The organism is Chondromyces crocatus (assembly GCF_001189295.1).
In the GTDB taxonomy this organism is placed as follows: Bacteria; Myxococcota_A; Polyangia; order Polyangiales; family Polyangiaceae; genus Chondromyces; species Chondromyces crocatus.
On sequence record NZ_CP012159.1, the window covers coordinates 9,445,788 to 9,907,160 of the forward strand.

Annotated in this window: 335 protein-coding genes, 2 tRNA genes and 1 pseudogene (2 of these 338 running past the window's edge); 141 read left to right on the plus strand and 197 right to left on the minus strand. The window is 69.3% G+C overall.

Going from position 1 to position 461,373, the window contains the following annotated elements:
* From CMC5_RS34130 to CMC5_RS34140, 3 genes are all read left to right on the plus strand, one after another.
* Nucleotides 1-1,678, plus strand: the 3' portion of a protein-coding gene (locus CMC5_RS34130; protein WP_050436295.1) for a glycosyltransferase. Its footprint begins 506 nt before the window's first position; 1,678 of the gene's 2,184 nt are visible here — the last part of the coding sequence; the start codon falls outside the window, past its left edge; the stop codon is at nucleotides 1,676-1,678.
* 38 nt (nucleotides 1,679-1,716) lie between these two features.
* Nucleotides 1,717-3,135 carry a DUF362 domain-containing protein gene (locus tag CMC5_RS34135; RefSeq protein WP_050436296.1) on the plus strand — a complete coding sequence of 473 codons (1,419 nt, stop codon included), beginning with the start codon at nucleotides 1,717-1,719 and terminating at the stop codon, nucleotides 3,133-3,135.
* Nucleotides 3,136-3,407: 272 nt separating this feature from the next.
* Nucleotides 3,408-5,411, plus strand: coding sequence for a TolB-like translocation protein (locus CMC5_RS34140; protein WP_050434320.1), 2,004 nt, complete (start codon nucleotides 3,408-3,410; stop codon nucleotides 5,409-5,411).
* A gap of 167 nt (nucleotides 5,412-5,578) precedes the next feature.
* On the opposite strand, the gene CMC5_RS34145 is transcribed toward CMC5_RS34140, so the two are convergent.
* Entirely contained in the window at nucleotides 5,579-6,169 is a 591-nt protein-coding gene (locus CMC5_RS34145) for a serine O-acetyltransferase (protein ID WP_050434321.1), read from the minus strand.
* Between the two features lie 159 nt (nucleotides 6,170-6,328).
* Here CMC5_RS34145 and CMC5_RS34150 point away from each other — a divergent pair, with 159 nt between their 5' ends.
* Nucleotides 6,329-6,838, plus strand: coding sequence for a GAF domain-containing protein (locus tag CMC5_RS34150; RefSeq protein WP_050434322.1), 510 nt, complete (start codon nucleotides 6,329-6,331; stop codon nucleotides 6,836-6,838).
* Here CMC5_RS34150 and CMC5_RS34155 read toward each other — a convergent pair.
* Nucleotides 6,829-7,287, minus strand: coding sequence for a hypothetical protein (locus CMC5_RS34155; protein WP_050434323.1), 459 nt, complete (start codon nucleotides 7,285-7,287; stop codon nucleotides 6,829-6,831). The genes CMC5_RS34150 and CMC5_RS34155 overlap by 10 nt on opposite strands.
* 422 nt (nucleotides 7,288-7,709) lie before the next feature.
* Between CMC5_RS34155 and CMC5_RS34160 the strand changes: the two genes are divergently transcribed.
* From CMC5_RS34160 to CMC5_RS34170, 3 genes are all read left to right on the plus strand, one after another.
* Nucleotides 7,710-19,847 (plus strand): tetratricopeptide repeat protein, encoded by a 12,138-nt coding sequence (locus CMC5_RS34160; protein WP_050434324.1) that lies wholly within the window; start codon nucleotides 7,710-7,712, stop codon nucleotides 19,845-19,847.
* Between the two features lie 79 nt (nucleotides 19,848-19,926).
* Nucleotides 19,927-20,481, plus strand: a complete 555-nt coding sequence (locus tag CMC5_RS34165; protein WP_050434325.1) for a prolyl hydroxylase family protein — start codon at nucleotides 19,927-19,929, stop codon at nucleotides 20,479-20,481.
* Between the two features lie 1,023 nt (nucleotides 20,482-21,504).
* Nucleotides 21,505-21,843 carry an HU family DNA-binding protein gene (locus tag CMC5_RS34170; protein ID WP_050434326.1) on the plus strand — a complete coding sequence of 113 codons (339 nt, stop codon included), beginning with the start codon at nucleotides 21,505-21,507 and terminating at the stop codon, nucleotides 21,841-21,843.
* Between the two features lie 165 nt (nucleotides 21,844-22,008).
* On the opposite strand, the gene CMC5_RS34175 is transcribed toward CMC5_RS34170, so the two are convergent.
* The gene (locus CMC5_RS34175; protein WP_245677983.1) at nucleotides 22,009-22,647 is read right to left on the minus strand and encodes a hypothetical protein; all 639 of its coding nucleotides are present in this window, start codon (nucleotides 22,645-22,647) and stop codon (nucleotides 22,009-22,011) included.
* A 301-nt stretch (nucleotides 22,648-22,948) separates the two neighbouring features.
* On the opposite strand from CMC5_RS34175, the gene CMC5_RS34180 reads away from it, so the two are divergent.
* On the plus strand, nucleotides 22,949-23,791 hold the full coding sequence (locus CMC5_RS34180; protein WP_245677984.1) for a hypothetical protein: 843 nt from the start codon (nucleotides 22,949-22,951) through the stop codon (nucleotides 23,789-23,791).
* Between the two features lie 56 nt (nucleotides 23,792-23,847).
* Here the strand turns inward: CMC5_RS34180 and CMC5_RS34185 are convergent, their stop codons facing one another.
* Both CMC5_RS34185 and CMC5_RS34190 read right to left on the minus strand, forming a co-directional pair.
* Nucleotides 23,848-25,122 carry a serine hydroxymethyltransferase gene (locus tag CMC5_RS34185; RefSeq protein ID WP_050434327.1) on the minus strand — a complete coding sequence of 425 codons (1,275 nt, stop codon included), beginning with the start codon at nucleotides 25,120-25,122 and terminating at the stop codon, nucleotides 23,848-23,850.
* On the minus strand, nucleotides 25,119-26,468 hold the full coding sequence (locus tag CMC5_RS34190; RefSeq protein WP_050434328.1) for a dihydrolipoamide acetyltransferase family protein: 1,350 nt from the start codon (nucleotides 26,466-26,468) through the stop codon (nucleotides 25,119-25,121). Before CMC5_RS34190 ends, CMC5_RS34185 begins: the two co-directional genes overlap by 4 nt.
* A 219-nt stretch (nucleotides 26,469-26,687) precedes the next feature.
* Between CMC5_RS34190 and CMC5_RS34195 the strand changes: the two genes are divergently transcribed.
* Entirely contained in the window at nucleotides 26,688-28,496 is a 1,809-nt protein-coding gene (locus CMC5_RS34195; protein WP_050434329.1) for an ArnT family glycosyltransferase, read from the plus strand.
* A gap of 401 nt (nucleotides 28,497-28,897) precedes the next feature.
* Here the strand turns inward: CMC5_RS34195 and CMC5_RS34205 are convergent, their stop codons facing one another.
* The 3 genes from CMC5_RS34205 to CMC5_RS34215 all read right to left on the minus strand — a co-directional run bounded on the left by CMC5_RS34205 (nucleotide 28,898) and on the right by CMC5_RS34215 (nucleotide 33,628).
* Nucleotides 28,898-30,610, minus strand: coding sequence for a HEAT repeat domain-containing protein (locus tag CMC5_RS34205; protein ID WP_050434331.1), 1,713 nt, complete (start codon nucleotides 30,608-30,610; stop codon nucleotides 28,898-28,900).
* Nucleotides 30,611-30,751: 141 nt separating this feature from the next.
* Nucleotides 30,752-31,222 carry an AgmX/PglI C-terminal domain-containing protein gene (locus tag CMC5_RS34210; protein WP_169796742.1) on the minus strand — a complete coding sequence of 157 codons (471 nt, stop codon included), beginning with the start codon at nucleotides 31,220-31,222 and terminating at the stop codon, nucleotides 30,752-30,754.
* A gap of 162 nt (nucleotides 31,223-31,384) precedes the next feature.
* The gene (locus CMC5_RS34215; protein ID WP_050434333.1) at nucleotides 31,385-33,628 is read right to left on the minus strand and encodes an ArnT family glycosyltransferase; all 2,244 of its coding nucleotides are present in this window, start codon (nucleotides 33,626-33,628) and stop codon (nucleotides 31,385-31,387) included.
* A 48-nt stretch (nucleotides 33,629-33,676) separates the two neighbouring features.
* On the opposite strand from CMC5_RS34215, the gene CMC5_RS34220 reads away from it, so the two are divergent.
* Nucleotides 33,677-35,302 carry a hypothetical protein gene (locus tag CMC5_RS34220; RefSeq protein ID WP_050434334.1) on the plus strand — a complete coding sequence of 542 codons (1,626 nt, stop codon included), beginning with the start codon at nucleotides 33,677-33,679 and terminating at the stop codon, nucleotides 35,300-35,302.
* 89 nt (nucleotides 35,303-35,391) lie between these two features.
* On the opposite strand, the gene CMC5_RS48765 is transcribed toward CMC5_RS34220, so the two are convergent.
* Nucleotides 35,392-35,817 (minus strand): RNA recognition motif domain-containing protein, encoded by a 426-nt coding sequence (locus CMC5_RS48765; protein ID WP_050434335.1) that lies wholly within the window; start codon nucleotides 35,815-35,817, stop codon nucleotides 35,392-35,394.
* 744 nt (nucleotides 35,818-36,561) lie between these two features.
* On the opposite strand from CMC5_RS48765, the gene CMC5_RS34230 reads away from it, so the two are divergent.
* From CMC5_RS34230 to CMC5_RS34285, 12 genes are all read left to right on the plus strand, one after another.
* Entirely contained in the window at nucleotides 36,562-39,561 is a 3,000-nt protein-coding gene (locus CMC5_RS34230; protein ID WP_245677986.1) for a sensor histidine kinase, read from the plus strand.
* 60 nt (nucleotides 39,562-39,621) lie between these two features.
* Nucleotides 39,622-41,397, plus strand: coding sequence for an ABC transporter ATP-binding protein (locus CMC5_RS34235; protein ID WP_050434336.1), 1,776 nt, complete (start codon nucleotides 39,622-39,624; stop codon nucleotides 41,395-41,397).
* A 127-nt stretch (nucleotides 41,398-41,524) separates the two neighbouring features.
* Nucleotides 41,525-44,596: an ATP-binding protein gene (locus tag CMC5_RS34240; protein ID WP_050434337.1), complete on the plus strand. Its 3,072-nt coding sequence runs from the start codon at nucleotides 41,525-41,527 to the stop codon at nucleotides 44,594-44,596.
* Nucleotides 44,593-47,121: a PAS domain-containing hybrid sensor histidine kinase/response regulator gene (locus CMC5_RS34245; RefSeq protein WP_050434338.1), complete on the plus strand. Its 2,529-nt coding sequence runs from the start codon at nucleotides 44,593-44,595 to the stop codon at nucleotides 47,119-47,121. Before CMC5_RS34240 ends, CMC5_RS34245 begins: the two co-directional genes overlap by 4 nt.
* A 60-nt stretch (nucleotides 47,122-47,181) precedes the next feature.
* Nucleotides 47,182-48,021 carry a hypothetical protein gene (locus CMC5_RS34250; protein ID WP_063796396.1) on the plus strand — a complete coding sequence of 280 codons (840 nt, stop codon included), beginning with the start codon at nucleotides 47,182-47,184 and terminating at the stop codon, nucleotides 48,019-48,021.
* Nucleotides 48,018-49,115 carry a hypothetical protein gene (locus CMC5_RS34255; RefSeq protein ID WP_050434339.1) on the plus strand — a complete coding sequence of 366 codons (1,098 nt, stop codon included), beginning with the start codon at nucleotides 48,018-48,020 and terminating at the stop codon, nucleotides 49,113-49,115. Before CMC5_RS34250 ends, CMC5_RS34255 begins: the two co-directional genes overlap by 4 nt.
* A gap of 215 nt (nucleotides 49,116-49,330) precedes the next feature.
* Complete coding sequence (locus CMC5_RS34260; protein WP_156339073.1) at nucleotides 49,331-50,302, plus strand: hypothetical protein; 972 nt, start codon at nucleotides 49,331-49,333, stop codon at nucleotides 50,300-50,302.
* An 83-nt stretch (nucleotides 50,303-50,385) separates the two neighbouring features.
* Entirely contained in the window at nucleotides 50,386-50,649 is a 264-nt protein-coding gene (locus tag CMC5_RS34265; protein ID WP_050434341.1) for a hypothetical protein, read from the plus strand.
* 176 nt (nucleotides 50,650-50,825) lie between these two features.
* The gene (locus CMC5_RS34270; RefSeq protein WP_156339074.1) at nucleotides 50,826-51,092 is read left to right on the plus strand and encodes a hypothetical protein; all 267 of its coding nucleotides are present in this window, start codon (nucleotides 50,826-50,828) and stop codon (nucleotides 51,090-51,092) included.
* Between the two features lie 661 nt (nucleotides 51,093-51,753).
* Nucleotides 51,754-52,053 carry a hypothetical protein gene (locus CMC5_RS34275; RefSeq protein WP_050434343.1) on the plus strand — a complete coding sequence of 100 codons (300 nt, stop codon included), beginning with the start codon at nucleotides 51,754-51,756 and terminating at the stop codon, nucleotides 52,051-52,053.
* A gap of 46 nt (nucleotides 52,054-52,099) precedes the next feature.
* A complete protein-coding gene (locus tag CMC5_RS34280; RefSeq protein WP_050434344.1) occupies nucleotides 52,100-53,644 on the plus strand; it encodes an NFACT RNA binding domain-containing protein in 1,545 nt (514 codons plus the stop codon).
* Nucleotides 53,644-54,300, plus strand: a complete 657-nt coding sequence (locus CMC5_RS34285; RefSeq protein ID WP_050434345.1) for a GyrI-like domain-containing protein — start codon at nucleotides 53,644-53,646, stop codon at nucleotides 54,298-54,300. Before CMC5_RS34280 ends, CMC5_RS34285 begins: the two co-directional genes overlap by 1 nt.
* A 24-nt stretch (nucleotides 54,301-54,324) precedes the next feature.
* On the opposite strand, the gene CMC5_RS49295 is transcribed toward CMC5_RS34285, so the two are convergent.
* From CMC5_RS49295 to CMC5_RS34310, 5 genes are all read right to left on the minus strand, one after another.
* Entirely contained in the window at nucleotides 54,325-54,627 is a 303-nt protein-coding gene (locus CMC5_RS49295) for a type II toxin-antitoxin system RelE/ParE family toxin (protein WP_050434346.1), read from the minus strand.
* Nucleotides 54,627-54,866 (minus strand): addiction module protein, encoded by a 240-nt coding sequence (locus tag CMC5_RS49300; protein WP_082363051.1) that lies wholly within the window; start codon nucleotides 54,864-54,866, stop codon nucleotides 54,627-54,629. The genes CMC5_RS49295 and CMC5_RS49300 overlap by 1 nt, the downstream gene beginning before the upstream one ends.
* A 78-nt stretch (nucleotides 54,867-54,944) precedes the next feature.
* Complete coding sequence (locus CMC5_RS34300) at nucleotides 54,945-56,576, minus strand: amino acid permease (RefSeq protein WP_082363052.1); 1,632 nt, start codon at nucleotides 56,574-56,576, stop codon at nucleotides 54,945-54,947.
* Nucleotides 56,577-56,637: 61 nt separating this feature from the next.
* Entirely contained in the window at nucleotides 56,638-57,459 is an 822-nt protein-coding gene (locus CMC5_RS34305) for a hypothetical protein (protein ID WP_050434348.1), read from the minus strand.
* A gap of 321 nt (nucleotides 57,460-57,780) precedes the next feature.
* The gene (locus CMC5_RS34310) at nucleotides 57,781-58,575 is read right to left on the minus strand and encodes a hypothetical protein (RefSeq protein WP_050434349.1); all 795 of its coding nucleotides are present in this window, start codon (nucleotides 58,573-58,575) and stop codon (nucleotides 57,781-57,783) included.
* A 221-nt stretch (nucleotides 58,576-58,796) separates the two neighbouring features.
* Here CMC5_RS34310 and CMC5_RS34315 point away from each other — a divergent pair, with 221 nt between their 5' ends.
* Entirely contained in the window at nucleotides 58,797-59,696 is a 900-nt protein-coding gene (locus tag CMC5_RS34315) for an alpha/beta hydrolase (RefSeq protein WP_050434350.1), read from the plus strand.
* 24 nt (nucleotides 59,697-59,720) lie between these two features.
* Here CMC5_RS34315 and CMC5_RS34320 read toward each other — a convergent pair whose 3' ends face one another.
* Nucleotides 59,721-60,320 carry a YqgE/AlgH family protein gene (locus CMC5_RS34320; RefSeq protein WP_050434351.1) on the minus strand — a complete coding sequence of 200 codons (600 nt, stop codon included), beginning with the start codon at nucleotides 60,318-60,320 and terminating at the stop codon, nucleotides 59,721-59,723.
* A 197-nt stretch (nucleotides 60,321-60,517) separates the two neighbouring features.
* Between CMC5_RS34320 and CMC5_RS34325 the strand changes: the two genes are divergently transcribed.
* Both CMC5_RS34325 and CMC5_RS34330 read left to right on the plus strand, forming a co-directional pair.
* Nucleotides 60,518-61,981, plus strand: a complete 1,464-nt coding sequence (locus tag CMC5_RS34325) for a DEAD/DEAH box helicase (RefSeq protein ID WP_050436300.1) — start codon at nucleotides 60,518-60,520, stop codon at nucleotides 61,979-61,981.
* Nucleotides 61,968-63,182 (plus strand): DUF790 family protein, encoded by a 1,215-nt coding sequence (locus tag CMC5_RS34330; protein WP_050434352.1) that lies wholly within the window; start codon nucleotides 61,968-61,970, stop codon nucleotides 63,180-63,182. Before CMC5_RS34325 ends, CMC5_RS34330 begins: the two co-directional genes overlap by 14 nt.
* A 19-nt stretch (nucleotides 63,183-63,201) precedes the next feature.
* On the opposite strand, the gene CMC5_RS34335 is transcribed toward CMC5_RS34330, so the two are convergent.
* From CMC5_RS34335 to CMC5_RS34360, 6 genes are all read right to left on the minus strand, one after another.
* The gene (locus CMC5_RS34335) at nucleotides 63,202-64,263 is read right to left on the minus strand and encodes a tetratricopeptide repeat protein (RefSeq protein WP_050434353.1); all 1,062 of its coding nucleotides are present in this window, start codon (nucleotides 64,261-64,263) and stop codon (nucleotides 63,202-63,204) included.
* Nucleotides 64,264-64,266: 3 nt separating this feature from the next.
* Nucleotides 64,267-65,415: a magnesium/cobalt transporter CorA gene (gene corA / locus CMC5_RS34340; RefSeq protein WP_245677989.1), complete on the minus strand. Its 1,149-nt coding sequence runs from the start codon at nucleotides 65,413-65,415 to the stop codon at nucleotides 64,267-64,269.
* A gap of 120 nt (nucleotides 65,416-65,535) precedes the next feature.
* On the minus strand, nucleotides 65,536-65,940 hold the full coding sequence (msrB, locus tag CMC5_RS34345) for a peptide-methionine (R)-S-oxide reductase MsrB (protein ID WP_050434354.1): 405 nt from the start codon (nucleotides 65,938-65,940) through the stop codon (nucleotides 65,536-65,538).
* A 169-nt stretch (nucleotides 65,941-66,109) separates the two neighbouring features.
* Nucleotides 66,110-66,895 carry an ABC transporter permease gene (locus CMC5_RS34350; protein ID WP_050434355.1) on the minus strand — a complete coding sequence of 262 codons (786 nt, stop codon included), beginning with the start codon at nucleotides 66,893-66,895 and terminating at the stop codon, nucleotides 66,110-66,112.
* Nucleotides 66,896-66,897: 2 nt separating this feature from the next.
* Nucleotides 66,898-67,707: an ABC transporter permease gene (locus tag CMC5_RS34355; RefSeq protein ID WP_245677991.1), complete on the minus strand. Its 810-nt coding sequence runs from the start codon at nucleotides 67,705-67,707 to the stop codon at nucleotides 66,898-66,900.
* Complete coding sequence (locus tag CMC5_RS34360) at nucleotides 67,704-68,711, minus strand: ABC transporter ATP-binding protein (RefSeq protein ID WP_050434356.1); 1,008 nt, start codon at nucleotides 68,709-68,711, stop codon at nucleotides 67,704-67,706. The genes CMC5_RS34355 and CMC5_RS34360 overlap by 4 nt, the downstream gene beginning before the upstream one ends.
* A gap of 137 nt (nucleotides 68,712-68,848) precedes the next feature.
* Between CMC5_RS34360 and CMC5_RS34365 the strand changes: the two genes are divergently transcribed.
* Nucleotides 68,849-71,380, plus strand: a complete 2,532-nt coding sequence (locus CMC5_RS34365; RefSeq protein ID WP_050434357.1) for a protein kinase domain-containing protein — start codon at nucleotides 68,849-68,851, stop codon at nucleotides 71,378-71,380.
* A 46-nt stretch (nucleotides 71,381-71,426) separates the two neighbouring features.
* Here the strand turns inward: CMC5_RS34365 and CMC5_RS34370 are convergent, their stop codons facing one another.
* Nucleotides 71,427-72,611, minus strand: a complete 1,185-nt coding sequence (locus CMC5_RS34370) for an FIST C-terminal domain-containing protein (RefSeq protein ID WP_050436303.1) — start codon at nucleotides 72,609-72,611, stop codon at nucleotides 71,427-71,429.
* 150 nt (nucleotides 72,612-72,761) lie between these two features.
* Here CMC5_RS34370 and CMC5_RS34375 point away from each other — a divergent pair, with 150 nt between their 5' ends.
* Both CMC5_RS34375 and CMC5_RS34380 read left to right on the plus strand, forming a co-directional pair.
* Nucleotides 72,762-73,517 (plus strand): PP2C family protein-serine/threonine phosphatase, encoded by a 756-nt coding sequence (locus CMC5_RS34375; RefSeq protein WP_050434358.1) that lies wholly within the window; start codon nucleotides 72,762-72,764, stop codon nucleotides 73,515-73,517.
* Between the two features lie 54 nt (nucleotides 73,518-73,571).
* Entirely contained in the window at nucleotides 73,572-74,480 is a 909-nt protein-coding gene (locus tag CMC5_RS34380; protein WP_050434359.1) for a terpene synthase family protein, read from the plus strand.
* A gap of 7 nt (nucleotides 74,481-74,487) precedes the next feature.
* On the opposite strand, the gene CMC5_RS34385 is transcribed toward CMC5_RS34380, so the two are convergent.
* Nucleotides 74,488-74,859 carry a hypothetical protein gene (locus CMC5_RS34385; RefSeq protein WP_156339075.1) on the minus strand — a complete coding sequence of 124 codons (372 nt, stop codon included), beginning with the start codon at nucleotides 74,857-74,859 and terminating at the stop codon, nucleotides 74,488-74,490.
* 135 nt (nucleotides 74,860-74,994) lie between these two features.
* Nucleotides 74,995-76,704: a prenyltransferase/squalene oxidase repeat-containing protein gene (locus CMC5_RS34390; protein WP_050434361.1), complete on the minus strand. Its 1,710-nt coding sequence runs from the start codon at nucleotides 76,702-76,704 to the stop codon at nucleotides 74,995-74,997.
* Between the two features lie 195 nt (nucleotides 76,705-76,899).
* On the opposite strand from CMC5_RS34390, the gene CMC5_RS34395 reads away from it, so the two are divergent.
* Nucleotides 76,900-77,151 (plus strand): hypothetical protein, encoded by a 252-nt coding sequence (locus CMC5_RS34395; protein ID WP_245677993.1) that lies wholly within the window; start codon nucleotides 76,900-76,902, stop codon nucleotides 77,149-77,151.
* A 12-nt stretch (nucleotides 77,152-77,163) separates the two neighbouring features.
* Here the strand turns inward: CMC5_RS34395 and CMC5_RS34400 are convergent, their stop codons facing one another.
* The 12 genes from CMC5_RS34400 to CMC5_RS34455 form a co-directional block, all read right to left on the minus strand.
* Complete coding sequence (locus tag CMC5_RS34400; RefSeq protein ID WP_050434362.1) at nucleotides 77,164-79,221, minus strand: PrkA family serine protein kinase; 2,058 nt, start codon at nucleotides 79,219-79,221, stop codon at nucleotides 77,164-77,166.
* Between the two features lie 152 nt (nucleotides 79,222-79,373).
* Entirely contained in the window at nucleotides 79,374-80,555 is a 1,182-nt protein-coding gene (locus CMC5_RS34405) for a hypothetical protein (protein ID WP_050434363.1), read from the minus strand.
* 123 nt (nucleotides 80,556-80,678) lie between these two features.
* Entirely contained in the window at nucleotides 80,679-81,851 is a 1,173-nt protein-coding gene (locus tag CMC5_RS34410) for a YcbK family protein (protein WP_050434364.1), read from the minus strand.
* Nucleotides 81,852-81,898: 47 nt separating this feature from the next.
* Nucleotides 81,899-82,900 carry an L-threonylcarbamoyladenylate synthase gene (locus CMC5_RS34415; RefSeq protein WP_050434365.1) on the minus strand — a complete coding sequence of 334 codons (1,002 nt, stop codon included), beginning with the start codon at nucleotides 82,898-82,900 and terminating at the stop codon, nucleotides 81,899-81,901.
* A gap of 156 nt (nucleotides 82,901-83,056) precedes the next feature.
* A complete protein-coding gene (locus CMC5_RS34420; protein ID WP_050434366.1) occupies nucleotides 83,057-84,280 on the minus strand; it encodes a hypothetical protein in 1,224 nt (407 codons plus the stop codon).
* A gap of 124 nt (nucleotides 84,281-84,404) precedes the next feature.
* Nucleotides 84,405-85,910 (minus strand): replicative DNA helicase, encoded by a 1,506-nt coding sequence (dnaB, locus tag CMC5_RS34425; RefSeq protein ID WP_050434367.1) that lies wholly within the window; start codon nucleotides 85,908-85,910, stop codon nucleotides 84,405-84,407.
* 160 nt (nucleotides 85,911-86,070) lie between these two features.
* Nucleotides 86,071-86,523 carry a 50S ribosomal protein L9 gene (gene rplI / locus CMC5_RS34430; protein ID WP_050434368.1) on the minus strand — a complete coding sequence of 151 codons (453 nt, stop codon included), beginning with the start codon at nucleotides 86,521-86,523 and terminating at the stop codon, nucleotides 86,071-86,073.
* Nucleotides 86,524-86,532: 9 nt separating this feature from the next.
* Nucleotides 86,533-86,853 (minus strand): 30S ribosomal protein S18, encoded by a 321-nt coding sequence (gene rpsR, locus CMC5_RS34435; protein WP_050434369.1) that lies wholly within the window; start codon nucleotides 86,851-86,853, stop codon nucleotides 86,533-86,535.
* Between the two features lie 3 nt (nucleotides 86,854-86,856).
* The gene (rpsF, locus tag CMC5_RS34440; RefSeq protein ID WP_245678606.1) at nucleotides 86,857-87,384 is read right to left on the minus strand and encodes a 30S ribosomal protein S6; all 528 of its coding nucleotides are present in this window, start codon (nucleotides 87,382-87,384) and stop codon (nucleotides 86,857-86,859) included.
* Between the two features lie 66 nt (nucleotides 87,385-87,450).
* Entirely contained in the window at nucleotides 87,451-88,101 is a 651-nt protein-coding gene (gene pth / locus CMC5_RS34445; RefSeq protein ID WP_050434371.1) for an aminoacyl-tRNA hydrolase, read from the minus strand.
* 36 nt (nucleotides 88,102-88,137) lie between these two features.
* Nucleotides 88,138-88,794 carry a 50S ribosomal protein L25/general stress protein Ctc gene (locus tag CMC5_RS34450; RefSeq protein WP_050434372.1) on the minus strand — a complete coding sequence of 219 codons (657 nt, stop codon included), beginning with the start codon at nucleotides 88,792-88,794 and terminating at the stop codon, nucleotides 88,138-88,140.
* Between the two features lie 118 nt (nucleotides 88,795-88,912).
* A complete protein-coding gene (locus CMC5_RS34455; protein ID WP_050434373.1) occupies nucleotides 88,913-89,857 on the minus strand; it encodes a ribose-phosphate pyrophosphokinase in 945 nt (314 codons plus the stop codon).
* A gap of 166 nt (nucleotides 89,858-90,023) precedes the next feature.
* Between CMC5_RS34455 and CMC5_RS34460 the strand changes: the two genes are divergently transcribed.
* From CMC5_RS34460 to CMC5_RS34470, 3 genes are all read left to right on the plus strand, one after another.
* Nucleotides 90,024-91,016 carry a bifunctional riboflavin kinase/FAD synthetase gene (locus CMC5_RS34460; protein ID WP_082363057.1) on the plus strand — a complete coding sequence of 331 codons (993 nt, stop codon included), beginning with the start codon at nucleotides 90,024-90,026 and terminating at the stop codon, nucleotides 91,014-91,016.
* Nucleotides 91,017-91,083: 67 nt separating this feature from the next.
* On the plus strand, nucleotides 91,084-92,871 hold the full coding sequence (locus CMC5_RS34465; protein ID WP_050434374.1) for a DUF4912 domain-containing protein: 1,788 nt from the start codon (nucleotides 91,084-91,086) through the stop codon (nucleotides 92,869-92,871).
* A gap of 49 nt (nucleotides 92,872-92,920) precedes the next feature.
* Entirely contained in the window at nucleotides 92,921-93,901 is a 981-nt protein-coding gene (locus CMC5_RS34470; RefSeq protein WP_050434375.1) for a hypothetical protein, read from the plus strand.
* Nucleotides 93,902-93,926: 25 nt separating this feature from the next.
* Here CMC5_RS34470 and CMC5_RS34475 read toward each other — a convergent pair whose 3' ends face one another.
* Nucleotides 93,927-94,853: a hypothetical protein gene (locus tag CMC5_RS34475; RefSeq protein ID WP_050434376.1), complete on the minus strand. Its 927-nt coding sequence runs from the start codon at nucleotides 94,851-94,853 to the stop codon at nucleotides 93,927-93,929.
* Between the two features lie 89 nt (nucleotides 94,854-94,942).
* Nucleotides 94,943-95,884: a tetratricopeptide repeat protein gene (locus tag CMC5_RS34480; RefSeq protein WP_245677995.1), complete on the minus strand. Its 942-nt coding sequence runs from the start codon at nucleotides 95,882-95,884 to the stop codon at nucleotides 94,943-94,945.
* A gap of 191 nt (nucleotides 95,885-96,075) precedes the next feature.
* Here CMC5_RS34480 and CMC5_RS34485 point away from each other — a divergent pair, with 191 nt between their 5' ends.
* From CMC5_RS34485 to CMC5_RS34505, 5 genes are all read left to right on the plus strand, one after another.
* Nucleotides 96,076-96,420, plus strand: a complete 345-nt coding sequence (locus CMC5_RS34485) for a hypothetical protein (RefSeq protein WP_050434377.1) — start codon at nucleotides 96,076-96,078, stop codon at nucleotides 96,418-96,420.
* Nucleotides 96,417-96,755, plus strand: coding sequence for a hypothetical protein (locus tag CMC5_RS34490; protein WP_050434378.1), 339 nt, complete (start codon nucleotides 96,417-96,419; stop codon nucleotides 96,753-96,755). The genes CMC5_RS34485 and CMC5_RS34490 overlap by 4 nt, the downstream gene beginning before the upstream one ends.
* A gap of 232 nt (nucleotides 96,756-96,987) precedes the next feature.
* Nucleotides 96,988-98,142, plus strand: a complete 1,155-nt coding sequence (locus CMC5_RS34495; protein ID WP_245678631.1) for a RomY N-terminal domain-containing regulatory protein — start codon at nucleotides 96,988-96,990, stop codon at nucleotides 98,140-98,142.
* Nucleotides 98,143-98,284: 142 nt separating this feature from the next.
* Complete coding sequence (locus CMC5_RS34500) at nucleotides 98,285-99,898, plus strand: DUF2254 family protein (RefSeq protein ID WP_082363576.1); 1,614 nt, start codon at nucleotides 98,285-98,287, stop codon at nucleotides 99,896-99,898.
* 5 nt (nucleotides 99,899-99,903) lie between these two features.
* On the plus strand, nucleotides 99,904-100,785 hold the full coding sequence (locus tag CMC5_RS34505; protein ID WP_050434380.1) for a sulfurtransferase: 882 nt from the start codon (nucleotides 99,904-99,906) through the stop codon (nucleotides 100,783-100,785).
* Nucleotides 100,786-100,879: 94 nt separating this feature from the next.
* On the opposite strand, the gene CMC5_RS34510 is transcribed toward CMC5_RS34505, so the two are convergent.
* From CMC5_RS34510 to CMC5_RS34525, 4 genes are all read right to left on the minus strand, one after another.
* Nucleotides 100,880-101,974, minus strand: a complete 1,095-nt coding sequence (locus CMC5_RS34510; RefSeq protein WP_245677997.1) for an arginase family protein — start codon at nucleotides 101,972-101,974, stop codon at nucleotides 100,880-100,882.
* A gap of 165 nt (nucleotides 101,975-102,139) precedes the next feature.
* Nucleotides 102,140-102,400 (minus strand): DUF4266 domain-containing protein, encoded by a 261-nt coding sequence (locus CMC5_RS34515; RefSeq protein WP_050434382.1) that lies wholly within the window; start codon nucleotides 102,398-102,400, stop codon nucleotides 102,140-102,142.
* A gap of 203 nt (nucleotides 102,401-102,603) precedes the next feature.
* Nucleotides 102,604-102,676: transfer RNA gene (locus CMC5_RS34520), tRNA-Ala, on the minus strand.
* 284 nt (nucleotides 102,677-102,960) lie between these two features.
* On the minus strand, nucleotides 102,961-104,130 hold the full coding sequence (locus CMC5_RS34525; RefSeq protein WP_050434383.1) for an acyl-CoA dehydrogenase family protein: 1,170 nt from the start codon (nucleotides 104,128-104,130) through the stop codon (nucleotides 102,961-102,963).
* Nucleotides 104,131-104,412: 282 nt separating this feature from the next.
* On the opposite strand from CMC5_RS34525, the gene CMC5_RS34530 reads away from it, so the two are divergent.
* The 3 genes from CMC5_RS34530 (at nucleotide 104,413) to CMC5_RS34540 (ending at nucleotide 107,252) form a co-directional block, all read left to right on the plus strand.
* Nucleotides 104,413-105,459 (plus strand): ATP-grasp domain-containing protein, encoded by a 1,047-nt coding sequence (locus CMC5_RS34530; RefSeq protein WP_050434384.1) that lies wholly within the window; start codon nucleotides 104,413-104,415, stop codon nucleotides 105,457-105,459.
* Nucleotides 105,459-106,211, plus strand: coding sequence for an enoyl-CoA hydratase/isomerase family protein (locus CMC5_RS34535; RefSeq protein ID WP_245677999.1), 753 nt, complete (start codon nucleotides 105,459-105,461; stop codon nucleotides 106,209-106,211). Before CMC5_RS34530 ends, CMC5_RS34535 begins: the two co-directional genes overlap by 1 nt.
* A gap of 231 nt (nucleotides 106,212-106,442) precedes the next feature.
* A complete protein-coding gene (locus CMC5_RS34540; protein WP_050434385.1) occupies nucleotides 106,443-107,252 on the plus strand; it encodes a DUF4142 domain-containing protein in 810 nt (269 codons plus the stop codon).
* A gap of 105 nt (nucleotides 107,253-107,357) precedes the next feature.
* Here CMC5_RS34540 and CMC5_RS34545 read toward each other — a convergent pair whose 3' ends face one another.
* From CMC5_RS34545 to CMC5_RS45325, 3 genes are read right to left on the minus strand one after another with little or no spacing between them, the layout of a single operon-like run.
* Nucleotides 107,358-109,076, minus strand: coding sequence for a hypothetical protein (locus tag CMC5_RS34545; RefSeq protein WP_050434386.1), 1,719 nt, complete (start codon nucleotides 109,074-109,076; stop codon nucleotides 107,358-107,360).
* Nucleotides 109,077-109,131: 55 nt separating this feature from the next.
* A complete protein-coding gene (locus CMC5_RS34550) occupies nucleotides 109,132-110,055 on the minus strand; it encodes a PEGA domain-containing protein (RefSeq protein ID WP_050434387.1) in 924 nt (307 codons plus the stop codon).
* Complete coding sequence (locus CMC5_RS45325) at nucleotides 110,052-111,812, minus strand: serine/threonine-protein kinase (RefSeq protein WP_050434388.1); 1,761 nt, start codon at nucleotides 111,810-111,812, stop codon at nucleotides 110,052-110,054. Before CMC5_RS45325 ends, CMC5_RS34550 begins: the two co-directional genes overlap by 4 nt.
* A gap of 106 nt (nucleotides 111,813-111,918) precedes the next feature.
* Between CMC5_RS45325 and CMC5_RS34560 the strand changes: the two genes are divergently transcribed.
* Nucleotides 111,919-114,111 carry a DUF362 domain-containing protein gene (locus CMC5_RS34560; RefSeq protein WP_050434389.1) on the plus strand — a complete coding sequence of 731 codons (2,193 nt, stop codon included), beginning with the start codon at nucleotides 111,919-111,921 and terminating at the stop codon, nucleotides 114,109-114,111.
* A 652-nt stretch (nucleotides 114,112-114,763) separates the two neighbouring features.
* On the opposite strand, the gene CMC5_RS34565 is transcribed toward CMC5_RS34560, so the two are convergent.
* Entirely contained in the window at nucleotides 114,764-115,144 is a 381-nt protein-coding gene (locus CMC5_RS34565; RefSeq protein ID WP_156339078.1) for a hypothetical protein, read from the minus strand.
* Nucleotides 115,145-115,695: 551 nt separating this feature from the next.
* Between CMC5_RS34565 and CMC5_RS34570 the strand changes: the two genes are divergently transcribed.
* Nucleotides 115,696-116,010, plus strand: a complete 315-nt coding sequence (locus CMC5_RS34570) for a chitin binding peritrophin-A domain-containing protein (protein ID WP_169796745.1) — start codon at nucleotides 115,696-115,698, stop codon at nucleotides 116,008-116,010.
* 95 nt (nucleotides 116,011-116,105) lie between these two features.
* On the opposite strand, the gene CMC5_RS34575 is transcribed toward CMC5_RS34570, so the two are convergent.
* Nucleotides 116,106-117,005, minus strand: a complete 900-nt coding sequence (locus CMC5_RS34575; protein ID WP_156339079.1) for a DUF481 domain-containing protein — start codon at nucleotides 117,003-117,005, stop codon at nucleotides 116,106-116,108.
* A 177-nt stretch (nucleotides 117,006-117,182) separates the two neighbouring features.
* On the opposite strand from CMC5_RS34575, the gene CMC5_RS34580 reads away from it, so the two are divergent.
* Complete coding sequence (locus tag CMC5_RS34580) at nucleotides 117,183-117,542, plus strand: GFA family protein (protein WP_050436309.1); 360 nt, start codon at nucleotides 117,183-117,185, stop codon at nucleotides 117,540-117,542.
* A 34-nt stretch (nucleotides 117,543-117,576) separates the two neighbouring features.
* On the opposite strand, the gene CMC5_RS34585 is transcribed toward CMC5_RS34580, so the two are convergent.
* Both CMC5_RS34585 and CMC5_RS34590 read right to left on the minus strand, forming a co-directional pair.
* Entirely contained in the window at nucleotides 117,577-118,230 is a 654-nt protein-coding gene (locus CMC5_RS34585) for a glutathione S-transferase family protein (protein ID WP_050434393.1), read from the minus strand.
* Between the two features lie 160 nt (nucleotides 118,231-118,390).
* Nucleotides 118,391-119,197 carry a class I SAM-dependent methyltransferase gene (locus CMC5_RS34590; protein WP_050434394.1) on the minus strand — a complete coding sequence of 269 codons (807 nt, stop codon included), beginning with the start codon at nucleotides 119,195-119,197 and terminating at the stop codon, nucleotides 118,391-118,393.
* 151 nt (nucleotides 119,198-119,348) lie between these two features.
* On the opposite strand from CMC5_RS34590, the gene CMC5_RS34595 reads away from it, so the two are divergent.
* Complete coding sequence (locus tag CMC5_RS34595) at nucleotides 119,349-120,014, plus strand: hypothetical protein (protein WP_156339080.1); 666 nt, start codon at nucleotides 119,349-119,351, stop codon at nucleotides 120,012-120,014.
* Nucleotides 120,015-120,137: 123 nt separating this feature from the next.
* On the opposite strand, the gene CMC5_RS34600 is transcribed toward CMC5_RS34595, so the two are convergent.
* Nucleotides 120,138-121,220 (minus strand): YcjF family protein, encoded by a 1,083-nt coding sequence (locus CMC5_RS34600; protein ID WP_050434396.1) that lies wholly within the window; start codon nucleotides 121,218-121,220, stop codon nucleotides 120,138-120,140.
* Nucleotides 121,221-121,617: 397 nt separating this feature from the next.
* Between CMC5_RS34600 and CMC5_RS34605 the strand changes: the two genes are divergently transcribed.
* The 3 genes from CMC5_RS34605 to CMC5_RS34615 all read left to right on the plus strand — a co-directional run bounded on the left by CMC5_RS34605 (nucleotide 121,618) and on the right by CMC5_RS34615 (nucleotide 126,699).
* On the plus strand, nucleotides 121,618-123,006 hold the full coding sequence (locus CMC5_RS34605) for a PAS domain S-box protein (protein ID WP_169796746.1): 1,389 nt from the start codon (nucleotides 121,618-121,620) through the stop codon (nucleotides 123,004-123,006).
* Nucleotides 123,007-123,724: 718 nt separating this feature from the next.
* Nucleotides 123,725-125,353, plus strand: a complete 1,629-nt coding sequence (locus CMC5_RS34610; RefSeq protein WP_050434398.1) for a golvesin C-terminal-like domain-containing protein — start codon at nucleotides 123,725-123,727, stop codon at nucleotides 125,351-125,353.
* On the plus strand, nucleotides 125,353-126,699 hold the full coding sequence (locus tag CMC5_RS34615; RefSeq protein WP_050434399.1) for a PD40 domain-containing protein: 1,347 nt from the start codon (nucleotides 125,353-125,355) through the stop codon (nucleotides 126,697-126,699). Before CMC5_RS34610 ends, CMC5_RS34615 begins: the two co-directional genes overlap by 1 nt.
* Before the next feature lie 86 nt (nucleotides 126,700-126,785).
* Here the strand turns inward: CMC5_RS34615 and CMC5_RS34620 are convergent, their stop codons facing one another.
* Nucleotides 126,786-127,019 carry a hypothetical protein gene (locus CMC5_RS34620; RefSeq protein ID WP_156339081.1) on the minus strand — a complete coding sequence of 78 codons (234 nt, stop codon included), beginning with the start codon at nucleotides 127,017-127,019 and terminating at the stop codon, nucleotides 126,786-126,788.
* A 417-nt stretch (nucleotides 127,020-127,436) separates the two neighbouring features.
* Here CMC5_RS34620 and CMC5_RS34625 point away from each other — a divergent pair, with 417 nt between their 5' ends.
* Nucleotides 127,437-128,255, plus strand: a complete 819-nt coding sequence (locus CMC5_RS34625) for an alpha/beta hydrolase (RefSeq protein WP_169796747.1) — start codon at nucleotides 127,437-127,439, stop codon at nucleotides 128,253-128,255.
* Between the two features lie 3,877 nt (nucleotides 128,256-132,132).
* Here CMC5_RS34625 and CMC5_RS34630 read toward each other — a convergent pair.
* From CMC5_RS34630 to CMC5_RS34640, 3 genes are all read right to left on the minus strand, one after another.
* Nucleotides 132,133-133,836, minus strand: a complete 1,704-nt coding sequence (locus CMC5_RS34630; protein ID WP_050434402.1) for a DUF4139 domain-containing protein — start codon at nucleotides 133,834-133,836, stop codon at nucleotides 132,133-132,135.
* Between the two features lie 45 nt (nucleotides 133,837-133,881).
* The gene (locus CMC5_RS34635; protein WP_050434403.1) at nucleotides 133,882-136,104 is read right to left on the minus strand and encodes a DUF4139 domain-containing protein; all 2,223 of its coding nucleotides are present in this window, start codon (nucleotides 136,102-136,104) and stop codon (nucleotides 133,882-133,884) included.
* Between the two features lie 190 nt (nucleotides 136,105-136,294).
* Nucleotides 136,295-136,879 (minus strand): OmpA family protein, encoded by a 585-nt coding sequence (locus CMC5_RS34640; protein ID WP_050436310.1) that lies wholly within the window; start codon nucleotides 136,877-136,879, stop codon nucleotides 136,295-136,297.
* A gap of 444 nt (nucleotides 136,880-137,323) precedes the next feature.
* Between CMC5_RS34640 and aroQ the strand changes: the two genes are divergently transcribed.
* Nucleotides 137,324-137,794, plus strand: a complete 471-nt coding sequence (gene aroQ, locus CMC5_RS34645) for a type II 3-dehydroquinate dehydratase (protein ID WP_050434404.1) — start codon at nucleotides 137,324-137,326, stop codon at nucleotides 137,792-137,794.
* 654 nt (nucleotides 137,795-138,448) lie between these two features.
* On the opposite strand, the gene CMC5_RS34650 is transcribed toward aroQ, so the two are convergent.
* The 13 genes from CMC5_RS34650 to CMC5_RS34710 form a co-directional block, all read right to left on the minus strand.
* Nucleotides 138,449-140,617 (minus strand): RAMP superfamily CRISPR-associated protein, encoded by a 2,169-nt coding sequence (locus CMC5_RS34650; protein ID WP_156339082.1) that lies wholly within the window; start codon nucleotides 140,615-140,617, stop codon nucleotides 138,449-138,451.
* Complete coding sequence (gene csm4 / locus CMC5_RS34655) at nucleotides 140,617-141,639, minus strand: type III-A CRISPR-associated RAMP protein Csm4 (RefSeq protein WP_050434406.1); 1,023 nt, start codon at nucleotides 141,637-141,639, stop codon at nucleotides 140,617-140,619. Before csm4 ends, CMC5_RS34650 begins: the two co-directional genes overlap by 1 nt.
* Nucleotides 141,636-142,586, minus strand: a complete 951-nt coding sequence (gene csm3, locus CMC5_RS34660) for a type III-A CRISPR-associated RAMP protein Csm3 (protein WP_050434407.1) — start codon at nucleotides 142,584-142,586, stop codon at nucleotides 141,636-141,638. Before csm3 ends, csm4 begins: the two co-directional genes overlap by 4 nt.
* On the minus strand, nucleotides 142,583-143,419 hold the full coding sequence (gene csm2, locus CMC5_RS34665; RefSeq protein WP_050434408.1) for a type III-A CRISPR-associated protein Csm2: 837 nt from the start codon (nucleotides 143,417-143,419) through the stop codon (nucleotides 142,583-142,585). Before csm2 ends, csm3 begins: the two co-directional genes overlap by 4 nt.
* A gap of 266 nt (nucleotides 143,420-143,685) precedes the next feature.
* The gene (locus CMC5_RS46705; RefSeq protein ID WP_050434409.1) at nucleotides 143,686-145,485 is read right to left on the minus strand and encodes a hypothetical protein; all 1,800 of its coding nucleotides are present in this window, start codon (nucleotides 145,483-145,485) and stop codon (nucleotides 143,686-143,688) included.
* Nucleotides 145,482-146,387, minus strand: a complete 906-nt coding sequence (cas6, locus tag CMC5_RS34675) for a CRISPR system precrRNA processing endoribonuclease RAMP protein Cas6 (RefSeq protein WP_169796748.1) — start codon at nucleotides 146,385-146,387, stop codon at nucleotides 145,482-145,484. Before cas6 ends, CMC5_RS46705 begins: the two co-directional genes overlap by 4 nt.
* An 845-nt stretch (nucleotides 146,388-147,232) precedes the next feature.
* Entirely contained in the window at nucleotides 147,233-147,997 is a 765-nt protein-coding gene (locus CMC5_RS34680; RefSeq protein ID WP_050434411.1) for a hypothetical protein, read from the minus strand.
* A gap of 806 nt (nucleotides 147,998-148,803) precedes the next feature.
* Nucleotides 148,804-149,301, minus strand: a complete 498-nt coding sequence (locus tag CMC5_RS34685) for an SMI1/KNR4 family protein (protein WP_050434412.1) — start codon at nucleotides 149,299-149,301, stop codon at nucleotides 148,804-148,806.
* 86 nt (nucleotides 149,302-149,387) lie between these two features.
* Entirely contained in the window at nucleotides 149,388-153,413 is a 4,026-nt protein-coding gene (locus CMC5_RS34690; protein WP_050434413.1) for a thrombospondin type 3 repeat-containing protein, read from the minus strand.
* 64 nt (nucleotides 153,414-153,477) lie between these two features.
* A complete protein-coding gene (locus CMC5_RS34695; RefSeq protein ID WP_082363579.1) occupies nucleotides 153,478-157,566 on the minus strand; it encodes a Kelch repeat-containing protein in 4,089 nt (1,362 codons plus the stop codon).
* 231 nt (nucleotides 157,567-157,797) lie between these two features.
* Nucleotides 157,798-161,763, minus strand: a complete 3,966-nt coding sequence (locus tag CMC5_RS34700; protein WP_050434414.1) for a Kelch repeat-containing protein — start codon at nucleotides 161,761-161,763, stop codon at nucleotides 157,798-157,800.
* Nucleotides 161,764-162,013: 250 nt separating this feature from the next.
* Nucleotides 162,014-165,520, minus strand: coding sequence for a Kelch repeat-containing protein (locus CMC5_RS48770; protein ID WP_050434415.1), 3,507 nt, complete (start codon nucleotides 165,518-165,520; stop codon nucleotides 162,014-162,016).
* A 185-nt stretch (nucleotides 165,521-165,705) separates the two neighbouring features.
* Entirely contained in the window at nucleotides 165,706-168,093 is a 2,388-nt protein-coding gene (locus CMC5_RS34710) for a hypothetical protein (protein WP_156339083.1), read from the minus strand.
* 324 nt (nucleotides 168,094-168,417) lie between these two features.
* Between CMC5_RS34710 and CMC5_RS34715 the strand changes: the two genes are divergently transcribed.
* From CMC5_RS34715 to CMC5_RS34725, 3 genes are read left to right on the plus strand one after another with little or no spacing between them, the layout of a single operon-like run.
* Nucleotides 168,418-168,957: a VOC family protein gene (locus CMC5_RS34715; RefSeq protein WP_050434417.1), complete on the plus strand. Its 540-nt coding sequence runs from the start codon at nucleotides 168,418-168,420 to the stop codon at nucleotides 168,955-168,957.
* Between the two features lies 1 nt (nucleotide 168,958).
* Complete coding sequence (locus CMC5_RS34720; protein ID WP_050434418.1) at nucleotides 168,959-169,600, plus strand: polysaccharide deacetylase family protein; 642 nt, start codon at nucleotides 168,959-168,961, stop codon at nucleotides 169,598-169,600.
* On the plus strand, nucleotides 169,597-170,436 hold the full coding sequence (locus CMC5_RS34725; RefSeq protein ID WP_050434419.1) for a fumarylacetoacetate hydrolase family protein: 840 nt from the start codon (nucleotides 169,597-169,599) through the stop codon (nucleotides 170,434-170,436). The genes CMC5_RS34720 and CMC5_RS34725 overlap by 4 nt, the downstream gene beginning before the upstream one ends.
* Nucleotides 170,437-170,641: 205 nt before the next feature.
* On the opposite strand, the gene CMC5_RS34730 is transcribed toward CMC5_RS34725, so the two are convergent.
* Entirely contained in the window at nucleotides 170,642-171,106 is a 465-nt protein-coding gene (locus CMC5_RS34730) for a hypothetical protein (protein WP_050434420.1), read from the minus strand.
* 160 nt (nucleotides 171,107-171,266) lie between these two features.
* Entirely contained in the window at nucleotides 171,267-171,908 is a 642-nt protein-coding gene (locus CMC5_RS34735) for a CAP domain-containing protein (protein WP_050434421.1), read from the minus strand.
* Nucleotides 171,909-172,481: 573 nt separating this feature from the next.
* On the opposite strand from CMC5_RS34735, the gene CMC5_RS34740 reads away from it, so the two are divergent.
* The 4 genes from CMC5_RS34740 to CMC5_RS34755 are packed head-to-tail and all read left to right on the plus strand — an operon-like array spanning nucleotide 172,482 to nucleotide 175,092.
* Entirely contained in the window at nucleotides 172,482-173,660 is a 1,179-nt protein-coding gene (locus CMC5_RS34740) for a Spy/CpxP family protein refolding chaperone (protein WP_050434422.1), read from the plus strand.
* A gap of 40 nt (nucleotides 173,661-173,700) precedes the next feature.
* Nucleotides 173,701-174,240 (plus strand): RNA polymerase sigma factor, encoded by a 540-nt coding sequence (locus tag CMC5_RS34745; protein WP_082363065.1) that lies wholly within the window; start codon nucleotides 173,701-173,703, stop codon nucleotides 174,238-174,240.
* Nucleotides 174,233-174,706: a hypothetical protein gene (locus CMC5_RS45330; protein WP_050434423.1), complete on the plus strand. Its 474-nt coding sequence runs from the start codon at nucleotides 174,233-174,235 to the stop codon at nucleotides 174,704-174,706. The genes CMC5_RS34745 and CMC5_RS45330 overlap by 8 nt, the downstream gene beginning before the upstream one ends.
* Complete coding sequence (locus CMC5_RS34755) at nucleotides 174,703-175,092, plus strand: hypothetical protein (RefSeq protein ID WP_050434424.1); 390 nt, start codon at nucleotides 174,703-174,705, stop codon at nucleotides 175,090-175,092. Before CMC5_RS45330 ends, CMC5_RS34755 begins: the two co-directional genes overlap by 4 nt.
* 52 nt (nucleotides 175,093-175,144) lie before the next feature.
* On the opposite strand, the gene CMC5_RS34760 is transcribed toward CMC5_RS34755, so the two are convergent.
* From CMC5_RS34760 to CMC5_RS34775, 4 genes are all read right to left on the minus strand, one after another.
* Entirely contained in the window at nucleotides 175,145-176,791 is a 1,647-nt protein-coding gene (locus CMC5_RS34760; protein WP_050434425.1) for a S53 family peptidase, read from the minus strand.
* A gap of 204 nt (nucleotides 176,792-176,995) precedes the next feature.
* On the minus strand, nucleotides 176,996-178,015 hold the full coding sequence (locus tag CMC5_RS34765; protein ID WP_050434426.1) for a diacylglycerol/lipid kinase family protein: 1,020 nt from the start codon (nucleotides 178,013-178,015) through the stop codon (nucleotides 176,996-176,998).
* A 209-nt stretch (nucleotides 178,016-178,224) separates the two neighbouring features.
* Nucleotides 178,225-178,536 carry a chorismate mutase gene (locus CMC5_RS34770; RefSeq protein WP_050434427.1) on the minus strand — a complete coding sequence of 104 codons (312 nt, stop codon included), beginning with the start codon at nucleotides 178,534-178,536 and terminating at the stop codon, nucleotides 178,225-178,227.
* A 44-nt stretch (nucleotides 178,537-178,580) separates the two neighbouring features.
* Nucleotides 178,581-179,378, minus strand: coding sequence for an alpha/beta hydrolase (locus CMC5_RS34775; protein WP_050434428.1), 798 nt, complete (start codon nucleotides 179,376-179,378; stop codon nucleotides 178,581-178,583).
* A gap of 237 nt (nucleotides 179,379-179,615) precedes the next feature.
* Between CMC5_RS34775 and CMC5_RS34780 the strand changes: the two genes are divergently transcribed.
* A complete protein-coding gene (locus CMC5_RS34780) occupies nucleotides 179,616-182,144 on the plus strand; it encodes a U32 family peptidase (RefSeq protein ID WP_050434429.1) in 2,529 nt (842 codons plus the stop codon).
* Nucleotides 182,145-182,169: 25 nt separating this feature from the next.
* Here the strand turns inward: CMC5_RS34780 and CMC5_RS34785 are convergent, their stop codons facing one another.
* Complete coding sequence (locus CMC5_RS34785; RefSeq protein WP_050434430.1) at nucleotides 182,170-183,483, minus strand: hypothetical protein; 1,314 nt, start codon at nucleotides 183,481-183,483, stop codon at nucleotides 182,170-182,172.
* A gap of 232 nt (nucleotides 183,484-183,715) precedes the next feature.
* On the opposite strand from CMC5_RS34785, the gene CMC5_RS34790 reads away from it, so the two are divergent.
* Complete coding sequence (locus tag CMC5_RS34790) at nucleotides 183,716-185,533, plus strand: tetratricopeptide repeat protein (protein WP_050434431.1); 1,818 nt, start codon at nucleotides 183,716-183,718, stop codon at nucleotides 185,531-185,533.
* A 252-nt stretch (nucleotides 185,534-185,785) separates the two neighbouring features.
* Nucleotides 185,786-186,193 carry a nuclear transport factor 2 family protein gene (locus tag CMC5_RS34795; protein WP_050434432.1) on the plus strand — a complete coding sequence of 136 codons (408 nt, stop codon included), beginning with the start codon at nucleotides 185,786-185,788 and terminating at the stop codon, nucleotides 186,191-186,193.
* A gap of 15 nt (nucleotides 186,194-186,208) precedes the next feature.
* On the opposite strand, the gene CMC5_RS34800 is transcribed toward CMC5_RS34795, so the two are convergent.
* From CMC5_RS34800 to CMC5_RS34810, 3 genes are all read right to left on the minus strand, one after another.
* The gene (locus CMC5_RS34800) at nucleotides 186,209-187,015 is read right to left on the minus strand and encodes a nucleotidyltransferase family protein (protein ID WP_218920130.1); all 807 of its coding nucleotides are present in this window, start codon (nucleotides 187,013-187,015) and stop codon (nucleotides 186,209-186,211) included.
* Nucleotides 187,016-187,223: 208 nt separating this feature from the next.
* Nucleotides 187,224-188,033, minus strand: coding sequence for a hypothetical protein (locus CMC5_RS34805; RefSeq protein WP_050434434.1), 810 nt, complete (start codon nucleotides 188,031-188,033; stop codon nucleotides 187,224-187,226).
* Between the two features lie 117 nt (nucleotides 188,034-188,150).
* On the minus strand, nucleotides 188,151-188,633 hold the full coding sequence (locus tag CMC5_RS34810) for a GNAT family N-acetyltransferase (protein WP_050434435.1): 483 nt from the start codon (nucleotides 188,631-188,633) through the stop codon (nucleotides 188,151-188,153).
* On the opposite strand from CMC5_RS34810, the gene CMC5_RS34815 reads away from it, so the two are divergent.
* Nucleotides 188,632-189,948: a threonine/serine exporter family protein gene (locus CMC5_RS34815; protein WP_050434436.1), complete on the plus strand. Its 1,317-nt coding sequence runs from the start codon at nucleotides 188,632-188,634 to the stop codon at nucleotides 189,946-189,948. The two genes, CMC5_RS34810 and CMC5_RS34815, sit on opposite strands and share 2 nt — an antisense overlap.
* Nucleotides 189,949-190,538: 590 nt before the next feature.
* Here CMC5_RS34815 and CMC5_RS34825 read toward each other — a convergent pair.
* The 8 genes from CMC5_RS34825 to CMC5_RS34860 form a co-directional block, all read right to left on the minus strand.
* On the minus strand, nucleotides 190,539-191,672 hold the full coding sequence (locus CMC5_RS34825; RefSeq protein WP_050434438.1) for a threonine aldolase family protein: 1,134 nt from the start codon (nucleotides 191,670-191,672) through the stop codon (nucleotides 190,539-190,541).
* Nucleotides 191,673-191,674: 2 nt separating this feature from the next.
* Nucleotides 191,675-192,430, minus strand: coding sequence for a hypothetical protein (locus CMC5_RS34830; protein WP_050434439.1), 756 nt, complete (start codon nucleotides 192,428-192,430; stop codon nucleotides 191,675-191,677).
* On the minus strand, nucleotides 192,427-192,900 hold the full coding sequence (locus CMC5_RS34835; protein WP_063796398.1) for an SMI1/KNR4 family protein: 474 nt from the start codon (nucleotides 192,898-192,900) through the stop codon (nucleotides 192,427-192,429). Before CMC5_RS34835 ends, CMC5_RS34830 begins: the two co-directional genes overlap by 4 nt.
* Nucleotides 192,897-195,527: a type VI secretion system tip protein TssI/VgrG gene (tssI, locus tag CMC5_RS34840; RefSeq protein WP_063796399.1), complete on the minus strand. Its 2,631-nt coding sequence runs from the start codon at nucleotides 195,525-195,527 to the stop codon at nucleotides 192,897-192,899. Before tssI ends, CMC5_RS34835 begins: the two co-directional genes overlap by 4 nt.
* Before the next feature lie 107 nt (nucleotides 195,528-195,634).
* On the minus strand, nucleotides 195,635-196,711 hold the full coding sequence (locus CMC5_RS34845; RefSeq protein WP_050434441.1) for a DUF4123 domain-containing protein: 1,077 nt from the start codon (nucleotides 196,709-196,711) through the stop codon (nucleotides 195,635-195,637).
* Entirely contained in the window at nucleotides 196,708-198,012 is a 1,305-nt protein-coding gene (locus tag CMC5_RS34850) for a T6SS phospholipase effector Tle1-like catalytic domain-containing protein (RefSeq protein WP_050434442.1), read from the minus strand. Before CMC5_RS34850 ends, CMC5_RS34845 begins: the two co-directional genes overlap by 4 nt.
* 15 nt (nucleotides 198,013-198,027) lie before the next feature.
* On the minus strand, nucleotides 198,028-198,432 hold the full coding sequence (locus CMC5_RS34855; protein WP_050434443.1) for a hypothetical protein: 405 nt from the start codon (nucleotides 198,430-198,432) through the stop codon (nucleotides 198,028-198,030).
* Nucleotides 198,433-198,445: 13 nt separating this feature from the next.
* The gene (locus tag CMC5_RS34860; protein WP_050434444.1) at nucleotides 198,446-200,659 is read right to left on the minus strand and encodes a type VI secretion system Vgr family protein; all 2,214 of its coding nucleotides are present in this window, start codon (nucleotides 200,657-200,659) and stop codon (nucleotides 198,446-198,448) included.
* 115 nt (nucleotides 200,660-200,774) lie between these two features.
* Between CMC5_RS34860 and CMC5_RS34865 the strand changes: the two genes are divergently transcribed.
* The 7 genes from CMC5_RS34865 to uraH all read left to right on the plus strand — a co-directional run bounded on the left by CMC5_RS34865 (nucleotide 200,775) and on the right by uraH (nucleotide 209,220).
* A complete protein-coding gene (locus CMC5_RS34865) occupies nucleotides 200,775-203,423 on the plus strand; it encodes a DUF2169 family type VI secretion system accessory protein (RefSeq protein WP_050434445.1) in 2,649 nt (882 codons plus the stop codon).
* 181 nt (nucleotides 203,424-203,604) lie between these two features.
* Entirely contained in the window at nucleotides 203,605-203,895 is a 291-nt protein-coding gene (locus CMC5_RS34870) for a hypothetical protein (RefSeq protein ID WP_156339084.1), read from the plus strand.
* A gap of 281 nt (nucleotides 203,896-204,176) precedes the next feature.
* Nucleotides 204,177-205,589 carry an NAD(P)-binding domain-containing protein gene (locus CMC5_RS34875; protein WP_245678000.1) on the plus strand — a complete coding sequence of 471 codons (1,413 nt, stop codon included), beginning with the start codon at nucleotides 204,177-204,179 and terminating at the stop codon, nucleotides 205,587-205,589.
* Between the two features lie 9 nt (nucleotides 205,590-205,598).
* Nucleotides 205,599-207,026: an allantoinase AllB gene (gene allB, locus CMC5_RS34880; RefSeq protein WP_050434448.1), complete on the plus strand. Its 1,428-nt coding sequence runs from the start codon at nucleotides 205,599-205,601 to the stop codon at nucleotides 207,024-207,026.
* Between the two features lie 228 nt (nucleotides 207,027-207,254).
* Nucleotides 207,255-208,280, plus strand: coding sequence for an allantoicase (gene alc / locus CMC5_RS48105; RefSeq protein ID WP_050434449.1), 1,026 nt, complete (start codon nucleotides 207,255-207,257; stop codon nucleotides 208,278-208,280).
* Nucleotides 208,277-208,873 (plus strand): 2-oxo-4-hydroxy-4-carboxy-5-ureidoimidazoline decarboxylase, encoded by a 597-nt coding sequence (gene uraD, locus CMC5_RS48110; protein ID WP_082363067.1) that lies wholly within the window; start codon nucleotides 208,277-208,279, stop codon nucleotides 208,871-208,873. The genes alc and uraD overlap by 4 nt, the downstream gene beginning before the upstream one ends.
* A complete protein-coding gene (gene uraH / locus CMC5_RS34895; protein WP_050434450.1) occupies nucleotides 208,870-209,220 on the plus strand; it encodes a hydroxyisourate hydrolase in 351 nt (116 codons plus the stop codon). Before uraD ends, uraH begins: the two co-directional genes overlap by 4 nt.
* A gap of 64 nt (nucleotides 209,221-209,284) precedes the next feature.
* Here uraH and CMC5_RS34900 read toward each other — a convergent pair whose 3' ends face one another.
* From CMC5_RS34900 to CMC5_RS34915, 4 genes are all read right to left on the minus strand, one after another.
* Nucleotides 209,285-210,430, minus strand: coding sequence for a zinc metalloprotease (locus tag CMC5_RS34900; protein WP_156339085.1), 1,146 nt, complete (start codon nucleotides 210,428-210,430; stop codon nucleotides 209,285-209,287).
* 172 nt (nucleotides 210,431-210,602) lie between these two features.
* On the minus strand, nucleotides 210,603-211,664 hold the full coding sequence (locus tag CMC5_RS34905; protein ID WP_050434452.1) for a saccharopine dehydrogenase family protein: 1,062 nt from the start codon (nucleotides 211,662-211,664) through the stop codon (nucleotides 210,603-210,605).
* Between the two features lie 105 nt (nucleotides 211,665-211,769).
* Entirely contained in the window at nucleotides 211,770-212,525 is a 756-nt protein-coding gene (locus CMC5_RS34910; protein ID WP_050434453.1) for a class I SAM-dependent methyltransferase, read from the minus strand.
* 96 nt (nucleotides 212,526-212,621) lie between these two features.
* A complete protein-coding gene (locus CMC5_RS34915) occupies nucleotides 212,622-214,055 on the minus strand; it encodes a DUF6986 family protein (RefSeq protein ID WP_050434454.1) in 1,434 nt (477 codons plus the stop codon).
* 154 nt (nucleotides 214,056-214,209) lie between these two features.
* On the opposite strand from CMC5_RS34915, the gene CMC5_RS34920 reads away from it, so the two are divergent.
* The 5 genes from CMC5_RS34920 to CMC5_RS49305 all read left to right on the plus strand — a co-directional run bounded on the left by CMC5_RS34920 (nucleotide 214,210) and on the right by CMC5_RS49305 (nucleotide 217,462).
* Nucleotides 214,210-214,599, plus strand: a complete 390-nt coding sequence (locus CMC5_RS34920; RefSeq protein WP_169796750.1) for a c-type cytochrome — start codon at nucleotides 214,210-214,212, stop codon at nucleotides 214,597-214,599.
* Between the two features lie 26 nt (nucleotides 214,600-214,625).
* A complete protein-coding gene (locus CMC5_RS48115) occupies nucleotides 214,626-214,928 on the plus strand; it encodes a hypothetical protein (protein WP_245678001.1) in 303 nt (100 codons plus the stop codon).
* A 363-nt stretch (nucleotides 214,929-215,291) separates the two neighbouring features.
* Nucleotides 215,292-215,768 (plus strand): thioredoxin domain-containing protein, encoded by a 477-nt coding sequence (locus tag CMC5_RS34930; RefSeq protein WP_156339086.1) that lies wholly within the window; start codon nucleotides 215,292-215,294, stop codon nucleotides 215,766-215,768.
* A gap of 124 nt (nucleotides 215,769-215,892) precedes the next feature.
* A complete protein-coding gene (locus tag CMC5_RS34935) occupies nucleotides 215,893-216,987 on the plus strand; it encodes an oxidoreductase (protein WP_050434457.1) in 1,095 nt (364 codons plus the stop codon).
* A 184-nt stretch (nucleotides 216,988-217,171) separates the two neighbouring features.
* Entirely contained in the window at nucleotides 217,172-217,462 is a 291-nt protein-coding gene (locus tag CMC5_RS49305) for a DUF6944 family repetitive protein (protein WP_425394819.1), read from the plus strand.
* A gap of 22 nt (nucleotides 217,463-217,484) precedes the next feature.
* Here CMC5_RS49305 and CMC5_RS34940 read toward each other — a convergent pair whose 3' ends face one another.
* The 4 genes from CMC5_RS34940 to surE form a co-directional block, all read right to left on the minus strand.
* Nucleotides 217,485-219,743, minus strand: a complete 2,259-nt coding sequence (locus tag CMC5_RS34940) for an FtsK/SpoIIIE domain-containing protein (protein WP_050434458.1) — start codon at nucleotides 219,741-219,743, stop codon at nucleotides 217,485-217,487.
* A gap of 6 nt (nucleotides 219,744-219,749) precedes the next feature.
* Entirely contained in the window at nucleotides 219,750-222,026 is a 2,277-nt protein-coding gene (locus tag CMC5_RS34945; RefSeq protein WP_050434459.1) for an ATP-binding protein, read from the minus strand.
* On the minus strand, nucleotides 222,023-222,961 hold the full coding sequence (locus CMC5_RS34950; protein WP_156339087.1) for a hypothetical protein: 939 nt from the start codon (nucleotides 222,959-222,961) through the stop codon (nucleotides 222,023-222,025). The genes CMC5_RS34945 and CMC5_RS34950 overlap by 4 nt, the downstream gene beginning before the upstream one ends.
* Nucleotides 222,962-223,164: 203 nt before the next feature.
* Nucleotides 223,165-223,887, minus strand: coding sequence for a 5'/3'-nucleotidase SurE (gene surE / locus CMC5_RS34955; protein ID WP_050434461.1), 723 nt, complete (start codon nucleotides 223,885-223,887; stop codon nucleotides 223,165-223,167).
* Nucleotides 223,888-224,005: 118 nt separating this feature from the next.
* On the opposite strand from surE, the gene CMC5_RS34960 reads away from it, so the two are divergent.
* Nucleotides 224,006-224,893, plus strand: coding sequence for a diacylglycerol/lipid kinase family protein (locus CMC5_RS34960; RefSeq protein ID WP_050434462.1), 888 nt, complete (start codon nucleotides 224,006-224,008; stop codon nucleotides 224,891-224,893).
* Between the two features lie 43 nt (nucleotides 224,894-224,936).
* Here CMC5_RS34960 and CMC5_RS34965 read toward each other — a convergent pair whose 3' ends face one another.
* From CMC5_RS34965 to CMC5_RS35005, 9 genes are all read right to left on the minus strand, one after another.
* Nucleotides 224,937-225,308 (minus strand): arsenate reductase family protein, encoded by a 372-nt coding sequence (locus CMC5_RS34965; protein ID WP_050434463.1) that lies wholly within the window; start codon nucleotides 225,306-225,308, stop codon nucleotides 224,937-224,939.
* Nucleotides 225,309-225,471: 163 nt separating this feature from the next.
* The gene (locus tag CMC5_RS34970) at nucleotides 225,472-226,107 is read right to left on the minus strand and encodes a hypothetical protein (protein WP_156339088.1); all 636 of its coding nucleotides are present in this window, start codon (nucleotides 226,105-226,107) and stop codon (nucleotides 225,472-225,474) included.
* Nucleotides 226,108-226,351: 244 nt separating this feature from the next.
* On the minus strand, nucleotides 226,352-227,077 hold the full coding sequence (locus tag CMC5_RS34975; protein ID WP_082363070.1) for a TetR/AcrR family transcriptional regulator: 726 nt from the start codon (nucleotides 227,075-227,077) through the stop codon (nucleotides 226,352-226,354).
* A 30-nt stretch (nucleotides 227,078-227,107) separates the two neighbouring features.
* Nucleotides 227,108-229,915, minus strand: coding sequence for a YncE family protein (locus tag CMC5_RS34980; RefSeq protein ID WP_050434466.1), 2,808 nt, complete (start codon nucleotides 229,913-229,915; stop codon nucleotides 227,108-227,110).
* Between the two features lie 245 nt (nucleotides 229,916-230,160).
* Nucleotides 230,161-231,246, minus strand: a complete 1,086-nt coding sequence (locus CMC5_RS34985) for a hypothetical protein (protein WP_050434467.1) — start codon at nucleotides 231,244-231,246, stop codon at nucleotides 230,161-230,163.
* Nucleotides 231,243-231,551 (minus strand): PAAR domain-containing protein, encoded by a 309-nt coding sequence (locus tag CMC5_RS49030; protein WP_050434468.1) that lies wholly within the window; start codon nucleotides 231,549-231,551, stop codon nucleotides 231,243-231,245. Before CMC5_RS49030 ends, CMC5_RS34985 begins: the two co-directional genes overlap by 4 nt.
* Before the next feature lie 15 nt (nucleotides 231,552-231,566).
* Nucleotides 231,567-232,010 (minus strand): hypothetical protein, encoded by a 444-nt coding sequence (locus CMC5_RS34995; protein ID WP_050434469.1) that lies wholly within the window; start codon nucleotides 232,008-232,010, stop codon nucleotides 231,567-231,569.
* Nucleotides 232,007-234,325 (minus strand): type VI secretion system Vgr family protein, encoded by a 2,319-nt coding sequence (locus CMC5_RS35000; protein ID WP_050434470.1) that lies wholly within the window; start codon nucleotides 234,323-234,325, stop codon nucleotides 232,007-232,009. The genes CMC5_RS34995 and CMC5_RS35000 overlap by 4 nt, the downstream gene beginning before the upstream one ends.
* Before the next feature lie 76 nt (nucleotides 234,326-234,401).
* Nucleotides 234,402-235,889: a type I restriction-modification system subunit M gene (locus tag CMC5_RS35005; RefSeq protein ID WP_218920134.1), complete on the minus strand. Its 1,488-nt coding sequence runs from the start codon at nucleotides 235,887-235,889 to the stop codon at nucleotides 234,402-234,404.
* Between the two features lie 159 nt (nucleotides 235,890-236,048).
* On the opposite strand from CMC5_RS35005, the gene CMC5_RS35010 reads away from it, so the two are divergent.
* A complete protein-coding gene (locus tag CMC5_RS35010; RefSeq protein ID WP_169796751.1) occupies nucleotides 236,049-236,465 on the plus strand; it encodes a PH domain-containing protein in 417 nt (138 codons plus the stop codon).
* Between the two features lie 43 nt (nucleotides 236,466-236,508).
* Here CMC5_RS35010 and CMC5_RS35015 read toward each other — a convergent pair whose 3' ends face one another.
* A complete protein-coding gene (locus CMC5_RS35015; RefSeq protein ID WP_050434473.1) occupies nucleotides 236,509-236,991 on the minus strand; it encodes a PaaI family thioesterase in 483 nt (160 codons plus the stop codon).
* 216 nt (nucleotides 236,992-237,207) lie between these two features.
* Here CMC5_RS35015 and CMC5_RS35020 point away from each other — a divergent pair, with 216 nt between their 5' ends.
* Complete coding sequence (locus CMC5_RS35020; RefSeq protein WP_050434474.1) at nucleotides 237,208-238,725, plus strand: ATP-binding cassette domain-containing protein; 1,518 nt, start codon at nucleotides 237,208-237,210, stop codon at nucleotides 238,723-238,725.
* 25 nt (nucleotides 238,726-238,750) lie between these two features.
* Here CMC5_RS35020 and CMC5_RS35025 read toward each other — a convergent pair whose 3' ends face one another.
* The 3 genes from CMC5_RS35025 to CMC5_RS35035 all read right to left on the minus strand — a co-directional run bounded on the left by CMC5_RS35025 (nucleotide 238,751) and on the right by CMC5_RS35035 (nucleotide 241,482).
* The gene (locus CMC5_RS35025; RefSeq protein WP_156339090.1) at nucleotides 238,751-239,962 is read right to left on the minus strand and encodes a restriction endonuclease subunit S; all 1,212 of its coding nucleotides are present in this window, start codon (nucleotides 239,960-239,962) and stop codon (nucleotides 238,751-238,753) included.
* 21 nt (nucleotides 239,963-239,983) lie between these two features.
* Nucleotides 239,984-240,928, minus strand: coding sequence for a DNA alkylation repair protein (locus CMC5_RS35030; RefSeq protein ID WP_050434476.1), 945 nt, complete (start codon nucleotides 240,926-240,928; stop codon nucleotides 239,984-239,986).
* 134 nt (nucleotides 240,929-241,062) lie between these two features.
* Entirely contained in the window at nucleotides 241,063-241,482 is a 420-nt protein-coding gene (locus CMC5_RS35035; protein ID WP_156339091.1) for a hypothetical protein, read from the minus strand.
* A gap of 396 nt (nucleotides 241,483-241,878) precedes the next feature.
* Here CMC5_RS35035 and CMC5_RS35040 point away from each other — a divergent pair, with 396 nt between their 5' ends.
* Both CMC5_RS35040 and CMC5_RS35045 read left to right on the plus strand, forming a co-directional pair.
* On the plus strand, nucleotides 241,879-244,668 hold the full coding sequence (locus CMC5_RS35040; protein ID WP_050434478.1) for an nSTAND1 domain-containing NTPase: 2,790 nt from the start codon (nucleotides 241,879-241,881) through the stop codon (nucleotides 244,666-244,668).
* A 47-nt stretch (nucleotides 244,669-244,715) separates the two neighbouring features.
* A complete protein-coding gene (locus CMC5_RS35045) occupies nucleotides 244,716-246,122 on the plus strand; it encodes a tetratricopeptide repeat protein (protein WP_156339092.1) in 1,407 nt (468 codons plus the stop codon).
* 15 nt (nucleotides 246,123-246,137) lie between these two features.
* Here the strand turns inward: CMC5_RS35045 and CMC5_RS35050 are convergent, their stop codons facing one another.
* From CMC5_RS35050 to CMC5_RS35085, 8 genes are read right to left on the minus strand one after another with little or no spacing between them, the layout of a single operon-like run.
* A complete protein-coding gene (locus CMC5_RS35050; protein WP_156339093.1) occupies nucleotides 246,138-246,830 on the minus strand; it encodes a hypothetical protein in 693 nt (230 codons plus the stop codon).
* A gap of 3 nt (nucleotides 246,831-246,833) precedes the next feature.
* Nucleotides 246,834-248,276 carry a sigma-54-dependent Fis family transcriptional regulator gene (locus tag CMC5_RS35055; RefSeq protein ID WP_050434481.1) on the minus strand — a complete coding sequence of 481 codons (1,443 nt, stop codon included), beginning with the start codon at nucleotides 248,274-248,276 and terminating at the stop codon, nucleotides 246,834-246,836.
* 52 nt (nucleotides 248,277-248,328) lie between these two features.
* Nucleotides 248,329-249,813, minus strand: a complete 1,485-nt coding sequence (locus CMC5_RS35060) for an NCS1 family nucleobase:cation symporter-1 (RefSeq protein WP_050436314.1) — start codon at nucleotides 249,811-249,813, stop codon at nucleotides 248,329-248,331.
* Nucleotides 249,814-249,850: 37 nt separating this feature from the next.
* Nucleotides 249,851-251,254 (minus strand): NAD-dependent dihydropyrimidine dehydrogenase subunit PreA, encoded by a 1,404-nt coding sequence (gene preA / locus CMC5_RS35065; protein ID WP_050434482.1) that lies wholly within the window; start codon nucleotides 251,252-251,254, stop codon nucleotides 249,851-249,853.
* 3 nt (nucleotides 251,255-251,257) lie between these two features.
* Nucleotides 251,258-252,679: an FAD-dependent oxidoreductase gene (locus CMC5_RS35070; protein WP_082363071.1), complete on the minus strand. Its 1,422-nt coding sequence runs from the start codon at nucleotides 252,677-252,679 to the stop codon at nucleotides 251,258-251,260.
* A 38-nt stretch (nucleotides 252,680-252,717) separates the two neighbouring features.
* A complete protein-coding gene (gene hydA / locus CMC5_RS35075; RefSeq protein ID WP_050434483.1) occupies nucleotides 252,718-254,121 on the minus strand; it encodes a dihydropyrimidinase in 1,404 nt (467 codons plus the stop codon).
* Nucleotides 254,122-254,147: 26 nt separating this feature from the next.
* Nucleotides 254,148-255,020 carry a nitrilase-related carbon-nitrogen hydrolase gene (locus CMC5_RS35080; RefSeq protein ID WP_050434484.1) on the minus strand — a complete coding sequence of 291 codons (873 nt, stop codon included), beginning with the start codon at nucleotides 255,018-255,020 and terminating at the stop codon, nucleotides 254,148-254,150.
* Between the two features lies 1 nt (nucleotide 255,021).
* Nucleotides 255,022-256,509 carry a CoA-acylating methylmalonate-semialdehyde dehydrogenase gene (locus tag CMC5_RS35085; protein WP_050434485.1) on the minus strand — a complete coding sequence of 496 codons (1,488 nt, stop codon included), beginning with the start codon at nucleotides 256,507-256,509 and terminating at the stop codon, nucleotides 255,022-255,024.
* A gap of 125 nt (nucleotides 256,510-256,634) precedes the next feature.
* Between CMC5_RS35085 and CMC5_RS35090 the strand changes: the two genes are divergently transcribed.
* Both CMC5_RS35090 and CMC5_RS35095 read left to right on the plus strand, forming a co-directional pair.
* A complete protein-coding gene (locus CMC5_RS35090) occupies nucleotides 256,635-257,465 on the plus strand; it encodes a TerC family protein (protein WP_245678007.1) in 831 nt (276 codons plus the stop codon).
* Nucleotides 257,466-257,468: 3 nt separating this feature from the next.
* Nucleotides 257,469-259,373 (plus strand): adenylate/guanylate cyclase domain-containing protein, encoded by a 1,905-nt coding sequence (locus CMC5_RS35095; protein WP_050434487.1) that lies wholly within the window; start codon nucleotides 257,469-257,471, stop codon nucleotides 259,371-259,373.
* 10 nt (nucleotides 259,374-259,383) lie between these two features.
* Here the strand turns inward: CMC5_RS35095 and CMC5_RS48775 are convergent, their stop codons facing one another.
* Entirely contained in the window at nucleotides 259,384-259,518 is a 135-nt protein-coding gene (locus tag CMC5_RS48775) for a hypothetical protein (protein WP_281180764.1), read from the minus strand.
* 86 nt (nucleotides 259,519-259,604) lie between these two features.
* Here CMC5_RS48775 and CMC5_RS35100 point away from each other — a divergent pair, with 86 nt between their 5' ends.
* Nucleotides 259,605-259,973 (plus strand): response regulator, encoded by a 369-nt coding sequence (locus tag CMC5_RS35100; RefSeq protein ID WP_063796711.1) that lies wholly within the window; start codon nucleotides 259,605-259,607, stop codon nucleotides 259,971-259,973.
* 167 nt (nucleotides 259,974-260,140) lie between these two features.
* On the opposite strand, the gene CMC5_RS35105 is transcribed toward CMC5_RS35100, so the two are convergent.
* The 6 genes from CMC5_RS35105 to CMC5_RS35130 form a co-directional block, all read right to left on the minus strand.
* Nucleotides 260,141-260,443, minus strand: coding sequence for a hypothetical protein (locus CMC5_RS35105; RefSeq protein ID WP_050434489.1), 303 nt, complete (start codon nucleotides 260,441-260,443; stop codon nucleotides 260,141-260,143).
* Between the two features lie 475 nt (nucleotides 260,444-260,918).
* A complete protein-coding gene (locus CMC5_RS35110; protein WP_156339094.1) occupies nucleotides 260,919-261,701 on the minus strand; it encodes a PepSY-associated TM helix domain-containing protein in 783 nt (260 codons plus the stop codon).
* Entirely contained in the window at nucleotides 261,694-262,413 is a 720-nt protein-coding gene (locus CMC5_RS35115; protein WP_050434490.1) for a molybdopterin-dependent oxidoreductase, read from the minus strand. The genes CMC5_RS35110 and CMC5_RS35115 overlap by 8 nt, the downstream gene beginning before the upstream one ends.
* 291 nt (nucleotides 262,414-262,704) lie before the next feature.
* The gene (locus tag CMC5_RS35120; protein WP_050434491.1) at nucleotides 262,705-263,280 is read right to left on the minus strand and encodes a hypothetical protein; all 576 of its coding nucleotides are present in this window, start codon (nucleotides 263,278-263,280) and stop codon (nucleotides 262,705-262,707) included.
* Nucleotides 263,281-263,299: 19 nt separating this feature from the next.
* Nucleotides 263,300-263,644, minus strand: a complete 345-nt coding sequence (locus CMC5_RS35125) for a PAAR-like domain-containing protein (RefSeq protein WP_050434492.1) — start codon at nucleotides 263,642-263,644, stop codon at nucleotides 263,300-263,302.
* Nucleotides 263,645-263,646: 2 nt separating this feature from the next.
* The gene (locus CMC5_RS35130) at nucleotides 263,647-264,750 is read right to left on the minus strand and encodes a DUF2169 family type VI secretion system accessory protein (protein WP_156339095.1); all 1,104 of its coding nucleotides are present in this window, start codon (nucleotides 264,748-264,750) and stop codon (nucleotides 263,647-263,649) included.
* Nucleotides 264,751-266,118: 1,368 nt separating this feature from the next.
* Here CMC5_RS35130 and CMC5_RS35135 point away from each other — a divergent pair.
* A complete protein-coding gene (locus CMC5_RS35135) occupies nucleotides 266,119-266,418 on the plus strand; it encodes a hypothetical protein (protein WP_050434494.1) in 300 nt (99 codons plus the stop codon).
* 215 nt (nucleotides 266,419-266,633) lie between these two features.
* Here the strand turns inward: CMC5_RS35135 and CMC5_RS35140 are convergent, their stop codons facing one another.
* From CMC5_RS35140 to CMC5_RS35150, 3 genes are all read right to left on the minus strand, one after another.
* Complete coding sequence (locus CMC5_RS35140; protein ID WP_050434495.1) at nucleotides 266,634-268,733, minus strand: S9 family peptidase; 2,100 nt, start codon at nucleotides 268,731-268,733, stop codon at nucleotides 266,634-266,636.
* A gap of 144 nt (nucleotides 268,734-268,877) precedes the next feature.
* Nucleotides 268,878-270,011, minus strand: coding sequence for an SUMF1/EgtB/PvdO family nonheme iron enzyme (locus CMC5_RS35145; RefSeq protein WP_050434496.1), 1,134 nt, complete (start codon nucleotides 270,009-270,011; stop codon nucleotides 268,878-268,880).
* Nucleotides 270,012-270,100: 89 nt separating this feature from the next.
* Nucleotides 270,101-271,348 carry a sterol desaturase family protein gene (locus tag CMC5_RS35150; RefSeq protein WP_050434497.1) on the minus strand — a complete coding sequence of 416 codons (1,248 nt, stop codon included), beginning with the start codon at nucleotides 271,346-271,348 and terminating at the stop codon, nucleotides 270,101-270,103.
* Between the two features lie 188 nt (nucleotides 271,349-271,536).
* Between CMC5_RS35150 and CMC5_RS35155 the strand changes: the two genes are divergently transcribed.
* From CMC5_RS35155 to CMC5_RS35170, 4 genes are all read left to right on the plus strand, one after another.
* Complete coding sequence (locus CMC5_RS35155; RefSeq protein WP_050434498.1) at nucleotides 271,537-272,730, plus strand: acyl-CoA dehydrogenase family protein; 1,194 nt, start codon at nucleotides 271,537-271,539, stop codon at nucleotides 272,728-272,730.
* A gap of 141 nt (nucleotides 272,731-272,871) precedes the next feature.
* Entirely contained in the window at nucleotides 272,872-274,086 is a 1,215-nt protein-coding gene (locus CMC5_RS35160) for a PepSY-associated TM helix domain-containing protein (RefSeq protein ID WP_050434499.1), read from the plus strand.
* Nucleotides 274,087-274,314: 228 nt separating this feature from the next.
* The gene (locus CMC5_RS35165; protein ID WP_063796400.1) at nucleotides 274,315-275,406 is read left to right on the plus strand and encodes a GTPase domain-containing protein; all 1,092 of its coding nucleotides are present in this window, start codon (nucleotides 274,315-274,317) and stop codon (nucleotides 275,404-275,406) included.
* A complete protein-coding gene (locus CMC5_RS35170) occupies nucleotides 275,399-276,793 on the plus strand; it encodes a hypothetical protein (RefSeq protein ID WP_050434500.1) in 1,395 nt (464 codons plus the stop codon). Before CMC5_RS35165 ends, CMC5_RS35170 begins: the two co-directional genes overlap by 8 nt.
* A gap of 1 nt (nucleotide 276,794) precedes the next feature.
* On the opposite strand, the gene CMC5_RS45335 is transcribed toward CMC5_RS35170, so the two are convergent.
* Complete coding sequence (locus CMC5_RS45335) at nucleotides 276,795-276,950, minus strand: hypothetical protein (protein ID WP_156339096.1); 156 nt, start codon at nucleotides 276,948-276,950, stop codon at nucleotides 276,795-276,797.
* A 253-nt stretch (nucleotides 276,951-277,203) separates the two neighbouring features.
* Nucleotides 277,204-280,065, minus strand: a complete 2,862-nt coding sequence (locus CMC5_RS35175) for a serine/threonine-protein kinase (protein WP_082363074.1) — start codon at nucleotides 280,063-280,065, stop codon at nucleotides 277,204-277,206.
* 696 nt (nucleotides 280,066-280,761) lie between these two features.
* On the opposite strand from CMC5_RS35175, the gene CMC5_RS48120 reads away from it, so the two are divergent.
* Nucleotides 280,762-282,837, plus strand: coding sequence for a serine/threonine-protein kinase (locus CMC5_RS48120; RefSeq protein WP_245678009.1), 2,076 nt, complete (start codon nucleotides 280,762-280,764; stop codon nucleotides 282,835-282,837).
* A gap of 21 nt (nucleotides 282,838-282,858) precedes the next feature.
* Here the strand turns inward: CMC5_RS48120 and CMC5_RS35185 are convergent, their stop codons facing one another.
* Entirely contained in the window at nucleotides 282,859-283,467 is a 609-nt protein-coding gene (locus CMC5_RS35185; protein ID WP_050434503.1) for a ferritin-like domain-containing protein, read from the minus strand.
* A 117-nt stretch (nucleotides 283,468-283,584) separates the two neighbouring features.
* On the opposite strand from CMC5_RS35185, the gene CMC5_RS35190 reads away from it, so the two are divergent.
* The gene (locus CMC5_RS35190) at nucleotides 283,585-285,054 is read left to right on the plus strand and encodes a cryptochrome/DNA photolyase family protein (RefSeq protein ID WP_050434504.1); all 1,470 of its coding nucleotides are present in this window, start codon (nucleotides 283,585-283,587) and stop codon (nucleotides 285,052-285,054) included.
* A gap of 22 nt (nucleotides 285,055-285,076) precedes the next feature.
* Here the strand turns inward: CMC5_RS35190 and CMC5_RS35195 are convergent, their stop codons facing one another.
* From CMC5_RS35195 to CMC5_RS47080, 3 genes are all read right to left on the minus strand, one after another.
* The gene (locus tag CMC5_RS35195) at nucleotides 285,077-288,328 is read right to left on the minus strand and encodes a non-ribosomal peptide synthetase family protein (RefSeq protein WP_050434505.1); all 3,252 of its coding nucleotides are present in this window, start codon (nucleotides 288,326-288,328) and stop codon (nucleotides 285,077-285,079) included.
* 495 nt (nucleotides 288,329-288,823) lie between these two features.
* On the minus strand, nucleotides 288,824-292,054 hold the full coding sequence (locus CMC5_RS35200) for a non-ribosomal peptide synthetase family protein (RefSeq protein ID WP_050434506.1): 3,231 nt from the start codon (nucleotides 292,052-292,054) through the stop codon (nucleotides 288,824-288,826).
* A 109-nt stretch (nucleotides 292,055-292,163) separates the two neighbouring features.
* On the minus strand, nucleotides 292,164-292,427 hold the full coding sequence (locus tag CMC5_RS47080; protein WP_218920136.1) for a hypothetical protein: 264 nt from the start codon (nucleotides 292,425-292,427) through the stop codon (nucleotides 292,164-292,166).
* Nucleotides 292,428-293,080: 653 nt separating this feature from the next.
* Between CMC5_RS47080 and CMC5_RS46230 the strand changes: the two genes are divergently transcribed.
* Complete coding sequence (locus tag CMC5_RS46230) at nucleotides 293,081-293,515, plus strand: nuclear transport factor 2 family protein (RefSeq protein WP_050434507.1); 435 nt, start codon at nucleotides 293,081-293,083, stop codon at nucleotides 293,513-293,515.
* 149 nt (nucleotides 293,516-293,664) lie between these two features.
* On the opposite strand, the gene CMC5_RS35210 is transcribed toward CMC5_RS46230, so the two are convergent.
* Nucleotides 293,665-294,567 carry a LysR family transcriptional regulator gene (locus tag CMC5_RS35210; protein ID WP_050434508.1) on the minus strand — a complete coding sequence of 301 codons (903 nt, stop codon included), beginning with the start codon at nucleotides 294,565-294,567 and terminating at the stop codon, nucleotides 293,665-293,667.
* A 130-nt stretch (nucleotides 294,568-294,697) separates the two neighbouring features.
* Here CMC5_RS35210 and CMC5_RS35215 point away from each other — a divergent pair, with 130 nt between their 5' ends.
* Complete coding sequence (locus CMC5_RS35215; protein WP_245678010.1) at nucleotides 294,698-295,885, plus strand: SMP-30/gluconolactonase/LRE family protein; 1,188 nt, start codon at nucleotides 294,698-294,700, stop codon at nucleotides 295,883-295,885.
* Between the two features lie 273 nt (nucleotides 295,886-296,158).
* On the opposite strand, the gene CMC5_RS35220 is transcribed toward CMC5_RS35215, so the two are convergent.
* The 3 genes from CMC5_RS35220 to CMC5_RS35230 all read right to left on the minus strand — a co-directional run bounded on the left by CMC5_RS35220 (nucleotide 296,159) and on the right by CMC5_RS35230 (nucleotide 299,686).
* Complete coding sequence (locus tag CMC5_RS35220; protein WP_050434509.1) at nucleotides 296,159-296,872, minus strand: hypothetical protein; 714 nt, start codon at nucleotides 296,870-296,872, stop codon at nucleotides 296,159-296,161.
* 685 nt (nucleotides 296,873-297,557) lie between these two features.
* On the minus strand, nucleotides 297,558-298,172 hold the full coding sequence (locus tag CMC5_RS35225) for a hypothetical protein (protein WP_156339097.1): 615 nt from the start codon (nucleotides 298,170-298,172) through the stop codon (nucleotides 297,558-297,560).
* Nucleotides 298,173-299,329: 1,157 nt separating this feature from the next.
* Nucleotides 299,330-299,686: a hypothetical protein gene (locus tag CMC5_RS35230; protein WP_050434511.1), complete on the minus strand. Its 357-nt coding sequence runs from the start codon at nucleotides 299,684-299,686 to the stop codon at nucleotides 299,330-299,332.
* Nucleotides 299,687-299,896: 210 nt separating this feature from the next.
* Between CMC5_RS35230 and CMC5_RS35235 the strand changes: the two genes are divergently transcribed.
* From CMC5_RS35235 to CMC5_RS48780, 4 genes are all read left to right on the plus strand, one after another.
* The gene (locus CMC5_RS35235) at nucleotides 299,897-300,607 is read left to right on the plus strand and encodes a VTT domain-containing protein (RefSeq protein WP_063796401.1); all 711 of its coding nucleotides are present in this window, start codon (nucleotides 299,897-299,899) and stop codon (nucleotides 300,605-300,607) included.
* Nucleotides 300,608-300,623: 16 nt separating this feature from the next.
* The gene (locus CMC5_RS35240) at nucleotides 300,624-303,803 is read left to right on the plus strand and encodes a DEAD/DEAH box helicase (protein WP_245678011.1); all 3,180 of its coding nucleotides are present in this window, start codon (nucleotides 300,624-300,626) and stop codon (nucleotides 303,801-303,803) included.
* A complete protein-coding gene (locus CMC5_RS35245; protein WP_050434512.1) occupies nucleotides 303,800-304,960 on the plus strand; it encodes a glycosyltransferase family 4 protein in 1,161 nt (386 codons plus the stop codon). Before CMC5_RS35240 ends, CMC5_RS35245 begins: the two co-directional genes overlap by 4 nt.
* 220 nt (nucleotides 304,961-305,180) lie before the next feature.
* Entirely contained in the window at nucleotides 305,181-306,401 is a 1,221-nt protein-coding gene (locus tag CMC5_RS48780; RefSeq protein WP_156339098.1) for an STAS domain-containing protein, read from the plus strand.
* Nucleotides 306,402-306,491: 90 nt separating this feature from the next.
* Here CMC5_RS48780 and CMC5_RS35255 read toward each other — a convergent pair whose 3' ends face one another.
* The 3 genes from CMC5_RS35255 to CMC5_RS35265 form a co-directional block, all read right to left on the minus strand.
* Nucleotides 306,492-308,567, minus strand: a complete 2,076-nt coding sequence (locus CMC5_RS35255; protein WP_050434514.1) for a lysyl oxidase family protein — start codon at nucleotides 308,565-308,567, stop codon at nucleotides 306,492-306,494.
* 118 nt (nucleotides 308,568-308,685) lie between these two features.
* On the minus strand, nucleotides 308,686-310,689 hold the full coding sequence (locus CMC5_RS35260) for a hypothetical protein (RefSeq protein ID WP_050434515.1): 2,004 nt from the start codon (nucleotides 310,687-310,689) through the stop codon (nucleotides 308,686-308,688).
* A gap of 24 nt (nucleotides 310,690-310,713) precedes the next feature.
* Nucleotides 310,714-312,828, minus strand: a complete 2,115-nt coding sequence (locus CMC5_RS35265; RefSeq protein WP_050434516.1) for a sensor histidine kinase — start codon at nucleotides 312,826-312,828, stop codon at nucleotides 310,714-310,716.
* Nucleotides 312,829-312,955: 127 nt separating this feature from the next.
* On the opposite strand from CMC5_RS35265, the gene CMC5_RS48785 reads away from it, so the two are divergent.
* Complete coding sequence (locus CMC5_RS48785) at nucleotides 312,956-313,084, plus strand: hypothetical protein (protein WP_281180765.1); 129 nt, start codon at nucleotides 312,956-312,958, stop codon at nucleotides 313,082-313,084.
* Nucleotides 313,085-313,602: 518 nt separating this feature from the next.
* Nucleotides 313,603-318,606: an AAA family ATPase gene (locus CMC5_RS35270; protein ID WP_050434517.1), complete on the plus strand. Its 5,004-nt coding sequence runs from the start codon at nucleotides 313,603-313,605 to the stop codon at nucleotides 318,604-318,606.
* Here CMC5_RS35270 and CMC5_RS35275 read toward each other — a convergent pair.
* The 3 genes from CMC5_RS35275 to CMC5_RS35285 all read right to left on the minus strand — a co-directional run bounded on the left by CMC5_RS35275 (nucleotide 318,603) and on the right by CMC5_RS35285 (nucleotide 330,716).
* A complete protein-coding gene (locus CMC5_RS35275) occupies nucleotides 318,603-323,633 on the minus strand; it encodes a type I polyketide synthase (protein ID WP_063796402.1) in 5,031 nt (1,676 codons plus the stop codon). The genes CMC5_RS35270 and CMC5_RS35275 overlap by 4 nt on opposite strands.
* The gene (locus tag CMC5_RS35280; protein WP_082363077.1) at nucleotides 323,626-328,761 is read right to left on the minus strand and encodes a non-ribosomal peptide synthetase; all 5,136 of its coding nucleotides are present in this window, start codon (nucleotides 328,759-328,761) and stop codon (nucleotides 323,626-323,628) included. Before CMC5_RS35280 ends, CMC5_RS35275 begins: the two co-directional genes overlap by 8 nt.
* Before the next feature lie 287 nt (nucleotides 328,762-329,048).
* Complete coding sequence (locus tag CMC5_RS35285; RefSeq protein WP_050434520.1) at nucleotides 329,049-330,716, minus strand: DUF2169 family type VI secretion system accessory protein; 1,668 nt, start codon at nucleotides 330,714-330,716, stop codon at nucleotides 329,049-329,051.
* Nucleotides 330,717-331,231: 515 nt separating this feature from the next.
* Between CMC5_RS35285 and CMC5_RS35295 the strand changes: the two genes are divergently transcribed.
* The 5 genes from CMC5_RS35295 to CMC5_RS35315 all read left to right on the plus strand — a co-directional run bounded on the left by CMC5_RS35295 (nucleotide 331,232) and on the right by CMC5_RS35315 (nucleotide 335,208).
* A complete protein-coding gene (locus tag CMC5_RS35295) occupies nucleotides 331,232-332,299 on the plus strand; it encodes a nucleotidyltransferase domain-containing protein (protein WP_050436319.1) in 1,068 nt (355 codons plus the stop codon).
* On the plus strand, nucleotides 332,299-332,991 hold the full coding sequence (locus CMC5_RS35300) for an apurinic/apyrimidinic endonuclease family protein (RefSeq protein ID WP_050434522.1): 693 nt from the start codon (nucleotides 332,299-332,301) through the stop codon (nucleotides 332,989-332,991). Before CMC5_RS35295 ends, CMC5_RS35300 begins: the two co-directional genes overlap by 1 nt.
* Before the next feature lie 97 nt (nucleotides 332,992-333,088).
* The gene (locus CMC5_RS35305; RefSeq protein WP_169796755.1) at nucleotides 333,089-334,030 is read left to right on the plus strand and encodes a tetratricopeptide repeat protein; all 942 of its coding nucleotides are present in this window, start codon (nucleotides 333,089-333,091) and stop codon (nucleotides 334,028-334,030) included.
* A 170-nt stretch (nucleotides 334,031-334,200) separates the two neighbouring features.
* Nucleotides 334,201-334,431 carry a hypothetical protein gene (locus CMC5_RS35310; RefSeq protein WP_050434524.1) on the plus strand — a complete coding sequence of 77 codons (231 nt, stop codon included), beginning with the start codon at nucleotides 334,201-334,203 and terminating at the stop codon, nucleotides 334,429-334,431.
* Nucleotides 334,432-334,434: 3 nt separating this feature from the next.
* Nucleotides 334,435-335,208, plus strand: coding sequence for an SAM-dependent methyltransferase (locus CMC5_RS35315; RefSeq protein ID WP_050434525.1), 774 nt, complete (start codon nucleotides 334,435-334,437; stop codon nucleotides 335,206-335,208).
* Between the two features lie 61 nt (nucleotides 335,209-335,269).
* Here CMC5_RS35315 and CMC5_RS35320 read toward each other — a convergent pair whose 3' ends face one another.
* On the minus strand, nucleotides 335,270-338,641 hold the full coding sequence (locus CMC5_RS35320; RefSeq protein WP_050434526.1) for a protein kinase domain-containing protein: 3,372 nt from the start codon (nucleotides 338,639-338,641) through the stop codon (nucleotides 335,270-335,272).
* A 249-nt stretch (nucleotides 338,642-338,890) separates the two neighbouring features.
* On the opposite strand from CMC5_RS35320, the gene CMC5_RS35325 reads away from it, so the two are divergent.
* From CMC5_RS35325 to CMC5_RS35335, 3 genes are all read left to right on the plus strand, one after another.
* Entirely contained in the window at nucleotides 338,891-340,492 is a 1,602-nt protein-coding gene (locus CMC5_RS35325) for an FAD-binding oxidoreductase (RefSeq protein WP_050434527.1), read from the plus strand.
* A 366-nt stretch (nucleotides 340,493-340,858) separates the two neighbouring features.
* Nucleotides 340,859-345,595, plus strand: a complete 4,737-nt coding sequence (locus CMC5_RS35330; RefSeq protein WP_050434528.1) for a cupredoxin domain-containing protein — start codon at nucleotides 340,859-340,861, stop codon at nucleotides 345,593-345,595.
* On the plus strand, nucleotides 345,592-347,580 hold the full coding sequence (locus tag CMC5_RS35335; protein WP_063796403.1) for a YncE family protein: 1,989 nt from the start codon (nucleotides 345,592-345,594) through the stop codon (nucleotides 347,578-347,580). Before CMC5_RS35330 ends, CMC5_RS35335 begins: the two co-directional genes overlap by 4 nt.
* Before the next feature lie 90 nt (nucleotides 347,581-347,670).
* Here the strand turns inward: CMC5_RS35335 and CMC5_RS35340 are convergent, their stop codons facing one another.
* The 5 genes from CMC5_RS35340 to CMC5_RS35360 form a co-directional block, all read right to left on the minus strand.
* Nucleotides 347,671-350,805, minus strand: coding sequence for an efflux RND transporter permease subunit (locus tag CMC5_RS35340; protein WP_050434529.1), 3,135 nt, complete (start codon nucleotides 350,803-350,805; stop codon nucleotides 347,671-347,673).
* A 3-nt stretch (nucleotides 350,806-350,808) separates the two neighbouring features.
* The gene (locus CMC5_RS35345; protein WP_050434530.1) at nucleotides 350,809-352,059 is read right to left on the minus strand and encodes an efflux RND transporter periplasmic adaptor subunit; all 1,251 of its coding nucleotides are present in this window, start codon (nucleotides 352,057-352,059) and stop codon (nucleotides 350,809-350,811) included.
* A complete protein-coding gene (locus CMC5_RS35350) occupies nucleotides 352,056-353,354 on the minus strand; it encodes a TolC family protein (protein ID WP_050434531.1) in 1,299 nt (432 codons plus the stop codon). Before CMC5_RS35350 ends, CMC5_RS35345 begins: the two co-directional genes overlap by 4 nt.
* 644 nt (nucleotides 353,355-353,998) lie before the next feature.
* Nucleotides 353,999-354,481: a hypothetical protein gene (locus tag CMC5_RS35355; protein WP_050434532.1), complete on the minus strand. Its 483-nt coding sequence runs from the start codon at nucleotides 354,479-354,481 to the stop codon at nucleotides 353,999-354,001.
* 368 nt (nucleotides 354,482-354,849) lie between these two features.
* Nucleotides 354,850-355,314, minus strand: coding sequence for a hypothetical protein (locus CMC5_RS35360; RefSeq protein ID WP_156339100.1), 465 nt, complete (start codon nucleotides 355,312-355,314; stop codon nucleotides 354,850-354,852).
* Between the two features lie 597 nt (nucleotides 355,315-355,911).
* Between CMC5_RS35360 and CMC5_RS48130 the strand changes: the two genes are divergently transcribed.
* Nucleotides 355,912-356,475 carry a fascin domain-containing protein gene (locus CMC5_RS48130; RefSeq protein WP_050434534.1) on the plus strand — a complete coding sequence of 188 codons (564 nt, stop codon included), beginning with the start codon at nucleotides 355,912-355,914 and terminating at the stop codon, nucleotides 356,473-356,475.
* Between the two features lie 197 nt (nucleotides 356,476-356,672).
* On the opposite strand, the pseudogene CMC5_RS49310 reads toward CMC5_RS48130, so the two are convergent.
* From CMC5_RS49310 to CMC5_RS35375, 3 genes and pseudogenes are all read right to left on the minus strand, one after another.
* A pseudogene (locus CMC5_RS49310) lies at nucleotides 356,673-356,786 on the minus strand (Uma2 family endonuclease); the annotation flags it as partial.
* Nucleotides 356,787-356,839: 53 nt separating this feature from the next.
* On the minus strand, nucleotides 356,840-358,174 hold the full coding sequence (locus tag CMC5_RS35370) for an MBL fold metallo-hydrolase (protein WP_245678012.1): 1,335 nt from the start codon (nucleotides 358,172-358,174) through the stop codon (nucleotides 356,840-356,842).
* A 230-nt stretch (nucleotides 358,175-358,404) separates the two neighbouring features.
* Nucleotides 358,405-359,811 (minus strand): serine/threonine-protein kinase, encoded by a 1,407-nt coding sequence (locus tag CMC5_RS35375; RefSeq protein WP_050434535.1) that lies wholly within the window; start codon nucleotides 359,809-359,811, stop codon nucleotides 358,405-358,407.
* Nucleotides 359,812-360,038: 227 nt separating this feature from the next.
* Here CMC5_RS35375 and amaB point away from each other — a divergent pair, with 227 nt between their 5' ends.
* Nucleotides 360,039-361,565 (plus strand): L-piperidine-6-carboxylate dehydrogenase, encoded by a 1,527-nt coding sequence (gene amaB / locus CMC5_RS35380; protein ID WP_050434536.1) that lies wholly within the window; start codon nucleotides 360,039-360,041, stop codon nucleotides 361,563-361,565.
* A gap of 131 nt (nucleotides 361,566-361,696) precedes the next feature.
* On the opposite strand, the gene CMC5_RS35385 is transcribed toward amaB, so the two are convergent.
* Nucleotides 361,697-362,533 carry an OmpA/MotB family protein gene (locus CMC5_RS35385; protein ID WP_050434537.1) on the minus strand — a complete coding sequence of 279 codons (837 nt, stop codon included), beginning with the start codon at nucleotides 362,531-362,533 and terminating at the stop codon, nucleotides 361,697-361,699.
* 154 nt (nucleotides 362,534-362,687) lie between these two features.
* Between CMC5_RS35385 and CMC5_RS35390 the strand changes: the two genes are divergently transcribed.
* The 3 genes from CMC5_RS35390 to CMC5_RS35400 are packed head-to-tail and all read left to right on the plus strand — an operon-like array spanning nucleotide 362,688 to nucleotide 365,188.
* A complete protein-coding gene (locus CMC5_RS35390; RefSeq protein WP_156339103.1) occupies nucleotides 362,688-363,419 on the plus strand; it encodes a hypothetical protein in 732 nt (243 codons plus the stop codon).
* Nucleotides 363,420-363,446: 27 nt separating this feature from the next.
* On the plus strand, nucleotides 363,447-364,691 hold the full coding sequence (locus CMC5_RS35395) for an MFS transporter (RefSeq protein ID WP_050434539.1): 1,245 nt from the start codon (nucleotides 363,447-363,449) through the stop codon (nucleotides 364,689-364,691).
* 32 nt (nucleotides 364,692-364,723) lie between these two features.
* Entirely contained in the window at nucleotides 364,724-365,188 is a 465-nt protein-coding gene (locus tag CMC5_RS35400) for a PaaI family thioesterase (RefSeq protein WP_050434540.1), read from the plus strand.
* Nucleotides 365,189-365,302: 114 nt separating this feature from the next.
* On the opposite strand, the gene CMC5_RS35405 is transcribed toward CMC5_RS35400, so the two are convergent.
* The 6 genes from CMC5_RS35405 to CMC5_RS35430 form a co-directional block, all read right to left on the minus strand.
* A complete protein-coding gene (locus tag CMC5_RS35405; protein WP_050434541.1) occupies nucleotides 365,303-366,040 on the minus strand; it encodes a hypothetical protein in 738 nt (245 codons plus the stop codon).
* Nucleotides 366,019-366,942 carry a branched-chain amino acid transaminase gene (locus CMC5_RS35410; protein ID WP_050434542.1) on the minus strand — a complete coding sequence of 308 codons (924 nt, stop codon included), beginning with the start codon at nucleotides 366,940-366,942 and terminating at the stop codon, nucleotides 366,019-366,021. The genes CMC5_RS35405 and CMC5_RS35410 overlap by 22 nt, the downstream gene beginning before the upstream one ends.
* A gap of 151 nt (nucleotides 366,943-367,093) precedes the next feature.
* Nucleotides 367,094-367,912, minus strand: coding sequence for a Smr/MutS family protein (locus tag CMC5_RS35415; RefSeq protein WP_156339104.1), 819 nt, complete (start codon nucleotides 367,910-367,912; stop codon nucleotides 367,094-367,096).
* The gene (locus CMC5_RS35420; RefSeq protein ID WP_245678013.1) at nucleotides 367,860-368,168 is read right to left on the minus strand and encodes a hypothetical protein; all 309 of its coding nucleotides are present in this window, start codon (nucleotides 368,166-368,168) and stop codon (nucleotides 367,860-367,862) included. Before CMC5_RS35420 ends, CMC5_RS35415 begins: the two co-directional genes overlap by 53 nt.
* Nucleotides 368,165-368,632: an NUDIX hydrolase gene (locus CMC5_RS35425; RefSeq protein WP_245678014.1), complete on the minus strand. Its 468-nt coding sequence runs from the start codon at nucleotides 368,630-368,632 to the stop codon at nucleotides 368,165-368,167. Before CMC5_RS35425 ends, CMC5_RS35420 begins: the two co-directional genes overlap by 4 nt.
* 123 nt (nucleotides 368,633-368,755) lie before the next feature.
* A complete protein-coding gene (locus CMC5_RS35430) occupies nucleotides 368,756-370,582 on the minus strand; it encodes a YcbK family protein (protein ID WP_082363084.1) in 1,827 nt (608 codons plus the stop codon).
* A 387-nt stretch (nucleotides 370,583-370,969) separates the two neighbouring features.
* Here CMC5_RS35430 and CMC5_RS35435 point away from each other — a divergent pair, with 387 nt between their 5' ends.
* The 4 genes from CMC5_RS35435 to CMC5_RS35450 are packed head-to-tail and all read left to right on the plus strand — an operon-like array spanning nucleotide 370,970 to nucleotide 373,539.
* Complete coding sequence (locus CMC5_RS35435) at nucleotides 370,970-371,677, plus strand: hypothetical protein (RefSeq protein ID WP_245678015.1); 708 nt, start codon at nucleotides 370,970-370,972, stop codon at nucleotides 371,675-371,677.
* A complete protein-coding gene (locus CMC5_RS35440) occupies nucleotides 371,674-372,090 on the plus strand; it encodes a hypothetical protein (RefSeq protein ID WP_050434545.1) in 417 nt (138 codons plus the stop codon). The genes CMC5_RS35435 and CMC5_RS35440 overlap by 4 nt, the downstream gene beginning before the upstream one ends.
* The gene (dtd, locus tag CMC5_RS35445) at nucleotides 372,090-372,539 is read left to right on the plus strand and encodes a D-aminoacyl-tRNA deacylase (RefSeq protein ID WP_050434546.1); all 450 of its coding nucleotides are present in this window, start codon (nucleotides 372,090-372,092) and stop codon (nucleotides 372,537-372,539) included. The genes CMC5_RS35440 and dtd overlap by 1 nt, the downstream gene beginning before the upstream one ends.
* Before the next feature lie 46 nt (nucleotides 372,540-372,585).
* On the plus strand, nucleotides 372,586-373,539 hold the full coding sequence (locus tag CMC5_RS35450; RefSeq protein WP_050434547.1) for a ketopantoate reductase family protein: 954 nt from the start codon (nucleotides 372,586-372,588) through the stop codon (nucleotides 373,537-373,539).
* A gap of 16 nt (nucleotides 373,540-373,555) precedes the next feature.
* Here the strand turns inward: CMC5_RS35450 and pdxA are convergent, their stop codons facing one another.
* Genes pdxA through CMC5_RS35465 form a run of 3 tightly spaced genes read right to left on the minus strand, consistent with a single transcriptional unit; the run spans nucleotide 373,556 to nucleotide 376,791 of the window.
* A complete protein-coding gene (pdxA, locus tag CMC5_RS35455; protein ID WP_050434548.1) occupies nucleotides 373,556-374,566 on the minus strand; it encodes a 4-hydroxythreonine-4-phosphate dehydrogenase PdxA in 1,011 nt (336 codons plus the stop codon).
* Entirely contained in the window at nucleotides 374,563-375,303 is a 741-nt protein-coding gene (locus tag CMC5_RS48140; protein ID WP_281180767.1) for a winged helix-turn-helix domain-containing protein, read from the minus strand. Before CMC5_RS48140 ends, pdxA begins: the two co-directional genes overlap by 4 nt.
* A 42-nt stretch (nucleotides 375,304-375,345) precedes the next feature.
* Nucleotides 375,346-376,791: a TldD/PmbA family protein gene (locus tag CMC5_RS35465; protein WP_050434549.1), complete on the minus strand. Its 1,446-nt coding sequence runs from the start codon at nucleotides 376,789-376,791 to the stop codon at nucleotides 375,346-375,348.
* A 124-nt stretch (nucleotides 376,792-376,915) separates the two neighbouring features.
* On the opposite strand from CMC5_RS35465, the gene CMC5_RS35470 reads away from it, so the two are divergent.
* Together CMC5_RS35470 and CMC5_RS35475 are read left to right on the plus strand one after the other, a co-directional pair.
* Nucleotides 376,916-377,338 (plus strand): CopD family protein, encoded by a 423-nt coding sequence (locus CMC5_RS35470; RefSeq protein ID WP_050434550.1) that lies wholly within the window; start codon nucleotides 376,916-376,918, stop codon nucleotides 377,336-377,338.
* Between the two features lie 279 nt (nucleotides 377,339-377,617).
* Nucleotides 377,618-380,356 carry a tetratricopeptide repeat protein gene (locus CMC5_RS35475; protein ID WP_050434551.1) on the plus strand — a complete coding sequence of 913 codons (2,739 nt, stop codon included), beginning with the start codon at nucleotides 377,618-377,620 and terminating at the stop codon, nucleotides 380,354-380,356.
* A 140-nt stretch (nucleotides 380,357-380,496) separates the two neighbouring features.
* Here the strand turns inward: CMC5_RS35475 and CMC5_RS35480 are convergent, their stop codons facing one another.
* Genes CMC5_RS35480 through CMC5_RS35495 form a run of 4 tightly spaced genes read right to left on the minus strand, consistent with a single transcriptional unit; the run spans nucleotide 380,497 to nucleotide 385,148 of the window.
* Nucleotides 380,497-381,873, minus strand: a complete 1,377-nt coding sequence (locus CMC5_RS35480; RefSeq protein ID WP_050434552.1) for a hypothetical protein — start codon at nucleotides 381,871-381,873, stop codon at nucleotides 380,497-380,499.
* A gap of 10 nt (nucleotides 381,874-381,883) precedes the next feature.
* Complete coding sequence (locus CMC5_RS35485) at nucleotides 381,884-382,636, minus strand: hypothetical protein (protein WP_050434553.1); 753 nt, start codon at nucleotides 382,634-382,636, stop codon at nucleotides 381,884-381,886.
* A gap of 19 nt (nucleotides 382,637-382,655) precedes the next feature.
* A complete protein-coding gene (locus tag CMC5_RS35490; protein WP_050434554.1) occupies nucleotides 382,656-383,840 on the minus strand; it encodes a DUF1549 domain-containing protein in 1,185 nt (394 codons plus the stop codon).
* Between the two features lie 33 nt (nucleotides 383,841-383,873).
* A complete protein-coding gene (locus CMC5_RS35495; RefSeq protein WP_050434555.1) occupies nucleotides 383,874-385,148 on the minus strand; it encodes a hypothetical protein in 1,275 nt (424 codons plus the stop codon).
* Between the two features lie 435 nt (nucleotides 385,149-385,583).
* Here CMC5_RS35495 and CMC5_RS35500 point away from each other — a divergent pair, with 435 nt between their 5' ends.
* Nucleotides 385,584-386,366: a hypothetical protein gene (locus CMC5_RS35500; protein ID WP_050434556.1), complete on the plus strand. Its 783-nt coding sequence runs from the start codon at nucleotides 385,584-385,586 to the stop codon at nucleotides 386,364-386,366.
* Here the strand turns inward: CMC5_RS35500 and CMC5_RS35505 are convergent.
* Nucleotides 386,354-387,250 carry a uroporphyrinogen-III synthase gene (locus tag CMC5_RS35505; protein WP_050434557.1) on the minus strand — a complete coding sequence of 299 codons (897 nt, stop codon included), beginning with the start codon at nucleotides 387,248-387,250 and terminating at the stop codon, nucleotides 386,354-386,356. The two genes, CMC5_RS35500 and CMC5_RS35505, sit on opposite strands and share 13 nt — an antisense overlap.
* Nucleotides 387,251-387,316: 66 nt before the next feature.
* Between CMC5_RS35505 and CMC5_RS35510 the strand changes: the two genes are divergently transcribed.
* Nucleotides 387,317-387,619 (plus strand): hypothetical protein, encoded by a 303-nt coding sequence (locus CMC5_RS35510; RefSeq protein WP_050434558.1) that lies wholly within the window; start codon nucleotides 387,317-387,319, stop codon nucleotides 387,617-387,619.
* Nucleotides 387,620-387,704: 85 nt separating this feature from the next.
* Here the strand turns inward: CMC5_RS35510 and CMC5_RS35515 are convergent, their stop codons facing one another.
* Together CMC5_RS35515 and CMC5_RS35520 are read right to left on the minus strand one after the other, a co-directional pair.
* Entirely contained in the window at nucleotides 387,705-388,187 is a 483-nt protein-coding gene (locus tag CMC5_RS35515) for a tellurite resistance TerB family protein (protein ID WP_050434559.1), read from the minus strand.
* A 51-nt stretch (nucleotides 388,188-388,238) separates the two neighbouring features.
* Nucleotides 388,239-391,379: an MXAN_5808 family serine peptidase gene (locus CMC5_RS35520; protein WP_050434560.1), complete on the minus strand. Its 3,141-nt coding sequence runs from the start codon at nucleotides 391,377-391,379 to the stop codon at nucleotides 388,239-388,241.
* A gap of 236 nt (nucleotides 391,380-391,615) precedes the next feature.
* On the opposite strand from CMC5_RS35520, the gene CMC5_RS35525 reads away from it, so the two are divergent.
* Nucleotides 391,616-392,233, plus strand: a complete 618-nt coding sequence (locus CMC5_RS35525) for a hypothetical protein (RefSeq protein ID WP_245678017.1) — start codon at nucleotides 391,616-391,618, stop codon at nucleotides 392,231-392,233.
* Nucleotides 392,234-392,382: 149 nt separating this feature from the next.
* Here the strand turns inward: CMC5_RS35525 and CMC5_RS35530 are convergent, their stop codons facing one another.
* From CMC5_RS35530 to CMC5_RS35560, 7 genes are all read right to left on the minus strand, one after another.
* Complete coding sequence (locus tag CMC5_RS35530; RefSeq protein ID WP_063796404.1) at nucleotides 392,383-393,792, minus strand: DUF1501 domain-containing protein; 1,410 nt, start codon at nucleotides 393,790-393,792, stop codon at nucleotides 392,383-392,385.
* A 12-nt stretch (nucleotides 393,793-393,804) separates the two neighbouring features.
* Nucleotides 393,805-395,820, minus strand: a complete 2,016-nt coding sequence (locus CMC5_RS35535) for a DUF1800 domain-containing protein (RefSeq protein ID WP_050434563.1) — start codon at nucleotides 395,818-395,820, stop codon at nucleotides 393,805-393,807.
* A gap of 188 nt (nucleotides 395,821-396,008) precedes the next feature.
* On the minus strand, nucleotides 396,009-397,310 hold the full coding sequence (locus CMC5_RS35540; protein ID WP_050434564.1) for an RCC1 domain-containing protein: 1,302 nt from the start codon (nucleotides 397,308-397,310) through the stop codon (nucleotides 396,009-396,011).
* Nucleotides 397,307-398,110, minus strand: a complete 804-nt coding sequence (locus tag CMC5_RS35545; protein ID WP_050434565.1) for an outer membrane protein assembly factor BamD — start codon at nucleotides 398,108-398,110, stop codon at nucleotides 397,307-397,309. The genes CMC5_RS35540 and CMC5_RS35545 overlap by 4 nt, the downstream gene beginning before the upstream one ends.
* A complete protein-coding gene (locus CMC5_RS35550) occupies nucleotides 398,107-398,658 on the minus strand; it encodes an RNA polymerase sigma factor (RefSeq protein WP_218920141.1) in 552 nt (183 codons plus the stop codon). The genes CMC5_RS35545 and CMC5_RS35550 overlap by 4 nt, the downstream gene beginning before the upstream one ends.
* A 113-nt stretch (nucleotides 398,659-398,771) precedes the next feature.
* Nucleotides 398,772-399,767, minus strand: a complete 996-nt coding sequence (locus tag CMC5_RS35555) for a hypothetical protein (protein WP_169796408.1) — start codon at nucleotides 399,765-399,767, stop codon at nucleotides 398,772-398,774.
* Nucleotides 399,768-400,095: 328 nt separating this feature from the next.
* Complete coding sequence (locus CMC5_RS35560) at nucleotides 400,096-400,458, minus strand: hypothetical protein (RefSeq protein ID WP_050434567.1); 363 nt, start codon at nucleotides 400,456-400,458, stop codon at nucleotides 400,096-400,098.
* Between the two features lie 1,360 nt (nucleotides 400,459-401,818).
* On the opposite strand from CMC5_RS35560, the gene CMC5_RS35565 reads away from it, so the two are divergent.
* The 5 genes from CMC5_RS35565 (at nucleotide 401,819) to CMC5_RS35585 (ending at nucleotide 408,031) form a co-directional block, all read left to right on the plus strand.
* Nucleotides 401,819-402,517, plus strand: a complete 699-nt coding sequence (locus CMC5_RS35565; protein ID WP_050434568.1) for a DUF2760 domain-containing protein — start codon at nucleotides 401,819-401,821, stop codon at nucleotides 402,515-402,517.
* The gene (locus tag CMC5_RS35570) at nucleotides 402,514-404,358 is read left to right on the plus strand and encodes an Hsp70 family protein (RefSeq protein WP_050434569.1); all 1,845 of its coding nucleotides are present in this window, start codon (nucleotides 402,514-402,516) and stop codon (nucleotides 404,356-404,358) included. The genes CMC5_RS35565 and CMC5_RS35570 overlap by 4 nt, the downstream gene beginning before the upstream one ends.
* A 150-nt stretch (nucleotides 404,359-404,508) precedes the next feature.
* The gene (locus CMC5_RS35575; protein WP_050436325.1) at nucleotides 404,509-406,626 is read left to right on the plus strand and encodes a hypothetical protein; all 2,118 of its coding nucleotides are present in this window, start codon (nucleotides 404,509-404,511) and stop codon (nucleotides 406,624-406,626) included.
* Nucleotides 406,623-407,150, plus strand: coding sequence for a hypothetical protein (locus tag CMC5_RS46240; RefSeq protein ID WP_050434570.1), 528 nt, complete (start codon nucleotides 406,623-406,625; stop codon nucleotides 407,148-407,150). Before CMC5_RS35575 ends, CMC5_RS46240 begins: the two co-directional genes overlap by 4 nt.
* A gap of 17 nt (nucleotides 407,151-407,167) precedes the next feature.
* A complete protein-coding gene (locus tag CMC5_RS35585; RefSeq protein ID WP_169796758.1) occupies nucleotides 407,168-408,031 on the plus strand; it encodes a formylglycine-generating enzyme family protein in 864 nt (287 codons plus the stop codon).
* Between the two features lie 171 nt (nucleotides 408,032-408,202).
* Here CMC5_RS35585 and CMC5_RS35590 read toward each other — a convergent pair whose 3' ends face one another.
* Together CMC5_RS35590 and CMC5_RS35595 are read right to left on the minus strand one after the other, a co-directional pair.
* Entirely contained in the window at nucleotides 408,203-408,841 is a 639-nt protein-coding gene (locus tag CMC5_RS35590) for a DUF4360 domain-containing protein (protein WP_050434572.1), read from the minus strand.
* A 251-nt stretch (nucleotides 408,842-409,092) separates the two neighbouring features.
* Nucleotides 409,093-409,746: a DUF4360 domain-containing protein gene (locus tag CMC5_RS35595; RefSeq protein WP_050434573.1), complete on the minus strand. Its 654-nt coding sequence runs from the start codon at nucleotides 409,744-409,746 to the stop codon at nucleotides 409,093-409,095.
* Here CMC5_RS35595 and CMC5_RS46245 point away from each other — a divergent pair.
* From CMC5_RS46245 to CMC5_RS35625, 5 genes are all read left to right on the plus strand, one after another.
* Nucleotides 409,745-409,939: a hypothetical protein gene (locus CMC5_RS46245; RefSeq protein WP_169796759.1), complete on the plus strand. Its 195-nt coding sequence runs from the start codon at nucleotides 409,745-409,747 to the stop codon at nucleotides 409,937-409,939. The genes CMC5_RS35595 and CMC5_RS46245 overlap by 2 nt on opposite strands.
* A 498-nt stretch (nucleotides 409,940-410,437) precedes the next feature.
* Nucleotides 410,438-411,562 (plus strand): cytochrome-c peroxidase, encoded by a 1,125-nt coding sequence (locus tag CMC5_RS35610; RefSeq protein WP_050434576.1) that lies wholly within the window; start codon nucleotides 410,438-410,440, stop codon nucleotides 411,560-411,562.
* Between the two features lie 61 nt (nucleotides 411,563-411,623).
* Nucleotides 411,624-412,049 (plus strand): VOC family protein, encoded by a 426-nt coding sequence (locus CMC5_RS35615; protein WP_050434577.1) that lies wholly within the window; start codon nucleotides 411,624-411,626, stop codon nucleotides 412,047-412,049.
* A gap of 69 nt (nucleotides 412,050-412,118) precedes the next feature.
* Complete coding sequence (locus tag CMC5_RS35620) at nucleotides 412,119-415,034, plus strand: Hsp70 family protein (RefSeq protein ID WP_050434578.1); 2,916 nt, start codon at nucleotides 412,119-412,121, stop codon at nucleotides 415,032-415,034.
* Nucleotides 415,035-415,196: 162 nt separating this feature from the next.
* Nucleotides 415,197-416,876, plus strand: a complete 1,680-nt coding sequence (locus tag CMC5_RS35625; protein WP_050434579.1) for a hypothetical protein — start codon at nucleotides 415,197-415,199, stop codon at nucleotides 416,874-416,876.
* Between the two features lie 58 nt (nucleotides 416,877-416,934).
* Here CMC5_RS35625 and CMC5_RS35630 read toward each other — a convergent pair whose 3' ends face one another.
* Nucleotides 416,935-418,470: a formylglycine-generating enzyme family protein gene (locus CMC5_RS35630; RefSeq protein WP_156339107.1), complete on the minus strand. Its 1,536-nt coding sequence runs from the start codon at nucleotides 418,468-418,470 to the stop codon at nucleotides 416,935-416,937.
* A 195-nt stretch (nucleotides 418,471-418,665) separates the two neighbouring features.
* Here CMC5_RS35630 and CMC5_RS35635 point away from each other — a divergent pair, with 195 nt between their 5' ends.
* Together CMC5_RS35635 and CMC5_RS35640 are read left to right on the plus strand one after the other, a co-directional pair.
* Nucleotides 418,666-420,882 carry an ATP-binding protein gene (locus CMC5_RS35635; protein ID WP_169796760.1) on the plus strand — a complete coding sequence of 739 codons (2,217 nt, stop codon included), beginning with the start codon at nucleotides 418,666-418,668 and terminating at the stop codon, nucleotides 420,880-420,882.
* Between the two features lie 14 nt (nucleotides 420,883-420,896).
* On the plus strand, nucleotides 420,897-421,604 hold the full coding sequence (locus CMC5_RS35640; protein ID WP_063796406.1) for a dienelactone hydrolase family protein: 708 nt from the start codon (nucleotides 420,897-420,899) through the stop codon (nucleotides 421,602-421,604).
* Nucleotides 421,605-421,779: 175 nt separating this feature from the next.
* Here the strand turns inward: CMC5_RS35640 and CMC5_RS35645 are convergent, their stop codons facing one another.
* Nucleotides 421,780-422,475, minus strand: a complete 696-nt coding sequence (locus CMC5_RS35645; protein WP_050434582.1) for a YceI family protein — start codon at nucleotides 422,473-422,475, stop codon at nucleotides 421,780-421,782.
* A 281-nt stretch (nucleotides 422,476-422,756) separates the two neighbouring features.
* Nucleotides 422,757-423,056, minus strand: a complete 300-nt coding sequence (locus CMC5_RS35650) for a CsbD family protein (protein ID WP_050434583.1) — start codon at nucleotides 423,054-423,056, stop codon at nucleotides 422,757-422,759.
* Nucleotides 423,057-423,309: 253 nt separating this feature from the next.
* On the opposite strand from CMC5_RS35650, the gene CMC5_RS35655 reads away from it, so the two are divergent.
* From CMC5_RS35655 to CMC5_RS35665, 3 genes are all read left to right on the plus strand, one after another.
* Nucleotides 423,310-423,855, plus strand: coding sequence for a hemerythrin domain-containing protein (locus CMC5_RS35655; RefSeq protein ID WP_063796407.1), 546 nt, complete (start codon nucleotides 423,310-423,312; stop codon nucleotides 423,853-423,855).
* 147 nt (nucleotides 423,856-424,002) lie between these two features.
* Nucleotides 424,003-425,679, plus strand: coding sequence for a thioredoxin domain-containing protein (locus CMC5_RS35660; protein ID WP_050434584.1), 1,677 nt, complete (start codon nucleotides 424,003-424,005; stop codon nucleotides 425,677-425,679).
* A gap of 73 nt (nucleotides 425,680-425,752) precedes the next feature.
* Nucleotides 425,753-426,649, plus strand: coding sequence for an alpha/beta fold hydrolase (locus tag CMC5_RS35665; protein ID WP_050434585.1), 897 nt, complete (start codon nucleotides 425,753-425,755; stop codon nucleotides 426,647-426,649).
* 133 nt (nucleotides 426,650-426,782) lie between these two features.
* On the opposite strand, the gene CMC5_RS35670 is transcribed toward CMC5_RS35665, so the two are convergent.
* From CMC5_RS35670 to CMC5_RS35680, 3 genes are all read right to left on the minus strand, one after another.
* On the minus strand, nucleotides 426,783-427,706 hold the full coding sequence (locus CMC5_RS35670; RefSeq protein ID WP_218920143.1) for an AraC family transcriptional regulator: 924 nt from the start codon (nucleotides 427,704-427,706) through the stop codon (nucleotides 426,783-426,785).
* A 43-nt stretch (nucleotides 427,707-427,749) separates the two neighbouring features.
* Nucleotides 427,750-428,793 carry an alcohol dehydrogenase catalytic domain-containing protein gene (locus CMC5_RS35675; RefSeq protein WP_050436328.1) on the minus strand — a complete coding sequence of 348 codons (1,044 nt, stop codon included), beginning with the start codon at nucleotides 428,791-428,793 and terminating at the stop codon, nucleotides 427,750-427,752.
* Nucleotides 428,794-429,186: 393 nt separating this feature from the next.
* Entirely contained in the window at nucleotides 429,187-431,139 is a 1,953-nt protein-coding gene (locus CMC5_RS35680; RefSeq protein WP_245678018.1) for a MutS family DNA mismatch repair protein, read from the minus strand.
* 170 nt (nucleotides 431,140-431,309) lie between these two features.
* Here CMC5_RS35680 and CMC5_RS35685 point away from each other — a divergent pair, with 170 nt between their 5' ends.
* The 4 genes from CMC5_RS35685 to CMC5_RS35700 all read left to right on the plus strand — a co-directional run bounded on the left by CMC5_RS35685 (nucleotide 431,310) and on the right by CMC5_RS35700 (nucleotide 434,961).
* Nucleotides 431,310-432,203, plus strand: coding sequence for a pirin family protein (locus CMC5_RS35685; RefSeq protein WP_281180768.1), 894 nt, complete (start codon nucleotides 431,310-431,312; stop codon nucleotides 432,201-432,203).
* Nucleotides 432,204-432,250: 47 nt separating this feature from the next.
* Nucleotides 432,251-433,720, plus strand: a complete 1,470-nt coding sequence (locus tag CMC5_RS35690) for an alpha/beta hydrolase (protein WP_082363098.1) — start codon at nucleotides 432,251-432,253, stop codon at nucleotides 433,718-433,720.
* A 12-nt stretch (nucleotides 433,721-433,732) separates the two neighbouring features.
* Entirely contained in the window at nucleotides 433,733-434,326 is a 594-nt protein-coding gene (locus CMC5_RS35695; protein WP_156339110.1) for an MYXO-CTERM sorting domain-containing protein, read from the plus strand.
* A gap of 83 nt (nucleotides 434,327-434,409) precedes the next feature.
* The gene (locus tag CMC5_RS35700) at nucleotides 434,410-434,961 is read left to right on the plus strand and encodes an MYXO-CTERM sorting domain-containing protein (RefSeq protein ID WP_050434589.1); all 552 of its coding nucleotides are present in this window, start codon (nucleotides 434,410-434,412) and stop codon (nucleotides 434,959-434,961) included.
* A 49-nt stretch (nucleotides 434,962-435,010) separates the two neighbouring features.
* Here the strand turns inward: CMC5_RS35700 and CMC5_RS35705 are convergent, their stop codons facing one another.
* From CMC5_RS35705 to CMC5_RS35720, 4 genes are all read right to left on the minus strand, one after another.
* Nucleotides 435,011-435,784 (minus strand): hypothetical protein, encoded by a 774-nt coding sequence (locus tag CMC5_RS35705; RefSeq protein ID WP_050434590.1) that lies wholly within the window; start codon nucleotides 435,782-435,784, stop codon nucleotides 435,011-435,013.
* Between the two features lie 24 nt (nucleotides 435,785-435,808).
* Nucleotides 435,809-437,092 carry a glycoside hydrolase family 113 gene (locus tag CMC5_RS35710; protein WP_245678019.1) on the minus strand — a complete coding sequence of 428 codons (1,284 nt, stop codon included), beginning with the start codon at nucleotides 437,090-437,092 and terminating at the stop codon, nucleotides 435,809-435,811.
* 170 nt (nucleotides 437,093-437,262) lie between these two features.
* Nucleotides 437,263-439,155: a serine/threonine-protein kinase gene (locus CMC5_RS35715; RefSeq protein ID WP_050434591.1), complete on the minus strand. Its 1,893-nt coding sequence runs from the start codon at nucleotides 439,153-439,155 to the stop codon at nucleotides 437,263-437,265.
* 198 nt (nucleotides 439,156-439,353) lie between these two features.
* Nucleotides 439,354-439,674 (minus strand): hypothetical protein, encoded by a 321-nt coding sequence (locus tag CMC5_RS35720; protein WP_050434592.1) that lies wholly within the window; start codon nucleotides 439,672-439,674, stop codon nucleotides 439,354-439,356.
* A gap of 186 nt (nucleotides 439,675-439,860) precedes the next feature.
* Here CMC5_RS35720 and CMC5_RS35725 point away from each other — a divergent pair, with 186 nt between their 5' ends.
* A complete protein-coding gene (locus CMC5_RS35725; protein ID WP_063796408.1) occupies nucleotides 439,861-441,969 on the plus strand; it encodes an elongation factor G in 2,109 nt (702 codons plus the stop codon).
* 193 nt (nucleotides 441,970-442,162) lie between these two features.
* Here the strand turns inward: CMC5_RS35725 and CMC5_RS47085 are convergent, their stop codons facing one another.
* Together CMC5_RS47085 and CMC5_RS35740 are read right to left on the minus strand one after the other, a co-directional pair.
* On the minus strand, nucleotides 442,163-442,327 hold the full coding sequence (locus CMC5_RS47085) for a hypothetical protein (RefSeq protein WP_156339111.1): 165 nt from the start codon (nucleotides 442,325-442,327) through the stop codon (nucleotides 442,163-442,165).
* A gap of 319 nt (nucleotides 442,328-442,646) precedes the next feature.
* Nucleotides 442,647-444,269: a L,D-transpeptidase gene (locus CMC5_RS35740; RefSeq protein ID WP_156339112.1), complete on the minus strand. Its 1,623-nt coding sequence runs from the start codon at nucleotides 444,267-444,269 to the stop codon at nucleotides 442,647-442,649.
* A 134-nt stretch (nucleotides 444,270-444,403) separates the two neighbouring features.
* Between CMC5_RS35740 and CMC5_RS35745 the strand changes: the two genes are divergently transcribed.
* Nucleotides 444,404-444,480, plus strand: a tRNA-Arg gene (locus CMC5_RS35745).
* Nucleotides 444,481-444,625: 145 nt separating this feature from the next.
* Here CMC5_RS35745 and CMC5_RS35750 read toward each other — a convergent pair.
* Complete coding sequence (locus tag CMC5_RS35750; RefSeq protein WP_082363100.1) at nucleotides 444,626-445,546, minus strand: AraC family transcriptional regulator; 921 nt, start codon at nucleotides 445,544-445,546, stop codon at nucleotides 444,626-444,628.
* Between the two features lie 114 nt (nucleotides 445,547-445,660).
* On the opposite strand from CMC5_RS35750, the gene CMC5_RS35755 reads away from it, so the two are divergent.
* The gene (locus CMC5_RS35755; RefSeq protein WP_050434596.1) at nucleotides 445,661-446,635 is read left to right on the plus strand and encodes an oxidoreductase; all 975 of its coding nucleotides are present in this window, start codon (nucleotides 445,661-445,663) and stop codon (nucleotides 446,633-446,635) included.
* Between the two features lie 24 nt (nucleotides 446,636-446,659).
* Here CMC5_RS35755 and CMC5_RS35760 read toward each other — a convergent pair whose 3' ends face one another.
* The 8 genes from CMC5_RS35760 to CMC5_RS35800 form a co-directional block, all read right to left on the minus strand.
* Entirely contained in the window at nucleotides 446,660-447,874 is a 1,215-nt protein-coding gene (locus tag CMC5_RS35760) for a fatty acid desaturase family protein (protein WP_050434597.1), read from the minus strand.
* Between the two features lie 66 nt (nucleotides 447,875-447,940).
* A complete protein-coding gene (locus CMC5_RS35765; protein ID WP_156339113.1) occupies nucleotides 447,941-448,957 on the minus strand; it encodes a hypothetical protein in 1,017 nt (338 codons plus the stop codon).
* Between the two features lie 127 nt (nucleotides 448,958-449,084).
* Nucleotides 449,085-450,095 carry a dipeptidase gene (locus tag CMC5_RS35775; RefSeq protein ID WP_050434600.1) on the minus strand — a complete coding sequence of 337 codons (1,011 nt, stop codon included), beginning with the start codon at nucleotides 450,093-450,095 and terminating at the stop codon, nucleotides 449,085-449,087.
* A 77-nt stretch (nucleotides 450,096-450,172) separates the two neighbouring features.
* A complete protein-coding gene (locus CMC5_RS35780; protein WP_050434601.1) occupies nucleotides 450,173-451,555 on the minus strand; it encodes a sensor histidine kinase in 1,383 nt (460 codons plus the stop codon).
* Nucleotides 451,552-452,247 (minus strand): response regulator transcription factor, encoded by a 696-nt coding sequence (locus CMC5_RS35785; protein ID WP_082363586.1) that lies wholly within the window; start codon nucleotides 452,245-452,247, stop codon nucleotides 451,552-451,554. The genes CMC5_RS35780 and CMC5_RS35785 overlap by 4 nt, the downstream gene beginning before the upstream one ends.
* Nucleotides 452,248-452,296: 49 nt before the next feature.
* The gene (locus tag CMC5_RS35790) at nucleotides 452,297-455,443 is read right to left on the minus strand and encodes an efflux RND transporter permease subunit (protein ID WP_050434602.1); all 3,147 of its coding nucleotides are present in this window, start codon (nucleotides 455,441-455,443) and stop codon (nucleotides 452,297-452,299) included.
* The gene (locus CMC5_RS35795) at nucleotides 455,440-456,558 is read right to left on the minus strand and encodes an efflux RND transporter periplasmic adaptor subunit (protein WP_169796761.1); all 1,119 of its coding nucleotides are present in this window, start codon (nucleotides 456,556-456,558) and stop codon (nucleotides 455,440-455,442) included. The genes CMC5_RS35790 and CMC5_RS35795 overlap by 4 nt, the downstream gene beginning before the upstream one ends.
* Before the next feature lie 59 nt (nucleotides 456,559-456,617).
* On the minus strand, nucleotides 456,618-457,895 hold the full coding sequence (locus CMC5_RS35800; RefSeq protein WP_050434604.1) for a TolC family protein: 1,278 nt from the start codon (nucleotides 457,893-457,895) through the stop codon (nucleotides 456,618-456,620).
* A 258-nt stretch (nucleotides 457,896-458,153) separates the two neighbouring features.
* Here CMC5_RS35800 and serA point away from each other — a divergent pair, with 258 nt between their 5' ends.
* Together serA and CMC5_RS35810 are read left to right on the plus strand one after the other, a co-directional pair.
* Nucleotides 458,154-459,407, plus strand: coding sequence for a phosphoglycerate dehydrogenase (gene serA, locus CMC5_RS35805; protein ID WP_050436334.1), 1,254 nt, complete (start codon nucleotides 458,154-458,156; stop codon nucleotides 459,405-459,407).
* Nucleotides 459,408-459,460: 53 nt separating this feature from the next.
* Nucleotides 459,461-460,900, plus strand: a complete 1,440-nt coding sequence (locus CMC5_RS35810; RefSeq protein WP_050434605.1) for an FAD-binding oxidoreductase — start codon at nucleotides 459,461-459,463, stop codon at nucleotides 460,898-460,900.
* A 60-nt stretch (nucleotides 460,901-460,960) separates the two neighbouring features.
* On the opposite strand, the gene CMC5_RS35815 is transcribed toward CMC5_RS35810, so the two are convergent.
* Nucleotides 460,961-461,373, minus strand: the 3' portion of a protein-coding gene (locus CMC5_RS35815) for a pyridoxine 5'-phosphate synthase (RefSeq protein ID WP_050434606.1). Its footprint extends 319 nt past the window's final position; the window shows 413 of its 732 coding nt (coding positions 320-732); its start codon lies off the right edge, out of view; it ends in the stop codon at nucleotides 460,961-460,963.

Here is a 461,373-nt window from a genome sequence, read left to right on the forward strand (position 1 = left end):
GTTCGAGGGGCGCTACTTCTACTGGCAGTCCTTCATCATGGTGGCGGCCCACGCGAAGGGGTACTCGTACCGCGAGATCGAGACGATCTTCGAGGAGCGTCGGCAAGGGAAGTCGTTCCTGGAAGGGGCCGCGCTGAAGACGTCGGCGCGCTCGCTGGTCGACGTGGCGCGCGCCGCCTGGGAGTACCGGGTGAAGCCGCCGCCGCCGGACGTGGCGCGGCAGTTCCTGCAGCGGCACCCGGTGGAGGACCGGACGCCACCGAAATCGGCGACCGAACGGCGACGCTTCGACGCTTACCTCGCGGTGTTCAACCAGACGCACTGGATGATCACGCGCGACGTGGAGCACTACTACGAGACGCTGCTGAAGACGCAGTGGCTGGGCCACCGCGAGACACGCGCGCTGCAGGACGAGAAGCTGCGGAGGATGATCCGGCATGCGTACCGAAACGTGCCTTACTACCGCAGCAGGATGCAGGCGCTCGGGCTGCGGCCGGAGGACATCCGGGGGCAGGACGATCTGTACAAGCTGCCGTTGCTCTCGAAGAGCGAGGTGCGGCAGCACCTGTACTTCGACATTCTCTCGGAGAACCACGACAAGTCGCAGGTGCTGCGCATCGCGACCAGCGGCTCCACGGGCGAGCCGTTCGTCTGCTACGCGGACCGGGCGCAGCTCGAGTTCCGCTGGGCGGCGACGCTTCGCGCGCAGGAGTGGACGGGCTACCAGTTCGGTGACCCGACGGTTCGCCTGTGGCACCAGACGCTGGGCATGAGCCGGAGCCAGGTCCTGCGCGAGCGGGCGGACGCGATGCTCTCGAACCGGACCTTCATCCCCATCTTCGAGCTGTCCGACGACAACCTGGACGCGATGGTGCGGGTTCTGGAAGAGGCAGCGCCGGTGCTGCTGGACGGCTACGCCGAGGCGCTGGACTTCCTGGGGCGCTACGTGAAGGAGCGGCGGCCGCTGTCGGTGAAGCCGCGGGCCATCATGTCCAGTGCGCAGACGCTTCCGCTCGCGAGCCGGAGGCTGATCGAGCAGGCGTTCGGCTGCGAGGTGTTCGACAAGTACGGGGCGCGCGAGTTCTCGGGGATCGCGTACGAGTGCGAGGCGCACGAGGGGCACCACGTGGTGGCGGAGGGGTACATCGTGGAGGTGCTGAAGGGCGGGCAGCCAGCAGCGCCAGGGGAGATCGGGGAGGTGGTGATCACCGACCTCAACAACACGTGCATGCCGTTCATTCGCTACCGGATCGGCGACCTCGCAGAGGCGATGGATCCCACGGCGCTCTGCCGCTGCGGGCGCGGGGCGCCTCGGGTCGGTGCCATCGAAGGGCGGGTGCAATCGATCATCCGGGGGACCGATGGTCACTACCTGCCCGGCACGTTCTTCGCTCACTACCTGAAGGAGCTGGACCACGCGATCAAGGCGTTCCAGGTGATCCAGGAGGTGCCGGGCGCGATCACCTTCCGGGTCGTGAAGGGCGGTCGGTTCTCGCGAGAGGTGCTCGAGGAGGTGCTGGCCACGTTCCGGCGTCACCTGGGCGAGCGGATGCGGATCGAGGTGGAGTTCGTCGACGAGGTGGCGATGGTGCGCACCGGAAAGCGCGTCGCGAGCGTGTCCCGCCTGGGCATCGACTTCCAGCGGGAGGAGCCGACGATGGTGAGGCCTTCGCTTTGAGCGCTGGCGGGACGACCCCGAGCCCGACGGCGGAGCCTGTGTCCGCCTCGTCCACGCCGGCGGCGTCGCGGGTGGTGATCATCAGCCGGCCAGGGCTGAGCTACGCCGAGGGCGCGCCGTTCGACCCGCCACACCCGGTGTACGAGGCCGTGGAGGCGATGTTCCGGGAGCTGGGCCTCGATCGGGGGCGGGTCGGCACGCCGGACTGGAACCCGCTCGGCGATCTGATCGCGCCCGGGGACCGGGTGGTCGTGAAGCCGAATTTGGTCTCGCAGCGGAACCTGCACGAGCGCATCACGGGACAGAAGCTCGCGGCGTCGAGCACGCACGGGTCGCTGCTCCGGCCCGTGCTCGACTACGCGCTGCGCGCCGCTGGGCCGCGCGGGCAGGTGCGGGTGATCGATGCCCCCGTGGAAGGGTGCGTGGTCGAGGAGGTGGCGGGTCCGCTCGGGATCTGGGCCGTCATCGACCACCTGCGCGCGCGCGGACACGACGTGGCCTTCACGGATCTGCGCACGTTCCGGGTGGTGCCCTGGCTCCCGCTCGACGACGTGCGCCGGGCGGGTCGCTCGTTCAACCTGGGCCTCTTGATGAGGCGCGCGCTGTCGGGAGACCCGCGCGGCTATCGGGTGGTCGATCTCGGTGAGCGGAGCTTCTTCGCCAGGGCCGACGCGCCACCAGGCTCGCGGCTCCGCTTCCACCGTAGCCACTACGAGACCCCCGTACCGCACCACACGAGAGGTCGACACGAGTACAGCGCCCCGGGGACGGTGCTCGACGCCGACGTGGTGATCAACCTCCCCAAGATGAAGACGCACAAGAAGACGGGCGTCACGCTCTCGCTGAAGAGCGCCATCGGGCTGACGAACGAGAAGTACTGGTTGCCCCACTTCACGGAAGGTGATCCGTCGATCGGGGGAGACGAGCTGGAGCAGCCGCGCTCCCCGAGAGAAGTCCTCGAGGACAAGCTGAGCCGCCTGCCGCTACCCGGTGGGTGGTCGCTGATCGCGCGGGCTCCCCGCCTCGACGCCCGCCCCAAGATCATCGACGGGAGCTGGGAAGGGAACCGCACCCTCTGGCGGACCATCCTCGATCTGAACCGCATCCTGCTGTTCGCCGACCGCGCGGGAAAGCTCCGTGACGCACCGCAGCGGCGCTACCTGTCTATCGTCGATGGGGTCGTCGCCGGTGAAGGAGAAGGTCCGCTCGGCGCAACGCCGGTCGAGGCGGGTCTGCTCGTGGGCGGCACCCATCCTGCACTCGTCGACGCCGTGGCGACGAGGTGCATGGGCCTCGATCCGCTGACGATCGTGCAAGTACGGGAGGCCCTCGACGCCGGGCTCGCCCCCGGGGGTCTCGCCGAGCTGGAAGAGATCGTCGACGGACCGCTGGGGACACGCAAGTTCAGGCCTCCCCGGAGCTGGCCGTCGCTGCTGGCCGCCCCGACGATGGGCTGACGCGTCACGCCACGCCCACGTGCGTCCAGAATCCCCGGAGGCGACGTTCCGCCCTCGGTATGCATCAGCACCAACGGCGTGCAGGCGCGCCACCGGCATGCACCAGCACCACCGGAGTCGTGTGCCGACGCTGTCCTCAGCGGGTCCGTCGAGACGCCCAGACGCGCCAGGATCAGGCCTGGCCACGCGCCTTTGATGCTGCGATCCGCTTCCTGCCCAGGTACGCTCGCCAGCAAGCTCCTACTCTCATCTTCAAGACGTCACGAGGTACCATGCGGAAGGCATACTTCTGGGCTCTTCTGAGCCTGATCGGGGCGCTGGCCCTGGCCGCCGTCAACTGCGGCGCGAGCGGGGGGTCCAATCAGGGGGGAGGTGCATCCGGCAACGTCGGCGGCGCAGCCGGCGCTGGTGGGACTGGTGAAGGCGGCGACTGTTTGTTCGGGTGCGAGACCACCGCGTCGGGGCAGCAGACGCAGCAGCTGATCCTCTCGCCGACGACGGCCACACTGAACGTGGAGAACGGGACCATCCCGACCCAGGCGTTCACCGTCACGATGAACGGCAGCGACGTGAGCAACCAGGTCAGCTGGTCGTTCACGCGGCCCGACATCGGCGGGTTCGGCGGCACGACGACGTTCACTCCCTCCGGAGCGGCGGCCGGCGTCGGCACGCTGACGGTGCGGCTGAACTCCTCGGAGGCGACGGCGCAGATCACGGTCTACGTCAAGAAGACGGTGGACGGGATCGGGCTCACGCCGCAGGAGGTCCTGGACTTCAACAACCCTCAAGGCGGCGCAGACCCGTCGATGAGCCTCGTGTACCCGTACAACGAGACGGTCTTCCCGCTCGACGTGCTGGCGCCCGAGATCCAGTGGAACGGCGCCGCGAACAACGACGTCTACCAGCTGAAGATCACCGAGCAGTACTACGAGTACACCACCTACTTCACGACGACGCTGCCGGCGCGGCACCTGATCGATGAAGCAGACTGGAAGAGCATCCAGGAGTCGGGCACTGGTCCTCAGACCGATCCGTTGAAGGTGTCGCTCACCCGGCGCACCGGCGGCACGGTGTACCAGCCCGCCGAGCAGACCTGGCGCGTGGCGCGCGGGCGCCTCAAGGGCAGCGTGTACTACTGGGAGCTCCCCGGTGTGTGCCAGAACGGGGCCTCCAACGGCCGCATCCTGCGCATCAAGGCGAGCTCGCCGAGCGTGGACACGTTCTTCAACCCCGGCGTCTGCTGGGGCTGCCACACCGTCAGCCGTGACGGGACGCGCATGGCCGCGGAGTTCAACGATGGCGGCGGGCCGCTCTACACGCTCGACCTGACGGCGGATCCGGTGGCGTACGCCGAGATTCGTCCCGGGACGCCCGGCGGCAACTTCATCTTCAGCGCCTACAACAATGACGGGAGCAAGCTGCTCGCGAGCGAGAACAACTCGCGCACGCTGCGCGTCATCGACACGATGAGCGGCGCGACGCTCAACCCGAACGCGATGGGCTCGGGCTGCGGTGAGCCGGCCTGGTCGCCCGATGGGCAGAAGGTCGCGGCGGTCTGCAACATGAACAACGGCGGGTGGACGTTCGACTCGGGTGCCGGCGATCTGATGGTCGGCAACGTCGGAGCGGACGGGTTCTCCGTCGACAACATCAACATGGTCGTTCCGCGCGCTGGTGGGACGGGACGCCCCGCTTATCCGAGCTTCTCGCCCGGGAGCGAGTGGATCGCCTTCGGTCGCCCCACCTCGGGCTCGCGCTCCACGGGAGCGGGCATGCTGCACATGGTGCGCCCCGATGGGCAGGAGCTGAAGACGCTGACCACCGCGAGCAGCGACAACAAGAGCTTCAACCCGGTGTTCGCGCCACTGCGCGCGGGCGGTTACTACTGGCTGGTGTTCATCTCGCGCCGTGACTACGGCAACCGGCTGGTGAGCGCCAACCGGCAGCAGCTCTGGATCACCGCCATCAGCGATCCGCCCACCGCGGCAGATCCGTCGAACCCGCCGTTCTTCCTCCGCGGCCAGGAGCTGTGCGCGCTGAGCGAGAACGCCTACTACGCGCTCGATCCCTGCAAGCCGGACGGCGAGAGCTGCCAGGACGGCTCGGACTGCTGCAACGGTCAGTGCGTCGACAACCCCGGCGGCGACGGGAAGATCTGCGGCGAGCCCGAGCCCGGGACCTGCGCCGAGCTGGGCAACAGCTGCGAGACGGCAGCCGATTGCTGCGACACCCTGGCGAAGTGCATCGACAACTTCTGCCAGCTCCAGATCCAGTGACGAAGCGCGGCGCCTGACGAGCACCGTCGGGCGCCGCGACGGCCTCTGCCAGCCTCCGATCCAGCTCCAGAGACGAAACGCGGCGCCGACGAGAGCCGCCGGGCGCCGCGACCTTCTCGACCTGCGCTACCGGGTGAGGTCCACGCTCGACATGAGGCGCTGCCTCGTCAGAGACCCTCCCCTTTCCCGCTGATGTCGCCCTCTGCTGCGGGGATCCCCTCCCCTGTGGTCGCGGCCTCTTCGCGGCGGCGCACGGGCTTCGCCGGGATGCCGACCACCGTCGTGTGCGGCGGGACGTCGTGCACCACGACCGCGTTGGCGCCGATTCGGGCGCCGTCTCCGATCTTCACCGACCCCACGATCTTGGCCCCGGCGCCGATGAACACATCGTCTCCGATGATCGGGCTCTGACGTCGCTCGGCGCCGATGGTGACCTGGTGCTCGATCTTGATGTTGCGCCCGCCCTTGACCGAACCGTTGATGACCACGCCGTCCGCGTGGATGAGCACGAATCCTGGTCCGAAGTCGGCGCCTCGACCGATGACGGCGCCGCCGACCACGCTGTTCAGTTTGTTGAACACCATGGTGAGCGGCGCGATGCCGCGTTCGTTCGAGGCCTGCATCAGGCGGTACAGGATCATCGCGGCGGTGCCGTCGGTGAGCACCGTCTTCATCATCGAGGGAAGATCGTCGCGCTCGTAGCACCAGCGGGACTTCTCGCGGAGGTCGTTGGCGATCGTGCGAAGGGTCTTGAGCATCGGGGCCTCGCGATCAGGGGCGCCAGGGGGCGCTCGAGCGCAATCCCGGGGCCACGAGAGAGTGGATGCACGAGTCTACACCAGCGTTTCCCGCATCACGGTCACGGGTTGCGCTCCTGGTGGGTGCGGTGGCGCGCAGCGGTGATACCGTCCCGGGCCATGGCAGAGGAGACACCGGATCTGCGCGGCATTCCCAAGGCGGAGGCGTACCAGGCGCTGCTGGCCTCGGTGAACGCCACGCTCGAAGGGATCGACGATCCCATCGCGGCCATGGCCACGATGGCCGCGCTCCTCCACCACGGCTTCGGGCACCTCTGGACGGGTTTTTACCGGCTGGCAAGCCCGGGGCTGCTGCGCGTCGGGCCTTACCAGGGGACGCTGGGTTGTCTGGAGATCCGGGTGGGCAAGGGGGTGTGCGGCGCGGCGGCGTCGGAGCGGCGGACGGTGATCGTGGCCGACGTGCATGCCTTCCCGGGGCACATCACCTGCGACGCGCGATCCCGCTCGGAGATCGTGGTCCCGGTCTTCGGGCCGGACGGTGACCTGCTCGCCGTGCTCGACATCGACGCGGACCAGCCTGCGGCGTTCGATGAAGAGGACCGGGCGGGGCTGGAGCGGCTGGTGGCCTGGTTTGCGGAGCGGCGCCACGAGGCGAGCGCTCAGCGGTAAGGGCTCCGCCCACCGAGCGTGCAGTAGATGCGCTCGTAGTCGAGCGTGACGAGGATGGCGCGGCCTGCTTCGAAGCACACGAAGACGCCGGGCCAGGAAGACAGCCAGATTTCTTCGAGCGACGTGGGCTGCAGGTGGAGGCCGGGCAGCCAGGGCTCTCGCTCGATCCGGATGCAGGCGGTGGACGGGCTGCCGGAGGTGAGCCAGGCGATGGCCCCCTGGGGCGGCGCGCCGCCTCGCACCACGTCGGCGCGAAGGAAGCGGTGGTGATCGATGGCGCGGCGCCGGGTCAGCGCAGCGACGAGCTCCTCGTAGCGGAGCGGATCGACGAACGACTCGAGAAACCGACGGTGGAACGTGCGCGTCTCCTCCTGCCCCAGCGGCGCGAAGATGGCGCCGAGCTTGCGTAGCTGGCCCAGGCGCTGCTGCTGAAGGGAGAGGGCGCTCATGTGCGCCTCGGCAGGTGTCCATGGGACGGTGGCCCACGGTGGAAGCCCTCGCCGCGCCGCGTCGTCGCCTCGCCAGCCCCCCCGCGCGCCGCTCGAGTCGACTCGAAACGAACGACGGTGGCCTCACTGCGCGGCTCGGTCCTCTCGGGCGTGCGGGCCATGCGAAAGGAGCAGGATGGCGCATGCTCCCCCTTCTGACCACCAGGGTCGAGCGCCACGAGCGGGATGGGTTCGAACGAGCCGTCCCGTCGAGCAAGATCCAGCGACAAACAGGCATTTTGCGTGAGGACGAGGGCGCTTCGATATGTTCTCGGCATGCCCGATGGCGCGACTGGGGTTGTAGGCGCGCCCCCTTCTCCTGATACGTTGTGTTCGCCGCCGGATGCGCGCGCCGTGGCGCCCCACCCGGCAGAGGACCGGACATGCACGACCCGAAGATCGGCCGCGCTTCGCTGCGCATCGAGAACCTGGCTGCGGCCCTGGAGCAGGGCGTCGACAACGAAGCGGCGGTGCTGGAGGTGCTCATCGCCGCCCAGGCGAAGAGCAACCCGCAGCCCGAGCTGTGGGACAAGCTGCACTCGGCGACGGCGCGCGACGATCGCTTCGCCGAGCTGGCCGCCGCTTACGAGCGGATCACCACCGACAGGCGCTTCATGGCGCATCCGCCGATCGTCCAGGCCGAGGCGCTGGTGCGGGCTGGCGCGTTCTTCACGACCATCCTCGGCGACCCGGCGGGCGCGCGTGGCTACCTCGAGCGGGCGGTGGCCCTCGCGCCGGCACGCATCGACGCCTTCATCCGGCTGGAGCTTTTGCTCCAGGACAGCAACGACGCGGTGGCCCTCGCGGATCTCTACGCGCAAGCAGCGCCGCACCGCGCGGAGCTGGCCGAGCAGGTGGAGATCCTGAACAAGGCCTGGGGACTCCTCGACGCGCTCCCGGACGAGGACGAGCGGGTGATCAAGGTGCTCCAGCTGCTCCATAAAGTGGAGCCCGCCAACGCCCCCGCGCGTCGGGCGCTGGAGGATCGGCTCGCGCGGGTGGGGCGCGTCTCCGAGGTGGCGCGCTTGCTGGAGCAGGCGCTCACCACGGAGCCGCCGCTGCCCGACGCGGACGTGATGTCGATCCGCTCCCGGCTGGTCGGGATGTACACCGGGGATGCCAAGGAGCTGGAGCGCGCGCTGCCCCACGTGGAAGAGGTGCTCACCCGCGATCCGGTGAACGCTGCGGCACTGGCCACGGCGGAGGCGCTGCTGGGTCGCAAGCCGGTCGCACCTCGCGCAGCGGCAGCCCTGGAGACAGCCTACGAGCGGGTCGGGCGGACGCAGGACGCGATGAAGATGCTCGCGATCCAGATCGAGTCGCAGCGCGGCCCGAAGCGGATCGAGGCACAGAAACGGCTCGCCGAGCTGCTCTTCCATCGTGCTGGGGATCTTCAGGGCGCCTACGCACTGTGCGAGCAGATCCTGACGGTGGATCCTGCCGACGATCAGGTGCGCGAGCGCTACCTGTCGCTCGCGGTGAGCCTCGATCGGCGGCTGGACGCGGCGAAGCTGTTCACGCGTGCCGCCGCGACGGCGCGCGACAAGGCGGCGCGCGCGCGGATCGGTGTGGAGCTGGGAGAGCTGCTCCTGGAGCTTGGCGACACGCGCAAGGCGCGGTCTTCGTTCCAGCAGGCACTGGAGCTGGCCTCGGACGACGGCGCCTCGCTGCGCGCCGCGCGAGCCCTGGCACAGCTCTACGAGAAGGAGCGCGACACGCGTGGGCTCGCCGCGATGCTCGGGCGGCTCGCGGATCTGACGCCGGACGTGGAGGAGCGAGAGGTCGCGGCGGAGAGGCTGGCGCGCCTCTGCGAGGAGGATCTGAAGGATCCGGCGGGTGCGATCGGAGCGTACCGGCGCCTCTTCGGAACGAAGCGCGAGGCGGCGGCGCTGGACGCGCTGGTGCGGTACTACGAGGAGGGGGCGTCGCCAGCGGATCTGGCCGAGGTGCTGGAGCGACGCGCCGACCTCACGCAGGATCAGGACGCTGCGAAGGAGCAGCTCAGGCGCGCGGCAGAGCTGCGAACCGAGCAGCTCAGCGATCGGCCAGCGGCGATCGGCACGTGGCGGCGAATGATCGAGGCGTTCGGTCCAGCGCGGGACGTCCACGCGCGGCTGATCCCACTGCTCGAACAGGAGCGGCGCTGGGACGAGCTGGCGAAGGTGCTGGAGTCCGAGGCGGCGCTGTCGGGTGGTGGGGAGCGGGCCACGCTGCTCGCCCGGCTCGGCGCGATCCGGGCCACCCGCTTGCACGATGGGATGGGCGCGCTTCAGGCGTACGGCCAGGCGCTCGCCATCGAGCCGACGGAGAAGACGAGCCGGTTCGCGGTGGAGCGCATGCTCGGCAACCCCGAGCCAGGCAACACGCGGGCGAGCCAGGCGCCGCCGCCGCCCGATGGCCAGCGCCTCGCTGCCTGCGGCGTGCTGGAGCCCATCGCGCGCGCCGAGGGCGCGACCTCGCTGCTGGTGCGCGTCCTGGAGGTGAAGGCCGATCTCGCCGAGGCGCCCGCGGCGATGGCCGCGGACCCCGAGGGAAGTGCGACGGCAGAGCGTTCGACCTGGGGAGAGGGCGACGAGCCGCAGAGCAGGAGCGCGCCGCCGAGCGTGCACGAAGCGATCACGAAGCCGCCGCCTCCGGTGGTCTTCGAGTGGGACGGCGCGACGGGCCCTCGTGGCACCGTGCGTCCACCGCGACCGACCGCGCCGCCACGCGATCTGGCGAAGCTCGCCTCCGAGGCCAGCGAGCCGGAGACGCGGCGCACACCGCTCAGCCCGGAGACCCTCGCGCTGCGCCTCGGCGCGCTGGAGGAGGCGATGGGGCTCGCCGAGCGCGGGCTCGAGGACGCGAAGAAGGCCATCGATCTGGCAGCGCGCGGGTTGACGATCGCCGCCACGATGATGCCGGATCGGGTCGCCTTCTGGACGGGGGAGGTGGAGCGGCTGACGGCCTCTGCAAAGCAGGCGCCCACGCGCGCCTCCGTGCTCTCGGAGGCCCTCGGTCAGCGGCCCGTGGACAGCCCGGCGCTGCTCCACCTGGCCCAGCGTGCGGGCGAGGCGCTCGCCGCGAACGGTGATATGGCCGGCGCGCTCGCCATGTACCGCCGCGCGCTCGCACACGAGGCCTCGTCGCCGGAGCTGCTGGGTCGCGTCGACGAGCTGCTGCGCGAGCAGGGCAGCCCCGAGGAGCGGATCGCCCTCTACAGCGATGCGCTCTCGCAGCCCTGCTCCCCGGAGCGGCGGCGCTCGCTGCTGCACTCCATCGGCGCGATACAGCGCCGGGACCTGAACGATCTCGGCGCCGCAGCGGCGACGTACCGCGCGGCACTGCAAGAAGATCCCGACGACGAGGGCGCCAGCGAGGCGCTCATGGACACCCTGGCCGAGGCCGGTGCCTGGGACGCGCTCTACAACGAGCTCGCGAACCGGCTCTCCCGGGTGCAGGACGACGACGAGGTCCGCGTCCAGCACGAGCTGCGGATGGCCGAGGTGGCGGGGCGCGCCGGGCGGGTGGACGTGGCAACGGCGCGCTATCGGACCATGCTCGGGCGAGGGGCGCCGGTGGGCGCCGCGGCGCTCGTCACCATCGAGGAGGTCGCGCGCGCACAGGGCGACGACGCGCTGCTGCGGCAGGTGCTGGAGCGCCGGGTCGCGCTCGCCGTGGAGCCCGCTGCGGAGGTGCTGGCGCTGGAGCAGCTCGGCACGTATCTGGCCGAGGCGCCGAGCGGTGAGCCGCGTGATGCGGCCGGCGCGGCAGAGGCGAGGCGACGGGCGGCGGTGCTCGCAGAAGGGCCTGTCTCGGACACGAACAAAGCGCTCGCGCTCTACGAGCAGGTGCTGGAAGCGCTCCCCAGTGATCGACACGCAGCCGCGCGGCTCCTGTCGCTCTACCGCGAGCGGGGCGCGTGGGAGCGCGTGCCCGCCGTGTGCGAAGTGCTGCTCGATACGACGGATAGCCCCACGGAGGCGCTCGTCGAGCTGGCGTTGCTCGAGGAGGCGTCGGTCCGCGCAGGCGTCATCGATCGGCTGCTCGCCGGTGCCGAGCGAGTGATCGCGCGCTTCGCCGATCTCACGCCCGAGCAGCGGCGGAGCCTGGACGCCACCGTGGCGCGAGGGCTCGGCGCGGATCCAGCGCGCCACGACGAGGCCGCGGCGGCCCACAAGCGCCTGGTGACGACGGCTCCCGAGGGGGATCGCAGCGCGCTCGACGCCTTCGCCGCCTTCCTCGCCGCAAGTCCCGGCACAGCGGCCCGCCACGCGGACCAGCGGTGGCTCTTCTCCACCCTCGTCGAGCGTGCGCCCGAAGCCGAGCGGGTGAATGCGCTCGCGGACTGGGCCTCGTGGGAAGAGACGGTCATGGAGGATCGGGCCGCCGCTGCCGCGCTCTTCGAGCGCGTGCTCGCGCTCGACCCCGAGCACGACGGCGCGCTGGCCTCGCAGGCGAGGCTCCTCCTGGAGCTGGGTCACGTCGAGCAGGCCGTGGAGCTCCTGGAGGCGCGCCGTGATCGCGCCAGCGGGGAGGCGCGGGTCGCGCTGGAGCTGGAGCTGGCGGTGCTGCTGTTCGACAAGGTCGATCGGCCGAACGAGGCCCTCGATGTGGTCGCGCCGTCGCTGCTCAGCGGCGCGCCGCAGCCAGCCGCCCTGGATCTGGCCATCCGGGCGCTCGGCCACCCCGAGGCCGGCACGCGCGCCGCGGAGCTTCTGGAGCAAGCCGAGGTCGCGGCGGGTGACACGGCGGCGCGGATCGCTTTGCTGGAGACGATGCTGGCGCGGGGCCCCGGCGATACGGCGGCGCGCCTCCGCTGGTACGAGCGGCTGCTCGATCTGCACGGCGACGATCCGGAGCAAGCGCTTGGCGTCGCGCTGCGCGCAGCGGGGACGCTACCAGGAGAGGTGAGCCTCTGGGAGCGCGCCGAGCAGCTCGGCCGCAAGACGCAGCAACCCGAGCGCGTCATCGACGCCTACGCCGCCGCGCTGGATGCGGCGACCTCCCTCTCCTCCGACGAGATCGAGGAGCTCGGTCGGCGCGGCGTCGAGTACCACGAGGAGTGGTTCGAGGCCCCCGACACCACCATGCGCCTGCTGCGGCGGCTGGTGGAGCTGCTCCCGGGCTCGGTATGGGCCTTCGAGCGGCTGAAGCTCGCGTACAACGCGGCCGAGCGGTGGGACGATCTGTTCGGGCTCTACGACACCATGCTGGCCCGCACCGAGGACCAGGCGGAGCGCCAGTTCCTCCTGGAGGACGCGGCCACCGTCGCGCGCGATCTCGCCGGCGATGCCGAGCGCACCATGCGGTACCTCGAAGCGCTGCTGGAGCTGTCCGACGATGCGCGCACCCGCAGCTCGCTGGAGCGTCTCTACGAGCGCCACGGGCGGCACCGCCCGCTGATCCGGCTGCTCTCGGCGGACCTGCCGCGCCTCCCGGCCGATGCGGCGCAGCGGCTGCGCGAGCGGATCGCGCTCCTGTGGCTCGAAGGCGTCGGCGAGGCCGAGGCGGCGCTTCCCGGCGTCGAGCAGATGCTGGAGCGCGAGCCCGCGTCGAATGAGGCGTTCTCCCTCCTGGAGCGGATCCTCGACGCCACGTCCGAGCCGCCCGAGACCGATGAGCGCCGCGACGCGAGACGCCGCACCGCGGAGCTGCTCACCGGCCGCTACCGTGAGCAAGCTCGTCCCGCCGAACTCACCCGGGTACTGGAGATCCAGGCCGACGGCGCGACCCCCGACACACGACGCGGGTTGCTCGCGGAGATCGTGAAGCTGCGGCGCGACGTGCTCGGCGACGAGCCCGGCGCGCTCGAGCGCCTCGCGGAGCTGGTCGAGCTGACCCCGGCCGACGAGGCACCCCGGGAGGAACTCTCCGCCCTGTGCGAGCGGCTCGACCGTCACGATCGCCACGCCGAGGTGCTCGCCGCGGCCGCGGGCCACGCCGCGGAGCCCGCGCTGGCCATTGCGCTCCTCGATCAGGCGGCGACCCTGCGCAAAGACCGCCTCGATGACGCCGACGGTGCGATCGCGCTGCTCCGGCGGCTGTTCGCCCTCGCCGAGCAGCACGAGCGCGCCTCCGAGGGGCTCACCGCGCTGCGAGAGCTGGACCGATTGCTCGACGCCTCCGATCGGGTGGTCGAGCGCTGCGAGGTGCTCGATCTCCTCGCTGCCCGTGAGGAGGCGCCCGAGGCGCGGCGCCAGGCGCTCGGCGAGCTGGCGCGCCTTTCGTGGACGGTGCTCCAGGACGACGAGCGCGCCATCGCGGCCTACCGCGCGCGGCTCTCCACCGACGACACCGATCGAGAGGCCCTCGACGGCCTCGCGGCCATCCTGGAGAAGGCAGGTCGCAACCGCGAACTCGCCGCCATCCTGGAGCAGCGCGCCGCGGCGCACGGCAAGAGCGACGAGGCGCGTCGTGATCTCGGCCGGGTGGCGCGGCTGTTCGAGCGAGAGCTGGGCGAGCCCGAGCAGGCCATCGCGGTCTGGCTGCGCATTCGCTCCGAGCTGGGACCCGACGTGGAGAGCGGCGAGGCCCTCTCTGCACTGTACGCCAGCGCTGGCCGGTGGCCCGAGCTGGTGGAGCTGCTCGGCGTCGAGTACGACACCGCCTGCGAGACCAGGAACCTCACGCGCGCTGCCGCCCTCTCGTACACGCTGGGCAACGCGCACCGTGACCACACCCTCGCCTGGGTCGACGCCGTGACGGCGTACTGCCGCGCGTGGGAGGCAGGGCGCTCGGGGAACGACGACGCAGCGGAGTACGGGAGGCTCGCGCGCGACGGCCTGTGGTCGCTGCTCCAGCGCATCGATCCCGAAAGCGAAGCGCACCGTCCCGAACTCGTCGCCACCACCGAGGCCCTGCTCGACATCGCGCACGCCGAGGACGACTGGCGTGCCCGCGTCTCCTTGCTGGAGCCGCGCCTCGCCGCCGCCCCTTCCGATGAGCGGCGGGTGGCCGTCCTGCGCGAATCCGCAGCCTTCCTCGAAGGCCGCGGCAGCGACGTTGCCGGCGCCTTCGATCTGATCTGGCGCGCGTTCCTCCTCGATCCGGCGCACGAGAGCCCCTCCGAACTGATCCGCCTCGCCGACGCTGCGGGTCGCTGGTCCACCATCGCCGAGACGCTCTCTGCCCTGGAGGAGCGCGCCGACGTCCCCGCGCCGACGCTGCGGGATCTCTGGCACCGCGTGGCCACCTGGCAGCGCGAAGAGCGCAAGGATGTGGAGGCCGCGGAGCGCGCCTTCGAGCAGGCACTCACCCACGAGCCAGGCAACAGCGCCATCCTCCAGGAGCTGGTCGAGCTGCAGCGACGCACACCCTCCGCGGCGCTGGTCGGCACCTTGCTCCGCCTCGCCGACGCGACGGGCGGTGACCTCGAGCTCCACCGCGAGGCCGTCGAGGTCGCGCGCGACGTGGTGAACGATCCGGCCCGGGCCCTCGTGATCGCCGGGCGGCTGCTCGACCTCGCCGCCGAGCGGTGGGCCGACGGCGAGCCCCCCTACGACGCCGAGACCCCGACGCACCCGGCGCACGCTGCGCTCTGGGCCATCGATGCCCTCCTCACGCTCTTGCAGGCCGCCGGCGCGCGCGCCGAGGTCGTCAGCCTCGGCCGACGGGGCGCGGCGATGCCGTTCCCCCGTGACGTCCAGCGGCGTCTCCTCCGCACCGCCGCGGACGCAGCGGAGCTGGACGAGGCGATCACCCTCCACAGCACCCTCTTCGACGAGGACCCGAGCGACCAGCCCGGCGGCGAGCGCCTCGCCACGTTGCTCGCCGAGGCGAGCCGCCGCGAGGACCTCATCCGCCACCGCGAGCGCCAGATCGAGGTGTGCCCCGATCGCGATCGGCGCGTCGCGCTGCGCTTCGACGCGGCCGGCCTGCTCGCCGACGGGAGCGCGACCGAGGAGGTGCCGAGGGCCATCCAGGCGCTGCGCAAGAACCTCGACGAACTCCCCGGCCACGTCCCCTCCGCGGAGAAGCTCGCCACGCTGCTCGCCGCGCGCGGCGAGCACGCCGAACTCACCCAGCTCTACGAAGACCAGGCCGCCCTCCGCGAGGCCAGCTCGGATCCCAGCGCCGCCACGCTCTGGCTCCAGGCCGCCCTCCTCTCCGAGCGCGAGCTCCACGATCCCTCGCGCGCCATCGCCTGCCATCGCCGCGCCGCCGATCTCGGCTCCACCGAGGCGCTCGACGCTCTGGCCCGCCTCCTCCTCGCCCGCGGCGAGCCCGCCGCCGCAGCCGACGCGCTCGAACGCCTCTGCGCCGTGACGCCCGTCGAGCGGCTCCACATCGAGACCATCCGCCTCTCCGATGCCTACGTCGCTGCAGGCCGCGCGGATCGCGCCCGCAGGGCGATCGAGCGCACCCTCGGCCTCAAGGAGATCGTCCCGAGCACCTCGCCTCGCTCCATCCCGCCGGGCGTCGGCTTCGTCCCCGACGCCGAGCAGCAGCCCCTCCGCGAGCGGCTCCGCGTGCTCTACCGCGAAGCCGGCGAGTGGACCGCGCTCGCCGAGCTGATCGCCGAGGACGCGACCCGCATCACCGAGCCTGTCGCTCGCCTCGCCCTCCTCCGCGACGCCGCCGATCTGCACCTCGGCCGCGGCGAGTCTCCTGCCGCCGCGATCCCCTTGCTCGAGGAGGCCATCACCCTCGCGCCCGAAGATCTCGGCCTCCGCCTCTCGCGGGGCAGAGCCCTCGCCGCCGCGGATCGCCCCGACGACGCCTCGGCCGCCCTGCGCGCCATCCTCGACGAGTTCGGCAACCGGAGGCCCAAGGAGCGCGCGCTCGTCCACTTCGAGCTCTCCCGGGTCATCCTCGCCGGCGGCGATCAGAAGGCCGCCATGACCGAGCTCGACCTCGCCCTGCGCATCGATCCGGCGCACCCTGGCGCGCTCCTCGCGGCCGCCGCCCTCGCCTTCGAGGCAGGCCAGCTCGAACGCGCCAGCCGCTCGTACCGCGCCCTCTTGCTCGTCGCCCGCCGCCCTCGCCCCGGGACCGAGCTGCCCATCAGCCGCGCCGAACTCCTCGTCGCCCTCGCCGACATCGCGAGCCGCCAGGGCGAGCCCGATCGCGAGATCGAGCAGATGGAGAGCGCCTTCGAGGCCGCGCGCGAGAGCGAACTCGAACACGAGCGCCTCCTCGTCGCCCTCCGCACCCGCGCGCGCCACGACCTGCTCGCCCGCGCCATCGAAGCCCGCCTCGAAGCCCAGCCCCCCGAGGCCGAGCGCCTCATGCTCACCGAGGAGCTGGCGGCCCTCTGCGAAGGTCCGCTCGAACGCCCCGAGGCGGCCCTCGACGCGCGACTCCGCGCGCTCGCCCTGAGCCCAGCTTCGGCCCTCGCCCACAAGGCGGCGCATGACGCCGCACAGCGCCTCGGCCAGGCGGAGCGCTACCGCGACACCTTGCAGCAGCTCGTCGCCGAGCAGCCTGGTTCCGCCGACCTGCTCCTGCATCTCGGCCGCACGCTCGCTCTCGCTGGCGACGACGCCGCCGCTGCCGACGCGTACCGCCGCGCCGAGACGGCCTTGCCCAGCGACGATCCTCGCCTCGACGAGATCTGGAGCGCTGCCGAGGCCCTCGCCGAGAAGCTCGGAGACCGGGAGGCGCAGGCCCGCCTCCTCGACCGACGCCTCCGCGCCTCCGACGCCGCGCGGATCGACGACGTCCCCCCCGAGGTCCGCGCCGAGCCGCGCTACCGCCTCGCCCAGCTCTGGGCCGACGCCCCCGAGAACGCCGAGCGCGTCACCGAACTGCTCGAACAGGCCGTGGCCCTCCACCCCGAGCCCGATCGCGCCGAGGCGGCGCTCCGCGACGTCCTCCGCCACGATCCTCGGCAGGAGCGCGCCGCCCGCCTCCTCGAGCGCATCGCCCGCGCCGCCGAGCGTCCCCGCGTCCTCGTCGACGCCCTCGTCCTCCTCGCGCGGCTCGACGAGCCCCAGCGCGCCATCGCCCAGCTCGAAGAAGCCGTCGGCCTCGCGCGCAGCCTGGGCGACGCGCCCCTCGCCGAGTCGATCCTCCAGACCATGGTCGAAGAGCGCGCCCCGGGTCCCGACGGCGCCGCCGCTGCAGCCTGGGCCCTCTCCGCGCTCGCCGATCTCCACGAGGAGCAAGGCAAGCTCGCCGCCGCAGCCGAGCTCCGCGAGCGAGCCGCCCGCGCCTCCTCGCCCGAGGACGAGCGCGTGCTCCTGCTCCGCGTCGCCGCCCTCGCCGCAGGCGCCCTCGACGACCTGCCCCGCGCCGCCCGCATCTACGAAGAGCTGCGCACCCGCGAGCCCGCCGAACGCGCCATCTGGGAGCCCCTCGCCGACGTCTACCGCAGGAGCGGCGACGCCCCGCGTCTCTCTGCCCTGCTCGACGCCACCGCGCCGCTCGTCGACACCACCGCCGAGCGCTCCCTCCTCCGGCTGGAGCGCGCGCGCTTGCTCGCCACCGGCAGCCAGGACGAGGCCATCGCCCTGCTCCACGAGATCCTCGACGAGGATCCTTCCAGCATCGAGGCGGCCATCCTCCTCGCGTCCTTGCTGGAGTCGACGGGCCGCGTCGACGACCTGCGTGATCTCTACGCCCGGCAGATCGACGCCGCCAAGGACCGCGGCGACATCCCCGCCATCCTCTCCCTCTCCCTCCGCCTCGGTCAGCTCACCGAGCAGAGCGGCGACGAGCCCGGCGCGCTCGACGTCTACACCGCGGCCGCCGACTGGGATCCCCGGCATCCCGAACTCCTCCGCTCCATCGTCCGCCTCACCCGCCACAACGACGACCCCATCGCCCTCGCCGACGCGCTCGAGAAGCTCCTCCGCGTCGAGCGTGGCGACGAGGCCGTGGCCACCGCGCTCCAGCTCTCTGGCTTGCGCGCCGGCCAGGGCGACGACCGCGGCGCCGAAGAGGCGCTGGAGCTCGGCTTCGCCGCATCCCCCGACAACGACCGCCTGCGCGAAGAACTCGCCGAGCGTTACACCGCCCGCGAAGCCTGGCACAAGCTCGCCGAGCTGTACGTCCGCGAGGCCCGCGAGGGCGATCCCGACGCGCAGGTCAGCGACGACGCCCGCGTCGAGAGCCTCTGCCGCGCCGCCGACATCCTGCGCCAGCGCGCCGGTGACGCCTCCGCCGCCGCCGACGTCCTCGCCCGCGCCCTCGCCATCGCCCCCGGGGACCGTGACGTGCTCCTCGCCTTCATCGACGCCGCAGGCGCGATCGGGCAGCACGCACGCGCCGCCGAGTCCGTCACCCGGGCCCTCGAAATCACCCCCGACGACGCGTGGCTGCACCACGCCCGCGCCGATCTCCACGACGCGCAGGGTGACGGCGACCGCGCCCTCGTCGACCGCGAGCGCGCCGCTGCTCTCGACCCACGCGCCCACACCGCCGCCCTCGTCGCACAGCTCGAGCGCAACCTCATCCGCGCCGAGGCCGACGCCGCCCCCGCGGCCGACGCCATCCTCGACGTCTGGGGGGAGCCCTCCCCGGAGACGAACGTCCCCTCCCCGGCCGCCGAGCGCGCCCGCAGCCTTCGCTTGCGCCTCAGCGAGGTCTTCTCCCGTAACGGCGAGATCGATCGCGCCCGCGATCACCTCACCGAGCTGCTCCGCAAGGACGGCAAGGACCGCGACGCGCTGCGCACCCTCGCCACCCTCGAGCAGAACGCCGAGCACTGGGACGCGGCCGGCGCGGTCTACCGGCGCCTCATCGCCCTGGAGGAAGGCGACACCCTCGTGTCCACCGCCCTCCACCTCGCCGAGGCCTGCGAGAAGGCAGATCGCCCCGCCGACGCCCGCGACGGGCTGGAGCGCGCCTTGCGCGTCGCCCCCGGTCACACCGAGGTCCGCGATCGCCTCCGCCGCCTCTATGAGCAGACCGGCGCGCGCCACGACCTCGCCGTGCTCACCTTCGAAGACGCCCGCGCCACCGAGGACGAGGCCATGCGCCACGCCCTGCTGCTCCGTGCCGGCAAGCTCTTCACCGAAGACGACGCCGTCTCTCAGGCGATCGCCGTCCTCGAAGAGGCCCGCGCCCTGAGGCCCGACGATCAAGAGGCCGCGCTCCTCCTCGTCGACGCCATCGTCAGCGCCGGCCGCCTCGAAGAGGCCCGCGCGCAGCTCGGCGACCTCCTCGCCGCGCACAAGAACCGTCGCTCCAGGCAGCTCGGCGCCGTCTACCAGCGCCTCTCCCGCCTGGAGCTGCTCGAAGGCAAGCCCCAGGACGCCATCGCCGCCCTGTCGCGCGCCTTCGAGAACGACCCGCAGAACGCTCCTCTCGCCATGGAGCTGGGCAGCCTCGCCATGAACCGCGGCGAGCAGGACCTGGCCACGCGCGCCTACCGCACCGTGACCATGTTGAAGCCGGTCACCGACAAGCCCGGCACCGAACCCAACCCGGACGCCCCCACCCAGACCATGCGCGCGGTGGCCTACTACCAGCTCGCCGTGCTTGCCCTCGCCGTCGGCGACCGTCGCAAAGGGCGCATGATGGTCGACAAGGCGCTCGAAGCCGACGGCACCCTGGAACCCGCCCGTGTCCTCCTGGAAGAGCTGAAGGCCGGCTGAGAAGAGCTGAAGGCCGGCTGAGCCGGAGGACGGCACGCGATGCCCGCGCGCGGCGACGCCTGCGCGCTATCCTCATCGCGTGTACGCCGGCCACCTCGACCTCACCCAGCGCCTCGTCTGGACCGTGGACGACGCCCTGTCCCCCGCCGACTGCCGCTCCTACATCCAGCGCATGCGCAGAGACCAGGCCGAGATCGCCCCCATCGTGGGCCATCACGGACCCGAGGTCGATCTCGAGGTGCGCAACAACACCCGCGTGATGTGGGACGACGAGGCCGAGGCGAACGCCCTTCTGGCCCGTGTCGCCCGCGAGGTCCCCGAGCAGCTCTCCGGGCTGACGCTCCACGGGGGAAACCCACGCCTGCGCCTGTACCGCTACGGCCCCGGCGAGCGCCACGGCGCCCACTGGGACACCGTGGTGGAGCTGCCCGGCGGCGTGCGCAGCCTGCTGACCCTGGTCTTCTACCTGAACGACGAGTTCGAGGGCGGTGAGACGGACTTCCCGGAGCTGTCACAGCGGGTGAAGCCCCGCGCTGGGCGGGCCTTGCTGTTCCAGCACCGCATCCTGCACGAGGCCAGCGAGGTCACCACGGGCGAGAAGTTCGTGCTGCGCACCGACATCCTTTACCGGTGAGCCCATCCCTCGTTTCCTGGTGAGCCCCACCTCCACCCGCCCCCGGGCCCCTCGTCCACCGGCGGACTTCCGGGGTCGGTCGGGGATGACGGTGTGGATCTCGGCCTCGGTTTTGTAGAGGCGCTTCAGGTTCGCCAGCGCGATGCCAGTAGTGCGAGCCACGGCGGTCCGGACACGCTCCAGCACCTCGACGGTGGCAGTAGCCTCCAGGAAAGAGGACGGAGCAGGCCGGGTCGTAGGCAGGGCGACCGACGATGTTCCAGTTCTCGTCGGAGATCCTCCCGAGGGGGTCGTCGGCCACATCGTTCTGCGCATGCAGGGGTGGCGACGAGAGGAGTAAGGAGAGCGCGCGCCGTGCCACCAGAAGCACGGAGCATCTCCGGACGCCCCGAGGTGAGCGCACCGCGAGTCCGTGCTCATGTCTCCGGATCGTGACGCCGACGTCTTGACGGCGTGCGCGTCGAGGTCCATGCCGGTTCATTCCTCACGTCTCCAACCGTTCCTTTGCACCTGCAACCATCTGACGAATCGAGCCTGTTTCAGGCGCGTCAAGGGACATTTTTTGCGGCTCCCAGGGCCTCTCACGGGAAGTTCGCAACGCCTCTGGGCGTTGTCGCATCGCACGCGCGACTCTTCGGCACACGACCATGCGACAGGCCCCCTCCCTCTCCTCACCATGTCCGTTCGTGACCCCAAAGGAGGCGCCACACGCCAGACGTCGTGCGACCGTCATCGCGTCGAAGTACTGCAAACCCCTTGGTTTTTCGGGGTTACGGGCGCGTCTCCGACCTGCTGCGCGACGTCCTCTTCGGGGCCCCTCGCGACCGTCCGAAGACGTGTCGGGTGACCTCCCGTCGGGCTGCGCCTGCGTCCATGACCGCATCGTCGCCACCTCACTCACTCGAAAATCGCCGTTTCCCCCCGCGGTTTTCGCTTTTTTTGCCGCGGGCCGCGTGGCACGTTCGGATCAGTCGCGGGCGGCGGGGTGCTGCACGCGGCCCTGATCAAGGACAGGAGACAATCATGGCTACCAAGAAGAGTGCCGGTGGCGGCGCCAAGAAGGCGCTGAGCAAGAGTGGTCTGATCACGGCGATCGCCGAGCAGCACGGCGAGGAGCTGACCCGCAAGCAGGTCAAGAACGTGATCGAGTCGCTGATCGACATCGGGCACCGCGAGCTGAAGAAGGCTGGCATCTTCACGCTTCCCGGCTTCGCCAAGTTCCGCGTCGTGAAGCGTCCCGCCACCAAGGCGCGCCAGGGCGTGAACCCCTTCACCAAGCAGCCGATGACGTTCCCGGCGAAGCCCGCGAGCAAGTCGGTGCGTGCACGTCCCATCAAGGCGATCAAAGACGCGCTGCTCTGAGTAGAGCTCTGGCGCAGGGCGTTCCGCAGGCGATGCGGGCAGCGCCGGGCGTTCCAGATTGAAAGCGGCCACGGCGACGTGGCCGTTTTCATTCCATCAGCATGAGGGGTGAGGCGTCGCCAGCATCAGGGGCGGGTCGCCGGAGAGGCGCCGCGCCCGGCTGGGTCACTTCTTGCGGCTGTAGACCTGGGCGCCGACGGGGCCTCCGCCTTGCCGCGCTTTCACCGTCACCTTGACGGAGCCGGGGATGGGCCAGGGCCACGAGTAGCAGCTCTGCTTTGCCCCGATCGCGCCGCTCGGGCCGGTGTCGGGATCGACGGCGAGCAAGGGCTTGATGTTGAGGGCCGCGAGCGCTGGGGCACCGCCACCGGCGAGGTCGAGTTCGAGCTGGACGTCGACCTCGGTGACGGGGGGAAGTGCCTGGGCGAGCACGGTGTAACAGTTCCCGGGCTGGAGCACGAAGGTGTTGCCGGAGATGGTCTCGCCCTCGGTGACGACGCCGCAGATGGGGCTGCCTTCGGCCTGCATCTTGGGGGCCTCGGAGGTGGCGCGGCCCTGGAACATGGTGGTCATCGACAGCGACTGCACGGCGTCGCACGGCGTCGGCGCGGCCGGGCCCGTCGGGGTCGGGGTCGCCGTCTCGGTGACGGTAGAGGTCGCGACGGCCAGAGGCGGCTGGGTGGCCGTCATGCCCGGCTGGGGCACCTGATCCTCGGCCGCGAACTCTTGCTGTGAGCCACCGCATCCGATCGTGCTCAACGCGGCGGTCGCGATCAGCAGGGCTCCCACGCACTTCACGTTCATCGACGCCTCCTCGCGCGCAGCAGGGCTGCACTTTCGAAGCCCCGGGTGAGGTGGTCCGTGACGCCAGGAGGGCGCCCGACGAACCGGCTGCGCTGGCGCGCTCATACACCCGACCAGTCTCGAGAGCTACCGCAGTCGGCGTCGTTTCCGGGCTCGAAGCGCCCCCCTCGCAGAGAGGCGCTGGATGGATCGGGCGCGTCACACGTCCAATCGACGAGCACCGGTTCTCCACCCTCCGCTTGCGCGCCGCGCGATGTGGTGGGATGAGGGCCGGCCCATCCAAAGCCTCGAGGAGGTCGTCTTGTCGCTGCGCGGAACTGGCATCCCCTCTGTCGTTCTCGGTTTTTCCACTCTGCTGCTCGCTGGCTGTCCGAACGAGCAACGTCAGACGGCACAGCAGCCCTATGGCGCGCAGCCCGGGTACTACGATCCTCAGCAGGGCGGCTATCCGCAGCAGCCCGGCTACGGGCAGCCCTACCCTCAGCAGCCGGGCTACGGGCAACCGGCGCCTCAGCAGCCGTACCCCCAGCAGCCGTACCCTCAGCAGCCGTACCCTCAGCAACCCTACCCGCAGCAGCCGGCGCCGCAGCAGCCGACGCCACAGCAACCGGCGCCTCAGCAGCCCGCCCCTCAGCAGCCGGCACCGGGCGGGTTCCCGTGGCCGTTCCCGCTGCCCGGGCAGCCCGCGGGGGAGCAGCCGACGCAGCCAGGGCAGCCAGCGCCCTCGGGGGGTGGCTCGGCGCAGCCGATCGATCCGAATCTGGCGTCGGCGGCAATGATCCCACTGCGCTCCTACGCGGCCAACGAGGCGCCCGGGATGACCGCGGAGGGCGCGCCCTTCGCGGGGCAGTTTCAGGCAGGCCAGACGCTGGAGCAGCAGGTCCAGCTCGTGCCGGGGAAGTGCTACACGATCCTGGGCGTCGGCGCCGGGGTCACCGAGCTGAACATCCAGCTCATCGCCCTCACGCCGGTGCCGGGCATGTCGCCCGTGCTGGCGCAGGACAACACGACGGGGGCGAACGCCTCCGTCGCAGGGCGAGGGAGCTGCTACCGGTGGCCCCTGCCGGTCGGGATCAACGCGAAGATCGTGATGACGGCGGCCGCGGGTTCCGGGCTCGCGGCAGGGCAGCTCTACTCGAAGTGAGGCGATGACCCGAGGTCGGTCGAGGCGCCACGACGACGCCTCGGCCGCAGGTCATCTCAGAGGAGGATGCCGGGGGGCGGGAAGGCCTTGCAGACCTCGGCGACCTCGCCGGCGATGCGGGCGATGCGCGCTTCGTCGGTGGGGTTCTGGGCGACCTCGTCCATCCAGCCGGCGAGCTGCTCCATCTGAGCGACGCCCATGCCGCACGAGGTGGCGGAGGGGGTGCCCAGGCGGATGCCCGACGGGTCGAAGGGCTTGCGCGGGTCGAAGGGGATGGAGTTGTAGTTGGCGACGATGCCAGCCCGCTCCAGCGCCTGGGCGTAGGGCTTTCCGCCGATGTTCTTCGGCGTCATGTCCACGAGCAGGAGGTGGTTGTCGGTGCCGCCGGTGATGAGGCGGAAGCCGCGGGCGGCGAGAGCCTCGGCGAGGGCCTTGGCGTTCTCGACGACCTGGCTGGCGTAGGTCTTGAACGACGGGTCGGACGCCTCGCGGGCGGCGACGGCGATCGCGGCGGTGGTGTTGTTGTGCGGGCCACCCTGGAGGCCCGGGAAGACGGCGCGATCGAGGGCGGAAGCGTGCTCCTTCTTGCTGAGGATCATCGCGCCGCGCGGGCCGCGCAGGGTCTTGTGGGTGGTGGAGGTGACGACGTCCGCGATGCCCACCGGCGAGGGGTGCGCGCCGCCAGCGACGAGGCCGGCGATGTGGGCGATGTCCGCCGCGAGGATCGCCCCCACCTCGTCCGCGATGGAGCGGAAGGCGGCGAAGTCGATCTGCCGAGGGTACGCGGTGGTGCCGCACCAGATGAGCTTGGGGCGGTGCTCGAGGGCGAGGGACCGCACCTGGTCCATGTCGATGCGGTGGTCGGACTCGCGCACGCCGTAGGGAACGCTCTTGAAGAACTTCCCGGTGATGCTGACGTTCCAGCCATGGGTGAGGTGGCCTCCCGCGGGCAGGCCGAGGCCCATGATGGTCTCGCCGGGCTTCACGAAGGCGAGGTAGACGGCGAGGTTCGCGGGGCTGCCCGAGTAGGGCTGCACGTTGACGTGCTCGGCACCGAAGAGGGTGGCGATGCGGGTGCGCGCCAGCTCCTCGACGGCGTCGATGTTGACCTGGCCCTCGTAGTACCGCTTGTGCGGGTAGCCCTCGGAGTACTTGTTCGAGAGCACCGAGCCCGTCGCCTGGAGCACCGCGCGCGAGACGTAGTTCTCGCTGGCGATGAGGCGCAGGGTGCGGGACTCGTACTCCTCTTCCTTGCGGATGAGGGCGGCGATCTCCGGGTCCACCTCGGCGAGGGGGCGGAGCCCGGGGTTCTTCGCCTGAGGGGTGCTCACAGCTCGAACTCTCCGCGGTTGATGATGTCGGCCACGCGCCAGAGGAAGGAGTTCGCGAGCACGCCGTCGACGATGCGGTGGTCGTAGGAGAGGGCCAGGAACATCACCGGGTGGATGGCAATGGAGTCCTCGCCGTCACGGGTGACCACGACGGGGCGCTTCTTGATCTCGCCCATGCGCAGGATGCCCACGTTCGGCTGCGAGATGATCGCGCCGCCGAAGAGGTTGCCCTTGAGGCCGGGGTTGGAGACGGTGAACGTGGTGCCCGAGAGGTCGTCCGCGGTGGTCTTGCCGATGCGGGCGCGGCCAGCGAGATCGTCGATGCCGCGGGCGATGCCGAGCAGGGACAGCTCGTCGGCGTGCTTGATGCTCGGGACGATGAGGCCGCCTGGGGTGTCGACCGCGACGCCGAGGTTGATGTCGCGGAGGCGAACATAGGCGTTGTCGAGCACGCGGGCGTTGAGGTCGGGGTGCTCGCGAAGCGACTTCACCGCGGCGGCGCACACGAACGCGAGGTACGTGAGCCCGACGCCGGCCTTCTTGAACTTGTCCTTGTGCTGGTCGCGCAGCTTCGCGGTGGCGTGGAGGTCGACCTCGGCGACGGTCACCACGTGCGGGGCCGTGACCTTGGAGAAGACCATGTGGTCGGCCGTGATGCGGCGGCGTCGGTTGAAGGGGATGACCTCGTCGCCCGCCTTCTGGTTGAACGGCGGCACCTTGTAGGCGCCGTAGCCGACCGACGGTATCGGGGGCACGAAGCCACCGCCCGCCTGGATGAGCTGCGACAGCTCGGCGGCCTGCGAGGTGGGCTGCGGAGGCGGCGGCGCGGTGGTCGCACGCATCACGTCGTCGCGGGTGATCCGGCCGTAGTCACCGGTCCCCTGGACCTGACGGAGATCCACGCCAGCCTCGCGCGCGAGCTTCTTCGTCGACGGGCTGCTGAGCACGGGACGATCGTCGGAGCCGCTCGCCTGCGAGGACTCTTCCGGCGATGTGGATTTCTGGTCCTCGTCCTTCGACGTGGCCTTCTGCCCCTCGTCCTTCTTGCCTTCGTCCTTCGACGCGGCCTTCGCTTCGCCCTGCGACGCGGAGTCGCCGGCCGACTGCTCCGCCGTCTCGTCGATCCGACACAGCAGACCGCCTTTCGCGACCAGCGTGCCCTCGGCCACAGCGATGCTGGTCACGCGCCCCGCTTGCGGCGCAGGGATCTCGGTGTCCGCCTTGTCGGTCGCGACCTCGAGCAGGGGCTGCTCGCGCTTCACGAAGTCGCCCTCGCGCACCAGCCACTTCGACACGGTCCCCTCGGCAACGCTCTCGCCGAGCTGGGGCATCACGACGTCGATCATCGCTCCTCCAGTGCTCCTCTCGCACATACCCCGGCTCGGGGCAGTCGGTGGCCGTATACGCCGCCCGCTCATCGGGGGCAACGCGCTCGGACCTCGTTTCTCGTTCGACGCTGGTCCTGGTGCGATAACGGGAGAAGGCAAGGTGCGCGCCTCTCCGGCCGCACGTGGGGCGAAACGCCTCTGTCGCGCCGACGAGCGGGAGATCTTCGCGCGCCTGCGGTGTACAAGACGGCCGTGCTCACCGTCGACAGGAGCGCTTCCGCGGAGCCGTCATCGACCCAGGACCCCGCAGACGCCGACCATCCCGCCGCCACGTCCTCATCCATCCCAGGAGGGGGTGACACGGGTGGCGCTCCCGAGGTCTCCGGCGCAGCCGGCGTACCCAGCAGCTCGCAGGGTCCCGTGGTGCCGTTCAGCAAGGTGGTGATGGGGGCCGCGCTCTCGCTGAGCGTCGTGTGCCTGCTCCTCGTGCTCACGTTCGGGTACGGGCGCGATCAGGGCATCTACGCCATGGTCGCGCGGATCACCCTCGACGGCGGGATGCCGTACCGGGATGCGTTCGACTTCAAGCCCCCGGGCATCTTTCTGCTCTTCATGGGCGCGCGGGCCCTCTTCGGCGCGGCGCAGTGGGGCATCCGTGTGGTCGAGGTGGCAGGGCTCGTCGCGATGTCGCTGTGCATGGTGCGGCTGGCCGAGCGCTGGTGGGGAGATCGGCGGATTGGCGTGATGGCCGCCGCGCTGACCTTGCTGGTCCACGCGCAGCTCGATTTCTGGCACACCGCCCAGCCGGAGTCGTTCGGGGGGATGCTCACGGTATTCGCGCTGCTGCTCGTCACCCCTGGCGCCGACGACGGGGATCGAGCGCGGGTGTCGACGTTCCGGCTGATCGGTGCGGGCGTGCTGTTCGGGTTCGCGGGGTTGCTCAAGCCGCCGCTGGCGGGTGGAGGCGCGGTGCTCGCGGTGGCGCTCGGGTGGCCTTCGTTGATGGAGCTACCGCGCGCGCTCCGGGCTCGACGTGTGGGCGCCGCGGTGGTCGGTGCGGTCCGCCCTGGCGCCTTCATCGCGCTCGGGGGCGTGCTCCCGATCGCGGCGTGTGTGGCGTGGTTCGCGGCGCAAGGGGCGCTCGAGGATCTCCACCGGGTCCTGTTCGTCTTCACGCCTCATTACACGGCGCTCGGCTGGAAAGGACAGTCGGCGCTGGTGCTCGGCTGGTACGGCGTCTCGCAGTGGTTGACGAACTACTCCGGGCCCATGGCGTTGGGCCTCGGGTGCCTGGTGGCGCTGCACCCGGAGCGGCGCGAGCGCGCCGGCGTGGCGCTGCTGGGCGGGATCATCGCCATGCACCTCGCTGGCGTGGTGATGCAGGCGAAATTCTTCCCGTACCACTTCGGCGCGACGTGGCCGCTGACGGGCATGCTGGCGGGACTCGGACTCTGGAAGGCGTGGACCCGCGCGGCGCGGTGGGGGTGGCCGGCAGCGGCGGGGCTCGCCTCGGTGCTCGTGCTGTTCGGCTTCGCGCGGTCGGCGACCAAGGACGTGGCCGAAGGGGCTCTGGTGCGCGCTGCGCGACGGGCGGCGCTGTTCGCGGCCGGTGCGCGGGACCAAGCAGCGCTGGATGCGCTCGCCTCGGTGGCCGACGTGAACGCGCACGCGAACCGCACGGCCGCCTCGTTCTTGAGCGAGAACGTGGCGCCGGAGCGGTCGGTGTTCGTATGGGGCTTCGAGCCGGTGATCTACGATCTCGCCGACCGAGAGAGCGCGTCCCGCTACCTCTACAACGTGCCTCAGCGGGCGATGTGGGGACGCGAGCCCGCGCGAGAAGCGCTGATGGCCGAGCTTTCGGCGCGCCCTCCCGCCGCGATCGTGGTGGAGCGGCACGACGTGTTCCCCATGGTCACCGGCGAGGTGCTGGACTCGCGTGACGCGCTGCGTGGGTTCCCGCCGCTCGCGGAGCTGCTCGACGAGCGCTACCGCCTCGCTGCAACGTTCGAGGATCTCGACGTCTACCTGGAAGACGAGGCGCTCTAGCGATCGAGCCAGGGTCCCGCTCGCGGCAGTCGCATCGCATCGCTCGCGGCAGTCGCATCGCTCGCGGCGTCACCGCGCATCGTGCCGGAGGTGCGCCCCTTCTGTCCCATGGACTCGCCGCAACGGAGGAGCGGCTGACGCTTCACTGGAGCGGGTCCATCGAACACGAGGGGCGCACCGCCGGTACGCTGCTCTCGGCCGCACACCGGTCGCTGGCGGGGCCGTTTCCCGGCCGCCGTTCTTCAACCAACGTGCCACGAAGCGTTGTTCCCGTGGTGCTCTTTGCGTGGTGGTCGATCTCGACGTCGGACCATCGGAGCGAGCCATTCTTGCTCGCCGGGCGGAGCTCGATGACCCGTCGGCGAGCAATCGATGCTCACTGCTCAGAAGATCGGCACGCTCTACCGACCTGGGGAGAGCATGTGACGCGCCACCGCGACGAGACCGACATCCTGGCTCGTTTGCAGATGACGCGCCACGGCGAACGCTTCGGGAGATTTCGCAGCTTCCAGGCCTCGCAGCGCCCCGATGCGCACATGACGCGGTGACGCGTCGCTCCGAGCGATGGCGGCGAGCGCCTTGATCACCTCCGGAGGCGGCTGAAGTCGGCCTGCTGCGGAGAGGGCGCGCTTGCGCACATGAAGGGGTGCCGACGGATCCATCCCGATCGCCAGGAGCTGCACCGGGTCGTCGCCCCCCGCGTCGCGCAGCTGCTCGTACGGGTTCGAGGGAGCCTTGCCTTTCGTGCACCAGGTGCCCGAAAGCACCATGGCTGCGCCCGAGGGGAGCCCCGTCGCCCAGGCGCGGCTCGGTGCGGGACGCGGCACCCGGCGGGCTCGCGGGCGGCCCGTGAAGTCGACGACGGCCATGGGCTGGAGCGGGGCGCCGGCGTTCTGCAGGGAGACGTCGAGGGGGGGCTCGGGCAGGTCGCCAGGCCCTGCGATGCCACGGTACAGCGAGCTGCCCTGGATCACCCGATCCTGCATCGGGGAGCGGACCTTCACGGTGCTCCCGTACGGAAACATGATGTTGTCGGCGTCCGGGCAGTTCAGCCCGTGCGTGTTGACGTCGGTGCAGTAGGGCGTGTCGCTCAGCGGGTCCTGACCTGGCGGGGAGATCTCGCTCGTGTGGAAGAGGCCTGCCAGGTGCCCGCCTTCGTGCTCGAGGATGATCTCGTCGAAGAGGTCTCCGTAGACTTCCATCGCGACGCCGCTGGTGTGCGTCCCGTGGATCACCCCCTGGCCCGGGATGCCCGACGCGATCCCGGCGGCGCCGTCGAGCTCACCGGCGAGGTCGACGACGGCGAGCACGTTGAGGGCAGGGCGACGCTCGGCCATCGCCGTCACCTCCAGGGCGCGGAGCAGGTTGACGGAGCTGTTGATCACCGACCAGTGCGCGGGAAGCTCGTAGAAGGTCACCCTCCCCAGCTCGAGGCCTGCGTAGTCGTTGTAGGCCTCCTGGAGCCTGTACATCATGTAGTCCGGCGTCGTGGCGCCCTCGGCGATGAAGACGTTGACGTCGAGCACACCGCCGTGGAACTGGGCGTCCACCGTCTGCCGGATCCACACCGAGGCGTTCCCTGCGAAGCTGGGGCCAGAGGAGCTCCCGAAACTCGCGGACCAGCGACCGGGTGTCACCGAGGGCATCACCGAAGGCGCGTCGTTCTGAGGGATGCCGGCGACGGTGGTCCCGTACCAGGAGTACAGCCACTCGGTCGGCGCGAGCCGGAAGTCGGCGATGAGCGGCGCACCGGTCGGCGTGCTCAGGGTGCGGATGCCGATCTCGGCGAAGCTGGTCGGCCCGGCCTGGGCGTGCGCGATCAGCGTGAACCCCAGTGTCCCCATGGGGATGTCGAACTCCACGGTCGGCGCGTTCGGGGAGACGGGTCCCAGCGGCACCTCGTCGAGCGTGGGCGTCCCCCAGGGCCCCTCCCCTCCACCCCCGCCCACACTCGTGGTGGTCGTCGTGGTCGTGGTCGTGGTCGTCGTGGTCGTCGTGGTCGTCGTCGGTGCCCCGCCGGTCCCCTGCGCGCCCGAGCCTCCTTCACCATCGAGCGGATCCACGACGACGATGCCGCCGCAGCCTGGCCCGCCGAGGGCCGAGAGGACCAGCAAGCTCCCTGCTACGCCCAGGAGCGTCCAGGGAAACCGCTGAGAAGAAGGCCGAAGGGATCGCGGCATCGTCGAGCTCCGTGGCGGAAGGATGCGAGGAGGGAGCGAGAAGGATCGCCGAGGGCGACCCCTGAAGGAAAGTGGCTACTGAACGAGCTCGGCCCCCTGGAACTCCATGGGGAAGGTGATCACGCTGGTCGTCGCACCCCGGGGTGAGGGGAACTTGAGCTGCTTGAAGGCGTCGGCCACGCAGGTGTCGACCTTCTTGTTCTTCGCGGTCGACCTCACGACATCGGCGACGGTCACCTTGCCGGAAGGCCCGAGCGTGGCACGCACCGTCACGGTCGCGATGAAGTCCCGCGATTTGCCCGCGCCGATCAGGTAGCAGGCGTCGAACAGCTCCGGGCGCTCCGTGACCACCCGCCGGATCTCGTCCTGGGTCAGCGTGCCTCCGCCGATTTTGTCGCCCCCCACCACGGCAGCCGCCCGCTGGCCTCCGTCTGCATTGTCCCCAGGTTTGGTGGCTGCTGGCGCAGGCACGTCGTTCCGGACCTCGGTGGGAGGAGGCTGACCCGGCACGGCTTCATCGGCGGCCGCTCCTCCTTTGGACGCCACGGAAGACTTCGGGTCGGATGTCCCAGGGGACTCTGGCGCGGGAGACGACGAGCTGGGTGGCGCGCCGGCACAGCCGACCGAAAGCAGGACGAGGGCAGACAGCCAGAGGCCTCGAAAGCTCATGGCTTTAGAAGAGCCGGAAAGCGACGCGGCGTCCACCGCTCAGGGCAGACGGAGTACCTCGATGGACGGTCCGCCGCCTTCCCGATGCGGCGCTCCCTTTCCCCGGAACGAGGCCCAGAACGCCTCCGTGCCCGGCCGCTTCCGGATGGGGACCGGGTCGGTGTACAGGAAGCCGGCGCGCCAGCGCTCGGGCGCGATCCAGAGCGGCAAGCCCACCTCGCGCTCGACTGGATCCGGCATGGTGGCCGAGAGCCACGCGCGCGCCACCACCCGCGACCGCACCGCCAGGCTCACGCCGGACTCCAGGGGACCGCCCGCCTGCACCACGACGGTCAGCAACGCGCGGGCACCTGCCTGGAACGTCGCGCCGAGGATCTCGGTCCCGTCACTGAACCGCGCGCCGTCCGAGGACAAGGATGCGCGGATCTCGGCCAGCCGCGCGGACGCGCCAGCCGTGTCGCCCGACGCGAGCGCCGCGTTGTGCGCGATTCTCCGTTGCTCCAGGGTCACTGGTTCGTCGAGAGGAGGCGCCGTCGGGAGATCGAAGTGGGTGCGCAGCTCCCACGTCAGAAAGGGATCCGGCGCGATGGAGCGCACGGGCTCGGTGGCGGCCTCGAGGGCCCAGACGAGCGCCGAGGGCTCGGTCTCCCGGAACGACAGCGCGACGATGCCGCTCTCTTCTGGCCCGCCCGGGGACAGCATCGCCAGGAGCTCCGGCGTCGCGACGAGCCAGTAAGGCCCCACGGCGACCACGCGAAAACGCTTCACCAGATCGGCCTGCACGGCGTCGGACAGGTAGCGCACGTCGGCCACGTAAACGCCACGAGGAGCGCCAGAGGGGACAGGGCGCTCCACACCCACCATGCGACCTCCCAGCGCCCAGGTCTGGGCCCACGTCGCCTTCATCCCCGCGTGCAGATCCACGCGCGCGTCCCCCGGGATGCGCTCCGACAGCCACCGCAGCAGCGCGATCTTGTCGCCGTCGGAGTCGATCAAGAGCCCCTTCTCGTTGAAGCGGCCCCCGGTCTCGCGCGCATAGCGAAGCGCGGGGATGCCATCGCGCAGGATCACCCCCAGCAGAAGCAGCGCGACCGAGAGAGAGATCGTCCACGCGCGCTGTCCACCGACGGGAGAAGCCGTTCCATGCGTGACGTGCGCGCCCATGTCCACGAGCGCCGCCATGGCCAGCGCGAGGTAGGCGGCGCCATGATGCGGCCAGAAGATGTGGATGTCGGCCCCCTGCCGGAACACCACGTACTGCACCGCCGCCATCACGAAATACAGCAAGGGGATCGCGTCGGCTTCACGGCGCCGCAAGGTCAGCCGGCCGAGGCAGGCGAGGACGCCGAGCGCGCCGAGCCCGAGGCCGACGGGTGTGAACATCAGCTCCAGCCAGTAGCGCCGCGACGCCAGCACCGCCCCGAGAGGCGCCTCGTTGCCCGACGAGCGCATGGCGTAGCTCTGGAGCAGATCCACGAGCTTTCCGGCGCGCTGAAACAGCACCAGGTAGAGTCCCAGCGTCAGCACCGCCGCGGCCGCGGTGAGCACCCACCACTGCGCGAACCTGCGCGGATGGACGGGCCCGAACACCGAGACGGGGGCGAGGAAGCCCCGGAGCGCACCGAAGGCGAGCAGCCCGCCGGTGAGCACGAAGGCCGGCCAGTCGGCGTGCATGCCCAGCGTCAGGCCGAGCACGCTCACCGCGATCCACCGCTTCCGCCAGGTCTGCAGAAGGCGCACGTACCCCCAGACGCCGAGCAGGGTCCACGCCATCACGGGCACTTCGAGGGCGTTGAAGTTGGCGAACGAGAGCGCGATCGGCAGGACGACGAAGGTCGCTGCCGCTGCCGCCCCCGCCGCCGGTCGGTACAGGCTGCGGCCGAGGGCGTAGAGCAAGGGAGGCGTGGCCACGCTCAGCAGCACGGCCGGCAGCCTGCACACCACATCGTGACGGCCGAGGACCTTCATGAACGCGGCCGTCGTCCAGAAGATCCCCCACGGATGGTGGCAGTAGTACATCGCGGGGGTCGGCCGCGTGGTCGTGTACTCCCAGACTGGCCCCGGGATCCTCCACCGCAGCATGTTCTCCGCGATGATCCCCATGCTCGCGCTCGACGCGAAGTGCCCAGCGAGCGGGGGGCCGAGGAGCTCCCAGCTGGCCACCAGGGCGAACCACAGCGTCGCGATCAGGAGAACCAGCCGGGCGATCTGCGTCTCGCGTGCCGTCGCGAGGGGTAGCCCATCCAGACCTCTGGGCAGCGAGGACGACCGAGGGAGCAGCACCGCGCGCAGCCTATCGCCTCACCCAGGTGATGATAAGTTCCGGCCGCTTTGGTCACCCTCGTCCGACGCCTCGCGCTCGCTGCGCGCCGCTCGCCTCTGGAGGCCGGGCTTGCGCTCGCCGTCGTGGGTGCCTGCGCCTACGTGATCGTCGCGCCGCTCGCCGCGTGTCGCTACCCCCCCATCACCGATCTCCCGTTCCACGGCGCGCAGACCTCCGCGCTGCACCACTACGCCGACCCGACGTTTCATCTGCGCGAGCAGTTCCGCCTCCAGCCGCTCGCCGTCCCGTACCTCTCGATGTACGTCATCGGCGCGGCCCTCATGTGGGTCTTGCCTCCGGTCGCCGCCACCAAGATCGCCGCCGCGGTGATGCTCGCCCTCCTCCCGGCGGGCATGGCGGTGCTGTTCTGGGGGATGAAGCGCAGTCCGCTGCTCGGGGTGCTGGGGCTCGGCATCGCCTGGTGCACCCTCGCGCACTGGGGGTTCTTCAACTTCGTCGGCGCGCTCGGCCTCTTCTGCATGGCGGCCGGCATCACGCTGCGCCTCGTGGATCGCCCGACCCGAGGGCGACGGGTGGCGCTGGCGCTCACCCTCGTCGCGCTGTTCTTCACCCACATCTTCCGCTTCCCCTTCGCGATCTGCGCGGTCATCGGTGCCGCGATCCTGGCCTATCCGGCGACCCGGCGGTTCCGCCCCATCCTCCTGCCGCTCGTCCCTGCCCTCCTCCTCTTCGTCGCCTGGCTCTTCGCGCGCACCGACACCCTGCGCTCCAGCCCGGGCCCGCTCACCTTCCACCTGGAGCGGCTCCGCGAGATCCCCGGCTTGCTCTTCTCCGGGTTCGACGATCCCGCCGAGAAGCAGGCCGCGTCTCGTGCGGGGCGCATGCTCCTCGCAGCGCTCGGGGCCACCGTCGCCGCGCGGCTGTTCGAGAAGCACGATGCGCCAGCCAGCGCCGACGAGACCCGCGACACGCGGCGCTTCACCCTCGCGGCGGCCGCCGTCCCCGTGGCCTGCGCCCTGGTGTTCCTCGGCCTCTTCCTCGCCCTGCCGATGCAGATGGGGCTCTGGTGGTACGTGTACCCGCGCGAGGCCACCTCGGCCCTGCTGCTCGCGCTCGCGGCGTTCCCGGATCTACCGAAGCGCTCGTGGCTACGCGCTCCGATCGTCCTCGTGCTCGCCGCGGCACCCATCGGCATGGCCACCGTGGTCGTCGACCACTACCGCCGCTTCGACCCCGTCACGGAGGACTTTCACGCCATCACCCGCGAGATCCCGCAGGCGCCGAAGCTCCTCTACCTCGTCTTCGATCATCACGGCTCGGCCCGGAGCACCAGCCCCTTCATCCATCTCCCCGCATGGGTGCAAGCGGAGCGCGGTGGCTGGCTCAGCTTCCACTTCGCGGTGTGGGACTCGTCTCCCCTCGCCTACCGCGATCGCAGCGAGCCTGGCGCCGTGGTCCCTCCACCCGTGCCGCTGCGCTGGGAATGGACGCCGCAGCGCTTCGACGTGCGGCGGCACGGTACCTTCTTCGACTGGTTCCTCGTGCGTCACCACGGGGACCCCGCGCGGCTCTTCCGCCAGGATCCGACGATCGAGTTCGTGAAGCACACCGGAACGTGGTGGCTCTACCGACGCCGCAGCACCGAGCATGTGGACGTCAGCGCGAACGAGTGAGCGGGCTGCCGAGTGAACAAAAACGAACGACCCCGGCGAGGTCGCCAGGGTCGCACATGCATTACACGAAGATCGTCGGCAGACGTCGATCAGTAACGATCGCCACCACCACGGCCACCACGGCCGCCGCCACGGCCACCGCGGCCACCACCGCCGCCGCCGCCGCCGTAGCCGCCACCGCCGCCGCCGCCGTAGCCGCCGCCGCCGTAGCCGCCGCCGCCACCGCCGCCGCCGTAACCACCACCGCCGCCGCCACCACCGCGCGGCGGGCGCTGCTCGGCCTCGTTCACGCGCAGGGGACGTCCCTCGAACATGGCGCCGTTCATCGTGGTGATGGCCTTCTGGGCCTGCTCTTCACTGCCCATCGTCACGAAACCGAAGCCGCGCGACTGGCCGCTCTCCCGATCCGTCACGATGTGCACGTCCGTCACTTCTCCCGCATCGGCGAAAGCGTCACGAAGGGTGGTGGTGGTAGTAGAAAAGGGGAGGTTGCCGACGTAGAGACGAGTACCCATTCCAGATCAGTGCTCCGCAGCCCAGCAAACTGCGCGTGCTCCGCGCCGAGAGTCTCTCCATCCGATGGGGCTGCGTACATCAAACAGAAGGACGTCCGAGTCAGCGCTGATGGTAGCCGGCTCCTGCCCCCAGGCAAGATGAATGAATAGACCGCGTCGTCGCTCGTCTCCCCCCTCTTCGCCCGGCGCAGCCCCCACCGACCTTCTCCCCCTCCCCTCGTTCGCTGGCGACGCCAACGACTCCAGCGTGACGGTAGTTTGCACGTATCCGTCGCCGAGGTAGCGCCCGCGCCTGACGCATCGCGACGGGGCAGACGTTCCAGCTCCGCCTCCACCATTTCACTCCTGACCCGGGGCAGCGGGGTCCTCGCGACGCCCGGCGGCCGCCTGTCGGCAGTGCCCTGGAGGGAACGGGGCAGCGGATCGAGCAGGCCGCGGGCAACGGAACCGTGAAAACCATACGGGCCTGGAATCATCGCCGCGAGCACCGCAATGACCCCTCGAGGTCTGCTCGGACTGAACGCAGCGCCCTGTCGGCTCCTCGCTTCGAGGTCGGGGGCGAGGACCGGGAACGCCCTCGAAGAAATCTCCGGTTCGAGGAATCCATAGAAATCGACACGACGGGCATGGCACGCGCCCGGGTGGCTGCTGCCGCATCACGGTGCCCGATCCTGCTTCCATCGCGGCGGCATCCATCGGTCAGGCTCGTGGTAAGGCGAGCTTGGGTGCTCTGAAGGACCGGCCATGACGATGGACAAACGCGCGGTGGACGAGGTGCTGATCGGGGGCGGCGAGTGCGGCGCGCTGATGCGACAGCTGGACTGGTCGAAGACGGCCATCGGTCCTGTGTCGTCGTGGCCCCAGTCGCTCCGCACGGCGGTGGGGATCCTGCTCGCGTCGAACTACCCGCTCTACATCGCCTGGGGCCCCAGGTACGTGCAGATGTACAACGACGCTTACCGGCCCATCTGCGGCGCGACCAAGCACCCTGCGTCGCTGGGCCAGGAGGCCGCCGTCACCTGGCCCGAGGTGTGGCACATGCTCGGGCCGGGCTTCGACCGGATCCTCGCCACGGGGGAGGCAAACTGGGTCGAGGACCTCATGATGCCGCTCGACAGGAACGGCTACGTCGAGGAGTGCTACTTCACCTACAGCCACTCGCCCATCCGCGACGAACGGGGGGGCATCGGCGGCGTCTTCTCGGCGCTTCACGAGACCACCGACCGGGTCCTCGACGAGCGGCGCTTGCGCACGCTCCGGGCGCTGAGCGCTGCGACCAGTGATCGACCCAGCGCCGAGAACGCGTGCCGCGCTGCCGCCGAGATCCTGGGCTCGAACCTCCACGACGTGCCGTTCGCGCTCCTCTACCTCGTCGAGGCGGGCGGCGAGCGAGCGCGCCTCGTCGCGAGCAGCCAGCTCGATCCCGGCGCGCCAGGAGCGCCGCTCCTCATCGAGCCGAGATCGGCCCACACCACGACCTGGCCCATCGCCGGGCTCCTCTCGGGAGAGGAGACGAGCCGTGAGACGCACTTCCCGGCGATGTGGGGGAAGCTGCCGGGTGGCCCCTGGCCCGAGGGGGCGTCGTCGGCCCTGCTGCTCCCGCTGGCGCAACCCGGCCACACGACCCCCGCGGGTGTGCTCGTCGCAGGCGTGAGCCCGCGCCGGGCCCTCGACGAGAAGTACAAGAGCTTCCTTCAGCTCGCCGCCGCCGGGATCGCCACCGGCATTGCCAACGCCCGCGCCCGAGAGGAAGAGCGCCGCCACCTGGACGCGCTGGCCGAGCTGGACCGCGCGAAGACGGCCTTCTTCAGCAACGTGAGCCACGAGTTCCGCACCCCGCTCACCCTCGTGCTCGGGCCGCTCGAGGACTGCCTCGAAGACGCGCAAGAGCCGCTCGGCACCCGCCAGCAGGCGCGCCTCTCGACGGTGCGGCGCAACGCGCTCCGCTTGCTCAAGCTCGTCAACGCGCTGCTCGACTTCTCGCGCCTCGAAGCGGGCCGCATGCAGGCGGTCCGCGAGGCCACGGATCTCTCGGCGCTCACCACGGATCTGGCCAGCACCTTCCGCTCCACCATGGAGCGCGCGGGCCTGGCCCTCCACGTCGACTGTCCGCCCCTCCCCGAGCCTGCGTGGGTGGACCGGGAGATGTGGGAGAAGATGGTCCTGAACCTCCTCTCCAATGCCTTCAAGTTCACCTTCGAGGGCAGCATCAGCGTGCGCCTCACCGCCGATGAAGAGCGCTTCGTGCTCGCCGTCGAGGACACGGGGACCGGCATCCCGCAGCAGGAGCTCAAGCGCGTCTTCGAGCGCTTCCACCGGGTGCAGGGCGCCCGAGGGCGCAGCCACGAGGGGAGCGGCATCGGCCTCGCGCTCGTCCAGGAGCTCGCCAAGCTCCACGGAGGAAGCATCGAGGTCGAGAGCAGCCTGGGGAAAGGCAGCACCTTCACGCTCACGCTGCCCCGGGGGCGCGTCGTCTCGGCAGGAGAGCCCCTCGATCCCGGGCCCGAGCGCGCTGCCACCACCGAGCGCGCCGTCGCCTCCACGGCCACCGCGTTCCTCAACGACATGACGGCATGGGTGCAGTCCGGCGACGCGGCGACGCCCGAGCAGCCAGCGCAGGTGCCCGTCCAGCCCCCGCCCCCCTCCTTCGGCGCCACCGTCACCCGACTCCCGGCCCGACGAGCGCTCTTGCCTTCGGGCCACGTCCTGCTCGTCGACGACAATGCCGACATGCGCGACTACGTGAAGCGGCTGCTCGAAGGGCGCTACACGGTCGAGACGGCGCAGGACGGAGACACGGCGCTGGAGATCATCAAGCACCGCATCCCCGATCTCGTGCTCTCCGACGTCATGATGCCCGGCAAGGATGGCTTCGCCCTGCTCGCGGCGCTGCGGGTCGATCCGCGCACCACGATGATCCCGGTCATCCTCCTGTCGGCACGCGCGGGCGAAGAGGCGACCGTGGAGGGGCTCCTGGCCGGGGCCAGCGACTACCTGGTCAAACCCTTCTCCGGCCGCGAACTCGTCGCGCGGGTCGAGGGCACCCTGCGCACCGCGCGGGCGCGCCAGGATCTCGACGCGTTCGCTGGTCGCATCGCCCATGACCTGCGCAACTTGCTCTCGCCGCTCCTGATGATGAGCGCCGTGTTCAAGTTCTCGTCCGAAGAGCCCGCGCGCAAGGCGGGAGAGCGCCTCGAGCGCATGACCCGCCGCGCCAACAACCTGCTCGACGGCATGCTCGCCTTCTCGCGCGCCGAGCACACGCTCGATGCGAAGGACAGCTCCTCCATCCCCGCCGTGATCTCCGACGTCGTCGAGGACCTGAGCAGCCTCCGCAACCAGGTGAACGCCGAGATCGATCTCACCGGCGTCGAGAACCTGCGCGTCATCGTTCCCCGCGGCCTCCTCTACGTGGTCGTCATGAACCTCATGTCCAACGCCCTCAAATTCATGCAAGGGCAGCCGCACCGACGCGTCGTCGTCACGGCGCGCACGCGCGGGGAACGCGCAGAGCTCATCGTCGACGACACCGGCCCGGGCATCTCCTCCGACGCGCTGGGCCACATCTTCGAGCCGTTCTACCGCGCCCCTGGCACCAAGGCCTCGGGGCACGGGATCGGCCTCGCCACCGTGCAGCGCATCGTCCAGTCCTGCGGCGGCGACATCGACGTCCAGTCGACCCCGGGCGTCGGCACCCAGTTCCAGATCGGGCTCCCCTTGGATCTGGATGGGACCTCACCCTGACGCGCCCTGGCGCCGATTGACACGCGCCACGCCCCGCGGGACACACCGCGTCAACGCACCGTGTCACCCCTCTCCAAGCTCTTCAACCACGCCCGCCGCTACCGCAAGCACGCCGTCCTCGCCTCCGTCTACTCGGCGCTGAACAAGTTCTTCGACGTCCTGCCGGAGATCCTGATCGGCGTCGCCGTCGACGTCGTCGTCAGCAAGCAGGACTCCTTCCTCGCGAAGATCGGCATCGCCGACACCCAGTCCCAGCTCATCTGGCTCGGCATTCTCACCGTCCTCATCTGGGGCGGCGAGTCGCTCTTCCAGTACCTCTACTCCGTCGCCTGGCGTGACCTCGCGCAGAACCTCCAGCACGACCTCCGCAAGGAGGCCTACGCCCACGTGCAGCGCCTGGAGCTCGGGTGGTTCGAGAACCGCAGCAGCGGCAACCTCCTCTCGATCCTCAACGACGACATCAACCAGATGGAGAGGTTTCTCAACACCGGCGCGAACATGATCCTCCAGATCGTGTGCTCGTCGATCCTCATCTCCATCGTCTTCTTCGTCATCGCGCCGGGGATCGCCGTCATCGCCCTCCTCCCCGTCCCCCTCATCCTGTACGGCACGTTCTGGTTCCAGCGGCGCCTCGCGCCGCGCTACGCCGACGTCCGTGAAGCGGCTGGGCGCATCGGCGGACGCCTGAACAACAACCTCTTCGGCATCGCCACCATCAAGAGCTACACGGCCGAGGACTTCGAGGCCGCCCACGTCGACGAGGCGAGCCGCGCCTACGTCACCACCAACGCCGCGGCGATCCGCCTCTCCAGCGCCATCACCCCCGTCATCCGGATGGCCGTCCTCGCCGGCTTCGTCGTCACCCTCGTCTACGGCGGCTACCTCGCGCTCCACGGCCAGATCGCCGTCGGCAGCTACAGCGTCCTCGTCTACCTCACCCAGCGCTTGCTCTGGCCGTTCACCGGCCTCGCCGAGATCGCCGACCTCTACCAGCGCTCCATGGCCTCCATCGACCGCGTGCTCGGCCTCATCCAGACCCCGCTCGCCATTCCTTACGAAGGGGAGCGCCTCCCGCGCGAGCTGGTGAAGGGCGCGGTGCGCCTCGAACAGGTCGACTTCAGCTACGATGGCGCCCAGCCCGCGCTCACCGGCGTCGATCTCGACATCGCTCCGGGCCAGACCATCGGCTTCGTCGGCAGCACCGGCTCCGGCAAGAGCACCCTCATCAAGCTTCTGCTCCGCTTCTACACCCCGAAGTCGGGTCGCATCCTGCTCGACGGCCACGACATCAGCGCGCTCGACCTCCAGGACCTCCGCCGCGCCGTCGGCTACGTCGCCCAGGAGCCCTTCCTCACCGATGGCACCATCGCCGACAACATCGCCTACGGCGCCCCGTCGGCGAGCCGCGCCGACGTCGAGGCCGCGGCCCGTTCGGCCGAAGCCCACGAGTTCATCGCCCGGCTCCCCCTCGGGTACGACACCCCGGTCGGCGAGCGTGGACAGAAGCTCTCGGGCGGCCAGCGACAGCGCATCGCCCTCGCCCGCGCCATCCTCAAGAGCCCCCCCATCCTCGTCCTCGACGAGGCGACCAGCGCCGTCGACAACGAGACCGAGGCAGCCATCCAGCGCTCGCTCGCGCGCGTCTCCCGGGGCCGCACCACCCTGGTCATCGCCCACCGCCTCTCCACCGTCCGGCAGGCCGACATCATCCACGTCCTCGAGCACGGCCGCATCGTCGAGAGCGGCAAGCACGACGCGCTCCTCGACCGAGGCGGCATCTATGCAGGCCTCTGGCGCCTCCAGACCGGGGAGCTGGACACCGCCGGCGCCACCTGAGCGAGCGCCCGCACGCTGCGAGCAAAGCGCACAGGCACACCGCGCAATCGCTGCACCGCCCACGTCGAAGCCGTCTCCTCGCTGACCGGTCTCGGGCGTCGGGGAAGACCCATGGCGTTGGCGCGGAATGTGCCACACTCGCCCCGTGATCAGCCGAGAGCGCAGCTGGACTGCCAGGGTCATCGCGGAGGAACGCGACCGCATCGTTCGCGAGTGGCTGGCAGTCGTGCGCCATCGCGTCCCTGGCCTGCGCGTCCTCTCTCGACCGCTGCTGCTCGATCACCTCCCGCAGAGCGTCGCTGCCCTCGCCGACTGGCTCGACAGCGACCTCGACGAGCCGGAGTTCGCCCTCATCTCGGAGGAGCACGGCGCCCAGCGCCTCAGCCACGGGGTCCTCCTCCAGGAAATCGCGAGCGAGTACCGCGTCCTGCGCGAGGTCATCCTCACCATCGTCGCCGAGCGTGAGCGCGACGCCGCGACGAGAGACCAGGCGACGCGGGTCCACGAGCTGGCCAGGCTGAACGCGGGCCTCGACTTCGCCGTCACCACCGCGATCGAGAAGTACGCCGACATCCGCGAGGACGCCGTGAAGGCCTTGCAGGAGCGCCTCCAGCTCGCCATCCACGCCGCAGGCGTCGGCACCTGGGATTACGACCCGATCACGCACACCTTCGCGTGGGACACCCAGTGCCGTCGCCTCTTCGGCCTGCCTCCCGGAGAGAACAACATCTCGTACGACGAGTTCCTCGCCCTCATCCACCCCGACGATCGCGCGCAGGTCGCGGCCGGCATCCAGCAGGCACTCGACCCCACCATCGCGGGCACCTACCGCGGCGAATACCGGCTCACCTCCTCGCTCGACGGCGTCAACGACCACTGGCTCCTCTCCGAGGGGCAGACGCTTTTCGATCTGCGCAGGCAGCCCGCGCGCTTCATCGGCACCGTCGTCGACATCACCGCCCCGAAGCGCCTCCTCGACTTCGAACAGAACGCCCGCCAGCGCGCCGACGACGACCACGCCACGCTGCACACCCTCTTCATGCAAGCCCCGGCGGCCATCGCCGTCCTGCGGGGCCCCGACCACCGCTTCGAGCTGGCGAATACCCTCTACCTCCGCCTGGTCAGCCGTCGCGACATCGTCGGCCTACCCCTCCGCGAGGCCCTCCCCGAGATCGTCGAGCAGGGCTTCCTCCAGCTCCTCGACAAGGTCTACACCACGGGCAAATCCCACTACGGTCACGAGGTGCCCGTCCAGCTCCGGCACGCGATGGACAGCGACCGGCTGGAGACGATCTTCCTCAACTTCGCGTACGAGCCCATCCGCGACGACGCAGGTCACGTCACGGGCATCTTCGTCATCGCCTTCGACGTCTCCGAGAGCGTCCACGGGCGGCGCCTGATCGAGGACGCGCGGCACCTCGCCGAGAGCAACGCCGCGCTGGAGGCGAACGCCCGGAAGGAGGCCGAGGCCGCCGCGAGCCGCAGCCAGTTCCTCGTGAACGCCGTCGAGCGCCTCTCTCACCGCCTCGACGTCGACGCCATCCTCCAGGAGATCACCCGCCTCGTCGTCCCCGATCTGGCCGACATGGCGACCACGCGCCTCGTCGCAGCGAGCGGCGAGATGCGCCTCGTGAGCACCGCCCTCCCGGAACCCATCGGCGACGAACTCCAGGAGCGCTTCCCCGTCGTCACCTTGAGCCCCGACTTTGCGCCGACCCTGCGCGGGCCCCTCGCTGCCGCCGAGGTGCAGCTCGTGGACGACGTGGCGCGATGGCTCGATGGCAACGGCCCCTCCGCGGAGCACGCCGCGTACGTCAAATCGCTCGGCGTGAAACAGCTCGCCCTCGTCCCCCTCGTCGCCCACGAGCGGACCGTCGGCCTCCTGTCGGTGGGGCTCACCAGCACCACCCGCACCTTCGACCCCCAGCGCGTCCAGCTCCTCAAGACGCTGGGCCGACACGCCGCCCTCGCCCTGGAAAACGCCAGGATGTACGAGGAGGCCCAGCAGCTGCGCCGCCGCGCCGAGGAAGCCAGCGTCACCAAGGATCAGTTCATCGCCACCGTCTCCCACGAGCTGCGCACCCCCCTCAACGCCATCCTCGGCTGGTCCCAGATCATCAAGGCCAACCCGGACGCCCAGGCCATGCTCACCAAGGGCATCGAGACCATCGAGCGCAACGCCCGCGCCCAGGCCCAGCTCATCGAGGACCTGCTCGACATCTCCCGCATCGTCGTGGGCAAGCTCAAGATCGAGCCCACCAGCGTCTACATCCCCCGCGTCATCGAAGCCGCCCTCGACTCCGCCCGCCCTGCCGCCGAGGCGAAGAAGATCACCCTGGAGACGGACGTCGACGCCGACGTCGGCCACATCATCGCCGACCCCGATCGTTTCCAGCAGGTGGTCTGGAACCTGATCTCGAACTCCGTCAAGTTCACCCCCACCGGCGGCAAGGTGCGCATCGCCGCGCGGCGCCTCGCGTCGCAGTTCGAGCTGAGCGTCTCCGACGACGGCAAGGGCATCACCCCCGACTTCCTCCCGTACGTCTTCGAGAAGTTCCACCAGGTCGAGCAGGGCAACCGCAAGGTCGGCGGCCTCGGCCTCGGCCTCGCCATCGTGCGCAACATCGTCGAGCTGCACGGCGGCACCGTCCGAGCCGAGAGCGAGGGGCTCGGCAAGGGCGCCACGTTCACCGTCCGCATCCCGATCCGCGCCGCTGCCCGCCCGATCACACGCCCCCCGATGGACAGCGAGACCGCCGAGGAGGCCACCTTCACCCTCCCGCCTCACGTCCTCGAAGGCCTCCGCATCCTCGTCGTCGACGACGAGCAAGACGCCCGCGAGCTGCTCGGCGCGATCCTCGGCGACGCCGGCGCCACCGTCCGACTCGCCACGTGCGTCGACGAGGCCATGGTCCTCCTCCAGACCGAGGTCCCGGACGCCCTCGTCAGCGACGTCGGGATGCCGACCAAGGATGGCTACGCCCTCGCCCGCGAGCTGCGCGGCTTGCCCCGCGATCAGGGCGGCCGCATCCCGGCCATCGCCCTCACCGCGCACGCCCGCAGCGAAGACCGCACCCGCGCCCTCACCGCTGGCTTCTCCACCCACATCCCCAAGCCCGTCGACCCGACGGAACTCATCGTCGTCCTCGCCAACGCCCTCGGCCGCGAGGTCCAAGATCCCTCGGGTGGCGCATCATGAGCCCGCGCCTCGCGCCCCGGGCCATCGACTTCGAGCGCCTCTTCCAGGCCTCCCCCAACCCGTACATGCTGCTCGACCGCGACCTGCGGTACGTCGCGGCGAACCCGGCGTACCTGCGCGTCACCGCGAGCCGCCTCGACGAGCTGGTCGGCCGGCACGTCTTCGAGGCGTTCCCCCACGACCCCAGCTCCCCCGACAACGACAGCGTCCGCCAGCTCCGCGCCTCGTTCCAGCGCGTCCTCGAGCGCCGCGTCCCCGACGTGGTCGCGCTCGTCGCCTACCGCGTCCCCACGCACGTGGGCGATCACATCGTCCTCGAAGAGCGCACCTGGAGCGCCACCCACACCCCGCTGCTCGACGACGAAGGTCAGGTCGCCTTCATCCTCCAGCACACCGTCGACATCACCGAGCTCCAGGCCCTGAAGCGCCCGCCCCACACGCCCACGTCCGAGAAGCAAAAGCTCCCTCCGGTCGAGCAGCTCCAGGCCGAAGTCCTCGGGCGAGCCCAGCGCGTCCAGGAGATCAACCTGACCCTCGACACGGAGCGGCGGCACCTCCTCCGCATGTTCGAGCAGGCCCCTGGGTTCATGTGCTTCCTGCGCGGCCCCCAGCACGTCTTCGAGCTGGCGAACAAGGCGTACTACCAGCTCATGGGCCACCGCGAACTCCTCGGAAAGACCGTTCGCCAGGCGCTCCCCGACGTCGAAGGGCAGGGCTTCTTCGAGCTGCTCGACAAGGTCTACACCAGCGGCACCCCCTTCATCGGGCGCGCCATGCGCCTGCTCGTCCAGCGCTCCCCGGGCGGCCCCTTCCAGCCCCGCTTCGTCGACTTCATCTACCAGCCCATCATCGACCCCGACGGCACCGTCACCGGCATCTTCGTCCAGGGCCACGACATCACCGAGCAGAAGCACCTCGAAGCCGAGCGCGATCGCCTCGCCGCCATCGTCGAACAGTCCACCGACTTCATCGGCGTCGGCACCCTCGGCGGCGCGGTCACTTACGTCAACGAAGCGGGCCAGCGCATGGTCGGCCTCCCGCCCGGCCAGGCGAGCCGCTTCCGCCTGCTCGACTATTTCCAGGACGAGGACCGCGCCTTCGTCGAGCAGACCATCCTCCCGACCGTCGTGCGCCATGGCCGCTGGGAGGGCGGCCTCCGCTTCCGCCACTTCGTCACCGGCACGTCCATCCCGACCCACCACACCGTCTTCGCCGTCCGGGATCCCGAGACGCACGACATCCGCTGGATCGCCACCATCACCCGCGACACCACGGCGCAGAAGCAGCAGGAGAGCGAGCGAGACGCCCTGCTCCAGCGCGAGCAGCAAGCCCGCGCCGAGGCCGAAGAAGCCAACCGCCTCAAGGACGACTTCCTCGCCATGGTCAGCCACGAGCTGCGCACCCCCTTGAACGCCATGCTCGGCTGGATCCGCCTGCTCCGCGCCGGCCAGGTCCCCACCGAGCAGCGCGCCCGTGCCCTCGACACCGTCGAACGCAACGGCCGCCTCCAGTCGCAGGTCATCGACGACCTGCTCGACATCAGCCGCATCGCGTCCGGCAAGCTCAAGCTCCAGATGACCACCGTCACCGTCGCCGCCGTCGTCGAGTCGTCCCTCGACACCGTCCGCGCCCCCGCGGACGCCAAGGGCATCGAACTCCACGCCTCCCTCGACCCCGACGCCCGGGTCCTGGGCGACGAGGATCGCCTCTACCAGGTCATCTGGAACCTCCTCTCGAACGCGGTGAAGTTCACCCCTGCCCACGGCCACGTCCACGCCCGCCTCGAGCGCAAGGCGACCGGCGTCGAGCTCTCCGTGATCGACACCGGCAAGGGCATCTCCGACGAGTTCCTCCCGCACATCTTCGAGCGCTTCCGCCAGGCCGAGGGCGGCACCACCCGCTCCTTCGGCGGCCTCGGCCTCGGCCTCGCCATCGTCAAGCAGCTCGTCGACCTCCACGGCGGCACCATCGACGTCTCCAGCGGTGGCGACGGCAAGGGCGCCTGCTTCACCGTCACCTTGCCCTTCGCCCCGCCCTCCAGCGCCGCGCCCTCCAGCAGCGAACCCTCCAGCGCCGCGCCCTCCACCCCGCCCCCCGCTTCGCCCCCTGCCCTTCCCTTCCCGTGCCCTCCCGAAGTCCAGGGCCTGCGCCTGCTGATCGTCGACGACGAGCCCGACGCGCGCGACATGATGCGCGACCTCCTCGAACGCTGCGGCGCCGAGGTCACCACCGCGAGCTCCGCCGAGGAAGCCTTCGCCCTCCTTCCTCAGCTCCGCCCCGATCTCCTCCTCTCCGACATCTCCATGCCCGGCGAGGACGGCTACAGCCTCATGCGCCGCATCCGCGCTCTCCCCCCCGAACAAGGCGGCAAGACACCGGCCATCGCCGTCACTGCCCACACCCGGGCCCCCGATCGCACCCGCGCCCTCGTCGCCGGCTACAAGGCCCACATCCCCAAGCCCATCGATCCCGCGGAGATGTTCGCCGTCATCATCTCCGTCCTCCAGGTCCACGGTTCCCGCTGACACCGCGGATGCGTTGACGTCCATCCCCGCGGACGCTCTCCTCTCCGGCGAGGCCGACCGATGCAGCTCACCCTCTCCGCGCGCGCGCTCCGCGCCCCCTTGCTCGGGATCATGGCCCTCGTCGTCACCGCGGGCCTTGCCGTCGAGGTCCTGCGCCCCCTCTACAAGCTCGAACGCAAGACCGGCATCGTCCCGTTCCTGTCCCTGAGCTACGAGGCCAACCTCCCCACCTGGTACTCCTCGATCCTCCTGTTCACCTGCGCGTTGCTCCTCGCGCTGATCGCCACGGGCGTCCGCCGCACCGGACAGCGCCACGCCGCCCACTGGTGGGGCCTCGCCGCAGGGTTCACGTACATCTCCCTCGACGAACTGGTCTCCCTCCACGAGGCCGCGGGCTCGTGGATGAAGCTCGAAGGCGTCCTCTATTTCAGCTGGGTGGTCCCTGCCACGGCCCTGCTGATCGTGCTCGCCCTCGTCTACTTCCGGTTCCTCGCCCACCTGCCCGCCCCCCTCCGGCGCCGCTTCCTCCTGTGCGGCGGCATCTACGTCGCGGGCGCCGTGGGCATGGAGCTACCGCTCGGCTACTGGACCGAGCGCGAAGGCTCGAACAACCTCGTCTACGGCCTCATCGACGTCGTGGAAGAGGCGCTGGAGATGCTCGGCGTGAACCTCTTCCTGCTCGCCTTGCTCGACCACCTCGGCGCCCAGGGCTTCACCGTCGGCTTCACCGCGCCCCTCGACCCCGCCACCGCGTCGTCCACCCCCCTCGCGGAAGCGCCTTCTCCTCCCCCCGTCGACGCGGCGCCCGCGACCCCCGTATCCTCTCTCTCCGCTTCACCCGACGCCGACGCCGATGCCGACGCCGACGCCGACGCTGACGCCAACGAGCCGCGCACGTGACCACGACCGCAGAGCCCTCCCTCCTCGTCGGCGACACCGCGCCCCCTGCGCCCACCGCGCAAACGACCACGCCCGCGCGCTCCCCGTACCTCGTCGGCCGCCTGTACGACTGGGCCTTCTTTCTCCTCCCCCCGCTGCTCTCGCTCCTCCTCGGCGCGCTCATCGCGGGCACCGAGTTCGGCGAAAAGCGCTTGTGGCACGACGGCCGCAAGCTCACCGGCGCCGCCCTGCTCACCGGCACCCTGACCCACGCGCACCTCGTCGCCGTCTTCTTCCGGAGCCACGGCAACACCGCGCTGCGCCGCCGCCACCCGCTCCGCTTCTTCCTCGTCCCCCCGCTCCTGTTCGCCGCGATGATGCTCTCCGACGAGGTGGCCCTCTGCACCACCGTCCTCGTCGTGCTCTGGGACGTCTACCACTCCTCGCTCCAGACCTTCGGCCTCGCCCGCATCTACGATCGCAACCAGGGCAACCCCCCCGACGCTGGACGCAAGCTCGACCTCTGGCTGAACCACCTGCTCTACATCGGCCCCATCCTCGGCGGCGCGACGATGCTCGCGCACGTGAGCAACCTGGAGAGCCTCGACGCGCTCGGCGACACCCTGTTCTCCGCCATCCCCGCGCAGATGGAAGCGCGTCACCGCACCATCACCTGGACCGTCATCGCCACCGGCGTCGCATTCCTCGCGTACTACGTCGTCGCCTCGCTGCGCCTTCGCCGCCGCGGCCACCGCACCTCGCCGCAGAAGATCTTCCTGCTGGTCAGCACGGGCCTGTGCTCGCTGTTCGCGTGGGGCTTCAACAGTTTCGGCCAGGCGTTCTTGATAATGAATGTCTTTCACGCCGTGCAGTACCTGGCGCTGGTGTGGTGGTCCGAGGGCAAGCGCCTCCGGCAGCGCCTCCGACTCGACCGCGCGCAGGTGGGCGCACCGCTCACGATCGCCTTGTTTCTGGGCTCCGTGCTCGCTTACGGCTACGTCGCGGAGATGGCGCAGATCGAGGCGCGCGTGCTGTGGTCCATCGCGCAGACCGTGGCGCTGATGCACTTCTGGTACGACGGCTTCATCTGGTCCGTGCGCCGAAAAGAGGTTTGAGGCGCACACATTGCAGGGCGGCACTCTGCCTACCTCCACCTGCAAAACCGCAGCACAGCCCCCGCCCCATTCGAGGCGAGCGCGCTCACGAGGCGCGCAGATAACGGCTGATTCACCGCATGTTCCGGCTAGGATGCGGCCCTTACGCCACGTACTTCACGGGGGCTGTGCGCTGGCGCCATCGACACCGCGCCGCGAGAGAGGGACGAACGGAGATGAGCAGGCTTGTCCGATCCATGCTGGTGGCGATCGCGCTCTCGGTGGCCGTCGCACCGGGGTGCAGCAAGGGACCGGAGGTGACGTCCGAGAACATCGCCGAGCAAGCGGCGCTGATCGAGCAGCACGACGGCGGCTCGGTGGTGTGGCGCGTCAAGCCCGACGGCCAGGTGATGGCGCTGCTCAAGGCGCCCGACGGCAAGCCCATCGAGCAAGGCGTGACCGGCACGATGACGGTGAAGCCGAAGACCGGCGACCCCGTGACCGCGACGCTCGTCCCCGTCGAGAAATCGGGCGGCGTGCTGACCGCGACCTTGCCCAAGCTCGACGACGAGCTGACGGAGGTGAGCTACACGCTGCTCGCCGCCGACAAGCCGATCCAGGGCACGCTGCACCTGCCGAAGGGCGGCACGGAGGAGCTCTTCGCGAGCGCCAAGGTGAGCGCCGAGGCGAAGCTCGACGACAAGAAGGGCCCGAACGGCGGCGTGCTCCAGGTCGTCGGCGAAGACACGGTGGAGATCGTCGCCAACGACGCGACCGGCGAGGTCCGCGTCTACCTGCTCGACGACAACCTGCAGGTGGTGAAGCCCGAGAACCGGAAGATCAAGATCAAGCTGGGCCTCTCCGGCAGCGGCGCCGAGGTGATCGAGCTGTCACCGCACACCGAGGGGCTCTACTTCGAGGGCAAGCTGAACGCCCAGATCAAGCCCAAGAAGATGACCGTGGTGCTCGTCGACGGCGACGTGGTGCACACGGCGCTGTGGGGCCACCACCCCGGCAAGGTGGTCGTGATCGGGGTGGGCGCGCCCGTGATCGCGATCTTCGTGAACACCGTGGTGTGGGTCGCGCCCGTGGTGGTGGTGAAGCACAAGCACCATCACCACCACCACCACAAGGGCAAGGGGAAGGGCAAAGGGAAGTGGAAGGTGAAGGCGAAGGCGAAGGGGGGCAGCATCAAGATCAGTTTCTGATGCGGTGAGGTGGCGCTGCGTGCGATTCTTCACGCCTGCATGCAGCGCCATGAGGTCTGCGCGAGGAACGGGGGAGGTGGCGCGTGATCAAGCTGTTCGGCGTCGTGGGCTTCGTCGTCGTGCTCATCTACTGGCAGGTGCGGCAAGCCCAGGGCCGCCGCAGGGTGCGAGAGATTGAGCATGGCAAGCGGTGCATGGCATGCAACGGCATGCAGACGCAGACGGAGAACTGGAACGTGCGCTGCCTCCAGTGCGGCTTCCTGGTGAGCTTCGCCGTGCTGCAGAAGAGCGCCGTGCGCGATGACGAGCTCGCCGCGGTGACGCGGCCCGACGAGAAGATGGACTGAGATCGGGCGTCTCCGTCCAGCTCGGTCGAGGGGGCGACTGCTCGCGGCGAGGAAGTGTCTGCTCGTGGTGAGGGTGAGGTCCTCTCTGGCCGCGCGCGTGCATTGGACCGGCCTGACGAAATAGCCTGAGGGCTCGCGGCTCGGCGTGCCGCCCTCCTTTGCCTGTCGCCCAGACCATGCGCAATGCACTGCACTCGATGCGCTTCTTCGAGGTGTGGCTGCTTGCGGGGCACGATCTCCCGAAAGACTGGGGCTGGCAGGACGTGCGCAGCCACGAGCATCCGAAGGAGGCCTACTACCGGCCCTTCGCCAAGAGCCGTGGTGTCCTGGAGGAGCCAGCGGAAGGGCGAGGGGTCCTCGCGAAAGAGGCGGCTTCACGCTACGCGCGGATTCGCTCGTTGTGCCCCGAAGTCGCCGCGCTGGAGGCACGGCTCGAGGCGTGACGTGGAGGCGGAATACCACGGGACGGCGCAGGTCCCACGCAGCGCAGCGCGGATCGTCCAGGCAGCAGCAAGCCATCACGAAGAAGCGACTCGGGACGCCCGAAGAGCGGCGCGGAGACTCCGGGGGGCACGGTGCCGGGAGTCCGGAGGGATGGTTGGAAGCCGTGGACGCTCCTCCCGGGCGTGCCGAGGGAACTACCCAGGAGCACTTTGGGAACTGCACAGGAGTGCCGAGGGAAGTGCACGGGACCGCCGTCGGAACTACCCAGGAGCGCTTTGGGAACTACCCAGGAGCGCTTTGGGAACTACCCAGGACCGTCGCAGAAGTGCACGGGAGCGCTTTGGGAACTACCCAGGAGCACTTTGGGAACTACCCAGGAGCACTTTGGGAACTACCCAGGAGCACTTTGGGAACTACCCAGGAGCACTTTGGGAACTACCCAGGACCGTCGCAGAAGTGTGCGGGTCCGTCGCAGAAGTGCGCGGGGCCGTCGCAGGAACGTCCAGAGTGTCGGCGCAAGCGGCTGGGTGCGATCAAGATCACAGAATGGGAGAACCCGGAGGCACTCGGGTCTGGGATGCTGGTCGATGAGGCGATGTCGCTTACGTATCCTTGGATGACCTGATTCCGCGCGGACCGAGGTTGGGATTCTCACAAGGGATGGTCTGGCGTCGCTGGCCGCCATCGCCCCCACACGGCTGCTGCGCGTTCGTCGTGCCCGGGTCCTGGAGGCTCGTCACGCCCGAGTCCTGCACGTTCGTCGCGCATGACGGCGGTGCGTTCGTCACGTTCGCCGCGCATGACGGCGGCGCGTTCGTCACGTTCGCCGCGCATGACGGCGGCGCGTTCGTCGTGCCGGAGATGCGGGCGTGGCAGCGAAGATCGCGGCGCTCGACGGTCCATGGTGGCGCGAAGCAGGTGCGCTATGGTGCCGCGGTCTTCAGCGAAGGGTGGCGGTGATGCGCGTGGGCCTGCACGTGAGGCGACAGCGGGGCGGGTTCTGACGATGGACGTCGCTCCGCTGGAAGAAGCGCTCGCGTCGTGGGTGGGGGCGCGGATCGATGCGGCGCAGGTGAACCCGGAGACGGGGCTGATCGCGCTGTCGTGTTACGCGGGGGAGAAGCGGCTTCTGGGGGTGGGCATCGGGCCGCGGGTGGTGGGGGTGGGGATCTTGCCGCGGGCGCCGCGGTTGCGGGCGACGGCGGCGAATCCGCTGGTGGCGGCGCTGCGGGCGCATGTGGTGGGGCATCGGCTGCGCGCGATCGGGCTGGAGGTGGATCGGCTCGTGGTGGTGGCGGGCGGGGGTGAAGGGGAAGCGGCGCACGAGGCGAAGCTGACGCTGGTGCCAGGGCGGCGCGGAGAGGCGCGGCTGGAGGTCGATGGGCGGCTGGTGCTGCGGTGGCCTCCGCAGGGGCAGAGAGAGGCCGTGACAGGGCCGCGCGGGGCTTCCGGGGGCGAGGCTGGGGTCCCGCCGGCCGGAGAGCGCCAGGAGGCGGTAGCGGCTCCGCAAGCGGGGGCAGCTCCGCAAGCGGGGGCGTCGGCGCAGGGGCCCGAGCGGGCGGTGCGCTATCCAGCCGATCCGTGGGCGGCAGGGGCAGCGCTCGTGGAGGCGAGCGATGCAGCGGCGGCGGTCGCGGCGAAGGCGGCGCTGCTCAAGGCGGTGCGGGCGCGGCGGGTTTCGCTGTCGCGGCGTCGGGAGGCGGTGCAGGCGGATCTGGCGCGGCTCGATCGGGTGGGTGAGCTGCAGAAGATCGGGCGGCTGCTCCTGGCGCAAGGGGGGCGGGTGCCGCGGGGGGCGACGAAGGCGACGCTGGAGGACTGGGAGGGCGAAGGGTCGCTCGAGGTGTCGCTGGATGCGGCGAGGCCAGCGCGCGCGCAGGCGGAGGACTTCTTCGCGAAAGCGCGGCGGTATCAGCGGGGTGAAGCGGCGATGCGGGCGCGGCTCGCCGAGACCGAGGGGGTGCTGGCGCAGGTGGTCGCGCTCGAAGGGGAGGTCGCAGCGGCCGAGGTGGAGGCGGAAGCGCTGACGCGGCTGGATGGGCGCGCGCGGGGGCTGGGGATCGCCGGGGTCCTGGTCGATGCAGGCAGCGCGGGTGGGGCGTCCGGCGGGAGTGCGAAGGGGACGGGGGTGCGGGTGCGTCGCGGGGAGGAGCCGCGGAAGCCGTACCATGCGTTCCGAGGGAGCGGGGGGCGGGCGATCTTCGTGGGGCGCGGGGGGGCGGACAACGATGCGCTGACGACGCGGGTGGCGAGGCCGCACGATCTGTGGCTGCACGCGCGCGGGATGACGGGGGCGCACGTGGTGGTGCCGCTCGAGAAGAACACGACGTGTCCGGGGGAGCTGCTGGTGGATGCGGCGATGCTGGCGGTGCACTTCTCCGAGGCGCGGGAGGAGGCGAGCTGGGAGGTGACGCACGTGCCGCGGAAGCATGTGCGGAAGCCGAAGGGGAGCGCTCCCGGGGCGGTGACGTTCACGCGGGAGAAGGTGCTGGTGGTGCGGATGGATGCGGCGCGGGTGGCGCGGCTGCTGGCAGCGAAGGAAGAGACGTGATGACCACGGCGATCGACTTCAAGAAGACGGCCGATGCCTATCAGGGCAAGCGCGGGGAGTTCCGGTTCGTCGAGGTGCCGGACATGCGGTACTTGATGCTCGACGGGCACGGGGATCCCAACACCTCGGAGGCGTTCCGCGGGGCGGTGGAGACGCTGTATCCGGTGGCGTACAAGGTGAAGTTCGCCAGCAAGCAAAAGCTCGGTCGCGACTACGTGGTCCCTCCGCTGGAGGGGTTGTGGTGGGCCGAGGACATGGCGACGTTCACGTCGGCGCGCGACAAGTCGCAGTGGTCGTGGACGTTGATGCTCATGGTTCCGAGCTGGGTGCATCCGGAGATGGTCGACATCGCGATCGAGCAGGTCCGGGCGAAGGATCAGGCGCTGCGTCTGGACGATCTGCGGCTGGAGCTCCTGTCGGAAGGGCGGTGCGTGCAGACGCTGCATGTGGGCTCGTTCGAGGACGAGGGGCCGGTGCTGGCGCACCTGCACGAGGTGTTCATCCCCGAGCAGGGGCTCTCTCGGGTGGGCAAGCACCACGAGATCTACCTGAGCGACTTCCGGAAGGTGGCGCCCGAGAAGCAGCGGACCCTGCTGCGGCAGCCGGTGGCGCCACGCAGCGCCACGAGCGCTTCGTCGGCGGGCTCTGCGAGGTGACGGACGACCCGTGAACTCGGAGGCTCAACTCTTCAGTCGCGGTTTCCAGTATCCGGGTTTGAGCCGCTCATGAGCGTACGCCAGCACGAGGATTTCCTTTTCGTGGACGACGTAATAGACCCAGTAAGAAAATTTCCCGATCTTCATGCGGTGGACATTCTTGTGCCGCTCGACGACCGGATAGGCCCTGGGGTTCTCGGTGATGATGCGCTGGACGGCGTCAACCTCGGCGAGGAACTCTTCGTCAAGGCTCTGCCGCTGCCGCTTGTAAAAAAGACCGGCCTCAATGAGGTCTTCTTCAGCGTCTTTGTGAACCCGTAATTCCATCAATCGCTTGCCCGAAGGCGCGCATGAACACGTTGCCGGACGGCCTCCCAGGAGTCCGTGGTCGCCGTTCCTTGCTCGACGGATTGCAGGCGACGCCCGACCTCGTCGAGCCAGGCATCCTCTACATCGGCTTTGTCTGCTGGCTCATCCAGGCTCCGGAGCAGACTTCGGGCCATGTCCGCTCGCTCCTCACAGGGGAGCTCGAGTGCCTGCGCGAGCACTGTACGACGGGATGACATGGGGAGGAGTATAGCAGTGTTTGGCGGGGCGAGGAGATGGAGGCCTTCAGGCGGGACGAAGGGCTGAATCAGCGCTCCTCACGCGGCTTCACCGGAGGCGCTGGTCGCGCTCGCAGCGTCGGCGCGTTGACCGACGGCGCTCTCGGCGGCGCTGATCTGGGCGGCGCGCTCGCGGCTGGTCAGGCCGTCCGGAGGGCCCTTGAAGCGGCGGCGCTCGAAGACGAACCAGACGACGGCGAGGATCGCGAGGACGACGCCGGTGATGCCGAGGGCCTTGTCGTTCGGGGGCTGCACGCTGACGAACAGGAGGAGCAAGCAGCCGAGGACGCTGGCGATGGCGACGGGCTTGTAGAAGGCGCCGATGGTCCAGGGGCCCATGCGGGTCCAGGTGCGGCCGTGGGCGTGGATGCCGACGAGCGTGGGCATGACGTAGGAGATGTAGAGGAAGATGACGCAGACGGCGGTGATCGTGGAGTAGACGGGGGTGTAGAGCGTGAACAGGATGGCCAGGATCGACGAAGCCCAGATGGCGTGGACCGGGGTGCGGAACCTGGGGCTGACCTGCTTGAGGTGACGCGAGAAGGGGAGGCCGCCGTCGCGCGCGAAGGCGAAGGTCATGCGCGAGGTGCTGGTGACGGTGGCGAGGCCGCAGAGGTACTGGGCGATGGCGATGCCGGCGTAGAGGGCGATGGCGAGGGGGCGCGGCAGGACGCGCTCGACGATCCAGAAGAAGGCTTCGCCGCCCTTCGCGGCAGCCGCGTCCATGTCGGGGATGGCGAGGACGATGGCGGAGAGCATGATCCAGCCGAAGACGCCGGAGACGAGGACGGCGCGGACGATGCCGCGAGGGACGGTGGTCGAGGCGTTGATGGTCTCCTCGGAGGTGTGCGCCGAGGCGTCGAAGCCGGTGATGGTGTACGCGGGCAAGAGGAGGCCGAGGAGGAAGAGGAAGCCGGTGCTGTTCGTCTCGGGCCAGATGTCGCCGCCGCGCGGGCCGCTGTAGTTGGTGAAGGTGACGAGGCGGGAGAGGTCGAGCTCGGCGGCGAAGGCGAGCATGGAGAGGGTGAGGGCGACGGAGACGAAGAGGATGAGGTAGCCGCTGAAGTCGGTGAGGAGGGTGGTGATGCGGATGCCGAGGTGGTTGAAGACGGCGTGCGAGAGGGTGATGAGGGCGACGCCGACGCCTTGCAGGAGCATGGCGCGCTCGGGGGGCAGGTCGGCGATGTGGAGGCCGACGAGAGGCCCGAGGGCGTGCATCGTGAAGAGGTAGGCGCCGACGTTGATCGCGGCGAGGACGGTGACGAGGCCGAGGAGGTTGATCCAGGCGGTGGCCCAGCCCCAGCCGCGGCCGCCGAGGATGGAGCTCCAGTGATAGAGGCCGCCGGCGGTGGGAAACGCAGAGGCGATCTGGCCCATGGTGAGGGCGACGCAGAGGGAGACGAGGCAGCAGAGGGGCCAGCCGATGCCGATGGCAGCACCGCCGACGCTGCTGAGGCCCATCTGGAACGAGGTGAGGCCGCCGGCGATGATGCAGATGATCGAGAAGGAGATGGCGAAGTTCGAGAAGCCGCTCATGCGGCGGAGCAGCTCCTGGGCGTAGCCGAGGGCGTGGAGGGTCTCGACGTCGGCGTCGGCGGTGGCCTTCGCGCTGGCGTCGTCGCGAGGCGCGGTGTCGTCGTGAGGTGCTCCGGAGTCCTGCGACTGACGCATCGGCTTCCCCCTTCGTGGCGTGCGGGGGGAGTCTAGTGCGTGGGGGGCCGCGGCGTCTTGGTCACTTCTGGGTGAGCTGGTAGGTGATGTCGACTTCGAAGACGCGATCTTCCGGGAACGTCATCTTCCCCCCGAAGCGGAGGGTGTGCTCGCCAGGGGAGAGCGGAGCGAGCATGAGGTAGTAGCCCTTGGTCATGCCGTTGCGCGCGTCCTCGGGGAAGCCGCACTCGTTGGGGCCCGTGGGGAGAGCGTACGGGTGGAAGGCGGTGGCGGGATCTTCAGGGCCGGTCCAGGAGAAGGGCTGTGCGTCGGTCATGTGGGCGTCCAGGTTCGGGAGGGGGACGCCATCCAGCTCGGCGACGAGGTCGATGGTGAGCGCAGGATCGAAGAAGCCGTTCACGCAGGCCTCGAGCTCTTCGTCGTTCGCGTTGCAGCAGAGGTCGTCTTGCACGTAGGAGGCGCAGGTCGCGTTGAGCAAGGGGAAGAAGAGCGCCTTGTCTGCCGGGACGGTGCAGCTTCGTGTCTCTGCGCCCGAGCCCATGTTGCCGGTCAAGAAGAAAACCGGGCCGGACTGGTGGGTGTCGCAGTCGTGGCCGAACAAGGGGTTCTCGTCCTCGGGGACGCCGAAGGCCCAGGTCCACCAGGCGGCGCCCCAGGCGCTCATGGACTGCCCGAAGGCGTCGGCGTCCGGGGGCATCGTGGCGGGGGGCTCGTCGACGGGGGGCTCGTCGATCGGGGGTTCAGCGACGGGAGGCTCGTCGATCGGGGGCTCGTCGATGGGGGTCTCGTCGATCGGGGTCCCGGGAGCTTCGGTGTCGCTGCAGGCGGGCACGAAGAGAGGGAGGGAAAGCATGCACGCGGCGATGATTCCAAGCTTGGTCATGGCGGTGATCCTCTGGGGCAAGCCGTGACGAGCACGGGCGTTGCGCGGTCGCTTGTGGCAGCGGCATTGCGAGCGGCATGCCGTGAGCGGGGCGGGTCGGCAGCCGGTGTCAGGGGCGTGCGAGAGGGCCTGGATGCGCGGGTCGGGAGGGGCTCCGCCGGGGCGTGGCAGCACGGAGAGGTTGCGGCGCTGGGAGGCGGTGCTGCGAGGCGGCGCCGCAGGAAGCTTCGCGGGTGGCGATCGCTCGGTGCGCTGTGATGCGCGCGTGACAGGTGTCACGGCGCCGGACCGATCGGCGTCGGGGCGCCGTGACAGGCGGAGCTACGCTTCGTCGTCGTCGGTGGCTTGCCAGAAGGCGAGGCCCTCTTCAGGGCCATCGCGGAGGGAGATGAGGCCGCAGTAGAGGATCGCGGGGGTGGTCTTGCGGAAGGCGGGGGACTGGAGGTCGATGGTCAGCCAGGCGGCGGTCACGCCCCAGAGGACGGGGCCCAGCCACTCGGCCCACAAGGGGAAGCGCGCGGCGAGGCGGGTCATGAGCTGGCCGGCGGCCTCGCGGCCGAGGAAGGGGGTGATCGTGGAGAGCACGAGGCCAGGGACGAGCTTCTCGACGACGTCCTGGCCCAGCATGCGGACGAGCAAGGCGACCCGGCCCTTGGACTTGAGGTGGCGGAGCAGTTCGTCTTCCACGGCAGGGCCCAGGTCTCGGTCGCGGAAGAGGGCGCGCTGCTGGTCCTCGGAGAGGTCGAGGACGGCCTGCTCGACGACGGCGCGGACGAGGCACTCCAGGCGGGAGCGCGGGGTGCCGATGGGCTTGAGCTTGACGCCGAGGCGCTGGGCGATGGCGTCGAGGAGGTCGTCGAGGGGGACGCCGGGCTCGCGTCGCGTGAGCCAGCGGAAGAAGTAGGCGAGGTCGGCGCTGCCGAGGTAGCGGATCTCGCGCTCGATCTGGCGGGCGAGGGCCGCGCGATGGGCGGCGCAGGGGTCGCGCTGGAAGGCCTCGTAGTGCCGGTGGAGCGAGGCGTCGGAGGAGAAGTTCACCGGGCTCTTGAGGGCCGCGATGAGGAACTCGTAGTCGGCGGGCTGCGCTCGTTCGAGGATGGATTGAAAGCTCGACATCCGCTTCTCCTCCGCATCCAGCGCTTCACGCCTGCGCTCGCTCTCCCCGGGGGGGAGGAGAATTTCTTACCGCGCGCGGGAGGGTCTGTCACCGCGGTCGCGGAGGTGGTGGAAATGCAGGGAGAAAAAGGGGAGTGGGTGGCGTGGCGCGACGTCTGCCGCCAAGCTGGCCAGCAAGCTGGTTGATCATGGTCTCAACGCGGGTTCCACTCCCCTCCCCCATGCCGTCGCGCCGTCTGTTCCTTTCGTCCGCCGCTGCCGCGCTGCTCGCGCCGCGCGGCGCTCACGCGGCCGATCCTTCGCCGCCGGCGTGGATGCCGCAGGATCTGGAGGTGCGCGATCTGGCGGTGGCGGGGGACCGGGCGCTGGGTCGGCGGTTCACGCTGTTCGTGCCGAAGTCGCTGAAGCCGGAGGAAAAGGTGCCGCTTCTGGTGCTGCTCCACGGGAAAGGAGAGACGGGGGACGAGCGCATGGGGGCGTGGGCGTGGGTGGAGCGCTACGGGCTGGGGACGGCGTACGACCGGCTGCGGCGGGCGCCGATCGCGCGGACGTCGAAGCGCGGGGACTGGACGGAGGGGCGCCTCGCAGAGGTGAACGCGCACCTTGCGGCAAAGGCGTTCCAGGGGCTGGTCATCGCTTGTCCGTACACGCCCGATGTCCACCGGACGTCGAACCCGGCAGCCTCGCTCGATGGGTACGCGAAGTGGCTCGCGGAGGTGGTGGTGCCGCGCGCGCGCGCGGAGGCGCCGGTGTTCACGGAGACGGCGCGCACGGCGCTCGATGGGTGCTCGCTGGGGGGTTACGTGGGTCTGGAGGCGTTCCTGCGGCGGCCCGAGGTGTTCGGGGCGTGGGGTGGTGTGCAGTCGGCGTTCGGCGCGCACCGGGCGCCTGGGTTCGCGGAGCGGCTGGCGAAGGCGGTCGCGGCGGTGGGGCCGCGGGATCTGCACCTGCTCACGAGCCAGGGGGATCCCTTTCTGCCGGGCAACCAGAAGCTCGCGGCGGAGCTGTCGAAGAAGCAGGTGCCTTGCACGCTGCGGGTGCTCCCGGGGCCTCACGATCAGCCGTGGCTGCGCGAGGCAGGGACGATCGAGATGCTCCTGTGGCACGCGCGGAGGCGCTGAGCGCGATGACGGTGGCTCTGGAGGTCAGGCTTCGCCGATGCTGCGCATCGACATGACCTCGACGGGGCTCAGGCCCAGCAGCTTGTAGGCGGCTTCCCAGCGCTGCTCGATCGGGACGTCGAAGAGGATGCTCTCGTCGAGGGGGACGGGGAGCCAGGCACCGCTGGCGATCTCGCGCTCGAGCTGGCCAGGGCCCCAGCCGCTGTAGCCGAGGAGGACGGCGCGCTGGCGTGGATCAGGCGACAGGCCTCCGGCGCCAGCAGCCGCCGCCAGGGAGTCGAAGGCGCTGCGCGAGGAGGTGATGCGGATCCGGTCGCCTGCTGCGATGACGGCCTCGTCAGGGACGAGTTCGGGATCGACGCAGAGGATCCACCCCGAGCTCGGCTGGACGGGGCCGCCGATGTAGACGGGGGTCGCGCCGGTGGACTCGCCTTCGTAGCCGGCGAACGACATGAGCTCGGCGAAGGTGACCGGTGCGGCTCGGTTCACCACGAAGCCGAGTGCGCCGCTTTCGCTGTGGGCCGCCAGGAGGACGACCGTGCGATCGAAGTTGGGGTCACCGAGCGGCGGTGAGGCAATGAGAAAGCCTGGGGCGAGGTCGCTCGATCCGGTGTTCTTGCTCATCGTTACGACCCATCCACATCGTTTTCCACGTCAGAAGCTCACGTCGTCGCCACGCGTGCGGAGTATGCTCCCGGCGTGGACGCGACGTCGTCAACCTACCAGATCGCCACGGGTTGCGCGCTCAAAGCGGGCGCGATGAGGATGACGATCGCCAGCGTGTCGGCAACAGCCTGACAGGCTCCGGGCGCGACCTGACCATGACGGACTCCACGGGCTTCGCGGGTGCGCCACTTCCCTTCACGATCCGCTTTCAAGGCGGGACCTTGCGCGTCGAGGTACCCGTCGATCCAGCGCGACAGGAGGAGGCGTCGCTCACGGTCGAGGATGCTGAGGGCGAAGGCGCGGCATCCCGTGCGCCAGCGGACGTTCCGGCACTTCCAGCGCTCTGTCGGTGGGATGCGCGCGAGCGGGTATGGCGGCTGCCCGCCGTCGACTACGCCGAGCTGATCCTGCGGTTGCGCGCCGAGGGGGTGCCGTTCGTCGATGCGGCGCGGCGTTACGAGGCGCTGTCGCTCACGCCACGGGCGCGGCACGATCCGTTTCCTTACCAGCGAGAAGCGCTCGCGGCGTGGGGGAGGCGGCGGTTCCGTGGGGTGGTGGTGCTGCCGACGGGCGCAGGGAAGACGTTCGTGGCGGCACTGGCGATCGCGGATCGGCAGCGCAGCACGCTGGTGGTGGTGCCGACGCTGGATCTGCTGAACCAGTGGTACGAGGCGCTGTCGACGGCGTTCGGGGTGCCGGTGGGGATCGTGGGGGGCGGCTACCACGAGGTGCACGATCTGACGGTGACGACCTACGATTCGGCGCACCAGCACATGGATCGGCTCGGGGATCGGTTCGGGCTGGTGATCTTCGACGAGTGCCATCACCTGCCGAGTCCTTCGTATGCGCTGGCGGCGCGGATGTGCCTGGCGCCGTTCCGGCTGGGGCTCACGGCGACGCCGGAGCGCACGGATGGGAAGGGGTACGATGAGCTGATCGGGCCGCTGGTGTTCCGCAAGGACATCACGGAGCTGAGCGGGGAGTACCTGGCGGCGTACGAGGTGATCCGGCTGGATGTGCCGCTGGGTCAGGAGGAGCGGGCGGCGTACGACGCGGCGCGGGCGACGTACATCAACTTCCTGCGGGCGCACGGGATCCGGATGCCGGAGGGGTGGGGGCAGTTCTTGATGCTCAGCTCGCAGTCGGACACGGGGCGGCGCGCGTTCGAGAGCTACCGGAAGCAGCGGATGCTGGCCTTGTGCGCACCGGGGAAGCTGGAGGTGCTGGCGCGGCTGCTGCACGCGCACCGGCAGGATCGGACGATCGTGTTCACGGAGGACAACGCGACGGTCTACGCGATCTCGCGGCGGTTCCTGCTGCCGGCGATCACCCACCAGACGAAGGTGAAGGAGCGGAGCGCGATCCTGGCGGGGTTCAACGAGGGGTCGTTCACGGCGGTGGTGACGTCGAAGGTGCTGAACGAGGGGGTGAACGTGCCGGAAGCGAACGTGGCGATCGTGCTGTCGGGAAGCGGGTCGGTGCGAGAGCACGTGCAGCGGCTGGGGCGCATTCTGCGCCGGGGCGAGGGGAAGACGGCGGTGCTCTACGAGCTGGTGGCGGCTGGGACGAGCGAGGAGCGGGTGAGCGACAAGCGGCGGGATCACGTTGCTTACCAGTGATCTGGTCCGGGTCCGGCGGAGCAAGGAAGGGGCGCTCACGCCGCAGTACCTGAAGGGGGCGTCCGCAGAGCGGTTGCTGCCGGTGGCGGCGGCGTACGTGAAGATCCTGGAGGCGCACGTGGGGCGGAGCCGGGACGAGATCGAGGCGGCACTCGATGCGATCCCGGTGCCGGCGCGGGACCGGGTGGCGGCGCTGGGGCTGCGGAAGGTGCTGGACGACGGGTGCGCGTTCGAGGTGCGCGAGGGGGTGGATGCGGAAGGGATCCGGCGGGAGGTGTTCGCGGCGGCAGCAGCGGCGCACCGGTCGCTGGAGGTGCGGGGGGACTTCGATCGGGCAGCGGTGCTGGGTGAGGTGGCCGCGCGGATGGGGACGACGGTCGAGGTGCTGGAGGCGGGGCTGTACGCGGATCTGAAGGGGGCGGAGCTGCTCCAGCAGTTCACGGCGACGGCGCCGGAGGTGCTGCGGGATCGGTACAACCTGTCCTTGGCGCAGTCGATCTTGCTGAAGGCGACGAAGGTGACGGTGAAGGTGGAGGGGGAGACGGCGGCGCGGATGCGGCGGCTCTTCCGGGCGGCGCGGTTCCACGGGCTGCTGCACGTGGTGAAGGCAGAGCCAGGGGGCGGGTACACGCTGACGCTGGATGGGCCCTTCAGTCTGTTCGATCAGGTGCAGAAGTACGGGCTCAGGCTGGCGATGTTCCTGTCGGCGGTGCTGCCGTGCGAGAAGTTCGAGGTGCACGCGGAGGTGCTGTGGGGGCGCGAGCGGGAGCCGGCGACGCTGAAGATCGGTCCGGAGCAGGGGCTCACGTTCCACGGGCGAGAGGCGCCGGACACGACGCCGGAGCTGTCGGCGTTCGTGGAGGGGTTCCGGCGGCTGGGGTCGCGCTGGTCGGTGGCGGCAGGGGAGCGGATCTTCGCGCTGCCAGGGGAAGAGGTGGTGGTGCCCGATCTGCGGTTCGAGAACGGGGCGACCGGGGAAGAGGTGTACCTGGAGGCGTTCGGGTTCTGGAGCCGGGCGGCGGTGTGGCGGCGGATCGAGCAGATCCAGCGGGGGCTGCCGGTGCGGTTGATCCTGGCGGTGGGGAAGCAGCTGCGGGTGAGCGAGGAGGCGCTCGGGGAGGACGAGAGCAGCGAGATCTACGTGTACAAGCAGACGCTGTCGCCGCGGGCGGTGCTGGAGCGGCTGGAGCGGAAGGGGTGAGCCGAGAGGCCAGCCTCGGTCAGAGGTCGGCCTCGGCAGCCTCGATGGCCTGGAGCGCGGTGAGCTTGCCCGTCAAGACGGCGGAGAGGGCGTCGCCGTAGGCCTCGGCCATGTCCATGGCGTTGAGGATGGCGTTGCGGATGAGCATCGGGTCGAGGAGGGTGCCGCTCCAGTCGATGGCGACTTTGTAGCGGACCTCGCCGGTGCGGTAGCTCATCTCGAAGTTGCCGTCGCAGAGGCCGTCATTGGCGCGGGTGATGAGCTCGGCGACCTGGGCGCGGTGCTCTTCGGGGGCCGCGGGCTGGTAGACGATGTGCAGCAGGAAGCGGCGGATCGGCTCGGAGACGCGCACGAGGGCCGAGCCGAGAGGGCCCTGATCGATGGAGGTGGCGTAGGACGCCCACTCGTCTTCGTCGGTTTCCTCGGGGACGCGATCGTGAGACCAGCCCGCGGCTTTGAGGACGGCTTCGACCGTGGCGATGGCAGCGCCGTTGGGCTCGTCGTCTTCGTCGCCCTCGTCGGTCTCGGTGGCCTCGCCGTCGTCCTCGCGTTCGCCCTCCGCAGCGGCAGCCGCCGTGAGGTGGTCGAGCAGCTCGGTCACGTCGGTGCGCTGCTTCCAGTCCTCGGGGGCGAGGGAGAGCGCACGCTCGCAGTCCTGCCGGGCGCCCGCGTAGTCGCCGAGGAGCGCGCGCAGGGAGCCGCGGGTGCCGTGGGCGTCGGGGCTTTCGGGGTCGAGGGAGACGGCGCGGTTCAGGTCCGCGGCGGCGCCTTCGAGGTCGTCGCTCTGCTGTCGAGCGAGGCCACGGCGGATCAGGGCGGGGACGAAGCCGGGATCGATGCGGAGGGCCTCGGTGTAGTCGACGATGGAGGCCTCGATGTCGCCCGCGAGGCCGTGCGCGTTGGCGCGGTTGTAGCGCGGGGCGAGTTCGTCGGGAGCGAGGGCGATGGCAGCGCTGAAGTCGGTGATGGCGGCGGGGAGATCGCCGGTCTCCTGCTTGCCGTTGCCGCGGTTGGTGAGGTCGGCCCAGGACGAAGTGTCCGACGGGGCGTCTCCTTTCGGCGATTCATCGTGTTTCGTCATCCCTCACTCCTCGTCGAGATCGTCCCGACCCAGCCATCCCTTGCGCCTGTAATAGATGAGCAGCCCCACCACGCTGCCGAGCATGAGCATGAGCGAGTAGGGGTAGCCGTAATACCAGTCGAGCTCGGGCATGTTGAAGGGGGAACTCTCGTGGCGGAAGTTCATCCCGTAGATGCCGGCGATGGCGGTGATGGGGAGGAAGATGGTCGAGATGATGGTGAGGACCTTCATGATCTCGTTCATCCGGTTGGAGACGGTGGAGAGATAGAGGTCCATGAGGCCGGAGCTGAGCTCGCGGAAGGTCTCGACCATGTCCATGACCTGCACGGAGTGATCGTAGGTGTCGCGCAGGAAGATGCGGGTCTCCTTGGTGATCAAGGGGCTCTCGTCGCGGAGCAGGTTGTTCACCAGGTCGCGCTGGGGCCAGATGGCGCGGCGCAAGGTGAGCAGGTCGCGCTTGAGATCGTGGATCTGTCGGGACATGGGGCGGCGGGAACGCGGGACCTCCAGCTCCAGATCTTCGAGGCGCTCGCCGAGGCGCTCGAGAAGCGGGAAGAAGCCGTCGACCACGGCGTCGAGGACGGCATACGCGAGGTAGTCCGAGCCGCGGGTGCGGATGGAGCCACCGCCTCGGCGGATGCGCTCGCGGACGCCCTCCATGACGTCACGATCCGACTCCTCCTGGACGGTGAGGACGAAGCCAGGGCCGAAGAGGATGGCGATCTGCTCGGTGCAGATGCCGCCGTTGCCGTTGGACTGGGCCATGCGGGCGATGACCAGGTGGTGATCGGGGTAGGCGTCGGCCTTGGGGCGCTGAGGGACGTTGACGATGTCCTCCAGCGCGAGGGCGTGGATCTTGAAAATCCGGCCGATGCGCTCGAACGTTTCGCGGTGCCCGATGCCGCGGATGTCCACCCAGGTGATGGACGGCCGGTCGTCGGTGAGGAACTCGATGGCCTCGTCGAGGTCGTGGATCTCTTTCTCGACCACCACCTCGGGGGAGTAATCGATGACGAACATCCGCGGCTTGGTGGTGCTCTCGAGGAGCAGGGTGCCCGGCGGGGAGGCAGGCGGCGGCTCGCGGGTAAAGCGCTGGTGCCAGGGCCGCTTCTTCTTTTTCTTCACCGGCGGGGGCACGCCCTGCCTGTACACCAGGCAGCGGCTGAAGCGTATCCCGTCTGAGAGGAGCGAGATGACGCACGCCAGGCGTGGCGGCGTCGCTGGAAGTGAGGCGGCTGGAGGGCGAGGCGGCTGGAAATGGAGGGCGAGAGGTCAGCGGCCTTCGAAGTCGAGGGAGGCCGAGTTGATGCAGTAGCGCTGCCCCGTCGGGAGGGGGCCGTCGGGGAAGACGTGGCCGAGGTGGGCTTCGCACTTGCTGCACCGGACCTCGACGCGGCGCATGCCGTAGGCGAGGTCTTCATGCTCGGTCACCGCAGGGCGTCCCGCTGGCTCCCAGAAGCTCGGCCAGCCGGAGCCCGAATCGAACTTGGAGCGGGAGTCGAAGAGTGGGGCTCGGCAGCAGACGCAGAGGTACACGCCGTCCGCCTTGTGATCCCAGTACTTCCCGGTGAAGGCCCGCTCGGTGCCGCCACATCGGGTCACCTGGAACTGCTCTTCGGTCAGGCGCTCTCGCCAGGCGTCATCCTGGCTGTCTTGTTTCTCTGGGGTCTTGTTCATGGGTTCAACCTCGATGAAGTGGTGATCCTGACGCGCTACCCAGCCCGCGTCGAGGGTGGTCGCGCGGACGGAGGGGTGCGGCCGCTCCAGGCGTCGCGGGAAGGCGGGATCCTGGGTCGGTTCGAGGCGGAGGCGAGCCCGGGTCAGCTCGAGGCGGAGGGGAGCCCGGTCAGCTCGAGGCGGAGGTGTAGTGGGCGATGGCGCGGCGCCAGACGGCCCGCGCGATCATGGCGAAGACGATGGCTCCCGCGGCGATGAAGGCCGCCGTCTGCACGGAGAGGGCGCCGAGCAGGGCCAGGGCGGGGTAGGTGGTCATCAGGGCCAGGGGGATGATCACGGTGAAGATGATGCGCCAGACGCCGCTGAACATGGTCACGGGCCAGCGGGCGAAGTCGAAGATGGAGTTGAAGAGGTAGGCGAGGTTGTCGAGGCGGACGACCCAGAAGGCGGCGGAGATCACCAGGATCCAGACGGAGTAGAGGACGAGGGTGGCAGCGGCGAGCAGGCCGAGAGAGAGCGCCACGTCCGCAGCCGCCGGGGTTCGCCCGAGGCGCGAGAAGGCGAAGGCGAAGATGACCATCGCTGCGCCGACGTCGATGACCTTCCAGGGTTCGAACTTGGCCGTGGAGACGAGGAACTGGGCGTCGGCTGGCTTGAGGAGGGTGAAGTCGAGGGTGCCCTGGCGGATCTGCTCGACGACGCGGAGGAGCGAGGGGTTGACCGCGCCGTCGAGCACGCCCTTGAGCAGGGTGAACCAGCCGACGACGACGAGGGCGCGCTCGAAGGTCCAGCCTTCGATGGGCGGTCGGTCTCCGAGGGCGACGTAGAGGGGGACGAGGCCGATGACGATCCAGACGAGGGTGATCAGGCCGCCGATGAAGAACTCCCAGCGGTACTGCATGCCGAGCGCCATCGAGACGCGGAGCTGGGTGGCGAGGAGGCGGAGGTAACGCATGCTCAGCCTCCGAACGCGGCGAAGCGGCGCATGCCGGCGCGCCAGGCGAGGAGGGCCGCGAGCAGGAAGGCGGCGACGTACGCCCACTGGGTGACGAGCTGGCTGGTGATGCGCGCAGGGTCGAGGAGGCCGGTGAGGAGCTCGACCGGGAGGGCGAGGGTGTAACGGAAGGGGAGCACGTCGCAGAGGGCGCGCAGGCTGGGGGGGAAGAGGTCGAGGGGGACGAGGTAGCCAGCGAGGACCATGAAGGCGGCGAGGTAGACCTCGAAGACGGTGGTGGAGCTCTCCATCACGAAGGCGAGCGCGCCGATCAGGGCAGTGATGAGGAAGTTGAGCAGCCACGCGCCGACGAGCGAGAGGGCGACGAGGGCGAGGTGGGCAGGGTCGGTGGGGATGCGGTCACCCGAGGCGACGAGCAGGGCGATGGCGATGGGGAGACAGAGGAGCGATCGCAGGGGGATGGCGGAGAGGTTGTCCGCGCTGAACAGGAAGAGGGGGTGGATGGGCTTGAGCAAGCGCTGGGAGAGGGCGCCGCTCTTGATCTCGGCGTTCATCTCCCAGACCAGCCACGAGCTGGTGAGCTGTCGGACGATGAGGGTGGCGAGGAAGTACGCCGTGAACTCGCCAGGGCCGAAGCCGCCCACGGGGGCGTGGGAAGAGACCGCCGTCCACAGGGCGAGGCTGACGAGCGGCATGGTGGTCGTGAGCATCCAGACCAGCATCTCGGCGCGGTAGGCCATCGCGCCCGCGAAGCCGACGCGGAGGAGGGTCGGGTAAGCGCGGAGGATCCGGGTGAGGGCACGAAGCCTCAAGAGGTCCCCTGGGTCTGCGCCGGGACCTGGGTGAAGAACTCGCGCATCACCTCTTCGAGGGGGGGATCTTCGACGGTCAGGTCGGTGACCTCGGGTCGTCCGAGGAGGTGGGCGACGGCGTCACGCAGCGCTTCCTGGGGGACGTGGAGGACGGCCCTGGCGGCGTCCAGCTCGACGAGGGTGCCCACGCGCTCCAGCGCGGCGCGTTCGAGGGGGGCGCTGGTGCGCAGGGCGATCTGCTTGTGGGGGCGCACGCTGCGGGCGAGCTCGGTCAAGCTGCCGTCGTAACGAAGCTGGCCCTGGTCGATGACGATGACGCGCGGGCAGAGGGCGGCGACGTCATCCATGTAGTGGGAGGTCAAGATGACGGTCGCGCCGTGGCGCTCGTTGTAGCGGCGGATGAAGTCGCGCACCGTGAGCTGCATGGCGACGTCGAGGCCGATGGTGGGCTCGTCGAGGAAGAGGATCTCGGGTCGATGCAAGAGGGCGGCAGCGAGTTCGCACTTCATCCGCTCGCCGAGCGAGAGCTGGCGGGTGGGCTTGGTGGCGATGCCGCCGATGTCGAGGAGGGTGGTGAGTTCGTCGAGGGTCTCCTTGAACTGCCGGTCGGGGATGTCGTAGATGGCGCGGTTCAGGGCGAAGGTCTCGACGGGAGGGAGATCCCAGAGGAGCTGCTGCTTCTGCCCCATGACCAGCGTGATGCGCTTGAGGAAGTCGACCTCGCGCTGCTGAGGAACGAACCCGGCGACGCGGACGTGGCCTTCGGTGGGATGAAGGAGGCCGGAGAGCACCTTGAGGGTGGTGGTCTTGCCAGCACCGTTGGGGCCGAGGAAGCCGACCCGCTCGCCCGGAGCGATGGAGAAGGAGAGGTTCTGGACCGCACGGACCGAGCGGTACTTGCGGCGGAAGAGCGAGCGGATCGAGGCGGAAAGGCCAGCTTCCCGCTCGTGAACTTTGTAGACCTTCGAGAGATCCTTGACGTCGACGGATTGCGCGGGCGCCATGAGGGGCACGGGAGGGTAGCAAACCCGTCTCTGCAGATCTGGGGTACCCTTGCGCATGCGCCAGGTACCCGGTGGTTCAGTGCCCTCGGCGGCTTCGCGGATCGACTGTGCCCTCGGCGGCTTTCGGGATGGATGGGATGAGCCAGCGTAATCTGAGCGAGGACGAGACGATCGCGGTGACGGAGTTCGCCGATCGAGACGAGGTGAGCATGGGCCCCTTCACGACGCCCTCGTCGGTCAGCGGCCCTCCACCGCAGGTGATCGTCTCCGTGCCGCCGCCGGCGGGGGAGCGAGGGACGTCCTCGACGCCAGGGGCGCATTTCCGTGGGCCAGCGAGCCAAGCGTCGACGGTGATGCCCGCAGGGTGCGCGGAGAAGCGGCAGATCCTGGGGGGACGCTACGAGCTGCTCTGCCTGGTGGGCTCGGGTGGGATGGGGAACGTGTACCGGGCCCGCGATCAGGAGCTGGACGAGGTGGTGGCGCTGAAGACGCTGCGCCGGGAGATCGCCGACAAGGCGGGGGTGATCGATCGGTTCCGGCGCGAGGTTCGGCTCGCGCGACGGGTGACGCATCCGAACGTGGCCCGGGTGTTCGACATCGGGGAGCACGGCGGCGACAAGTTCCTGACCATGGAGTACGTGGACGGGGAGTCGCTCTCGGATGTGATCACGCGCGAGGGGCCAATGACGCTCGCGCGCGGGGTGGAGGTGGCGGAGGCGATCTGCGCAGGCCTCGGCGCGGCGCACCGGGCGGGGGTGATCCACCGCGATCTGAAGCCGGACAACGTGCTGATCGCGAAGGATGGGCGCGTGGTGATCACGGACTTCGGGATCGCGCGTGCGTACGATGTGGAGGGGGGCGGGAGCCAGACGGCAGGGATGACGATCGGGACGCCGGCCTACATGTCACCCGAGCAGGTGCAGGGGCGTCAGGACATCGATGGGCGCGCCGACGTGTATGCGCTCGGCGCAGTGCTCTACGAGATGTTCACCGGGGAGAGGGCGTGGCGGGGCGATGGGGTGTTCGCGGTGGCCGCCGCCAAGCTGATCTCGGATCCGCCGGATCCGCGCCTGCGCCGCGCCGATTTGCCGGTGGCCTTCGCACGGTTGATCTTGCGCTGCATGGCGCGCGCTCCGGAGGCTCGCTTCGCGACCGTGGAGGCCATCGTCGAGGAGCTGTCGACGCTGACGCACCTGCCAGCGAGCGGGCCACCGAGCCTGCCCACGTCGACGCCCGTCCAGGGTCCCCCGGCGGCCGATACTGCGGCGGGCGACCGGGTGGTCGCCGTCCTGCCGTTCCGCAACCAGGGTCCCACGGACGATGGGTACCTGGCCGATGAGCTGACCGATGATCTGATCGACACGCTCTCGATGACGCGTGGACTCAAGGTGCGGCCGCGGGGCGTGGTGCAGCGGTTCCAGGGGCAGGATCAGGATCCGCGGGAGATCGGCAGAGAGCTGGACGTGCAGGTGGTCGTCGACGGCTCGGTGCGACGACGCGCGGGGACGGTACGGATCAGCGCCCGGCTGATCAGCGTGGCGGATGGGTTCCAGCTCTGGGCGCGCCGGCTGGACAGGCCAGAGCAGGAGGTGCTGCGCATGAGCGACGAGGTGGCGCAGGCCATCGTCGAAGCGCTCACGTCGGACGCGCAGGTCGCCCCGCTGCGCGAGGTGCCCTCCGATCCCGTGGCCATCGATCTCTACCTGCGCGGCCGCCATCTGTACCGGCAGTTCTGGCCAGCGAGCTTGAGGGAGGCGATCGGGCTTTACGATCAGGCGCTCGCCCGGGTGCCCGGCGATCCGATGTTCCTCGCTGCGTGCGCCCTCGCGCGTTGCAGGCTCTGGTTCTTCACTGGCGAGGGGGCCAATCAGGTCGTGGAGTCGGCCCAGCGCGCGGTCCGGGCCGCTCCTGATCTGGCCGAGACCCGCCTCGCGCTCGCGGCCGTACAGCTTCACGACTGCGACGCGCCCGGGGCCGTGCGCGAGCTGAAGCGTGCGCTCTCGCGCAACCCGAGCCTGGCCGAGGCGCAGAGCCTTCTCGGCAGCATCCTCCTGGAGGCAGGGGACATGGACGGTGGCCGGCGCTGGACCGAGGCGGCGCTCGCGCTGGATCCGCACACGCCGCTGGCGCGGGCGGCCATGGCGCGCCTCCACGCGCTGCTCGGGCGCTGGGATCAGATGGAGGCGACGCTCGCGCAGGCGAACCCGCTCCGGAGCGAGCAGTGGGCGATCCGGGCGCGCTTCCTCGTGTGGCAGCGGGACATCGAGCAGGGAGCGCGGCTGATGGAGGGGCTGGACGAGGACACGCAGATCCCGGCGATGGCCCGGACGCTGCTCACGCTGCTGCGGGACAGGGGGCTTTCCCAGCAGCAGGACAGGGGGCTTCCCCAGCCACCGCTCGAGATCATGACGGGAGAGACGGCCCACCACGGGCCCCGGCGGCGCACCTTCATGCACCAGCTCCGGGCCGAGGTGCTCGGGTTCCTGGGCGACACGGAGAAGGGTCTGCAGGAGATCCAGAGCGCCGTGGACTCGGGGTTGATCGACCTCCTGTGGATGGAACGCTGTCCGCTGCTCGAAGGGGCACGCCAGGATCCGCGCTTCGGGACCATGCACGCGGTGGTACGCCGGCGAGCCGACGCGATCGTCGAAGCTTACCGGGAGCGCTGATGCCGTGAACGGGTCCGCGCGAGAGGGCAGGGCCCGACGCGGGACCTCAGCTCGGCGCTCGGAAGAGGGCAAGGACGCTGGAGTAGAGCGCGATCCGGGCGTCGCTCTCGGCGTTCCAGGGGACGAGTTCGAAGGCCGAGTGCATGCCGGCGATCGGGAGATCACCGAAGCGACTTCGGAGGATGCGGGCCTCGACATCCCGGGCGCCGTAGAGGCTCTGACCGCGGCCAGCGCAGGTCAGGTAGAGGGCGAAGCGCGGGGAAGCGCCGAGGATGCCGCGCGAGATCCGCTGGGTCGCCGCCGCGAGTTCGGAGCGGGCGGTGGTCGCGTCACGCACGGCGAAGGCGAGGCGCACGCCCCGTCGGGCAGCGTCGCCGATCATGAGGCCACGGCGGGCGGTGTCGAGCCCGCGGACGGGCCGCACGACGAAGCGCGGCGACGCCTCGGACGTGGACGCAGGATCGGCAAGCGCGGCGAAGACGACGGGGGCAGGCTCCGCCGGGTCGGCGGGGCGAGGGCGCCCGACCCTGTTGGTGCAGGAGGACAGCAGGTCGAGCGCAGGTTTGCCCCCCACCGACAGGACGAGGCCGCCTTCGGTGACTTCATCGATGGGGTGGAACTCCGAGAGGAGCCGGCAGGCGCCCGCGGTCTCGACGAGGGGGGGGGCGAGGCCGGTGAGGACGAGGCCCACCGCAGCCGCCTCCCGCACCTCACCGGAGGCCAGGATGACGATGGGGTTCGCGCCCACCGTCCCGGCGCCGAGCACCGTCGAGCCCGGCGCTGCATCCGAGAGGGCGGAGAGTGTGTCCGCCTCGACCGCCTCGGGCCGCATGAAGAGCAGGACCGTCCCCGTCCGGGGGCGCGCTCCAGGCTGGCGCGAGGGGGCACTCGGCCCGCTGGGCTCCAGAAGGAGCGCGACGGCGCCCGCGACGTCACGGGCTGGCGCAGCAAACGGAGCGCAGTCCCCGCCTTCCCAGAGCATGCCGCTCACCCCGGCCTCGCCCTCGAGCTCCCCGCGCTCACTCAGGACGCCAGCCGCAGGGACGAGGCACGTGGCGACGCCCCGGAAGATCTCACGAGCGACCTCTGCCACGGCGGGCAGGCGCTGGACGAGGCCCCCGCTGAGAAACAGCAGGGCGCCCACGGGAGCGCGGACGGCGCGCCGGGCCTCGACGAGACGCGACCTGAGGCCATCCAGCCCACACGCCGCGGAGAAGCTGTGGCCGGTCATGGCCATGGTCGGGTCGCACGGAGTCTAACCGACCGCAGCGCCTCTCGACAGAGCCAGCTCGAGGCGATTATTGTCTTCTCTCCAGGCCGCGTCCCCCGCCTGATCGCGTGGGCGGGCAAGGCGCGTCATGCGAAGTCCGTCGACCAGGCGATGAGAGTTCGATCTTTCGGCCGCACGGATGTAGGGCGCCACCGGCGCTCGAACGAGGATGCCTTCTTCTGCGACGATGGGCTGCGTCTCTACATCGTCGCCGATGGCATGGGTGGCCACGCCGCAGGCGAGGTCGCGAGCGCCGAGGCGGTGGAGACGGTCTACGGCATGGTCAAGCGGGGCCTGCCGTCGCTGGGGGATCCGGACGAGCCGCTGACGCCCGAGAAGGCCCGGGCGGTGTGTCGGCTCATCGAGGGCGCCATCCAGGCCGCGACCTACATGGTCTTCGCCATCGCGCAGCTCGAGCGAGACAAGAACGGGATGGGGACGACGCTGAGCGTGGCCCTCGCGATGGGCGACGCCATGGTCACCGGGCAGGTGGGCGACAGCCGCATCTACCAGGTCCGAAACGGCCACGCCGTGCAGATGACCGAGGATCACACGCTGATCGCCTGGCAGATCAAGAACGGCCTCATCTCCCCGGAAGAGGCGCGCATGTCCCCGCACCGCAACGTGATCACCCGGGCGGTGGGGAACCGTGACTACGTGGAGGTCGACACCTCCATCGTCACGACCGAGGCAGGAGATCGCTACCTGCTCTGCTCGGACGGGCTTCACGGCTACCTGCACTCGGAGGAGGAGGTCGCGACCATCGCGGAAGACGGCGGAGAGAAGGCCGTGGACAGGTTCATCGAGGTCGCGAACCAGCGAGGCGGGCGTGACAACATCACGGCGGTGCTCGTCGAGGTGTTGTGAGAAGAACGCAGGCGAGCGGATGGGGCACGGGCCTCGGGAAGTGAGCATGACACGATGGAACTCGATCGAGCGGTCCTCCAGAGAATCCTTGCGTGGGGAGAGGGCCTCGAGAAGTTCAAGCCCTCGCACGGTCGCAATGCGCTGACGATCGTCCAGGGGTACGTCGATGGGGTCGACGACGAGCAAGGTCACCCCGTCCAGGGTCTGGGCGGAGATCGCGAGGCGCTCTTCCTGTTCGCGACCGCCCTCACCTGGACGTTCTGGATCGACGAGCTGTTCGATGCCGACAAGGGTGGGACGTCGGCACCCGTCGATGTGGGGGCGGTGCTGCGAGGCATCGAGGGGAAGGACGACGCGCCCGCTGCACAGGGATTTCAGCGACTCCGGGCGCTGTTCGTGGCCTACGAGGGGGACGCGGAGGCGTACGGGCTGTGGCTCCAGACGGCCGCTGACGCGGTGAAGGCGTGGGAGATCGAGGATCTCCTGTCCTACGGGAAGCTCTCGCTGTCGTACGCCGAGTACCTGGAGAACGGGTACAACAGCACGGCGGTCCCCTTCATCCTCGCCACGGCGGCGCTGGTTCATCGGCTCGACATGCCTTCCCGGCTGCACGAGGAGGCGATCCGGAGCCTCTTGCGGCAGCTCAGCATCTCGTGCCGGCTCCACAACGACATCTTCAGCGTCGAGAAGGAGCGCCGCGAGCAGTCGTGCGCCAACGCGGTGCTGGTGCTGGAGCGGCTCCTTCCGGCAGAGCAGGCCGAGCGCGTGGCCCGCGACGACCTGCAAGGCTACGAGCGCATGCTGCGCAGGGACGTCGATCGGCTCCCGCCAGGGGACGCCTTCGGGGTGCTCGGGCGGGTGATGCCGGAGGCCCATCGGATCCTCTACACGGATCCGAGAGGGGACTACGCCGGGGCCCAGCAGGGTCGAACGGCAGAGACCGTGGCGACCCCGGAGGGGTGAGCGCCAGCTAGCCGGAGGAGGTCCGGAGCCGCACCGCCGCTTCGATGATGCGATCGACCTTGGTCGCTGGCACCTTCAGAAAGAGGGCGGCTTCCCGGAGCTCCGACCAGGCGAAGGGTTTGATGTTGACCCCTAGCCAGGCCACGGCCGTGACCAGACCTCGGACCAGCCGGTCATCGGTCACGGCAGCCGTCGGGATGTTTCGCTTCTTCAGCGCATCCGCGGTGATCTTTCGCTGGACGCTGTTGACCTGAACCGCGCCCAGGCTGGTCGCGAGGTACCGGTTGATGCCCTTGGTCATCAGGTCCTTCGCGAAGGCGTGCCACACGGCGTCCTGGCTGGGCCCCAAGTCGGTGAACGAGATCACCAGGTCATCCATGATGACCCATCTGTGCCCTTCGCCCATCGGCTCCGGGCCTCAGAGAAGAAAATCGCGGGGCAAGACGGTCGAGCTCATGGGGGTGCAGGCGGAGCGAGTCAGGCTGGAGAATAGACGCGCTCATCCTCCTGTTTGTCAAGCCGGCAGCGTTCTCCCCAGCCTGGACCACGCGGTCAGCAGACCGTGGATGACGAAGGCGTGGGTGTTGGTGGCCAGGTGGTAGAGGAGGGGTCGAGGTCCGTACACTTCAGGGCGCCCAGGCCAGGTTCCGTCGTCTCGCTGGGTGTCGACCAGGTAACGGAGGGCGCTGCGGATGAACGCTTCCCCGGGCTGGTGGATGTCGAGCAGCATCGCCAGAGAGAGCCCCGTGGGGCTCGGGTAGCTCTCTTCTCCGGGCTCTTCTCCCCAGCCTCCATCCTCGTTCTGGACCACGAGGAGGGACTTGCGCGCAGCGCGGGAGACAGGGTGATACGCCCCCACGGCGCGACCGATCTCGAGCACGGCATAGGGGAAGCTGCGATACCAGCCCGCTCTCCACCGTCCCTTGATCTCGTATTGCTGGACCAGCCAGCGGTAGGGCGACTCCAGCGGGACACGGTGGATGTCGGGGTACGCCGTCAGCGCCGAGAGGGCGTGAGCGACGCAGTCCTCGACGGGCTGGTCATCCTGGGATTGCCAGGTGTTCCAGAGGCCGTCCTTGCGCTGGCGCGCGGCGAGGTAAGCGATCCCTCGGGCGATGCAGCCAGCGTCCACGTCGGGGACGCCGGCCAGGGAGAGCAAGACGCACGAGGTGGTGTCGGTGTCCGACTCGACGCTCGTCCGGAACCCCCAACCGCCATCTCGGTTCTGGGCCTGCATGAGGAACTGGATCGCCTTCGGCCGCGCGAGCGCCTCGAAGCGCGACTGCCCCTCGTAAGCGCGTACGAGCAGCGAGGTATCCCAGACGTTGCTGATGCAGAAGCGCCACGTTCCGTCGGGCTGCTGGGCGTCGAGCAGGTGCTGCAGGCAGCGGTTGTACGCGGTGGACTCCGGCGCCGTCTCCAGCAGTGCGAGCAAGGCAAGCGCGGAGCTCACGGGGTTGTGACAGAAGCTCCCGTCCGTGGCCTGCATGCTCTCCAGGTACAGCCTTGCCGACTCGCTGGGGCAGACCCCCGGCTGGAGGGCTTCGAGAAGCAGGTACACCGCCATCAGATCGACGCGGCTCCACTGCTTCATGCGGAGCCGCTCGGCGCGGTCGTAGATGCTGCGGATCTGGGCGCGGACCCGCTCCTGGCTGAAGGGCGAGAGGACCTCTTTCCGCGCGTGCAGGGTCAGCGCGTAGAGGAAGAGCGTCTTGCGTCGGAAGACGTTGCTGTAGAGCTCGGGCTCTCTGAGGTCGACGACCACGCTCGTGCCGGAGAGCAAGCTCCAGGGCGTCTCGTCGAGCATCTGACTGAAGCGGGTCTGCGTCTGCGGTGTCGCCGTCGCGAGCCAGGTCTTGGCGCGCTCGACGGCGGCGGCCGCTGCTGGGCCGGGCGTGCGGGAGAGGACGTACGCCACCAGCCCGGTGTCGAACATCCTCGCGTCGGGGAGGACGAACCAGGAGCCTTCCGGCGTCTGGGCCTCCAGCGTGTGCTCGATGGCCCGGGTGATGCAGCGCTCCAGCGCTTGCACCAGGTCCTCGTCGAGTTCCTGGGCGCTGTTGCTGACCGGGCCCCGGATCGAGTCGGGTCCTGCATACCACCACCCGTTCTGCTCGGAGCTGGGAGGCGCTGCGTCGTCGGGGAGCGTTTCCTCCTTGGGGACGGGAGGTGGCGTCGGGGGTGAGTCGTGGGGCGCGTCTCCCACGGGCGGCTTGAGATCCATCAGCGTCGTCGCATCTTCCGGGACTCGGCACAGCGATAACGAGCAGTTGGTCCCCCACATCCTCCCGCTCGGTAAGCCTTCATGGAGCCCCTCAACAGGCCACATCAACGAGGGAGCCGAAGACACGGGCTACCCTCGGCACGGGCTCTGCAGAGCTCGTGCTACCCTGTGCTCATGTCACTGAAAGATAAGCTGATGACGGAGGGCATGAAACTGGCTGCCAATCCCAGCGTCGCGAAGCTCATGCAGGATGAGAGGTTCATGAGGCTTCTCATGACGGCGATGAGCGTCCCCGGAAAGGTATCTTCCTTCACGACCGAACAGAAGGAGACCTTTGCCAAGACGATGGGGCTGGCGACGACCGAGGAGCTACGTGATCTCAAGCGAACGGTGGCCGCCCTGGAGCGTGAGGTGTCGCGCTTGCGCAAGGCGGCCAACGAAGGGTAACGGCAACGACGACTACTTCGTATCGCCGCGCGCGTAGATTGAGGCGACGTAGTCGAGCACATCGCGCGCGGACACCTCGTTATACCCGAAGTACTTCATCAGACGCGTCTTGATGATGTCGATCTTTTCCTGCGTCTCCTTGTCGATGACACTGGAAACGAGGGTCTGGAGTTTGATGGCATCCTTCTGATCCTCGAAGAGCTTCAGCTCGAGCGCGCGGCGAAGCCGATCGTTGGTGTGCCACTCGAATTTTTTCCCATCGACTGCCAGAGCACCGATGTAGTTCATGATCTCCCGACGGAAATCGTCCTTTCGATTCTCGGGGATCTCGATCTTCTCCTCGATCGAGCGCATCAGCCTCTCGTCGGGCTCCACGTCTTCGCGCGTGAAGCGGTCCTTCACCTTCTCCTTGAGGGTGAAGGCCTTGATCGAGTCGATGTAGTTCGCGGCGAGCTTCTGGATCGCGTCTTCGTCGGCGCTGATCGCTCGCTGGACCTCGTTCTTGACGATCTCCTCGTACTCGCGCTTCACCATGCCGATGCACTCGCCATAGCGCTTGCGGTCGTCCTCGTTGGTGAGGAGCGAGTGGTGCCGGAGTCCTTTCTCCAGCTCGCTCAGCACCATGAAGGGGTTGATCGTCCCTTCGCCGATGTCGTTCACGAGGGCGTTGGAGATCTTGTCCTGCACATAGCGCGGGCTGATGCCGTTCATGCCCTCGCGCGGCGCTTCCTTCCGGAGCTCCTTCACCGTGTCCTGGGTGTAGCCGGGGAGGACCTTGCCGTCGTAGAGCTTCATCTTCTGCACGACGGAGAGGTTGTGCTTCTTCGGGTCCTCCAGGCGGGTGAGCGTCGCCCACATGGCAGCAACCTCCAGGGTGTGCGGCGCGATGTGCTTGCCGCGGATCTTCTCGCGGTTGAAGTCCTTCTCGTAGATCCGGATCTCCTCCGACACCTTCGTGATGTAGGGGATGTCGATCTTGATGGTCCTGTCCCGCAGGGCTTCCATGAACTCGTTGCCGAGCAGCTTCTTGTACTCGGCCTCGTTGGTGTGGCCGATGATCAGCTCGTCGATGTCCGTCTGGGCGAACTTCTTCGGCTTGATCTTGTGCTCCTGAGAGGCACCGAGCAGGTCGTAGAGGAAGGCGACGTCGAGCTTGAGGACCTCGATGAACTCGACGATACCGCGGTTCGCGATGTTGAACTCGCCGTCGAAGTTGAAGGCCCGCGGGTCGGAGTCGGAGCCGTACTCGGCGATCTTCCGGTAGTTGATGTCACCCGTCAGCTCGGTCGAGTCCTGGTTCTTCTCGTCCTTGGGCTGGAAGGTGCCAATGCCGATGCGGTCCTTCTCGGACAGGACGAGGCGCTTCACCCGGATGTGCTGCATCACCTTGCCCCAGTCGCCGCCGTAGCGCTCCATGAGGCGAGCGAAGATGAAGCGACAGGCAGGGTTGAGCTCCCCCTCCACGCGGACCTGGAACCGCTCGTTGGAGAGCCCGAGCTCACGGATGGCTCGTTCGCGCCACGCCACAGGGATGAGGCGGAGGGGCTCCTCGTGCATCGGGCACTTGAACTGAGCCCCTTCGGAGCCAGCCATGCCGACGCCCTCCAGGTTCACCCAGTCGTACGTGTAGAGGGCCCCGTCAGGGGTCGTCGAGTAGTGCTCGACGCCCTTCTTCAGGAGCCGAGCGATCGTCGATTTCGAGGAGCCGACGGGCCCGTGGAGCAGGATCACGCGCTTCTCCGGGCCGTACCCTTCCGCGGCGGCCCTGAGGACGTGAACGAGCCGCATGAGCGGGATGTCGAGGCCGTAGATGGCGTCCTTGCCGCCGTTCAGCTCGTCCTTGAAGAAGTTGTAGCGGATCAGCTTCTTCTTGTTGTCGGTGTACTCTTCGGTCCCATACCGAATGATCATGTCGTACGCCCGCTGGTACGCGTTCCTCGTCACCTGAGGCTGCTGGCGGACGATGTTGAGGTAGTCCTCGAACGAGCCCTCCCACGAGAGATCGCGATAGAGCGCGTAGTCCTGCATCGCCGCGATCGTGTCGACCATCCCTGTGCGCATCTCGGCCATCTCTCACACCTTCTTGGTCAGCGACCAGCTCAGCGGGCAACGCCATCGAGGATCGACCCCCGCCCCTGGAGACGGGGGACTCACCCCTCAGCCGCGCCCGCTGAATGCGGCCGCGATCGATGGCGCCGAGGGTTTCAAGACTACCTCACGGTTCAAGGTGAGGCGAACGTTGCCGCGATTGCAGCGACTTCGCCCCACGCTGGTTTTTCGGATCCGGCGAGGTCGAAGAGGCCCAGGGAACAAGCGAAAGCCGCAAAGTTTCCGCCCGAGGGCTCACCTTGCGCCGCCGCGCGGAGATCGCAAGCGGCGGGCGAGGGGTCGTGGAGCTCGAGCACGTTGACGAACGGGAAGGAGGCGCGCCGCGGGGCCAGCGCCTCCCCCAGGGTCGAGAAGAAGAGGCGCTGCTTGTCCGGCGACCCACCCACGAGCGCCGCGCTCGGGTAGCCAGTCTCCTGCACGACGACCTGCCTGCCCGCCGCAAGCGAGACCATCTGATCGAGCGCGCTCGCGATGTCGCCCGTGGGCGCCGCTTGCCCCGCGCTGAGGCCAGGAAGATAGCTGAAGATGGCCACCTGACCCACACCACGGAGGTTGCCATGGGAGGGGTCGGCGGCAGACGCGCCAGAGGCGGAGAAGCCGATCCCCGTGCGCAGCGCGAGAGGCGCCTCCGGATGTTCGCTGGCGTAGGTGCTCACGGACGCGGCCATCGCTTCGAAGCTGGCGAGCTGGGTGGGATTGTGACTCAGATAGACATCTACGCTGTTGCCGAAGGTGAGATAGGCCAGGCTTTCGCCGAAGGCGCCGATCACGAGATCCACCGCGCTCTGGAGGGAGGAGGTCATGTCGGGGGCGTTCCAGGCGAGCTGAGAGAGTTCGGCGGGACGCCCATCGGCCGCGTGGTCGACCAAAGCCAGGTTGAACAGCACCTGGGTGCCGTTCGCGGTGTGGCGCTCGGCGAGGAAGGCCAGGGGCGCAGCTCCCCCCGAGATCACCTCGCGAAGTGTGCGACGTACGACCACGCCCCGCACACCGACCGCCAAGGTGGTGAGCTCTGCGTCGAAGCTCGCGGCTTGCGAGGGGACGCCATCTCCCTCGGCGCGGGGCGTGGGCGTGATGCCGATGACGACCGGCGCGATCCCAGCGTCCCCGGCGTCGGAGAAGGCGGCGTCTTCGCCTGGGGCAGCGTCCCCGGTGCCGCCGTCCATGACGACGGAGCCCCCGGCGCCTGCGCCACCGCCAGGGGGGACCACGGGAACAAGCTCCTCGTCGCAGCCAGCGATCCCGGCGATGGCCACCATCAGGCCTCCCAGGGCGCCCAGCAGGCCGCAAGCCATGCGATTTCGCTGCACTCCCCGAGCGTATCTCAGGATGGCGCGCTCGTCCTGGACTGCATGCCGCCTCGCGCGGCGCCGCCGGGCGCGTCGAGGTTCAGGGAAGCCCCTTCGGAGTGCGTCGGCTCAAGGTCCTTCGGGGGCCGTCGTTCTGGGGCTGTGCGCACTCCAGGACGTGCCGCCACGATCGACGACGCCTGGCCACGCATCGACGTAACGCGAGGGCTCGCCAGGACCGGAGATGTCGATCCAGAAGGTGTGGCCGGTGGCGGGTCGGCGCACATCGACGTGAACGAACTTGCTGTTGGGGTAGAAGCCACAGCCGACGTCGTCGAGCGTGCGGCAGAGGTTGAAGAGGGAGGTGTTGGAGACGCCCATCACCATGATGTCCAGCGCTCTGCCTTCAGCGTGCAAGCTGCTGTGCCCTTTGCGCGCTTCGGCTCGGGGGCGGTAGCCGCTGAAGATGTAGATGGAGCGGAACGGGAAGGCGTCGGCGATCTTCTGCAGTACCCAGAGGAGGCGTGGGTGAAGTACCCGCACCTGGGGGACCCACTCCAGGTCAGGCCAGGTCTCGGCATCGGGTTCGTCAGGAAGGAGCTCGCCCGGGCTCGGTGTCTCGGGAGGCCTGGCGACGATCGAGAGGCGCTCGAGGGCTTCGGGAGCGCTCGAGCCGTCGCAACGAACGAGAAGAAACGAGGCTTGTTCACCACCGTGCCGCGCAAACACGACGGGACGACGTCGGCACCGCCAGTCACGAACGGGCTTGGGTGTGGGCTCCCAGAGGACGTTGTAGCCGTTGGAGGCGAGGCCGGGCCCCGTGGAGACGGGCCACCGCGGGCTCCAGCCGGGATCGAGGCGGCGGAGCCAGGTGGGCGAGGTGGCGGTGCCGATGTGGATCAGCTCTTCGAGGAGGAGGAGCTCGCTCGATCCTGGGGACGTGCGCTCGTCCACGCGCGACGTCAGCCAGGAGGAATCCGGCAGGGTGAGAGGTTCTCGGTGGGTCTCGGGGTGCTCCCCTTGGCCGATGGACCAGCTGAGGGTCTGCCAGGGGTGCTCCATCCAGCGGCCATAGCGACCGCTCACATAGAGGCGAAGGGGACCGGGACGCTCGATCGCAGGGTTACGGAAAGCGTAGAGCAACGGGAGCGGCTCGGCGGCCGGCCCATCCAGGATGAAGGGGGCCCGCCACGGCGCCTGCTCGAGCAGGTTCGCGTGGGCAGGGCCAGCGCCGAGCGTGACCGCCACCCCCAGGGCGGCAGCTCGGATCCAGCGGGTAGGGAGCGCGGGCAGGGCCGTCATCGTCAGCGAAGAGCGCGAGGCTTTTCTGCCACAGATGTCCCAGCTCGTCAGGGATTCTCGTCCGAGGGGGCAGAGGCCCGGCGAAGACGATCTCGGATGGCCTCCCAGCCGGGCTCTTCGGGGACATCCGCGATGACGAGGACATCACAGGCGCTGTCCTGCAACCGATGCAATGCCGCATACAGCTCGGCGCCGTAGGCAACCGGGTCGGAGGGCAGGAGCTCGGCGTGAGCGCCAGCCTCCGTCGTTCGGCCATGTTCGAGGGTGGCGGTGCGAAGCCCCTGCGCGACGAGCGCGTCGACGGTCGCGCGGACCTGCTCGGGGTGCGTGAGGAGCACCCTGGTCCGTGGCGCGTAGTGCCGCGCGTGGGACCCTGGCGCGGAGGCGCGCAGGTGAGGCGCCACGATGGCTCCCGAGCGATCTCGAAGCGGGACGATCGCGGCGATGGCGTGCGCAGGGATGGATCCTGGGCGAAGGAGGGTGGGCGGTGAGGTCGTCACGTCGAGGATCGTGGACTCGATCCCCCGTTCGCAGGGTCCGCTGTCGAGCAAAGCGTCGATGCGACCGGCGAGCGCCTTCCAGACATGCTCCGCCGTGGTCGGGGAGATCTCGGTCGATCGGTTGGCGCTCGGTGCAGCGATGGGGAGGGCAACGGCCTGAAGCAAGGCGCGCGCGACGGGGTGGGCTGGCACGCGCACCGCGACGGTAGGTCCACAGGCGGTGACGACGTCTGCGATGCGGTCGGCTCGGCGCGCAAAGATCATCGTGAGCGGGCCCGGCCAGAAGGCAGCAGCGAGTCGATCCGCTACGGGGGGCCATGTCTCGACGAGGGCCTGGGCAGCCGCCGCGTCAGGGACGTGGACGATGAGGGGGTTGCCCGAAGGACGCCCCTTGGCCTCGAAGATCCGTGCGGCAGCGGTCCCGTCGTCGGCTCTGGCGCCGAGGCCGTACACGGTCTCGGTGGGGAATGCGACCAGGCCCCCAGCGCGCAGGAGGGCTGCAGCGCGCGAGATGGAAGCAGGGTCGGTGGCGAGGCGTTCCGTCCGCATCTGGGCCAATCCTTGGAGCGTCTGGCGCGGCGGCGCAAACGAAGTCGACAAGGCACCCACGGCGCAGCCGTCCCCAGCCGCAGGGGCGGCTCAGGCGTCCAGCAGGCCTTCGAGGAGCCAGCAGTCCTTCGAGGAGGTGGAGCGAGACACCGAGGTTCACGGCCCCGTCAGGGCCAGCTTCGCCCTCGTGACCTCTCCTGCGCGGATGATGACGCTGGTCTCCTCGTTCGCTCGCCTCCCCTCCCCTTCGAAGCCGAGTCGATAGGCGCCAGGCGGCACTTCGCCGCCCACCTTCAGAGGGCGCGCTGCCTGCCCCTCGAGGTTCCGCGCGGGCTCTGCGCTGGCCTTCAGCCAGAGAGGGATGTCGTCGAGGACAGCCTGTCCCTCCGGGGCGATCGGGGTGAGGAGCACTCTGCCGTGGACCGCAGCGAGGGCCTCTCCCCCGATGTCCGTGAGCTCCACGTCGAGCCCGCCGGGCATGCCGCCACCGAGCACGAGGAGCTCCGTCGCGACCCCTGCGGAGTCCCCGCGAGGGGCCACGGCCAGCACCCGCTCGTAAACGAGGCGCTCGCCCGGAGGGAGGTGCTCACGGTGCGTGAGGCTGATCTCGCTCTCACCAGCGTCGGTCGACGCCTGCAGCGCGGTCGCTTCCACGGGGATCAGCACGTATGCCGTGTCGGTCCCGATGCCTGCCAGGTAGGGGCCCACATACGGTCCAGGGCAGCCGGGCACGCACCGTGGCGCGACCAGCAGCGTCCCTCCCCAGCGCACCGCATCGCCGAGTTCCAGGCGCATGCTGGGCTGTGCGCCGCGGTTTTCGAGGGTGGTGGAGAGCAAGACCGCCCGATCGGCGGGCCTCAAGCTGTAACGCGTTGCGATCACCAGCGACTCGTCACCTGCGACGTGGCCGCGCGCCTCGACCCACGCCGTGCCCTCGTCGTCCCTCCCCGTCGTCAGCTCCTTGTAGAGCGCCTGACCGGCGGCTCGCCCGAGGTAGGTCGCGACCCGTTCCAGCTCGTCTCGCCGTCGACCTGCGTCGGCGGCGTCGATGAGGTGGCCTCCGCCCTCGACACGCCCGAGCTGCTCGATGATCACGGCGATCTGGTCGTTCTCCAGCAGGTAGTCACCTGCTTTGCCGCCGGCGAGGGCCCCCGAGAGGCCCTCCTCGGCTCCCCCCTCGAGCCGTCGAACCTTCGCGGACGGAGCGGAAGGAGCCGCCGCCGGGCACAGCTCGTCGTGGCCACCGCTGCGCCAGCGACACATGGCACCGAGCCGCGCGGCGGCCCCGTCGACGACGATCACACCACCACTCTGCAGCGGAGGGCTGCAACTCGCAGAGGCCGACAGCAACCCCACCAGGACGGCGGCGCGCCTCGTCATTCTCTCGAGCCGCGCCCTGAAGGGTTCTGGCGAAGGACCGGAACGCGGAGGAAGAGCGGCCATGGATCCTGTTATGACGCGCGGGCCAGGCACCACATTGGATGCCACCGACCCTGGTGCCCGCTCACTCGTCGTCGACGACGTCGGGATAGTCCCCAGGCGCCAGGTTGTCGAACCGGGTGCAGGAGGCCGCGAAGCGCACCAGCACTTTCCCGGTCGGCCCGTTTCGTTGCTTCGCGATGATCAGCTCGGCGATCCCCTTCGCGTTCGTGGTTTCCGCATTGTAGTACTCGTCGCGGTAGATGAAGACGATGGTGTCGGCGTCCTGCTCGATGGCACCGGATTCACGTAGATCCGAGAGCTGCGGACGCTTGTCTTTCGTCGTGCGGGTCTCGACGGAGCGGTTGAGCTGAGAGAGCGCGATCACGCAGACGCGCAGCTCCTTGGCGAGCTGCTTCAAGCCTCGTGAGATTTCGCTGATCTCTTGCTCGCGGCTGGAGACGCCGTCGCGCCCCTTCATGAGCTGCAGGTAGTCGATGACGACCAGGCCCACCCGTCGCCCTGGGTTTCCAGGGCCGGACGCCTGGTTGTACTCCGCCTGGATGCGGCGCACCTTGGCGCGAACTTCCAGGAGGGTCAGCGCGGACGTGTCATCGATCCAGACAGGGAGCGTCGAGAGGTAGGAGGCGGACTCCGTGAGGCGCCGCCAGTCCTCGGGCTGAAGGAAGCCCTGCCGCACCTTGCCGACGTCGACGCGCCCTTCGGAGCAGACCATACGGGTGGCGAGCTGCTCTCGGGGCATTTCCAGGGAGAACACCGCGACACCGAAGCCGGGCGCTTGCCGCTCGACGCCATGCCCCTCCTCGCCAGGACCTGGCATGCCGACGGAGCGAGGTGACGCGACATTGACCGCGAGGTTCAGCACGAACGAGGTTTTTCCCATGCCGGGCCTGGCGGCCACGATCAGGAGATCACCATCGTGAAGGCCGGCGGTCTTCGCATCGAGCTTCTCGTAGCCGGTGGAGATCCCCGTGATGCGATCGCCACGCTCGGCGGCCGCCGTGATCTGCTCGAAGGCAGTCCGGAGCGCCATCGCGAGGGGCTGGGTGGAGGTGCCCTGCGGGGTCCGGGCGAGCTGATAGATGGATTGCTCGGCGCCGTCGATGAACGCTTGGACCTCGCCGACATCACCGTATCCCTCCGCGGAGACACGCTGACAGGTGGCGATGAGCTGCCGGAGGCGCCACTTCTCGTAGACGACACGGGCATGCGAGGCGACGTGGGAAACGGCAGGCGTCGCGTCTGCGAGCGTCGCCAGATAGGCCGCGCCGCCGAGCTGCTGTAGCCGCTCACGATCCCTCAACCACGAGGCGACCGAGATGATGTCGATGGGCGTGCCCGCGAGCGCCAGCGTCTGCGTGGCTTCGTAAATGCGGCCATTGCCGTCGTTGTAAAAATGCTCCGGCTTGAGGATCTCGAGCACCCGGTCGAGCGCGTCTCGATCGAGCAGGATGGCCGAGAGCACGGCCGCTTCAGCGTCGAGATCATGCGGGGGGACTCGCCCGGCAATCGTCGCCGGCTCGAGTTTTTGCGGTCGTTGCCCCCGGCGGGCATCGGGCCCTCTCATCATCGGCTCGACCTCCCCAGAAAAATGCCTGGAGACATCCAGAGGTTATCCACAGAAGTGCCCTCAGAAATGCCCAACGCCCCGGAGGCCATGCCTACGGGGCGTCAGTCAACTGGGTCTCAGCGTTTATACGTGAGTCCAGCGCAGGCGAGAAGAGGTGCCTCTACTTCGCCGTGACGGTGACTTCGACCTTCGCTGCGATCGACGGAGCGAGCCGAACCTGCACGGAGTGAGTTCCGAGGGTCTTGATCGGATCCGTCTCGATGCGGCGGCGATCCACCGTGAAGCCCTGGCTCGCCAGCGCTTCCTCGATGTCCCGCGACGTCACCGAACCGTAGAGCTTGTCTCCCTCGCCCGTCGGACGAGACAGGGTCAGCTTGACGGCGCTCAGCTTGCCCGCGAGCTGCTCAGCCTCGGCACGCTGCTTCACCGTCTGGGCCTCGATCACCTTCTTCTGGTGCTCGATGCGGGCGACGTTCTCGGCGGTGGCACTGACCGCCAGGCCGCGCGGGATCAGGTAGTTCCGCGCAAACCCCGGGCGGACCTTCACGAGCTCGCCGCTTTTTCCGAGGTTGTCGAGTTCCTGCGTGAGGACGACGTGAATATGGGTCGCCATGGGATCCTCCTATGCCGACACGGTGAACGGAAGAAGCGCGATGTTGCGCGCTCGCTGGATGGCGAGCGTCACTTTGCGCTGGTGCCGCGCACAGTTGCCGCTGATCCGACGCGGGACGACCTTGCCCCGCTCCGAAATGAAGTACTTGAGTGCTTGCGGATCCTTGTAGTCGATGACCAGCGCCTTGTCGGCGCAGTACCGGCAGACCCGCTTCTTGCCCGTACGGCGGCGCCCGGGGGCATCCGCGTTGAGGTCGGGGGTGCGACCGTACTCACGGTCGTCGTAGTCGGCGCTGCTGTTGCGGCCGATGTCAGAGCCACGGGTGTTCATGGATCAGCTCTCCTCCTCGTCGCCGCCAGTCTCGCCTTCCTGCTCGACGTCGCCCTCGTCCTCGATGCTCGGGACCTCGGCGTTACGCTCTGCGCGGCGCTCGGGCTCGATCAGACCGAGCTGACGCTCACGCGACTCGTCGCGCTCTTCCTCGAGCGGGGGCAGCTCGAGACGCTCGAAGCGAACTTCCTCGTCGCTGATGGCGACCTGCTCGACCTCGACGTCGTTGCGGAGCAGCACCGTCTGGTACTTCAGCACGCCGTCCGTGAGGCGCAGGTTGCGCTCCAGCTCGGAGACCACCCGGCCCGCGCCGAGGTACTTGAGGTAGACGTAGACACCGCGGCGGTGCTTGGAGATGTCGTACGCCAGCCGGCGACGGCCCCAGGTCTCGACCTTGGTGAGCCGTCCCTGCTCGCGCGTGATCACCTCGGCGAGGCGCGTCCCGAGACGGTCCGCGTTGTCCGCGTCGATGTCGGGGCGAAGGACGTAAATCGTTTCGTATTCCCGGGCTCGTCCCGGTGCCGTTACCATTCGACTCACAGTTCGTTCCTCTCGGACATGAGGCCCCACGGAGTTCTTCCGCGGAGCGAGGAAGGATCAGTCGCTTCCGGGTCTGGACTTGGAGGCGGCATCCGTCGCCTCCGCAGCCTCGCCCTTCGGCGATTGTTTTCCCGGCTTCTGCCGGGTATTTCGAGCATTCATCGCGGCATTGAAGCCGCGGGTCGCCACTTCTAGCACACTTTGTGCTGTCTGCTTCAAGCAGTCCGCGAGCGCCTCGCGCTCGAGCGCGTCGAAGCCCGAGAGCACGTAATCGGCCACCTGGCCACGAAAGGTGCTCGGAGGGCGGCCGACGCCGACGCGAATCCGGCCGAAGTCTCCGCTGCCCACGCAGGACATGATGGAGCGAAGGCCATTGTGACCGGCGTGGCCACCTCCGAACTTCAGACGCACTGAACCGAAGGGCAGATCCAGTTCGTCGTGGATCACGATCAGGCGAGACGGCTCGATCTTGAAGAACGCCATGGCCGGCTGAACGCACCGGCCAGACTCGTTCATGTACGTCATCGGCTTGAGCAGCACGAGCGGCTCGCCAGGGGCGGACGCCTTGGCGTAATGGCCACTGAACTTCTCGCGAAACGCCTCAGCGCGCACCTCATCGGCCAGCGCATCGACGGCCATGAAGCCGACGTTGTGCCGGTGAGATGCGTATTCCTTGCCGGGATTGCCGAGACCGACGACGAGAAGCATCGCAGAGAGACGTGAGCCACTCCCCTGGGGGAGGGATTACTTCTTCTTCTCGTCCTTCTTGGCAGGCGCGGGTGCAGCCTTGCCAGCAGCAGCCGGAGCGGCGGCGGCCGCCTTGGCCTCCTCCTCGGCAGCCGCCTTGTCGGGCGCGGCGAGCACGACGATGGTCTGCTCCTCGGGGAGCCGCACCTTGACGCCCTCCTCGAGCTTCAGCGCAGAAGCCTTCAAGCTCTCACCGACGTCGAGATCGCTCACGTCGATCTCGAGGAACGCCGGGATCTTCTCGGGCAGGCTCCGGACGGGGATCGTGCGGAAGATCTGCTGGAGCGTGCCACCCGAGACGAGACCCTTGGCCTTGCCGACGCAACGGAAGGGCACCTCGACGTCCACCGGCTGATCGAGCTTCACCTGGATGAAGTCCGCGTGGATGAGCTGCCGCGAGATCGGGTGGTAGTCGTAGTCCCGAACCATGACGGTGAAGGTCTCTCCGCCTTCGACGGCGAGCTCGACGACCGAGTTGTCTCCGTGCGCAGAGGTGAGGATCTGCGTCAGGGACTTGGGGGACACGGCGACCTGAACGGGTGCCAGCTCACGGCCGTACGCAATGGCCGGGATCTGGCCGGTGCGGCGGAGGCGGCCTGATGAACTCTTGCCGGTCTCGACGCGGGGCGTGGCGCTGAGCTTGATGATCTCCATGACGACAGACTCTCCTGGGGAGTTCGGGTTCACCCGGGGCCGGGGGGGTGCCGGCTATAGCAGAAGTAGGTGGCACGTCGCAAGCCACGGACACGTGGCCGCCGCCCCCGGGTGTTTCTCAGACAAAGAGGGAGCTAACGGAATCGGAATGGTGAATCCGGCGGATGGCCTCGGCGAGGAGGCGCGCGACGGAGACGACGCGAAACTTGCCGGCCGCCTTCGCCTCCTCCTGAAGCGGGATCGAGTTCGACACCACGACTTCAGTAAGCGGCGACTCGCTGATGCGCTCGATCGCGGGTCCGGACAGGACCGCGTGGGTCGCGCATGCGGCCACCTCGACTGCGCCCGCATTCATCAGGGCGTTGGCCGCATTCACCAGGGTGCCAGCCGTATCGATGAGATCATCGAGGATGAGACAGCGCTTCCCGGCCACGTCTCCGATGATGTTCATCACCTCGCTGACGTTCGCCTTCTCGCGGCGCTTGTCGATGATCGCCAGCGTGCCCCCGAGGCGCTTCGAGTAGGCGCGCGCCCGCTCGACGCCACCTGCGTCCGGCGACACGATGACCACATCGCGGCTGTACTGCTCGCGCAGGTGCTGATCGAGCAGCGCCGGCATCGCGAACAGGTGATCGAAGGGGATGTTGAAGAACCCCTGGATCTGACCGGCGTGCAGATCGAGCGCGACGATGCGGTTGACGCCCGCCGCCACGATGAGGTCCGCCACCAGCTTGGAGGTGATCGGAGTGCGGGGCGCGACCTTCCGGTCCTGTCGCGCATACCCGTAGTACGGAATGACCGCCGTGATCGATCCGGCGGAAGCGCGTCGGAGCGCATCCACCATGATCAGAAGTTCCATCACGTTGTCATTGACGGGAGAGCAAGTCGGTTGAACGACGTAGCAATCCACCCCGCGCACGTTCTCTTCGATGACGCAGAACGTCTCGCCATCAGAGAAACGACTTACCTTCGACCTCCCGAGTGGGTAGTCGAGAACCTGGCAGATTTCCTGCGCAAGTGCCGGGTTGGCATTGCCGGAAAAGATGGCGACCCTCTTGAACACGGCACGCCTCCAGCCTCGGGAGCCCCCCGTTCAGCGAGCGCGGCTCTAACAGCCTGCCATGGGCTCGTCAAGTCGATCATCAGAGCGATCGCCTCTTTCAAGAACGCGGCTGCCACGGACGCAGGCGGATTTGAGGCGGGTGCCGCTTCAGGCTAGGTAGCGTCGCGTGGATTCATCTGGAGCCGAGCGCATTCCGAGCGAGGGCGCGGGCGTGGTGACCGGCAGCCTGGTCGTCATTGGCAACTTCGACGGCGTGCATCGTGGGCATCAAGCGCTGTTCGCCGACGCGGTCACCGAGGCCGAACGTCGAGGACTGAGACCCATGGCGCTCACCTTCGCGCCCCACCCCGCCCTGGCACTCGGCCGTACCCCCCCGGCGATGCTGACGACATCGCCGCGAAAGACGGAGCTCATCCAGAGGCACAGCCCGGCGCTGCAGGTCGCGGTCGAGAGGTTCGACGAGGCGTTCTCCAAGCTGACCCCCGAGGATTTCGCACGCACCGTGCTCGCTCAGCGGCTCCGTGCGGCGGTGGTGGTGGTCGGCGACAATTTCCGCTTCGGTCACCGACGCGCCGGCGACCTTCGGGAGCTCGCTCGGCTGGGAGAGCGCTTCGGGTTCGAGGCCAATTCTCATGCCTTGGTCGGCGACGAAGGCGGGACCTGGTCCAGCACCCGGATCCGGGAAGAGATCGCGAAGGGGGCGCTCGACGAGGCGGCACGGATGCTCTCCAGGCCTCACATGGTGACAGGGCGGGTCGTCCAGGGAGACCGACGTGGACGAACCATCGGCTTCCCGACCTGCAACCTGGCCGAGGTGATGGAGGCGCTTCCCCCCTTCGGCGTCTACGCAACGCTCGTCGACCGGGTCTCCGCGGACGGTCATGCCGCCGTCCTCGCGGGCGGGGTGGCCAACCTGGGGCGACGACCCACGGTCAAGGATCCCGCCGCGCCACCAACGCTCGAGGTTCACCTCTTCGACCATGACGAGGACCTGTATGGCTGCCAGCTACGGGTCCACCTCATTGCTCGCCTGCGCCCGGAGAAGCGGTTCTCCGGGCTCGACGAGCTGCGCGCCCAGATCGCTGCGGACGCGACGGCGGCCCGGCAGGTCCTGGAGGCGTGGACCCCCGACCCAGCCGCCGGGGGGGCGTGGCGCTGAGCTGGCCCACGTCGAGCCCGGGAGACAGAGACGCCGGGACCGCGCCAGTGTGTTAGCGTCCGCGGTCATGCAGCGGCGTGAACTGGAGGAGCTGTCGCGGGACGAGCTGATCGCACAGGCCGAGCGCGTGGGCGTGCCCCGTCCGCGCACGCTCACCCAGACGGAGCTCATCGACGAGGTCCTCTCGCGCTCCGTTCGTAACGAGCAAGAGCGCGCCCGGGCCCGTGGCTTTCTCGGCCGCGCGCGGGATCTGCTCGCCAGGGTGGTCGAGCGAGGACTCCACCTCCCCGAAGCTGCCAGGGCCTTGCGTGGCTCCACCACCGATCCGTGGCCCCCGCCACCCCCTCCCCTTCCCACGTTGACGCTCGCCGAGATCTACGCGGCGCAGGGCCATCACGACCGGGCCATCGCCGTGCTCGACGAGGTGCTCGCGCGTCAGCCGAAGCACGAGGGGGCGAAGCAGCTCCGCGCGAAGCTTTCCGAACAAGCGCGGCGCCGGAGCCGCCGTCCAGCCGACCCGCCGTCGTCGAGCAGCACCGCGGCAGGAGCCAAAAACGAAGGGGCTCCGCCGGGGAAGCGAGGGGCCAAGGGGCGCGCTCAGAGCGCGGAGAGTCCCGCCGTCGACGACGCGGAGGCCAGCTCGCCCGCGGCCTCGTCCTCGTCCACGGCGAGCCAGCCAGCGAAGAGCGCTTCGGTGCCCGCCGAGTCGTCTCGGCAAGAGACCGGCGCGGTCTCCGCGACCGCCACCTCCGTGGAGTCCGCAGCGCGGCCAGCGAGCGCCTCCGAGGCGACGACGAGCGACACGGCGACTGCGCCGACGACGACTGCGCCGACGGCGACTGCGCACGATGAATCAACGGAGCCCGACGCAGGCTCAGACTCCCCGAGGACGCCGGCCGAGAAAGCTGACACGTCAGCGACGGGAGCTTCCACGCTGGCCGACGGCGCAATCTCCCCGCCGCGTGAGGATGCGGCCGCGGACCACGAGTTCTTGCCGGAGCGGTATGAGGTCGATGAGATCGTCGGCATGGCCGTCGATCCCGAGACGCTCTACGTGTACTGGGAGGTCCGGCCGACGACGCTGGCTCGAGCACGCGCTCGAAAGCCGTGGGGGCAGCTCATCCTCCGGCTCATCGCCGTCCTGCCCACCTGGCGAGGTCCGACGGTCGAAGGGCGCGACCTCCATGTCGACGCGCTCTTCGGCGACCGCTTCGTGCGTGGGATCCCGGTCGGCGCGAACGTCAGGTTGAGCATCGGATGGTTTGCCGATGACAGCTTCGAGCCCTTCGCCGTCGGGCTGGAGATCGCAACGCCTCGACCTCTCGGCGCGGCCGATCAGCCGCCCCCGTGGTCGGACGAGCTGGCGTCCCTGCCCGCGATCCCGGGCGTGATGCCCAGCCTGCATCACGCGCGACCTGCAGAGTGGCCGGCGCCCCCCCCCAGGCAAGCCTTCGATCCCTCCTCCTGGCAGCACGAGCTGGCAGACAGCAGCCAGCCCCGCGCGTTCCGGGAGACCGGGACATCCAACCCCACCGGAGATCATGCGCTGGACCAGGGAGGAGAACCACGGCGCCCCTCGCAAGAGCGGTTCGCGCCAGGGTTCCGCGAGCCCTCGCCCCTGTCGCTGGGTGACACCGACATGACGCTGGATGGTGGCGCCAGTGATCTGTCGCGGCGCCCGCTGGAGCTTCCCACCCACGGGCCCCAGGTCGATCGATGGAACCCCGGGGGCGCCAGCGAACTCACCCACCGACGAGGTCCGGGCCAGCTCTCCTCACCCGCCGAACCACCGCAGATCGAGTCGTGGTTCGTCCGCGCAGCCTCGCCGTCGTCCGCGGCCAGGCGTGAGAGCTAGAGCTCCCGCTTCAGCGCAACTGGCGCTTCGACTCCGCCGATAGACAGGCGTGAGTCCCAGATTCTTCTTCCTCTCGTATCCCCCATTGCTCCTCTTCGTCGCGCTCCAGGGCGCGTTCCTGCTTTCCCTGGGTCGAGCACGCGCAGCGCTCCCATCCGACGACGCAGGGTCACCGGCGACGCTCCAGAACGAGGAGCGCCAGGTGGCCATGGATACCCCTGTACACCGGCACGGGTCGCTCGCGGTCGGCCTCCAGGCGAGCGGTTCATGGCTCGATGGAGGTGGACGATCCCTCGAGCTGATGCTGGTCGCCAGCGTGCCTCTCGCCAGGTTCGGTGGCCGCAGCGCATCTCCGGTGTGGAGAGGCGCATCGATCGCCGAGCGTGTCCCGACCGCCAGCCCTTCAGGCGCACGTCGACGGCGGCAAGGCCACGCCTCCACGGCGACCCTGGAAGGCCTGCAGAGGGACGACGGCGCCGAACACGAGCACGCCGTGACGACCACGAGCTTCCGCCCTCCTCTGGTGACACCACAGCTTGCGCGCGCGACCGTGGAAGCCGCACTTCGGCGGGCTCGCCTCTCCGACGTCGAAGGGCCTCTGGACGCGCTCGGCGCTCGCGCTCGTGCCGCCGCGCTGCTCCCTGAGCTACGGCTCCGTGTGGCCCGTGAGCTGGCAGAAGAGCAACGCTTCGCACCGACGGCGAGTGATCCAGAGCGCATGACGGCGCGAGGCGGCGCCAGCTTCTGGCTCGAAGCGCGGGCCATGTGGCGGCTGGATCGCGTGGTGTTCTCGGACGACGAGGTCGCCCTGGAGCGGCTGCGCCGGGAGCGCGCCGAGAGTCAAAGGAAGCTCATCGAGCGCGTGCTCGACCTTCTGTTCACCTGGCAGCGCGCTCGAACTCGCGTCGCAAGCTCGCTCGGCACCTCTCCGGAGCACCTCGACGCGACACTCGCTGCGATCGAGGCGGAAGCTGCGCTCGACGTCCTCACGGACGGCTGGTTCAGTCGTCAGCGCACCCATGAGCCGTGAGCCGCGCCTGGGCCCCCTCATGCCGTCACAGGATCGTCTGCGCCAGCCTGACCTGCCGCTCTCCTACGCCCACCGCGCCATCGGCGTCCGTCACCGAGACGGAGACGTTCACGACCTTTCCGAGCAGCTCCTGGATGCTGATGTCACTGTCGACCTGGAAGCGCAGCCCATGCAAGCTGCAGTACCCCCCTTCTTCCGGATCGAGGCTGAAGATCACATTGAAGGGACGGATGTCGTGGTTCAGCTCGGGGACGTGGCCGCGGACGGAGGTGATGGATCCCGCACGGCGAAGGTTCTTCACGCGGATCGCGATCCAGATGTGGTGCCCCCCTTGCGGGCCAGCTTCGACCTGGAGTTCTTCCAGATCGGCCAGCGGGAGATAGTCCCCTTGTCCCTTGCCGACGATGACCTCGGGCGCACCGCCAGAGGCAGGTTTGCAGGCATCGGAGGCTCCGGTCGACCAGCTCGGCGCGTAGTCTTCGAGGGTCGCGGGGTCGACGCGAGGGTCGACACAGGTCCCGCCGACGCAGGTCGCTCCGTCACCACAGCGCTCACCGCCGGGAGGGATCACGCAGGCGCGCTCGAGGCGCACACGAAGCAACAGCGTCTTGCTGGCAAGCACCTCGGTGACAGCAGAGCGGACGAGGAGCGGTTGCCGGTCATCGGCAGGCCGAAACGCCTCGATCTCGACCTCCACACGGGTGCCGCTCTCCAGCTCGTCGAACCGCAGCTCCGCGGGGAGCACGGGCCCAGGACCGGCGCTGGTGAAGCGATGCTCCCGTAGAATCTCACCGTCGGCGCGCAGGACGACGTGCAGCTCGGCGAGGTCCACACCGAGCTGCAGCTCGCTGGTGAGACCCACGACGATCGAGCCGAGGGCGCGCTCGGGGGGATCGCTGCACCCCGTGAGCAGCAGGATCGCCATGAGCAGCGCGTGGAGGTGAAGGAACATGAGAGGCAACCCGCCCAGGAGTCCGACCGAGGTCGTCCCCCGGTCGCCTCGCTCACCCCAGGAGAATACGCGGCCCCGGGACGAGGCGGCTACCGGTGACTCGCGGGGACGGGCTCTCCATCCTTGGGGAGGAGCGCCAGTGTCTCCCGCGCTCGCGCAACCTCGCCTTCGAGTGCGATGGCGAGCGCCATGCGGCCCGTCGTGCTTCGCTGGATGAACGCCTCCAGATACTCCCTGGCCTCGGTCCACTGCTTGTCATGGAACGCGAGGAGTCCCAGGACGAAGCGACCGTATCCGTGGCCAGCAGGGACCTCTGCGAGCTGCGTGATCAGCGCTCTGAGGTTCCGCACCCGCTTCCCGCGTTCGCACTGAATGGCAGCGACGTGGCCGAGGTAAAGCGCCTTGTCCGTGGTCCCCCACCGGATGGCCCTCGTCAGCGCGGCGATGGCTTCGTCATAGCGGCGATCGAGGTGAAGCGCGCTCCCCAGCGTCCAGTAGTGGAACGCCCTGCGGCTCGGCGGCCCTGTTCTCACGGCCAGACGCAGGTGCCCGAGGGCTCCCTCGATGTCGCCGAGCGCCTGGAGGGCACGCGCCACGTCTTGATGCGCGACGTCGAGCAGCACCCCGAGTTCCACCGTCTGAGCGGCGACTTCGGCCGCTCGCTCGAAGCGCCGCTCTTCGTAATAGGCGAGGTAGAGCTGGCGCAGCAGCATGGCCTGCGTGCTCGCATCGAGCGGGCAGCGCAGCGACAGACCGCGCCGCGCCCAGAGGGCGCGAGAGCGAGGGGTAGGCGCCAGGAGGGCGCGCCGGAGCATCTCTTCGGCGCTGGGAGCGACCAGGCGCTTGGAGGGAGTCTTCGCCCTCTCCTTGCTCCTCCCGGGGGCCTCTGTTCGGCGTCGCTCGTCACGCGCCGCTCCACGACGCTCTTCCCTCGTCGCCTTGGTGGTCGAGGAAGCGACACGAGGCTCCCGCGCGCGGCTCACATTCGCCAGCGCTGCGGTGTCGTCGCCACGCTCGTCCCTCCTGCCCACGAAGCCCACTCTAGCAGTGGCCGTCCAGGTGTTCCATCACTCCCAGCGGCTCCGAGGCCTGGAATCATGGGTTTCGTGCTCTCCGGCGGACCGGTGACCGGGCGACTTCCGAGCGCTGCGCGCCATCCGGAAACGCAACGCATGGCGTCAGGGGTTGCAGCGTCGGCCGCCCAGCGTCATACGTCGCGACCATGCGTGCCCGAGCGCGGTCATCACGCCGCTGGCCCACTGTCCGCGCCCTCTCGACCCCGGCGCTCTCGTCCCTGGTAGCCCTTCTGGTCTCGGCGTCGACCGGATGCGGTCACCCCGCCACCCGAGACGAGTGCGAAGCCATCTTCCAGCGCACCGTCGAACTCGAACTGCGCGACCAGAACATCACCGATCCGAAGATCGTCGCGGAGCGAACGGCGACCGTGCGCGAAGCCCGCGGCGAGGCGCTCATCAGCCGCTGCGTCGGACGGCGGATCACGGACAAGGCGGTCGCTTGCGTGGGCAAAGCGAACAACGCCGATGAGGTCGACCATTGCCTGCGATGAAGCCTGTGCGGGGCGCGGACTCCCTGGCCGCGCTCGCGGTGATGGTCCTCATCGGAGGGGCCGTGGCGTCGCGCCCCTTGATGCGCGTCATGGCCGAGCGGCCCACCAGCGAAGAGTGCCTGACGCTCCTCGACCGCTACGTGGAGCTGGTCGCTCATGCGGTCGACGCGACCCCCTCGCGCTTCGCAGCGATCGTCACCGAGCGGCGCGCTGCAGCCAGCGCCGTGGTGAGCGAGCAGGGGTTCCCACGATGTCAGAGCGAACTCACACGGGAAGAGGTCACCTGCGGGCTCAGGGCCAACAGCGCCGACGATCTGGAGCGCTGCCTTCCTTGAATTTCCACCAGAACACCGGGAAAACGGGCTCAGGTGACGTGAACTCAGGTCCGCCCTTGTCGGGAATTATCCCATCCTTCTCGGGCTCCGGCGAACGTGCAGGGGACCTCCGATTCGGATCTTCCCGAGTCGATCGGCGGATCCGTACGCGCCAGGTCGGAGCTATGATAGGGTACTTCAGAACGGGCGCATTCGCGTTCGATCCCAATTTCATCTGCCTGGACCGTCAGCCGTGAAAGCCCCGTCCCCTTTGCTCGGCTTCAACAACAACGTCCGGCACAAGGGGCGGATGTTCCATATCCAGACGGAGGATTCGGGGATCCGACATCCTCACATCATCACCCACCTCTTCGCCGACGGAGGAAGGATCCTCAAGACGACGAAGACCTCCTACGCCGAGCACGTCGGGACCCCGACGATGGCGGAGACGGTCCGGGAGATGATGAAAGAGCAGCACAAGGCGATGTTCATCGCCCTGCGCGAAGGTCACTTCAACTACCTCTTCGACGACTCCGCCCCGAAGCCCGACGAGGCTCCCAAGGCGGATCCGCAGCCAGCGGCAGCGCCAGCGCGACCTGCCCCGCCTGCTGCGCCGCCCGCTCCGACGCCCGGCGCCTCGGCGGGCTCCCCCCCGCCGGCCGCATTCTCTTCCTCTTCCGCGCGCCTCGAAGCTCCCCCGGCCGCAGCCGCGCCAGCAGCGCGCACACCGCCCAGCCCCGCTCCGGCCGGTGTGACTCCCCCGCCAGCCGCTCCTCGCCCCCCCTTGCAAGGCGCAGCGGCAGACGTGAGCCGAGGGGCTCCGGCCGGTGTGACGGTCGAGAACGTGCCGCCGTCGAGGCGCACGAGTTCACGCCCTCGCATCGAACTCGACGCAGCCGCCTTGCACAACCTCGGCCCCAGGCCGTCCTCTGGCGGCCCCGGATCGACACGAACGCCCGCGGTCTCGCCGCACAGCACGGCGACACCGGCGGCGAGCGCGCCCTCCGGCAGGCTCGGCCGAGGCAACGCTCCCGAGGAACCCGGGATCGATCTCGATCTCGACATCCTCGAACGGGCCGCCTCCGAAGCCCAGACCGGGTTCCAGCAGCAGATCCAGGACCTCCCTCCCCCTCCCGCGTCGGTCATCGGTCGCCGCCCTGGGTCGAGCGCTGGCACGTACAGCGCCATCACCCCACCCGAGCCGCCTGCTCCTCCGCCCTCCGTCGACGCCCCCCGCGGCGGCGCAGGCCGTTACGCTCCCCCGCGCCCCGCCAGCATCTTCGCGACCACCAGGCCCAGCGAAGGCGCATCCATTTTCGGGGAGGACCTGATCAGTGAGAAGTCGCTCGATGAGGTGATCCTCAGCTACCTCGCCGAAGATCTCGATGGGTCGTCCGAGAAAAAGTGAGCGCCGGCCCTCCCCCTTGAACTCGAGAGCCCTGCGGCTCTCCGGCTGGTAAAGCGAGCGTATGGAGCGAGGCCCCAGCCTCTCGATTCGCGCTCGGGCTGCGACGGTCAGAGAGGTCAGCCAGGCCCGCCGTCGCTGGAACATGGTGCGACGGATCTGGCTCTACCCCCTCTCCTTCCTGGGTGGGCTGAGCTTCGCCGCCGTCTTCCTCGTCCACAAACTCGACCTCCTCCGCCCCGAGAACCACGGCCTCACCCTCACCCAGATCCTCACCCACATCTCGGCCGCAGAGGCCGGACAGATCATGGGCGGCGTCGGCGAGGTGATCGCCGCCATCCTCGGCATCGTCATCACCGTCGCCTCCATCGTCGTCCAGCTCGCAGCGAACCGCTACACCCCGCGCATCACGGACATGTTCGTCCGCGATCGGACCAACCTCGCGGTGATGGCGTTCTTCGTGCTGAGCGCCGTCTTCTCCCTCTGGGTGAACTTCTCGATCCGAGAAGGCGAATCGAACGGCATGAGCCAGCCGTTCGTCCCTTACTACGGCGTCCTCGCCACCATGGCGCTGCTCAGCATGAGCCTCCTCATGATGGCGCCCTACTTCGCCTACGTCTTCGACTTCCTGGAGCCCGACAACGTCGTCGGGCGCATCAAGGCCGGCGCCGTCGCCCGCGCGCTCCAGAACCGCCGCCTCGGCCAGGAAGACGACCGTTCCGTGGACGAGCGCCGCATGCTCGCCCTCTCGTCCCTGGAGCAGCTCGCCGACATCGCGCTCAACGCGATCGAGCAAAAGGACAAGGGCATCGCCTCGAAGACCGTCGACTCCATCGGCCAGATGGTGGTCGCGTACGTGCCTCACAAAGCCGACCTCGATCCGCGCTGGTTCCAGATCCAGGGAGAGCTGGCCCGGGACGCCGACTTCGTGAGCATGAACGCCGAGGCGCTGAACAAGATCTCGAACACGCGCACCTGGCTCGAATACAAGGCGCTCCGGCAGCTCCTCCTCGTGTACCGGGAGTCGCTCGCCACCATGCCCGACCTCATCACCCGGGTCGCCATCGACACCCGGTACATCGGGCAGGCCGCGATCGGCGCCGGCGACCGCGACGCCCTGCAGGTGGTGGTGAAGTTCTTCAACACCTACATGCGCCGCGCCCTGAACACGAAGGACGTCGCGGCGGCCTACAACGTCCTCAACCAGTACCGCTACCTGGCCGAGGAACTCCTCAAATCGGGCTGGAGCAAAGAGGTCGTCGCCATCGCCCAGCACTTCAAATACTACGCGCAGATGGCCCAGCCGATCGGCCTCTCGTTCCTCACGGAGACGGTCGCCTTCGACCTCTGCGAGGTGAACGAGGTCGCCTACCTCCTCAAGAGCCCGGCGCGCGACGAGCTGCTCCGCATCTTCCTGGAAGTCGACAAAGAGGCCGAGGTCGAGCAGCAGGAGTCCTCGCTCCGCGGCGTCCGCAAGGCGCAGGTCAAGCTGGCGACGTACTACCTCCAGAAGGGAGAGTCCTCGCTCGCACGCAAGATCTACCGGGACATGCGCGACGAACGACCCGACCGCTTGCGCTCCATCCGCTCCGAGATGCTCGCCGTTACCAGCAACGAGTTCTGGGAGATCAACGACCGCGGCGGCGTGTTCGAGTACATGGAGCCCGAGCGGCGCCAGTACATTCATCGCTTCTTCGAGTGGTTCCCTCCTTCCGTCCTCCGCCCCCCGATCCGGGAGGAGGAGCACACCCAGGATTGACGACGATGTCCCACGCCTCGCCTCCGGGCCCTCTGGTCGACGTCTCGTGGCTCGCGGGAAACCTCGGCGACCCGGCGGTGCGCCTGGTGGACTGCCGCTGGTACCTCGGTGGAGGGAAGACCGGCGCCGAGGAGTACCGCCGTGGGCACCTCCCTGGCGCCGTTCATCTCGACGTCGACGCCCACCTCGCGAGCCCCCGGGGCACAGGCCCGGGTCGCCACCCGTTGCCGCGCGCCGACGCCTTCGCCCAGGTCCTCTCGACGCTGGGCGTCACCCCAGGCATGACGATCGTCGCCTACGACGACGCCGGAGGTGCGATGGCAGCACGCCTCTGGTGGCTGCTGCGGTACTTCGGCTTCGGGGACATGGGTCGCGTGCTCGACGGCGGCCTCCAGGCCTGGCTCGCGGCCGGCCACGCCCTCTCCACCGACGTGCCGACCCTCGCTCCCACGCCCCTCCTCCCCCTCCAGGGAGGTGGCGCTCCCCTCGCCGACCGAGCGACGGTCGATCGACTCCGCCACGATCCCACCGCCGTGCTTCTGGATGCCCGCGCCACCGAACGCTACGAGGGCCGCATCGAGCCGATCGATCCCCGCCCGGGTCACATCCCGGGCGCGCACTCCGCCCCCTTCACCGAAAACCTCGTGGCCCCGGGCGGCACGTTCCTCGATCGAGGCCGCCTGGAGGCGGTCCACCGCGCGACGGGCGCACTCGATGCACCCACGATCGTTTGCTACTGCGGCTCCGGCGTCACCGCGTGCCACGACCTGCTCGCCCTCGCCCTGCTGGGGCGCGAGGACGCCGTGCTCTACGAAGGCTCCTGGAGCGACTGGTCCAGCGACTCCTCGCTCCCCGCAGCCACGGGCCCCTCTCCCCGCGGCACCTGACCCCTCCCTCCCGCGGCCTCGGCCCCTCTCCCTGCGGCGCCTGCGCCATCACAGCCCGCAGCCACCGCACCGACGCCGCCGCTCACGCGCTCGCTCACCCCATCGCCTCGCCCACCACCGCCTCGATCGTCGTCTTCAGGTAGCGCACCGCGAGCGCGAGCGTCCCCTGCCGACTCTCCGGCGTCTGCCCCAGCATCGGCGCCACTTCCATGATGTCGCCGCCGATCATGCCCACCTCACGCCCCAGGCGCCGGATCAGCTCGTCGACGAACTCCGGCGTCAGCCCATCCGGTTCCGGCGTGCCGGTCGCATCCGCAAAGGATTCATCCGTCCCATCGATGTCGTTCGAGAAGTAGACCCCGCGCACCCCCGTGCTTTTCACATGTGCCAGGATCGCATCGAGCGCCGCCGCAGGATCGGCCATGCACTCCGACGCCCAGAACTGCCGCACATCGTAGCGGGACTCCCAGTGCTCGCGCCCGTGACGCGACGCGCGCGTCCCCACCTGGGTCAGCTTCCCACCGCGGCCGAGCAGCTCGTTGGCGTGGTAGGACCACGTGGCGAAGCAGTCCCGGATCCCGAGCCGCTCCTCCAGCAAGTCGGTGTGCGCGTCCGGCTGCACGATGCCCCAGGGCTCGCGCCGCGCTCGCGCCAGCGCACGCGCGACCGGCAAGGCCGTCGAGTGATCCCCACCGAGCACGATCGGCGCCGCGGCCGGGTTGAGCTGGAAGACCAGATCCAGCGCCCGCTCCGTGATCGAGAGCGGCGAGACCGGCAAGGCCGACGCCGCCTCGGGTGACAGATCCGGGTACAGCGCCCGCCGGGTCGCCGCCTTCTGCTGCTCGGAGAGCATGTCGTCATGAAGGAGCTGGGGAACGACGAAGACATCCCCGATGTCCACGACCCGGTTCGCTTCGGCCCACGCTGGGTAGTCCGGGTGGGATTGGAGCAGCGTCGTCCGGATGGCCTGGGGAGCGAGGTTGGCCCCTCGGCGGTAGCCAGCCCCTACATCCGAAGGGACGCCGAGCACGATCGCCCGCGCCTCGCCGATGCGCTCCAACGTCTCGCACCAGCGGCGCTGAACCTCGGCTTCATCCGCCGCGCCATAGATCTTGCGCTGGATGGCGAGCTGCTCGGCTCGGCCCGTCGAGACGACGTACAGTCCCCCTGCTGCGGGACGGAGAAGCAAGGAGAGCTCTTCACGCGGCTGCATCCCCCCAGACTGCCGCGGGTGGGTTCGAGATGCCAGCGAGCGCGGCCCACGACCGGGACGCGCGCTCCCCTCCGCGCGAGAGGGTTCCTTACTTGCCCTCCCTGGCCAAGAGGCACGTGCGGCGCTTTTTCGGTCAGCTCGTCAGTTGCAGCCGCAACCGCTCCCGGCCCCTGCACTGCCGCCGATCGCGCCCTCGGTGATCGCCCGGAGATGAGCTTCCCCATGCCCCGTCTGCTCCGCGGCGGACATCGTGGGATGGGCGAGCTTGGCCCGCTCGTAAGGCGCCACGGGTGTCATGCAGCCAGAGGCCCCCATGAGCAACACGCCCGCGACCGCGAGCGTCACCACACGCCTGACAGGCACCACCGTCGCGAGCCAGTGTCCGAGGGGAGCGTTCTTCATCGCGCCCCCAGAATCACTGATCCGGGAAGCACCGACAAGCCCCAATCCCGGCAGCGCGAGGACTCGTCATGACGCCGCGCAGCAGGTCGGGAGACCTTGCTCGAAGCAGCGTTCATTTCTTCGTTTCACGATGGATCCACCGGCCCGCGAAGTGAGGAACACCTCGTCGTGCTCTGGTGAAAGGATCCACAACAGTGACGTTGTGGAGCTGAGGGGGATCGAACCCCTGACCTCCTGACTGCCAGTCAGGCGCTCTCCCAGCTGAGCTACAGCCCCGTCGATTGCGGGCGGGATATCTATAGTCTCTCGCCCGGTTTGTCTCTCTATTTTTTACACAATCGACATCGCCTCGACGATTCCCCCACGAAACCCGCCAAAGTCTCGCTTCCGCGGCGCTGCATCGGCGGGTCTCACCGCCCCTCAGAGGTCCGCCAGATCACGGCCCTGACCAGGGCACGCCTCCTGGCCAGGTCACTCCGCCCTGGAGGCAGCGGCCGCACCTCCCCGCTGCCCCGCGCCTGCCAGCGCTGTGACCCACCCCACGAGGGGCCCCTCTGGACTCACAGACCCATGAGCTTGGCCACGTAGTACTTCATCGTCTCCGTGGTCCCGCCGCCGATGCGCAGGAGGCGCTGGTCCCGCCAGGCGCGCGCGATGGGGTACTCCTCGATGTAGCCCCAGCCGCCGTGGAACTGCAGGCACGTGTCCATCACGTCGCTGGCCACGTCACCGGCCAGGATCTTGGCCATCGAGATGAGCTTCACCGCTTCGAGGCCGAGGGGCACGTTCTTCACGTAGCGCTCGTCGTTGTAGAGATCGACGCACTTGTAGACGAACGCCCGCGCAGCCTCGCACCGCGTGTACAGCTCGACGAACTTGTGCTGCCACACCTCGCGCTTGATGATCGGCTTGCCGAACGCCGTGCGCTCGCGCCCGTAGTTCACCGAGTAGTCGAGCGCCTTGAACGCGCCAGCGACGGCCCCGACCGCGGCGATCAAGCGTTCGGTCTGGAAGTTCTGCATCAGGTACATGAACCCCTGATCCTGCTCGCCGAGCAGGTAGCGCTTCGGCACCCGCACGTCCTCCAGGAACAGCTCCGCCGTGTCGGACGCCTTGTTGCCGATCTTCTTGAGCTTCTTCGAGACCTGAAAGCCCGGCAGGTTGGTGGGGACGAGGAAGAACGAACACCCGTGCGCGCCCTTGTCCGGCGACGTCTTCGCGAGCAGCGTCACGAAGTCGGCCCGCGTGCCGTTGGTGATGAACGTCTTCTGCCCGCTGATCAGGTAGTCGTCGCCGTCCTTGCGGGCGACGGTGAGGATGCCGGCGACGTCGCTTCCGGCGGCCGGCTCGGAGACCCCGAGCGAGGCGATCTTGTCGCCCGCGAGCGCCGGCTTGAGGAACTCCTCGATCTGCTCCCGGGTCCCGATGTCGCTGATCACCGGGGTGGCCATGTCACTCTGCACGAGCAGGCCCATGGACACGCCGGCCGAGTTGGAGTGGACCAGCTCCTCGGCCTTCGCGACGGAGTACCAGTAATCCCCGCCCGCGCCGCCGTTCTCCTCGGCGTAATGCGCCCCGAGGATGCCCAGTTCACCGGCCCGCTTGAAGACCGAGTTCGGGAAGCACTCGGATTCCTCCCACTCCTCGGCGTGCGGTGCGAGCTCCTTCTCTGCGAAGGCTCGGACGGTCTTCCTGAACTGCTCGTGTTCCTCGCTGAACGGCTGCCACATGCTCCCTCGCCTCCTTGGGGCCCGGGGGCTCTCCTCCACGCTCGCCCGCACGCGCGTTGCCGCGTCATGCCGAGGGCCGAGAAAGCCTCCCCGCGCTGGAGTCGGGCCTTGAGGGGCCGCGCAACGGAGGTGATTCGTACACGAAATATTCTCGGGCGCAAGAGGCAGGCCGCCGAACGGAGGGCAACTCCCGGGGTTCCACGCGGTCGACCCTGCTCCCTCGGGATGCGTCACCGAGCGTCTATGCCCCCGGCGTGCCCCCTCTGCTAGCCTCGGCGTCCCATGCGAGTCCTCGTGCTGTCGCGCAACGCGTCTCTCTACTCGACGAGCCGGATCGTGCTCGCGGCGCGCGCGCGTGGTCATGATGTGAGCATCATCGATCCGCTCGACTTCCAGATCGTCGTCTCTCGGGGCGGCCCCTCGGTGCTCGTCGGCGGCGCGGCCGTCCCGCGCTTCGACATCGTCATCCCTCGCATCGGCGCGAGCATCACCAACTACGGCCTCGCCGTGGTGCGCCAGTTCGACCTCATGGGCGTCCCCGTGCTGAACGGCGCGGTCTCCATCGCGCGAAGCCGCGACAAGCTCCGTGCCTTGCAGCTCCTCACCCGACGCAAGCTCGAGGTGCCCACCACCGTCTGCGCGCGCAGCCCGGCGGGCGTCGAGGCAGCGCTCGGCCTGGTGGGCGGCTGCCCGGCGATCATCAAGCTCCAGCAAGGAACGCAAGGCATCGGGACGATGATCGCCGAGACCCCTCAGGCGGTGCACTCGCTCCTCGAAACCTTCTGGGCCATGGGCCAGGACATCGTGCTCCAGGAGTACGTGCGCGAGTCCAAGGGACGCGACCTCCGCGTCATCGTGGTCGGCGGGCGCGTGATCGCGTGCATGCGCCGGGTCGCCAAGCCCGGCGAGTTCCGGTCGAACCTGCACCGCGGTGGAACGGGCGATGGCGTCCGCCTCCCGCGCACCTACCGCAGCGTCGCCATCCGCGCTGCGAAGGCCATGGGCCTCGAGGTCGCCGGCGTCGACATGCTCGAATCCAAGTCGGGCCCGAAGATCCTCGAAATCAACAGCTCTCCTGGCCTGGAAGGCGTGGAGCGCACCACCGGCATCGACGTCGCCGGCGCGATCATCTCGTACGCCGAGACCTACGCCGCGACGCACGGCCGCATCAGCCGCAAGCTCGTCGAGGCCCGCCTCAACGGCGTCATCCACGAGGAGCGGATGCCCCGTCGGATCGCGCTGGCCACCTCGCCCGAGGTGCGCACCGCGCGGCGCAAGGGCGCCGCCATGACCAACGGCTCGTCACGCGCAGGCAGAGCCGCCTCCTGATGCTGAAGGTCGAACCGTCCGGGAGCGTCGTCGTCCTGACCCTCGACCGACCGGAGCGACGCAACGCCATCGACCGGACCCTGGCCCGAGCGCTCGGCGAAGCCGTCCGGAAGGCCTCGAACGACGCCAGCGTGCGCGCCATCGTGCTCACGGCGGCCGGGGACGGTGTGTTCACTGCTGGCGGGGACATCCGGGAGATCGCACAGCTCACGCAGGACGGGGCCCCGGGCTCGGCGATCCTCGACGTGTTCCAGGATCTCGTCGCCCTCGAAGAGGGAGACGTCCCGATCATCGCAGCGGTGCATGGCGACGTCTTCGGCGGTGGCTGCGAGCTGCTCCTGCTCTGCGATTTCGTGCTCGTCGAGGAACAGGCCACCCTGGCGTTCCGGCACGCGCGGATGGGGTTGTCGCCCGCGTGGGGTGGCCTCCCTCGCCTGGTCGAGCGGGTCGGGCCGCTCCACGCCTCGCGCCTCCTGCTCACCGCCGAGCGCATCGGCGCCGCGGAGGCCTTCCGGATCGGGCTGGTCAACGAGGTCGTCCCTCGCGCAAGCTCACGCGCCAAGGCGCTGGCCCTCGCGGAAGAACTCTCCAGGGCCCCCCGCAGCAGCGTCGCCGCCTTGAAGCACGCTCTCCGCAAGGTGCGCGAAGAGGCGCGCGGACGCGGCCGAGAGATCGAGCGAGACGCCTTCACGCAGCGCTGGGGCGGTGCGGATCACCGCCACGCCCTCGACCAGTTCCTCCAGCGCAAGTAGCCCACCTCAGGGCAGGTGCTTCACACGCACGCCGGACGACCCCGACCGCGCTGACGGGTTCGGCTCAGACGTGCGTGCAGTCTCGGTCCTCGGCGGTTGGAGCGCCGGTTGCTTTGTCCTGGGCAAGTGTCGACGCAGAGGGCAGCGCACCGCGATCCGTCGCTCCGCGCCCCGCCCTCTGACGGCGGCGCCACCACACCAGACCAGCGACACACCAGCAGGAGGGGATCCATGTTGCGTCTCGGCACCCATCAGCGACTCGGCGCGCTCACGTTCACGGCCATCCTCGGTCTCCTCGCGCCACTCGGGTGCGTGGGCGACAGCGAGGGAGCAGGTGAAGACACCGCGCTGCCTGGAGAGCAGGCCACGCAAGCGGGCCCCGAGGAGCAGCGCAGCGCGCTCTCGCCCCACGGCGACGACAGCGCGCCGAGGAAGGCCGCGGATGCCGCCAGCGCGACGACCGTTGCGCGGGACAGGTTCGTCCGCTCCCTGCAAGACGGTGAGGACGCTGCGCTGGAGGGTTCACCGGACAGCGTCCCCGTCGAGAACGAGCCGGGCGCCGTCATCGCGTCGGACGGCGAGATCGCCAGCGTCCTGTGGACCTTCCACCGCGCCGAAGTCACCTACGGTCAGCAAGCCTGCCAGCACATGCAGATCCCCGAAGCCAGCGCGTTCGCCGAGGCGCTCGCCGCGCACCACATCCAGGCGTTCTTCCTGCAAGGGATGACGTTCCAGCAGAACGCCATCCCGGTGGTGAGCAGCAGGCAGACCGAGGCGTTCATCGACGCCATCGACATCCTGTTCTGGAAGGTCCGCTCGGCGACGCCCGAGCAGTACGACATCGCCTACGTCGAGGCGCAGATCGCAGCCCATACCAAGCTCCTCGACCTCATCGACGCCGAGCTGATGGCCGCCGTATCGGTCGACGCACTCCGCGCCGAGCTCAGCGCCGTCCGGTGGGCGACGGCGCATCACCTGACGCAGGCCGAGCAGCTCCACGACCAGCTCAAGGGCATGGTCGAAGAGCCCTCTGGCGGGTGAAGCCCACACCGAGCGGAGCGCGCTCGCAACGCGCGAACGGCGCTCCCGCCACGCCTCCGCTCATCGCTGGAGGCTCGGGTCCGCGGCGCCGGGCTTGCGCGCGACTCAGGGAGCGTCAGGCACGCACACGACGGTGGCGTAGGCACCGTTGGGCTTCAACGTCGGCGAGGGGTCGTCCTTGCGCCCCAGCCAGCTGAGCGCCACCCGCTCCCCGAGCACCGCCACATCGTACCGGCCCCGGGTCGCGAAGGCCTCGCTGACCGGCTTGGCCGGCACCAGGACCTGCCCCCCCTCGAGGCGTGCGACGTACACCTGGTTCGCCGTCGCCGTCTCCTTCGTGAAGAAGACCAGGGTGGCGCCCGAGGGCGTCACCACGGCCTGCGGGTCTGCATAGACGGCGCCATCGTCTGGAGACACCGCGACGGGCCCACTCTCTACATCTCCTCGCGCGCCGAGCTGCACGAACTGGATGCGTGACGGCGTCCCGCTCTCGTACAGCAGGCCGAGCCCTCGCGCATTCTTGAACAGGTGGCCCTGAGGGCACTCGCTGTGGATCACCTTCGGCGCAGTGTCGTTGCTGGCGTCATCCTTGAACGAAGCAAATGTGCACTTCCCCTCGCTGTCCTGCCAGGTGACCCCGAAGGACACACCATCCCAGGCGACGGCCGCCGACGAGCATCCCGAGCAGAGGAAGAGCTTGGCGACGTCCTGCTCCAGACCATCCGCGTGCGGCAGCAACAGATAGTGCGTGTCGTCCCCATCCCAGGTGTGCTGCACGAGCCCGTAGTGCTCACCGCTCCAGGGCATCTCGGTCGCAGCGATGCCCATCTCGCCAGGCCCCTGGGTCTTTCCATGGATCAGCGCGCCACTCGGAGCGACCTGGTGGAAGAACGTGGCCTTGCTCTCGGTCGCGATCCCGAGGCTCCCGTCTGCATAGCCCAGCGTATGCTTGTCGATCTCGCTCTCCGCACCGATCGGTGACGACGGCGAACCGACCGGACCCGACTCGTCCAGCTTCTGGAACCGCACGGCGTGCGAGAGATCGGCTTCGCCGGAGACCCACGACACGTAGGCGGCCCCCTCGGCGGTCACCAGGCGTGGCACGTGGACGGCATCACTCGCCAGAAGGACGGGAGGCAGCGAAGGGCACGGCTCGGGGCCGGCGTCCGGCGGCGCATCCGGCCCGGCGTCCGGCGTGCCAGGATCCGGGAGATCGCCGTCCTCGAGCGCGCTCTCGTCACAGACCCCCACGCACCGCTCGCTGGCGATCTCCGCGGTCCGGCAGCGGCCCTTCACGCACGTCTCGCTGTCCGGGCACTCCACCCCGAGGCAGGAGAGGCGCAGGTCGACGCGCATCTTCAGCTCCTCGTTGGGCGAGAAGCGGAGCTGACGCCGGGCGACGATGCAGTCCGACGGCATCGGGCTCACCAGACAGGCCTCGGTGGGCTCGCTCTCCAGCCGCGTCGCCACCGCGTAAGCGAGCTGCTTGTCGCTCTCGTCCGAGGGCGCGACCACGATGTCCCCCACCCGCCCTGGCGAGACGCAGCCGCGGCTCGTCGCCGAAGGCGCGCCCCCGATCAGGCCCGCGAGATCATCAGCGACGGTGAGCGACACCTCTGCCTCGCTGCTGCACTCCATCTCGGTGTAGATGTCGACGGAGATGGCCGTCGGCGAGGCGCACGAGCCGGCGCCCCCGAACACCGCGACCGCCGAGACGAGCCCGCCGACGGCCCCGATCCAGGCCAGCCTCCCGCGCGCTCGACGCCCTCGCGCGACGCTCCCCTGCCCCCTCGCGTGCTCTTCCGAGCGCACCAACGCCGCCATTCCCGCAGCGTAAAAGAGGGGCCAGGAGGGAGCAACCCACCCGGCCCGGCCTCGCTCAGAAGCGCACCACCCCTGGCGAGAAAGATCCGCTCGGAGGGGCACTCTCGGTCGTCACCGCCACGTACGTCACCACCGCGCCCGCCGCGACGACCCCCACCGCCGTCCAGAACCACCACTTCGCGTAGATCGGCGGGCGCTTCACGGGATCGACCATGAACTCCCGACGCTCCCCCGCCACGATCACGACCTGCGTCTTCGTCTCGTCGTGCCCGTCGGCGCTGACCACCAGCGCATGCCGCCCCGCTTGCAGCGACGCCTCCACCGGCACCGCGCCGACACCGCGCCCGTCCACCGTCACGCGCGCCCCGGGGACATGGCTCCGCACCACCAGCGTCCCCACCGTGGTCTTCCGCGTGAGCTTCGCCTCCACCACGTTCAGCGCCTCGTCGCCGCGCAGCTCCAGCTCTTGCTCGAACGGGTGGTAGCCATCGGCGAGGATCTCGACCGTCGCCGTGCCCGCGTTCAACGAGATCGGCGCCGCCAGCGGCGTCGTCCCGATCTCGCGCTTCGCGATCAGCACCCGCGCACCGGACACCGCGCAATCGACGCGCACGATCGCCACCTTCGCGCGGACCTCGGCGATCAGATCCTGAAGCCCCGGGACCCGCGCCCGCGTCGCGGCGGGCGCCTCGCTCTGGAACCTGCGCAGCGCGTCGAGCGCATCCGGATAGCGCGCCAGGAACTGGAGCGCGCGCCCCCGGTTGTAGTGCAGCACCGGGTCCGAGCTCGCCGCGTAGGCCGCGTCGTACGAGGCGAGCGCGTCCTCGTACTGCTTGTTCCGCATGTGCTCGTCGCCGGCTTGCTTGAGCTGCGGGGCCTGCGACTTGGTTCCGGACTGCGCGTGGACCACCGGCACCGCGCCGAGGAGCAGCGACGCCGAGAGGAGAAGACTCGTCAGACGGAGGCCAGTCGATCTCACAGGAAATCCGGACGGGCCACGGGTGCTGGCGCCGGTCGTCGAGGGGTCGTCGACCCCGAGGTGTCGCGGGGCTGGCTGGGTGCCGCCGCGGCCCCCGTGCTCTTCACGCCACTCCCTGCAGCCGATGCGGGTGTCGCCCCGGTCCCGGGCGAACTCCCGGCCGCAGCGCCCCCTCGCCCCGTGAGTGCGCCCGGCCCAGCGGCCTGCGGCGTGACCTTCGCAGGCGTGACCCCACCCGCCGCAGCCGCCCCCTGGCCAGGCGACGTCTCCCCGGGAGTCCCGGGCGCCCCGCCGTGCATCACCGCCGCCGAGGTCTCCCCGGCCGGCTCCGTCCCCCGGGCGCGCGCATCGCCAGGGACCGCATCCCCCGCGCTGCGCTGGGCCCCGAGCGCCGCGTCGTCCTGCAGCGCCCCCGTGGAGGCACCGGCGCTGTGCCACGCCGCAGCGCCTCCCCCCACCAGGACGATCGCTGCGAGCACCGCCACGACCCCACCGATGCGCCGCGGCCGACGAGCCCGCGGAAACTCATGCCCCCCTGCGCTCTCTCTGGAGACCGGCAGAGGCTCGACCTGCGGCGCGTGCGACGCCGACGCCGGCGGCATCGACCTCGGCGACCCCGGCGACCCCGGCGACCCCGGCGACCCCGGCGACCCCGACGCCGACCGGGCCGACGCCCCCGCCGACCCCACCGACGAGCGGGCCGACGACGACCGGGCCGACGCCGACCCCGGCGAAGCATCCTCCCCGCCGACCGCCGCCATCGCCTCCACCAGCGCATCGGCGGCCCCCTTCGCGGCCGTCGCACCAGCCACCTCGATGCGCCCCACCAGCGCGTCCCGGCGCGCCAGCGTCTCGCTCCCCACCTCTTGCACCCACGCGCCGATCTCGGCGGCGCTCGCCGGCTCCGTCGCCTGCTCGATGGCCATGGCCATCTCCAGCGCCGAACCGAAGCGGCTCGCCGGGTCCGTCGCCACCGCCCGCATCACCACCGCGTCGAGCGCCTCGGGGACGTCGGGCTGCACCGCGCTCGGTGGCACGATCTTCTGCGTCAGCACCGACATCATGAGCTGAAGCTCGTTCTCCCCCTCGAACAGGTGCTTGTTCGCCAGGGCCTCCCAGAGCACCACCCCCGCCGCGTAGATGTCCGACTGCCGCGTCACCCGGCCGTTCATCTGCTCGGGCGCCGCGTACCCGACCTTGCCCTTCAGCTCCCCTTCCCGGGTGCTCTGCAGCCGCACCGACGCCTTCGCCACCCCGAAGTCGGCGACCCGCGAGAGCCCGTCCGCGCCCACCAGAATGTTGTGGGGCGACACGTCCCGGTGCACCAGCTCCAGCAGCGTCCCCCCCTCGTCGCGCGACTCGTGCGCCGCGTGCAGCCCCCGGAGCGCCTGCGCGATCACCGCCGCCACCACGCGCCGCGGCGGCACCTCGGACGACCGCTGGTGCGCCCGCAGCAGCCCGGAGAGCGACTCCCCGCGCACGTACTCCATCACGAGGAGCAGCTCCCCGTCCGCGTTCACCACGTCCAGCGTCGGCGCCACGTTCGGGTGCTGGATGCGCGACGCCAGCCGCGCCTCGTCCAGGAACATCGCCACGCACTGCGGATCGTCGGCGAGCTGGGGGTGCATCCGCTTGATCGCCACGATCCGGCCGAACCCCGCGACGCCACACAGGCGCCCCAGATGCACCGATCCCATGCCACCCCTGGCGATGGCATCGTACACCTCGTATCGACCGACGTTGAGCAGCGGACGCAAACGGAGTTCCCCTCGAAACCGTGCGGATCGTAGACGCCCCGACCATCGTTGCCAACCCTCACCCCGAACCCCTCGGCGCACGAAAGCACCGTGATAGTGTGCGAGGGTGCGCCATTCCCCCCTGCATGGCCCCCTCCTGGCCCTGGCGCTCGGAGCGTGCTCCGACCCCTCCCCGCCTCCATCTCCCGCCACCTCCACGGCGGCCACGCACGCCGATCCTGCGGCAAATACCGCCTCATCCGCCCTTCTCGCAGACCCTCTCGCCGAGCCGGATGCCATCGCGCATGCATCCCCTCCAGCCAGCCAGGGCGAGCCTCATCCAGGGGATGCGGGCAGCCTCGACGCCGCCAGCGCCTCGCTCCTCGACGACGCAGGCACCGGCGATGCTGGCCTCGTCCCCACCGGCCCGAGCCTCATCACCGACGCGAGCATCGACGGCACCGCCCTGCGCAAGCGCCACAGCGAGCGCCTGAAGCAAGACCTCACCCCCGTCCACGTCCTGCAAGGCGGCACCCCGCGCGAGCTCGGCAAACGCCTCTGCGAGGCCGCCGTCCCGCACCGACCCGCGGCGACGCCCATCCTCCTCAAGCCCAACCTCTGCGGCTTCGACTCCATCAAGGACCCCAGGAAATCCGGCGGCGACGACGGCGTCCGCGGCCGCACCACCGACCCCGAGTTCACGCGCGGCGTGATCCAGTGCCTCAAGGAGCGAGGCCACCAGGCCATCACCCTCGCCGAGGGCTGCGGCCACAGCCACGAGCACTGGCTGGAGCTGATGGACCTCAACGGCTACGCCGCCCTCGCCCGCGACGAAGGCGTGCGCCTCGTGGCCATGGACGACGACGGCGTCTTCGACACGCAAGGCGACCGCCCCGGCCAGCCCCTCGCCATCCGCGGCATCGGCGCGACCCTCGTCCCCACCTTGCTCATGCCGCGCGTGCTCGCCGAGCACCTCGATCGCGGCCTCTTCATCTCCTTGCCCAAGATCAAGGCCCACCGCTTCAGCGTCATCTCCGTCGCCCTCAAGAACATGCAAGGCGTCGTCATGCTCTCCGACGCCCTCCCCGCGTACCGGCAGAAGTGGCGCATGCACCGCGAGCTGAACGAGTACATCCAGCAGCGCCGCGCGAAAGAACCCGAGGACCGCAAGCTCTACGTCGACGCCCTCCGCGCCTTCTCCGAGCGCATGATCGACGTCCTGGAGATCGCGTCCCCCGACGTCGTCCTCGCCGAAGGCGCCCCGGCCATGGGCGGCGACGGCTTCCAGCACCTCCAGCCGAGCGCCGAGAGCGTGGCGATCGGCGGCACCAACCCCGTGCGCGTCGACCGCGCCGCCGCCGCCTTTCTCGGCCTCTGGAACCACCCACGCCTCGCCGCCGAGCTGCGGGGCAGCCGGACCTCCCCGCTCCTCGAAGCCGCCGCCCGACGCTTCAAGCTCGACCTCACGACGATCCAGCTCACCGGCGACGGCGCCGATCTCCTCCTGAAGGCCCCCCGCATCGCCCACTACAAGGCCATGGCCCCCTTCGCCATCCACGAGGCCGCCCCTCCCTCGGCCACGCCCAGCGCCACCACCACCTCGGTCACCGCGACGCCCTCGACCTCACCCGACACCGTCACCGCTCATCACGGCACGCCCCCCGCCTCGCCCAGCACCGCACCGGGCGACAGGCCGACCGCGCACGCCTCTCCCCTCGGTCACGCTTCCCTCACCCTCGACGGGCGAGCCGACGACGACGCCTGGGCCCGCGCCACCCCCGTCGCGTGGGACACCGACACCTCGGGCGCCTCGACCGGGATCCGCACCACCGCGCGGTTCCTCTGGTCGAGCGAGGCCTTGCACGTCCTCTTCGAGCTGTCCGGCACAGGCCTCTTCACCGATCGCGCACGCCCCATCGGCACCGAGCGTCAGAAGCTCTTCGAAGAGGACTGCGTCGAGCTGTTCCTCACCCCGGACCCCACCGCTCCACGACGCTACGTCGAGGTGGAGCTCGGCCCCTTCGGACACTTCCTCGACCTCACCGTCGACCTCGACACGCGCAAGTACGACACCACCTGGTCGAGCGGCCTGCGCCTCGCCACCACGCAGAACCCGAGCGCGCGCCAGGCGATCGTCGAGGCCTCCCTGACCGCTCCCGAGATCGTCCGCGCCCTGAAAGCCGGCGCCCGCTTGCCCATGGGCCTCTTCCGCATGGAGGGCCGCTCCCCCCGGCAGTACCTGTCCTGGAGCCCAGCCCGGACCCCGAAGCCCAACTTCCACATCCCCTCCGCCTTCGGAACGCTGGTCCTCGACCCCTGAGCCCCCGAAACCGACGCTCAGCGCACATCTCACCACGCCCTCTCAGCGCACATCCCGCCGCCCCAACCCCGGCGCGGGTGCCGAGACCTGGTGAGGACGATGACAAGAGGTCCCTACGCTTCGGGAAGAGCCATGGCGTCAGCTGGGCGATGGCAGAGGGAGAAACGTCCAAACTGCATTCCGCCACAAAGAAAGGAGGTCGGAGCGTTCCAGGAGGCCTTTGCTGGTGCGGTAACGAGACCAGGGAACGGTCCGGGGGTCCTTTACTGGTGCAGTAACGAGACCAGGAAACGGTCCAGGGGTCCTTTGCTGGTGCAGTAACGAGACCAGGGAACGCTCCGGGGGTCCTTTGCTGGTGCAGTAACGAGACCAGGGAACGCTCCGGGGGTCCTTTGCTGGTGCAGTAACGAGACCAGGGAACGGTCCGGGGGGTCCTTTACTGGTGCAGTAACGAGACCAGGGAACGGTCCAGGGGTCCTTTACTGGTGCAGTAACGAGACCAGGGAACGGTCCGATGGCATTTCGCTGCCGCCCCCCGTCGAGGGGGCTTCGGCGATCCATGGTCCACGGGCGGCCGACATGCCGCTGGAATCAGCCTGCGCGTGCGTGTGAGTGAGTGGATCCCATGTCCCGGTGCGTTCAGGCCATCGCGCTAGAAGTTACAATCAAACACCGCGAGTTCGGCTGCCACCAGCCGATAACGTCGATGCAGCCCTGGCAGCGCGCCAGCGATCTCGACGTCCACCCCACCGCAGCCCAGATCCAGCTCGGCAAACCCCTCCTCGTCGATCGCCCTCACCTCGCCGACCAGCACGGTGAGGCCATCTCGGAGCGTCAGGCCGATGGGCTCCGCCGTGTCGAGCATGTCCTCTCCAACGGTCCGCACGCCATCGAGTGACAGCTCGACGAACCGTTCGTCCCCGACCTCGAGCCCGGGACCATCCCAGCGTGCAGCTCCGGAACCACAATCACAGTCGAAGGACACGCGCGTCTGACCCGCCTCGAACGCCATGCCGACGATGACGATTCTCATGATCATTCCCTGAGCGTCGATGACGACCATTTTCATGCTCATTCCCCGCGCAACCCAATCACCCACGCGACAGACACGATCATGGTATCAGCGCCAGCACCGTAGCCTCCCACGCTTCTGCGCGACGACGACGTTCCGCTGTCGCCTCCCATCTCCTCCTGGACTCTGGACGAGGACCGAGTGCGCGCGCTCCTGACGGGCACGCTGTTCCGCATTCGCACGGCGGGTCTCCAGCGCGCACGCGCCTCTCCATCGGCGACCCTTGCTGCGTCGTCGCGTCGATACTCCCTGGTCGGTCGCTCATGTCCTCTGGCGAACGTCGGCTCCGCATGTCCTCTGGCGAATGAGGGGCGTTCGACCGGCGTCGCTCCAGCGCACCTCTCGGAGGAAGCGTCCGGCGCGGCCACGAAGAGGACGTCGGCGACGAAGCGTGACGTTCTCGATCTATTCACACGGACCGGCAGAGGCCGCCTTGAACCAGGCGAGTGCGCGGATTATTGAATTGGATGAATCTATCACAATGCCCCAGAATCCTCGTTATGACCGGTATCATGATCGCTGCCTGCCTCGGTGCCGGTTGCACCGTCGATCGGGCACCGATCGAGGATGATCTCGTCGACGAAGAGACGACGACCGAGGAAGCGACCGAGGCATTGCTGTGCAGTGCCATTCCCCCTCTGTGCGCGCCGATCCTGTCCGAAGGACAGAACGGCTTCTCTCCGAACCTCTGCAACTGCAGGTTCTATTATGAATGCGTCGAGGGAACGGCGACGCTGCGGCTATGCCCGAACAAGACGCACTTCAGTCCCGTCCGGAAGCAATGCGAGAGCCCCGACACGGCGGGCTGTTTCACATTGCCGCTCTGACGCGGTCCGAGCCCATGGCGTGACCACCGCGCGCGACGCGCTGAATTCCCCCCCGCTCGAACCGCGCTCGTGAGTAAGGCGCGCGAGGGCTCAGCTCAGAAGGTCGCCAGGAACGAGCCTCGGACGGTGGTGTCCAGGGGAGCGACGCCGGCGGGCGGCTCGGCGTCGAAGGCCGAGGTCATGGTGAGCTTCAGCGAGAAATGCTTCGTCGCCTTCGCGAGGATCGAGGACTCGTGGAGGACGCGCACGTCGTAGATCCAGTCGAGCCTGGGCTGGAGGTAGATCGTGGCGGCGACTTGCAAGTTGTCGCTGAGCCGCGTCGAGAGGACGCAGTAGGTGGACAGGCGCTGCGCGAGCACGACGAGGCCGGAGTCGGGGAAGTTGCCGAGGGCCAGCTCCTCGTTCTCGAGCATGTAGGCCATGCCCAGCGCGGCCTCGAACTTCGTCCAGCGGACGATGTGGATCCGAGGTCCCGTGCCGAAGAGGGCACGCAGCGAGAGCCGACGGAAGGCGTCGCGGTCGTGCTGGACGAAGGCTTCCCACGAGAAGGGGCCAGGGAGGTCGACGCGATACCGGAAGTGCTCCAGGTCCTTGTTCAGGAAGGTCACGTCGGCGTTCTCACCGAAGTCGCCGCGCAGGAGCAGGAAGAAGAGGTGACGGCCCGTCCGGTACTGGCCGACCGCGCTGCCCGAGAGCGAGGTGATGTTGGTGTTGCCGCGCCGCATGTCGGCGGAGCCTTCGAAGGTGACGGACAGCCCCTGCTTCTCGACGTCGCCGCCGATGAGGGGCTGGACGTTGACGATCTGCGCGGCGGCCGGGCTGGCCGTGAGCAGGGCCAGCGCGCCCGCCGAGAGGGTCGTCAGGAGGGTCGCGGCGAGGCGTCGCCATCGCGAGGTGGGACGGCCGCACTCCGAGGGCAACGCGCGCTCCGAGGGGGTCCTGTCCGTGCTTCGCTTCCAGCAGCGCCGATGTGCGCTCCAGGCTCCCGTCCGCACGGGCAAAGCCTTATCGCTGGCCTCCCGGGTGGTCAAGGCGAGGGAAGCGGGTGCGCGGGCGAGAACTTCGGCTTCGCGAGGGGAAGCGGGCTGGCGCCCCTGGCCTTGGATGACGTGGCCGCATGGTGCGCTCCGAGGTCGCTTGACCCTGCACTGGGTAGATGTTCAGAGATGCGCATGCAGGAAACCATGAAGCGTTCAGGCGGATGTCACTGCGGCAAGGTGCGCTACGAGGTGACGGCCTCGCTCGATCAGGTCATGTCGTGCAACTGCTCCATGTGCCTCAGGAAAGGCACCGTGCTGACGTTCGTCGGCAAGGATCAGTTCCACCTCCTGTCGGGCGAGGAGGGGCTGACGGACTATCAGTTCAACAAGAAGCACATCCACCATCTCTTCTGCGCGACGTGCGGGGTGACGTCGTTCGCGCGGGGGACGTCGCCCGACGGGAAGGAGATGGTGGCGGTCAACGTGCGCTGTCTCGACGACATCGATCTGGGGAGCCTGACGGTGACGCCAGTCGACGGGAAGAGCTTCTGATGCTCGCGGCAGGGGGGCACGCTCGCCGCTGGATTCAGCGGATGTCGTCGACGGCGACGCTCAGGCGCTCGGCGTAGAGGGTGAGCGTGCGCTCCCAGGCGGGGCGCGCGAGCGCGCGGTGGTAATAGGCGGTGATGCGTGGATAGGGGGCGAGGAGGTCGGTGTTGCGCACGTGGCGCAGCACGGTGGCGAGGAGGAGGTCGGCGACCGTGAAGTCGTCGCAGGCGATCCAGTCGCGCCCGTCGAGGCGCTGCTCCATGCCGCGGAACCAGCGCCCAGCTTCCTCGACCATGGCCGCGCGCTGCTCGGCGCTCCCGGTGCCGAACATGTCGATCAAGTGGATCTCTTGCAGCGGACGCTCGACGGTGGCGAGCGCGGCGAAGCACCACTGCGTCACGCGCGTGCGACCCTGGAAGTCGGCCGGGATCAGGCGGCCAGCTCTCTGGGCGAGGTAGAGCAGGATCGCGCCGGACTCGGCGACCGCGAAGCCGTCGTCCTCGATGGCCGGCAGGAGGCGGAAGCAGTTGATGTGGCCATAGGCCTCGCGGAGGTGTTCGCCGCCGGTGTGGTCGATGCCGTGGACGCGGTAGGGGAGGCCGAGCTCCTCCAGGGCCCACTGGATGCGGAGGTCCTTGGTCTCGCCGATCACCTTGGGAAAGACGCGCCCGAAACCGTAAAGCGTGATCATGGCCTGCTCCTTCGAGGCGGAAGTCTGCCTCCGCGATGGGGAAAAACAAGCCGGGTGTCAGGCCCAGGAATGAGGCCTGCTCGCTCGATCGCGCTGTGGTCGAGGTCTGCGCTCGGTCGCGCTGTGGTCGAGGTCTGCGCGCTCGGTCGTGCTCCGGGGCTCAGGCGGGGCGATGGGCCTGGAGGGAGTAGGTGAGCGGAGCGCCAGGGAGCTTGTCGACCTGGTAGCGGCCCGGGGCGATCTCGCGGCTGCTGGGGTAGATGGGGTAGGCCATCCAGTCGTGTTCGCGCAGGGAGTCCAGCACGAGGCCGGCGCGGAGGAGGGCGCTGACGACGGTGCCGATGCCGTGGTTCCAGGACACGTCGACGAGCTGCACCGGGGTGTCGGGATCGGCGTAGGTGCGGGTCTCTTCGGTGCGGATGGGAGTGTCTTTGCTGTCCCAGGGGTAGGTGACCTTCTCCAGGGCGTCGTCGAAGATGTAGGCGAGGGGGTGGAACTCGACGAGGTGGAAGCGGCCTCCAGGGCGGAGGCAGGCGGCGATCTCGCGCGCCCAGGGGTCGAGGTCGGGGAGCCAGCAGAGGACGCCGTAGGAGGTGAATACGATGTCGAAGGTCTCGCCGACGGCGCGGGAGGCTTCGAGGACGTCGGACTGGACGAAGCGGGCCGAGGAGAGGCCGACCTCGGTGGCGAGGTCGCGGGCGGCGGTGATGGCGGCGTCGGAGAAGTCGAGGCCGACGACGGAGGCGCCGCGCCGGGCCCAGCTCAGCGTGTCCTGCCCGAAGTGGCATTGCAGGTGGAGCAAGCGGCAGCCCCGGACGTCGCCGACCTCTTCGAGCTCGATCGGCTTGAGGGAGCAGGCGCCGCGCTTCCAGGCATCGAGGTCGTAGAAGCGAGAGGCGAGATGCAGCGGGGTGCGGCGATTCCAGCTCGCGCGGTTGATGGCGCGCCAGTCGTCGGAGTCGGTCATGGCAGGCCGGAGGGTAGGATCCGAGGATGGCGCGCGTCGAGGGGAAAGCAGGAGACCTCTGATGGCGATCCCCCTGGATCGATGTCTTCCGGCAAGGTCCTGGGCGGGATACCGTATGCGCGTGGGAATGGTAAATGCAGGGGCGCGCTGGATGAAGGGGATCCTCCACATGGCCCGCTGGGTCGGTGGGGTGGCCACGGCGACGGTGGTCGCGGCGGCCGTCGGGGGAGGCTGCGGCGCGGACGCGGACGACGAGCGCTGTGCCGATGGGCTCTGCGTCTGCGAGTTCGGGGCGTCGTGCAATCTCGATTGCGAGGCGCCGCCGTGCAATGTGACGTGCGACGGCAACAATCCGGATTGCAGGGGCGCATGTGCGAACGGGGAGTGCATCTGCGGTACGGGGTCGAGCTGTGATTTCCGGTGCGATGCGCCGCCGTGCCACGTGACGTGCGAGGGCGACAACCCGGACTGCGAGGGGACGTGCGCCAACGGGCAATGCACGTGCGCGGTGGGGTCGAGCTGTGATTTCGACTGTGGCGCGCCGCCGTGTCACGTGACGTGCGAGGGCGACAATCCGGACTGCGAGGGGACGTGCGCCAACGGGACGTGCGCGTGCGGTCCGAGGAGCAGCTGCGAATTCACGTGCGAGAGCGGTCCGTGCCACACGACGTGCGATGAGGGGTCGACGTGCGTGGTTCATTGCGCCAATGGCAATGCCGGGACGCAGGATTGCGACATCACGGCGTGCGCGATCGGAGATGTGGTGGTCTGTCCGGGTGGGCGGGCGACGACGTGTGGGGCGCCCTGTCCTGATTGAGCAGAGGGAGCCGCGGCCTCCGGGATTGAAGGCGCAATGAGCGACCACGGGCTGATGGATTGAGCGGCCCGTGGCCGGCGCATTGAGCAGCTCGTCGGTCGAGCAGCGCTCGGGCTGGGATCTTCAGGCTGGTTTCTGGAAGGCGGCGCGGACGGCGTCGATGACGATCTCGGCGCTGGGTTGCTCGCCGCCATGCTTTTCGAAGAGCATGTCGAGGACTGCGATGTACGCCTCGCCCAGGGCGGTGGTCATGGTGCCGGCGGTGGCGGCCGATACGCCTCCGCCGACCACGGCGCCCGCGCCAGGGAGCAGCTTGATCAAGCTGCCAGCGATCGCGCGGCCCGTGAGGGTGGTCGCGGCCCCCCCGAGGGTGGACGCGACGACGGTGCTCAGGAAGCCCTCCGAGAAGTCGAGGCCGTAGGTCGCAGTGATGCCGGCGATCATCGCGATCTGGATGGGGACGAGGACGAAGGCGTCGGCGAAGGGGATGGGGCTGGCGGCGATGCCCATGGCCGTGGCGACGGAGGCGCCGACGATCATGTGGGACTTCGTCTTTTTCAGGGCGAGGTCTGCCTTCTGGGATGCGATGAAGGCCCGTCTTTGTCCCTCCGGGATGAGGTCGACCGTGGCCTGGATCAGCTCGATCAACCCCATCGGCGGGAGGCGGTGTCCGTCGTCGAGCTCCTCGGGCAAGGCGCGGACGCGGACGACGTTCAGGGCTCGCGGGAGGAGGCGCTGGACCTCGGCCCGGAATCCCTGGTCTGCGCGGGCCTTGGTGATCACCGCGAGCACGGGCATGTAGTCGGCGAGCATCTCGACGAGGGAGGTCTCGGCCTCTTCCACGCGGCGGAGGTCCTCGGAGACGCAGACCCAGGCGACGTGGATGTGCTTGCGGGCGTCGGGATCCTGCCGGCGGCTGGAGACGAAGCGCTTGAGCGCGGTGCGGGTGGCCTCGAACTCGCTCATCTCCAGGCCGCGGGTGTCGAAGATGGTGAGGGGGACGCCGGGCTTGGTGATCTCGCGGGTCCCCGTGGTGACGGGGCGGCCGTGGCCCGTGGAGGCGAACTGCCCCTGGAAGACGCTGTTGACCAGCGTGCTCTTGCCCACGCCGGTGCGGCCCGCGAGCAGCACGTTGGCGTGGCCTCGCTCGCGCATGGCCTCTTCGAATGCCTTCTTGACGGCGTCGCCGAATTTGATCTCGGTCATGTCACCTCGCGTCGGGTGAATGAAGCGGCTTCGTCTCGCTCACCTCTGGGCATGTCTCTCGTATACGCCCGTGCCGCACGGTCTGCCAGGTTGGCCCGCTCCGGACAATCGGGTCGGAGGAGGGATGACGAAGCATCCAGGCCTCGCCTTGGGGGGCTCACCCGACGGCATTTGGGGGAGCGACATTCACCGTGAGGAGCGCTGCAGGGCGCTGGCGACGCGCGGCGCTGGCCAGGGCGCACGAGGGGTGGTCGATGCAGGCCATTTTCACGAGAGGTCGCGTCCTCGACGCATGATCGCGGCGCATCTGCCGTCGCTCGACGCGATGTCACCCCTCCATCACGATCCGAGCGGGGCCTCGACCGGGGTCGCTGGAAGGTCATGGGGGGGAGACGGCATGCCGACAGTCGACGGCGCGTGCGGGGTCACGGTGGACGCCTCGCTCGAGAAGCGGATCCTGGAGCAGGAGGTGGCGCGCTGGCGCCTGCGCGCCGAGCAAGCGGAGAGCATCCTGAGGACGTCTCCGGCGGCCATCTTCCTCTGCGACAAGACGGCGGAGCGCTCGCGCACGTTCAGCGAAGCCGTGGCACACATGCTGGGCTACGAGCCCGATCACGTGCCGCAGCTCGGCGAGGAGGTGCTGCCCGATCGCATGCACCCGGACGATACGACGCGCATGGCGCTGGAGTTCGAGCGGGATCTGGAGGTGCTGGAGGACGGCGAGCAGCTCGTGTTCGAGTACCGCATGCGCCACCGGTCGGGGGAGTGGCGCTGGCTGGAGGCGCGCTGTGTGGTGTTCAGCCGGACGGAGGAGGGGCAGCTCGAGCGGTACGTGGGCGCGGTGCAGGACATCACCGAGCGGAAGCACCTGGCGCAGACGATGCGCGACCGCGAGGCGGCGCTGCAGAAGGCCAACGCCGAGCTGGAGCAGCGGATCGCAGAACGCACGCTGGAGCTGCGCCGGAAGAGCGCCCTGCTGGAGAGCATGATCAACAACCTGCCCGCGGCGTTCTATGTGAAGGACACGGAAGGAAAGTTCCTGCTCGTCAATCGTCGGACCGCAGAGCTGATGGGGGTGACGCGCGCCGAGGCGGTGGGGAAGTCGGTGGCGGACTTCTTCCCGCCGGAGACGGCCGCGCCGTGGCTGGAGGCCCAGCAGGAGATCCTCGCGGGCGGCGAGCACGAGGTCGAGGAGATCTTCGTCCAGGAGGACGGGCCGCACATCTACCTGTCGATCGGCTTCCCCATCCGCGACAGCGAGGGGACCATCTTCGCCATCGGCGGGTTCTCGACGGACATCACCGAGCGGAGGCGGGCCGAGCAGGAACGCGAGGAGCTGCAAGCGCGGGTGATCGAGGCGCAACGCGCGGCCATCCGGGAGCTGAGCACGCCCATGATCCCACTCGCGAAGGGGGTGGTGGTGATGCCCCTGGTGGGGACCGTGGACAGTGCGCGCGCCCAGCAGATCATGGAGACGCTGCTCGCGGGGGTGGTGAAGCAGCAGGCGCGGGTGGCGATCCTGGACCTGACGGGGCTCACCGCAGTGGATACGCGGATCGTGGATGCGCTGCTGCGCGCCGCGAGGGCGACCCGGATGCTCGGTGCCGAGGTGATGCTCACGGGCATCAAGCCGCAGTTCGCGCAGGTCCTGGTGCAGCTCGGGGTCGATATGAGCGGCATCACCACCGAGGGCACGCTCCAGTCGGGTGTGGCGGCGGCCATGGGGTGGCTCCAGGGGCGGGGACGCTCCGCACAGGACGGCTCTGAGCGCGCACGGGCGCGGTGACCTCGTCGGGGTGCGGTGAGCGCCATCTCGCCGGTGACCCGCCGGGGCGCGGTGAGCGCCACGTCGTCGGTGGGCTCGATGGGCGAGCTCCGTCGGTTCAGGAAGCTTACAACCCAGGGCGCGTCGGCGGGTGACCTGACGCGTCCTCAGGGCGCCGCGTGTCCTTCCCCCCGCGTCAGAGGCTCGCCGGCGAGGTGGTTTCACCCTCTCCCGGTCGACGAGCGCCTCTCTCCGCCGGGTAGCGCTGGTCGCCAAGCGTCTCGTCCCCGCCCCGTATCCGCGCAGCCATCCCCGCCCCGTATCCACGTAGAGAGAGGGTCAGCACCGCTCCGGCAACGCTTTGACTACGCTCCGGCAACGCATGGGCAACGCATGGGCAACGCATGGACAACGCATCGGCGGCGCTTCGACTGCCGGACTGCGTGATCGTGCCTCACCACACCATAATCTTCCTGGACGCGCTGCGTCGTGCTGTGACGCCTCCAGGCCTGGAGCAAGGTGCGTAATGGAATGCCTAACGGCGATCGAGGCTCGACTTCGTTATCGTGAGAATCCCCTGGATCCAGCGAATGGAGCCCGATCGGAATATTCCGCCGAATGGTTCGGCATTCATCTGCCCATGTTTCTACACTCTTGAATTCAAGAGAGTATGCCTGCTAAAAGCGCTCGTTCCGGGTACTCCATGCCCGCACCTTGCATCCCGGAAGGAAGGCCATCGATGCATCAGCTCCGTAAGCTCACCACTGTGGTAAGCGCGGCCATTCTCGTCGCAGCCTGCAGCGATCAAGGAAGCAACGATCTGGGGATCAATCCCGGTGGGGACGATTCCAACGTTTCCCCCCCGACGTGGACGGTTCCCGCCCCCACGGATGGGACGAGCGTCCCGCAGACCTCGCTCGATCTGCTATTCGAGCAGGCTGCCAAGGAGTTCAACGTTCCTGCCTCGCTGCTCAAAGCGATCGGCTTCGCCGAGACGCGGTGGGAAATGGTCGAGGGCGAGGAAGAGTTCGAGGGCATGCCCGCCGCATTCGGCATCATGGCCCTCCGTGGTGAGCGCATCGAGCTCGGGGCGGAGCTGGCGGGCGTCTCGGTCGAAGAGGTCAAGACGGACGCGCTGGCGAACATCCGCGCCGCGGCCGCTCTCCTCAGCGAGGACGCGGACGGGATGCAGCTCGACCGGGTCGACCTCGGGGCGTGGGCCCCGGTCGTCGCGGCGGCCAGCGGGATCGACGACGCCGAGGCGCAGGCGAGCTACCTGCACAACGAGGTCTACCGGACGCTCCGGGACGGCCTGGTGATGGAGGGCGAGGAGGGGCTCATCGGCTCGCTGCTGCCGTCCACCTTCGAGCTCCGGTCGATCGCTGCCCCGCCGACGAATGCCACGAGCGACCACTCGTCCGCCATCTGGCGCGCCTCGCCCAACTTCAACAGCCGGTCCGGCGTGAAGCCGCGGATGATCATCATCCACAGCTGCGAGGGGGCGTACTCGGGGTGCTGGGGCTGGCTCAGGAACTCGGCGTCGGGCGTCAGCGCGCATTACGTCGTGAATGACAGCGGCAGCGAGATCACCCAGCTCGTCCGCGAGGCGGATCGCGCGTGGCACATCGGCGCCGCCTACCGGTGCAACCTGAACGGCAATCAGGAGTGCAACCTGAACGGCACCTCCTCCAACAACTTCACCGTCGGCATCGAACATGCGGGCTTTGCCTCGCAGTCGAGCTGGGCGGCGGGGCTGATCAACGCCTCGGCGAAGCTCTCGTGCGGCATCACGCAGCGGCACGGCATCCCGCGGGACTCGTACCACATCGTGTCCCACGGCCGGCTCCAGCCCGAGAGCCGCACCGATCCCGGCCCGAACTGGCCCTGGACGAATTACCTGAGCCGGATCAACACGGAGTGCGGCGGCGGCACCACCCCCACCCCCACCGGGATCATCGTCGACAGCAACAACAGCAACAACAACTCCGCCCAGGGCCGCATCGAGGTCTCGGCGAACTGGACCTCGTCCACGAACGTGGCCGGCTACTACGGCTCGGGCTACTACGCCGCGAGCACCCAGTCGGTCTCCGACGGCGCGACGTTCCACTTCTACGTCGCGAGCGCCGGCAGCAGGGCGGTCTCGGCGTGGTGGACGGCGGCCAGCGACAGGTCCACCGCGGCGCCGTTCATCATGTACAACGCCGCCGGGACCGAGGTGGGCCGGGTGACCAGGAACCAGCAGACCCAGGGCGGCCAGTGGGTCTCGCTGGGCTCCTACAACTTCACCGCCGGCTGGAACAAGGTCGTGCTGTCCCGCTGGGCAGCCCTCGGGTCCTTCGTCATCGCCGACGCCGTCCGCATTCAGTGATGCTGGTCCGTTTCCCCGGAGGTCTGGTCTCCTTCATCGCGCTGGCGCTCGCCGTGAGCGGCTGCAAGTGCGGCCCGGAGTCAGGCTCCTCCGGGGAAACCGGGGCGGTTTCGTCCGCCTCTTCCTCTTCTTCCTCCGCAGATCAGAACGTCGCCTCTCCTGGCGCCACCACCTCGCCTTCCGCCTCGGCGGCGAAGGGCAGCGCCAGCGCGGAGCCCGACAAGGACCCCATCCCGCTCGCCGAGCGGCAGAAGATCGCGGGCCAGATCGCCTTCATCTCCGAGCGGCACGTGAACCCCGAGATTTACCTCATCCGGCCCACGGGCGAGGAGCGGCGGCTCACAGAGACCCCTGTTGGCGAGTACCTGGCGGCGGCCTCGCCCGATGGCACGACCCTCCTGGTCGTCATTTCCGAGGAGACCCCCCAGAATGTTCACGTCGAGCAGCTCGCGCTCGTGCCGCTCGATGGCACGGTAGTGAAGCGCATCGGCCCCGCGGGGAGCCGCACGCGCAACCCGAGCTGGTCGCCCGATGGCCAGTGGATCCTCTTCGAGTCCGACCACCAGAGCTTCAGCGACATCTACCGCATCGCCCGCGACGGCAGCGGCTTGCGACGGCTGACGGACAACGACGAGGGGAATTTCGATCCGGCGCTCTCGCCCGATGGCAAGCAGGTGGCCTTCGTCTCGAGCCGCGACGGTGATCCAGAAGTGTACCGGATCCAGGCCGACGGTAGCGCTCCGCAGCGGCTCACCGCGTTTCATCGAGAGGACCGCAGCCCACGCTGGTCTCCCGACGGGAAAAAGCTCGCCTTCATCAGCGACAGAGAAGGCCGCGAGCGCATCTACACGATGGCCGCCAACGGGACGCACCTGAAGCCCCTCACCGAAGGCTGTGCGCCGCCCGCTCCGGAGGCCGCTGCGCCAAAGGAGCAAGCTGCGCCGAAGGAGCAAGCTGCGCCGAAGGAGCCGAAAGAACCCAGAGAGCCGAACGGGCCGAAGGAGAACGGGCTCGGCACCGACGGTCTCAGTGAGCAAGGTCCGGTCTGGTCTCCGGACGGCAAGCGGATCGCTTACCTGGTTCAAGGGCTGGGTCTGAAGCCGCGCATCTGGGTGGCGGATCTCGCGACCGAGCAGTGCACCCCGCTCACCAGCGACACCCACGGCGCCGAAGCTCCCGCGTGGTCTCCCGATGGGCGTTACCTGGTGTTCGCCTCCACCCGCACCGGCGATCCCGAGCTGTACCTCATGCGCGCCGACGGCACCGGGCAGACCCGACTCACCCACGCCGAGGGACCCGACTGGTTGCCTCGCTGGATTCCGGCCCCCAAGACGCCTCTGCCTTGAGCTGACGGGGCGACCTCTACCCGACGGGGCGCCCGGTCGAGCGCCCCGCCGAAGGGGCGGCGCGATGCAGCCCCCCCTCGAGCGCATTACAGCGTGCTTTTCAGGCGCCAGACGAGCCCCTGGTACTCTCGCGGCGAGCCCGAGCGATCGAGCCTCTGGAAGGTTTCACCTTTCTTCAGGCGCCGCTGTCGGTCTCGATCGAACGGTCCTACCTGCCCGGATGCGGGTTCGTACGTAGCATCGCTCTTCCCGTGGCAACCGAACTGCCAGCAGAGGCACTGCTCCTCGCCATCCACCACCCGCGTCAGGCTCTGATTCATGATCCCACCTTCCCCTGTGCAACCCACGGAGAGTGCATCGGACATCCCGCCAGCGAGAACAACGCGCTCCCGGGTAGGCATGAAGTTTGATGCTAGCGGTTCCGTCGAGGATGCGCCCGCCTCTCGCGCTCGCGCGAGCACTTCTTTCGCCGGCCGAGCAGGGGTTTCGGTCATCCCACCCCGCTCACGCGCATCCGGACGCATGAAATCCGCGCAACACGCACTCCCAGGGTGCGACCGGACGGAGAGCAGGTGGGGCCGCTAGCCAAACCGCCGCACGCTGGAGCACGCGCGTCATCTATGTCTTCCTGGCGATCCGTGATCTTCGGGCGTCAGAACTCCAGGTTCGAGCATCCGCCGACTCAGCTCATGAGATCCGGTGGCCCTCGCGGCTCGGGTCGACTGCTGAGCGCGTCCGTGGCCTTGCTGGTCCTGTACGGGGGAGCAAGTGAGCTCGCGGCGCGGCACCTGACCGCACCTCGCACGGGCCTGAGCCGACCCCGGTCCCTCTCGGAGGCTCCCCCCTCGTCCTTCGTCACCGCCGATGGGCTCCGCCTGGCCAGCTTGCGCGTCGACCCTCCCGCCAGCCCAGCGCGTGGGACCGTCGTGCTGGCTCATGGGGTTGGCAATGATCGTCGCCTCCTGGTCGATACCGTCGGTCCAGCCTTGAAGGACCGCGGCTATCGGCTCTTTGCCTTCGACTTTCGCGCTCATGGAGAGAGCGAAGGAGACCGGACGACCTTGGGCTCCGCCGAAGCCCGCGACGTCGCAGAGGCCTTGCAGCAAGCCCGGCAATTCGGTGGCCCCGTCGGCTTCGTGGGTTTCTCCATGGGCGCGGTCGCTTACTTGCTCTCGGGCTCGGAAGCCGACGCTGCCGTCCTCGACTCTCCCTATGCTTCGCTCCGCGGCGCCCTGTCTTCGCGTCTGGGACGCGCAGGCCTGATCTCCCCGCTCAGCGCCGGCGTCCTGGCGCGAGTCTCGGCGCGCTTGCCAACGCCGCTGGATACGGTGCGTCCCGCAGGTCGCGTGGCGCACCTGACCAGGCCGACGCTGTTCCTGTTCGCCGAGTTCGATCAGTGGGTGCCGCGTGAGGCCCGCGAGGCATACACGCGGGAGGGCACGGTCTGCGTCTCATGCGAGCAGGAGCTCCTCCCCGGGGAGACCCATGGAGGTCACTTTTCGACGGCCTGGGCACAACGGGTGGCGTCGTTCCTCGACGCGAAGCTCGACCCGTGACCGCCCACGCACCGACATGGCCGGAGCACAAAAAAAACCACGCTGCAGACCAGGGGGGGGGGTAGGTCTACAGCGTGGAGAGTAAGCGCGCCTAGCGGGCCTCGTGGGGGGGGGGAAACGAGTCCACCGCCGCAGCGCGATGACCCTTGATGCACTCCACATGCCAGCCTCGTTTCGCTGTTCTTACGAGAGGTTCCATCTCGCAGCGAGCCGACCGATTGCATCTTTGCAAGACCGCCCCTGCAATGTGAAAGACATAGAGTCCGGCCCACGGCGCGCCTGAAGCCACTTTCGACCACGGAAAGTCTGCCTGCGCGGGAGAGCTTCGGTCGGTCGCCGCGATGCATGGGTCGACGCTCGCGCCACGCAGGGGTGCGTGATGCTCGAGTGTGGAGCCGCTGGCGGGCGTTCAGCGGACAAAAAAAAACCACGCTGCAGACCAGGGGGGGGGTAGGTCTACAGCGTGGAGAGTAAGCGCGCCTAGCGGGCCTCGTGGGGGGGGGGGAAACGAGTCCACCGCCGCAGCGCGATGACCCTTGATGCACTCCACATGCCAGCCTCGTTTCGCTGTTCTTACGAGAGGTTCCATCTCGCAGCGAGCCGACCGATTGCATCTTTGCAAGACCGCCCCTGCAATGTGAAAGACATAGAGTCCGGCCCACGGCGCGCCTGAAGCCACTTTCGACCACGGAAAGTCTGCCTGCGCGGGAGAGCTTCGGTCGGTCGCCGCGATGCATGGGTCGACGCTCGCGCCACGCAGGGGTGCGTGATGCTCGAGTGTGGAGCCGCTGGCGGGCGTTCAGCGGACAAAAAAAAACCACGCTGTAGACCGGGGGGGGGTAGGTCTACAGCGTGGAGAGTAAGCGCGCCTAGCGGGCCTCGTGGGGGGGGAAACGAGTCCACCGCCGCAGCGCGATGACCCTTGATGCACTCCACATGCCAGCCTCGTTTCGCTGACCTTACGAGAGGTTCCATCTCGCAGCGAGCCGACCGATTGCATCCTTGCAAGCTCGACCCTGCAATGTGAACGACCTCAGGTCAGGCTCGTGGCGCGCCCGCAGTCGCGCCTGTGACCCCTGTGAATCCGTGCGTCGAGCTTCGAGCCGCTGCCGGCATCAGCGGGTCCACGCGCTCCACGCCCCGCAGGGCTGGGCGATCAACCACTGGATCGTTGGCGGGCGTTCAGCGGACAAAAAAAACCACGCTGTAGACCGGGGGGGGGTAGGTCTACAGCGTGGAGAGTAAGCGCGCCTAGCGGGCCTCGTAGGGGGGGGAAACGAGTCCACCGCCGCAGCGCGATGACCCTTGGTGCACTCCACGTGCCAGCCTCGTTTCGCTGACCTTACGAGAGGTTCCATCTCGCAGCGAGCCGACCGATTGCATCCTTGCAAGCTCGACCCTGCAATGTGAACGACCTCAGGTCAGGCTCGTGGCGCGCCCGCAGTCGCGCCTGTGACCCCTGTGAATCCGTGCGTCGAGCTTCGAGCCGCTGCCGGCATCAGCGGGTCCACGCGCTCCACGCCCCGCAGGGCTGGGCGATCAACCACTGGATCGTTGGCGGGCGTTCAGCGGACAAAAAAAAACCACGCTGTAGACCGGGGGGGGGGTAGGTCTACAGCGTGGAGAGTAAGCGCGCCTAGCGGGCCTCGTAGGGGGGGGAAACGAGTCCACCGCCGCAGCGCGATGACCCTTGGTGCACTCCACATGCCAGCCTCGTTTCGCTGACCTTACGAGAGGTTCCATCCCGCAGCGAGCCGACCGATTGCATCCTTGCAAGCTCGACCCTGCAATGTGAACGACCTCAGGTCAGGCTCGTGGCGCGCCCACAGTCGCGCCTGTGACCCCTGTGAATCCGCGCGTCGAGCTTCGAGCCGCTGCCGGCATCAGCGGGTCCACGCGCTCCACGCCCCGCAGGGCTGGGCGATCAACCACTGGATCGCTGGCTGGCGTTCAGCGGACAAAAAAACCACGCTGTAGACCGGGGGGGGGTAGGTCTACAGCGTGGAGAGTAAGCGCGCCTAGCGGGCCTCGTAGGGGGGGGGGAAACGAGTCCACCGCCGCAGCGCGATGAATGGCTAAGCATCAGATGTGCCAGACACTTTCGCTCGAAATTACCGTAGCTTCCATCGCGCCAGCGGGCGACGGATTGCACTCTTGCAAGGCCAACTCTGCAAAATGAAAGACGGATCGCTTCCGACAGCCACGGTTGACCTGGTGGAACGTCAGCTCGCGCGTCCACGCTCTCCCCCGGGGCGCACGATGACGAACTTCGAGCGACCCCTGCTCACGTCTGCTTCAGTGCCGGCCGCGCCAGTGGGATCAGGCGAAGGGGTCGTCACCTTCCCTCTGACATGACCGAGGGGAGTGCGGAACGCAGCTTCAGCGTCGTCGGCACGAGGACAAAAAAAAACCACGCTGCAGACCGGGGGGGGATGGGTCTGCAGCGTGGAGAGTAAGCGCGCCTGGCAGGACTCGTGGGGGGGGGAAACGAGTCGACCGCCGCAGCGCGCAGGCCGTTAAAGCATGACCCGTGCCAGGGTCGACTCCGCTTACGATCAGGGACTTCCGCGCTTCCGTCAACGCTTGGATTGCACTCCGGCAACGGCGAGTTTGCAATCTGCAAGTCCGGTCTGAGGCCTCACAGTCAGCTCAGCGGACCTGGCTGTTCGCGCTCCCATGACGGCACGGCACCAGGGGATGCCCATCGAGCAACGAGAGACCAACTGAACAGCGGGAGACCAGCCAACGATGGGCCCGAGTTCCCACACTCCGTCCTCCTCGCGTTCCAGAAGCGAGCTTGCCGCGCGGTTTCCGCGGCCGCGGCTTCGGTCTTGGCGTCAGCAGGGGACGGCACGCCCCCGTGTCTCAGCGCCACCCGCCTCGCGACGGGCGGGAAGAACCGACGCTTCTGATGAGGATGCCGACTGGCCGCGCGCCACGCACGCCACCATCTGAATGAGCCGACCGGCAGACAAAAGAAAACCACGCTGCGGACCGGGGGGGGGATGGGTCTACAGCGTGGAGAGTAAGCGCGCCTGGCGGGCCTCGGGGGGGGGGAAGCGAGGTCACCGCCGCAGCGCGCGTCGACCTGATGCACCAGGCATGCCTGCGGATGACTCACGTCATTTCAACTCATTCGACAGGTAGCCGGCTTACGGATTGCACTTTTGCAAGCTTGCTTTTGCAAGCTGCAATCCACGACGCGCGGACAGGGCGCTGGGCCTCCAGGGTGTTCTCCCTCGTCTTCTCGAGAAGAGAACCCACGCGCATTCAGCGGCAGAGGCACTCCGGAGCTGACGGAGCAGATCCCGCAATTCAGGGATGCAGGCGATCCCTGTGCAGCTCGGACCGGGTGGAGCGCAGTCACTCCCTGTCCTTGCGAGGCCCTGGCGGCACGCCGGAGGGGACGAACGCCGCGATCTACGCCTCATTGGGCTCACGCCTCACTTCCGACGGGCCAGGATCCACGTTCGGCGGGGCATGCTCGAGACAAAAAAAACCACGCTGCAGACCGGGGGGGGGTAGGTCTACAGCGTGGAGAGTAAGCGCGCATGGCGGGCCTCGAGGGGGGGGAGCGAGGTCTCCGCGTCAGCGCACTGACCCGTATAGCAGCAGGTGTGCCAGGGGAACCTGCTGAAGATCCGGAGGGTTCCATGTCGACACCCAGGCACACAGTGCAAGCGTGCAATGTCGCCTGTGCAATCTGAAAGGGCTCACCTCCTCCACACGGCCGGTGACCTTGCCCGCTTCTCGGTGCAACGACGTCAGGCCCGAAGCGGCGAGACATGTCAGATTTCCCGAGTGGATCGCGGGATGGTGGGGCCCCGACGCGCTTTGCTCGGCGGGGCGGCGGGGGCGCGTGCCCCTGCCGTGTGCATCAGAACGGCAGCACGGTGCCGGACGATGCCTTGATCTCGTAGCCGAAGGAGACGGCCCGGGCCTCGTTCGCGCCCAGCTCGAAGCGTCCCCGCACGAACCCGTCTTTGTCGACGGACCAGCCCGCGGCGTCGGACAGCGCGATCTCCACCTCGGCTACCTCGCTCACCGGGATCCGCTCGAGGACCAGCAGGCGCCGTGGGGTGCTGGAGAGGTTCGACAGGTACACCGTGACCTTCCGACGGATGCGCACCCCGCCCAGGAACGCGGTGTCACGCTCTTCGTCCACGGCGCGCCGGACCCGGAGGGCGTCCTCTGTTCCGAAACCGAGCTCGAAGGGCTCTCCGAGGCCGATGAACCCGAGCTTGCCGCGCCCGACCAGGCTCTGGCCTCGCGCCACCCGCACAGGTCCCGCGAGCAAGGGGGTTGGCGCCTCGGCCAGCCGCTCCCCCGAGGCTCCCCCTGCGCTGGCACCATCCCGCCCGGCAGCGCTTCCCTCACCCGCCGAGTTCGTGAGTGTCGCCCGGAGATGGGCCCCTGCGTGGACCTCGGGATAGAGCACGAGCTCCACCTCGGCAGCCAGGGATCGCCGCGCGACCTCCACCCGGATGGGCTGCCCGCTGGACGGCAGCGTGATGGGATGGCTCGCCTCCAGCACCAGGGGCTCCCCTCCGTCATCCACACCCGGCATCTCGTCCACCGCCCGGGCGCCCCGCTCCAGCCCGGCCGTCGCGATGGTTTGCTCCCGCGCTTCGACCACCACCCGGCTTCGCTCCTCGGGCGTCTTGCGGCGCAGCGAGAGCACGTCGTCCGTGAGGCGGGGCGGGTTGGCCACCCGAGCGGGACGCGCGGTCGAGAAGCGCGCCGTGACGTCCTCCCAGCGCTCCCCCGTCGCCTGCCACGCCGTCGCCCAGGTGGAGAGCGTCACCCGGTTCCCTTCCAGCCGTGCCAGGTGCTCGGGACGCCACAGCGCGCAGGCGACCCGGTAGGTCAGCTCCACCGTCACCTCGGCAGGGGCCGACGCTTCCAGCTCGACCTCGATCCATGCCTCCGCACGCGGACGCTCCTGGCGCCCCTCGGCGAGCCGCTCGGTGGCGCGGCGGCGCTCGTCTTCGGCGCGCACGTGCTCCGACCGGGCGTCGGCCGCCGCAGCGCGGGCCTCGGCGGCCGCTGCGTCGACGCGGTCCAGGGCCAGCTTCCAGCGCTCCAGCACCTCGGGCTTCCGGATCCCACGCGGCGCGGACGCGATCTCCTGAGCCCACTGCCAGGCGAGCTGCGACGCCTGCGTCTCCAGCCGTGCGGCGCGATCCAGCGCGAGGTCCGCCGCACGCACCCGCGCCCGCGCCGCCTCCGCCTCGCGCTCCAGGGCCTCGATCTCCTCGCGCCCCATCACCCGATCCCCGTGCACCACACGGCGCACCCGGACGGCGGTGATGCGGCAGGGACCGTCGGTGCGCGCCTCGACCACGCGGTCGTCGACGAACATCGAGACCCCACCGATCCGCAGGCGCTGCGTCCCCTTCGTGAGCTGGGCGCGCGCCACGCGGATCACCTCGGCGCGATCTTCGAAGAGCGTCACCGCCTTCGCTCGACTGGCGAGCGGCTGCTCCTCGCCGCGCGCGCCCTCGCCGCTCACCGCGTCACGCCCCGGCTCGCCCACACCAGGCGCCCCTTGCTCTCCCTCTGCTCGCACGTCGATGCTCATGCCGCCCTCGCTCCCAGGGATGTCCGACGGATCCTCACGACGCGCTCACTCCCGCCGGTTCCCACCGACCACCTCGTTCTTCGCGGAGAGGGTCAGCCGGTAGCCGAACGACACCGACGCCTTGCCGCCCGCGGGCACCTCGATCGACCAGCGCAGCCCTCGCCGCACCGGCTGCCCCACGTCGGCCTGGGCGTACGGCTCCGCCTTGGGCTGGGACGCGAGCAGCTTGATCTCGAGATCCTTGTCGTCCGTCACCGGCGCGCGATCGAGGACCTCGACGCTGACCGACCGCCCCAGCGACGACGACAGGTCGATGGTGACCTCGTGCTCCACGGCGAGCGATCCTCCGAGCAACCCTGCCGTCTGCTCCTCCACCCGGGCATTGCGCGCGACCCGCAGCCGGTCCTCGACGCCGAGCCCCACGCGGAGCATCCCGCCGCGCCCCACCGCGTTGATCGAGGACTGCGTGAGCAGCGCACCGTCGATGAAGATGTCGACGGCCCCTGCGAGCAACGGCGCCTCGAAGGGATTCTTGAGCTCCGCCTCGCGGTACACCTCGGCCACCTCGCGCGGCACGGTCACGAAGCGGGGTGAGACGTCCGCCTCCGCGACCGCGACGGTGACCCGTTGCGTCGTACCGCTCCCGGGGACGTCACAGGTCCCCTCGGTCTGGTAGACGTGATCGAACCGACCGCGTGCCCTCCGCGGATCCAGCGTGCGCGGCGGGCCCTTGAGCTGCTCGATCAGGTCTCTCGCGCGCTCCCGCTCCCGTCCATCCCCGGCCACGCGCCGGATCAGGCGCCCCCGCCGTGCTCCCCCCAGCGCAGCGGCGATGCGCAAGCTGTCGAAGTCCATCCACCCGTCGGTCGGCTCGATCCCCTCGGGTTCCGCCGGAAGCGGAGGCGGCATCGGTGGCGCTGGCGGCGGTGGCGGTGGCGGCGGCGGTCCTCCACGCGGCGGCGAAGAGGCTCTGAACCCATCCGACGATTTCTTCATCGGCATCGGCGCAGCGGGCATGGCGAGCGACGCAGCTTGCGGCGCCGCCATCCTGGGCGCCGGGCTCTCCAGGGCCGCCGAACCGCCAAACGCAGGCGAAGGCGGCGGAGGCAACGGCATGTTGCGCGTCGCGGTGGTCTCTTCCCGTTCGCTTCCCCCCTCCATATCGTCCAGATCGCCATACGACGCCGGCATGTCGACCGACGGGCTCCTCATCGGAGCGCCACCAAGTCGTGGCACCACCTGGGGCGCGCCTGCGCTGGGCTTCGGGAGCGACGAGGGACGTGGTGGCGGGGGTGGTGGCCCTCCCCTCCCCTCGATCTGGGCCGCCACGCTCGGCGGGAGCGCCTTCGCGAACCGATCGTACCCCTCGAAGAGCGCATCGAGCCCCTCCGGCGGAGGCCTGTAGCCACGCCGTGGCGGCGCCTGCGCCCGGCCGAAGCGCAACGAGCCGAGCTCCGGCAAGCGCGTGTCCTCGATGAGATCGGCCGTGGACAGCGTGAGGCGCACCCCCTCCCAGTCCTCGCCCGACGCCTGGGCCACCAGCGCGTCCAGGTGCCACGCGACCCGCGACGCCCCGCGCGAGAACCGCGCCGTATACGCCGGCCACCAGCGCGCAGCATGCACGACGTACTCGAGGAGCAGCGCGCCTCCGCTCCCCTGCCCTCCCCCCTCCGGCGCAAACCGCACCTGCACCTCGGTCTGTGGCGGCGCCGTCCCACGGCGGCTCGCGCTCGACGCCTGCGCCAGCGCGGTGTGCAGTTGCTGCTCCTCCCGCTCCAGCCGCATCATCTCGCGATCGATCACGTCGATCCGCTCATCCAGCGCCTTGACCTCCCCGGCCACCAGCGAGCCGACCGCCAGTGCATCCTCGACGCGGGCGCCAGGATCGAGACGGCGGGTCCGCCGGGTGAGTTCGGGGAAGAGCGAGATGTCACCGAGCAGATCCCGCCGCCACCGGAGCTGCGCGCCCTCATGCTCGAACCGGAGCCGCTCCAGCTCCAGCTCACGCAGCCGCACCTGGATCGATCCTGGCTGAGGCGGCTCCGGCGGGAGGACGACGCGCGCTTGAACGCCCGTCACTTCTCGCCCCTCCCCCTCGACCACGGCCCGGAACGACCCCAGCTCGGCCAGGCGGGTGAGCCCCGAGATGACGAGGTCACAGGCTTCTTCTGGGAGCGATTCGGGCAGCTCTACACGACGGGTGACGAGCGCGCCGCGAGCGTAGATCACGACCCGTTCGATACGGCTGGAGCATGCAAAGGACGTCATGCAAGGTCTCCCACCGCGGCCTCGCCGCAATGGAGGGTAGGCCCTCACTCTATCCTGCCTGCCCGCGCCGTGTCCTCAGCTCCGCACGGCCGCTGCACGCGACCGCGATGTCGTCCCTCTTCCCTGGAGGGAGCGTCGCGGTCACGGGCTGCGTCCGCAAGGTCCGGCTCTCTTCATCGAAGAGGCGCGACTACGGCCGATACGCCGGTCCCGAGACGCCCGCCGGGGCATGGGTCGCACGCAGGCGAATGTCGACGCGCCGGTCGAAGCCGTACGAGTAAAGCGGGTCATTCCCCCCCTTGGCCTCATCCGCGCCACTCGACACGGTCAGGAAGCGCTCCTCGGGGATGCCCTGCGCCATGAGAATCTGCTTCACGCGCTCGGCACGCCGGAGGCCGAGCTGCTGGTTATAGTCCCGTGCACCGCGGGGATCCGCACGACCGATGAGCTGGATCTGCGCCCCTTCCAGCGAGGGGCGGCGCAAACAGTCGGCGAGGGCGACGATCTGCTTCTGCTCCTGAGGCAGGGGTTCCGACGAATCGAAGGCAAAGTGGGCCTGCGAGAACTCGCATTGCTCGGCGACATCCTGACCGAGTGTCATGCGAATGTAGCGATCCTCTCCAGGCATGGGCTGGGGCCACTTGACGGTGTACTGAGCATTCGGCCCGGGTTTGGCCATGCGAGGCTCAGCGGCACCTTGCTGGGGAGCAGCACCGCAGGCGGTGATGAGAAGGGTTGCTGCACCAAGGAGCGCGAATTTGCTCGAGAACTTCATGTTTTCCTCCTTCCCCACAGCACCTTCCACGTGGCGGGGGGACACAATTTTTCTGGTCCTGCACCTGGCGTGCCGTGTCGACTGTGTAGGCACTGCGGCGTGCCCGGGGGGCGGGATGGCGTGGAGGCGAGGCGGGTTGGAGGGAGTCGAGGAAGGGGTGGACGGAGAGGGCGGCGGGAGGAATGACGGAGAGGCGGGGGGAGGAAGCTCGGACGGCTGAGATTCAACGGGCGCGTCGACGCAGTACCGAGGGGAGCTGGGAAGGGCTCGTGCAGGGTCTCGAAGCAGGTCGGCTCTGTGCCCTGCACGTCCCGAGACGCTGGCGGATGGGATGCGCTTTGCGGCTCGCGATCTCGCTGCTAGCAATCCCTCTTCGAGGATGCCGAGGAGGGAAGCGCATGAGCTGGGGTCTGCAGAGCGGTCGGACAGAGGACGAGGGATACCGTGAGCGCTGAGCCTCGACCTTCACCGGTGGTGTTCGTCCTCAATGGGCCGAACTTGAACCTTCTCGGGAAGAGGCAGCAGGAGATCTACGGCAGCGAGACGCTCGCCGACATCGAGCGCCTCTGTCATGACACCGCGTCGCGCCTCGGGCTGCGCGTCGACTTTCGGCAGAGCAACGCGGAGCATGTCTTGATCGACTGGATTCATGCGGCCCGTGAAGAGGCGGCAGGGATCGTCATCAACCCCGCGGCGTACACGCACACGTCCGTGGCCATCATGGATGCGCTCGCGGCATACTCTCGGCCCATCCTCGAAGTGCACATCTCCAACATTCACAAACGTGAGCCCTTCCGGCAGCACAGCTATGTGTCGGCCGTGGCGTCGGCAGTCATCTCTGGCTGTGGGAGCCAGGGGTATGCGCTCGCGCTCACCCGCATTGCCCATCTCATCGAGGCCCCCGCAGGCCGATGACGATTTTCGAGATGAGGTAAGTGGTGAGCGAGGGTTTCGATCCCCCACACGGCTTCCTCACTCTTCCAGGCACATGAGACCATCTCAGCATGCAACCGCTGGCCGCGGCGTGTGGGTCACCGCAGACCGACTCAGCCTGGACGTCTGGCGTCCCTGCACCAGGGATCGACGAAAACCGTGCATGACGCGCGCGTCATATGAAGCGGCGGTTTAACTCGCCGCCGCATCATGAGGGAGTGCCTCCCATCGCGCCTCGGGAATGCGCGTCGCGAAGATTTCATGCGGCAGGATGAGCGCGAGGGTCCTGGACGATCGCCCCTCGTGCTTCGTCTCGTGAAGCACGTACGCTGTGCCCATCGGTCTCCGCCATGATTCTCATGCGCGCGCCATCTACGTTGCTTCAACAGGCTGTGGTCCGCGGACGCCCGAGCGCGATGCCGAGGATGACGACGCGACGAGCTGCGTCCACTCAGCGCTGGTTGACGACGTCATCGCTACGATCCGTGACGCTTCGACTCCGATTGAAGACGTGGAGGATGCAGAACCAACGGGCGCCCGAAGCGACTGGGTGACGCAAGCAACGGACGCCCGCTCCAGGGCGGGCTGGGGTTGCCTGAGGAGTGTGCTGGAAGCGGTCGCGGGGTCAGCGAACGGTCAGCGCTTGCGGCCCTTGCTGGCAGCAGCGGCGGCTTGTTCTTCGGCGAACTTGGGCCAGACGAAGGTCCAGTCCTGGCCGAGGATCGAGGCGTTCTTCACGACCAGCTCGACGCTCTGACCGGCGGCGATGTCCGCGGGCTCTCCGGCTGGCTCGATGGCGCCGATGGCGCCGGACTCGACCTGTGCGCGCCACTTGCCCTTCTTCGACTTCTCTTCGAGGAGGGTGGCTTTCACGCGGTCACCGGCACGGGCTGCGGGAGCCGCAGCGGGGGTGGGGAACTTCCGCGGCGGGCCGGAGCGGTCGTCGCGACGATCGCCAGGGCGCTGACCGCGAGGTCCGCCGGAACCACTGGGACCGCCAAAGCCTCCAGGACCACGCGCGCCGCCAGGGCCTCCGGCACCGCGAGGCCCCCCCGAGCTTCCGAAGCCGCCAGGGCCGCCAGGACCACGGGGTGCTGGCCGATCACGAGGCGGTCCACCTTCGCGCGGCGGTCCACCTTCCCGCGGCGGTCCGCCTTCCCGCGGCGGTCCGCCTTCGCGGGGGCGGCGATCCGGCGGAGGGCCGGAACGGTCTCGCGCAGGAGCCCCTTCGCGCTGGCCTCCCTCGCGAGGAGCGCCTTCGCGCGGACCACCTTCGGAGGGCGCGCCTTCACGCGGTGGCCTGGGCTCGCGCGGAGGTCTCTGACCCCAGGGCGGCCTCGTCGTGCCTCCACCTTCTGCGCGCGCTTCTCCTGCCTCGCCGAGCTCGGCTGCGGCAGCTTCGGCGCGGGTGGCTTCCGAGGTCCCCTCGGGTTCGGCAGAAGCGTGCTCGGCTTCTGCACCGGGTTCACGCGCCCCGCGTTCGAGGGCGTGACGGCCCTCGCGGCGATGACGCGATCGCTCTGGCAGACGATGGGCTTCGAGGGCCTCGCCAGTCAGCACGCCCTCCGGCACCTCGCCTTCGGTGAGCGGGGTGATGGCGTCGGCGTCTTCCCACGCGCGCACGCTGATCCAGCCCAGCGGGGTCGTGGCGTCCACGAGGCGGCGCGACTTGGGGAACACCGGGAATCCACGCCGACCCAGCGCGTATGTCGGCCTCGCGGCGGCGAGCACTGGCGGGTCTTCCGCGCCGGCGTCGGTCGTCCGCAGGCTCTCGTCGAGGCGCTCCAGGAGTCCGCCGGTCGCGCCGCGCCAGCCCATGCCCCAGCCCACCGGAAGCACCGCCTCCGAGGTCGTGCCGCGCGCTCGCTCCAGCAGGGTGCCCACGGCCTCGGCCGCAGGGGGATGGACGTGGCTCGCGGACCAGAGGCCCGACTCGGGCTCGAGCACGCGCAGACCATGCGCGCGCGCGGCAGGCAGAAGGCCTTCGAGCAGCAGCTCACGGTTGCCGGAGAAGTCCGGAGGCACCGGGCGTCGAGGCGCCGGCAAGCCGGTGGGCCGAAGCCTCGCGGCATCCACACGCAACGGCACGCGCAGCACCGTCCCGGGCCGCACCGCCTCCACCACCGTCTCTGCGACGCCTTCCTGGTCGGGCGCCTCCGCGTTCGCACGGCCCCGCTGCTTCCAGCCCCAGCGCCCTTCCTCGGCCATGCTGGCGACCTTCACCGCCACCAGCTCCATCGCCGCCGGGGGCACCAGCACGTCGGGCACGTAGAGGTGCCGCAGCAGATCGTCCACGGCCTCGCCCGTGCGCACGCGCAGCGCCTTCCGCTCCACCGACAGCCCTGGAGCGTCATCGCGGAGCTCCGCGGCGGCCCGCAGCGCGTCGCGCGCGGGCGGGGCTTGCTCCACCAGGACACCCAGGAGCGCCGTCCGGATGGCCCCCTTCAGCGTCGATCCCGGCACGTAGGGTCGCCCGAAGCCATCCCGCGCGAAGGGCCGGAAGCGCGCCACCCCGGCCGGCCCTTGCAGCTCACCGCGCACCGCGTAGCGCTGCACCGAGCGGAGCGGGATCTCCCCGATCACCGCCGCGAACCCTGCCGAGGCCAGCGTGTCCCATGCCTCGCGCGGCAGCGCCGCGCACAGCCGATCCAGGTCGAGGACGAATGTCACCCCGTCGACCGACGCGGCGTGGATGCCCTTGATCAGCACCCCCTCGCCCGAGCCCACGTGCAATGGCGTGAGCACCTCCAGGTGCCACACGATCTCCACCATCCCGCCGCGCTCCTCCGCCGCCTGCGCGTGCATCAGGCCCTCCTCGCGAGCGGCCACGCCAGCGTGCGACCGTCGCGGTAGATCCGGTGCTCCGTGAAGCCCTCTGGCGTCACGTCGCGCGTCTGCCCCACCAGCACGCCTCGATCCGGCAACACCGCGCCGGGCGCCAGCAAGCGCAAACTCTTCCGCTGCACGCCGAGCCCGCCCAGCGCCCCGTGCGCGCGACCGTCCCGCCGCACCACGCTGTAACGCGCCTCTGGCTCCTCCAGCGCGCTCTCCAGCCAGCGGTCTGGCGACGCGTACCCGAGCAGCACCCGCAACCGCCCCGCCTCTTCGCCCTCCTCGACCGTCAGCGCGCCCTCGTGCACCACCTCGAAGCGCCCCAGCCCTCGCGCCCGGTCCGCCCCGATCCCGCAGTCTGCCAGGTAGTGCAGCAGCACCCGCACGAACTGCATCCGGTCCTCGCGCTCCGTGCGCACCGCCACCCAGGCCCCAGCCTGCGCCCCGGCGCCGAGCCCCAGCTCGCCCAGGTGGAACGGCGCGGCCACCCCGCTCACCCGATCCACCGTCGACCGACCTCGCTCGATCACCCGACGCCACTGCACCTGCTGCAGCTCGTCCCCGGCCTCGCGCGGCGTCGCCGCCAGCGTCCCGCAGCGTGATCGCGGCGGCGTCGCCAGCGGATCGTTCAACAGATCGACCGACACGTACCCCACATCGGCCCAGCTCCGCTCGTCGCGGCGCCCCCCGCTGGGCTTCGTGCCCCTGGGATCACCGAACCGCCGATCCACGGGCCGCGGCACGAAGCGCACCGGACGCCCCCCGAGCCCGACCCACGGAAGCAGCGACGACACCACCCAGGGCGGCTCGCGCGCCAGCTCGTCCATCTCCCTGGGCGGTATCCGCTCGCCACCCAGCTCGGCCGCCGCCACCACGAGCGCGGCCGAGAGGGAGTCCGACGGCAGATCCGGCGCAGCGGCGGCCTCACCGGCTCCGCCGGCGGACACGCGCACCGGCGCGAGGAAGCGGAGGTAGAAGGCGCGGTAGAAGCTCAACGCGAAGCCTCGATCGCCGGGAGTGACGCGAGGATCTCCTGCAGCTCGCGCTCCCCCCGCTGGTTGATGTCCTTGACCCGCGCCGACAGCTCCTCTGCGAGCCCCTCCAGCGCGTGCTCCGGCCGCCCTTGCAGGTAGTCGTCGCGCGTCCGGTGCGTCACCCCGTCCAGCCGGATCTTCACCCGACCGTACCCACGCGACCCGTGCCCACCGATCGCGTCGTCCTGGATCAGATCGAGCCCGGTCAAAAGCCAGCGCAGATCCTCGTCGCGCCCCCACCCGTTCTCCTCGCTCCGGCTCGCGCGCTGCACCTCCAGAAGCCACGCCGCCGGCAGCGCTTGCCCCGGCACCTGCGCCGTCGGCTCTGCCGCCGCGCCCGTCGCCTCGGCCACGTGCACCTCGCTGACCACCGCCACCTGACGCTCCGGCAGCGCCCGCACGTCGAGCACCAGCTCGAAGCGCAGCTCTGCCCCTGCCGGCAACCGCTCCACCGTGCGCGCCGTCGCTGCGGCCGTCACCCGGTCGATCATCGCCTCGGCCTTCGTCTCCGTCATCGGCAGCACCCCGCGCAGCCGACCCAGCCGCTTGCGGCTCTCCGCCGTCAGGAGCGCGTCGCGCACCATCACCCGCGACGGCATCCCGGCCCCGTCCTTCGACGCCATCCCGAAGAGCTGCACCAGCGGATGCACCGGATCGTCGGCCGGACCGAACCCGATCCCGTCCCCGGCCGGCGGCCCTGCAATCCCTTGCAGCCGCTCCAGCAGGCAGCGCATCCGCCCCCGCAGCGACGACCCCGGGATGTACGGCTCATCCAGCAGCGCGTGACGCACCACCAGGTTCTCGAGCGCTGCCGCGTCGAGCCCCTGCTCGCTCCCTCCGACCCGCAGGCCAGTGAGCGTCGTGATCGTCCCCCGCAGAAAGACCTTCTCCAGCATGCCCCACGTCATGACGACGACTCCTCGGACGACGACTTCGCCTGGTCCAATGCGGGGGCATCGCCCCCTGCGTTCTCCCTGGTCGCTCCCTCGTCACCCGCCGCCCCACCCGGAGCGACCGGCGCCGCGGACGAAGCCGCAGACCCCGACGACGAACCTTCCCCACCGACGAATGCCCCGGCCTCCGACGCTCCCGCAGTCTCCTGCGAAGCCTCGGCGCTCACGGCCTCCGCGCTCTGCCCAGCATCGGCACCAGCCCCAGCAGCCGCCTTGTCACGCGACCGCCGATCCCGACGCCTGCCTTCCCGCCGCTCCCCCTCCGGGCGCTCACCGCCCTCGGCCCCTTCGCGACGCTCACCGCGCTCGCCACGCTCACCGCGCTCGCCACGCTCGCCGCCTTCACGACGCTCGCCGCGCTCACCGCGTTCGGCACGCTCGCCGCGCTCGCCGCGCTCCCCCTTCGCCTGGCCTTCCTTCGGCTCTCGCGGCGGACGCGGTGCCCCCTGCCCCCGACGCCCTTCCGTCGCGTAGCAGAGCACCGCCTCCACGAAGTCCAGCAGGAACCGCGCCCGCACCTCGGGCTGCTCCTCGACGATCCGCGTCGCCTCCACCAGCGCCTCGCGGAGCGGCTCCAGCCCCTCCGCGCGCCCTGCGGCGTGAGCGAGCCGCGGCCGGAGCATCGCCAGCTCCCGCCCTCGCTCGTCCCCGGTCAACGACAGCACCCGCCGCACCGCACCGAAGACTGCCCGGAGCTGCGCCCGCGCCGCCTCGCTGCCGAGCCGCTCCCCGAACCGCCGCGCCTCTTGATCGAGCCGCCGGTAGTTCCCTTCGAACACCTCGCGCACCCAGCCGTGCGGCCCCTCGGCCGCGCGACCGCCGACCTCGCCTTGCGGACGCGGCCCACGGCCCGGCCCCTCGCCGAACGGCCGAGGACCCCGCGGCCCTCCATGCCCTCCGTGAGGCCCATGCCCTCCGTGAGGCCCATGCCCTCCGTGAGGCCCACCCTGCCCGCCGTGCTGCGGCCGGGGCCCGCCACCTTTACCGAACGCAGGCCGGGATTCTCCCTGCGCGGGCCCCCTCCTGCCTTCTTGCTCCCTGTCCTTGCCGCCGTTCATCCACGCTCCTCCCGGCGCGCCCGCGCCCGCTCCGCAGCGATCTCCGCCACCAGCCCCAGCCACGCCGCTGCGTCCTGCTCCGTCTTGCGCGGCGCCCCCGGCGCCCCGTCATCCACATTGTCCAGCGCGAGCCGCGCCAGCCGTTTCACGATCGTCGTCACCTCGCCGCCCCCCTTCACCGCCGCGCTGCGCTGCCCGAGCTGGAACGCCCAGAGCCAGCGCCGCTTGCTGGCTTCTGCAGCCGTCCGCGCCGCCCCGGCCTCGAGGGCCTGCTCCGACTTGCGCCACAGCGCATGCAGCCCGAACAGCCGCCGCAGCAGCCCCTTCGGCGCCTGCCCTGTCGCGATCGCATCGCCCAGCGCACGCCCCAGCGGCACCGCGCCCCGCAGATCGTCCCAGCCCACCGCGATCCCACGGCACGACAGTGCCGCCTTCCGGCGCTCCCCGTGCCGCGTGTGACGCGCCCCCTTGGCCCGCCGGAGCTCCATCTCCGCCAGCTCCACGAGCGTCGCCAGCGGCGCACCGGGTGCGCCCACGGCGACCCCTGCCGACAGATCGACCTGCCGCGCCGCCCGATCACCACCGAGCGCGCGCACCACCTCCACCAGGTAGGGCACCATCGTGTCGCGCACCGCGACCACCACGCCCAGGATCTCCGGCCAGGGTGCCAGGAGCAGCAGATCGCCCCCGGGCAGCGTGATCAGCGAAGCATCCGTTCGGCCGATGTCGAGCCCAGCCACGCTCGCCTCGCCCGGGCTCGCTTCACCCCCGACGACCCCCTGGCTTCCAGCGCCGCCCGCGCTACCAGCCCCACCGGCGTCCCCTGCGGCGCTCCCGGCGTCACCTGCGACGCTCCCGGCACCGCCCTCACCAGCAGCGCTTCCAGCGCCACCCGCGACGGCCGCACCGCCAGCACCCCCTTCGCTCACCGCGCTCTCAGCACCACCCGCGCCGACCGGCGCCTCGCTTTCCGGGCCTGCGTCGCGCTGCGCCAGCACATCACGCACCTTCGCCCGGGCCACCTGGATGGCCGCCAGCAGCGCGAACCTGTCGCGCAGCCCGGTCAGCCCGTCCTTGCCCTCCGCGACCGCGCGGAGCGCACGCCCCATCGCGTCGAGGTCGAGCCGCGCCACCGCGAGCGGCGCCCCTGACCGTTGCCGATCCACCGCGGCCCGCGCGTCGGCCGCGCGCACCTCCGCCGTGTCCGCCTCCGGCCGCAGAAACTGCTCCAGCCCTTGCTGCGCGAACGCCAGCTCCGGCTGCTCCAGCAGCTCGCGCATGCCCTCGGGCGAAGGCGCCTCTGGCGTCCAGAACCCGGCCGCCACGCCCTCGGCGCGCCGCAGCCGGGCTTGCCCGAGATCCCGCTCCAGCAGCGCATCCAGCGCCGCCACCGCCGAGCCGTCACCGCTCTCGGTCAGCGCGCCCTCGGGCAAATCGCGCCACGCCACGTCGACCGCCACGGAGTCACCCGTCGCGTCGAGCACCGCGCGCCCATCGCGCCGCAGCGACTCCACCACGGCCTCGCGCGCCGCCTTCGGCACCGCGAGCACGATGCGCCCGTCCGTCGCGTGCAGCACGTGCGCAGGACCGAGCCCGGCCGCCGTGCGCGCACGCCTCGCCAGCGCGGGCGACAGCGACCACGCCAGCACCTTCGCGCCCTCGGGGAACGGCGGCGGACTCGCCGACAGCTCGGCCGCCACCAGCACCCCGCCGCCTTCGAGTGCGCCTCGGAGCTGCTCCACGTGCGCCGCGGCCTGAGCCCGCAGCACCTCCACCGGAAACTCTCCCACCGTCATGCCGCCTCCAGCTCGATGCGGCCGAACCCGAAGGTGGTGCCCGCGCCCACGCTGAGCAGCTCACCAGCAACGAGCCACGGCAACGCTGCCTTCAGCCCCTCGCCGCCGAGCCGCATGTCACCGACCACCCCGTGCAGTTCCATCCGAGCCCCCTGAGAGGCGCTGAATCGCTTCACCCGCCGGACCTCGATGTTCTCCTCCATCACCTTCAGACCCGCAGCATCCTCGATCACCCGCGGTACCCGCGGCGCCTCTTCGGACGCCAGATCCAACCACCGCCGCTCCAGCGCGACCCGCCGTCGCACCGCCCCGCCGAGCAGCCGCTCCGCCCAGCTCGGCCTCGGCCGTTCCGGGTCTTCCCACGCCTTCCCCTTCAGCCGGATCGACACCGGCGACCGCAGCGACACCCGCAGCGACTTGCCCGCATCGACCGCCGCTTCGAGCGCAGAGACCCGCGCGTCGACCAGCGACCCGAACCCATCCCGCTGCTCGTCGTGCGCCTCCACCAGCGCCACCGCGCCGCGCCCGCGCCCGAGCCCCGAGCGCCCCAGCCCGCGCACCGCCTCGTCCACATACGGCAGCGAAGCGACTGCAGGACCGAACGCCACCATCGAAAAACCAACCGACTCCCCGGGCGCGATCTTCCGGCGATCCTCCAGGTCCCGCAGCCAGAGCGGCGGAGGCGCATGCTCCCCCGACCCACTCGGCCGGTCCGCCGGCGTGAACCCATCGTGCAACATCGCGTACGCGCACGCCGCGCGCACGGGGCACCCATCGCACACCGGCTGCCTTGTCGCACACACCAGCCGACGCAACGCCCGCCCCACCGCCCCCCGCACCGTCGACCCACTGAACGGCGGAAGATGCACCTCATCGATCGCGCGCAACACGTAGCGGCGCACAGCGAGCGGAACCTGGGGAGCAGCGTGACGTTCGGACATCAGAGCGACGCGGAAGGCCACCGTACCAACTGCCGTCGAGGTTCTCCAGCCCCTTCCGTGATGCGCGCAGTTCTTGCGAACACCGCGCACCACGCCCGCGACGCCCCCGCCAGAAAACCTCCATTCCCCCTGCGATCCGGGCGCAACGAGCGCAACGCCAGGCGCACCACGAGGCGGCACGTGGGGTCGAGCACGCAGATGCGAGCGCGTGGACGCAGGCGCGTGGAGGATGACGACGCCGAGGCAGCTCGATGGCGCGTGGAGGTGCGTGGGAGCTCGGAGAAGAATGAGGAGGAGGCGCCGTGCCCATGAACGAGGCGCGTGCCCATGAGAGATGAGGAGGCGCGTGCCCGGGGAGTCGTTCACGCGAGGCCCGCCCACCATCCCAGGCGTACACGTACGGTCAATCTCCTAGGGAAACCCCTTCAGGCGCAGCATCGAAACGGCCGGCGAACGAAGGAGGGGTTTCAGCGATCGCGTGACGGCCAGGGTCGAGGGAGCGCATCGCGAGCCGAGATGCGGCGTTTCACCGACAGGGCTGGGTGATGGTGCCCGCCGACCTGGGGGAGGATGGCCTGGGAAGCTGCGGATGGGCGGGAGGTCGATGACGAGCCGCAGCCTTGCTGAGTGCGCTCCTCCGGAAGCGTCCCCCGTGAGGCGTGACGACGGCGGAGCGTGTGCAGAGCGGCGGCAAGGCGTTCGGCCGCACGGAGATGTCGCCCCCTGGAGAAGAAGGCCGCGCAAGCCGAGCCGGATCCGTGACGGCACAGGGTCCTGGACTCACGGCAGCCTGCGCGGCCTCGACGTCACGTCGCGGAAGCCACCTCGGTCACGCCCCGCGTCGCCCTGGCGAGACGCCCACGCGCGGACTTCCCGTCCGACGCCGCCGCCCCCTCGGAGGACGCGGCAGCCACCACCTGACGCGCAGACGCCTCCTCGGACAGGGACGCCGCCTCGGTCTGCGGCGCCTCACACCCGGCGCCCTGCTCCCGCCCAGGCGTCGTCTCCGGCGACGGCGCCACCGGCTTCGACCCGACCTTCTTCGCGCGGCTCGTCCCCGCCTTCAGGAAGTACCGCTCCGCCAGCGCCGGGCGCGCCTTGTAGTGGTCTCGCAGCCGACCATACGCGCTGTCGAGCTGCTGCCGGACGGCCCGGCGCCCCTCCAGCTCCTCGGCGAACGTGCGCGCCGCCTCGCCATCCGCGGTGACGCGCGCCGCGAGCGCCGCTTTGAACGCCGCCTCCGCCGCGTCGATCGCCGTGAGCGCCGCCGCGATGCCCGGATGCGCCACCGCGAAGGGCTGAGCGCGCACCCTGAGCGGCGTGAGCGCATTGAGCTGTGCATTGCCGTCTCGCTTGATGTCGGCGCCATACCCGCTCGGGAAGATGGTGCGCTGCACGGTCAAGCTGGGGTTCTGCCGGTCCACGGCCGCGGCCGCGGCGTCGAGGTCGCGAACGCAGTTTTCGAGGACATCCTCGGCACCGTAGACCTCGGCGAGCGCGTCGACCGCGAGGTCGCTCGCGTCCTCTCGGTCGCGTTCGAGGGCCTTGAGCTGATTGAAAAGCGGAACCATTTCATTGCGAAGGGTGCTGTGAATCGCTCCCCCTCGTCGACACCTCGCCATATGAAAGCGGGCATGACGACGGTGCGTGGAATTGCCATCGATATCGCGCAAACGGCGCATATGGGTCTCCTCCTGAAGTGCAGCGAACCCGCCGCACGGGGTGATGCGCAGGAAGGTAGAGCGCGAAAAATTGTACGCAAGGTGTCGAGGTCGATTTCACCGTGGAGTAGCAAGATTTCGACGCAACGGGATGGTCAATGGCGACATTGCAGCCAAAAAGCCGAGCAATTCCGTGGAGAAGCCTCGAACACAGGTCAGATGATGTGGGTGAGAGGAAGAGAAATGCGCGGGTTGGTGGTGCGCAACGAAGTGCGCGGGGACGGAATGAGGTGAGATCCGCGCTGACGGCGTTGCACCATGTGGGAACGGCGCGGGAAGCGGCGCGGGCGACGTTGAGAGATGTTGCAACGGCGCGGGAAGCGGCGCGGGCGACGTTGAGAGATGTTGCAACGGCGCGCCAAAGGGTTCCGGCGACGTTGAACAATGTCGCAATGTCGCCAGAAGAGGCGCGAGCGACGTTGAGAGAGGTTGCAACGGCGCGCCAAAGGGTTCCGGCGACGTTGAACAATGTCGAAACGGCGCGCCAAAGGGTTCGCGCGCGGTTGAACAATGTCGAAACGCGTTTTTCCGGGAGCGCGCGCTCTTGCTCCCGTTCGGGACCCCGCAGAGGGACGAAGGTGCCGCTCTCTCACCCACTGCGGCTCGACGCATGACGGAGGTGGCATGGCTGACGCCCTCCGCCACCTCGCATGACGTCAACCGCCCTCTTCAGCAATCCTGTCTCGGATCTCTTCGAGCTGGTCCGAGAGAAACGCCCAGTAGCCTTCCACCAGGAACTCCGACCTCTCGATGCAATCGCCGCCCGCCGTTGCACGCAGATGACCGAGGTCACCATCCCAGACGAAGCCCTCTGCGGCGTTGCTGAAATCGCCCTCATCGTGGACCACCATGAAGCGCGCGGGATAGTAGGCGCCGCCTCCTTCCCCGCCACGGAAGGCGTCGAACTCCTTGACGTAGAGCGCCTTGATGTCTGCCTTCTCGGGCAAGCCGTAGAAGAACCAGGTCCGCCTCGCTTCGATCGAGACGCCGCCAATCTCACGCAAGAACTCCTTGTATTCCTCCGGGAGGTCGAAGCCGAGATGGGCTTCTGCTGCGACGATCTCCGCATCGGTGCTGGGCTCGTCGAGCTTCACCCGGGCGCCAAGCGCCTCGATCTCCGCAAGGATCGCCTTCACTTCATCGGCAACAGGCATGGCTACTCCGAGGTTCCCATGACCCATCGAGCCAGGGAACCGTCGGGTCGACAAGAGCCAATGCAGGGGTGGCGGAGGCTCGTCGCTCAGAGGGGTGACGCCGTGCCCCGAGGGCGAGCCGCGTGGATGGTGGTCGTACGATGCTGCCGAGGTGTCAGCTTGGGAGCCTGGCGAGAAGTCCGACGGCGACGCGCCGCAAGCCCAGCGATGCCAGCGAGCAACCAAGGTGTCATTCCACCTGAGGGGTCCCCATTGGCGCTGGATGTCACGGCGCAGCCATTGCCGTGGAGGTGAGAAGAGGCGTCGCCGCGGAGGTCATTTGAAGGCGGTGCACCGCCCGTGCCCGTGGAGCCGCTCGTGGTGGTGGACGAAGCGCCCCCTTCGGCATTGCCGCCAACCCCGGAAGAGTCACCGCCGCTGCCAGTCGGGGAGGTGCCGGGGACCTGACCCGTGAAGCAGCCGCCGGCGATGCACTCGCCTTCGGGACAGGGGGAGCCCTCGATCTTGATCAGATGCGCACAAGAGCCCGTGGCCGGCTCGCAAATGGCAAAGCGGCAGGCCAGAGGATCGGGCTGGGTGCAGATGAAGGGGTCACGACCGACGCAGACGCCATTCTGGCAGGTGTCCGTCAGCGTGCAGCCATTGCCGTCGTCGCAGGCGAAGCCGTCTGGCTTGGGGGGGTTGTTGCAATCGCAGGCGTCGCCGATGCCGTCGCCGTTGATGTCGGCCTGGTCCGGGTTCGGGACGAGAGGGCAATTGTCGGCAGCGTCGAGGATGCCGTCGTTGTCGTCGTCGGGGTCGCAGGCGTCGCCCAGGCCGTCGCCGTCGTTGTCGACCTGAGAGGTGTTGGGGACGAGGGGGCAGTTGTCGAGCGCGTCCGGGATGCCGTCGTCGTCGGCGTCGAGGGCGCAGACGCCAGCAAGGCAGGCCTGGCTCGCGCATTCCTTGGGCAGGATGCACGTGGCGCCGAGGGGCTTGTCGGGGAGGCAGGTGCCGTTCGGCATGCAGTGAGCGTCGTCGCTGCACTGCGGGTCGGTGGCGCAGAAGGAACGGCAAGCGCCGCTCGCGCAGAGATAGGCGCCGCAGGACTGGAGGGCGCTGGCGCAGGTGCCGAGGCCATCGCACTGGAGGGACTGAACATGGTTGGGTGGGGCGCACGAGGTCCCCCCGCAGGGGGTGCCCTGAGGGCGCTTCTGGCAGGCGCCAGCACCGTCACACAGGCCCGTATCGCCGCACGGGGTGTTGTCGGAGGGGCAGGCGTCCTTCGGGTCGGTACCGGCCCGGATGGGGCCGCAATGACCATCGGCGCCACTGCCCTTCATCGCCGCGGTGCAAGCGGTGCAGGGGCCGGTGCAAGCAGCGTCGCAGCAGACACCGTTGACGCAGAAGCCGGAGAGGCATGCGAGCCCGGGAGCGCAAGGTGCACCGAGGGGGTAACCGCCATGGAGCTCGGCGCTGGCGACGACACCCGTGTTCGAATCGCCACCCGTCACGAGCACAGTGCCGTCATTCAATGGCGTCGCGGTATGCTGATAGCGCCCGTTGAACAGCGTCCCCTCCGGAGACCAGAGGGCGGTAACGGGATCGTAGATGGCCGCACTCGCGAGCGCGCCTCCAGCACCCACCCCTCCTGCTACGAGCACACGGCCGTCGACCAGCAACGCCGCCGTGTGGTCAGCCCGCGCCACGTTGAGCGAACCTGTCAGCGTCCATGCTCCCATGACGGGATCGTACAGCTCCGCGCTCTTCTCATGGTCACTTAGACTCCAGCCCCCTGCCACGAGCACACGACCACCTCCCAGCGACGTCGCCGTGTGAGTAGCCCGCGCCACGCTCAGCGTACCCGTCGGCGACCATACCCCGGTCGCTGGGTCATACAGTTCCGCGCTCTGCTCATGACCATGGCCGCTCCAGCCCCCGGCCACGAGCACACGACCACCTCCCAGCGACGTCGCCGTGTGAGCAGCCCGCGCCACGCTCAGCGTGCCCGTCGGCGACCATACCCCGGTCGCTGGGTCATACAGTTCCGCGCTCTGCTCATGACCATGGCCGCTCCAGCCCCCGGCCACGAGCACATGACCACCTCCCAGCAACGTCGCCGTGTGCCCATAGCGCGCCACGTTCAGCGTGCCCGTCGACGACCATACCCCGGTCGCCGGCTCAAACAGCTCCGCACTCTGCTCATAACCTTGGTTGCTCCAGCCCCCTGCCACGAGCACACGACCGTCTCCCAGCAATGTCGCCGTGTGGTAAGCCCGCGCGATACTCGGCGTGCCCATCAGGGTCCATAGCTTCGCCACGGGGTCATAGAGTTCCGCGCTCTGCTCATAACCCTGGTTGCTCCAGCCCCCTGCCACGAGCACACGACCATCTCCCAGCAATGTCGCCGTGTGGTAAGCCCGCCTGATGCTCGGCGTGCCCGTCGGCGTCCATGGATTCGGTGCCGATGGCACGTACACTTCGACCATGGGCAAATCGACGTCCCCCACGATGAGGATTCCACCGTTCGGAAGTCGTGTGGCGGTGTGAGCATCTCGCGAGAAATTCATCGCCGGGGCAAGGCTCCATGTACCCAGCAAGGGGTCATACACCTCGACGCTCCCTTCACTGCTTTGGCCGCCAGCCGCGAGAAGACGCCCGTCTCCCAGCAATGTCGCCGTATGATAACTCCTCGCCACGCTCAGCGCGTCCGTGGCGGTCCATACTCCCGTCACGGGATCATACAGCTCCGCACTTGCCTCGTCGTGATTGATGCTCTTACCCCCTGCCACAAGCACACGGCCGTCTCCAAGGCGTGTCGTCGTGTGAGCGTACCGCATCACCGTCAGGGATCCCGTGACGGTGAATGTCCCGGTAACCGGGTCATAAAGCTCTGCGGTCCCATCGATGCCACTATCACCATAGCCCCCTGCGACGAGGACGCGGCCGTCCACGAGCAGCGTCGCCGTGTGAAGAACCCGTGCCCTGCTCATCGCTCCCGTCGACGTCCATGCCCCGGTCGCCGGGTCATAAAGCTCCGCAGTCGCCTCGATGCCACCGTTGCGCTCACCCCCGACCACGAGCACGCGGCCATTTCCAAGCAACGTCGCCGTGTGCCATCTTCGCCCGACACTCAGCGTTCCCGCTGGCGTCCATGCTCCGATCACTGGATCGAAAAGTTCCGCACTCTGCTCCGTGAAACCGTAGCGGTCTCCCGCTACCACGAGCACACGGCCGTCTCCCAGCAACGTCGCCGTGTGAGCCTGTCGCTCCGTCGTCATCTCTCCCGTGGATGTCCATGTCCCCGTCAGCGGGTCATAAAGCTCCGCGCTGGCCAGTAGTTGGCCAATGGCATCATGGCCTCCTGTAACGAGCACACGGCCGTCGGCCAGCAACGCGGCGGCATGGGACTCCCGAGCCATGCTCATGCCATCCAGGAGAAGCCATAGTGGGTCCACCAGCACCGGTCCCTCCGTGGGTTCGACCTTCAGCGCAATCACTTCGCCACGAGCTTCGAGCCGCACCCCGATCGGTTGATCCTCTCGTCCGAACGCCCGCGGCGCCGTCACGCGCAGCCGCGCTCTGCCCTCGTCGTCCACCAGTTCCACGGCCTCGTCACGCTGTCGCGGGGTCGCTCCCTCGATCTGCCAGGTCACCTCGGCCTCGCGTGCCGGGGCTCTTGCCGTATCGGCGTCAGTCCCCATCAGCAACCATTCCTCGACCCCGCCGGCAGCCGCACGCCAGAAGCTCGCTCCCCCCGCTCTCCGGTAGCTCACCGCGCCGTCGACGACCTCGCCAGAGCCGGTGGCGCCCACCTCCCGCACCCGGATCGAGAAGCCGCCAGAGCCTTCGAGTTCGAGCCATTCGCTACCGTCTCGGGGCAGCCGCGCGCGGATGCGCTGCCAGGTACCGTTCGGACCTGGGAAGCCCAGGGCGAAGCCAGCCTCGGTCGGGATGGGCGGGTCGTCGGTGCCGGTGCCCAGCACCTCCGCAGCGTGCGCGGGGAATCGTGTTCGGATGAGGTCTGCGGCGTTGCCCGATAGCTCGTCGGTCGAGGCGCAGCCCAGCACGCCGAGTGCTCCTCCCGCCAGCAACAAGGCCACGACGAACGTGACCAGCACGCGCAGTCCCATGCAGTGGTTCATGCTGCTCCCTGAAGGTTTGCGAAGCAGCGTCGCACGGTGCCGACGAGTGACGCTACTTCGTTGTTCGTGGGCCTGAGGTGGCAGGGGCGGCGACGTCGACGAGGTGCGCGAGGGGAAGCGGTGGACGGCAGCGACTGCCGGTCGCCTCCAACGGGAGCGCGGCCGCGGGGAGGCGAGCGCTCCTGCGGCGGCGTGCGGCGATGGCGAGGGCTGCAGTGAGCAGCCAGGGGGCCGTGGAGGACGTGCCGCCACGAGGGCCGTCGCTCACGCCGGGGGTCACGGTGCAGCCGTTGCCGTGGAGAAGGGTGCTGGGATCGCCTTCGATCCCGAAGGTCGGGGAAGCGCCGCCAGCGCCAGCGCTGGTCGTGGGCGCGCCGCCGCCTTCGGCGCTGCCGCCCTCGCCGCCGGTGCCGCCTTCGCCGCCGGTGCCGGTCGGGAAGGTGCCGGGGATCTGGCCGGTGAAGCAGCCGCCAGCGATGCACTCGCCTTCGGGGCAAGGGGAGCCGTCGGTCTTGTAGGGGTGGACGCAGGAGCCGGTGGTGGGCTCGCAGAAGGCGACGCGGCAGGCCAGGGGGTCGGGCTGGATGCAGATGAACGGGTTGCTGCCGACGCAGGTGCCGGACTGGCAGGTGTCGGTCAGGGTGCAGGCGTTGCCGTCGTCGCAGGAGGAGCCGTCGGGCTTGGGGGGGTGGTTGCAGTCGCAGGCGTCGCCGATGCCGTCGTTGTTGATGTCGGCCTGGTCGGGGTTCGGGAAGAGGGGGCAGTTGTCGAGCGCGTCGGGGATGCCGTCGTTGTCGTCGTCGGGGTCGCAGGCGTCGCCGAGGCCGTCGCCGTCGGTGTCGGTCTGCGGGGTGTTGGGGGTGTCGATGCAGTTGTCGAGGGCGTCGGGGATGCCGTCGTCGTCGCTGTCGAAGGTGCAGGTGCCGGCGATGCAGGCGTGGGTGACGCACTCCTTGGGCAGGATGCACGGGGCGCCGGGAGGCTTGTCGGGGAGGCAGGCGCCGCTCGAGGTGCAGTGGGCGTCGGTGGTGCACTGGGTGTCGAGGACGCAGTGGGGGAGGCAGGCGCCGCTCGCGCAGAGGTAGGTGCCGCAGGACTGGAGGGCGTCAACGCAGGCGCCGAGGCCGTCGCAGGCGCGGGCCTGGATCTGGTTGGGGGGGAGGCAGGTGCCGGCGCCGCAAGGGGTGCCCTGGGGGCGCTTCTGGCAGGCGCCGGCGCCGTCGCACTGGCCGGTGTTGCCGCAGGGGGTGGCGTCGGCGGGGCAGGCGTCTTTCGGGTCGGTGCCGGCCTGGATCGGGCCGCACAGGCCGTCGATGCCGCTGCCGCCCGTGAGGGCCGCGGTGCAGGCGATGCACGGGCCGCTGCAGGCAGCGTTGCAGCAGACGTCGTTGACGCAGAAGCCGCTGGCGCAGGTGATGCCAGAGGTGCACGCCGCGCCGAACGGGAGGCCGCCCTGGGGGCCGGTGTAGAGCTCGGTCTGGGGGAGGGCGAGGCCGCCGAAATACCCGCCGACGACGAGCACACGGCCGTCGTTCAGTGGGGTCGCCGTGTGATGAAACCGGGCGGCGTACAGGGTCCCGGAGGGAGACCAGAGGCCCGTGGTCGGGCTGTAGATGGCGGTGCTTCCGAGGGGGTTGATGGCGAGGCCGCCTGCGACGAGCACGCTGCCGTCGCTCAGCAACGTCGCCGTGTGGTAGCTCGTGCCGATCGGCAGCGCGCCGGTGAGCGTCCAGGTGCCCGACAGGGGGTCGTACAGCTCCGCGCTCGTCCGGACGAAGCCGTCGCCCTCACCCCCCGCCACGAGGACGAGGCCGCTGTTCAGCAAGGTCGCCGTCAGCGCGTGTCGCGTGGCGCTCATCGGGATGCCGGTCGACCACGCCTCCGAGAGGGGATCGTACAGCTCCACGCTCGCCAGGGTGCCAGCCAGCCCGATGCCGCCCGTCACGAAGACGCGGCCGTCTCCCAGCAGGATCGCTCGACCGTCGAAGCGGGCGTCACTCAGGGCATCGGTGAACGCCCATGTCCCCGACTGGGGGTCGTACAGCTCCGCGCTCGCCATGGCGCCCGCGGGTCCGGTGCCGCCGGCGACGAGCACGCGGCCGTCGCTCAGCAAGGTCGCCGTGTGGCTGTAGCGCGCCTCGTTCAGCGCGCTCGTGGTCGTCCAGGTTCCCAGGATGGGGTCGTAGAGTTCGGCGCTCGCCTGGTAGGCGCTGCCGTTCCAGCCGCCGGCGACGAGCACACGGCCGTCTGCCAGCAAGGTCGCCGTGTGATAGCCCCGCGCGGTGGTCTGCGCGCCGGTGCTCGTCCACATCCCCGTCCCGGGACCATAGAGTTCGGCGCTCACGAGGGCGCTGCCGGACTCGAAGCCGCCGGCGACGAGGACGCGGCCGTCGTTCAGCAAGGTCGCGGTGTGCGAGAAGCGCTTCTCGTTCAGCGGGCTGGAGACGACCCAGGAGGTCATGGCTGCAGGCTTGTAGACCTCGGCGTCGTCGACGTTCTCGCCGCCGACGAGGAGCACGTCACCGCCCGGGAGCGCGGTGGCGGTGTGCATGGTGCGAGGGCGGTTCGTCGATGGGGCCAGGACCCACGCGGAGAGGGCGGGGTCGTACAGCTCCGCGCTCGCGAGGACGCCGCTGCTCCCCTGGCCGCCGGCGACGAGCACGCGGCCGTCGGCCAGGCGCGTCGCCTCGTGACGATGACGCGCCACGGAGAGCGGTCCGGTGGCGGTCCACGTCATCGACACGGGGTCGTACAGCTCCGCGCTCGCTTCGAACCCGGCGTCGCCACGGCCACCCGTGACGAGCACACGGCCACCGGTCAGCAAGGTCGCCGTGTGCTCGTAGCGCGGGGTGCCCAGCGATCCGGCGGCAGACCACGTGTTCGTGCCGGGGTCGTAGAGCTCGGCGCTCGCCAGAGGGCCGCTGCTCGCGATGCCGCCCGTCACGAGCACGCGGCCGTCGCTCAGCAGCGTCGCCGTGTGCATGTGGCGCCCCGTGGCCAGGGAGCCGACGGTCGCCCAGGTCTCCAGCGTGGGGTAGTGGATCTCCGCGCCGGTGTGGAAGACACCGGAGGCATAGCCCCCTGCGACGAGCACGCGGCCGTCGGCGAGCACAGTCGCGGTGTGACCCGAGCGCGCCACGCTCATCGCGTCGGTGTCCGCCCAGGTGTCCGTCAGGGGGTCGTAGCGCTGGGCGCTCGCCTCGTAGCCACCGCCTCCGAAGCCGCCTGCGACGAGCACACGGCCGTCGTCGAGCAAGGTCGCGGTGTGGTGATGGCGGCTGGCGTTCATCGCGCCGGTGGTCGTCCAGGTCCCCGTCTGCGGGTCGTGGAGCTCTGCGCTGTCGTGGAAGTCGACGTTGTCCCAGCCGCCTGCGACGAGCACGCGGCCGTCGTCGAGCAAGGTCGCGGTGTGGTTGAAGCGCGCGACGCTCATGGGGTTCAGGGGGAGCCAGAGGGGGTCGACCAGGACCGGCGCGTCCGAGGTCGCGACCCGCAGGGCGAGGGTCTCGCCCCGGGCTTCGAGCCGCACGTCGATGGGCTGGCCATCGCTCCCGAAGGCGCGCGGGGCGGTCACCTGGAGGCGCGCACGACCCGCGTCGTCCAGCAGCTCCACGGCATCGCCGCGCTGGCGAAGGGCCGCGCCGTCGACCTGCCATGTCACCTCGGTCTCGCGGGGGGGGCGCCCCTGCGCGTCGGGCTGGGGCGTGAGCAGGAGCCACTCTTCCACGCCGCCCGCCGCTGCACGCCAGAAGGAAGAGCCGCCCGCGCGCCGGTAGGTGACGGCGCCTTCGATCCGCTCGCCCGCACCCGTGGCGCCAGCTTCCCGCACGCGCACCGAGAAGCTGCCAGGGCCGTCGAGCGTGAGCCAGTCGCTGCCGTCGTGGGGGAGGTGTGCGCGAAGCTGTTGCCAGGTGCCGTTGGGGCCAGGGAGGCCCAGCGCGAAGCCGGTCGGGGTCGGAAAAGGAGAGTCGTCGGCGCCGTGGCCGAGGACCTCGTCGGCCTGCGCGGGGAATCGTCGGCGCAGGAGGTCCGCGGCGTCGCCCGGCACGTCGTCGGACGCGGCGCAGCCCAGCGAGCCCACCACCATCAGCATCGAGAGGACGAGCGTGGCGAGCCCCCACAGCCCAAGACCGTTTTTCATGCAGTACCCCGGAAGGCGAAGGCGCCCGTAAGCCAGAACGCGAAGAAGCGAGCTTCGCACGAGCGTGGTGGTCGAGGCCACACTTCCACAGGTGCTCGGGCTCGCTTTCCCTTTGCAGGGATGTGGACGGCGGCGGACCGCGTCCCACGTCGTTCCAGCGAGGTTCGAGGAGCGCTCGATGCTGCGGCAGGAGCGCTCGACGCTGCGATGGGTCTTCTACTGCCGGGGCTTCTACTGCCGGGGCTTCTGCGCTCCCGCGGAGCATCCACGCGGGCGACGGGCCGCCGCGAGGGCAGCGATGGCGGCGATCAACCAGGTGGGGTCGTGGCGGGTTCTGCTCTGGCCCGCAGCACCTGCCGCGGAGCAGCCGTTGCCGTGGAGGTGGGCGTACACGTCGCCTTCCAGGCCGATGCCAGGCGTCGCGCCGCCCGCGCCCGTGGTGGTGGTCGTCGTGGGCGCGCCGCCTTCGCCGCTGCCGCCTTCGCCACCGCCGCCGCTGCCGGTGGGGGAGGTGCCAGGGTTCTGGCCGGTGAAGCAGCCGCCCGCGATGCACTCGCCGTCGGGGCAAGGGGCGCCGTCGATCTTGACGGGGTGGGCGCAGGTGCCGATGGCGGGCTCGCAGACGGAGAAGCGGCAGGCCAGGGGGTCGGGCTGGGGGCAGGTGAAGGGGCTGCCGCCGACGCACGCGCCGTTCTGGCAGGTGTCGGCCAGGGTGCAGGGGTTGCCGTCGTCGCAGGGGGCGCCGTTGGGCTTCGCGGGGCTGGCGCAGTCGCAGGCGTCGCCGAGGCCATCGCCGTTGACGTCGGCCTGGTCGGGGTTCGGGATGAGGGGGCAGTTGTCGGCGGCGTCGAGGATGCCGTCGTTGTCGTCGTCGGGGTCGCAGGCGTCGCCGAGGCCATCGCCGTCAGTGTCGGTCTGCGGGGTGTTGGGGACGTCGGGGCAGTTGTCGAGCGCGTCGGGGATGTCGTCGCGGTCGGCGTCGGCGGCGCAGACGCTCGCGAGGCAGGCCTGGCTCTGGCACTCCTTGGGCAGTCGGCAGGGGGCGCCGAGGGGTTTGTCGAAGATGCAGGTGCCGTTCGAGGTGCAGTGGGCCTCGACGATGCACTGGTTGTCGATGACGCAGTGGGCGTAGCAGGCGCCGCTGTCGCAGAGGTAGTTGCCGCAGGGCTGGGGGACGTCGACGCAGGCGCCGAGGCCGTCGCAGGCGCGGGTCTGGGCCTGGTTGATGTCGAGGCAGGTGCCAGTGCCGCAGGAGGTGCCCTGGGGGCGCTTCTGACAGGCGCCGGCGCCGTCGCACTGGCCGGTGTTGCCGCAGGGGGTGTTCTCGGAGGGGCACTCGTCGCCAGGGTCGGTGCCGACGCGGACCGGGCCACACTGGCCGCTCACGCCGCCGCCTTTGAGGGCGACGGTGCAGGCAGCGCAGGTGCCGGTGCAGGGGGTGTCGCAGCAGACGCCGTCGGCGCAGAAGCCGGAGGCACAGGTGCCGCCCGAGGCACAGGCAGCGCCGAGGGGGAGGCCGCTCTGGAGGCTGCCGTGGAGCTCGGTCTGGGTGAGGAAGAAGCCGCCGGAGTGGCCGCCTGCCAGAAGGACGCGGCTGTCTTGCAGCAGGGTCGCGGTGCTCTCCATGCGCCCCCGGAACAGGGTGCCGACGCGAGACCAGCTGCTGTTGGCCGGGTCGAAGAGGGCGGTGTCGCCGAGCAGGCCGTTCGACGTGCGGCCGCCGGCGACGAGGACGCGGCCGTCGCTCAGCAGCGCCGCGGTGTGGCCGTAGCGCATGGCGCTGACGGAGAGCGCAGGGGTCCAGGTGCCGGTGCCCGGGTCGAACAGCTCGCCTTGCGCGATGTCGCTGCCGTGGCCCATGCCGCCGATCACGAGGACGCGGCCGTCGTTCAGCAGCGTCGCGGTGTGGCTGCCCCGCTCGATGCTCATCGGGCTCACGGGGATCCAGGAGCCGTTGCCTGGATCGTAGATCTCGGCGCTCGCCAGGAAGCTGACGGTGCCATAGCCCCCCGTGACCAGCACGCGGCCGTTGGCGAGCCGGGTCGCGGTGTGATGGGAGCGGGGGGTGGACATGGCGCCCGTCGTCGTCCAGGTGCCGCCCATCGGATCGTAGAGTTCGGCGCCTTCGTGAACGACCGCGCCCGACTTGCCACCGACCACCAGGACGCGACCGTCGCTCAGCAGGGTCGCGGTGTGGGCGTCACGCGCGAGGCTCATGGAGCCGGTGGGGGTCCAGACGTTCGTGGTGGGGTCGTAGATGTCCCCCCTTCGGTCGCCAGTGACCGATCCGGTCACCAGCACGCTGCCGGCGGCGAGCCGTGTCGCGGTGTGGCCGTACCGCGTCGTGCTCATCGGGCCGGCAGCGGTCCAGGTGCCGTTCGTCGGGTCATACAGCTCGGCGGTCGACAGGTGGCCTCCGTCGCCGTGACCTCCTGCGACGAGCACGCGGCCGTCGACCAGCGGCGTGGCAGAGGGGCCCGAGCGCGAGACGTTCATGGGCGCGCCAGGGGTCCAGGAGTTGGTGGCCGCAGGCAGGTACACCTCGGCGGTGGCCCAGGCCAGGCTCCCCGCGATGAGGATGTCGCCACTCTGGAGCAAAGTCGCGGTGTGCTCGGTCCTGGGAAAGACCATGGAGGGCGCGCGGGTCCAGGTGTCCTGGGCAGGGTCGTAGAGTTCGGCGCTGGCCTCTTCGTCGCCCCCCCAGGAGCCGCCGGTGACGAGCACGCGGCCATCTGCCGTGAGCACGGCGGCGTGATCGAAGCGCCCTCGGTCCATCGCGCCGACCTCGGTCCAGGTGCCGTTCGACGGGTCGTACAGCTCCGCGCTCACCTGGAGGCCGTCGTTTCCCTCGCCGCCCGTGACGAGGACGCGTCCGTCACTCAGCAGGGTCGCGGTGTGGCGGTAGCGCCCGATGTTCAGCGAGCCGGTCTGAGCCCAGGTGCCGTTCGACGGGTCGAACAGCTCCACGCTCGCGAGGTAGCCGCCGTTGCCATAGCCGCCGACGATGAGGACGCGGCCGTCGTTCAGCAAGGTGGCGGTGTGCGCGGAGCGGGCGAAGGTGATGGGGTCTTCGGCGAACCAGGAGGTGGTGGTCGTCTCGTAGATCAAGACCGAGGAGAGGTGGCTGCCGTTGTAGCCGCCGACGACGAGGACGTTGCCGCTGGGGAGCAGCGTCGCCGTGTGACGGAATCGGCCCGGGCCGGGGAAGTTGACGGGGGACCAGGTCCCGCCCACCGGATTGTACAGCTCCGCGCTCGGGGGGTAGTCGCCATTGCTCAGGCCACCGATGACGAGGACGCGGCCATTGCTCAGCGGCGTTGCGGAGTGGTAGGCGCGCGGGGCGTTCATGGCGCTGGTGAGGGCCCAGGCGCTCGTCGCGGGGTCGTACAGCTCGGCGCTCGCGAGTTCGTCGCCGAAGTGGTGACCTCCGACGATGAGGACGCGGCCGTTCGCGAGGCGGGTGGCGGTGTGGGCCTGACGCTCGATGCTCATGGCGGCCACGGGACGCCAGAGGGGGTCGACGAGGGCGAGGGCGCCTGCGGTTTCCACGCGCAGGGCGATGGTGGTGCCGCGGGCTTCGAGGGTGACGGGGAGCGAGCGGCCGTCTTCGCCGAAGGCGCGGGGCGCGGTCACCTGGAGGCGCGGTCGGCCCACGTCGTCGAGGAGGTCGATGGCGTCGGCACGCTGGCGCAAGGTGGCGCCGTCGATCTGCCAGGTGAGTTCGGTCTCGCGCGCGGTGGCTGCGGAGGAGGGTGCAGGATCGAGGAGGAGCCACTCTTCGATGCCGTCGGCCGCGGTGCGCCAGAAGGAGGCGCCGTCGTTGCGGCGGTAGCTGACGGTGGCATCGACGAGGTGGCCTGCGCCGGTGGCGCCGTCTTCGCGGACGCGGACGTGGAAGTCACCCGGGGCTTCGAGGTGGATCCAGTCGCTGCCGTCGCGAGGGAGCTGGGCGCGCACGGAGGGAGAGGTGTCGCGCGGGCCGGGGAGGCCGAGGGCGAAGCCGGTATCGGTGGAGACGGGTGCTGCGTCGGCGGGGTGGCCGAGGACTTCGGCGGCGTGGGCGGGGAAGCGCTGGCGTATGCGGTCGGCGGCGCTGCCTCCCAGGTCGTCGCGTGAGGCGCACCCGAGCACGCTCACCACCATCAGCAAGGTCACGAGGAACGTGACCAGGACCCGCAATCCGATCGAGCTTTTCATCGACGAAGTACCCCGAGATCTCGAGGGCGAGTCTCGCACGAGCGCGGAGAGTGGAACCACCCCTTCGTCGGCCGGATGGCAGGACTGCGGGGTCGAGCGGGCGGGGCGTCGTGCATGACGTGGGGCGTCGTGCGTGGGGTGCGCAGGGGGCGTTGTGCGTGGAGGGTGCACGAGCGGAGGGAGGGCGACGTGTCCGTGTCGGGCTGCGTGAAACCGGCGGCGTGTCAGGCGGCGTGAAACCAGCGGCGTGTCAGGCGGCGTGAGGCTTTCGGCGCTCGACAGGAGCGCGCGAGCACCTGTGTCGCTGCGTGGCGACGAGGGCCAGTGCGGTGAGCAGCCATGGCGTCATGGCGGTGCGGGGCGATGTGCCAGGAGCCCGTGACACGGAGCAACCACCGTCGTCGGACGTTCGCCCGGGACCGTTGCTGCCGCTGCTCGTGGTGGTGGGAGGTCCTCCGCCCTGCTGGCTGCCGCCCTCGCCCGTGGAGCTTCCACCTTCGCCCGCTGAGCCACCCACGCCCGCTGAGCCGCCGCCAGCGCCGCCAGCGCCGCTCCCCATGCTGGACACGCAGGTGCCCGCGAGGCAAAGGCCGCTCTGGCACGCCTCGGGGCGCGTGCAGGAAGCACCATCGGGCTCCAGCGGGTGACAGTTGCCGGTGCTGGTGCAGTAAGCGTCGGCGGTGCACTGCGCGTCGGCGGTGCAGGTCTCGATGCAGGCGCCCGCTTCGCAGAGGTAGATGCCGCAGGAGGTGATGGTGTCGACGCACGCGCCCTGGCCGTCGCACTGCGGTGCCTGCGCTTCGGTGGCGGCGATGCAGGTCGCAGCGCCGCACGAGGTGCCCTGGGGGGGCTTGTGGCAGGCGCCAGCGCCGTCACAGGTGCCGGTGTTGCCGCAGGGCGTGTCGTCGGAGGGGCAGTGGCCGACCGGGTCGGTGCCGCTCCGAACGGGGCCGCAGAGGCCGTCGGGGCCGCTGCTCTTGAGGGCGGCGGCGCAGGTGGTGCAGGTGCCGGAGCAGGCGGTGTCGCAGCAGATGCCGTCGACGCAGAAGCCGGAGATGCAGCCGGAGCCCGGCGTGCAGGCGTCGCCGAGGAGGGCGGTGGCGTGAAGCTCGGCCCGGGAGAGCGCCTGGGTGCCTTCGTAGCCGCCAGCCACGAGGACACGGCCGTCGTCGAGCAGGGTCGCGGTGGCGAAGAAGCGCTTGTCGTGCATGGTGCCGGCCGAGGACCAGAGGGCCGTGGTGGGGTCGTAGGTGAGGGCGCTCCCGAGGTAGGCGGTGCCGGCCCAGCCGCCGGTCACGAGCACCTGGCCGTCGACCAGGGAGGTCGCGGTGTGACCGTACCGCGCGACGTTCAAGGGGGCGGTGGGCGTCCAGGTCTGCGTGGTGGGGTCGTACAGCTCGGCGCTGGCGTTCTCGCCGGCGTTTCCGTGGCCGCCGACGACGAGGACGCGGCCGTCGCTCAGCGGGGTCGCGGTGTGGTGGCCGCGCTCGGTGGTCATCGCGCTCGTGGGGGTCCAGGTGCCCGTGGTCGGGTCGTACAGCTCGGCGCTGGCCGACACGGCGCCATCGCCGTAGCCGCCGGCGACGAGGACGCGGCCGTCGTCGAGCAGGGTCGCGGTGGCGTAGGCACGAGGCGCCGTCATCGCGCTGGTGGCCACCCAGAGGCCCGTGGTCGGGTCGTACAGCTCGGCGCCAGCGACGTCGCCGGTGTCGCCGAAGCCGCCGACGACGAGGACCCGGCCGTCGCTCAGCGAGGTCGCCCTGTGGTAACCGCGCGCGGTGGTCATCGGGCTGGTGGGGATCCAGGTGTCGGTGTTCGGGTCGTACAGCTCGGCGCTGGCCTTGTAGCCAGAGTAGTCCCAGCCGCCGGCGACGAGGACGCGGCCGTTGCTCAGCGGGGTCGCGGTGTGGAGGTAGCGGACGGTGGTCATCGCCGCCGCTGCGGTCCAGGTACCGGTCGAGAGGGCGTAGAGTTCCGCGCTGGCCTCGAAGCCGCTGTCGCTCTCGCCGCCAGCGACGAGGACGCGGCCGTCGCCCAGCAAGGTGGCGGTGGCGTAGGCCCGCAGGGTGGCCATCGCGCCGGTGGGGATCCAGGGGGTCTCGCCCGAGGGGGTGTACACCTCGGCGAGGGGGTGGGTCTCGCTGCCCACGAACAGGACGTCACCGCTCGGGAGGGGGGTGGCGGTGTGCTCGGCGCGAGGGAGGATCATCGTGGGGGCGTCGCGCCAGGTGTCGAGGGCGGGGTCATACAGCTCGACGCTGGCGTCGAGACCGCCGTTTCCCCAGCCGCCCGCGGCGAGGACGCGGCCGTCGTCGAGCAGGGTCGCGGTGTGGGCGTACCGCGCCTTGCGCAGGGGGCTCGCGGGGGTCCAGGTGCCCGTCGCGGGGTCGTACAGCTCGGCGTGCGTCTCGTAGCCGTCGTTGCTCTCGCCGCCGGTCACGAGGATGCGGCCGTCGTTCAGCGAGGTCGCAGTGTGGTGGTGGCGGGGGGTGAGCAGCGGGCCCGCAGGAGACCAGGCGCCCGTCGCGGGGTCGTACAGTTCGGCGCTGGCCATGCCGCCGCCGGAGCCGCCCGCGACGAGGACGCGGCCGTCGTTGAGCAGGGTGGCGGTGTGGTACGCGCGCGCCGCGGTCATGGGGGACGTGGGGGTCCAGGTGCCCGTGGCGGGGTCGTACAGCTCGGCGCTGGCCTCGGCGCCGCCGAAGAAGCCGCCAGTGACGAGGACGCGGCCGTCGTTCAGCGAGGTCGCAGTGTGCGCGTACCGGGCGTGGCTCAAGGAGGCGGTGGGGGTCCAGGTGCCCGTGGCGGGGTCGTACAGCTCGGCGCTGGCCTCGGCGCCACCGAGGTGACCCCCGGCGACGAGGACGCGGCCACTGGCCAGCAGGGTGGCCGTGTGGCGGTACCGGGCGGTGCCCAGGGGGCTGACGGGCGCCCAGGTGGCCGTGGTGGGGTCGTAGAGCTCGGCGCTGGCCTCGATGTCGCTTCCGAAGCCGCCTGCGGCGAGGACGCGGCCGTCGCCGAGCAGGGTGGCGGTGTGACCTTGCCGCGCGGCGCTCATGCTGCCGGCAGGGCTCCAGAGGGGATCGACGAGCACCCGCTCGCCCGAGGTCTCCACGTGGAGCACGAGGGTCGTGCCGCGCGCTTCCAGGGAGATGGGGACGGGCTGGCCCGCTTCGGTGAAGGCGCGGGGCGCCGTCACGTGGAGGCGGGCTCTCCCCTCCCCGTCCAGCAGGTCGACGGCATCGGCTCGCTGGCGCAGGGTGGCGCCCTCGATGCGCCAGGCCAGCTCGGACGTGCGCGCGGAGGGAGCGGGGTCCGGGGCCAGCACGAGCCACTCTTCGATGCCGCCCTCCACGGCGCGCCAGAAGGTCGCGCCGTTCTCGCGCGGGTAGGTGACGGCGCCGTCCAGGATCTCGCCAGGGCCAGCGGCGCCGATTTCCTGGATCCGCAGGGCGAAGCCGCCAGGGGCTTCGAGGTGAATCCAGTCGCTGCCTTCCCGAGGGAGGCGGGCACGAATGCGCTGGAAGGTGCCGCGCGGACCTGGAAGGCCGAGGGTGAAGCCGGCCTGGGTGGTGAGGGGGAGGTCGTCGGCGCCGCTGCCCAGCACCTCGGCGGCGTGGGCCGGGAAGTGCTGGTGAATGAGGTCGGCCACGCGGCTGCCTGGGTCGTCACGGGAGGCGCAACCGAATGCGCTCACCATCGTCCACAGGGTCACGAGGCGCGTGACCAGCAACCGCAGATCGATCCAGCTTTTCATCGAAGAGACTCCCCGGGTTCGGCGGGAGTCTCTCACAGGCATCGCGAGCGGAGCCACCCTCGTCGGCCCTGGGTGCGGAGTCAGCGTCGCGTGGGAGGAGAGGGAGGAGCCGCCGTGAATACGATTTTTATGACGGCTCGGTCCCGGGTTCCGCTGTCGAGAGGGAGAGAGGAGAGGCGATGCGCTCAAGGCTCGTGGACGTCGAGGCGGCGGGTCTGGACGCGCCAGGCGCCATAAGGGCGTTCGAGACGCAGGCTGGCATAGGTGGCGACGACGGCGCCAGCGTCGCTCACGGCGAGGGTGGGCGCCTCGTCGTGTGCGTCGTCGCTGGTGATGGGGAAGTGCGCGAGGATCTCACCGTGGGTGCCGATGACGGCGCCCATGAGGTCGTCGCTGGTGGGGCCGCAGGCCTTCCAGCCGAGAACGTAATGCTCGCCGTTGAAGACGACGCTCGACGCGCCGAGGTCCACGGTGTTCAGGGGAGCGGCGACCTCGTAGGGGTTGGCAAAGGAATCGCGGATCGGGCACTCGGGGTGCTCGGCGACGAGGAGGGGCTGCGCGTCGAGGAGCGTGCCGTCGAAGCCGACGCGGCGGGCCATGATGCGGGACACGCCGCCCATGTGTTCGTGCCAGGCGACGAGGGCGTGGTCGGGGCTGCGGGTGATGGCGAGGGACCAGGCCTTGGTGCTGGCGTCGGTCACGTCGGTCATGGGGCCGAACCACCAGAAGCCAGGGTGGAACAGGCTCGCACGGATGGGGCCGCTGCCGAAGACGGAGGGGATCCAAGCGATGAAGTGATCGTATTCCTGGACGGGGACGCCCGCGATGTTCGCGCCGCCGTGGCGAGGGAAGTCGCTGGGCATGAAGGGGCCGTCGGTGAGGCCATGGGGGTGGTAATAGCTGCCCATGGGCATGAAGTGCATGTTGTCCACGAAGCCGTGAATGATGCTGATCAAGGCGTCCGGCGACGCGGAGAGCGAGGGCGGCTTGTGCGTCCAGTTGGCCATGCTGAAGCCGAGGCTCATGACGGTGGTGCCGTTCGGGCGCAGATGCCTGCCCTGAACGCCGCAGCTCACGACCTCACCGAAGGAGCAGTTGCGCCAGGCGACGGTGGTCCCATCGGCGTCCCTGGCGACGGCAGGGACAGTCTGACGGTCAGGGCCGGTGCCGAGCTGGATGGCTGCGGGGTCGAGCATGCTGCCCGAGGCGCTGACGTGGACGGCGTAGAGGTCCTGATCCTGGTTGGCAGCGACGTTGCGCTCGTCCCCCCAGGCGACGACGAAGCTCTCGCCATCGAAGCCGATGCCCGGGTAGCGCTGGCTGTTGGCGCTGGTGGAGACGACGAAGCCCGTGGCGTCGACGAGGGTGCCCGCGGAGTCGAGGCGAGCGCCGTAGATGGTGGCGAGATCGGCCTGCCGTCCGCGGTGGCGCTCGTCGCTCCAGAGAAGAAGGCTCCCCGCGCTGGAGGGGAGGATGGCGGCATGCCGTGCGTTGCTCCGGACGAGGGTGCCGTAAGGGGAACCAAGGACGGTGCCGCTGGCGCTGATGCGGCTGTACAGCACGCTGCTCGAGCCCATGGGCGGATTTCCTGGGGTCTGGCCGCTGCCCCAGGTGATGACGGCGGTGGTCCCGTCGTGGGACGCGGCGATGTTGCCGTTGTTCCAGTTCATGGTGCCGATGTCGATGCCGCTGGCGTCGAGGACCGTCCCCCCCATGGTGACGCGCGCCGCCTTGACGGTGAGATCGCCGTGCATCCAGGCGATGAAGCACTGGCCCGCGTTGCACGTGAGGGCCTGCGGAGTGTGCGCGAAGGAGGCCTGCTGGACGACGGTGCCGTCGGGGTGGAGGGTCGTGAGGCGACCCGGGGGGGCGCTGCTGGAGTTCCAGGCAATGGCGTAGTCGGTGCCGTCGAAGCTGACGCCGGCAGCGAAGGTGTTCGCGGAGGCGACGAGGACACCGCCGGGGTCGAGGACGGTGCCGTCGAAGGCAACGCGGGCGCGGAAGATGCCGGACCCACCCCAGATCACGAGGTACTCGCTGTCGCCGGCGGCGATGTGCAGGCCGGTGGAGGTGCCCGTCGAGGAGATCAGCGTGGTGCCGAGCGGGGCCCCCGCCGCGCTGATGCGCATGGCCACGAGGCCGGTATTGGGGGCGATGCCGCGGCCCACGAGGAGGAAGGAGTCCCCGTCGGAGGCGATCTTCACGGGTCCGGCGAATGGGAGGCGGATGCCAGCGGTGTCGAGGACTTCGCCGGTCGCGCTGACGCGGGTGCCCCAGGTTCCGCCAGGGCGGCTGTCGGTCCAGGCGACGAAGTAGGTGGTGCCATTGAAGGCGGCGACGGGGAAGGTCTGGGCGCCGAAGGCAGGGCCATAGACGGGGGCGTCGAGGCTGCTCTCGGGGCTGACGTCGACGGCGACGTCACCGAGGAGGGCCTGCGTGGCGTCACCGAGCGACCAGAAGGGGTCGTAGGAGGTGCCGGAGAGGCCCTCGGAGGCACAGGCGGAGAGGGCGAGGGCAAGCGACGCGAGGGGGAGCACGCGGACAGCGTGGGTGTGGGGGAGACATCGGAACATGCGCAGGAAACTCCTGTGGAGCCGTAAAGCCTGAGGGTGGCCCACGCTGGCACCATGCTCGACCTGGTGTCTGCTGGGAAGCCAGTTCGTGGGGCCACGTACGATTCCGGAGGAGGGCTCGGTGGACGCGCGACAGAGACGACGAGGCGAGGATGGGCCTTTTCTCGACGATGCGCGCCGCGCATGAAGCGCCTGGTCCGTCGAGCGAACGATCGTCATCACCGCAGGTGGCGCAGCGCGTCGATGGCTCGAAGCGGGCGTCGACGAAACGGCTTGGCCCCCACGCCATGCCTTTCTAACCTCGCGGTTTCAGGAGAGTTCACGATGACGACAGAACGACGCCCGACGAGGCTCCACCACACGGCCTACGTCACCAGGGATCTCGAGAAGACGCGCGCGTTCTACGAGGACCTCATCGGTCTGCCGCTCGTGGCGACGTGGTGCGAGTCCGACGAGCTGTTCGGCAAGGTCCGGACGTACTGCCATTGCTTCTTCGGCCTCGAAGATGGCAGCGCGCTCGCGTTCTTCCAGTTCGCGAACCAGGAGGACCAGAATCTCTTCGGGCCGGAGATGCCGTCTTCGCCCTTTCATCACATCGCGCTGAATGTCGACCGGGCGACGCTGGAGCGCGTCCAGAAGAAGCTCGCCGATGCTGGCTACGAGCCCCCGAAGACGTACGTTCTCGAGCACGGCTACTGCCAATCGCTGTACGTCGTGGATCCGAATGGCATGACGCTGGAACTCACGTGCGATGCCCAGGAGGCGATCTCCGACGATCTGGTGCGGGAGCGTGAGAAGAAGGCCCGGAGCGAGCTTGCGCGCTGGCTGGCCGGTGACCACACGTCGAACAATACGTTCCGCTGACATGAGGCGCGTCACCCTCTCCTTCGACAACGGGCCGGATCCGGACGTGACGCCGCGCGTCCTCGAGCGGCTCCGCGAGCGCGAGGTGCTGGCGCATTTCTATGTGCTGGGGAAGCACGTCGCGACCCCGGCCGGGCGCAGCCTCGTCGAGCGCGCGCGGGACGAAGGGCACGTCGTCGGGAACCACTCGTACACCCATGTGACGCCGCTCGGTTCGGACCTCCGCCCCGACGCGGTGGAGCAGGAGATCGTCCGCACCGAGGCCCTGCTCTCGCCCCTCGTCCCCGGTCCGAAGCGGTTCCGGCCGTTCGGAGGGGGAGGCCTGCTCGGTCGTCACCTCCTGAGCGGCGCGGCGCGCGACTACCTCGTGGCCCACGGCTACTCCTGTGTCCTGTGGAATGCCGTCCCGCGCGACTGGGAGGACCCTGGGTGGGTGGCGACTGCGCTCGCCCAGACCGGGGCGCTCGAGCACGCGCTCGTGGTCTTGCACGACGTCCCGGAGGCCTGCCTCGACGGCCTGGCGGCCTTCCTCGACGCGCTCCGGGCGCGCGGAGACGAGTTCACCACGGACCTGCCCCCGGCGTGTGTGCCCATCGATGGTGGCCAGATCAGGGCCGACCTCTCGGAGATCGTGAACGCATGAGAATCGCTTCCCTCCAGTCCCAGCATGGCCCTTTCCTGGGCGTTCGCCGCGGCGACGGGTATGTCGACGCCAACGCCGCCCTCCCCGATCTCCCTCGCGATCTGGGGGCGGTCCTCCGGGCTGGTCTCCTCGAACGGCTCACGGACGTCGAGGGGCCGCTCGTTCGTGATGTGACGTATCGACCGCTCGTCAGTGACCCCGGCAAGATTCTCTGCCTCGGTGTGAACTACATCGACCATGCGAAAGAAGCGTCCCTCCAGAAGCCGGACTACCCCGTCGTCTTCGGGCGCTTCACGACGAGCTTCGTCGGCCACGAGGTTCCGCTGGTGCGGCCGCGGCTGTCGACGCACTTCGATTACGAGGCCGAGCTGTTGGTCGTCATCGGGCGCCGTGGGCGAGCAATCCCTCGGGAGCGCGCGCTCGAGCACGTCGCTGGCTACGCGCTGCTCAATGATGGCACGATCCGGGATTACCAGAAGCGGACGTCGCAGTGGACGGTCGGGAAGAACTTCGACCGCACCGGCGCGATGGGCCCGGACCTCGTCACCCCCGACGAGCTACCGCCTGGGGCGCGTGGGCTGAGGATCCGCGGCCGGCTGAACGGCGAGACGATGCAGGAAGCGAACACCACCGACATGGTGTTCGACGTGGTCTCGGCGATCGCGCTCCTCTCCGAGGCGATGACGCTCGACCCCGGGGACGTGATCGCCATGGGCACGCCAGGGGGCGTCGGCTTCGTGCGGGAGCCGCCGGTCTTCCTGAAGCCTGGCGATGTGTTCGAGGTCGAGGTGGATGGGGTCGGGACGCTCCGGAACAGCATCATCGACGAGGCGTGACGCGGTCCAGCCACGGACTGCGAGGTGTCCGAGCGGGGCGCAGCCGCCCTCTTTCACACGGCAGCGCCAGCCGCCCCGGCCCCGCCGCGCCAAGCGCGTCGGGTCCCCACCACGCCGCGATCCCCTCGAGGAGCCTGGCACGTCCTGCCGCTTCGGGCCTGACCTCATGGGATCGGGTCGCAGGCGAAGTCCCCGGCCGGGTGGTTCAGAAGACCTCCATGTCCGCGCAGCCATCCACGTGATCGCCGCCGTCGAGGTCCAGGGAGAAGTAGTACTTGTCCTCCTCGGTCGGCGTCATGATGGAGCCAGGTGCCACGTCGTGTGACGTCGCGGTCGCCCCCGAGGGGGAGGGCCACGTCAAGGTGCCGGTCACCTCCGTCTGGTCCCCGTCCGAGATGATGGACGGCCAGGTGAGGAACAGGTCGCCGGCCGCACCGCCTTCGCCATTGAACGAGACCTCGAGCGAAGGGGTGCCCAGCTGTGAGAAGACCGCGCCCGTGTAAGCATACGAGGCGTCGACCGAGCTGCCTCCCATCGTACCGACGAAGCTGATCTCGCCTGCTGCGCAGGGAGCATCTCCACCGGGGATCGCGTCGTCATCTCCACAGCCCGTGGTGACAGCGAGGAGAAGGCTGATGGCCGGGGCGAGGAGCGCATGCTGGAGGTTCATGATGCGTCGACGCTATCGGCGCGCCGGACGAGCTACCAGACGCGAGCAAGTTTCCGCTCTCCGGCGCGTTCACATGGGCGCGAGGGCACGAGGGCACGAGGTCGCTCTGGCCTCTGGGAGAGGCTCCCTCCCGACGCGATGAGGAGCTGCGCGCGAGCGATCAGCGGGAGCCGAAAGCCTGCGTCCAGTAATGCTTGTAGGTCGAGGTGCTCGCGTTGTGATAACCGACGCCCAGGTCCCTGAGGGCGCCATTCATGATGTTCTTGCAATGGTCGGGGCTCGCCATCCACCCATTCACCACGGTCTCGGGGGTGGACTGGCCGGCGGCGATGTTCTCCGCGGCATTCTTGTAGTTGTAACCAGCATTCTTCATGCGCGTCCACGGAGAGGAGCCGTTGGACCCGGTGTGACTCATGAAGTTGTTCGTGCCCATGTCCTTCGAATGCTTGCGCGCAGCACACCGCAGGTTCTCGTTCAAGGCCAGCGCCGTCGCGGCCGGGTACGGTGTCCCGCCGCAGACCGCTCCAGCAGCGCGCCTCTGATTCACCAGGGTGAGGACCCGGTTCTCGAAGGTGGTGTAGCTGGAGTTCCAGGTCAGAACGTCATTGCAGTAGCTGGGAAGGGCGTCGCTCTCCTGCTCGGCACGACGTGCCCCCTCGTCGGCGGCGAGTTCGTCGACCACGGCGCCGGTGGGTTCGTCGAGGTCTGCGTCCTCCGCGAGTTCTTCGTCCGGCTCGGCCCCGGCGACACAGCCGGAAGCGAACAGCGCGCAGAGGAAGGCCGCCGCAGACAGTCTGCTCATTGCATCCATCGAGAACTCCTGGTTTTCGGCGTCGCAGCGGTTTGCCGCGGCGCCGTGAGGAGGAGAATACCTCAGGTGCTCCGGAGGATCATTGAATACCGTTGGTCCGCGAAAGTTCTGCGCATGCGCGGTAATTCATCCAGCGCCGCTGAAGATTCATAAAGAGGGATGCACACTGGCAGTCGCTGACGGCACGCAATGAGCGGGTTTCGGCTCATGGGTCGCAGCAATGCAATGGTCTCCGCCGTTATCACATTCGTGCAGGAGCAGGAGCGCTGTCGCGAACTGGGCACCCCGTGCGCCGGCTCTCTCCTGCGCTCGGTGGGCGCTGGACTGGATGTGGACTGGATGGGGAGGCTGCTCGGGATGGTTGAGGGAGTCGAGGGATAAGGAGAGGAGGACGGACGGGGGCAAAGGGGGCGTCGAGACGGAGGGTCGACCACGGGCGGAGGGACGGAGGGGGCGGGAGAGAAAATGAAAAAGTTCGTAGGGAGGTCCGGGGTCGCCACGTCCAAGAACTGAACCTACCCGGCGGCACCAGAAAGGCCGCCAGCCAGAAAGGAAGAACCGCCCATGAACGCACGTGGTTTTCGGTCGCTCGCGTCGGTTGCCGTCCTGAGCCTTGCGTCGTTCGTCGCCGCTTGTGGAAGCGAGCCCAATGCTGAGCTGGAGAACACGCAGGCGGAGGAGCAGGACCTCGGCGTCGATGAGCAGGCCGCGAAGGGCAGTGAGGAGACGGCGAAGGGACCGGGACGGGGTGAGGGTCGTGGGCCGAAGGGGCACTTCGGAAAAGGTGGCCCAGGGGCGATGTTCGGTGAGGTGCTGCGGGAGCTGGAGCTGTCCGATGCGCAGCGCGAGGCGGTGAAGGAGGTGATGGGTGAGCTGCGCGGTGGGGCCGAGGGCAAGCAGCCCAGGGCGCTGTTCGCGAAGCTGGCGGCGGGTGTGAGGGCCGGGTCGATCGACGAGGCAGCGCTCCAGGCCGAGCTGAAGGGGTCGGAGGGGGAGGGGCGGCGAGAGGCCTTCGTGGCGGCGGTGCAGAAGCTGCACCAGACCCTCACGCCGGAGCAGCGGAAGCAGCTCGTGGCGAAGATCAGTGAGCGGGCCGGGAAGCACGAGGGGCGCTTCGAAGGGAAGTTCGACGGGAAGCGCGGAGCGATGAAGGGAGGCAAGGGGCGGGCGCACGCGATGCACGGCGAGAAGGGTGGCGTGGAGCGGCTGCTGCACGGGGTGACGCTGCGCGAGGGGCAGCGGGAGCAGATCGAGACGGCGCTCGCGTCCGCAGGGCTGGACGCCGCGAAGTTCTGGGGTGAGAAGCCGGACTTCGAGGCGATGATCACCGCGAGGAAGGCCCTGCTCGATTCGTTCGCGTCCGATGGGTTCGACGCGAAGGCGGCGCTGCCCGCGCTCGGCGAGGGCAAAGGGGGCCCTGGGGCGCACCTGGAGCGGATGGTGGCCTCGCTGAAGGTGGTGACGCCGCTCCTCGATGACGCGCAGCGGGCTGCGCTGGCGGATCGGTTGGAGCGGGGTCCGATGGGCATGAAGGGCAAGCGAGGGGCGCATCGGTTCGAGGGGCCGGGGCGCGGTGGAGAGCAGCGGCGCTTCGAGGGGCCCCCGCGCGGTGGGGAGCGGCCTGCGATGGAGCGGGCGCGGCGTGATGGGGAGCAGCGGCGCTTCGAGGGGCCGCGGCGAGGTGCGGGTGCGCGCGGGGGTGCGCCCGAGGGGCTGCGCGACGGCGCCCGCGGGGAGCGGTGATGCAGGGGAGCGCGGCGGCGGTGCGGGGGGGTGAGGGGCGGTGAGCGTCGATCTGCGGCTCCTCGCAGCGCGCGTGACCCGGGGCGACGAGCAGGCCTTCCGGCAGGTCGTCGACCACACGCGCGCTCCCCTGTACCGCCTCGCAGCTCGGCTGCTGGGGAACCTGGCGGACGCGGAGGACGTGCTCCAAGAGGCTTACGTGAACGCCTACCGCGGTCTGCGCGAGGGCCGCTACGACGGCCGGGCGAAGCTCGAGACGTACCTGCACCGGATCGTGGTGAACGCTTCGACGGATCTGCTGCGCAAGCGGCGGGAGTCGCCGAAGGAGGTGGTGCGGGAGCCGCGGTTCGACGGGAGCGTGCCGGCCGAGGCGCGGGTGGCGCTGCGGGAGCTGGATGAGCTGTTGAAGAGGCTCGCGCCGCCGGAGCGGGCGGCGCTGGTGCTGGTGGCGATGGAGGGGATGTCGGCCAGGGAGGCCGGCGAGGTGCTGGGGTGCTCGGAGGGGGCGGTCGAGCAGCGGCTGGTGCGCGCGCGAACGGCTCTGCGGGAGCACGGCAAGGAGGAGGTCCGCCATGGCTGACGACATCGAGGCGAAGCTCCGCGAGCTGGGGCGCGGGACCGAGGCGCTCGGTCCGTCGGAGGACTTCACCGAGGTGGTGATGGCCGCGGTCGCCGCCGAGGGGGGCGCGCCAGCTCTCGGGCGTCTGGCCCAGACGACGCGGGAACTCGCGCCGTCGCCGGAGTTCACGGATGAGGTGATGGCTTCGCTCGGTGCGGCGAGCGATCCGCTGGAGAGGCTCCGGCAGGCGACGGAGGCATTGAGCCCGGAGTCGGCCTTGACCGAGGCGGTGATGCGCTCGGTGGAGCGGGTCGCGGCGGCGGAAGGTGGCGGTGGATGGCTGGAGGGGGTGGCGCGCTCGGGTCGGCTCGGGGTGGCCCTCGCAGCGGTGGCAGCGGCAGCGTGCGTGCTGCTGTCGTTTCAGGATGCGCGCGCGCTCGATCTGGAGGCGCTTTCGTCGATCGAGGCGGTGGAGGTGGCCGAGTGAGCCCCAAGCTGAAGGCCTTCGCAGTGATGCTCACCGTCTTCGTGCTCGGGGGTGTGGCGGGCGCTGGGGTCACGCACTTCTCGGCGACGCGACAGATCCGCGCGACGGTGGAGGGGCCGCCCGCCGAGGCCCGGATGCGTTTCCGGCTCGCGGCGATGCAGCGGCGGCTCGACCTGGGGGAGGATCAGGTGCAGCGCATCGAGGCCATCCTGCGGGAGATGGAGGCCGAGCGCGATCGGCGCATGGAGAGCTGCCTTCCCGGGCTGGAGGAGGTGCAGACCCAGACGGACGCGAAGATCCTGGAGGTGCTCCGGCCCGAACAGCGGAGCGAGTACGAGGCGCTCGGGAAAATGAGGGGCAAGCACCGGCATCCTCCGCGGCGCTGATCGGCCGCCGAGGCGCGCGGGTCGTGGAGCGTGCGCGTGGTGTGGCGTGCTTTCAGGGGAGCGCGTCGGCGAGCGCGGCGATGTCCGGGGAGCCCCAGCCGGTGGGGTAGTCCCAACCAGCGCCGGCAGCGAAGAAGGGCGTCTCGCCTTCGACGATGTCGCGGAACGTCCCCTGCACCTTCGGGTCGAGGTAGAGGATGGGGTTGAGCAAACCCACCCGGGGCAGGCCGCGCGCGGCCCTGGCGCTGTTCAGGCAGGTGATCATCCCTGCGAACGCGGGCGTGGCCAGCGAGGTGCCGCCGACCTTCATCCACTCGGAGATGTAGTAGACGATGTACGGGTGCTCGGGCGAGGCGTTGAGCGCCAGGTCGACCACCGCGCGCATGCCACCCGCACCGGCGACGACGCCCCGCTGCCACGAGGGCATCGGCATCGACAGCGAGGGACCGGAGCCCGAACGCGACCAGGCTACCTCGCTCTGCCGCGCTCCGTTCTCGTCGAGCGAAAGGACGGTGCCGCCGATCGCGGTGACGTAAGGGCTGGACGAGGGGGTGTCGGTCTCGGCCGAGTTGCCCGAGGCGACGACCACGGTGATGCCCATCGCGGCCGCCTGCATCGCGGCCAGGTTGTACTGCTCGCGCACCGCGGGTGGCTCGGCGTCTTCACGGCGGGCGAAGGAGTTGGAGATCACCGAGGCTTCGTTACGAGCGATCATCTCGTTGAAGGCGTAGACCAGCGAGGTGTTGCGGGCGTCGGCGCCCTGGTACACGACGAGATCCGCCTCCGGCGCGAGGCCACCGGCCCACTCGACGTCGACGGTGGTCTCCAGGTAGCGGATCGAGGGGTCTTCCCCGAGGTTCACCACCTCCGGCGACTCCCGGGTCACGCCCATGGAGGTCCAGAACGACTGGAGGTCGAGGAAGCGGAAGGTCGCACCGACGAACACGGCGAGCTTCTGGCCTGCGCCTTTGTGCCCTGCGGCGTGCAAGGGATCGAGGTTGTAGGCACCAGCGATCTCGGAAAGCGTGTGGGAGGCAGCGTCGTCGGGCGGAGGCTGAGTGATCACATCGCCGCCCTCGTTCTGGAGCGGGGTGGTGTCCGCCGGTTCGTCGGCGGAGACCACGGCGAGCATGGTCTCGGCGATGTTGCTCGGCACCCGGAGGGCGGCCCCCTTGATCAGGCCGTAGGAGTAGATCATCGCGCCGCCGGTGTGGTTCTCGCGGCCGAAGGAGCGCAGCTCCGTCACGAAGGCTTTGTTGAACTGATCGACGGTGCCGCTCACCTGGACGATCAGTCGGTTGCTGGCGGTGCGATCGACCTTGAAGCCCTGCTCTTCGAGCCAGTCGACGGCGCGGTCGACGGTCTCCTGAGCAGGAGCGTGCCGCGCGGCCCACTCGTCGGCGGTGAGGTAGCTGCGGAACGTCGGGTCGGCCGGGTCGTACATCTTGTCGATGGTGCGGACGAGGCCCTCGCGATCCTGGATGTCGAACCCGATCAGGACCCGGATGGCGTCGTCCTTGTCGGCGGCGCCGAAGTCGAAGTACACGCCGTCCATCGGCCGAGGCAGGCCATCCTCCAGCACGGCCAGTCCGCTGTTGCCACCACAGCCGAGCGCGGCAGCACCGAGCGCAGCCGACAGTCCGAGGCGGATGAAAATCGAGGCGCCGAGACGAGCGAAGCGGGGGAAGTACGAGGCCATGGGGAGATCCTCCAGGCGCGCGCGTAGCGCGCGGTAACGGCCGAGTTGGAACGGTAGGTTGCCGTACCAGGGTACGCCCCTTGCCCCGCGGACCACAAGTCGCGGAGCAGCGAGATCGCACGCTGGTGGCGAGCAGCATGGACGGTCCTGACCGGGGCGCCCAAGGTGGGAGCTTGGCGCCAGCTTGCAGGGCCAGCGCGTGGCTCAGTGGGCGCGGAGCGCCGTCCAGTCCAGCAGATCGACGTGACCGCCGGCGAGGCCGTAGTCGACGGCCTCACGCATCCCGAGGCGATCACCGCCCACCTGGAAAGGCACGGGCCTCGAGAACACCGCGTGACAGCTCGTCACCAGCCAGTTGTGCATCTTCGGGAGAGGGTGCTCGCCGCGCCAGAGCGCCGACATGCGAAGCGTCGCCTCCGCGGCGGTGCCGCTGTAGATGCGCAGGTGGAGACGACGCGGCATCACGCCAGCGAACGGGAAGGCGCGGAACCCGAAGCCCCACTCCGACGCGGTCCCTGCGCCGCACACGCTCGCAGGACCACGGTAGAGGACCTTCCCGTGCTCGCCACCGGGCAGGGGAACGACGCGCCCGGCCTCGTCCACGGTGAGCGCATCTTCCCCGGTGTTCGTGATCTCCACCTCGGCCAGCGCCCGGCGAGAGAGGTTCCTGGGGATGGTCCGCAAGAACAGCCCCTGCAGGTAGCCCGCCAGGCCCTTTCGGTAGCGCGCGGGCAAGATGCCCGGGCCGGTCTTCTGCGCGTTGAAGTCGTCGATCAGCTCCGCGTCCCAGCCGGTCCCCGCGAACGGCCCGACGAGGCCCTCGACCTCGACCAGGTCGAAGCGACGGCGAGGTAGCGCGCTTGCGGGTCGCCGCACCAGGTCCCCGAGCGTCGCGAGGGCCTTGCGCCAGCTCGGCGCGCCCACGGCGTTCGCCCAGCCGTTCCCCGTGCCGAGGGGCAGGAGACCCAGGGCGGCAGCGCCAGGGAGCTCCACCGTCCCGGCCGAGGCCCGCCACGTGTTGATCAACGCCAGGGCCGTGCCGTCCCCGCCGGCAGACACGATCAACTCCGGCGGGGCGTCACCGAGCGCGGCCGTGAACCGCTGCAGATCGCCCATCGAGCGCGACATGTGGACCTGTGCCGAAGGGATCTCCGCCTGGCACGCGCGCGCAATGCGCTCGCTGCCGCGACGCGCTCGGAGGTTCACCATGACCGAGATCTGCACGGTAACGTGCGAAAACCTACGGTCATGGTCGGGGCTGGACCTGTCATGTTCTCGTCACGAGACGGGAAGTGCGCAGGGAACGGCGAGGCTGAACACCGAAACGGCGCGTCAAGGTCATGCCGCGGCGCAGCATGGGACCATCGGCCCCCACGGCACCTCTCCGCACAGCGGTGCGCTCGCAGCGCAGGACATCGCGGGAGGCGACCTCGTCACGAGCCTGACGATGGGGTGGCCTCCGGCTCGCGTGCCTGAGCATGGCTCCCCTCCAGGATCACCAGGAAGAGGCGCTCGGCAAGATCGCAAGGCACGCCACGCTGCTCCGCGAGGGCGCGGCGCGCGACGAGCAGGGCGTGCTCTCGCTCGGGATCGATCAGGGGCAAGCCGTGACGACGCTTCAGGCCGAAGATCGCCTCGACGATCGCTCGGCGCCTGGCAACGAGGTCGAGCAGCGCCTCATCGAGGGCGTCGAGGGCCGCTCGCGACATCGCGAGGTCGGCGGGAGAAGTCGAGGGCTCGTGCATGAAGGCTCCAGAGAGATCCCGGCGAGAGAGCGGGCGGCGCCACGTCAGGCCCGCAGGCGCTCGAAGAGCTGGGTCTCGGTGGTGTCGCTCGGGATGTGCTCCGGCTCGACCTGGAGGATCAGCTCCGAGGCGGGCAGGAACCCGGCGCTCAGCTCGATGGCGGGGAACGGCACCATGTCGTCCTCCCGAGCGTGCCACAAGGTCACCTTCTGGCGCACGTCTTCAGGACCGAAACCCCAGGGAAGAATCTGCAAGCGGGCCTCGCGGGTGGGTCCGCTGAAGGCATGGGCCTTCACCTCCTCGACGGCGCGACCGAGGATCGGGTGGGCCTGTACTTCCTCGGGCAACATGCTCAGGAAGCCTTCCATCTGCGCGCGCACGCCGTCCTCGGGGCCCTCGCGGTAGAAGGCGTATGCGTGCTGAGAGGCCTCGGGGTAACGCTCCAGCACGCCCGCAGCGCCGAGGAAGGGCACTCCACTCAGGATCCACACGGCGCGCACGCGCTCTGGAAGCTTCGCCGCCAGCGCATAGGCGTACGGTGCTCCCGCGGAGATCCCGGCCACGTCGAACGTGTCCCAGCCCAGGTGCTGCAAGAGGGGCGTCACGTGGTCGACCCACCCCGCCACGGACGAGAGGGGGGCGGGCGTCGACAGACCGTAGCCGGGCCGCTCCACCGCCACGAGGTCCACCTCCGACACTGCGGCCCGCTGTTCCCACTCCGGCGGAAGTTCCGCATTACCCAGCAAGCCGTGGTGCAGGAGGAGCTTGCGGCGCCCCGGTCGTCCGTAGCGCGCAAAGCCGATGCGTCCGCCGCCGGATAGCTCGAGGGTCGTCCGGCTCATGCATCCCTCCGCGGTGATGCACACGCGCGCGACGACGCGCCCTCTTGCGACGGCGTCCCGGCCTCGACGCCCGAGGACGATGGCTCCCCTGCCCCCTCCACGAGAAGAAAGGCAGGTCGAAAATGGGCGAAAATCATCCCCGGAACGTGGGGGCGCTTCTTTCCAGGGTCAACGTCCGACAGCTCACTGCGCCGCTTCTCATTGCTCCCCGTCGCCCCGTGGTAGATACGCCGCCCCATGTCCACGGCCCCGCCCTCGCGCCGCCGCCCTGAAGTCCTCGCACCCGCAGGTGACGAGGCCGCGCTCGACGCTGCGATCCGCGCCGGAGCCGACGCCGTGTACTTCGGCCTCCAGGGCTTCAATGCCCGCGCTCGCGCGAAGAACTTCGACACCGACGGCCTCGCCCGCACCCTCGCTCGCCTCCACGAGCGCGGCGCCCGCGGCTACGTCACGCTGAACACGCTCGTCTTCGACGACGAGCTGCCTTCCGTCGAGGCCGCGGCCCGCGCCTGCGCCGCTGCCGGGGTCGACGCGGTGATCGTGCAGGACCTCGGCGTCGCCCGCCTCGTGCGCGCCGTCGCGCCCGACCTGCCCATCCACGCCTCGACCCAGATGACCTGCACCGACGCGGGCGCCGTGGAGCTGGCCCGAGAGCTGGGTGTGGAGCGCGTCATCCTCGCGCGTGAGCTGTCCCTCGACGACATCGCGCGCATCCGCGCCCAGACCGACATGGACCTCGAGGTCTTCGTCCACGGCGCGCTCTGCATCGCATACTCCGGTCAGTGCCTCACCAGCGAGGCCCTCGGCGGACGCAGCGCAAACCGCGGCGCGTGCGCCCAGGCTTGCCGCCTCCCGTACCAGATGGTCGTCGACGGCGTGCTCCGGGATCTCGGCGACCGCGCCTACCTGCTCTCGCCTGAAGACCTGGAGGCCAGCGCGCTGATCCCGCAGCTCGTCGACCTGGGCATCGCCTCCGTGAAGATCGAAGGCCGCCTCAAGGGCCCCGAGTACGTCGCCGCGACCACGCGGCTCTACCGCGCAGCGATCGAAGCGGCCATGTCCGACCCAAGCAGCGACGACGCCACGCGCCGTGGCGCTCCCGTCCAGTACCCCGACGCTGCCCTCCGCGACGTTGCGCTCCAGATGTACTCGCGCGGCTCGGGCCCTGGATTTCTCGCTGGCATCGACCACCAGCGCCTCGTCGAGGGCCGAGCCTGCGATCACCGAGGCCTGCTCACCGGCGACTGCCTCGGCGCCGCGCGTCACCGCGGGAGGCTCCACCTCCGCGTCCGCCTCGCGCGCGCCGTCGCCCGCGGGGAAGGTGTGCTCCTGGAGGGCGGCTTCGGTGGCGAGGGCGAGATCGGCGGACGCATCTGGGGCGTGCTCCGCAGCGGCGAGGACGTCGAGCGCGCCGACGCTGGCGACGAGGTGCTGCTCTGGCTGGGCCCCGACGTCTCGCTCGCAGGCGCCCGCGAAGGCCGCCGCGTCTGGAAGACCAGCGATCCTGCGCGCGAGAAGGCCGTGCTCGCCGAGGTCGACCGCGCCCCCCACCGCCTCCGCGTCGACGTCCGCGTGACCGGCCAGCTCGGTGAACTCCCACGGTTCGAGGCCAGCACCGACACCGGGCTCCGCGCGACGATCACCGGGGATGCGCCGCTCACCGAGGCGCACGGCGGCGCGCCTTTCGCCGACGTCCTGCGCGACAAGCTGGGCCGCCTGGGGGACACCCCCTTCGCGCTCGGCCAGGTCGACCTCGACCTCCCCTCGGCCGCCATGCTCCCGCCCTCTTCCCTCAACCGCGCCCGCCGCGCCCTCGTCGAGCACCTCCTCGCCGCGGCGCGCCGCGCCTGGACCACCACGACCCGAGGCGTTGCCGACCTGCTCGACGCCGCTCGCCCCGCGGATCGAGCCCCGCCTCCAGCCGGCCTCTTCGTCCTCTGCCGTAGCCTCGCGCAAGCCGAGGCCGCGCTCGACGCTGGCGCCGACGGCGTCTACCTCGACCTCCTGGAGCTGACCGGCACCGGCCCCGCCGTCCGTGCCCTGCGCACCCGAGGCGCCTCGTTCGTCGGCGTGGCGCCGCCACGCATCCGCAAGCCAGGTGAGGAGAAGATCGACCGCTACCTGGCCACCCTCCAGCCCGACGCGATCCTCGTGCGGGGCCTCGGCACCCTCCACGACGGTACGGGCGCTGGCATCGCCCGCATCGGCGACTTCTCCCTCAACGTCACCAACCGCCTCAGCGCCGCCGAGGTCCTCTCCCGCGACCTCGCCGCCTTCACCCCCTCCTTCGACCTCGACGCCACCCAGCTCGCCGCCCTCCTCGACGGCCCGTTCGCCCCCTTCGCCGAGGTGGTCGTCCACCACCCGATGCCGCTCTTCCACATGGAGCACTGCGTGATCGCCGCCCTGCTCTCCGAGGGCAAGGACCACCGCGACTGCGGCCGCCCTTGCGAGCGCCACCAGATCGCCCTCCGTGATCGCACCGGCATGGATCACCCCGTCGAGGCCGACGTGGGCTGCCGCAACACCGTCTTCCATGCTGCAGCGCAGAGCGCGGCGGGCGTGGTCCAGGTCGCCCAGCAGAGCGGCGCCCGTCGCTTCCGGATCGAGCTGGTCCGTGAGGGCCGCGAGGAAGTCGGCCGCATCGTCAGCACCTACCGCAAGCTCCTGAAGGGCACCATCGGCGCCGCGGAGCTGCGCCGCACCCTGCGCACCGAGGGCGGCTACGGCGTGGTGGCGGGGTCGCTGCGGGTGCTCCAGGCCTGAAGCAGCCCGTCACGCGACCTTCACGTCACTTCCCAGCGGCGCGGGAGGGGCGTGCCAGGGGCACCTCGAGGGAGAGCCGCCCACTCTCGTACCGCGCGCACACCTGGATGCTCCCCAGCATCGCAGAGATCGCCTGCACCCGCGTGACCTCCGTGCCGAGCAGGTTCGGCCACGCGCCCGCCAGCAGGGTGAGGTACGCGCCGAGGCCAGCCTCCCTGAACGCGACGAGCACCTTGTCCCGCTCCGAGGCGGCGGGTTCCAGATCCCCGAAGACCTTCAGGAGTGCCGGCAGCAGCTCGCTCTGCACGGCTTCCCCCTCGGCACAGCGCTCGCTCGTGAAGGCCTGCGCGACGGCCCCCTGCGACGCATCGGCGATCTTCCAGCTCGACGAGACCCGGCTGTCGGCGGGCGGGCCCTGGATGGTGAACGTACCGTCCGTGGCCACGCGGTGTGCCGGCGCCGAGAGCCAGAGGTTCTGCTGCGCCTCTGCCTGACCGAGCGCCGCGATCTGACGTCGCATCGTCGCATCGACGGCACCGCTCGAGAGAGCGCGCGCCGTGGCGCCGTACCCGGTCGTCGTCCCCAGCTCCGCCACGCGATCGGGATCCATGCAGATGGACAGGCCCGCAACGGGATCGAGCGCCGTACATCGATCCCGCACGCCACCGGCCGCACCGCGGAAGGCCATCAGCGCTTGCACCGCGGCCCCGTGGTTACCGGGCACGAACAGCGGAAACGCCAGGTCCATGCGGAGATCACTGCCATCGGCGTAGGCGGCCACGGCGACGTCCTTGGCCTCCATCAGGCCGAGCGGGGGGTCCTTGCCGAAGGCCTTGCACCCCTTCGCCGCAGGGCACGCCTGAAACGCGCCGCCCCTCGAAAACGCCTGGATCAACGACGCCGCAGCGCGCCTCGGCTCCACATCGTCCAGCAAGGGCACGACGACCCGCACCAGGGTCGCGTCGGTCGCGTGCTCACGAAAGACCTCGTCGAGCACCTTCCCGGAGACGTCGCGCGTCATCGCCTCGACCGCCTGACGCGCCTTCGGCTCCGCCGCCGGGACGACCGCCAGCAGGAGAGGCCTCGACGGGTCGACCCCGCTCTTCTCGAAGACCTCCGGGATGGGCGCTTCGATCTCCAGGAGCGCGGAGAGCTTGTACAGCAGCGACTCCCCCTTCGGCGTCCTCGGGAGCACCTCGTCGAGCCGGTTCACCGTGATGGCGGCGTAGACCGCCGCGTGGCCAGGAAACTGCCTGAACGCCTCGAGGCCGGGCGGCGTAGCGCCCTCGCTCCCTGCGCCCGCCTGCGCCAGCGGCGCGGCCACGACCGGGGTCACCATCGCTGGCCCCCCTCGCCCCTCCGCCGCCCCTCCCCCACAAGCCCCACAGGCCACCGCGCTCCACGCCAAACCAGCCCAGCACACCAGCGCTCGCACCTGCATCCGGGGAATCTATGCAGATCGTCACGGTCTGTACCAGGAGGTCCGCGCCGGCCGTCACCAGGTCTGTGGTCGGTCCCTCTGACGAGCAACCGGATTGCGCCGCGGGGCCCCCCGGGTACCATCGCCGCCCATGCGAACTCGCGGCGCGCTCTTTGGCTTCTCCCTTGTCCTCTCCCTCCCTGCCCTCTCCGGCTGCGGTGCAGGCGCACCGGCGGAGGCCATCCGGCCCACCGCCCCCACCTCTTCCGAGGCGCTCGGGGAAGCCGAATGCCGCGACGTGAGCGAGGGTGGCGAGCCTCTGGTGGTCGACTGGAAGCCTGATCAGCGAGGTGAGCTCGAACTCGCCATGGGCGAGGGTGTCGCCGTCGTGGCCTACAGCTGCGACGGCATCAAGCTGCTCAAGGACTGTCGCATCGATGGCAGCTACGGCTTCCTCGGCATGACCCGCAAGGAGCAAGTCGTCCGACTCCAGAACGCCGACGAGCTCCGCGCCAACCTCCCGCTGAGCGGCGCCAGCCTGGGCGGCGAACTCGCCCGCGGCTCGTCGCTCGACATCGCCATGATCATGATCGGTCGCGCCAAGACCACCTGGAGCGCCCCGACCGAGGCCGATCTCCAGGGCGAAGGAAAGGCGTGCGCTGGGGCCACCCACTTCGTGCGGAGCGCGACCCTCGGCGCCTTCGCCGTCGACACCGGGAGCAACGCCAAGGTCCGCGCCGCCGCCGAGATCTTCGGCGCGGGCGCCTCTGGCGGCTCCACCAGCGACAAGCAGGTGCAGAGCAAGGAAGGCGATCTCAAGGACTGCGCCAAGGCGTCTCCCAAAGACGGCAGCCCGCCGTCCCAGTGCGGCGCGCCCATCCGCCTCGTCCTCCAGCCCATCGTCAAGAAGTCCGACGCAGCCCCTGCCGAGACGGCGCAGGCTCCCGCCGAGGTCGCGTCCACGGAGCCCACCTGCCCCAAGGGCCTCGTCCTGGCCGATGGCAAATGCATGGCTGCTGCGTCTGCCCCCGCTTACCAGTGCGAGGCGAAGAACGCCGAGGAGTGCAAGTCCCAGTGTGCCAAGAAGCACCCCGGAAGCTGCGCGACCCTCGGCGCACTCTACATGAACGGCCAGGGCATCGAGCGGGATCCGGCTCGCGCTGCCGAGGCCTCGAAGACGGCCTGCGATGGCGGCGAAGCGGCAGGCTGTACCCAGCTCGGCATCCTCACCGCCGAGGGCACCGGCGTCACCAAAGACGTCGCTGCCTCCCTCCAGCTCTTCGAGAAGGCGTGCAACGCGGCCGAGGCCATCGGCTGCGGCCGACTGGGCAGGGCGTACCTCACGGGCGACGGTGTCACCGCGGATCCAGCGCGTGCCGCCACCCTGCTCACCCAGGGCTGCGAAGGCGGCGACGATCGGAGCTGTGCCGCAGCGGCTCCCCTCTACGCCAGCGGCAAGGGGGTACAGGCCGACGAGGCCCGCGCTGCCGCCTTCTACAAGCGCGCCTGTGACGGCGCCGACGCGGCGAGCTGCGACGCTCTCGGGCAGATGCACGAGACGGGTCGCGGCGCCTCGAAAAACCCCATCCTCGCGAGCATGCTCTACCAGCGCGGCTGCATCCGCGGGCACGGCGATGCCTGCGCCAACCAGGGCCGGCTCGAACTCGCCAAGCCCGGTGGCAACGCCGACGCCGCGCGCCGCGCCTTTCAGCAAGCCTGCACGTGGCGCTCCGCCGTGGGCTGCGCCGTCCTCAAGGCCGTCTACGGCGAGAACCGCCCCGTCATGCCCGACGTCGCGCAGCAGCAGGCCCTCCGCAAGAGCTGCGACAGCGGCAACACCCGCGACTGCGCCACCCTCGGCGTGCTCTCCGTCGCCTCCGGCAACAAGGCCGGCGGGAAGATCGATCTCGATCGCGCCTGCACCCGCGGCGATGCCTGGGCCTGCTCCGTGGCCAAACAGCTCAAGTAACGAGTCCGCCCGATCCTCCCCGCGCTCGCATCCGAGCCGGGGGATGGCGATCTCGACGGCAGCCATGGCTGACGGCGACTCTCCGTGACGGTGGGCCCGGCAACGGCGGACGTTCTCCGTCCGCGTACTGGCCATGCCTCGCACCTGAGGCATGACACCGGGTTGCTTCTGGATAGTCTGTGCTCGACCTTCGGGGTGCCCTCGCGCGCCCCGCGACACAGCCCTTCATCCCTCATCGAGGAACGCACCGTCATGTCAGAGGCAGAGAATCTTCAGTTCATCAAAGGCATCTACGACGCCCTCATCACCAAGGGCGACCCGGGCCCCTTCTTCGAGGCCCTCGCTGACGATGCCGTCCTCAGGATCACGATCCCGAGTGACACCCCGCTCGGCCGGGAATTCAAGGGGAAGGAGGACCTGCAGCGGTATTTCGTCGAACTCGACCGCGTCTTCGCCCTCGAGAAGATCACCATCGACGAGTACATCGCCCGCGGTGACAAGGTGACCCTGCTCGGCTTCGAGAGCGGCACGGTCAAGCTCAATGGCAAGACCCTCGTGAGCGAGTGGGCCGGGGTCTTCACGGTGGCCGACGGCAAGATCAGCAGCGTCCTCTTCATCGAGGACACCTCCGAACTCACCGCGGCCTACCGCGGCCACTGAGCGCCTGGCCACGGCTCAGTGGTGCTCGTCGATCGCCGCCGTCCAGTGGGCGATCTCCTCCTTGCTCATGTGCCCCTGCGTCAGCCTCGCGTCCGCGAAATCCCAGCGGCTGACGTCGACCAGATACTGCTGCCGTGACAGCAGCGTGCCCTGGCACATCGGCTTCCCGTCCGCATCCTTCCCTTCCTCCTCCGCGAGCCGCCGAAGCAGCTCGTGGAAGGGCTCCTCGGGGATGCGGTGCCGCTCCCCTGGATAGACGAACCCGAACATCAGGAGATGGACGAGCAGCACCCGCCAGTGCGGCCCGAAGCGCGCAATCAACCGATCCCAGTCGATCTTGTCGGCGCAAGCGAGCAGCACGTGGACCACGTCGGCCCCATCGAACCGCTCCCGCTCCATGATGAAGCCCTTGCTCCAGATCATCTCCTCGGCGGGCACGAGCATCACGGGCACCCCGAGCACCTCGCCCACGGGCGCGTGCTCGAACCACCCGTCATCCACGCGGGCCACGTTGTTTCCCGAGCTGAAGATGACGTCGACGAAGTCCTCGGCGCAGCGGGCCTTGCCCAGCCAGTGCGGGAAGATCATGTCGCACTGGTAACCAGCCGCGGACAGGGCATCGAGCGCCGACTGCGCGTCCTCGGGCCGCACGAACACGTCCAGATCCTTGGTGTGCCGCTCGATTCCCGTGTACCGGGCGAGCGCGTACGCTCCCCCGACGAGATAGGGCAAGCCCGAGGCGTTCAGTGTTCGCAGCGTGTGGATGTAGAACTCCCGGGCGTGGGGTTCGACGTAGCACTGAGCGGAAGTCCTCAGAATCACTCGGTACCTCCTGGCATCAAGGGGGAACATGGGGCCCCCCTGCCGAGATCGTCGAATCCGTCATTTGCTGTACATGGCGCTCGGGAGATCGCCCGCCCTGCTCGGGGCTCTCGGGGCCTCGTGCTGCCGAGCTTCAGCAGGGATGCGCCGTGGAGGTCTGGACGCGCCGCGCAACGCACGGCCTGCTGCGCTCGTCGTGCTCGATCGGTCAGGACGCGACGGACGTCACGCGCCCCGATGCGCTCCTGGCCCTTGCACGGCCCAGCTTCCGCAGGATGGCCCGCGTCATGGCTGCCAGGTTCGCTGGCGAGAACCTGAACCAGAAACCCACGTAGCAACCGTTCGATCGGTAGTCGGGGTTCACTGCGGCGTACGCACGGGCTGCGGAGCGCTCGAAGTACCCGGGTGGGTACTGACCCAGCGTCTCCTCCGTCATGAAGATGTCGACGAAGATCAGCCCCGTCTCCTCGTCGACGCGAAAGTCACTCTTTCCGGCGAGCGCCACGAAGGCGGTCCGCAGCGCCTCCTGTTCTTCCGGTGTCACGCCCCTCCCCCCACCTCGCCGAGGATCGAACACCTCGTACTGCGCGAGCGCCTCGGTGATGGAGACGAAGCCGAACAGGCTCGCCATGGAGAGGCGGTAGTAGCGCGTGAGTGGGTGCTCCAGCTTCAGCTCCAGGAAAAACAGGAGGCCCGAGATCAGGTGGAGGCCGCGGTTCCGGAACGCCGGCAGCACCCGCAGCTTGCCCCCGATGATGGCGCGGCTCCTGGGCAGCTCCATCGGCGCCGTCCCCCAGAACTGAAACCCGACGACCGCACACGTCTCCGCATGCCGGAAGACGTGCACCCGATCGTTCGTCTCCGCGTGAACCCTGAAATGCGCGAAGTCCTCGGCCATCAGCGAACACGCCATCGTGTGCAGCTCCCTCAGCGCCGACTCCGTGAAGTCCTCCCGCCGGAGGGTCGTGAGGCGCACCGCGGGCTGGATCGACGCGAGGTGTTGCAGCAGCTCGAGCATGCCCCGCGCGATAGCACGTCCGGAGACCCGCCGGCGGACGTCCCTCGAACTCGCCGGCGCGACGCCGACGAGCGACACACCTCGGCAGGTGGGCTCCTGGGGCCTCCAAACGGCACGCTACAGCACGAGCTTCATCCCCTCGTGGCTCTTCACGAACCCGAGCCGCTCGTAGAAGCGGTGAGCGCGCTCGCGCACCTTGTTCGTCGTGAGCTGCACCCGGAAGCAACCTCGCCGCCGCGCCTCGTCGATCGCCCAGCGCATCATCGCCTCCCCCACGCCCCGCCCCCGCACCTCGGGCTCGACGATCACGTTCTCGATCATCGCCACCCGTCCACCCATGTACGCCACGTACTGGATGATCGTGAGCTGGAACGCGCCCACGACCTGCCCGCCATCCACGGCCACGAGCAACATGTTGTTCGGGTCGTCCGCGATGCGCGCGAGCGCCTCGCCGTAGCACGCCGGCAAGGGCGGCCCTGCATCTTCGCGCTTGAGGTTGCCCTCATCCGGGATCGCGAACAGCCGCACCACCTCGGGGAGATCCGCCTGCTCCGCGCGCCGGATCGTGAGGGGCGGACTGGAAGCCACTGGAGCGCTCATGCGGCCCATCGTAGACCACGCGCGCGGGTCGCGCCTCGCCGCAGCGCACCACGCCCGACCCATGTTCCTCGACGCGCCAGCAAGCACTGACCCCACCGACCCGCTCTCGGTCGACCGCAACCATGCCGAGGCCTTCATCCTCACGCTCGCCGAGGCCATGCACGCCCACGGCGTCGCCGCGCACCGCATGGAAGGCCTCCTCACCCTGGTCGCCGCCCGGCTCGGCATCGAGGCGCGCTTCTACTCCACGCCCACCGCCGTGCTCGCCTCGTTCGGCGCCCTGGCCGAGGGGCACACCTGTCTCGTGCGCGTGCAGCCGGGCGCCATCAACCTGGAGAAGGTCTCGCTTCTCTACGAGATCACCGTGCGCGTCATCCGCGGCGAGCTGGGGCCCGACGCTGGCCGCACCGAACTCGACGCCGTCATCCGCGCCCAGGCTCGCTACGGTCCACCCTGGGCCATCCTCGCCTCGGCCGTCTTCTCCGCGGCCGCGGCCATGCTCTTCGGCGGAGGCCTCCGCGAGATCGTCGCCTCCGGTGCCGTCGGCCTCCTCGTCGGCGGCATCGTGCAGGCCATGCGCCGCATCTCGGCCCGCTCCGCCGTGGTCGAGCCCGTCGTCGCCGCCGTCGCCGCCATCGCCGCAGCCCTCATCGCGCGCGCCACGGGCCCCCTCTCCACCCTCGTCGTCACCCTCGCCGGCGTGGTCATGCTCCTGCCCGGCCTCGGCATCACCATCGCCATGACCGAGCTGGCCACGCGCAACCTCGCCTCCGGCACGGCGCGCTTCTCGGGCGCCCTCGTGCAGCTCGCCGGCCTCGGCTTCGGCGTCGCCTTCGGCACGGCGCTCATCCGCCTCCTGCCCGCGCTCCCCCCGCCGCCCCCGCCCACCGCGTGGAGCTTCCTCGAGCTGACCTGCGCCATCATCCCCGCAGCCTTCGCCGTCTCGACCTACCTCCAGACCCGCCCCCGCGATCTGAAGTGGATCCTCGGCGCCTGCCTCCTCGGGTTCGCCAGCACGCGTCTCGGCGGCGTCCTCTTCGGACCCGAGCTCGGCGCGTTCCTCGGCGCCCTCGTGCTCGGTCTGGCCAGCAACACCCTCGCCCGCACCCTCGACCGCCCGGCCTCTGTCGCGCTCGTCCCTGGCTTGCTCCTCCTCGTCCCCGGAAGCCTGGGGTTCCGCGGTGTCGTCTCCATGCTGGAGAACGACATGGCCTCCGGCGCCGAGGCGACCTTCAAGGCCGGGCTGATCTCCATCTCCCTCGTCGCGGGCGTTCTGTTCGCCAACCTGTGGCTTCCACCGCGCCGCTCGCTGTGACCCATCACGGCGCGTCCGCGGGTCGCGCCCGAGCGCGTACCGAGCGCGTACCGAGCGCCGAGGAATGCAGGCCTCATCGACGTCGAGATGTCATGCCTCCACGCCTTCGATGAAGCGGATGGATCGGAACACCACTTCCTTTTATCGTTCCGGGTGCTGGTCGATGATGACACCTCGCCTGCTCTACCTCGCGCTCATGATCTGCAGCCCCGTCGCGTGCAGCGACCAACCCCAGGCGCCACAGGACACCGCGGGCCGAGCGGCCAGCACGACGTCTACGAGCCAGACCGTGTCAGCGGAACCTCCGCCACCGAGCCCTCCGTCACCACCTCCCCCCAGCGACGGCATCGCCTGTGCCACCGACGCAGACTGCCCAGTGCTGCCATGCGGACCGTGCACGCCGGGGCTCGTCATCACGAAAGACCTCCTGCAAGGCGCGAAGTGTTACGTGAACCCCTGCAAGAATGCAGCGTCCACCTGCAATGCGCAGCGGGTCTGCGTGACCCACGCGTCGACCGAAAAGAACCCAGCGGTCGGGGGTAACCCCGCCAAACGCTGATTGGCTGCCGACGAGTCCGCGTCGGCGCTCCTCACAACGTCAACCCATGGCAGCTCCCTGACGCCGCCGCCCCCGCAGCGCTCGCCATGAGGGACTCGAAGATCTGCCCGATCTCCTCGGTGTCGAGGGTGAGCCCGGCCTTGCCGACGCTCAGCTCGACGCGCTGGACCGAGGGCACGCCGGTGCGCATCGTCCTCTGGAAAAGCCAGATCTTCGTCTCATCGGCGATCTCGAGCGCGGCACGCTCCAGTCGCTCCGCAGGAGCGCGAAGCGCGAGGTGCATCATGTTGGTGTGGGGCGGGTCGGGGACGATCTCGACGCCGGGGATGCGCGCGAGACGCGCAGCGATGGCCACGGCTTTGTCACGGTAGTCGGCCATCCTGGGGAGGTGCTCGGCGAGGCCCGCGCGGGCCGCGAGCGCATAGGGGTACAGCGCAAACAGGTTGCCTCCATGGCGCCGCTGCCAGACGCGCGACTCGGCGATGAAATCCTCGGGGCCCGCGAGGAGGCACCCGGAGATGCCTCCGAGGCCCTTGTACGTGGAGACGTAGACCGAATCGAAGAGGCCCGCGATCTCCGCGTAGGGGCGGCCGTAAAAGGGGGCGCTCTCCCAGAGCCGGGCGCCGTCGAGATGCAGGGTGACGCCATGCGCGGTGGCCCAGGCGCGGATGGCGAGCAGCTCCTCCCAGGGGGGCAAGAGGCCACCCAGCTCGCGCTGCGGAAGCTCCAGGAGGAGCGCGGCGATGGGCTCGCGCAGACGCGCGAGGTCGGCGGGCTGGAGCAAGGCGTGCTCACCACCGACGAGGATCGCGGAAAGGTGGTGCAGGCGCTCGTAGGCGCGCTCTTCGTGCATCTCCAGGTGGCTCCGCGGGTGGAAGGCGACCACGGGCAGGCGGCGGCGATCACACCAGATGCGCAGGGCGATCTGCTGCGCCATGGTGCCGCTCGGCATGAAGACGGCGGCCTCTTTGCCGAGCAGCTCGGCGACCTCGCGCTCGACGTCGTGAAGGAGAGCCCCTTCCCCGTAAACGTCCTGTTCGACGTCGGGCGGGGTGAGCGCTGCAAGCGCGGCGAGACGCGCAGCAGGGCGACGATCCGCCGGGGCGTCGTTTCCGAAGGCGCGCGTGCATCGGGCGCGGATGGCATGGAAGTCCAGCTCGGTCATGGTCAGCCCTTGGGGGCCAGGCGATAGAAATGGAGCCACACGTCGCCCTTGGCGACATCGCCCCCGCCCACGTTATGGAACGGGCCGTACGACCTGGCGATCTCCATCCGCTGCATGGCGCCGGGGTGGGTCTCGGGTTTGTCCGCCTCCGAGGAGAGGTAGAACCACTGCACGCGCTCATCGATCTCGGCTTCGAGGTCCGGAAAGTTCTCGATGCAGTGGTACGGCTTCAGCATCTGGTCGATGTTGCCCGTGCTCGGTTTCGCCTTCCTCACGTGGCTGTTGCGCTTGGCCACATCATCGACCGCGGCGCGCGCCCGGAGCAGGGAGCACAGCTTCTCTTGCTCCCACTTGGCCGGGCTGTAGAGGTTCTTGTTCGACGGGTAGATTCCGGCCGTCTCTCCCCACGACACCTCGCTCAGCGTCAGCGTGCCCGTGGTCCTCACCTCGCAGGGCGAGACCGGGTGATCCACGATCTGGATCAGCTCGATCGAGCCGCTCACCAGCGCGTCGGCGAGTGGCGCCCAGGGGTCGTCATCGAGGCGCCCGCGCGCGGACCAGGGCGCTCCGCCGCGCACGTCCTCGGCCGCGGCCTGCAGGACGTCGACGTTGCCCGTCTGCAAGAGGAAGCCGCTCAGGAACGCGCTCGCCTCGTGATGGCTCGCGAAGTGGATGCGCTCTCCCCCGCGCGCCGCCCCCCGCTCCACCAGGTGATACCGCTCCGCTCCTCGGTGCAACAACCGGCGCTCGACGCTCATCGCACTCCCTCCAGCTCCTCCTCGACGAGGCCGAGGAAGTACGCGCCGAAATCCGGCGCCAGCCGCTGTGTCCCGATCCGCGCAGGATCCTCGCCCAGGTTCATGGAGAGCACCGGCCCCTCCTCCCCCGAGGCCAGGATCTGCAAGCAGATCACCTCGTCGGGGGCTCGCCCCAGCATCACCAGATCGGCGGGCAGCTCGTGCTCGTCCCTGGCCCGCAGGGTCGCCCAGATGGCATCGGGCACCGACGACAGCTCGAAGTCGGTGTCGATGACCCCGTAGATCTCCGCAGCGCCGAAGCTGCCTGCGCCGAGCGCCCCCACGAAGTGCCGGTACGTCGGCGGCAACCGGAGGCCCAGCGCCTTCTCGGCGGTCCTCACCAGCAGCTCCGTCCTCGGCCCGATGAACGAGGCCTCCTCGGCATGCTGGCCGATGAGGTCCAGCGCGCGCTCCAGGTCGCTCATGCTCATCCCGTGCTCCCCTGGGCCTTCAGGTCCGCAGCCCGCTGCCGCCAGTAGGCGCGCCGCCAGGTATTGAACGCCTTGCGATCGATCCCCGAGGGGATGGTGCTCGGGTTGATGTGGATGATCCGGTCGTACCGCTTGTGGAACAGGTCCGCGACCTCGGCGATGGCGCCTTTGTCGCTCTGGATCAGGTGGTGCAAGTTCACCTCCACGCCATCGGGCCCCAGCGGCGCCAGGCCCTGGCTCATGCGCGACAGGTTGGACCGGCCGAGGCGATCGGTGTCGGTGGGGTCGATCAGGTCGTCCCGCTGGAAGACCTTCGTCTCCCGGAAGAGCAACGTGCGGCTCCAGCGCTTGCCTTCGGCGGAGGGCTTGGCCTCCATGAACGCCGCTACTGCAGCAAGGTGCTTCGACAGGGTGCTCAGGTCCTCGTCGGCGCGCGCGTCCTCCACCACGTCGGCCGGCAGGGGCTGCTTCAGCTCTCGCGCGGCGAGCGCCACCACCGGCCTCGCCACCCGCCGGGTCTTCCTGGGCGAGGCGCCCTCGTTGATCAGGACCATCGTCCCCTGGATGACGATGCCGGACTTCCCGATGCTGAGGAATCCGCCGCTTCCCTTCACCGTCATGCCGTCACCGCCCTCGCCGACGAGCTGCTTGCCCGCGTGGTAGCTTGCGATCTCGCCAGTCTGAAGGGCGTATCGACCGCCTGTCTTCTCGTGGCTCTCCTCCATGAGGGACAGCGAGCGCCGATCGTCCACCTGCTCCCGGACGTCACCCTTCACGTGGACGTGCGAGGCCTTCTGGATCCACTCGCGCTTGTTCGCGCCGAGAATGAAGTCGAGCGTCTTGCCCAGGCGTGTCTGCTTGCTCCCCTCGACGCGGGCGCCCTTGTCCCGCTTCACCCACTTGCGCCGATCGCCGACGATGTAAGTCGTCCGGTTGATGGCGGTGTTCTCCGAGCGGTTCTGGAGGGTCACCTCGAACCGATCCACGCCCGTCGTCTCCGTCTCGTCCTCGGTCACATCCTTGCGACGGTCTCGGAGGACGGTGATGGTCTCGTCGTTCTTGATGAGGACGCGCTGGTTCTTCTCGGCCTGGTGGTAGAAAAGCTCGCTGCCCTTCCGGTCCTCGAACTTCAGCTCGTTGAACCCGCCCGAGCCGGGTGACGAGTCGCTCTTCCAGGTGCTGATCGTCTTGTTCTCGGGCAGCTTGTAGGGGACGGGGTTCAGCGCGTTGAACAGCCGCCCGGTGATCACGGGCTGGTCGGGATCCCCATCGAGGAACGAGACGAGCACCTCCTGGCCCACCCGCGGGATGACCATCGAGCCATACCCTCGACCGGCCCATCCCTGGCTGACGCGAATCCAGCAGGAGGCGAAGTCGTCGGCCTTGCCGTCTCGGTCCCAGGGGAACTGCACACGGACCCGGCCGAACTCGTCGACGTGGATCTCCTGCACCTCCTGGCCGGTCTTCACGCCGACCACCGTCGCGGACTGCACGCCGTGAATGAGCGGCCGCGGCGTCACGGCAGCGGGACGGTACGGGTGCTCGGCGTACACGGTCTGCACCGTCGTGCTCCACTCGCGGGTGGGTGAACCCTCCGACGAGAAGGCCGTCACGAGCAGCGAACGGCCAATGACGCCAGGATGCGCGTGCTCGGACACCGACAGGATCGAGCCCGGCCGCAGATCCAGCGCGTTCGTTCCGAACGACAGCGCCTGCTTTCCCGTCCTGGCCCCGGCGAGCAAGCGGGTCGCCTTCTCCTTGCCGTAACCCACGTCGTACCGAGCGATGCCCTTGTCGTCGGCCACCGGCGTATCGCCACCCGAACCCAGCTCCGCCAGGTAGGTCCCCGGCTCGTAGTGCGCGAGCTCGTACTTGTCCTCGGGCGCCGTGGCCTTCGGGGCCTCCTCGGCGAGCTTCAGCGCCGGCCTCCGGAAATCGTAGTCCTGCAACACGAACGCGCCTGACCTGATCTCGTGCCCGAGCTTCACCTCGGTGACGAACTCCTTCTCGGCGGCCTGGTTGGCGTGCTCGTAATAGGGGAGCGGCGCGCCACGCGAGGCGCGGGTCTGCGGCTCGTCCCGGAACACCAGCTTGGTGCTGTCGGCCGTGTCCTCGAAGAGGAAGGTGATGCCAGCCTCTTCCAGAAGGCGGCAGACGAAGGCGAAATCGCTCTCGCCGTACTGGAGCTTGAACTCCAGCTTCGGGTAGCGCCCCCGGTCCACTTCCCACGTGGGCTCGATGCGCCACTCGGCGAGGAGTTTGTCGATGATGTCCGGGATGCTCAGGTGCTGGAAGATGCGGTGGGCGCTGCGACGGGTGAGCAGCCACATCACCGGGGCGATGGTGAAGCGGTAGGTCGAGAGCACGGGCGGCAGCTCCGCCTGCTCCTGGATGGCGAACACACAGAGGCCCGCCCAGAGGCGCTCCGGGCGGTGAGCGAACGAGAGGCCATTGTCGACGCGCAGCGACGCGGCCTGGCCGACGATCGGCGACAGGTCGAGGCTCGGGTCCAGGCCTCGTGCCCAGACGTGGACGGTGAACAGGGACGAGAGGGCCTCGTGGACCACGAAGCGCCGCACCGTGAGCGAACTCGCGCCGGAGGCGAAGGAAAGCTGGAGCAGGGGCATCGCTCGGGACCTTTCTCCTGCCGCCTCTTCCAGGGCGGCTCGCCGCCTCTTCCAGGGCGGCACGACGAACACCACGCAGAGACCGTCGACCCTCGTACCGACGACACTCAGTCCGGGGCTTCGATGCCTCCCTCCGTCAGGCGCACGAACTCGCCCCGCTCGCCTTCGACGAGGAACGCGTCGAGGGATCCGAGCAAGGTGGCGCGCTCCTGGGCCGAGCAGGTGGGCCAGAACTCGCGGAGCACCTTGGGGTCGTAATAACGGAAGTAGAGCTTCTCGCCGGTATCGTCGTCCTCGACCATGAGGAAGCGCCGCAGGTGCCGGCGCAGCTCGCGCCCGGACACGTCACCTTCGAGGAAGATCCCCCACCGCCGCCCCCAGCCCTCGCGCACGAGCTGGGCGAGGAGGCGCGAGTCCGACCGCAGCTCGACCAGGCGCGGGGCCACCTGGTCGAGCACCTCCCCCTTCACGCCCTCGTAGAGCGAGGTGTACTCCTCGATGGCCTCTTGCAAGACGGTCAAGATGCGCGGCGTCCGCGCGGCGTCGAGGACGACGTGCAGAGGGCGCGCTGTCGCCACGCGCTGAAGGAGGGGCAGGGCGGCCGTCGCAGCCTCGACCCGGGCAGCGTGGGCTTCGCGCGCTTGCCGGCGCTCCACGGCCCACACCTTGCGCAAGGCGGCCTCTGCCTCGCGCCGCGCTGCAGCCTCGGCAGCTTCTTCCTGCTCCTCGGGGGGCGGGGCACGCTCCTCGGCAGCGAAGGGAGGGGGTTCGCCATCGTCGCCGTCGTCTTCCTCCAGCTCGTCGTCGTCGCCGGCCTCGTCGTCGTCGCTCCCCGTGTGCTCCGTGTGGCCCTCGACATAGGCCACGAAGTCGGTGCTGCCCGCGCTGATCCAGGCGCCGTGGGACACCTCCGCCTCCTGCACGGGGTCGCCATGGAGGCGCGTCCCGCCGAGGCTGTTCAGGTCACGCAGGGTCGCCTTGCCGTCGACCCAGGTCAGCTCGAAGTGCTCGACCGAGATCTGCGGATCGTCAGCGATCACCAGCCCAGCGTCCGGGGAGCGACCTACCCGGAGGGAGCCACCGGGTGGAATCGTCCCCTTGGTACCCCGGCGCGGCCCGAGACGGATCTCCAGCAGGAGATGGGGGAAGGTGCTCATCGCCAGCGGAGGAGGAGGGACGCTCATTGCCACGAGAAGTTCGGAGGGAGGCCGACGAGCTGCAGCTTCCGGTGGGTGTACTTCTCACGCGCGGGCCGCGAATCCTCGTACCGGACCGCGTTGGGGTTCGCCCAGTTGGTGCCCCACACCCAGTCTCGGCCCGACGTGTGGACGTAACTGCTCATCCACGCCCGGCGCTGGGCGGGAAAGCTGCCGTTCGGATCGTACATGACCGCGACACCACCACCGTACTCATCGGCTTCCTTCCGGAGCCGGGCCAGATCGACCCCGCCAGGAACCGGAGGCCGATCCATCTCGACATTCCGGTTCACGCTCTCCTGGTACATGTCGATCAACGTGATGAACGCGAGGTGATTGCGGACGCCTCGCTCGCTGTCATCGAGCGCGATCCCGTTCCGCGTCTGGCCGTTGCCCGCGTCGTCGCCATACCCACCGCCCACATCAGAGTGAGCGCCGGTGTACTCCCGATCGAAGCCTGGCAGCATCGACAGGGGGAAGTTCGCTCGGAACTCGTGCCGCGCCGTGAAGTGGGAGCAGGCGTCGAAGTCACCGCTGTCCAGGCCGAGGTTCTGCCCTGGGTTCGACGATCCTCCCGGCAAGCTGCCCGGGACGCCGACCGAGCCCACCGTATCGAAGATACCCAGGAAGCGTACCCGCACGTTCAGGAACTGCTCCGCCTCGGCGAGCCCTTGCTTCACCAGGTTCGCGAACGTCCTCGCCAGGGCCGCGCCACGGCTGAAACCATAGATGTCGACGACCTTCTCGGACTCGGTCGTGTAGGCGGCATTGTGCGCGACGACCTGCGATTTGACCCACTCGTAGGCGATGTTCAGCCGCTCCTGCGCCCCCAGACCGGCCGCGCCACCGAGGGTGCGGCCGAGCCAGGCGTCCTCTCCCGTGAAGACCCGGAAGTCGAGCGCCGGACCGCCACCCATCGTCGGCGTGTTCATCACGTCCACCCCGCGCTGAACCCGCTCTTCGCCGGTCGCCTGCCGGTTGCGCTCCTCGTCGTAGAGGCTCCGGTCCTCTGCTGCCGTCTCGATGGCGCCGACACCGATCAGGTACATCTTGTCGCGGACCGCCTCGATGTCCTCGCGCTTGTGGTAGACCTTCCACAACCGCACGACGTTCGTCTCTCTCCCACGCGGCTCGTCGCGGTAGCGGTTGTTGTTCGTCCCATCGAAGAACACGCCGATGCGGAGCCGCTTCATGACCGGGCAGGCGCCCGTGTCCGACGGCGTATCGTCCGGCATGACCTGCGATCGCGCGTCGTTCAGCGCCGCCTGGTCTCTCGGGGTCTCCGCCATGGTCCTCGCTCCTCCTCATGCTTCCGGGGAAAGCACCCGCGTCCAGTAGCGGTCCGCGTCGGTCATGCGCGCCGCCTCGTCCCACGCCTCGTCCGACACATCCATCAGCAGCTTCTCCCGTCGATCCGGGGGAGAAAGCGAGGGATCGCGCAGGATGTCGTGGATGTGCGGCTGCCGGTGAAACTCCGGGTTGATGGTGATCATGTTGAGCACGAACACCGTGAGATCGCGTTCCGTCTCCAGCCCGTAGCCGCGGGCGACACCCACGCCGTGCTCGCACATGGCGCGAAGCGGCAACCGCGCTCGCTCCGCCGCCGACACCTTGCGGTGGAACAGGGCCTCGGCGACCAGGACCTCGAGGCGATCCAGGAAGTCCTTGTCACCGAGCGCGTCGTGCTGCTCTCGCCGGATCCTCAGCATCGCGCCCTCGCGTTCAGCGCCCCGCCCCGGTGATGCCCGTCACGGCCACGTTCTCCGGAACGGGCTTCTGCGGGGCCTCGATCTCCGCCTCGATCGCCTCCTCCGGCGCCTCCGGGCTCGCTCCGCTGCCCGAGCCCGCGGAGCCACCGCTGTTGATGCGCACCTTCGTCCCCCGGATGGTCACCCCGGACGAGTCGATCCGGATGAACCCCCCTGGGCCCTTCAAGGTCAGGTCCTTCGTGGCCTCGATGTACAGCGAGGTGCCCGCCTTCAGGTGGATCTCCTCGGAGACGTCGAGCGCGTGGTTCTTCGCCACCTTGATGTGCTGATCCTTGCCGACCGTGAGCGAGTACTTGCCGTCGATCTGGCCGTTCTGCTTGCCGCTCACCTTGAGGTGGCTGCTCCCCTCGACGCGCTCGCGCTTGTCCTCCTTGACCACCACGTCCTGGTTGCCGCGGATGAGCACCATGGCCTTGCCGTCGGTCTTCTCGTACTCGTCGCCGCGAACCAGCTTCAGCGCGTCGACCCCGACGATGGTGAGCCGGTTCTGCTCCGTCACCTCGGTGCGGTTCGCGCCCGTCACCTCGGTGCGGTTCGCACCCGTGGTCTCGGTCTCGTTCTTCACCACGTACTTCTGGCGGTTGTGGCCGACGGTGATGGTCTCGTCGTTCTTGACGAGCTTCCGGAGATCCTTCTCGGCCTGCATGTAGATCAGCTCGTTGGCCTTCAGGTCCTCGAACATGATCTCGTTGAAGCCCCCGGAGCCCATGGACGAGTCGCTCTTCCAGGTGCTGCGCGTCTTGTGATCGGGCAGCTTGTAGGGGACCTGCTCCCTGGCGTTGAACACGCGGCCCACCACCACCGGCTGGTCCGCGTCGCCCTGCAGGAAGCCGATGAGCACCTCCTGACCGATGCGCGGCAGGACCAGCATGCCGTAGCCCGTGCCCGCCCAGCCCTGAGAGACGCGCACCCAGCACGAGGAATGCTCGTCGTATTTGCCCTCGCGGTCCCAGGGGAACTGGATCCGCACCCGCCCGAACTCGTCGGTGTGGATCTCCTGCCCTTGCGGGCCCACCACCGTCGCCGTCTGGACGCCGGTCACCTCCGGCTTCGGCGTCCGCTGCGGCGGCAGGTAAGGCTCGGATGCGAAGACGGCGCGCGCGGAGCCGGTCCATTCCCCGTCGGGAGAGCCCTCCAGGTTCGTCTCCAGGACCAGCAGGCGCTCACCCTGCCCGAGCTGCTCGTGCGGGTGGTTGCTAATGGTCAGCAAGCTCCCCGGGTAGAGGTCGAACGCATTGGTGTCGAAATTCACCATGCGCCGGCCAGCGCGATGCCCACGCAGGAGGCGTTCCGCCTTCTCTTTCCCGTAATCCTGCACGTAGCGCGCCGTCCCTTGATCGTCGGCGACCGGCGTGCCGCCGTCCTTGCCACTCTGCTCGATGAGGAATCCGCCAGGCGTGTACCGATACTGTTCGTAGAAATCTTCCGGCGTCATCTTGGGCGCCTCGGCGAACAGGGGGAACCCCGGGTTCCTGAAGTCGTAATCGCGCAGCGTAGCGGCGCCGGAGCGCACCTCCTGGGCGAGCCGCACCCGGGTGACGAACTCCTGCTCGGAGGCCTGGCTCGGGTTGTCGACGTAGGGCAGCGTCGGCCGCGCTTCCCGGGCATGCAGCTTGTCGTCGAGGGTGAGCTTCGTGCCCGACGCCCCTGGATCGGCGAAGACGAAGGCGATTCCCGCCTCCTCGAGCAACCGACTCACGAAAGCATGGTCGGTCTCGCCATACTGGACCTTGTACTCGAGCTTCGGACACCGGCCTCGATCCGCCTTCCATACGTGCTCGATGTTCCATTCACCGAGCAGCTTTTCGACGATGTCCGGGATGTTCAGGTGCTGAAAGACGCGGTAGTTGCGCCGCTGCGTGAGCAAGTAAAGGCGCGGGACGATGCGCAGGTAATAGGTAGACAGGCCCGTCGGCTCGGCCTGGATCTGCTCGGCATAGGCGCATACCCCTTGCCATTGCCTGGCGCCCATCCCCGCGATGTGCGCGACCCCGTGCACGATGGAGAGGGACGCCGGCTTTCCGACGATCGCTTCGAGGTCGATCTCGGCGTTCTCCGAGCGCGCCCAGATGGAGACCGTGAACAGCGACGAGACCGACTCCTGAGCGGAGAACCGGCGGACCGACAGATCATCTCCCGACGCGACGGAGAGCGCTAGTTGCGTCATCACGGCTCCTGACCCCCAGCGCGGCGCCGACCGCCCGGGCCTCGGGGAGACTAACCGATCCCGGGAGGACCAGAAGCCCAAAGGGGCGACGACACGCATTGTGTATGCTCGGTCCATGGAGCTCGTCTCCCTCAGCGCTGCGCCCTCGAACGGCCCTCTCCCCGCCGCCTCGCTGCTCTGGCAGCCGCGCCCCGAGACCTGGATGCTCACGTTCGCCTGGAAGGCGACATTCTCGCTGCAACCCGGCCAGTCGCCGCTCGCGCAGACCCAGGAACCCCTTTACGAGGCCGATCGTCACTGGGGCGACGACCCGAACTGGAGCGTCTACGCGCCCGCGGACCTGGTGCCCATACGCCCCCGAGCCGACGTGGTGCTCATCGGCGAGGCCTATGCTCCGGGAGGGCAGCCCGTGCGCTCCCTCGTCGCGCGCCTGCTCGTGGGCGAGATCGACAAGGCCATCGAGGTCTTCGGGGATCGCTGGTTCACGCAGGAGGGTGCGCTCCAGGAAGGTGCCCGCTTCCTGCGGATGCCACTGCTCTGGGAGCGCGCGGCTGGTGGGCCAGAGACGCAAAATCCGGTGGGAATCCGGGAGGCGCAGCGCGATCCCTACGGCCGCCGGCCCTTGCCACAGCTCCAGCCGGTGGGGACCTCCGTCGCCTCGCCGGCAGATCTCATCGAGCCCATCGGCTTCGGACCCATCGCTCCCGGCTGGCCGCAGCGCCGTCAGCGGCTGGGGCGCTATGCGCCGCCGGGCTCCCTGCGCGACTGGATGCGCGCCCCGCTCCCTGCCGATTTCGACGCCAGCTACTTCAATGTCGCGCCGCGCGATCAGCAAGTGCAGCAGCTCCGCGCCGACGAGCGGCTGATCCTCGACAACCTGCACCCCGAGCTGCCCCACCTCGTCACGAACCTGGCCAGCCACACACCGCGCGCTTTCCTCCGGCGTCCCCGCGAAGCGCCACAGGCGCTCCAGCTCCGCCCTGATCTGCTCTGGATCGACACGCTGCGCGGGCTCTGCACCCTGACCTGGCGGGGCCAGGCGCCCGTGGAGTCGCCCGAGGCGAAGGGGCTGGTGATCGTCGCCCTCGAGGAGCAGGGCAAACCACTCGGATGGCCCGAGATCGAGGCCCTCGTCGCCGCACGCGTCCCCGGAGGACGGCCTGTCCACGGCAGCGAGGACACCGGCCATGCTGGCGCTCCACCTGCCGGCGCCCCGCGCTCCGGCGCCGCACCGTCGAGTCCTCCGCGCCCGCCGGTCTCCTCGATCACGCTCATCCCGCCCATGAGCGACGAGGACGACGACGAGTTCGCCATCGGCACGAGCATCCCTGCCCTGCAGCCGGTGGCGTCACCGAGCGCGCTGCCGTTCACGAACACCGGCTCCTCCGGCCTCCCGTTCAGCCACACATCCGCCACGCCCCCGACCGCACAGGGAGGGCCCAAGCCGCGGTTCACTGCCACGCCGTTCAGCGGTGGGGATCCGGGTGACAAGCCTTCTGGCACGCCCTTCAAGCCAGCACCACCCTCGGCCCCTTCGCTCGCCGCGCCTTCTCCGGGCATGCCGTTCCCGTCGGCCCCGCCCCCGCCCGCGCCGTCGTCGGGCGCGGCGTCCCCCTCGCGTCCTCCGACCCCCCTGCCCGTCCCGCCTCCCGCGACCCCTCCGGCCTTCGTCCCGGCGGCCTTCGTCGCCACGCCCCAGCCCGCGCCGTCCGCGCCCTCCGCGCCCGTCGCTCCGCCCCTGGTCCGCGCGCCGATGCCCCGCACCATCGGGGAGGCGGCCCTCGAAGCGCCCCCTCCGCTCGACGGAGCGTCGGTCCCCGGCGTCTCGACCGGCGCCCAGGGCGCGTCGGATGCGGCAGCGGGCGCCTCGAAGAGCTTCGGCCTCCCGCGCGATGGCGCCCGCCCGTCGGCCGCATCGAACGCCGTGACGCCCGCGCGAGCCCTCGCGCCGACCCCCGGTGCCCCCCGCGAGCTGCTCCGCCTCCTCTGGTTCGACACCGACAGCGCCATGCGCCTGCGCCGCCACATGCCCTGGCGCACCCTGCTGCGTGACAGCGAGCGCGGGCCAGGTGGTGACGATGAGGGAGCGCACGACCTGCACGAGGATCCGGCGCTCATCGAGGACCGCCGTGACGTCTTCGAGATCCTCACCCGCGCGACGGCCTCTGCTCCCGAGGTCGAGCCGCTGCGCAGCGCCCTGGAGGAGGCCGAAGGCGAGGACGGCAAGTTCGTGCCGCCCTTGCTCCTGCTCGCCGGAGAGCTGGTGTTCCCCTTCGACGAGCTGGAGGTCCTGAAGACCACGGTCGCCGTGGTGACACCGCTGATCGGGGCCGACGAGAACCTCCGCGCCACCGTGACGAACGCGCAGGAGATGCTGAAGCTCCCCGAGCTGGCCAGCGCGCCCGTCGTCGCCGAGGGCCTGACCACGCGCATCCGCGAGGCATGGGGCAAGGCGCGACGCCCGGTGCCCGAGGGCTACCTGGAGTCGCAGACGGAGCGCGCGCTCCTGGAGCGACGCAGCTACCAGCGCCGTGACGTGCTCGGAAAACGACACCTGCGCGCACTCCTCGTCGCGAACGGCGGCAAGGAACTCCTCCCGACCTACCTGCCCGACGCGCTCGCGACGACACTCCCGATGTACGCTCGCTTCAAAGCGCGCCTGCTCGGCGAGCTGCACCTTCAAGAGGATCAGCACGAGGCCCACCCGGCCGCGCTGCGAGCGCTGGCACTGGCCCGCGTGGCGCCCTCGCTGCGGCGACGCTGAACGACCCGCGATCTCATCAACGTCGATTCAATGCCGTCCCGAGCCACGCCCCGAGAATGCAATGACTCGGCACTTCGTCTCGGCAATGGAGGGCGACGACATGGGCCGTACGGATGCGTGACGCGCACACGCCCCCCGCACCGAGCGTGCCCCGAGGGCGGGCATCCAGCCGATGGCCTGGATGGTGATCTCGCTCCTGGTGGCGAGCTGTTCGGAAGACACCAGCAATGACGATCCGACAGGAGCGACCGCAGGTTCAGGAGGGGATGGCGGAGGAGGTGAGACGGCAGTGGGTTGCGTACCGAGTGAACGCGCCGGAGGCGTGGAGAATGCGTGTGGATTGCTCGGGCGGCGGGATGGCGACGAGAACGCCGCCGAGCCCTTCGAGGAGACGCTGCTGATTCCAGCCCCGCCTGGTCAGGCTGGCCTCAGGACCTCAGGGGAGGTCGACGTCGACGAGGCTGCGGGCTGAGCACGACCACCATCGAGATTCCGGAGACGGTCCCTCGACGCTCTGCGGCGTACCTCGCTCTGCGCCTCTGCAGCGCGCCCTGGAGGGTCGGGCGTTCGGTCCGCCGTGGCACGTTTCTCGGTGAGGTCTTTCGGTCGATGTCAGCGGAGCGTATGCTCACGCCGCGTGTCGATCGGGCTGATTTCTGGCGAAGTAGCCGCCGCGATCGCCACGCTCGCGACCCCGACGCGCGCACGCGAGAGGGTCCTCGAAGCGCTCCCCTGACCCCCCCCTGGATGACCATGACCGCTGACCCCCCTGGCTTGCCCGCACTGGAGGCGGCGCTGCGCCGCGATCTGGCGCTGCTCGACTACCCGCGACGGACCTGGGTGCCCGCGCGCCGCACGCGCGAAGGGGCCGACGTGCTCGACGTGCTGATCATCGGGGGCGGGCAGAGCGGGAGCGCGGTGGCCTTCGGGCTCCTGCGCGAGAAGGTGACGAACCTGCTCGTGATCGACGAGAACGAGCGCGGGCGCGAGGGTCCGTGGCTCACGTTCGCGCGGATGATCACCCTGCGCACGCCGAAGCACCTGGTGGGCATCGAGCATGGCCTGCCGAACCTCACCCTGCGCTCGTGGTACGAGGCGCAGTTCGGCCAGGCGGCGTGGGAGTCCGTGAACCTCGTCCCCAAGGAGCAGTGGGCGGCGTACCTGGACTGGTACCGACGGGTCACGGAGATCCCGTTCCGCAGCGAGACGCGGGCACTCGACATCCGCCACGTGCCCGAGGACGGATGGTTCGCGGTGCAGGTGGTGACGCGCGGGCGCGAGGAGACGCTGTACGCGCGGAAGGTGGTGCTGGCGACGGGGATCGATGGCTCCGGCCGCTGGGAGACGCCCCAGGTGGTGGCGGCCGGGCTACCGAAGGCGCGCTACGCCCACACGCACGACCCGATCGACTTCGCTGCGCTCCGGGGTCGGCGGATCGCGGTGCTCGGCGCAGGGGCGTCGGCGTTCGACAACGCCTCGGTGGCGCTGGAGCAAGGGGCGCGCGAGGTGCACCTGTTCTACCGGCGGGAGACCTTGCCCTGCGTGAACCCCTACCGCTGGGCAGAGTTCGCAGGGTTCCTGCGGCACCACGCGGACCTGCCGGACCTGGAGCGGTACCGGTTCATCGCGCAGATCTTCAAGATGGGGCAGCTACCGCCGACGGACACGTACGAGCGCGCGACGCGGCACCCGGGCTTCCACCTGCACGGGGGGAGCCCCTGGAAGGCGGTGGCCCTGGAGAACGACGAGGTGGTGATCACCACGCCGAAAGGACGCTTCGCCGCCGACTTCGTGATCGTGGGTACCGGCTTCGTGACCGACCTCTCGCTGCGCCCGGAGCTGCGCCGGCTGGAGCCACACATCGCGCGCTGGCAAGACCGGTTCACGCCGCCCGCAGGCGAGGTGAACGAAGACATCTTGCGGCACCCGTACCTGGGGCCTGGCTTCGAGCTGCAGGAGCGAACCCCGGGCGAGGCGCCGTACGTCGGCGCGGTGTTCAACTACACGTTCGGGTGTCTGCCGAGCCTGGGGTTCGGTGGAGCGAGCATCTCGGGGCTCAAGTACAGCTTGCCGCGTGTCGTGGGCGGGGTGACGCGGCAGCTCTACTGCGAGGACAGCGAGCAGCACCTGCGGGCCCTCGCGGCCTACGACACGCGTGAGTTCTAGGAGGCGATCATGTCGGAGTCGGCGCGCCCCGAGCGGGCGTTCGATGTCGTTCTGAAGAGCCGCCGCGTGGTGCTCCCCGACGGGGTGCGCGAGGCGGCCGTGGCGATCGCGGGCGAGACGATCGCTGCGGTGTTCGAGCCGTCGGGTGCCCCCGGGGAAACGTGGATTCCCCGGGGCGCGCGCGTCATCGACGTGGGCGACCGGGTGATCATGGCGGGCGTGGTGGACACGCACGCGCACATCAACGACCCGGGGCGCGCGGAGTGGGAGGGCTTCGAGACGGCCACGCGGGCCTGCGCGGCCGGTGGGATCACCACCGTGGTCGACATGCCGCTCAACTCGATCCCCGTGACGACGACGGCGGACGCCCTCGCCCAGAAGCTCACCGCGGCAGCGGGGCGCGCGTTCGTCGATCACGGCTTCTGGGGCGGCGTCATCCCCGGCAACGATCGGGATCTCGAGGCGCTCGTGGCCGCGGGCGCGCTCGGGTTCAAGGCCTTCCTCGTCCACTCGGGGATCGACGATTTCCCGATGTCGACGGAGGTCGATCTGCGCAAGGCCATGCCCATCCTGGCCGCGCTGAAGTCGCCGCTCCTCGTACACGCCGAGATCGAGAAAGACGGTGTGGTCGACGCCGGCGGAGACCCGCGCCGTTACGCGACGTACCTGGCGTCACGGCCGCCCACCTGGGAGGTCGAGGCGGTGCGGACGATGGCAGCGCTGTGCCGAGAGCACGGGGGCCCGGTGCACATCGTCCACCTCTCCGCCGAGGAAGCGCTCGGCGAGGCGCTCTCGGTGCGTGCCGAGGGCCTCCCGTTCTCGATCGAGACCTGCCCCCACTACCTGCTCCTCGCCGCCGAAGAGATCCCGGACGGGCACACCGAGTTCAAGTGTGCGCCACCGATCCGCGAGCGCGACAACCGGGAGCGGCTGTGGCGAGCACTGGCGGGCGGCGCGATCGACCTCGTGGTGTCCGACCACTCCCCGTGTACCCCGGCGCTGAAGCTGCCCGCAGAGGGCGACTTCGTGCGCGCGTGGGGCGGCATCGCGTCGCTCCAGCTCGGGCTGTCGCTGATCTGGACGGAGGCGAGCCGGCGCGGGTTCGGCCTGCGTGATCTCGCGCGGTGGATGTGCGAAGCGACGGCGCGGCTGGCAGGCCTCGCCCACCGGAAGGGGCGCATCGCGCCAGGCCTCGATGCGGATCTCGTGGTGTGGGATCCGGAGGCCACGCTGTCCGTGGAGGCGAGCCGGCTGCACCACCGTCACCCGGTGACGCCGTACCTGGGGCGGTCGCTGGTGGGCCAGGTGGAGACCACGTACCTGCGCGGTCGCGTGATCTACGACAAGGGCGCGCACCAGGGATCGCCGCAGGGGAAGCCGCTGCTCGGCCGCAGCGACGTGGGCAAGGCAGAGGGCGCTCCACCGGCCCCCGAGTGATGGGGACGCCGCCGGCGTAGCGCGAGGCGGCTCCGCGCAACGAAGACGGGCGGCGCGTTCAGCGCGCCGAGGTCGGGTCATCCAGCCTCGTCGCCGAGGCCCCTGGCCGTCGAAGCAAGGAAGGGCATCGCCCCCGCGAGGCGGTCGGCGATGTCCCGGCATGGATCGGACGAAGGATCTGGGGCGGCGTCACCCGCGGAAGGACGCGCCGCCGAGGAATGGAGAGTCATGACGGATTTTCAGCGAATGGTGGACCTGGCCTCCGAACGGCTGGGAGGCGCGGCACTCTGGGCGACCGACGAGTTCTTCGCCTCGAAGGAGAACCTGCTCAAGCCCGGGCGCGGGACGTTCATCCCTGGCAAATACACGGACCAGGGCAAGTGGATGGATGGCTGGGAGTCGCGCCGGCGCCGTGAAGGCGACCGCGACGTCTGCCTGATCCGCCTGGGTCTCCCCGGGAAGATCCACGGCTTCGACGTGGACACGAACCACTTCCTGGGAAACGCCCCGGCCCGCGTGGCGGTGGAGGGCGTGTACTTCCCCGACTACCAGCCGCTCGACGAGCTGCTCAGCCCCGAGGTGGTGTGGCAAGAGATCCTGCCGCCGTCGCCCGTGCAGCCCGGCTCGCAGAACCTGTTCCCCCGGGACGCGGTGGGCCCGTTCTCGCACCTGCGGCTGCACATCTTCCCCGACGGCGGCGTGGCGCGGTTCCGGGTGTACGGCGAGGTGACGCCGAACTGGCCCCTCTTGCTCTCCGAGCACCGCGTGCTCGACCTCGCGTCCGTGCAGCATGGCGGCGTGGTGATCGGTGCGAGCGACGAGTTCTTCTCGGACCGGCGCAACCTGCTCCTGCCCGACGGCTCGCGCGACATGGGCGACGGCTGGGAGAGCCGGCGGCGGCGCGGACCGGGCCACGACTGGGCCGTCGTGCGGCTCGGGCGCCCGGGTTCGCTGGTGCGGGCGGAGATCGACACCACGTTCTTCAAGGGAAACTTCCCGGAGAGCTGCTCGCTCGAGGGATGCTCGGCCCCCGGTGCAGGCGCGACGGTGGAGGCCCTGGAGGGCGCGACCTGGCGCGAGCTGCTGCCGCGGACGAAGCTGGAGGCGCACACCCGCCACGCATTCCGCTTGCAGCCCGGCGAGGCGGACGCGGCGCCGGTGACGCACGTGCGCCTGAACATGTTCCCGGACGGAGGCATCGCGCGGCTACGGTTGTTCGGCGCCCCGGCGGAAGGCGCCGAGGGGACGCGATGAGCGAGGGCGACACGGAGCGCGGAGGCCACGCCACTCTCGACGGTGAGGCCAGGAGCCACACCCAGGCGGAGAGCGCAGACGACTGCAAAGCGCTCGACGCCTTGCCCGAAGAGGAGGCGCGCGCGGCGCTCCAGCGGTGCTGCGGGAGCAGCCGGTGGGTCGCGCACATGCTCTCGGAGCGACCGTTCGGGAACCGAAGCAAGCTGCTCGAGGCGGCGTCGCGGCACTGGAACGCCCTCACCGTGGCGGACTGGGACGAGGCCTTCTCGCACCACCCGCGCATCGGCGAGCCAGGCCGGGTGGCGGCCGGCGCAGCCTCGGCCGCGTCGACCGCGGGCTGGGCCTCGAAGGAGCAGGCCGGCGCCGCCCGGGCCGACGACGCCGTGAAGGCCGCCATCGCCGAGGGAAACCGCACCTACGAGGCGAAGTTCGGCCGCATTTACCTGGTATGCGCCACGGGCAAGAGCGGCGAGGAGCTGCTCGGCATCCTGCGCGCTCGGCTCGACAACGAGCCCGACGTCGAACTCCGCATCGCCGCGGCGGAGCAAGACAAGATCACCCGCTTGCGGCTGGAGAAGCTGCTGTCGTCATGAGCCAGAGCCCGATCACCACCCACATCCTCGACACCAGCCGGGGGCGCCCCGCGGCCGGCGTCCACGTCACCCTGGAGCACCTGAACGACGCGGGAGAAGGCACCTTGCTCGGCCGTGGCGTGACCGACGCCGACGGCCGGTTGCGCGACCTGCTGCCAGGCGGCGTGCGGCCATCCGTGGGCACCTACCGGCTCACGTTCGCCACCGCCGCGTACTTCGCGGAACTCGGCGTGGAGGCCTTCTACCCGAGCGTGTCCGTCGTGTTCCAGCTCCGCGCCCCGGAGGAGCACCACCACGTGCCGCTCTTGCTGAACCCCTTCGGCTACTCCACGTACCGAGGGAGCTGATCACCCCGCCACAGCGCGCCGACGAGCGAGCCAGCGCCCCTGGCTCGCTCCGTCCGGCGACGCATCACCGCCAGCGGTTCTGCATCACGTCCAGCGACACCTGGTGCCAGACGAAGATCTTGTCGTCCACGTAGTGCGGGTGCTGCTCCCCGCCGCACATCACGTAGCCTTGCAGCGGATCGCAGTGGGGCGCGCCGAAGAGATGCCCCGTCTCGTGAACGACGACGAGCTGGCTGCGATCGAGGGAACGATCGGACCCGAACTGCCCGCTGACCTGGACCCCGAGCCACCCGCACGTGGCGCCGCCGCCCATCTCGGGGGTGAGGCCGACCAGCAGATCGAAGCCGTGATGATCCGGGTCGGTGAAGTTCCCGTTGGCCTCGTCGATGTCCCAGTCGCGGGTGAGGCCGAAGACCGCGCGCGCATGGGCGCCGACCTGCTCGCAGAAGCCCCCCCCTGCACTGCTCGCCGCGAGGCCGCCCACGGCGTGGAAAATCTGGCGGACGCCCATCATGTCGTCGAAGCCGTCGAACGCGGTGTACGTGCCTTCACTCGATCCGGGACTCTCCGGCGTGAACACCTCGGTGGCGCGGTCGAAGGCCTCGCGCATGTACGTCTCGGGGGTGCCGTCGTACCCGATGCGCTCGAAGTAGCTGGCATCGTAGACCACGGCGCTGAACACCACGTCGCTCGGGGCGATCGTGAACGCGGCGCCGAGGAAGTCGGTGTCGACCGACAGGGGCTCGCCAGCAACGTCGACGATCACACCGGAGAGGTCGTAGTCCCCGCGGTTCAAAGCGAAGTGCTTGCCCTTCGCCGCGTCGATGACGATGGGCTCGACGGAGAGGGAGACCTCGCGGGTCTCTCGACCACCGAGCGTGAACGTGATCGGCTCGAGCGAGACATCGACGAAGTCATTGAAGCGGGCGCTGGTGAGCAGCGGACGCAGGGTCACCGTGCCGCTGCCCGCCCCGAGGTTCTGCACGGCGAGCGTGAGCTCCAGCATGTCGCCCTTCACGGGCAGCGCTCCGGTCGGACCGAGTACGGAGACGGCGATGACGTCGGGCCGGAGGTCGGGCGGCGGCGTGCCAGGGCCATCGTCCCCCAGCGGGCGGGAGTCCATCTCGGCGGGCGTGCTCAGACACGCCGGGAGCCCCCAGCAGCTCAGGATGCCCGACACCATCAGCAGCGCAGCGCTCTTCGACTTCATGACTTCTCGGTGCTCCATGCAGGTGCGTCTGCCGGCTCGACCGCCGCTTTATATCTCGCGCGCGTCCCGGCGCTCTCTGAAGGTCGCTCCGGTCCGGCCAGAACAGCGCCCCGCGCACAGGCCCCCCATCCCCCTCACACTGGCCCCAGCGCTTCCAGGTCAACCTAGCACCTCACCCGAGCCGGTCGAGTCGGCGGGTGCTCTCGATCTCCAGCACGAAGTCCACACCGAAGGCCTGGGCGGGCGTGAGCGCACCGACGGGCCGCCGCGCAAAGAACGCCTCCACCGCGCGGATCCCTGCTTCCGCCGTCAACCGGTACGCCTCCACCGTGTCGAGCCATGCCTCCTTGGCCTGCCCCTCGCGGTTGGCGGCGCGTGCCCAGATGTACGACCGGAGCGTGTCGCGATCCTCCTTCGAAGGACCCGTGACGAAGCGGTCGATCACCTTCGTCGCGCCCTGCTGGAACGCAGCGGACGACGTGCCCCAGCGCAGGAACCCCGTGACCAGCTCCATGATCGGCGACTCGGCGCCAGGCACGGCCATGTACGTCGTGATGTTCGACGCCCCGGTGCTCCGGTGCGCCGTCACCAGATCCCCCCAGGGGACCGAGAGCACGGCCTTCTCCCCGTCCGGGAAGCGCACCCGGCGCGAGAGCGGCTTCTCGGGCGCCTTCACCAGCACCCCGTCCCGTCGAAGGAAGTCCCCCTTGGACAGCATCTCCAGCACCGTCTTCGCCGTCCCTGCGCTGGGCTTGCCGGTCGAGCCGATGGCGATCTCGAGATCGGTGACCCCCGGAACGGCGTCGGCCACGTACTTCGCGAGGCAGTCCGTGGGGACCACGTCGAAGCCCAGCCCGGAGATGAAGAGGAGACCCAGCTCCCGCGCCTGGGCGTCGAGGCCGAGGGTGTGTTCGAGGACGGGCATCTCGCCGGTGATGTCCACGTAGCTCGTCTTCGTCGCGAGGCACGCATCGAGAATCGGCGCGCTCGTCCGGCTGAAGGGACCCGCAGCGTTGAAGACGAGCGCGACGTCCCGCAGCGCCGCTTCGAGTGCGGTCGTCTCCTCGACGGCCACGGCGAGCAGCTCCAGGTCCAAGCGCTCGGCGAGAGGGCGCAGCTTCTCGGGAGAGCGGCCGGCGAGCAGCGGCCTGTGCCCCCGGCGTACGGCCTCCTCGGCGAGCAGGGTGCCCGTGTAGCCCGTCGCTCCGTACAGCATCCAGCGGTTGTCGCTCATGCCGGAGTTCTCTGCCGGAGAAGCAGGGCCGTCAAGGCGATGGGACGCGATCGGACCCGATGGGATGGGATGGGACGCGATGAACCACCAGGGCAGGAGGAACCGTCAGGGTGGCGGCAAGAGGATCACGTCGTCGATCTGTTCCAGCCGATGAACGCCATCGGGGCCCCTGCTGTGCTCGACATGCCCGCGGAGCATGTCGGCCATGCGACGCGCATCTTCCTCGCTCAGCGACGTGAACAGCGCTGGCGTGAAGCAATTCTCCAGCACGAGGAAGCGAAGGAGGATGTACATCTCCTCGGCGACGCTCGTGGTGTACACGTTCCTCGTCTCCACCACGGTGTGCGGGCGCTGCTCGTCGCGCAGCAGCCGCAGCAGACGATCGCTGAAGATCCCGTCGTCGAGAAAGTCGTGGTGCACTTCGTAGCTCTGCCCGCGGGGAGCCGTGAGCGCGAGCACGCAGTGTCCTCCGGGGCGCACGAGGCCGAGCACCCTGTCGAGGAACGCGGACCACTCGGCCAGGGGCACGTGGTACAGGACGTGCGCACACACCACGAGATCGTAGGTCTCGGACGTCTCGAAGGCCTCCAGCGTGGTGTGGAACAGCCTGGCGTTGGGTAGGTCGAACTCGGGGAGCTGCGCCCGGTTGGGCTCGAGCAGGGTGAGCGACGCGAAGTGCGGCGCGAGTAACCGGTCGAGCTTGCCGGGCCCGGCGCCGATGTCGAGGAGCGACGGACGCTCCGGCAGCCGTGGAGCGATCTCCTTCAGGATGATGTCAGCGAGGTGCTCGGGGTGCCTGGAGCGCTCCGTGAGCAGGCGGAAAGCCGTGGCGTAATCGCTCGGAGACAGGGTGATCTGCATCGTGTCGTCCCTCCATGATCGTGCAGCGCGCGGTTCCGGAGGGCGTGTCGGACCGGGCAGCGTGAGACCCTGGTCGCGAGCACCGCGCACGGAGGCTCATGCCTTCGCCGACGCGCCCCGCCTTCGTGCATCGAGGATACGCGCGAACTGCCGCGTGCTCAGCTCCTCTGCGCGCAGGCCCGAGAGGGATTCGGCCTCCGCCTCGGAGATGGCGCCGCACCCGACGGCGCGAAGGAAGTAGTTGAGGAGGGCCTGCCCCGTCGCGACATCGTCGAAGACGTCCCCGAGCAAGGTCGCCTCGGTCGCGCGCTGCAGGAAAGCGCGGAGACGCGCCCCCGCCGCCTCGATGCCCTCCAGGAAGAAAGCGTAGACCGCCCCGTAGCGCGCCGGGAGCTGGGCAGGGTGGAGGTCCCACCCCTGGTAGATGCCGTCGATCAGCGCATGACGGACGTGGCCATAGCTGAGCCTCCAGCCACGGTGCACCGCCGCCTGGTTCTCGGCGTGCTGCGCCTCGGTCAAAGCGCCACCCTCCGGGACCTGGTGCGGGCCGATGGGCATCACGATCGTGGAGCCATCGGAGACGAGGACGTCGGTCCCCGCGAGCGACACCTTCATGACCTGGCGCGCGAACTCGCACGACGGATGACCGAGGTGCTGGTGGGCCGGCGCGATGCTGTTGCTCGTCGTGTAGTCATACGTCCCGAGGTGCGCCCCCGTGCAACGCCCACCCGCCGCAGCGACGAGCCCCGGGAGCGCCACGCGCCCATCGGGTCCGATGACGGAGGCCGTCGTCTCGACCATCATCTCGAAGCGCAGCGTCCCGTCGGGCAGCTCGAGCGCACCTTCGAGCGCCGAAAGCACTGCCGCGAGCGCCTCGGGCTGCTCGCGAACGGTCACCTTCGGCAGCGTGATCACGAGGCCACGCGGGAGACGACCACCGAGGCACTCATGGAGCGTGGAGACGAAGAGATCGAGCGTGCGGATGCTGCGACCGCGCAGCTCCTCCGTGAGCGGTTTGATCCGCAGCCCGATGAACGGCGCGAGGGTGCCCTCTCGTTCGGCGAGCGCGATCTGCTCTGCGGCGTGGACGGCGTGCGCATCTTCCTCGGCGTCCGGTCGCATGCCGTACCCGTCTTCGAAGTCGATGCGGTAATCCTCGACGGGCTCGCGCACGAGCTTGTCCAGGACGCGCGCATGCACGGTCGCCGCGAGCCATCCCGCCGAGCCACGCGGCGCCGCTGCAAGTGCGGCAAGATCGCACCCCTGCGGCAAACTGTCGCAGCCCGTCAGCCCGAGCGCGCGCGCAAAGATTGCGGGGTCGGCCGCATGCGAACGCATCGCTTCCAGAGCGATCTCACCGGCGCGAGCGCACGCCCGCGCATCGAACAGGTGTGCGCCACCGTAGAGGGTGTGCACCGGCTGGCGCCGCTCGGGTTCGCCGGGATGGGCCGCGGAAAACGCACGATTCGCCTCGGCGAGGCGGGAAAGAACGGCGCGGGGGAGCCGCTCTGGAGTCAGTGATTTCTTCACGCGCGCATTCTCCACCACACGCCCGGCTGGCGAGAAGCGGGCACGCGCAGACCGACACCATCGCGCTGCGTGAGGGCCCGTGCGCCGACGCGGGCCGTGCTATCGTCCCGCTGCCGTGAGCCCCTCGTCGGCCGGCGACTGCATCATGCCCCACGTGTCCCAAGCTTTCCGACTCCGGTGGGCGGCCCCGGTGCTGGCCGCCGCGCTCCTGCTCGTGGCGGGATGCGCAAAGCCGCGCGACCGCGGCACCCCCGACGGCGATGCCGAGCTCGGCAAACTCGCCATCCAGCGCTACGGCTGCGGCACCTGCCACCACGTCCCTGGCGTCCCTGGCGCCGAGGGACGCGCAGCCCAGCCCCTTCTCGGGTTCGCCGACAGGTCCGACATTGCCCGCGTCGCCCCGAACACCTACGACAACCTCGTGGAGTGGGTTCGCAACCCGCAGAAGCTCGATCCCAAGACCCGGATGCCGAGCCTCGACGTGAACGACAAGGACGCGCGCGACATCGCCACGTACCTGTACACACTGACGTCCGAACGCTAACGACCGACAACGCCCGAAAGAGCGCCATGACCACCGACGAGAGCACCGCTTCCAAGAGCACGGCTTCCACCGAGAGCACCGCTTCCAAGAGCACGGCTTCCACCGAGAGCGCCGCTTCCGAAGCCGGCAGCGACCTGCCGCACTGTCGCTGCGGTCACACGCGCAAGCACCACATGGTGAGCGCCGAGCCGGAGTACACCCTCGGGGGCTACCTGCTGCTCTTGCTCGGCGTCACGGTGAAGCCGATCAAGCTGAAGTTCCGCTGTCGGCAGTGCGACACCATCTTCGAGACGACCACGAACCGAGATCTGATCCAGGGGCAGATCTAGCGCAGCGCGCCACAGGCTCGTCCCGAGGAGACGCCGCGATCACCTCGAGCGGCGTCCTGCACACCCCCGATGCCTCGGGCGAAGCTCGCAGGGAGCGGATCTCTTCCGCGCGACCTGCGAGGGAATGTCCTCGCCGAGAAACGAGTTCACACGGGATTGACGCCCTCTCCCTGTGCAGTCGAGGCGATGATGAGATGTGATGCAGCAGCCGTTCCAGGCGTCCACGACCTCTGCACTGGCCGTCTCCACTGCACCATTGCCCCTCTGGCTCTCCCCCCTCTCGCGCGTTAAGATGCCCTCGTACCCGCTGGGACGTGTGCCCAGACAGCCCGTTCTCGAAGGAGGCTTGTGAAGCTCGACGCCATGAAGCGGTTCCGCGAAGCCCTGGGTCGCCCCCGGCGCGTGGTCCTGGCCCTCGGAGCGCTGGCTGCGGGAGCCGGGCTTTACGTGGCCCACCTGGGTCGGTCGGTGCTCCCGTGCAGCGGCGAGCAGGCTTGCGACGCGCAGCTCACGGCCGAGCCTGCCGCCGAGGGCCTCAGCGGCAAACCGCGCCTCGTGGAGTTCACCAGCGGCTACTGCGCCGCCTGCAGGAAGATGGCGCCCATCGTGGCCGAGCTGGAGAAGCGCTGCGCCCGCTCGGTGGAGGGTGCCATCCGCCTGGTGAACGTGGATGACCCCGAAGGCGAAGCCCTCGCAAGCCGCTACGGCGTGGATGCCCTGCCGACCTTCCTGGCGCTCAACGCCGACGGTGGCGAGGTGACCCGGCTGGTCGGCCTCCAGAGCGAAGAGAAGCTCGCGTCCGCGCTCGACACCATCCGCGCTGGGTGTCCCACCCTGTAGTTCGCGGCGTCCTCTTCCTCCCCTCCAGTCCAGCAGCTCGTCCCCCGACCCAGCGCGCTTCAGCCTGCCGGCGCGACCGGGTGGCGGTGCGCCGCGCGTACGACGTGCGGTACGTTGCGGGATCGTGACCACGACCGATCTCTTCTCTCCTCTCACCTTCCGCAACGGCGTCACGGCGCCCAACCGTCTCGCGGTCGCCGCGATGACGAACTCGCAGAGCCACGATGATGGGACGCTGTCGGACGACGAGCTGCGCTGGCTGGAGGCGCGCGCCGAAGGCGGTTTCGGGCTGGTGGCGACCTGCGCGTCGCACGTGGCGCTCGATGGTCAAGGCTGGCCTGGCGAGCTGGGGATCTACGACGACCACCTGCTGCCCGGGCTGACGCGGCTCGCGTCGTCGCTGCGCGCGCGGGGTGCGCTGTCCATCGTGCAGATCTTCCACGGGGGGACGCGCTCGCCGTCGACGCTCACGGGGCAGATGCCATGGAGCGCGTCGGCAACCGAGGATCCCGAGCCGGTGCGCGCGGCCGAGGAGGCGGACATCGAGCGCGTGATCCGTCAGTTCGCCGAGGCAGCGCGGCGGGCCCACCAGGCGGGGTTCGACGGGGTGGAGCTGCACGGTGCGCACGGGTACCTGCTGTGCCAGTTCCTGAGCGCGACGCTGAACCGTCGGTCGGATGGCTGGGGCGGTGACCTGGCAGGACGCGCGCGGTTGATCCGGGAAGCGACGCGGGCCGTGCGCGCAGCCGTGCCTGCGTCGTTCGTGGTGGGGGTGCGGCTCTCGCCCGAAGACTTCGGGAACGCGGTGGGGATGGATCTGGACGAGAGTCTGCAGACGGCGAAATGGCTGTGCGAGGACGGGATGGATTTCCTGCACATCTCGCTGTGGGACGCGGCGAAGAACACGAAGAAGCGGCCGGAGGAGCACCCGATCCCGCTGTTCCGGAAGGCGTGCCCGGCGGAGGTGCCGCTTCTGGTGGCCGGGAAGGTGTGGACGCGGGCGGATGCGCAAGCGCTGGTGGATCGGGGCGCGGACATGGTGGCGCTGGGGCGCTCGGCGATCCTGAACCCGGACTGGCCGAAGCAGGTGCAAGAGGCCGGGTGGGAGCCGCGGAGGCCGCCGATGAAGGCGGAGGAGCTGGTGGCGAGGAGCGTGAGCCCGACGTTCGTGGGGTACCTGCGGCGGTGGAAGAACTTCGTGGCGGAGGAGGAGGGGTAGGCGGCAGGACGGGAGCGGGGGGAGCGGGAGGAGCGGGGAGGCGGCGGTCAGGGTCGCCGCGAGATGTGGAGGGAGAGGAAGCCCCGTCCTCCCGACGGGGTGGGTGGCATCGAAATGTGAAATTGGTCACATCGTAGATGCCATGAGGCGTTCAAGGCACCTCTGATTCCGTCTTTAACGGATCGTGGTCACCGGGAACTCACTTCGGGCCACCGGGAATTCACTTCGGGTCACCGGGAACTCACTCCGGGCCACCGGGAACTCGCTCCGGGTCACCGGGAACTCACTTCGGGTCACCGGGAACTCACTTCGGGTCGCCGGGAACTCACTCCGGGTCACCGGGAACTCACTTCGGGCCACCGGGAATTCACTCCGGGTCACCAGGAACTCACTCCAAGTCACCGGGAATTCACTCCGGGTCACCGGGAATTCACTCCGGGTCACCGGGAACACATCCCAGCCCTTGTGGAGCTGACAACCGGCTCGCCTTGGCGGCGTCAGCTCGGCTTGAACAAGCGGGCGCGTTCCTCGGGGGAGAGGTAGGGGGCTTGCAGGCGGACGGGATCGCCGACGTCCTTGTACAGAAGGTCGCCGTAGCCCGTGAGGCGCTCGGCGCCGGGTACGTCGAGGAGCATCCGGGACTCGATGGCGCTCTGGGTCATGAGGCCGACGCGGCAGGGCATGTTGGCGTTGAGGGCTCCCTGGATCACCTGGCGGCTGGGCTGCTGGGTGGCGATCACGAGGTGGATGCCCGAGGCGCGGGCCTTGGCGCCCAGGAGGAAGATCTGCGCTTCGATGCGTTTGCGGATCTGTCGGTCCTGGGAGATCAGGGCGAAGTACTCGTCGCAGAAGCAGACGATGCGCGCGAGGGGCTTGCGGGTCTTCTCGATGTAGCGGGCGAGATCGTCGACGCCCTCGGCCTCGAAGAGCTGGTAGCGGCGCTCCATCTCGGCGGAGAGATCGTCGAGCACTTCGTCGACGTCGCTGCCGCTGCCCGGGGTCCAGAGGCCGCGCTTCGTCCACAGGTACGGTGAGCGCTTCAGGTCGGTGAAGGCCGCGAGCTTGGGGTCGATGAGGACGAGGCGGAGGGTCTCGGGCGTGTTGGCGTGGAGCAGGCCAGCGATGGCCATGCGGAGCCACTCGGTCTTGCCGCTCCCGGTGGTGCCGGCGACGAGGAGGTGCGCGTTGATGGGGCTCGCGAGATCGGCGGTGCGAAGGGTGCCGGCGACGTCGACGCCGATGGGGACGAGGGCAGAGCCGCGGAGCGGATCGCGCTCGCCGAGGGCGGGGAGGATGCTGGCGAAGGGGACGGTCTGGGGATCGGGGCGCTCGACTTCGATCCGCAGGTGGCCTTCGTACCTGGAGATGATCGGGTCCTTCGGGATGCCTGCCTTGAGGCCGATCTCCTTGGTGCGACGTGCAATCTGGTCGAAGGTGACGCCACGGCCGAGGCGAGCTTCGAAGCGGAGGAAGCGAGGGCCGACGGCGGGCTCGCCGAGGAGGTCGACGGGGCTGCCGTACTCGCGGAAGGCGCGCACGAGCTTCTGGCCCAGCTCGGCGTAGCGCTCGGAGGCGGCAGGCGCCGAGGCGCTGGCAGGAGGCGCGGTGGCAGAGGTCGATGTCACAAGAGGCGCGGTGGCAGAGGTGGGCGCGGCGGCAGACGTCGAGCCGCCGGCGGGTGTCGTCGCCACAGCCTCCTTCCTCGGGTCTTCGCGAGGAGGAGAAGGCGTGGGTTCGACAGCAGGTGGAGCAGCGCCGAGAGGGCGGTTTTTCGGGGGGTGAGAGGCGCTCTGGGTTGCAGGCATCGCCGCGCTCGTGAACGCGGCCTCCGGGACGGAGCGCGCCGGGGATCTTCGGAGGACTTCCACGTTGGCCGCGGGGTTCTTCGCCGTTTTGCGGGGTTCGGGCTTTGCTGGCGTACGGTTTCCACGGGTCGCAGGCAGCGGCTCGGCCTTCGGTTCCTTGCGCGGCTCGGGCCTGGTGGCAGCTGAAGGAGCTTTCGGGGGAGTGGCGACGCCGGCCATCTTGCCGAGGAGGGCGAGGAGCCTCGGCTCGACGGTGGCGACCTCGGTGGCCGTGATCAGGGTCTCTGCGAGGGTGGGCGCGAAGTGCAGCAGGGCGAGGGCGCTGTCTGCGGAGGAGGGCACCTGGCCAGCAGCGAGGAGGCGATAGAGGGCGACCTGTGCGAGATCCATGAGGGGACGGCCCGCGCCGAGCTTCAGCTCGATGGTGCAGAAGCGGCTGGTGCGAGGGATGCGGATCAACGCGTCCGTGATGCCGACGAGACGCACGGAGTCGCTCCAGTCGGGCTGGCGTAGCTCGCGGGTCAGCTTCTCGTCGACGGTGAAGAGAGCGGCGATCTCCTCCCAGGTCTGGAGGCCTTCTTTCGTGGCATCGAGAGCGGTCCAGACGAGATCGGTCAGCCACCGGGTGAGGTGCTGGATGGCTTCCCAGAAGACGAGGACCTGCCGGGTCGTCTCCTGGAGCAAGGGCTGGTGGCGCGTGAGGCGCGGTCCGACGAGGGCATGGTAGGTGTGGGAGAGGAGGCGTTGCTGGCCTGCGTCGCGGTCCGGAGCGGCATCGACGACGACGCGGATGCCGCTGCGGAGTGGATCCTTGCCGCAGAGGTCGGCGAAGACCTCGTGGAACATCTGGCCGAGGAGGCGGGTCGCGCTCTGGCCGGAACCGATGGCCTCCTTGCCAGCGGCACGCTGGAGCTCGTCGCGGACTTCCGAGACGGACAGGTCAACCGGCATGGGGGATCACTCCGCAGCAGGGCCGAGCGCGTCGGCAGGGACGTGGGAGAACAGGACGGTGGGCGGGCCCTGGAGCACGCCGAAGCGATCGGGGTGATGGCGGGCCACGGTGAGCGCCTTGCGCTGATCGCAGCGAAGCTCCGAGGCCACGACGTCGAGAGAGGCGATGCAGTCGCGCAGCAGGATGTCGTCGAGGTCGCGCAGCAGGCCGGCTTCCTCGCGCTCCGCTGGGCTCGTGCCGCGGCCTTCGAGCGTGTCACAGAGTTCCAGGAGGGCATCGTCGAGGGCTCTCACGAGCCAGCGGCCGACGGTGTCTTCGCGGATGGTCTCGCCCTCCGAGGAGAGATCGCCGGCGCGCGCATCCGAGAGGAGGGAGCGAAGGGCGTCGAGGGCGGCGAGGGCTTCCTCGCTGGGCTTCACGACACGAGCACCTCGCTGTTCGAGGGTGGTCAGGTACTGCCTCGTGCGGGTTGCCGTGCGGGAGATGCTCAAGCGTGGATCGCGCAGCAGGACGAGGCGCTGGGGTGGCAGCGAGGAGGTCGGCTTCGCGGTCGTGTCCACGAGGCGCTTGAGGCGCTGCGCGAGGCTGGTCAGGTTCGTCTCGTTGCAGATGGCGAGGTAGACGGGCTGCTGCGACGTGAGGCCGCCCTGGAGGGAAGGCAAGACGAGGTCGATGTCGACGGCTCGGGCACCACTGAAGGGGGCTCCGCGGAGGGCCCAGAGCATGGGGAGACCATGCAGGAGCGCCTCTCGGCTCGCCTCGGCGGTGCCTCGCTTGAGCGCTTCCTCCCGGTACTCGGCGAAGTGGTTCTCCAGGTCGCGTTCGAGCTTCTCGCCGCGCTCGTCCGAGCCCGAGGGACCGCTCGAAGGGACCGAGGCAGACGTCTTACGCGCCTCCTTTCCGGCGGCGACGTCGCCCTTCGCCACCTTACCGCCGGGAGCTTTGCCACTCGCCCCCTTGTCGCTCGATGGCTTGCCCTTCGCTGCCTTGTCGCTCGGTGCCTTGTCGCTCGACGGCTTGTCGCCCGCAGCCTTGTCGCTCGCAGATTTTCCTTTCGGCGCTTCACTCTCTGCCTGGGGTGACTCCACAGAACGCATCGACGACGGATCGGCGAGCTGCACGGCTGCACGGGTGGGTGGGTCGCCACGCTGGATCCGCTCGAACTCGGCGGCAGCATCCGCAAGGACACGGCGAGGGAGACGGAGCGGAGCGCTGGCGAGCTGGGCCACGAAGGCGTCGTCGAAGGGGTAGAAGCGCGCTCGACCCGCCTCCTTGCGGAGCTCCCGCAGCTCCGGGACGCTGTCGAGGCGCAGGAGAAGGAGCGCTCGGACCTGCTCGGGGGTGAGCGGTTCGAGCAGGGCGCGTCGCTTGAAGATGCGCTGGCGATCCGCCTCGCGCACGCTGTCGTTGAGGACGTCGAGGAACGCGCTCTGGATGCACGAGATCAGCAGGATGTTGTCGTCGGCGTCGGCGAGATCGGCCGCCACGCGCCCGAAGAGTTCGACGGCCTCCCCCACGCTGGCGCATCCGTCGAGCGCCTCGATCTGGTCGAAGCAGAAGACGATGGGCAAGGTATGGCCTGCCAGGCGGCACAGCTCGGTGACGATCAGCCGCGCCGCCTCTTCTCGGTTGTCGGGCTCGTCAGGGCTGAGGCCGAGGCGGTCCAGGGCGGTCTCGTGCAGGCTGTGGCCCCGGAGCCAGTCGAGGGCATGCTGCGCGTAGCGGTTGTGGACGAGGTGATCGATGACGGTGCAGAGGGCAGCGCTGAGGCGGAGGCGCTGCGCGACGTCCGCGAGGTACCCGGAGACCGAGTCGTCGTCGGTCTTGGTGAGCACGCGCAGGGTCATCGCCCAGTGTCTGAGCGAGTCCCCGTTCAAGTCGGCGAGCTGGTGCGCGACGAGGCGCTGAAGCTGGGTGAGGCCTTGCTCCTGGCGCATCAGATCGTCGGCGAGGAGGCGGCGCAGGAACTGCCAGAGGCTCGGCGCGTGCGCTTTGAGCTTGGCGGAGACGAAGACGCAGCGGAGGACGCGGTCCGGGGCGGCGCTGGAAGGCGCGCCGAGATGCCGCTGGAGCCGCGTGAGGAGGTGGGTCTTGCCCGCCCCCGCAGGGCCGAAGATGAGGACCGAGTCGGGGTTGCCGTCGGAGGCGTTCGCGAAGGCGCGCTCGCACTCCACGAAGGCCGCCTTGTGGATCGAGTCGACGTCCACGGGCGGCGGTGTCGTCCAGGCGTCGGCGACGACGGTCCTCCCGAAGGGGCTCCGCAGGTTCGCGAGGGGGTTCAATGGATCCTCCGGGGGGCGATGCCGAGGTAGTGGACGCCGTGGGTGTCGAGCACCAGCTCTTCACGTTCGGCTTCGGTCAGGCTCGCGGGGAAGTCGTGGTGATGCAGGACGACCCGGCCGCTCTCGGAGAGGCGGAGCACGGCCTCGTCGAAGCGCTGCTTGGGGAGGGTCTGGAGGGCGCGGAGGGTGCGGAGACTGAGGAGCGCTCCAGGGGGTTCGCGGGCGGCGAGCGCGGTGAGCGCGGCAAGGAGGATGGCCTCGTCTTCGACCGCGCGGTTCTCGCTGGCGGCGGAGGTGGCGATGGCGGCAGGGATCGCGACCGCGGCGAGGCTGGGGTTCCGCGGCGGCGACGCGAGGTGCGGCGGGTCGAGCCCGAGGGCGTGGCCGAGGGTGGCGTGGATGGCTGTTGCCGTCACGCCGTGGGCCGAGAGCTTCTTCTGGAGGGCGCGGAGGTCCTTCGTCAGCTTGGCGAGGTACGGGGCCGGGTCGGGCGGGAGGAGGCCGTAACGGATCTTCTTCTGGGTCCCCACCTTGGGGTGTTCACGCACCTCGCCTCGCGTGAGGAGCGAGGTGAACGCGACAGCCAGGCCTTTTTCGTAGCCAGGGGCGACGCGTTTGACGTGCTTCGTGAGGTCGTCCCTGGAGAGGGGTCCGTCGGCGAGGGCCGAGAGGACGGCGTCACGGAGTAAGGCCTCGGGCTCGCGTGCGCAGTACTTGAGCGACTTGCCCAGCTTGAGGGTGAAGAGGCGCCGCGTGCGCACCAGCTCGTCGAGTTGCCGGGTGATCTCGGAGGCGGGGCGTTGGTACGGCCTGGGGAGCGCCTTGCGTACCTCGGAGGTGGACACGGGCTTCGCTAAGCGCACCACGGTGTCGCGCAGCGCGAGCTGGAGGTCGACGTCTCGCTCGGGTTCTCGTGAAGTGTCCCCCTTCTTCACCTGCATTCGCCTCCGGAAGGTCGACGTTCGGCGGGCCCGGCTCCCGTGGAAGCCTCGGCGTGGCCTCGGACCCACTCCAGGCCACGCTACCGCAGAGCCACGGAGGCCTGCCAGTCGATCGATGCGACGGAGCCGGGGCGAAGGGACACACGCCCCGCCCTGGCTCGTCGTGAGGCCCAGGGTCAGGGCTCGGCGAGCAGCTGTCAGGGCTCGGCGAGCAGCTGATCGAGGGCGCGGTGGTCGGTCAGGTCGAGGCGCAAGGGGGTCACCGAGACCAGGCCTTCATCGACGGCCCACCGATCCGTGCCCGGCTCGGGGGCCTCGATGGGGACGGGGACGAACCAGAATTGCTCGCGGCCCATCGGGTCACGCGCGGGGACGACGCGGCCGTCGTAGTGGCGGACCGACTGGCAGGTCCAGCGCACGCCGCGAGGGCGCATGGGGAAGTTCACGTTGACGAGGGAGAGCTCGGGGCGGCCGAGCACCTCGCGGATGACGGTGTCGAGGTAGCTGCGGATGGACGAGTAGTCCGGGTCGTCGCCCGTCTCGGGGGCGCTGAAGGCGATGCCGCGAAACCCGAGGAGCGCGGCCTGCTTGGCGGCAGCGAGGGTGCCGGAGTGCCACATCGAGTTGCCCACGTTGAGGCCGAGGTTGATGCCGGAGAACACGATGTCGACGTGCTCCCAGAGGTGCGTGCCGAGGGCCACGCAGTCGGCGGGGGTGCCGTTCACGCGCCAGGCGTCGAAACGCCCGATGCGGGCGCGCCGCTGCAAGAGGGGACGCGAGGAGGTGATGGCGTGGGCCATCGAGGATTGCTCCACGTCGGGGGCCACGATGCGCACGTCGCCGAACCGGGTGGCTGCCTCGGCCAGCGCGCAGAGGCCCGGACTGAACACCCCGTCGTCGTTTGTCACGAGAATGCGCATCCCTCCCGGGAATGCACGGGGCCGGCCAAGGCCCACGTGGCCTGGCCGTGCGGGCGTGGAACAGACGGACACGAGAAGGGGCGGCCTGAAACGTGCCGTGGCGTCGAGGGTAGCCCCCATGAAAGCCATCTTGTTGCTGAACCCGGATGCTGGAAGCGCTGAGGACGAGCGGGTCCTCGTTCAGACCTTCGCCGAGATCGGCTGGAAGGTTCAGCGGACGCTGCACAAGAGCGTGCTGGACCATGGGCTGCGTCTCCAGGCTTCGGAGGAGGTGGTCATCGTCGCGGGGGGAGACGGGACGGTGACCCAGGTGGCGAAGCAGCTCGCCGGGACGAGCATCCCGCTGGCCGTCGTTCCCACCGGCACCGCGAACAACGTCGCTCGCTCGCTCGGGGTGGGGGTGGACGCGGAGGCGGCGATCCTCGCGCTCGCCAGGGCGGTGGAGCTTCAGGTGGATCTCGGGGTGAGCCACCAGGGCCGGAGCGAGGAGAGGTTCCTGGAGGGCTTCGGCGTGGGGCTCTTCGCGTATGTGATGGGGGAGCTGGCGACGAGCGATCACAAGGAGCTGCCGCGGGCGCGGGAGCTCATCGCGCGGGCCGTCAGGGAGTACTCACCCGGCGCGTTCCGGATCGTCGTCGACGGGGAGGATCTCTCGGGGGAGTACCTGCTCGCGGCGGTCATGAACATGTGCAGCGTCGGGCCGGCGCTCCGCATCGCGCCGGAGGCGAGGACCAACGATGGGTTGCTCGATGTGGTGCTGCTTCGGCCCGAGGCCAGGGAGCTGTTCCTGGAGCACCTGAGCCACGCCGACCACGAGGAGGAGATCACGCTGCCGCCCCACCATGCGCGGCGCGCTCAGCACGTGCGGGTGTGCAGCGAGAGGACGTGGTCGAACCTGGACGACAGCCCGCGGCCGCTCGTGGGGGACATCGACATCGAGGTGGACCCGGCCGCGGTGCTCTTCCTGGTGCCGCCCGCCGAGCACGGTGAGCGCCTGACGGCTTGACGTGGTGGCGCGCCGACGAGTGACGGCGCCCGGCGCGTCGTGGTCAGGAGCCCGCGCCGAACAGCTCGTCGTAGGCCTCGGGCTTGAAGCCGACGAGGACCTTGCTGCCGCGCACGAGCACCGGGCGTTTCACGAGCTTGCCGTCGGCGGCGAGCCAGGCCTCCACCTGCGCATCCGTCGCTGCGTCGACCTTGGCTTTGCCCATGGCGCGGTAGCTCTGGCCGCTGGTGTTGAGCCACTTGCGCACGGAGAGGCCGCTCTTCGGGATCCACGTCGCGAGTTCCTCGGGGGTGGGGGGTTCGTCGACGATGGGGCGGACGCGGTGGGCGACGCCGTGCTGTTCGAGCCACTGCAACGCCTTCTTGCAGGTGGTGCAGCCGGCGTACGACAGCACGAGGACCTCGTTCTTCTTCATCGCGTCGCGTTCTACCAGACGAGGGCCGGAGAGGCGGAGGGCTGAGCGTGGATTCGTCGATTCAGGCGGGGGACGCGAAGACGCGCGTCAGCAGGGATTCAGAAGCGAATCCACTCCGATGAGCGGCACATTTCGCCGTGACGGCGCAATGCGCTCGTCGAGTTCAGGGGCAGTACTGATCCGGCGAGCGGCACACGCCGTCGCCACAGCGGCAGGAGGTGTTGCCAGGGCAAGAGTCGCAAGGATCGACCGGCGGCCCGGCATCGACCCCCGTCACCGTGACGGTGGCGAGCTGATTGGTGTGGCCACTCCCGGCATAGAGCGTGAACTGGTACGAGTGGCCAATCTGGATCCAGGTCGCATTCGAGCAGCCGTTCGTGTAATGGCTTGCGAACAAGGTCTCCGGCGCGCCATCCATGCTCACCCAGACCTGGGAGTTGATGATGTTGGAGCTGGCGCAGATCCGGGTCGTTCCCAGGCTCCCCGTGGCGATGGGGACCTGAGCGGGCTGCGCGGTGAGCGTGCCCCGGGGGGTGGTATCGATGCATTCCGTCGCATTCGGCGTCGACCCGTAACGCCCATAAGGGCATGAGCCACAGATGATGCTGCAGTGGACGTCGGCGGCATAGCCTGGGGGACACCACGCCCAACGGTCGCAATAGAGGAGTTCGTCGCGCGATTCGCCGAGCGTCTCGGCGTCGGCGGCATCTTCTTCCTCGGGGGGAGTGGCAAGACACCCTCCCATGACGGCCGTGACGAGAGACACGAGGACACACGCCGACCATTTCGCCTGCTTCATGTTCACACTCGCTTTCCTTCGGACAGGGGTGACAGGGCGGTCGGGCCTGACCTGGTGCTGCAGCGCGCCCATCACCGATACGTCGAGAGAGGAGGGGCCGTCAACCACGAGTGAGATGGCGAACTTCTGGGGTCTCCTCGGGGTCGTGCGTCGTCTCGTCGATGCTCGTGTTCATCGTCGATGCTCGTGTTCATCGGCGCGGATGCACGCAGCTCGCGGCGCGAGCGAGGTGTCGCCTCGTCGCTCAGTGGCGACGTGGACGTCGACGCACGTCGCTCGACGCCGAGGTCCGGGGCTTCTTGCTGCGCGGGGTCGCCGTGGTCCTGGATGCGCGGGGCATCGAGGGCGAAGGAGGAGGCTCGAGGGTCGGTCGGCGGCGCGCCATCTCGCTGCTGGCGCTGACCAGGACCATGTCGATGACCTGGGCGAGCTGGGTGTCGGGGCAAGGTTCTGGGTGGAACAGGACGAGGTGCTGGATGGCGCCGAAGAGGACGTCGTGGACCAGCTCGATGTCCGTGTCGGGATGCAGCTCGCCCCGCGCGATCGCGCGCTGGTACATGGCCCTGGCCGTGAGCTCTTTCTCGGCGCGGATGTGCGCGGCGAGCTGCGCGAGTTCGGTGTGCTGGTCGGCGGCGAAGACCATGCGGATCACGCTTTTCAGCGCGGGGGACTCGGCGTCGTCCCGGAGCGCACTCACGTGCTGGAGCATGTCGGTCCGCAGGTCGCCGGTGTCCGGGACCATGGTCTGACAGCGCGCCACGCGCTCGAGCGCCGCCTTGACCAGATCGCGCTTGGTGGGCCAGCGGCGGTAGACGGTGGTCTTGTTCACGTCGGCGCGGGCGGCGACGGCCTCGATCGACAGGGTCTCGTAGCCCACACGCGAGAGCTCTTCGACGGTCGTGTCGAGGACCTTGTTGACGAGGCGTTCGCCGCGTACCTGCTTCACTGCAACGTCACCACACCCGCGCATCACGACGATCCTGATCCTGCCTACCCTACATCAGGGGCCTGTCGGCGTGATGGTGAAGCGGACGTCGGGGATGGTGATCCCGGGCCCGGTGATGCGCAGGGTGCCCTGGATCTCGGCGATGTTGCCGCCGACGACCGAGGTGACGGAGCCTTCGATCCAGGAGGCGTCGCCCACGCCGGTGGGGTTGATGGGGAGGGCCAGGGGCTGCATCAGGAAGCGGGCGCCGTCGAGGCGAGCCCACACGGGCTGGCGTTGCTGGTTGCCGAAGAGCTGGGGCTTCACGACGAGGGTGAGGCCGCCAGCGCGCGGGGTGGCGCTCGGTTCGAGGGCGAGGGGGATGGGGACGACCTGGCCGCCAGGGCCAGGGACCTCGACGATCATGGTCATGGCTTCGGGCCACGCGGCGGTGGCCGGGCGCGCGACGGTGAACTCGGTGACGCGCTCTCCCCAGAGGGCGCCGCCGGAGAGGAAGGGGAGGCCTTCGAGCACGCGGAAGCGGTAGGTGGCGCCCGGGTCGAGGGGGGCGTCGGGTACGAAGTCGAGGCGGTGGCCCGTGATCTCGACGCGGCCCGGGACGCGGAGGCCCTGCTCGTGCTCCAGGACGAGGTAGTCGGCGGCGACGTCGGCGGCGCTCTTGCCCTGGGTGTCGTCGATGGCGTCGGCGAAGGTGACCGCGGGGCGGACGTCGGCGTGGAGGGCGTCGTTGCTGTCGCGATCGGGCCAGATGCCGAGGGGAGCGGCGCCCTTGGGGGTCAGCTCGTAGAGGAACTGGAGGAGGTCGCTGCGCTGGTCGTCGGTGAGGGCGACGTTGACGTAGTCGAGGGCGACGTCGAGCGCGGCAGGGAGGCCGCGGGCCTGGCCGGCGACGAAGTAGATGCCGTGGCGGTAGACGCCGAGGAGGGTGGGGACGTCGGCGGGGACGCCGGACTTGCCGCGGTCGATGGTGTCGCGGCTGGTGTAGAGCGGTGGGGTGTGGCAGCCGACGCAGAGGGCTTCGCCTTCGAAGAGGGCTTTGCCACGCAAGGCGGCGTCGGTGTAGCTGCCGTCGAGGCGGGTCCAGCCGGTTTCGCGGGGAGCGCCGAGGAGGGAGCCGAGGAAGGCGCCGAGGCCTTCGGCTTCTTCGGGGGTGGCAGGGCGGCCGACGATGGAGCTGGGGCCCTGGTAGCCGAAGTTCTGGGTGCTGGAGACGTAGGCGCCCCATTCGAGGGGGGTGGTGGCGTCGAGGAGCTGGAGGGGGCGGACGTTGTGCCAGATGCTGGGGCCGAAGTTCCAGATCATGCCGCTGTTCTGGGCCTCGACGTGGCAGCTGGAGCAGGCGTGGTTGCCGGCGAAGCCGCCGCCAGGGCGGGTGAAGACGCGCTCGCCGAGGGCGACGGCCGGAGGGCGCGGGTCGTCGGTGAGCGGCACGGTGCCGCGGTCGGCGCCGGTGCTGTCGAGGAGGTTCACGGCGAAGTGCTGGTGGGCGTGGACGGCGAGGAGGTGGCCACCCGCGCCGTCGTCGAGGGCGACGAGCTGACGTGGGCCTGCACCGACGGCGGCGCGGGTTTGCTCTTCGAGGGTGACGCGGTCGAGGGCGACGACGAGGTCACTGGCCTCGGAGGCGACCCATACGCGGTCGTCGGTGACGAGGATGCCGGACGGGTTGACGACGGCGCCCGTGGAGCTGGGCTGGCGGGTGAGGTCGGCGCGACGGAGGACGGTGCCGAAGTCGGCGCGGGTGGGATCGGCGCCCACGACGACGACCTGGTGCACGAAGGGCTCGGCGGAAGGATCGGTCTGGGTGGGCTCGGGGTCGCCGTCGGTGGCGGCGACGTAGAGTTCGTCGCCTTCGGGGGAGAGGGCGAGGGCGCGGAGGTCGGCGGCGACGCCTTCGACGACGGTCTCGACGAGGCCGGTCTGGGTGTCGATGATCCAGATGTCCTGATCGTCGTCGGGGCCGTAGGTGCCGCGGGTGTCCTTGACGCGGTTGCCGGAGCGGTACGAGGCGACGTAGAGGTGGGCGCCATCCGACGAGACGACGATCGCGCGCGGGTCGAAGCCGACGTCGATGCGGCCGACGAGTTCACGCGCGGCCACGTCGACGATGGCGACGGCGCCCATGGTGGGAAGGGTGACGTAGAGGCGCGCGCCGTCGGGTGAGAGGGCGAGTCCGGTGGGCTCGTCGCCGACCCAGAGGGCGTCTTCGAGGACGAGGCGCTCGCGGTGGATGAAGCCGATGGTGTCGCTGCCTCGCTGGGCGACGAGGACGTGCTCGGCGCCCGGGTGATGCGCGATGGCGGCAGGCCAGGAGCCGACAGGAAGCTCGTGAGCCTTGGTCCAGTTCCCGGGGCCATCGGTGACGAGGCGGGTGACGGTGTAGGAAGCGCCGTTGGCGGTCCACAGCTCGCCGTCGACGCGCGCGGCGCCGAAGAGGGGCGAGAGGTAGTGGTTGCGGTAGCGGTCGGCGGGGGTGCGGGCGACGGTGGTGAGGCGGAGCTCGGTGCTGGCCTGGTCGTCGAGGCGGAAGAGGTACTCGCCGGCGACGTCAGGGGTGAAGCGGGGCTCGGGGGCGCCCTTTGCGTGGACGAGGTTCTGGCTGTTCTGGGGCGCCGAGGCGAGCTGCCAGGTGAGCTGGGCGCAGTCGGCGTCGTCGAGGACACGGGGGAGGTAGAAGGTCTCGCCGAGGGTGTGCGCGCGCGGGTTCTGGAGGGGGAGCGGGTCGGCGGCGCAGCTCTTGGGATCTTCGGGGTCGACCGAGCCGCCAGCGCCGGCACCGCTGGAGGTGGGGGGGCCTTTCGGCACGTCGTCGGAACACGCGCCAGCGAGGCTGGCGAGGCCGAAGGTGATGAAGGGGATCAAGAAAGCCGAGCGTGCTCCGCGATGCCTCATGCGTGCTGTCCGTTTCTGGTCAGGGGGGTTGGGCTGGGAGGATACGCAGCAGCCCCGGGCATTACAGGCTGGCGTCGCACAGCAATTGGGGATGAGGCGTTCCCCGAACGAGAGAATGGCGAGGTGACGAGGCGGGCGAGAGCGGGTGTGGGCCACGGGTCGAGGCACACAAAGAGGGCGAGAGGCTTCGCCCACGGGGCATTTTGCCCCAAGGGTCAGCCAGGCTTGAGGGCGTTCTTCAGTAGCCACCCATAACGGCGCGCTCTCTTGTTGTTGCCTTCTGGATACTCGATATAGCCGTAGTACCAGGAGATCTTCTTGGAGGTGGCCTTGCCGCTCTTGTAGATGCGGGTCTGCTTCTTGTAGGCGACGAGGCGGTGGAAGCGTGAATCCACGGGGAAGGCGTCCATGGCAACGCCGCCGGCGCCCGGGATGGCGAAGAGGAAGTTCACGCAGCGCAGGAAGGGGGGCAAGCCAGGGCTGCGGGCGAGGTAATCACGCACGGCCATGTTCCCCTCCCCCCGGACGGCATTGCTGATCCGCGCGTTGGGAAACATCGTCTTCTTGCCGATGGGTTTGTCGCGCAGCGAGGCGATGGTCTCCTTGGTCATTCTCTCGGCTGCGCCCGTCTTCCTCGCATTTCCCGCAGACCACCATTCACTCTTCGACCATTTCACCTCATCGAGGTTGGCAATGCGCATGGCGACCGTCTTGCCGGGTTTGCGTCGCCTGGCCTCGATCTCGCTCATGCATTTCCGGATGCAGTCGAAGCGGGCGGTGCGCTTGGCGCTCTTCTTGACGGCGCTCTTCGGAACCCACGCGGAGATGGCGAAGGCCTTGTTCTTGACGGGTCCGTAGAGCTTCTCGAACTCCGGGGTGGAGGTGAGCCATGCGGCGCGCACCTTGATGGTGGTGGCGAATGCGTAGACGTACTGGATCGAGCGATTGGAAGGATTCGCCTTGCGACTCGCCGGGTCCTTGGTGACCTTGCCGAGGTCGAACTTGGGCATCTTCTTGACCTGCCCGTAGTTGATGCGGAGGCCTCGCTTCAAGGCGCCACTGGAGAGCGTGCCGAGGAGGTTGCCAGCACCGTCGAGCACGGGGATCTTGGTGCCCTGGAGCGGGAAGTAGGACCTGGGGTCAGCCTCTTTCTTGTTCTTCCACTTCTTTTTCGAACTCGGATCGATCATGCGGTTACCACCCGTGACCGTCTTGTTTTCGATGCCCGGAAGCGCAGCGCTGAGGTTCGCGAGGGCCCGGGCTTTCTTGCCCGGATCACAGCAGCGCGGGGGATGACTCACCGGAAGCTCCTGGGGCGCGGTTCACGCCCGATGCGGACCGTGCGGAGTCCTTCGACGAGCTTTCCTCCCTCGGTGCGATCTCCCCGACGAGCGGCGGGCTTGCCGGCGATCAGGACCGTGGGGCACCCCTCGACGATGAGGTCGTCGCGAGGGCCGGTGCATGCGGCGGTGTCTCCGACGCGAGCCGCAAGGGCTTCGCCGATGAGGACCGTGGTGCAGCCAGAGCTGACAGGACCACCGCGGTGGGGAGATGGCTGGGTTTCCCGGCAAACGTGTCGATCACCGACTCGGGCAGCTGCAGGCATGATCTTCCTCGCGGCTCAGGCGTCGTCGCTCTCGTCGTCGTCGCTCTCGTCGTCGTCGTCGCTCTCGTCGTCGTCGTCGCTCTCGTCGTCGTCGTCGCTCTCGTCGTCGTCGTCGCCGTCCGCTGGCTCCTCACCGAGAAGGACTTCGAGACCCTCCTCTGCGAACCGAAGCTCGTCTTCGTGACGGTAAACGACGCGCCGAATGGCATCCTCCCGAGCGTCGTCGTCCCAGGCGCTGCCGAGGCATTTGACCGAGCCCGTGGCGCCCGGGTCCAGGGTGTCCTCGCCAGCGCGCCAGAGACCATAAGCGACCTTTCTGGCAGCGAGGTCGGGCTGGAGGGCCAGGGTCGCTCGTAGCGTCTCGTCCGCCTCGCGGACGAAGCGAAACATCTCGAAGCCGGCAGCGTCGGCGATGCGCTCGGCGAGGACGGTCTCGTGTTTTCGGTGGCGCTTGCTCATGACGCTCCGAAGGTGCTGGCGAACCAGGTGGCGCCTTGCTCGAGGGCCTCGGCGTCGGCAGGTTCGAGGCCGTAGGGCGCCTTGCCGCCCCACAGACCGTTGCCCGGATCACCCCGCTCCGGGTCCTTGCCGACGCGGGTCTCGTAGCGCTGGCCTTCCTGGCGGAGGATGGCGCCCAGCGGGAGGCCGGCCGCGCTGGAGACGGCGCCGGCGTGGAAGAAGTGGAACGTGCGCCAGGCGTCGCCGCGGCCGAGGAAGTCCCAGGCACCGCCGGGCGTGAGCAGCTCGCCGATGCCACCGGGTCGGTCGGGGTCGAAGCTCGCGGCGTCGGCGGCGTCGTCGAGGCTGGCGACGAGGTCGACGTCGGCAGGGAGGGCGATGGGGAGTCGTCCGACGTCGGGCTCGTCGCCGAGGGGTTCGGCGTCGGCGGGGTTGATCCGGACGAAGGGGCCGCCCTGGAGCACCACGTCGCCCTGCGCGGTCTCGATGTGGATCTCGGTCCCGGCTTCGATGCGGAGGGTGGTGGTGCCGCGCACGGAGACGGTCCGCGCGGTGACGTCGATGGCGCCCTCGGCGACGAGGCGGGCGTCCGGGCCGTCGAGTTCCAGGCTGGCCGCGCCGGTGGTCAGGCGGATGTTGCCCTGGGTCATGTCGATGCTGGTGGTCCCGCCCGCCACGGCGGCGGTGAAGCGGGCGCCGACCTCGACGACGTCCGTGCTCCCGACGCGCGCGCCGCGGTTGCCAGCGACGGCGATGGTCTCGTCGGCGAGGACGGCCTTGTCGCGGTTGCCGTCGATGCGGAGGCGGTCGTTGGCCCGGACGAGGGTCTCCCGGTCGCGCTCGGCCCGGAGGTACACCAGCTCGCGGCCCTGGGCGTCCTCGAAGGAGAGTTCGTTGAAGCCCTCACCGCCCGGGAGGGTCGAGGTACGAAGGCCCGTCTTGGTGGCGTTCTGGGGCAAGGGATAGGGGTGGGGCGAGGAGCCGTCGAAGAGCCGGCCGACGATGACGGGGCGGTCGGGGTCGCCGTCGAGGAAGCCGACGAGGACGCCCTGGCCGACGCGAGGGATGGCAACGAGGCCGAGGCCGGAGCCCGCCCAGCCGTGGGCGACGCGCACCCAGCAGGTGCTGCGCTCGCCGGGGGGGCGGCGATCCCAGAGCATCTCGACGCGGACGCGGCCGTGCGCGTCGACATGGACCTCCTGGCCGGCCGGGCCGGTGACGCGCGCGGTCTGGACGCCACGGACGAGGGGGCGAGGGATGGTGGGCGGGGGCAGGTAGGCGTTTCGCGCGTCGACGGCGTCGACACGAACGGCGAGGCCACGCTCGGGGCCAGCGTCGAGGTGCACGGCGGTGACGAGAAGGGGATGGGCGACGTCGCGGAGACGAAGCACGGCGCCCGCATGGATCGCCGCGACGTTGGTGTGGAAGGTGAAGGTCGCGGCGCCAGCGCGAAGGGCAGCGAGGCGGCGCTCGGCGACGCGCTGGCCACGGGTGGCGTCGCTGCGGGCGCCTGGGGCGAGCTGAGGGCTGTCCGTGGGTGGGGGGGCGTCGACGAAGAAGGCGCCGAGCTCCTGCGCGTAGGTGGGGAGCGGGGCGTGCGGGGCCTCGGCGCTGACGTGGGCCACGAGTTCGACGTCGGCGCGGAGCGCGAAGTCGTGGTCACGCAGGGAGAGGGCCGTGGGGGCCAGGGCGTGGCACGAGCTGAGCTGGGCGTAGGCAGGGCCCTCGGCGTCGGCGAGCCGCGCGGCGTGGGCGAGGTCGAGGAGGGGCTCGCGGAGGTTCGGGGCGTCGTCGAGGACGATGCGGTCCGGTCCCTCGGGAGAAGGTTCCAGGAGGAGGGAGATGCCTTCTTCTTCGAGGATGCGTCGCAGGAAGTCGAGCTGCGTCTCGGCGTACTGGACGCGGTACTCGTGCGGCGGGTGCGCGCTCTCGTCGCAACGCACGACGGGCTCGAGGTTCCAGTCGGCGAGCAGCTCGCTGGCGATCTGGAGGACGGTGCGGTGCTCGAAGATGCGGAGGTCGGCCCGGTGCGCGAGAGGCGCGAGTGTGGGGCCGAGGGTGACCACGAGGACCTGGTCGTCTTCCGTGGAGGCGCGGAGCTCGATGCGGGCGACGATGCCACGGATCGTGCGCTCGCCGCCGGGCGCCTGGACGACGAGGCTCACAGGCTGACCGAGGAGCTGTTCGGGCGGTGGTGCGCCACGCGCCGAGGTCTCGACGACGGCACTGAAGCCAGCGCCGATCCGGTCCGTGAGGGAGAGGCGAAGGGCGGCGAGGTCGAGGCCGTGCTGCGGAAAAAGGAGCGCAACGGTCACGCGGTCATCCTTTCGTCGTCGGAAAGGTCAGCGTACCGCAGGGGGGGGAGAAGGGGATAGCGCGAGGGGATGACGCTCAGCCGTCGTAGCCCAGGTCCCGGAGCACCGCCTGGAGGCGGGCATCCGCGACGGCCCGCGCGGTCTCCAGCTCCCGCAAGCGGGCGATGGCCGCTCCCAGGTTCGGCCGGAGGGGCTCGTTGGGCTCGCTGGCGTCGACGTAGCGGCTGATGTTCAGGAAGTGCTGGTCGGCGATGTCACGGAGCGCGATCACCTGGGCGTAACGGGGGACGTCGGAGAACGCGCGAAATGCCTGCACGATGCGGTCGATGTCCTCGGGGCGGAGGCGGTTGCGGGCCGGGCGCTCCTCGTAGTGGCGCGAGGCGTCGATGAAGAGGATCTTGCCCTTGCGCTCGGCCCGCTTGGCGCGGTTCAAGACGAGGACGGCGGCGGGGATGCCGGTGCCGTAGAAGAGGTTGGGAGGGAGGCCGATGACGGCCTCGAAGAGGTCTTCGGCGAGGAGCTGGCGCCGGATGTCCGCCTCGACACCGCCTCGGAAGAGGACCCCGTGCGGGACGACGATGATCGCCTGCCCTCGCACATCCAGGGTGGCGACGATGTGCTGGATGAAGGCGAAGTCGCCGTTGGCGCGCTGGGGAACGCCGTGCCGGAAACGATCGTGGGGGTCACAGAGCGCGACCTCCTGGCCCCACCGCGCGAGGGAGAAGGGCGGGTTGGCGAGTACCCGGTCGAAGCGGAGGAGGCGCCCGCGCTCGTCGATCAGGCGGGGGTCACGGATGGTGTCGCCCTTCTCGATGCGGTCGTGGAGTCGCCCCTGGAGGAGCAGGTTCATCGTGCAGATGGACCACGTGGCGAGGTTGCGCTCCTGGCCGTGGAGACGAAGCGCGCTGGCATCGCCCCCGTTGCGGGTGACGTACCGGGCACACCCGAGGAGCATGCCGCCGGAGCCGCAGGTCGGATCGCAGATGCGCATCTTCGCCTCCGGGTTGCAGAGGGCGACGACGAGGTCGACGACCTGGGTGGGCGTGCGGAACTCTCCTGCCTTCTTGCCCGCGTCGTCGGCGAACCGTTCGACCAGGTACTCGTAGGCCTTCCCGAGCACGTCGGGCTCCGAGAGCGAGGCGTCGCCCAGATCCAGCTCGGAAAAATGTCGGAGAAGACGTGACAGCAGTGCGTCACGGTTCTTCGCATCACCCAGGCGGCGCGCATCGTTGAAGTCGAGGCCGGCGAGGACGCCTCGAAGCCTGGGGTTCTCGTCTTCGAGGGCGATGCACGCCGTGTTGAGCGCTTCCCCGGGAGAGGCCGCGGAGCGAAGGACCTCCCAGCGTGCGCAGGGCGGGACGAAGAAGGTGGCGCGGGGGCGCTCTTCATCGAAGTGATCGGAGAGGCGCTTGAGGAAGAGCAGCGCGAAGACGTAGAGCTTGTAATCGCCCGCGTCGATCGCGCCGCGCAGCAACTCGGCCGAGCCCCACAGGTGGCGCTGCAGCTCGTCGGGTGTGAGATCCTTCCGGTTCGGAGGCATGACGGCCCGCGGAGGGTACGTCATGCGCGATGCCCGAGGGGAGAGCCCATTCAGCAGAATTGCGTGTCACGCTCGCCGTGACAGGACGAAGTGACGTGCGTCGGCTAAGCTGTGACGAATTCGGTGCAAATGCGGAGCGCTAAGAGCAAGAAGCGAGAAGATCTGGGACGGCTACAAAGCATCGTGAGCCCGTCCAGGCCGTGGCTGGTGATCGCCCTCGTGGTCCAGGGATTTGCGTTCGCGGCGATGGCGTTGCTGGTCGTGACGTTCCTGCTCGCCGATAGAAGAGAGTGGCCGCAGATGCTGTCGGACTGGTCCCTGTGGCTGGTCCCCTTCATCCTGCTCGTGACGAGCGAGCTGCTCCGGCGCACCACGAGCCGACGGCTGGTGATCGTTCACGAGCAGGGGGTGACGTTCCCTGAAGGGCGAGGCTCGCGCTCCGTTCGGTGGGAAGCGATCGAGCGGGTGGTGCAAGAGCCTGCGTCGCTCCGCCTGAAGCTGCGTGAGGGGGGAGAGATCGATCTGCCCGCCGCCGTCGCGAAGAGCCCAGCGGTACGAGAGGCCCTGCGTGCCGGGGTGAACGATCCGAAGCCGGGGTGAGCCGCCCACAGGTCGGCCCACCACCCCGCGCTCCGTTCGGGGCTCAGGTCGGGGGACGTGAGAAGCGCCGCCAGGCTTCCGGCAGTGGCCCCCCCAGCAAACGCTCCGCGCCGGCCTGATCCAGGATGGCGAAGACGAATTCGCCGCTGAGGGTGTCCACACCGCCCTGAGCCAGGCGGACCGCGACGTGGGCCACGCGGGAGGTGTGACGGGTGATGCTGCCGCGGCCTTCGACCTCGACGCCGATCCGCACGGGACCGTGGAGCCGTACCTGGAGCGAGGCCGTGAACCCGAAGCGATCCAGGAGGCCGATGACGGCCCACGCCGCGACCTCGTCGGCGAGGGTGGTCACGAGCCCGCCATGCATGATGCCCGGAGGCCCCTGGTACTGCTCGCCGGGGGTGAAGCGGGTGACCACCTCGTCGCCCTCTCGAACGAAACGAAGATGAAAGCCAATGGGATGATCCGGGTTACAGCCGAAGCAGGGCTGGTCTGGACCGAATGGGTTGGGTTCGAGATCGGCCATGGGTTGCGCGTTCCTCGACTCCCTGTTAAGAGATTCGCGCGTCACAACGCAAGGCTTGGACCGAGGTACAGCGAAGTGAAGTTCAGCTCCTGAATCTGGCCTGCAGGCCGCCGCCGACCCTGAAAGGCTCTGCCTTTCTGGTCGCTGGGCCGCCTGCTCCACCGTGGCATCAGGCACGACGAGGGTCGTGCCCTGCACGTCGATTCAGGAGCTTGAATGTCGTCGATTCGTCTTTCTCGGGTCTCATTTGCCTATTCCGATCTCACGCCCATTCTGGTGGAGGTCGACCTGCACCTCACGACCGAATGGGTTGGCCTGGTTGGTCCCAATGGTGCGGGGAAAACGACGCTCTTGCGCCTCCTCACCGGGGAGCTGAAGCCCGACGAGGGCACGCTCCGCAGGGAGCCGGCGGGTGCGCGGGTCAGCCTCTGCCCGCAGCGCGTGGAGCACGCGACGCCCGACATCCTTGCGTTCGCCGAGGAGCAGGGGGGTGAAGCGCGACGACTCCGCGCTGCCCTCTCCCTGGATCCCGCGACGATGGAGCGGTGGAGCACCCTGTCCCCCGGCGAGCGCAAGCGCTGGCAGATCGGCGCGGCGCTCGTCTTCGAGCCCGATCTGTTGCTGCTCGACGAGCCGACGAACCACATCGACGCGGAGGCCCGCGCGCTGCTCGTCGCGACCTTGCGGGAGTTCCAGGGGATCGGGGTGTGCGTCTCGCACGACCGGGTCCTGCTCGATGAGCTCACCAGCACGACCATCCGGGTCGAGAAGGGGACCGCGCGCGCCCATCCGGGCGGCTACAGCGCCGCGAAGTCGCTCTGGGAGGCAGAGGTGCGCTCGCTGACCGAGGCGCATCAGCGCGCACGAGGAGAAGAGAAAAAGCTGCGGCGTCAGCTCGGAGACGCGCGGCGCGATCACGACGCCGCGACGGCGAACCGCAGCACCCGCAAGCGCGCGAAGGGACCGCGTGACCACGACGCACGCGGCATGCTGGCCAAGGTGGTGGCCGAGTGGGGAGAGAAAACGGCCGGGCGGCAGGTGACGCTGCTCCGACGCCAGCTCGAGGAGGCGCAGGCGGCGTCGTCGGCCATCCATGTCGAGAAGGAGCGAGGGAGGAGCGTCTTCGTGGACTACCAGCGCGCTCCATCTCCCTGGCTGTTCGTGCTCGATGCGCCGGAGATCCGGGCCGGCGGGAGCGCGGGCAAGCGCGTGCTCGGCGAGGTCAGGCTCTCGGTCGGGCGGGAGGACCGGATCCGCATCGAGGGCCCGAACGGAGGGGGGAAGACCACCCTGGTGGCTGCGCTGCTGGAGGCGTCACGGATCCCTCTGGAGAAGGTGCTTTATGTGCCTCAGGAGCTGGGGGAAGAAGCAGAGAGCGCGCTGGCCGACGAGGCACGGGCGCTGGACCCGGCCACGCGGGGGCGGGTGATGTCGCTGGTGGCCGCGCTCGGCGTGGATCCGGGGAGGCTCCTCGGGTCGGCGCGGCCTTCCCCGGGGGAGGCAAGGAAGCTCATGATCGCGCTGGGCCTGGGGCGCCACGTCTGGGCCGTGGTGCTCGACGAGCCCACGAACCACCTGGATCTCCCCTCCATCGAGCGGCTGGAGAAGGCGCTCGCCGAGTACCCGGGCGCGCTGATCCTGGTCACCCATGATGCCGCGTTCGCGCAGGCATGCACGCGAACGCGCTGGCGTGTGGAGGGGGGTGACGTCCAGGTGTCGGGAGACGTCGCGTGAGGCCAGCGCGCCTGGGCGGGAGCGCTCACTCCCGCAGGGGGAGCGCTTCGATGACGCTCGCACGGAGCTGCCCCGTGAAGAGTGCCGTCATCAGCACGGACCGGAGCTCGAGCAGCGCCTCTTGCCAGGACTGCTCCAGCTCCAGACGCTGATCGAACGTCGTCAGCGCGTGGCCCAGCGCGCGCTGGAGCTCGCGCGGTGGGACGGCGAAGCGGACGGGATACAGGTGGTGGTGGTTGATCTGGGGAATGCCGGCGTCGTAGGCGAAGCTGGACAGGCCGCGATGCTGGAGCAGCTCGGCGAAGTAGTGGGGATCGAGCAAGGGGCCGGGAGCGAGGACCATGAGGTTGGGGTCCACCGCGGCGTCCCGCAGAAGCACACGGACGCGGTTCTTCGCGATCGCGCCGCCACGCTTGGGAAACACCAGGTGCCCGGGTGCGAAGGTGCGAATGCTGGGATGCTCTTTCGCCCGGAAGCGAAGCGAGGCGGTGCGAACTCCCCATCGGTTCTCCGGGTGGGCGAGGTCTTCCACCTTGAGGAACAGGGTGTCGCCGCAAGGGTCGACCTGCACGGCGGATGGCGAGTATCCCCCTCCGAGGGAGAAAAGCTCGTCCCCCCGTCGCTGGGGATGGGTAGGCGCGAAGAGTTCATGGGCGAGCGCCGAGCGGACCTCGCGCAGCTGCGCTTCCAGTGCTTGCGCCGCAGCGATGGCGCCATCGACCCGGGCGAGGATCCTCGCGATCCGGGCCTGCTCCGGGAGACCTGGAACCGCGACGAGCACCTCGGCCCAGGCGGCGGCAGGGACGCGGAGCCGGCCGGAGGTCCCGACGAGACGCGCGATGAGAAGGGCTCGAACGCCTTCCCACTTGAGAAGGTAGTACAGGAACTCCGGGGTGGTGAGCCGCGGACACAGCACCGTCAGCTCCGTGGATCCAAAGCCCACTTCGCCAGCCGGGAGGCCATCGACCAGAGCAGCTTTGCCGTTCTCCAGGCTGGGGCTGATGCGCGCGATCAAGACATCGCCGTTCTGGAAACGCGAACCACTCCCCTGGTACGTGCGCGCGCCGAGCGCTCCCAGTCGAGGGAGGACGGCATCCACCGCTGCCATGTCCGCGAAAGGCGCGCTCGCCCCTCGCTGCAAGGACCGGGGTGGATTGACCTCTGCCACGTTGGAGAGAGGGGTTGCAGTCCACCCGGGGGGCAGCACGCATGCACGCCCTGGATTCGTCGTCGTCACGTTCTGCTGTTGGGGGGTCAGTCAGGTTCGACGCGGACCGTCAGCGCGGACCGCCGCTTTCTTCGCGCTCGCGGCCTTCTTCGCGCCTGCGACCTTCTTCGCACTCGCCGCCTTCTTCGCCCCCGGCACCGTCTTCGTGCCTGCTGCGCTCTTCGTACCTGTGGCCTTCTTGGCTGCCGCGGATGACCCCACGACCTTCCCTCGGGTGCCTCCAGACGTCGTCGCTCTTCCCTCGTCGCGACGCGTACGTCCACCGCTGGAGGTCGCAGTGGTGCTCGCTGCGCCGTTCGTCCCCTTCGGGTTCCGGGCCCAGATCTTCTCGATGGTCTCCACGGCGTCCGATGTCTTGCAGGCCGTATCGCCGTGATCGACCTCGACCTTCCCGATGCGCACCGCCGCGGCGAGCGCCAGCTCACGGAGCGCCGGGCTGCGACCACCGATCCGGATCAGCGCCTGGTTCATCGTCTCGCGGGTGCGGTTCTTCACGCCATGAATCGTCGCTTCAATCTCCTGGATCCGGCCCGCGAAGTAGTCATCGGGAAAGGAGGACTCACCCGCGGCGAGTTGACCCAGCAACACCCACCCAGCTCGGCCGATGAATTCGTCTCTCGACGCGCACCAGCGCTCCACTGCCTCCCGGGCGTAGGCGGACTTCGACACGACGTCTCTGGAGCAGAGGTCGATGAGCGTCGGGAAGGTGATCCCCTTCAGCCACGCTTCCGCTTCGGCCAGCGTGGACTGCGCTGGATCGGCAATCATCGTGGCCAAGGTGCGCGCATCGGAGTTGCCCGTGGCCCAGAGTTGCCGAGCCAGCGCGTGATCGGTCTTGATGCGCTTCTTGAGCATCCCCAGGTGGGCGAAGCTCACGCCGAACACGTTGTCTCCCGAGCCGTGCCGCTTGTACGTCTTGCGGGTTTGTTCGCTGCCGAGCCGCTCGAGTTCGGCCATCAGATCGTCGATGTTCATGGGGATCGCAGGGAGCGACTTTATCGTGATTGCTGCGCATCGTGCAAAAGGCTCAACGCGGAAACGGCCCATTTCCCGGGTCGGCGCCCATGCCTTACGTCCAGTCGTGTCGACTTTCCTCGATACGAGCGAACTCAGTTTTCCGCGGCTGGAATGACGAAGACTTCGGCACCACCGCCGGCCGCCACGAGGACGCTCAGCGTGTCAATCGGTGGGCTCGAGGATTCACTGCAGGGAACATCCGCGGCCAATCGGCTCAGATTCGGGGAAAGATCCGTGAGCAGCGCCACCAGCTCCGTCGCTGAAACGACGCCACGCATCAGCGCTTGGGGTGGGCCGTGACCAGAGAGAGCACGGAAAAGCAGTAGCTCCGGGCCGGGATGACCAAGGCGGCGCTGCAAGGCGATCGCCAACAGATACCCACTGGGTTCGCGCACCGTGATCAGGTACGCGACGATCACTTTGTCAGGCTGCTCGCAGCGAGCCTTCTGAATCATGCGCAGCAGTGCAGGTCGCTCTGCCGCGAGCAATGCAATTCGCTCGGCTTGACTCATCTGAACACCACCCGTGAATGCAGAGGGAGATCCTCCTTCTCTTATTCCGGGGAGCCCCCCTGGTTTTGCATTCGAACTGCATGGGACCTCCCCAGGATCGTGACGAGATTTCGCGCCAAGTCTGACGAGCGCACGTAACGTGCGCGCGATGCATGAACGCTCGCAGGTGTGTGCGGAGATCTTGGCCGTTGGCCAGCGGGCTGCGCCGACCTGAGGTGGCGCGTCGCGGACGGCCTGGAGGGGCACCGCTCGAAGGGGAAGACCACGGCTGCTGGACGTCGCAGAGCGCCGTTTCCCCCAGGAAGGACGGGTCAGAAGCGCGAACGACGCTCCCCTCTGGACCCCGTCGCGGAGTTGCCGCATCGTCCGGCAAACCACCGCGCGGTGGTCGACGGTATGCCTCCTCTCTCTCCTGCCCTCGCGAGCCTGCTGGATCGGCCCGACGCCGAGCGTCGGCTCGGGCCGTTCCTGCTGCTGGAGCCCCTCGGGCGTGGAGGCTTCGCTCCTGTCTGGCTGGCGCAGGAGGTGTACGGCGGCACGGCGCTACGGACCGCCGCGGTGAAGCTGTTCTCGCTCGACCCCAGCCCGGACAGCATGCGACAGAGCGACACCTCGACGTCAGGACGGACCCGCATCGTCGAGGAGGCACGCGCGCTCTGTCAGGTGGAGCACCCGAACGTGGTCCGCTTCTATGCGCTGCCCATCGACGAGCCGCTGGGGGTCATGGGACTGGCCATGGAGCATGTGGCCGGCACGTCGCTCGATGCGCGCCTCGCCGCGGAAGATCGGCTCCTGCCCGGGGATGTGCTGGCGATTGGTGCGGCCGTGGCCTCGGCCCTCAGCGCCGTGCACCGCGCAGGGCTCGTGCACCGGGACGTCAAGCCGAGCAACATCGTCGAGGCGAACGGGGTGGTGAAGCTCATCGACTTCGGCATCGCGGCCGCAGAGTGGACGCATGGCGTGACGACGGAGGAGCGGAGGATCGGCGAGGCGGACATGGCGTTCGCCGTCGCCGTGGAGCTGGGCGAGGCGCTCCCTGATCCGGACCGGACGTTGCAGTTCGCCGGCATGCAGTCGGGCACGCTGGGATACATGGACCCAGCGAGCCTCGGCCGAGACGCGTCCCCGATGCCCACTCGGGATCTGTATGCGCTCGGCGCGATGCTCTACGAGTGCCTGACGGGGCTCGTGCCAGCGGCCGCGAAGACGGGGCGGATGGAGCCGGCAGTGCTCACGGGCCTCGCGGCGCCACCCCCCGTGAAGGCGCTGGCGCCAGAGACGCCGGAGGCCCTCGCGAAGCTGGTGGATGCACTGGTCTCGATCGAGCGCGACGCCCGGCCCCGCTCCGCGGAGCAGGTGGCCATCCAGCTGGAGCACATCCGGCGCGAGCTGGCAGGAAAAGCGCGCGCGCTGCCGCCCGAGCGAGAAGGTCCCTTCCGGGGGCTGGGCCGCTTCGAAGGGCGAGATCGCGACGTGTTCTTCGGGCGAACCCGCGAGGTCGCCGCCGCGCTGGAGGTGCTGCGCGGCCGAGGTCTGCTGGCGCTGGTCGGGCCCTCGGGCAGCGGAAAGAGCAGCCTCGCGCGCGCAGGGGTGTTGCCCGCCCTCGCGGAGGGCGCGCTCGGAGGTTGGCCCTCCCGCTGGGACACGGTGACGGTCGAGCCGGGACGGGACCCGCGGATGGCGCTCGGGGCCGCGCTCGCGCCGCTCGTGGGGGACGCGGTGAACCAGGGCCCCGAGGCGGTGGTGGCGGCGCTGGCCGAGCGCGCGCAGGTCGAGGATCGAGGCACGGTGCTGCTCGTCGATCAGCTCGAGGAGCTGTCGACCGTCGCCGAGAAGTCCAGCAGGGACTGGGCAGCGCGGCTCGTCGAGCAACTGGGGGAGCAGGTACTGCCCGGCGTCCGGGTCGTCGTCGCCGCGCGGCGTGATCTGCTCGATCCCCTGCTCGGGATCGCCCCGCTCGGCCGGGGGTTGCCGCGCGGGCTGCTGCTCGTGGAGCCCGTCAGCGCCATCGAGTGGAGCGAGATCGTCGATCAGGCGCTCGCTGCCTACGGCTACGCCTTCGAGGACGAGCGGCTGAGGGAGGAGGTGCTCGCCGCACTCGGGCAGGCGGCGGACGCGATGCCGCTCGCGCAGTTCGCGCTCGGCGCGCTCTGGGAGAAGCGTGACAGGGAGGCACGGCGGATCACGCGGGCCGGTCTCCTGGCGATCGGCGGCGTCTCGGGCGCCCTGGAGCGACACGCCGAGGCGACGTTGCTCGCGCTCTCGGCGTCACGGCCGGAGACGCTGGAGACGGCGCGCCAGGTGCTCCTCTCCCTGACGACGGCGGAGGGAACGCGCGCGGCGCGGGGCCGGGACGAGCTCTCCGAACTCGCGGGTCCCGAGGCGCTCGGCGTGGTCGAGGCCCTGGAAGCGGCGCGCCTCGTGGTGCCCGGCGAGGAGGGGCTCACCCTCGCGCACGAGGCGCTGCTGGCGCAGTGGGCGAGGCTGCGCGGGTGGGTCGCCGAGGCCCGCGAGGAGCGGCTGTTCGCCGAGGAGCTGGAGCGAGACGCCGCCCGGTGGCATGCGCACCCCGAGGTCGTCGCCCTGTGGCAACGGCGGCGGCTGACCATGGCTGGCGAGCTGCGGAAACACCCGGGCCTCGGGCTCTCCGAGCGCGCGTTCGCCTTCCTGCGCGCCAGCCAGCGGGCAGAGCGCCGGACGAGGCTCGTGGCCAGCGTGGCCGCCACAGTGGCCGTCGTGGGCTTGCTGGGCGTCGGGGCGGCCTATGTGCGGGCGGTGCGCGCCGAAGAAGCGGCGGTGCGCTCCATGCTCACACGCGATCAGGAGAACCTGCGCCTCGCCGAGCAGCAGAACTTGCGCCTGGAGGAGGCCCAGGAGCGCATCAACACCCTCATCGCCCAGCTCAACCGCGAGGACGAGAGCGCCCGCAAGCGCGAGATCCTCCGCGAGATCCAGGCCGTGCAGGAGGAGGTGGCCAGTCCCCACGTCGCCTCCCCCAGGGTCGTGCTGGCCGACCGCTTCCTCCCCCGGGGAAGAACGCAGCGCCCGCAGGACGTCGCGCCTGCCCCCATCTCCCCACCGAGCGCCGAGCCCTTCCCCGCGCCCCAGCCCCCTCAGCCCGCCGCAGCCCCAGCCCCCTCCCCTGCCCCGGCCCCTGGGCCTCTCGCGCCGGTCAGTACCTGGTGAACGAAGGCCTCCCCTCGCTCCCGCGAACGACGGCCTGCAGGCGAAGCGTGCGCCCGCGCTCCGCCGCGCACCTCATCACGTCGCTCCTGGCCCTGCTCGTGGTGGCGTCCCCGCGCGCCGCCCTCGCTCAGACGTCGTCCCGAGCCGACGTCCAGCTCTCCCCCGCGGAGCGCCTGGAGCAGGCGAAGATCCTCTTCCGACGCGGAAACGCGCTGCTCACGGCGGGTGACGAGCAAGGCGCTCTCGAACACTTCCTCCGCTCCCGCGAGCTGGTCCCCTCGTACCAGAACACGCGCAACGCCGCGAGCTGCCTGGACAACCTCGGCCGACCCGACGAGGCGCTCGACATGTACGAGTCCCTGCTCGACGGGTTCGGCGACCAGCTCGGCGACGCGGACCGAGATCAGCTCACGGCCCGCATGAGGGAGCTGCTCGCCCGCACCGCCCGCGTCTTCATCATCGCCAACGTCGAGGGCACCGTCTTCGTCGACGACAGGCCGCGTGGCACCCTCCCGCTGAAGCGCTTCCTCAGGCTCTCCGCCGGGTGGCGCAACATCCGGGTCTCGCAGAGAGGCTACCGCTCCTTCACGACGACCGCCGACGTCCAGCCGAACGTCGACATGCTCATCGAGGCCTCGCTGGGACCGCTCGAACAGGAGACCTCCCTCCCCCACCGAGATCCACGCGAACCAGCGCATGCGATGCCAGGCTGGTTCTTGCAAGCCCACGGCGGGTACGTCGTCGGGCCCAGCCTCGGCAGCAACGCCGAGGTGGCCGTCCAGCGGACGTGCGCTGGCGTCGCCTGCCCTGGCGCCGCTGGCGTCCACCTCGGCCTGCGCCTCGGTTACCTGACGAGCTTCGGCCTCGGCATCGAGATCAGCGCCGGCTACCTCGACCTGTCCTCGACCTTCCAGCGCACGATCGCAATCCCTCGACCCAAGCAGCCCGCCTCGGTGCTGGCCACGTACACGCTCGACCACGAGCTGCTCCTGCGCGGCTCCTATGCGGGCGCAGGCCTGAGCTACCGCCTCCCGATCGGGTGGAGGCTCTCGGGGCTCGGGCGCATGACCGCGATGCTCGCTTCCGCGCAGTCCGCGGACCGTGTGAGTGGCATCGGGCGCAGCGCGAACCTCGACGAAGAGGCTCCCCTGGTGGTCGAGGATCGCGACCAGGTGCTCCGCTCGGCCCCGGTGCTCCTCAGCCCCGAGATCGGGGTGGAGGCCGCATGGGGACGCCTGCGCCTCGCCCTCTCGATCGCGGCGCTCATCCTCCCCTCGCAGGGACCCCGGTTCAGCGGTCGCAGGGTGGGGGTGGACGCGACCTGCCCCGGGCCAGGCGTCAACAGCGTCGAGCGCCTCGCCTGCATGCCCGACTCGAACGCGCTCAGCAGGGAGCCCGCCTACGGCGCTTTCCTGCTCTGGACGCCCCAGCTCGCCGTCGCCGCCACCTTCTGAGCCGTCTTCATGGCCCTACGCAGCCCACCGTGACCCCTCGCCGTGGGCTCGCCGCCAGCGCCGCCGGCGCTGCCAGGCCGCGAGCGAGAGCCCCAGGACGAGCAGCCCTCCCCTGTCCCCCCCCTCTCCTGGGACGCCTCGACCTCCGCTTGCCGCGCACGACAGGACCGGCTCAGGGCTCGACACGGCGGGCGTCGTGCAGGTGCCTTGCTCCGAGCAGGCGAGGCACACGCCCGACTCATCGCAGCAGTCCGCCCGGCTCTCGCAGCGCTGCACGGCGCAGAGCCCACCGCTACAGAACACGCCCGGGTTGTCACCGCAGTCGGTGTCCTGCTCGCAGACGCAGGCCCCGCTCGCGCAGTACCCCAGCGGACAGTCGAGATGACGCCTGCAGTAGGGCGGCGACGGCAAGCACCGCGGTGTCGGGCACACCTCGCAGGCGCCCTGCGGACCACGGACGCAGGCCGGCATGACGCAGATTGATCCGCACGAGCAGGCCAGCAAGGCGCACCCCGGGAGCGGATCGCAGTACCCGCAGAAGTCCTCGGGCTCCTCGCCATCCTCCGCCCGCGCGAGGGGCGCCACCGGGACCGGGGCGCGGCTCACCTCACCCGCCCTGCGCTCGTCGACCGAGGACTCCACCCCGCACGCCCCCAGCAGCGCCGCGAACAGCACGACCGCACAACGCCCTCCTCGGCGCCCTGCCATGGCCTACTCCGCTCCTCGCTTGCGCGGCCTGGGCAGGCCGTACTCTCCCAGGCGACTCACCAGGGTGCGCCTGGAGATCCCCAGCTCCTCGGCGGCCCGCGTCTGGTTTCCCCCGCAGCGGTCGAGAGCATCGATGATCCGCTGCCGCTCCATCGCATCGAGCGCCGCACGCAGCTCCTGCACCGAAGCCCCCGACGGGGGATTGACCGGAGCGCCCTTCGAGGGATGCATCCCCGACCCCTCGACCTCCTCGGCCTTCTCCCCCTCTGCACGCTCTGCACGCTCTGCTGCCCCGCCGAGCCGCACCGCTGGCGGGAGGTGGGGCACCTCGATCACCTCACCGCTGCACAGGAGCACCGCATGTTCCATCGCGTTCCGCAGCTCGCGCACGTTCCCTGGCCAGCGGTGCGTGGCGAGGCGGGCCTGCGCCTGCTCGGAGAGCCGGAGCGGGGGCCTGTCGAGCTTCATGCAGGCCTCCTCCACGAAGCGCGCGCAGAGCTCGGGCAGATCGGCCGGGCGCGCGCGCAGCGGCGGGATCTCGAGCGCCATCCCGCTCACCCGGTAGTACAGGTCCCGCCGGAACGTGCCCGCCTCCACCTCCACGGCTAGATCCCGGTTGGTCGCCCCCACGAACCGCACGTCCACCCGGCGCGGCGCCCTTCCCCCCACCCGCATCACCGTGCGCTCCTCCAGCACGCGCAAGAGCTTCATCTGGAGGGGTGCAGGGAGCTCCCCGATCTCGTCCAGAAAGGCCGTCCCTCCCTCGGCCAGCTCGAACAGCCCCGCTCGCGCCTCGGTGGCCCCCGTGAAGGCGCCACGCTCGTGCCCGAACAGCTCGCCTTCGAGCACCGACCCGGCCAGCCCTGCGCAGTCGATGACCACGAAGGGCCCCTTCGCGCGCGGCGAGCGCCGGTGAATCTCCCGGGCGAGCACCTCCTTGCCGACCCCCGTCTCCCCGAGGAGCAGCACGCTGATCGTCCCCTGCGCGGCGCGCCCAGCGTCCTCGTAGAGCCGCTTCATCGCCGGGTCCTGGGCCACTGGCGCCGCGCGCTCGAGCGGGTCGACCTGACCCCCTCTCCCGGCAGCCCCTCGCCGCCGCACCACGGCCACGATGGTCCCCAGCAGGATCCGGTCCCCGAGCGTCAGCTCGAAGACCGCACCGCTCCGGGGACGCAGCTCGTTCGTCTCGGCGCGCTCGGCGGACTCCCGCCCCTTGCGCACCACCGTCCCGTTGGCGCTGGCCAGATCCTCGATCCTCAGCGGCGGCCCGAGATCGAGCACGGCGTGGCGCCGCGAGACCGACGCGTCGTCGATGCGAAGGTCACAGTCCGCGCCGCGACCGAGGGTCACGCGACCCGATGCAGGCAACGGATGCACCGTCAGCTCCGTCCCTGCAGCCACGACGAGCTCTAGCTCCCCGGCGCTGGCGGACAGCCTCCGACCCATGGCCGGACCCTATCAAAGCCACCCGGCCTTGGGTAGGCAGAGCCCCTCGCGCTCAGGCAGCCGGCCCGTCGGTGGCATCACCCGCGCTCACCTCGGCCTTCGCGGGGCGGGGCACCGAGCGGCCCATCCAGGCGTAATAGATCGTCCCGGCCACGAGCACCCCCACGAACCACGCGTACGTGTAGAGCGTCTTGAACACCGGGGGGACGGCATCCTTCCACGCGGGGACCGCCTCCGCGAGGAACCCTGGCAGGTTCAGCGCGACCGCGACCGCCATCGCTCCCATCGCCTTCCAGTTCACCCCCTTCGTGTACTCGTAGGCGCCCCCGCGGCGGTAGAGCTCGTCCACGTCCAGGTGCTTCTGCCGCACCAGGAAGTAGTCGACGATCATGATCCCGCCGATGGGCCCCAGCAGCGCCGAGTAGCCCACCAGCCACACGAAGATGTACCCCTGGGACGACTCGATGAGCTTCCAGGGCATGATCAGCGCGCCGATCACGGCCGTGATGATGCCGCCCATCCGGTACGAGATCTTCGCCGGCGCCACGTTCGAGAAGTCGTTCGCGGGCGACACCACGTTCGCGGCGAGGTTCGTCGACAGCGTCGCCACCGCGAGGCCCACCATCGACACCGTGAGCACCAGCGCGCCCCCGATCCTGCCGAGCAGCTTCACCGGATCCCAGATGGTCTCCCCGAAGAGGATCGGCGTCGCCGAGGTGACCGCCACGCCGATGAACGAGAACAGCACCATCGTCGCTGGCAGCCCGATGGCCTGACCGAGCGCCTGGTCCCGCTGGCTCTTCGCGTAGCGCGTGAAGTCGGGGATGTTCAGCGAGAGCGTCGCCCAGAAGCCCACCATCGCCGTGAGACCGGGGCCGAACACCTGCCAGAAATTCCCGTCGAGCTTCGACGGCTGCGCCAGCATCGGGCCGAAGCCCCCGGCGCGGGTGTAGGCCCAGCCCAGCAGGATGAGCCCCATCACCACGAGGAATGGCGCCGCCCAGCTCTCCAGGAACTTGATCGACTCCGTCCCCTTCAGGATGAAGTGCAGGGTGATCGCCCAGAAGACGGCGAACCCCAGCAGCTCTCCTGGCTGGATCCCGATCGCCGCCTTGAAGGCCTCCGACGAGAACGGCGCCTCCACGCCGGGTGCGACGATGACCAGCAGCTTCCAGAGCGCCTGCCCCCCGATCCACGTCTGGATCCCGAACCAGCCGCACGCCACCAGCGCGCGCAGGAGGGCGGGCACGTTGGCCCCCAGCACCCCGAACGACGCGCGCGCGAGCACCGGGAACGGCACGCCGTAGCGCGTCCCCGGGTGCGCGTTCAGGATCATGGGCACGAGAACGATGACGTTGCCGAGGGCGACGCAGGCGATCGCCTCCTTCCAGCTCATCCCTTGATCGATGAGCCCCGACGCCATCGTGTAGGTCGGGATGCAGACCGCCATCCCCACCCAGAGCGCAGCGTAATGCCACATCGTCCACGTCCGCTGCGACGCGGGCGTGGGGGCGAGGTCCTCGTTGGAGAGTGACATGGGTCCTCGGGGAGGCGTTCTTCTCAGGGAGGCGTTCTCAGGCAGGATCGCGGACGGCGCGGCTCGCGCGGGCTGCAGCCGTGGCGTCGAGCCCACCAGGGACCACGTCGTCGCCGCGCTTGACGCGATCGTTCCACGTCTCGGCGGGCTTGTCGGTCGGCACCTCTTTCATCGTGATGCAGCCGGAGACCGGGCACACGAGCGTGCAGAGGTTGCACCCGATGCACTCCACCTCGTCCACGAAGGGCACGCGCGCGCCCGCGGGAGCGCCTTTCCCCAGCGCCAGCCGATCAGGAATGTGGCTGGGGATATGGGTGTGCCCGGCCTTGCGCGACTCCTCCTCGGTGCGCCCTGGCAGGTGGATGCACTGGTGCGCCCCGTCCATGCACGCGGCGTAGCAGAGCTGGCAGCCGATGCATTTCGCGGGATCGATGTCGGCGAGCACCTGGTAGCGAAGATCGAGATCGCCCCAGTGCGCGTAGCTCTGCACGGCGCGGCCTCGCAGCTCCTCCACCGACTTCATCCCCTTCTCGTCGAGGAAGTCGCTGAGGCCTTCCAGCATGTCCTCCACGATCCGGTAGCCGTAGTGCATCACCGCGGTGCACACCTGCACGCTGGTCGCCCCGAGGGCGATGAACTCCGCCGCGTCACGCCAGTTCGAGATACCGCCGATGCCGGAGATCGGCAGCCGGTTCACCAGCGGGTTCCGGGTCAGCTCTCCGAGCATGTGCAGCGCGATCGGCTTCACCGCCGGGCCGCAGTAGCCGCCGTTCGTGGAGGCGTTCCCCACGCGCGGCAGCGGCACCATGCGATCCAGGTCCACCGCCATGATCGACTTCACCGTGTTGATCAGCGAGATCGCGTGGGCGCCCGAGCGTGCCACGGCCTCTCCGGGCTCCACGATGTCGCCCACGTTCGGGGTGAGCTTGATGATCACCGGCGTCTTCGCGAACTCCACCGCCCAGCCCGCGATCTCCTGGAGCACCTTGGGCTCGGCGCCGACCGCGGAGCCCATGCCGCGCTCGCACATGCCGTGCGGGCAGCCGAAGTTCAGCTCCAGCCCGTCCACGCCGACGTCCTCGACCTTCTGGATGATCTCCCGCCACTCCTCCTTGGTGTCGACCATCAGCGACGCGATGACCGTGTGCTTGGGGTAGCGGCGCTTCACCTCGCGCATCTCGCGGAGGTTCACCTCCAGCGGGCGGTCGGTGATCAGCTCGATGTTGTTGAGCCCCATCATCCGCATGCCGCCGTAGTCGTTGGCCCAGAAGCGGCTGGAGACGTTGACGATCGGGTTGCCGAGCGTCTTCCACACGGCCCCTCCCCAGCCCACGTCGAAGGCGCGCATCACCTGGTCCCCGGTGTTGGCCGGTGGCGCCGAGGCGAGCCAGAAGGGGTTGGGGCTCTTGATGCCCGCGAAATTGATCGACAGATCGGCCATGGTTCAGCCTCCCACCGACGCCTTGGCGTCGACGAGCAGAGCGTGGATCGATTGGGCAGCGCGCTTTCCGTCGGCGACCGCGGTGACCACCAGATCCCCGCCGTTCACGCAGTCCCCCCCGCTCCAGACCCTCGGATTCCCGGTGCGACCCGTGGCCTTGTCGACCACCAGGCGCCCTTTGCCATCGAGCTCGACCCCCTCGAACGCCAGCGCGAGCTGGGTGACCCGGCTCTGCCCGATGGACACGGCCACCAGATCGACCGGCAGCACCTCTTCGCCCCCGGCCACCGGACGCCCCCCTTCGGTGCGGGCGAGGCGCAGACCGACCACGCGCTCCCCCTCCCGCAGCACCTCGACCGGCGCTCGGTTCTCGATGAGCCGCGCCCCGTCGACGCGCGCCCCGTCCAGCTCGTGGGCGTAGCCCGTCATCTCCGCCCGGCTGCGCCGGTACACCAGCGCGACGTCGATCCCGAGCAACGCCAGCTCGTGCGCCACGTCGAGCGCCGTGTTCCCGCCGCCGATGACCGCAGCCCGGCGCACGCCTTCCACCGCCAAGGCGGGGTCGACCTTGAGCCGCTCCACGAAGGCCACCGCACCCACGACGCCGTCGCCGGCTTCGCCAGGGATGTTCAGCTTCGAGTCATCCCCGAGGCCGAGCCCGAGGAACACCGCGTCGTACTCCTTCAGCAGGCTCGCCGCCGCGACCTCCCCGGCTTCCTTCGGCTCGGCCACCACCGAGACCCCGGAGCGCAGCTCCACGTCCCCGAGCGACAGCAGCCAGTCGATCTCGCGGAGCGACTCGTCCGCCTTCATCTTGTACGGCGCCACGCCCAGCGTGTTCAGCCCGCCAGGGAGCGGCTTCTTCTCGAAGATCACCGCCTGGTGCCCCTCGAGCGCCAGCCAGCCCGCCACCGCCAGCGACGCCGGCCCCGCGCCGATGCACGCGACCCGCTTGCCCGTGGGCGCCTTCTTCGGGAACAGCGCCGGGTTCTTCTCCAGCGCCGTCTCCACCGCGTAGCGCTGCAAGCGCCCGATCTTGATCGGCTCGCGCTCCCACGCGTTGTACACGCAGGAACCGGCGCACAGCACCTCCACCGGGCAGACCTGGCTGCACGATTGCCCGAGCAGGTTCGCCGTGAGAATGGTGCGCGCCGCGCCCCGCACGTTGCCCGTCGAGATCTTGTGAATGAAGGTGGGAATGTCGATCGCCGTGGGGCACGCGCTGATGCAGGGCGCGTCCACGCAGTAGAGGCAGCGATTGGCCTCTGCAATCGCTTCGCCCTCGGTGTACCGCGGGTGCTTGTCCTCGTACTGCTCCTCGACCCGCCCCGGGGAAAGCGCTCCGCTCAGCGAATCGAAGGCCCGCTTCGCGCTCTCCGGCTCGCCGTTCCCGGCTCCCTTCGTGGCATCGGACGCATGACTCATGGAAAACTCGAGGACTCTACCGTCACCGGACTGCGCCATCAGCTCTGCACCGGCTTGGGGAAGGTATGAATCTGACGGGGGAGGTAACGCCCGGCCCCGCGCTGCACGTCGAGCTTGCCTTCCTTGAACTGCACGCGGCCGTTCACGATGACATGGCTCGGCTTGCCCTTGACCTGGAAGCCCTCGAAGATGCTCCGGTCACAGCGGTGGTGGTGCGTCTTCGCGCTGATCACGTCGGTCGCGTGGGGATCGAACACCACGATGTCCGCGTCGGCCCCTGGCACGACGGCGCCCTTCCGCGGGTAGAGCCCGAAGATCTTCGCCGGCTGGGTGGCGAACAGGTCCACGAACTTGTGCACGTCGAAGCGCCCCTCGACCACGCCCGCCGTCCACAGAAGGCCCAGGCGATTCTCGATGCCGGCCGCGCCATTGGGGATCCGGGCGAAGTTGTCCTTCCCCATGTCCTTCTGCCCCACCTGATTGAACGGGCAATGGTCGGTGGCCACCGTCTGGATGTGCCCCGCGGCCACCGCCGCCCACAGCGCGTCCTGGTGCCCCTTCGGTCGGATGGGCGGGCTCATGACGTACGCCGCGCCCTCGAAATCGGGCTTCTCGTACACCGAGTCGTCGAGGAGCAGGTACTGGGGACACGTCTCCGCCATCACCACCTGCCCGCGCGTTCTCGCCTCCACGATCGCATCCACCGCCTCCTTGCAGGTGACGTGGACGATGTAGACCGGGTTGCCCATCATGCGCGCCAGCATGATCGCGCGCGCCGTCGCCTCGCCCTCCACGGGCGCCGGCCGGCTCATCGCGTGGTACTTCGGCTCGGTCTTCCCCTCGCGCAGGAACTTCTTCTGCAAGGCCACCACCGCGTCGCCGTGCTCGGCATGCACGGTGACCAGCGAGCCGAGGGTCGCCGACTTTTCCATGACCTGGATCAGCTCGGGGTCCTCGATCCCGATTGCGCCCCGGTACGCCATGAAGGTCTTGAAGGACGTGATGCCGTGGTCCCGCACGCACGTCTCCATCTCCGTGAGCGTGCGGTCACTGAACCAGGTCACCGCCATGTGGAAGGCGTAATCGGAGACCGACTTCTTCGCCTTCTCCATCCACATCGCATACCCGTCGAGCAGGTGCTGCCCGCGGGAGGGAATCACGAAATCGATGATCGTCGTCGTCCCGCCGGCCACACCCGCCGCGGTCCCCGTCTCGAAATCATCGGAGCTCTCCGTTCCCATGAACGGAAGCTCCATGTGTACGTGCGCATCGACGCCCCCGGGCAGGATGATCTGCCCCGAGGCGTCGATGACGGTATCGTCGGCGCGTTGCTTCTCGAGCCCTGGAGCGACCGCCGAAATACGGCCTTCCTCGCAATAGACGTCGGCCACGAAACGGTCGCTGGCCGTGATGATCTCGCCGTTCTTGATCAGAATGCCCATTTCGGTTCTCCAGGCGGCCGTCTCGGTCAGGGGAGCAGCTTGACCATGTTCTCGTAGGTCTCGGGGCGGCGATCACGGTAGAACTGCCACGTTCGCCGCACCTCCTCGATGAGGTCGAGGTCCATCTCGGCCACGACCAGCTCGTCGTTGTCCTCGCTCCCGACGGCGAGGAAATTGCCCCGGGGATCACAGAAGTAGCTCGTCCCGTAGAACTTGCCGATGTTCCAGGGCCCTTCCGTGCCGACGCGGTTCGACGCGGCAATGTAATACCCATTCGCCACCGCGTGCGCCGGCTGCTCCAGCTTCCACAGGTACTGCGAGAGCCCCGCCACCGTGGCCGAGGGATTGAACACGATCTCTGCCCCATTCAGGCCGAGAAGGCGCGCCCCCTCGGGGAAATGGCGATCGTAGCAGATGTACACGCCGACGCGCGCATAGCGGGTCTGGAACGTCGGATACCCGAGATTGCCCGGCTTGAAATAGTACTTCTCCCAGAAGCCCGAGGTCTGGGGGATGTGGTTCTTCCGGTACTTGCCGAGATAGGTGCCATCGGCATCGATCACGGCCGCGGTGTTGTAATAAACACCCGCCATCTCCCGCTCGTAGACGGGGACGATCATCGCCATCTGGTACTTCTTCGCGTACTCCGCCATCCGCTCGATGGTCGGCCCGGGCACGGTCTCCGCGATGTCGCACCATCGCGAATCCTGGGACGGGCAGAAATACGGGCCGTAGAAGATCTCCTGGAGGGAGAGGATCTGGACGCCCTTCTTCCCCGCCTCCTCGATGAGGGGCACGTGCTTCTCGATCATCGCCTCGCGCACGGTCGCGACCGACGCGCTCGGGTCATTGATCGGATTCGAACACTGAATCTGCCCGCCGATGACCTTCCTTGCCATGTCAGAACCACCTCGTGATGACGATCTTTCGCTCGGTATAGAAGTCGACGCCCGCAGATCCGTGCGCCTTGAGGTCGCCGTAGAGGCTGGCCTTTTGCCCGCCGAACGGGAAGAACGCCATGGGCGCCGCCACGCCGATGTTCACACCCACCATGCCCGCCTCGATCTGATTGTGGAACTGGCGGGCCGCCTTGCCGCTCGTCGTGTAGACCGACGCCGCATTGCCATAACGGCTGCGGTTCGCCAGCGCGATGGCCTCGTCGAGGTTCGCTGCACGCATCAAGCACGCCACCGGCCCGAAGATCTCTTCGGTCGCAATGGTCATGTCCGGCGTCACCTCCTCGAAGATGCTCGGCCCGAGCCAGTTGCCGCCCGGGCAACCCTCCACCGTCGCTCCACGGCCGTCGAGCGTGAGCTTGGCCCCTTCCTGGAGGCCCTTCTCGATCATGGAAAGGATGCGATCCTTCGCGGCGGCCGAGACCACTGGCCCCATCGTGACCCCGGGTTTCGACCCGTCACCGAGCACGATGTTCTTCGCGGCCGCGTGCAGGGCCTCGCGCACCCACTCGTACGCCTCGCCCACGCCCACCACGATGCTGCCGGCCAGGCAGCGCTGCCCGGAACACCCGTAGATCGACTCGGCCACATTGGCGATGGCCCGCTCGCGATCCGCGTCCGGCAGGACGATGATGAAGTTCTTCGCGCCACCGAGCGCCTGCACGCGCTTCCCGTGCTCCGCCCCCGTCTTGTACACGTGGTGCGCCACCGACGACGAACCCACGAAAGAGATGCCCGCGACGTCGGGGTGCGTGGACAGGCCGTTCACCACGTCCTTGCCACCGTTCACCAGATTCAGCACACCGGCCGGCAGATCGAGCGTGTGAATCAACTCGAAGATCCGCCGCTGCGTGAGCGGCACCTGCTCCGAAGGCTTGAGGACGAAGGTGTTGCCCGTCGCAATCGCGTACGGGAGGAACCAGAGCGGCACCATCGGCGGGAAGTTGAAGGGCGTCACCGCCGCGAACACACCGAGCGGTTGACGGATGGCCTGGCAATCGATGCCGTGCGCCACATCTTCCAGGCTCTGCCCCATCAACAACGACGGGATTCCGGCCGCATGCTCCACGTTCTCGATGCCACGGCCGAAGTCATTGCGTGACTCGGACAGCGTCTTTCCGTGCTCCGAGGTACAGATCGCCGCAATCTCTTCCCGGTGCGCGTCGAGCAGCTCTCGCAGCTTGAACAGATAGCGCGCCCGCGCCACCGCCGGCGTCGCACGCCAGCCCGGGAATGCAGCCCGCGCCGCCTTCACTGCGGCATCGACATCGCCCGCCGTCGACAGAGGCACCTGCGCCAGCACCTCGCCCGTCGCCGGATTCTTCACGTCGAGAAGCGTCGACCCCGAGGAACGGACCCACGCCCCACCGATGTAATTTTCAAGTACTCGTGTCACGATCACCCTCCGCACGAACGCCCCTGGCTCCGTCATTGGGTCTGCGCATCTCAGCTTACCCGCCCGTAGCCAGCGCCAAGCATCAAGCGCTACCTGGGTTCGCCCCTCTCCGTCAAGGCTCGCCCGCCCCGGGTCGATCCGCCCCTTCGCGAGCCAGAGGAATGCCGCGCCGCGGCGTGCTACAAATGGCTCACTTTATGGACTTCAGTCCGCTCCTCCACGCTGATGGCTGGATCACCCTCGCTACCCTGAGCGCTCTCGAGATCGTCCTGGGTATCGACAACATCGTCTTCCTTTCGATCATGGTCGAGCGCCTCCCCAAGCGGCAGCAGCCGTTTGCGCGGCGCGTCGGCCTGCTCCTGGCGCTGGGCATGCGCCTGCTTCTCTTGCTCACCATCTCCTGGGTCATGGGCCTCAAGGCGACCCTCTTCACCGTGTTCGGCCACGCCTTCTCCGGTCGTGACCTGATCCTCCTGTTCGGAGGCCTCTTCCTGGTGGGCAAGGCCACCCACGAGATCTTCGACAAGCTGGAGGTCGCCCAGGAAGAGGAGAGCGAAAGCGACACGAAGAAGCGCAGCTCACTCCCCTCCGTGATCGTTCAGATCATGCTCCTCGACATCGTCTTCTCTCTCGATTCGGTGATCACCGCCATCGGGATGGCCCAGGCGATCTCGATCATGGTCATCGCCATGGTCATTGCCGTCGCCGTGATGCTGATCTTCGCCGGCCGCATCGGCACGTTCATCAACCGCCACCCCAGCATGAAGATCCTGGCATTGAGCTTCCTCATTCTCATCGGCGTGGTGCTCATCGCCGACGGGACGGGGCAGCACGTCAGCAAGGGCTACGTGTACTTCGCCATGGCCTTCTCGCTCGCCGTGGAGCTCGTCAACATGCGCCTGAAGCTGCGCCAGCAGACCCCCGTGCAGCTCCACAACCGCTACGAGAAGATCCCCGGCGTCGAAGCGCGACCGGCCACCGGAGAGGGCTGACCCGTGACGGAGGGCGGGCGCGGCGTCGTCGTGGTCGAGCGGCGCGTCGCGTGCCGCCACCCGCCCGAGCGCCTCTGGCCCCTCGTCACCGACACCGAGCGACTCAACCGCGCGGCAGGCCTCGCGTCGCTCACGCTGGAGGCCATCTCGGGCCCCACCGCCGCGCGGTACCGCGCCATCACGCGCATCGGCGTCTTTCACGTCGCGTTCGAGGAGCGCCCCTTCGAGTGGATCCATCCACGGATGTTCCGCGTCCTGCGACGCTTCCGTGAAGGTCCAGCCTCCAGCATCGAGACCCACTTCCAGCTCGATCCGACCGCCACGGGCACCACGCTCACCCTCCGGGTCATGGTCACCTCGCGCGTCCCCCTGCTCGCCCCCCTCCTGCGCCTCCAGGCCTGGCACGTCACCGGGCGCATCACCAGCGAGATCCTGCGCCTGGACGCCCACCTGGACGACGCCGCGGTGAACGGCAGCACTCCTGGCATCGCCTCGCAGACGCCCCCTCCGATCCCGCACAGCAAGGCAGGCGCCGCTCCACCTCACCCATCGTCCCACGGCGCCACGCTCGACCTCGAAGCCCTCGCGCGGACCACCAGCGCGCTGCGCGCCACCCACCCCGACGTCGCCGAGCGGCTGACCACCTTCGTGCGCGAGGCCGACGACGTGACCGTCAGCCGCATCCGCCCCTTCGCCCTCGCCGACGCATGGCATCTCGACCGCTCGGATGTCCTGCGGGCGTGCTTGCAGGCGGTGCGGGCAGGTCTGCTGGAGCTTCGCTGGGAGATCCTCTGCCCGAGCTGCCGCCTCCCCGCCTCCACCGTGCCGACGCTCGCCGACCTCCAGGATCATGGCCACTGCCAGCTCTGCGACCTGGAGCTCGCCGTCGATCTCGACGAGGCCGTGGAAGCGACGTTCTCGCCAGCGCCCGCCGTCCGTCGCGTGGACATGGGCGCGTATTGCATCGGCGGCCCCGCCCGCACCCCGCACGTCCTCTCGCAGACCATCCTCCCTCCCGAGGGCCTCGGACGCCTGCACGTCCCCGCGCTGGAGAACGTTTCCTCGGCGCCGCACCGCCTCTTCGTACGAGGTGGCGCGTCCGTGCCCGTCGACATCACCCCCGACGGTGGGAACGAAGTCCGGGTGGACGCGGCGTCTCCGGCAGCAGCAGGCCCCGTGCGCATCGCGCCTCGGGGCATGATTCTCCTCGACAACCGACAGCCTCTGGAGCTTCACGCAAAGCTGGAACGACTGACCTTCCCCGAGCAAGGCGCCTCGGCACGGATCGTCACCGCCATTCCCGAGTTCCGCCGCGATTTCTCACGCGACATGCTCCGCCCAGGGGTCGCCCTCCGCGTCTCCCGGGTGACTCTCTTTTTCAGCGACCTCACCGACTCCACGCTGCTCTATTCGTCCCTGGGAGACGCTGCCGCCTTCAAGCTCGTGCAGGACCATTTCGATCTCGTCCTGCCCATTCTCGCGCAGCATGGTGGCTCGGTCGTGAAGACGATCGGCGACGCCGTGATGGCCACGTTCATCGATGAACTCGAAGGCCTGAAGGCCTCCTTGAGCGTCCTCCAGGCTTTCGACGCATTTCGCACCAGCAGCCCCGAGGCCGCAAGGACGCACATCAAACTCGGCCTTCACACGGGGACCGTCTATGCAATCACCGCCAATGGCATGCTCGACTATTTCGGTCAGACGGTGAACATCGCCGCCCGCATGCAAGCCCAGGCCGCGAGCGGCGAACTCGTCGTCGGCGCCCCCCTCGCCGAACGCGCGGACGATGCAGGACTGCTGTCCAGCGACTGGACGAAGGAGGCATTCCTCGTACCCCTCAAAGGAGTCGATCAGTCCCTGCCCATGGCCCGCGTGCGGCGCAGGAGATCCAATCAGGAAACGCGGTAGTCTTTCTGCCCTACACGGCGCAGAAGGCCTGGACATTCACCTGCGCCGGCGCCACAGCAAGGACGGCGAGGGCGTCCACGAGGAAGATAGCGACGGCCTTGCCGCGCTCGCGGCGGCCGCCGAGGTCACGAGGAGGGCGCATCATCCCGGCCCTCCCCCATGCTCCACGAGGTAGGCGTGCGCGGAGAGAGCAGCGACAGTCCTGGAAAGAGAAGCGAGGCGTGGACCGTGATGCTCGTCGACGACGACGACGCCATCGTGGAGACCCTACGCGACGTCCTCCTGACCGAGGGGTACCAGGTCGCCGCATTCACGGACCCCCTGCTCGCCCTGGAGCAGCTCCGCACGGGGATGCGGGTGGACGTGCTGCTCCTGGACTGCGTGATGCCCACCATGGATGGCCGGCAGTTCATGGAAGAACTCATTCACGACGGCCGCACGATGCCCATCGTGCTGGTGACGGCCCTCTCCGACCCGAGCTTCTGCGTCGACGCGCGGCACCCCCTCGTGGCGGCGCTCATCAACAAGCCCTTCGACCTCGACCAGCTCATCGAGAGCCTCGAAGCCATGCGCACCGGCCGCGCCTCCAGAGCCGCCTGACCGACGTCCCGCGCGCTGGGCAAGCCGATGCCGACGCGCCCTGACCCCAGGACGCAGCATCGAGCAGGTAATGTTTTCTGGAAGCAGGTTGTGAGGCGATGGCCAGCAGTCCGCGCGCTTTCGCACTTCAGACGCGCCAGCCCTCTCTCGCGTTCGAGCGCGACGGCTCAGGCGCTGCGACGGGCCGCCGCGGCGCAGGTGCGGCGCACCTCGGCCCACTCCCAGAGGAGCAGCCCCGCCACCACCGAGTTGCTGCGATCGAGCGCATCGTACAGCGCGCGCTCCTGAACGTTGCTCCACTCGGTCGCGCTGACCTCCAGATCGAGGCGCATGTCCGGCGTGACCTTGGCCCGGAGCTGCACGCCGGGCACGTCGAGCTCCAGGCAGTCACGCTCGGCCCGCGGCTGCGTCGCCCGGTCCTCGAAGGTTGCCTTGCAGACGGTGCGGATCAACTCGGTCTCGATGGCCATGATGCACTCCTCGTGATGTCGCAGAACGCCCCCTCTCGAGCGCCAGCCCCCAGGCGCCGAGACAGTTCCGAAACCCGACATCAACGGTAGGGAACCTAGCATCGACGCCCACGGCGGAGCGCGAAAACCGCAGCCAACAGCGCTGTATATGGCTTACGTGAAAGCGCTGAAAGCGTCGGGGAAAGGCCGTAGTCGCACGTCGAAGTCGTCAGGGCGCACCGTACGCGCCCCCGATTTCGCATGAGGAAAGAGTGACCTGGGCAGACTTCCTGAACTTCACCGAGCCCGCGCCAGCGATCGGTCAAGGGGCACAGGAGAAGTTCCCCGGGCACCGTCGAAGGCGTGCTCGGCATACGCCAGAGAGGTGCTCGGACCCGAACCACGACGGACGCGAACGTCAGCCAAGGGCCTGTTTCAGCAGGGCGGACCGAGCTGGCCTGTCGCGTGAGGAGCGGCGCAGGCGCGGCGCCAGAAGCTAGGGACCGCCGGAGAAGTGCACGTAGAGCACGGGCACGAGCACCCCGATCACCAGCCAGATCCCACCACGACCCAGCAAGCCGCGACGACCCGGCAACATCAACACGCCACTCACGGCGAGCACGAGCAGCCCCACCGCGAACGTATCGGCCACGTAGGTCCAGGCCTTCTTCCCTCGGTTCAGGTGCAGCCAGTTCGCCGCCCGCAGCAGCAGCCGAGGCTCTTGCCCCTCCTCCACCACCCGACCACTCGACGGCGTGACGTGCAGCGTCTTTCTCGCCAGCACCACCTCGAGCTGATCCTCCGCCGCGCGGTACACCTCCTGGGGCGCCTCCTGGATCGCCAGCCGCTCGAGCACCCCGCGCGCCACCGCCTCGTCTTCCCCGGCCAGCGGCCCCCCCAGCTCGTGCACCGCCTCGTGGTTCTGGAAGTTCGGATCCCAGTCCGCGATGTGGTTCACCGCGAGCCCACTCAGCGCATAGACGAACGTCAGCCCGACCGCGAAGTGCCCCAGGTCCGCGTGGACCACCCGCACCAGCGCCCGCCACGAGAACTTCCGCTTCCGCGCAGCCCCCCCGCCCTTGTCCCGCTCGGACTCGCCTCGTCCCGCCTCGCCTCGTCCCAGCCCGCGTCGTCCTGACTCGCCTCGTCCCGCCTCCCCCTCGCCCTGTCCCGCTCCGCCTCGCCCTGGCCCGCCTTGACCCGGCTCGTCTCGCCCCTTCTCTCCTCGTCCCCCGCCCTCGGCCGTGGCCTCCTTCGCCTCGCCGGGCGCGTCAGCCATGCCGCTCCTCCTTCCACGGGTCCGCGTGGTTGTGGTAGCCGCGCGTCTCCCAGTACCCCGGCTGATCCCGCGTCGAGAAGCGGATCCCCGTCAGCCACTTCGCGCTCTTCCAGAAGTACAGATCCGGCACCAGCGCCCGCGCCGGCGGCCCGTGCGGCCGGCTGAGCGGCTTGCCCCCGTGCTGATGCGCCACCAGCACGTTCGGCGCCGTCCCCTCCGCGAGCCGCACGTTCGCCGTGTACCCGTGCGCCGCCTCGAAGATCACGTAGCGCGCCGTGCTCTTCACCCGCGCCAGCTTCGCCAGGTGCGCCACCTGGACCCCGCGCCACGTGCTGTCGAGCATCGACCACGTCGTGACGCAGTGGACGTCGCAGGTGAGGTCGGTCTGCGGCATCGCGAGGAGCTGCGCAAAGTCGACGACGAACGGGTTCTCCACCTCGCCGTGCACGTGCAGCTTGAACCCCGCCGGACTCGGGTCCCCGGGATCGCCACCCATCGGCTTGAGCGCGTCGATGATCCGCTGCCCGGGCGGCAACCGCGGGCGCCCATCCGGCCGCGTGGTCTTGCCCCGCGGATCATCCGCCGCCGCCACCACGAACGTCGCTCCTCCGAAGGCGACCATCACGCTGCCCGCCGCAGCCGCCTTGAGAAACCGCCGCCGCTCCTCGATACGGGCCACCTCGGAGGGGGCATACTGCTTGAAGGAGTCCATCCGCGCAGTTTACGCCGCCGACGTCCCGGCGCCCTCTCCTTCCTGCGCCAGGGCCTCCGGAAAGGCCCCCCATCGCCAGGAGAAGGCCATGAGCTGCCCGACCCGCCGAGCCGACGCCACTACAGGACACGACGCCCCAATGCGGTCTCTGCCGCAGCGATGCACAATGAGTTCGGGCGTCATGAGGAAGCATCGGGTGATGGCCCGATATGAACCATTCATGAGTCTCGACCAATGGGTCAAAACGCGCTTCGACCGTCCCATCCCCGCGTCAGCAACGACAATCCGCGATCAATAGCTTTCGCGGACGGGGAAGCCTGCCTTGTCGAAGATTTCCTTGGTTCTCTTCATTGCCTTGTTGAGGTCTCCGGTCCTCTTGAGTACCCAGAAGCCCTCGATCGCCGAATCGCGATTGGCACTTGCATACGCCTTCTTCTCTTCCGGCGTCTTGGCCTGAAGTTCGGCGTCCGTTGCCTGCATGTCGTGCTGGTATCCGAACTTCTGATTCAGCTCGTACGCCGAGTTGCTGGGCTTGTTGAAGCCACCGTAAAACCAGTTCCCCTCCGATCCCGTCGGCCCCACCACGCCCTGGCCAGCTTCCCACTGGCGAATGGAGTGGGCGTGCGTTTCACCGAACGCCTTCTTCAAATCATCGGGGCTCTTGCCCTTGTAATCGGCTCCAGGGGTGGGATCCGTGTTCGGCCCCTTGTGCTCGGTGATCAGCCGACCCTTGGTCCCGTTGGCCGCGACTTGAGCCTCGGCGCTACGTTGCTTCTCGAGTTCCGCGAGCTGGACGTAGCCCTCGGCGGCTGTTTTCTGCGCCTCGGTTTTCGCCGCGAGCGGGTCCGGAGACAGCTTGTCGAGCACCAGGCGACCCTCCGGCTTCTCACGATTTGACGTTCATGTCGCACAGATCCAGGTGCCTCGCGGCGAGCTTGCCCTCGACGCGGACGCGCCTGGCGCCTTCGAGGACGATGGTGTCACCGCTCCCCTGGGAGACGCCCGACGACACGCCCTTGCCCGCATTGCCGATCACCCCCTGGATGATGCTGTCGACGTGGAGCACCTTGCAGCCTCTGGCATTCACCTTCTTCGCGTAGTTCGACTTCTCGGGCGGCAGCTCCTGGTAGATCTCGAACGGCACGACCTGGCCGTTGACGATGCACATGTCGGGGCTGATGTTGCAGACCTTCCAGGTGGACTCGGCGTCAGCGACGTGTTTCTCGGCCATGGCTACCTCCCAGCGATGAACAGCGCGGCTCGGACACCCAGCGCCTGATCGAGCGTGAGCCGCCAGCACAGGGTCACCGTCCCGGCGTCGAGATCGAGATGTACGGTGTCGAGGGGAAGCCCCCACGGCGGACGGCTTCCCTGGCCGTCGATCAGGGCGGCGAGGACACGGACCGCAGGGAGCTGGAACGTGAAGGGCTCCGCGCCAGGCATCAGGCCGGTGAGGACGATCTCCTCGTCGCCTTCGAGGTAGCTTGGCGCGATCAAGTCGGGGTGGGCGCACTGGAAGAAGCGCGGGTCGAAGTCCGCGGCGTAGTCGGAGGGCATGCCCTGCGCCACCTCCTCGCGCGTCTTCTTGATCCACGCCTCGTCGTAGGTGCCCGCGTGGTGGAGACGCGACGCCCAGGGGCGCGCCACGGGGCCGAATCCGGCAAGGGGCACCTCGCCGTTCGGGGACGTCACCGGGTGCGCCCGCAGTTGCCACTGCGGGGCGGGGTACGCACGCGCCGTGTCCAGGGCGCGCTCATCGAAGAAGCCGGTGCCGCTCGGGTTCGGGCGGTGGACGACCCACGTGGGTTCGGCCGGCGCGCCCTCCTCGGGCGGAAGGACGTAGGCGCCGCCGTAGGCCAGCTCGTAGCGAATCGGCACCTCCAGGGTGGGCTCCGGCTCCGTCAGCACCCAGCCTTTCGCGCCGGTGTGGCGCCAGCAGCGTGGCCCGAGCGCCTGCGCACGACCCACGAGCGTGGTCTCCCCGCCTCGCCGGACCTCGACTGCGCAGTCCCACGCCTTCCGCGGCTCGCCGCCGGGGGACCGCGCCGTCCCCGTGACGATCACGTCGGTGCTGGGCTTGGTGAGCAGCACCTCCCCCGCGTGCTTCAGGCTCGATCGCTCCGCGTTGGTGAGATCCCAGGGCTCATCCGCCAGCGCGATGGGCCGCTGCTGCTCGGCCAGCTCCAGCTCACCCGGAGCGAGCGCGAACGTCCCCTTGAGCACCACCGTGTCGAAGAAGCGGCGCCCAGGCGCCATCTTGTCGCACTGGAACAGCGCGAACGGGGTCTGGTTGGTCACGCTCCGGAGGCGCGGCTCGGGGATGAGAAAGGGGCTCATGGCGTTCACTTGCGGTCGATGCGCAGGCTTCCACCCCGACGTGGTCGCTCCCGAAGAGCATGATTTCGCTCCCTTCGCAGGTCCGTGTCAACCCCGCCATGAGGGCCCACCATCCGCCTCTGGAAACAGGTCGAGACGCGACGCTTTCCATTGAGCGCAGGCAACGCGCTGCTGAGATCGGGCAACGCGCTGCGGCGAAGTGCCGGAAGACGTCTGTGTCCGCACGAATTCGCCTCGTGACTTCGCAAACTCCCTTCACGACTTCACGAAGCGACTTCGCGTCGCACGAAGATCTTTCGTGTCCTCATGAAGCTCCTTCACGACTTCACGAAGCGACTTCGCGTCGCACGAAGATCTTTCATGTCCTCATGAAGCTCCTTCACGACTTCACGAAGCGAGTTCACGTCGCACGAAAATCTTTCGTGTCCTCATGAAGCTCCTTCACGACTTCACGAAGCGACTTCGCGTCGCATGAAGATCTTTCATGTCCTCACGAAGATCTTTCACATCCTCGCAAAGCGACTTCACGTCGCACGAAGATCTTTCGTGTCCTCATGAAGCTCCTTCACGACTTCACGAAGCGACTTATCGTCGCACGAAGATCTTTCATGTCCTCACGAAGATCTTTCGTGTCCTCACGAAGGACCCTTCATGACCTCACGAAGCTCGTTCCTGACCTCACGCAGGACCCCCCATGACCTCACGAGCGATCCTTCGTGTCCTCATGAAGCTCTTTCCTGACCTCACGAAGGACCCTTCATGACCTCACGAGCGATCCTTCGTGTCCTCATGAAGCTCTTTCCTGACCTCACGAAGGACCCTTCATGACCTCACGAGCGATCCTTCGTGTCCTCATGAAGCTCGTTCCTGACTTCACGAAAGACCCTTCGCGTCCTCACGAAGGACCCTTCATGTCCACGTGAAGATCTTTCGTGTCCTCACGAGACCTCCACCTGTGCTCACTTGCTGCGATTCCGCATGGTTACGAAGCGCCACCGTCCACACCTCGCCCTCGGCCACGAGCCCATCCCACATCACCGTACTCATGGCCGCCTGGCTCCCTCTGCAAGTCAGGGTTCCAGTGTCAAAAGAACCAACCCCTTCCCTCGGACGACCGGAATCCTGCGACGCCCTCGCCTGTCCCACCCCCCATCACCCACCGCAGGGAGTTCACGTGTCACCTCGCCGTCTCCTCGGCTCGTTCCGAAGCGAGGCTCGTCCCGAGCCATGGGTCTCGGCATGCCCCACGCCCTGTCGAGGTCCCTGTCCCCACAGACATCGGGCTCGGCGCGCAAACCTCCCCAGCAACGCCGAGAGTCCCCGGGTTCTCTCTGACGTCGACGAGCATCGCTCCAGATCGGATTCGCCATGGGGTACGAGTACGTGTCCGCAGCAAAGCCCGATGATGCTTGCATTGCCTCGGTGCAGCGCGCGCTGAGCCTCGACCCGCGGTACGAGGTCCTGTCGAGCACCGAGACGGGAATCGCTTTGCGTCTGGTCCGTCAGCCTGCGCGAGACCGGTGGCCGGAAGACCTCGACGTGTACTTCCGCCCCGTACTCCGGGTCGTCTTCCATTCCGCCACCCGAAACGATCGCAATGACTTCTTGAAGTCACTTCAAAGCCTTCTCGCCGGTCACGGTCATGACGACCGCTTCGAAGAAGACTGAGCGTCCGCAGGGCTCGTGAGAAGCCCTGTCACGGTCCCGGCATGCATGCCGAGCCTGCTTCATGGGGCGGAAGGGTCGAGAGCGGCGTCCGGACAGCGAGATGGCTGTTCAATCCGCCATGTGCAGCAGGTCCGCAGCAGGAATGCGCAGGCGCCGTGACCTTTCGACCACGGCGCCTGCCTGCCCCCCCTGCTGCGTGAGGTCAGCCCCTCACGTCACTTCTTCGGGAGCGCCTCGCTCAGCCCGTACACCACGCTGGCGCCCTCGGGCACCTGGATGGACGAGCCCTTGAAGTCCTCGCCGATGGGCTGGTACGGCCCGCCCAGGCACTGCGCCAGGAAGGTCTCTGCCACGGCGTTGAACGACAGCCGGTTCTCGGGCCGGGCGAAGCCGTGGCCCTCGTCCGGGTAGAGGACGTAGGTCACGGGCAGCTTCTTGTCCTGCATGGCCTTCACGATCTGGTCGCTCTCCGCCTGCTTCACGCGCGGGTCGTTCGCGCCTTGCCCGATGAGGAGCGGCTTCTTGATCGCGTCGGCCTTGAGGAGCGGCGACCGGCTGAGCAACAGCTCTTTCCCGTCGGGCGTCCGCAGGTCACCGACCCGCTTCGCGAACTGCTCCTGGATGGGCACCCAGTAGGGCGGGATCGACTCGAGCAGCGTCACCAGGTTGGACGGGCCCACGATGTCCACGCCGCAGGCGAAGGTGTCGGGGGTGTAGGTCAGGCCCACGAGGGTCGCGTAGCCCCCGTAGCTGCCGCCCATGATCGCGACCTCTTTCTCGGTCGTGATCTTGCCGTCGACGGCCCACTTCACGGCGTCGAGCAGGTCGTCGTGCATCTTCGCGGCCCACTCCTTGTCGCCCGCGTTGACGAACTTCTTCCCGAAGCCGGTCGAGCCCCGGTAGTTCACGCTCAGCACGGCGTAGCCGCGGTTCGTGAGCCACTGGTGCATCGGGTTCAGGCCCCAGGAGTCGCGCGCCCAGGGGCCGCCGTGCACGAGGAGCACGAGGGGCAGGGTCTGCGTGGGCTTGCCGTCGGCGTCGGGGTCGGCGTCGGGGGGGAGCGACAGGTAGCTGACCAGCTCCAGGCCGTCGCGGGCCTTGATGACCACCGGGGTCATCGTCGCGAGCTTGATGGACTCCAGCGCCTTCTGGTTCGTGAAGAGGAAGTCGGCCTTCTTCTTCACGCGGTCGTAGAGGTAGTAGCGGACCGGGCCGTTGGACTGCGTGAACGCCACCGTCCACTTGCTGTCGTCGAGCGTGCGGCTGATGATGTCGAAGTCGCCTTCGGTGACGGCCTTCAGCGCGTCGAGTTCGGCCTGGATGGCCTTGTCCACGACGTGCCACGTGCGCCGCTCGCGGTTCGACACCACGGCCTGCACCTTCCCCGTCTTCGGGTGCCGGGTCACGCCTTGCACGTCGGACTTCGGGTCCTGCGCGATGACGGTCGCCTTGCCCTTCGCGTCGAGGGTCACGAGGGCAGCCGTGTCGCGGTCGCGGCTGTCGAGGAAGTACAGGATCTTGCCCGCGCGGTCGTAGCCGAGCACGCCGGTGGTCAGGTCGTCCTCGTGAGCGACGGTCACGAACGGTTTCGGCTCCTTCCCGGTCAGGTCGAAGAACTCGCTGCCGCCGGCGGCATTCTTCTTCATCGCGAGGCGGGGCTTGAAGTCGTCGTCGCACTCGATCTCCGCGAACTGATCGTTCTGGTAGACGAGCTTGCGATCACCGCTCTTCAGGTTCACGCGGTAGATGTCGTGGTAGCGCTTGTCGCGATCGTTCAGGGCCACGAGGAGCTCGCCGGGGATCCGGTCGCTCAGGCCGACGATCTGCGCGCGCACGCCATCGTACGGGGTGATGTCCTTGGTCTCGCCGGACTTGAGATCGACGGCGTACACGCGGAAGTTCTCGTCGCCGTCCTTGTCTTGCTGGTAGGCGAGGTACTGGCTGTCGTAGGGCCAGAAGAACATGCGGATGCCGCGCTTGCGGTCCTTGGTGACCACCTTGGCCGCGGCGAGATCCCCGATGGGTGCGACCCACACGTTGAGCACGCCCTGGTCGGGCGCGAGGAACGCGAGGTGCTTGCCGTCGTGGCTGACGCGCGGCGCGGCGCGCTCGGGGTTGCCGAAGAGGACGCTCCGCGGGATGAGCTTGGCGTCGGCGCGGGGCGCCTTCATCGGGGCGGCGGCCGGCGGGGCCGTGGTGGCCACGGGGGTACCCGGGGGGGGCTCCGCCGCGCTGGGCTCCACCGTGGGTGCACCGCCGCAAGCCGTGAGAAGCGTGAAACCGAGAACCGTCGTGAGGGAACGAAGCGTTCGCATGATTCCTCCCTTTCTTCGCGGGCGGTCTTAGCCGGCTTTGTGCCGGCGGTCGACCCGCAATGCCCGCAGTGGGAGGTGGTCACCGCCCGACGCCGATGTGAACCACGAAGGCGTCGGCTCGCGTGAAGTTCTTCCGTCAGCGCTTCAGTGCGTCGCGTCCACTGCGCCAGGGCCGAGGAGCGTGCCGCACATCGTCTTGCAGAGGATGTCCCTCTCGGAGCAGTCGCACTTGCCCTGCTTCTTCAGCTCGAGCTTCTCCTGGATCGCGTTCAGCGTGAAGCCGGCGCGCCGCTCCACCTTCTGCAGCGTCCACCCTTCCTCGATCTGCCGCTGCGTGCGCGGATCGGTGGGCTTGCCGTCGGCCTCGCCGCAGCAGCGGAAGCTCAGGAAGTAGTAATAAAAGTCTTCATCGTGCGTGTAGATCTTGGGGCGGCACTGGTTGCGGACGCCCTTGTACCAGGGGCCTCCGCTGTGCACGCTGTCGAAGTCGCCGCGGCGGCTGTTCTTCGGCTGCTCGGTCGAGACGACCTCGTCGGCGTTCGCGGGGAGGTCGGCGACGCCGAAGTCGCTGATGCACTCGGGCTGGGTGCCGCTGGGCACGCCGCGCCAGAGCCGCGCCAGTTCCTTGGGGTCGCGCTTGGCTACGGCCTTCATGTTGGGGCCGTCCCAGGGGTGGTCGCCGTTGCACTTCTTGGCGTCGCGCACGTAGCCGTAGGGGAACGGCTTCATCTCGGGGCCTTCGCAGGCGAAGGTCCACTCGGACTCGCTGCACATGCGCTTGCCGACGGCGGCGCACTTCATCTGGGCCTGGTGGAAGCGGTTCATCACCTCGGGGCGCTCGCCCTTCACGTTGGGCCATTCGTAGGTGTCGATGCAGTAGCGCTTCTTCACCTTCTGGCCGACGCAGCGGGCCTTCGGCTCGAACTCTTCGCAGACGGTCTTCTTGTTCGACTTGTCGAACCAGCTCTGCTTGCAGGTGTGCTCGACCTCGGTGCAGTACTCGCCCTCGACGAGCTTCATGTTCGCGGGACACGCGCTCGGGCCTTCGGGCTCGGGCGGGGTGGCGGGGGTGCTCGCGGTGGGCGCCGTGGGCGCCGCGGTGGGGTCGGTCGACGCCAGGGGCGCCGGGGTGCTCGCGGTGCCCGGCGGGGTGGCCATGGCCACGGGCGGGGTCGGCTTCGCCGAGGGAGGCGGGTTGTTCACGGGCTCGGGCGCAGCGCCGGAGCAGGCGAGGGTCAGCGTGGGGGCGAGGACGAGGGCGAGCAGCGGGAGGCGCATAAGGCCGGGCCGGGATGGCAGAGGGGGGCGTGGCTGTCAACCAGGGGGAGAGCCGTGAGCCGGGGGTGAGCCGGGGTCGGGTGGTGATGTCACGAGGGGGAGAGCAGCGCAGGCGCTTCCTGCGGAGCGCGTCGCAGGTAGCGCCCGACCCACACGGACAGGCCGAGGGCGATGGCCACGGAGGCCGCCACGGCGACGGGGAAGTGTGCGGTCTCGTGCGCGAGCCAGGCGACGAAGCCGGCGGCCGCGGCGAGGCGCGCCCATTCGAGGGGGACGGCCCAGGCGCGGGCTTCCACGAGGCCGCCCCAGGTTGCCGTGCCGGCCACGAGCACGGCCGCAGCCCAGGAAAGCTCGGCGAAGGAGAGCTTGGGTGCGCCCCAGAGGAGCAGCGTGGTGCCGGCGACGAGGCTCGCGAAGCCGACGGCGCCGTAGAGGTCGAGGCCGCGCGGGACCACGACGTCGTACTTGCGCTGGGTCTCACGGCTGACCTCGGGAACGGTCACCGGGCCGCCGAGATCCTGGGGCATCCACTCGGGGGGCATCACCCAGACGAGCAGCTTGTCGCGAAGCCTCCGGGTCTTGCGCGATCGGTGGAGCAGCTCCTTGAAGTGCTCGACGTTGGCCCAGAGGGGGTTGAAGCTCTGGAGGGGCTTCACCGTGCCATAGACGGGCTCGTCGTCCTCGGGGGTGAAGGTGCCGAAGAGGCGGTCCCAGATGATGAAGATGCCGGCGTAGTTCTTGTCGATGTAGCGGGGGTTCGTGCCGTGATGGACGCGGTGGTGGGAGGGGGTGTTGAGCACGTGCTCCAGCCAGCCGATGCGGCCCACGGCGCGGGTGTGGATCCAGAACTGGTAGAGGGTGTTCAGCGTGAGCATCGAGACGAACATGACCGGCGAGAAGCCGAGCACGGCGAGCGGCACGTAGAACATCCACGAGGTGAGGCCCGTGAACCAGCTCTGCCGGAGCGCGGTGGAGAGGTTGTACTCCTCGCTCTGGTGGTGGACGATGTGCGTCGCCCAGAAGAACGAGATCCGGTGGCTCGCCCGGTGGTACACGTAGTAGCCGAGGTCGACGCCGAGCAGGAGCGCGAACCAGGCGAGGGGCGAGGTGGGGGACATCGTGGTGACGCGGAAATGCTCGTAGACGAGCGCGTACCCGCTGACGTTCACGGCGGCGATGAGCAGGCCGATCACCTGCTGGCCGATGCCGCAGCTCATGCTGCCGACGGCATCGTGGAAGGTGTACCGGAGGTCTCCCTGCCGTCGGTTGACGAGCAGCTCGATGCCGATGAGCACGAGGAAAAATGGGACGGCGAGGGCGATGTAGAGGGCGTCCACGAAATCCTGTCCTTCGCTGTGGGTTCTGTAGGTTCGTAACGATCATACCTCGTGCCGGGCGGCGTGGTGGAGAGAAGGCACGATGTCGTCTCGTGTCGGGTCGCCTCGGCCGCGCGGCCTGAACCGAGCCCCTCGACAAGGAGGCCCGTTCCGGGGTTTGCTGCCGCCAAGGAGGCCCCGGAGCGACCATGGATTTCGAGCTATCTCCCGAGCTCCGCGCGCTACGTCAGGACGTGCGCGCCTTCGTCGACGAGCGGATCATCCCGGACGAAGCGGCCCTCGTGGCCGAGGACAGGCAGCGCAAGAGCGACACGCTGCGGCGGCTCCAGGGCGAGGCACGCGCCGCCGGTCTGTGGACGCCTCACCTGCCGCCCTCGCACGGCGGGCGGGGTCTGGGGATCATGGGCATGTGCGCCCTGTTCCGGGAGATGGGGCGCTCGCCGGTGGGGGCGCGCGTGTTCCACTGTGATGCGCCGGATCAGGGGAACATGGATCTCTTGCTCGGGTCGGCGACGCCCGCGCAGCAGGAGCGCTGGCTGAAGCCGCTCTGCGAGGGAGAGATCACCAGCGCGTTCTGCATGACCGAGCCGGCGCCAGGAGCCGGGGCCGATCCCTCCAACCTGCAGACCCGCGCGACCCGCGACGGGAACGGGTGGGTGATCGAGGGGCACAAGTGGTACTCGACCGGCGGCGGGGACGCGGCGTTCCTGATCGTGATGGCGCGGACGAGCGACGATCCCAGGGCGGGCGCGACGATGTTCCTCGTGGACCGGAAGGCCGAGGGGGTCGAGCACGTGCGCGACATCCCGGTGATGGCGGAGCCGCTGCTCGCGCACCGGGAGGCCGAGCTGAAGTTCCACGGGGTGCGGGTGGACGACGACGCCGTGCTCGCGGGCGTGGGCGAGGGCTTCCGGCTGGCGCAGCAGCGCCTGGTCCCGGCGCGGCTCACGCACTGCATGCGGTGGCTGGGCCTCGCGACGCGCGCGCTGGACCTCTGCAAGCAGTACATCGCCACCCGTCACAGCTTCGGCCAGGTGCTCGCGCGTCACCAGATGATCCAGAAGATGATCGCCGACAGCGCCGCCGCGATCCACGCGGGCAACCTGATGACGCTGCACTGTGCCTGGATGCTGGAGCGCGGGCAGGCGAAGGAGGCGCGGCCCTACTCGTCCATGGCGAAGAACCACGTGGCGAACACGCTGCTGAAGGTGCTCGACGATGCCATCCAGATGCACGGCGGGCTCGGCTACAGCGACGACATGCCCTTCGCCTCGTGGTACCGCCACGCGCGCGCCGCACGCATCGCCGATGGGCCGGACGAGATCCACACCATGGTCGTCGCCCGCGATTTCCTCACGCGAGGACTCGATCTGCTCGTGTGACCCGCGAGGGGATTGTTCTCACCAGCGAACACTCTCGCCCGCCGATCCGGCCTAATCAGCGGACGCACCCCGTCGTAGGCTCCTGCGCGAAGGAGGCCTCACGGCGCTCGCCCCGGCGGCGCGCAGCCCGCACCCCGTCCCATGAAGCTCCCCTTTCGCAAGGCCCTCTTCTGGGTCCATCTGGTCGCCGGCGTCGTCGCGGGCCTCGTCGTCGCGTTGATGTCGTTCACCGGCGTCGCCCTCGCCTTCAAGCCGCAGATCATGGCGTGGGGCGCGGAGCAGACCCTGGTGGCGCCGCCGCCGTCGGCCGGGGCGCGTCGCCTCCCTCTGGAAGATGTGCTCGCCCGGGTCCGCACGGCCGTGCCAGCGCTGCGCCCCACGGCGATCAGCGTGTACGCGCAGCCCGACACGCCCGTGCTGGTGACCGCCGACAAGCACACCTCCTTCCACGTGCATGCGTACACCGGCGAGGTGCTCGGGCAGATCGCGCCAGGCTGGAGCGGGTTCTTCCAGGTGATGGAAGAGTGGCACCGCTGGCTGGGCAGGACGGGTGACCAGCGGGACGCGGGGCGCGCCATCACGGGGGTGAGCAACGCGGCGTTCCTGGTGCTCGCCGTCACGGGTCTCTACCTGTGGTGGCCACGCAAGTGGACGTGGCGCAGCGTGCGCCAGTCGGTGTGGTTCCAGCGGCGCCTGGTCGGCAAGGCGCGCGACTGGAACTGGCACAACACCATCGGTCTGTGGACGGCGCCGGTGCTCGTCGTGCTGACGGCGACGGGCATGGTCATCTCGTACAAGTGGGCCTCGAACCTGGTCTACACGCTCACCGGCAGCGAGCCGCCGCAGCAGGCTCCGCTCACGATCGCCCCGCCTTCCCCTGCGGCGAAGCCTCTCGCCATGGACGCCCTCCTCGATGCGGCGAAGCCCCTCGCTCCCCCCTGGGAACGGCTCACGCTCCGCCTGCCCGAGCCACCGAAATCCAAGGGAGGCACGCCCCCCGCCGAGGCCACCCCGGAGCCGGTGCGGATCACGGTGCGCGAGCCCGACCCGTGGCCTCGCTTCTTCTCGCCGCAGCTCACGCTCGATCCGTACACGGGCGCGCTGCTCGCCCGGGAGGAGTTCGCCGACTACAGCGTCGGTCACCAGGTGCGTCGGTGGATGCGCTTCCTGCACACCGGCGAGGCGCTCGGGGTGGGTGGGCAGCTCGTCGCCGCCCTCGCTTCCCTGGGCGCGCTGTTCCTCGTGTGGACCGGCCTTGCGCTCGCTTTGCGGCGCTTCGCGCGATGGCGCAAGCGGCGTGCAGACGACGCGGACACCAGCGAGGCGTCCCTGGACACGCCAGGAGACGCTGCATGACAACCTGCATCGACGGCACCGCGTGAAGGAGACGCACGCATGAGCACCCCGCGCACTTCACGCACCGCGCGCCCACCTGTGGCAGCGCGTCCCGCTGCGCCGGTGCGCCATCCACGCGGCATCGAGCATCTCAAGGAGGCCTGATGCAGCCGGCCGACGCCTTCAGTCGACGGCACATGACGCCGGGGAAGCGTCAGCGACCCCCTTCCACAGGACGAGGGCAAGCGCATGTCCTTCTTCAGCATCGAGACGAGCAGCGTGGTGATCTTGGCCATCGCCGTCATCGGCGCCGTCCTCACGCTCCACAAGGTCCGCCAGAGGCGAGTCCATGATGTCCACGTCGACGAGGCCGGCAAGCTCCGCGCCGAGATGAGTCTCGTTCGCCGCGAGTTGCAGCTCCGTAATGCGGATTGCGACCGGATCGCGCGCCACTACGCGAGGCTCCAGGTCGAGCTCAAGGAGAAGGAAGAATGCCTGCTCAACCTCGACAGTGACATCCTCTGGCACAGAGAGCAGCTCGCCACCCGGCTGACGCGCGTGAGGCGGACGTACCGCGTCCTCACGATGGGCGTGAAGTACACAGGCAAGACCTCGCTCACGCTGAAGTGGGCGAACCCGCTCGTCGATTTAGGCACACTGAAGGGCACGAAGACCGACCGCTACGAGCGCACGGTCAGCATCACGCCCTCGGACGAGCGCCTCGTCGAGCACGTCTTCGAGATCCACGACTGGGGCGGTGAGCACATCGTGGACGCCCAGCAGGAGATGATCCTGGAGGAAATCCATGGCGTCTTGCTGGTGGTCGATCTCACCGGCAAGGACGGGAAGGCGGCGGATCCGATCCGTATCCAGGCCCAGCTCCGGGCGTTTCAGCCCGAGGCGCTCCGCTTCTTCTTCGGACCGAAGATGCTCTCCACCTGCAAGACGGTGGTGCTCTTCATCAACAAGTCGGACGTCCTCTCGGGCACGTCGGCCGAGGTGGAGAAGACGGCGATGGATCACTACAGGCCGCTCATCGAGGCGCTGGAGCACTACCGCCCGCAGATCGACCTGCGCGTCTTCGTGGGCTCGGCCAGCTACGGCCACAGCACGCATCACCTCTTCGCTCATTTCGTGGAGCGGATCCTTCCGCGCAGTGGCTATGACCCGCAGCTCCTGCAGCGGATGAAGGCCGATCCCGATCCGCCGCGCGCCGGGACGGTGCGGCCGGTGGGGATGCGGCTCACGGGCCCCGGGACGCATGGCGGCTACGTGCTCCAGACACCGCCCGGAGCCAGCACCCTGAACGGTCGCCCGCGGATGGTGGTGAGCGATGCATAGCACCGAGGACACGGGACAGGAGGACTACGTCGCCCCGCGTTTCCGCGCGTCGGAGGGGGCGACGTGGATCCACGCGCTCCACGGCAACGTCCCCGATCACCAGATCGACTTCATCTGCTGCCCCGAGGCGCCGCAGGGAGGTTTCACCCGGACCCACCTCGGCCACCTCACCCGGCTGATGCGGTACATCGAGCCAGCGACGGGCTCGCCTTTCGCGTTCGCGATCGGCAACCTCTCTCGCGACGACACCCAGCACGAGCCGGGGCACGGTGCCTTGGCGCTGCTCTTCGGGCTCCGCGTCGCTGGCGAGACCGACAGCGCCGGGCGGCAGGATCCGCCCCTCGCCCACGCCGTCGTCGCCGTCGATCGCGCGCTCACGGGCGAGGCCCTGCTGGAGGCGACCCTGGCGCTCTACCACCACGTCACGGGTCTCACCGGCGAGAGCACGCCCGAGAACTTCTACCGCGCGTACGCCCGCGGCATGGCCCAGCGCCCCCGCACCGTGCCTTTCCTGCTCGGCGACTACTTCGCAGGGTTTCGCGATCTGCCGGTGCTCGAACCCAGCACGCTCACCCGGCATCCCTCGCAGAGCATCGAGGTGCGATCGGGCCGGATCTTCCTGCTGCACGACGCCGACGAGCCCTTCGAGCGCGTGGCCGTGATGGCGGCGCGGCTGGCCGCGTGGCTCTACCGCAGCAGCCTCCGGTGGACGGCGATCGTCTTCGGGGGCACGGCCGACATCCCGGGCGGCCTGTCGATCGAGTTCGTGACGTCTCCTCCCCTGGCGCTGGGTCCCAAGGATCGCGTGCTCCACTTCAGCGACCTCGCCGACGACGCCTCGGCGCGCGATCTCCTCGGCGTCCGGCGTGTTCCGCGGCGTCCCCGGGCCACATCGGCGCGGCGCTCGGGTCGCTCGAGGAGCTCGTCGTCTCACGGCAGGGCCGCCGCGCGCCCGCGCCGCCTCTCGGATCCAGGTGCCGCAGGTCCCGTTCACCCCGCGCTCCACCGCCGCTCGCCAGCGCTCGCCGTCGCGCCGACGCCGACCTCGTGGCCGCGCGCAGCGAGCGAGCCCTGTTGCCGGTTGCACGGGCGGGTCACGGGCGATGCCCCCTTCGGCGCCCAGCGGGCTCGCCCCGCAGAGAGGCAGCGTGCCCCGCGCTCCGGGTGGCGCAATGTCGTGCTCTCCACGCAGCGCGAGGATGCGTCCCCACCTCGGCGCCGCGTGGTGTCGAGCGGCGTCTGGCTCTGCACCGGGGCCCTCTGCGCCCTGCTGTTCCTCACGGGCCTGTCGGTCATCGCCGCGCGCACCTGGACGCTGGCGTCGCTCGGCTCCCCTTCGCTGTGGCTCTCGCTCGGCGCATCGAACGAATCCCCCGAGGCGCGCTGATTCACACGGCAGGGGCACGCGCCCCCGCCGCCCCGCCGAGCAACGCTCGTCGGGGCTCCACCACCCCGCGATCCACCCGGGAGATCTGGCATGTCTCGCCGCTTCGGGCCTGACGTCGTTGCATCGGGATGCGGACGAAGTCACCGGCAATGTCCATGAGGGCGAACCTCCCTGCCCGCGGGACCACGAGGCGACACGCAGAGGCAGCGTCCGCGGCCGCGCAGGCAGAGAGCCAGGCAGGGAGGGAGGAGCGTGTCCAGCGCGCCCGGGCTCGCTGGCGTTGCTGGCGACGCTGACGCCTGGAGCGTGGCGACGAGATTTCCTGGGGCATGAAGGGCGGTGGCTCGATGCCGCGACGCTCACCACGCAAGAACACGGGGCGGCGTCGCGACGGCTCGGGATGGCTCAGATCAGTGCGTGGGCTTCACGCACTGGCCACGCACGATCACCTTGGGCTTCCTGCACCATGCCGGCCCCGCGCCCCTGTCGGACGCTGGCGAGCGCGTCCCCGCACGGGCTCGACCCATCGCTCTGTTCGCCGCTGCGGGCTCGGCGTCGGCATCGCCCTCCTCCGCTGCCTCTACCGCCTCGTTTCCGGCTTCCTGCGCGCCGGGGGCCGGCTCGGTCACGAACTCCAGCTCGTCCTCGCCTTCGCCCTCTTGCGCCTGCGCCTCCACGGGCGGGGGCGCGTCGACGGCCTCCGGCATCGGCAGCTCCACCCGCGGCAGCTCTCGCGCGAGGGCGGGGGGTGGCTGCGGGAGCATCACGGACAGCGCCCCGGCCCCGCCGAGGCTGGTCACGATCAACCCGGCGACCGCGAGGAAGACGGGCCTCTGGAGCAGCGCAGACGCGGCCCGCGTGGTCGGGACCCCGCGCTGCATCGACTCGAGCATCGAGCCCGCCGAGGCCATGGCGCGCGCCGCGACGGCGGCCTCCAGGGGCAGGACCGGCGCGGATCCCTGGTTCATGTACGGCGCCGGAGGGGGCAGCGGCAGGTCGGGCGACGAGGCCCCCCGCACCGCGGAAGGCGACGACAGCGCCGAGGCCGACAGGGTGGGCGACGCAGGCGTCGCGGAGACGATCCCTCCGGCCAGCAGCGTCTCGGCCCCGGTCACGGGCGCCGGAGGGGACAGCACGGACACCGGCAGCGGCGGAGCTCCGGTTGCCGGGAATGTCACGCCGGCGACGGGTGAGACTTGCGTCGTGGAAAAGATCGGCGCTCTCGGGGCAGGAGGGCCCGACGAGGAGGCGTCGTTCGAAGGCGCGTCCTGCGGCGGAGGCGCGCCGCGGGACAAAGTCCCCCAGGTCATCGATCCCGTGTTCGACGTCGCCTCGACGGCATGCTGCAGCCCTGGGCCGGCTGGGCCCCGCGTAACGTGCGGGGCGACGCCACCTCGAGGCGGCAGGCCACCCACTGGGCCCCCCACGGCCGGAGCGCTCTCCAACGGAGCGGCGCTGGAAGCGCTCGACGACCCCGCCGCCCCATCGAGCACTGGGCTCGCGAGCAGTGGGCTCGCGGTCGCCGTCGCCACGCTGTTCGAAGACGCCAGCGCCTCTGGAGTTCCCGTCCCCTGCGAGGGCGCAGGGATCCCCGCAGTCGTCGCAGTCGTCGCACTCGCCGCGGTCGTCGCGCTCCCTGCGGTCGTCGCGCTCCCTGCGGTCGTCGCGCTCGCCGCTGCTGTCACGCCACCTGCGGACGACTTCAGCAACGCCGTGAGGGGACTCACGCGAACGGAAGGCAGGGTCATCGAGTCGAGCATCGACGAGTGGAACGGCAGCGTCTTCTCGTCGTCCTCGTCCACCTCTTCGGCGCGCGCCGGCGCCATCGAGCGGGACGCCCTCGGCACCGTCGAGGGCACGGGCGCGGACTCTGGCGCGGCTGCCCCCACCGAGGCGGGGCCATCCGCCCGCGTCGACGCGGGCCCTGCCGCCTGCACCAGCGCTGGAGCCCCGGTCCTCACCGACAGGGGCGCCTCCGCCCGCACCGATGCGGGCGCCCCTCCGCGCACGGACAGCGGCGCCTCCGCCCGCACCGACGCGGGCGCCCCTCCGCGCACGGACAGCGGCGCCTCCGCCCGCACCGACGCGGGCGCTCCCGGGCGCGGCGGCGTCAGCGCAGGAGCACGCACCGACGCGGGCGCACCGACGCGGGCCGACGTGGGAGGGGCTCCCCGCGACGACGCGGGCCCTCCGGTACCCTTCACCCCCGCCAGCCCGCGGGCCATCAGCGACGCACAGAAGGGCCTCGTGATGTCGTCGTCGGTCTCCTTCCCCTGAGCGTCTCCTTGCAGGTCGACCGCCGGTGAGCCGAGCGCAGGTCCTGTCGCCGGAGGCGTGAGCGTCGTCGACCGGGTAAGACGATCCCAGGGATCGGTCGCCCCGACGAACGCCTGGAGCGCCTTGGCCACCTGGTCCACAGGTCCGATGCGGTGGTCGCGATCGCGGCACAAGCAGCCCGCCACGAGGTCGACCAGCCCGGGCTCCGTGTTCGGCACGAACCGGGACACCCGCGCGATGTCACCTTGCAGGATCTGCATCAGCAGCGCGCCCCCGTCCTTCTGGCTCTGGAAGGGGTGCTGCCCCGTCAGCATCTCGAAGAGCAGGATCCCGAGCGACCACACGTCCGAGCGCGAGTCGACGTCGGCAGGGAGGCAGATCTGCTCCGGGCTCATGTACGGGAGCACGCCGAGCGCCTTGCCGGACGCGACGCACTCGGCAGGCACCCCGTCCAGGGGGGTGTTCATCCCGATGTCGAGCAGCTTGACCACGGGCGCTGCGCCATCGCGCTCCCGGTGCAGAAAAATGCTCGACGGCTTGAGGTTCCGGTGGACCACGCCCATCGAATGCACCGCGGCGAGCGCGAGGGCGACGTCGCGGCCGACGAGGGCGGCGAGCGTCGGTGCGAAGCGACCATGGCGACGGATGATGTCGGCCAGCGTCTCTCCTTCGAGGAGCTGCTGCACCAGCACCATGTCCCCGCGCTCGGATTCGACGAGGTCATAGAGCTCCACCACGTTCTTGTGGTGCAGCGTCCCGCACGATCGTGCCTCGCGCTGGAGGCGTCGGACCAGGTCCTCGTTCGGCGTCGAGAGGATCTTGAGGGCCACCTCGCGGCCGGTGAAGACATTGAGGCTCGCCCAGACTTCACCCGCGGTGCCACCTCCGAGGCGTCGCCGGAGCTGATAACGCTCGGCGATCACCATATCGGCGGCGAAGTTCGGCCCGGGCGGGTCTTGCACATTGTCTCTATCGCGATCGGCGGTGGTATCCATAGGCGGGCACCCTAGGCCAGGGGGTCACTACCAGGGTTCGCCTCTCCCGCTCCACGCCGCGCACGCTCGAAGCGGCGCGGACGGCACGAGACGACCTGGGGTCCTGAGCTACGTGCTTTGGATGCCGGGACCAGAATGGGCATTGCTGGCACCGGAGGAAATGGAACCGCGCCATCGCAATGCAGACGCCAGCAGTTCGAGGCGGACGGGAGCCGCGGGGAGCACGACGGTCCACTTCATGTTGCAATCGTCGCTGCGCTCCGCCACAGACAGCCGCGGGGCACGGGCCAGCACGGCGCGCGTGTGATGCCGCATGCAATGCAAACGTGGCATCACGCGACCCCCGCGAGGCGTCACGCAGCGCGAACCCTGCTTCACACGGCACGGCACCACGTGCGCACGTGATACCCCGTGGAAGCGCGCGACGCCGCCCCCGCACAGGGATGTGAGTTCCCGCGCATCCTCGACCACCACGCCCACAGCACGCACCGCTGGTAGCGGATCATCGGCCCGTCACCGGAATGCCACGATGACGGGGACACGTGCATCCCATGGTCCTCGCCAGGAGGTGCTCGTGCCCGTCACGGAATTCCTCCCGTCCAGGCAGCGAGGTTGGGGTAGATTCGACAGCCAGAGGCCCTGCGCTCGACGCCGACGCCGTGCTCGACGCCGATGCCAGGGCTCTTGTCGTACCCGATGCCTTCGAGTGACCCCAAGACGGTACCCACCCTGGCCTCCCCGGCCGACGCCGCAGCGCTCTCCACCCCTCCTTCCAGCCATGGTCCCGGCACGCTCATCGCCGCCAAGTACCGGCTGACCCAGGTCCTCGGGGTGGGCGGGATGGGCACCGTGTGGCAGGCCAGGAACGAAGCGCTCGACGTCGACGTCGCCATCAAGCTCATCCGTCGCGACACGGCGACCGAGGTCTCCTCCGAGCGCTTGATCCGCGAGGCGCGCGCCGCAGCGCGGGTGGATCACCCGTCCATCGTCCGCGTCTTCGATTTCGGCGAGACCGAGATCGGTGAGCCGTTCATCGTGATGGAGCTGATCTCGGGCGAGTCGCTCCGCAGCTTGTTCACCCGCAAGGAGCGGCTGCCGGCGCTCGGCGCGGTGCAGACGCTGCTGCCCGTCGTGAGCGCGCTCGGCGCGGCGCACGCGAAGGGGATCGTCCACCGCGATCTCAAGCCCGAGAACGTGCTGCTCGCCAGGGACGAGCGGGGCACCCTCATCCCCAAGGTGGTCGACTTCGGCATCGCGAAGCTGCGCCAAAACGCCCCCGATTTCCGCGTCACCCAGGAGGGCGTGGCCATCGGCAGCCCCGCGTACATGGCCCCCGAACAAGCGCGTGGCCACGAAGACACCGACGAGCGCGCCGACGTCTGGTCGCTCTCGGTCGTGCTCTACGAGGCCATCACCGGCCGCCTCCCCTTCGACGGGAAGACCTACAACGCGCTGCTCGCGGCCATCCTCGAAGACCCGCCGCACCCCGCCAGCGACCTCGCCGAGGTCGACGAGGCGCTCTGGCACATCCTCGAACGCGGCCTCGCCAAGGACCGCGAACAGCGCTGGCAGAGCGCCCAGACGTTCGGCGAGGCGCTCGCCCGGTGGGCCGTCCAGCAAGGCGCGGACGCCGACGTCACCGGCCTCTCCCTCGCGATCACCTGGCTCGACCAGACCCCGCGCCGCCCGTTCACCGACCCGCCCCCTGCCGCGCCCGAGGCCGAACTGCTCACGCTGCCCTTGCCAGCGCAGGCCCCGCGCCTCGACGATCCCACGCTCGCCCTGGGCCCTGGCGCTTCCACGCCGCCGCCCTCCGAGCAGCTCCTCCCGGTCGACAGCCAGACCCGCGCCTTGCTCGATCGCCTCGACGAGCCCCCGGCCAGCGGCGCGGACCTCCCCGCGCGGCGCGGGCGCCTGGCCTGGCTGCTGCTCCCGCTCGCCGGCGTCATCGCCGCGCTCGTCCTGCGCACCCAGGGCGCCCCTGCGCCGCCTTCGCCCACGGCGAGCCTCCCGACCCCCCAGCCCGCGAGCGCGCCGGCCCACACCGCGTCGGCTCCCACCACCCTCGCCAGCCTGGTGAACGCCCCCGACCCGCGCCCGGAAGAGGCGGCCCCTGCGGCCCCTGCGGCCCCGGAACCGCTCCCCTCGGCCGCGCCCTCGGCCGCGCCTTCCATCGCCGCCGCGCCTTCCATCGCCGCCGCGCCGACGCCCGAGGACATCAGCGCGTGCACCACGCGCCACCTCGCCTCCGACGCCTTCCGCGCCGACGCTCCGCCCGATCTGAGCTGGCTCTGCACCGAGGTCGATCCACGCCGGGGCGCCGCCGCCTTGAAGCAACAGGTCGTGCGCGGTGGCGGCCGGAGCGTCACCAACGCCATGAAGGAGCACGCGCTGCTCCACTGGTACGAAATGGCCACCTTCGCAGCCCTCCGCGCCCGGTGCTGCGTACCTCCGACGGCGGCACGCGCCACGCCCACCGACACGCTCACGCCCGATGGCCCCGTGGCTCACCCCCGCCTCGTGCGCCTCTCGCTGCCGCCGCCCACGGGCCTCTGCAAGCCGCTCGACAGCGCCCTCGACACCCTCGGCGGTTCCGCGGCAGGGCGAGGCGACCTCGACACCGCGCTGTCCATCTACCGCTCTGCCGTCCAGTGCGCGCTCACCAGCGGCGCGGCCGCCGACTACGCCTGGCGCGAGGCCCCCTCCGGCGGCGCGGAGCCCACGTTCCGGCGCATCCTCGCACGCGGTGACACCACGTCCACCGCGCCCTGATCTGCGCCCTGCCCCGTCACCTCACGCCGCCTTCTGGCACTCCAGCCCCGCGTAGAGCTCCTGCAGCGCGTGGTGCGACACCCAGCGCCGCACGATCTCCACGTGCCGCTCTTCCTCGGCGCTCGCCAGGTAGAACGAGTCTGCCAGCTCGTGCCGTCCGAGCGCCCGCGTCAGCTCGATGAGCAGCCTCCACCCATCGCTGTCTGCGCGCTCCACCATCAGCATCGCCGAGAGCCCCTGCGCCAGCGTCGTCCGCGAGTTCACGATCACCTGGAGCACGCCGCTGCTCGTCATCCTCGCCAGGCGCGCCCCTGCGCTCATCGCGCGCGGATCGCCTCCCAGCGTCTGGATGGCGGCGTGCAGGAGCCCCACGTGCCGCACCTCCTCGTTCTGGATGGCGAGCAGGTCCTCGCGCGCGGGGCCGTCCGGGAAGCTGCCTTGCTTGTCGAGCTTGGCGATCAACCCCTCGTACAGGCGGGTCATCGAGCGCTCGAAGGCCAGCCGCTCGGTCAGCCTGTCGAGAAGTGCCACCACCGCCATCCCCACCCGGTTCAGGGAGGCCGCCGACGGCACCTCCAGCTCGGTGACCGTCGCGTCGATCCCTCTGCCGCTTCGTTCGATCTGGCTCATGGCGAATCTCCATCGCGGCATTGCGTGAAGTCGTCGTGACCCCCGGCCCCCCTCCATGAGCGGGCCGCTCCGCTCTTCCTGGGCCGCGAAGCCTCTCCATGCTAGACGCGGGCCACCGTGAAGCGTGTTCCCGAGAGCCGCGTCCGCCCAGGCAATGACCGTCCCGTCCGGCAAGGAGGCGACCACGTCCTGTACTGGATGATCGCCAGCCGCAGGACCCGGTACAACTTCGGCCTCCAGCGCGCCCTCGACTGGGCCCGGGAGCTCGATCGACCCCTGGTGGTCCTGGAGGCGCTGCGGGTGGGATACCCCTGGGCCAGCGCTCGCCTGCACCGGTTCGCGCTCGATGGCATGGTCGACAATGCGCACGCATTCGCCAGGGCAGGCGTGCTCTACCACCCCTACGTCGAGCCTTCGGCCGACCACGGCAAGGGCCTGCTGAAGGCGCTCTCGGAGCGGGCCGCGGTCGTCGTCACCGACGATTATCCAGCCTTCTTCCTCCCGCGCATGGTGGCGTCCGCAGCGCGGAAGCTCGACGTGCTGCTGGAGCAGGTCGACAGCAATGGCTTGCTGCCCGTGCACAGCGCCGAGCGCGTCTTCACCACCGCCCGCTCCTTCCGGATTCACCTCCAGAAGCAGCTCGCGCCGCACCTGCATGAAACGCCCGTCGCCGACCCCCTCCGCCGTGCCGAGGCCCTCCCGACGCTGCGCGCCCTCCCGAAGGCGATCACCGCCCGCTGGCCGGCCGCGTCCGCCGCCCTCCTCGACGGCGACGAGGCCGCGCTCGCCGCCCTCCCCATCGACCAGAGCGTCCTCCCCGTACCCACCCGAGGCGGCTCCGTCGCTGCCGAGCGCGCCCTCACCCGCTTCCTCGACGAGCAGCTCGATCTGTACGTCGCCGACCGCAACGAGCCCGACGCCGAGGCCACCAGCCACCTTTCCCCCTACCTGCACTGGGGTCACCTCTCCGCCCATGAGGTCCTCGCCCACCTGGCCCGCCGCGAGCACTGGACGGCCGACGCCCTCGGCAAGGAGAAGAGCGGCGCCCGCGAAGGCTACTGGGGCATGAGCGCGAACGCCGAGGCCTTCCTGGAGCAGCTCGTCACCTGGCGCGAGATCGGCTTCAACATGTGCGCGATGCGCCGCGACCACGACCAGTACTCGTCGCTCCCCGGCTGGGCCCTCGACACGCTGAAGAAGCACGCCAAGGACCCGCGCCCCAAGCTCTACACCCGCGAGCAGCTCACCGCCGCCGAGACCTACGACCCCGTGTGGAACGCCTCCCAGCGCGAGCTGCTCCGCGAGGGCCGCATCCACAACTACCTGCGCATGCTCTGGGGCAAGAAGATCCTCGAATGGTCGAAGACCCCCGAAGAGGCGCTCTCGGTCATGCTCGAACTCAACGACCGCTTCGCGCTCGACGGCCGGGACCCGAACTCCATCTCCGGGATCTTCTGGGTCCTCGGCCGCTACGACCGCGCCTGGGGCCCCGAGCGCCCCATCTACGGCACCACCCGCTACATGACCTCCGAGAGCGCCCAGCGAAAGCTCCGGATGAAGCAGTACCTCGCCCGGTACGCCCGCTGAGCCCCTGCGGGCGCGTGCCCAGCTAGACGCTGGCGGCCACCTCGGTCGTCGGTGTCGGTGCCGCGACCGCGGCCTGCTGGGGCGGCGGCGCGAGGTAGCCGGTGCGGTGCATCCAGCCCAGGTAGACGTCCATCAGCTTCTTGCCCAGCGGCGGACAGGAGATCCCGCTTCCGGCGAGCGCTCGCCGCGTGTTCGTGTCGTCGAACGGCGGCATCCGCACGCACAGCTCCCACCGGGTGAGCCCCTTGTAGACCGGCTCGCTCAGCAGGGGGAGCAGCGGGAACAGCACGTTGTCGCTGCTCGTCTCGGCCGCGCGCCGCAGCCGATCCACCCATTCCCCGTAGGTCACGCGCTCCAGCGGATAACCGCTTTCAATCAGCAGGTCGAAGAAGCCATTCAGCGAGAGATCGTCCTTCGGGGAAGGCACGAGGTGATACACGCCGCCTCGCGCCGTCGGGTCGAGCGAGATCTCGGCCAGCGCCGCGCTCACGAAATCCACGGCCGTGAAGATCTTCCGGTGGTTCTCCATGTCGGGGCAGCACCCGAGCTGCACGCAGCCTTTGACGAGCCGGGTGATGAAGTCGTTCGTGTTCGAGTTGCCGAGGACGCTGTCGCCCATGAGAAACCCGGGTCGGTAGATGTTGACCGGCAAGCCGCGCTCACGCGCCGTGGTGACGAGCTTCTCGGCGACCCACTTGCTCTGCGAGTAGCCCATGTCGGTCCCCATGTACGGCCTGCTGAACTCCAGCCCCTCGTCCTCGTGAAGGAGGTCCGTGGTGACGTAGTAGCCGATCTGCCCATAGACCGCGGTCGACGAGACGAAATGGACCGGCTTGAGCTTGTGCGCGCACGCCATCCGCAGGATCTCCCGCGTACCGCCGATGTTCGCGTCGCGGTGCGAGAAGTACGGGTTGACGTAGTTCACGTCGGCGCCCGAATGGTAGATGGCGTCGACGTTCTCGGTCAGGAACGCGAGCTGCTCGTCGCTCAACCCGAGCCGCGCCCGCGCGAGATCACCGGGAATGGGCACGATGCGGCTCACGTCCTCCGGCGTCCAGCTCGTGTACCGTCGGACCATCTCCAGGATGCGCCGCAACCCGTGAGCGGTGTCTGCCGCCCGGACCAGGCAGTGGATCTGCGCGTCGGTGCGGCTCAGGAGATCGCGCAGAAGAAACGCCCCCATGAAGCCCGTGGCGCCCGTCAGGAGGAGATGGCGGAGCTGCGTGGCCGGCGGGGCCGCGTCCGGGCTCGGCCGGATGCTCGGATCGAGCGTGCTGTCGGTCGTCAGGTGCTGCACCGTCGTCGTCACCACGGGCGTCCCATGGCTGCCCACCGCTTCGTCCACGCGCTGCGCGAACTCGGCCAGCGTGGCCGACGAGAAGAGCGACTCCGCAGAGAGGTGGACGCTCTGCTCTTGCTGCACGCGGAGGAGCAAGCGCGCAAGGAGCAGGGAGTTGCCGCCCAGCGCAAAGAAGGAGTCCGACCGGAAGACCTCGTCGACGCCGAGCACCTCGCGCCAGATCCAGGCCAGGTGCTGCTCGGTCGGGGTCCGAGGTGGCTCCAGCTCGTCGCTCGGGCTGCGCGTCTCCAGTCGGCCCGGTGGCGGCAGCGCGGCACGATCGACCTTGCCGTTCGGCGTCAGCGGCAGGCCGGGGAGCAGCACGAACGCCGACGGGATGGCCTGGTGAGGCAACCTGGCCGCGAGGTAGGCCCGGAGGGTCGTGGCGTCCGTCTGCGCGACCACGTAGGCCACGAGGCGCTTGTCGCCGCGACCGTCCTCCTGGACGACGACCACCGCCTCCTTCACCAGGGAGCTCGAGGCCAGCACCGCCTCGATCTCGGCCGGCTCGATGCGGTAACCCCGGATCTTCACCTGCCGATCCAGCCGGCCCAGGAACTCGAGGGTGCCGTCGGCCCGATGACGCGCACCATCCCCGGTCCGGTACATGACCGCCCCCGGTTCGACCGCGAACGGGTCCGGCACGAAGCGGGATGCCGTGAGCTGTGACTCGTTCCAGTACCCCTGGCTCAACCCATCCCCGGCGACGTACAGCTCCCCTGACACGCCCACCGGGACGGGCTGCAACGCCTCGTCGAGCACGTAGGCGCGGCTGTTCGCGATGGGCGTCCCGATCGGGACGGCAGGCGTCTCTTCGGGCAGGTCACGCACGCGGTAGGCCGTGGAGAACCCCGTGGCCTCGGTCGGGCCATAGCCGTTCACCAGGTGCTTCACCCCCGCGCGCCGCAGCACGTCGTGCGCCCACTTGGGGTCGAGCACGTCGCCACCGACCAGGACCGTCTGGACGCCCTGGAAGGCCTCGGGCGCGGTGTCGGCGAAGTGATGGAACAGCGCCGTCGTCAAGAACAGCACCGAGACGTCCGCAGCCCGCACCGCCTCCACGAACGCGCCCGCGGAGAGCAGGCGCCCCTCGGGCAAGATCACGAGCTGCGCCCCGTGGAGCAGCGCGCCCCAGATCTCGAACATGGACAGGTCGAAGCAGGGGTTGGCGGTGTGCATCACCCGATCCGTCCGGTCGAACGAGGTGTAGTTGGTGTTCACCACGAGCCGCACGACCCCGCGGTGCGGCACCACCACCCCCTTCGGGCGCCCCGTCGAGCCCGACGTGAACATCACGTACGCCGGCGCCGCTGCGCAGCTCCGGAACGAGGCGAGCGGCTGCACGTCCCCCTTCTCCGCCTCGAACCGGCCCTCGTCATCGAGCACGATCGTCTGCCCCTCGAACCACGAGGTCACCGCGCCGCCACGGCGTTCGAGCAGCACCTTCGTCCCCAGCGTCTGCGTCATCTGCCGGAGGCGCTCCACCGGGTAGCGCGGGTCGAGGGGCACATGGATCCCTCCGGCCTTCAGCGTCGCGAGCAGCCCGATGAGCAGCGCGGGCGAACGCTCTGCGAAGAGCGCGACCGGCACGCCCAGGCCCACGCCGGCCCGCTGTAACGCCCCAGCCAGCCGGGTGGCATGCCGATCCAGCTCGCCATAGGTCAGCGTGCGCCCTTCGAACACGACGGCGATCGCCTCCGGCGCCTCCGCCACCACCGCCTCGAACAGCTCCGGGAGCGTCGCATCGCGGGGATAGTCCGTGCGCGTGTCGTTCCACGCCGCGAGGTGATGAAGTCCGACGTCGGGGGCTCTCCCCCGACCGGATGTCGCCGGGCTGGCACCACCCTTCGCCAGAACGCGCCTGCCTTCATCACCAACAGCGACGTCGGGGGCCGGAGCCGACGCCAAACGCTCGATCTCGTCAATCAGCACCATGATGTTTCTCCTTTCTCACGACGAGGACGAATGAAATTCGAGACGAGAACGAAAGGACGCTCCGCAGCCCCCCGAACGAACCATCACGTTCCTGCTGCGACACACGGCCGCAATGCGCAGCCGTGCGCTCCCCTGGGCGGCGGGACCCTCTCGGGCATGTCGCCCCTCGGAATGGACGGGCGGCAATCGTCGCCCCGTGCCCGGTGAGACCAGGGCTTCCTCCTCCCCGAGCGAAACCGTCAGCGCAGCTACGCGCCCTTCGATTCAACCCTCAATGCATGGGTCGCTCCCTTCCAGCATCCGTAGGGGCATCGAGAGCATTCGCCAATGGTCGAGCAGCTCGTGAGAAAGCTTTCACGAAAATCCGCGTTCGCCGTTCACAGGAAAGTCTCTGGTGTCCCGCTGGTCCGCGCTGACGGAACGGAACGGAACGGATGTGCCGACTCACCCGTGACACGGTCATGCGCAGAGGAGCCGCTCGGCGCGCCCCGACGGCTAGGCGCTGGAGGCCACATCAGCGGCAGTGCCCTCGACACGCCGGGTCGGTGGCGCGAGGAAGCCGGTCCGGTGCATGCGGCTCAGGTAGACCTCGAACAGTGCCCTGTCCAGCGGACGACAGACGATCCCGGTCCCCGAAAGCGCCCGGCGCGTGTTCGCGTCGTCGAAGGGAGGCATTCGCACGCACAGCTCCCAGCGCGTCAGCTCCCCATGGACGGGCTCACTCAGCAGCGGAAGCAGCGGGAACAAGGCATTGTCGGACGCCGTCTCGGAGGCACGAAGCAGGCGACTCACCCACGTCCCGTAGGAAACGCGCTCGAGCTTGTAACCGCTACCGATCACCAGATCGAAGAACCGGTTCAGCTTGATGTCCTCATTCGGCGTCGGGACCAGGTGATACACACCGCCCAGCGTCGACCGGTCGAGGGAGATGTGGGTCAGGGCCGCGCTCACGTAGTCCACCGGCGTGAACACCTTGCGGTGGTGTTCCATGTCGGGGCAGCTTCCCACCTGGACGCAGCCCTTGACGAGCCTGGACATGAAATCGTTCGTGTTCGCAGCCCCCCGGACCGTGTCCCCCAGAAGGAAGCCAGGCCGATAGATGTTGACGGGCAGGCCTCGCTCTCGGGCCGTGGTGACGAGCTTCTCGGCGACCCATTTGCTTTGCGAGTAGCCCATCTCGGTCCCCATGTGGGGTCGGCTGAACTCCAGCCCGGCATCCTCGCCAAGGAGATCCGTGCTGATGTAGTATCCGATCTGACCGTACACCGCGATCGACGAGACGTGATGGAACGTCTTGATCTTGCGTGTGCAGGCCATCCGGAGGAGCTCACGCGTCCCCCCCACATTCACATCGCGGTGCGCGAGGTACGGGTTGACGTAGTTCACCTCGGCACCGCAATGGTAGATCGCGTCGACGTGCTCGGTCAGGAATGCGAGCCTCTCCGCGCTGAGCCCGAGCTGTGGATGCGCAAGGTTCCCGGGAACGGCCACGACGCGGCTCGCGTCCTTCGGTGTCGTTCCGGTGTAGCGCTGGAGCGCATCCAGGACGCGACGCAGCCCCTGCGAGGCGTCCTCCGCACGAACGAGGCAGTGAATCCGAGCGTCGGTGCGGTTCAACAGATCGCGCAGGAGGAAGGCGCCCAGGAAGCCCGTGGTCCCCGTCAGAAAGAGGTGATGAAGCGCGGAGGTCGGTGCAACGGCGTCAGACTCCGGACGAATGCGCTCGTCGAGCGTGCCGTCGGTCGTCAGGTGCTGCACCGTGGTCGTCACCATCGGCTTCGCGTTGCTGCGCACCACCTCGTCCACGAGGCGTGCGAGGGAGGCCATCGTCGGGGCCGAGAAGAGCGACTCCGCAGAGAGCTGAACGCCTCGCTCCTGCTGGATGCGAAGGAGCAAGCGTGCGACGTGCAGGGAGTTGCCACCCAGGGCGAAGAAGGAGTCCGACCGGAAGACCTCCTCGACACCGAGGACCTCTCGCCAGAGCCGCGCCAGGAACTGTTCGGTGAGGTTCCGAGGCAGCTCCTGCTCGTCGACGGGTCGCGGCGTGCCCGCACGCCCTGGCGCCGGCAGCGCAGCCCGGTCGACCTTGCCGTTCGGCGTGAGTGGCAATGCAGGGAGCAGGACGAACGCCGAAGGGACGGCGTGGGGAGGGAGCCTTGCCTCGAGGTGCGCCCGCAGGCTCGCCGCGTTCGTCTGCGCGACCGCGTAGGCCACGAGGCGCTTGTCGCCAGGACAGTCCTCCCGCACGACGACCACCGACGCCTTCACCTGCGGGCACGTTGCCAGCACCGCCTCGATCTCTGCCGGCTCGATGCGGAAGCCGCGGAGCTTCACCTGGCGATCCAGCCGACCCAGGAACTCGATGGTGCCATCCGGCCGGTAGCGCGCACCATCGCCGGTCCGGTACATGCACGCCCCCTGCTCGACCGCGAACGGGTCGGGCACGAAGCGGCTCGCGGTGAGCTGAGAGTCGTTCCAGTACCCATGACTCAGCCCGTCGCCAGCGACGTAAAGCTCTCCTGCGTCGCCCACGGAGACGGGCTGCAGGTCCTCACCGAGCACATACGCGCGGCTGTTCGAGATGGGCGTCCCGATCGGCAGCGCCCGCGTCTCCTCCGGCGCATCACGCACGACGTAGCTCGTCACGAACGTCGTGGCTTCGGTCGGACCGTAGCCGTTCACCAGACGCTTCAGCCCCCCTCGTCGTAACACCGCGTGTGCCCACCTGGGATCGAGCGCGTCGCCTCCGACGACGAGCGTGCCCAGGTGGTCGAAGGCTTCGGGCGCGGTGTCGGCGAGGTGGTGGAACAGGGACGTGGTCAGAAACATCACCGAGATGCCCGCCGTCCGCACCGCCTCCTCGAACGCGCCGGGTGAAAGCTGTCGCCCCTCGGGCAGGATCACGAGACGAGCGCCGTGGAGCAGCGCTCCCCACACCTCGAAGATGGACGCATCGAAGGAGGGGTTGGCCGCGTGCATCACCCGATCTTCAGGGCCGAACGACACATAACGCGTCCCCACGACGAGCCGGACGATGGCGCGGTGCGATACGGCGACCGCCTTGGGGCGCCCGGTGGAACCCGAGGTGAACATCACGTAGGCCGGATCCTCCGCCCCGGCCCGGAGCAGGGTGGGCGTGTGCGCCTCGCTCTCCGCGGCGCCCAGCCTTCCCTCGTCGAGCACGACGTGCTGCCCCTGGAACCACGAGGGCACCGCCCGCTCCCCGCGGGAGAGGAGCACGCGGGTCCCCACCGTCTGCGCCATCTGCAGCAACCGTTCCTCGGGATAGTTCGGATCGAGCGGGACATGGATGCCGCCTGCCTTCAGCGTCCCGAGCAGGCCGATCACCAGCTCCGGAGAGCGCTCGGCGAAGAGCGCGACCGGCACCCCTGGGCCCACCCCGATCCCCCTCAACCTGCGCGCGAGGGCGCTGGCACGACGATCCAGCTCGCGGTAGGTCAGCGTGCGCCCCTCGAAGTCGATGGCCACCGCATCGGGAGATGCTGCCACGGTGGCCTCGAACAGCTCCGGGAGCGTCGCATCGCGGGGATAGTCCGTGCGCGTGTCGTTCCACGCGTCCAGACGACGGCGACGGGTGTCGAGGGGCTCACCGGAGCCCGACATCGCTCGGCTCGGCCCCTCCTCCGTCGCGGCGCGCAGCGCCACGCCGCCAGCGCCCATCGTGTCGTTCGACCCTGTGAACTCGATTTCTTCATAGGCTCTCATGACATGTCTCCTTTCCGGTCGCGGCCATCCCCGACCGCACTGTCTGATGGAATGGATGCGCGGCCATCGCGCACCGGTGATTGGGGCACGAGAAGACGTTCGAGCGAGTTCAATGACGCTGAACTGCCTTTCGAGCGAGTTCAATGACGCTGAACTGCCTTCGGCGTGCAGGCCGCTCGATTCGAACCGCAACGCATGTGCCGCTCTCTTCCAGAATCAGCAGGAGCGTCGAAACATGCCGCCAATCGCCAAGCAGTCTGCGAGAACGCTGAGAGGGAAATTCACTCTCATCGTTCTCGGTCACCCGTGAAAGCGTCTCTACCGTGTCGTCGGTCAGCGCGGCGGATCCGAATGATTGGTCCACCGGTACCATGTTCATTCTTCGTCCGCAACAGGACCAGGTTCACTCGATTGGCATCGAATCGAGTCCGTCTTTACAGGAAATGAAACCTGCAACGCCAGCTCGGTCCCCACCTTCGTTCCGCGCATGGTGGTGCAATGGCACGAAATGGCGACGCAATGGTTGCAGCGCGAGTCCACGGTGGATGCAGTCACCAGACCAGGCGATGACGCCGGACCAGGGGTCACCGGTGACACCACCCGATGGCCGCGATCCCCCGCATCCTCCATCCCCGCCGATGGCCACCGACGCGCGCCTCACGCCTCACCTGGGCGTCGCCTCGCCAGGCACGCGACCGTGAGCGGTCTCGTCGCGAACCTCCAGGGGGTCGCCTCGCCCCCTCTCCCACCGAGCCTCCTGGGAGCGCCCCGCCTCGTGCTCACGCCGGTGACGCCGCGCACGCCCCATCCCGTCATTCCACTGCGCAGCCAATCACACCCACCCCCCTCATGTCGTCGAAGGTGGCAATGCGCGCACCTCACCAATCGACGATGACCCGTCTTCCACGATTGAACGCATCCGCCGTGCCAGACACGAAGGCAGGATTTCGTTCAATAGGGCTCTCGAATTCCAGACCGGGAGCCTCTATTCTTCTCATGTCACGAAACCTCACAAGGAAGGTTGCCATGGCCGCAGACCAAATCATCGCCCGGTTGCGCTCCATCTTCGATGCATTCACCACGCGAGGTGATGCGTCGCATCTGCTGGAGTGCCTCACGGAGGAGACCGTCTATCAAATCTCGATCGGGCCAGGGACTCCCGTTGCCAACGAGTATGTCGGCAAGGAGGCCATCACGGAGTATTTCCGCGGGCTCCCCGCGAACGTTCAGCACATCAGCCTCAACATCCACGATTATTTCGCGAATGATCAGAAGGGCGTCGTCACGGGGGACGAGACCCTGCGCATCGTCAAGGATGGGACGGTCTTCTACACCCAGTGGGCGACCATCTTCACCTTCGACGGCGACAAGATCACCCATGTCATGGTGGTCGAGAACCTCGGCGCATTGAGCCAGGCCTACGGCGTGCCGCACGCTGGCCCGCCCTCGATCGCGGCCTGATCCCTCCCCTTCCCCGTCCCCTCTCCTGAGCACGCCCTTCGCGGGCCCCCTCCCGAACGCGCCTCCCGCGGGCGCCCCTCCTCGTCCATCGCCCTTCCCGCGCCGCGCCTCAGCCTCGCGCCTCCATCGCGCCTCCCTCCCGCCTCCGCCTATGGCCCATCCGTCGGCGCGAGCTGCTCGGCCATCGCGGCAAGCTCCGCCCCGAGGAAGTCGAGCAGCGCCCGCAGCTTCGGCGAGCGGCGCATGTCGGCGTGGTAGCCGGCCCAGATGTCGCGCCCTGGCGGCGGCTCCCCCAGGTCCAGGCGCCGCAAGCTGCGCCGCCCATCCCCCAGGGTGCGCGGCAGGACCGCGATCCCTCCGCCCGCCTCGCACAGCGCCGCCTGCACATCACGGCTGTTGCTGCGGCCTGCGATGTGCGCCGCGGGCAGCATCCGGCGCAGCCAGGTCACGTCCGCGAGCCCCGCGAAGGCCTCGTTCATCGTGATCAGCGCGTGCCCCTCGCCCTCGCCGCGTGTGGGTGTCCCCGCCCGCTTCAGGTACGCCGATGTCGCGTAGACACCGAAGGCGACGTGCGTGGCCTTGCGCTCCACGACGTCGCTCTCCTCGAAGCGACGGAACCGGAACACCAGGTCCGCCTCGCGCCGCGCCAGGCTGAGCAACCGCGTCTCGGCGACGATCTCGATCGTCACGCGCGGGTGCCGCTGGGTGAAGCGCGCGAAGATCGGCGCGACCACGTGGCTGCCGAACCACTCGGACGTGGACACCCGCACGAGGCCCGAGAGCTCGGCCTCTTGCCCGGCGAGCGCCCGGTCGACGGAGAGGGCCTCGGCCTCCATCCGCTCCACGTGGGCGAGGATGCGCGCCCCCTCGTCGGTGAGCACGAACCCCTCGGCGCTGCGCTGGAACAGCCGGGTTCCCACCACCTCCTCCAGCGCCCGCAGGCGGCGGCCCAGCGTGGGCTGCGTCTGGCCGATGGCGCGCGCGGCGGCAGAGAGGTTTCCCGCACGGGCCACGGCAAGGAACACGCGCAGGTCGTCCCAGTCAGGTCGCATGGGTCACTCCCGCCATCGGCGGAGGGTATGCATTTTCGCATGGCGTGCGTGAGACATCGTCGGTGTTCAGAGACGCCCCAGAGTCGCACCTTGAGCCCTGCGAGGTCGCAGAGACCCCCTGGAGACGCCCATGAAAGCCGTCGTTTACCGCACGCCTCTCCCCATCGACCACGAAGACAGCCTGCTCGACGCCGACGTGCCCGCGGAGACCTGCATGAAGACCCTCACCGCGATCCTCGCTGCCACCTCGCTGCTCGTCGCTTGCCAGCCGCCTGACGCCTCAGCGCCGAGCGCCCCCACCTCGACGCCCACGCTCACCGTCGCCGCCACGAGCGACGCGATGATCTGGAACGCCGTCGCCGTCGCCGACGACGGCCGCATCTTCGTCAGTGCCCCGCGCTGGACCGGCACACGCGGCCCCTCCCTCGCCCGGCTCGACGCGCAAGGCCGCCCCGCCCCTTACCCTGACGCCGCATGGAACGCCTGGAAGCCCGGCGACGACGCCGCCCACGCCTTCGTCAACATCAACGCCATCCACCGCGACACCGAAGGTGGCCTGTGGGTCGTCGACACTGGTAGCCCCGACTTCGGCGGCGCCCCGCTGCCCGGCGGCGCGAAGCTCGTACGCATCGACCTCGCCCGCGACGCCGTGCTGCGCGTGTACCCCTTCGACGAGCGCATCGCCACGCCCCGGAGCTACGTCGACGACCTCCGCTTCCACGGCCGCAACGCCTACCTCACCGACGCTGGCCAGCCTGGCCTCATCGTGCTCGACATCGACACCGGCGACGCCCGGCGCGTGCTCGACGGCACCCCCTTCACCACCGCCTCCGAGGACCGCCCCATCGTGGTCGACGGCCAGGTCCTCCGCGCCCCTGACGGCAAGCCCTTGCGGGTGCACGCCGACCCCCTCGAAGTGAGCCCCGACGGGCAGTGGTTTTACTTCGCCCCCCTCAGCGGCCCCATGTGGCGCATCGAGACCCGCTGGCTGGACACCCCCGGCCTCGACGACGCGACCCTCGCCGAGCACGTCGAGCCCTGGTTCGACCTGCCCGCGGTCGGTGGGACGGCGATGGACGCCGACGGGACCCTCTACTTCACGGACCTCGCGCAGAACGCCCTGCGCAAGCGCACCCCCGACGGCGAGGTGGAGACCATCCTCACCGACCCGCGCCTCCACTGGGTGGACGCTCCGTACCTCGACGCGCGCGGCGTGCTCTGGATGCCGGCGCCCCAGATGGATCGTGTCGCACTGTTCAATGGCGGCGAGGCGCGCACCCGGTGGCCCGTGGAGCTGCTCACGCTGTCTCTGCGCTGAAGAGCCGCGACACGCTGAAAGGCTTCGGCGCGCGGAGAGGCTTCGACGCGCTGAAAGGCTTCGACGGCACACCGTTCGGGGGCGTCAGGCCGAACTTCGGACGCCCGTGGACCATGGATCGCTGAAAAGCGTGCATGGCGCGCGCGTTACATAAAGTGGATGTTCGACACGCAGACCGCCCTGCAGATGCTGAGGGAATCGCGGTCGGGTGGAGGGGTGGGGCGGCGACGCGACGCTCGACACGACGCGCCGCCGCGAGCAGGCAGGGAGGGATCAGGTGGCGCTCGGCGCATCTCCTGCGATGGGCGGCTTCGGCCCCAGCGGCGGCCGATCTTCGTGGACGCGGAGGTCAGGGAAGAAGTCCCTCATCTCTCGCTCTCGCCCCAGGAGCGAGAGTTCGGCCCGGACGAGCGGCTTGGCCACCTGGTTGTATACGTGGAGGAAGCGCTCCCGCGCCTGCACCAGGCTCGCTGTGCTCTTCAGCTTGACGGCCACCGACGTGCCCTTGTCCGCAAGCGCCGCTTCCAGATCGTCGCTCGCCTCGGTGAGCTTCGCCAGCCGCGCCACGCGGTCCGGCAGCGCGACATTCGCGGGCACATCGAAGCCGCGGATCGCGTCCTTGAGGCGCGCGTTCACGTCGGCCGGCTTGAGCGCGGAGAGCGCGCCGAGCTTGCTCCTCTTGAAGAAGGCCTCGCGGTCGAACTGCGCCGCCTCGTCGAGTGAGTTCAGGTAGCTGTGGAACCGCTCCAGCTCCTTGCGCCCCCGCGAGGTGGCCTCTTCCACGCCGACGCGCTGTCCGCGCAGGTCACTGCGGGTGATGCCCGCATTCTTCAGCTCTTGATTCACCCCCTGAACCGACCCCAGCACCAGGCCCCGGAGCCCGCTGACGTTCACCAGCGTGGCCACACCCTCCAGCCTCATTAAGGCCGTCAAAAAGCCGCCGCCGTACTCGTCCACTTCGAAATAGTCGATGTAATTGTCCGCCATGTTCAGTTCCTCCCTGTTCTCGGAGAATTTAGAAAGCTGTACCAGACAGACACGACCTGTCGAGGCGGGAATTATCCAGCAGCACAGTCTCGACGCAACGCACGAAAGTCCCTCGTCAACGCGCACGGCGAGGTGCACAAGCCCTCGAATGTCCGTCCAAACCGTATTCACGTGACCTTGGCAGCCCAGGTGTCCATCCCGAGGCCTCGACGCCCATGCCTGGGCAGCCAGGGTCAGCCCCGACCCCTCGGGACACGCGCCTGGGCCGCCAAGGCATCCATCCCGACCCCTCGGGATGAACACCTGGGCTGCCAAGGCATCCATCCCGAGCCCCCGGGATGGCCACCTGGGCTGCCAAGGTCATCGCCCCGAGCCCTCGGGATGGACACCTGGTCGGCCAAGGTCATCGTCCCGAGCCCTCGGGATGGACACCTGGTCGGCCAAGGTCATCGTCCCGAGCCCTCGGGATGGACACCTGGTCGGCCAAGGTCAGATTTGCACGGGAAAACGGGCATGCGGGCTGCAGTAGCTGACGGTGGAGGTGCCAGAGGCGAACCTGGGGCTATCCGCTCGACGGCCCCACCCTCCTGGCCTGCTCGAGCACGGCGTCGCGGGATGCGCTCGTGAGCCGGTGGACGTGGTCGAGGAGCACGCCGTCGAGGCGGCCCTGCGTTCAGCGCCCCCCTCAGAGCTTCACGTCGAGGTGCAGCGCGAAGCCGTCGGGGTTGTAGCCGTTGTCGTCGGTCGCCCAGCGTGACCAGCCTCCCCCTCGCCGCGCCCATGGCGTGTAGCGCGCCTCTCCTGCGTGATGCGCTCCTCCGCCATCGTAGCCCCGCAGGCCGAGGCGAAAATCGCGGATGGCGTGGCCAGGCGCCGCGAGCCGCGTCTCGACGGTGATCCGGTAAGCGTCCGGGTCCCGCCCATCGGCGTCCGAGACCACCTCCGACCAGCCGCCATACTGGCTCGCCCACGGCGTGCATTGCCTCTTCCCGAACTGCAAGGTGGCATTGCCGTCCGAGGCTTCGAGGCAGACGCGCAGATCCGTGTCGACGAACCAGACCGAGAACTCGACCTGGAGGTGAATGCGAAGCGAATCGGGATCACGTCCGTCGGAATCGGTCGCCCAGCCGGAGAAGAAGCTCCCGCCAGAGCTGTCGGACCAGGCCGTGTACCGCTCTCCACCCAGCTCCGCGTGCCCCCGATCCGCAGCCTGTAGGCCGAGACGCAGGCGCTGCGAAGGGGACGGCACCTCCGCCGCCTCTGCCCTGACCTCCTCGACGGCGACGGACGTCAGGTCCACGCAATCGAGCGTGCAGCCAATGCTGGAGAGAACGACGAAGAGCAGAGAGCGAACTACGAGTCTCGCTTGTGGCATCAAAGGCTCCCTCCAGCACCGAGCGCTTCGTCAGTGCCCCGCCCCGGGCATGAGAAGCAGAGGATGTCGACCAACTTCGCACCTTCAGGGTGACGCACTGGCTCGTAACACCAGCCACCCGAGCAGGCAACGTATTCGGTCCTCATTCATGCAATGAAATGGTTCACGCAGCGCAGTCATCGTCACAAGGCGCTGTCAATGAACTCGGGGCGTTCACACGATCGATCCAATGATCGAGTGCGTCTTCGGTGAACGGAGGCAGGAATCGATCGTTCGATGCACGCACGACGCGCGCAGCGCCATGAGCTCGGTCCACCCGAGTGGCGCACGGCGAGCCATGGTCCGCGCTCGGCCCCTGTCCGGAGGACGCGTGGGGACGCCCGACGCTCCCCGTGAAGCCCGCGGGACATCCACCAGCGGCACGCCACGTACGTCGCGCTGGAGGGTTCGTCCATCGAGGCTCACTCATGGCTCGACAGGGGTTCATCGAGCGAGACTCGGCCATTCCCTGACGGAGATCCATCGAGCGATGGCTCGGCCATTCCCTGACGGAGATCCATCGAGCGATGGTTCGGCTATCGTCTAACAGGGATTCATTGAGCAGGGCTCGGCCATTCCCTGACAGGCATTCATGGAGTGACGCTCGGCCACCTCCTGACCGGGTTCGTCCAGCGAGGCACAGTGGTCGCCCGGTGGGGTTCGTCGCGCGGAGTTCGACCCTCCTTCGAGAGGGTTCGTCCAGCGAGGTCCAGTGGTCGCTCGACAAGGTTCGTCCAGCGAAGCTCGGTGATCGCCTGGCGAGGCGCCCCCTGCAAGGCGCCCCCTGCAAGGCGCCCCCTGCAAGGTGCCCCCTGCAAGGCCCGGCGGTCGCCCTGCAGAGTTCGTCCAGCCAGGCCTCGCTGGTCGCGTGGCAAGACGCCCCCCTGCCAGCGAAACCTTGCTGGTCGCGTGGCAAGACGTCCTCCCTGCCGGCGAGACCTCGCTGGTCGCGTGGCAAGACGCCTCCCTTGCCTGCGAGATCTCGCTGGTTGCGTGGCAAGACGCCCCACCGCGAGGCCCGACGGTCGCCCGACAGGGTTCGTCTAGTGAAGCTCGTCGGGGTCGAGGAGGCGCTCGATCTGCGCCTGCTCTTCCCGCCGCAAGCCCTGCCGCTCGACGTGCCCGAGCTGATCTTTGTCCTCGGAGATCTCGCCGAGCACGGCGCCCATGCCGGACAGACCTTCGAGGCGCGTGTCGACCCGGCGCTCTTCGAGGCCGCGGCGCTCTTCGGGGACCGACTCGGGCTCGTCCTCCCGCTCCTCGGGGCGGAGCGACTGGGCCACGCGGAGGGCCTCCTCGCCTTCGACCAGGCGGGGGGCCGGCGGGGGTTGCTCCTCCGGCTCGAGGTCACGGCTGTGCTGCCCACTCCCCCTCGTCAGCTTCTTCGCCGTCGATGCCATGGTGTTCCTCCTGGCCGCAGCGCGGCCGCCTGTCCCCAGCGGTCTTACAAATCCGGTGCCGTGAGAAACATCACGGACATGGCGGGGAAGAGCACGGTGGGCCGTGGGGGGTGGGCGTGGCCCGTTCGGCCGCACGCCAGGGCACGGCCAGAGGCCCGACGGAGGCGCAGGACATTCGACTCGGCCTCGGGCTTCGGGTAAACGGGGCCCGTGGATCTCCTGCGCGAGTTTTTCAGCAGGCTTCGGGACCTCGAAGCCCTCCTCACCTGGGGTGGGTATCCCGTCCTGATGGCCATCATCTTCGCCGAGACGGGCCTGCTCGTCGGGTTCTTCCTGCCGGGCGACTCGCTGCTCGTGACCGCCGGGGTGCTGGTCAACGCAGGGATGATCAACCCGTTCCAGCTGGGGAACTTCGAGAACCTGCTCCTGATGAACGCGACGCTGATGACGATGGCGATCGTCGGCGACGCGGTCGGGTTCTCCATCGGGCGGCGCGCAGGGCCGAAGATCTTCAACCGGGAGCAGTCCTTCTTCTTCCGGAAGGACTACCTGATCGCCACGAAGACGTTCTACGAGCGCCACGGGGGCAAGACGATCATCCTCGCGCGGTTCATGCCGTTCGCGCGGACGTTCGCGCCGGTCGTCGCCGGGGTCGGGCAGATGGAGTACCGCCGCTTCGCGATGTTCAACATCGCCGGCGGGGTGCTGTGGGTCTTCTCGATGACGTTCCTCGGCTACTTCCTGGGGAAGATCTTCGATGCCAAGCAGATCGAGCGGGTGGTCATCCTGATCATCATCGTCTCGGTGCTGCCGGTGGTCATCGGCGCCATCCGCCACCGGATGGCGCGGGAGCAGCCGGTGGTGGGCGTGGTGCCGCTGGATCCGGCATCGCAGCGTGCTCCGAAGGCGGACAAAGACTGAGGCGGAGAGAGACCCGTTGGCAGCACCGATCGACGATCTCCTCGCCACGCTCCGGAAAGCGTGCCTGCCTGGTATCTGGTCTCAAGGTGTGAAGCTCGCCCGGGAGGGGGCAGTGTTCGACCGGCAGGCGCGCGCCGACACGGTGACCGCTCGGGTGCGCTCGGGGGCCGTGGCACCGACGGTGACCCTCTACCCCGACGACGGCGAGTGGACCTGCGACTGCGGGGGGAAGTTCGACCCTTGTCCGCACGTGGCCGCGACGGCCATCGCCGCGGCGCAAGGCCTTGCCGAGCCGCCTCCTGTCGCGGCGCCGAGCGCTGCGGGGGGCAGTGGTGCGGCTTCGGGCGCGAGCGCCACGGCAGGGGCAGGCGTCGAGGGAAGTGGGGGACGCGCGGGCGGAGGGGTCGTGTCGACGGCGCCCGGGCGCTTCGAGACGCTGGATGCTGGGTGGAGCGGGCGCGGCGGGCGCGGCACCGAGAGCGTGGTGGTCCGGGAGGCGGCGCCGGTCGTGCGCGCCGGGGGCACAGCGAGCGCGGGGTCTGCCGAAGGGCCGCGCTCGGCGAAGCTGCGGTACGTGCTGCGGCGTCAGCCCGGGGGGCTGGGGCTGGAGCGCTGGCTGGTGCTGCCCGATGGGCGTGAAGAGGCGGTGCGCGGGCCGCTCGCGCGGGTGCGGCTCACCGACGGGGCGACGTTGCTCCCCACGCACGAGGACGTGACCCTCGATCGTCTGGTGGGGAACAAGCAGTTCGGCTACCTGCCGGCGGAGCGCACGCCCGAGGTCTTCGCGGCGCTCGGCGGGGTGTCCGACGTGCGGATGGAGCAGCGCCCGGTGTCGGTGTCGCCACAGCTCTGCTTGCCGCGGGGTCAGATCGTGGACGCGCCGAACGGTGGGGTGGCGCTGGTGCTCGATCGGGATCCGTCGGTGACCGAGGTGCTGACCGCGGGGGTGGTGCTCTGCGGAGACGTGCTGCACCGGCTGGGCGAGATGGAGCTGACCGGGATGAGGCTGGAGAAGCTGCCGGTGCGGCGGGTGTTCCCCAAGGCGGACCTGGGGCAGGTGGTGACGCAGATCCTGCCGGACCTGGGGCGGCGCTTCCCGGTCGAGGTGCGGACGAAGCGCTTGCCCAAGGCACAGAAGGGGGCACGGCCGCGCATCCTGTTCCAGCTCCTGCAGCGCGGGCACACGCTGTCGGTGATCCCGAGCCTGGTTTACGGGGATCCGCCGCAGGCGCGCGTGGAGAACGGGCGGCTCGTGCACCTGCGCGGGGCGACGCCCGTGCGGGACGAGTCCGGCGAGCGGGACCTGCTGAACCGGCTGCGCGCGGAGCTGAACCTGGTGCCAGGGCGCTGCGTGGACTTCGACGGGGGGGAGGCAGCACGGTTCGCGGCGCGGCTCCAGGGGTGGAGCGCGCGCGAGGGGGGCGAGGACCACCGGAAGATCTTCAAGAAGACCGAGCTGGTCCCGCGGCTCGTGGTCGACGACGTGTCGATCGAGCTGTTCTTCGAGCTGCGGCGCGCAGGGACCAAGGAAGACGACGAGGACGGCGAGGTGCCGTCGGGGGCGCGGGTGGACGCGGCGGCAGTGGTGAAGGCCTGGCAGGACGGGCTGCCGCTGGTGCCGCTGGCCGCCGGGGGATGGGCGCCACTGCCGGGCGAGTGGATGAACCAGCACGGGCAGCGGGTCGCGGATCTGCTGGCGGCGAAGCGCGACGACGGGACGGTGTCCCCCGCGGCGCTGCCGGCGATGTCCGAGCTGTGCGACGCGCTGGAGATGCCGCGGCCAGCGGGGCTCAAGCGGCTGGAGCCGCTGTTCCAGGGCTTCGAGGCGGTGCCGGAGGCGGGGCTGCCGGAGGATCTTTCGGCGACGCTCCGGCCGTACCAGCGGCAAGGGGTCGACTGGCTGTGCTTCCTGCGCGACGCGGGGCTCGGCGCGGTGCTCGCCGACGACATGGGTCTCGGCAAGACGCTGCAGGCACTCTGCGCGCTGAAGGGGCGGGCGCTCGTGGTCTGCCCGCGGAGCGTGGTGCACAACTGGGCGGCGGAGATCCAGCGCTTCCGCCCGGGGCTCGCGGTGAGCATCTACCACGGGCCGAAGCGGGCGCTGGATCCCGAGGCCGACGTGACGCTCACGACCTACTCGGTGCTCCGCCTCGACGCGGAGGAGCTCGCGCAGGTGACGTGGGGCGTGGTGGTGCTCGACGAGGCGCAGATCATCAAGAACCCCGACAGCCAGGTGGCCCGGGCGGCGTACGCGCTGAAGGCCGACTTCCGGATGTCGTTGAGCGGTACGCCCGTGGAGAACCGGCTCGAGGAGCTGTGGAGTCAGATGCACTTCACGAACCGCGGGCTGCTCGGCGGGTTCGGCGACTTCCAGGAGCGGTTCGCGCGGCCGATCGGGGCGGGGCAGCCCGATGCGGCGGCGCGGCTGCGGCAGAAGATCCGGCCGTTCGTGATGCGGCGGCTGAAGCGGGAGGTGGCGCCGGAGCTGCCTCCGCGTACGGACGCGGTGCTGTACTGCGAGCTGGAGGAGGGGGAGCGCGCCGTCTACGACGCGGTGATGGCGGCGACGCGCAAGGAGGTGGTGACGAAGCTGGCCGAGGGCGGGAGCGTGCTGGCGGCGCTGGAGGCGCTCTTGCGGCTGCGGCAGGCGGCGTGTCACGCGGCGCTGGTGCCAGGGCAGTCGGCGAGTTCGTCGTCGAAGGTGGAGCGGCTGGTGGAGGCGCTCATCGACGCGGCCGCGGACGGGCACAAGGCGCTGGTGTTCTCGCAGTGGACGTCGCTGCTCGATCTGGTGGAGCCGCATCTCGAGGCGGTGGGGATCTCGTTCGCGCGGCTGGACGGGTCGACGCGTGACCGGGCCGGCGTGGTGACGTCGTTCCAGGATCCAGCAGGGCCGCCGGTGCTCTTGATCTCGCTGAAGGCGGGCGGGACGGGCTTGAACCTGACCGCGGCCGACCACGTGTTCCTGATGGATCCGTGGTGGAACCCGGCGGTGGAGGATCAAGCGGCGGACCGGGCGCACCGCATCGGGCAGGACCGGCCGGTGATGGTGTACCGGCTGGTGGCGAAGGACACGGTCGAGGAAGGGATCCTGGGGCTCCAGGAGAAGAAGCGGGCGCTGGCAGGGGCGGCCCTCGGCGAGGTGGAGCAGGCCGCGGCGCTGACGCGGGAAGATCTGCTCTCGCTCTTGCGATGAAGGTCTGCATCGACTGCCGCTACATCCGGGAGCGGCCGAGCGGGGTGGGTGCCTACGTGCAAGCACTGGTGGACCGGCTGCCCGCGCTCGGTCCGCGCGCGCAGTTCGTGCTGTGGCGTCATCCGCGGGCGAAGGCGCCGCTCAGCCAGGCGCCGAACGTGACGGAGGTGGTGGCGCCGAGCAACCCGAACGAGCCGGTGTCGCTGCTCTTGCCGCGGCTGTTCGGGCCGACGGACGGAGACGTGTTCCACGCGCCGCACAACCTCTTGCCGTTCGGGATCCGATCGACGGCGGTGGTGACGATCCACGACATCATGTGGCTGGACGAGCCGCACCTGGCCGAGGGGTCGGCGCTGCTGCGGGTGTTCCGGGTGCCGTTCTTCCGGGCGGGGCTGGTGAACGCAATCCTCGGGGCGCGCCGGATCCTCACGGTGTCGCAGGCGTCGGCGGACGCGATCGTGCGGTTCCACCCGGCGACGCGGGATCGGGTGGTGGTGACGCACAACGCGGTCGACGCGCGGTTCGCGCCGCCCGTGGACGTGGACGCGGCGCGAGCGCGGGCGGCGGCGCTGGTGGGGAGCGATGCGCCGTACTTCCTGCTGGTGGGCCAGAACGCGCCGTACAAGGGGCACGAGCTGGCGCTGCGCGCGTTCGCGGCGATGGTGCATGCGCGCGGTGGAGGCGGGTCGGGGGGAGAGCGGCTGGTGTTGCTGCAGCGGCTGTGGCCGGGGCGCGGGCTGGATCGGCTGGCGCAGGAGCTGGGGGTGCGGGACCGGCTGGTGCTGCTGAAAGGGGTGCCGTTCGAGGGGCTGCTCGCGCTGATGCACGGGGCGACGGCGCTGCTCCAGCCGTCGCTGGCCGAGGGGTTCGGCATGCCGGCGCTGGAGGCAATGGCCGTCGGTTGCCCGGTCATCGCGAGCGACATCGCGCCGCTCGTGGAGGTGCTGGGGGGCGCGGGTGTCCACGTGCCACGCGGCGAGGTGGGGGCGCTCGCGGAGGCGATGCAGAAGGTGCGCGAGGAAGCCGGGTGGCGGGCCGAACTGCGCGCGCGCGGGCTCGAACGGGCGCGGGCGTTCTCCTGGGATGCCTGCGCGCAGACGACGTTCGAGGTCCACGAGGAAGCAGCCCGCCTCGGCCCTTTGCGCACCATGAGCTGAACTGCGCGCATCGAACCGCGATCGCTGAAAACGTGTGAGCCGAACCGCGTGAGCTGAGCGTGCACGCAGGCTCACCTTCGTGGCACGCGGCTGCATCTCCCGCTTTCACGGCAAGCGCGCTTCGACATAATACGTGTGTGCGGAGCTGCGCGGGCCGAACGAGGCGACGCGAGCCTCGGGCGAGGGGGGATGTTCACCGGAGCTGGCCGAAGGAACGCTGATGGAAGAGCCGAACGAGCACCCACTCGAACGCTTCTGCGAGGCGCTGGAGCGCCGCTTCGACAGGCTGCTCCCGAAGATCAACACGCACATCCTCCATTACTTTCCGGCGCTCGCCGCGGTGCCCGAGGACGTGATGCTGCAGGCCAACGCCGACGGCCTGCGGTCCTACCTCGTCTCGACGATGGAGCCCGATCTCGAGCCGCTGCGTCAGCGGGTGGTGGCGAGCAGCGAGGCGCTGGTGGTGATCGGGGGCGCGCCGGAGAACGCGCGCCACCTGCTGGAGGCGTCACGGCAGGAGGTGCTGGCGGTCGCGCTGGAGCTGGTGGCAGAGGGATTCCCCCACGCGCGCGAGGGGACGCTGCAGCTCATGGCGTCCTACTCCGCCGGGCTGGAGGCGACGACGAAGATGGCGTTCACGCTGCCGCAGGCGGGGCTGGTCCTCAGCGCGCCGCTGTTGCGGGTGTTCGCCGAGGTGTGCCCCGAGGCGATCGCCGTCAGCTCGATGGGGGAGTACATGAGCTTCGCCAACGAGTCGATGAACTCGCTGATGGGGCGTGAGCTCACGCTGGGCGAGACGTTCGGGTCGCTGGTGGTGCCCGCGCACGCGGGGCGCTGGGCAGCGGCGCGCGAGGCGATCATGGCGGAGCAGCACTGGCGGGGTCGGCTGCGGCTGCTCGGCGCCGAGGGGCACGAGGTCCCCGTGGACGTGACGGCGTTCCGGCTCCAGACGGAGGGCGGGGGCGAGGCCCTCTGCTGCATCGTGCGCGACGTGTCCGAGCTGCTGAAGGTGGAGCAAGAGCGGCTGCGGCTCCAGGCAGAGGTGATCGCGACCCAGGACGCGGCGATCCGCGAGCTGATGACGCCGCTCTTGCCGCTCGCCGAGGGCGTGGTGGCGATGCCGATCGTGGGGACGGTCGACGCGACGCGCGGGGCGTCGATCCTGGACGCGCTGCTGGAGGGAATCGCAGCACGTCAGGCGCGGGTGGCGATCCTGGACATCACGGGGATGAGCGTGGTGGACACGCACGTCGCCGAGGGGCTCCTGCGGGCGGCGCGGGCAGCGAAGCTGCTGGGCACGGAGTTGATCGTGACCGGCATCCGCGGCGCGGTGGCGCAGACGCTGGTGGGCCTGGACGTGCACCTGGACGGGATGATCACCTGCGCGACGCTGCAAGAAGGCGTGGCGCGGGCGATGCGCCTCGCCAGGAAGACACGCTGACGCGCGGTCGTGGGGTGACGTGGATCGTGGAGTGACGCGGATCGTGGGGTGACGAGGCGACCGCGAAGAAGAGGCGGTCGCCCAGGGGGGTCAGGGGCAGGGAGAGGAGGCGACGAGCACGTCGTCGAGCGTCCACGAGCCGATGTTGTAGAGCTGCGCGGCGCTGGCGACCATGAAGCCGAAGCGGATCTTCATGGCGGCGTTCTTGTACGGGGTGAGGTCGTGCTGCCGGAAGTTCCATCCCGGGCCGCTCGGCGGAGCATCGACGATGGTCTGGTTCGAGCTCCAGACGTTGATCCAGGCGGCGCCGTTCCACACGTCGATGGTGTTGGACATGTAGGGGAGCGCGTCGCTGTTGAGCCAGCGATAGAAGCCGAGGATCACCTGCCCTTGCGCGTTCGCCGTGCTGAACGGCGGGCTCTCCAGGTAGTAGTAGCCGTGGTTCACGCGGGCGGCGAAGCCGCCGATGTTCACGCCGGCGACGCCGTTGTCGAGGGTGGGGGTGTGGTCGTTCGCGGGGTCGTTGCCGCCGAGGCTCGCGCCGACGGAGGCCACGGCCGGGCCGATCTGCCACTCGGGACCGAGGATCCAGCCCTTGCTGTCGTTGGCGAAGTCGTCGGCGAAGTAGACGGTCGGCCCGATGCCACCACCACAGAGGCCGGCCACGCACACCGTGTTGCTGGTGCAGGAGGCGCCGTCGTCGCAGCTCACGCCCTCGTTCGCGGGGGCGCCGTTGGTGCAGGAGCCGTTCGAGCAGGTGGTGCCGGAGGTGCAGGGGCTGCCGTCGTCGCAGGCCTGCCCGTCATTGGCGGGGACCGAGATGCAGGTGTCGTTGGCCTCGTCGCAGGTGGCGTCGTGGCAGCCGGTCAACGGAGCGCACTGGCGCGGGCTCCCACCGCCGCACGAGCCGGCCATGCAGGTCTCCCCGGTGGTGCAGAACTGGCCGTCTTCGCACTGGCCGCCCTCGTTGATGTGCGTCTCGACGCAGCCCTGGCCAGGCTGGCAGACCCCCTGCGTGCAGTCGCTGTTGAGGTACGAGCAGTCGACGTTCAAGCACGCAGGATCGGGGACGGTGACCTGCACCCGGGCGACGTTGTTTTCGTAGTTCGACTCGCCGATGCGGCGCGCCGGGTTCACCTCGACCTCGAGGGTGTACTCGCCCGCGGGGACGCCGGTGATGTCGATCCACTGGCACTGGATGCCGGCGCCGTACTCGTCGTACCAGCCGCGCTGGATGCCCTGGAAGCCGCCGTTGTACTTGGGCGTGGTGGGGACGCTGGGGTCGTTCGGGTTGATGCGCCCCATGTCGATGATCGAGAAGCCCTGTTTCTTGCCCCTGACGACGACGTTGTTGCCGGCGTCGACGAGGCGGTAATCGGCGTACTCGTGGTAGTGATAATGGCCGTGGCAGGTGTCGTAATGGAAGTCGGGGTTGCCCGTGGGGCTCCCGATGACGAAGTCGGCCTGCCCGACGTTCTGCGCGCGGGTGCCGAAGCGCAGCACGTTGCGCATGCCGGGGCCGTTCAAGCAGTCCTCGGCGATCAGGCACGGGTCTGAATCGGCGTTGACCTGGGACAGCGAGACGGTCTGGGCGAGCCGGGCCTGATCGATGGTGAGGTCGGGCAGGATGCACTCGCCGTTCAGGCACTGGCTCCCCGTCGGGCAGCAGAGGTTGAAGCCGCACACCGAGGTGAGCGGGCAACCCATGACGCAGCTGTACTCGTTCGAGGAAGGGGCGAGCTGGCAGTACTCGTGGAGCGGACAGGCCTGCTCGCCGCCCGGGCAGCCAATGGGGCAAGCTTCGTTGGAGGGGCGACAGAGATCCGCGCCTGAATAGCCGAAGATCTGCGCTTCACAGCACTGAGCCCCCGAGGGGCAGCAGGCCGCGGGATCCGACGGGTCGTCGGAGGTGTTGCACGCCTCCCGACCTGATGGGCAGGCGGCGGCACAGTAGTCGTCATCGACGCAGACGGGGCTGTCGCCTCCGCAGGCGTCGCACCCGGTGGCGACGGGATCACCCCCCTGCCCTCCGTTGCCGCTGCCCCCCGTGCCTCCCGTGCCCCCCGCGCCACCGGTGGCGTTGTTGAACAGGTTGGTGGGGATCTCGCTGCTACACCCCGAAGCGACCACTGCTCCCAGAAAGAGCAAGGCGAATGCCGTCCGCATTGACCATGAATATCCGACCTCGCGACCGGTTCACAGCAAGATGTCCTGGTCAGCGTTCGCTCCCCCCGGGGGGAGGGTCGCCAGGGTGTGTCGGCTCGACTGGACGCTCGGGGGTCGTTCAGGGCTCGGCGCGGTAGCCCTCGACACGGTACAGACCGACCCGCACGGTGGGCGCGAGGTAGACGAGGAGGGGGTGGCTCGGGCGGGCCGGTAGCTCGCGTTCGGCGACCGGCGTGAGGCGGAAGGTGGACTCGATGTGCTCGCACGCGGCGCGCCCTTCGGCGGTGCTGCACAGGGAGGTGCGGTAGTAGTAGGGGGCCGTGGTCGGGAGGACCGCCGGGCTGGCCAGGTACTCGGCCGAGCTGGGGAGGACACGGACGCGGGGCTCGCCACAGGTGGTGTAGACCGGGAGAAGGAACAGGTTGGTCCTGGGGCTCCTGGGCTCGTCGGGACGGGTCGGGTGGCGCGCCTGGCTGAGGTAGAGGACCGTCGTGCTCTCGGGGAGCTGGTCGCTCGAGGCGCGGAAGAAGGCGGCGTCGAGGGCGTCGGTGGGGAGCGCCGTCTGCTCGCGGGCATGGGTCACGTGGTAGGCGAGGGCCGCAGCGAGGAGGACGGCGGCGACGTGCAGCGCGCGGCGGCCCGGGCGCATCTCGCCGAGGAGGCCGCCGATGACGGCGAGGAAGGGGCCGAGGTAGAGGGCGCTGTACGAGAGTTCGATCCAGGCAGGTTCGCGGCCGAAAATGTGGGCGGCGCGGTGGGCCTGGGCGAGGAGGAGGCCGAGGAGGAGCCAGGCGCCCATGCGAAACCTGCGGTTGGGAGCGCGGCGCTGGAGGAGGACGGCGAGGAGGGCGACGGCCGGGATGGCGGCGGGGGCCCAGCGGAGCGCGTGCCGCGAAGGGGATGCGCTGGCCGGGAGCCACTGGGCGCCCAGGGAGCCGCGCACGATGTCGAGCACGGCAGGGCCGGCAGCGAGGAGGGCGACGAGGCCGATGACGGCGGTGGCGAGGGCCGTGTGGGCGAGGCGGCGGCGCAGGGGTCCAGGTCCGGGGAGCGTGGTGAGGGGGACCAGGGCACCAGGGATCCAGGCGATGGGATGGATGCGCGCGGCCTGGGCGACGAGGAGGCCCGCGGCGACGAGGGCGAGGGGGAAGGCGATCGTGGCGCGCGTGAGGCGGCGCTGAAGGCGGCGCGCCGGGGTGCAGACGGCGAGGAGCGCGGCGGCGGCGAGGAGGAGCGCGACGATGGCGGTGTAGTACGACTCGCTGAGCGCGAGGCGCGCGAGGCCAGGGCTCAGGGCGAGGGCAAGGGCGAGGGACCACGCGAGGGGGGGGCGGGCTCCGGCGGCGCGCGCGATGGCCCAGGCGCACGCGGGGGCGAGGGCGGACAGGGCGGCGTGGGCTTCGAAGATCAGGAGGTCGGCGCGCTGGGGGGCGCGCTGCGCGAGGGCGCCGTGGAGTTCGTGGTAGCCCGGGCCGTAGAGGGAGCTCGCACCGAGGGCCTTCTCGATCCAGGCGGCGCCCTGGCCGTTCTGGTGGAAGAAGGCGGGGGGGAGCAGGAGCCGTCGGAGGAGCCAGGTGAGCGCGGTGAGGGCCGTGAGCGCGCCCGCGAGGCGGAGGTGGGCGCGGCGCGCGAGGAGGCCGAGCGCGACGGCGGCGAGGAGGAGGGCCGTGAGGAGGCGATGGGGGAGCGGCGCAGGAGGGCAGCGCGCTTCGTCGGGAGGGCGTGAGGTGGTGAGGGTGTGGAGCGGTGGTGCAGGGCCGCGCTCGACGCACGCGGCGACGGCGTCGAAGGCGTGGCGGAGGGGGGGAGGTGCAGCCTGCCAGTCGGGGAGCTGGGTGATGGGGGAAAGGCCGAGCGGGCCGACGCGCCGGAAGCCGCCCGAGGCGCCAGGGGTGACCTCGATTTCCAGGGGGAGGCCGGCGGGCGCGGTGGCGACGAGGATGAGCTGGCCGTCAGGGCAGCGGGTGGGGACGAGGGTGATGTCTTGCTGGGCAGCGCAGGCACGGGCCCATGCTGCAAGCTCCGGAGGACAGTCGGACTGGGCGCGGGCGAGCTGTGGGAAGAGCAGCACGGCGAGCGCGAGGAGGGAGGCTCGAAAGGAGCGTTGCAGGCAGGACTTCAACCCGGCGACGCTACCATGCGAGGCTCAGGCCGCGGCGGCGTCGGTGCCGGTCGAGCGGCGGGGTAGCTCGACGGTGAAGGTGGAGCCCTGCTGGGGCGCGCTCTGCACGGTGATGGTCCCGCCGAGGGCGTCGAGGATCTGCTTCACGATCCACAGGCCGAGACCGAAGCCGCCGTAGTGGTGCTCGGAAACGGCGCGCTCGAAGCGGCCGAAGATCCTGGTCTGCTGTTCCACGGGGATGCCGATTCCCCGGTCCCGCACCACGATCCGCACGGCGGACTCGTCCCCTTCGACCAGGAGGTCGATCGGCGCGCCGGCGCCGTACTTGATGGCGTTGGAGAGGAGGTGGGTGAGCACCTGGTCGATCCTGGTCCGGTCCCACCAGCCCTTCGCGGGGCCGCTCACGGAGAGGTGGAGTTCGCACCCGGCCCGCGACAGCATCTCCTGGAACCGGTGGGCGGCGTCGCGCGCAGCCGACGCGAGGTCGACCTCTTCCCGGCGCAGCTTCATGTTCCCCGCGGTCAGGAGGGAGAGGTCGAGCAGGTCGCCGACGAGGCGGTGCAGCCGCGCCACCTGCCGGGCGACCACGTCGACCTTCTCGAGCATGCGCTCGGGGGAGAGGCGGCCGGGATCGTTGCGGAGCGTGCGCTGGAGGCTCCCCACCTGGAGGGAGAGGGGGGTCAAGGGAGTGCGCAGCTCGTGCGAGGCGATGGACATGAACTCTTCGCGGATGCGCACCGCCTCCATGGCTTCCTGGTAGAGCCGCTCCATCTGGCGCTCGGCTTCCCTCGCCATGGCGATGGCGCCGTGGTTGCGCACGGCCTCGGAGAGCACGTTCGCCACGGCCTCCAGGAAATGCACGTCATCCTCGTTGAAGATGCGCTTGGTGCGGGAGTACACGCCGAGCACCCCGAACGGCTGGGTCGCGCCGGTGATGGTGACGCACATGGAGCTGATGATCTGCATCTGCTGGATGCAAGGGGCGCCCTGGAACCGGCTCTCCTCGCGGAAGTCCTCGACGACCACGGGGCCTCGGTGGCGCAGGGCGTAGCCGGCCTGCGTCTCCACGCCGGCGCTGATCGGGTCGATCGGCATCTCCCCACCGACGAAGGCGCGCCGGATCAGCTCCTGACCGCCGGAAGCGAGCTCCAGCACGGAGACGAGATCGACCCTCAGGGCCGCCGCGACGGCCGTGGCGACCTCTCTCATCAACGAGGCGATGGGCTCGCCACCGATGGCGCGCTGGCCCAGCTCGGCGATGGCGGCTTGCTGCCTGGCGCGCGCGTCCGCCGCTTCGTGGAGCCGCACCCGCTCGACGGCCCGCGCAATGCGTACGGCGGTGAGTTCGAGCAGCGCCACGTCCTCGTCGGAGAAGCGGCGGTTCTCGCTGGTACCCAGATCGAGTACGCCGAGAACCCGCCCCTCGACGAGGAGCGGGACGCCGACCGCGGAGCGGCTCTCCGAGGAGGCATCCAGCGCGCGATGTTCCTCCTCGGACAGCTCCTCGGCGCGCCAGGCGCGGCGGCTGACGAAGACCTGTCCTGCGAGCCCGGCGCCCTGGGAGAGCCGGATCGATCGCCACGCGGACCTGGGGATGCCCACCGCCGCAGCGACCACGAGCGACTCCCGGTCCTGGTCGAGCAGGAGCACCATGGCCGTGTCGGCGCGAAAGATCCGGGCGACACGCGCAAGGAGCTCCTGGAGCAGCTCGGGCAAGGGCCGGTCCTCCAGCGCGGTCTCCGTCACCGACTGAAGATCACGGAGCCGGACGAGCGCCTGATCCGCCTCGACGCGGGCGGCTTGCACGCGGGTGTACGACTCGTGAGCCGATGCGCCGATGTGCGCCATGGCCGCCGCCAGGACGACGTACATGAGGCATACGGCCTTGTCGGTACGGGACTCGAGCATGAGCTGGAGGCGAGGCGCCATCACGGCCCAGGTCGTCCCCACACCGCTGAGCGCGGCCGTGAGCAGCGCAGGGCCGCGCCCGGAGGACAAGGCCACCACCATCACCGCGGCGAGCGGGATCATGAAGTAGCCGTTCTCCAGACCGAACTGCTCTGCCGCGAGCGCTGCCAACCCCACAGCGATGGTGGCCGCGACGACGGCGAAGCTGTACCGCAGCGCCCGCAGTAGCATCCCACTCTCCAGCGCGGAGCACTGCCCGCCTCCTCACCAAGCCCTAAAGCGTAGCACCCGAACGCCACACGGCTTGCTTCCCCCATCGTTCGCGAGCCACTGAATGCGCAGGACACTTCTTCCCTCGATGTCGCATCCGCCGTCCGGGTCGAGGAGTTCCCGATTCACCGACAACTGCACGGTCACCGCGCTCGTCGTCGACCGGGAGACGGAGATGAACGAGGCACGCACGGAGCACGGGTGCGGCGCCGCCTGAGCGCTCTCGGCCGAGGGTCGGCGAGGAATGGGCGCGGCGACGAACGCGTCGATCGCTCGGCCGCCGCACGACGACGCGCAATCCGGCGGCTCCTGCGAGGCGCACAGCCATGGAGCGCGCAATGCCCCCCACTCATGAGGGGACTCCGCCCGGCTCCGCGAGCGCAGACAGCTCGCGGGTCATGTCCGCCGTGTCGACGAATACTCCATTCCACGCAGACGCGGCGTCGGTCGCGGAGACCGCGGTGCAAACGCCCGCGAGCGCCCCCCTCCAGCGAGGGACGACGTTATCGTCACGCGCAATCGAAGGGCGTGCCTCTCCGACCCCCCGAGGCTCCTCATTTACCGGTGAGACATGCTCTCGATGAGACACGATCCCGAGACCGAGGCGATCTGCGCTCGAAATCCTCGCAGGACACATCCACCCAGCTCAGGACTCGGTCACCCACAGGGTGAGCAGCGCGTCAAGGCGGGCTGTTCAGCGTACCGCGGGAACGGACGCTCTGGTAGGTTGCCGCCATGCACGCTGACGATTCTATTCTCCGTCGTTCTGCAAGCACGGAATCGCTTCAGCAGTTCTTGCGCGTCGCCGCCGCCGCTGCCGAAGCGCTGGCGAAGCTGCATCAGAGCGGGCTCATTCATCAAAACATCCGTCCACAGAATCTGCGGATCGATCTGTCGACGGAAGAGGTGCAGTTGACGGGGGTCGACCGCGGCTTCGATCCTTCTCCTTCTGCGCTCAAGCTCCCGCTCGACAGCTTGCCCTACATTTCCCCTGAACAGACAGGGCGCATCGACGCGTCGATTGATCATCGAACGGATCTCTATTCGCTCGGCGTGATGCTCTACGAGCTGCTGGCCGGCGCGCAACCGTTCACCGCCGACGACGCGCTCGGGTGGGTCCATTGCCACGTGGCGCGCGCGCCGAGGCCGCTCGAAGAAATCGTCCCCCGCGTGCCGGAGGTGGTGCGCAATATCGTCACGAAGCTGCTGGCGAAGGCCCCGGACGAGCGATACCAGAGCGCGCGAGGCCTCCAGCACGATCTCGCGCGTTGCCTCTCCGATCTGGAAGCGACGGGGCACATCGACCCATTTCCGCTCGGCGCACGGGACGTATGGGACAAGCTTCGCGCCCCGAGCCGGATGTACGGGCGCGGTCGGGAGACGCAGGCGCTCCTCGACGGTGTGCAGCGGGTCGGGAGGACGGGGGCGCCAGAGCTGATGCTGATCAGCGGTCCCTCCGGGATCGGCAAGTCCTCCGTCGTCACGACGCTGCGCAAGAAGGTCGGCGCGGACGAGGCGCTCTTCCTGTCGGCAGGGTTCGAGCCGAACAAGCAAGACATCCCCTACGGGCTGGTCACGCAGGCGTTCGGGGCGCTGATCCGGCAGACCATGGCGCTGGGAAACGCGGAGCTCGAAGCCACGGCGCAGCAGATCAAGGCCGTGCTGGGGTCGAAGGGGCAGGTCGTGGTCGATCTGCTCCCGCAGCTCGAGATCATCATCGGCCCGCAGCCGCCGCTCGATCCATTGCCCCCCGGGGAATCGCGGAATCGCTTCAACGCGGCGTTCAGGGAGCTGCTCGGTGTCTTCGCCAGGCGCGCGTGCCCGGTGGTGCTCATCGTGGACGACTTGCAATGGGCGGACTTCGGCAGCCTGAACTTGCTGCAGCACCTGCTCACGCACCCCGGGGCGACCGACGTGGCGGTGATCGGGATGTACCGCAGCGACGAGGTGAACGCCGCGCATCCGCTGAGCGTCGCGGTGGAGGAGATGAAGGGCGCCGGGGTGCCCGTGACCTCGCTCGAGATCAAGCCGCTCCGCACCGCGGAGCTGATCGAGTACCTGGCCGGGATGTTCGGCGGCGACCCGGCCCACGTGGAGCCCCTCGCGACGCTGCTCTGGACGAAGACGGGCGGGAACCCCTTCTTCGTGACGCAGGTCCTCGGCACGCTCCATCAGGAGCACCTCATCCGGTTCGATCAGCGGACGTGGACGTGGCGGTGGAACATCGAGGAGATCGAGGCCCGGGACATCACGGACGATCGGGTCGACGTGGTGGTCACGAAGATCACCCGGCTCCCGAGCGAGACCGAGGAGATCCTCAAGCACGCGGCGTGCATCGGCCGGGAGTTCACCGTGCATCTCCTCGCCTCGCTCTGCGAGAAGAGCCCCGAGGCGCTGCGCCGGGCGCTGCAGCCGGCCCTCGCCGGAGGGCTCCTCCTGCAGCGACCGCTGGGGTACAGGTTCCTCCACGATCGGGTCCAGCAGGTGACCTATGGCCTCATCCCGGAGGAAGAGCGGGCTGCGAAGCACCTGGACATCGGCTTCCACCTGCTGAAGCACACGCCGGAGGAGGAACTCGAGGCGCGGCTGTTCGATGTGGTGAACCAGCTCAACCTGGGCGCCTCGAAGATCGCTTCGCTGGAGGACCGCCTGCGGGTCGCCAAGCTCAACGCCCGGGCTGGCCAGAAGGCCCGGAGCGCGAACACGCCGCGCACGGCGATCAGCTACCTGACGACGGGCATCTCGCTGCTCCCTGGTGAGGGCTGGGACCTCGAGCACGCCCTGGCGTTCCACTTGCACCAGGAGCTCGCCGATTGCGAGTTCCTGAGCGGCGGCGCCGAGGAGGCGGAGCGGCTGACCGCGATCCTGCTGGAGCGCGCGACGACCAAGATCGAGCGCGCGGCCGCGTGCCGCTTGCGCATCGCGCTCTCGACGGCGCGGGGCGACAACAAGGCGGCCATCCAGACGGCGCTCGGGTGCCTGCAGCTCTTCGACATCGATCTGCCCACCGATCCAGGGCAGGAGGAGTTCAGCGCGGAGGTCGAGCGGGTCCGGTCTCAGCTCGGTGATCGGTCGATTGAGGACCTGATTCACCTGCCCGAGATGTCGGATCCCGAGGTCGTCGCGGCGATGCAGCTGCTCTCCAGCATCTATCCGGCGACGGTCTATACCCAGCCCTTGCTGGCGAACCTCGTGGTCATGCGCATGGTCCGCCTCAGCATTCAGCACGGAAACACGGCGGCATCGGCACACGGCTATGCGAGCTTCGGGCAGATTCTCTGCTCGCTCCTCTCGTCGTACCGGGAGGGGTATCAGTTCGGGAAGCTCGCGTGCGATCTCGTGCTGCGGCCTGGGTTCGGGGCGTTCGTCTCGGAGGTGATGGGGCTGTTCGGGGCGACCATTCTCGTCTGGACGCGCCACGTCGGGGAGGCGCTCGAATACTTCCGCATTGGGTTCAAGAGTGGGCAGGAGCTGGGCAACATGCTCTATGCCTCGTCGAACCTGCTCCAGTACGTGTTCGTCTCGCTGTTCAAGGGCTCTCCGCTCAACGCGGTGCTCGAGGGGACGCTCTCGGGGCTTCAGTTCGCGAACCAGGCGAAGCTGCAGCACGCGGCCGACATGGTGCTCGGCATCCAGCGGTTCGTCTATGCACTGCGGGGCGGTACCGCGAGCATCGCGTCGCTCAGCGGCGATGGCTTCGACGAGCAGGACTTCAATGAGCGGGTCATCGGCAACCAGATCCCGCTGGTGCGTTACTGGTACTATGCCCATGTCGTTCAGTCGCGCTATCTGGGGAACGATCTGGAGGGCGCGCTCGCTGCGGTGAAGCTCACCGAGGAGGCGACGTGGGCGAGCCTGCCGGGCGTCGTCGATGTGGCGTTCCACGCCTACGCCGCGCTCACCGAGGTGGCGCTCCTGGAGAAGGCCACGGAGGGGGCGACGCGGGACGCGCTCCGGGCGTCCATCGATGGGCGCGTGCAGAAGCTGCATCATTATGCGGAGCTCTGCGCGGAGAACTTCGAGCCCAAGTACGCGCTGGTCATGGCCGAGGTCGCGCGCCTCGACGGGCGGGAGATCGAGGCGGCGAAGCTCTACGACAAGGCGATCCGCACCGCGCGCGCTGCCGGGTTCCCTCACGACGAGGGCATCGCCTGCGAACTCGCGGCGCGCTTCTACCTCGGCGGCGATTTCGCGGTGATGCCCGGTGCCTTCATGATGGAGGCGCGCCGAGCGTACGAGCGGTGGGGGGCGCTGGCCAAGGCGCGTCAGCTCGACGCCCTCTACCCGCACTTGCTGGAGCGTCCGCGGGAGAGCACGCCGGCCGCGAGCGATGACGCCGAACCGATCGACACGCTCGCCGCGGTGAGGGCATCGCAAGCGATCTCCAGCGAGATCGCGCCCGACCAGCTCCTGGCGACGCTGATGCGCATCCTCGTGGAGCACGCGGGTGCCCAGCGCTGCAGCTTGCTCTTGCCGTCACCGACCGGGTTGACGCTCGCCGCGGAGACCACGCTGGACAACCAGGGGGTGCGGGTCCACATCCCGAAGCAGCACACGGTGCCATCACCGACGGCGCTGCCGCTGTCGATTGCGCACTACGTGCAGCGGACGCGGGAGAAGGTGGTCCTCGACGATCTCCAGGTGCAGCTCACGTTCACGGGAGACGTGTACATCGCGCGCTCGCTGCCCCGCTCGCTGCTGTGCGCGCCGATCATCCGGCGAGGAGAGGTGGCCGGGATCCTGTACCTGGAGAACCGCCTCGTGCGCGGCGCGTTCACGCCGCGGCGGCTGGTGCTGCTGGAGTTCCTCGCTGCGGTCTCGCTGGAGAACGCGCTCCTCGCCGCCGATCTCGCCAAGGAGTCGGCCGAGCGCTCGCACGTGGAGCGCACGCTGCGCGAGAGCGAGGAGCGGCTCCAGCGGCTGGTGGAGACGGCGAACGTGGTTCCCTGGGAGCTGGAGATCACGACGGGTCGCTTCACCTACGTAGGGCCGCAGGCGGTGACCATGCTGGGGTACCCGCAGGAGCAGTGGTACGAGGAGGGGTTCCTCCGGACGCATGCGGCCCCCGGCGAGTACGAGCGAGCGCGCGACTACCTGGTCAGCGCACGCGCTGGCGAGGATTTCGATCTCCGGATGCTCGCCGCCGATGGGCGCACGGTGTGGATGCACAATGTGGTCAGCGCCCGGAGGGACGAGGGCGCCCCGGTCATCGGCGGGTTCCTGTTCGATGTGACCGATCGCAAGGCCTACGAGGCGGACCTGAGAGAGAAGCTCGACATCATCGAGGCGCAGCAGGCGTCCATCCGGAAGCTGTCGACGCCGATCATCGCGGTGTGGGAAGGCGTGCTGACCATGCCGGTGCTCGGCTCGGTGGACGAGCAGCGGGCCGAGCAGATGATGGAGGTGGTGCTGGAGGAGGTGACGCGCACGGCGTGCCGCCACATGATCATCGATCTGACGGGCGTCGACGCCGTCGACACACGCACGGCGTTCCACCTGATGCGGATCGTAGGCGCCATCCAGCTCCTCGGGGCGCGGAGCATCGTGGTCGGGATCCGACCGGAGGTGGCGCGCACGATCGTCATGCTCGGCGTGGACCTCTCGGCGATCGTGACGCTGGCCAACCTGCGCGAGGCGTTGCTGGAGTGCATGCGGCTGGAGCGGAATGCGCCGGGGCTCTCGCGCGGGCGTCCGGCGCGTGACGCAGCCGGGACGCGCGCGCTTCGTCGATCGCTCTAGTTCCGTGGGAGCGTGTACGGTGTCGTCCGAGGGGGCACGAGGTGAACCCGCAGGCGCGCCGCCAGGGCCGAGACGTGGGGCTGAAGGTTCATCGTGATGTGGTTCCCCGGGACCGTGTGAACCTCCAGCCCCTCGGTGGCCAGTTCGCTCCAGCCGGCTTCCGGATCGGGCGGATTCCAGGCGTCCCGCTGCCTGGCGCGCAGGAAGAGGATCTTGCCCGGGTAGGGCTCCGGCTCGTAGCGGCGCAGCGCATGCACGCTGGCCTCGAAGACGCCGAGCAGGCGCCGAAGCTCGTCGAGATCACTCTTTTCTTCGGGCAAGCCGGCCGCGCGGCCGCCGATCGTCAGAAAACGGCGCAGCCGTTCGTCGCTAGGCATGGCCCGGAGGGCATCTGCCGAGGTCTCGACGCCAGCACCGACCCGGAGGAGATAGGCGAGGATCGACGACTCGTCGTCCTCGATCCGCTCCTCCGGGAGCCGCCTCGGCACGGCACAGTCGAAGATCGCGAGCAGCGGGACGTCGTGCCCGGAGGCGCGGAGCGCCTGGGCGATGCCGTAGGCGACGGCCCCACCGAACGATGAACCGCCCAGGTAGTAGGGACCCGAAGGCTGAAAGGCCCGGATCGCGGCGAGGTAGTGGGCGATGAGGGGCTCCATCCGGTCGAAGGGGGTCTCGCCTTCCTCGAGCCCGATGGCGCGCACGCCATAGACGGGCTGCTCGGCGCCGAGGGCCTGGGCGAGTTCGCGATAGAAGTAGATGTGCCCACCCGCGGGGTGAATGAGGAGGATCGGGGGCCGCCCCGAGGCGCCGCGCTGGATCTCCACGAGCTCCGGAGGGAGGCGCTGACGCTCGGTGGCTGCAGCTTCGTCGGCAAGGAGGCGTGCCAGCGCGGCGATCGAGGGGGCCTGGAGGAGGGTGTGCTGGGTGAGCGGCTTGTCGAATGCCTTGCGCAGCCGCGCGAGGAGCTGGATGGCCATCAAGGAGTCGCCGCCGAGCTTGAAGAAGTCGTCGTCGAGGCCAGCTTCCATCCCGAGGACGTCGCGGAAGATCGCTGCGACCTCTCGCTCGATGTCGTTGCGGGGAGCCACGGGGGCTGCGCTGCTCGAGTGCCGGATCGAGTCCGCGCTCACGTCGGGCGCGACGTCCGACCTCTTTCGCGGAGCGGCTCCCGGACGAGCCGCCGCACGGGCCTGCTTGGAGAACGGCTCCTGGGCGAGGAGCATCGTGCAGTCCGTGCGGGTCTGCTGCTCCAGGGCCGCAGGGCAGACCTCGACGGCGGAGAAGCCGATGGAGCGGAGCACGCTCTCCCACTGCGCCGGCATCAGGAACGGGGAGGCCGCACGAAGCGCCTCGTCGGCGAAGTACCACCAGCCGGCCTCGAGCCCCCAGATCATCGTGTACCAGCGCGGAGCGCGCGTGGCTTCGAGGACGACCATCACGCCACCCGGCGCGAGGAGGCGCTTCAGGTTGGTGAGGCTGTCCTTCACCGAAGGCGTCGCATGGATCACGTTGTAGGCGAGGACGATGTCGTACGACCCTTCCTCGTAGCCCTGATCGATGGGATCACGCGAGACGTCCATCATGTCGAAGCGCATGAAGTCGATGCCCTCCTGCGCGGCCCGACGCTCCGCCTGCACGAGGAAATAGCGCCCGAGATCGGTGAAATGGTACTCGATGTCGCGATTTCGCAACGCCGGCATGAGCCGGAACGTCACCACGCCCGAGCCGCCGCCGGCCTCCAGGATCCTGATTTTCTGACCGGGTGAGCGCTCGAGGAGTCGCACGAGGACCTTCTCGAGGAGGGCGTAGTAGGTCGGCTGGCTCGAGTAGTGCATCGAGTTCTCGGCGCTGGGGCGGAGCAGATCGCCGGTCCCGTCCGGGTGCAGGACCGTCATGGGGTCGATGCGGCCCGTGAGCGCGTCGCCATAATGAGCGACGCAGTGGGCCAGGACGCCGAGATCCGCGGCGAACTCTGGGTATCTGCGTCCGAGATCGACGCTGAAGGTGCTCGGGTCGCCGATGCGCTTGCCGTCTTGCAGCACCTCGACGCGATCGCCGTCCAGGCGAACCACACCATCTTCGGCGAGGGTGCGCAGGAAGAACGCGAAGAACTTGTGGAACTTGGGGACGATGCCGAGCCGCTCGGTCAGCTCGCGCTGGTCGTGGAACGCCCCCGCCTCCAGCGTGACGCCTCGCTCCTGGAGGAAGCGCACGATGTAGCGCTTGCACAGCTCGGTCGCGGCGCGCTCGAAGCCCGCAGGGAAATGTACCCAGGGCGACTCGGCCTCCGCAGCCTCGGCGAGGCGGGCGATGGTGTCCCGGTCCTGCTCGATGCTCAGCCCGATCCGCGCATCGACAGCGGGAGGAGGGACGCTCTCGGGTTCGAGCCAGTGGCGCTGCCGCTCGAAGGGATAGGTCGGAAGAGAGACACGGCGGCGGTGCTCCTGGGCGTGCAACCGGGCTCCCGCCAGAGGGACCCCCTCGATCCAGCATCGGCCAGCCGCTTCGAGCACCGACGCCAGATCGGCCTTGGTGTCGTCCGGGCGGGGGAGCGACGCGATCACCGCGTGGTGGGAGGTGCTCGTCACCGACTGCTGCGCGAGGGCGGTGAGCGTCCTGCCCGGGCCGACCTCGAGGAGAACCGCGCGGGGCTGGCGGCCGATGTCCTCGATCGCGGCGCCGAAGCGCACGGTGGCCCGCATGTGCCGGCCCCAGTACGCAGGATCCGTCGCCTCCACGGGGGTGATGAGCCGGCCGGTCACGTTGGCGTAGTAAGGGATCCGGGGGACGCTGCGAGAGACGCGGGCGACGAGGGTGGTGAACGGCTCGACGATGGCCTCGACCGCATGGGAATGGAATGCGTGCGAGGTGCGCAGCCGCCGGGCGCCGATGTCACGGGCTTCGAGCTGCGCGGCGAGGCGCCGGATGGCTTCCTCGGGACCCGCGACGACGCAGCGTGAGGGGCCGTTCACGGCCGCGAGGGTCAGGTCGTCCCCGAGCAAGGGCCCCAGCTCCCCTGCGGGGAGGGGTACGGCCACCATCGCGCCGGGTGGGAGCGCCTGCATCATCCGACCGCGCGCGGCCACCAGGGCGAGCGCATCTTCGAGCGAGAAGACGCCAGCGAGGCACGCCGCCACGAACTCGCCCAGGCTGTGACCGACCATCGCCTTGGGTTCGACGCCCCAGGACCGCCAGAGCTGGGCGAGCGCGTACGAGGTCGTGAAGAGGGCGGGCTGCGCCACGGCCGTCTTCTGGAGCATGTCGGCGGCCGTCGTGTCCCCCGCAGGGGGGTAGAGCAGGGTGCGCAGGTCGAATCCCAGGTGAGGCTGGAGGAGGGTCGCGCACGAGTCCACGGCGTCGCGGAACACCGGCTCGGTCTCGTAGAGGCCGATGCCCATGCCGGGATGCTGAGCGCCCTGGCCCGGAAAGAGGAAGACGACCCCGGGCGGCTCGGCGCTGACTTCTCCCGAGAAGACCCGGCCGGGTGAGGCCGCCGTGAGCGCCAGCGCGGCGTCTCTGGCGTCTGTGGCGACGACGATGCGGCGGTGGTCGAAGTCCTTGCGCCCCACCTGGAGGGTGAACGCGACGTCGGCCAGGGGAGGCGCATCCGCGCTCTCGAGGTGGCGAGCCAGCGCCTCCGAGGCAGATTGCAACGCTCCAGGAGTCCGAGCCGACAGGGAGAGAAGCTGCACCGGGCGTGAGGGACCGGAGGGTTCGGCGTAGGGCGCCTCTTCGAGGATCGCGTGCGCGTTGGTCCCACCGATACCGAACGAGCTCACCCCCGCCCTGCGAGGCGCGTCCCGCCGCGCGAGCCAGGGGGTCAGCGCCTTGTTGACGTGGAATGGGCCGTTCGCAAAGTCGATGCGAGGGTTGGGCGTCTCGAAGTGGAGGCTCGGGGGAATCTCACCGTGCTCCAGGGTGAGGACGGTCTTGATGAGGCCAGCGATCCCGGAGGCGGCGTCGAGGTGGCCGATGTTCGTCTTCACCGAGCCGATGGCGCAGCGCTGCGGGCGCTCCGTGCTCGCCCGGAATGCCTGTGTGAGTGCAGCGATCTCGATGGGGTCCCCCACAGGGGTACCCGTGCCGTGCGCCTCGATGTAGCCGATCGAATCGGCCGCCACGCCTGCCATGGCCATCGCTTGCAGGATGACCTCCACCTGACCGTCGACGCTGGGCGCCGTGAACCCGACCTTCGCGGCGCCGTCATTGTTCACGGCGATCCCGCGGATCACGGCGCGGATCGGATCGCCGTCGGCGATCGCGTCGGCGAGTCGACGCAGGACGACGACGCCGACCCCATTGCCACTCACGATTCCCTTCGCCCTGGCGTCGAAGGCGCGACAATGGCCGTCGGGCGAGAGGATCATTCCCTCCCGGTACAGGTATCCCCTGCGCTGCGGGATGGTGATGGTGGCCCCTCCGGCGAGCGCCGTGTCGCACTGGTAAACGAGCAGCGCCTGACAGGCGAGATAGACGGAGACGAGGGACGTCGAGCAGGCCGTCTGGATGCTGAGGCTCGGGCCTCGCAGGTTGAGCTTGTAGGATGTCCGGGTGGCGAGGAAATCCTTCGAGGTCGCAATCTCGATCTGGTAGTCGTCCGCCGCGTCCCCGTGCCGGGCCGAACCGTCGATGCGATCGAGGTACGAGCTCGCGCTCGATCCGGCATACACGCCGACGACGCCTCCCTCGGCGTCACGCGCGTGTCCGGCATTCTCCAGGGCCTCCCAGGCGCACTCCAGAAAGACGCGGTGCTGCGGGTCGGTCAAGGACGCCTCTCTCGGGGTGAACCCGAAGAAGGGCGCGTCGAACCCTTCGATCCCCTCCAGCACACCGCGGGCCCGCACATAGGCGGGATCGCTGCGCACGGCCACGGGAATACCGGCCGCAATGAGGTCTTCCTCGGTGGCGATGGAGATGCTCTCGACCCCATCACGCAGATTTCGCCAGTATTCCTCCGGGTTCTTCGCTCCAGGGAGTCGGCATGACATGCCGACAATGGCAATCCCATCAAGTTCTTCTTTATCCATGGCGCATCCTCCGAATGGCTGCCTGGTTCTGGACTCGTTTCATGGCGCCCCGGGCCATGGCGGCCCGGTCGTGACTCTGCTGGGCCATGCGGCCCGACGAGCTGTTGATGTTGTTTTCGCGTGGCCCTTCCAGATGCTCGGCCAGCGAGCCGACCGTCGGGTACTGGAAGAGTGAAGTGACCGGGATCGAGGTATTGAGCGCGCGCTCCAGCCGGACGTGGACCTCCCCCATCAGGAGGGAGTGGCCTCCGAGGTCGAAGAAGTTGTCGTGCAGGCCGACCACGTCCACCCGCAGGACGGCCCGCCAGATGTCGGCGATGATCTGCGCGATTCCCCCCGACGGGGCGACGGGAGCCGTGGGCCGTTGCGGGCCGAGGGCCTGGGGCACGGGCAGCGCCGCGCGATCGACCTTGCCCCCTGGTGCGACGGGGAGCTGGTCCATGAGCACGATCGACGAGGGGATCATGTGGGCCGGCAGGCGGTCCCGCAGGTGGCTCTTCAGCTCGTCGGCGAGGGTGTCGGAGGTGCTCTCGCGGGGGACGACCCACGCGATGAGGTGAGCGTCCCCCGGGGCCAGCTCCACCCGCCCGACCACGGCCACGCGGACGGCAGGGTGCGCGCCGAGCTCGGCCTCGATCTCGCCAGGCTCGATCCGGAAGCCACGCAGCTTGATCTGCTGGTCGACGCGGCCAAGGATCTCGAGCGCGCCATCCCCTCGCCAGCGAGCGCGATCGCCGGTGCGGTAGAGGCGCCCTCGACCGAGGGGATCGGGGACGAACCGTGACGCCGTGAGGGCGGGCCGGTCGAGATACCCCCGCCCGACACCGATACCTCCCAGGTACAGCTCACCAGGCACCCCGATGGGCACGGGTTCGAGGCGCTCGTCGAGCACGAGGCAGGCGACGCTGCTCAGCGGCTTCCCTACGGGGGGTCTCCCCCCCTCCGGGGAGCACTCGGCGACGGTGGCGCAGATGGTGGCTTCGGTGGGGCCGTAGGCGTTGAAGAAGCGGCGCCCCGGGGCGAAGCTGGCGACGAGCTGCGGAGAGCACGCCTCCCCCCCGGCGATGACCGTCTCCAGGGGCAGTGCCAGCGTGTCCACGGCCACGTCGCCTGCGCCGAGCGCCGTGAGGGCTGCCGGCGTCAGGAGCGCCACCGTGACACCGTGGTCCTGGATGAACCTGCGCAAGACGGGCCCCGGCAGGAGCGCTCTCGCTGGCGCGAGCACGAGCGTCGCGCCGGCTGGCAAGGCCATGAGGATCTCCATGACCGAAGCGTCGAAGCAGATCGACGCGAACTGGAGAACGCGGCTCTCGGGCCTCACCCCGAACGCCTGGATCAGCGCAGGAGCCAGGCTGCACAGGCCGCGGTGAGGGACCATGGCCCCTTTGGGGAGCCCCGTGGAGCCAGAGGTGTAGATCACATAGGCGAGGTCGTCGGGTTCGACATCGACCCGAGGTGACACCACGGGCTGCGCGTCGATCAGCGCCTGATCCTGGTCCAGCAGGACCCGCGCGGCCCGGTGCTCCGGGAGCACGCCCAGCGTCCGGCGCTCGGCGACCAGGACCGAGATGGCAGCATCCTCGACCAGGTAGGCGAGACGCGCAGGGGGATACGCTGGATCGAGGGGCACGTAAGCGCCACCGGCCTTGAGAATGCCCAGCAAGGCGACGAGAAGTCCCAGCGAGCGCTCCACACAGAGCCCGACGCGGACCCCCGGCTTCACGCCCCGCGCCCGCAACAGATGGGCGAGCTGGTTGGCTCGCGCGTCGAGCTGCGCGTATGTCAGGGACTCCCCCTCGAACAGGACCGCCTTGGCCGCAGGGGCCCGCGCCGCCTGGGCCTCGAACAGGTGGTGCATGCAGGTCACGTCGGCAGGCGGAGGCTCCGAGTTGATCGACAGGCGCATCAGCTCGTTCCGCTCCGGCGTGGGCAGGAGCGGGAGGGCGGCCACCGTGGCGCCTTGCATGCGCGCTCGGGCGCCGGCACGCGAGGAGACCGGCCCCTGGAGTGACGCGAGTGCGCCCTCCAGGACGGTGAGGTAGCGGCGGACCATCCGCGCGATGGTCGAGGTATCGAACAGCTCCGTGCTGTACTCGACGACCAGGGAGATCGCCTCGTCGTGCTCGACGAGCTGGATGGTCAGGTCGAACTGCGAGGTCGGCCGGTCGATGTTCGCGCGCTCCACCCTCCAGGCCGTCGCGCCCTGCGAGGCAAATGGATCGCCCGCGAAGGCCACCTGGAAGAGGGGGTTCTTGCCAGGGTGACGGGGTGGTTTGAGCGCCGCGACCAGCTCGGTGAAGGGCAACTCCTGGTACGCGTAGGCGTCCGTGACGGCCTCCCTCACGCGGCTCAGCAGCTCACAGAACGGCTCGCTCCTGTCCACCGGGACGCGCAAGACGAGCGCATTCACGAAGCAGCCGAGGATCGAGTCCACCCCTGGCAGGGTGCGCCCTCCCGTGAAGGTGCCGAGGACGACCTCCTCCCCGCCCGCGTGACGGTGGAGGAAGGCGACGAACGCGGCGAGCAGCAGCATGTAGCGGGTCACCCCCGCCGCCGCCGCCGTGGAACGGGTCCGCACCGACAGCGCGTGCGAGAGGTGCCAGACCTTGCTCTCCCCGCGGAGCGATGGCGTGGAGCCCCGAGGGCGGTCCGTGGGCAGGGCCAGCTCCGGCAGATCGACGAGGCGCTCGCGCCAGTACTGCAAAAGCGCCGGCCGCCGCACCTCCAGCGCGTCACGTTGCCACGCGCAGTACTCCGGCTCCTGCACGGCGGGGGGAAGACGCAGAAGCTCCTTTCCTTTACGAAGCGCTCGGTATTCGGCCTCGATCTCTGCGGTGAGGGTTCGCACGGCCATCCCGTCGAGGATGAGGTGGTGATAGGTCACGAAGAGCCGGTGCTCGTAATCCTCGAAGCGCACCAGCGTGAACCGGACCAGGGGACCAGCCGCGAGATCGAACGGCCTGCACGCGATTTCGGAGACTTGTGATTGAGCAGCAGCGGAGCGAGAGGGCGCCGGGAGGGCGCGGAGGTCGAGCGCGTACAGCTCGACGTCGACGTCATCGAGTAAACGCTTGTGGGGCTGACCACCCCGATCGACGAAGACGCAGCGCAGCACCTCGTGCCGACGAATGAGCTGCACGAGGGCGCGCCTCAGCAGAGATTCGTCGATGTAGCGCCCGGGGTGGATGACGACCGTCTCGTTGTAGGCAGGCACGTCCGGCGCCCGCCGCTGCTGGAGCCAGAGCTGAGCTTGAGCCGCCGAGAGGGGCAGCGAGAGCGCCCTGGAAAGGGGAGGAGGAGGGGTCGGCTCATTCACCTGGACCGGAACGCTCCGCTCGACCAGCGTCGCGAGATCTTCGAGCGTTCGCGCGTCGAGCAAGGACCTGAACGGCAGGTCGACGCCCAGCTCTCGCTGAATACCCCAGAGAATGCCTGCGGCGGTCACCGAATCTCCGCCGAGATCCAGGAAGCTGTCGTCGAGCCCCACGTCATGCAGGCGCAGGGCTTCCGTGAAGAGCCGGGCCAGCACGCGCTGCGTCGGTGTCTCGGGGGGCCGGGCCCGCATCAGCTCGATACGAGGGGCAGGCAGCGCGCGCGGATCCACCTTGTCGTTGATCTGGAGCGGTAGTCGCTCCAGGAACATGATCACGGAGGGGACCATGTAATCGGGGAGCCTGCGTGCCAGCGAGCGTTGCAGGCCGCGCGCCGTCATCGTGTGCTCCGGATGTAGAACGACGTAGGCGACGAGTCGCTTGGCGTGCGGCTCTCCAAAGGCCACGACGGTCGCGGCAGCGACACCAGGTTCCCCCTCCAGGTGCGCGACGATCTCACCCGGTTCGACCCGGTGACCACGAATCTTGACCTGACTGTCGACTCTCCCCAGGTATTCGGTGTCACCTTCCGGTGTGCGACGCACCCGATCGCCGGTGCGGTACATGCGCCCCCCATCCGGGAGGCCCGTCAGATAGCGCTCCGCCGTCAGGCCAGGTCGATGGAGATAACCCCGCCCGAGCCCAGCTCCCGAGATGAAGAGCTCCCCCTCTTCCCCCTCGGGGACGGTCTGCAGGTGCTCGTCCAGGACGAGGTACTGGGTGTCGGCCACAGGTTTGCCGATGAAGCTCCCCAGGTCGACCTCGGCATCTTCGCGGGTGACCCTGCGAAATGACGAAGCGATCGTGATTTCGGTGGGTCCATAGGCATTGATGATGTTCGGCTTCTGGTCTCCCATCTGCACGAACCAGGGGCGGAGGGAGGCGAAATTCAGCATCTCTCCACCGATGGCGACGTAGCGGAGCGCATAGCCCACCGGCTCAGCGAGGAGGATGGGCATCAGCTGACGAAAGACCGAGGGCGTCAGCAGCACGGTCGTGACCTGGCGCTCACGGAGCACCTTCGCGAACCGGTGCAGGGCGCGACAATCTTCGAGCGAGACCATGACCAGCTCGGCGCCACGCAGCAACGCTCCCCACGTCATCCAGACCGAGGCGTCCCACGCATAGGAATGGAAGAGGGCGAAGACATCCCGGTGGTCGATGGCGAAATGCTCCTCCGTGCCCTCGACGAACCGCACCACATTGTGGTGGGTGATCATCACCCCCTTCGGAACGCCCGTCGATCCGGAGGTGTAGATGACGTACGCGAGGTCTTCGTCGGAGCCTGCGACCGTCGGGGGCGTGGTCGGCTCACCAGCGATCGCCTGCGCGTCCTCGTCGACGAGCACGGCACGCACCGGCTCGGCCCAGGTTCGCCCGAGAGAGCGCGACGAGATGACGAGTGGCGCGCGCGAATCCGAGAGATAGAACGCGACGCGCTCGTCCGACTGCGCAGCGTCGATCGGCACGTAGGCCCCGCCCGCCTTCAAGACACCGAGGATCGCCACGATGATGTCCGTGGAGCGATCGAGACAGATCAGGACGAGGGTCCCACGAATGATCCCCATGCGCTGGAGGTAATGAGCCAGCTGATTGGATCGTTCGTCGAGCTCACGATACGACAAGGAGCGCGATTCGAACGTCACGGCCGTCGCCTCAGGCCATTGCGCGGCCTGCATGGCAAACAGCTGATGGACACGGAGGCCCCTTCCAGCGGGGACCTCCACCCGTTCTGGTGGTGATTCGACGTGTCTCATACAACCTCCGATCCGGATGGACGGGGACGATAGACACGCAAGATCGGCACGACGCGACTGGAGCGCGACGATCCCGCGCCCCCCCTAGCACTAAGGGATACGACCGCTCCGCCTTCTGTCAAGAACAACATCTGGCCGCTCCATCATTTTGGATGCCAGGCGGCCATTCATGCGCTCTGACGTTCTAATCGGTATTTCTCGCAACAGGCCGATGAACGCACGCAGATGTAGCGCGATGTGCCGACCAGGCATTCACCTGGAGCCTGCGTAACCTCAGGTGGGAATGACTATCGAGCGGGCGCCGGATTGTTCCCACGCGGGGTCACGATCGCGTCCTCGTCGTCCTCGCCTGCGTCTGGCGCAGGCTCCGGGAAGGTCGCTCCAGCCGGCAGCTCAATGACGGGCGGAGGCAGGACGGGTGGCAATGGTGTATCACCGTGGACGGAGTATGGGAACTGTGGGGCCACGGGGGCGAGGTGCGGCGGCGCGCGGAAACCCACGCCCTGGGTCGCGACGACGTCTTCGTCGCTCTCCTCGTCTCCCCTCGCTTCTGGGTCCTGGGTGAAAGCCGTGTCGCCCAGGGTCCCCTGGGGCTCCACGGGGGCCTCCTCGGCGGGTTCGATGGTGGCCTCCTCGAGCAACTCGACCGCCTCGTCATCGACCGCCTCGTCATCGACCGCCTCCAGCGCATCGGCGTTCAGCTCTTCGATGTCCTGCTCGGGCTCGACCTCCGCCAGCTCTACCGCCTCGAGCTCCTCCCCCTGTTCCTGGAGGTGCCCTTGCGCTGGGTACTCGTCGAGCTGGTACTCGGCTTGCCTCTGGTCCTGGTGCCCGTCCTGGGCCCCAACCCCGTCTGCGACCTGGTACTCGGCTTGCTCCTGCTCGCTGGGGCCCCCCTCGGCCTCGGGAGCGACATGGGGCTCGGGAAACGACGTGTAGGACCGCGGAATCCCGAGCTCACCCGGGAAGGTCACGGGCCGATCGGGGAGCTCGACGCCGACACGGACGCGCGCCGTTCGCAGCGCAGCCTCGTCGGTCACGGCGAAGTTGCCGCGCCACACCAGAGAGCAAGTCTGCCGATCGGTGTCGATGAGCATGGTGTCCGCCCAGAGGGGCAACCTCTCACCGTCGCGATCTCGGTCCGGGTAGACGCAGGCCACTGCGCGAACCCCGGGCAGGCGGCTGCGGACCATGGGCAAGGTGGGGTGCATGCCGCCGAGCAAGATCCCCTCGGTTCCGTGCAAGAAGTCGAGCCGCTGGTCCGGAGGGGCGACCTGGTAGTACTCCCACATGAACCCCTGTGGGAACTCGAGCCGAGTCCCGTCGAGCTGGCGAGGGTCGAGGTTGCCGAGGAGCCTCCGGCGCACAGGCCAGTGCCGGGCCAGGGGGCCGAAACATGCTGGGATCGAGGGGTCGGTCGCGTGAACCAGGTTCGGCACCCCCTGGCGTGGATCGACGCCGATGGGGTTCACCTCGGGGTGCCAGGCAGCTCGCTCGTAAATGAGGGGGATCCGCTGGTAGAACGATGGCTCGGTGGGATGCCCTCCCCGGTCCAGCGTGCGATCCCCGTAGACCGAGATGGTCTTCGACAGGAGGACCTGCCCTTCCCGATGCACCACCACGCGCGCACCGGCGACCGACGTGTGGGTCCCCGAAGCGGCGTACGCATGCCCGGTCACCAGCAGCTCGGCCTGCCCCAGGTACGGGGCCAGGTCGCTCCCGGCGCGCAAGCTGCAGTGGGAGTCGGCATGATGGTGCGCCTCCTGCACGACGAGGCCATCAGCCTCGCGAGGGACCATCTCCCCTTCGGGAACGATCGTCAGGGTCGCCTTGACGATGACAGAAACGCGGATCTCGTCCGCACCGTGCACGCGCCAGACCACCGTCGCAAACGTGGTGGCAACGTCCCCCACCTCGCCGATGCGCACCGGCCAGGAGTCGCCGACGCCAATCATCGGGCCGGATTACCATGCTCGAAGGGCAGCATCCAGTATCCATCGGCGAACCTGGACGGCCAATGTCCGCAGGCGCGCCCATGCCGGGGGGACCGGACGCGATGCGGGGTCCTCTCACCTGGCAAGGAGCGCAAACGCGCGTCTCACCGGCTTCGCGTCCAGGGTCCGTCCTCCCACCGTGCCCCCTGGTCGCTCCTCCTGGCGTACCGGGGAGTGACGCAGGTGGGGCAACGAGGAGCACGAGCGCGAGACAACGCGCTCCTCGACGAACGCTCGCTGGCCGGCATGCCTCCCCTGCGACGTGCGTGTCGGCCGCTCGGAGATCTCCCATCCCGCGTGATGTCGACGCCGGTCGATCATGGCGACGACGTCGCTCGATCGACGATGTCGCGCTCCCGTCGTCGATCGAACCCGCCGTGAGGATGACCACCTCGCTCCGCGATCGAACCGCAGAAAGAGCCGCGCGGCGAGCGTTCGTCGTGACCTCGTCCGTGCTAGACTTTGAGGCCTTCCAGATGCGAGAAACCAGCTCCCCCATCGAACAGCTTCAAACGAAGACCGGCCGGGAGTGGCCCAACCTCGCGCGGGCGCGCCAGCGTTCCAACGAGACCCATACCCGCCTCGGTGAGCTGCTCCGTGATCAGGATCCGAGCGATACCAGCATCGTGGTGTTCGGCTCGCTCGCGCGAGGCGAGTACACGTCCGGGAGCGATCTCGACTGGACGCTCCTCATCGACGGACAGGCCGACGAAGCCCATTACGCTCAGGTCCAGGCCATCTCCAGGATCCTCCAGGAAAACACGTACCAGGAGCCGGGCCCCACGGGCGTGTTCGGCAACTTCGCGTTCAGTCATCCCATCCTCCACCAGATCGGCGGACAGGACGACACGAACAAGAACACCACCCAGCGGATCCTTCTCCTGCTCGAGTCCCTCGCCATCGGCAAGCAAGATGCTCACGAGCGCGTCTTGCGGCTGGTCCTGTCGCGCTACATCGATGACGATCGCGGCATCCGCTTCTCTGGCAACAAGAAGTTCCTCGTTCCCCAGGTGCTCCTCAACGACATCGTGCGGTACTGGCGCACGGTCACCGTCGATTTCGTCTCCAAGCAGCGCGAACGGGCGAATGGCTGGGCCCTGCGGAATGCGAAGCTGCGCATGTCCCGCAAGCTCATCTTCGTCAGCGGGCTGCTCACCTGCTTCAGCTTCGTGCTCTTCGGCCAGGACGAGCAGCTCACCGACATGCAAGGGAGAGCGCTCCCGCCTGCGCTCCTCCGCGTGCTCCGGGCTCGCCTCCGTCGCACGCCCCTCGAGAACCTCGCCGAAGCGCTGCTCCGGCCGGCGGTGACAGCGGAGACGGGTCGGATCCTCTTCGACGCCTATGACAAGTTTCTGGGCGTGCTCGAAGACAAGGAGAAGCGCACCCAGCTGAAGAGGCTGCCGCTGGACGACAACCTGGGCAAGGATCCGCTGTTCAGAGAGGTCATGCAGCTCGGGCGCAGCTTCCAGGAGGGGCTCGATCGGCTGTTCTTCAAGGAAGACGAGATCCTCTTTCAGCTCATCAAGGCGCACGGGGTCTTCTGATGCGCGCGAGCGGATTCTCGACCGGAGCGCTGGCCAAGGGGGATGCTCCCCACGCCCTGTCACTTCTCGCCGGCAGCGGCACCCGCGTCATTGAACTCTCTGCGCTCCGCATGCACGAGGTGGCTCCACTGCTCGCCGCTGCCGCGACGCTGGAGCTGGGACCCTATGATTACGTCTCGGTGCACGCTCCGAGCCGGTTCACACGCGAAGAGGAGCCCCGTGTCGTCGACGCGATGCTCGAACTCTCTCAGCGCGGCTGGCCCATCGTCCTCCACCCGGACACCATCCACGATTACGCCCCGTGGCGCCAGCTCGGCTCCTTGCTCGTGATCGAGAACATGGACAAGCGAAAGCCCATCGGCCGCACGGTCGAGGAGCTGGAGTCCGTCTTCGAACGTCTCCCCGAGGCCTCGTTCTGCTTCGATCTCGGACACGCGCGGCAGGTCGATCGCACCATGACCGAGGCCTATGCCCTGGCACGCGCATTTCGCGATCGCCTCAGGCAGCTCCACGTCAGCGAGGTGAGCACCCTGAGCCGACATGATCTGCTGAGCTGGGGTTCGGTGCGCGCTTTCCAGAAAGTGGCGCCGTGGATCCCACGAGAGACACCGGTGATCCTGGAAACTCCGGCATCTGCGGCACAGGTGCAGTCGCAGATTTCGATGGCTGCCAAGGCATTGCCCTGCGATTGAGCTTGGCCAGCGTCAGGAGCGCCCTTATTCTCGTACGTCGTTGGAGGATCTGCACATTCCAGTGCGTCCCTGCTGGCGGAGGAGAATGGTGGCTATCGTGGAACCGGGGGGTCGCTGGCCGCAGGGTGTGGGCCATCCAGTCACGAGGGCCAGCCGCGCTCTCGCTCGCCCCGCGCTCGCATTGCTGCTCCTGCTCGTCTCGGCCGGGTGTGCAGCGAGGGGGCTCGACCCGGCTGCCTCGGCTGCTGACGAGGCCGCATACCGAGACACGCTCGCGCGCTCGGCGCGGCTATGGCAGCGAGCCGAATCGCTTCGGGCACAGGACCAGGCGGCGTCCGTCGAACTCTTCGAGCTCGACGAGGTAGCGGCCGCCGCCTCGCCCACCCGACCTCTGCTGAAAAAACGGCGCCGTGTGCTCCGGGCTGAAGCCGTCGCCAGGCGCACGGAGGCCATCGTCGCCTACCGCGCCCTGGTCGACGCTCCAGACCTGCGGGACGCGCCCGAGCGCTCCCGAGCGCTCTTCGCCCTCGCCCATTCCCTGCAGGACGCTGGCAAAGCAGAGGAAGCCAGGAACCGCTACCGGCAGCTCCTCGAAGAGCATCCCGAAGCGAAAGCCACGCCAGAGGCTTACCTGGAGCTGGCCAACCTCGCCTATGCCGAGGGTGATCTGGATGAAGCGGTGTGGCGATGCGATGGCAGCCTCCGCCGCTCCACGAAGCCCAGCCTGCGCAAGCGCGCTCTCTACCTGAAGGCGTGGAGCCTGAAGGGCCTCGGTCGCAAGCACCACCGCGCCGCCATGGAAGCCCTGCGCGAGCTGGTGCGCATGCGCCCCTCCGATCCACGCTCTCTCGAGGCCCAGCTCGAAGACGCCGCTGCGAGTGAGCTGGTCACCCTCTACACGGATCACGGCGATCCCGACGAGGCAGCCAGCTTCTTCGCTGCCGCCGGTCCTCGTGGGGCCAAGCTCCTGCAGGAAGCGCGCGCCCGCGGCCTCGGGACGGGGCGGCGGCTCGAGCGACTCGAGCGCAAGATCTACTGACCCACACCAACGCGCCCCGCATGTGGGCACGAGCGCTTGCAGGTCGGATGGTGATGCCGCTACCGTGCGCGCGTCGGTCAGGTAACCCCATCCGCTCCGCTGGCTTCATCAATCCCTCGGCGGACGCTGGACCCTGGCCTTCGCCACGACATTCGTTCTCAGGAGGCGCCATGGCAAGCCGGACCAAGCTCGTCGACTTCTTTCTCGCGCTCGGCGAAGAGGAGCGACTGAAGCAATTCCAGACCGATCCCGAGGCGGCCATGACGGCCGCGGGTCTCTCGGACGAAGAGAAAGTGCTCGTTCGCGCGGGCGACGAAGATCGGCTCCGCAAGGTGATCGGTGACGAACCGCGCGCCTCCGGCATGCGCTTCATCATGTCGGCGCTCCCCAAGAAGATCTGATCGATGCCGGCCGGATCGCTCACCGTCGTGGGGACCGGCATCCGGCTGGTCACACAGCTCACGCCCGAGGCGCGCGCCGCCATCCGGGACGCCGAGAAGGTCTTCTATGTGACCGATGGCCCTGTGCAGCGGCGGTGGTTCGAGCAGCTCAATTCCACCGCGGAGAGCCTCCATCACCTCTATCAGCTCGGGCGCGATCGGCTCTCCACGTACGAGGAGATCGTCGAGCGCGCCCTCGCGGCGGCGCGCGGTGGCGTCCGGGTCTGTCTCGTGATGTACGGGCACCCTGGCGTGCTCGTCACCCCGGCCCACGACGCCATTCGCAGTGCCCGAGCCGAAGGGCTGAGCGCCACCATGCTCCCCGGCGTCTCTGCGGAAGACTGCTTGTTCGCCGACCTCGGCGTCGACCCGGGCGCCCGTGGATGCCAGACCTTCGAAGCCACCGATTTCCTGGTGCAGCGCCGGCGCTTCGATCCGCGCAGCGCCCTCGTGCTCTACCAGATCGCCGCCATCGGCGTCCGCGCCCACACCGCGACCCTCCCCAACCTCCGTGGCCTGCGGGCCCTCAGCGCTGCCCTCGTCGAGCACTACCCGGCGGAACACCAGGCGATCGTCTACACCGCCGCGGAGTACCCGGGCTGCCGCGCCATCATCGAGCCTTCGACCATCGCCGGTCTCCCGAGCGCTCCGGTCCAGGCGACGGCGACGCTCTACGTCCCGCCGCTCGACCAGCTCCCGGCGGATCCAGAGCTTCTCGTCGCCCTCGCCCCCGAGTGACCGGATCACGCCGGGGCAACGGCTGCCCGCCCTGCGTCGCTCACGCTGTGCTCTGCGTCGCTCACGCTGTCAGGTAGGCGATCGCCTCCCGCAAGCTCTCCTCCAGACGGAGCGCTCGCCCGAGTTCGAGCACGCGCTCCCCCTCTTCGCTCAGCGACGTGCGCAGACCGTCGAGGATCCGCTCGAAGCGGGCGCGGGAAGCGGGGTGGAGGCCGATGGCGTAGGCCTGCTCCAGTGCCAGCTCCGCACCGAAGAAACGCATCGCGTCTGCAGGCCGCCCCTCACGCCAGGCCAGCTCCGCGAGCCCGAGCAGACCCCACGCGAGCAGCTCCTTGCGTACGATCTCCTGCCAGCGAGCGAACCCCTCTCGCAGGCTCACCCGCGCCGAGGCGAGGTCACCTTGCACGAGCGCGTTGTCCGCGAGGTTCAGCCACGCACGGGCGGCCAGCTCCTCGTTGCCGAGCGCGCGGGCCAGGCTCAGCGTCTCTTCGAAGCAGGTCGCCGCTTGCCCGTGGCGGCCCAGGTACTGGAACGCGCCCCCCAGGGTGCTCAGCGTCTCCGCGATGCTCACCCGGGAGCCGAGCACCCGCTGCAGCGACAAGCTCTCTTCCAGCAATGCCGCCGCCGCCTCGTACTCCCCCTGGAAGCACCAGGTCAGCCCCAGCGCGTGGAGAAGGATGCCGATCAGCCATCGATCTCCGGTCTGGCGTGCCAGCGCGAGCCCCTCGCGCAGCGGGGTCACGGCCTGCTCGAACTCCAGGCGGGATCGGTGAACTCGACCTCGCTCGCCGAGCAGGCGGGCGATGATCCAGGCATCGCCTGTCGCCCGCGCGTGGACCGCCCCCTCTTCGAGGGCAGACAGCGCGGTGGCGTGGTCCCCCTTCAACAGCGCCTGCTCGGCCATCCCGAGCAACGCCAGCGAGATCCAGAAGCCCTCACCGCCTGCGCGACAAGCCGCGAGCGCCTCCTCGGGGGTGACCTTGCCCGGACGTGACCCCGGCAGCAGCACGAGAAGCATCGACAGCGCGCGCCCGCGGATCGCGGCTGGCGCTGCCGTAGCTTGACGGACGAGCCGCTCCAGTCGCGCGCTCCCCTCGGCGTGGTGCCCTCGCAAGAACCAGTACCGACCGAGCGCCGTTGCGAGCCGCAGCGCCGCCTCCGGCTCCAGCCAGCCCCTCGGCGCATCCCCGCCCCCCGCGGGCGCCCCGCCCTCGACGAAGCCATCCAGCGCCGCCCGCAGGTTGTCGTGTTCGACGTCGAGCCTCCGGAGCAGCTCGAGCTGCTCCGCCGTCCGCAGCTTCGACTCGGCTTCTTCGGCGAGGCGCAGGTAACACGCGAAGTGGCGCGCCCGTACGGCCGGCGCTTCACCGGACTCTTCGAGCTTCTCCAGCGCGTACTGACGGATCGTGTCCAGCAGGCGGTATCGGCCCGAGCCCGACCGATCCACCGCGACGACCAGCGACTTGCCCACGAGCTGCGCCACCAGGTCCGTCACCTGTGCGGGCTGTAGCTCGAGTGGATCCCCCTCGAAGGTGCACACCGCCTCGGCAGCGCTGGGCACCCAGCCGCCCTGGAACACCGAGAGCCGTCGCAGCGCGGCCCGCTCCCGGTCCGTGAGCAGCTCGTGGCTCCAGTCGATGAGCGCCCGCAGCGTGCGCTGACGCCGCGACGCCGTCCGCCGGATGGAGTCGAGCAGCCCGAAGCGATCCTCGATGCGCGCGGCGATCTGCTCGGCCGTGAGCCCTCGCAGGCGCGCCGCGGCCAGCTCGATCGCCAGCGGGATCCCGTCCAGCGTCCGGCAGATGTGCGCCACCGCGGGCGCAACTTCCGCGGTCAACCGGAAGCCGGCCTGCGCCGAGCGCCCTCGCTCGACGAAGAGCTGCACTGCCTCGCTCCTGGCCACGTCGCCCAGATCGTGATCCGCCTCCGGGATCGGCAGTGGCGCGAGCGCCAGGATCATTTCCCCTTCGAGCGCCAGCGACTCCCGGCTGGTCACCAGCAGCCGCAGCCCCGGGCAGCCGAGGAGCATTTCCTCGACCAGCTCCGCGCAGGCACCGACGAGATGCTCGCAGTTGTCGAGCACCAGCAAGAGCCGCCTGGGCCTGAGCTGACGGAGCATCGTGGCCGAGAGGGCCTGCCCAGGCTCTTCTCGTACCCCGACCCCTGCCGCGATCGCCCCCAGGATCGCGTCTGCCTCGAGGACCGACGACAGATCGACGAACACCGCGCCATCCTCGAAGCTGCTGCGCAGCTCCGAAGCCACCTGGATGGACAGCCGCGTCTTGCCCGTTCCCCCTGGGCCCACGAGGCTGACCAGCCGCCCCGCCTGGAGCAGCCGCTTCGCCTCGACGATCTCCGCCTCCCGACCAATGAAGCTCGTCAGCGGCGAGGGCAAGTCGTCCCGCTGCGACGTGCGCGTCGGGAACGGAGGAGGACGGACCTCCACCGTCGCGCCCTCCGTTCCTCCAGGCAGATCTCCCGTCGCGTGCGACGCCACGAACACCGTCGGCGCCGCGGGGTGCGCCTGGGACATGGGCACACTCCCCTCGGCCGGGACCAGCATCGAGCGCCGGATCGAGGGATCGTCGGGCAAGAGCGCGAGCAGCGCAGCGAGCATCTCCTCGGCGCGCTGGAACCGATCCTTCGGGTCGATCTCCAGCGCCCGCGCCACCACCGCCGCCACCCCCGGAGGCACCCAGGGAGCGACCTTGTCCACGGGCGGCGGCTTCGCCGTGCAGATGGCCACCACCACCTCACCCACCGCGTCCCGCTGGTGCGGCGGTTTGCCCGTCAGCGCCTCGTAGAGCACCACCCCGAGCGACCAGAGATCCGTGCGCAGATCGAGGGTCTGCTGCCCCCGCACCTGCTCGGGCGACATGTACAGGGGCGTGCCGAGCATGCTGCCCGTCCGGGTCAGCGTCACCGCGTCCTGCTGAGCAAATGGCGACGGCCGCAGCTTCGCGATCCCGAAGTCCAGGATCTTCACCGCAAGCTCACCGCCGTCCCGCTCGGCCAGAAACAGGTTCGCCGGCTTGATGTCGCGGTGCACCACCCCGGCCGCGTGGGCGCGCGCGAGCCCCCGGCACGTCTGCACCGCGATCCTCAAGCAGAGCTGGAGCGGCAGACATCCCAGCCGGCAGAGCACGAGCGACAGGTCCTCGCCTTCGAGGAGTTCCATCACGATGTACGCAGCGCCGGTCGCCTCGTCGATCCCCACATCGAGGACCTGCGCGATGTGCTGCGACTCGATCGCCCCCGCCGCCCTGGCCTCCACCTCCAGACGCCCGAACGCCGCCGCGTCCGCCGCCGTGATCACCTTCACCGCGATCCGACGGCCCGTGGCGACGTGCCGCCCTTCGTAGACGCGGCCCATCCCGCCCTGACCGATCTGGCGGACCAGATGATATCGCCCGCCGAGCCGCGTATCGATCACGTCGCGGTGAATCGTAGGCGAGCGCCCTGGCCCACGGCAAGCGAGGCGAAGGACCGGACGAACTAATAGCTCCCCTGCCCTACTTTCCTCAGCGGCCTCCGCCTGAGAGCGCACGCCACGCTCCGCTCCGCTCCGCCACGACGCGCTCCGCCACGACATGCATGCCACCTCGAAGCGTCCACGCCCCTGACAAGCATGCCTGCTGAGCCTCCTGTGAGCTCCTCCGCGTCATGTAAGCTCCTCCGCGTCATGACAGACGAACGCGAGCGCAATTTCTGGGGGTGGGGTTACGCCGATCGGTTTCCCGACCAGGAAACCCGCAAGGCCATCGGCGCGCAGGTGGGCGCCCTCCTTGGCGTCCCTCCCCTCGAACCTCGTGAGCCTCCCCCGCTCGACACCATCGTCCTTCGCCCCCCACGCTTTGAACTTCCGCCCGCCCTCGCGCACCTAAGCTCTTCTGCGCCGCGCGATCGCATCACCCACACCCATGGGCGCAGCTACCGTGATCTGGTTCGCGGCTTCCGTGGCGACTTCACGCTCGCGCCCGACTGGGTGGCCTACCCTTCTTCCGAAGACGACATCTCAGCCCTCCTGGCCTGGTGCAGCGACGCCCACATCGCGCTCATCCCCTACGGAGGCGGTACCAGCGTCGTCGGCGGTGTCGAGCCCGACATCGGCCCTTCCTACAACGGCGTCATCGCCCTCGACCTCCGCTGCTTCGACCGCGTCCTCGACGTCGACCCCCTCTCCCGCGTCGCTCGCATCCAGGCCGGCGCCCGCGGACCGGCCATCGAAGCCCAGCTCGCCCCCCACGGCCTCACGCTCCGTCACTACCCCCAGAGCTTCGAGTTCTCGACGCTCGGCGGCTGGATCGCCACCCGCGCCGGTGGCCATTTCGCCACCTTGCACACCCACATCGACGACTTCGTGTCCTCGATCCGCATGCTCACCCCGGCGGGCGTCTACGCAACCCGAAGGCTCCCGGCGTCGGGCGCTGGCCCGAGTCCTGACCGCCTCGCCCTCGGCTCCGAGGGCATCCTCGGCGTGATCACCGAAGCCTGGCTGCGCGTCCAGGCGAGGCCTCGTTACCGCGCTTCCGCCTCCGTCGCGTTTCCTTCCTTCGCCGACGGCGCCGCCGCGGCCCGCGCCCTCGCGCAGAGTGGCCTCCACCCCGCCAACTGCCGCCTCATCGATCGCACCGAGATGCTCTTGAACGGCGTCGCAGCCGACGGGGAAGCCGTGCTCTTGCTCGGCTTCGAGTCTGCCGATCACCCCCTCGACACGTGGATCCACCGCGCCCTCGCGATCACCGCCGAGCACCGCGGCCGCTGCCCCGACGGCCCGAAGATCCGCGACGACGGCGAGCGCACTGCCGCCAGCGCCGCGTCCACCTACCGCGAGTCGTTCTTCCAGGCCCCTTACCTCCAGACCGCGCTGGTCAGCCTCGGCGTCGTCGTCGACACCTTCGAGACCGCCTGCCCCTGGGACCGCTTCGACGCCCTGCACACCGCCGTCGACACCGCCGTCCGCGGCGCCGGCGCGCGCGCGCTCGCCTGCCGCTTCACCCACGTCTACCCCGACGGTCCAGCGCCCTATTACACCTTCCTCGCCCCCGCCGAGCCTGGCGAAGAACTCGAGCGCTGGTACGCCATCCGTCGCGCTGCGGCCGACGCCGTGCTCGCCACGGGCGGCACGATCACTCACCACCACGCCGTCGGCAGGCTGCACCGACCCTGGTACGACCACGAGCGCCCCGACCCCTTCGCCCTCGCGCTGCGCGCCGCCAAGCGCGCCCTCGACCCGCAAGGCATCCTCAACCCGGGCGTGCTGATCGATCCTGAACCGCGCTGAGCGCGTGCCCCTGCGGAACGGCATCCGGACGCTGCGGCTCGACCGAACCAGAACCGGCACGTGACACCGGCCAGGACGCTCGCCCACGAGCGTCGACGACACGCAATGCGCGCGACATCTGGAACGCGAGAGCACACCGCTCATTGCGCGGTTCCGCGCCCGACGAAGCATGCAATGACCGCAGCGGATCCCGGCGTCACAATCGTTCTCGCCCATTGTCATCTCGTTTGACATCCAACCCCACCAGGTGACAGATCACCCGAGACGCCCCCGCTCTGCCGGCCTGCTCGGATCGCAGTCGCCCACAGTGGCGCGTCGATGCCTGGGACAGCCGTCTGAGGGGCATTGCGTCGTCGAGGGGGTCGAGTGCTCAACAAGACGCTGTACGGTCTGATCAAGACCCTTCTGCTCATTGCGTGCGCAGGCTGCAGCGGGTCGCTCCTCGACGAAGAGGGCAATCACCAGGACATCGCAGAGGCGGACACCGCCGAGAGCGATGATGCGCTCGCGCATGCCGTCGCCGGTGCCGATGTCTTCGCCGAGGTCGTCGCGATCGATCAGGTTTACGTCTTCAATCGCTTCGGCTCCTTCAATCCCTCCGGCATGGTCTACGCGCTGAAGCGTGACGTCATCGCCGCCGACCCCTCCCTCCCCCTCGGCCCTGGCAACGCCACCTTGCGCGAAGGCAAGCGCGCACGCCCCCTCGTCCTCCGCGTCAACGTCGGCGAGACCCTCGGCATCTCCTTCACCAACTGGCTCACCCCTGCTGGCGGCACCTTGCCCGGCGGCTCGCCCGCCACCCGGCGCGCGTCCATCCACGTCGACGGCCTCCAGATGCGCAACATCCAGGCCCTCGGCGCGAAGATCGGCAACAACCCCGACTCGCTCGCCTCACCCGGCGAGACCCGCAACTACCTGCTCTCGGCCGCTCACGAGGGCACCTTCCTGATGCACAGCACCGGCGCCATGGTCGGTGGCCAGTTCAATGGCGGACAGCTCGTCCAGGGCCTCTTCGGCGCGGTCCACGTCGAGCCGGCCGGGTCCGTCGCGTACCGCTCGCAGGTCACCGCCGACGACCTCGTCGCCGCCTCGCGCTGGCCCTCGAACCCCGACGGCACCCCGCGCATCGATTACGATGCCCTCGACGACGACGGCGAGCCCATCCTCGCCATACGCAATCGCCACGGCGAGATCGTGCACGGGGATCTCAATGCCATCATCACCGGCTTCTCGTCCACCCAGGCGGGCACCCAGAACTCGCTGAACCAGGGCCGGTTCCGCGAACTCACCGTCATCTTCCACGACGGCGCGAATGCCGTGCAGGCCTTCCCCGAGTTCAACACCAACCCGGCCTTGCGGGCGGTCGGCGACGGATTCGGCGTCAATTACGGCTCCTCGGGGCTCGGCGCCGAGCTGCTGGCGAGCCGCGCCAAGCTGGGCCCCGCGAAGGACTGCGACGAGTGCAAGTTCGAGGAGTTCTTCCTCAGCTCATGGGCCAATGGCGACCCGGCCCTGATCATCGATCCCGACGCCGATGGCGGCCCGGCCGTCCCCTTTCTCGACGATCCCTCCAACGTCCAGCATGGCTACGTCGGCGACCCGACCCGCTTTCGCAACCTCCACGCCGGCCCCCTCGACACCCACGTCTTCCACCTCCACGCCCAGCAATGGTTCAGGACCCCGGGCAGCGACGACAGCAGCTACCTGGACTCCCAGGGCATCGCCCCGGGCGAGGCGTTCACCTACGACATCAGCTACGGCGGCGGCGGCAACCGCAACCTCACCCCGGGTGATTCCATCTTCCATTGCCACCTCTATCCCCATTTCGTGCAGGGGATGTGGGGCCTCTGGCGCAGCCACGACGTCTTCGAGGCGGGCACCTCGGACCGCAAGCTCCCGGACGGCGAACTCGCCAGCGGCACCCCGGTCCCTGCGGTGGTGCCCATTCCCGGGCTCGCCATGGCGCCCATGCCCACGTACGCGCCCACCACGGTGACCTTGACGAACGGCACCACGGTGACCCGCCCCCCGATGCCGGGCTACCCGTTCTACATCGCCGCGGTCGCCGGTCACCGCCCCCCGCAGCCTCCCCTGGACCTCGATCACGACGGCGGCCTCCCGCGCCACATCGTCACCAGCGCGCCCGTCATCTCGCGCGATCGCGGCGAGTACGACGCCGTGCTCCTCGAAGCCGACCTCAAGCTCCTCCCCTCGGGCGGCACCCCCTCCGAGCTCGCAGCCGCCGACTTTCACGCGGGCCAGTTCCCCGGCGGCGCGCCCTTCACCACGCCCTACGGCTTCCCAGCGCGCGCTTACCCCTCGTTCACGCCAGAAGGCCAGCCCGCGCGCTTCGCCGTCAATGGCCTCCCCCCGCGCCCAGGCGCCCCGTATGCCGACCCCTGCCCCCCTGGCGCCCCCGTGCGCACCTACCGCGCAGCTTACGTGCAGGTCGACGGCGTGGTGAACGGCGCTGGCTGGCACGACCCGCAGATGCGCCTCGCCGTCCTCGAGCACGACGTCGACGCCACCCTCGACGGCACCCGCCCCCCCGAGCCCCTGTTCTTCCGCGCCAGCTCCGGCGAGTGCGTCGTCTTCAAGGCCACCAACCTGATCCCGGACGTGCTCCAGCAGGACGACTTCCAGATCTTCACCCCCACCGACATCATCGGCCAGCACATCCACCTCGTGAAGTTCGACGTCACCTCCTCCGACGGCGCCGCGAACGGCTTCAACTACGAGGATGGCACCTTCGCCGCCGAAGAGGTCATCGCCCGCATCGACGCCGCGAACGCGCGCGGAGGGGCCTTCCCCGCCGACGGCACCCTCTTGCCCCAGGGCGGCCGCGTCGCGCTCTCTCCCTCGCACCATCCGACCATCGCCTCCGCCCCGCTCGGCGCGCAGACCACGATCCAGCGCTGGTGGGCCGATCCCCTCACCGGCAGCGAAGGCAAAGATCGCACGATTCGCACGGCCTTCTCGCACGATCACTTCAGCGCCTCGTCCCACCAGCACCACGGCCTCTATGCAGGCCTCGTCGTCGAGCCGGTCGGCTCCGTCTGGCGCGATCCCAAGACGGGCGAGGTCTTCGGCGGCCGCGCCGACGGCGGCCCCACGAGCTACCGCGCCGACATCTACGTCCCTGGCTCTCAGACCAGCAACCCGGCGCCCTTCCGTGAGTTCAACCTGAGCATCGCCGATTACGCCCTCGTGTACGACGAATGCGGCAATCCGGTCCACCCGCCCACCTCGGCGGAGGCGGCGCTCCCGCTCGGCATCACGCACTCCGGCGCCTCCGCCCCGCAGATCGTCTCCACCGCCGACCCGGGCACCCAGGTCATCAATTATCGCCACGAGCCCCTCCCCATGCGCCTCGCCCGGCGCGATTGCAGCACCGGTGCCGTCACCCGCAAGAGCGGCGCGGCCGGCGAGATGCACAACGTCTTTCGCTCCTCCATTCATGGCGATCCCGCGACACCACTCCTCGAAGCGCATGAGGGCGATCGCGTTCAGGTGCGCCTGCTCCAGGGCGCCCAGCACAAGCAGCACGTCTTCTCCATTCACGGCCTCAAATGGCTGCGCGAGCCCGACGATCGGGACAGCGGCTTCACCAATGGTCAGCCCATCGGCATCTCCGAGCATTTCGAGCTGGAATCGGTGAGTCCTGCCACTCCACCGAACAGTGAGAACGGCGTCGCCGATCACCTCTATCAGAGCGCCGTCACCGACGACCTCTGGAACGGCGCGTGGGGCATCCTGCGCACGCTGAAGAAGACCAGCACCGATCTGCTCCCACTCCCGGGCTCTCGCCCCACCCCTCCGGCGAATCTGCCCACCTGCCCGGCGGGCGCGCCGATCCGACCTTTCAAGGTCCACGCCCTCCGCGCGCAGGGCAATCTGCCGGGCAATCGCCTCGTCTACAATGGCAATGCCGGCCTCTACGATCCGGACGCCATTCTCTTCGTCCACGAGTACGACCTCCCTGGCCTCCGCTGGGGGACACGCGCCCCGGAGCCCCTCATCCTGCGCGCCGCCGCGGGCGACTGCATCAAGCTCACCCTGGTCAACGAGCTGCCCGCGAGCTTCACCCACCGCGCCGGGTGGAACTACAACACGCCCATCGTCGACGGCTTCAACACCAACCAGGTGAAGCCTTCGAACCGCGTCTCGCTCCACCCCCAGCTCCTCCATTACGACGTCACCACCGACGACGGCGCCGACGTCGGCCTGAACGCGGTCCAGAGCGTAGGTCCAGGCGAGTCGCGGCAGTACACCTGGTATGCCGGCGAGGTCGTGCAGAACGACGGCCCTGGCCCTCAGTGGATCCACGAGCCCATCGAGTTCGGTGCCGTGAACCTCAGGGACATGGCCGACGTCATCACCCACGGCATGCACGGTGCCGTCGGCGCCCTCATCGTCGAGCCGAAGTGGGCGAGCTGGATGGAGGACCCGGGCCAGCGTGCGCAGGCCACCGTCCGCTACATCGACCCCCAGGGCGGCCCGACCTCCTTCCGCGAGTTCGTCGTCGTCCTCCAGGACGAGCTCAACCTCTTCACGGACAACGCCACCTTCCGCTGCGGTGACGCCGCGATGAACTGCGACGCCGCGATTCGCAACACGTTCAGCTTCGGCGACGTCGGGCACAAGGCGGTCAATTACCGCACCGAGCCCGTCTGGAAGCGTCTCGGCCTCCGCCCGGAGACGCCATCCAGCCAGCTCAACAACCTCGATCTCTCCAACCTCTTCAGCTCCACCCCCCACGGCGACCCCGCCACCCCCGTGTTCACCGCCACCTCGCGGCAGAAGATCCGCGTCCGCGTGACGTACCCCTCGGGGCACCTGCGCCGGCACGCCTTCTCTCTCTGGGGTGCCGAGTGGCCGCACATCCCGTGGGCGGCGGGCAGCGCGTCCCGGGCCATGGGCGCGAACCCCCACGCGATGGCGCTCGGCACCCAGGGCGGCATCGGCCCCATGACGGCCTGGAACATCGTCCCCTTCGACGACGCGGGAGGCCGTCACCACGTGCCCGGCGACAGGCTCTACCTCAACCAGCCCACCTCCAAGCTCTCGGGTGGCCTCTGGGGCATCTTCCGGGTGACGCCGTGAGGTCGCTCTACCCTGCCCTCCTCGCGGCCCCGCTCGCGCTCACCGCCCCCTCGTGCGGGCAGCGTGCCCCGTCGCCCGCATCCTCCCCCTCGCCCATCGCGGCGCCCCTCCCTGCACCTCCGACAGCGGCCCTTCCCGACCCCGAGAGTCACCTCGAGCGCGATGGCCTCGCCATCCACTTCGCCCTGAAGCCGCTGTCCGCCGACCCGACCCGCCTCGACCCCCGCGACGAGCACACCGCCGTCTTCACCATCACCGACGCCAAGACCGGCGCGCCCATCGGCGGCCTCGCGCCCCTCGCCTGGATGTCGCGCCGCGACGGCCCTCCGCCCGACGACACCGCCTGCCGCGAGAAGATCAAGAGCTACCGCGCCGGTCTCCTGTCCACCACGCCCGACGTGGACATGAACACCCACCTGCTCTGGACGCTGAACGACGACAGCTCCCTCTCGGTGATCAACCCGCAGGTCGCGTTCAGCAAGACCAAGCTCCAGCGGGTGGTCAGCCTCGCCGGACGCGGCGCCGCCTTCGCCATGCACCCGGAGGGCGACACCGTGTACGTCACGCTTCCCGCGGCCCGCAGCGTTGCCTTCGTCGACGCCCGACGCGGCCTGGTCACGACCAACGTCCCCGTCGGCGACACCCCCACCCAGGTCGTGGTGGCCCCCGACGGACGCACCGTCTGGATCGGCAACGACGGCGACGACACCGTCAGCGTGCTCGACGCCCGATCGGGCGTCCCGCTGTCCACCTTGCGCGTGGGCCGAGGGCACCACGAGATCGTCTTCGCCAACCGCCAGCGCGACGCCTGGATCATCAGCCGCGACGCCGAGCGCGCCGTCGTCGTCGACACGGCAGACCTCGAGGTGCTCCGCGAGGTCGAGATCGGTGCGGGCGCGACCTCGATTTCGGCGAGCGACACCGCCAGCGCGGTGTACGTGGCCAACCCGGCGCGCGGCGAGATGCTGCTCCTCGACGTCGAGCACCGCACCCTGGCCGGACGCATCCCCCTTCGCCCCGGCGTCGCCACCGTGCAGTTCGAGCCTCGGGGCCGCTTCGCCTTCGCCCTCAACCCCGAGGCCGACGAGCTGACCATCCTCGACGGCGCCACCGGCCAGCCCCGCCACACCTTGAGCCATCTGGCGAGGCCCGACGTCGTCGCGTTCACCCCCACCTTCGCCTACGTGAGGAGCCTCGACGCGAACCGCGTGTCGCTGCTCGATCTCGCCGCGCTGGAGCGCCCCGACACCCCCGCCGTGGTCGACGTGCAGATCGGCCAGCGGGCTCCCCGTGAAGCGAGGGACGCCGCCCAGGGCGCGCCGATCGTCGCCCTGCCCGAAGGGAACGGCGCGATCATCGGGAGCCCCGGTGACAAGGCCCTCTACTACTACGTCGAGGGGATGATGGCGCCGCTCGGCACCCTCCTGAACCACGGGCGCGCACCACGCTCCGTCCTTCTGGAGGACCGCTCACTCCACGAGAAGCGCCCCGGTGTCTACGAGACCACGGTGCGCGTGGGCAGCGAGGGGATGCACGACGTGGCCCTCCTCCTCGGCAGCCGCCGCCTCGCCGCCTGCCTCGACGCCAAGGTAGAGCCCAGCCTCGGCACCCCTGCAACACCTCCTCCGGGCGTGACCTTCGAGCCGCTGTTCGACACGAGTGCGGAGGCCGAGGTGGGCGCGCCCGTGACGCTCCGCTTCCGGGCGACGCCGACGACGACCGGCGGCGCCTCCGCGGCCCCCCTCGATCCCGCCCACCTGGACGCGCTGATCTTTCGCTTTCCCTCCGGCTTCCGGTGGAGCGGCGCGCCCCAGGCCGAAGGAGACGGCGCATTCTCGGTCACCTTCACCCCCACCCATGCCGGCGAGTACCGCCTCATGGTCGGCGTGGACGCGCGCGGCGCCCCCATGGGCACACTCCCCTGGGCGAAGATCAAGGCACGCCCCAGGCGGGACGTCGCCGTCGAGGAGAGCGCATCGCGCTGAAGCACTCCGGCAGGCTTCGGAGGGACGTGAGCACCCGACCTCCAGACGCCAGCCCGTGCCAGCGTCCGGAGGGTCAGGTGTGGGTGGCGATCAGGCCGAAGCCGTCACCGGGGCGCCCCCTTCTTCGAGCGCCTCCTCTTCCTGGGGGGCCTGCTTGTCGAACCGCTGGCCCGCCAGCGAGATCCGCAGCACCCCAGGCAGCACCGCCAGGGTGGTGATCGTTCCGAAGATCATGCCGAAGATCACCACGGTGGCGAGCGGACGCTGCACCTCCGCGCCGGCGCTCGACGCGAGCGCCATCGGCAAGAACCCGAGCGCCGCGACCGCCGCGGTGGTCAGCACCGCGCGCACCACCGAGCTGGTCCCGTGGGTCACGGCGTGGTCGAGCTCTTCGCCCGCGATGAGGCGCCGCTGCACCTCGCTCGCGATGACCACGCCGTTCAGCACCGCCACACCGCCGAGCGCGATGAACCCGACGGCCGCCGACAGGCTGAACGGCAGATCCCGGAACATCAGCCCGAGCATCCCACCGATCAGCGACAGCGGCACCATCACGAACACGCTCACCGCGAGCCGCGCGTTCTGGAACATCCAGAGCAGCATCCCGAAGATGATCGCGACGACCACCGGCACGAGCAGCGACAGTCGCTCCTGCGCTCGCTCGAAGTTCTCGAACTGGCCGCCCCACTCCACGCGGTAGCCGCTCTCCATCGGGAACTCGTTCTGCACGATGGCCTGCGCTTCGGCGACCCACGACACCAGGTCCCGTCCGCGCAGGTTCACGTCGACACGGATGGTCCGCTCCCGGTCCTGACGCCGGACCGAGCTCACCCCGTCTCCCTCCGTGATGGTGACGATCTCGCGCAGCGGCACGCTGCCACCGCTCGACGTCTCCACGAACAGCTCCCCCAGCGCGGCGGCAGATGCCTCGGCCGGCGGGTTCAGCACGCGCAGATCGAACTTGCGCTGATCCTCGTAGATGTCACCGACGTGAACGCCCTCGCGCGCAGCGGCGATGACCGTGAACGCGTTCTCCAGCTTCACGCCATGGCGCGCCATCCTGGCCCGGTCCGCGACGGCATTGATCATCGGCTGGCCGAGGATGCGCTCGACGCGCACGTCACCGGAGCCCTCGACCGCCTTCATCCGCGCGCCGATCCGGTCCGCGAGGTCCGAGAGCTTGTCCAGGTCCGCGCCCACCACCTTGATCGACACGTCGGCGCGGGAGCCGCTGATCAGCTCGTTGGTCTTGTCTTCGATGGGCTGCGACACCGACACGAACGTGCCGGGCACCTCGGACTCGACCTTGTTCTTGATCAGCTCCGACAGGTCGTCGAAGTCGTCGGCGCTCGTCCACTCGCTGATCGGCAAGAGGCGCGTGAGGATGTCGGTGTTGTCGTTCCCGACCGGATCGATGGCCACCTCCGCGCGCCCCGTCATCCCCAGCGTGCTGGTGATCTCGGGGAAGGTGTGGAGCACCTTCTCCGCCTCGAAGTCGAGCTTCCGCGCCTCGTCCAGCGAGATGCTCGGGGCGCGACGGATGGTGACCATCGCGTCGCCCTCGAAGATGCGGGGTACGAACTCCGCGCCGGCGTTGGCGAAAAGCATGGTGACGCCGACGAACATCGCCGCAGAGCCAGCGATCAGCGCCCAGCGCAGAGCAACGATCCGGCCGATCATCCGCTCGTACCGCTCGGTGATCCACTCGATCCAGCGCGGCCCGTGCCCGGTCGCCGGTGGCACCAGCGTCACGAGGAGCGCCGGGAAGAACAGCACCGAGTAGACGAGCGCACCGAAGAGAGCGCACGCCATGGTGAGCGCCATCGGCCGGAACATCTTCCCCTCGATGCCTTCGAGGAAGAGCAGCGGCATGTAGACGAGCATGATGATCGCCACCGCGAAGGCCACCGGCCTCGCCACCGCCTGCGCCGACTCGCCGTAGGCCCGCGCGCGCGCGTTGCCGATGAGCTTCTTGCCCGCCACGGAGGCGATCACCGCCTCCAGCATGACGATGGGCCCATCCACGAGGAAGCCGAAGTCGATCGCGCCGAGCGACATGAGATCGCCCGTCACACCGAACAGGTGCATCCCGAGCACCGCGATGGTCATCGCCCCCGGGATCCCGAGCACCACCGCGATGGCGCCGCGCAAGGTCCCGAGGAACAGCGCCAGCACCACGGTCACGATGAGCACCCCCTCGGCGAGGTTCTTGAGCACCGTGCTGATCGTGCGCCCCACGAAGTCGGCGCGGTCGTACACGACCTCGATCTTCACCCCGGGCGGCAGCTCCTCCTGGATCACCTTCACCCGCTCGCCGACGGCGGCAACGATGTCGCGGCTGTTCTCGCCGAGCAGCATCATCACGATGCCCGTCACCGCCTCCCGCTCGCCGCCGTGGGTGATGACGCCGTAGCGCAGCGCGGCGCCGACGCGCACGTCGGCCACCTGCTTCACCAGCACCGGCGCACCGTCCGGCCCGGCGCGAAGTACGACCGACGCGATGTCCCCCTCGTCGCGGAGCATCCCCTGCCCGCGCACGGTGAACGACTCCTCGCGCCGCTCCACGTAGCCACCACCCACGCTGAGGTTCGCGGCGCGAAGGCCGACCAGCACCTCTTCGAGGGTCATGTTGTGGGCCTTGAGCCGGGCCCGATCGACGACGACCTGGTACTGCTTCAGGTCCCCGCCCATCGTGTTGACCTCGATGACGCCGGGCACGCTCCGGAGCTTGGGTACGATCTCCCAGTCGAGCAGCGTGCGGAGCTGCATGGGCGAGTGCCCCTCGCTGCGCACCACGAACTGGAAGATCTCACCGAGACCCGATGAAACGGGCCCCAGCTCGGGCGTCGAGGCGGAGGGCGGGAGATCGCGCTCCACCATCCGGAGACGCTCCAGCACGAGCTGGCGCGCATGCCACACGTCCGTGTCGTCGCTGAACACGACGGTCACGGCCGAGAGCCCGCCACGGGAGACGCTGCGCAGCTCCGTCCCTCCCGGGACGCCGTTCAGCGCGTTCTCGACCGGGATGGTGACGGTCCGCTCCACCTCGACGGCCGAGAGACCGGAGGCGCTCGTCATCACCGCCACCTGCACCGTCGACACGTCGGGCATCGCGTCGATGGGCAGCGCGCGCACCGCGAAGACGCCCGCGCCGAGCAGCATCGCGAAGAGAATCAGCATCACCGTCCGAAGACGGATCGAAGCCAGGACGATGCGTGACAGCATGATTTACCGGTAGAACTCGCTCTTGAGGGCGAAGACCCCGCTCGACACCACCTCTTGCCCCTCCGAGAGGCCCGAGGTGATCCCGTGGTGCTGGCCATCGCTGAAGCCCACCTCCACCGGGGTCGGCACCACCCGATCCTGGCCGTCGGACACGAAGACCGTCGGACTGCCATTGATGTAGGTGATGGCCGTCGAGGGCACCGCGAGCATCGTCCGCGCCGGTCCCGAGGCCCGGATGATCGCGTTCACCGCCTGCCCCGGCCTGAGCAGCCGCTTCTCGTTCTCGACCGCGATGCGCACCTCGATGTTACGCGTCGACGGATCGACCACGTCACCCACGTAGGCCACGCGGCCCGGGATGGGGTCGGCCTCGATGCCCACGCGCGTGATCTCCACCCGATCGTCCTTGCGGATCGCGTCCATGTGGCTCTCGAACACCGCCAGATCCACCCACAGGTGATCCAGGTCCGCGACCCGGTACGCGATGAGGTGGCTCTCCACCGACTGCCCCGCGAAGATGTGCCGCTCGACCACGGTGCCGTCGAGCGGCGATCGGAGCATGTACACACCGAAGGGTCCACCCGCGGATCCGCTGAGCGCCTTCACGCGCTGCTGCGCCGCGTGGAGCAGCGCCCGCTGCTCCTTGTGCGTGGCCGTCGCCATCTCGTACTCGCGCGCCGTCGAGAGCCCCTTCGCCGCCAGGTCTTCTTCGCGCTTCTCGTTCAGCGAGGCCGCCTCGCGCTGCGCGCCCACCACCGTGACCGCCGCCTGCGCCTCGCCCAGCTCCGCGCTCTCGATCTCGGCGAGCACGTCGCCCTGCTTCACGCGCTCGCCTTCGAGCTTGTGGAGCTTGCTCACCAGACCCCGGATGCGGGTCCCCACCGCGCCCACGTGCGCGGGATCGAAATCCACGGTGCCCACCACCTTGAGCTGGGGCACCAGCGGCATCGAGCGCACCGGAGCCAGCTCCACGCCAGCCCGCTTCCGGAACGCCTCCGAGAACACGATCGTCTTGCCCTCGACGTAGGGCACGTCCGCCTTGACCACGGGCACCGTCTCGGCGCTCGCGCGGCTCCGCGCCACGACGACGCCCCCGACCACCAGCGCCGTCAGCGCCCCTGCGGCGAGCGCCCAGCGACCCCAGCGCGTCCCCTGCGCCCCTTGTGCAGCGGACGCGTCCCCGGAGGGTGGCCTCTGCGGCCCCAGCTCTGGAGGCATCGTCTCTTCGTTCATCACCTGCGTCTCTTCCCTCATGGCAGATCTCCGGTCAGGGCCACGATGTCGGCAACGATCGACCACTCGCGCTGGATCAGCTCGAGCCGTCTCATGCGGAGCAACGCCATGTCTCGGCGCGCCGTCAGGACCCGCAACATCTCCCCCTTGCCGGCCGCTTTCATCGCCAGCGCTGCCTCCACCGAGGCCTGCGCGGCCGGCTCCCCAGCCGTCTCGATCACCTCACGCGCTTGCCGCACCTCCGCCCGCTCCTTCTCCAGGTTGAGGAGCGTCGAGGCCAGCACCCGCTGCTTCACCTGCGTCTCGGCGAGCGCCCTGGTCCGCTCGGCGTCGGCGCGCGCCGTCTCGCTCTGGTTGCGCCGCAGCACCGGGAACGTCCACGCCAGGCCACCGCCGAACCGCGCCTCCCCCAGATCCCCGCGCCCGGCGGTGACGATGAGGTTCAGCGGCACGTGCGACTCGATCTGCGCGCGCTCTCGCGCCCGCGCATAGTAAGCGGCCTCGCGCCGCGACGAGTCCACGTGGGGCGACTCTGCTGCGGCGCGCGCCACCTCGCCCCGGGTCATGCCATCGGCTGGCGGCGGCGTGACCGCCGTCCCTCCCGGAGGCTCGAACATCCGCCCCGTCACCCGCGCCAGATCCGACAGGGCCCGTCGCTGATCGGCCCGCGCCTCCGCGAGCAGCACCGTCACCCGCGCCAGCTCCACCTGCGCGAGCTTCTCGTCCTGCAGCGTCGCGTCGCCCGCGTCGAGACGCGAGGTGTACACACCCGCCTCTTCCCGGGCATCCTTCACGATGCTCTCGAAGGTGAGCACACGCGCCGCCGCCACCAGCGCAGCGCCGTACGCGCGAACGGCTTCTCCCTCCGCGGTCATGCGCACCGCCTCGAGATCCGTCTCCCGCCAGGCGACCAGCGCGTCTGCCTCGTCGATCCTGCGGCCGCGCTGCCCCGACACCTCCAGCGGCACCCACAGGTTGCCCTGGACCATGACGTCCTTCGTCGCACCGTTGGTGCCCCGATCGACGAAGACCTCCAGGTACGGATTGTCGACGGGCGTGAGCCGCGCACCTGCATACGCGGACTGCGCAACGCCCACGCCAGCGCGCGCCGTCACCACGCTCGGCGACCACTCGCGCGAAAGCTCCATCGCCCTCTCGAGCGTGGGAAAGCGCTCGGTCGCGCCCACATCGGCCGGCGCTGCGGCCGCATCCGTGCGCGGCCCCTTCGCCGCCGCCGCGGCTCCAGCGCGGGTCTCCGCGCTCGCCTCCGCGATGGGCAGCACAGCCAGCATCAACGCTGGCGCCACGAACGCCACCCACGGTCTCCGTGGAACGCGGCCTTTGTGTGGCGCAGCCCATTTGAGCCCAAACAGCAGCATCCCCGTTGCTTTAACGGGTCCCCGGGAGGGGTCAAGCGCGGACTTGCCGCGACATCTGCCTGAAACAATTAAGGAATCGGGCGCCAGATACTAGTCTGCTGCGCAGCCGCCCACATGTCGTGAGGCCTTCGTTCCGGTCGGTGGGCTGTCCTAGATGCCACATCCTGTTGGTCGTGCAACCACCTCGATGCGGCCTCATCGCGCTTCGACACGCATCGTCACCACAGCGGCGCAGAGGGGACGACATGGGTCGCGCACCTCTACATCATGAGGTGTGCCACGCCTTCCACGACGACGATCACGCCCCTCCGCAAGCTTCAGCACGCTCGATGATCGACGGCTTTCGCTGGCTATTTTCGCAGCTCGACGCCGCACCGACGGCACCTCGACCCGTTGCAGGACGAGCTCGTGCTGGGACTCGAGGAGGGCATCTTGCCTCGATGACTGGAGGGCTGGGGCATCATGCCTCGATGGTTTGCAGGCCAGCAGCAGCACTCGGAAGAAGCTCAGGCACACGCTCGCATGCATGCCGAGCTGTGCTGCACGGTACGCACGTCGAGCGCTCGGGTGACGAACGGTGTTCACACCACGCGCGAGCCCACGCGCAGCCGGGTGACCTGGTAAGCGACGCCCGCGATCAGGCCCGTGACCAGCCCGAGGTGTGCGACGCGCAGAACAGGCGAGTCCAGACCCGAAGCGAGCGGCTGACTCACCGGCAACCGGGTCAAGGTCTCGGTGATCCCGGGCAGCAGCACGAAGAAAAAGCTCACGCTCAGCGCGATCGTCTCGGTGTAGCGCCGCGCGCGACCGAGCCATGACAGGTGCGGCGCGGCCACGCCCACGAGCAACGCGAGCAAGGTGCCCACCGCGAGACCGAAGCCGACCGGGGTCTTGATCACACCGAAGGCCGTCAGCGCGCCGAGCGCCGTCGCCACGACATAGAGCTTGCCCACGCGGGTCGCGACGTCGATGCGACCTCCGCGCACGAACGCGATCGCGCCCAGCGGGATGGCGAAGAGGCTGACGACGGTGTGGAGGATGCCGATCGAGGAGAGGCTGTTCATGGCAGTTCGTCCTTGGGATGAGGGACGCAGGTGGACGACCTCCCCCACCTCACTGGAGGGGCGGAGCTCGACCCGGCGTCGGCCAGGGTCCAGGGTTCGGGTTTGCGACTCGTCTCGGCTCAGGGGTCGAACACGCCGTTCGCCACCTTCACCGGCACGCTCGCGCGAGCCAGCGCGACGACCGGGGAGCGCCCCGGCCCATCGAGCGACCTCACACGAAGGTCACCCCGTGTTGTCTCGCGACCTCGCCAGGCGTTACACGCCCCCCTCGTTTTTTTTCGGAGCCCCCTCCCGCCGCTCCGTTACGTCCACATCGGCATGTTCCCAGCCGCGTCGCGCTGTCCAGCGTAGGGGGCATCACATACCCGTCACGCGCCGTGGAGGCTCGACAGCTTCTCTCCAGAGGCTCCAGAGCCTCTTTCGAGAGGTTCATGACCTCCTTCGAGAGGCTCGAAAGCCTCGTCTTCGAGAGGTCCCACCACTGCCTTCAGGGGTGTCGACACCTTCCTCCAGGAGGGTCGACACCTTCCTCCAGGAGGGTCGACACCTTCCTCCAGGAGGGTCGACACCTTCCTCCAGGAGGGTCGACACCTTCCTCCAGGAGGGTCGACACCTTCCTCCAGGAGGGTCGACACCTTCCTCCAGGAGGGTCGACACCTTCCTCCAGGGACCTCGACACCTTCCTCCAGGAGGGTCGACACCTTCCTCCAGGAGGGTCGACACCTTCCTCCAGGAGGGTCGACACCCTCCTCCAGGCGGGTCGACACCTTCCTCCAGGGACCTCGACACCCTCCTCCAGGGACCTCGACACCCTCCTCCAGGCGGGTCGACACCCTCCTCCAGGGACCTCGACACCCTCCTCCAGGCGGGTCGACACCTTCCTCCAGGGACCTCGACACCTTCCTCCAGGAAGGTCGACACCTTCCTCCAGGAAGGTCGACACCTTCCTCCGATGGCCTGCTCCGATGGCCTCTCCAGCCACCGCACCGCCAGGTGCAGCAGCCTGGTCAGTCGTCGCTGCAACGTCCGAGCAAGGACAAAAGGTCTCCCTCACCCGAGCAGACGGGTCAATCGGGAGCAGCATTCCTTCCTCCGCTCGGCCAGCCAGGTCACGGCAGCCTCAGGGCCCGTCGCCGACGAAGCACCTGACGTGACCCCTCGTTCGGACTGCCCGAGAATGCCTCGACGGCTCCAGTACGAGCCTCTGCGACTGCAAACAACCGCTCCCAGGAGCCACGACTCCCCCATCGCGCAGTGCGCCCTTCGTTTACATGGCGAATGTCAGGCCCCTGCCGGACCGAGACAAACAAGAGAATCATTGGTACATGAGTTGCTCGATCAGCTGATTGCGTATCGCCACCACCCATTCAACCCTGGCCAGCAGCTCGGGAGACTCGTCGATGTCCCCGGCTCCAGGGACAGGAGGGCCCATGCTGCGCACATTCAGCCTGTTTGCAGGGATGAGTTTGCTGGCGGTCGTCTCGTCGACCGGATGCATCGCCGACGCGGACGACACAGACACCACGGACAACGCCGACGAACACGACGAAGGCATTGCCACGAGTGAGTCAGCCGTGATCTCGGCGAGACCTTTCGGCTGCATCGGCGCACAGATCGCGCTGCGTGCGAGCAGCGGTCATTACGTGGCCGCGGAAGGGGGTGGTGGAGGCGCGGTGAACGCGAATCGCGTACAGATAAGAGAATGGGAGATGTTCACCGTGCACGACCTCGGCAGCAGAAAGGTCGCCCTTCAGACCTGGAATGGTCATTACGTCGTCGCAGAGGGCGGCGGAGGGCGTGAAGTGAAAGCCGATCGACGGGTGCGGAGTGTCTGGGAGACCTTTGTCCTCGAGCGCCACCCGAACGGGTCAGACTGGGCATTGAAGGCAGCGAACGGCCAGTACGTCGTCGCAGAGGGTGGCGGAGGGGGCACGGTGAACGCGAATCGATCGGCTGCAAGAGCGTGGGAGGCGTTCACGGCGGTCTGCCTCTGAGAGCGCAGGGTGCGCGTTCGGGCTCCGGCGCGGTCACGCCCGGGGTCGTGGTCTCGTCGAACACGCACGGGACTGGTCTGCACGCTGTGGTCACCCCTCCGGCTCGTCCTCGTCTGGCCACAGCGCCCCCAGGTCGAACGCCAGGGCGTCGAAGGGCATGGCGCACACCGACGCGTCGCCCAGCTCACCCCCGCTGCGGCGTACACCGGCATCTTCCCCAGCCGGTCATGGCCGGCCGTCGACGCGGAGAGGATCTCGCAGATCCAGTCCGGCGGCAGCGTGAAGTGTGCCTCCCTGGGCAACCTGGGCATGCGCTCGCGCCGGGCCGGACGCGAACCAGCGTGAACTCGGACCCCGCGCGGGGCTAGCGGGCGGCTCGTACGGCGCGGGTGGCGAGGAAGGCGAGACCGACGGCAGCGCCGAGCGCGGTGGTGGTGATCGCGGTGGCGCGGAGCAAGGCGGTCTTCACGCGGCTGGGCTCGTGGTCGGGCAGATAGGGGCGCGTCGCGTGGGGCAGGAGCCAGGCTTCGCTTCCGTGGCCTTTGCCTCCCAGGAGGTGCATCGCGCGGGCGAGCTTGCTGCGGGGGTACATCCGGCTCTGGACGAACAGAATGTAACGGCTCAAGGAGACGTGCCCCGAAGCCTGGCGCTCCATCCAGAACAGCACGCGGCGGAGGTGCTCGGCGGTCGCGCGCGGGCCGCCGTCGCCGTCGAGGCGCTGCCACTCGCCGTGACCGGGCAGCACCCACGCGAAGCCGAGGTGGCCAGCCTCGGCCAGCGCGACGAGGCGTCGGACGGAGCGGGTCTGGCGGTCCCAGTTCTCCCAGCACTGGAGGCGGAAGGCCATGAGCTGGCCGAGGCGGCGGGAGTAGGCGAGGTGATCGCCGCTGAACAGGAAGCGGCCGCGGTAGATCAGGCAGAGGGATCCGGGGGTGTGTCCGGGCTGGGGGATGACGGCGAGCTCCGCGTCGGGGAGCGAGGCCTCCGGGATGGGAACGCCTTCGAGGGTGACGGGGCTGAGCTGGTCACCGAGCTGGATCTCCACGTCGCTGGTGGCGGCGCGGTACTCGTTGCCGCGCAGGTTCACGTCGGAGGCGCCGAGGATGCGGCGGCTGCCCGGGAAGCGCGCGGCGTACTCGGCGTGGTGCTCGGCGTGGTCGCGATGAGTGAGGAAGATCCAGCGGACGCCGCCGTGTTCGTCGAGCCAGCGGAAGAGCGCGTCGTTCGGCTTGGGCAGGTCGACGAGCACGTTCCCGTCCGGGCGCTCGATGAAGTACGCCATCGCGCCGGCGTTGTCGCGGGAGGGGCTGCCGAGGACCCAGACGTTGTCCTCGATGGGCCGCGGCCAGGTGCGCCACGGGGCGCCGAGAGAGCCCGGGCGCACGCGTGCGGCAGGGGGTTTGAGGCGCAAGGCGCCGAAGGGACACGCCGCGACGGCCGTGCGGGCGGCTTCGAGTTCGGCCTGGCTTCTAGGCTGGCGGATGACGCCGGTGAAGGCGCCTTCTTCGTAGGTCCCCGGGAGCACGGCGGGGCCGCCGTTGAGCACGGCACCATCCATCGCTTTCCAGTGGGCTGGGGCCACCTCACCCAGCAGCTCGGGCGCGAAGTTGCGACAGGTGCCAGCGCCGCAGCACGTGTTCATGACGTGCAGGCGCCCCCAGTCCTGCGCGGTGTCACCGTCTCTCGTCGTACCCGTCATGAGCTCATCCCCTCTCCACCAGCGCGCGAGGAGGTGACGCGGCGGATCCGCGACGACTCCCCAGGTGCAAGGTACTAGGGGCCGTCCGCGGCAACCATCGCCGTGAAGCGGATCCGACGCCGTGCGTCCCGTGTGTTTCAAGCGTTGCGGGCGGTGAGCGCGGAGAGCGCGGAGAGCGCGGTGAACGCGGTGAGCTGCGCGCGGTGAGACACGCGCGGAGAGCGAGCGACTCAGCGCTCGATGGGACGCTCGGGGGCGCGCAAGGCGGCGAGCAAGGCGCGGACCTGCGCGGCGATCCCGGCTTCGGCGGTGGCGGGTGAGGGGGGAAGGGCCGTACGAGGAACGTCCACGCCGAGAGAGCTGGCAGCAGCCAGGAGGCTGGCGCTGGCCATGAAGGCCATGGCATGCCGGGCGCCGCCATGGCGCGGCGGCGGCAGCGGGACCGAAGGCGGAGGCACGGTGCTCCAGAGCGGATCGTTGAAGGCTGGCCTCGACGGGGGAGGCACGGTGCTCCACAGCGTCGGGTTGAACCCTGGCCTCGATGGGGGAGGCACGGTGCTCCACAGCGTCGGGTTGAAGCCTGGCTTCGAGGGCGGAGGCGCCGAGATGCGGGTCGCCGCAGCCGGCGGGATGGAGGGGCTCACCAGGCCCGCCGGAGGGATCGAGGAGCGCCGGAGACCCACCGGCGGAATGGGGAGGCGAGGCACGTGGACGGGAGGCGCGAGGTCACTGCGGGCGGCCCGCTTGAGGCGAGCCAACGTGGGCGCAGCTTCCGGTGGGGCGAAGGGCGCGAGGGCCATGGCGAGCTCGGGGGCGCTGCCGTAACGAGCGTCGCGGTTCTTGTCGAGGCAGCGCAGGATGATCGCGGCGAGGCCTGCGGGGATGCTCGGCAAGAGTTCTGCGGGGGGCATGGGGTCGGCCTTGAGGATGGCAGCGAGGAGGGAGGCGATGCCCACCCGGCCGACGGATCGGAACGGGAGCTGGCTGGTCACCATGCGGTACAGCAGAACGCCGAGGGACCAGAGGTCGCTGCGCCCGTCGATCTCGTCGCCGAGGATCTGCTCGGGCGACATGAAGCAAGGGGAGCCGATGAGGGACGCGCGCGGTGTGGCCGAGCCGGCCGGGAAGGCGATCGCTTCGACCTTGGCGAGACCGAAGTCGAGCACCTTGATCAGGGTGGTACCGTCGGGGCGGTGCGCGAGGAAGACGTTCTCGGGCTTGATGTCGCGGTGCACGACGCCATGCACGTGGGCCTCGGTGAGGGCCTCGCAGATCTGGAGGGCGTAGTGCGCAGCCTCGGGGGCTGGGAGCGCCTTGCGCTCGGCGAGGACGGCGCCGAGGTCGCGGCCTTCGAGCAGCTCCATCGCCATGAAGGGCAAGCCGCGGTGCTCGCCGACGTCGAGGACGCGAACGACGTGCTCGCCCTGGAGGGCGCAGGCCGTCCACGACTCGCTGAGGAAGCTCTTCACGGCGCGCGGATGCCGGGCGGCTTCGGGCAGCATGACCTTCACGGCGCGCACGACCTGCGTGGGCAGGTGGGTCGCGGCGTAGACGATGCCCATGCCGCCGCGGCCGAGCACGCGCTCCAGCCGGTACACGCCGGCGATGGTGTCTCCGAGATCGAGCGGGGGGCTCACGATGCCTCCCCGGTTCGGGGCGCATTGCTTCGGAACGCACGCCAGAGCCGGTGACGGAGAACCCCTTCAAGGCGACGGTGGCGCAAGTTTCCAGCCATCGTGCTTTGTTGCATCTCCCATGAGAGGTTACCGCGCGCCCTGCCGCTGCGACAAGTTGTCCCCCTACGTCCCAGGCGACCTGGGCAGTAATCTGACGACGGGAACAGTTCGGATGGCGTGGAGGCGTGATGCGTGACGATGTGAACGGCTTGCTGGAAGGGCTCGGGGTTCTGGCGGGGGCGCCTTCGGGGGTCTGCGCGGGCGGCTGGCTCGACGCGACGGGCCCCGAGATCGAGTCGGTCGATCCGACGACGGGGGAAGCGCTCGGGCGGGTGCGGTCGGCGTCGCGCGAGGACTACGATGCGGTGGTGACGCGGGCCAGCGAGCGCTTCGCTTCGTGGCGGATGCGGCCTGCCCCGCGGCGAGGCGAGGTGGTGCGGCGGCTCGGCGAGCTGTTGCGGCAGCACAAGGAGGCGCTCGGCACGCTGGTGTCGCTGGAGATGGGGAAGATCCGCTCGGAGGGGCTGGGCGAGGTGCAGGAGATGATCGACATCTGCGACTTCGCCGTGGGGTTGAGCCGTCAGCTCCACGGGCTGACGTTGCCGAGCGAGCGCCCGCACCACCGGATGATGGAGCAGTGGCATCCGCTGGGGACCGTGGGGGTGGTCACGGCGTTCAACTTCCCGGTGGCGGTGTGGGCGTGGAACGTGGCGATCGCGGCGGTCTGCGGCGATGTGTGCGTGTGGAAGCCGTCGCCGGTGACGCCGCTGTGCAGCCTGGCAGTGCAGCGGCTGGTGGAGCAGGCGTTCGCGGAGCACGAGGCCGAAGGGGTGCTCTGTCTGGCGGTGGGAGGCGCAGACGCAGGAGCGTGGATGGCGGACGATGCGCGGCTGCCGCTGGTGTCGTTCACAGGCTCGATCCCGGTCGGCCGGAAGGTGGCTGCGCGGGTGGCAGGGCGGCTGGGACGCAGCTTGCTGGAGCTGGGAGGGAACAACGCGATCATCGTGCTCGACGACGCGGACCTGGATCTGGCCGTGCGTGCGATCACCTTCGGGGCGGTGGGGACCGCGGGGCAGCGCTGCACGTCGACGCGGCGGGTGTTCGCGCAGCGGGGGATCTCGGGGAAGCTGACGGAGCGGCTGATGGCGGCGTACCAGACGGTGCGCATCGGCGATCCGCTGGAGGAGGAGACGCTCATGGGGCCCCTCGCGACACGGGAGGCCGTGCTGCGCTACGAGGCGGCGCTGCGGTCGGCAGGTGAGGAAGGCGGGGAGGTGCTGTGCGGGGGGAAGGCGCTGGATCGGCCGGGCTTCTTCGTGGAGCCGGCGCTGGTGTGGGCGCCGCGGCAGCAGGACTTCTCGATCGCGTGGAAGGAGACGTTCGCGCCGATCCTCTACCTGTTCGAGGTGGGCGATCTGGACGAGGCGATCGCGGCGCAGAATGCGGTGACGCAGGGACTGTCGAGCGCCATCTTCACGGACAGCCTGCGCTCGGCGGAGAAGTTCCTGTCGGCGATGGGCTCGGACTGCGGGATCGCCAACGTGAACATCGGGACGAGCGGCGCGGAGATCGGGGGGGCGTTCGGCGGGGAGAAAGAGACGGGCGGCGGACGGGAGGCCGGGTCCGACTCGTGGAAGGCGTACATGCGGCGGCAGACCTGCACCATCAACTGGGGCACGGAGCTGCCACTCGCGCAGGGCGTGAAGTTCTCGTGAACGCCGCGCCGTCGTCGGTGGCGTTCCCCGGTCGGGGCGTCATCGACGACGGACGAACGAGTCGACGAGAGGAAGAGAGACGAGAGCGGGTGGAAAGAGGGCGAGACACGAAGCGCCTCGCCGGAGTGGGGCTACTGTGCGATGGCCTTGAGGTCGAGCATTTCCTCGACGCTCGGGACGACGATGATGTCGCAGCGGCGGTTCTTCTGGCGGCCGTCGGCGTCGTCGTTGGAGGCGACGGGATCCGTATCGCCGTAGCCAGAGGCGCTCCAGTGATCGATGGGGAGCTGGCCCTTGTCGCTCACGAGGTACAGGAGCACCTCACGGGCGCGCATGAGCGACAGGCCCCAGTTGTCACGGAAAACGCCGCCCGCGAGGGGCTTGTTGTCGGTGTGACCGGCGACCTGGAAGTCGCGCGCCTTGAGCGACGCGTCGGCGCGGATGACCTGGGCGACCTTCTCGAGGATCTCCTTGCCTTCCTTCTTGAGGGTCTCGCGGCCGGAGTCGAAGAGCACATCGCCCGGGAGCGAGACGACCATGCGGTTCTTGCGGATGTTGACCGCGAGGCCGAGCTTGGTCAGCTCGTCGAGCTTCTTGCGGAGGGTGTCGAAGCGCTCCTTGATCTGCTCGAGCTGCTTGGCGCGCGCCTTGTACTCGGCGAGGGCGCGCTCGCGCTCTTCGAGGCTGGCGCTGAGCTGGGAGACCTGAGAGGCAGAGCTCTGGAGGTTCTCGTTGAGCTTGGAGATGTCGATGCCAGCAGCCTTGAGCTGCTTGGCGAGTTCCTCGACCCGGGTCTGCTCCGCCTGGAGCTCCTGCTGGGTCTTCGTGAGGCGAGCTTCGGTGTTCTGATGCTCGCTCTGGAGGCGGTTGTACTTGTCGAGCTGGGCCTGCCACTCCTCTTCGGAGTAGCCACAGCCAAGTGCAAACGAGGCGATCAGGGCCGGCAAGGCAAAGGTTCGCAGTTGCATGGGCGCACACTACCCATGTCCTGGGCATCCGGAAAGCCCCAGGCTCGCGCAGGGAGGGCGGAGATGGCATGCTCACGGTGGAAACGTGTGGGCCTGGCTGCTTGAGTGGTGTGCACGCGGGCTCGGGGCGACGCGACATCGTGGCGGCGTCTCGGTGGTTCTGTTCGCGCTGTTTCTGGGCGTTCTCACGCAGATCTTGCGCACGCGCTACAGCCTGGGGCCCGGCGCGTTCCTTCCGTGTGTCGGGTTCGCGACCATCGCATTCGTTGCTGCTCGAAATACAAAGGAGGCGCGCTCGGCGGTGTGGCGCGCGGTGTGTCTGGGCCTGAGCGATCCACGACAGCGACCGACACGTCTCTCTGATCCGTGGTTCATGCCGCCCTCGGCGCTGGTGCTCTTCAAGCTGGCCGAGATGCTCGATGCGGTGCGACGAGGAGAGATGGCGCGGGCTGCGGGCAAGGTGACGAACATGAACCGCGCGTTGCTTCGCCCCGACGAGGAGCGGCTCCTCGACGCGGCGCGCGCGATGATCGCGCTGGATCTCGGCGAGCGTCGGCTCGCGGCGCAGCTCGCGGCGCGCGTGCTGCCCACGGGGAGCGGAGACCTCGACGTGCGGCTCGGGCGGGTGGTGGTCGCCGAGGCGTGGCGTAGCCCCGCGCAGCTCGAAGAGGTGGATCATGCCTTCCGAGAGCACGGGCTGGGGCTGGATCTGGGAACGCCGCTGAACCGGCTGGCTGCGCTGGTGCGCGTGCGCGTGGCTCCCGATGAAAGGCGGACATTGCCGGCCGATGACGCGCGCGCGCTGGGCGACGAGGCACGCGCGCTGGGGGAGGATGAGTTCGCCGCCGAGCTGGAGGCGAGGAGCCGCACCGCCATGTACCGCTGAGAGACCGCGCTGTAGCATGCCGTTCCGATGAACGACGCCACGTCCGGGACAGCGAAGCTCAGCACGTACCAGCGCTGGCTGTTCTTCTTCCTGGGGGTGGCGGGGTTCTTCGAGGGCTACGACATCTTCGCGCTGTCGCAGCTCTTGCCAGCGATCCGGGCAGAGATGGGACTCGCCACGGCCTCCGAGGGGTTGCTGGTCGGGTTCATCAACACGGGGGCGATCCTCGCATTCTTCCTGGTGCGGCGCGCGGATCGGTGGGGGCGACGCAAGGCGCTGACGGTCACGATCCTGGGCTACACGCTGTTCTCGTTGCTGACGGGGCTCGCGCCGAACATCTGGGTGTTCGCAGTCGCGCAGCTCTGCGCGCGGTTCTTCTTGCTGGCGGAGTGGGCGATCGGGATCGTGTACGCGGCGGAGGAGTTCCCGGCGGCGCGGCGAGGGATGGTGATCGGCGCGCTGAACGGGCTGAACGGGCTCGGGGCGGTGGTGTGCGCGGGCATCGCATCGCCGGTGGCGGCGTCGCCGCTCGGGTGGCGGGGGGTGTACTTCATCGGCGCCGTGCCGCTCCTCTTGATGGCCATCGCGCGGCGGTCGCTGCGCGAGACGCAGCGCTTCACGACGCAGGTCGAGCAAGGTGGCGCGACGGGCTCGTTCGCGCGGCTGCTGGAGCCGCCGTGGCGCTCGAGGACGCTGTTCCTGGCGGCGATCTGGTGGTTGACCTACGCCTGCGTGGCGAACGCGATCACGTTCTGGAAGGAGCACGCGGTCCAGGAGCGTGGCTACACGGGGAGCGAGGTGGGGCTGTACATCTCGGTGGCCGCAGTGGCCGCGATCCCGCTGACGTTCCTGGCAGGCAAGCTGCTGGATCGGCTGGGGCGGCGGATGGGGGCGGTGCTGATCTACGGGTCGCTCGTGGTGGGGGTACTGGGCTGCTACATGGCCGAGCCGCGGTCGGTGGTGGTGGTGTGCTTGGTCTTCGGGATCGCCGGGGTGACGGCGGTGGCCACGGTGCTGTCGGCCTACAACGCCGAGCTGTTCCCCACGGCGCTGCGTGGCGATGCGTTCGGTCTGTCGAACAACTTGCTGGGGCGCACGGCGATGGTGCTCTCGCCATTCGTTGCGGGGCACGCGGCAGAGTCCTTCGGCTGGGGTCGCACGGTGGCGGCGACGACGGTGCTGCCGCTGGTGGCGCTGGTGCTGCTCCTCGTGGCGATGCCAGAGACGCGCGGTCGTGAGCTGGAGGAGACGTCGGCCCAGCCGGCATCGTGAAGTCGGCCGGACGCCGTGCTACCAGGGCCGCCATGAGCAACCAGGAAGCCCAGGATCACGCGGAGTCCTTGAACCAGATCCTCGATGGGTGGGGGAAGGCGAATGGACTGAGCATCGTCAGCGCGTCGCGCGACGAGGTGGTCGCCGAGCTGACGATCGCGCCGAAGCACCTCCAGGCGTACGGCATCGTGCACGGGGGGATGCACTGCGCGATCATCGAGACGGTGGCGTCGATCGGGGCGGCCATCGACGCATACGCGCACGGGAAGAACGTGGTGGGGCTGGAGAACCACACGTCGTTCCTGCGGGCGGTGCGCGAGGGGAAGCTCAGGGCCGTGGCCAGGCCGCTCACGCGAGGGCGCCGCTCGCAGGTGTGGGAGGCGAACGTGTACGACGAGAAGGGGCGGGTCGCGGCGTCGGGTCGGGTGAGGTTGCTGGTGCTCGATCCGGAGGCGGAGCTCGGCGGCAAGCAGGTGGAGCTGAAGGGCGCCGAGTGACCCAGGCGGCGCCGAGTGACCCAGGCGGAGGTCAACTGGGTGCGAGCAGGGCGCTGAGGGGCGCAGCGTGGTGCGAACGCTGGCGGGACGGCGAGAGGAAGCCCTGGGCGTGGGTCAGAAGCGCCGAGTGGGCTCGGGGTGCTCGACCCGGGGGGCAGGGGGGCGTGGCGAGGCGGGTCGAGCTGGCGTGAGCTCGCTCTCGAGGTGCACCCCGGCCAGGGAGAGCTCCACCAGGGCCGCGAGGCGGGTGGCGACGAGCGGGGCGGCGTCGGGGCCCTCGGCGTGCGTGGCTGCGGCGTAGGCGAAGCAGCGGAAGGCCCGGCCTCCGAAGGCGACGGCGAACCCTTCGACGGCGGTCGAGGGAGGCACGGGGGGTACGATGCCGACGGTGAGCACGGTGTCGAAGCCGGCAGGGGCGTCGATGCGGCGCTGCTCGATGACGACGCTGCCTTCGCCACCAGGCAGCTTGCGCCAGGTGCGCGCCTGGGTCTCGCAGAGGGCGCGGTGGACGCGATCGTTGGGGCGCCAGGTGCGGACGAGGAGGGTGGTCGTCGAGGAGGCGTGGGTGGCGGCGAGCCAGGGGGAGCTGGCGTCGTCGACACGCCAGCCGACGCCGTCGGGGAGCGGCAAGGCGAGATCGAAGCGGGTGGAGTGGTACTCGCCGACCCGGCCGTTCAGCTCGGCAGCGGGTCCAGGGGGCCTGGTGGCGGGAGCGGTCGCAGGCGGCGGCGTCGCCACCGGGGTGGACGGTGTGCCGCATGCGGGCGCGGCGATCAGGGCGACCCCGATCAGCGCGCCACGAACGCGGCGCGCGGGCGCCACCCAGCGCTTCAGCGCAGGTAGGTCAGCCACTCGGGGTGCGAGTCGTCGCTGCCCTTCACCACGTCGAAGTAGCGCTGCTGGAGGCGCCGGGTGATCGGGCCGATCTTGCCCTCGCCGATGGTGCGGTCGTCGACCTCGCGGATCGGGGTGACCTCGGCGGCGGTGCCCGTGAAGAACGCCTCGTCGGCGAGGTAGAGCTGGTCGCGGATGATGGGCTCCTCGGAGACGGTGAGGCCCTCTTCACGCGCGAGGGTGATGATGGTCTCGCGGGTGATGCCGGCGAGGATGGAGACGCTGAGGGGCGGCGTGTAAAGGCGCCCGTTCTTGACGATGAAGATGTTCTCGCCCGAGCCCTCGCAAACCTGACCGGAGGTGTCGAGCAGGATGGCTTCGTCATAGCCGGCCATGCGCGCTTCCCGCTTGGCGAGGGTGCTGTTCGTGTACTGGCCCATCATCTTGGCGCGGGGCAGGCCGACGTGGAGGTGGTTGCGGGACCAGGAAGAGATCTTGGTGCGGATGCCCTTCTCCAGGCCTTCCTTGCCCAGGTATGCACCCCAGCGCCAGGCGACGACCATGGTGCGGATGGGGTTGTCGGGCGCGAAGACCCCCATGGCCCCATCGCCGACGAAGACGAGCGGACGCAGGTAGGCCTCGTCCATCGCGTTCTCACGGAGGGTGTGGAGGCAGGCGTCCACCAGCTGGGTGCGGGAGAAGCGGGGCACGGTGAACACCAGCTTGCACGTGTCGAGCAGGCGATCGATGTGCTCGCGCAGGCGGAAGACGGCAGTCCGTCCGTCAGTGCGGCGGTAGGCGCGGATGCCCTCGAAGGCGCCGAGGCCGTAATGCAGCGAGTGGGTCAGGACGTGGACCTTGGCTTCGTCCCAGTCGACCAGCTCGCCTTCCAACCAGATCTTCTTCACCTTGTCGACCATGAGGGCTCCTCTGCGTGTGTTTGTCGTGGAGTCAGACGCGGGTGCGCTCGCGCCCAGGTCGAGCGCGGCGCGGGCCAGTGAGGCCCAGCTCCTCCCGTGAGGGGGTATCGCAGGGATCGCTTACTCTGTCCCGACAGACCTGCCAACCGATCTAACGTGCTAGGAGGACCAACAAAGTGCCGCTCCCTCCATCCTCTTCAGGGGCGGTCACAAAGGCGGCGACATGCCGCGCTGCGGCACCGTGGCTCAACCAGGCCGCGATCTCGCCTCGAAGCACCGCGCGTCCGCCGGGAGAGTGGTTTCCCTTGCCGTGGATCAACGCGATCACGCGATCGCCATCACCCTGGCGTCGTCGGACGAAGGCCTCGATGGCGAGGCGCGCCTCTTCGACCCGGTGACCGTGGAGGTCGAGCGAGCCGTCGATGGAGAAGCGGCCCCGGCGGAGGAGGCGGAGGGCGCGGGGGTCGACGTCGAGGCGGCGTCCTTCGAGGTGATGGCCGTCGTCGGTGACCTCGAAGCGGATTCCCTCGGCCACGAGGGATCGCATGCGCTCACGGGCTTCGGCGTCGGGATCGGGGCTCTGCGCCATCGGTGCCGCGCGCTCCACGCGGCTGGCGGTGACCGGGATCCGCTCGACGCCCTTGTGATCCAGGGCGCGGACGCCTGACATGTAGATGGCGAAGGTGTCAGGATCGATCGGCTGGGGGGGAGCGTCGACGGGCGCTCCTGGGCCGCGCGGGGCAGTGGGCTTCGCTGCGGTCGACGTGCCCTCGGTCGAAGCCGACAGGACGATGGCGGAGGTGCGCTGGACGCGCTTTGCGGCCTCGGCAGTGGCGATCCGGGCCTCTTCCTTCTTCTTCTCCTGCTTCTGCTTCTGAAGGCTCCGCTTCAGGCCAGCGAACGGCTGAAAGAACGGCTCACCTGCCGCCTTCGCCACCTTCGTCGTCCTGGCCTTGCTGCGCTTCGTCATCCCCCAGAACATCGCGCGACAGCCCGCGAAGCGCAAATCGGACTGCTTGGATGCCGGCCAGCTGGCCGTCCTCGAAGTGCCAGTCGGGGTCGTCCAGGTCCGGGAAGTCGTGCGGGTTGCGGATGTCTTCGCTCGTCACGCTGGGCAAGAGCCGCCGGGCGAGGTCGATGACCTTGCGTCGCTGCACGTCTTCGAGGCCGTCGAGCACCTCCTCGATCCGGCGAAACAGGGCGCGCGGAGAGGAAAGGGCGCTCATGGTCGGGGGCGCTGTCCGTGGGCGCTCAGCCAGGCGAGCGCGCGGTCGAGCGCGATGACCGCGAGCACGTGGGAGATCCGGCCATCGCGGGTGGCGGCAGGGATCTCCTCGGGGGCCAGGAGCACCGGCTCGACGCTCTCGTGCTCGTCTCCGGCGGGGGGGCCGACGTGCTTGGCCCCCCGGGCCAGGTAAAGGAAGCAGCGGTTGCCCTGAATGGCTGGGTTCGGGTGTACCCAGCCGAGCGACTCCACCACCTCGGCGGCGTAGCCCGTTTCCTCGCGCAGCTCACGGAGCGCGGCGACCTCTGGCTCCTCGCCGGGATCGATGCAGCCGCCGGCGACTTCGAGGGTGACCGCATCCACACCGTGACGGTGCTGGCGGACGAGGAGGATCTGGCCGTCCTCGGTGGTCGCTGCGACGGCGACCCAGTCCGCCAGCACCATGGTGAACGCGGTGTGGGCCACCCCCTCCGTCTCGAGGTCGTGACGATCGACACCGAGGGGTCCGAATCGTCCCGCCGGTGACGAGCAAAGGCGCCGGGGAATCAGGATGGGCACGGACATCGACCTAGCACGCTCACGTCTCCCTCAGGTGTCCTCTTCGGTGCGGGTCTCGCGGCGCGGCGCCGGAGGACTGGCCGGGGACTTCGACGCCCTGTCCCCGTCGCGGTCGTCGACTTCGACGTCGTCCTTCAAGATCGCAGGAGGCTCCTTGCGCTCTCGTGCGCCGGGCTTCTCGGCGACCCCCTCGGCGGCGCGTTCGGGCCCCTTCGACGCCTTCGCTCGCGCCGGGCTCTCCGCTGCCTTGTCCGTCCCCTGGGCCGGTCCCTTCTCCGTCGATGCGTCGGTCTCCTTTTTCTCCTCCGTGTCGGCCTTCTCCGCCGTCTCGACAGGTCCCTTCCCGCCGCTCCCGGACTCGCTCTTCTCCTTGCCCGGCTTCGCGTCGCTCGTCGGGGTCACCTCGTGAGAAGGAGGGGGCCACGACGCGACGTACCGCGGCGTCTCTCCAGGTCCCGAAGCATCGATCCAGTAGACGACGCCGGTGCCCGGACTGCGAACGTCGACGTGGGTGAAGGAGCTGTTGGGGTAATAGCCGCACCCGGTGTCCTGCAAGGTCCGGCAGGCGGCGACCAGGTCCTGGTTGGAGACGCCTGCGATGCGCAGGTCCAGCGCGCGAGCCGTCTGGTGGAGGCTGCCCTGGCTACGGGGTCGGTAGCCGCTCACCAGCGAGATCTGCCGGTCGGGGTAGCGACGCGCCAGCGCGTCGATGCGCACGAGCAAGCCTGGATCCACGAGCCGGACGCCGGGCGCGATCTCCCCCGGTGGCAGGGCGCGCTTCCCTGGAGCAGGAGGCGTCTTGGCGTCGGGCTCCTCCAGCGAGGCAGGTCGCGGCGTTCCCCAGGGACGCGCGAGGATCGAGAGCTGACGGCGCGCCTCCGCGCGTGGCTTGCCCGCGCAGTTCACCAGCGTGATCCGCTCGACCTCACCACCGCGATCGATCTGCACCGGGACACCGAGGCAGGGCTTCGGGATCGGCTTGGCAACCTTGTCTTCCCTTCGCTTGCTGCCACCGATCCGCGCGGCGATCTTCTTGCCGCGTCGACCCCTGTCGGTGCTCCGCGAGCCGGCCTCGCTGGCACTCGACGATGCGGTCGCAGACTTTTCTGCAGTCGCCTTCTGTGATCCCGGTCTGTCGTCGTCCGTCTTCCCGGGCGTCGCCTTCTTCGCGTTTGCCTTCTCGTGGCCAGCCTTGCTGACGGCGCCCTTCTCGGCAGTAGCCTCCTCGTCTCCCTGTTTCCCGGTGCTGGCCTTTGCTGCCGTCGTTCTCTTCGTGCTGTCCTTCGCGCTCTTCGCGCTGTCCTTTGCGTCGTCGGCCTTCTCGACGCTCGTCATCTTCTTCGCACCAGCCTTCGTGTCCTGGGTCTTCTCGACGACCGTCGGCCTCGCGCTGTTCCCCGCACCATCAGCCTTCTTGATGGCACGGCTCTTCTCGGTGCTGGCCCCTTGCGCTTCGTCCTTCTCGGCGCGCACCTTCTCGGCGCGTGACCTGTCGGCACGGGACGTGTCAGCGACCTTCCCGCCGTCCCCCTTCGCCGCAGGCATCTTCTGCGCGCCGGTGCTGCCTTCCGTGGACGACGCCTTCTTCGAGGGCTTCGGCTTCGATGTTCTGGCGCGATGCTCTCCGGGCTTCACACCGCCCTTCGCATCCGACGTCGCGGGCCGCGACTTGCTTTCGGTGGGACTGCTCTGCTGTGTTGCGGACGGGGCCGCCGCCAGCGCGGTCGCTCCATGAAGAGAGGTGGCCCCCCCGGCGAGCAGAAGGGTCAAGGCAGCACCCACGAACCGACGTGCAGACGCCGGGTTCGACGCATGCACCATGCCAGGATCCCCGCCCTGAGCCGATGAGCTAGCCATGGACGGGAACCGTTGCCACGAAGCGTGGGGCGAGCCCAATTTTCTGCGGCTTCCGACGCCGGCTGTGATAGGAACCAGATACCTCGCGACCACGGTCGGAGGCCGGCTCGGGCTCAGTCCCGGCCGCAGGGGCGAAACCAAGCGACCGAGCTCCGGACGCAGCGCGCGCCTTGCGTGCGTGTCCAGCGCGACGGCGGGAACACCCGGAACACAGGCTTGCCAGTGGCGAGCCACTGCGCATCACCACACCCACCATCATCACAGGGCGTCAAAGCTCTGCCCACGTCCAGTCCTCCCGAGGGGGAGGCAGCGCCGGCTCGCGTGCAATCTCGCGTGGTCCCGCCTGCACTCCACGCGCTCTGGAGGCGCGTCACCAAGGTCCAACGCATGCGGCGAATTCGTAAAGACGCAACCAAGGTCTGGCACAACCCCGAGATTCACGGCTCCTTGCACCGCGGCCAGCCAGGCGGGGTGCTGCCGCGGGTCGCCCCGAGCGGAGAGGATCGTCGCACGGCGAACCAGCACCGGGCAGCCCTCGAAGCGCTGTTCGCGCCGCGCAAGGACCCCGAAGCCCCCGTCGAGAGCGGGACGCGGGTGAAGACAGGCCGAGAGGCGCCGGGACGCATCGTTCTCTCCCCTCCCCCTCAGAGTGATCCGCACGCTGTCGAGCGCCAGAAGCTGCTCGGGCGTGTCCTGACGGCGACGGGACGACCGGCGATTTCCAAGGCGACGAACGACTTTCTGAAGGCGGGCCACACGTTCCCGCAAGAGCAGGACGTGTACCTGCAACTCCTCGAGCACACGGACGAGGAGCGCATCCAGGAGGCCATCGAGGCGCTCTCCGGGATCCTCGCCGGCGAGCTGCCGAAGCGCCGCGCGGTGCTGGAGTCGCGGCTGCGCCGGATCGAAGAGTTCGCCGAGGAGTCACGTACGCGTGATGCGGCGTCCCGGCTGCGCAAGCACCTCGGGGGTTCACCGTCGGGGCGGGGCAAGATCGGGGAGAGCGTCCCCGCTTCGGGTGCGTCCCTGCAACCCATCGCTGGCGCCCCGCTGCCGGCCGGAAACGGTTCGTCGGAGGCCCGCGAGGAGCAATGAATCGGGCTGAATTCGAGGCAGAGCTGAGACGACTGGTCCACGAACACGAGGGGCGCACCACCAACGAGCGCTGCGTCGAGTGCGTCGGCTGCGAGCGGTGCATCGACTGCACGTTCTGCAGGGGTTCGAAGGCGCTCACACGCTGCCACTACTGCGTCGACTCTCAGCGTCTCATCGACTGCACACACTGCCGGAGCAGCCGCGATCTCATCGGGTGCAGCCACTGCGTGGCGTCGGATCGGTGCACGCAGTCGTCTTACCTGGTGCGGTCCGTGGACTGCTCCAACTGCACGTACTGCTTCGGATGCGTGGGGCTGACGCGCAAAGACTTCCACATCCTCAACAAGCGTTACGAGCGAAGCGCCTACTTCGCGCTGACGGCGAAGCTCACCCGGGAACTCGGGCTGGGCTGATGCGCGCGGTGGTGCAGCGCGCTCTGCGCGCGCGGGTCGAGGTGGGCGGTGAGGTGGTCGGCGCGATCGAGCTGGGCCTGGTGGCGTTCGTGGGCGCTGGCAAGGACGACACCGACGCAGACGCCGACTACGTGGCGAACAAGGTCGCCGGTCTCCGGGTGTTTCCCGACGATGCGGGAAAGATGTCGCTCGCGCTGGCCGAGGTGGGCGGCGGGGTGCTGGCCATCAGCCAGTTCACCGTGTTCGGAGACATGAGGAAGGGGCTGCGTCCTGGCTTCGATGGCGCCATGGAGCCGGTACAAGCGGAGGCGCTCTACCAGCGCTTCGTGGCCAGCGTGCGCGCCAAGGGGTTGCCTGTCGCGACAGGCCGCTTCCGGGCAGACATGAAGGTCTATGTCGACAACGACGGCCCCGTGACCATCCTCATCGACTCGAAGCGCACTTTCTGAACCGGCTCTTCTTCCCTCTCCGTGCAGGGCGAGCTACCCCACCTGCATGCGCATTGCTTTCATAGGGGCGGGCGCGCTCGGGCGCGTCTACGGCGTCCGGCTCGCCACGGTGGGGGCCGAAGTCACGTTCGTGGTGCGGCCCGAGCGCGTTCATGAAACCTCCCCGTTCGTCGTCGAACAGGTGAACGGGTCCAAGCGCCGCGACGTGCTCGATCATCCGCGTCGGGTGGCGGAGATCCCCGGAGAGGTGGATTTGATCCTGGTGACGGTGCGCTTCGATCAGCTCACCGAGGCTGGCGAGGGGTCGGTCACCGAGCTTCTGCGGCGCGGGCCCGACCGGCCTGCCTTGCTGCTCACGCCCCCGATGCCTGCGCAGGTGCGGACGCTGGAGCAGTCGCTGGAGCGCCACATCTTCGCGGCGATGCCAGGGGTATCGGGGTACATCGACGAGCGTGACGTGGTCCGCTACTGGCTGACGGGCGTGGCCTCGACGCTGATCGAGGAGCCCGAGGGGGCGCCGCGCGAGACGCTCGAAGCGCTCGCCAAGCGGCTCACCAACGCCGACGTCCCGGCCCGGCTGGAGCGGGACGTGTCGACGTACAATGCCGCGACCACGACGGCGTTCTTCCCGCTGATCGCGTCCATCGACGCGGGTGGCGGCATCGACGGTGTGCTCGCAGACAAGGTCCTGTTGACGACGGTGCTGGAGGCGGCGAAGGAGAGCGACGCCCTGGCTCGAAAGCTCGGACGGGTGGCGCCATGGGCTCACCTGCTCACGCGGTTCATCGGGCAGTACACGCTGAAACCCGGCGTGGTCCTCGCGCGGCGGGTCTCCCCGGAGGCCGTTCACTTCGTCGAAGCCCATTTCGGCAGCAAGCTGCACGCGCAGCACCTGGCGATGGGAGCGAGCATCCTCGCCATCGGGCAAGAGCACGGGGTACCCCTGCCGGCACTCGAGCGGCTCCTGCAGGTGCTCTCGAGCCGGAACTCCGCCCCCTGAGATCGTGAGGCGCAGCTCAGCGCGCGAGGCGGACGGCGAGGGCAATGGCCTCTCGCATGCCTCGCGCATCGGCTCGTCCCGTGCCGGCGACGTCGTGGGCCGTGCCGTGATCGACGCTGGTGCGCACGATGGGCAGGCCCAGCGTGACGTTCACGGCCTCACCGAAGCCGAGGAGCTTGCTCGGGATGGTCGCCTGGTCGTGGTACATCGCCACGACGCCGTCATAAGCGCCATTCGCTGCCAGACGAAAGGCGGTCTCTGCGCCGACTGGGCCGACGATCTCGGCCTCGACGTCGGCTTTGAGGAGGCGTCGACGGGAGAGGCGAATGCCAGGGGTGATGCGCGTCTGCTCTTCGTCCCCGAGGAGCCCGCCCTCTCCAGCGTGAGGGTTCAAGGCGGCGACGGCCACTCGGGGCTTGGCGCGGCCGAGATCGCGGAGGAGCCGGGCGAGCCAGAACGTGGCGCGCGCGACCTCCTTGGGCGTGATGGCGGCAGGGACCGAGGCAAGGGAGAGATGGGTGGTGACGAGCGCAGTCACCAGCTCCGCCGAGGCGAAGGCCATGGTCACCTCGCGGGCGCCCAGGCGACGGGCGAGATGCTCGGTGTGGCCGAGGAAATCGACCGAGCCGTGCGCCCCGCTGGTGGCGATGGCCAACTTCGAAACGGGACCTGTCACGAGCACTTGCGCGAGACCATCGCGCACCAGATCGGTGGCCTGATCGATCCAGGCGAGCTGCGCCGCACCGTCCTCTTTCGCTGGTCGTCCGAAGGCGCTTGGGTGGGGGAGCTTCGCGCTGTCCGCCCAGACGCCGAGGGTCCCCGGGGCGAGACGTGACAGGCCGGCGCGATCCACGACGACGATGCGCCGCTGGCTGACCCGTCGAAGGGTCGCCGCGCGGCGGATGACGGCCTCGTCACCGACGAGCAGCGGCCTTGCGTCGGACACCCGCGCCGCGGCGAGGACCGAGACCTCGGGGCCGACGCCGCTCGGACAACCGACACAGATCGCGACGATCGGCGCCTTCATCGGAGCTCCTCGCTCGCGGACTCGCCATCACCGAGGCGGCGCGCTTCGGTTCCAGCTTCGCCCTCCGAGAGGCTCGGGCGCTCCAGCCGATAGCCGGCCCCCCGCAGGGTGGCGAGGGGGAGCGCCGCGCCGATCTTGGCGCGCAGGCGTCGTACATGGATGTCCACCGTGCGCTCTCCTCCATCGTAATCCACGCCCCACACCCGCCGGAGCAGCTCCGCACGGGAGACGACCTTCCCCCTCTTCTCGCACAGATAGGAAAGCAACGAGAACTCGCGCGCCGTGAGGACGACCTGCGCACCGTTCACGGTCACCTCGTGCGCGGCGCGATCGATCACGAGCTGGCCGACCTTGAAGCGCTCCTCGGTCGAGAATTCGCTGCGACGCCACTCCACCATGCGCACCCGCGCGTAGAGCTCTGCTGGCACATAAGGCACGAGCAGGAAGTCATCGAAGCCATTCGTCGGGTCCAGCCGCTGGATCTGCGCCACCGTGACGGCCACCAGCGCCCCCACGTGCTCCAGACGCGGCTCGCGGCGCAACGCCCGGAGCGCCGCCGCGGCGAGGTCCGGACGCTCGAGCGCTTCCACGACGATGGCCCGGACCGCGCTGTCCTCATGATCTTCGAAGAGCTGGCTCGGCTCGTCCCACAGGTCGATGGCGCAGACCTCGGCCCCGAGGCCGCGCAGCACGGAGGCTGCGCCCTCTTCGCGCCCCAGCTCGGGCGCGTGTCCCACGATGGCGATGAACGAACGACGCGGCAGGGGTGCTGCCCTCCTTCAGCCGATGCGCGTACCGCCCACCGTGATCTTGTCGATCTTGATCGTCGGGCAGCCCACGCCAACAGGGACGCTCTGGCCGTCCTTTCCGCACGTCCAGATGCCGTCCGAGGTCTCGACGTCGTGCCCCAGCATCGTCACCCGACGGAGGACGTCAGGACCGTTCCCGATCAGGTTCACGCCCTTGAGGGGCGCGGTGAGCTTGCCGTCCTCGATGAGGTAGCTCTCCGTCAACGAGAACACGAAGTCGCCGTTCGAGATGTCGACCTGGCCTCCGCCAAACTTCCGCGCGAACACACCGCGCTTGACGCTCTTCAGGATCTCCTCTGGATCGTCGTTTCCGGCCAGCAGGATGGTGTTCGTCATCCGCGGGAGCGGCGCTGCGCCAAAGCTCTCGCGTCGACCGTTGCCCGTCCCGCCCAGCCCGTAGTGACGCGCCGAGAGGCGATCGTGCATGTATCCGACCAGCTTGCCGTTCTCGATCAGCGTGGTGCGCGAAGGCTCGTTCCCCTCGTCGTCCACATTGATCGAGCCGCGCGACTGGAGCATCGTCGCATCGTCGACCACCGTGCAGAGGGGGCTGGCCACCTCATTGCCGATCTGGCCGGAGTAGTTGCTCGTCCCCTTGCGGTTGAAGTCGGCCTCCAGCCCGTGCCCCACGGCCTCATGGAGCAGGATGCCGCTGTCTCCTGGCGCGAGCACCACGGCCATCTCGCCCGCGGGCGCCTCACGCGCATCGAGCATGGCGACAGCTTGCCGCGCGGCCTCGCCCGCATGCCACTCCGGCGACTTCCCATCGAAGTAAGCGAGGGTCATCCGCCCGCCGCCACCGCTCGATCCCTCCTGGCGCCTGCCGTCACGCTCGGCGAGCGCGCGCACCCCGAAGCGGATCATGGGCTGGATGTCATGGGCGATGCGGCCATCGCTCGTGGCGACCAGGATCTCGCGGACCTCCTCGGCGAAGCTCGCCTCCACCTTGATGATCTGGGGATCGTGGGCGAGCCCCGCCGCGCTGGCTCGCTCGAGGAGGGCGCGCTTGGCGAGACCCGCCGTGTCCAGCGAGATCTCCGGGAGATCATAGCGGCGCGGCAGCTCACGTCGCCGCAGCTCGATGCGCTGGACGCCCCCACCGCCCGTGGCGATCTGCGCCGCGGTCTCCGCCGCTCGCTTCATCGACTCCCAGGTGAGGTCCTCCGTGTAGGCATAACCCGTCGCGTCAGCCCGCTGGACGCGGACACCGAGCCCCAGCGAGACACCGCGGGACGCAGCCTTGAGGATGCCCTCGTCGAAGGTGAAGCCGCCACCGGCGCGGTATTCGAAGAAAAGATCGGCGTAGTCGCCACCCCTGGAGAGCGCCACGGAGAGCAGGCGCTCGCAGAGGGCTGCATCCACGGGGCTATCCCCTCCCGGGGCGAACGGGGCGCGGTAGGCGTGGCTGAGTGTCATGTCGCCCAACTGTAAGCCCTTCCCCCTCCCCGGTCGAGCCAGGGGTCCAACGTCGGGAGAAGAAGCGCATGCCGATAACGTGACCACAGGGCCGACGCCGGCTAGCCTTGCAGTCCAGTTCCGCATGCTCGACCACAAGCTCCTGCTCATCTGGCTCCACGTCGTCGGTAACATCACGTGGGTCGGCGCCATCCTCGCGGTGGCGGCCGTCCTCACCGGGGCCGCAGGTGACGCGAAGCTCCGAGGAGAGCTCGGACTTCGGATTTACCAGCACCTCGCCGTTCCAGCCTTCGTGCTTTCATTCGTATGCGGCGCAACGCGGCTGGCGATGGATACCTCCTACTACTTCGTCCAGACCCACTGGATGCACGCCAAGCTACCGGCCGCCCTGGTGGTTATCGGTCTTCATCACGTCCTCGGCGCGCGGGCGAAGAAGATGGCGCGCGGAGAAGTGCAAGAAGCCGGCCCGGCTGCTAAGATTGCGGCGGTCCTCGCGCTGACGGCGGCGCTCGCTGCCTTCTTCGCGATCGTCAAGCTGCCCAGATGATTCCGTGGGGTGTGCCGTGTGTGCTCCCGGCGCAGTCGCCACGGACTCGGCTCTCATGAGCAAGACCCACGCTTTCTGCGCGGCAATCTGGCCACCGACCCGTCGCTTCTGCCATAGCTTCGAGAACTTCCGGAACCCCGTGCTTGTATGGGGTGGCCGGATTCGGTAGGTGTTTTCAGTCGAGGTCCGGCGACCTGGCGGGGGTCCTGGTTTCCGAACCTCACGACTCTCGTCCACTGTTCACGTCCGGACCAAGGTCCGTAGGAGATCCCCGACACCGTGGCGGTCGATCGCGACAAGGTGCTCCAGGCCGCGCAAAAGCTGGTCGAGCGGAAGCGCTTCGACAAGGCCATCATCGAGTACCAGAAGCTCGTTGCCGACGATCCCAAGGACGTCCGCACGCTGCTCAAGATCGGTGATCTCTACCTGAAGACCGAAGAGTACGTCGAAGCCATCACGACGTACGAGCGCGTCGGCGAATTCTACCTGAACCAGGGTTTCACCCTGAAAGGGCTCGCGGTCTACAAACAGATCCGCGAGATCATCAACAAATTCGTCCCGCATCTCTCGGATCGCTTCGGGCACATCGTCCCGAGGCTCGCCGAGATCTACACGCAGCTCAACCTCACCAGCGACGCGCTCACGGCCTACGACGAGGTTGCGACCCGACTGCAGAAGGCCGGTCGTGACCGGGACGCCATCGACATCTTCCGGAAGATCGTCGAGCTCGATCCGAACAACCCGCTCCCGTACCTCCGGCTGGGGGAGGCGCTGGTCCGGGTCAAGGACATCGACGGCGCCATCCTGCGGTTCGGCATGGCCGCAGAGATCCTGCTGAAGCTCGGCCGCCGCGACGACGCCCTCAAGGTGGTCGAGCGGCTGCTCCAGCATCGCACGGACGCGCGCTTCGCGCGGATGGCCGCGGAGGTGTACCTCGATCGCGGCGATCCCAACGATGGAATGGTGGCGCTCGCCAAGCTGCAGATCGCCTTCAAGGAGAATCCGAAGGACCTGCAGACGCTGACGCTGCTCGCGAGGGCGTTCGACCTCCTCAACCAGCCAGCGAAGGCCATCGAGGTCCAGAAGGCCTCCGCGCGGACGGCCAAAGAAGCAGGACGGACCGACCAGTACGCCGCCATCGTCTCTGCACTGCTCACACGCGCGCCGAACGACGAGGAGGTGCGTCAGCTCGCAGGCCAGCTCCAGCCGTCGCACGCCCCGGCCGCAGCAGACCCTCGCGCGTCCATCGACGTGGTCGTCGACGAGGCGAGCGACGCCGAGGAAGAACTCGAGCTCGATCCGGACGAGGACGCCGAGGAGATCTATGCGGCGCCTCCCCCGCCGCCGCCGCCACCTCGGCCTTCGCAGGCCGCGTTCGACGCCTACGACCCCGTGGTGATGGGCAGGCAGCTCATCGCGCAGGCCGACGGCATGATCCGCGCGCGGCAGGTCCACCGCGCCGTCGAGCTGCTCCGCAGCGGCGTCCAGCGCCTGCCTTCGTCCCGCGATCTGCGCGAGCGCCTCTCTGCCGTCCTCTTCGACGAAGCGCAGGACCCGGACGGCGCCATCCTCGAGATGCTCGCCTACGCGCAGATGCTCCTCGAGGAAGGTGACGTCACCACGGCGGTCGAGAAGCTCAGCGAGGTGCAGCTGCTCGACGCCGACAACCAGCAAGCCGCAGAGATGCTCGCGGCCCTGGGCTACGCAGAACCGCTCGCGGCGGAGCACATCGACGCGCACGCCTACCAGGTCGCCGAGCCGGAGCCGGCCTACGCTCCGCCAGGCTCGCTGCCCTCGTACGATCTCGAGGGCATCGACGCATCCCAGGTGCTCGCTCAGGAGTACGCTCGGGGCTCCATGCTGCCGATGCCTCCCGCTGGCATCGACGTCATCGACGAGCCGTTCGAGAGCGAGCCGCTCCCGAGCTACCCCATCGACGACGAGCCGGCCGCGTTCGACCCGCTCGCGAGCCAGCCTGCGTATTCACCACCCGCCTCCCCGCGGCATGGCTTCCCTCCTCCAGGGATGTCCCCGCAGCACCTCCTCCCGAGCCAACCTCCGGCCGCGATCTCCATGGCCCAGCCTGTGGGCTGGGCGCCGGCGGCTTACCCGCAGCCCCCTTCACAGCCCTTCCTCGCGCCACCGCCACCACCTCCTGCTTCCGGCGGCTCACGCGCCGAGTCGCTCGACGAAGACGCGCTCGAAGAAGCGGAGTTCTTCGCGCAGCAGCAGATGTACGACGAGGCCCGGAGCATCCTCCAGGAGCAGCTCTCCCGCCTCCCGAACCATCCGCTGCTCCTCGAGCGGTTGCAGGAGCTGGACACCCTGGAGGGGCAGGGCACCGGCCCGGCCGACAACCAGAGCGGCACCCGCCCGCGCCCCGCCGAGAACCAGGACGAAGAGCGGAACTTCTGGGACGCCTTCGACGCGATCGACAACATCGACGTCGCCACCCAGGACGCGCCGCCCGCCCCCGCCACCGACCAGGTCAGCGCGGAAGAGATCTTCGACCAGTTCAAGCAGCAGCTCGCGAAGCAGCTCCCCGAGTCCGACTCCGCGACCCATTACGATCTCGGCGTCGCCTACAAGGAGATGGGGCTCCTGCCGGACGCCATCCGCGAGTTCGAGCTGGCCGCCCGCGATCCGGGCCGTGAATGCGTGTGTCAGTCGATGATCGGTGTCATTCACCTGCAGTCGAACAACATCGACGCTGCAATCGACGCCTTCATCCTGGGCCTGCGCGCCACCCACAAGACCGTCGAGCAGGAGCTGGCATTGAACTATGAAATCGCCAGTGCCTATGAAATGCGCGGCGATCGCGACCAGGCCCTCTACTACTTCCAGCGCGTGATGCGACTCAACCCGAACTACAACGACCCGCGCGGCACCGTCGGAGATCGCGTACGCCGCCTCGAAGGGCCGAAGCCGGCGGCACGTGCTGCCGTGGGGTCCGAGCTGCTCGGCGACGATTTCGACGCTGCATTCGACGATCTGCTGAGCCGCGCCAAGCTGCCTTGAGGCAATCACCAGCTCGCAGCTGGGCACCGCGCGCGAAGCATGGGCGCAGCCGGCTGACGACGAGCAGACAAACGAAAGCGCGCTCCCGGAAGGAAGCGCGCTCTTCGTGTCACGGCGCCGAGAGTTCAGCGCCGCTCGGATCAGCCGTCGAGGTTCGGACGGATGTACCCGTCGATGCCCTCGTCGCCCTGGTAGAAGTCCCGGACCCGCCGCATGTCGCCGCTGATCGCATAGAGGACCGCGGCGTTCGAGGCTGCCGTGCAGCTCGCCGTGTCGCGACCGTTGTCGATCTTGCCGGTCACCGGGTTGCTGCCCACCGCGTTGCCCTGCATCGGGTAGTACATGAACTCGCCGGTGCGCAGGCGGCCGTTGCCGAGCACGTACATCCAGTTCGAGTTGTTGGACGTGCCGTCGGGCCAGTTGTTCCGGTTACGGGGCTCCTTCGGCGTGTCACCGTTCACGGTGATCACGAGGTCCTCGTTGTACTTCACGCCGCTCTCCGGGTTGACCATGTCGAGGTCCTCGTTGAGCTTCTCGAAGTACAGCTTGAGCAAGCGCGCCGTCTCGTTCAGCCGGGCCATGTTGCCGAAGGCGCCGTGCGGATCGTCGCTCATGACCTGCACGATGATGCTCTGGGTCAGCCCCAGCTTGAACGCCTTGGCACCCGTGATGAACGTCTGCGCGATGCGGCGCATCTTGTTCTCGGTGTTGCCGTTGATCTGGTAGCGCGCCAGATCGTCCTGCGTGGGAGCGAGCTTCTCGCGCAGGTTCTGCCCGAGGAAGTTCGAGGCGGAGCGGCCGAGATCCAGTGACTTGTAGAACGTCTGGCGGTTCGCTGCCTTGAGCAGGTTGAGCTGCGTCTTGTAAGTCGCCTCGAAGAGCCGCGCGTCCTGCTCGGCGAGCAGGGCGAACTGCGAGGCGGCGCTGTTGAACAGCTCGACCATGCCACCGGGATCACCGACCGTGGTGATCGCGGGCGCACCCGGGGCCGTGCCGAAGGAGACGGGCTCGATGCCGATGACGGGCACGAGCGAGGCGTTCACCTGCTGCATCGCGGCCACCGACGCCATCATGGTCCGGTTCATCGCCACCGCAGTCACCGTGCCCGGGTTCTGCGTGTGCGTCTGGTTCCGGCCCGCCGGCAGGATGCTCACCTGCTTGGAGCGGCCCATCCCCACGAACGGCGTGTCGGGACCGACGACGGACGGCTCGTCCGTATCACCCGGCTGGGTCTGACCGAGCCGGTGGTACGAGACGTTCTGGTTGTTCGAGGTCGCGATCTCGCGATGCGGCCACAGCAACGTGAACCAGGCGAACCCGCCGTTGCCGGCGATCAGGTGGATCGACTTCTTCGTCGCCGCCTTGCCCTCCTGAGCCAGCGCAGTGCCGCCGATGTCGGCGATCCCGTTCAGGACCTGCGCACGATCGAGTCCCAGAGCCGCGCCGAATGCCATCGACAGCTTGAGGAAGGCACGGCGCGAATCACCACGGAGATCTTTCGTTTTGTCGCAAACCATGACGTCCTCCTCACTCGCACGAATGTGCCGCAGACAGCACGGCCGCCACAGCGATGATCTTACCCTTGTCGACGCTCGTCGCGTCCCGCACTGCCTTCGAGCAGTTCGAGATGTGCTGCTGCGTCGCCGGCCGACCGATGAGGCAGGTCACCGCGTCCGGGTTGCAAGCGTCGTTCGCGTCGAACATCTCGACCCCGCAGTGCTGCGTGGAGGCGATGTTCTGGATGATGGTCGGCGCCGCCTGCACGAAGATGTCCAGGGTCTTCGTCGCACCCGACGACCGCCAGATCACCCCCTCGGCCAGCATGGCGTTGTAGTCCTCGACGCCCAGCGTCCGGAGGCCGTCCCGGTAGAGCTGCCCCGCGGAGGCGGGCTGCCCATTGGGAGCGTTCGCATTCAGGTCCACGCCGAAGTCCTGGAGGACGTTGCCCAGCGTCACGACGGGCAGCTTCGCGCAGGAGTGCAGACGGGTGCGCACCTCGAGCGGCCCCTCCTGATCACGCTGCGCCATGATCTCTTCGTTGCTCTTGCCACCGCCCGGCGTCAGGTCGTCCATGTGGTCGAACGTGTTGCCGTCGCCACCGACCGTCGACTGCGGGTTGTTGGCGGACTGGGAGTTGTTGTTCGAAGGAGTCTCTTCCTCTTCCGTCTCCGGGTCCGTGATGTCGTCCACGGGGGCGGTGCAGCCCGCCGCCGCCAGCGCCAGTGCAGCGAGGAGGCTCGGCACCGCGCCGCCATGCAGATACGAATTTGCACGCTTCATGGTCTGTCTCCTGTGCACTCTAGAACTTCGTGAAGTCTTCGCTCTTGAACATCTGACGCAGAACCTCCTTGAGGTTCTTGCGCGCCGTGAACTCCTGGAGGAACGGCTTGATCACGTCAGCATGCACGTTGGCGCCGTCGCTCACGATGTCTTCCTTCGACATCACGAAGTTCCACGAGCGGGCCACGATGCACGAGTGAACTGCCGGATCCTTCGCCATGGCCTGGCCGAGCGCCGGCAGATCCGCCGCCTCGACACCGAACCGCCATGCCGTCTTCTCCGTGTCGGGCAGCCAGTGGCTGCGCTGGGAGTCCACCAGCTCGCCGTCGATGTTCGTCTTCACGGCGATGTTGTTGTTCCACATCCCGTTCTCACCGAAGTTCGCGAACAGCGGCGCCAGGTGATTGATCGTCTGGTGGCAGTTCGCGCAGATCGCGGCGTCCGCATTGAGGAAGTCCACCGGCGTGTTGGAGATCGACTCCCAGGGCCACGCCGCGTAGTACGTCCCGTTGCCGCGCGGCTCCGCCTTGCCCTGCTCCGCGGGGAACGCATTGCACGCGAAGATCTCCTGCACCCAGCGCACCCGACGGAACGCCATCGGGCCGTAGTACTGACGCATCACGCCCGGGTTGGTGAGCACGCCGGCCTCGCCGGGCGCCCCGCTGTTGCACGTCGTGGCGTCGAACGTGTTCGCGCCAGCGTCGTACCGCACGCAGTTGTCCGCGGACGCCGTGAGCAGCTCGGTGAAGTCACGCTCCTGGACGATCAGCTGCGCGGCGAACATCGGCGCCGTGTTGCGATCGTCGTTCCCGCCGCCGCCCTGCCGCATGACGTCCTGCCACCACTTGACCATGCGGGCCGCGAAGCGAGGCTCCTCCATCATCTCGTCGAGGCGGTTCTCGTACGCCGTCTTCCCACCGGACTGGACGGTCTTGATCTCTTCCAGCGTCGGGAGGCGCCGCAGCAGCTTCAACGTCGCCGTCCGCAAGGCCTCCGAGTACTCGAACTGACGCTCTCCGAGGACGGTGAAATCCTCCGGCTCGGCCTCGGTCTCGGTCGGCGTCGGGCTGAGGTCCGGCGAATCGACCGCACCAGGCCCACTGGGGTTTCCGGGATCCGGGGGATCCAGTTCATCTGACGTACCCGAGCACGCGGCCGCCACGACCGCAGTCGCAAGAGCCAGGAGAATCGGAGTGGTTCTCATAGACCGCCTCGCATTCCTTTCGACAAGTTGCTGCTATTGGGCCGCGGCTTCGACCTGCATCCAAGCCGTGACGGAGTTTCTGAAGGTGTTGAACGCCCCCGCATTACCAAACTTGAACGGATGATTCGCGTTGTTGCCAGGATCGGTGTTCCGGAAGATCAGGCTGTTGTTCGGGTTCTCGAAATCGCCTGCCACCCGGATCCGGATCTGGCCGCAAGCATCCTTCGGCCCCGTCGGAGCACCCGACGTGAGGCCGCGCATATCGATCGCGGAGAACGCACGGTTGTTGGTGCCGTTACCGTGACAAGCACCGCAACCCAGCCTGAACTGCTCCGCGGCTGCGGGCTGCCCACCGACACCGCCCGTGAAGGCTTCGAGATCCTCGCAGCCACCCTCGTCGATCGTGCCGGCCGTGTAGGGCTTCACGTCGGTGAAGTAGAGCGCCAGCATGGCGCCCGGTACCCAGTCACCCAGACCGATCTCATTGCCAATTGGCTCCACGCTGCCGGCCGGGATGTCCTTCTTGAGGCCGACGTTGCTGCGATCCTTCACGGCCGGCTTGCCAGCCGGGTAGACCGCGAACGCCGGGTCGACCAGGGTCACGCCCGTCACCGTCGAGGTGTAAGCGCGGAAGTCCTTGATGTAGAGGAACCCGCCCTCTTCGTAAGCCGTGAACGTGAGCGTCACACCGTAGAGCTGGGAGTCGATCTCATCGAGGTAGATCGCGTTGACGCCCATGATCGGAGCGAACGGCTCGGTCCCCGGGCCGAGGGGGTTCGTCGATTCGACGATCAGGCTCGATTCGGCCTGCAGCCACGCCGCCAGATCCGCCTCCAGGCTGGGCGCCGCCTTCTCGAAGTTCGTGCCCGAGTGGAGGGAGCCCGTGGACGGGTGCGCCGCGCCCTCGTGCGGATAGGTCAGCAGGGTGCTCGTCTCCCAGTTCTTCCGGACGAACTTGTCCCAGCTCTTCACGCGCTCGTAGCGGGCCTCCTTGGTCGTCCCTTCGAGGAAGAGAGCCTGCTGGAGCGCCGCATTCCCGTGGCAGGAGCCACAGGTGCTCGAGAACAGCGGATCGACCTTGAAGTAGTAATCCTTCGCCTCGTCGAGCGTATCGACCTCCACCGGCTTGCCCGCGCCCGTGCCCGTATCCGGGTCGGTGGGCTTGCCGGCGCCGCCCCCATCATCCGGGAGGCCTTCGATGGGCGAGACGCAGCCCATCGCCACGGACCCCACCAGAAGGAGGGCGCTGGCTCCCTTGAGCCACAAGGAATGCGCGGAGCTGGGTCGGGAGAGCTGAACCTTCTGCATAGCTACCTATCCTCTCCCTTGCGGGAGACCTCCAAGGCACGAGGGAGCTAGTGCACATGACGGGCCAACGGACGTCAACCCGCAGAGCGCTCGCAAAAACGCGCTTCCGGCCGGTTATTCCCCCCCTTCATTGAATAACGACAGTCAGAGCGGCGAACTGGATCATCTGTGACCCGGTCACCCAGATCCCAGGTGACTTTCCTTGACCAGGTCGACGCCCTGGTAACGCGATCCCCCAGGCGCCTCACAAAGGCCTCGCAGCTCCATCGAGAGAGCACCTCTCCACTGCTGCCGTCACGCCCTGCGCTCGCAGGGCACCAGGCCCTCTCCCGCGAGCACCAGGCCCTCTCCCAGGACGCCCGCATCGACCTCCGCCCCACCCCCGCTCGCCGGAAATTGGGCCTTTCCCCCCGGGTTCCGCTAGCGGGGAAGCCCATGACGCGAACGCTCCTCACGGCCGTCTTGGCTTCTCTCCTCGCTGTCGGCTGTGGCCGCGCCGCGCTCGATGCGGAAACGAACACGCCGGCTACCGCCAAAGCGAAACCGTCCAAAGACGGCATAACGAAGGTCTCTCTCAAAGCGGAGCGCGACAGCGCCGAGACCGGGTCCGATCGCGTCGAAGCCAGCGAAAATACGGCCGCGGTGGCCCCTTTGCGGCAGTCAGGTGATTACGTCACCTACCGCTTCACCGGAACCTTCCAGAAAAAGCCGGTCACGCTCACCCAGCGTGTCGTCGCTCGTGAAGGCGATGCCCTCCTCGTGGACGTCAGCCTCACCACGGGGACCCGGAGCGAGACCCTCCGCGTCAAGATGAGCGACGCGGCGGAGAACCGGGGAGAGATCCTCGAGGTCGCGCGGATCGACGCGCAGGGCACGCAGAAGGCAGCGCCCCTCTCCGCGTACGACGCGCTCATGGCCCGGACCACCGTCGCAGCCGACGTCAACGAAGCCGAGCTGGGCTCCGAGGCGGTCAACGTCGACGTCGGAGGCCAGCCCATCGCCTGCAACCGCACCAGCTACCGCGTGCGCATCGGCGGCAAGACGGCCACGATGCACACGGTCCAGAGCGAGCGATTCACCTGGGGTGACGTGGGCGGCGAGATCACCGCGGAAGACGGGAGCGTCATCTACCGCGCCGAGGTCATCGACGCGGGCCACACGAAGCCCTCGGGCGCACCGACGGCCGTGGCAGCCGACGACGACTACTACGACAACTGAGACCCCTCGCCGCCGCGAGCAGCGCTCTCCTGCGCTCGCGCCGCGGCCTTCCGCTCCAGGATCTCTCCTGCGCGCGCTGCCGTTTCCTTCACGAGGTGCCCCATCTTCGGGTGCTCGGGCTCCAGGTCGGGCGGCAAGCCCTCGGCCCGCAGCGCCTCCGAGCACACGGGGCCGATCGACGCCACCACCCCGCGCGTGAGGGCCGCGCGCACCTCGGCGAGGATTCCCTCCTCCGCTGCCACCATCGTGAAGTGCTCGATCTGCGGGCGGCTGGTGAAGAGCACGATCGACGCCTCGCCCGCGGCGAGGGCGTGGAGAGCGCGCCGTAGCGGCGCCGTGTCCTCCGGCAAGGCCCAGCGGTAGATCGGCACGGGCACGACCGCTGCGCCCGCCGCCTCGAGCGCCGCGTACAGCTCGCGGTTCGGTGCGCCGTACTCCTGCACCGCGATCCGCTTCCCGGCGAGCGGCGCGGCCGAGACGCCCAGCACGTCCAGCACCTCCCGCCAGGTGTTCGGTTCGGGGACGGTGACGAACGCCTTCACGCCCAGCTCCCGCAGCGCTGCCGCCGGCTTGGGCCCGCGGACCACCACCTGCACCCCGGAGAGCGCCTCCGCGAAGTGCGCGCGATCGAGCACCGTCTCCACCTCGGCGGCGAGCGCGCGGGTCCCCACGCCGGTCATCAGCACCACCACGTCGACCTCGCGCCGCTGGAGCGAACCCGCGAAGGCCAGCGCAGGTTCGTTCCGGTCGACCACCACTTCCCGCAGGGTGGGTGCCGGGATGTGCTTGCCCCCGTGACGCTGGACCAGGGAGCCCATCTCGACCGAACGGCGACTCTCGAAGGTGACGACGGACTGTCCGGCAAAATCCCGTGAGGTGCTCACAGCACGAGCTTAAACCACGCAACGAACCCCCAGGGCTCCGGCGTCTGATAGAGTGGAGGTGTGGTGATGGAAGACCAGGCGGACCAGACCGTGGGAAACCAGGCCACCTCTCCAGGCTCGGATCGGACCGGCTCCCCGGAGCCCGGCACCGCGACGACGCGCGCCACCCAGGGCCCGGACCCGGTGATCGGCGCTGGCGTGACCCTCCTCGGCATCTTCTTGATGGGCATCGGTGGTGCCGGGGACATGCACTACTTCTTCAACGTCGGCACGCTGGTGGCCGTCACCGGCGCCATCCTGTTCGTGCTGTTCGTGACGTGGACGGCCCTCCGACAACGCCCGCCGGAGCGAACGAAGTCGGAGCCCTGACCCCCGCGAGCGTGCGCGGCCGCTCACCTGCATGCAGCGTCGGGAGGCCATGCGGCTCGTTCGAGCAGCATCACCTCCCTCACCGTCACGCCTTGAGGTCGGGCGCGATCTCCTCCAGCGCCACCCCGAGCTCCTCGGCGATCCGCTCGATCTCGGCCACCTCGGCCGCCGTCATCGCCCCATCGGCGGCGGCGAGCTGGATCAGGAGCCGCACCACACGCGCGCGCTCGTCGGCATCACACAGCGCCTTCAGCTCGCGGTAACAGCGATCCAGCTCCTGCTCCTGGATCGAGGGCAGCTTGCCCTCGAGCGCGGAGCAGACGGCGTCGATCGCCCCCGGGCTGAGCCCCTCCACGTGCGCCAGGAGTGCGCGCAGGAGCTCCTCCTCTTTCTGGGAGAAGCGGCCGTCGGCACACGCCACCTTCCCCAGCAACACGACGACGATGGCGATGTAGCGGAGTACGACCGCCTCGTCATCCGGGAGCGCCTGGCGGAGCTCCCGGAGCAATGCCCCCAGGTTCGGGAAAGAACTCTCCCGCTGAAGACCGAGCCAGGACAGCAGACCCACGTCCTGCTCCTTTATCCGTTCCGGTGTCGTTGAAGCATGGGAATCCCCTCGCTACTCGTCACCGGCGCCGACGATCCACTCGTCGACCGGGTCGTCGGACTTCGGCGTCTTCAGGATGGTCCCATCCGGCCCATCCTTCCGGACCACCAGCGTACGTCGCGTGGTCGTGTCCGCGTTCTCGCGGGCCACCACGCTGATCACGTTCACCCCGGGCCGGAGCGGCGCTTCGAACTCGATCCCCATCTTCTTCGGGTCTGCGCCGTCGCGGTTCGACTTGTAGAACAGCTTCCGGCTCCCCACGAAAATGTAGGCGTCGAGCAGACGTTCACCGTCCGAGAGCGTGCCGGTGATCTTCACCGTGTCGCCGCGCGTCGCCATCTCCGACGCGGCCACCTCGACCATCGGCGGCGCGTGGGAGTAGACGTCCTCGAAGGCCACGGTCGCAGGTGCCGTCCCTCCACGGGTGAGGTCCTTGTCCGCGAGGAACGCGAAGCGCCCCTGGCCGAGCTCGACCTTCAGGAAGCCACCCACGCGCGCCAGCGACTTCACTGCGGCGCCAGCGCCCAGCTTGCCGAAGTTGTGCGCGTTCGCGTCCGGCCTGTCGAGGAGAGCCGCGCCCCCCGTGCCGACCTTCACCACCCCGCTCTCGGGCGCGAGCGTCGCTGGCGCCGACACGGGGATCTTCACCTTCTCGCTCGCGTACTCGCGCAGGTCACGATCGCCCACCGTCAAGGTGAGCGTCGCCTCCGGCTCCGTGAGCTGGGGCTGCACGTCGAACGTGAACACCACCCGGCGCACGTCTCCCGGCTGCATGTTGGAGATGTCGAACCGCCCGGCGTGCAGCAAGAGCCCGTCCCCGGACAGGTTCGAGATGTTCGTCTGCGACTCGTACGAGCGCCCCTTCCCGACGTTCTTCACCGTCAGGTACAGGCTGACGCGCTCGCCCTTCTGGATGAGCCCATCGCCGTTCCCGCCGCGGTCGTCGACGATCTGGTACGAGTACTGGAACAGCGGGCGCTCCAGCGCGCGCACGGTCGGCCGGATCTCCACCGTCGGCGGCTCCGACGAGAGCCCCTCGGCTTCGAGCTTCACCTTCAGGCCGTCGCTGCGGGAGAGGGCGTCCATCGGGATGCGGCAGTTCCGCTTCTCGTCCCCGGAGCGCGGCCGGATGGTCCCGAACTTCCGCCCCTCGACCTCGCACCACCCGAGCGGCGCCTTCGCCGTCTTCGACTGGCCAGGCGCCACCTTGCCGAAGATCAGCTCCTTGCTGTTGAAGTACGGGTTGTCGCTGTCGGTCGTACCGCGCAGCCGGTAGACCGGCTGGCTCCCGGTGTTCTTCACCGTCACCCGCAGCTCCATCGGCTGCCCTGCGGTGACCTCGGCGCCCTTCCGGTCGGTCTCGATGTTGACCTCGAGCTCCGGCTTCACCTGCGCCGAGGCATCGGGCGGCGCCGCCCAGTCGACGCCGAGCTTGCCCAGCTCACCCGCCACCTTGTTCAGCTCCTCCTTGCCCACCTGCTCGATGAAGTCGTGCACGGCGCGGAGCTGCTCCAGCCGCGCCACCTTCGGCGGCAGGCGCCCCACCAGATCGCGCGCGAAGCGGATGGGGAAGTCGAGCGAGAAGTCGTCGTCCAGCTCGCCACCGCGCTCGCGGAGCTGCTCGCGATCGGCGCTCGTGAGCTGGTAGCGCACCACCTCCAGGGGCTTGCCCCCCGACGCGGCCTGCGCATTCGACAGGTGCGCCGACAGATCGCGCTCACGAAGACCGTCCTTCGTGACCGTCAGATCCATCTCCAGCTCGTCCACGGTCATCGGGTCCAGCTCGATGTCGGGCGTCACGCCCACGCCCTGGATCGAGACGTCGCCCGGGGTCAGGTACTGCGCGATGGTCAGCTTGAGGGCCGCCTTCTCCGCGGTCACGTCCGGGAAGACGAGCTGCACGCTCCCCTTGCCGAACGAGGTCTGCCCCACGATCACGCCACGGTTGTGGTTCTTCAGCGCGCCGGCCACGATCTCGCTCGCGCTGGCGCTGTTGCCGTTGATCAGCACCACGATCGGGTACGCCGGCTCGGTCCCGGGCCCCTTGGCCCGCTTCTCCTCGCGCCCCTCGGAGGCGCCCACCGTGGAGACGATCACCCCGTCGGTCAGGAACTTGTCGGCCACCCGCGCGGCCTGATCGAGAAGCCCGCCCGGGTTGCCGCGCAGGTCGAGCACCAGCCCCTTGATGGGCCCGCGGCTGCGCATCGTGTCGAGCGCCGCGTCCAGCTCCGCCGTCGTCGTCGCCTGGAACTGCTTCAGCCGGACGTAGCCGATCCCGGCCTCGAGCTGGCGCGCCTCCACCGAGCGCACCTTGATCACCTCGCGGCTCAGCTCGAAGGGACGGGGCTCCTTCCAGCCGCCCTCCCCCTCGCGCACCACCCACACCGTGACCTTCGTCCCGGGATCGCCCCGGAGCCGCCGCACAGCGTCGTCGAGCGGCATGTTCAAGGTCGACTCGTTGTTGATCTTCACGATCCGGTCGAACCGCTTGATGCCCGAGCGCCCCGCCGGCGTGTCCGGCATCGGGTTCATCACCGTCAGGAGCTGGTCACGGATCGAGATCACGATCCCCAGACCGCCGAACGCGCCCGAGGTGGAGACGTTCATCTCCTTGTACGCCTCGGGAGACAGGAAGACCGAGTGCGGATCGAGCGTGTGCAGCATCCCGTTGCACGCCGCGTACTCCACGTCACGGAGATCGACCTCCGTCCCGCGCAGGTGCTTCTGCAGGAAGGAGAACACCTCGCGCAGGCGCGCCGACACATCCCAGGGCCCCTGGATGTTGTCGACGCGGAACTTCTTCTCGTTGTTCTCGACGCGGATCGTCACCTCGTTCGCATCGCCGTTGCTCAGGACGATGACCTGAGCCACGTCACGCTGGACGTAGTTCAGCGCCGACAAGAACATCTCCCGGGGGCGCACCCGCTCCGGGTCGACGTACTTGTCGCGGATCATCTTGAGGGTCTCGTTCACGGCCTCCAGGCGGGTCAGGTCGTACGGCGCCTTCGCCGACGGGCCCGTGACCGCGAGCGCCGGCTCGAAGCCGCGCCATAGGCCGCCCGGACCGAACTGGAGCGCGAAGTACGTGGCCAGAGCGAAGGCCCCGAACAAGGCGAGGGCCTTTCCGAGACGCTCGAGCAGTCTGTGGGGCATATAGCGATCGAGTATAGACTCGGGGAAGCCGGAGTCGAGATGGGGCGGACGGCTGACTGCGACCGGGCGGGGCGCTACGGACACGACGCCGCCAGCATCCGAGACGCCCCGAGCCCGTGACGACCGGCAGACCCCCCTCACGGAGGGCGGCCCTCTCCGAGGCTTCGGCGCCGAGCTTGCCCGTGCTACCGTCCCTCCCGGGAAACACGATGCCTGGGAGACAGCGCAAGGGACGGGTGAGCCTCCTCCTCTCGACCGCAGCGCTCGCCGCAGCGCTCGCCGGCGGAGCGCGCGAGGCGAGCGCGCAGGAGAAGGTCAGCGGGACCGGCAAGGGCATCGTCGGCACGACCTTGCTCGGCGGTGAGGCGGTGATGATCGGTCTCGCCGCCTTCGGCGTCGAGTCGACGTGGCCGTACCTCGTTTTCGGCGGCGCCGGCATGATCGCGGGCGGCATCGGTGGCTGGGCCATCGAGAGCGCCGCGCCTCCGGCCGAGGTCCCGCTCTACCTGCTGGCGGGCGGGATGGCGCTCATCATCCCCACCGTCATCGTCACGCTCAACGCCACCGCCTACCGGCCGCCCGTCGAGCGCGAGGATCCTGCGCGACAGGAGCCCTCTCCCGAAGGCCCCAAGATCGAGGGCGACCTCCGGATCAACACCAGCCGCGTCCGCACCGCGCCCCCCGCCGCACCGCCTCGCCCGGCGCTCGGCCTGGTCGATCTCGATCCGCAGCGCCTCGCCTTCGGGCTGCCCGCGCCGGAGATCAGGCCGCTGTACTCCTCCCAGGAGATGATGCGCTTCGGCGTGCTCCAGGGTCAGGAGTTCCGCTTCCCTCTCGTCCGCGCCACGTTCTAGCGCTCAGACAAGCGCATCAAAATCGACGGTGGCGGCACCGGGTCTCCCACAGGGGGATCGGACGACTGCGCCCCGGGTCGAGTCTCCGAGTCCGTGCTGCAGGCCGACAGCGAAAGACCCGCCCTCATCCGCAGCGCGTGATGGCCTACCTACGTGGACTTCATGAAACCGAGGTCGGACGACTCATACCGCCCGATGTTGGGAAAGACGGTCGCCATCTCGCTCGCTGGAGTACCCATCCACCTGGCGAGAGTAGCCCCGTACTGATCCACGCTCACTGCCGGAAGAAGCCTGCCCTGCCCGACATCATGCCGACCATTCACCGCAACGTCTGGCAGCTGCCCGAACCACGAACGTGGTTGGACCGAGTCACCCATCACGAAATGGTAACCACCCCACCCGTGATCGCTTCCATCGCCATTGTTCGTGAGTGTACGACCGAAGTCCGAAGCCGTGAAGGTCGTGACGTTCGCGGAAACACCCATGGTCACGGTTGCGTCGTAGAAAGCCTTCAGTGCACTGGCGAGGGCTCCGTGCAGGATGGGCTGCTTCTCGGCGGCCATCGCGTGCAGATCGAAGGTCCCGAAGGAAACGAAAAATACCTGGCGCTTCACACCGAGAGCCGACCGCGCAGCGATCAGACGGGCCACGAGGTTCAACTGTGCCGAGAGGCTGTTTCCAGCGATCAGCGCCTGATCGCCCACGCCGGCCAAGGCATCCGTGAGCACCGCCTCTGTTCCGATCGAGCGTCTGGCCACAGACGCATGGCTCTCCTCGAACAGGTGACCTCGGGGAGCCTGAAGTTGACTGCTCATCGCCGCGATCACCGCGGGGTCCACGGCAGCTCCCACGGAGGGAACGGGCAGCAGCTTGACGGCACCACCAGCGCTCGGACTCACCTGATACTGAGACACATTCCTTCCCGACATGAACACCGAGTTGCCGGTCGCAGAGATGCTCGTGAACATGCTGCCATTCGCGCCGTTGCCACTGAGCATGAGGTCCGCCATGCGTCCTCCCCAGCCCGTGGTCATTCCTTCCGTGCCGCCGGACTGCCAGGTCGACTGCTGGTCGTTGTGAGAGAAGAGCTTGGCCGGGACGCCGATGTTTTGTTTGTACTGGGCCAGCGTGAGCGGTCCGAGCAACGGTCCCACATTCATCACCATCGCCATGTGCCCCTGATCGAAGAGTGACTTCAGGGGCGCGAGGCTCGGGCTGAGCGCCATGCGCCGGCCGTCCGTCCATGCATTCGACGGCACCAGCTCCGTGGCCTGGAGCGATGCCTGCTCGATCTTGATTGCACCGCGCAGCCTCGCATATTTATCGTAGTTCGCTGGGTCGAGCGGGATCAGCGTGTTGTGACAGTCGTTCCCGCCTGCGAGGAACACACAGACCAGCGCACGATAATCCTCTCCGTCGTCCGCGCGTGCCGTCGAGGAGATGGCGGCGCTGGTTCCAATCGCTCCCAGGTTCATTGCCCAGCGCAAAGCCGGCACACCTGCAGCCGAGAGAACACCACATCGCATCAAGAACTGACGACGGGATACCGATTTCGACATGGGATCTCTCCTTTACTTCTGAATCAAGTATTCGGGCGATGACAGGATCATGAGCAGCGCAGTACGCACGCGAGTCCTCTGCGCCGACGTGCCAACCGCTGCCTGATTCCCCAGCGCCTCTTCGATTGCACTCACGCTGTCGGCCGAGAGTGAATCGTTGGCGAGCTTCAAGTTCAGGTCCGCGACCAGACCTCCTGGATGTGCCTGAGCTGCGAGTCCGAGCCACGGGGTCATGTCGATCGAGACGGCGCCCGTGGTCCTGGGTGCGCCGCCGTTCATGAAACCTTGCAGGTAATTGATGACGCCAGGGATCGCTGTCTCCGTGGTGATCTGGAATTCAGGCCCCACCAGGTCGGCTGCCGAGATCGCCGAGTTGGGCGGTACGTACCCGGGCCGATAGAAATTGAACACCGATTGCGATCGCAGCGGGCTCTGACTCAACTGGGTTGCTGGATCGCTCATGTTCATCGCCACGAGACTGGACCAGACGAGACCGCTGCGGTTCAAGCCGAGCAGACGAGCGAGTCCCGTCAGGCGAACAACGGGTTCACGTACTTTACCCCAGCAGGCGGCGGGCGACGTGATGTTGAGCGGAGACCGGGCCTCCGGGTCGCGCAGGATCTGCTCGATGAGTGCCTTCATGTCGCCGCGTTCGCCATTGCCATTGTCGGCAAACTTGTCTGCGACGCGCTTGACGTAGGCCGCGCTCGGATTGCTGGTCACCAGACGCTGAATCAGCTGGCGGGCGAGGAATGGCCCCACGTTCGGGTGATTGAACAGGGTATCGATGGCGATTTCCAGGGAGGTCACCCCATCCGTGCCAGCCGGGATGGTGACACCGAGGAACTCTTTCTCCTCGGGAGCGTGTCGCGACGCCGTCATCACCATGGGATTCCGATAGCATTCACAGAACACGGCGTTCACCCCTCGCGGGGGGCCGTCGATGGACGTGCCACCTGGGGCTCCTGTCAGGGTGCCGCTCCCGTCTCGGCTGTCGAACTCCCAGTCCCAGCCGGTGAAGACGCGTGATAGGCCCATCACGTCCTCGGTCGTATACGTCTCCAGCTCGGCGCCACTCGCGTCGAGCTTGTGGGCACCATCGCTGTTGAGCTCCAGCAGTCCGATGGAGAACAGCTGCATCACCTCGCGCGCATAGTTCTCATCGGGCTGGACCAGCACGGTCACGCCGTCGGCGTCGTACACGGCCTTCTTGTTGCCCTTGTGCGACAGATACATGCCCATCGCCGGATTGAGCGAGATGTCTTTCAGCAGGTCACGAAAATTGCCGAACGCATTTCGCTCGAGCACGTCGAGATATCCTGCAGCCAACAGTGCATTCTGGTAGCCATTTCCGCCGAGCCCCTCCATCGACACGACGAGAATCTGCGAAAGTGCGTAGCTCACTCGTTTGCGAAGCTGATCCGGACTGGTCATGAAAGAGGCCCAGACCGCTGCATCGAGAACTTGATAGGGAAGACTTATCGGGTCGGCTGTTTGTGGATTGTTCTGGCTGTTGAACCAGGCGGTCTGCAGCGCACGCACCCGATCCCAGGTGGTGATACCGATGGGAAGCTCGAACTGTTGATGGATCCACGCGCCCCTCCACAGCTCGCTCAGACGCGCGACATCATCATCCGTCGCCCCGAACGTTGCTTGGTTGAGGAAGCGGACTGCCGAACGCGCTGGCATGTTCGTCGGCAGCCCGTCCGCACCAAGCGCAGTTCCCGCAGGGAGAGCGAGCAGCTCGTCCGCCTTCTCGTCCGCGAGGGACATCCCCAAGCTCGGCGTCCCTTCGCCATCGTCCGAACCGCCGATGCATCCGGTGATCGGTCGGTAGCTGGGAGAATCACCGTCGCCCCCATCACCGTCGCCCCCAGCGTCCGGGATGCCCGTGGATGCGCTCCCACTGGCGCCGATGCCGCTACCTCCCGCTCCGTCACCGTCCGCCGAGCACGCTGGCGAGCCGGCCACGATGGGTACGCACACCGCGGCGACGAGAAGCGTGCAAGCCCAATTCGAACCCTTCATTCGCGACTCCTCGGCTGGAACCAACGGACTCACCCGTGCAGCTCGCCGCCGGCAACGCTGCACGCAGCCGTCCGACGGGTTCGAGCTCGACCTGCTGTCCGTGGAGTCGACTTGTCGGGGTGACATCCGTCACGAAAAGTGTCGCCCCGAAGAAAACCTGGTTCAGACCTCGCGACGAGGGACCGCGATCAGGGGATCGGGACGCGCGTCGGCGTCGAGAGGATCTGCGGCACATCTTGACCGAGCTCACCTCGGGTGCCGTCGCCCCAGCAGAACAGGCCATCATAGCCATTGGTGGCGCACGTCGCGTCTCCGTGCGCGGAGATCTGCTTGAAGATGCCGACATACGAGCGGACCGAGCGCGGGGCCAGAGAACATCTCTTGCCGCCGCAGTCGTCGCTGGTGGTGTCGCCGTCGCCAATCTGGCCGTGCGAGTCGCTTCCGAAGCAGGAGACAGAGCCATCATGTAGAAGCACGCAGGAATGCGCGTCGCCGACCGCGACCCGGCGCGCGGGTCCCAGACCCCTGACCATGACGGGGGCCAGCGCACATGGCGACCCCTCGCAGGTATCGGGGGCCGTCGTGCCGATGCCGAGCTGCCCGAGCTCGGCGCGACCGAAGCACTGGACGAACCCTTCTCGGTCGACGAGGCAGCCGTGCGTCGGACCGAGCGCGACATCCATGGTGCCGGCGACGGTGAGCGCGGTGGGCGTGAACACGCCAGTGTGGCTCGTCCCCACACCGAGTGAGCCGCTGACATTGCGCCCGAAGCAACGCCATCCACTGGGCGCGGAGTAGGCGCAGGTCGCGAAGGGGCCAGCGCGGAGGTCGGTGATGCCCGTCAAGCCCGGCACGAGCGCGGGCACCTCGCTGCATCGCAAGATGTCGGTGGGCGAGACGGCCAGTCGGGTCGCCTCCTCGACGTTTGCGGGCAGGCCGCAGTCGCCGAGGGTGTTCGGATCCCGGCCGAGCTGCCCATGGACGCCGATACCCCAGCACCAAACGCCGCCGCTGGACGACAGGCCACAGGCGTGTCCGCGACCGGCGACGAGCTTGGAGAGCGCGTGTCTTCCGTCGACCGCGACGAAGTTCGTATGCGCGTCTCGATCGTGCTGACCACGCCCGAGCATGCCAAAGGAATTTCCGCCAGCGCAGCGTGTATCGCCACCCAGCGTCGCGCACAGAAAGGAATCGCCGAGCGTCACCGAGCTGGTCGGGGTCTGGCCGATTCGGATGGCCTTCGCTGCCACACACGGCTCCCCCGCGCAGGTCTCGGTGAACGTCGACGGAGGGACCCCGAAGCGACCATCGGTGCCGACGCCGTAACACCGAAGGATCCCGTCGGAGCCTACGGCACACGTCGCCGACGCGCCCATCGCGAACAGGAACTCACTCTCCTCGGCTGGATCGCTGCTCCCGAGATCGACGTGTGCGACCCCGCATGCGAGCTGCGACATCGCCACGAACAGGAAGGTGCTGCCGCGTTTCACGGTGACGGGCTCACGACGGCGTCGACGGTTCGGAGCAACACCGAGTCAGGGAAGCGAGCACGAAACGTCGCCGCGCGTGCGCGAGCCGCATCGGCGCGACCGAGGCGTGCGAGCGCCTGAATTGCCATCGCTTCACGCTCCTGGCTGAACTGTCCTGCGGGGAAGCGTCGCTGGTGCTCGTTCAAAGCCTCGAGCGCCTCGCCCGGGTTCCCTCGTGCGAGCGCACTCTGAGCGCGCGTGACCAGCGTATTCTCCTCGGACAGTGCTCGATCTCGACGGCCCGTCGTTGCACCGCCCGCATCGGGACGACCGGCATCGGTCCCACCGACCCCGGCATCCGGAAGGACGCTCGGCACCTCGACGACAGCCGTGGCCTCGTCGACCCCATCCGCGGTCTGGCTCGGCGTGGGAGCCGGAAGATACGCCACCTCGTGGACGACGCGGACTGGGGCCTCGGCGACCAAGCGTGAAGCACCAACGCCGGTCCCCACGCCCAGCGCAAAGGCGACCAGCGCAACTTTCACCGAGGCCGCGTGCAGGCCTGCCGAGCTCGCGACCGACGCCACCGAGGACGATGACGCGCTGGCAGGCGCCGCCGAGGACGATGACGCGCTGGCTGATGCCCCTGCGGCACTGTCCGTCCCGCTCACGTCCGGTGACGGCGCAGCGAGGGCAAGGGTCGCGTCGACGCGTGCCCGCACGCGCTCGACGATCTCTCCTGGAACGCTCTGGTCCTGGAGGGTGCGCAGCAGGGACGCGGCGTCGTCGTCGAGCGGCGGCAGCTCATCGTCGCGGTTCATCGGTCGGCTCCAGACATCGCGCGCAGGCGCTTCACCGCTGCGCTGAAATCCTGCCTGGCGAGACGAAGTCGAGAGTACCCGGTATTCAGAGGGATCCCGAGTGTGGCGACGATCTCCGGCATCGCCACGCCATCGACATCGTGCATGATGAAGACCCCGATTCGCGATTCCTCGACGGCGGCGAGCGCGCGGTTCACCAGCTCCTCCTTTGCTCGCTCTTCGAGCACGCAGTCGGGCCGGGGAGCCGGGTCCGCCATGTCCACGACGGCGGTGGAGAGTTCGTTCCGGTGGCCTGCTCTGCGCCGGTAGTCCGATGCCACGTTCGCGGCGATGCCGAACAACCACGGTCGGATATCGCGCGTGGGGTCGAACCGATCTCGTTTCCGATGCACCACGACGAAGACGTCATGGGTAAGATCTTCGAGGTCCGCAACGCGTACACCGAGCCGTCGCAGCGTATTCCACACATACCGGAACCTTGTGCGAAACACCTCGTCGAAATCCAAGGGGGTTTCTTGTTCCCGGGCCGGCGGCTCCCGACCCGTCACGGGCTCCTCCATGCAGGACCGATCTCCAGATGCGGGGCCACCGCTCCTCGCGCGAAGCACCTCGTCGAAATCCAAGGGGGTTTCTTGTTCTCGGTCCGGCGGCCCCCGATCCGTCACGGAATCCTCCATGAGGGTCCGATCTCCAGATGCGGGGACACTGCCGCGCTCTGCCACACGCGCAGGCCATCGAGCTCCAGCGAGATCGGGCGAAGTCCGAGGTCGATGCCGCCGCGCACGTCGAGCGCAAAGGTCTCACCGAGGGGGACCCGCACCGAAAGGTCCAAGACGACGGCCGTCGACCATATGGTTGCCGCGCGCGGGCTCGATACGCCCAGCCCGCGTGCAAAGGTGCTGCCTACGGCAAAACCGGGGCACACGGCTCCCCAGGCTGGCCCCAGGCACCCGAATACACGCGCGTCGAGCCGATGCGCCTCAACCTGGCCGGTGGCGCTCTCGGCCCGGCCGGGAGCATCCCAGCGCACTCCGACCCGGGACGCCAGGTACTCGAGAATCCCCAGATCCGCGTCGACGGAGACGTACGGACGCACCTGGGGCACGTTGCCGTGGGCCAGCCCGACCCGACCGCTCACGTGGATCCTGGAGGAGCGGCTCGTTGGCCTCGCCGGCTCCGGCTCGACCTCACGCTTGGCAGCGGCCGGCGCAGTCGGGTGTGCGGGTGCGGGTGCGGGTGCGGGTGCGGGCGCGGGTGCGGACTCGCCAGGGTGCGCCTCGGGCGCGACGGGAACCGTTGCGGGCGCGGGCACGCCGAGGAGAGCCGAGGGGTCAATCGCGACGCTGATCGCGAGAGCGAGCGCACCGGCGAGTTCGTCACAATCACGGCCGGTGGAGGAAAGCGTACGGTGCCCCACGGGACGCCCCTTGTCGTCCACTGCCTCCAGCGCCGCACGCAGGATCGAACGCGACGAAGTGATTCTGACGCGGATTCGCAGCTCGGCGCCCTCGACGAACGGAACGTAACCAAGTCGCGCGGCGACGGCATCGCGGAGCTCTTGCTCGTCCGGACAGCGCGCAGCGCCCGCGTCACGCACATAGGAAAGCTCCGCGGTCGTCCGCTCGTGAGCCACAGCGACCGGCGCGAGGAGCTGCACGGCCAGCATCGTGCCGGCGGTCTGGAACAGCGCCCTGCCCGCCCAGTGATGCACACGACGCGCTGCGTGCATCGCGCGGCATCTACCAGGAAAGCGCGACTCCTTCGAACAAATTCGCATGTGGAGACATCGCGAGTTGCAACGCGGGCTCGCCACCGCCGTCTCTCGCCGCCGAGGCTCGGGACTTACCCTCTGAGCGCACTCGGCCTCATTGTTCACGACTTTCAGGCCCCCGTCCTCGAGGACTCTGCGCAAGGCACTCTCGTGTCGCACGACGTGGCCGGAGGCGGTGGCGACGAGCCCTCGTTGCATTCTGCATGCATCGTACTCACGCTCGGGCCGGAGAAAGAAGTCTTTCAGGAAGGGCTGCAGCTTGCTGACAGGCGTCGTCGGCCATCACGTCGACGAATGCGCCAAGGCAGGCACCGACGTCCGCTGCGAGTCGACGCATCGAGCCTCGATCGAGCGGCGCGCACAGCGCCCCCGCCGACAGCTCCTTCGGCACAGGGACAGTGCAGAGTGCAGACGAGTATGCACCTTTGTCGACAGTCGCTTCGTCGCAGCCTGCGCTCTGGCGCATGAGGCCGATGAGCGATGCGGTGATGAGCGATGCGGTGATGAGCGATGCGGTGATGAGCGATGCGGTGATGAGCGATGCGATGGTGAGGAGCGTGATGGAGGAGATGAGCAAGCACGGACGAATCGGTCGTGTTGCTCGCAATGCGGACATGGATCGCAACACGGCACATAAGTGCGTCTCAAGAAGGCGAGCTGCCCTCGAAGCCCCCGGATCGCTACGAGCCGGGTCAGCCCTGCATCTTGGAGCGCCGGGTGAGGCCATGGCGCGCCGAGTATGGCAATGGGAAGGACGTGATGCTGGCGCAGCGTCACCCCCCTTGCGAGGCTGTACAGACGGACTTCGCGAGCACCTCGGAGCTCGGTGTGACCATTGCCGTCAAGCTGCTCGTCCATCTATCTGCTCTGCGTCGTGGTGCCGCCATTCTCCAACCGGCAACGGGCCACGGTGTGATTGAGTGAATCGATGGCCGCGCTACGGCGAGGGCAGACCCGCGAGCGAAGCGACGCGGCAGTTCAATGCGGAGTACCTGGCGTCGGTGCGCCACCTCGGCATGACACCAAGAGGTGTGATCACAGACGCCGTTGCCATCGGCCCGGCAATTCGACCACTACCCAGCAGGAACCCCGACACCCTCCTCCAGGAGGGTCGAGACCTTCCTCCAGGAACCTCGACACCCTCCTCCAGGAGGGTCGAGACCTTCCTCCAGGAACCCCGACACCCTCCTCCAGGAGGGTCGACACCTTCCTCCAGGAACCCCGACACCCTCCTCCAGGAGGGTCGAGACCTTCCTCCAGGAGGGTCGACACCCTCCTCCAGGAGGGTCGAGACCTTCCTCCAGGAGGGTCGACACCCTCCTCCAGGAGCCCCGACACCTTCCTCCAGGAGGGTCGACACCTTCCTCCAGGAACCCCGACACCCTCCTCCAGGAGGGTCGAGACCTTCCTCCAGGAACCCCGACACCTTCCTCCAGGAACCTCGACACCCTCCTCCAGGAGGGTCGAGACCTTCCTCCAGGAACCCCGACACCTTCCTCCAGGAGGGTCGACACCTTCCTCCAGGGACATCCGGGACCTCGCGTACCCGAGGGTTTCAGCATCGATTTTCGGACCGTCCTGGACCCTGGATCGCTGAGAGGATGCATATAACACATTCGTTATATACACTTATCGGTATATACACTTAACGTTATACATACTGACCGCTTCACGCAGCCACGGTGCGGCACACAGACGCCTTCTGGGAGAGACGAGACGCCGTCGCAGCTTGGGGAGGCGTCCTGCCGGGCCGCTCTCACGCTTTTGAAAGCGCGAGATCGCTGCCCCGACTCACGATGTTCAGCCCTTCTCGCCAGGCGTTTGGCTGACGCTCGCGACGACCAGGGTGCCTCTCCAAGCCCCCTCGCGACCGACTCGTGGAGGTCTTCGCACCTCTCCTTTGGGCACATGCCGCCGCGCCGGGGTAGGCTCCCGCCGTGCCTGAGCCCACGCCCCTGCCCTTCGCCACCCGGCTCTGGTTCGCCTGGGTGTGTTTCTTCCGCGTTCTGTTCGACGGCGCGTTCGCGGCTCGCGCGTTCCTCGCCCGCGAGCCCGCGCCCGAGCCGCTGCCTCCTGCCAGGGAGCCGTCGAGGCTGAAGGGCAAGGCGAAGGCCGCGGACGACGACGCCGAGAAGCCCACCGAAGCGCCCACGGTGACCGCTCCGAAGAAGGAAGCCCGGCAAGCGCAGGAGGCGTCCCGGCAAGAGCCTCGGAAGGAACCGCCTCCGGACCTGCCCGCTGCACCGCCCGGGCCGCCCAGCCCCGAGCCGGCCTTGCAGCTCCTCGCCTTGCTCCAGCGGGAAGGCCGCCTGATCGACTTCCTCCAGCAGGACATCGCCAGCTTCGGTGACGCCGAGATCGGCGCGGCGGCCCGCGTCATCCACGAGGGGTGTCGGAAGGCCTTGCGCGATCACGCCACGGTGTCGCCCGTCCGGAGCGAGGACGAAGGCGCCAGGATCACCATCGCTTCGGGCTACAGCCCCGCCGAGATCAAGCTCAGCGGCAACGTCGGTGGCAGCCCGCCCTACACGGGCGTGCTCACCCACCGCGGCTGGCGCGCCGACCAGATCAAGCTACCCGTACCCGTCGCAGGCCACGACCCCCACATCCTCGCCCCGGCCGAGGTGGAGCTATGAGCACTCGTTACGTCATCGGCATCGATCTCGGGACCACCCACTCCGCCCTCGCCTACGCGCCCATCCACGAGGATCCGCGGGACACGGCGGAGATCCGCGTGCTCGACATCCCCCAGCTCGTCGCTCAGGGATCGCTCGACGCGCGCACGCTCTTGCCCTCCTTCGTGTACTTCCCGCCGGAGAGCGAAGGGCCCCAGGCGCTCCCCTGGGACGCCGAGCGCCGCTTCGCCGTGGGCGAGCACGCCCGCGCCCGTGGCCTCGATGCGCCCGCGCGCCTCGTCGCCAGCGCCAAGAGCTGGCTGAGCCACCAGGCCATCGACCGGCGCAGCGGGGTGCTGCCGCTCGGCGCGCCGGAGGACATCGAGAAGATCTCGCCGGTCGAGGCGTCGTGGCGCTACCTGGAGCACCTCGGCGAGGCGTGGGATCACGTGATCGCGAAGGGAGATCCCGAACTCGCTTTCGCCCGCCAGGAGGTGATGCTCACCGTCCCGGCCTCGTTCGATCCCGCCGCGCGCGATCTCACCGTGGAAGCTGCCGTCGCCGCGGGCATCGAGGACGTCACGCTCCTCGAAGAGCCCCAGGCCGCGGTGTACTCCTGGATCGCTGCAGCCGGCGAGGCCTGGCGCAAGCAGCTCCGCCCAGGGGACGTGCTGCTCATCGCCGACATCGGCGGCGGCACCACCGACTTCTCTGCGATCGCTGCCGTCGAGCAGGATGGCAACCTGGAGCTGACCCGCATCGCGGTCGGGGATCACATCCTCCTCGGTGGCGACAACATGGACCTCGCCCTCGCACACATCCTGCGGATCAAGCTCGAAGCCGAGGGCAAGGAGCTGGACCGCTGGCAGATGACGGCGCTCACCTACGCGGCGCGCGTGGCGAAGGAGCGCCTTCTCGGAGACGCGAACCTCGGGTCCGCGCCGATCACCCTCGCCGCCCGCGGCTCGAAGCTGCTCGGTGGCTCGATCCGCACCGAGCTGACGCGCGAGGAGCTGACCCGCACGCTCGTCGACGGCTTCTTCCCCGTCGTCCCTGCGAGCGCACGCCCGGCCACCCGCACACGCGCGGGCCTCACCCAGCTCGGTCTGCCGTACGCGCAGGATCCGGCGGTCACGCGCCACCTCGCGGCGTTCCTGGGACGCCAGGCCGGCGCGACGAGCAAGCTGCCGGGCTTCTCGGCCGAGGCGAGCGGCGCGCTGCTGCACCCCACGGCGGTGCTCTTCAACGGCGGGGTGCTCAAGGGGGAGCCGCTCCGGGAGCGCCTCCTCGGCACGCTCAACGAGTGGCTGACCCAGGACGGCGCGCCTCCGGTGCGGGTACTGCCCGCGCCCGATCTCGATCTCGCCGTCGCCCGGGGCGCCGCAGCCTACGGTCTCACCCGCCATGGCCGTGGTCTGCGCATCCGCGGCGGCACGGCGCGCGCGTACTACGTGGGCATCGAGGACGCGGTCCCCGCCGTGCCGGGGATCGAGCCGCCGATCACCGCGCTGTGCGTCGCGCCGTTCGGGATGGAGGAAGGGACGGAGGCGAAGCTGCCGCCGCAAGAGCTGATGGTCGTGGTGGGCGAGCCCGTGCAGTTCCGGTTCTTCGGCTCCGCCGTGCGCCGCGACGATCAGGCCGGCGCCGAGGTGACGCGCTGGAAGGCGGGTGAGCTGGAAGAGCTCTCGCCGATCGAGGTGACGCTCCCGACCGAGGGGCGGCCCGAGGGCGAGGTCGTCCCGGTGCACGTGCGCGCGTCGGTGACCGAGATCGGGACGCTCCTTCTGGAGGCGATCCCGACGAACCCGCAGAAGCCCAACGAGCGCTGGCGCGTCGAGCTGTCGGTCCGCTCGGAGTCGTGAGGGAGGCGCTCCTCACGGCAGGAGCGCTCGTCACGGTAGGAACGCTCCCAGGTGAGGCCCCTTGCCCGGACGATGCGGCGATGGCGTGATGGCGCGGTCTCCTGGTGGCGTGGCGCCGGGAGATGAGGTCCGGGTAGCATGGCGGGGAGCATGCGGGATCAGGTCAGGGCGAGGGGGCTCGTCGGCGCGATGGCGCTCGCTTGCGCGATGGCGCTCGCTCCGGGGTGCGGGAAGAAGGACGCCGATCGTGGCGACGTGGGCGCGCCGGCTGCCAGCGCGACGGCGGCGGCCACGGGCAGCGCCGCCACGCCTCCAGCACCGACCGTCGCGGTGCGGGCTGCGACGCACGAGGGTGGCGCGATCGCGCGGACGGCGCGTGGCGATGCGCTGATCGTGGCAGACGAGGATCACCGGGTGGTACGGTTGCTGGAGCTGCCACTCGGGCAAGGCAAGGGGACCTCCGAGGTCGCCGTCCCAGGTGCGCCGGCCCAGGTGCTCGCGCTCGCCGACCGGGTGCTGGTGACGGTGCGGGATCCGGGGTGGCTCGTGGTGATGCGGGAGGCCACGCGCGCAGAGGGGGAGCCGGCGCCGGGGCTGGAGGGCAGGGCCGAGGGGAGCCGCCTCGTCGAGGTGGCGCGGGTGTCGGTCGCTGCCGATGCATGGGGGGTAGCGGTCACGCCGGACGAAAAGACGGCGATCGTGACGAGCGCGTGGACGCACACGGTGACGGCGGTGGATCTCGATGCCGCGAAGGTGCGCTGGACGGCAACCGTGGCGCGGGAGCCGCGAGGGATCGTGGTGACGCGGGATGGGGCCACGGCCTATGTGTCCCACCTGGTCGGCGCCGCGCTCACGCGCCTCGACGTCGCGAGCGGTGCCGTGAGCCGGGTGGATTTGCCGGCAGGGCCGCTCCGCACGCCACCGGGCAAGCCGCTCGGTGCGGCGTTCGGGTTCGCGGTCATCCTCTCGGAGGACCGACTGTTCGCGGCGCGTCATGCGCTCGGCGCGCTGGGGACGTCATCCTGGTTCGGGGCGTCGACCGTGGATGTCTTGCTCCTGCCAGGGGAAACGCCGCTCGCGCCGAAGCGCTCGGGGCGAGCGCCGTTCGTGCGCGCCGACAAGGAGACGCGCCCGGACGAGCTGACCTTGCCAGGGGGACCACTCGGCGCCTTCACGCAGCCCCGGGCGATGGTGAGGCGCGGGCGGACGCAGTCGCTGCTCGTCGCTGCCGAGGGGCTCGACGCGATCGTCGAGCTGGACGCGATGTCGATCGACCCGACGAGCGCCGTGATGCGGACCTACGCCGTGGGGGGTGCGGTCGACCCGTACCTGAACGTGGCGACGACCTGTGGCGCGCCGCAGGGGATCACGCTCTCCGCAGACGAGTCGACGGCCTACGTGCTCTGCCGGGCGACGTACGACGTGGCAGAGGTGAAGCTCGACCCGCATGACGGCGCGGCCTTCGTGGCAGCCGCGCCCGTGCTCGCGCGGTTCGCGGACGATCCGCTCGGTGGGGACGCGGCGACCGGGCGGCGGCTCTTCTACAACGCGACCGATCGCGTCACGAGCGGGGGTCTCGCGTGCAGTGGCTGCCACCCCGAGGGCCGCGACGATGGCCACGTGTGGCACGAGGCGAGGTTCAACACGTCGGATGGGACGCAGGTCAATTTCGTCGGGATCCCCGAGAACCTGCCGGAGGAGGAACGGGTGAAGGGGGTTCCGCGCCGCACGCCGATGCTCGCCGGCCGCATCGCGGAGGGGCCGTACGGATGGCACGGGGAAAGCCCTGATTTGCCATCGCGGCTGGTGAGCGGGTTCGGCCTTCATCGCTGGGGGGGATTGCCACCTCACCAGCAGGCGAACCTCGACGCGCGCGCCTCCTTCCTCACGGCGTTCCTGCGCCGGGGCCTCGTGCCACCGCCGCGGGAGGAGCGGAAGCTCACGGCCGAGGAGGAGCGGGGCAAGGCCATCTTCAACAGCGACGTGGCGCGCTGCGCGAGATGCCACGTCCCGGAGAGTGACTACACGGACCGGATGGCGTACCCGCTCGCCAAGCTCGCGGCGCGGCCTGGCTTCGACGACGAGGCGCGGGCGGAGTTCAAGACGCCGTCCCTCAACCATGTGGCAGGGCACGCGCCGTACTTCCACGACGGCAGCGCCACGTCGCTCGACGACCTGATCGCGCGCAATGGGAACCGGATGGGCCAGACCGATCACCTCACGCTGGAAGAACGCGCCGCCCTGGTGGCGTTCCTGAGGACACTGTGAACCGCCGTCTCGTCATCGGCCCAGGGCTCGTCGCGCTGGCGGCGGTCGTGTCGCCAGGCCTTTCGCCTGCCAGTGCAGGGGATCCTGCTGCCGGCGGGCCCGAGGGTAGTGCCGCCGAGGAGTTGTTGCTCGACGGCGACACGCTCCCGACCGAGCCGTCGAAGCCGCCGACGGTGGCCGAATGGCTCGCCGCGCCGCGGGTGAAGTTTGCCCGGCAGGGGCCCGCCGCGGCGACCTGTCGCGCGCAGGTCGTCCGCGCATGGCTGCGGGTGCGCTGCGAGGGGCAGGTCTTCGCGGTGTCGCTCGTCGGCGGAGCGCCGGAGGGGGTCGCGTTCTGGATCGGGGGCCCGGTGGATGCGCCGTTCGGCGAGCTGCTGACGCCGATGCGCCGCGGGGATCGTCGGGTGTTCCAGTTCTGGGCGCCCGGCAAGGACGAGGACGGCATGTTCGCTCCGAAGCCGATGGTCGTCGTGCAGGAGCAGTGGGTCGAAGGGCAGCGGTCCCCCGTGTTGACCGCGTGGTGAGGGAGGACAGGTTGAAGATGCGATTTCGTGGTGCGATCTCCGGTGCAGCGCTCTCGCTCGTCGGGATGACGATCGGGGGATGCTCCGGTGCTCCCGAGCACCCCGCGGCGCCAGTCACCGCGAAGGCGGCTCCAGCAGCGACGCCCGAGACGAGCGTGACGCCAGAAGCACCGGCGGCCCCCCCTGCGGCCCCGGAAGCGAGCGCGACACCGAGCGCCGTCGAGCCTCCGCCCCCTCCCCCCTCCCGCTGTCCAGCGAACATGGTCGAGGTCCCTGGCGGCGAGTTCTCGATGGGCAAGGCGAAGCAGAAGGTCACCGTCGCGCCGTTCTGCCTGGATGTGAACGAGACGACCGCCGACGAGTACGCGGCGTGCGTGAAGGGCGGCGGCTGCGACGAGAACCGGGTCAAGGTCTGCGATGGTGCGACGTACGGGAAGCCGGAGCTCGGCAAGCACCCGATGGTCTGCGTCGACTTCAACCAGGCCGAGGCCTATTGCAAGGCGCAGCAGAAGCGCCTCGTGAGCACCGAGGAGTGGGAATGGGCGGCGCGCGGGGGGACGGAGGACCGGTACTACCCGTGGGGCAACGACGAGCCAGGGGACCAGGCCTGCTGGGGCGGAAAGGCGGGAACGCGCGCGCTGTCGTGCGAGGTCGGCAGCTTCCCGCAAGGGGACAGCCCGCTGGGCATCCACGATCTCGGCGGCAATGTCTACGAATGGACGACGGCGGCCTCGGACAAGACGAGCACGGTCCGCCAGGGGCGCGGAGGGAGCTGGAGAGACAGCGCGAAGGATCTCTTCCGCAACGATCGCCCCTTCATCTTCAAGACGACCTACCGCTGCGGCTTCCTCGGGATCCGCTGCGCGACGACACCGGAATGACGCCAGCGCGGTCGGCGTCGGGCGGCGGAGAGGGCCACCGCCGCGACGCCGAGACCGCGTGGCAGGGCGATGGGCATGGGACGGCCCAGCGCCTGGCATCGGATGCAAGGGCGCCTTCACCTCGCGAACGATCACTGGGTGCGCTGGGCGAGCGTTCAAGTGATGTCGACGTCAGCGGCAGCGCCTCCAGTCGACGTGGAAGACCATCTGGAAGGCGCCCGTCTCCTGGGAGACGCGCACGACGCCGCCCCGATGACGGTCTGCCGAGTTGTCCACCTGGACGGTCGCGAGGGCCGTCATCGGGCGCTTCAGGCCGCAGGGGGACCACGCGAAGATGTCGTAATCGCCCAGGAGATCGAAGTCCTGTCCACCTGGAGGGGTTGGCCCCAGCATGCGGACCTCCTTCATCACCGGGCGCTGCCCAGGGAAGCTGAGCCGGGCGCTGAACCGACCCGCCACGCGCTGATCCAGCTGCGCGCTGCCGCTGTAAGCGATGCTGGAGATCGTCCATGACCAGCCAGGCGGGAAGTCCAGGTCGATCAGCGCGGTGCAACCCTTCACGCTCTCCTGCGGTGGCACACCGGGCCCCGCCGAGGCGTGAAATTCGTCATAGGTGATGACGAAGGCCTGTCGATCGGGCGTCACCTCCACGTACGCCGTCCCCTCGGGACAAGCAGGCCCTCTGAGCGTGATTCGATCGATCCTCACGTCGGGATCTGCGCTCGCGACGCTGGGGATCATGACGCCGGCCATGGCCATCGCCGCTGTGGCGAGGAGGCCGATGCACTTGCGGTTCGCCATGAAACTCATATTGACCTTCCTTCCATTCTCACCGGCGATACTGAGAAGCATATGGCTACAGGACGACCGCATTCACTCGCCGGTCCGTGCTCGATCCCTGAAGCCGAAAGCAACGACGACTGCTGTCGCGAATGGGAACATGGAGCCTGGCATCGTAATGACAAGCGGCTGCGCGGGACACGCGCGGGACAGCACGATGTCGTCGCTCGAGGGGGTCGTCGCTCGAGGGGGTCGTCAGAGGAGGACGAGCGTGCGGGGGCTCATTCGCTGGGGCATTGCGTCCAGTCGAGTCGGTACGAGACCTCGCGGTCACGTCCGCCGAGCACGACCATCGCGTGACGGCTCGGATTCCCCAGGGTGGTCACCCCGACCGCCACGTTGATGAAGAGCGGTCGCTGTGACCCGCAGAAGGACGATACGGCGGTGGGGCCGAAGCTGGCGTTCAGCGTGTAGGGCTCGCGGGATTTGCCGCCCTGGAGGGTCGCCATGCGCGCTGGCGCGCGGGTGCCCAGGAACCAGTAGCGCGTCGAGTGGAATGCCAGGGTCCCCGGATCCATGTCGGCGAAGCCCTGGTAGGTCGCTTGCTGAATCGCGACGCGATAACCCCGTGGAATGCCGAGCACGAGCTGGAGTTCGCAAGCGCTGAGCACGTCTTCGGTGGGGATCCCGGGCCCCACCCGCGCGGTCATCTGACCTTCACCGAAGCGGAGCGTGAGTCGGCTCGCGTCACCGGAAAACGAGGCAGAGACGGCGGACGACACCGGGCACCCCTCTCCCGTCGCCGAGACGCGCTTCACCGTGGGGCGCGGCATGCTGTCGAGGAACGCGGGGCGCGCGTCGTCCCGATCTTCCTCGGCGTGTGCGCTCCCTGCAAGCAAGGCCCCTGCGAAGGCCACCGCGATCGTAGTTTTCATGATGACCGTATTCATCTCGATTTCCTCCATTCAGGGGACGCGGCTGCGTCAGCGCACCACGAGCAAGAATTCACCGTCGGGAGCGCCGTCGAGCGCTGGCCCTCACCAGCAGGGGCTCTCCGGCGGCGAGTCGACGAACGAATCCACGCAGAATGTGCTGTCGAATGCGCGCAACGCCAAGCCCCACGGGTGACACCCTGGCCATTGCCATCTCGCTCTCATTCATTGTGCAGCGGGCCCCGCCGCGTTCCATCGCGAGGTCGGCACTCGATCGGTCCACGGCCTCCGCTCTGCACGGCAGGTGCTCGCCGCGTCGGACGCAGGAGACGCTCGCTGCATCGGTCGCACGGCAGGTGCTCGCCGCGTCAGGCGCACGGAAGACGCGCGCGGCATCGGCTGCACGGCAGGTGCTCGCGGCATCTGTCGCTCGGGGGGGGCGGCCGTGTCCTCGGGCGCCCGCTCCGGGTCGCGAGTCACCCTGGCTTCTCCTCTCGCGAAGGATCCTCGCGCTGCCCTCGTGAAGGGGCTCGTTCCGCGGGATTCCTGAGATCGCTCGGCTCAGCTCCCCATTGAAAGTGAAAACCAGGATCAGCCGTGAGATTTTTTACAGGCTCGACCCACCTCGGTTGACACGCCCGCTGCACCTTTATACGTCGGGAAGACCACGTCAGTCAGGAGCCCCCTTAAGCCCATGCGATCCCTTCTAACCCTCTTTCCGGTCCTCGCGATTGCAGCGTCACTCGCTGCATGCGATCGCGGTCAGGAGCAGAGCGGCCCGTCCGGCGCGACCCCTGCTCCCTCGCAAACGTCGTCGGCTGCGAGCGATGTGAAGCCCGCTGCGGCAAAGAAGGCGTTCATCGATCCGGAGGAGCTCAAGAAGCTCAAGGTCCTGCCTGCGCGTATGGACTCGGACACGAACCCCATCAGCGACGCGAAGATCAAGCTCGGGAGGATGCTCTATTACGAGACCCGCCTCTCGAAGAACCACGACGTCTCCTGCAATTCCTGCCACGACCTGGCGGCCTACGGCGTCGACGGCAAGGCGTTCTCGCCGGGTCACAAGGGGCAGCTCGGCGGCCGCAGCTCACCGACCAGCTACAACGCGGGCAACCACGTCGCCCAGTTCTGGGACGGTCGCGCGAACACCCTGGAGGATCAGGCCAAGGGACCGATCCTCAATCCGGTCGAGATGGCCATGCCGGACGAGAAGAGCGTCCTCGCGGTGGTGACCTCGATCAAGGAGTACGTCGACCTGTTCAAGGAGGCGTTCCCGGACGACAAGGAGCCGGTCTCCTACGACAACCTCGCCAAGGCGATCGGCGCGTTCGAGCGCGGTCTGGTCACCCCGTCGCGGTTCGACAAGTTCCTGGCCGGGGACGAGAAAGCCCTCACGGACGAGGAGCGCGAAGGGCTCGCCAAGTACCTCTCCGTCGGGTGCCAGAGCTGCCACGATGGCGAGGCGCTCGGCGGCACGACGTACCAGAAGCTCGGCAAGATGAACGCCTACGCCGATCTGAAGGACTTCGGGCGCTTCGACCACACGAAGAAGGACGGCGACAAGTTCTTCTTCCGCGTCCCCTCGCTGCGCAACATCGCCAAGACCGGCCCCTACTACCACGATGGGTCGATCGCGACGCTGGACGAGGCCGTGAACACCATGGCCTGGCACCAGCTCGGGGTGAAGCTCAAGGCAGACGAGGTGAAGAGCATCGTCACCTTCCTGAACGCGCTCACCGGCGATCTGCCCACCGACTACATCAAGCAGCCAGAGCTGCCGAAGAGCGGTCCGAAGACGCCCAAGGCCGACCCGACCTGACCCCAGGGCTGGGTGCTGGCGTCGGCCCCTCGACAGGGCGCAGACTCCCGGCAACGGGGTCATGACCAAGCTGCTCATCAACATCGACGTCGACGACCTCGCGCGGGCCGTCGACTTCTACACACGGGCCTTCGAGCTGACGGTGGGTCGCCGCTTCGGGGACGGGGGGGTCGAGCTGCTCGGCGGGACCTCACCGATCTACCTGCTCCTCAAGCCCGCTGGGACGGCTCCGAGCGCCGCAGCAGGCAGCGTCGCCAGGGCACGGGACTACGGGCGCCACTGGACGCCGGTGCACCTCGACGTCGCGGTCGACGATCTGGAGGCGGCAGTGAAGCGGGCCGAGGCCGCCGGCGCCACCCTCGAGCAGCCCATCGTGGCGTCGGGCTGGGGGCGCATGGCGCTGCTGGCGGATCCCTTCGGCCATGGCTTCTGTGTGCTCCAGTTCGAGGGGGAGGGGTACGACGCGATCGCCACCGGCCGCGGCTGAACGGGCCAGGCGCGTGCGGTTCCTCCATGACAGCACGCGCGCGGCGTACCAGGATCCCCGCCTGCGGCCATGAGTGCGTCTCCCCCTCAACCGACCCAGGCCTCCGCCCCGGCACGAGCGATCGCGCCTTCCGGCACCTCCCGTGTGGTGGGCATCGATCTCGGCACCACCCACACGGTCGTCGCCTGGGCGGACGATCCCGGGCGGGCAGGGACGCCCGCCGTCCAGCTCTTCCCGATCCCACAGCTCGTCACCCCCACGGAGATCGCGTCCCGTCCTCTCTTCCCGTCGTTCCTCTATGCGCCGGTCGCGTCGGAGCATGCGGCCGATCCTTGGGGGGATGCGCCCTTCGTGCTCGGGGAGCTCGCCCGTCGCCGCGGCCACGAGGTGCCAGGGCGGCTGATCGCGTCCTCGAAGAGCTGGCTGTGTCACGCCGGCGTGGACCGCACCGCGCCGATCCTCCCCTGGGGCGCTGACGAGGAGGCGAGCGACCTCCCGCGCGCTTCCCCCCTCGAAGCCGCCACCCGCCTGCTCACGCACGTGCGTCACGCCTGGGACGAGGCCCACGCCGAGGGGCCGCTCGCGGCGCAGCAGGTGGTGCTCACCGTGCCCGCGTCGTTCGACGAGGTCGCGCGGGAGCTGACCCTCGAGGCGGCGCAGCGCGCTGGGCTGTCCGTGCGGCTGCTGGAGGAGCCGCAGGCGGCGTTCTATGACACCATGGAGGCCCTGGGGGCGGAGGGGCTCGGTGCGCTGATCGATCGCGCCGGGGGCGAGGCGCTGGTCCTCGTCGTCGACGTGGGGGGCGGGACCACCGATCTCTCGCTGATCCGCGTGGCGCGCGGGGAGACGACGCCGATCGTGATCGAGCGGATCGCGGTCGGACATCACCTGCTCCTCGGCGGAGACAACATGGATCTCGCGCTCGCGCACCGCTGCGAGCGACGGTTGTTGCCCGAGGGGGAGCGGCTGGAGCCGGGCCGCTTCTCTCAGCTCGTGCTCGCATGCCGCGCCGCGAAGGAGCGCCTTCTCGGTGGACACGGCGGGGAGGACGAGGTGCCGGAGGCCGTCCCCGTGGCGGTGCTGGGGGCTGGCTCTCGCTTGATCGGGAACACGCTGCGCACGGAGCTCACCCGCGCCGAGGTGGAGCAGCTCGTGCTGGACGGGTTCTTCCCCGAGGTGCCTCGGTCGGCGCGGCCGGAGCGGTCACGGGCGGGCCTGCTCGCCTTCGGTCTCCCGTACGAGAAAGACGCGGCCATCACCCGGCACGTGGCCTGGTTCTTCGCGCGCCATGCCCCGAAGGGCGCCGACGGCACGCCACTCCAGGGGCCTCACGCGCTGCTGCTCAACGGGGGCGTGTTTCGGGCGCGGCGGGTCGCCGAGCGCCTCCAGGCCGTCCTTCAAGCCTGGGGCGGGCCCACCATCACGCGGCTCCCGAACGCGGACCCCGACCTCGCGGTCGCCCGGGGCGCCGTCGCTTACGGCCTCGCGCTGAGGGGCCGGGGCCTGCGCATCGAAGGGGGGGCGCCACGCGGGTACTACGTGGGCCTCGATCCCGCGACGGCCGTCACGCGCCGCGCCGTGTGCGTCGTGCCCCGAGGCGCTCCCGAGGGCGTCCCGCAGGTCGCCAGAGGCCGCACCTTCGGCCTGGTCGTGGGCCGCCCGGTCCGCTTCGATCTCTTCGCCTCCGACGATGCGCGCGTCGATCGGCCAGGCGACGTGGTGATCGTCGACGACGACCACTTCGAGCCACTTCCGCCCGTGGCCACCGCCTTCGACGCCGGGGCGACAGGGCCGTCGGGCCGCGCAGGAGGCGCTTCCAGGGCAGTCCGCGACGTGGAGCTGAAGGTGCAGCTCGAAGGCGAGCTGACCGCGATCGGGACGCTCGATCTCGCCTGCGTCGAGGTCGGTGAGGAGCCCGGCCGCCGCTTCCGCCTGGCGTTTCAGCTCCGCGAACCCACCTCGGATGCGGTTCCCATAGAGGGAAGCACGTCCCCGGGGATTCCCGTCGATGCCGGAGGGCGCGCTGCACCGCCGCGCATCGGCGGCAAGCGCCTGGAAGAGGCCCGCGAGGCCATCGAGCGGGTATTCGGCAAGGGCCGGCCCGACGTGGCGCCACGGGAGGTGAAGAACCTGGTCCGCGAGCTGGAGCGCATCCTGGGAGAGCGCCCGAGCTGGACGACGGAGACCGCGCGGGCCCTCGTCGACACGCTCCTGCCGAGCGCGCGCTCACGGCGCCGCACGGCGGATCACGAGCGGGTGTTCTGGCAGCTCGCCGGGTACTGCCTGCGCCCTGGCTTCGGGGATCCGGGGGATCCTGCGCGCATCACAGCCGTCACGCCGCTGTTCGCGGAGAAGCTCGCGTTCCCGCAGGAGCCGCGCGGCTACCAGCAGCTCTGGATCGCGTGGCGCCGCGTCGCCGGTGGCCTCGACGAAGCCACGCAGGTCGCCTTGCGCGATCTGGCCGATCCGTTCCTCGCCCCGGCAGAGCGCAAGCTGAAGAAGCCCAAGGGATTCAAGCCCGAAGCCCTCGACGATCTGCGAGAGCTGGCCGCGTCGCTGGAGCGCGTGCCGGCGACACGCCGCAGTGAACTGGGGGCCTGGCTGCTGGAGCGGACCTGGACCGATCGCGATCCACGTTTGTGGGCCGCCATTGGCCGCATCGGGGCGCGGATTCCCGCGTATGCGAGCGTGCACCACGTCGTCGGGGCGACCACCGTCGAGCGCTGGCTGGATCACCTGCTGCGCGAGAAGTGGGATCAGCTCCCCACCGCCGCTGCTGCCGCCGTGCAGATGGCCCGCGTCACCGGGGATCGGGCGCGGGACGTCTCCGAACGGACGCGCGCCGAGGTGGAGCGACGGCTGGTGAAGGTGGGCGCCCGCGAGGCCTGGATCCGGGCGGTGCGCGAGCTGGTCGCGGTCGAGGAGGCCGACCGCGCGGCCTTCTTCGGGGAAGGGCTGCCCGTGGGCCTCCGCCTGGTGGAGTGAGGAGCCCTGCGCCACGGTGGTGAGGGCTCGGCGACCCGGGGAGGACGTCGGGGAACTCCGAGCTGCCGAGGAAGGCAGGGCCCTGTTGCCGGGGCGGCGCCCTCTCCGGTACATCGACCTCAGGCCGGAAACCTTTGCCCTCCGCGCCTGTCCCAGGACCTGATGCGCTCTTTTCTCCGTCCCTTGCTCACCCTCGTGGCCGCGCTTCCGCTCGCGGCGTGCGCTGCCACCCCCGCTGCCGGGCCTCAGACGCCCGCGGATGGCACGCCGACGCCAGGCGGTCCCGTCGTCCAGCCTCCGCCGCCTCAGGGCGACGTGTTCGCCGCCAGCGGGACGCTCAAGGAGGAGACCCTCCCGCTCCTGAAGAACGCCACCTTCGACGCCCGGGACGCCGCGTACCCACCGGCCCCCATCGGGCTCCCCGCAGCGCCGGCGTCATGCGAGGCGTTCGTCAAGCGCGCGCCCGTCAAGGCGCCGGCTTGCGCGGAGCGGTCGGAGGCCCTCTCGGCCCTCGATGGGGCCCTCGGGGAAGCAGACGCCAGCCAGCGGGACGCGCGCCTCGCCGGGCTCGAAGGGTGCGCGGGCTTCGAGCCGGGGCTCATGCGCGCGCTGCGGGCCGACCTCGCGCCCACGACCTGCGCCGACGTCCTGAATGCTTCGGTGCTCCAGGCGCCACCCGCCGGCCTCCGGGTCGACATCCACCAGGTCCTGCTGGGCCAGACGCTCGCGGCGCGTCTCTCCCGCACCGCGCTCTCGCCGCCGAAGCTCTCGCCGCCTTACGAGAAGGAGCGCGTCCTCGCGTTCACGAAGGGACCGCTCTTCGCCTGGCTCACCGATCAGGCCCGCGCGGTCGACGATCTGGGGCGGCTGGGCGTGGAGCTGCGCCTGTACGCACGCGGCCTCGTCGGCATCGAGGCCGGCATGGCGGATCTCCGCATCGTGGAGGCCGTGCGCAGCGCGCCGCTACCCGACTCCATGGCAAAGGACGAGGAGGCGCGGAACGTCTACTACGGCACGCTCGACCAGTTCCTGGAGCAGTGGAAGTCGCGCGGCCGTGACGCGGCGCTCATCGGCCTCCGGGAGATGTCGATGATCGGCGCGCTGCACGATCCGCGCGTCGACGCCGCCCGGGCGATGCTCTCCCGGCTCTATGGAGGGCGACGCATCGACGCGCTCGATGGGCTCATGGCACCGCCGCTACCGCCCGTGAGCCCGGCCTCCGTCGAAGAGCGCCTCGCGGCGGCGCTGCCCACGTTCTACGCCGGCCGCCTCCTGCCGGCCGACGCCGTGACGCGCCCGGCGACGTTCCGCGCGCTGCTGGAGCGAGGGGTACCGATGGAGCATCGGGCGGCTCTCCGGGACGGGGAACTTTCGCCGGAGATCCGGGCGCTCTACGCGCGCGCTCGGCTGGACATGGGCCGGCTGTACTGGCGCGCCGTCGATTTCGATCAGGCGACGGCACTGCTGAAGGCGTGGCCCGAGGGGACCGAGCGCCCCGCCGAGGCGACGTTCACCCTGGCGCTGGCGCTCGGGCTGCGCAACGGGCCCGAGGATGCCGCGCTGATGATGCGCCGGGCGCCGCTCGTGGCCCTGGGTCTTGGTGAGGTGACGGCGCTCGACTGGGTGGCTCGGTCGAAGCCCGCTTCGCCGTACGCAGGTCATGCCGCGTTCGATGCCGCGCTGATCAAGCAGCTCGCCACACCTCAAGACGCCGACGCCGCGGTCTTCCGCGACATCGCCGCGCGGTTCCGGGAGGCGGCGTCGCTCCTGGGCGGTACCGCGGCCAAGGATGCCGAGGAGCGCGCCCGGGCGGCGGAGGAGACGGTGAAGGCGATTCAGTAGGTCGCGTTGGTCACGAAGGGAGAGGCCAGGGCTGCCGGGCCTCTCCGCTGGGAGTGGGTCAGAGGCAGCAGCGGAAGCCGACAAGGCCATCACTGTTGTCGAGCGCATCACGGAACTCGCTCGCGTCGCACCGGAGCGCTGCCGCCCCCGATAGGCTCGATCCGCCGCGTACGCGACATTGACCGCTCGCATTGCAGGAGTCTTCCCACTCGGCCGCGTTGCCGCTCATCTGCTGAAGTCCCACCGCGTTGCCGATGCAGGTCGGAGCGGGGGGCAGCGGAGCGGGGGGGATGCGCTTGAGTTGCAGTTGACCTGCCAAGGCCGAATCGGCTCCCACGCACTGATTCGGGAGGTACGTGTTCCCATAGGGGTACGCATTCACTCCTTGGCCCGTGCAGGCATTGAACCACTCACTCTGCGTGGCGTCCGCGTAGGCCGACGGAGGGTTGCTCCCCCCTCCGATCTTGCCGCAGAGGTGCTTGCCTGCGTACTTGCAATAGGCATAGGCGTCGCACCAATCGACATAGGTGACGGGGTGGCGCCCATCTGCCGGAGGCCACCCTGCCGATGGCTGGTAGATGTTGCCGGCGCAGATGGCGGGGAGCCCGGCGATGTTCGGGTTCGCCTGCAAGAAGATGTTGTATTCGCTCTGGATCACCTCGTAGGCGTCGATGCATGTCGCGCCGCCTCCGACCACGGGAGCGATCACCATGTCGGTCGGGCAGGCGCAGAGGAACTGCTGGCAGCGATTCGTCGAACAGTCACCATTCGCCGAGCATCGCTGACCCGGTGGGCATTTCTTCCCGCAGATGTTGCCGCAATCGATGTCGGTTTCGAATCCGTTCTTCACACCGTCATTGCAGCTCGCGACCAGACAGACGTCGTTGACGCACACCTGTTCCTTGCAATCGCCTCCCACGAGGCACGCAGCGCCGGGATCACAAGCGCCGCAGGTACCGCCACAGTCGATGTCCGTCTCCTGGCCGTTCTTCACGCCGTCGCTGCAGGTCGGGTTCATGCAACGGTTGTTGATGCAGCTCAGCGACGCACAGTCGGCCCCCACGGCGCAGACGCGCGTCTCCGTGCACGGAGGACACGCCGGGTTCGAGCCCGTGGTCGCGCTCCCGCCGCCACAGTCGATGTCCGTCTCGTCACCATCCAGCACCCCGTTCCCGCAGCTCGCGGGCACGCAGGAGCCGCCCTGACACCTCCTGGAGGCGCAGTCGGATGGCACGCTGCAAGCGAGCCCGTCATCGCAGCGCGCACAGGAGCCACCACAGTCGACGTCCGTCTCGTTCCCGTCCTTGGTCCCGTTGAAGCAGTGCAGGGCGACCGGCCCAGCCCCTGAGCCGCCTCCGCCCGTGCTGGCACCACCGGAACCGCCCGCGCCGCCCATGCCGCCAGCACCGCCAGCGTCACCCGCCCCCTGACCCGTCGAGGTGGTGGTCGTGCCGGTCGTGCCACTGGTGGTCCTCGGTGGTGGGCTGTCGTCACCGCCTCCACAGGTCGCTGCCGCAAACGCGGCGACGAGAAGACCGGACAGGGAGAGCGAGGCTCTGTGGAAAACGGAGGTCGAAGAAGGGAAGGAACTCACAGGTCACCTGTTGGGGTGTCGAAATAGATCGACCGTGCTGTATGAAAGCTATCAAACGCCCGCCAGCCCTTCCAGCCCCACCGCCCAGGACCGACACCCCTTCGTGCGTGGGTGGTCCGCGCACGATGGCGCACGCGCGTCATGCCTGCGGCGCGCCGAATTCCTCTGGAGCGCGGCGTCCTCACGCACGAGCGCATGCTACCTTCGCCGCTGAATTGCGCCTTCGGATGGAAGGTGCGTCGGGAGGCGTGTGTGCGCGAAGCTGGCTCGGGTGGTGACGGTGCGCTGGTGTCGTCCGACGGCGAGCTGCTGCGGCAGATCGCCGAGATGTCGCCTCTTCTCATCTGCTACGTCGACCGCGATCAGCGCTACCGCATGGTCAACCGCGCCTACGAGGGGTGGTTCGGCGTCGCCCCGGAGGAGCTGATCGGTCACCACGTGCGCGACGTCGTAGGGGAGCAGGCGTATGCCCCGCTGAAGCGCCCCATCGAGGCTGCGCTCTCCGGGGAGCGCATCACCCTGGAGACCAAGCTCCTCTACCGGAAAGGGGGACTGCGGTACGTACGGGTCAACTACGTGCCGCACCGCTCGGACGAGGGCGAGATCCTCGGCTACCTCGCCTTGATCGAGGATCTCAGCGAGCGGCAGCGCCTCGAGGAAATCCGGCGCTTCCTGGCCGAAGCCACCGCCATCCTCGCCTCGTCCCTCGACTACATGGACAGCTGGCAGCGCGTCGCCCGGCTCGCCACGAGTACCGTCGCGGACTGGTGCTGGATCCACGATCTCGCCCCCGACGGCACGCTGCGGCTGGTCCACGTCGAGCACGCCGACACCGACATGACCGACAGGGCCCGCACGCAAGGGGACCCGCACCGCGCCAGGGTGACCGCACCGAGCCCCTTCCACGACATCCTGGAGGGGCGCTCTGCCGGCTTCGTCACCCAGGATCTCCAGAGCCTCGCCGCTGGGCAGGCCACGGCCGACGCCGAGCACCTCGCCTACCTGCTCTCGCTGAAGCACCGCTCCACCATCACCGTCCCCATCCCTGGGCAAGGGAAGATCATTGGCGCTCTGACCTTGGCGTCGAGCGAACCCGGACGGTTCGATGGAGGGGACGATCGCTCCATCACCGAGGAGCTGGCGCGCCGCCTCGGCCTCGCCGAGCAGCATGCCCGCGCGCTCCAGGCCGAGCAGGAGGCCCGCCTCGCCGCAGAACGCGCGACCCGCCGCATGAGCCTCCTGCAACACATCACCGCCGCTCTGGCGAACGCCATCACCGCCGAGGAGGTCGCGGACGTGGTGCTGACCCACGGCCTGCCCGCGGCGGGCCTGCGTGGGGGCGCCGTCCTGCTCACGGCCGAGGGAGGGGCGGCCCTCGAGGTGCTCCGCAGCCAGGGCTACCCCCCTGGCGTCCTGGAGGCCGGCCAGCGCGTCCCCATCCCGGTGGACGAAGGTGGCGCGCTGGCTGCCCTCGCCGCCGCAGGCTCCCTGCTCCCGCTCGACGTCGGCGCTCGCCACCACGGCTACCTCGCCATCGGGCTGGATGCCACCCGCCCGCTGCCGGCCGAGGATCACCAGCTCCACGTCGCCATCGCCACCCAGTGCGCGCAGGCGCTGGAGCGAGCCCGCCTCCACCAGGAGCGCGCCGAGCTGCACGACCACGCCCAGCGCATCGCCGCCGAGAACGCGGCCCTCTACCAGGAGGCGAGGGAGTCCGAGGAGCGCAAGGACGAGTTCCTGGCCATGCTCTGCCACGAGCTGCGCAACCCCCTCACGCCCATGCTCATGGGCCTGGAGCTGCTCCGGCGCGGGCTCCGCAACAATGACCTCGACCGCAACGCCGCGATCATCCAGCGCCAGGCCGAGACCATCGCCCGCCTGGTCGAGGACCTGCTCGACATCTCGCGCATCACCCGCGGCAAGATCGAGCTGCGCCGTCACCCCCTCGACGTCGCCTCGGTGATGGCCTCGGCCGTCGAGACGGCGCGACCCCTCGTCGAGAGCCGCCAGCACGCCCTCACCATCGAGGCCCCGGAAGGCTTGCAGATCGAGGCCGACTGGGTGCGCATCGAGCAGGTCCTCACCAACCTCCTGAACAACGCCGCCAAGTACACGGACCCAGGAGGCAACATCGCCCTCTCGGCGGCCCGCGACGGCGGCAACGTGGTCCTCTCCGTGCGCGATACCGGCCTCGGCATCCCCGCAGACGCCCTCCCCCACATCTTCGAGCCCTTCATGCAGGCCGAGCGCTCGCTCGATCACGCCCTGGGGGGCCTGGGCATCGGCCTCACCCTGGTCAAGCGCCTCGTCGAGCTGCACGGCGGCCACGTGGAGGCCCTCAGCGAGGGGGCCGGCATGGGGACCGAGGTCCGGGTCCGGATCCCACTCACCGCGGCAGCGCTGCCCTCCTAGGGTATCCTCGTCGCATGCAACGCGACGTCACCTTCGCCTGCGACGACGGCCACTCCATGCGCGGCGTGCTCACGGTCCCCGAGGGGATCCGCGACGAGCGGCGCCCGGCCCTCTTGTTGCTCTACGAGATCTTCGGTCTGAACGAAGCCATGAGGCGCGTCGCCCGCGACTTCGCCGCTCAGGGCTATGTCGTCCTCATCCCCGACCTCTACGATCGCGGCCACCGCGCCCTCTGCATCGCCAGCACCCTCCGCGCCATGAAGAGGGGGCACGGGCAGGCCATCGACGACCTGGAGGCCGCGCGCCGCTACCTCGTCGCCTGCCCCGAGGTCGATCCCGAGCGCATCGGCGTCATCGGCTTCTGCATGGGAGGAGCCTTCACGCTCGTCCTGGCCACCCAGGGCCGTTACCGTGCTGCCGCCCCGTTCTATGGGCCGGTCCCTGACGTGATGCCCCAGGCGTGCCCCATCGTCGCCAGCTTCGGCGCCCTCGACAAGCCGTACCGCGACGACCCCGAGAAGCTCCGCCGTCGCCTCCAGCAGCTCGGCGCCCCGCACGACATCAAGGTCTACGAGGGGGTCGGCCATTCCTTCTACACCCCCATGGACAGCGCCATCATGCGGAAGCTGGGCCCCCTGCTCCCCCTGCATGCCGCCTACGACGAGCCCGCCGCCCTCGATGCCCGCAAGCGCGTGCTCGACTTCTTCGACGAGCACCTTTGAGCCGACATCGGTGTCGACGTGGCGATTCTGGCCATCATTCAGTCTTCATCGACCAGCCATCTCGATTCGATGGCCAGCCGGGCAGCCGCGGATTGCAGCGCATCGTGGCCCGCGGTCTGCATTTCGAAGACCAGGCGCGCTCACCTCGGTGGCGCGCCTGGGCTCACGCGTCAGCTCACTTCTTGCGGGGGGCCTTCACGTCGAACTTGATCACGACGTCGTCGCGGATGAGGTCATCCTGCTTGCCGGGGTAGGTGATGTTGAAATCCTTCCGGTTGAGGACGAACTCGGTCTTCGCCGTGATCTCGCCGTCGTCGACCTTGATCGTCGCGGGGAAGGAGATGGTCTTCTTCACGCCGTGCAGATCGAGCTCTCCGGTGATGGTGTGCGTCGCGTCCTTCTCGCCGCCCGCCTTGATGTCGCTGGAGACGAACTTCGCGCTCGGGAACTTCTCCACGTCGAAGAAGTCCGGCGCCTTGAGGTGACCGTCGAGCTTCGCTTCGTCGGTCTTCACGCTGGCGAGGTCGATGTCGATGGTGACCTTGCCGCCCTCTGGCTTGCCCGCGCCGCCGAGCGCAAGGGTGCCGCTGAACTTCTCGAACTTGCCCTCGTGCTTGCCGGTCACCTTCGAACCGACGAAGCCGACCGACGAGGCCGCGCTGTCGATCGCGATCGACTCACCCGCAGGTGCAGCGGCTGCCGTCGGAGCGACCGCGGCCGAGCTCGTGCCGAGCGGCGTGGCAGCCGCCGTGGTGGTGCTGCCGGGGGCCACCGTCGCGCGGGGCTTGTCCTTGGCAGGATCCTCGCAGCCGGCGAGAACAGCGCACAATGCGAGAGGGGTGACGAGCTGGAAAAGACGATTTCGGTTCATGAGGTCCTCCTCGTTCGGATTTGGATGAGCGCGTCCTTTAATCCTGGCCCAACGCCACGTCCAATAAGACGGACGCTTTGACCTCTACGAAGGGACCGATTCCGTCCAGCGACGACCTGAGTCGACCGTTCCAATGGCCTGGCCTGCGCGCTCGGCATCCGCTCGGGTGGACTCGAGCAGAAGGCCCGGCGAGGCGCTCATGCCTGCCGGGCCTTCACGTCACCACGCCGTGCGCGGTGAGTCGGGCGAGGAGGACGCTCGTCCCCTCGTCTCGTGGAGCGTCAGAGGTTCGAGACCTTCTTCTGGATCTTGCCCTTCAGCTCGTCCAGCTTGCCCTCGGCCTCCTGCGCATTGTCATTGCGCGCCGCACCGACGGTGCTCTTCACCCGCCCCTTGATTTCATTCACGTTGCCTTGCACCGCATTCTCTGCGTCGGCGACGTCCTGGCGGGCCTGTCCCTCTTCCTGGTCGGCAATTCCTTCCTGACGAAGGCGTTCATTCTTGGTCACCCGACCGACGCCCTCTTTGATTTTGCCGCCGACTTCCTGAAGCCCACCTTTGATCTTTTCAGACGTGCTCATGATCCCTCCATGCCAATCCCGTGACTCCAGAGGCTCTCGATCCCTCCGTTCACAGGTCGGTTCAGCGCAGGACATTCGAGCAATGCTCATGCCGGAGGATCGGGATCGGCCGGGCGTCCGGAAGCTGCGACGGCGCGACCCGCCCGCGTGACGCAAGCGTACGACTCCGCCCGGGTTGACGTCGCGCTCCCTGGCTCAAGGTGATGAGCACACGACCTCGCCTGGACGCGGGGCCCCACGGGAGGAGGAGTGGATGAACGCGATCGACCTGCTGGTGAACCACCATAGACGCCTCGAAGACCTGTTCGAGCAGGTCATGAAGGCCGATGAAGGCAACCGAGAACGGCGCTTCAATGAAGCCGCCGACCTGCTGATGGCGCACATGACCATCGAGGAGCAGCACTTCTATCCAGCGGTGAAGGCCAAGCGCACGGAGGACATCCTGCTGGAGGGGCTCGAAGAGCACCTCTCGCTGAAGCGGGTGCTCGCCGACCTGGTGGAGATGTCGTCCGACGACGAGAAGTACGAGCCCAAGCTCCACGTGTTGAAGGAGCAGGTGGAGCATCACCACGAAGAGGAGGAAGAGCACCTGTTCCCGAAGGTGCGGAAGCTGTTCGACGAGTCGACCCTCGACGCGCTGGGCGCCACCATGGAAGCCACGTTGACGTCCCTGGAGGCGTCGCGCCCTCGCTGCGACGTGCTGGGTCAGACCGACGACTCGGTGGAGCTACCCGACGGCGAGGCGATGGCGACACGGAAGGATAAAAAGCCAGCGTCGCGGTCCCCCAAGGCGGCGTGACCCCCAGGACGCCGCGCGGTGGCAGGTCACGGGGCGGCGTGACCCCCAGGACGCCGCGCGGTGGCAGGTCACGGGGCGGCGTGACCCCCAGGACGCCGCACGGTGGCAGGTCACGGGTCGTGGCAGGTCCCGTATCATGGCGCCTGCATGCGCTGGCTTCGCCTCCCCCTCGCCTTGCCCTTCGCGCTCCTCGCCTGTGTGCCGCCCGCTTCTCGGCCACCACCGACCGACACCAGCGCGACACCTGCAACGAAGCACGGGCTCGTGCCCGAGGGGACGCCCCCTCAGGTCGACATCGCCAGGTCGCGCGCGCGGGGAGGCGAGCAGCGCTTCACCTGGTCTTCCTGGAGCGCCGAGAGCCTCGCCCGCGCGAAGCGCGAAGGGAAGTACATCCTGATCGATGGAGCGGCGGCGTGGTGCCACTGGTGCCACGTGATGGACGAGACCACGTACCTGGATCCCGAGGTGGGTCGCGTCCTTCAGGAGCGCTTCGTCACCATTCGCTTCGATGTGGACGAGCACCCGGACCTCGCCGAGCGGTACATCGACTGGGGCTGGCCAGCGACCATCTTGCTGACGCCGGACGCGCGGGAGCTGGGGAAGTACCGCGGTTACCTGCCCCCGGACGAGCTGCGGGAGATCCTCGGCGGGATCGATCGCGCCGCCGCAGCGCTGGATGCGGCGCCGCGCGCGCAGGGCGTCGCCCCCGCCGACAAGCCAGCCCCGCCCGAAGCGCTGGGATGGATCGCCGCGCGGCTGGGCCTGGACATGAACCGCTACTACGACGCCGAGCAGGGCGGCTGGGGCCGACAGAAGGTCCCCATCGGCTGGAACGTGCTGTTCGAGCTGCGGCGGGCTGCCCACGGCGACGACGAGGCGCGGATGCGCGCGGTGTTCACCCTGGGAAAGCACCGGCTGCTGATCGATCCCGTGTGGGGCGGGATCTATCAATATTCGGTGGGCGGCGTGTGGGACGACCCCCATTTCGAGAAGCTGATGCCGCTCCAGGCCGCCAATCTGGAGGCATTCGCCCGGGCCCATGCGCTGACCAAGGACCCGGCGCTGCTCGCGGACGCTCGGAAGCTGGCGGGTTACCTGGATCGGTTCCTGAGTAACTCGGAAGGCGCCTTCCTGGTGAGCCAGGACGCGGACGTGGGCTCGCACGATCGGCAAGCGCGCTTCGTGGACGGGCACGTGTACTACCAGCTCGGCGATGCCGAGCGGCGCGCACTGGGCATTCCGCGGGTGGATGACAGTGTGTATGGCTACGAGAATGGCCTGGCCATCGCTGCGCTGTGCGCGCTGCACGAGGTGACGGGTGATGCCGCCCCGCTCGCACGCGCTCGACGCGCCGCGGACGGGCTCCTTCGCACCCACGTGAACGACGACGGCAGCGTGCGTCGGCCGCGACCCGACGGGGCGGAGCGAAAAGGGCGCTACCTGGCGGATCACGCGGGACTGGGCCTCGGACTGGCCCGCCTCGCCGAGCGAACCGGAGAGGCCTCCTACCGAGAAGCCGCCGTCCGCATCGCCGCGGCCCTCGATCGCGACTTCACCGACCCGGGGAGCGGCGCCTGGATGGCCAGCACCCCCGATCCCGCCGCCGTGGGCGTGTTCGCCAGGCAAGAGCGACCCATCTCCCCCAACGCGCTGGCCGCGCGCCTGCAGGCGGCCCTCCACCGCTTGACGGGCGACGAGGCCTACCGTGAACGCGGGCGCAGAGCCCTCGCCGGCCTCGCCACCCCGGCCGCCCTGGCCGCCCAGGGACGCATGCTGGGCGAGCTGTTGCTCGCCATGGATGACCTGGAACTCTACCCCTGGTGAGCCCCCCTCCACGAGGACGGGCTCAACCGATGGCCTGGTCGCGGGGTCCATGCAGATCTGGTAAGTCGACCCCATGGTGCTCATTCCTCTGGCCGAACGGCTGACCCGCCGCGCGCTCACCGCCCGCGGGATCCGAAGCCGCTTCGTCGAGACCTCGGCGGGGCGTCAGCACATGTACGACGCCCCTGGCGAAGGCCCCCTGCCGCCCCTCGTGGTCATTCACGGCATCAGCAGCTCCGCGGCAGGCTTCGCTCCCGTCGTGACCCGCTTGCAGCGACGAGCGCGCCGCGTCCTCGTCCCCGAGCTGCCCGGCCACGGCTTCAGCTGGGAGCCTCGCGCCCCGCTGACCGTCGAGACGCTGATGGACGCGATGACCGGCCTCCTCGACAAGGAACTCACCGAGCCAGCCATCGTGTGCGGCAACTCCCTCGGCGGCGCCGTCGCCCTTCGCTACGCCCTCGAGCGCCCCGAGCGCGTCCGCGGCCTCGTCCTGACCTCCCCGGCCGGCGCCATCATGGAAGCCGCCGAGATGGAGTCCCTCCTCGCCGGCTTCCGCATGCGCTCCCGCGCTGACGGCGTCGCCTTCCTGGAACGCCTGAACGGCCGGCGCCCCTGGTACCTCCCCCTCCTCGCCCCCGACATCGTGCGGCAGTTCTCCCGCGACGTGATCGTCAACCTCACCGACGCCATCCGGCCCGAGCACAACTTCACCCCCGACCAGCTCGCCACCCTCCAGATGCCCATCCTGATGCTCTGGGGCCGCGGCGACCGCCTCCTTCCCGCGTCGAGCCTCGCCTACTTCCGGCAGCACCTCCCCCGCCACGCCCGCATCGAGGAGCCTGCCGACATGGGCCACTGCCCCCACCTCGACAACCCCGCAAAGCTCGCCGCCACCATCACCCGCTTCGCCGAAGACCTCGTCAGAACCCCATCCCCTCCCATCCCCTCCCAGCCCCACGCCCCCTCCTGAGCCCCGCCCTCGTCGCCGCCTCCCGAGCCCCGACCTCTCCGCGCTCTCCGCTCTCTCCCTGATGGCCTGGCGCGGGCATCTTCGGTCGCCTCGTCGATGTGAGCCCGGAGGAAGCACTGGCCCCACCAGGCGTTCACGGGGTCGACGTCGACGAGCGCGTCGCGCGCGCGCGTCGTCGCAGCCGCTCGGCATCCTCACCAGGCGACACCCCGAACAGCCGGCGGTACTCGCGACTGAACTGCGAAGGGCTCTGGTAGCCGACCGCGAAGCTCACCGAGGTCACGTCGGTGCTCCTGGCGAGGAGCCGCACCCGCGCTTCTTGCAGACGAAGCAGCTTCTGGAACTGCAACGGACTCATCGCCGTCGCCTTCCGGAAATGCCGATGGAACGTCGGCTCACTCATGTGCGCCACCCGCGCCAGCTCGGCCATCCGCAGAGGCTCGGTGAAGCGCTTCTGGAGCAGCTCGATGGCGCGTCCGATCAGGGTCAGGTTGCTGGTCGCGAGGCCGATCTCCCGCAACGCGGCTCCCTGTGGCCCCTGGATGGCCCTCCAGAGGATCTCCCGCTCGATCCCCTCCCCGAGCACGGGAATGTCGTGAGGCGCATCGAGCAGCCGCACGTACCGACGAAACGCATCGAGCAAGTCGTCTGGCGCCTTGGTCGTCGCAATCGCGAGCGGCGTCGCCCCTGACGCTGGCGCCGGATCCTTCAGGAGCAGCCCCGCGATCAGCGCTGGCTGCACGCGGAGCCCCACCACGAGGAACGGCTCCCGAGCAGACGCCTCGGTGATCTGACTCGTGACGGGGACGCTCACCGACCTGATGAGGACGTGCCCCGCCCCGTACTCGAACGTCCGCGAGCCGAGCACCGTCCGCTTCGCCCCCTGAACGACGAGGGCGACCATGGACTCCTCGACGAAGTGGGCCGGCTCGCTGAGCCTTTCGAAACGCGCGCACTGAAGCCGGGGCAGCTCACCGAAGTCACGCAGCTCGCCAGCACGTCGAGCAAGTCGCCCCACGAGCGCTCGCAGCTCCGTCAGCGCATCCATCTCCACCATGATGACCGATCCGCGCGCAGACGAGCGGAACAGACCGCCTGACTCAGATCGTCGCCGCGTCGAGGACGAACCGATAGCGCACGTCACTCTTCAACATCCGATCGTAGGCCTCATCGATCCGGGAAGCCGGAACGATCTCCACGTCCGCCGCGATGCCATGCTCGCCGCAAAAATCGAGCATCTCCTGCGTCTCCCGGATCCCACCCACCGCCGAGCCCGCGATGCGCTTGTTCCCCATGATGAGGGAGAGACCGAGCACGGACGCCGGGGCAGGCGTCACGCCCACCACCACCAGCGTCCCATAGGGCTTGAGCAGACTCACATGAGGCGCGTATTCATGCGGCGCAGAGACCGTGTCGAGGATGAGGTCGAACCGCCCAGCGAGCTTCTGGAACGTCTCCGGCTCGGTCGACACCGCGAACCCCCGTGCACCGAGCCGCTGCGCATCCGCCTCCTTGGCGCGTGACGTGCTGAACATCGTCACCTCCGCCCCCATTGCCGCCGCGATCTTGACGGCAAGATGCCCCAGCCCTCCGAGCCCGACGACCCCGACCCGATCCCCCCTTTTCACCTTCCACTGACGAAGCGGCGAATACGTCGTGATGCCCGCACAGAGGAGCGGCGCCGCCGCCGCCGGATCGAGCGACGCCGGGACCTTCAACACGAACCCCTCCGACACGACGATGTGTCTCGAGTACCCCCCCTGGGTCACCGTCGTGCGGTCCATCTCTGTCCCCCCATACGTGAGCGCCGCTCCCTCCTCGCAGAAGTGCTCATGCCCGTCACGGCAGTAGGAGCAAGCACGGCACGAGTCCACGAAACACCCCACCCCCACGACCTCCCCCACCTTCACCCGCGACACGCTCTCCCCCACCCGAACCACGCGCCCAACAATCTCGTGCCCCGGCACGAGCGGATACCGCGTACGCCCGAACTCATTCCGCGCCTGAACGAGATCCGAGTGACAGACACCGCAATACAGAATGTCGATGGCAACATCCTCAGGCCCAGTCTCACGCCGATCGATGGTGTGTGACCCGAGCGGACGGTCCGCCGCCGTCGCGGCATAGGCAGCAATCTTCATGATCTGGCTCCTCCGAACACCAACCTCTTCGGAGACCACTCTGCGCTGGAGCCCCTACCCACCGCGCGTCAGTTCCAAGCACCCTCTTGCCCATTCCGCTCATACCCACCCGCTCGTGGACATCCTGACGCCCCGAGCATCGCCCAGACCTCCCCACCCATCCCCACCACTCCCCCACCCCCAACCCCACCAAGCGCAGGAGCGAGGGTGCGCGAGCGAGGATGGGAGGACCCGCGCGCCGGAGCGCCGGCCCCAGTCCCCTCTCCCCCCGTGGTCTTGCCCCCCACCTCCCCGCCAAGTCGAGCCTCCCACCAGGCGCGACTCGCGCGGTGGGCCCCATCCTCGCTCGCGCACCCTCGCTCCTGCGCGCCGCCGCGGGGGGGGGGCAGAGAGGAATCAACCGTCAGGCAACTCCACCCCGATCCCCGCAATCCGCATCAACCGCAGCGCATTCGCCGTCGAGACCACCCCAGGCTTCAGCGTGTAGTCGAACGACATCTTGTCCTCGACCACCAGCTCCTCGAAGTGCGCATTCCGCACCCGCCCCCCGGTCTCCTCCTGGAGCGGCGACAGCCCCAGATCGTGTGACGAGACCGCCCCGATCGCCCCGCGCTCGATCAGGTGCTTCACCACCGCCTGAGCCCCCAGAATCCGCTCACGCGAGTTCGTCCCGTGCAGGATCTCGTCGAGCAGAAAGAGCACCTGCTCCCCCCGGTTGGCGCTGTCCACCACCCGCTTCAAACGCACCACCTCCGCATAGAAGTGGGACACCCCCTGCTCCAGCGAATCGCTGATCCGCATGCTCGTCCGCACCGCCAGCGGCGACAATTCGAGCGACTCCGCGCAGACGGGTGCCCCGGCCAGCGCGAGGACCGTGTTGATCCCGATGGACCGCAGCATCGTGCTCTTGCCGGACATGTTCGACCCCGTGATCAGCAGCGCCACCGGGTGCGCGCTCGGATCCGACCCGTCCGCGGTCGCGTCGAAGCCCACATCGTTGGCCACACGGCGCGTCCGCGGGAGGAGTGGGTGCGCGAGAGACCTCGCCTCGAAGCGAGGTGAGCTCTCCTTCACCTCGGGGAAGGCGTAGTCAGGGTTCTCGTCGGCGAACGTCGCCAGGCTCGTGAGCGCCTCCATCTGCCCGAGAGACTGCATCCAGGACCGGATGCGGCTCCCCGAACGCACCCGCCAGCGATCGAGGGCGAGGGCGCACCACACGTCCCAGAGCAGGCCGATGTTGAGGATGACGTGGATGAGCGCGTTGTGGCGCAGCTCGGCGTAGCCGAGGATCTTCTGCAAGGAGAGCATCTCCTCCGACGCCGGGCGGACGCCTGGCTCCGTACCGCGCAACTCGGCCCGGAGACGCTGGAGGAGGGGGGACGAGAAGGTCTGCTCTTCGATGCCCGCGAGCACCTGACGGTAACGACCGAAGGGGGCCTCGCGGGAGGACGCCGCGTGAAGCGTGGGCTCGGTGCGGGAGCGCATCGCGGCCACGAGGAAGAACTGGACGCCGACCAGGAGCAGCCAGGCGTGTCGGAAGAGCCCGAGCGTGGCCGGCGGGACGATCTGGGTCAGCGTGAAGGCCGCGAGGGTCAGGGGGAGGATGACGGCGGAGAGACGGACGAGCGGGTCCTGGGTCCGCAAGAGAGGGGGCGACGAGGCCCAGGCGATGAGGGCTTCGGCGTCGCGGCCACGGGCGCCGGACTCCGAGCCGAGGACGGCGAGCTCTTCGCGGAACGTGCGCAGCTCGATCAGCTCGCGCACGGCCTCCTGGCGCTCCGCGACGACCTCGGCGGAGGCAGGCCGGAGGAGCCAGTCGGCGAGCATGGCGTCGCCCTCGCCGGTCTCGGCGACCGAGAGGAGCTGGAACAGGGAGCCCTTGCCGAAGAGGTCGAGATCGCCGGAGTAGTCGTGATCGGTCGGGGTGAGCTTCTCGCTGCGTGCGACCAGGGTCGAGAAGTCGCCCGTGGTGCGCCGACGCGCGCGGTCGAAGAGGGTGATGCGCAGCTCCAGCCCTCCCATGCGGGTGACGAGCACGGCGTGAAAGATCACCAGGCCGACGAAGATCAGGGCAGCGAGCGCCGAGACGACCTTGATCGCCGGGTGCGCGGCGCCGAAAGCGAGGTCTCCCCCACCTCCGGAGGAGGGGAGGAACAGGTAGACGCCCCCGGCCGCGGCGATGAGGAAGGTGAGGCCGCGCAGGCGCGAGATGCGCTGCGAGCGGGACTCGAGGGTGGCCATCTCGGCGCGCAGCACCGAGAGACGCTCATCGTAGCGGCGGACGATGGGCTGGATGACGGCGGGGATCTCGCCAGGCTGTCCGGCGTCGGGGGGAGGGCTCAACGGCACCCAGGCTCCATAGGACAGCCTGCCCCGTCCATCCAGCACGAGGCGAACCGATCGACCAGGGGGGTTCAAGAAAGCCCGAGTCTTCCCTAATGATCTGAAGGTCCCGGCGAAGACCAGGGAAACCCCCGCCCACGGATGAAGCGGGCAGGTTTGATGGAAAGGACAGCGCGATGAGGATCCAACGTCCCGTGCTTCAGGCGATGGCAGGAGCTGAAACGTCAGGACCACCGGCCTCGACGAAAGGGCCACCGGCCTCGTCGAAGGGGTCACCGGCGTCATCGAAAGGACCGCCGGCCTCGACGAAGGCAGGGAGCCGAGCGAGCGCCGCTCCGGCCGACGGGCCGCCGTCATCGGTCCGAGAGCCGTCGATCGCCCTGCGCCGCGCAGGCGAGCGGGGTCACTTCGACTTCGGGTGGCTGGACACGCGCCACACGTTCTCGTTCGGGAACTACTACGACCCCCATCACATGGGGTTCAGGGTGCTGCGCGTGATCAACGAGGACCGGGTGGTCCCGGGGCGCGGCTTCGGAGCGCATCCCCACCGGGACATGGAGATCCTCACCTACGTCCTGGAGGGCGCGCTCGCGCACAGCGACAGCATGGGCAACGGCTCGGTGATCCGACCGGGGGAGGTGCAGCGGATGAGCGCGGGCGCGGGCGTGACGCACGGCGAGCAGAACGCCTCGCAGTCCGAAAAGGTGCACTTCCTGCAGATCTGGATCGTGCCCGAGGCCGCGGGGCTCACCCCGGGCTACGAGCAGAAGGCGTTCTCCGCCGAGGAGAAGCAAGGGAGGCTGCGGCTCGTGGCGTCACGGGACGGGGCCGAGGGCTCGGTCCGGGTGAACCAGGACGTGAAGCTGTACGCGACGCTGCTCACGGAGGACGAAGAGGTCCGCTACGAGATGGCGACGGGTCGGCACGCCTGGGTGCAGGTGGTGCGCGGCGTGGTGTTGCTCAACGGTCGAAAGCTGGTGGCCGGCGACGGCGCATCGGCGAGCGGAGCAGGAACGCTGGTGCTGCGAGGCCTGCGTGACGCGGAGCTGCTGGTGTTCGATCTGCCCTGAAATCGCTGGGCTGGCCCCGGACGTGAGGCCGACGGTAGAGTCGGCGCATGTCGGTGAGTTCTTCGACGAAAAGAGCATCGTCGCTGCTCGCGGTGGGCTTCCTGCTCACCGCCTGTGGAGGGGGGCCTCCGGCGCCCGCTGCGCCGGAAGCGACGCCGCCTCGGGCCCCGACGACGGCGCGTGGTGAACCTGCCAGGGAGGGAGTCGTGGACACCGTGGAATCCGGGACGAACGAGGGGTCGACGCTCACCGAGCGAGGCAAAGCGCTGGTGCAGCGGCTGGAGGCGCGTCAGTTCGCAGCGATCGTCCAGGGGTTCGACGCGACCATGGGCACGGCGCTTCCCGAGCCGAAGCTCGCCGAGGTGTGGGACGGGCTCGTCGCGAGCGTGGGGCCGCTGCAGGAGGTGGTCGCGGTGCGCACGGAGGCCTCCGGGGCCTACGCGCTGGTGCTGGTGACGTGCCGGTTCGAGAAGACCACGCTGGACGCGAAGATCAGCTTCGACGCCCAGGAGAAGGTCGCTGGGCTGTTCTTCGGGCCATCGAAGCCCCCCGCGAAGCCCTGGGAGGCGCCTGCGTACGTCGATCTGGCGGCGCTGACGGAGCGCGAGGTGAAGGTGAACCCGGGCCCCTGGGAGGTCCCCGGGATCCTCACGTTGCCCCGAGGGAAGGGGCCGTTCCCTGCGGTCGTGCTGGTCCATGGCTCGGGCCCGAACGATCGTGACGAGACGGTCGGTGCGAACCGCCCGTTCAAGGATCTGGCGCTCGGGCTGGCCACGAAGGGGATCGCGTCGCTGCGGTACGACAAGCGGACGCTGGTGTACGGAGCGAAGCTACGCGTCGACGAGCTGGGCATGGACCAGGAGTCCGTCGACGATGCGGTCGCCGCCGTGGCGCAGCTCGCGAAAGAAGGATCGATCGATCCGGCGCAGATCTACGTCGTCGGGCACAGCCTCGGAGGGATGCTCGCCCCCCGGATCGCGACGCAAACGAAGGGGCTCGCGGGCATCGTGCTGCTCGCGGCGTCGACACGGCAGGTGCCCGAGATGATGGTGGAGCAGCTCGAGTACATCGCGTCGCTGTCCGAGCGCGGGCGGGAAGCCCTGAAGGGCCAGATCGAGCAGGTGAAAGAGGCGGGGCAGCGCATCCGGGCGCTCCAGGGAGGCGCTGCACCGAAGCCGGACGAGGTGATTCTGGGCGCCGGGGCGAGGTACTGGGTCGAGTTCGGGAAATACGATCCGCTGGCCACGGCGAAGGGGCTGGGACTCCGCATCTACGTGGCGCATGGCGAACGCGACTATCAGGTCACCGACGTCGACTACCGCGCATGGGAGAAAGCGCTGACCGGCAAGAAGAACGTGACGCTGAAGCTTTACCCGGCGCTGAACCACCTGATGATCGCGGGCACCGGGCCGAGCTCACCCGCCGAGTACGAACCGGGAGGGCACGTGGACGCCGCGCTCGTCGCCGATCTGGCGTCGTGGATCGGGGCGGCAGGTCCTCGTCCGTCGTCTCTTTGATACGCTGGGCGCATGCGGTCTCCCATGCGCTGTGCCCTGCTCTCGGGGGTGTTCTCGGTGGTGCTGGCATCCCTGGCCACGAGCGCCCACGCCGACGTCGTGCAAGCACCTCCCCTCGACTGCCCTGCGGGCGCTGTGGGCAGGACCAGCCACCGGGGCCCCTCCTGTCAGCCCACCACCTGTGAGACGGACACCGACTGTCAGCAGGTGAAATCCTCGTGGCTCGGGGCCACGGGACCTGCGCTGGTGTGTCGGGAGCAAGGGCTCTGTGTGGAGCGCCGCACGCCGTCCAGCCAGTCACCGTACCACCGACATCCTCCGCGAGAGCAGGAGCTCCTCGTCGCGGTGAGCACCTGCGGGAGCGCGTCGTCGTGTCCGGCCTCCGCCACCTGTGAGGTGGCGAAGCGGTGTGTGCCCGTGGAGACGGAGAAGGACGCGGGGACCGGGGCGGATGGGGGGAGCGCGGAAGAAGGGCGTCCAGCGGCGGGAGGATCGAAGGGGTGTGGTTGCGCGGTGGTGCCCGCAGGAGAGGGGGTCGCCGCGGTCGCCGCAGGCCTCGTGGTCAGCGGCTGGATGGTGCTTCGAAGGAGGCGCGCGGGACGCTGAGGAGCCCCGAGCTGGACGCCATGACGAGCCGCGCCCCGCCCGTGATGGGTCTTCGTGACCGTCTGCCCTGGTAGGCTCGAAGCATGCGATCCACGCGGAGTCTCCTCGTGCTCTCCAGCGTCGTCTCGGTGGCACTCACGCTGCTGGGCCGGGATGCGCACGCCGACGCCGTCATGCCTCCGCCGGACGAGTGCCCCCCGGGCGCCCTGCCGAGGACCAGCCACATCGGCCCCTACTGCCAGCCGAGCACCTGCGAGACGGGCGTCGACTGCCCGCACCTGGAACCCCGCCTGCTCCCCCGCAAGGGGTTCCCGCTGGTGTGCCGGGAGCGCGCGCTGTGCGTGACGGAACGAATCGAGCCCGATGGACCGCCTTTCCGCGAAGACGATCCCGGCTCGGTGAGACGGCCGATCGCCGTGAGTTCCTGCGACGAGGCGACATCATGTGCGGCCCCTGCGCGCTGCGAGACGACGAAGCGGTGCGTGCCCTTGGAGCTGGAGAAGGAGCTGGAGAGCCCGGCCTCGAAGGGGTGTGGTTGCGGCGTGGTGCCGGCTGGTGAGGGTGCCGCCGCGGTCGTCGCAGGCCTCGTGGTCAGCGGCTGGATGGTGCTTCGAAGGAGGCGTGCTGAAGGCTGAGGGCGGCCCACGGCGAACCGAGCGGGAGGCCCCCGATGCTCGCCTGCGATCAGCGCTTCGCCGGCTTCGTGTCACCGCGCGTGACGTGCTCGTCGCTCTCGGACGTCATGCGCTCTGCCGCCACAACGTCTCGCTCGGCCTCCGCCTCGGCCTCCGCCTCGAACTCTGCATCCGCATCGAGCACGGGTGCCCCAGCCGCGCGAACCGGGGTGGGAGCCAGCCGCGCCCCCGAGGCCTTCGCGCCAGCAGCGACGCGACCACCGACGCGCGCGCGCGCTCTCTCGATGGCCTGGGCCAAGCCCTCCGGGTTCGGAGAGGCGACGAGGTAGACCTGCTCCTTGCCGGCGTCGTCGCGCCACACGATGCGCACGGCGCGGCCGGCGTCGCCGATGATGTTGTAGGCCCGCGAGCCGTCGTTGCCGCGCCGGATGCCCCAGCCGCCATAGCGCTTCCAGTCGCACGCGGCGGCCTCGCTCCGCTCGATGCGCTCGAGGGGGATGCGCGGTCCGAACAGGCCGTACTGGATGTACACCGAGCGCTGGGTGACGGTGACCCGCAGGATCGAGAACAGGATCCAGAGCAGCGAGAGAAAGAGGGTGAGCAGAACGGGCCCGATGAACGCCTGCAAGGGAACGGCTTGGCCCGTGGAGACGGCCGCCCAGACGACGCTCGCGAGCGCGAGGAGAGGGATGAGGAACGCGACGCCGACGAGGACGTGGAAGCCGGTGGCTGCCTTGATCTTGTCCCGGTAGAGCACCGGCTCGCCGGACATGTACTCGGCTTCGTACGGGTCCGGTGCCCTCGTCAACTCGCTGTCACTCATCGGCTCCCCTCCAGCGTCACGAGGCTAAAAGCCTCCCATCGGTCGCTCCCACCCTTCCATCGGCAGCTCCCAGCCCAGCACCCCTGGTGTCCAGGCGCGGTGCCGACCGGCGCCGTCGCCCGAGATCCAGGCGCCGTCGGCGGCCCAGCGCGCGGTGAAGGCGTCGCGCAGCACCAGCTCGGCGAGCTTGCCGCGCGGAGAGAAGCCCCACTCGGCCTCCTGCGAGACGTCATCGGGATCGGCGTAGTAGCGCCACACGAAGAAGCCGGCGCAGAAGCGGGCGTCGAGGAAGGGCGCGATGATGCCGAGGTAGGCCTCGGCCTGGGCGCGCTGGTCGACGACGACGTCCTTCATGCCGTCGGGCCACTCCCAGGGGCGCAGGGCAGGGTCGCGGCGGGTGGTGTAGCCGATCTCGGTGAGCACCACCGGCTTGCCCCACGCCTGCGCGACCTGCTCCACCTGGCCGGCGACGCGGCGTCCGCCAGCGAGGAGGTCGTCGAGCGAGGCGCCCTCGCGCTCGGCGAGCGGGTAGAAGGCGTTGATGCCGATGAGATCGAGGTCGTCGAAGATCACGGTGTGCTCGACGTCGTCCCAGTTCGCCGAGTAGGTGAGCAGACCGGGGTAGACCTTGCGCACGTCCGTGATGATGTCCCGGAAGCTCTCGGCGCGAGGCGTCGTCACCCAGCTCCGCAGCTCCACGCCGACGCTGAGCATCTCCGCGCCGCCTTCGGCCGCCACCTCGGCCCAGGTCAGGAGGAAACGGCGGTAGGACGACGCCCAGCGCGCCCAGCCTTCGTCGTCGCCGGGATCGATCTTCGCGCGCCACTCGCCATTCTCGACCCAGAGGTGAGGCACGATCAGCACCTTCAGGCCGCGGGCATGCGCCTGCGCCGTCGCGCCCAGCACGGCGCGGCGGTTGTCCTCGAAGGGTGCCTCGAACACCAGATCCACGCCGGTGCCGGCGAGGTCGGCGACACGCCCGAAAGGCGTGAGGCTGACCCAGGAGGCGCCGAGCGCCGTGGTCTCGTCGAGGGCACGCGCGCTTGCCTCGGTACCGTAGCCGCGCCCAGCGTGACGGAGGCTCTCGATGGGGCCGAGGGTGATCCCGCGGATGCCGCCCAGCCGGGCGTCCGCCCAGGCCTCGGCGCCGGGCAGCAGGCGTGGCGCCGCGGGGACCTTCACAGCCGGGCGCCTCCCGCGCGGCGGGGGCGCGGCGACGCCCGTCGACAGCATCGAGGAGGAAAGCAGCGCGGCTCCCAGCAGGGCGGCACTACGGCGGAGCAGGGTGGGCCATCGCCTCACGGACACGAGGGCCGTATACCAGGGTTCGGCGCCGAGGGATCCCCTCGCGTCCCTGGGACCACGGCGCACGCGCACGCGCCATCATCGAAAAGACGGAGATTCCGCGGAGTTTCCTGGCACGGAGCCCTCGAAGGCGCGGTGGCTCGACGGGGAAGCGGGCGTCCGTCGTCTCGTGTTCAGCGCTCTTTACGCCGGCGCTCCGCCTCTTCGAGTTCTCGCTGACGGCGCCGCTCGCGCTCGACCTCCTCGTAGATGAGCTCGGGCGGATACTCCCACCCACCAGGCGGCGGTGTGAGACCCGTGGCCGAAGGCGCAGCGCTGTTCCCTTGAGGCAGGGGCTCGGTGCCGCCCAGCGGCTCGGTCTGGACCGGGGGAAGCGGCTCGACGGGTCCCGTCGGAGCAAGCCGCGCGGGTTTCGAGGAAGCAGCAGGCAAGACCTCCGGCGCCCCGGCACGCTTGGCGACCCAGACGCGCATCACCTGGATCGTGTGCGCGGCGATGCCAGTCCTCGCCGACGCGGAGGTGCCGCCGTCGGTGAAGACGAGGATGCGGCCCTTCACGAGCCAGATCGAGAGAAGGCCCACGGCCAGCAGCGAGACGCCTCCGATCTCCAGCATCCGGCGGGTCCGGGTGCGCGCTCCGGGCGGCGGCGTCGAGGACGCGCCCCAGGGCTGAGGGGCGTGGCCTTCACGAGGCCGAACCGACGCCGCAGGAGGCCGAACCGATGCCGCAGGAGGCCGAGAGGAAGGCTGCGCTGGCGCGCGCGCGGCTTCCCCTGGTGGCATGCCCCGGCGCGAGGCAGGAGGAACGCTGCTCCGCAGCGACGCGGGCGGAGCGCTCTGACGCGAGGCGGGAGGAAGGCTGTCCCGGAGAGACGCCGGCGGCACGCTCGCCCGCGCGGAACCGCCCACAGAGACCGGCGGTGGACGACCGGTGATGCGAGATACGTCCTCGACGCCGAGATCAGCGGCGATGCTCGCCAGCAAGCCCGAGCTGGGCGCCTCCTCGTGCGTCGCCTCGTCGTGGATGTCGTGGCCATAGGCCGCCCCGCGCTGGCTGGGGCTCACGCCCGAAAACGGCGCGACGTCGGGCAGAGGATCGAGATCGGGGATCTCGGGCAAGCCGTCGGCGCCGCTGCGCAGGGACGCGGGGCTCGCGGAGGGCACCTGGCGGATCTCCCACACCTTCTCGGCCGCGCGGCGTGCGCGTTCGGCGCCGAAGCGCGAGAGGGCGAGGGCCAGCTCGGCGATGTTCGCGTGCCGTTGCTCGGGGACCTTCTCCAGACAGCGCTGCAGCACCTTCTCGAGCCCACCCGCCTTCAGTTCGGATGGGAGGGGTGGAGGGGGCGCGTCCAGCACCTTGGCCACGATCTCGAGCGGCTCCTCGGCGTCGAACGGCCCCTTCGCGCAGAGGAGCAGGTAGCCGAGCCCCCCGAGGGCCCAGAGATCCGCGCGCTCGTCCACCTTGCCGCCCGAGCGGAGCTGCTCGGGCGCCATGTACAGGAGCGAATCCCGCATCGAGGGCGACCCCAGCGCTCCTTCGCCTTCCGCGCCACAAGCGACGGCGTGGGTGCCGAAGTCCAGCACCTTGATCGACGACTGCCCGGCGTCGGAGAAGGTCAAGAACAGGTTCTGCGGCTTGAGGTCACGGTGCACGATCCCGGCGGCGTGCGCCTCGGCCACCGCCTCGCACGCCTGGAGCAGGTACTTCACCGTCTCTCTGGGACCCATCGGCCCGCGCCGGTCGACGTACGCGCGCAGATCGCAGCCTTCGAGGTACTCGGTCACCACGAAGGGCGCGCCATCCTCCAGCTCACCGCAGTCGAGGACGTGCGCGACGTGCTCCCCCTTCAGCGTCTTCGCGGCCCGCGCGTTCCGGAGCAGGCGCTCGGCAGCGCGTGGGCTCTGGAGGCGCGCCGGGTCGAACTTCTTCACGGCGACCCGCGTCCGCGTCACCTCGTCCGTGGCGAGAAGGACGACGCCGATGGCGCCAGCGCCGATGCGGCTCTCCACGCGGTAGCGTCCCGCGATCAACTCGGGCGGCGGGGGCTGAGATTTCCCTCTGGTCATCGCGGACGATCCTCAGCATTTCGCATGAATGCGCTCGTCATGCGAGCCCTCGCTGCGTCGCTCTCCATGACGGGACGGGTCGGTCGGCGCAAGCGCGCCTTGCGCGGACAAGAGCGCACAGGCAAAGGCGCACAGGCAAGGACACACGGGCAAGAGCGCACGGGCAAGCGCGCACCTCGCACGGCAGAGGTAGGCCTCTCACGTCGGCAAACCGACGGCCCAGGCGAAGAGCCAGTCGATGCCGGCGACGAGCGCAGCGATCGCGATCGACAGCGCGAGGCCGACGGCGAGGCCGAGCCCCAGCCGCACCCCGGGCCGGTAGGGCCAGACGCTGCGGGTGACCACCGACCAGCCCAGCATGGAGAGCGGCCCGAAGGCGTACAGCGCAGCGCCCCAGCTCGCGCCGTTCCATGCGGCGTCGCGCTGCGCTGGCGTGAGACGCCGGCGATGCCAGATCTGGATTCCCAGTGGGAGCAGAATCCCGAGCGCGATGTTCAGCACGAAGCGCAGCGTCTTCATTCACGGAATCCAGGGTGGTTGATATGCGGCGCTTCACCGCGATGTTCCCCCGTGCGCACGACGCAGCGCGTGACGGCGCTGCTGGGCTCAGTGTGTCCTCCGCGGCTGGCGCGACGCGAGAGAATTAGGTGCCCTCGAGTCCGGTCGGCCTTCTGTAGCAGGGGTGAGTCTTGATACATCCTTGGAATGTCAGCCGACATCCGGAACGTGGCGATCATCGGGCACAAGGGCTCGGGCAAGACGTCGCTCGCGGAGGCGATGCTGTACGTGGCGAAAGCCACGCCCAAGCTCGGCAGGGTGGATGACAGGTCGAGCTTTCTCGACGACACCAACGAGGAAAAGGAGCACGCCGCGACGCTCGAAGCGAGCGTGGCGAGTCTCTCGTGGGGGGGGAAGAAGATCACGATCGTCGACACCCCGGGCGAGGGGAGCTTCCTCGCCGAGACGCGCCTCGCCCTCGCGGCGGTGGACGCGGCGCTCCTCGTGGTGAGCGGCAGGGACGGGGTGCAGCCGGTCACCGAGCGGGTGTTCGGCTGGTGCCGGGAAGCGAAGCTGCCCGTGCTGGTGGTGGTGACCAAGGTGGACGCCGAAAACGCTCGGCCCGACGAGGTGGTCGCCGAGGTGCGCGCGCGGCTCAAGGCGCCGATCGCGGTGGTGGAGCACCCCATTGGAGAGGGGTCGTCCTTCCGGGGGGTCGTGGCGATCCGCACGAAGAAGGCGTGGTTGGACAAGCCCGAAGCGCCAAGCGCGATCGCGCCCGTGGCGATCCCGGGTGACGTCGCCGGTGAGGTGGAGAGGGCGCGCGGCAAGCTGGTCGACGACGTCGCAGGGACCACCGACGAGCTCACCGAGAAGTACCTGACCGAGGGGGATCTCACCCAGAGTGAGCTGGATCAGGGCCTGCGCGAGGCGATGCGCGCCGGCAGCATCACGCCGCTCTACTACGCCTCCGGGACGCGTCCCGCCGGCATCGCGGCGCTCCTCGACGCCATCGTCGAGCTGGGCCCAGCCCCCGAGATGCACCCGGCGTGGCGAGGTGAGCTTCCCTCGGCGCGCGCTGGCGGAGCGAGCGGGGGCCGCGATCCCCTGGAGCGGGCCCCCAAAGACGACGCGCCAGCCGCAGCGTTCGTGTTCAAGACGTCGATCGATCAGCACGCCGGCCGGACGTCCTGGGTCCGCGTGCTCTCGGGGGTGCTCAGGCCCGAGACCTCGATGCTCAACGCGTCGACGGGCATCAGCGAGCGGGTCGGCAAGATCAGCCACGCACTCGGCAAGGAGCACAAGCAGCTCGAAGAGGGCCGCGCTGGCGACATCGTGGCCATCGGCAAGCTGAAGACGACCCTGAGCGGTCAGACGCTCTCCGACGAGAAGCATCCCTTCCTGTTCATCGCGCCAGCGCTGCCGCCCGCGCTGTTCTCCCGCGGGGTGAAGTTCGAGGCCAAGAGCGGCGAGGACAAGGTGGCGGCGGCGCTCCACCGGCTCGCCGAGGAGGATCCGGGTCTCGCCGTGCACCAGGAGGAGGCGACGCGGGAGCTGGTGGTCTCGGGGCTCGGAGCGCTGCACCTGGAGATCACGGTCGAGCGCATCCGGCGGCGGATCGGCATCGACTGCCACCTCGGGCCGCCGCACATCGCCTACAAGGAGACGCTCAGCGCGAAGGCCACCGGGATCGAGGGCAAGCACAAGAAGCAGACTGGGGGGCACGGTCAGTTCGGGGTCTGCATCATCGACATGGAGCCCCTGCCCCGCGGTGGCGGCTTCGTGTTCGAAGACGCCGTGGTGGGTGGCGCGATCCCGCGTCAGTTCATCCCCTCCGTGGAGAAGGGCATCGTGAAGTCCATGGCCCGGGGCTTCCTCGCGGGCTTCCCGATGGTGGACGTGAAGGTGCGCCTCCACGACGGCAAGTACCACGACGTCGACTCGTCGGACGCGGCCTTCCAGATGGCAGGGAGCAAGGCCTTCAAGGCCGCGGCCGCAAAGTGCCGACCCGTGCTGCTGGAGCCAGTGGTGAAGCTCCGGGTGCAGGTCCCCAGCCTCCACATGGGCGACATCATCGGCGACATCATCAGCCGCCGCGGCCGGGTGACGGGCACCGACAACGTCGACGATCAGGCCATCATCAACGCCTTCGCGCCGCTCTCCGAGCTCCTGGAGTACGAGTCGAAGCTCAAGAGCATGACCCAGGGGAAGGGGACGTTCACGATGAGCGTCGACCACATGGATGTGTGCCCGCCCGTGATCCAGGAGAAAGTGGTGCGCGAGAGCGGGTTCAAGGTCGCCGAAGACGAGGACTGAACCTGGTTTTCGGCTACCCGGACGTCTGGGACAGCGCCCCCCTGCACGACACCGAATCGGTCAGTCGCATGCGATGAAGGGACCGTTCGTCCCAGGGCCTCCAGAGCATCGCTCTGACGGACCACGAGGTCATGGTCATCTCACCACGCCCTCATGGTCCGCGACCACGCCCTCATGGTCCGCGACCACGAAGTCATGGTCGTCCCACCACGTCCTCATGGTCCGCGACCACGAAGTCATGGTCCGCGACCACGCCCTCATGGTCCGCGACCACGCCCTCATGGTCCGCGACCACGCCCTCATGGTCCACGACCACGCCCTCATGGTCCGCGACCACGCCCTCATGGTCCGCGACCACGCCCTCATGGTCATCCCACCACGCCCTCATGGTCCGCGACCACGCCTTCATGGTCCGCGACCACGCCCTCATGGTCTGCGACCGCGCCCTCATGGTCCGCGACCATGAAGTCATGGTCATCCCACCACGCCTTCATGGTCATCGCATCACGAGCTGGAGAACGTCCCTGAAGAGCCGGAAGGACTCGACCTGTCGGGCTGGATACGCCATCGCGTGATCCAGGCCGCACATGAGGAATGATGGAAGAGCAGCCCTGCGCAGTGGCGCGCCGCCCCACCCCAACAAGGGCCAGGGTTTGACGACGGGTGAATGGGTTCGGCTACGGGTGAATGTGGACGATGGTCCCTTCGCCCGTCGCCGGGCCCGAGTTGGCCCCGTGCCAGTCTGCCGGCACCGGCGGATCGGTCCACATGAACACGCGGCGCGCGTCGATGGGCGACAGGTTGATGCAGCCGTGGCTGCGGGGCCGGCCGTAGTCGTCGTGCCAGGGCGAGGCGTGGATCGCGTAGCCCGCTTCGAAGTACTGCACCCAGGGCACGTCGCGCAGCTCGAACTTGTTGCCCGACTCGTGCGAGTCCATGGTCGTGGTCACGTGCTTCTCGCGGATGCGGAAGGTGCCGCGCACCGTGGAGAAGGTGGTCTTGGGATCGGCGAGGCCGTCGCGCCCCGTGGCCGCGGCGGTGGCGTAAACGGGCTTCGGGCCCTCGTACAGGATGACGACCTGGTTGAGGATCGAGATGTCGATCCACCGGGTGTTGCCCTTGGCGTGGGGCGGTAGCTCGCTCGGCTTCACGGCGATCGCCACGTCGGCGTCGCGGACCCAGTAGCCCTCCTTGGCCTCGACCAGGCGGGTCTTGCCGACGAACTTCGACTTGCCGGTGAGCTGGACGGCCGTGTGCCAGGGGAGCTTGCCGTTCTTGTCGAGCGCCGCCTTGGACAGGTCGTACTTGTGCGCGCCCTCCTTGTGGACGAACGCGAGCGGCAGCTCCCAGCCCTTGTTCATGTCGACGCCGTGGAAGACGGAGCCGCGCGCGGGCTTGAGCTTGGAGGTCGGTACCAGGCGCGCGTCCGTGGTGAGCGCGAAGCGGCGGTCGTTCGGGCCAACGAAGCTGCCGATCAGGGCGAGGCCGGCCTTGCGGGCGATGCGGTTGGTGATGACCGCGTACGGCGGCACCTTGAAGGAGGCGATGTTGGGGATCTGCCGGCCGCCCTTGAAGAACCAGGGGATGGCGTCCTCGCCGTTGCCGCCGAAGAGGGCGCTGTCCGAGAGGTCGGGGGGCGTCTCCGGGGGCTCGCCGATGGCCTGACCCAGCTCGTCGATGGGGACGTCGTTGGCGCCGACCTTGAACTCGTCCCACTTCGTCTTGAGCTTCTTGTAGCTGCGGAGGTGGCGCTCCAGGCTCATCTCGTAGCGGAGCTGCTCGTCCTTGCTGGGCACGCGGTAGTAATTGGGGGCAATCGCGCGCACGAAGGCGTACGGGTACGGCATCGGCTTGTCGAGGGCGGGTCGCACCGTCAGCGCCCGGAGGATCGGGTGCTTCATGTCGATGCTGGCGTCGCCCTCGGCGCACATGTACCCGGCCGGGAGCACGCGGTACCAACCGCCCTGGCAGTCGTCGAGCGCCACCGGCTTCTCGGCGCGCACCGTGGTCCCGCCAGCGCGCAGGTAGCCGAGCTTCGGCGCCCGGCGATCAGGGCGCTCATAGACGATGGCCGTCATCTGCACGGCACCGATGCGGGGGCCGTCCGGGCGGGGGACCTTCGCCGGGTCGTCCGGCTGGTCCTGGTTCGAGGCGGGCGACGAGAGGCTGACGATGCCCTCGGCCGACGCATGCTCACCGCCGTTGCAGGCCGGCAGGGCGAGGGCGGCGCCGCACAGCGTGAGGGCGGTGACGAGGCGCGAGCGCCTGGCCGGCGACTCGAGGGCCTGGTCCGGCGTCACGCTGGGCACGGTGCTTCGCTGTCTGGCGTGCATACCCTCCCGATGCCGGAGGGGGGTCGAAGAGGCCAAGTTTTGGGGTTGCGAAGGAAACCGAGGTTGACTAGGTTCGCAGCCTTCCGCGGGAAACTGCGGGTGCGCCACTAGCTCAGCTGGATAGAGCGTCGGCCTCCGGAGCCGAAGGTCACACGTTCGAATCGTGTGTGGCGCGCCAAGATGGCCTTGAGATCGTGAGCTTCGATCTCGGCTTGCCGACAACCCACGAAGACTGCCGGTCGCTTCATCCGAAAGCGCTGTGTGATCGTGGATGTGGAAGGCCATCGAGAGCAACGGCCGTTCAGCCATCCGCAAAGGTGGCGTCAGCCAGGATGTGGCGCGCGCTGGTACTGCCTCGGTGAGCACGCCATCACGCGCTTGAAGGCGGTGCTGAAGGCGCTCTCGGAGTCGTAGCCCAGCGAGGTGGCGATGACGGCGATCGTCTCGTCGGAGTTGCGCAGCCGGTCACCCGCCACGAGCATCCGCCACCGCGTGAGGTAGTCCAGCGGGGAGGTGCCGACGACCTGCTTGAACTTCAACGCGAACGTCGAACGCGACATGCCGGCGCGGCGCGCGAGTTCCTCGACGGTCCAGCGGCTGGCCGGCTCGGCGTGCATCGCGCTCACGGCGACGCTGAGCTGCCGATCGGTGAGCGCGCTGAGCCAGCCGGGGCTGGTCTGCGCATGGGAGGTGAGGTGGAGCCGCAGCACCTGGACCAGCATGATGTGCGCGAGGTGCTCGGCGACGAGCTGGCCACCTGGCTGCTGGCGGCGCAGCTCGGCCGTGATCTGGTGGATCGCCCAGCGGAGGACCGATGCGTTGTCCGAGGTCTCGCGCACATGGACGACGGGCGGCAAGGTGCCGAAAAGGAGATCGGCGTGACGATCGGCGAAGACGAAGCGGCTCCCGATGAGGAAGACGTCTCCGCCACCCTTCCATGTGGCAATCCCGTCCTTGGCCTCGGCGTAGATGCCGCGAGCGTCGATCGGAGGAAGCGATAGATCGGTCGCGAGCGTGAAGGGGCGGCCCTTCGTCAGGAGGAATCCGTCGCCCTCTTCGATGCGGACCGGCGCTTCGTCTCCGTCGACGAAGAGCCAGCAGGCGCCACGGGTCACTGCGTTGAACTTGATGCCCTCGTGGCCAGGGAACCGGAGCGCCCAGTCACCGCCCGCGTTGAGCCCGGCAGACACGTACCCGCGGGGCCTCAGCAGGGAGAGAACATCAGAGAGCGGGTCGAGGGCCATCGTCGGACGATCGCGAAAGACATGCGGATTCTAGCGCATGGTCCGAGCATTCCCCACGCGCTACCTCTTGTCCTCCGTGAGGCCCTGGAGGGCCCAGGAAGCGAGAGGTGAACCATGAGCAGCCGACAAGCACCGATAGGGTCTGGTCTGGGACCGAAGTCGACGGCGGAGGAGGCCCTGGGAGGTCGTGACCTCTCCGGGGTCGAGATCATCGTCACCGGCGGCTACGCCGGGCTCGGCCTGGAGACGGCGCGGGTCCTGGGAAATGCCGGCGCGAACGTCGTCGTTCCAGCCCGCGACGAGGTCAAAGCGCGCAAGGCCGTCGAGGGGCTGAAGGGGATCACGCTGGCCTCGCTCGATCTGACCGTTCCTGCGTCGATCGATGCCTTCGCAGACAGCCATCTCGCCACCGGGCGACCGCTGCACATCCTCATCAACAATGCCGGGGTGATGGCCTCCCCTCTCCTGCGGGATGGGCGCGGTCATGAGGGGCAGTTCTCCACCAACCACCTCGGTCACTTTCAGCTGACGGCGCGTCTCTGGCCTGCGCTGCGCCGGGCAGGTAGCGCCCGCGTCGTCAACGTCTCGTCCCGCGGCCACCGGCTCGCACCGGTCGACTTCGAGGACCCGGATTTCTTGCGGCGCCCTTACGACAAGTGGGTGGCCTACGGGCAGTCGAAGACGGCCAACATCCTGTTCGCGCTCGGCCTCGATCGGCGCGCGGAGGCGCTTGGGATCCGGGCGTTCTCGCTGCATCCCGGTGGCATCCTGACCGATCTCGCGCGTCATCTCGATGCGGCGGATCTGCGACGGGTCGGTGCGACGGACGAGGCTGGCAACTTTCTCCCTCCGGAGAAAAACGGCTTCAAGACGGTGGAGCAAGGCGCCGCGACGCAGGTCTGGTGTGCGACCAGCCCGCAGCTCGACGGCATGGGTGGCGTTTACTGCGAAGATTGCGAGGTCGCAGAGGTCGGTAGCGACGGCGACGACAGGCACGGGGTGCGACCGTGGGCCGTCGATCCCGAGGCGGCCGACCGCCTCTGGCGGCTCAGCGAGCAGATGGTGGGGCGAGAGTTCCAGGTGACGTAGCGGCGACGTCCCCGGCCGTGGGTCTCAGGCTTCGGCAGCAGCGAGCGTGGAGGGGGCGGCGGGCGGCGGGGGAGCGGCCGCCTTGCTCGCGGCGGGTGCCGAAGCCGACCCGTTCTTGCGCACGGCGGGCGCGTCTTCACGGCGCACGTTACGACGCATGACGGTGTTCCCCACGGCGATGTCGAGCATCTTCTTCGCCCGCTTGAAGACGCTCTCCTGCACGTAGGGGATGCCGTACTTCTCGCAGAGGGCGCGCACCTTCGGCTGGATGATCTGGTACTGACGCATGGGGATGTCGGGCCAGATGTGGTGCTCGATCTGGTAGTTGAGCCACATCTGCGTGAAGTCGACCAGGTCGCTGCCGGTCGCGTAGTTCGTCGAGCCGATGATCTGTCGCAGGGCGTGCTCCGCACGCGACGCCGGCCGATCGTCGAACCGGTACAGGTCGTCGCCCGTGTGGTTCGGACCCACCACGCAGAAGGTGTGCAGGTTGGTCATGAACTCGGCCATGAGGGAGTTGCAGAAGGCGCTCATCACGCCCCAGGGGCCGAGGGGCAGGTAGCAGAGCGGCATCAGCCCGAAGTGGAGGCCGACATAGGGCAGGTAGCAGCGCAGCCACAGCTCGCGGTCGCGGCCTCCACGGCTCTCGGCTTCACCGTCTTCCTTGCTGGTGGGGACTGGCCGCTCTCGCCACGTATCGAGCGTGTTGGGCGCGTAGTACGACGCTTTCCAGGTCAGCGAGAGGATCCCCATCAAGGCGTACCGCACGGGCTTCGGGAACTTGCGCAGATCCTCGGTGTTGCGCTCGATCAGGTCGGGATCGCGCTCCTCGCCGGTGTGGGAGTGGTGAAGCACGTTGTGCTCGTAGATCCAGGCCTCGGGGATCATCCAGTCGGGCCAGTCGAAGAAGCGGCGCTTGCCGCGGGCGAAGACCTTGCTCGTGTAGCGGGGAGGTACGCCGGGCACCTTGTCGTAGCCGCGATGGCCGATGTGGTGCATCAGCATCCAGCGCGTCGAGCGGCCAACGCCGAGCAGGGCCGCGCTGATGGGGTTCGGCGCCAGACCGGCCGTGAGCAGGCCGAGGGCGGTGCAGGCGTGGCCCCAGCGCTCCATCTTCTCGAGGTGATCGAGGTCCTCTTGTCCCAGCGAGGCATCGATCTCGCGGCGAAGGGCCTTGATGTCAGCGAAGAAGGCGTCGAGATCGATGGATGCGAGGTCGAACGGAGGCGTACTGGTCATGAGGTTCCGCGCAGCGTGTGAAGGACGCGGCACCGTACACCACGATGAAGCTCAAATGGACGCTGGTCATCGCCCCACGGCGAACACGCGACCCGCCTCTCGGGCCGTCGATCGCTGGAAAGATGCATACGCATCGACCACACGGGAGCGCACGGCCGCACGCGGCAGATTGTCGCCGAGCGCACGGACCAGGGCCTCGACGACGTAGCCCTCGGGCGCCATGAGGGTGCGTGTCAGCAAGAGGGCCGCGGAGCCAGCATCCCGGAGCGGGTCGCTGAAGTAGGCTTCGGACGAGCAGGCCATCACGAACGAGGGGATGGGCGCGTCCCCCGCGGGGAGCAGCGGCGTCGCGCTGCGATCCATCAAGCGGTTGTGCCCCGCATAGCCGGCCACGTGGATCCGCTCGACCCGCTCGCGTCCCTCGTCCACGAAGCGGACCTCGCCCCCCCGTGTCGCCGTCGACCAGAACATGGCCACGGCCTGATCGATGGACTTGCCGTGCACCGCCTGGATGACGAGGAGCTGCTCGAGCGGTGCCTCCGCCGCGCCTCCCCAGGCGGCCTGGGTGGTCTTGCGGCGGTAGATGATCCGCTCCAGGAGTGGGCCTTCTCCGGTGGTGGCTTCCACGCGCTCCCACCCGCTGCGGGGGCGATCGAGGAAGCGGCGCTGGCCGAAGATCGCTCCCCAGTACAGGTTCTGGGTGAGGTCGCCAGGGCGCCCCGCCGGGCCGCTGCCGCAGTCGAGCATCCCGCCGTCACAGAGGGGGACGACGACCGAGATGACCAGCGGTTTGCCCGCCTTCACGTCGGCTGCGATCCGGGGATCGGCGTCGCTCCAGGGCGCAGGGAGGGCCCGTGGCGGTGTGCTGACGCTCGCGCGCGGAGAGGCGGGCGATGGCGCCGTCGAGGGCTCGCTCGACAGAGCCGACGCTGGCTGGACCGCTGGCTTCTTGGCGGGAGGGGAGGACGAGGTGGACACGCCCGCAGCGAAGGCGGCCGGCGGTCCCACGAGGAAGCATGCGCTCAGAAGGGCGACGCGGAGAGAGGTCGCGGGGTGTCGAGGCGAGGTGGGACGAGCCGGCATCGGGATCCTGAGCGAGGGCCTGGCTGGGAAGGGGGCCCTGCACGGGTTCATCGTGGAAGCCGCCCGGATCGTGACACGCCAGGCTTCATCGTCCAAGCGGACGGCCGCACGCCCGGGCCGATGGCGGTCATGAGGGGACCGGGTTGTCGCGGATCACGCGCAAGGCGTTGTCACGGAGGAGCTTCCGGATGACGTTCTCGCTGAATCCCGCGGCGAGCAGCGCATCGGTGAGAAGGGGGAGCCGCGCGGCGTCGCACAGGTCCCGGGTGGGGATGATGAAGCCATCCCAGTCGGAGCCGAGCGCTGGCGTATCCTCGCCGACCACGTCGATGATGTGCCGCAGGTGCCGCACCACGGGCTCCAGGCCTTCTCCCCCGAGGAACTGGGGGCAGAAGATCACCCCCACGCAGCCCCCTCGATCCGCCACCGCGCGGAGCTGATCGTCATCGATGTTGCGCCAGTGAGCGAACGCGCCGAGCACCCCGGTGTGGCTCACCATGGGGGGCTTCGTGGCCATCTCGCACGCTTCGAGGAAGCCGCTGCGGTTGATGTGGGCCAGGTCGACGATGACGCCCAGCTCTTCGCAGCGCCGCACCACCTCACGCCCGAACGGTGTCAGCCCCTGGCCATCGCGGCGGCCCTGTCCGTAGGCGGGGAAGCACGCTTCGTTGGCGCTGAAATGGCAGAGGCCCAGGTAGCGCACGCCGCGCCGGGCGAAGCGTTCGAGCTGCTCGATCTCTCCTTCCAGGGCGTGCGCGCCTTCGATGCCGAGCAACGCGGCCACCGCTCCCCGCTTCGTGGCGGTTTCGATGTCGGCCGCCGTCCGCGCCTTGATGAGGCGATCCGGTCGCGCCCGGGCGGCTTTTTCGAGTTCGTCGATCTGCTCGTAGATGACCGCCGCGAGGCCGCGCCGCTGACCGACGGGGAGCGAGACGAGGCCGAAGAACTGGGCGCCGATGCCGCCTTCGATCAGGCGCGGCACGTCGACGTGGCCGCCGATGGCGGCCCAGGGGAGAGGCGGGTCGTGCCGCACGTGCAGGTCGTAGCCGACCCAGCGCGACCACATCAGGCTGTCCGCGTGAAGGTCGATGGCGGGCGAGAGTGCGTGGAGGGCACGGGCGTCCGGGGAACCGTACATGGCCTGGAGAGCGTATCCAGACGGGCGCACCGAGACCATGCCCAGAAGCTGGTGCGGGTCAGCCTCGGGATGCCCTGTCAGTCTCGCGGGATTTCGAGCACGAAGGTCGCCCCTTTCACGTCGGTGTCGCGCGCGAGGTACGCATGGCCGCCGTGCTTGCGGGCGATCTCCCGGACGATGGCCAGGCCCAGGCCCGCGCCGCCATGGGTCCCAGCCTGCGCGCTCGCCCCCCGCTGGAACGGCTCGAAGATCTTCTCTTCTTCGCCGCGCGGGACGCCGGGTCCTTCGTCACGCACCGAGATCCGGTGTCGCGTTTCCATCACGTCGAGGGCCAGCGTCACCGAGGAGCCTGCGGGGGCGAAGCGCAGCGCGTTGGCGAGCATGTTGTCGACGGCTTGCCGGAGCGTGAGGGCCTCCATCACGGCAGGGACCTCGGCGGGGGCCACCACGAGCAGCCGCACCCCTCGGCGCGCCGCCTCGGCCTCCGCAGTTTCCGCAGCCTCCCGGACGAGCAACGCCAGATCCCCTCGCGACGGCACCCACGCCACGCCGCCGAGGGCGGCGAGATCCAGCAGCCGTGAGGCCAGCGCCGCGAGCCGGTCGACCTCGCGCCGAGCCTCGAACAAGGCCTCCCGGAGCTCGGGCGCGGGCCGCTCCTTGCGCAGTGCGAGGTCCATCTCCGTCCGCATCAAGCCGAGCGGTGTCTTCAGCTCGTGCGCGGCGTTGGCGATCAGCCGTTCTTGCGCTGCACGCGCGGTATGAAGTCGCCGCATCGCCTCTTCCAGCGCGCCGCGCAGGGCGGCGATCTCGTCCCCCGTCGTGTCCGGGGGGAGTCTCCAGACCAGATCGCCTCCCTTCAGCTCGGGCAGGTACGCGGCCATCTCGCCCAGCCGTCGGCTCATCCGTGAGGCTTGCCACGCCTGGATGCCGAGCAGCGCCAGCGCGACCGCGGCGCACGCGGCAAGCGTGGTCTGGTGGTAGGTCCGCAGGGTGGCATCGATCTCGGCGAGCGGGCTCGCGAGCTTCAGCGTGTACTCCTTGCCCTGGGGGGAGCGCACCCGGACCGCGAGCTCGCGGAGCAGCTTGCCGTCAGGGCCGGGCCGCGTCTGGAGCTTCGGCAGCTCCCCCATCGCCCCCGCCTCGCCTTCGGCAGGTCGCGCGGGAGCCGGGCCTTTGCCGTAGGTCACCAGCAGGTCGCCACCCGGCCCGAACAGGCCCACCGTCGGAGCGAACGCGCGCACCTCGACGGCCAGCGGGGAGGCCGTGAGGTGGAGGTGGGGCTCGCCGGCGGGGCCGTCGAACAAGCTCACGCTCTCCACGGCAGCCTGGGAGATCAGTGCGCGGTCGAGCGCGTGGAGCAGGCTGAGACGAAAGGCTTGTCCCGCCAGGAGCACCGTCACCAGGAGCGCCACGGTCGGGAGGGCGGCGCCGAACAGGAGCAGGCGCGTGCGGACCTTCAACGTCGCCCCTCGCGCTTCGGCTCGGTGATCACCAGCCGGAACCCGACGCCACGCACCGCCTGGATGAGCACGGCTTCACCCGCGAGCTCCCGCAGCTTCGTCCGGAGATAGCCGACGTAAACGTCGACCACGTTGGGCGCTCCGTCGAACCCCGTACCCCAGACCGTGCTCAGCAGCTCGCTGCGGGTGAGCACATCCCCCGCGTGACCCCACAGCTCCGAGAGCAGGGCGAACTCCCGCCCGGTGAGGGTGCGCTCTTCCTGTCCGCAGGACAGCGTCCGCCGGCGCGCGTCGAGCAAGAGGGGCCCCAGACGCCGCTCCACGTCGTGCCCGCCCGCGCGACGGTGCAGCGCCTCCAGGCGGGCCACCAGCTCCTCGAAGTCGAACGGTTTGACCAGGTAGTCGTCTGCGCCCGCGCGCAGGCCGGTCACCCGTTCCCCGACCGTCCCGCGCGCCGTCAGCAGGAGCACGGGCGTGCGCAGGTCACGCTCCCGCCAGCGCCGCAGGACGGCCAGTCCGTCCATCTCCGGCAGCGACCAGTCGAGCAAGATGACGTCGTACGCCACCGCCTCGGCCTGCTCCACCGCCACCACGCCGCTCGTGCAGACGTCGACCTGGTGCCCCTCCTCGCGCAAGCCGCGCTCCAGCAGGCGCACCATCTTCGGCTCATCCTCCACCACGAGCAGCTTCACGGCGCCCATCCTAGCGCGCTCTCCTGGGCCGGGCCTCGACCAGCCAGGATCATGCCGGGGTGCGCCTCCCGGCGCGGCGGAGCGAGAGCCAGGGGTAGAGGGTGGGCACGATGATCAGGGTCAGCAGGGTGGACGTCACCAGCCCGCCCACGACCACCGTCGCGAGCGGCCGTTGCACCTCGGCGCCGACCCCGGTGTTCAGCATCATCGGGATGAAGCCGAGCGCTGCGACGAGCGCCGTCATCAGCACGGGCCTCGCCCGCGACCGCGCCGCCAGCAGCGCGGCTTCGGCGGGTGGGTGGCCCTCTTGCTCGTTGGCGATCACCCGCGACAGGAGCACCACGCCGTTCAGCACGGCTACCCCGCTCAGGGCGATGAACCCCACGGCCGCGGACATGGAGACCGGCATGCCTCGGGCCGAGAGCGCGATCATGCCGCCCACGCAGGCGAACGGTACGTTGGTGAAGATGATCAGCGTGGGCCGCACCTTCCTGAATGCCGCATAGAGAGCGCCGAGGATCAGGGCGACCACGGCGGGCAGCACCACCGTGAGCCGGTCCGTCGCTTCACGCAGCGTCTCGTACTGGCCTCCCCATACCAGCCGGTAGCCCCTGGGTGGCTCGCCCAGCTTCGTCACGGCCGCCTGCGCTCGCGTCATCAGCTCGCCGAGGTCGGCGCCGCGCACGTTGAACCCGATCACCAGACGCCGCTCACCGTTCTGGTGGTTCACGAGGCTCGGGGAGGCCAGCGTCTCCACCGTCGCCACCCGATCGAGCGGTGCCACGCCGCCCGTGAACGTGGGCAGCGCGACGCGACCCACCTCGAAGGCGCTCGGTGCCCCCGCGAGGCGCAGGACGATGGGCACGCGGATCGGCCCGTCCCAGGTCTCTCCGACGGGTACGCCCTGGCGCAGCGCCCGCACGGCGTCGAGGATCTCGCCCACGGCCATGCCGGCCTGCGCCGCCTCCAGCGGCCGAGGACGCACTTCCACCAGCGACACGTCAGGAGGAGCCATGATGCGCACGTCTGCGGCGCCCTGGACCTGATCGAGCGCGTCCGCGATCCCCTCCGCAATCTCCCGGAGCACGGCGAGATCCTGCCCGTACACGCTCACCGTCACGTCGGTGACGGCGCCCCCGAGCAGCTCGTTGAAACGCATCTGGATCGGCTGGGTGAACGCCGGATCGGCGCCCGGGGAGGCCAGGTCGATCGCCGCCTGGATCTCGTCGATCAGCGCTTCTCGGGTCAGCCCCGCGCGCCACGCACCCCGCGGCGCCACGGCCACGAACACATCGGCTTGCTCCAGCCCCATCAGGTCGGTGGCCACGGCCGGGCTCCCGACCCTGGACACCACCTGGAGCACCTCCGGCACCCGCCGCACCGCCTCCTCCAGCCGGCCTGCGTCACGCACCGCCGACGCCAGCGAGATGTCTGGCGCGCGCGTCGTCTGGACGACCAGGTCGCCCTCGTCGAGCTGCGGGGACAGCTCGCTGCCTGCCCGCACGAACAGCGCCGCGCCCACGCCGAGCAAGACCACGGCCCCCACGACCACCACCGCCGGCCGCCGCGACGCCACGCTCAGCAGGGGCTCGTAGACCCGGGTGATCAGGCGGACGAGGAGTGGCTCCCGCTTCGGCACGTCCCGCGCCCTCAGCACGAGGCTGGCCGCGGCAGGGACGAACGTGAGCGACAGGATCAGCGCCGTCACCAGCGCGAAGACCACCGTCAGCGCCATCGGCCGGAACATCTTCCCATCCACACCCGTCAGCGTCAGCACCGGCACGTACACCAGCAGGATGATCAGCACCGAGTAGAACACCGGCGAGGCCACCTCGCCGCAGACCCGGCTCATCCACCCCTTGCGCGCGTCGCCCGCCGCGGCGTCGGCGTTCCCTTGCCGTGCGGCGTGTTCCTGCTGTGCGTGGAAGATGTGCTCGACCATCACCACCGCGCCATCGACCACCAGCCCGAAGTCGATCGCGCCGAGGCTCATCAGGTTGCCCGCGATCCCCGTCGAGACCATGCCCGCCGCGGCGCCGATCATGGACAGCGGGATCACCGACGCCACGAGGAGCCCGGCCCGCAAGCTCCCCAGCATCGCGAACAGCACGGCGACCACGAGGAGTCCGCCCTCCAGTAGCGTCCTGCCAACCGTGCGCAGGGTGCTCTTCACGAGGACGCTGCGGTCGTAGACGACGTGGAACGCCACGTCTTCCGGCAGCGCCGTGCGGACCTCCGGCAGGCGCGCGTGGATCCGGTCCATCACCTCCAGGGCGTTGTCTCCCCGGAGCATCTGCGCCATCACGTAGACCACCTCGCCACGCCCATCCGCGGTGGCGGCGCCGAGCCGGGGCAGGGCGCCGACGCGCACGTCGGCCACGTCGGCCACCCGCACCGGCACCACGTCGGCCGGCCTCCCTCCCTGCCCTCCTTCGCCGACACCCGCCGTGTGGGCCACGATCGCTTGCGCGAGCTCGGAGGGGTTCTGTGGACGCGCCACCGCCCGCAGCAATGCTTGGCCCGATCCTGCTGGGAGGCTCGCCCCGGCCGCGCTGCCCGTCGCGCGTTCCAGCGCTGCACGCAGCGCATCCAGGGGGATCCCTCGCTGCGCGAGGCGCGCCGGATCGGCGACCACCTCCAGCGTGCGTCGCTCGCCCCCCCAGGTGTTCACCTCGACAACGCCAGGAACCGAGCGCAGCAAGGGCGCCACCCGGAGCGCAACGATCTCGTACAGCTCTGCCGCCGTGCGCGAGGGTGAGCTGAGCGTGAAATGGAAGACCTCGCCCAGGCCGCCGGTGACCGGGCCCAGCTCCGGGGTGCTCACACCAGGCGGCAGCTCCTCGGCCACCGAGGCCAGACGCTCGGACACCATCTGCCGCGCGAGGTACGGATCGACCTCGTCCTCGAACACCGCGGTGACCGACGAGATCCCGTAGCGCGAGATGCTCCGGTGCTCCACGAGCCCCGGGAGCCCGCCCATGGACAGCTCCACGGGCCGCGTCACCTGACGCTCCACCTCTTCCGGCGTCAGGCCTGGCGCGTTCGTCATCACGACGACCTGGTTGCTCGTGATGTCCGGTAGCGCGTCGAGCTTCAGGCGCAGCGCCATGAGCAACCCGAGACCCGCGAGCGCCACCGTGATCGCCAGCACGAGCCCACGAAAGGCGATGGCTCCGCGCACCAGCCGCTCGATCAAGGCACGCCCTCCCCGTCCTGCGCGAGGGCCCGCGCAGCCTCTGCAGCCACCTCGTCGCCCTCCGTCAGCTCTCCCTGGATCAAAGCGTCGGCGCCCGCCGTCGTCAGCACGGTGACGGGCAGCGGCTGGCCCGTCTTGCGCGCCACCACGATCGCGTGCCCGTCCTGGAGCGCCAGCGCCGCGGCGGGCACCACCACCGCGCCACTCTCCGAGGCCACCCGCACGCGCACCTTGCCGAGCGCCCCGTGCGGCGCGTTCAGCGCGACGTCTGCTTCCAGCCAGATCTTGAGCGTCCCGTCCCGCGCGTCGACGGCCGGTGCCTGCGCCACCTTCTTCAGCGGGACCGGCGATGCCGCCCCGATCACCAGGTCGTAGCGCGCGCCCTCGGGCGGCCTCGTCGCGACCCGCGCTTCCACCCGCGCCGCGCCAGCGCCCACCACCCGCGCGAGGGGCTCGCCGGAAGGGTCTCGCATCTCTCCGAGGGTGGCGCGCAGCTCGGTCACCACCCCGGACACCGGGCTGCGCAGCGTCACCTTCCCTCCCGACGCCAGCACCTGCCCTGCCGACCCCGGCCCCATGCCCGCGCTCCGCAAGGTCGCCGCCGCGATCTGCTGGCTGGCCTCCGCGTCGGCGATCTGTGCTTCCACCTCGCCGATCTCCGACAGCTTCGCCAGCCCGTCCGCGCGCAGCCCATCGAGCTGCGCCTTCCGGCGCCGGTAGGCTGCAAGCCGCGTCCCTGCCGCTGCATACGCGCCCGACGCGCCGATCAGCTCCGGCATCAGCACGTCGATCACAGGCGCCCCTTGCGCGATCTCCTGCCCCGGCTGCACGTGGATGCGCATCACCCGCGCGGCGAACGGCGCCGACACCGCACCTGCTGCCTCGGGGGGAGCCAGCACCACGGCGGGGGCTTCGAGCAGCGCTTGCTCTCCAGCGGCCCGCGCCTTCACCCATGGCGTCGGCGCACTCGCCCGTGAGAGCCCTTCACCCCCTGCGGCCGGAGCCGCGGCCTCGGCGCCCTTCCCCTCGGCCGCAGGGGTCGCCGTCGCCGTGCCTTGCCCGCACCCGGCGATCACCAGCCCGCACCCCGCAAGCGCCAGAAGGAGCCCGCTCACGCCCACGCGCTGTCCCCTCCAGCGACCCCGGTCGCGCCTCATCCAGTTCCTGCCCCTGCTCATCGTGCAGCTCCCGGCGCGCCACGCCGCTGCGCGGCCTCCGCGCTCTCTTCCAGCGCCGCCACCAACAGCCACGCCTTCACCCGCGCCCACGACGCCTGCGCCTGCGCCCGGATCAGCCGACCGCGTGTCGCCAGCGCCTGTCGCTTCACCAGGAGCAGCTCGGGCAGCGTCGCGTTCTCCGCCCGGTACAGCTTGTCCCTCGCCGCCACGCCATCCTCCACGGCGGGCAGCAGGTCGTCCCGGATGGCAGCGAGCACATCCCCGGTGTGCTCCACCTCGTGCAGCGCCATCCGCATCTCCGCCCGCGCGTCCAGCACCGCTCGCGCCGCCTCCCCCTCGGCCGTGGCGACCCGCGCCGCGACGGCGCTCCGTTCCCGTTCGCCGCGATCGAACGCCGGCAGGGTCACCCCCGCCAGCCCGAAAAGCACCAGCCCCCCTGGCTGATCCCGCTGCACCTGCACCCCCAGGGAGAGCTGTGTCCCGCGGGCGGCGCGCGCCTCCACCAGCCGCGCCTTCTCCGCCCGCGCTTCGAGCGCGCGCGCCTCCACCGTGTGGAGCCTCCCGGCGCGCTGGATCAACCCCACCCAGCTCCCGGGCGCCGGCAGTGTCGGCGCTGGAAGGTCCCCCGCGGCCAGGAGCCCTTCGCCGCCTCCCGCCGCCATCTCGCGCCCGAGCAGCAGCCCCCGCTCCACCACCTCCCCCTCTGCTGCGATCACCGAGAGCCGCGCTTCGGCCAGGTACGCGCGCGCGTCGGCGACGTCCGCCCGCGTCGACGCCTCGGCGGCCGCGGCACGCTCCACGAGCTTCAGTAGCTCTCCCGCCGTGGTCACCTCACGGCGCCCGACCTCCAGGAGCGCCTGCGCCCCCCACAGGTCGATCCACGCTCGCGCCGCCGAGAGCCGCTGGGACAGCGCCTTTGCCCGCGCCTGCGCTTCGAGCGCCCGTCCCTCCGCCCGCGCCGCGTCTCGCCGCGCCCCGGAAAGTCCCGCCAGATTCCACGACTGCATCAAGCTCGCTTGCAGCTCGAACCCACGGTTTTCCCAGGGCGCCACGCGCATCCCGGGCTGCAGCAAGATCTGAGGGTTCGCGTCCAGCGACGAGATGGAGCCTGCCAGCGCACGCTGCGCTCCCACTGCCCGCTGCGCCCCTTGCACGTCCGGCGCTTCCGCGGCGAAGCCGATCGCCTGGTCGAACGACACCGGCTGCGTCGAGGGGACCGCACCCGCGAGCGCGACCGCGACCCAGGTGAGAGGAGCGGCGATCCAGGGAGCCATGGGGGCACCCTAGTGAGCTGCCCCGTGAGGTTCTTGAGACCTCATGAAGAGAATTCTCAACGACGGAGATGCCCGTCCCGCACAGTCCAGCCAGCCAGCCCCTTGTGGACCCCACGAACGAGCCCCGCGAGGGCGAGAGGGCGTCGAGACCACCCGAGGATGCCGTTCGACGTCACCGGCTCGCCGTCCGGCACGACCTCGCCGTCCTCGGTCCGCACAGCCGGGCCGAGATGCGCTAAGAAGCGCCCCTTCAACATCATGAGCACCGACGAGAATCCGAGCGCCGCCCCGCAATCCCTTCCCGTCCAGGAGCCCGCCAAGGTGCTTCTTCTGGAAGGCATCCACAAGAGCGCCCTCAAGCGCTTCACCGACGAAGGTTTCCAGGTGGAAACCCGCAGCGGCGGGCTCGGCGAGGACGACCTCATCAAGGCCCTCGCCGGCGTCCACCTGCTCGGCATCCGCAGCAAGACCCGCGTCACCGCCCGCGTCCTCGAGAACGCGCCGAGCCTCCGCGCCGTCGGCTGCTTCTGCATCGGCACGAACCAGGTCGATCTCGTCGCCGCCAACCACAGCGGCGTCCCCGTCTTCAACGCCCCCTTCAGCAACACCCGCAGCGTCGCCGAGCTGATGATCGCCGAGATCATCCTCCTCGCCCGCCAGATCGGCGACCGCTCGCGCGAGGTCCACTGCGGCATGTGGAAGAAGACCGCGACCCACTGCCACGAGGTCCGCGGCAAGACCCTGGGCGTCGTGGGGTATGGCCACATCGGGCAGCAGCTCGGCGTCATCGCCGAGGCCCTGGGAATGCGCGTCCTCTACTACGACATCATGGCCAAGCTCCCCATGGGCAACAACCGCGCCCTCCCCACCCTGAACGGGCTCCTGGAGCAGGCCGACTTCGTCTCACTGCACGTCCCCGAGACCCCCGAGACGCGCAACCTGATCAACGCCGACGCCATCGCCCACATGAAGAAGGGCGCCTGCCTCCTCAACGCCAGCCGAGGCACCGTGGTCGACATCCACGCCCTCGCCGAGGCACTGAAATCCGAACACGTCGGCGGCGCCGCCATCGACGTCTACCCCGAGGAGCCCGAGGCCAACGGCGCCGCGTTCGAGACCGAGCTGCAGAACCTGCCCAACGTCATCCTCACCCCGCACATCGGCGGCTCCACCGAGGAAGCGCAGGAAGCCATCGGCCACGAGGTCTCCCACAGCCTGGCGCACTTCGAGACCAGTGGCGCCACCACCGGCGCCGTCAACTTCCCGCGCGTCGACCTGCCCCCGCGCCGCGGTACGCACCGCCTGCTCAACGTGCACCGCAACGTCCCCGGCGTGCTCCGCGACGTGAACCAGATCGTCTCGGACCTCGACGCCAACATCAACAGCCAGGTCCTCGCGACCGACAACAACATCGGCTACCTGATCATCGACATGGAGAAGAACGTCTCCATGGAGGTCAGCCGCCGCATCGCCGCGCTGAAGACCAACATCCGCACCCGGGTGCTCTACTAGCCCCCGAGCCCCCGCAGCTTGCCCCGCCTCGCCCCCCACGGTACCGAGGCGGCATGGCGGCCCTCCCCGAAGCCTTTCTCTCCGCGATCCAGGCGGATTTCCCTCCCGACTTCCTCTCCCTCGACCCCGGGGATCTCGCCACCTACGGACGCGACTGGACCAAGGTCCACGCCCCTCACCCGGGCGCCATCGCCCTCCCCCGCACCACCGACGAGGTCTCGCGCCTCCTGCGCCTGTGCAGCGCGCATGGCGTCCCCGTCGTCCCCTCGGGCGGGCGCACGGGCCTCGCTGGCGGCGCCGTCGCAGCCCATGGCGAGCTGGTCGTCTCCCTCGACCGCATGCGCCACCTCGGCCCCGTGGACCTCCTCGGCGGCACCGTCCGCGTCCAGGCCGGCGCCGTCACGGAGGCCGTCCACCAGCACTGCGCCACGCACGGCCTCACCTGGCCCGTCGACTTCGCCTCCAAGGGCTCCAGCCAGGTCGGCGGCAACATCGCCACGAACGCCGGCGGCGTGAAGGTCATCCGCTACGGCCTCACCCGCCAGTGGGTCCTCGGCCTCCAGGTCGTCCTCGCCAGCGGCGAGGTCCTCGAACTCGGTGGCGCCCTCGAGAAGAACAACACCGGCCTCGACCTCCGCCAGCTCTTCATCGGCAGCGAAGGCACCCTCGGCATCATCACCGAGGCCACGCTCAAGCTCACCCGCCTCCCCGGCCACCTCGACGTCCTCCTCTTCGCCGTCCCTGACCTCGCCGGCGTCCTCTCCCTCTTCCGTGAAGCCCGCATGGGCGGGGCCATCGCCCCGGGTGCCGGCCTCGAACCGGGCCGCGGGCCGTTCACCATCACCGCCTACGAGTTCTTCACCGAGCGCTGCCTCGATCGCGTGAGGCGCCACCGCAACGTCCGCAACCCCCTCTCCGCGCCCTCGGACTACTATGTCCTCCTCGAGGTCGAGAACGCCCACCGCGACGCCCTCGAAGCGTGGGTCGCCTCCCTCTTCGAGCGCGAGCTGGTCACCGACGGCACCCTCGCCCAGCACTCCTCGCAGGCCGCCGAGCTATGGACCTTGCGCGAAGGCATCAGCGAGAGCCTCTCGGCCACTGGCCTCCCCCACAAGAACGACGTCGCTCTCCCCATCGCCGAGCTCTCCGGCTTCTGCGCCGCCCTCGACGACCTCTTCGCGCGCCGCTACCCCGGCTGGGAGATCTGCCTCTTCGGCCACATCGGCGATGGCAACCTCCACATCAACGTGATGAAGCCCGACGACCTGACCCGCGAGCAGTTCCTCCAGCGCACCCACGAGGCCGATCACGACATCTTCGCGCTGGTGAAGGCCCACCACGGCAGCATCTCCGCCGAGCACGGCATCGGCCTGCTCAAGAAGGACTACCTCACTTACACCCGAGGCCCCGGCGAGCTGACGCTCATGCGCACCCTCAAGCGCGCACTCGACCCGCAGAACCTCCTCAACCCTGGCAAGATCCTCGATCCCTGAGCGGCGCCGTCAGCGCGACCTCCCGCACCGCGGCGCCCCCCTCGCACGAGCGTCTTCCTCTCAGGGCTTCTTCGCAGGAGCGACCGCCTGCAAGTAGTCCTTCACCGACCGCTCCATCCCCACCTCCAGCGCGTGCACCGTCAGGTGGTGTCCGATCGACACCTCCAGGATCTCGGGCGCCTCCTGCACCAGCGGTCCCAGGTTCTCCACCGTCAGATCGTGCCCCGCGTTCACCCCCACACCGACCGCTTGCGCTGCCTTCACCGTCGCCACGATCCGGTCCAGCTCGACGCGGTAGTCCCCCGCGTCGAACGCCTGCGCGTACGGCCCCGTGTAGATCTCCACCCGGTCTGCGCCGATGGCCGCGGCCTGAGGCATCACCTTCGGATCGGCCTCCACGAACAGGCTCGAACGCACCCCGATCTCCTTCAGCTTCCGCAGCACGGGCTCCAGCAGGAAACCCCAGCGCCCCA

Coding starts and splice junctions, on each gene's coding strand:
- CMC5_RS34140 (WP_050434320.1), top strand. CDS start 3,408: ATGCGGAAGGCATACTTCTGGGCTCTTCTGAGCCTGATCGGGGCGCTG.
- CMC5_RS34145 (WP_050434321.1), bottom strand. CDS start 6,169: ATGCTCAAGACCCTTCGCACGATCGCCAACGACCTCCGCGAGAAGTCC.
- CMC5_RS34150 (WP_050434322.1), top strand. CDS start 6,329: ATGGCAGAGGAGACACCGGATCTGCGCGGCATTCCCAAGGCGGAGGCG.
- CMC5_RS34155 (WP_050434323.1), bottom strand. CDS start 7,287: ATGAGCGCCCTCTCCCTTCAGCAGCAGCGCCTGGGCCAGCTACGCAAG.
- CMC5_RS34160 (WP_050434324.1), top strand. CDS start 7,710: ATGCACGACCCGAAGATCGGCCGCGCTTCGCTGCGCATCGAGAACCTG.
- CMC5_RS34170 (WP_050434326.1), top strand. CDS start 21,505: ATGGCTACCAAGAAGAGTGCCGGTGGCGGCGCCAAGAAGGCGCTGAGC.
- CMC5_RS34175 (WP_245677983.1), bottom strand. CDS start 22,647: ATGAACGTGAAGTGCGTGGGAGCCCTGCTGATCGCGACCGCCGCGTTG.
- CMC5_RS34190 (WP_050434328.1), bottom strand. CDS start 26,468: ATGATCGACGTCGTGATGCCCCAGCTCGGCGAGAGCGTTGCCGAGGGG.
- CMC5_RS48765 (WP_050434335.1), bottom strand. CDS start 35,817: ATGGGTACTCGTCTCTACGTCGGCAACCTCCCCTTTTCTACTACCACC.
- CMC5_RS34230 (WP_245677986.1), top strand. CDS start 36,562: ATGACGATGGACAAACGCGCGGTGGACGAGGTGCTGATCGGGGGCGGC.
- CMC5_RS34240 (WP_050434337.1), top strand. CDS start 41,525: ATGTGCCACACTCGCCCCGTGATCAGCCGAGAGCGCAGCTGGACTGCC.
- CMC5_RS34245 (WP_050434338.1), top strand. CDS start 44,593: ATGAGCCCGCGCCTCGCGCCCCGGGCCATCGACTTCGAGCGCCTCTTC.
- CMC5_RS34250 (WP_063796396.1), top strand. CDS start 47,182: ATGCAGCTCACCCTCTCCGCGCGCGCGCTCCGCGCCCCCTTGCTCGGG.
- CMC5_RS34260 (WP_156339073.1), top strand. CDS start 49,331: ATGAGCAGGCTTGTCCGATCCATGCTGGTGGCGATCGCGCTCTCGGTG.
- CMC5_RS34270 (WP_156339074.1), top strand. CDS start 50,826: ATGCGCAATGCACTGCACTCGATGCGCTTCTTCGAGGTGTGGCTGCTT.
- CMC5_RS34275 (WP_050434343.1), top strand. CDS start 51,754: ATGGTCTGGCGTCGCTGGCCGCCATCGCCCCCACACGGCTGCTGCGCG.
- CMC5_RS34280 (WP_050434344.1), top strand. CDS start 52,100: ATGGACGTCGCTCCGCTGGAAGAAGCGCTCGCGTCGTGGGTGGGGGCG.
- CMC5_RS34285 (WP_050434345.1), top strand. CDS start 53,644: ATGACCACGGCGATCGACTTCAAGAAGACGGCCGATGCCTATCAGGGC.
- CMC5_RS49295 (WP_050434346.1), bottom strand. CDS start 54,627: ATGGAATTACGGGTTCACAAAGACGCTGAAGAAGACCTCATTGAGGCC.
- CMC5_RS49300 (WP_082363051.1), bottom strand. CDS start 54,866: ATGTCATCCCGTCGTACAGTGCTCGCGCAGGCACTCGAGCTCCCCTGT.
- CMC5_RS34300 (WP_082363052.1), bottom strand. CDS start 56,576: ATGCGTCAGTCGCAGGACTCCGGAGCACCTCACGACGACACCGCGCCT.
- CMC5_RS34305 (WP_050434348.1), bottom strand. CDS start 57,459: ATGACCAAGCTTGGAATCATCGCCGCGTGCATGCTTTCCCTCCCTCTC.
- CMC5_RS34310 (WP_050434349.1), bottom strand. CDS start 58,575: ATGTCGAGCTTTCAATCCATCCTCGAACGAGCGCAGCCCGCCGACTAC.
- CMC5_RS34315 (WP_050434350.1), top strand. CDS start 58,797: ATGCCGTCGCGCCGTCTGTTCCTTTCGTCCGCCGCTGCCGCGCTGCTC.
- CMC5_RS34320 (WP_050434351.1), bottom strand. CDS start 60,320: ATGAGCAAGAACACCGGATCGAGCGACCTCGCCCCAGGCTTTCTCATT.
- CMC5_RS34325 (WP_050436300.1), top strand. CDS start 60,518: ATGACGGACTCCACGGGCTTCGCGGGTGCGCCACTTCCCTTCACGATC.
- CMC5_RS34335 (WP_050434353.1), bottom strand. CDS start 64,263: ATGACGAAACACGATGAATCGCCGAAAGGAGACGCCCCGTCGGACACT.
- msrB (WP_050434354.1), bottom strand. CDS start 65,940: ATGAACAAGACCCCAGAGAAACAAGACAGCCAGGATGACGCCTGGCGA.
- CMC5_RS34350 (WP_050434355.1), bottom strand. CDS start 66,895: ATGCGTTACCTCCGCCTCCTCGCCACCCAGCTCCGCGTCTCGATGGCG.
- CMC5_RS34360 (WP_050434356.1), bottom strand. CDS start 68,711: ATGGCGCCCGCGCAATCCGTCGACGTCAAGGATCTCTCGAAGGTCTAC.
- CMC5_RS34365 (WP_050434357.1), top strand. CDS start 68,849: ATGAGCCAGCGTAATCTGAGCGAGGACGAGACGATCGCGGTGACGGAG.
- CMC5_RS34370 (WP_050436303.1), bottom strand. CDS start 72,611: ATGACCGGCCACAGCTTCTCCGCGGCGTGTGGGCTGGATGGCCTCAGG.
- CMC5_RS34375 (WP_050434358.1), top strand. CDS start 72,762: ATGAGAGTTCGATCTTTCGGCCGCACGGATGTAGGGCGCCACCGGCGC.
- CMC5_RS34380 (WP_050434359.1), top strand. CDS start 73,572: ATGGAACTCGATCGAGCGGTCCTCCAGAGAATCCTTGCGTGGGGAGAG.
- CMC5_RS34385 (WP_156339075.1), bottom strand. CDS start 74,859: ATGGATGACCTGGTGATCTCGTTCACCGACTTGGGGCCCAGCCAGGAC.
- CMC5_RS34390 (WP_050434361.1), bottom strand. CDS start 76,704: ATGGATCTCAAGCCGCCCGTGGGAGACGCGCCCCACGACTCACCCCCG.
- CMC5_RS34395 (WP_245677993.1), top strand. CDS start 76,900: ATGACGGAGGGCATGAAACTGGCTGCCAATCCCAGCGTCGCGAAGCTC.
- CMC5_RS34400 (WP_050434362.1), bottom strand. CDS start 79,221: ATGGCCGAGATGCGCACAGGGATGGTCGACACGATCGCGGCGATGCAG.
- CMC5_RS34405 (WP_050434363.1), bottom strand. CDS start 80,555: ATGGCTTGCGGCCTGCTGGGCGCCCTGGGAGGCCTGATGGTGGCCATC.
- CMC5_RS34410 (WP_050434364.1), bottom strand. CDS start 81,851: ATGACGGCCCTGCCCGCGCTCCCTACCCGCTGGATCCGAGCTGCCGCC.
- CMC5_RS34415 (WP_050434365.1), bottom strand. CDS start 82,900: ATGCGGACGGAACGCCTCGCCACCGACCCTGCTTCCATCTCGCGCGCT.
- CMC5_RS34420 (WP_050434366.1), bottom strand. CDS start 84,280: ATGACGAGGCGCGCCGCCGTCCTGGTGGGGTTGCTGTCGGCCTCTGCG.
- dnaB (WP_050434367.1), bottom strand. CDS start 85,910: ATGATGAGAGGGCCCGATGCCCGCCGGGGGCAACGACCGCAAAAACTC.
- rplI (WP_050434368.1), bottom strand. CDS start 86,523: ATGGCGACCCATATTCACGTCGTCCTCACGCAGGAACTCGACAACCTC.
- rpsR (WP_050434369.1), bottom strand. CDS start 86,853: ATGAACACCCGTGGCTCTGACATCGGCCGCAACAGCAGCGCCGACTAC.
- rpsF (WP_245678606.1), bottom strand. CDS start 87,384: ATGGTAACGGCACCGGGACGAGCCCGGGAATACGAAACGATTTACGTC.
- pth (WP_050434371.1), bottom strand. CDS start 88,101: ATGCTTCTCGTCGTCGGTCTCGGCAATCCCGGCAAGGAATACGCATCT.
- CMC5_RS34450 (WP_050434372.1), bottom strand. CDS start 88,794: ATGGAGATCATCAAGCTCAGCGCCACGCCCCGCGTCGAGACCGGCAAG.
- CMC5_RS34465 (WP_050434374.1), top strand. CDS start 91,084: ATGCAGCGGCGTGAACTGGAGGAGCTGTCGCGGGACGAGCTGATCGCA.
- CMC5_RS34475 (WP_050434376.1), bottom strand. CDS start 94,853: ATGTTCCTTCACCTCCACGCGCTGCTCATGGCGATCCTGCTGCTCACG.
- CMC5_RS34485 (WP_050434377.1), top strand. CDS start 96,076: ATGCGTGCCCGAGCGCGGTCATCACGCCGCTGGCCCACTGTCCGCGCC.
- CMC5_RS34490 (WP_050434378.1), top strand. CDS start 96,417: ATGAAGCCTGTGCGGGGCGCGGACTCCCTGGCCGCGCTCGCGGTGATG.
- CMC5_RS34500 (WP_082363576.1), top strand. CDS start 98,285: ATGGTGCGACGGATCTGGCTCTACCCCCTCTCCTTCCTGGGTGGGCTG.
- CMC5_RS34505 (WP_050434380.1), top strand. CDS start 99,904: ATGTCCCACGCCTCGCCTCCGGGCCCTCTGGTCGACGTCTCGTGGCTC.
- CMC5_RS34515 (WP_050434382.1), bottom strand. CDS start 102,400: ATGAAGAACGCTCCCCTCGGACACTGGCTCGCGACGGTGGTGCCTGTC.
- CMC5_RS34525 (WP_050434383.1), bottom strand. CDS start 104,130: ATGTGGCAGCCGTTCAGCGAGGAACACGAGCAGTTCAGGAAGACCGTC.
- CMC5_RS34530 (WP_050434384.1), top strand. CDS start 104,413: ATGCGAGTCCTCGTGCTGTCGCGCAACGCGTCTCTCTACTCGACGAGC.
- CMC5_RS34535 (WP_245677999.1), top strand. CDS start 105,459: ATGCTGAAGGTCGAACCGTCCGGGAGCGTCGTCGTCCTGACCCTCGAC.
- CMC5_RS34540 (WP_050434385.1), top strand. CDS start 106,443: ATGTTGCGTCTCGGCACCCATCAGCGACTCGGCGCGCTCACGTTCACG.
- CMC5_RS34545 (WP_050434386.1), bottom strand. CDS start 109,076: ATGGCGGCGTTGGTGCGCTCGGAAGAGCACGCGAGGGGGCAGGGGAGC.
- CMC5_RS34565 (WP_156339078.1), bottom strand. CDS start 115,144: ATGAGAATCGTCATCGTCGGCATGGCGTTCGAGGCGGGTCAGACGCGC.
- CMC5_RS34570 (WP_169796745.1), top strand. CDS start 115,696: ATGATCGCTGCCTGCCTCGGTGCCGGTTGCACCGTCGATCGGGCACCG.
- CMC5_RS34580 (WP_050436309.1), top strand. CDS start 117,183: ATGCAGGAAACCATGAAGCGTTCAGGCGGATGTCACTGCGGCAAGGTG.
- CMC5_RS34585 (WP_050434393.1), bottom strand. CDS start 118,230: ATGATCACGCTTTACGGTTTCGGGCGCGTCTTTCCCAAGGTGATCGGC.
- CMC5_RS34590 (WP_050434394.1), bottom strand. CDS start 119,197: ATGACCGACTCCGACGACTGGCGCGCCATCAACCGCGCGAGCTGGAAT.
- CMC5_RS34595 (WP_156339080.1), top strand. CDS start 119,349: ATGAAGGGGATCCTCCACATGGCCCGCTGGGTCGGTGGGGTGGCCACG.
- CMC5_RS34600 (WP_050434396.1), bottom strand. CDS start 121,220: ATGACCGAGATCAAATTCGGCGACGCCGTCAAGAAGGCATTCGAAGAG.
- CMC5_RS34605 (WP_169796746.1), top strand. CDS start 121,618: ATGCCGACAGTCGACGGCGCGTGCGGGGTCACGGTGGACGCCTCGCTC.
- CMC5_RS34610 (WP_050434398.1), top strand. CDS start 123,725: ATGCATCAGCTCCGTAAGCTCACCACTGTGGTAAGCGCGGCCATTCTC.
- CMC5_RS34615 (WP_050434399.1), top strand. CDS start 125,353: ATGCTGGTCCGTTTCCCCGGAGGTCTGGTCTCCTTCATCGCGCTGGCG.
- CMC5_RS34620 (WP_156339081.1), bottom strand. CDS start 127,019: ATGAATCAGAGCCTGACGCGGGTGGTGGATGGCGAGGAGCAGTGCCTC.
- CMC5_RS34630 (WP_050434402.1), bottom strand. CDS start 133,836: ATGAGCATCGACGTGCGAGCAGAGGGAGAGCAAGGGGCGCCTGGTGTG.
- CMC5_RS34635 (WP_050434403.1), bottom strand. CDS start 136,104: ATGACGTCCTTTGCATGCTCCAGCCGTATCGAACGGGTCGTGATCTAC.
- CMC5_RS34640 (WP_050436310.1), bottom strand. CDS start 136,879: ATGAAGTTCTCGAGCAAATTCGCGCTCCTTGGTGCAGCAACCCTTCTC.
- CMC5_RS34650 (WP_156339082.1), bottom strand. CDS start 140,617: ATGCACGCGCAGGCGGCGGAGGAGCGCGGCGGGATGGTGGAGATCGTG.
- csm3 (WP_050434407.1), bottom strand. CDS start 142,586: ATGACGTGGGGCATGCTGGAGAAGGTCTTTCTGCGGGGGACGATCACG.
- CMC5_RS46705 (WP_050434409.1), bottom strand. CDS start 145,485: ATGACGGTGGGAGAGTTTCCGGTGGAGGTGCTGCGGGCTCAGGCCGCG.
- CMC5_RS34680 (WP_050434411.1), bottom strand. CDS start 147,997: ATGGTTCCGCTTTTCAATCAGCTCAAGGCCCTCGAACGCGACCGAGAG.
- CMC5_RS34685 (WP_050434412.1), bottom strand. CDS start 149,301: ATGCCTGTTGCCGATGAAGTGAAGGCGATCCTTGCGGAGATCGAGGCG.
- CMC5_RS34690 (WP_050434413.1), bottom strand. CDS start 153,413: ATGGGACTGCGCGTGCTGGTCACGTTCGTCGTGGCCTTGTTGCTGGCG.
- CMC5_RS34695 (WP_082363579.1), bottom strand. CDS start 157,566: ATGAAAAACGGTCTTGGGCTGTGGGGGCTCGCCACGCTCGTCCTCTCG.
- CMC5_RS34700 (WP_050434414.1), bottom strand. CDS start 161,763: ATGAAAAGCTCGATCGGATTGCGGGTCCTGGTCACGTTCCTCGTGACC.
- CMC5_RS48770 (WP_050434415.1), bottom strand. CDS start 165,520: ATGAAAAGCTGGATCGATCTGCGGTTGCTGGTCACGCGCCTCGTGACC.
- CMC5_RS34710 (WP_156339083.1), bottom strand. CDS start 168,093: ATGTTCCGATGTCTCCCCCACACCCACGCTGTCCGCGTGCTCCCCCTC.
- CMC5_RS34715 (WP_050434417.1), top strand. CDS start 168,418: ATGACGACAGAACGACGCCCGACGAGGCTCCACCACACGGCCTACGTC.
- CMC5_RS34720 (WP_050434418.1), top strand. CDS start 168,959: ATGAGGCGCGTCACCCTCTCCTTCGACAACGGGCCGGATCCGGACGTG.
- CMC5_RS34725 (WP_050434419.1), top strand. CDS start 169,597: ATGAGAATCGCTTCCCTCCAGTCCCAGCATGGCCCTTTCCTGGGCGTT.
- CMC5_RS34730 (WP_050434420.1), bottom strand. CDS start 171,106: ATGAACCTCCAGCATGCGCTCCTCGCCCCGGCCATCAGCCTTCTCCTC.
- CMC5_RS34735 (WP_050434421.1), bottom strand. CDS start 171,908: ATGAGCAGACTGTCTGCGGCGGCCTTCCTCTGCGCGCTGTTCGCTTCC.
- CMC5_RS34740 (WP_050434422.1), top strand. CDS start 172,482: ATGAACGCACGTGGTTTTCGGTCGCTCGCGTCGGTTGCCGTCCTGAGC.
- CMC5_RS45330 (WP_050434423.1), top strand. CDS start 174,233: ATGGCTGACGACATCGAGGCGAAGCTCCGCGAGCTGGGGCGCGGGACC.
- CMC5_RS34760 (WP_050434425.1), bottom strand. CDS start 176,791: ATGGCCTCGTACTTCCCCCGCTTCGCTCGTCTCGGCGCCTCGATTTTC.
- CMC5_RS34770 (WP_050434427.1), bottom strand. CDS start 178,536: ATGCACGAGCCCTCGACTTCTCCCGCCGACCTCGCGATGTCGCGAGCG.
- CMC5_RS34775 (WP_050434428.1), bottom strand. CDS start 179,378: ATGAGCCGGACGACCCTCGAGCTATCCGGCGGCGGACGCATCGGCTTT.
- CMC5_RS34780 (WP_050434429.1), top strand. CDS start 179,616: ATGTCCACGGCCCCGCCCTCGCGCCGCCGCCCTGAAGTCCTCGCACCC.
- CMC5_RS34785 (WP_050434430.1), bottom strand. CDS start 183,483: ATGGTGACCCCGGTCGTGGCCGCGCCGCTGGCGCAGGCGGGCGCAGGG.
- CMC5_RS34790 (WP_050434431.1), top strand. CDS start 183,716: ATGCGAACTCGCGGCGCGCTCTTTGGCTTCTCCCTTGTCCTCTCCCTC.
- CMC5_RS34795 (WP_050434432.1), top strand. CDS start 185,786: ATGTCAGAGGCAGAGAATCTTCAGTTCATCAAAGGCATCTACGACGCC.
- CMC5_RS34805 (WP_050434434.1), bottom strand. CDS start 188,033: ATGCTCGAGCTGCTGCAACACCTCGCGTCGATCCAGCCCGCGGTGCGC.
- CMC5_RS34815 (WP_050434436.1), top strand. CDS start 188,632: ATGCGGCCCATCGTAGACCACGCGCGCGGGTCGCGCCTCGCCGCAGCG.
- CMC5_RS34810 (WP_050434435.1), bottom strand. CDS start 188,633: ATGAGCGCTCCAGTGGCTTCCAGTCCGCCCCTCACGATCCGGCGCGCG.
- CMC5_RS34825 (WP_050434438.1), bottom strand. CDS start 191,672: ATGACCGAGCTGGACTTCCATGCCATCCGCGCCCGATGCACGCGCGCC.
- CMC5_RS34830 (WP_050434439.1), bottom strand. CDS start 192,430: ATGAGCGTCGAGCGCCGGTTGTTGCACCGAGGAGCGGAGCGGTATCAC.
- CMC5_RS34835 (WP_063796398.1), bottom strand. CDS start 192,900: ATGAGCATGAGCGACCTGGAGCGCGCGCTGGACCTCATCGGCCAGCAT.
- tssI (WP_063796399.1), bottom strand. CDS start 195,527: ATGCCCCTGCTCCAGCTTTCCTTCGCCTCCGGCGCGAGTTCGCTCACG.
- CMC5_RS34845 (WP_050434441.1), bottom strand. CDS start 196,711: ATGAGCGTCCCTCCTCCTCCGCTGGCGATGAGCACCTTCCCCCATCTC.
- CMC5_RS34850 (WP_050434442.1), bottom strand. CDS start 198,012: ATGGCGGAGACCCCGAGAGACCAGGCGGCGCTGAACGACGCGCGATCG.
- CMC5_RS34855 (WP_050434443.1), bottom strand. CDS start 198,432: ATGCTGAGGATCCGGCGAGAGCAGCACGACGCGCTCGGTGACAAGGAC.
- CMC5_RS34860 (WP_050434444.1), bottom strand. CDS start 200,659: ATGACGCAACTAGCGCTCTCCGTCGCGTCGGGAGATGATCTGTCGGTC.
- CMC5_RS34865 (WP_050434445.1), top strand. CDS start 200,775: ATGGAGCTCGTCTCCCTCAGCGCTGCGCCCTCGAACGGCCCTCTCCCC.
- CMC5_RS34870 (WP_156339084.1), top strand. CDS start 203,605: ATGGTGATCTCGCTCCTGGTGGCGAGCTGTTCGGAAGACACCAGCAAT.
- CMC5_RS34875 (WP_245678000.1), top strand. CDS start 204,177: ATGACCGCTGACCCCCCTGGCTTGCCCGCACTGGAGGCGGCGCTGCGC.
- allB (WP_050434448.1), top strand. CDS start 205,599: ATGTCGGAGTCGGCGCGCCCCGAGCGGGCGTTCGATGTCGTTCTGAAG.
- alc (WP_050434449.1), top strand. CDS start 207,255: ATGACGGATTTTCAGCGAATGGTGGACCTGGCCTCCGAACGGCTGGGA.
- uraD (WP_082363067.1), top strand. CDS start 208,277: ATGAGCGAGGGCGACACGGAGCGCGGAGGCCACGCCACTCTCGACGGT.
- uraH (WP_050434450.1), top strand. CDS start 208,870: ATGAGCCAGAGCCCGATCACCACCCACATCCTCGACACCAGCCGGGGG.
- CMC5_RS34900 (WP_156339085.1), bottom strand. CDS start 210,430: ATGAAGTCGAAGAGCGCTGCGCTGCTGATGGTGTCGGGCATCCTGAGC.
- CMC5_RS34905 (WP_050434452.1), bottom strand. CDS start 211,664: ATGAGCGACAACCGCTGGATGCTGTACGGAGCGACGGGCTACACGGGC.
- CMC5_RS34910 (WP_050434453.1), bottom strand. CDS start 212,525: ATGCAGATCACCCTGTCTCCGAGCGATTACGCCACGGCTTTCCGCCTG.
- CMC5_RS48115 (WP_245678001.1), top strand. CDS start 214,626: ATGACCACCGACGAGAGCACCGCTTCCAAGAGCACGGCTTCCACCGAG.
- CMC5_RS34930 (WP_156339086.1), top strand. CDS start 215,292: ATGAAGCGGTTCCGCGAAGCCCTGGGTCGCCCCCGGCGCGTGGTCCTG.
- CMC5_RS34940 (WP_050434458.1), bottom strand. CDS start 219,743: ATGCCGGTTGACCTGTCCGTCTCGGAAGTCCGCGACGAGCTCCAGCGT.
- surE (WP_050434461.1), bottom strand. CDS start 223,887: ATGCGCATTCTCGTGACAAACGACGACGGGGTGTTCAGTCCGGGCCTC.
- CMC5_RS34960 (WP_050434462.1), top strand. CDS start 224,006: ATGAAAGCCATCTTGTTGCTGAACCCGGATGCTGGAAGCGCTGAGGAC.
- CMC5_RS34965 (WP_050434463.1), bottom strand. CDS start 225,308: ATGAAGAAGAACGAGGTCCTCGTGCTGTCGTACGCCGGCTGCACCACC.
- CMC5_RS34970 (WP_156339088.1), bottom strand. CDS start 226,107: ATGAAGCAGGCGAAATGGTCGGCGTGTGTCCTCGTGTCTCTCGTCACG.
- CMC5_RS34975 (WP_082363070.1), bottom strand. CDS start 227,077: ATGCGCGGGTGTGGTGACGTTGCAGTGAAGCAGGTACGCGGCGAACGC.
- CMC5_RS49030 (WP_050434468.1), bottom strand. CDS start 231,551: ATGCCTGCAGCTGCCCGAGTCGGTGATCGACACGTTTGCCGGGAAACC.
- CMC5_RS34995 (WP_050434469.1), bottom strand. CDS start 232,010: ATGAGCAAGCGCCACCGAAAACACGAGACCGTCCTCGCCGAGCGCATC.
- CMC5_RS35005 (WP_218920134.1), bottom strand. CDS start 235,889: ATGACGTACCCTCCGCGGGCCGTCATGCCTCCGAACCGGAAGGATCTC.
- CMC5_RS35015 (WP_050434473.1), bottom strand. CDS start 236,991: ATGGCCGATCTCGAACCCAACCCATTCGGTCCAGACCAGCCCTGCTTC.
- CMC5_RS35020 (WP_050434474.1), top strand. CDS start 237,208: ATGTCGTCGATTCGTCTTTCTCGGGTCTCATTTGCCTATTCCGATCTC.
- CMC5_RS35030 (WP_050434476.1), bottom strand. CDS start 240,928: ATGAACATCGACGATCTGATGGCCGAACTCGAGCGGCTCGGCAGCGAA.
- CMC5_RS35035 (WP_156339091.1), bottom strand. CDS start 241,482: ATGAGTCAAGCCGAGCGAATTGCATTGCTCGCGGCAGAGCGACCTGCA.
- CMC5_RS35040 (WP_050434478.1), top strand. CDS start 241,879: ATGCCTCCTCTCTCTCCTGCCCTCGCGAGCCTGCTGGATCGGCCCGAC.
- CMC5_RS35050 (WP_156339093.1), bottom strand. CDS start 246,830: ATGGCAGGGCGCCGAGGAGGGCGTTGTGCGGTCGTGCTGTTCGCGGCG.
- CMC5_RS35055 (WP_050434481.1), bottom strand. CDS start 248,276: ATGGGTCGGAGGCTGTCCGCCAGCGCCGGGGAGCTAGAGCTCGTCGTG.
- CMC5_RS35060 (WP_050436314.1), bottom strand. CDS start 249,813: ATGTCACTCTCCAACGAGGACCTCGCCCCCACGCCCGCGTCGCAGCGG.
- preA (WP_050434482.1), bottom strand. CDS start 251,254: ATGGCCGATCTGTCGATCAATTTCGCGGGCATCAAGAGCCCCAACCCC.
- CMC5_RS35070 (WP_082363071.1), bottom strand. CDS start 252,679: ATGAGTCATGCGTCCGATGCCACGAAGGGAGCCGGGAACGGCGAGCCG.
- hydA (WP_050434483.1), bottom strand. CDS start 254,121: ATGGGCATTCTGATCAAGAACGGCGAGATCATCACGGCCAGCGACCGT.
- CMC5_RS35080 (WP_050434484.1), bottom strand. CDS start 255,020: ATGGCAAGGAAGGTCATCGGCGGGCAGATTCAGTGTTCGAATCCGATC.
- CMC5_RS35085 (WP_050434485.1), bottom strand. CDS start 256,509: ATGACGGAGCCAGGGGCGTTCGTGCGGAGGGTGATCGTGACACGAGTA.
- CMC5_RS35090 (WP_245678007.1), top strand. CDS start 256,635: ATGCCGCGCCGCGGCGTGCTACAAATGGCTCACTTTATGGACTTCAGT.
- CMC5_RS48775 (WP_281180764.1), bottom strand. CDS start 259,518: ATGATGCGCCCTCCTCGTGACCTCGGCGGCCGCCGCGAGCGCGGCAAG.
- CMC5_RS35100 (WP_063796711.1), top strand. CDS start 259,605: ATGCTCGTCGACGACGACGACGCCATCGTGGAGACCCTACGCGACGTC.
- CMC5_RS35105 (WP_050434489.1), bottom strand. CDS start 260,443: ATGGCCATCGAGACCGAGTTGATCCGCACCGTCTGCAAGGCAACCTTC.
- CMC5_RS35110 (WP_156339094.1), bottom strand. CDS start 261,701: ATGGCTGACGCGCCCGGCGAGGCGAAGGAGGCCACGGCCGAGGGCGGG.
- CMC5_RS35115 (WP_050434490.1), bottom strand. CDS start 262,413: ATGGACTCCTTCAAGCAGTATGCCCCCTCCGAGGTGGCCCGTATCGAG.
- CMC5_RS35125 (WP_050434492.1), bottom strand. CDS start 263,644: ATGGCCGAGAAACACGTCGCTGACGCCGAGTCCACCTGGAAGGTCTGC.
- CMC5_RS35130 (WP_156339095.1), bottom strand. CDS start 264,750: ATGAGCCCCTTTCTCATCCCCGAGCCGCGCCTCCGGAGCGTGACCAAC.
- CMC5_RS35135 (WP_050434494.1), top strand. CDS start 266,119: ATGGGGTACGAGTACGTGTCCGCAGCAAAGCCCGATGATGCTTGCATT.
- CMC5_RS35140 (WP_050434495.1), bottom strand. CDS start 268,733: ATGCGAACGCTTCGTTCCCTCACGACGGTTCTCGGTTTCACGCTTCTC.
- CMC5_RS35145 (WP_050434496.1), bottom strand. CDS start 270,011: ATGCGCCTCCCGCTGCTCGCCCTCGTCCTCGCCCCCACGCTGACCCTC.
- CMC5_RS35155 (WP_050434498.1), top strand. CDS start 271,537: ATGGATTTCGAGCTATCTCCCGAGCTCCGCGCGCTACGTCAGGACGTG.
- CMC5_RS35160 (WP_050434499.1), top strand. CDS start 272,872: ATGAAGCTCCCCTTTCGCAAGGCCCTCTTCTGGGTCCATCTGGTCGCC.
- CMC5_RS35165 (WP_063796400.1), top strand. CDS start 274,315: ATGTCCTTCTTCAGCATCGAGACGAGCAGCGTGGTGATCTTGGCCATC.
- CMC5_RS35170 (WP_050434500.1), top strand. CDS start 275,399: ATGCATAGCACCGAGGACACGGGACAGGAGGACTACGTCGCCCCGCGT.
- CMC5_RS45335 (WP_156339096.1), bottom strand. CDS start 276,950: ATGGACATTGCCGGTGACTTCGTCCGCATCCCGATGCAACGACGTCAG.
- CMC5_RS35175 (WP_082363074.1), bottom strand. CDS start 280,065: ATGGATACCACCGCCGATCGCGATAGAGACAATGTGCAAGACCCGCCC.
- CMC5_RS48120 (WP_245678009.1), top strand. CDS start 280,762: ATGCCTTCGAGTGACCCCAAGACGGTACCCACCCTGGCCTCCCCGGCC.
- CMC5_RS35185 (WP_050434503.1), bottom strand. CDS start 283,467: ATGAGCCAGATCGAACGAAGCGGCAGAGGGATCGACGCGACGGTCACC.
- CMC5_RS35195 (WP_050434505.1), bottom strand. CDS start 288,328: ATGGTGCTGATTGACGAGATCGAGCGTTTGGCGTCGGCTCCGGCCCCC.
- CMC5_RS35200 (WP_050434506.1), bottom strand. CDS start 292,054: ATGAGAGCCTATGAAGAAATCGAGTTCACAGGGTCGAACGACACGATG.
- CMC5_RS47080 (WP_218920136.1), bottom strand. CDS start 292,427: ATGGTACCGGTGGACCAATCATTCGGATCCGCCGCGCTGACCGACGAC.
- CMC5_RS46230 (WP_050434507.1), top strand. CDS start 293,081: ATGGCCGCAGACCAAATCATCGCCCGGTTGCGCTCCATCTTCGATGCA.
- CMC5_RS35210 (WP_050434508.1), bottom strand. CDS start 294,567: ATGCGACCTGACTGGGACGACCTGCGCGTGTTCCTTGCCGTGGCCCGT.
- CMC5_RS35215 (WP_245678010.1), top strand. CDS start 294,698: ATGAAAGCCGTCGTTTACCGCACGCCTCTCCCCATCGACCACGAAGAC.
- CMC5_RS35220 (WP_050434509.1), bottom strand. CDS start 296,872: ATGGCGGACAATTACATCGACTATTTCGAAGTGGACGAGTACGGCGGC.
- CMC5_RS35230 (WP_050434511.1), bottom strand. CDS start 299,686: ATGGCATCGACGGCGAAGAAGCTGACGAGGGGGAGTGGGCAGCACAGC.
- CMC5_RS35245 (WP_050434512.1), top strand. CDS start 303,800: ATGAAGGTCTGCATCGACTGCCGCTACATCCGGGAGCGGCCGAGCGGG.
- CMC5_RS48780 (WP_156339098.1), top strand. CDS start 305,181: ATGGAAGAGCCGAACGAGCACCCACTCGAACGCTTCTGCGAGGCGCTG.
- CMC5_RS35255 (WP_050434514.1), bottom strand. CDS start 308,567: ATGCGGACGGCATTCGCCTTGCTCTTTCTGGGAGCAGTGGTCGCTTCG.
- CMC5_RS35265 (WP_050434516.1), bottom strand. CDS start 312,828: ATGCTACTGCGGGCGCTGCGGTACAGCTTCGCCGTCGTCGCGGCCACC.
- CMC5_RS48785 (WP_281180765.1), top strand. CDS start 312,956: ATGTCGCATCCGCCGTCCGGGTCGAGGAGTTCCCGATTCACCGACAAC.
- CMC5_RS35270 (WP_050434517.1), top strand. CDS start 313,603: ATGCACGCTGACGATTCTATTCTCCGTCGTTCTGCAAGCACGGAATCG.
- CMC5_RS35275 (WP_063796402.1), bottom strand. CDS start 323,633: ATGGATAAAGAAGAACTTGATGGGATTGCCATTGTCGGCATGTCATGC.
- CMC5_RS35280 (WP_082363077.1), bottom strand. CDS start 328,761: ATGAGACACGTCGAATCACCACCAGAACGGGTGGAGGTCCCCGCTGGA.
- CMC5_RS35285 (WP_050434520.1), bottom strand. CDS start 330,716: ATGATTGGCGTCGGCGACTCCTGGCCGGTGCGCATCGGCGAGGTGGGG.
- CMC5_RS35295 (WP_050436319.1), top strand. CDS start 331,232: ATGCGAGAAACCAGCTCCCCCATCGAACAGCTTCAAACGAAGACCGGC.
- CMC5_RS35300 (WP_050434522.1), top strand. CDS start 332,299: ATGCGCGCGAGCGGATTCTCGACCGGAGCGCTGGCCAAGGGGGATGCT.
- CMC5_RS35310 (WP_050434524.1), top strand. CDS start 334,201: ATGGCAAGCCGGACCAAGCTCGTCGACTTCTTTCTCGCGCTCGGCGAA.
- CMC5_RS35315 (WP_050434525.1), top strand. CDS start 334,435: ATGCCGGCCGGATCGCTCACCGTCGTGGGGACCGGCATCCGGCTGGTC.
- CMC5_RS35325 (WP_050434527.1), top strand. CDS start 338,891: ATGACAGACGAACGCGAGCGCAATTTCTGGGGGTGGGGTTACGCCGAT.
- CMC5_RS35340 (WP_050434529.1), bottom strand. CDS start 350,805: ATGCTGTCACGCATCGTCCTGGCTTCGATCCGTCTTCGGACGGTGATG.
- CMC5_RS35345 (WP_050434530.1), bottom strand. CDS start 352,059: ATGAGGGAAGAGACGCAGGTGATGAACGAAGAGACGATGCCTCCAGAG.
- CMC5_RS35355 (WP_050434532.1), bottom strand. CDS start 354,481: ATGAACAGCCTCTCCTCGATCGGCATCCTCCACACCGTCGTCAGCCTC.
- CMC5_RS48130 (WP_050434534.1), top strand. CDS start 355,912: ATGCTGCGCACATTCAGCCTGTTTGCAGGGATGAGTTTGCTGGCGGTC.
- CMC5_RS35370 (WP_245678012.1), bottom strand. CDS start 358,174: ATGACGGGTACGACGAGAGACGGTGACACCGCGCAGGACTGGGGGCGC.
- amaB (WP_050434536.1), top strand. CDS start 360,039: ATGCGTGACGATGTGAACGGCTTGCTGGAAGGGCTCGGGGTTCTGGCG.
- CMC5_RS35385 (WP_050434537.1), bottom strand. CDS start 362,533: ATGCAACTGCGAACCTTTGCCTTGCCGGCCCTGATCGCCTCGTTTGCA.
- CMC5_RS35395 (WP_050434539.1), top strand. CDS start 363,447: ATGAACGACGCCACGTCCGGGACAGCGAAGCTCAGCACGTACCAGCGC.
- CMC5_RS35400 (WP_050434540.1), top strand. CDS start 364,724: ATGAGCAACCAGGAAGCCCAGGATCACGCGGAGTCCTTGAACCAGATC.
- CMC5_RS35410 (WP_050434542.1), bottom strand. CDS start 366,942: ATGGTCGACAAGGTGAAGAAGATCTGGTTGGAAGGCGAGCTGGTCGAC.
- CMC5_RS35415 (WP_156339104.1), bottom strand. CDS start 367,912: ATGACGAAGCGCAGCAAGGCCAGGACGACGAAGGTGGCGAAGGCGGCA.
- CMC5_RS35420 (WP_245678013.1), bottom strand. CDS start 368,168: ATGAGCGCCCTTTCCTCTCCGCGCGCCCTGTTTCGCCGGATCGAGGAG.
- CMC5_RS35430 (WP_082363084.1), bottom strand. CDS start 370,582: ATGGCTAGCTCATCGGCTCAGGGCGGGGATCCTGGCATGGTGCATGCG.
- CMC5_RS35435 (WP_245678015.1), top strand. CDS start 370,970: ATGCGGCGAATTCGTAAAGACGCAACCAAGGTCTGGCACAACCCCGAG.
- CMC5_RS35440 (WP_050434545.1), top strand. CDS start 371,674: ATGAATCGGGCTGAATTCGAGGCAGAGCTGAGACGACTGGTCCACGAA.
- dtd (WP_050434546.1), top strand. CDS start 372,090: ATGCGCGCGGTGGTGCAGCGCGCTCTGCGCGCGCGGGTCGAGGTGGGC.
- CMC5_RS35450 (WP_050434547.1), top strand. CDS start 372,586: ATGCGCATTGCTTTCATAGGGGCGGGCGCGCTCGGGCGCGTCTACGGC.
- pdxA (WP_050434548.1), bottom strand. CDS start 374,566: ATGAAGGCGCCGATCGTCGCGATCTGTGTCGGTTGTCCGAGCGGCGTC.
- CMC5_RS35465 (WP_050434549.1), bottom strand. CDS start 376,791: ATGACACTCAGCCACGCCTACCGCGCCCCGTTCGCCCCGGGAGGGGAT.
- CMC5_RS35470 (WP_050434550.1), top strand. CDS start 376,916: ATGCTCGACCACAAGCTCCTGCTCATCTGGCTCCACGTCGTCGGTAAC.
- CMC5_RS35480 (WP_050434552.1), bottom strand. CDS start 381,873: ATGGTTTGCGACAAAACGAAAGATCTCCGTGGTGATTCGCGCCGTGCC.
- CMC5_RS35485 (WP_050434553.1), bottom strand. CDS start 382,636: ATGAAGCGTGCAAATTCGTATCTGCATGGCGGCGCGGTGCCGAGCCTC.
- CMC5_RS35490 (WP_050434554.1), bottom strand. CDS start 383,840: ATGAGAACCACTCCGATTCTCCTGGCTCTTGCGACTGCGGTCGTGGCG.
- CMC5_RS35495 (WP_050434555.1), bottom strand. CDS start 385,148: ATGCAGAAGGTTCAGCTCTCCCGACCCAGCTCCGCGCATTCCTTGTGG.
- CMC5_RS35500 (WP_050434556.1), top strand. CDS start 385,584: ATGACGCGAACGCTCCTCACGGCCGTCTTGGCTTCTCTCCTCGCTGTC.
- CMC5_RS35510 (WP_050434558.1), top strand. CDS start 387,317: ATGGAAGACCAGGCGGACCAGACCGTGGGAAACCAGGCCACCTCTCCA.
- CMC5_RS35520 (WP_050434560.1), bottom strand. CDS start 391,379: ATGCCCCACAGACTGCTCGAGCGTCTCGGAAAGGCCCTCGCCTTGTTC.
- CMC5_RS35530 (WP_063796404.1), bottom strand. CDS start 393,792: ATGTCGAAATCGGTATCCCGTCGTCAGTTCTTGATGCGATGTGGTGTT.
- CMC5_RS35535 (WP_050434563.1), bottom strand. CDS start 395,820: ATGAAGGGTTCGAATTGGGCTTGCACGCTTCTCGTCGCCGCGGTGTGC.
- CMC5_RS35545 (WP_050434565.1), bottom strand. CDS start 398,110: ATGAACCGCGACGATGAGCTGCCGCCGCTCGACGACGACGCCGCGTCC.
- CMC5_RS35570 (WP_050434569.1), top strand. CDS start 402,514: ATGAGCACTCGTTACGTCATCGGCATCGATCTCGGGACCACCCACTCC.
- CMC5_RS35575 (WP_050436325.1), top strand. CDS start 404,509: ATGCGGGATCAGGTCAGGGCGAGGGGGCTCGTCGGCGCGATGGCGCTC.
- CMC5_RS35585 (WP_169796758.1), top strand. CDS start 407,168: ATGCGATTTCGTGGTGCGATCTCCGGTGCAGCGCTCTCGCTCGTCGGG.
- CMC5_RS35590 (WP_050434572.1), bottom strand. CDS start 408,841: ATGAGTTTCATGGCGAACCGCAAGTGCATCGGCCTCCTCGCCACAGCG.
- CMC5_RS46245 (WP_169796759.1), top strand. CDS start 409,745: ATGATGACCGTATTCATCTCGATTTCCTCCATTCAGGGGACGCGGCTG.
- CMC5_RS35595 (WP_050434573.1), bottom strand. CDS start 409,746: ATGAAAACTACGATCGCGGTGGCCTTCGCAGGGGCCTTGCTTGCAGGG.
- CMC5_RS35610 (WP_050434576.1), top strand. CDS start 410,438: ATGCGATCCCTTCTAACCCTCTTTCCGGTCCTCGCGATTGCAGCGTCA.
- CMC5_RS35615 (WP_050434577.1), top strand. CDS start 411,624: ATGACCAAGCTGCTCATCAACATCGACGTCGACGACCTCGCGCGGGCC.
- CMC5_RS35620 (WP_050434578.1), top strand. CDS start 412,119: ATGAGTGCGTCTCCCCCTCAACCGACCCAGGCCTCCGCCCCGGCACGA.
- CMC5_RS35625 (WP_050434579.1), top strand. CDS start 415,197: ATGCGCTCTTTTCTCCGTCCCTTGCTCACCCTCGTGGCCGCGCTTCCG.
- CMC5_RS35635 (WP_169796760.1), top strand. CDS start 418,666: ATGCTACCTTCGCCGCTGAATTGCGCCTTCGGATGGAAGGTGCGTCGG.
- CMC5_RS35640 (WP_063796406.1), top strand. CDS start 420,897: ATGCAACGCGACGTCACCTTCGCCTGCGACGACGGCCACTCCATGCGC.
- CMC5_RS35645 (WP_050434582.1), bottom strand. CDS start 422,475: ATGAACCGAAATCGTCTTTTCCAGCTCGTCACCCCTCTCGCATTGTGC.
- CMC5_RS35650 (WP_050434583.1), bottom strand. CDS start 423,056: ATGAGCACGTCTGAAAAGATCAAAGGTGGGCTTCAGGAAGTCGGCGGC.
- CMC5_RS35655 (WP_063796407.1), top strand. CDS start 423,310: ATGAACGCGATCGACCTGCTGGTGAACCACCATAGACGCCTCGAAGAC.
- CMC5_RS35660 (WP_050434584.1), top strand. CDS start 424,003: ATGCGCTGGCTTCGCCTCCCCCTCGCCTTGCCCTTCGCGCTCCTCGCC.
- CMC5_RS35665 (WP_050434585.1), top strand. CDS start 425,753: ATGGTGCTCATTCCTCTGGCCGAACGGCTGACCCGCCGCGCGCTCACC.
- CMC5_RS35670 (WP_218920143.1), bottom strand. CDS start 427,706: ATGGTGGAGATGGATGCGCTGACGGAGCTGCGAGCGCTCGTGGGGCGA.
- CMC5_RS35685 (WP_281180768.1), top strand. CDS start 431,310: ATGAGGATCCAACGTCCCGTGCTTCAGGCGATGGCAGGAGCTGAAACG.
- CMC5_RS35690 (WP_082363098.1), top strand. CDS start 432,251: ATGTCGGTGAGTTCTTCGACGAAAAGAGCATCGTCGCTGCTCGCGGTG.
- CMC5_RS35695 (WP_156339110.1), top strand. CDS start 433,733: ATGCGGTCTCCCATGCGCTGTGCCCTGCTCTCGGGGGTGTTCTCGGTG.
- CMC5_RS35700 (WP_050434589.1), top strand. CDS start 434,410: ATGCGATCCACGCGGAGTCTCCTCGTGCTCTCCAGCGTCGTCTCGGTG.
- CMC5_RS35705 (WP_050434590.1), bottom strand. CDS start 435,784: ATGAGTGACAGCGAGTTGACGAGGGCACCGGACCCGTACGAAGCCGAG.
- CMC5_RS35715 (WP_050434591.1), bottom strand. CDS start 439,155: ATGACCAGAGGGAAATCTCAGCCCCCGCCGCCCGAGTTGATCGCGGGA.
- CMC5_RS35720 (WP_050434592.1), bottom strand. CDS start 439,674: ATGAAGACGCTGCGCTTCGTGCTGAACATCGCGCTCGGGATTCTGCTC.
- CMC5_RS35725 (WP_063796408.1), top strand. CDS start 439,861: ATGTCAGCCGACATCCGGAACGTGGCGATCATCGGGCACAAGGGCTCG.
- CMC5_RS35750 (WP_082363100.1), bottom strand. CDS start 445,546: ATGGCCCTCGACCCGCTCTCTGATGTTCTCTCCCTGCTGAGGCCCCGC.
- CMC5_RS35755 (WP_050434596.1), top strand. CDS start 445,661: ATGAGCAGCCGACAAGCACCGATAGGGTCTGGTCTGGGACCGAAGTCG.
- CMC5_RS35760 (WP_050434597.1), bottom strand. CDS start 447,874: ATGACCAGTACGCCTCCGTTCGACCTCGCATCCATCGATCTCGACGCC.
- CMC5_RS35765 (WP_156339113.1), bottom strand. CDS start 448,957: ATGCCGGCTCGTCCCACCTCGCCTCGACACCCCGCGACCTCTCTCCGC.
- CMC5_RS35775 (WP_050434600.1), bottom strand. CDS start 450,095: ATGTACGGTTCCCCGGACGCCCGTGCCCTCCACGCACTCTCGCCCGCC.
- CMC5_RS35800 (WP_050434604.1), bottom strand. CDS start 457,895: ATGGCTCCCTGGATCGCCGCTCCTCTCACCTGGGTCGCGGTCGCGCTC.
- serA (WP_050436334.1), top strand. CDS start 458,154: ATGAGCACCGACGAGAATCCGAGCGCCGCCCCGCAATCCCTTCCCGTC.
- CMC5_RS35810 (WP_050434605.1), top strand. CDS start 459,461: ATGGCGGCCCTCCCCGAAGCCTTTCTCTCCGCGATCCAGGCGGATTTC.